The sequence below is a fragment of the Pseudomonas sp. ICMP 561 genome, assembly GCF_002699985.1.
Taxonomy (GTDB): Bacteria; Pseudomonadota; Gammaproteobacteria; order Pseudomonadales; family Pseudomonadaceae; genus Aquipseudomonas; species Aquipseudomonas quasicaspiana.
Window position 1 is genome coordinate 1 of record NZ_LKBT01000023.1, and the last position, 343,501, is coordinate 343,501.

The window sequence follows — 343,501 nt, forward strand, 5'->3', positions numbered from 1 at the left end:
CTGCCTTACGAGCTGCAACAGCAGTTCCGTCAACGGCACAGTGCACAGCTGCACAATCTGTATGGCCCGACCGAAGCGGCCATCGACGTGAGTTACTGGGCCTGCGATGAAGAAAATGATCGGCATCAGGTACCGATTGGCCGACCTATCGACAACCTGCGGCTGTACATCCTCGACGCATTCCTGGAACCCGTGCCGCAAGGCGTGGCAGGCGAGTTGTACATCGGCGGCGTGGGCCTTGCGCGGGGTTACCACCTGCGTCCGGGGCTGACCGCAGAGCGTTTCGTGGCCGACCCCTTCACGGCGGGCGAACGGCTGTATCGCACCGGCGACCTGGCTCGCTGGCGCGCAGACGGCGCCATCGAATACGTCGGGCGCATCGACCATCAAGTGAAGATCCGCGGATTGCGTATCGAACTGGGTGAAATCGAAGCCCGCCTGCAAGGGCTGGAATCGGTCGAAGAGGCCGTGGTGATTGCCCGCGACACCCCACAAGGCAAGCAACTGGTGGGTTATGTGGTGGTTCATGGCACTGAAGGCAGCGACAGCGAGAGCCTGCGCCGTGAACTGCTGGAGCACCTGCCGGAATACATGGTGCCTGCGCAGATTCTAGTGCTGCCCGCCATGCCGCTGTCGCCTAACGGCAAGCTGGACCGTAAGGCCTTGCCGGAGCCTGACTTCAGCCAGCAACAGAAGCAATACCAGGCGCCGCGTGATGAGCGCGAGACCCTGCTGGCAGGGATCTGGCAGTCGGTCCTGGGCATTGAGCGGGTCGGTATCGACGACAATTTCTTCGAGTTGGGCGGCGATTCCATTGTCTCGATTCAGGTGGTCAGCCGTGCCCGTCAGGCTGGTCTGCAACTGAGCCCGAAAGACTTGTTCCTGCACCAGACCCTCAAAGCCCTGGCCGCCGTTGCGCGTCAGGGTGACAGTGTGGCCGTGGTCAACGCACCTGCCAGCGGCCGCACGCCGTTACTGCCGATCCAGCACTGGTTCTTCGAACAGCAACTGCCACATCGCGCACACTGGAACCAGTCGGTATTGCTTGGTTGCCAGCAAACAGTGGACAGCACCGTGCTGGAGCGCGCCCTCGGGCACGTCTGCCAACTGCATGATGGTTTGCGCCTGCGTTTCGGCACTGAGCCGAGCAGTGCCGAATATGCCGTCTACGAACACGATCCCGAGCTGCTGTGGATTCGTCAGGCCGCAGATGCCGACGAATTGCTGATGCACTGCGAGGCGGCCCAGCGCAGCCTGGATTTGAGCCAGGGCCCACTGTTGCGTGCGCTGCTGGTGGAATTGGCTGATGGCAGCCAGCGCTTGCTGTTGGTGATTCATCACTTGGTGGTAGATGGCGTTTCCTGGCGAGTACTGCTGGAAGACCTGCAGACGGCTTACCGGCAACTGGCGAGCGGAGTCAGCGTGCAACTGCCACCGCGCAGCAGCTCGTTCCAGCAATGGGCCGAGCGGCTGGCGGCCCATGCCCACAGCGCCGAAATGAGCGCCGAACTGAAATACTGGCAGACCAGCCTGCAAGGTCCGAGCGGTGATTTACCAGCGCGTGACCCACAGGCCAGCCTGAGCGGACGCCATGCGCGCACGCACCGTGTTGAACTGGATGCCGCGACCACCGCCGCCTTGTTGCAGCAGGCCCCTGCGGTGTTCCGCACGCAGGTCAACGACCTGCTGCTCACCGCCCTGACCCGCAGTCTGTGCGCCTGGACGGGCGAAACCTCGGCGCTGGTGCAGCTCGAAGGACATGGCCGCGAAGCACTGTTCGACGACCTCGATCTAAGCCGTACGGTCGGCTGGTTCACCAGCCTGTTTGCCCTGCGCCTGCACGACGGAGGTGAGCCGATAGCAACGCTGAAGTCGGTCAAGGAACAACTGCGTGGCGTACCGCAGCGTGGCGTGGGCTATGGTCTGCTGCGTTACTTGGGTGGCGAAGGGCAAAGCCTGGCCGCACTGCCCCAGGCACGAGTCACGTTTAACTATCTGGGGCAGTTTGACCACAGTTTTGGCAGCGATGCTTTGTTCCAGCCTGCCAGCGAAAAATCGGGCGCCAACCGTGATGCCGAGGGTGCGCTGAGCAACTGGCTGAGCGTCGATGGCCAGGTCTTTGGCGGCAAGTTGAGCCTGCGCTGGACGTACAGCACAGCGATGTTCGATGACACAGCTATCGAGGCGCTGGCTCAGTCTTATCTCGAGCAATTGCAGGGTTTGATTGCACTGTGCCTGGAGGAAGGCGCGGGCGGTGTCACACCGTCTGACTTCCCGTTGGCAGGCGTGGAGCAAACGCAGCTTGATGCCTTGCCGCTGGCCGCTCGGCAAATCGAAGACCTTTACCCACTGGCACCAATGCAACAGGGCATGCTGTTCCATGCCTTGTATGAAAACGAGGGTGGGGTTTATGTCAACCAGTTACGCGTCGACATCGACGGTGTTGATGCCGAGCGCTTCCGTACGGCGTGGCAGGCTGCGCTGGACAGCCACGACAATTTGCGCGCGAGCTTCCTTTGGGAAGGTCTGGCGCAACCGCTGCAATTGATTCATCGGCAACTCAAACTGCCGCTGGAAGTGCTCGACTGGCGCCATCGCGACGATCAGGCCATCGGCCTTGAGGCGCTGGCCCAGGCGCAACGCGCCGCAGGTTTTGCCCTTGATCAGCCGCCATTGCTACGGCTGGTGCTGGTGCGGTGTGACGAGCAGCGTTACCAGTTGATCTATACCCATCACCACATCCTCATGGACGGCTGGAGCAACGCGCAGCTGTTTGCCGAAGTGTTGCAGCGCTACGCCGGGCAAGCCGTCGTAGCCAGTGGTCATTACCGCGATTACATTCAGTGGCTGCAGGGCCGTGATGCGTCCGCCAGCGAGGCTTTCTGGCAGACGCAACTGGCGGTGCTGGACGCGCCGACCCGCTTGGCAGAATGTGTGCCGCAGAGCACTGCGCAGGACGGTTTTGGCCAGGTACAACGCTTGTTGACCGTTGAGCAGGGCGCACGCCTGAGTGCGTTTGCCCGTCAGCACAAAGTCACCGTCAACACCGTGTTGCAGGCGGCCTGGGCGTTGCTGCTACAGCGCTACAGTGGCCAGTCCACTGTGGTCTTTGGCGCGACCGTGGCCGGGCGTCCGGCTGAGCTGGCCGGGATCGAGCAACAATTGGGCCTGTTCATCAACAGCCTGCCAGTGGTGGTCAGCCCGCGTGCCGAACAGCCATTGGCAGATTACCTGCAAGCTTTGCAGGTACAGAACCTGCAACTGCGTGAACACGAACACACCCCGCTGAGCAACATCCAGCGAGCCTTTGCACAGGGCGGCGAGGCGCTGTTCGACAGCCTGCTGGTGTTCGAAAACTACCCGGTTGCCGAGGCCTTGCGTCAGGCTCCGGGCGGTTTGAGTTTTTCCGGCATGCAGGCGCAGGAAAACACTAACTACCCGTTGACGCTGATGGTTGCTCAGGGCGAGCGACTGCGCTTGAACTTTGACTACCGTTGCAGCCATTTCCACGCGGACACCGTGCAGAGCATCGGCGACCAACTGTTGCACCTGCTTTGGCAGTTCTGTGCCGACGGTCGCCAGCCGCTGGGGGAAATCGGCTTGCTGGACAGCAGCGCCCGTCAGCGCGTGCTGCGTGATTTCAACGCCAGCGCCATGGACTATCCGCGTCAGGCCTGCCTGCATCATTTGATCGAGCAACAGGCTGCGCTCAATCCCCAGGCGCTGGCCCTGGACGACGGCAGTGCCCGGCTCAGCCACGCGCAGTTGAATGCGCGGGCCAATCGTCTGGCCCGCTGGTTGCGTGCTCAGGGTGCAGGCCCGGATTGTGCGGTCGGTGTTGCACTGGAACGTACTGTGCAGTTGCCTGTGGCGTTGCTGGCGGTGCTCAAGGCTGGCGCTGCGTATGTGCCGCTGGACCCTGAGTTCCCTGCTGAGCGTCTGGCGCACATGCTGGCCGACAGCGAAGTGCGCTTGCTGTTGACCCAGGAGCATTTATTGAGCGAACTGCCGGACAGCCAGGCGCAGGTATTCTGCCTTGACCGCGACTGGTCGCAACTGGACAGTCTGGCCGAGCACGACCTGCGCCCGGACGAATTGCAACGGCCAGTGAACATCGACGACCTGGCGTATGTGATCTACACCTCCGGTTCCACGGGCAAGCCCAAAGGCGTGGCCGTGCGTCATGGCGGGGTGGTCAACTTCATGTCAAGCATGGCTCGGGAACCGGGCCTGACAGGCCGCGACCGGGTGCTTGCGCTGACTTCGCTGTCCTTCGATATTTTCGCCCTGGAACTGTACCTGCCGTTGCTGGTGGGTGGCAGCGTGCAACTGGTGGACCGTGATTGCGCCCGTGACCCGACGCGGCTGCTGGCCACCGTGCTGGAAAAAGGTGTGACAGTGATTCAGGCGACGCCGTCGACCTGGACGCTGCTCAGCGCCCATGAGGATTTCTCGCGCCTGCAGGGCTGCCGTTTCTTCTGCGGTGGTGAGGCGCTGTCAGTCGAGTTGGCGGCGGTGCTCAGTGCCCAGGCGGATGAGCTGTGGAACCTCTATGGTCCGACCGAAACCACCATCTGGTCAGCGGCCTGGCGTATCCCTCGTGGCGGTCGGGCGTTGCTCGGCAAGCCGATTGCCAACACCCAACTGTACGTTCTGGATGCGGCACTGCACCCGCTGCCAGCAGGTGTCACCGGGGAGCTTTATATCGCCGGTGACGGCCTGGCACGTGGTTATCACGCACGGCCGGGGCTGACTGCCGAGCGCTTTGTAGCAGATCCGTTCAACGCGCAGGGCGGTTGTATGTACCGCACCGGTGATCTGGCGCGCTGGAGTCAGGACGGTGTGCTGGAGTATTTCGGGCGTATCGACCATCAGGTCAAAGTGCGTGGTTTCCGTATCGAACTGGGCGAAATCGAGTCGTGCCTGCTGGCGTGCGACGGGGTGCGTGAAGCGGTAGTGATTGCCCGCGAAACTCCATTGGGCAAGCAACTGCTGGGCTACGTCGTCGCTGACGGCGAGGCCGCTATCGGGCCCGAAGAGCTGCGCGCTGCGTTGCAGGCCCAATTGCCGGACTACATGGTGCCTGCACAGGTGATGGTGTTGACACGCATGCCACTGACGCCGAATGGCAAGCTCGACCGCAAGGCCTTGCCAGACCCGGATTTCAGCAGTTTGCAACAGCGTTATCAGGCGCCGCGCAGCGAGCTGGAACTGCGTTTGGCTGAGCTGTGGCAACAGGTACTGGGTCTAAAACAGGTTGGCATCGACGACAACTTCTTCGAGCTGGGTGGCGACTCCATCGTGTCTATCCAGTTGGCTGGCCGCGCACGCCAGGCCGGGCTGCAACTCAGCCCGCGACAACTGTTTGAGCACCCCACCGTCGCCCAGCTGGCACAGGTGATCACTGCTGTGGGCGCGCCTGCAGCGAATAGTGTCAGCGACTCGACGCCTGCACACACTGGGCATTTCCCGCTGGCGCGTCTGGACGCCGGGCAGATCGAGAAGCTGGGACTGGACCTGAATCAGGTCGAGAACCTTTACCCGCTGTCACCGATGCAGCAGGGCATGTTGTTCCATGCGCTGGACAATCCGGGATCCGGTCTGTACGTCAATCAGATCAGCGTGCCGGTAGAAGGCCTCGACAGCACGCGCTTCGCCCAGGCCTGGCGCCGCGCCGTGTCTCGCCACGACACGCTGCGCAGTGGTTTCATCTGGCAGAGCGGCCTGCGTGAACCGTTGCAGGTGGTGTATGCCACTGCCCCGGCGCAGTTGCGCCTGCGTGACGATGTGCAGGATATCGTCGCCTTCGCAGAAGCGGATCGTCTGGAAGGTTTCGACCTGGCCCGGCCGCCACTGCAACGCCTGACGCTGATCGATCTGGGTGAGGGTCGCCAGCATCTGATCTGGACCACTCATCACTTGCTGATGGACGGCTGGAGCGGCGCGCAACTGATCAAGGAAGTGCTGCAACTGTATGCAGGCGCCGAATTGCCAGCGGTCAGTGCGCGTTATGCGGACTACATCGGCTGGCTGCAACGCCAGGATGGTGTGGCCGCCGAAGCGTTCTGGCGTGCTCATCTGGCCCAGGTGCAGCAGCCGACACTACTCGCCGACAGCCTCTCGCGCCCGGCAGAAGGTGAGGGTCACGGCCTGAGTTACAGCCACTACGATGCGACCGCTACCGAACGCCTGAAAACCTATGCGCGCAGCCAGCGCATCACCCTCAATACCTTGCTGCAAAGTGCCTGGCTGTTGCTGTTGCAGCGTTACACCGGGCAGCAACAGGTAGTGTTCGGTGCCACGGTGGCAGGGCGTCCGGCACAACTGCCGGGTATCGACAGCCTGCTCGGGCTGTTCATCAATACCTTGCCGATTGCCCAGGCACCCCAGGCTCAGGATGATTTGGGCGAATGGCTGCGTCAGTTGCAGGCTTACAACGCCGAAGTACGCGAGTTTGAACACACGCCGCTGTATGACATTCAGCGTTGGGCCGGGCACAGCGGTCAGGCCTTGTTCGACAGCATCATCGTGTTCGAGAACTACCCGGTAGACGAGGCTCTGCGCCGTGATACCGGTAACGGCCCGCGCTTTGGCGAGCTGAGCCTGAAAGACGTGACCAACGTGCCGATGGACCTGGCTATACGTGTGGGTGAAGGCCTGGAGATTGAGTACCAGTACCTGCGCAGCCATTTCGACGCGGTGGCGGTCGAGCGTATTCGCGGCAACATGGAGCAGATACTCGACGCCATGGTCGCTGGTCAGGCGCGCTTTATTGGCGATCTGCAATGCCTGTCCGAGGCTGACCGCAGTGCCTTGAGCAATTGCCGTGGCCCGCATCAGGCTCGCTTGCCAGCGCCGCCTGTGCATCTGGCGATTGCAGATCAGGCGCGCTTGCGTCCGTCGTCAACTGCCTTGCTGTGCGGCACCGAACAGCTTGATTACGCCGCGCTGGAGCTTGGCTCCAATCAATTGGCGCATCATTTGATCAGCCTGGGTATCGGGCCGGAAGTGCGGGTCGGCGTGGTGCTGCCTCGCGGGGTTGCGATTCCGCTGGCACTGCTGGCAGTGCTCAAATCGGGCGGGGCTTACGTGCCGCTCGACGCGGATTACCCGCGTGAGCGTCTGGCGTTCCAGATGGCCGATGCCGGAATTGCGTTGCTGATTACTGACAGCCGACTGCGTGAGTGCTTGCCGCTGCCCGACGGAGTTCTGTGTCTGGAGCTCGACACGCTGGATCTGAGCACCGAACGCAGCGATGTGCCGGCGGTAAAACTGGAGCCTGAAAACCTCGCTTACATCATTTACACCTCGGGCTCCACGGGTCAGCCGAAGGGCGTCAGCGTGGCCCACGGCCCGTTGGCGATGCATTGCGCGGCGATTGGCGAGCTATATGAAATGGACAGCTCGACCCGCGAGCTGCACTTCATGTCGTTCGCGTTCGACGGTGCTCACGAGCGCTGGCTGACCACGCTGGTACACGGGGGCAGTCTGGTGCTGCGTGGTGAAGAGTTGTGGACACCGGAGCAGGTCTACACGGTGCTGCACGAGCAGCGCATTGATGTGGTTGCCTTCCCGCCGGCTTATCTGCAACAACTGGCCGAGCACGCCTTGCGTGACGGTAATCCGCCACCGGTGCGGATCTACTGCTTCGGTGGTGATGCTGTGCCGAACGCCAGCTTTGAACTGGCCAAAAAGGCGCTGCGTCCACAGTGCATCACCAACGGTTACGGGCCAACCGAAACGGTGGTGACCCCGCTGCTCTGGAAAGCCGACGCAAACACGGCTTGCGATGCGGCGTATGCGCCGATTGGTAAAAGCGTAGGTGCACGTCAACTGCATATCCTCGATCCGGACCTGCGCCCGGTGCCATTAGGTGTGGCGGGTGAGCTGTACATCGGTGGCGAAGGTCTCGCTCGCGGTTACCATCAGCGTCCTGACTTGACTGCCGAGCGTTTCGTGGCTGACCCGTTCAGCACAGACGGCGGCCGCTTGTACCGCACAGGCGATCTGGTGCGTGGCCGAGTCGATGGCGTGATCGACTATGTCGGGCGTATCGATCATCAGGTAAAAATTCGCGGGTTCCGTATCGAACTCGGGGAAATCGAAGCGCGTCTGCAGGAGCACCCGCAGGTTCGTGAAGCGCTGGTCGTCGCCCGCGACGGCCATAGCGGCAAGCAACTGATCGGCTATGTGGTCAACCACCCAGGCGTTGCGCTGACTGGCGACGACTTGCGCAGTTACCTGCGCGCACGGCTGCCGGACTACATGGTGCCGGTGCAGGTCATGCTGCTGGAACGCATGCCGTTGTCGCCTGCCGGCAAGCTCGATCGCAAAGCGCTTCCGGAGCCGCAATGGAACAGCGGCAGCTCGTATGTTGCACCACGTAATGACACCGAGCAGGTTCTGGCCGCGATCTGGCAAGAGGTGCTGCAGGTTGAGCAAGTCGGCATTCACGATAACTTCTTCGATCTGGGTGGCGACTCGATTCTCAGTCTGCAAGTGATTTCCCGGGTGCGTCAGGCCGAAGGCCTTGGGCTTGATATCCGTCTGCGTGATCTTCTGCAATACCAGACCATTGCCGGTCTGTTGGAGCGCGCCCAAGGGAGCACCGAAGCGGATGCTGCCGAGCCACAGGCGGTGGCCGAAAGTGTCGGTGATGAAGCGTTCGGGCTGATCCCGATTCAGCAATGGTTGTTCGAGCAGGACCTGCAAGCACCTGAGCACTTCAACCAGGCGATCCTTTTGCAGTGCCGCGAACCGCTGGACGTGGTGCATCTGGCTGCGGCGTTGCAAGCGGTGCTCAGCGAGCACGCCAGCCAGCGCCTGGCGTTTGTTCGCGGCAACGATGGCCAGTGGCGCCAGCGCTACTGCGAGCTGAGCGAACTGCAGGACGGACTGCGCGCCGACCCGGTGTTGTGGCTGCGTGATGCACTGGACAGCGAGGCCGCGCTTGCGATTGCCAACCAGGCCCAGCGCAGTCTGGACATTACCAACGGACGTTTGCTGCGGGCGGTTTACAGTGAGTTGGCCGACGGCAGTCAACGGCTGTTGCTGGTGGCTCACCACTTGGGTATCGACGGTGTCTCGTGGCGGATCCTGCTTGAAGACCTGCAACAGGCTTATACGCAGCTGTGCAACGGCCAGGTGCCGCGCTTCAGTGCGCGCACCAGCAGCTATCGGGCATGGGCGCAAAGTTTGCGCGAATATGCCGCGCATCCGCGTCTGCTGGCCGAGCTGCCGTACTGGTTGCAGCAAACCGAGCCTGCGGGCCTGGGCGAGCCGCCGCGGGATAACCCGCGTGGAAGCCAGCGTGTAGCGCATATGCAACAGGTGCAGTTACGCCTTGACCGCGACTTGACGGCGCAATTGCTGAAAGTTGCACCCGAGGCGTACCGCACGCAGATCAACGATTTGCTGCTCACGGCGTTGGGCCGCGTGCTGTGTCGCTTCAGTGACAGCGAGTCGGTGTTGCTCGGTCTTGAGGGCCATGGCCGCGAGGACATTTTCGAAGGACTGGATCACAGTCGCACGCTTGGCTGGTTCACCAGTCTGTTCCCGTTGCGCCTGACGCCGGGGCAGGGCGGTTATGCCGAGTCGGTTGTTGCCACTCGCGAGCAACTGCGTGCGGTGCCTGATAAAGGTATCGGGCATGGCGTGCTGCGTTACCTGGGTGATGCCCAGACGCGCCGCTTGCTGGCAGGCAGGGTGCAACCGCGTGTGACCTTCAACTACCTGGGGCAATTCGACCAGAGCTTTGATGACAAGGCGCTGTTTGCGCCGCTGCAAGAGCGCCCCGGCGATGCGTATGCCGCCAGTGCACCGCTGAATAACTGGCTGGAGATCATCGGTCAGGTTTACGACGGTGAGCTGGCATTACGTTGTCTGTTCAGTAGTCGGGTGTTCCGCACCACGACCGTCGAACAACTGATGGCGTTGTACCGCCAGGAACTGCAAGGCCTGATCCAGCACTGTTGCGCACAGGTCGCTGAACGCGAGCAGATGCCGGTATGAGCCGGACATTAGTTAATGAGGTGAGTATGTTGCACCCGGATATTTCTGCCTTTCTCGATATGGTTGACGACGGCCGCCAGGCCGGACGTCCGGCGCTTCATGAACTGAGCGTCGCGCAGGCGCGGGAAGAGTTCGAAGCCTCTTCGCAGGCGCTCAAGGCCAGTGCGCCGCTGATGCCGGTCGAGAGTTTGCTGTTGCCTGGGCGGCAAGGGCATGAATTGCCAGCGCGTCTGTACCAACCGGTATCCGACGCGTCGGCACTCAGGCCGGTATTGCTGTATCTGCATGGGGGCGGTTACACGGTGGGCAGTCTGGATTCTCACGACGGTCTGTGCCGTTCGCTGGCCCAGGCCTGTGGCTGTGCGGTGCTTGCACTGGGTTACCGGCTGGCGCCTCAAGCGCCATTCCCGGCAGCGCTGGATGACACCCGCGACGCCTGGGACTGGCTGCAAAAGAATGCCGCGTCTTACGGCCTCGACGTGCAGCGCATTGCTGTCGCAGGTGACAGTGCCGGGGCCACTCTAGCCAGTGTGCTGGCCGCCCAATTGGCCAGCGAGGGTGGGCCGCAGCCGCGAGCGCAATTGCTGTTCTACCCGGCAACTGACGCAACCCGGCGTAGCGAATCTCAAGAGCTGTTTGCGGAAGGTTATTTGCTGGAAACCGCCAGCCTGGACTGGTTCTATCACCACTACGCAGCGGATCTGGCACAGCGTCATGACTGGCGTTGTTCACCGCTCTATGCGGCTGATGCATTGCGCGGCAGTGCGCCTGCCTTGCTGTATGCCGCGGAATACGACCCGCTGCTGGACGAGGGCCTGGCCTATGCCGAAGCGTTACGCGAACAGGGCGTCTCGGTGCACGCGCAGTTGTGTCATGGCATGACCCATGACTTTCTGAGGATGGGCGGGCTGGTGTCCGATGTGGACAGCTACTTCCGGCAAGCGGCGCAGTTTCTCTCGCGTCACTGGTAAACATCGAGTGAAGCCTGAACAGGGCTCTGTTCAGGTTTCACCACGATTGGTATAGGTATCTACACATCTTTTCCATGCAGGGATTTTTGCGTACATATCCGTTACCGCGTTAAGGGCTTCTATTGGTTGCGCTTTTACAGCGCCTCACTTTTGAAAAGAGCCGGAAGCCGGCCCAGCCAAAAGTAAGCAAAAGGCTCATACCCACCACTCGGCCCCTCGCTGTCGCTCGGTGTACCCGCCCGCAGATCCTGAACCGTGGGCCGCTGCAATGGGCCATCCATGGCCCGGTGCAGCTAACCCGGCGTCCTGCCGGGTTGCCCACGGTTCAGAATCTGCGTTCGGCCAGCGTGGTTTAACGGGGCGCCCCAGATCAAAAACACGGCGGCCTGAAAGCCGACCTGTTTTCTTGGGTTTGCCGACATTCTGTAGGAGCTGCCGAAGGCTGCGAAGCGGAGTGTCAGGCAACAAATGCGTTGGCTGTGGTGACATCTCGCGAACAAGTTCGCTCCTACCGGCCGAGGCGATCCCGCCGTTTTCGCTCTGCTTTTGATCTGCTTTTGATTTTGATGTCAGGCGCCCCGTTAAACCACGACGGCCGGAATTCGATATTGCTGCGTGGGGGCTCTTGTTGAAGGAGGGGGCGGCAGGGATGCCGGTTTAGCTGCCTCAGGCCATGGATGGCCGGTGGCAGCGGCCCCACGCAGCAATGTCGGATTACGGGTATGCCGAGCGACAGCGAGGGACCCAGTGGTGGGGCAAGAGCGTTTTGGTTACTTTTGTCTGGGCCGGCTTCCGGATCTATCAAAAGTGACGCGCTGTAAAAGCGCAACCAATACATGCCATTAACGCGTTAACGGATATGTACACAAGAATTGCTGCATGAAAGTTGTGTAGATACCTATGCCACGATTGGCAGTGCAACCGATCAGCGCCGCTGGCGGTGCATCAGCCAGAGGAAGTACGGGCAACCGATAAAGGCTGCCAGCAACCCTGCAGAAACCGGCCACGGGTAAGCGATATTACGTCCCAGCCAGTCGGCTAAGAGCATGATCAAGCCGCCGATGATTGCACTCAGCAAGATCTGCGGCGCAGTACGGTGCACGCCGAGCTGGCGGGCGATGTGCGGCGCGATCAAACCAACGAAGCTCAGCGGGCCGACGATCAGCGTGGCGGTTGCGGTCAGCACTGCTGCCACGCCGAGAATCGCCAGGTGGCTGAGACGCAATGGCAAGCCGAGGGCCGAGGCCGTGGCGCCACCCAGGGTCAGCAAGTCCAGCGGCCGCGAAAGCAACAGGCTGACCAGCAGCATGACGCCAGCGACCACCAGCGCGGTCAGCGCGGCCGGACCGTCGACGTGATAGGTCGAACCGGTCATCCAGCTCAACAGCAAGGTCATGCGCGGGTCTCCGCTGGCCATCAGCAGCGTGCTCAATGCCCCCATCAGCGTTGTCAGGCAGACCCCGGTCAGTAACAGGCGCTCCGGGCTCAAGGCGCTGCGCCAGTTGAACCAGAACAGTGCGCCGAGTGTGAGCAGGGTACCGGCGCAGGCTGCTGGCACCATCAAAGCCTGTGGCTGTGGCACCAACAGGAACAGCACCATCACCCCCAACGCTGCACCGGAGCTGGCACCCAGTACTTCCGGGCTGGCCATCGGGTTGCCGGTCAGGCGCTGGATCAGCAAACCAGCCACCGCCAACATGACTCCAGCGCTGAGCGAACCCATTACCCGTGGCAATCGCCATTGCAACGCGCTGTCGAATTGCTCCGGGCCGCTCCAGTGCCAGCCGTGCAAGCCGATACCCAGGCTGATTGCCGGTATGACCAGCAACAAGAGCAGTACTGCACCGACGCTGATGTACCGGCCAGGGTTGTGAAGCCTGCGCCACGTGCTGCCCTGCTGCGCGACGATGCCGCCGTTGCGCTGACGCTTGAGCAGCCAAAGCAACAGCGGCACGCTAAACACGGCGGTGAGAATGCCGGCCGGCACTTCACCGACAAATCGTGAAAGCTCACGCGCGCACTGGTCCACCAGGCACAACAGCGCTGCGCCCATCAACGGTGCCCATATTAGCCTTTGGCGCAACGTGCGCGCGCCGCTGAGGCGGGCGATGGCTGGCGCTGCGAGGCCGACAAAACCGATGATGCCGACGGCACTGGTAACGAAGGCGCTGAGTGCCACGGCGACTACTAGCCCCAGGGTGCGCGTGGTCCGCAGCGAAACCCCAAGGCTGGCCGCGCTCTGGTCTTCAAGCCCCAGCACGGCCAGAGGCCTGGCGAGCAAACCGGCAATCAGTGCGGCGACGGCCAGACGAGGCGCCAGGTAAGTCACGCCTTCCCAGCCACTCTGGTTGAGTGAGCCGGCTTGCCAGAGCAGCAGGTCGACGAGGTAGTCATGGTTGAACAACACCAGCAGTGAATTGATGGCGTTGCAATACAGGCTGATCACCATGCCCGCGAGGATAAAGCGCAGCGAAGACATCGTGCGGCTCCAGGCGAAGGCGAACAGCGCCAGCGTGGCCAGCCCGGCACCGACCAGCGTCACTCCCTCCAGGCCATGCAGCAGCAGGGCTGGTGCGGCGATAGTGGCAATCGACAGGGCCAGATTGGCTCCGGCCGCCACGCCGAGCGTGACCGGCTCGGCCAGCGGGTTGCGCAGAATCTGCTGAAACAGCGTCCCCGCCAGGCCTAACGCAGCCCCTACCATCAGGCTGACCAGCAGGCGTGGTGCGAAGCTGAAATGCAGCAGGACCTGACGGCCATCGTCCAGGTCTGGGGTCCACAGTGCCTGCCACCACAGCGCGCTGGGCAGCAGGGCCTGTAAGCCATGCACCGCGATCAGCATCGCCAGCAAGGTCAGCACCAGAACCCAGGGCAGAGGTCCCTGGAACAGCGCAGGGCGAGGGGCCGCCAGGCCGATAGCCGGTTCAAGCATGCTCTTGTTCTCCGCGATGGCTCAGGTACGTGCCGATCAATTCGGCCAGGTTGAGTGCCGAGGCAGCCGCGCCGTACGGGAAGAATTTGCCCAGCGCCAGGGTGTTGCCGCGTCGTACTGCGGGCAGGTTTTCCCACAGCGCATTGGTCTGGCGCAGGCTCTGCAGGCGCGCCGACGTCGTCGGAATTTCGATGTACAGCAGGTGCGCGTCCGGGGTTTCGGCGAGTCGTTCGACGCCAATCAGGGAAATGCCCATGGCGCTGCTTGGGCCTTGCCAGGCATTGACGAGACCAAGCCGGTCGAGCACGTCCTGAATCATGCTGTTCTTGCCGTAGACCGTCGCATGGCGACCGTCCTGATTGAGCACTGCCACACAGATCGGCGGCTGAGGGCGTTGCGCCAGTTGTGCGCGCAGTTGAGCGAGACGGGTTTCACCTGCCGCGATCCAGCTTGCGGCCTGTTGCTCGCGGTCGATACGGGCTGCCAGCCGGGTCATGAAGCCAGTGGCGCTGGTCCATACGCTAAGGGCGCTGGGGTATAGATCGACCACTTCGGTAGGCGCAATGCCCTGCAGCGAGCGGGCGATGGCAGGCGGCATTTGATCGCTGAGGATCAATTGCGGGGACAGTTCTTTGATCAATTCAAGATTGGGTTCCCAGTAGGGGCCCACGTCGAGGACTTCGGGAGGCAGTGGCGCAGTGGGCATGCGTCGGCTGTAATAACTGCCGTCGGAGATCGCCAGTGGCGTGACTCCCAGCGTCAACAGCGTTTCGGCGGCAGCCCAGTTGATGGCGATGATACGTTGCAGCGGGGCGGCGAAAAGGCTCATGGTGGGCAGACCGCTGGTCAGCGCAAGGCCGCCCACGGCAAATCGCTTAAGCAGGTGACGGCGGGTCAGAGGCATGTTCGTCCTCCTCGGTGGTAACGGCTCATCGTGATCCTCCAAAAACGACACCGGGCCCCTTGATCCAAGGAGCCCGGCTGAGAGCTCAGCAACGCACTGACAGATACTGTCTGCCCGACGCAGCATTGTGCGGCGCGGACAGACGCATACCTGTGAAAGATCAGGCGTTGATCACCATTTGTATTTCACGCTGGTCAGCAAGGTGCGGCGCATGCCCGGGTAGCACTCGTACGAGTCATCGCAAGTGGCTGAGTATTTCTCGTCCAGCAGGTTTTGTGCATTGAGCGAGACAGTCACGCTCTTGTTGAGCGGGTAGCTCGCGCTCGCGTCGAACAGGGTGTAGTTGTCGATGTGGAAGGTGTTGGCGTTATCGCCGTAGAGCACGCCGGTATAACGTGCGCCGCCACCCAGGCTGAGGCCATTGAGGATCGTGTCGTGGAAGGTGTAGTTCAGCCAGGCTGAAGCCATGTGCTTGGGCACGTTGGCCGGACGATTACCCTCGTCGCCACGGTTGCTCTTGGTGATCTCGGCCTTGGTGTAGGTGTAGGACGCAATCAGGTCCCAGTTCTGGTCAAGTTTGGCCTTGACCTCGGCTTCGATACCGCGCGACTGCTGTTCGCCATTGGCGACCGAGAAAGCGGTATTGCCCGGATCCTGGGTCAGTACGTTGGTCTTGGTCAGGTCGTAGGCTGCCAGGGTCATCAGGATCGCGTCGGTAGGCTGGTATTTGACACCCGCTTCCCACTGGTGCGCTTCGCTCGAATCAAAGGCGTTGTTACTGCTGTCCAGGCCAGTATTAGGCGCAAAAGACTCGGAATAGCTGACGTACGGCGCCAGGCCGAACTCGGTCAGGTAGGTCAGGCCCAGACGGCCAGTGAAGGCATTGTCTTTCTGGTTCGTCGGGTCAGCGACGTGGTTGTCAAGGTCATTGCGCACATAGTCGTAGCGACCGCCTGCTGTCAGGATCCAGTGATCGTCGAACTTGATCTGGTCCTGAATGTAGCCACCGATCTGCTCGATGGTCTGGTCATAGTCGATCGAGCCGATGCTGTTGGCCTTGGTTGGGCGGGTCACCGGCTGGCCGTAGACCGGGTTGTAGACGTTCAGGTCCGGGCCGCGCACGCGCCAGCGAGTGACGTCGGCGTCCTGCCAGGTGTAATCCACGCCGGTCAGCAGCTTGTGCGTGAACGGGCCGGTCTGGAAGTCAGCCTGCAACTGGTTGTCCAGCGCAAAAGTGTTCATGTGCTGATCAAAACGGTCTGCGCCACGAATGGTGTTTCCGGTGCTGGTATCAACACTGAACGGCAGCAGGTTCTGGAAGATCACGTCTACCTGACCATAGCGGGCGTTCTGGCGGAATTCCCAGGTGTCGTCGAAACGATGACGGAACTCATAACCGAAGCTGTACTGATCCTGATTCAGGTGGTTGAAGCTGTGATCACCCATCAGCGTATCGGTGGTGTGCCCGTTTGGCGTGCTGTAAGCAAACAGCGAGCCGCCGTTACGGTCACGCAGGAAGTCGCTGAGGAACGTCAGGCTGGTGTCTTCGTCCGGTGCCCAGGTGAAGGATGGCGCGATGTAGAGGCGGTCGTCTTTGACTTCGTGGCCATCGTCGTAGTCCACCTGCGTGTTGGAGTCCCGTACCGAACCGACGACGCGATAGAGGAAGTGTTGCTGATCGTCCAGTGCGCCACCGAGGTCGAACTGGCCTTGTCGGCGGTCATAGTTGCCGACTGAAAGCTGTACTTCGTTGACATGGTTGACTTCGGGTTTCTTGCTGACGCGGTTGATGATGCCGCCAGCGTCACCTTGGCCGAACAGGGTCGAAGAGGGGCCTTTTACCACGTCGATACGGTCAAACGCATAAGGTTCGCTGCGGAAGAACGCATAGCTGTTGTTCTGCTGACGCAGGCCATTGAGGTAATCGCTGGTGGACTGACCGTTGAAGCCGCGAATGTACAGCCAGTCGAAACCTTTCGGATCCAGACCATAAGCTTCGACTTTGACGCCCGGGACGTAACGCAACGCATCCGTGACGGTTTGCGCGCCCTGGTCTTCCATCTGCTTGCGGGTGACCACGGAGATGGACTGCGGGATCTCGATCAGCGGCGTATTGGTCTTGCTGGCGCTGTTGCTGGTTTTCGGAACGTAGCTCTCGTAACCCTCTGGCACCGCCGCGCGACCGGAGATGATCTGGTCGGGGATGGTCAGTGGGCCGCTGGTCGGTGCTGCGGCAAGCAAGGTGACCCTGCTGCCTTCTATCTGATACTGGATGCCCGTCCCACGGAGCAGCGAGTTCAGTGCTTGCGTTGGTTCAATTTCGCCGTGCAGCTCGGGGCTGCGCAGGTTCTGCAATTGATCCGGGTTGAACACGATCTGCAAGTCAGACTGTGTACCGAGACTGATCAGCGCCGAACCCAGCGGTTGCGCCGGAATATCGATGCGCACCGGCGCGGCAATTGCGTTGGTGGCGGTCAGCGCCAGACCCAGGGCGGCGCTGCTGATCAACATTGCCAGATGGCTGATCGGGTGTTTGAGGGTTGGGGTATTGCTTTTACTGATCAAATTTTGCGCTCCTGAATACTGGTTTTTAATAAAACTTTTTTAGTTTTTTTAGTTTTTTGTGTTGGCGATGACAGACAGCTTTTTACAACTACGGCGCCACTGTAATCAGGGGCGCCGTGACGGATCAGGTGAGTGCGACGTCGGGGCTGGTTGACGAGGTATCCTTGTTCTTGCGCTGGACCTCGACGATTTTTCCTGCGCTCATCCGCAGTAATCGGTCGGCGACATCGAAGTAGCGATCGTCGTGAGAAATCACGATCAAGGTCTTGCCCTGGGCGCGCAGCTCCGGCAGCAACTCGGTGTAGAAAATGCGCCGGAACTCAGGGTCCTGGTCTGCGGCCCATTCATCGAACACCAGCACCGGGCGCTTCTCGAGCCAGGCTTGAACCAGAGCTAGACGTTTGCGCTGACCGGTGGACAGGTCGGTGGTGGAGTAGCTGTGGTCGTTCAGTGAGACCTTGTGGGCAATTTCCAGCCGTTCCAGATAGCGGTTGGCTTCGGCGGGGATTTCAGCGCTGTCCTTGAGCAGGTCTTCGAACAGGAAGTAGTCGGCAAAAATAGTCGTGAACAGCTGGCGATAGTCGTCACGGTTGCTGTCGTCGACAGGTTTGCCATCAATCAATACCTGGCCGCTCTGTGGCACATAAAGGCCCAATAGCAGTTTGATCATGCTGGTTTTACCGCAGCCGTTTTCGCCCGCAATAAACAGAATCTCACCGCGCTGGATGGTCAGGTTGAGCGGACCGACACCAAAACCAGTGCTGCCGTCTTCGGTAGGGTAGTGATAGCTCAGGTCACGCAGTTCGATCTGCTCAATGTCCAGGGTCTTGCGCTCATCGTCGCGCAACAGCAGGTTGGGCTCCGGAGAAGAGAAGCGAATCGACAGCTCGGCAATGCGCCGGAAAGCCACTTGGGCACGACTGACGATGGGCAGGTTGCCGACCAGATGCTCGAGCGGACCTTTCATGTACAGCAACACCAGAATAAAGCCGCTGAGGGTGGCTCTATCGGTGCTCGGCCAGATTGACTCATAGGCCAGAGCCAAGCCTATGACGATGAAGAACAGGGTGGAGCCGAAGCCTTTGGCGACCACAAACAGGTTGATCGAACGAACCTGGATATCGCAGATGCGATCAATGGTGCCTTGCAGGCGCTCGTTGTAGTGCTGGAAGCGGCGCGGGCGGCTGATACGCAGCTCCTTGGCGCCTTCCGCCAGGGCACGGTAGTGCTTTTGCAGTTCGTCTTCTTCTTCGCGAGCCTGAAAGAACCCACGGATGCCACGGCTGCGCACCAGAAACTGGATGGCGCTGCCAATGATGATGGCGACCGCCGTGGTGAGGAACATCGGTAGAGACAAGACCGCCAGGTAGCCCAGGCAGCTCAGGCAGACCGTCAGCGATACCGCCAGCGGTGCAAAGGCGAACACAAAGTCGCTGATGGTATCGATGTCGTGCGTCAGTACCGGGATCAGGCGATGACTGCGATAGCGCTCGATCTGCTCGATAGGGGCGGAGATGATCTTGCTGCCCAGCTCTTTACGTAACCGTGCAATGGAGTGCTGCCCGACATAGTTGGTGCCGATGTCAGAAATGATCGATCCCACCAGCGCCAGCACGCAGAGGCCGGCAAACCCTGCCAGCAAGCCTGATTGCATGCCACCTTCGGCATTCAGGCTGTGGTTGATGGTGGCAAGTAGCGCAGTGATGCTGGCGCCGCCGATGATGCCGAGGACCGTCGCCATCAGCAACTGTGGCCAGAACGGCCGCAGTAGCTTGAAAAGCTCACCAAGGGTGCTTTGTGGGGGAGTCTGCATCATTTTTTCCTAGGCTCTGCGGCCACCGTCGGGCACGCTGGAATTCAAGGGCTGATCGGTGCTTTGGCCCTGAGAGGCAAAGCCAATCCGAATCATTTTTGTTAAGACGAGTGAGCGAAGGAAAATTTAAGAAAAATTGCATACTGGCAATTAGCCTTTTTTGGTGCGGGATTCTTCGTCTGAGCCAGCCCTGTCATGAGCAGTCTCGCTGCTGTAAGAAAACAGCATTAATTCATAGGCTTATGCTGTGTTTGATAAGCGGGGCAGCGGCGTCTTTGACTCCGCGCTGTTGCGCAGCCGGCACTGCCCTGACCGGGACCGAATTCATCCGGGAAGTCGGCATTCCAGTGATAAAGCGAATCACTTTCCGATACTGCCTGCGAGGGCGGGTCGACTGCGCTTTGGTTGAGCGCTTCACTTCTGCGGTCAGATACGCAAATGAGAAACATTACTAAAGTTTTTCTGAGCGCTCTCGTCACTACCTTTGAATGCACTTTTGAAAGCGCTTCTTCTGGCCGATGCGCAGGTGTTGGAAAAGGCAGGCTGCGCCGTGAAGGCGGAGTAACGCCACCCTCAGGGTGAGGACGATTTATTCCGGCCCGCGTCGTGCTCCACAGCTACCGTGAAACAGGACACTGGCATCATGACTCAGTTGATCTCACCGACCTACGACGTACTTGGCATTGGCTTTGGTCCGTCCAATCTGGCGCTGGCGATTGCTTTGCAGGAACAGGCTCTGCAGCAGGGGCGCAATTATCAGGCGCTGTTCCTCGACAAGCAGCACGACTACCGCTGGCATGGCAACACCCTCGTCACCCAGAGCGAGTTACAGATTTCCTACCTCAAGGATCTGGTCACCTTGCGTAACCCGACCAGTCCTTTCAGTTTCGTGAATTACCTGCACAAACACGACCGACTGATCGACTTCATAAACCTGGGCACACTTTATCCGTGCCGTATGGAATACAACGACTATCTGTGCTGGGTAGCCCGACAATTTTCCGAGCAGTGCGCCTATGGCGAAGAGGTTTCCCGCGTTGAGCCCGTGCAAGGTCCTGATGGCATAGAGCTGCTCAAAGTGCTGTCCACCGATGTGCGGGGTCAGGAGCGTTTCCGTCTGACGCGCTCCGTGGTCGTCAGTACCGGTGGGACGCCGCGCATCCCGGCGGCGTTCAGTCATCTGCGTAACGACGCGCGCGTGTTCCACCACTCGCGCTACCTGGAAAGTATCGCCAAACAGCCATGCCTGAAGAACCCGTCGATGCGCATTGCGGTGATTGGCGGCGGGCAGAGTGCGGCCGAGGCGTTCATTGACCTTAATGACAGCTACCCGTCGGCGCAGGTCGACATGATTCTGCGTGCAGCGGTGCTAAAACCAGCGGATGACAGCCCTTTCGTCAACGAAATCTTCGCGCCGAGCTATACCGATCTGGTGTTCAACGAGCCGCAGGCAGAGCGTGAAAAGTTGATTCAGGAATACCACAACACCAACTATTCAGTGGTGGACCTCAACCTGATCGAGTCGATCTATTCGATTTTTTACCGACAGAAAGTTGCCAATCAGCAGCGTCATGCGTTTCTTAGCCGGCGCACTGTCGAGTTGGCCGGTGCCGACAGCAATGGCATCGAACTGACCCTGCGCGATAGCGCCACCGGCGCGACCGAGCAACGCCGTTATGACGTGGTGATTCTGGCTACCGGTTATCAGCGCAGCTCCCATCGCGAGCTGCTCGCGCCGCTCAAGGATTACCTTGGCGACTATGAAGTGGGTCGCGATTACCGTTTGCAAACCGATCCGCGACTGCGTGCAGGCATCTACATGCAGGGCTTCAGCCAGGACAGCCACGGCCTTAGTGACACGCTGCTGTCGGTGTTGCCGATGCGTGCTGCGGAAATCGCTGCATCGATTTTCGACCAGCCACAGGGTGGCAAAAGCATCAATCGCGATACGAAGAGCCGGGCGGCACAAAGTGCCTGAGCGACTGTGATTGCGGTGTGATTTACACATCCGGACTAAATCCGCAGCGCCCCTGAGCGTCATACGAACCTGGGGCGCTGTTTTTCAATGCGCATCTTTTTCGCGGCCCGAGGTGGTCCTGCCATGTCCTGCAACTCTACTAACGGAACGTTGTTACTGCCCGACGGGCGCCGACTGTTCGCCGATGCAGGCGAGCGCTTCCTTATGTTTCTGGTAGACGATAAGCCGCTGCTTGAAGTGGCGCGTGACGGCGATGTCTGGCGGGTGCCGCATGATCGCGAGCCGTCACAGCTTGATTTCGCACTGTGGTCATTGGCTGCGCTGATGGTGCAGAGCCGCGAAGTGTTCTTCGAGCAATGCCGGTTATGTTGACGTTATTTCACCTGGCCGTGATCAATCCCGACTCCAGGCAGCGCGGGGCGCAAGCATGATTGCTGCCCTCGCGCCGCTGTTCATTGGGCAGTTCGCAAGCTATCGCGACGTGCTGGTAACGCGTGATGACCCTCGGCCCTCGATTGCTTCCACGCGCCTGTTGCAGCCTGAGTATCTGGAGCCTGTGCTGCAGCGTTTTTCACCGGAACACGCGGGCCAGGACCGTCGCGCCCTGGCGTCACAATGGTCGAAGTATTATCTGGTCAAACTGATTCCACCGGTGGTGGCTGCTGCTCTGGTACTTGGCCGTCGCCTGCCGTTGGACTTTGCTGACGTCGAGGTGGTGCTTGATGCACAGGGCTTGCCTGAAGCCTTCAAACTGAAGGGCGACGGCGAGGTGTTCAGTAGCCCGCCGAGCGATCCGTTCCAACGTTTCAGTGACCTGATCGACGCCCATTTGCAGCCTTTTGTGCAGGGCCTGGCCAGTGAGGTCAAGCTCTCACCCAAAGTGCTGTGGAGCAACGCCGGTAACTATTTCGAGTGGTTTATCGGTGAAATGGCGCGAGTGCCGCTGCCGCCGCATCTATTGGCGGATGGCAAGGCACTGTTGGAAACCGAATGGCGCCCTGACGGCTCACGCAATCCGCTGTTTTTACCGATTCGCTACGAACCCGTGTCCTGTGACCTGCGCGCCGACGGACGCTGGCGTCAACGGCGAGTCTGTTGCATTCGCTATCGTCTGGACACGCTGGCTCATTGTGATAACTGTCCTTTGATCGACGAGCCGCCGCCGGAAATGATCACCCTCTAGCCGCCCTTGGCGCTGCCGGGCGGTAAACCACCGCGCAGCGCTCAGTTGTTCACGTCAATCAGTCACCTCAATCGGTCAGATTGGGTAGCTGATCGGTGAGCCGTCGACAGGGTTGGGCAGCACGCCCATCGCAATGCCATAAATGTCTTGCAGGATTTCACTGCGCATCAGTTGGCCTGGACTGCCCTGGGCCAGCAAACGTCCACCGTGCAGTGCCAGCAGATGGTCGCAATAACGAGCTGCCATATTGACGTCATGCAAGACCACCAGCACCCCAAGGTTGAGTTCGCGGCTAAGGGTCTTGACCCTGCCGAGCACTTCCACCTGATGGGCGATGTCCAGTGCAGACGTCGGCTCGTCGAGCAGCAGGAAACGGCTGTTTTGCGACAGCAACATGGCCAGCCAGACCCGTTGGCGCTCGCCACCGGACAACTGGTCGACCATCCGTTCGGCAAAGGTGTCGGTGTCGGTCAATTCCAGCGCGCGATCAATGTGCATGTTGTCTTCGCGCGTCACGCGACCCAGCGCCCCATGCCAGGGGTAACGCCCAAAAGCGACCAGTTCGCGGACATTCAAACTGTCGGTTTGCGGCAATTGTTGGGGCAGGTAAGCGACCTGACGGGCGAAATCGCGACTGTTCCAGCTGCTGAGCGGCTTGCCGTCCAGGCTGATCGTTCCTGAGGACGGTTGCAGCTGACGGGCCAACAGTTTGAGCAGGGTCGATTTGCCCGAGCCGTTGTGACCGATCAGGCCGATCATCTGGCCATGGGGCAGCTGCATGCTGAGGGGTTGGAGCAGAGTGCGCTCGGTGACGTTGAGGCTGACGTTTTCCAGATCGAACATTAAGTCACCCTGAGACCGATTGAATCGCGGGGGGAGGAGTATAGGTTTTAATGCTAATGAGAATCAATGTTGAAAATGGGGATCGGGTATGCCGAGCGACGATGAGGCCCCCAGTGACGGGGCAAGGGCGTTTTGCTTACTTTTGGCTGGGCCGGCTTCCGGCTCCATCAAAAGTGAGGCGCTGAAGAAGCGCAACCAATATTAAGCCGTTACCCCAAAACGGATCTGTACACCAAAATGCACTATCCGAAGGTGAGGTCTCTGCCAGCCAGAGTGCCGCCCAGACCTGAACCCCAACTGAACATCCCGTGCTCTTGCCAAGAAAACCTTTGGATACCTGAACTTATCTGCATTTTCTGCCTCTCATGCCGGTAGCCATTGATCGCGGCACCCTGATAAGCTCGCGGCTTTACTCGTTTGCCCTATTGGCGCATGAACAAGGAATCAGAATGAAACAGCATCGGTTGGCAGCGGCGATTGCCCTGGTCGGTCTGGTACTCGCAGGTTGTGATAAGCAAGCCAGCACTGTTGAGCTGAAAACCCCGGCACAAAAAGCGTCTTACGGCATTGGTCTGAACATGGGCAAGAGCCTGGCTCAGGAAGGCATGGATGACCTTGACTCCAAAGCAGTAGCTCTCGGTATCGAAGATGCCGTTGGCAAGAAAGACCAGAAACTGAAGGACGAAGAATTGGTTGAAGCCTTCGCAGCGCTGCAAAAGCGTGCCGAAGAGCGGATGGCCAAAATGAGCGAAGAGTCGGCTGCAGCCGGCAAGAAATTCCTCGAAGAAAACGGCAAGAAGGCAGGTGTAGTAACTACCGCTTCTGGCCTGCAGTACGAAATCGTCAAGAAAGCCGATGGCCCTCAGCCTAAGCCAACTGACGTAGTGACTGTTCACTACGAAGGCAAGCTGACTGATGGCAAGGTTTTCGATAGCTCTGTTGAGCGTGGCAGCCCGATTGATCTGCCGGTTAGCGGCGTGATCCCAGGTTGGGTCGAAGGTCTGCAACTGATGCACGTTGGCGAGAAGATCAAGCTCTACATCCCGAGCGATCTGGCCTACGGCGCACAGAGCCCAAGCCCGACAATCCCTGCCAACTCGGTTCTGGTGTTCGATCTTGAACTGCTGGGCATCAAGGACCCTGCTGCTGCAGGCGCACCTGACGCCGAAGAAGAGCCGGCGGCTCCCGCTTCCAAGTAAGCGACGCACCGGTTTGACCTCAACGCCCCGTTTCGACGGGGCGTTGTCGTTTCTGGTCGAACGGATTCGGATGAGCGCAGTCCGAGTAAGATGAACGGGCTGTAGAAGCCGAGTGCTTTGTCTGACGATCCAACATTTTTGTGACAGTGGCTGTGGGTAACTTCTGGGCAGGCTTAAGTCAACGATTTTTATAGCTTTTTTTATGTGACTAAAAAACGCCCGATTTGACTCCGGACCCCGTAAAACAAGGGTTGTGGCCAGAAAAAACGCCTCTGTTCACAAGGTTATCCACAAGATGTGTGGATAACCTTTTTGAGTATCAGGCACCGACTTTTGTATGGACGGTGTTTATCGGCAACAAACGTCGTTCAACGGGAGTGGACATGAAAGCACCCTGGAATTTGCTTCGATATCTACCTATGGCGCGAAGATTGATCGCTGCCGGACGCTTGCCGGCCTTGCTATTCGCCGTTGCACGCAAGGGCTCTGCTGAAGGCAGTCGCCTTGGCAAGATAAAAGATGACCTGCGTCTGCTTCAGGCTCTGTGTCTGGCTTACTGGCGTGGCGAGTATCGATCGATCAGCCCCAAAGCGCTCCTGTCCATCGTGGCAGGGCTGATGTACTTCCTGAGCCCGCTTGATGCGATACCTGACTGGATCCCCGGGCTGGGCATGTTCGATGACATTGCCGTTCTGGCCTGGATCATGAAAAGTCTTGATGGCGAGTTGAATGCGTTCCGCGAGTGGCGTGCACGTCAATCACCGGAGAAGCTGATTGTGGTCGAGCGTCTGCCTGCCACTGCTGCTTTGCTTGAACAGGAAAAAGCCAAGGATTGACCGATCAGTCCTCTCAACCCGATCAGATGCTGGGGGGCGCATTCGGGGTGGGCAAGTCGCCCATGACCGCTGTTAAACTGCGGCCATGGGAATAAACCTACTCGATGTGTGTAGTTGTCCTACATGGGGGTTGTATGGATTTGCAGGTTATTTCTCGCGATGGTGAGCCGGAGTACGCTGTTCTGCCGTGGGCTCAGTATCAGGCGTTGCTCAAGGCCGCCGGTATTTCTGGTCACTCGCAGGCTCAGCCAAATCCCGCCCCGGCCGTTTCTGTTGGCGAGGTTGCCGAACTGCCGGGTCTTGATCAGTTAGCGGTGTTACGTGCCGCCAAAGGGCTTGAAGTCGCGCAATTGGCGAGAACCGTCGGCATCAGCCCGTCGTATCTGGAAATGATCGAACGTGGCGAGCGTATACCTGACGCCGCGATTCTTCGCAGCCTGGCGTGGGAAATGGGTTTGACGGGCTGGCGAGGTGAGCAATGAGTGTGCGCATCAGCCGTCAGCATTGGGACGGGTTGCTGGCCGAGCTGGATCAAGCGCGCCGCCAGCGTCATCTGTTGACCTATCGTGCATTGCTGGAGCGCTTGCAGTTGCCAAGCCCGGCCATGCAGACCCTGACCGCTGCGCTGGAACATCTCGCGGCTATTGACGCCAAGGCCGAGCAACCATTGCGCAGTTCGCTGGTGATCAGCCAGGGCGCGAGCCGGTTGCCGCGTACCGGTTTCTTTGAGTGCGTTGAGCGTCTGGGGCGGTTTTCAGGGCCTTCGGATGGCGTTGCTGCCGCGTCGTGGCATGCTTCTGAAGTGGTTCGGGTGTTTGAGTTCAGTTATCCCGAGTAACCGCAGCTGGGACAGAATTGTCCTGTGTGAGATGTATGGTTGCCTACAGCGTAGCCCTTGAACTTGTAGGACCGGCTTTAGCCGGGAGGGCGGTATTTCTGCCGATGGATATATGGCGTATTTCCCGAAGTCCTCCCGGCTAAAGCCGGTCCTACGGGATGTGTAAGTCATCAGCCCACCTGAGCCAAGCCTAATTCCCGCGTATCAATCACATGCACGCTCGCCCCGACAATGTCTTTGGCGTGATGCTTGGCCTCTGAAGCCAGCTCGGCCAACTGGCTTGCATCGAGTTCACTGCAGGATTCGCTGTGTAAATGAATCACGCCGATGGACAGCGACAGCAGGGGAAACTCCTGGCGCTGGCCCTGGCGATTGGAGGCAATGAAGCAGCCCGCTTCCAGATGCTCGGCGCGATAGAAGCGGCGGCACTGATTCTGAAAGTCTTCCAGCAGCAAATTCAGGCGCTTGCGCCAGTCCTCTGAGCCCAGGACCATCAGGAAGTCGTCGCCGCCGATGTGGCCCACGAAGTCCTGGCTAGGGTCGATGCGATCATTCAGGCACTGCGCCAGGCATAGCAATACTTCGTCTCCACGGCCGTAACCATAGATATCGTTGAAAGGTTTGAAGCTGTCGATGTCCACGTAGCAAATCATCGACTCGCGCCCTTGCTGTAGCAGGCGAGTCAGACATTGCTGGATCGGGACGTTGCCGGGCAGCAGTGTCAGCGGATTGGCATAACGGGCTTGCTGGATCTTCAGCTCGGTAATCAGCTTGAGCACATCGATCACCCGGCCAAGCCCCAGATAGCTGCCGTTCAGGGTGATGATGAAGTCCTCCTCGATGCGCTGTCGGGCCCGGCTGGTCAATAAACGACTGACTTTTTGCAGTGACTGGTTCAGTTCAACCGCGAGGAAGTCATCGCTCATCAAACGGCTGATCGGCTTGCGCGCGAACAGCTCGGTGCCGAAGGGCTTGAGCAACACTTCAGACAGCGAATGCCGGTGCACGATGCCACACGGTCGACCCTGATCATCCAGTACGGCCATGGAGTTCAAGGCCGCCTGCTTGCGAAAGGCTTCGAGCACCGAAGCGGTCGGAGTGCTTTGCTCGACGGCCGGTTGCTCATTGAGTAAAGCGCTCAGGTCGCTGCCTTCGTCGTTCAACGTGGGCATCGCCACAGCGTCCAGTTTTGGCAGCAGCTTGCGGGTGTCGCGGGGAGGTTGTTCCTGCGGCCGGCACAGCAGATAGCCCTGGACCAGATCTACACCCATTTCGCTCAATACCGCGAGTTCTTCCGGCAGCTCGATACCTTCTGCGATGACCGAAGCGCGTGAGGCCTTGGCCATTTGCAGCATGGAACCGACGAATTCACGCTTGACCGCGTCCTGATGAATGCCGTCGATGAAGTGACGGTCGATCTTCACGTACTCGGGGCGCAACTCTGACCATAGGCGCAGGCTGGAGTAGCCCGCCCCGAGATCGTCCATGGCGATGGAAAACCCCATGTCCCGGTAGTGATGCAGAGCGGTATACAGCAGCTCGAAATCTTCTGTGGGGGTTTGCTCGGTCAACTCGATCACCACCTTGTTGGGCGCAATGCCGTAGCGTTGCAGCAACTCCAGCGTGCGGCCGGGTGGGTGTGAGGACTCCAGCAGGGATTCCGGCGAGATATTGAGAAACAGCTTGCCTTCAAGTCGCTGTTCGCTGAATCGACGGCAGGCACTTTCGCGACAGGCCATTTCCAGCTCGCTCAGGCGTCCGGCATGGCGGGCGACTGCGAACAGGTTGACAGGGGAGTGCAGGGCGCTGTTGGAAGGGCCGCGCGTCAGGGCTTCATAACCCAGAATTCGTCGTTCGGTCAGCGACACGATTGGCTGGAACAGGCTGTGCAGATCGCTATGAGCGAGAATCGAGCTCAACGCGCTCAGCTGTTCTGTCATGGTCATGGCAATCTCGAGGCAAGAAAAAGGGGGCCAAGCGACGATGCGCTTGAGCCCCCTATTTCACGACAGCTTCATGACTGTTTGATGACGATTGCCATCAGATAGCCATTTCGATCCGTGACTTCCCGTGGGAGCGAATTCATTCGCGAAAGCGTCCTGCAAGGCAATAATGGTTTGCCTGCTCTGCCAATTCGCGAATGAATTCGCTCCCACACTGCATACCCGATGTCACCGGGCTGTTTACTTCTTGGCAACCGAAGCACTCAAGCCCAGATAGTCGATCAGGATACGACCGGTTTCGGACAGATACGCGTCGTCCTCCGGCTTCGCGTTCTCGTCTTCTACTGGCAGCGCATCTTCGTCTTCTTTCTTCAGCTCTTTCAGCGGCTCTTCACCTTTGGCTTTGCGACGGGCGTTTTCCAGTGCCAGTTGCTTGCCTTCGATGGAGGCGTGCTCGGCACGGCGGTCGGCTTCGTTGAGGCTGACCGTTTTCTCATTCATCAATTGCTTGGCCAGGGCCAGACGATTTTCGATGAACACAAACTCCGCATCTTTGGCCGAACGGGTCTCATGTCGCGACTGAAGCTGGGCCAGGAACGGCTTGAACGGGTCAACAGCCGGTTTGATCGCCGGTTTGATGCTGTCCCATGGCATTGCCTCAGGCAGCGCACTCTCGCCGATTTCCTTGGTGTCGATGATCGACGGATAGGTGATATCCGGCACGACGCCCTGATGCTGGGTGCTCTGCCCGGAAACCCGGTAGAACTTGGCCAGGGTCAGTTTCAGCTCACCGTGATTGAGCGGCTGAATGGTCTGCACGGTGCCTTTACCGAAGGTCTGGCCACCGATGATCAGCGCGCGGTGGTAGTCCTGCATGGCGCCGGCGAAAATCTCCGAAGCCGAGGCTGACAGGCGGTTGACCAACAGTGCCATCGGGCCTTTGTAGAAGGCGCCGGTGTCTTCATCTTCAAGTACATCGACCTTGCCGTCGGCATTACGCACCAGAACGGTCGGGCCTTTGTCGATGAACAGGCTGGTCAGTTCGGTCGCTTCCTGCAACGAGCCGCCACCGTTGTTACGCAGATCCAGAACCACACCGTCGACCTTTTCGGCCTGCAATTCGGTCAGCAGTTTCTTCACGTCGCGGGTGGTGCTCTTGTACTGCGGATCGCCAGCGCGGTATGCCTTGAAGTCCAGATAGAAAGCCGGAATATCGATCACGCCGAGCTTGTAGTCGCGGCCATCCTGTTTCAGGTGCAAGATCGATTTCTTCGCAGCCTGTTCTTCCAGCTTCACCGCTTCGCGAGTGATAGCAACGATTTTGCTGGTCTGGTCATTCGGCGCATTGCTGGCCGGAATCACTTCCAGGCGCACAACAGAGCCCTTCGGACCACGAATCAGTTTGACGACTTCATCCAGACGCCAGCCGATTACGTCGACCATCTCTTTGTCGCCCTGAGCGACGGCGACGATCTTGTCGGCCGGTGCGACTTGCTTGGTTTTGGCGGCAGGGCCGGCCGGTACCAGACGCACGATCTTCACGTTGTCGTTGTCGCTCTGCAACACGGCGCCAATGCCTTCCAGCGACAGGCTCATGTTGATGTCAAAGTTTTCCGCGCTGTCCGGAGACAGGTAGTTGGTGTGCGGATCGTAAGACATGGCGAAGGTGTTGATGTATGCCTGGAAGATATCTTCAGCACGTGTCTGGCCCAGACGTGCCAGTTGATTCTTGTAACGCTTGGTCAGAGTTTCCTGAATCTTCGCCGGGTCTTTACCGGCAATCTTCAGGCGCAGGACTTCATCTTTGACACGTTTGCGCCACAGATCATCCAGCTCGGCTTCGTTCTTCGGCCAGGCGGCGTCCTTGCGATCCACCAGCAAGCTTTCCTTGGCAGTGAAATCAAGCTTGTCGACGCCTTTGTTCAATTCAGCCAGGGCGAAATCGAGACGCGACTTGATGCGATCCAGATAGCGCTTGTAGATGGTGAAGCCAGGATTCAGATCGCCGCTTTTCAGGAAGTCGTCGAACTGGGTACGCCACTTGTCGAATTCTGCGATATCGCTGGCGAGAAAATAGCTGCGCGCCGGGTCCAGAAGCTTGAGGTAGCTTTCATAGATGATGACCGAACGTTTATCGTCCAGTGGAGGCTTGCTGTAATGGTGCCGTTTGAGCAGCTCAACCACGTTGAGACTGGCAATAACTTCGTCGCGATCAGGCTGGAGGTTATCCCAGCTGTTGGCGGCGAAGGAGCTGGCGGACATCGGCAAAATGCTGAGACCCACAACCAGCGCGAGGGCGGTACTTGGTAAGAAATGCTTCATGCTGATTCGACGCGGGGACAATTGATAACGCATATTAGGCCGTCTTTGGAAGTCGCCGGTTCCGTCGGATCCGGTCGCATAATGCAAGAAAGCCCGTGCTGTTTCAGCTTCGGGCTCAGTCCAGACTCACTATGGAGGCACTGTGAAGGCATTGCAAGGCGTTGAAGGTCGTGTGGAATGGGTCGATGAGCCAAGTCCGGCTCTGGATGTGGGGCAAGTTCGTATCAAAGTTGCCGCTGCAGGTTTGAATCGGGCCGATTTATTACAGCGTGCGGGGCTCTATCCGCCGCCTCCCGGGGCGAGTGAAATTCTCGGAATGGAGTGTTCTGGGGTGATCGCCGAAGTCGGTCCCGGCGCGTCCTGGCAAGTGGGCGACAGAGTCTGTGCGCTGCTGGCTGGCGGGGCGATGGCCGAAGAAGCGGTGGTTGATGGGCGGCATGTCCTGCCGGTTCCTGAAGGGTTGTCACTGGCCGAGGCCGCCGCCATTCCGGAAGTCTATGCCACCGCATGGCTTAACCTGTTTCAGCTCGCGGGTCTCAAACCCGGCGAGAAAGTGTTGTTACATGCAGGGGCAAGTGGAGTTGGTTCAGCTGGTATTCAGCTTTGCAAGGCGTTTGGCAACCCTGTCTGGGTCAGCGTGGGGTCGGCAGATCGTCTGGAGTACTGCATCGAGTTGGGCGCGCAGGGCGGCGTCGTGCGCAATGAAAGCCTGGACAGCCTCAAGGATTTCGCGCCATTCGATGTGATTCTTGATCCAGTGGGCGCCAACTATGCCGAGCTCAACGTCAAACTCCTCAGTGTCGATGGTCGCTGGGTGCTGATTGGTTTGATGGGTGGCCGCGAGGCACAACTGGACATGGCACAGGTTCTGGGCAAACGCATCCAGTTACTGGGTTCGACGTTGCGCAGCCGTGACGACACATTCAAGGCTGATCTTTTGCATGATCTCGGGCAGCACGTCTGGCCACTGTTCACCGAAGGCCGCCTCAAGCCCCAACTGGCCCGCAGCTATCCGATCAAAGACGCTGAAGCGGCTTATGCCGAGCTGGCGGGCAACAAGGTCAATGGCAAGCTGGTGCTGGTGATTGACGAGAGCCTGGTTTAAAGCCAGTGCACAGAACCGGTAGGAGCCAACTTGTTGGCGAGGCGGTGTGTCAGCAAACACTTTTGTGTCTGAACCGACGCTTCGCGAACAAGTTCGCTCCTACCGGATTCGATTGAATCCGTAGGGCCGGATTTATCCGCGAGGTCGTCAGTGAAAGGCGCTACTTCCAGCTATGCACCGGCCACCCCGCCTTTTGCGCATGCTCCAGCAAGGTAGGGTCGGGATTCACCACATGCGGGTGATCCACCTTGAGCAGCAGCGGCAGATCATTGCGTGAATCAGAGTAGAAGCTCGCACCTTCAAGGTTTTCACCTTCTGCGTCCAGCCATTCCATGAGGCGGGTAATCTTGCCTTCGCGGTAGGTCAGGGTGCCCACGGTCTTGCCGTTGTAAACGCCGTGCGCCACATCCAGTTCGATGGCCAGCACTTCATCAATGCCGATGCGTTCCGCGATCGGTTTCACCAGATGAACCCCGGACGCTGAGATCACCAGAATTCGGTCACCTGCAGCGCGGTGTTCGGCGATGCACTTGGTCGCGTCACTGAAAATAATCGGCTCGATGTAATCCTCGACCCACGGTCCGACCAGATGATCGACTTCTTCCGGGGTACGGCCCAGCATGGGCTCCAGACTGAAGGCCATGTAGTCCTCCATCGCCAGTTTGCCTTCGCTGTAAGCCTGCATCAATTCGTGGTCGCGTTTGATGAATGACGCTGAGTCAACCCAGCCAAGCCTGGCCATCTGCTCGCTCCACAGACTGGCGCAGTCACCGGCGATCAGGGTTTCATCCAGGTCAAAAATTGCTAAAGCCATTTAAAGCTGTCCTCAGTAAGTGCAGGTTATTCCGTAGAAGGTCTCTTGGTATCCCTGACACCGCGCTGTTGCGCAGCAAACGGGGGCCTGTAGGAGTGAGCTTGCTCGCGATTTGGTTCGTTAATTGGAGAACATATTGCCTGAGCTGACGCTATCGCGAGCAAGCTCACTCCTACAGAGACCTCATTTCAAATCAGATTGTTATGTTTTGTTTGATATGAGCGGTGTAGCTGCTAAGCCACCTCGCAGAGTGCCGAAGCATCAATCCTCAACGTCACCCGCGTCCCGTCAGCCAGCAAATCCTCTGCCGAGCGATTGAGCACGTCCACCACCAGCTCCACACCGCGGGCCTCGACCCGATAGCGGATTACGTTACCCAGCAGGCTGTGGCTGCGGATTTGCCCTTCAAGTTCGCCGGTCAGGCTCAGTTGAATGGACTCCGGACGAATCGCGATACGGCTGTTGATCGGCCGTTGCATCAACCGGCTGGCGTCTTCGGCTTCGAGCAGGTTGTAGTTGCCAATGAAGCCTGCGGCGAAAACATCCACCGGGGCAGTGTAAAGGGTTTCGGCATCGCCGCTCTGCACGATACGACCCTGATTCATAAGGAAGATGCGATCAGACATGGTCAGCGCTTCTTCCTGATCGTGGGTCACGAAGATGGTGGTCAGGCCCAGCTCACGCTGAATGGCACGAATCTGCTCGCGCAAGTGCTTGCGAATTCTGGCATCCAGCGCCGACAACGGTTCATCCAGCAGCAACAGGCGCGGGCGAGTCACCAGCGAGCGGGCAAGGGCCACGCGTTGGCACTGGCCGCCGGACATCTGATGCGGATAGCGGCTGGCGAAATCGGTCAGTTCCACCAGCTTCAACACCTCGGCAACCCGCTTGTGGGTGTCGTCGGCGTTGACCTTCTGCATACGCAGACCGAAGGCGACGTTCTGCTCCACAGTCATGTTGGGAAACAGCGCGTAGCTCTGGAACACCATGCCGATGTTGCGCTTCTGTGGGGTGACCGGCACCAGATCCACGCCGTCCAGCAGGATGCGCCCGCTATTCACCGAGGTCAGCCCGGCGATGCAGCGCAGCAGGGTGGACTTGCCACAACCGGACGGGCCCAGCAGGGTGACGAATTCACCGCGCTCGATGGTGCAGTTGATGTCACTGAAGACTGCCGTGCTGCCGTAATTCTTTTGCAGGTTTTCGACGCTGACAAAACTCATATCAGTCTTTGTCCTTATTCAAACGATTGGCGGCCAGGGTCAGCAGCAACACGAAGAGGAAGTAGGAAATCACCAGCGCACTGTTGAAGTGACCGCTGCTGTTACGCATGTTGTTCAGGTACACCTGCAAGGTTTCGTAGCGTGTGCCGACCAGCAGATTGGCAAACACGAACTCGCCGAACAGGAAGGAAAACGACAGCAGCAGGGCGACCATCAAACCTTTGCGCAGGTTGGGCAGCACCACCAGAAACGCTGCCTGCCAGGTATTGGCTCCGAGTAACTGCGCCGCGTCCATCAGGTCGGTCAGATTGATCGCTTGCAGGTTGTTACTGATCGCCCGGTACATGAACGGCAAGGCAACGGTGAAGTAGCAGCCGATCAGAATCCACGGCGTGCCAACCATCGCGAACGGCCCGGAACCATACAACTGCAGCAGGCCCACGGACGATGCAACCGGGGGCACCGCGAAGGGCAGCAGGATCAGGATGTTCATCAGCGCATCAAGCCGCGGGAAGTGGTAGTGCACCACGAACAGCAGCGGCAGGATCAGCACCACCGAGAGAATCAGCGCGCCCACACAGACCAGCAGCGATTGACCAAACGCAGCGAGGAAACGTGGATCGCTCCACAGCGCGACGTACCATTTGAAGGTCAGGCCACTGGGCAGAATGCTTGCCGACCAACTGGTGGCCAGCGAGTACAGCAGCGTACCGGCCAGCGGCAGCAGCAGGATGAAGAACAGCAGGTAAACGACCGCCCGGTGGTAAAACCGGGCTGGGCCTCTTTCAACGCGAGACATGGTAGCTCCTCTTAAGCAACCACTGGTGAACGACGGTGACCAGTGTCATCAGGCCGACCAGAATCATCGCCAGCGCGCTGGCCATGTTCGGGTCAAGGCTGATATCGCCTGCGACCATGGCCGCAATGCGGATCGGCAGCACGTTGAAGTTGCCGGTGGTCAGGGCGTACACCGTGGCGTAAGCGCCCAGGGCATTGGCCAGCAAAATGACGAAGGTGCCGAGCAGGGCCGGGGTCAGCACTGGCAAGCCGATGTAACGCCAGAACTGAAAGCTGCTGGCGCCGAGCAACGACGCCGAGTCACGCCAGTCCTGACGCAGTGCGTCGAAGGCCGGGTAAAGCAGCAATACGCCGAGGGGGATCTGGAAGTAGGTGTAGAGGATGATCAGCCCGGTTTTCGAATACAGGTTGAAGTCTTCGATGATCCCCGCCTGCTTGAGCATCAAGGTCACGGCGCCGTTGAAGCCCAGCAGAATGATGAACGCAAAGGCCAGAGGGACGCCGGAGAAGTTGCTGGTCATGTTGGCGAACGAATTGACGAAGTCCCGCAGGCGCGAATCCACGTTGCGCAGCGAGTAACTGCCCAGCACCGCAATGATGATGCCAAACAGGCTGGACCAGAAACTGATCTCCAGGCTGAACTGCATGGCCTGACGATAGAACCGCGAGTCGAAAGCCTTGATGAAGTTTTCGAGGCCCCAGCCTGCTTCGGAATGCAGGCTGTTGATCGCTACCCAGCCCAGCGGCGCGATCTGAAACACGAAGAAGAACAGTGCAAACGGCAGCAGGCAGAGAAGCCCGAGCCATTTGCCGCGATTTTGGGTGCTCACTTGAGAATCTCCCGGCAGAACGGTTTGTCGTGGGGCACACCGAGCAGTTCGCAGACAGTGCCGCACAACTCGGTTTGCCTGGGCGTCGCCTCAGGGTTCAGGTTGAACGCATCGCCCAGCACGAACAGCGGGACTTCGCGTTCTTCGGGCAGCAGGCCGTTGTGGGAGCGATCGTTGTTCATGCCGTGGTCAGCGGTGATCAATACCTGATAACCGGCGTCGAGCCAGCCTTGCAGGTAATCCGCGATGATGATGTCAACGCTACGTGCGCTGTTGCGGTATTGCGGGCTGTCGAGGCCGTGCTTGTGCCCGGCGTCGTCGATGTTCATGGGGTGAATCAACAGCAGATTCGGCGCGTGCCTGACGCGCAGACTCTCTGCGTCGGCAAACAGGTGCGAATCGGGGTAATGGTCCGCGTAATAAAAGTGTCCGTGCTGAATCGGTAATTTCACGTCATCCGTGTGGCGATCACGGGCGGCATCGAACGGCGTGCGGTTATACAGTTCGCTGACCCAGTGATAGGCCGCCGCAGCGGTACTGAGCCCGGCGTCGGTGGCGTAGTGGAACATGCTGCGCTGGTTGGAAAGGCGTGACACTTGATTGTGAACGATGCCGCTTTCAATCGGCGGTACGCCCGTCAGGATGCATTCGTACAGCGGGCGCGAGAGTGCCGGCAATTCGCATTCCAGCTTGTAAAGCGAGGCTCGACCTGCGTTGGCATAAGCCTGCAGATGGCCCATCGCATGTCGGGCCACTTCGAAGTTGAGGCCGTCGAGCACGATGAGGATGACATTGTGTTTCATGAGCCAATCGCTCCGGCTGGGTGTGTCACAGGCTGATACTTGGGCGTAAAGATAAAAAAATGGCCTCGTCCTTGAGGCCTTTGGTGCATCAGTTCATTTCGACGATGACTTGCTCGTTCCACAGCTGTGGCAGTGCCTTTGAAGTCTTCTCCCATGCTGCGGCGTTTTTGATCGGCGTTACGCCTTTGTATTGCTCGTTTGGCAGCAGCTTGGCCTGAACGTCTGCGGGAAGCTTGATGTGCTCGGCACGAATCGGACGTGCGTTGCCCTTGGCCAGGTTGATCTGACCGGCATCACTGAAGATGTACTCTCGAGCCAGTTTGGCGGCGTTAGGGTTTTTCGCGTATTTGTTGATGATGGTGGTGTAGCCGGAAATGACCGAACCATCGGACGGGATCAGCACCACATAGTCATCCGGGTTGGTCATCTTGGCCTTGTAGCTCAGGCCGTTGAAGTCCCAGACGATGCCCACTTCAACTTCGCCTTTTTCCATGCTCTGGATGTTCGGGTTGTTGAGGGCCAGACGCTTCTGCTTGGCCAGTTCAGTGAACAATTGCAGGCCTGGCGCGATATTGCTTTCGTCGCCTTTCATGGCAATCGCAGCGGCCAGAACGCCGTTGGCGGCTTGGGCTGCGGTGCTCACGTCACCCACAGTAACCTTGTACTTGCCGTTCTTCAGGTCAGCCCACTTGGTGGGTACTTCAGAACCGTGCAGCAGTTTTTTGTTGACTACAAAAGCGATGGTGCCGGTGTAGGCCAGTGCCCAGTGACCGTCTTTGTCTTTGGCCCAGTCCGGGACCTGATCCCAGGTGCTTGGCTTGTACGGTTGGGTCACGCCTTTAGCCGCAGCGATAGGGCCGAAGGCCGCGCCGACATCGCCGATGTCAGCGCTGGCGTTGTCTTTTTCCGCATCGAACTTGGCGATCTCCTGGGCCGAGCTCATGTCAGTGTCCATGTGCTTGAGGCCGTATTTGGTCTGCAAGTCAGCCCAGGTGTCTTTCCAGTTCGCCCAGTCGTCCGGCATGCCAACACTGTTGACTGCGCCTTCAACCTTCGCGGCTGCTTCAAGGGTTTTCAGGTCAGCGTCTGCCGCCATGACGGACGTGCTGAGAGCGATAGCGGAACCGAGGAGTGATGCCAGCAAAAGGTGTTTCATTCGAAGCTCCTTGTGCACTTCTGAAAGATCTTTTTAGAAGTGATCGTTGCGGGTTGGTTGGTCTAGGTCAGCAATACCTGAGCCAAGTTAAGCTTTTTCGATGACATTTTTATGTTGGCGACGCGCATTGGTCGCTTGGCGCGCGGTCAGTCAGCGTTGCGCGGGGTAAGCGTAGACCAAGATGCAAGCCTTGATCTGAAAGGCCTTCAGCGGTTTTTTACGTGAGGCTGGCATGGTTTGTGATGGGCGTTGTCATGGAGCAGTCATCTACACTCCGTAGGCTGTTTCCATGCACCATCGTGTGCAACGAGAATAAACAGCGCGCTGTTTTGGCGCTGGTCTAGTCCAGAAAGGAAGCCTGATGCGCGAAGAAGTGCCCCGTGCGGTCACAACGATCTGTAATGCCCTGCAAGAGCAGATCGAGCATGGTCTTTTGCCGCCTGGCAGCAAGTTGCCTGCCGAGCGTAAATTGAGTGAGGTGTTCGATACCACTCGCATCACCTTGCGTGAGGCATTGGTACAGCTCGAAGCGTTGGGGCTTATCTATAGAGAGGAACGGCGCGGGTGGTTTATTTCACCGCCACGCTTGGCATACGACTTGATGCGCCGTAGCCACTTTCACGCCATGGTCGAGGCCCAAGGCCGGGTTGCCGATACCCTGGTCATTTCGGCGCGCCTGCAGCCGGCCTCGGCAAAGATCTGCGAAATGCTGCAACTGCCTGCGCTGTCCAGCGTGATCCAGATTTGCCGTGCGCGACGTATTGATCGGCGTCTGGTGCTGTACGTTGAGCATTACCTTAATCCCGAATACTTCCCCGGCATCCTCGATTACGACCTCAATCAATCACTGACCGAGCTGTACGCCAGCCGCTATGACCTGCGCTACGGCCAGGTGCGCTTCGAAATGGTCCCCACCGCCTTGCACGCAGAAGCCTCTGCGGCGCTCAAGGTTTCACTGGGCAGCCCTGGATTGCGTATCGCGAGAGTCAACTTCGATCAGAGCGAGCGCTTGATTGACTGTGATCTGGAGTATTGGCGACATGACGCGATACACGTGAGTGCGGTGGTGCGGGATATTTGAGGTCAGATGAGCCAAGGCTCCGTGGGAGCGAGTTTATCCGCGAAAGGGCCGGCACAGACGCTGCATCTTTATCGCCTGAAGCATCGCTTTCCCGAATAAATTCGGTCCTACGAGTTGAGTTTCCACTGAGCTAGACTTTTCTGCTTCGCTCAGGTCAGTCTCTGCAGGAGATTGAACACGACAGTGCCCAGAATCTCGATCATCCCCAGCCAGATCATGAACACGCCGCTGTTGCGCTCTTGATAGTTGTAGCCAGTGCAAAGCATAAACATGCCGACCGGAATCCGTAGTGGAATCGAGAAAAACGCGTCCATGACTTCCCATCTCCAGAGTGCTGATGGATCCAGTCCATTCGGTTTTTTGGGGGGGGGGGCATCAGTTTTATGTGGGCCAATGCTGGCCCTTCATCACAGCTCTCTATTAGCCAGGACGGAAGAGGTATTTATTGACTTCGTTCTTCTGTCGATGACGCAGAACCGATAGTGTTTATGGCGATGTAAGGGCGCCGTTATATAGCTATTTAATTGAAGCTGATCCAGCGGGTGTTTTAGAGTGCATTGATTTGGCTGAAACGTTTAACTGTCATTTATGACAGCTATCGATCTGTCGTTTATATACCTAACGTGAAAGCTCTGCCGTAGGGAATAAGGGGGAGTTTAAATCTGGAGGCTTATTTCTTTTGTGTTTTCGGTGTAAACCAATGGAGGCGATTAATGGCTATCAATGAAGATAAACCGGAAATAATACAGGTTCTTGATGAGCGTGGTCGGGTTCCATGTGAGGGAGTTACGCGGGATGTCGATGTTGTTGTAAGCGGTACATCAGGCTCTAATGTCAGTCTGAACTTATATGATAATTTGAACTATGTCGATTTTGTTCAAACTCAAGAAGGAGGCGAGTGGACGATGCGGCTAGACGGACTGTCGATGGGGATGCACAGTTTGACAGCTTCGCAGTCCAGCGCTGACTTGATGTCGGCGGAGTACCGGTTTTTTGTTGTTGACGCCATCGGTAACCGTCCTGAGATAATTCTTGTACGTGACTCGAGTGGAGGAATTATCCCGGACGGTGGATTTACTCAGGACACTTTTGTCACGCTACAAGGTACTTCAGATGACGTGATAGTTGAAATACTGGATCAAACAACTTCATGGGGTACAGCTCGGATCGAACAAAATAACGCGTGGCATAAGCCGCTGGCCGGGCTGGAGGCAGGACTGCACGCGTTCATTGCCAGGAACATGAGCGACCATGCAGAGTCGCTGCCGAGGTCATTCACGGTGGTTTCTGTGGAGACTTCTCCAGACATATCACGAGTGCGGGACTCGGAGGGTGCCGACATCACAAACGGCGGTTTTACAGAGGATACCAGTGTCACCCTGTCCGGGACTGCGGAGCCGAACATCAGAGTTGAAGTGCTTGATGACAACATTTCCTGGGGGACGGCACAGGTTTCCATAAGCGGGACCTGGACGAAGCCGTTAGCCGGTTTGGCATTGGGAAATCATCGCTTCAGGGCCAGAAGCATGAGCAGTCAACTGGAGTCCATACCTTGGGAGTTTACCGTCAGGGAGGATGACCCACTGGTTATTGATACCTCGCCCATGCACCTGGATGGTTTTACCATCTGGATGTCGGGTGGAGTCAGAACGGGTAATGAGTCTCCGGGAAATACGGAGCGTCGACAGCCCACGGGGGGAGTCGGCCCTTATACTTATTCAACGAGCGATTTCACTACCGCCGAAGTGGATTTAAGTGGGAAGGTCAGAGGACGTGGTTGGGGAGAGGCAATCATCTCCGTTACAGATCAAGAATCCAGCGTGGTGACTTTTTCCGTCATTGTTACCAACGTTTATATGCCGGCCCATTCCCCCTATGCCCACCCTCATTCCGAGGCAATGCAGGTGCTTGAGTCAGCGGGCAGTAGATATAAGGCCTTCGATCAGCATGCGTACGATGAACTCGTCAGGGTGTACCAGCGGCCCTTTGTGGATTTAGAAAATTACTGGTGCCCGGTAGTGGACGGCTGTGGCAATGGATTGGCACTTATTTTTCGATATCCAGAACAGGAACTGGGCTGTGCGGACCCGAATCTGGAGTATCAAGTACTCATGATCAGGCAAAAAGGGACGCTACCCTACGAGCCCGAAATTGTACTTTTTGGACTTGAACAGCGCTGATTAAACCAGCGGAGAAATGATTCTTCACCATGGAGGTGATAGATGAATATTAACCAAGACAAACCCAGCATTACTCAGGTATTGGGTGATCATGGCGAAGTTGATGATGGCGGGACCACAGAGGATAGGAACTTTGTGGTCGTAGGCATCGCCCGATCAAATATGACACTCACTATTTATGACGGGGAAAATCGCATAGATTTTGTTCAGGCTGAAGAGGGCGGTGACTGGGCGAAAAAGTTGCAAGAGCCCATGGCAGAGGGTTTTCACGAGCTGACCGCTCGGGCTGTTGAAGATGAGCTTGTTTCTGAGCCTTGGACATTTACAATTGTCACTGCAACAGCGCGCCCTGTTATATCCCATGTGCAGGATTCTCGCGGAAACCCGGTTGCAGATAACGGCAGCACTCAGGACACCATCGTCACGCTATTCGGTACTGCAGACGAGCCTCTGGTGGAAATTCTGGACGAGAATAGATCCTGGGGGACAGCGCAGGTTGCGGGCAATCAGACCTGGAACAAACGTTTGGCCGGACTGGAGCTGGGCAGTCATCGATTTACGGCGAAAAATAGTATTGATGGACAGCAGTCCCCACCGTGGTCGTTTAACGTAGAGTCCACCGATGTAGCGCCCCAGATACTCAGGGTACGTGACTCGGAAGGCCGGGATATTGTGAATGGCGGGATCACTGAAGATACAGATATCAGCCTCTCTGGGACGGCTGAAGCGAATTCTACTGTTGAGATTCTTGATGAAATTACATCTTGGGGTACCACACAAGCAACGCTAAGCGGTACCTGGAGTAAATCACTGCGCGGTCTGGAGTCAGGTTTTCATCGCTTCAGAGTCAGAGAGGTCATCAGTCAACTGGAATCCCCGCCCTGGGAGTTCACGGTCATTAATAATCCGTTGCTGATCGATACATCACCCATGCGCCTGGACGGGTTTTCGATTTACATGGGATGGGCCCGAACTGAAAATGATTCTCCCGGCAATACTCAAATACGACTACCGACGGGGGGCAGTGCGCCCTATACATTCTCGTCGAGCGATACTTCAATCGCTCAGGTGGATTCAGATGGCAAAGTTCGGGGTGTTGGGTGCGGTGATGCGATCATTGTTGTGACGGATCAGAGTTCCCGTGTTGTGTCGTTTCCGGTAGTCGTCACCAATGTGTATGTATTGCTTCACACTGCCACACCTCGTACTCACGTCCAGGCTGTTGAAATGTTTGAGGCTATGGGGAGCGAATATAAAGCTTATGAACAGCGTCCCCATGATGAAATGGTTCGGCTTTATCAAAGGCCCTTTCCTTTCATGGAACAACACTATTGGTGTCCGGTTTGGCCTGGCTGCGGCACTGGGTTGGCATTGAATTTCGAGTATCCGGAGCAGGAGCTGGGGTGTGCTGACCCGGATCTGCGGTACGAGGTTTTATTGCTTATAGAGTCTGGAAAGCAAAAAGACGCTAACTTTGTTTTTTTTTAAATAGGCCAGGGAATAGGGGAAGGGGTTAATTCATTAAGGAGAACTATCATGGGTTATAAAGAAACGAAAAATCTTGCGGCCCCCATGCTGCCTCAGGCAGTTGACGGGAAATTAAGTAAAAGGGACATCCAGGAGACAGGTGGGCATGTTCGGGTTCCTGTTTATGATTTCATGGCTATTGGGGATCGGGTTACTCTGCATCTGAAAGGAGAACCCCATGAAGGCCCTATTACTTTTCCTGAGATCAAAGATGTCACTGCCGTCGCACCGATAGACTTTCAGATGACTTATGTCGGGCATCTCGTGAGCTGGGAAACACTTGATGTGCATTACGAAGTCATCAACAAACAAGGGACGGACAAGGGAACATCGGATCTGGTAACCGTTAGCATTATTTAAACTCGCCAGCGACGTTTAGGTCTTGCAGTCGAAACTGTAAGCCCGTAAATAATACAGGTCTTGGGTGGAAGATGGCCTGGTTGATGATAATAGTATTAGGCAGGATGCTGAGGGGGCATGCCGTTGTACTGCTTATATAGCCCGGGCGTGAAGACAAGTTAGGGGTTGTTGTTTTGGGTTTCAATGTTGGAGGTGGGCGATCGAAAAGTAGGGTTGCTCATAATTATGGTTGTTGAAAGGTTCGGGTTTAAAAACCCATATTGTTCTAAGGAGAGCTATCATGAGTAATAAAGAAACGAAAAACCTGGCGGCGCCCGTACTGTCTCAGGCCGTTGACGGGAAGTTAAGCAGGAAGGATATCCAGCAGACGGGCGGGTATGTTCAAATTGCTGTTTATGACTTTATGGCGTTAGGGGATCAGATTACCCTGCATCTAAAAGCAGTCCCCGATGATGGGGCTGTGCCTCTTTCCCAGACCCATGAGGTCATTGCCATTGCGCCGAGGGTCTTTAGGTTGGCCCACGTTGGGGATTTAGTGAGCTGGGAATTCCTTGATGTACATTACTCAGTAAAGCTACACGGCACGGACAAGGGAGAGTCGGATCGGGTAAGCGTTAAAATTATTTAAACTAGCCAGTGATGTTTATATCTTTGCAGTCGAAATGGTTAAACATGATGCGTTGTGAAACGAGTGACCATGCCAGCTCAGTTATTTCGCTGCAGGCATGGGCACTCTAGCTTTGGCTCAAGGCAACTCATGACTCGCATAAAACGCAGTCAATACTTTCACCAGATGCGCCAGGTCTTGGCTGCCCGCCAATTCCCGGATCGAGTGCATGGCAAACGTAGGCAAGCCGATGTCTACAGTGCGCACACCCAGGTGGCTGGCGGTGATCGGGCCGATGGTTGAACCGCAGGCCATGTCGCTGCGCACCACGAAGCTCTGCACCGGTACTTCTTCAGCCATGCACAGATGGCGGAAGAACCCGGCGGTTTCGCTGTTGGTGGCGTAGCGCTGGTTGCTGTTGACCTTGATCACCGGGCCTGCATTGAGTTTCGGGCCGTGGTTGGCGTCGTGTTTCTCGGCGTAGTTGGGGTGAATGCCGTGAGCGTTGTCGGCGGAGACCAGCAACGATTTCTGGATCGTACGCACGTAATCTGCTCCGTCCGGCAGCAGGCGCTGAATGATCTGCTCCAGCATCGGCCCGTCAGCACCGCAGGTCGACGACGAGCCGACTTCTTCATGGTCGGTGCAGACCAGCAGGCAGGTTTCATCGGTGTCCGTGCCGAGCAGGGCTTGCAGACCGGCATAGCAGGACAGCAAGTTGTCCAGGCGTGCGCCCGCGATAAAGTCGCCATTCAATCCAACGACGGCAGCACTTTGCGTGTCGTAGAAACTCAGCTCGTAATCAAGCACTACATCAGCATTCAGGCCGTGTTCGCGGGCCAGCTGGTCGGTGAGCAGGGCACGGAAATCGGCGCGCTCATCACCCGCAACCTGAGCGAGGATGGGCGGCAACTCGGTTTGCGGGTTGATCGTCCAGCCTTCGTTGGCGGTGCGATTGAGGTGGATCGCCAGGTTGGGGATCACGGCAATCGGCTGCTTGAAGTCGATAAGCTGGCTTTCGACCTTGCCATCGCGGCGGAAAGTAACGCGGCCAGCCAGGGACAGATCGCGGTCGAACCATGGCGCGAGCAGGGCGCCGCCGTAGACTTCGACGCCCAGTTGCCAGAAACCCTGGCGTTGCAGTTCAGGTTGTGGCTTGACCCGCAGGCATGGGCTGTCGGTATGAGCGCCGACCATGCGGATGCCGCCGGTCAAAGGCGACTGACGACCCAGGCGGAACGCCACGATAGACGAGTCATTACGGGTGACGTAATACCGGCCACCGGTTTCGGTGGCCCAGGTTTCGCGCTCGTCCAGGCGCTGGAAGCCAGCAGCTTCAAGGTGTTGGACGAGGGTAGCGGTTGCATGGAAAGGGGTAGGAGAGGCCTTGAGGAAATCAATCAGGCCTTTGTTCAGCTCATCGCGCATAAGTCACTCCAGACAGCAATGGCGGGAGTTTACCGTATTGGTGTGTGTAGTGCTGTTGCGGGTGTGCTTTGTGTTGGGGTTGTCCCCATTAATTATGGTTGCCTGTTACATCGTCATCGCGGGCAAGCGCGCTCCTACAGGTGACGGCGGTTTCTCTGTAGGAGCGCGCTTGCCCGCGATGGCGTCGTTAAACTCACAGCAAAACCTAAAACGGCGCAGGGCACTCAAACCGCAACCGCTGGCCGCTCTGCGGATGGGTAAAGCTCAACATGCTCGCATGCAGGCACAGGCGCGGATAAGCCGCCAAGGCTTCCGGATGTGCATACAGACCATCGCCCAGCAATGGATGCCCGATCGACAGCATATGAACCCGCAACTGATGCGAGCGCCCGGTAATCGGCGTCAGTTCGACACGGCTGTAATGACCGCAGCGCTCCAGTACCTTCCAGAACGTCTGCGCATGCTTGCCTGCTTCGTGATCCACCACATGCCGAGGCTTGGTGGGTGGGTCGTAACGCAAGGGGAGGTCGATGCTGCCGCTGTCCAGCGTCGGTTCGCCCCAGCACAGCGCGGTGTAGGCTTTTTCGGTTTCCCGGTCATGAAACTGTCTGGACAGCTCGCGATGTGTATCCGGGTCGCGGGCCAGCAGAATGATCCCGGAGGTTTCCCAGTCCAGACGATGGACGATGCGGGCTTCCGGGTAGCCGTTTTCCTGCAGGCGGGTGATCAGGCAATCCTTGTTGTCCTCGGCACGGCCGGGAACGGAAAGCAGCAGGGTCGGCTTATCAATCACCAGAACGGCAGCGTCCTGATGAATGATGCGGATGTTGGACAACGGCATTTAACGGCCTCTAAACGCAACGGCGGCATCAGCCCCAGTCGTAAGAATGGTGCTGATGCCGCCGCAGGCAACCGCCGGATCTAGCGATCTGGCAGGGTAATGTTGAGTTCCAGAATCGAACAGCTACCCTGGTTTTCCAGGGCAACCTGCACGTCGTTGGACTCGATGTTGACGTACTTGCGGATCACTTCGACCAGCTCTTTTTGCAGGGCTGGCAGATAGTCCGGAGTCGTACGCTGGCCGCGTTCATGCGCCACGATGATCTGTAGACGCTCTTTCGCAACCGACGCGGTACTGACTTTTTTGCTGGCACGAAAGAAGTCGAAAATGTTCATCAGTTACCCCCGAACAGGCGTTCGAAAAATCCTTTCTTCTGAATGTCCAGGAAACGGTGCTCGCGCTCTTTGCCCAACAGACGATCAACCGCATCGCTGTAGGCCTGACCAGCATCGCTCTGATCGTCGAGGATGACCGGTACGCCCTGGTTGGAAGCTTTCAATACTGCCTGGGACTCCGGGATCACGCCCAGCAGAGTCACCGCGAGGATTTCCTTGACGTCGTCGACGCCCAGCATCTCGCCCTTGCTCACACGCTCCGGGTTGTAGCGGGTCAGCAGCAGGTGTTCCTTGATCGGGTCTTCGCCGCGCTCTGCACGACGCGATTTGCTGGCCAGCAGGCCCAGCATACGGTCCGAGTCACGTACCGACGATACTTCCGGGTTGGTCACGACGATGGCTTCGTCAGCGAAGTACATCGCCAGGTGAGCACCGGTTTCGATACCAGCAGGGGAGTCGCAGACGATGTACTCGAAGGATTCCTTGAGTTCCATCAGGACTTTTTCCACGCCTTCTTTGGTCAGCGCGTCTTTGTCGCGGGTCTGGCTGGCCGCCAGCACGAACAGGCCTTCGATCTTTTTATCCTTGATCAGAGCCTGTTGCAGGTTGGCTTCGCCGTTCACCACGTTGACGAAGTCATACACCACACGACGCTCGCAGCCCATGATCAGGTCGAGGTTACGCAAGCCGACGTCAAAGTCGACGATGACAGTTTTGTGGCCGCGCAGTGCGAGACCGGTACCGATGGCGGCGCTGGTGGTGGTCTTGCCCACACCACCCTTGCCGGATGTAACCACGAGAATCTTGGCCAAGGTGTATCACCCCTAGAGGAAAAGGACAGTTAGTCCTGAATAGCGTCCCTTGAAGCGGCGATCGTCGAACAATGATGGAAATTGAAAGCTGCCAGGCATCCTACCTTGGGAGCGATTTGCCAGGAGCGATGGATGCTCCCGGATTTCCTACTGCCTTTGCTACGTTTTCGCGACGAATCAGGGATGCTTTGAAAATGGCGCAGTATCCGTTAAAGCCGGATGATGTTCAACACGTCACCTGACAGGCTGACCTGTACCGACGTACCCCAGAGTGGATCCCTGCGTAAATCTTCGGAAACCTTGTATTGCCCGGCGATGGATATCAGTTCAGCACCCATTTGCTGACAGAAGATTCGCGCCTTGGTGTCGCCTTTTATCCCTGCCAGCGCACGGCCGCGCAATGGACCGTAAACATGGATGTTGCCGTCGGCGAGAAGTTCCGCACCGGGACTGACCGGGGCAATCACCACCAGATCGCCGCCTTGAGCATAAATCTGCTGGCCGCCGCGCACCGGCGTAGTGATCACACGGGTTGGTTTGACGGTCGGCTCTGGCGGGGTTTCGACTTTTTTCTTTGCCGCTTCACCTTCCAGCGGATCCAGTGGGCGCTCGCGGGCGCCTGAAGGCGGTAATACTGGCAAATCGATTGCGATGGCTGCAGCGATGTCTTCGATACGGTTGGCGCGGATCGCCAGTGTGCGCAGGCCATGCTGACGGCACACCCGCATCAGGCCGGGCAGGTCCACGGCGCCGCTGTCGGCGGGAAGTTTGTCGAGGGCCAGCACCAGCGGGGTATTACTGAAGAAATTCGGTGCCTGGGCCACTTTCGCCGCCAATTGGCGGTCGAGGGCCTCAAGGTTGTTACGGGCCAGCTCCAGCACAGTGATGGCGAGCATGCTGCCCTTGAGTTGGAAGACGGGTTCCAGTTCTTGCGATTCGTTTTGGCTCATGGTCGGCATACAACGGCTTGTCGCTAAAAGTGCCGAGACTTATAACGATAACGCCCGCTAGCCGCAAGCGGGGTCGAACCGTTGTAGAATGCGCGGCCATGGTTTTGATGGACGCTTTAATGGATCGCCCGCGTTTTCGAGCTTATTTTCTTCACCCCCGTTTCTGGCCGCTGTGGCTGGGGCTTGGGCTATTGTGGCTGGTTGTTCAACTGCCATTCCGCGCGCTATTGATCATCGGGCGGCTACTGGGAGCGGTGATGTATCGGTTTGCCGCTGATCGCAAATACATTGCTTCGCGCAATCTGGAGCTGTGTTTCCCGCATCTGACCAGCGATGAACGCAAGCGTCTGCTTAAGGAAAATTTCGCGTCTACGGGCATCGCCTTTTTCGAAATGGCCATGAGCTGGTGGTGGTCGAAGGAGCGTCTAGCCAAACTGGCGCACATCGAAGGCCTTGAACACCTGCAGGCCGCACAGCAGCAAGGGCAGGGCGTGATTCTCATGGCGCTGCATTTCACTACGCTTGAAGTGGGCGCTGCACTGCTGGGACAGCAACACACTATTGATGGCATGTACCGCGAGCATAAAAATCCGTTGTTCGATTTCGTCCAGCGTCGCGGCCGTGAGCGTCACAATCTGGATTCCCTCGCGGTAGAGCGTGAAGACGTCCGCGGGATGCTCAAGCTGCTGCGCGCGGGCCGTGCCATCTGGTACGCACCGGATCAGGACTACGGCGCAAAGCAGAGTGTTTTTGTTCCGTTATTCGGCATTCAGGCCGCCACCGTGACGGCCACCAGCAAATTCGCCAAGCTGGGGCGCGCTCAGGTTGTGCCCTTTACTCAGCAGCGGCTAGCGGATGGCAGTGGCTATCGACTGGTTATTCATCCGCCTTTACAGGACTTTCCTGGCGAAAGTGATGAAGTTGATTGCCTGCGCATCAATCAATGGGTAGAAAGTGCCATTACGGAGTGTCCGGAACAGTATCTCTGGGCGCACCGTCGATTCAAAAGCCGACCTCCGGGCGAGCCAAAAATCTATAAAAAGCGTACGTGATCAACTGAGGCGCAGCTAAATGCTCGAACCCGTCATCGCAATGGATGCAGTGAATGATGTAGAACCCGTTACCGGGTTGATTCTGTCTGGTGGTGGGGCGAGGGCGGCTTATCAGGTTGGGGTGCTGGCGGGGATTGCCGATTTGCTGCCTCCCGGCGCGCCCAATCCGTTCCCCGTTATCGTCGGTACCTCGGCAGGGGCGATCAATGCAGTAAAGCTGGCCAGCGGCGCGTTGCACTTCCGTACTGCAGTGCATCAATTGACCGAGTTCTGGCAGGGCTTTCGCAGCCATCAGGTGCTGCGCAGCGACTGGCCGGGGGTGATGAGTCAGGCAGGGCGTTTCTTCGGCAACAGCCTGCTGGGGATTGGCTCGCGAGTGCCAGTTGCCCTGCTCAACAGCTCGCCGCTGCGAGACCTGCTCACTGAACGGCTTGACCTGACAGGCATTGATGCGGCAATCGCTGCCAAACACCTGCGGGCGGTAGCAGTGACTGCGTTTGGTTATGAGTCAGGCCATGCCATTACGTTCTATCAGGGCAAGGGCACCATCGATCCGTGGCTGCGCCATCGTCGACTCGGAGTGCCGACGCAACTGACCATCGATCATTTGCTTGCCAGCTCGGCGATCCCGCTGCTGTTCGCGCCGGTCAAAATCGATCAGGAATACTTTGGCGACGGCGCGGTGCGACAGTCCGCACCGATCAGCCCCGCCCTGCATTTGGGGGCCAATCGAGTCCTGGTAGTCGGTGTCAGCGGCAATCCGCGAGGTGCCGATGCCAACAGGCAGGTGCAGCGGGTCACGAATGGCAAGCAGCCGACCCTGGCGCAGATCAGCGGACACATGCTCAACAGCACCTTCATCGACAACCTTGAAAGCGACATCGAAGTGCTGGAGCGTATGAATCTGGTCAGTGACATGCTGCCCTGCGAGCATCGTGTGCGCGAGAAAGGTCTCGCTCCGGTGGAGGTCCTGATCATTGCTCCGAGCCAGCCCATCGACCAGATCGCTGCCCGTCACCGCCATGAACTCCCTAGAGCGTTGCGCACGTTTTTGCGTGGGCCGGGCGCGACCAAAACCAGCGGTGCCAGTGTGCTCAGCTATCTGCTGTTTGAGGCGGGTTATTGCCGGGAATTGATTGAGCTGGGGCGCTATGACGCCATGGCGCAAGGTGAACAGTTGAAGCGCTTTTTGCGGATTGAGTGAGCCGGGAAGGCTGACTATCTGACGTTGATAGACAATTCGGTACCGGCACTTCATGGCGCTGGCTTCCGGCGATTTCAGTGTGCCGTGACGACATTGGAAATCTTTGCAAAAAAAGGCTCGAGCCTTTCTTGTGGCGCGTCATGTTCAACCACCAGGGCCGCTACCTCGCGACACTCCGCGACTTGATAATGCGCGACGCTAGAGAGCTTCTCATTCGTCGCAGCGACAACCAGTTGGCCGCTCGCCGCGATGACCGCGCGCTTAAAATCGGCGTCCTCCAATTCGAATGCTGTAACGCCATTATCAGGGTCGATGGCGCAGGCTCCGATAAAGCAACAGTCAAAGTTAAACTGCTGTAATTGCTGGACTGATCTTAATCCGGTCACACCTCCTGTCATCGGATTCAGGCGACCCCCCAATAGAATGACTTCGGCGCGTGGCAGTTTCATCAATTGCACTGCAATCAATGGTGAGTTAGTCGCCACGGTCAGTTGCAACTTGGGATCAATGGCGCAGGCGATCGCCATATTCGTGGAGCCCGCGTCAATGAATACATGTTGTCCTGAGGTCAAAAACGAGGCGGCAGTCTTGCCAAGTCTTTCCTTGCGCGACGAGTCCTGAAGTACCCGGACGTCCATCGGATCCTCCGATTCACGCATCAGGATCGCCCCACCATAGACGCGTTTACAAAGCCCTGCCGACGCCAGGGCACTCAGGTCACGTCTTATAGAGTGTTCGGAAACACCGAACTCACTCGCCAGATCCGTCGCAATAACACGCCCGTGCCTTCCCAGGCGCTCTTGAATTAATTGCTGGCGTTCTCCAGGGAACGCTTCAAGTGTGGAGACCATGTTTCAAACCCTTCAAGATCAATCATAATCGAGCACAACCAAGCGCGAATATCCTGTTCTTTTATCCTGAAGTCAAACGTATTGTCGGCAACATCGTCCAGTATCCGGGATGGCATAAATCCTGTGGGAGCGAGGCTTGCCCGCGATAAGAGCACCGCAGATATCAGGTCTATCGCGTCCAGCCTTATCGCGGGCAAGCCTCGCTCCTGCAATTGATCCCCTATTTCCCGAAGGTGCGGTTGCCCAGAGGGTGTCAGTTTCGATAACCCAAAGCAGCATTCACGCCGTCAACCGATCATCCCGAAAATCGCGCAGTGCCTGCTCTATCTCTTCCCGGGTGTTCATCACAAACGGTCCGTATTGCACGATCGGTTCACGCAGCGGTTTGCCTGCGATCAACAGCACTCGGGCTCCGTTTGCGGTGCTCAGCTGCAATTCGCCTTCCTCGGACAAGCGCACCATTCGGCTGGTACTGACTGTCTGCGGCTGGCCTGCAAGTTCCAGGCTGCCTTCGTAGACGTACAGCAGCACCCGATGCCCATCAGGAACACGCGGACTGATGCTGCTGCCCGCGGGCATGTGGAAGTCGAAATACTGCGGTTCGGTGTCTGGACGCTGTACGGCACCGGCCTGCTGCACCTGGCCGTCATCGAACTGCCCGGCGATCACCACGACCTCAACACCATTGCTAGTGGTCAGGCGCGGAATGTTCTCCGGCTGAATATCCTGATAACTCGCGTCGCTCAGCTTGGTCTTGCCCGGCAGGTTCAGCCACAGCTGGAAGCCACGCATCACACCTTCTTCCTGCTCCGGCATTTCGCTGTGGATAACGCCCCGTGCTGCGGTCATCCACTGCACGCCGCCGCCCTGTAGCAAGCCGACATTGCCCATGTGGTCTTCATGGCGCATACGGCCTTCAAGCATGTAGGTCACCGTCTCGAAACCCCGATGCGGATGCGGCGGGAAACCTGCGATGTAGTCGTCAGGCTTGTCGGAACCGAACTCGTCCAGCATCAGAAACGGATCGAACTGCTCAACACCCTGTCCTCCGAAGACGCGGGTCAGCTTTACACCGGCACCGTCGGACGCGGGTTGACCGGCTTGAATGGACAGTACTTTGCGGAATTGGCTCATGGGGTTTCTCCTCATCAATGGCGACCATGCTATGCCTGTTTGATCGATTGATGGGTGAGGATTTTGCGGGTGATTGATCTATTCGCTAGATGCTTATGTCTTAAATTGAAATGGGTTCTGTTGGAGCGAGGCTTGCCCGCGAATCAGGCACCGCGTCTGGTCAGGCATACCGCGTCATCGCTCTTCGCGGGCAAGCCTCGCTCCAACAGCCTTACGAGATTTATGCGCTCACAAAAAAACGGCCAGCCCGATTACTCCGGCTGGCCGTTTCTTGATCGCCGTAGTGTTACTCGGCGATCTGCAGCTTGCGGGCTTCGGTGTAGACGTAACGCACTTTTTCGTATTCGAACGGTGAGTTCATCTGGCCGTAGCGGAAGCTGGTGCTGTAGCGGCGATCAATGGCGCGAAGCAGGAGGAGCTCCGGGTGATCGCTGCTGACCTGAGCCACGTTGAGGAAGTTGATCTGCGATTCGGCCGTGAAGTCGAACAGGAGGCCACCGGTGTCACGCAGGTTGGACGGGCCAAGCAGCGGCAGCACCAGGTAGGGGCCGGCCGGTACGCCGTAGAAGCCCAGCGTCTGACCGAAGTCCTCGCTCTGGCGTGGCAGCCCCATCATGGTGGCCGGGTCCCAGAGGCCGACAACTCCGATGGTGGTGTTAACCAGCAGGCGACCTGTTGTTTCCAGCGAGCGCTGGCCTTTGAACTGGAACAGGCTGTTCAGCAGGTTGGGGATTTCACCCAGGTTGGAGAAAAAGTTACTGACGCCGGTACGCACGAAACCTGGGGTTACGTAGCGGTAGCCATTGACCACAGGCAGGAACACCCACTCGTCAAAGCGGTAGTTGAAGTGGTAGACGCGACGGTTCCAGGACTCCAACGGGTCATAGACTTCCAGTGCCGACAGTGTGGCGCGTTCGAATTCCCGTTGATCCAGGCCCGGGTTGAACTGCAATGACTTGAGTGGCTGGGTAAAGCCGTCGGCATCGTCCTGACGAAGCACGGTGGCCGGGTGTTCAGCAATGTTGCTGTTGACGGCGTCGGCAGCCTGGACGGTTCCTGCGCAGAGCAGGGCAGCGAGGAGTAAAAGACGTTTAGCCACGGAAGAACTCCAGCATGGCGTCGCTGTTGACGCGGTAATTGATGTTGCCGCAATGGCCGCCGTAAGGGTAAACGGTCAGGCGATCGCCGAAGGTCTTGCGCAGGAAGCCCAGGTCGCCAGAGCCGAGAATCACGTCGTCAGCGTTGTGCATGACGGCGATCTTCGAGCTGCTGTGCAGGTAATCCTTCAGCGCATACAGGCTGACCTGATCCACCAGTTGCAGCAGGCTGCCACCGTCGGTGCGGGCGCGCCACATCGGGATGACTTGCTCAGTCAGGTAGCAATCGAAGTCGCATTGCAGCGCGCGACGCAGGAACGGCGACAGGCTGGTGCCTTCGGTGATCGGAAACTTCGGCGGCGTGATCAGACCGCGACGGTTGATCAGGTCGGACGTAAAGGCGATATCAGCCGACGAGAAGCGGAACGAGGTGCCGATCAGCATCGCCATCTGTTCATTGGTCAGGTGCTGCTTGGACTGCTGGAAGTCGTACAGCAGAGCGTCGTTGAGATCGATGTAACCTTTCTGACGGAAGTAACGGGTCAGTTTGGCCAGTACCAGCTCGTAGAAAGTGGTGCTGTTATCGATGCCCTTGACGTTGGTCTGCACCAGTTTGTCGAGATTGGAAATCGAGGTGTAAAGGTTGACCGGCGGATTGAGCAGCAGGACTTTCTTGAAGTTGAAGCTGCGGCGTGTCTCATCCAGACGACTGACGAACGCAGCGTTCAGCGCGCCGAGGCTGTAGCCCGTCAGATAGAAATCGGTGATTTTCAGCTCGGTTTGTTGTGCTCGCACCGCCTGCATCACGCGATACAAATCTTCAGCATCTTCGGTAGAAATGCCCGGTGTCGCGAAACGTGAGGCAGAGCTCATGAAGTCGTAGCTGGTTGGCGACGACAGCTGTACGACGTGATAACCCGCGCCGTAGTAAAGCTTCTTCAAGAATTCGTTGATGGTGCTGTTATACGGTGCGCCAGTACCCGCGATCAGGAAGATCAGGGGGGCAGCATGATCCTGCTTGGCCAGGCGGTAACGTAGTTTCTTCACTGCCCAGAAATTGTCTGGCAGCGTGAACTCGCGCTCCGGACGCAGATTCAGGGTGTAGTCATCCTGATCGATGTCATCGTCGGCGGGCAACTCTGGACGCATGTCAGGAGGCGTGGTGGCAATGGTCGCTTCAAAAGGGTTCTTTAAAGGAAAGCCATACGTGGCGGGGTCGACATCGACCGCCATAGCGGACGCACTCAAACAGAGGCCGCCAACAATGGCAGCGAAGCGCAGGAAACGGAGCATGACTAGATCCCTTGGGAAAGAAGTGCTGATGAGATACGCGGGCTATGACCATCGGTGTAGTGCCAAAGTGCCCTACTCGCAAGCGAACCTTTGTAAATAGATCGAGACAATACACGTTCTCTGGCGTCAAGAGAGCAGTGGTGTGGTTTTTTATCGTGTGCGGGGCGGGATTTGGTGGAGAGGCTGAATTCATTATCTGAATGAGCTCCGGTCTCCATGACACCTTGCTGTCTCGCGGCGTGCGCTGACACTGTAGGAGTGAGCTTGCTCGCGATTTTGTCAGGTCTGGCGATGAATTTGTCGATTAACAAACCGAATCGCGAGCAAGCTCGCTTCTACAGGTTCATGGTATTTGCGCGACAGCGCGGTGACGGCGCGCGACTGAGGTCAAAGAGTTAACGGTCACATCACCAAACCAGAGACAGCATAAAGGGGAGCCGAGGCTCCCCTTTAAATGGTTTTACGTGCTCTTTTTTTATTGTTTTAGGGTGGCCTGTTGTTGTTTTTGGCGACCGATCCCTTTACTGCGTTCTTGTTCGATCCCCATCCGGGATCAAGAGCAAACGTATTTTTTTGAGCGCTGACTCACTTCGACCTTGCGATCCAACCAGTTCGGGAGCTACCTGAAGGTAGTTTTATTGTTCTCTGCCCGGTTGCGAGAGCCCGAAGGCGCCTCTGTGAAGCTGATCCACTCCAAAAAAATCTGTTAGCTGCGTCTCTGTGCCTTTGTTCTTGTTATGTCAGAGCCGATACGTCTTGTTCTTATTAGGTATGCCGCATTTTTATTCTTGTTATGCCAGAGATATAGCAGAAGCTGTGCCAACTTTTTTAATTATATTAAAATCAATGGCTTATGTTTTTATTGGGTCGAGAGAGGTGATAGGGGAGGGGCGATATGTTCCCGTGTTACACGCTGTTACAGCGGTTGCAGGGCTGGCGGTAACACTCCTGTCATCAACGTGCGTTACCCGGTAGCGCTCGTTGTCACGTGGAGTGGGGTAAGCCGATGCGGTGTACTGGCCATGACCAATTGCTGGTTCTTCGAAAGCGGCAGTAAAGGTGAATGCTATTCGACATGCAATTTCCGGACGGAGGCGGTTGCTTTTACGACAACGTTGTCGCTGATGGCACGCCGATGTCGTTTCTCCGTGTCTTGATGTCGCTGACAGAGCATGTCGGATTGCCTTGGGGGTTGATGATCAACGGGCGATACGATGCTGGCCATCATTCGCCGAGTCATTGAGGCGTGAAAAAGTGCGCGGTGCTCCAAGGCTGGGCGCGGACTGCGGTCTTTATAAAAACGTTAACGATGCCTGACCCTCTTGTCGGGCGCGAGACTACCGGGGAAGTAACGATGAAGATGCGAAAAATCCTGGGCGTGAGTGCCGCTCTGGCGCTTGCTGTCAGTTCCACGCTGGCACATGCCAAAGAAGTGAGTATCGGTTACGTAGACGGTTGGTCCGACAGCGTTGCGACCACCAACGTCGCCGCTGTGGTGATCAAGCAGAAGCTGGGTTATGACGTGAAGCTGCAAGCGGTCGCGGCCGGGATCATGTGGCAGGGCGTTGCGACTGGCAAGCTGGACATGATGCTGTCGGCCTGGCTGCCGGTTACTCATGGCGAGTATCTGGCGAAGAACAAAGACAATGTCGTGAACTATGGCGCCAACTTCAAGGACGCCAAGATCGGCCTGATCGTGCCCGAGTACGTGAAAGCCAACAGCATTGAAGATCTCAAGACCGATGCTTCCTTCAAGAAGAAGATTGTCGGTATTGATGCAGGCTCGGGCGTCATGATCAAAACCGATCAGGCAATCAAGGATTACGGGCTGGACGGCTACAAGCTACAGGCCAGTTCCGGCGCCGGGATGATTGCCGAGCTGACGCGTGCTGAGAACAAGAAGGAGTCCATCGCAGTGACCGGCTGGGTACCGCACTGGATGTTTGCCAAGTGGAAGCTCAAATTCCTCGAAGATCCAAAGGGCGTCTACGGCGCTGCTGAAACCGTTGACAGCATCGGCAGTAAAGAGCTGGCGACCAAGGCTCCGGAAGTCGTCGAATTCCTGAAGAAGTTCCAGTGGAAGTCCAAAGATGAAATCGGTGAGGTCATGCTGGCTATTCAGGACGGCGCCAAACCTGAAGCAGCAGCCGAGGCCTGGGTTGCCAAGAACCCTGAGCGCGTGAAGGAATGGACGGGTAAATAAACGGCCACGTCTGACGTAACATCCTGAGCCGCCCGGTTAACGACCGGGCGGTTTTTTGTGCGGGCTATAAACGATAAAGGGGATGTCTTCCAATTGCGTCTCCCACAGGTTCTGCACAATCCCGTAGGACCGGCTTTAGCCGGGAGGACGACGGGATAGTCGATAAATTTTCCTTGGCAGAAACACCGCTCTCCCGGCTAAAGCCGGTCCTACAAGATCAAAATCATGCTTGAAGGCGAACATGGAATCTCCCACAGGTTCTGCACAATCCCGTAGGACCGGCTTTAGCCGGGAGGACGTCGTCGCCAAGTGATATTGCTCTCCCGGCTAAAGCCAGTCCTACAGTCTCGTTCTAATACTAAGGTCGTCTGGAGAGCTTGCCAGACCGGACTAAAGTGCAATACGTGACATCTCATCTGTGCTGCGAGGACAAAAACAATGAACGACAGCATTTACCTCTCGATTCAAAACAGCCCCCGCTTCAAGGAGCTGGTATCCAAAAGGGAGCGGTTCGCCTGGATTCTTTCAGCGATCATGCTCGGGCTTTATGCCGCTTTCATCCTTTTGATTGCTTACGGACCACACATTCTGGGCGCGAAACTTAGCCCGACATCGACCATTACCTGGGGAATGCCGATTGGGGTCGGCCTGATCTTGTCTGCTTTTGTGCTGACAGCCATCTATGTTCGCCGTGCCAACGGTGAATTCGATGACTTGAACAACGCCATCCTGAAGGAGGCACAGCAATGATCGGGCGTCTATCAGCAGTATTCGGCCTGGCCGCTTTTGCACCGTCCCTCTGGGCGGCAGATGCGTTGACCGGCGCTGTGCAGAAACAGCCACTGAACATCTCCGCGATCGTCATGTTCGTGGTCTTTGTCGCTTTCACCCTGTACATCACTTACTGGGCCTCGAAAAAGAACAAGACAGCGTCGGACTACTATTCAGCGGGCGGCAAGATCACCGGTTTTCAGAACGGCCTTGCGATTGCGGGTGACTACATGTCGGCCGCGTCCTTTCTGGGGATTTCCGCGCTGGTGTACACCTCGGGTTATGACGGTCTGATCTACTCGATCGGCTTCCTGGTGGGCTGGCCGATCATTCTGTTCCTGATCGCCGAGCGCCTGCGTAACCTGGGTAAATACACCTTTGCTGACGTGGCGTTTTATCGCCTCAAGCAGAAAGAGATTCGCACCCTGTCTGCCTGCGGTTCGCTGGTGGTGGTTGCGTTCTACCTGATCGCGCAGATGGTGGGTGCCGGTAAGTTGATCCAGCTTTTGTTCGGCCTGGACTACACCGTTGCGGTAATTCTGGTCGGTATCCTGATGTGCTTGTATGTGCTGTTCGGCGGCATGCTGGCAACCACCTGGGTACAAATCATCAAGGCAGTGATGCTGCTCTCCGGTGCGTCGTTCATGGCGCTGATGGTGATGAAGCACGTCAACTTCGACTTCAACATGCTGTTCTCCGAGGCGGTCAAGGTTCACCCTAAAGGTGAAGCGATCATGAGCCCGGGCGGTCTGGTGAAAGATCCGATCTCGGCGTTCTCTCTGGGCCTGGCGCTGATGTTCGGTACCGCAGGTCTGCCGCACATCCTGATGCGCTTCTTCACCGTGAGTGATGCCAAGGAAGCCCGCAAGTCTGTGCTCTACGCCACTGGCTTCATCGGTTACTTCTACATCCTGACCTTCATCATCGGCTTCGGCGCGATCCTGCTGGTCAGCACCAACCCGGCGTTCAAAGATGCAGCGGGCGCTTTGTTGGGTGGTAACAACATGGCAGCGGTGCACCTTGCGGATGCGGTCGGTGGCAGTCTGTTCCTGGGCTTCATTTCGGCAGTAGCGTTTGCGACCATCCTGGCAGTGGTTGCCGGTCTGACCCTGGCGGGTGCTTCGGCGGTGTCTCACGACCTTTATGCCAGCGTGATCAAGGCTGGCAAGGCCAACGAGAAGGACGAAATCCGTGTCTCGAAGATGACTACTATTGCTCTGGCAGTCGTGGCAATCCTCTTGGGCATCGCGTTCGAAAGCCAGAACATCGCGTTCATGGTGGGCCTGGCGTTCTCCATCGCAGCCAGCTGTAACTTCCCGGTTCTGCTGCTTTCCATGTACTGGAAAAACCTGACCACCCGTGGCGCCATGATTGGTGGCTGGATGGGCTTGATCAGCGCCGTGGTGCTGATGGTTCTGGGTCCAACCATCTGGGTGCAGATCCTGCATCACGAGAAAGCCATCTTCCCTTACGAATACCCGGCGCTGTTCTCCATCGCCATCGCATTCGTGGGTATCTGGTTCTTCTCGATTACCGACAAGTCGAAAGCGGCAGAGGGCGAGCGCGCCTTGTTCTATCCGCAGTTCGTACGCTCGCAGACTGGCCTGGGTGCCAGCGGTGCGGTGTCGCACTAAACAGTAGTAAGTGCTCTACAGGAAGCAGCCTTCGGGCTGCTTTTTTATTGCCGCGGGAATCTTCACCTGAACACGGGTTCTGTGCTCACAGGACAGGGGGGGCAGCAGTAGGAACACCCGGGTCATCCAGACGCCGCGCTGTCGCGCATCAAACACTTGATCTGTTGGAGCGAGGCTTGCCCGCGAAGAACGATGACGGGGGCACGTCTGGCCTACTGAGTCGACTGGTTCGCGGGCAAGCCTCGCTCCAACAGGAAAACTCCGTTTAGTCAGTAGGTTGCATTTGTTTGATGGGAGCGCCCGAAGGCTGCGATGGCTGTGTGTCACGATAATGCTTCGCAGCCTTCGGCAGCGCCTGCAGAAAACGCATTCCAAATCAGGTAGTTGAATTTAGTTTGATAGAAGTCATCGGAGTTTACGACGGCGGTGATGGAGGATTGTCAGACACTTTGCCATCAAGTGGTTAGATGAAAAGGGGATTTGATAGTTAAGCGCTGGAAGCTATTAGTTGTCAGGCCAATAAAAAGCCCCGCTATAAGCGGGGCTGTTTTACTGCTGGCGTGGGAACGTTATATCCGTCCCAGCAACACCAGAATCAGCAGAATCACCAGAACGGTACCGATGATGCCCGATGGACCGTAGCCCCAGCTGCGGGAGTGCGGGAATACTGGCAGACCGCCGATCAACAGCAGGATCAGGACGATGATAAGAATAGTGCCGATGCCCATGATGAATTCCTTCCTTAGTTCTTGGTAGATGGCTAGAACAGTTCAAGCTTCCGCCCGATGGCATAAAGTTTGTGCTGCTTGAATGATCCGACTGTGGGCGTTCGGAAAAAGTCCGTTGGAATCGCGAGAAAGTTTACATTTTGAAAAAAGTTTATAGTTGCCACAATCAGGTTGAACTTTGAGCACCGACAACTGTTTTCATTTTCGTCTACTCGCGCTGAGGACATTTTTCATGCTTTATCGTCTGGGTGCTGATGCTGTACTGGTCGTCCATCTGTTGTTCATCGTCTTTGTTTTATTTGGCGGGCTGCTGGTTTTACGCTGGCGATGGGTGATGGTGTTGCACATACCCGCGATGCTCTGGGGAGCCGTGGTAGAGTTTTTTCACCTTTACTGCCCGCTGACACCCCTGGAAAACGCGCTTCGGGTTCGCGCAGGTGGCGAGGGGTACGAGGCAGGCTTCATCGAACACTATCTGGTCGCGTTGATTTATCCCGCAGGCCTGACCCCGCAGATCCAGCTGTGGCTGGGTGCGATAGTGGTGGTGAGCAACCTTGCCGTGTATTGCTGGCTCGTCATTCGCTTATGGCGCAAGCCCGCGTAGGCCATGGGTTTGCCCGTGTCATTCAGCGTCTTGATGGTGGGTCGAAGCGACGATTTCCGTGGTTACACTGGGCTCACGTTGTAAAAACATGAGCCCCTAACCACAAGGCGTTTGCTATGCACAATCGCATCATGATCACCGGCGCAGGTTCGGGCCTGGGTCGCGAAATCGCTTTACGCTGGGCCCGGGAAGGCTGGCGTCTGGCACTGTCTGACGTCAACGATGCCGGTTTGCAGGAAACCCTCAGACAGGTGCGCGAGGCCGGTGGCGATGGCTTCGTGCAGCGCTGCGATGTGCGTGACTACAGTCAACTGACCGCATTGGCCCAAACGTGCGAAGAGAAGTTTGGCGGTGTCGACATCATCGTCAACAACGCGGGTGTGGCGTCGGGTGGTTTTTTCAAAGAGCTGTCCCTTGAAGACTGGGACTGGCAGATCGCGATCAACCTTATGGGCGTCGTCAAAGGCTGTAAGGCTTTCCTGCCGATGCTGGAAGCGAGCAAGGGCAAGATCATCAATATCGCGTCCATGGCTGCCCTCATGCAGGGTCCCGCGATGAGCAATTACAACGTCGCCAAAGCCGGAGTGGTGGCCTTATCGGAAAGTCTGCTGGTGGAATTGCGTCAGCAGGAAGTCGGTGTCCACGTCGTGTGTCCGTCGTTTTTCCAGACCAATCTGCTGGATTCTTTCCGTGGACCGACGCCAGCCATGAAAGCTCAAGTTGGCAAATTGCTGGAAAGCTCGCCGATCACGGCAGCGGAGATCGCTGACTACATCTACGAACACGTCGCGCAAGGCGAATTCATGATCCTGCCCCATGAGCAAGGTCGTATGGCTTGGCAACTGAAACAGAAAAGTCCACAGGCGCTGTACGACGAGATGGCGAGCATGTGCGAGAAAATGCGGGCGAAGGCGCGGCAGGCCAGGGAGTAAATTACCAGCTGTGAATTTGATCTATGTGGGAGCCGGGCTTGCCCGCGATAAGGCTGGACGCAATTCAGGATAGATCGAGGTGCTTTTATCGCGGGCAAGCCCGGCTCCCACATGACCGCGTCCCGGTTCAACCGGCGTGGTGTTCATAAGTGCTCTCTTTGGACTGCATGCCTTTCGTTACAGCCCCGGTTTTCTGATACGGTTGCCGCCATCATTTCAACCGTTGATGAGATTCTCCGTGCTCAATTACCTGTGGTTTTTTCTGGCGGCTTTGTTTGAGATCGCGGGTTGCTATGCGTTCTGGATGTGGCTGCGGCAGGGCAAGAGTGCGCTTTGGGTGATTCCCGCGCTGATCAGTCTGACGTTATTTGCCGTGTTGCTGACCCGTGTCGAGGCGGCGTATGCCGGTCGGGCGTATGCGGCTTATGGCGGGATCTACGTTGTCGCTTCCATTGCCTGGCTGGGGCTTATCGAGCGGGTCAGACCATTGTCATCGGACTGGCTGGGCGCGGCACTTTGTGTGATTGGCGCGAGCATCATTCTGTTCGGTCCGCGCTGGTCAGCGCAGTAAATTTCCTACGTCGGTCGCAGTTATGTAAGACATTTCCTTCGACCAATTCCGGCGGAGACGAAGGACGTTACTGAATTTTACCTGACCAATTGATGACCGTGGACGGGCCATGCACTCTGCCCTCTGGTAAACAATAAGAGAGCAGGGACATGCTGGTAATAATGCGCGACGCAGGAGAAGTGTTTTCTATTGGTGATGACATCACCATTCAGATTCTGGCTATTCACGGTAATCAGATACGATTGGGAATCGAAGCGCCCAGGCACGTCAAAGTGCACCGTGCGGAAGTTTATAAACGCATCGCTCAAAGGGTTTCACAGCAGGCAACAAAAGCGAGCCGGGCGCTCCCGGACACTAAGTCGTGATCAGTCAAAAAATTCTTTGGGCACGTCATGCTTGAGCATGAGCTGGCACTGTTGGCTTTCCAGATCGAAAAAAATCACCGCCTGGCCTTTGCTCAATGCATGCCGGACGCGCAGTACGCGAGTTTCCAGCGGCGTTTCATCGCCGTTGTCGGTGCCGTCACGCGTGACGAAGTCCTCTATCAGGCGGGTGAGGGTATCGGCTTCGAGTTGGTCGTAAGGAATCAGCATGGGCGTTCTCGCATCAATTCCCGGCGATGATAGTGCCGATGTGTGGAAAAAGCAGGTGGAATAATCGCGGATTATCCCCGCCAGTAAATTTGAAACGCGATGCCCTTGTGGGAGCGTGGCTTGCCCGCGATAAGTCTAGCGCGATAGGCAGGTGTACCGCGTTATCGTTTATCGCGAGCAAGCTCGGCTCCCACATGACCGTGACCATCCTGAGATTCCACTACCCCGCATGCGTGCTAGCTGGCCAACATAGAATCTCAGACAGGACATATTTCAAGCCGAAGATTGCTACTCCACCTCTTCCTTATGCTGCCCAAGCAGGCTGTCGACACTCGGCACGCGGGTATCGGTTTCCATCTGTGCGTCGTGTTCGATCTGATGGCTGAAGCGCTCCAGCGAAGATTGCGCGGGCTGTGCGTCGCTGGCGAAAACCGGCGGGCTGAGCATGTAAGCGCCCAGCAGACGGCTCAGTGCCGCGAGGCTGTCGATGTGAGTGCGCTCGTAACCATGAGTGGCATCACAACCAAACGCGAGCAATGCGGTACGAATGTCGTGGCCTGCGGTGACCGCCGAATGGGCATCGCTGAAGTAATAGCGGAACATGTCGCGACGTACCGGGAGTTCATTCTCACTGCCCAGACGCAGCAGATGGCGGGACAGGTGATAGTCGTAAGGGCCACCGGAATCCTGCATTGCGACACTCACGGCGTGTTCGCTGGAATGTTGACCGGGAGCAACCGGAGCGATATCGATGCCGACGAACTCACTGACATCCCAAGGCAGTACACCTGCAGCACCGGTGCCGGTTTCCTCGGTGATGGTGAACAGTGGGTGGCAATCGATCTGCGGCTCGGCGCCGCTGTCGACGATGGCCTTGAGTGCCGCCAGTAGCGCGGCGACCCCGGCTTTATCATCCAGATGTCGAGCGCTGATATGGCCGCTTTCAGTGAACTCGGGCAGCGGGTCAAAGGCGACGAAGTCACCGATGCCAACGCCCAGGGATTCACAATCGGCCTTGGTGGTGCTGTAGGCGTCGAGGCGCAGCTCGACGTGATCCCAACTGATGGGCATTTCATCAACTGCAGTGTTGAACGCATGACCGGATGCCATCAACGGCAGCACGCTGCCGCGAATCACGCCGTGATCAGTGAACACGCTGACGCGGCTGCCTTCGGCGAAGCGGCTCGACCAACAGCCAATCGGCGCCAGTGACAGGCGACCGTTTTCTTTCACCTCTCGCACGGCGGCGCCAATGGTGTCCAGATGCGCAGAGACTGCACGGTCAGGGCTGTTCTGTTTGCCCTTCAGCGTGGCGCGAATTGTGCCGCGACGGGTCAGTTCGAACGGTATGCCCAATTCTTCAAGACGCTCGGCGACATAGCGCACGATGGTGTCGGTGAAACCTGTCGGGCTTGGGATCGCGAGCATTTCCAACAGGACTTTCTGCAGGTAGTTCAGATCCGGTTCGGGGATATTTTTTGCAGTGGTCATTTGAGCTCCTTCGGAGCAGCTGCAAGTTATTAGCCGCAAGCTACAAGCTGGACCGGGTCCGCTTTTGGCTTGCAGCTTGAGGCTTGAGGCTGCTCTCAGCTATGTGCAGGCAAACTGTGCGGAAACAGCAGATCAACAAACTTTTCTGCCGTGGGTTGCGGTTCATGGTTGGCCAGGCCGACCCGTTCATTGGCCTCGATAAATACATACTCGGGCTGATCAGCGGCAGGGACCATCAGGTCGAGGCCTACTACCGGAATGTCCAGCGCGCGGGCTGCGCGGATAGCCGCGTCGCTCAGCACCGGGTGCAGAATCGACGTGACATCTTCAAGGCAGCCACCTGTGTGCAGGTTGGCAGTGCGGCGAACGGCCAGGCGCTCGTCCATCGGCAATATGCTGTCAAACTCATAACCTGCGTCACGTACCGTGCGCTCGGTTTCTTCATCCACGGGAATCTTGCTTTCACCACTGGTTGCGGCGGCACGGCGACGGCTCTGGGCTTCAATCAATTGCCCGATGGTATGGCGGCCATCGCCGACCACTTCTGCCGGGCGGCGAATAGCGGCAGCCACCACCTCGAATCCGATCACGACAATGCGCAGATCAAGGCCTTCGTGAAAGCTTTCCAGAATTACCCGCGTATCGAACTGTCTGGCGCGCTCGATGGCTCCGCGCATTTCTTCGGGGGTGCGCAAGTTGACCGCGACGCCCTGGCCTTGTTCGCCATCCAGTGGTTTGACGACGATCTGTTTATGTTCTTCAAGAAACGCCAGATCCGCGTCTTCGTCACCAGCCCGTTGCTGAGCTGGCAGCTTCAAACCTGCCGCTTTCAGGGCTTTGTGGGTCAGGCTTTTGTCCTGGCACAGGGTCATGCTGACAGCACTGGTCAGATCGCTCAGCGATTCCCGGCAGCGAATCCGGCGGCCGCCATAAGCCAGCGTGAACAACCCAGCTTCAGCATCATCAACCTGCACTTCAATACCGCGCCGATGAGCTTCTTCGACGATGATCCGTGCGTAAGGATTAAAGTCCGCCTGCGGACCCGGGCCGAGGAACAGCACTTCATTGATACCGTTTTTGCGCTTGATGGCGAAAGTCGGCAAGTTACGGAAGCCGAGCTTGGCATACAAAGCCTTGGCTTGATGATTGTCATGCAGCACCGACAGGTCCAGATAACTCAGGCCACGGCTCATGAAGTGCTCAACCAGATGTCGAACCAACACTTCGCCAACCCCGGGTCGGGTGCATTGCGGGTCTACCGCCAGGCACCAGAGGCTGCTGCCGTTTTCCGGATCGTGGAACGCCTTGTGGTGATTGAGGCCCATCACGCTGCCGATCACCGCGTTAGTCGTTTCATCTTCCGCGAGCCAGTACACCGGACCGCCCTGATGACGAGGGGTCAACAGTTCAGGATCAATGGGCAACATGCCTCGAGCAATGTACAGATTGTTGATCGCCTGCCAGTCAGTACTGTTCTGGGCGCGACGAATCCGGAAGCCACGAAATACGCGCTGCGCCGGGCGGTAATCGCTGAACCACAGGCGCAGTGTGTCCGACGGATCGAGAAACAGCTGCTGTGGTGATTGAGCCAGTACTTGCTGCGGCGCAGCGACGTACAACGCGATGTCGCGTTCTCCGGGTTTTTCATTGAGCAGTTCATTGGCAAGCGTCGCCGGATCGGGGTAGGTGTGACCGATCAGCAGTCGCCCCCAGCCGCAGTGCAGCGCAAGCGGCTTGGCTTCAGTGTCGCTGCCGTCTTCAGCGAATCGCGCCTGAAGACGTTCATAGGAGGGCGACTGACCGCGCAGCAGGCGCTGGCTGTACGTCGTCGAATGCTGTTTCATTTAATCAGAGTCCTTGTTCGCTGAGCCACAGGTTCAGCGCCGCCAACTGCCACAACTTCGAGCCGCGCAGAGGAGTCAGTTGACCTTCCGGGTTGGTCAACAGTTTGTCGATCATGGCAGGGTTGAACAGGCCGCGATCCTGGCTTGGGTCTACCAGCAAGTCACGTACCCAACCCAGCGTGGCCCCTTCCAGATGCTTGAGGCCCGGAACCGGGAAGTAGCCTTTTTTACGGTCGATCACTTCCGAAGGAATGACCAGACGCGCAGCTTCTTTCAGTACCTGCTTGCCACCATCGGGCAGCTTGAATTTGCCGGGAACACGCGCCGACAGTTCAACAAGGCGGTAGTCGAGGAACGGTGTACGCGCTTCCAGACCCCAGGCCATGGTCATGTTGTCAACGCGCTTGACCGGGTCATCAACCAGCATAATCGTGCTGTCCAGACGTAACGCCTTATCTACCGCCGCATCAGCACCTGGCTGAGCGAAATGCTCACGGACGAAATCGCCCGCTGCGTCATTGGCAGTCAGCCATTTAGGCTGGACGGTGGCGGCGTACTCGTCATAGCTGCGGTCGACAAAGGCATCTCGATAGGCAGCGACCGGGTCGGCGGCGCCATCGACTTGCGGATACCAGTGATAACCGGCGAACAATTCGTCTGCACCCTGGCCGCTTTGCACCACTTTGCAATGCTTGGCGACTTCCCGGGACAGCAGGTAAAACGCGATGCAGTCGTGGCTGACCATCGGTTCGCTCATGGCGCGGAACGCCGCAGGCAATTGCTCGATGATCTCGTGTTCCTGAATACGCAGTTGATGGTGATTGGTGCCGTAATGCTTGGCGATCAGGTCGGAGTACTGGAATTCGTCACCACGTTCACCGCCTGCATCTTCAAAACCGATGGAGAAGGTCGACAGGTTTTCGACGCCGACTTCCCGCAGCAATCCAACCAGCATGCTCGAATCCACACCGCCCGAAAGCAGTACGCCCACATCTACTGCGGCACGTTGACGAATCGCCACGGCTTCGCGGGTGCTGTCGAGCACACGATCACGCCAGTCTTCCAGAGTGAGGTTAGCCTCGTCAGCGTGCGGCCCGTAAGGCAGACGCCACCACACTTTCTGCTCGGTCTTGCCGTGGGCGTCAATGCGCATCCAGCTGGCCGGTGCGAGCTTTTCGACACCGGCAAGCAGCGTGCGCGGGGCAGGGACTACGGCGTGGAAGTTCAGGTAGTGATTGAGCGCTACCGGGTCGAGCATGCCGCTGATGTCACCGCCTTTCAGCAGTGCAGGCAGCGTTGATGCGAAGCGCAGGCGTTTGTCGGTACGCGAAAAATAAAGCGGCTTGACGCCGAGACGGTCACGAGCGATGAACAATTCCTGCTTGTCGCGATTCCAGATCGCGAAGGCAAACATGCCGTTCAGCTTGGGCAGCAGATCAACGCCCCAGGCGTGATAGCCCTTGAGCAACACTTCGGTGTCGCCGTCGGAATGGAACTGATAACCCAGGCCTTGCAGCTCGGTACGCAGTTCGGGGTAGTTGTACACCGCACCGTTGAAGGCCATGGACAGACCAAGGTGGCTGTCGATCATCGGCTGCGCCGAGCCGTCCGACAGGTCCATGATTTTCAGGCGGCGGTGACCAAGGGCAATCGGCCCCTGGCTATGAAACCCCCACGCATCCGGGCCGCGAGGCGCCAGCTCATGGGTAATGCGTTCAACAGCGGCTAGATCCGCTGGTTGATGGTCAAAACGTAGTTCACCTGCTAGTCCGCACATAAGTCCTTACCGGTTTTCCGTTGGGGAAGGTGGCTGAGAAAATGCAGCCACCCATGAACTGACCCATGGGAAACGGGGGAGTTTTAGATCAATCGGTTATAAGCAGGGGAGGTGTATGAGATCCGTAGGACCGGCTTTAGCCGGGAGAGGGTCATTCAGGCGATGCATTTTTTATCGATAGAGACATCGCTCTCCCGGCTGAAGCCGGTCCTACGGGCCAGCCATCAATACCCCGTCATCTCCAGATACCCCACACCCTTATGGCTGCCACTCAAGGTAATCGGGCCTTCCCAGTAGGGGATCTGCAGGTCCATCCAAGCCTTGGGGTTCAGTGCTTCGGTGGTGATTTCCAGACCCTTGCCGGGAATTTTTACCGACCAGCGGGTCGGCATGTCGTGGCCTGCAACACGTGTGTTGGCCAATGGCGAAAGGCTGATGTCCTTGGCCGTCAGCAACTGGGTGCTGCCGTCAGCGTCGATCCATGTGCCGGTCAGATAGGGCTCACCCTGTTTTTGCCGCATGCGATACAGCATCAACTCTTCGCCGCTGTCCAGATGCACTGAGAACCAGTCCCAGCCGGTCTGATTGGCAGTCAGCGGCTGGCTGCTCCATTCTCGATCCAGCCACGCCGGGCCGCTGACTTGATAGCGTTTGCCAGCAATGGTCAGTTCGCCCTCGGCCTTGAAGTAGGGCTGGCTGTAATAGTAAGAGGCCTGGCCCTGTTCGGATTTCTGGCTGAAACCCTGTGTACCTTGCAGCACTAGCGGTTTGCTGGAGGTCAGGTGAAGTTGATAAGCGAACTGCGGACCTTTCGCCTGTAATTGCATGTCGGTCAGTGGATTTGTTTCAGTCGAATCGCTGTGCAGCTTCCAGTCGTCTATCCACGCGGAAAATGGCGCAAGGTTTACACCCGCTTGCTGAACGCCACCTCGGGCATAACGCTCTGCCGCGTAGTGTTGCGTGGCTGAAGTCACGGCGGCATGGCCCATCCAGATCGTGCCGTCGTTCCACCCGGATCCCTGACTGCCAGCCCGTAGCGCATTGCGGAACAGCGTCCATTGCACGCCGAAACTCTGTCCTTGCTCGTCTTTGAGATTGGCAGTGATGTACCACCACTCGATGCGGAATCCCGGATGCGGACCGTGATCCTCCGGGAAAGTGAACTCACGGCCCGGCGTAACCGGGGTGAACTGTTCGGCCTGATGACCCATCCCGGCGAAACCCTGCTCGGGTTCTTCTGACTGTTCGCAGCCAGCAAGGGTCAGCAAAATCAGCAGGAACAGGCAGTTAATTTTCATTGGCAAACGTCCTCAGCAGGTCGGCAGGGCGAGTGCGGGATAACTTCAACAGCGGCCATGCGGAGGCGAGCAGGGTCGCAAGCAGTGCCAGCGCGGCCAATTGCAGGAGCTGCATCGGGAAGATATGCAGCGGCAAGCGCCAGCCGAAGGCCTGCACATTGATCACTGCGTCCAGACACCACGCCAGCAGCAAGCCCAGTGGCAACGCCAGAATCAACGTCAGCACCGCCAGCAACCAGGTCTGGCCAAGATTGAGTAGCATTAATTGTCGTCGCGAGACGCCTAGCGCCCACAACGGCGCCAGTTGGCCCAGGCGGCTTTGACTCTGGGTCAGCAGGCTGATGAACAGCGCGATGCCCGCCACCGCCAGCGTCAGGCTGTTGAGGGCGGCCGTGGCGGCGAAGGTGCGCTCGAAAACCTGCGTAGACCAGCCTTTGAGCTGGCTCTGATCAATGATGTGATTATCGTCCAGAGCAAAGCGCTGTTGCAGTTCACTCACCAGAGCGGGCACTGCGGCCGGATCGATGCGCAGGTTGAAGCGGTTGGCAGCCAGTTGCGGCCAGTGGCGCAGCAAGTGTTCGGCATTGACCAGCAAGTGGCCCTTGGGATTGCCGTAGTCGGCGTAGATACCCACGATGCGCAGCGTCCATTGGCCGTCAGGGGCAGGGATTTCCAGGCTTTCGCCGACCCTCAGTTTGAGGCGGCGGGCCAGTTGTTCGCTGATCATGACGCTATCACTCTGCACCAGTTGATCCCACGGATCACCACTGGCGGCCTCCAGTAGCGGCCAGTGTTCACGATAGGTTGAATGATCCACCACGCCGAACAGGTCCGCAGGCCAGCCTTGCAGTTGGATCGACACTTGTCGGTTCGGCAGCACAGCGCTGACCTTGGGCTGTTGCACAAGCCAGGCCTGTATTTCAGGGGCTTGGGCAGCATTTTGCGGCGTGACGTACAACTCGGCGGTCAGCCGTTGTTCCAGCCAGTTGCCGAAGGTTTGCCGAAACCCGGACGTCATGCTCCCCGCGCCTATATTGGCCGCCAGCGCCAGTAATAGAGCCATCAATGCCAGGCTCAGCGCGGGCAATTGCTGACGGCAATCAGCCAGAAACCATTGGCCCAGCACCGAACGGCTGCGTCCCAGCAAAGCGTTGAGCAGACCATTGAGGAGCACCGGTAAACCCAGCGCCGCAGCCAGCAGCAGACCGCCCGTCAATACGAAACCTGCGGCGAGGCTGTCGCCGAGCAGCAGCGCGGCCAGTGCAGTAATTGCCGCGCCGCCCGCAACCCAGGCCTGTCGGCGCAACCAGCGACCGTGAGCCTGATGCCAGGCTTGTGGATTGGCCAGCGCCAGCAAGGGCAGGCGCGCCGCGCGAAGCAGACTGTTCGCCCCAGCCAGCAACGCACCCAGCACACTCAGGCCAAGGCCGCCCAGCCACCAGATCGGGCTCAGGCTTAGTTGCCCGGCGACCTCCGCCCCATACAAACCGCGCAGGCTGGCAGCTACATCGGGCAGTAGCAGGCTCGCCAACAGATAACCGCTGGCAACCCCGAGCAGCCCGCCGAGCAAGGCCAGAACCCCCAACTCCATACCGAGCGCTGCAATCAGCATTCTGGCGCTGACCCCGCAGGCGCGCAGGTTGCGTAGCAGTCCACGCCGCTGCTCCAGTGCCAGGCCGATGGCCGCATGCACAATGAACAGACCGACGATGAAGGCCAGCACGCCCAGAGCGTTCAGGTTCAGATGGAAACTTTCGGTGAGGCGCGTCAGATTGTTCTCTTCGCCGCTTTTCTTCAGTTGAATCAGTCCGTTCAATTCCGCTGGCAATGCCGGATTGCTCGCGGCGAAGTCTTTGGGCAGCAGCAGGCGTGACACTTGATTGGGCATCTGCAGCAGTGGCTGAGCGAAGCCGATATCAGTGAGCAGCACGCCGGGTGCCATATCGACTCGACTGTGCAACGGTGGCAGGAGCAGGCCGTTACTGGTCAGCGGTTGTTGCCCTTCATGGAGGCCCAGCGCTTGCAGTGTCTGGGTAGCGATCCAGGTCTGACCGGGTGGCGTGAGGAAATCAACGATCCCGTTCAGATCAAGGGTCTGTCCAGCCACCGCTGTCCCGCTGGGCAATGACACCGGTTCAATGCCCATCAGTTGCACACGGCGGTCTTCCAGCCCTTGAAGAGAGATCCTGCCCTGCACCACGGGCGACACCGGCCAGCCTTCACGGCGCAGGCTGATAAACACATCCTGGGAGAATGCCCCGTTGTTGGCGGTAGCCAGACTGTTTTGCGGTTCGCCGCCGATCAACTGGCTGGCCTGGGCATAGCTTTGCCGAGCCTGACTATTGAGTGCCTGAACGCCGGTCAGTAGCGCCGTTGCCAGCCAAAGTCCTGTCAGTACACTGAAAAACTGCACCGGGTGACGTCGCCAGTGGCTGAGCAGCGCGCGCAATGTCCAGTAGAAAACCCGCACTTCAGCGATCGCTCTCGGTTGCCAGACGGCCGTGGTGCAGGATCACTTTCTGAGCCAGTCGCTCGGCAACCCGCGGGCTGTGGGTGACCATCAACAGGCTGGTGGCGCTGTCGGCCAGCAGGTCCAGCAGCAATTGCAGGACTTCATCGCTGGTGGCTTCATCGAGGTTGCCGGTGGGCTCATCGGCCAGCAGCAGGCCGGGCCGCGATGCCAGCGCCCGGCCAATGGCAACCCGCTGTTGCTGGCCGCCGGACAGTTGTTCCGGATAACGCTTGAGCAAGTCCCCAAGTCCCAGTCGTTCCACCAGTTGCGCCTGCCATTGCGGCTCATAACGCCCGGCCAGCCGCGCCTGAAATGCCAGATTGTCTTCAACTTTGAGGCTGCCAATCAGGTTGAATTGCTGGAACACCAGGCCGATTTCGGTACGGCGCCAGTTGGCGAGTTGTGATTCGCTCATAAGATCCAGCCGCTGCCCGGCAATTTCGATCTGCCCCTCGTCGGCCTGATCAAGGCCAGCCACCAGATGCAGCAACGTGCTTTTGCCGCTGCCGGATTCGCCCATCAAGGCGAGACTGCTGCCTTTCTGCAGAGATAAATCCACTCCACGCAAAACTGCCAGTGGACCTTGGGCGGTGGCGTAGCTCTTGAAGACGTTTTTTACTTCAAGCATGGGGGGCTCGATTGGCGGGTTTGTAGGGGGAGGATAGCAATATTGTGTACATATCCGTTTTTATGGTCACGGCTACTATTGGTTGCGCTTTTACAGCGTGTCACTTTTGATGGAGCGCAAAAGTAACCAAAACGCTCTTGCCCCACCACTGGGTGCCTCGCTGGTGCTCGGCATGCCCGTAATCCGACATTGCTGCGTGGGGCCGCCGCCACCGGCCATCCATGGCCTGAGGCGGCTAAACCGGCATCCCTGCCGGTTTGCCCCACACAGCAATGTCGAATTCCGGCCGGCGTGGTTTAACGGGGCGCCTTAGATCAAAATCAAAAGCGCGGCGGCCTGAGAGCCGACCTGGTTGTGTGGGTTTTCCGGTTTTCTGTAGGAGCTGCCGAAGGCTGCGAAGCGATGTGTCAGACGACGTCTGTGTTGGCTGTGCTGACGTCTCGCGAACAAGTTCGCTCCTACCGTGCCCCCCGTGTATTCGCTTTGCTTTTGATCTGCTTTTGATTTTAGGCGCCCCGTTAAACCACGCTGGCCGAACGCAGATTCTGAAGCGTGGGCAACCCGGCAAGGATGCCGGGTTAGCCGCATTGGGCCATGGATGGCCCGTTGCGGCGGCCCACGGTTCAGGATCTGCGGGCGGGTACACCGAGCATTAGCGAGGTGCCGAGTGGTGGGGCAAGAGCCTTTTGGTTACTTTTGGGCCCCAAAAGTGACGCGCCGTAAGGGCGCAACCAATATCAGCCGTTACCCCAACAATGGATATGTACGCAAAAATCACCGCATATCTCCGAAGACCGGGAGACACATATCACTTCCCCCGAATCAACTCCCGCAACATAAACCGATTCGAATGACACGCCTCAGCCACACTGCGGGGCAATGGCAGCGGCTCGTTATCAAGCCAGGCAGCAAGCAACTCGGCGCACAGTGGCGCGGTAATCAGGCCGCGAGAACCATGACCGCTATTGATGTACAAACCATCCAGCCAAGGGCAGGGCGTTTCGGGAATCTGCCGAGCATCCTTGCCGAGTGCAGCATAGGCCTGGACGAACGAGTCCTTGTCCGCCAACGGCCCGATGATCGGCAGATAATCCGGGCTGGTGCAGCGAAACGCCGCCCGACCCTGCAACTGTTGCGTCGGCAAATGAGCGATATCGAGACGCTCACTCAGGTCTGCCGAGATTTCCTGCAACAACTGCAGGTTGCCCAGATGATCGGCGGTGCTGGGACTCAAATCCTCATTAGTGAAATCAAAACTGGCCCCCAGTGTATGTTCACCCAGCCGTGCCGGAGCAACGTAGCCCTCGGCGCACACCACCGTGTTCATCGCTTTGCTGGCCTCAGTCTGCGCCAGGCGCGTGATCTGTCCTCGAATACGCTTGAGCGGTAGTGCCGCACTCAAGGGGAATTGCTTGATATCGGCGGCACCCGCAAGAACCACGACCTCGGCCTGATCCAGCAACACGTCGCCATCCCAGGCTTGCCACTGGCCGGATTCACGACGCAGCTCGACGGCGTTGTGATGCAGTTGCACGCGAACATTTGGATGACCGACATGCGCATGACACAACGCAGGGGGATGCACCCAGCCCCCTTCAGGAAAGAACAGGCCGCCGTTCTCTAGCTGCACACCGCTGCGGGCTTCGGCGGCCGGCTTGTCCAGAAGATGCAGCAGCTCTTCTGGAAAGGCCGCTGCCAGTTGTGCCTGACGTTGTGCTTCCTTGTCGTTGAAGGCCAGTTGCAGAACGCCGCAAGCATCCCAGTCGACGCCCCTTTGCAGGCGTTCGAGAATACGGCGGGTATAACCAAAACCACTGAGTATCAGTTGCGATAACGCTGTGCCGTGGGCGGACAGTTTCAGATAAAGAACACCCTGCGGGTTACCCGACGCTTCCTGCGCGAGGTCGTTGTGACGCTCTATCAACGTCACTTGCCAGCCTCTTGCCGCAAGGCTTGCAGCGGTGGTGCAACCTGCCATTCCGCCGCCAATGACCATGGCCTTGCGTTCGCCATTGAGTGGCGCGGGGCGAGCGAACCAGGGTTTTATCGCTGGCGCTGGCGTGGCATCTTCCGGCCAGCCAAGGAAGGCGCCGCGCAACACTTCCCACTTGTGTCCAATGCCCGGCACGCGCTTCATTTTGAAGCCCGCAGCGTTCAGGGCGCGACGGACCCAGCCAGTACTGGTGAAGGTGCTGATGGTCGAATTCGGTGCGGCCAGTCTGGCCAGTTCGGCGAACAGTTCAGGAGTCCACATCTCCGGATTTTTTGCCGGGGCGAAGCCGTCCAGGAACCATGCATCAATCTGCCCATCCAGTTGCGGCAGCATGTCCAGTACATCGCCGATCAGCAGGGTCAGCGTCACGCGTCCGCCGTCGAACACCAGACGCTGAAAACCCTCATGCACAGCCACATATTGTTCCAGCAGCGGGCCTGAAAAAGGCGACAGTTCCGGCCAGAGATTCAACGCACGATGCAGGTCTGACTGGCTGAGAGGGAATTTCTCGACGCTGACAAAATGCAGTCTCGCAGACGCAGGTGCGCACTCGGCGAACAGCTGCCAGACGCAGAGAAAATTCAGTCCCGTACCGAATCCCGTCTCGCCGATCACCAACCGACCGTCTTGCGGCAATGCGCTGAAACGATCGCGCAGGTCGTTTTGCACCAGAAATACGTGTCGGGTTTCTTCAAGGCCTGCTCCCGTCGCAAAGTAGACGTCGGAAAACTCCCGGGAATGGGGGTTACCCTGTTCGTCCCAGTCGAGCTGGGCATGGCGGGTGATGGTCACAGTCTGGCTCGGCTTGTGTGCGGGGGCGTGCATGTTAACGCAGCAAGCAGCGGACCTGTAGGCGCGGGTTGTATCGCCTGGCATGAAGCAGAAGCGCCTGCTGCTGGTATTAACTATCTACCCCCTGAGGCACGACCAAACCTGATCACGTGCAGACTCTTTTATAGGAGTCATGCAATGAGCAAACCTGTAATCCATCCCCACCAGCACCACATCAAAAAAAACCTGCCCTCCTGGTATGTCTATGCAACCGCGGAATCGCGTCAGCGATTGCATCGCGACATGCTGCGCAGCCACCACCTGCGCAGCCAGGTACAGAAGTTTCTGGGCAGTATGCAAGACCTTATGGCGTTCGCCAGGCCGTTGTTATCCAGGGCGCTGACGCAGGCATTCGGGCCTGGCCTGGATGTCGACCGTGATCACTTTCGCCATGTCCGCTTCGCCGATACCTGGGTGCCACTGCCCAGTGAGTTGGTGGAGCGCAGCTTTACCGTGCAGTCTTTACTGGAAGCTGCGCTGCAGAATTTTCACCAGGAGGAAGTCGATGAAGTCACCGCCGATTCGGTGATTTATCACGGCAAGCCCAATCTGGCGAACTTCGCTTCGGGCAGCAGTTACCCTCATGCCCTGAAGGTGTCGCCAGCGAAGTTCATGGCGCTATGTCGCACCCTGGATATTGGTGGCCAATACCAGAATCATCTCAAGTCTGTACTGGAGCCAGTTTCAAGCACGTTGGCGACGGGGGCGTTAAGCACCACACAGATCAAGGATGCGCTGTGTCATCAGGCGCGCAATGCTTTGTACGTCCAGGCGCACCTTGCGTACATGCAAGGGAGCGAGGTGCTGTCCGGCGACGCTTACCGCTCGGTTTTGGCGGCCAGCGGGCATTGGGCGGATCAGGGACGGACGCAGGCCTTGGATATCCAGCATCTGACACTGCTCGGTTTTGCCGTGCGCGACGTTCTGGTTTTCCAGGCCCGCAGCCTGAGCGGCTGTGTGGTGTACGTGCCGGGCGACCCGACTGCTCCCCTCAAGGAATACGAGTCACTGGACCAGTTCGTGAGAGAGCTGCGCGCAAAGCTGAGAAACGCTGGATACCAACGCTATTTCGCCGGGTTTATCGCGCAACGTCGCAGAGCCGAGTTTCTCAACACGCTTGGCGCGTGCCTGACGCCTATGCGCGACCGTCGAATACCCGGAGATACGGGGCTGATACCCAGAATGTGGAGGGTGCCAGAGGTCGATGAACATGCCGATCTGAAGCCGGTCGCCGAGACCCTTCCTTATCCGCTGCTGGAGTATTTGTATTTTCAGCGAATGTTGCGCATCAAGGATGACGCCAGGGCATTGGCTGTGCCCACCGGCGATGAGGATGAAGCCTCACGTCGCGCGCGGCTGGCTCATTGTCTGGCAATGGGCATGAATGTGGCCAACCTGGCAGCTTTATTTGTGCCGGTGCTGGGCGAGGTCATGATGGTGGTCGCAGGTGCGCAATTGTTGGTCGATACCTTTGAGGGGGTTGAGGCATGGGCGCTTGGCGATATGGATCAGGCGCTTGAACATCTGGCCAGCGTTGCGGAAAACCTGGCGATGCTCGCGGTCTTTGCCGCCGCAGGTAAAGCTGCGACTCCAGACGAACTGCCAGCGATCAAGGACTCTTCGTTTGTGGGCAAGATGATTCCCGTCAGACTGGAAAATGGTCAGGCGCGACTGTGGTCAGTTGACCTCAAGCCCTTCGCCGCCGATGTCGTCCTGCCGCAAGGTATCAAGCCCAGTGCCGAGGGTGTCTTCGAACATCAGGGGGTTAAATACATAGGGTTGCAAGGACGGTTCTATCGGGTAGAGCTGGACACTGCGCTGAATAAATGGCGAATCAGAATGCCGCGCGGCAGGCGTTTTTCTCCAAAACTGGAGCACAACGGCGCAGGCGCCTGGCGGCATGAAGGTGAAAACCCGTTGCTGTGGGATTTGAAAACCTCGTTCCGGCGTCTGGGCTACCCGGTGGCGGATTTGTCCGTGCAAGTCGCTGAAGACATTCTGAGCGTAACGGGGGCCGATCAGGCGTTGCTTACTACGTTGCATCTTGAGAGTCAGCCACCTCCCGGAGCGTTGACGGACGCCATTCAACGTTTTGCGCTGAACGAGCGTGTGATGCAGATGAATGCCGAGCACCCGGATTTGCTGTTCGAGCGCCTCAATCAGGTGCGCGAAGCCAGCGATGACCCCATGGTGCAGCTCATCAAAAGGGACTTTCCGGGCATGACCAGCGCGGCCGCTCGCGAGTTGCTGCTCGAAGCCAGCGCCGAGCAGTTGGCGACCCTGCAAACGACACAATCCATCCCTGTCGAGATGGCGGGTAGGGCACGCGGTTACCTGCAGCAAACCCGGATCAACCAGGCCCTTGAAGGCTTCTTTCTGCAGTCGCGGTCGGGCAGCGCTGACACGCTGAAACTGTCCTTGCAGGGGTTGAAGCAACTGCCGGGATGGCCCGAAGACCTGCGGATTGAAATCAGGGAGGGTACGTTCGGCGGTCCCTTGCTGGAGGGCATAGGCGAAGGTTCGACTACCCGGCGCAGGATTTTGATCAAGCAGGGCAATCGCTACCTGCCTTGTGATGCAGCAGGTAAAGAGCTCGCATCTATAGATGAATTCTTCGCGTCGGTCTTCAATGCTTTGCCTGTCGATGTACCACGTGACATCGGCGTCGCTGATGCCGTTACGCTGCGTAGACGCATTGTCAGCGACGCAACCGCGCAACGCAGGAGAGTTGCGAAGACGCTTGGCCTCAAGGAAATCAGCCCCGGTTTTCGTGGCCCGACACGTCTGGCGGATCGGCGTCTGGGTTATGAGTTGAGCGGCCGGGGCGCGGCGCTACCCGATCTGCCGGTTGAGTCTGTCGAGTTGATCACAGCGCTGAGCATCCTGTATCCAGAGGCTCCCAGCTTGCCAATCCATGTGCAGAATCTGATGTTCCGGGGCTGGAGCATCCCGCAATTGGTGGAGGCAACCCGGAGCCGATTGCAGTCCTGGGAGATGCTGCGCAGTGCTCTGGAAGGTTGGGTAAACCCCAGTGGTCCGGGGCCGTCAATTACCAACCAGCGATTGGCCGTTCGCCAGTCCATCGCCGATGCGCTAGGGCGTGCCTGGCGATACAGCGACCCGATGTCGCCCATGCACTCCAGGAACCTTTTGCTGGAAAACCTCGATCTTACCGGGCTTTCCGATATGCCCGAGCTACCGGCTCACTATGCGCAGATTCATTATCTGACGCTGAACGCCGTTACGGGTGGAGCAGAGGATATAAACCGCCTTCTGGGACGTTTTCCCGCGGTGAACCGGCTGGAAATACTTGGCCGTGGCTTGACTGAAATACCAGAAGGCGTTGCGGGAATGGGGGATCTGGTTCATCTGTCCCTCGAAGGCATGGGGCTGACGATCGATCAGCAATCCATGGATCTGTTCATGCGAGTACGAGCCCTGGACGACCTGGATCTGACCGGTAATGTACTCGGGGAAATCACCGATGTCGGTCGCCTGCATGTGTCGACACTCTGGCTCAACGAAACGGGATTGACCCAGTGGCCCTCCTGGATCGACAGCCTTCCCCTGCATACGCTGGATATCAGCGACAACCAGATTGTGCATCTGCCGGACTACATCCTCGACAACAGTGTGGGGCAGCCATCGCAGATGACCATCCATGCTTATGGCAACCCTATCGATCATGAGGAACTGCGCAGGTTCTGGATCAATGATCGCGGTTACGACATGACCTATCGCCTTGAATACGACTTCCCGGAGGAAATCCGCGATCTGGTGGTGGATACCACCTCCAGTGATGATGAAGCCTCGTCGGATGACGATGTCGATTGGCATACACACAACGCCGGTCATACGCCCCTCGCGCCGCCGGTGCCGGTGGCCGATATCTGGCTGGTCGAAGGACGCACTGAACTGAATTCAAGATTGAACGTTGCCTGGCAAGCGGTGGAAGAGGCGGCGGATGCACCCAACTTGCTGGTATTGCTGCAGCGCCTTCAAGAGGCCCCGGATTTTCAGCGCTTTCACGAAGAACTGGCCAATGACGTGATGAGGGTGCTTGAGGCCGCCGCGGCGAATCCTGAGCTGCGCGCTGAGCTGGAAGTCATGGCCAATGATCGGCTGTTCGGCGCTGATCAGACCTGTGAGGACGGCGCGAGGCTTATTTTCAGCGATATTCAGGTTGCGGTTTATGCCCGGAGGGAGTTGCAAGGCGTGTCCGAGGCGCAGCATACCGAGGTGCTGTTTCGGGTTATGCGTGGCCTGTTTCGCCTGAATGAGGTACAGGCCATTGCCGATCTGGAAATTGCCAGCAGGGAAAGTCGCGGCGTTCACGTTGACCATGCCGAAGTTCGTATGGCGTATCGAATCGGTCTGGCTGGCGATTTGAACTTGCCAGGGCAGCCATTGAGCATGGCCTGGAGCCGACTGGCCTCGGTGGACCGTCAGGCGATTCTCGCGGCACGACGCGTAGTGCTGGAGCGCGAAACAGGTGACGAATTTGTGAAGTACGCACTGGCTGATCGTCGCTGGACCGAGCGTTTGCGCACGGAGCATCAAACTGATTTGGCACGGGTGACGGCGTCTATCAGAGAGCAAATGGATGCCCTTGAGGAGCACCCACCTATCGATATTGCCGAAGATCTACGTCAGCGCGGTGAGGTCAACGCACGTCTGGTCGCTGCCCACGTGACGAACGATCTGGAAGCGTTGGCACGGGAAAATCTTGAGTTTGAACAACTGATAGCCAATCCGCCAATTGATAACGATGAATACGACCGACAGGGCCGAGCCCTGATTGCAAGTTTGAACGCGGCCGAAAGAGCCTTGCTGGAACAGCTAACCAATAACATGCGCCAGCAATGGTTCTGATTCATTGACCCATCTCCGGCAACTTTGCCGGGGATGGATTGGTCTCAGGGTTATCACCCGGTCTTAAGCAGGCGGAGGACCTGTAGGAGTGAGCTTGCTCGCGATAGCGTTACGTCAGACGATATCTATCAACGTACAAACCGCATCGCGAGCAAGCTCACTCCTACAGAGATTAACGTCGTTCCAGATGTTTACAGGGTCCAGGCCAGAGAGGAGTCATGCATGTTCGAATCCGCTGAAATCGGTCACGCCATCGCCAAGGAAACCTATGACGCTGAAGTGCCCGCATTGCGTGAAGCGTTACTGGAGGCGCAATACGACCTTCATGAGCAGGGCAAGCGTCAGATCATCGTGCTGATCAATGGCATTGAAGGCGCGGGCAAGGGCGAGACGGTCAAGCTGTTGAATGAATGGATGGACCCGCGTTTCATCGAAGTGCGCACCTTCGATCAGCAAACCGATGAAGAGCTGGCGCATCCCACCGCCTGGCGCTATTGGCGGCAATTGCCAGCCAAAGGCCGTATGGGCGTTTTCTTCGGCAACTGGTACAGCCAGATGCTCCAGGGGCGGGTTCATGGGTTGTTCAAGGATGCGGTGCTGGATCAGGCCATTAACGGTTCCGAGCGTCTTGAAAAAATGCTCACCGATGAAGGCGCGCTGATTTTCAAATTCTGGTTTCATTTGTCGAAGAAACAGATGAAATCGCGCCTCAAGCAGCTCAAGGATGACCCACTGCATAGCTGGCGCATCAGCCCGCTGGACTGGCAACAATCAAAAACCTACGACAAGTTCGTTCGATACGGCGAGCGCGTTTTGCGGCGTACCAGCCGGGAGTATGCGCCGTGGCATGTCATTGAAGGCGTTGATCCGTATTACCGCAGCCTGACTGTGGGCAGATTGTTGCTTGAGGGTATGCAGGCGGCGCTGAACGCTCCCGAGCCCAACGCTCAGCCGTTGAGCGTTGGACCACTGGCGCATAACCACGACGACGTGACCCTGCTAGGTAGCCTCGACATGAGTTTGAGCCTGGAGAAGGACGATTACGAAGAGCAGTTGATTACCGAGCAGGCGCGTCTTTCGGGCAATATTCGTGACAAGCGCATGCGTAAGCATGCCTTGGTTGCTGTGTTCGAAGGCAATGACGCGGCGGGAAAGGGCGGTGCTATCCGGCGTGTCGCTGCGGCACTCGATCCACGCCAATACAACATCGTACCGATTGCGGCACCCAGTGAAGACGAGCGCGCCCAGCCTTATCTCTGGCGCTTCTGGCGGCAGATTCCGGCGCGGGGCAAATTCACTGTTTTTGATCGTTCCTGGTACGGTCGGGTGTTGGTGGAGCGTGTGGAAGGTTTCTGCAGCGAGGCCGACTGGTTACGGGCCTATGGCGAGATCAATGACTTCGAAGAGCAATTGACCGATGCCGGGATTGTGGTGGTCAAGTTCTGGCTCGCCATCGACGACAAAACCCAACTGGAGCGATTCAAGGCCCGGGAAAAGATCCCTTTTAAACGGCACAAGATCACCGACGAAGACTGGCGCAACCGCGAAAAGTGGCCGCAGTACCGTGAGGCGGTGGGGGACATGGTGGACCGCACCAGCACTGAAATCGCGCCGTGGACACTGGTTGAAGCCAATGACAAACGCTGGGCGCGAGTGAAGGTGTTGCGCACGCTGAATGAGGCACTGGAAGCGGCGTTTGCCCGAGACAAGAAGAAATAGGACGCGCCGGGCTATCTGTGGGAGCCGAGCCAGCTCAGCTCCCACATAGACCGCGCTATTCCGTAGGACCGGCCGGGCGGCGTTCCGCTTTAGCCGGGAGGGCGTCGGGACATTCACTACATATTCTTCGTCAGAAATACCGCTCTCCCGGCTAAAGCCGGTCCTACGGGATTGCAAGCAAACATAGAAGCTTCCACAGATGGTGCAAAGGGAGTTGGACCAGCTTTAGCCGGGATGAGGCCAGAAAGGTCGCTGATAATGGGTCGCCAGCAATACCGCTTTCCCTGCTGAAGCCGGCCTCACATCATCTAAAACCTGTCACCCCTTGCAGGCTCCGAAAGAGGCCTGCGTTGCCACAGTTACCCTTGAAGAATCTGTGATTCATTACTCCGGTTACGGGCCACTTCAACTGCGGGCAGGTAACTGCTTTCGACGACATCTTTGTGCTGCCTGTCGGGGATGCTCTGAATCAAATCGGCCAACGGCATGGTCTGCCCTTGAAAGCTGGCTACCGCCAATACGACAGCACCGTAGAGCGGGGTCAAATCGCGCATGAATACTTCTCCCTAAGTAAGTCTGTTCTTGTTTGCCAAAAAACTGACGATCTATGCGTTTAAAACCGTATCAGGTTTGTAACATCACAGCTAAGAACAACTTTGGGAGTCGCCAAGACGTTTTTCTCATAACGCTTATACCGAAAAAAAACGCATGAGATCTGTCGGGTATCAAAGGGTTGGCTGGGCGTGAATCAAGGCTTGTGCAGTGTCTTCTGCCGCAGGATATAAACCGTGACCAAAACCGCACAGGTCAACATAAATACCCTTGCCCAAATGTTGGGCACGAGATAGCAGGAAAACCCGATGCTGATCCACATCGAGACAATCGCGTAGACCTTGCCCTTGAGCGGAATACCGTTGCCTTCCAGATAGCCACGAATCCACGGGCCCAGTCGTTTGTGATTGACCAGCCAGTTATAAAAGCGTGGAGAGCTGCGAGCAAAGCAGGCGGCGGCAAGCAGTAGAAAAGGCGTGGTGGGCATAATCGGCAGGAAAATCCCGATCACCCCCAACGTCACGCTTATCCAGCCAACGCCAAGAAAGGTATACCGCACGAACCGATTAGGGCTCGTGCGTGGTGAGGCTTGCGCCATAGGCGCAGACTCAGTGGTGGCGGGGCTTGAGGATTGCCGGTTTCTCGTCCGGTGCCTGGCACAGCAGGTACAGCGCTGTCAGAGCTTCCGGGATCTGCACGATCATGTCGTCCATCAGATTGGCATCTGCGGCGATATCGGAGAACTCAGGCTGCTCATCGAACAGACCCGAACCGACCATGATCGGCAACAGCATTTCGCTGACTTCTTCCTCGGCGGTTTCGAACCAGGCGCTTTCGCGCAGGAACACGCCTTCCATGAAACCGATGCACCAGCCGCGCAGATCGGAATCGTCCGGCTCGTCGCCCAGATCCAGGTCGCATGGCAGTTCGAATTCTTCGTCTGAAGCCAGTTGGCGAGCGATGTGCGCCTGCAACTGGATCAGCGTACCTTCGATCTCTTCGCGCTGGGCGTCATCGGCGTAATGGGGTGGCTCGGAGAACAGCGCATCGATCCACTCACGCTCAGGCACGCTTTCAGCACAGATCGAAAGGGCGGTCAGGTAGCCATGAGCGGCCACGTAGTCCAGTGCCTCGTCATGCAGTTCATCTGCATCGAGGAAGACTTGGAGGCGGTTTAGTTGCTCAGCGAAGGACATTGACAGGCTACCTTGAAAATAAACGATGCTGAATTCTAGGCCCTGAGCGTCCCGGGCGCCAGCGCGGAGGCAGACGCATTACGCTATAGCTTAATTTCGACCGCTTATATCCATGCCACCCCTTGCCTGTGGCACGTCGGGTATACTGCCGCGCTTTAGCAGTGCAGCAGGACATTCTGGGGTTTTTATGCTCGAACAGGCGCAACGCGTACTTAAAGACATCTTCGGTTATGACAGCTTCCGTGGTCGCCAGGGTGCCATTATTGAACGCGTGGCCAGCGGCGGTGATGCGCTGGTATTGATGCCCACTGGCGGTGGCAAGTCGCTGTGCTTTCAGGTGCCCGGCCTGTTGCGTGACGGCCTGGCGGTAGTGGTGTCACCGTTGATCGCCCTGATGGACGATCAGGTCGCGACCCTGGAAGAGCTGGGCGTTTCGGCGGCGGCGCTGAACTCGACCTTGAGCGCGGACCAGCAGCGCGAACTGGCCAACCGGATTCGTCTGGGCGAAATCAAGATGCTGTATCTGGCCCCGGAACGTCTGGTCCAGCCGCGCATGTTGGCCTTTTTGCAGAATCTGCAGATTGCCCTGTTCGCCATCGATGAAGCTCACTGTGTATCCCAGTGGGGCCATGACTTCCGCCCTGAATACCTGCAGCTGGGCCAACTGGCCGAACTGTTCCCCGATGTGCCGCGTATTGCCCTGACCGCTACGGCAGACAAGCGTACCCGTGAGGAAATCGTTACCCGGCTGCATTTGCAGAACGCCGAACGTTTCCTGTCCAGCTTTGACCGGCCGAATATTTTTTATCGCATCGTGCCCAAGGAGTCGCCGCGCAAGCAGCTGTTGGCTTTTTTGTCCGAGCGTCGCAGCGATGCCGGTATCGTCTATTGCCTGTCGCGCAAAAAAGTCGACGAAGTCGCCGCGTTTCTGTGTGAAAACGGTTATCCGGCGCTGCCTTATCATGCCGGTTTGCCTTCAGAAACCCGAGCCGCCAACCAGAAGCGCTTCCTCAATGAGGAAGGCCTGATCATGGTTGCGACCATCGCGTTCGGCATGGGCATCGACAAGCCCAACGTGCGGTTTGTTGCGCACATGGACTTGCCCAAGTCGCTTGAGGCGTATTACCAGGAAACCGGTCGGGCGGGGCGTGATGGTCTGCCTGCCGATGCATGGATGGCCTACGGCCTGCAAGACGTGCTGATGCTCAAGCAGATGCTGCAGAACTCCGAGGGCGACGAACGGCATAAGCGTCTGGAGCATCACAAGCTGGATGCCATGCTGGCGCTGTGCGAAGAGACGCGCTGCCGTCGTCAGACGCTGTTGGCCTATTTCGACGAAGACATGCCTCAGCCCTGCGGTCATTGCGACAACTGTGTTGATGGCGTTCAGACCTGGGATGCCACCGAGCCTGCGCGTCAGGCGCTATCCGCGATCTATCGCACCGGCCAGCGTTATGGTGTGGGTCATCTGGTCGATGTATTGCTGGGTAAATCCACTGAGAAGGTACAAAGCTTCGGCCATCAACACCTCTCGGTATTTGGCGTTGGCAAGGCGCGCGCCGAGGGTGAGTGGCGTTCGTTGTTCCGCCAGCTGGTTGCCCGTGGGCTGGCTGATATCGATCTGGAAGGCTACGGCGGCCTGCGTCTGAGCGACACCTGTCGCCCACTGTTGCGGGGCGAAGTGACGCTGGAGTTGCGTCGCGATCTGAAGCCGCAGACCACCGCAAAAAGCAGCTCCGGCAGCCCGGCTAGTCAACTGGTGCGAGGCGAAGAGCGCGAACAGTGGGAAGCGTTGCGTGCCTTGCGTCGCAAGCTGGCCGAAGAGCACGGCGTGCCGCCTTACGTTATTTTCCCGGATTCGACGTTGCTGGAAATGCTGCGCAGCAAACCGGAAACCATGTCCGACATGGCCCAGGTCAGCGGCGTCGGCGCACGCAAACTGGAGCGTTACGGCGAGGCCTTCCTTGAAGTGCTGGGCGGTGCTGCCGAAGCGCCGAAAGTCGTGGCTGATGTGCGCCACGAACTCATCAGTCTGGCCCGCGCCGGTATGACCCCTGCACAGATTGCCGGACAGTTGCAGTGCACCGAGAAGAACGTCTACAGCATGTTGGCTGAAGCCATCGGCAAGCAGCAGCTTTCGCTGGAGCAGGCACTGGATTTGCCGGAAGATCTGCTTGGCGAAATTCAGGATGCATTTCTCGACGGCGAGGGCGAGTTACCTCCCGTGGCCGCCATCGCCGAACAGTTCACCGGGCGCGTGCCTGAGGGTGTTCTGTATTGTGTACGCGCTGCGCTGCAGGCTGAGTTCGAGGTTTGATTCCTGGCGAGGATGCCGCCGTGCGCCAGATGCAGGAAATTCTGTAGGACCGGCTTTAGCCGGGAGCCGATCTGTGCACACGCCACATCTGTGTTGTCAGGTCTTCAATCCTCCCTGCTAAAGCCGGTCCTACAGATCTGGACGATCCCGGCCCAATTCATCTACTTACAACCCCTCACTTGCCTCAATCCTGACGCCATGGTTAGCTGACTAATAATTAGTATCGACCACGAGTTTTCTATGCCAATGACAGATGAACATCGCTTCGGTATGCAACTGGCTCATATGTCCCGAGGCTGGCGTGCTGAGCTGGATCGACGCCTTGCCGATCTTGGGCTGTCTCAGGCGCGCTGGTTGGTGCTGCTGCATCTTGCCCGTTTTCAGGAGCCGCCAACGCAGCGCGAACTGGCGCAGAGTGTGGGTGTTGAAGGTCCGACACTCGCACGTTTGCTCGACAGCCTTGAAGCGCAGAGTCTGGTTCAGCGCCATGCGGTAGCTGAAGATCGCCGGGCAAAGAAAATCGTCCTGTGCGATACCGCTTGGCCTTTGATCCAGAAGATCGAAGCCATCGCCACAGCATTGCGGGTCGAGCTGTTTGCGGGTATCGATGAAGAGGAGCTGCGGGTTTGCATGCGCGTTCATACGCGTATCCTCGCGAACCTCGAAAGATCCTGAGGCACACACGCTGCTTCTCGCTCATACTTGCAGCCAAGACATTGAAGTCCACGCCATATATTGAATATGCAATGAAGCCTTTTCAGGTTTCGATAAGGGTTCGTATGCGCAACAGCTCTCAGGCGGCTACACGATCAGGTTTTGCCAGGACCGCTTTACGTCGCGGCTTCATAGTCGCGGCTTTATCTTCGGCATCGATGTTGTACTCGACGTTGGCATCCGCATTGGGCATGGGCGATATCACCCTGCACTCGGCCCTCAATCAGCCGCTGAATGCTGAAATCGAATTGGTGGAAACCGCAGGCCTGAGTGCCGATGACATCGTCGCAAGACTGGCCTCGCCGGAAGAATTCGCCCGGGCGGGTGTCGATCGGGTGTTCTTCTTCAATGATTTTCGCTTCACGCCGGTCATCCGCGGTAATCGTGGCGTGATTCGCGTGGTATCAAGCAAACCGGTCACCGAGCCTTACTTGCAGTTCCTGGTACAAGTCATTCGGCCAGGCGGCGACATGCTGCATGAATACACGTTGCTGCTGGACCCGGCGACGTCTGAGCAGGGACGTGCTGCGGTGGCGGGAAGGCCCCGGGCGTCCGCGACACCAGGCGCCGAGCAGTCACGAATGCCGGTTGCACCACCCGTGGCACTGGAAGGGAAGCGCTACTCGGTGGTGGGCGGAGATACGCTCAACTCCATCGCACGACGCATGCAGGGATCGGGCGGCAGTGCTTCGGCAGGACGACTTGCTGACGGTATCAAGGCGCTCAATCCTCAGGCCTTTCCTAACGGCGACAGCACGGCGCTGAAGGTCGGACAGAGTTTGTTGCTGCCTGATGCAGCAGTTTTGCCCAACAGTAATCCTGCGCCCGCATCAACAGCAGCAGCTCCGCAACCAACGGCGCAGGCCCAGCGTGGCGCTGAGCAGCTCGCCGTTTCAGCCATCGAAAATCAGCTGCTGACCAAGACCGTGGATGACCTGCGCGTTCAATTGGAGGGCATGCAGGCGTCCATTGATAGCAAGGACAAGCAGATAGTCAGCTTGCAGACCGAGTTGGCGGAGAGTCGTGGCACCACGGCACAGCCTGCTCCGGCAGTACCCGCACCGGTCGATACGCCTGCCGCAGTGCCGGCTGCCGGTCCACAGCCGCAGGAGGATTCTTTGCTGACCTCGCCGCTGCTGTTGGGTGCTCTGGCGATTCTGCTCTTGCTGCTCGTGCTTGCGTGGTCGGTGCAACGTAACCGGCGCAAGCAATCCATTCCCAAGCCAGCCGTCGTAGACCCAACCTTGAGTAACCCGGCCCGTGAGCCGGCTGTCCCGACTTACGACACGGCAGCCGCAGCCGTCAGAGTGACGACGCCCGTTGCCACGGCTCCGGCGCCTGCCCGCCCGGCCCCGGCCCGTGCGGCCGCAGGCAGTACCGATGCGCTGGATGGCGTCAGTATCTACATTGCTTATGGTCGATTCGCCGAGGCCATGGGGATTTTGCGCGATGCGTTGGCCAAGCAGCCCGAGCGTACGGATATTCGTGTGCGTATTCTCGAGTTGTTGGCAGAGCAGGGTGACTCAGCAGGTTTTGCTCAGGAAGAACTGCTTGCTCTCGAGAATGGCGTGGAGGCCGAGCAGGTTCAGCAAATTCGCTCGCGTTATCCACAGCTCAAGCCTGCCGAGGAGGCTTCCAGTGTCACTCCGGCGGTACTTGCCGCAGCGCCCGTAGCTGCAGCAGTTGTTGCGGCCGAAGTTGCTAAAGCAGTTGCGAACGAAGAGCCCGCCCAGCTTGATGAAAATGCCGCCGCAGCGGTCCATCCTGAACCTGCGTTCGATGATTTTCAGTTGAACCTGGATGACTTGTCGATGGATGCCGACTGGGATTTGGTGGATCCATTCGACAAGCCGGTGGCTGTGCGAGCTGAAGCACCGACAGAGGAGGTTACGGTTCACGAGCCCGAATTCTCGTCGAATCTCACCGAGCTGCCCGGCGTGGAGGAAATTCCGGATGATCGTTTCCTCAGTGATTTCCCTGAAGAAGAGGGGATCATCGAGTCAAACAGTGACGCTCTCGACGACTCATTCCTGGATGGCTTCATGGATGAGTCGGGCGAGTTCGACCTGCTTGATCTTGAAGAGGTCCCGCTGAGCAAGGTCAATCAGGCTCAAGTGCTGATCGATGAAGGCGATATCGAGGGCGCTCGCGAGCTGCTGCAGCAAGTGATTGATGAGTCTGATGACGAACACCAACAGACGGCTCGTGATCTCCTGGCCGGTTTGTAGGCGCCGTCCCAGTGTTAATGGCTCCAGGCTGTCGAGAAGCAGACAGTGATGCTGTTGGAGCGAGGCTTGCCCGCGAACCGGGCGACTCGGTAAGTCAGACACACCGCATTATCGTTCTTCGCGGGCAAGCCTCGCTCCAACAGAACCGCTGTTAGTTCAATTTGTAGTTAGTCCCTGAGATTCTTTCCATGTCTACCGTGAAACCTGAAATCGTCATCACCTACTGCACGCAATGCCAGTGGCTATTGCGCGCAGCATGGCTGGCTCAGGAGTTGCTCAGTACCTTTTCCGATGACCTGGGCAAGGTCTCACTGCAACCCGGGACTGGCGGTGTATTCATCATCACCTGTGACGGCGTGCAGTTATGGGAGCGAAAGGCCGATGGTGGATTCCCCGAGGCAAAGGTACTCAAGCAGCGGGTTCGTGATCAGATTGATCCTCAGCGTAACCTGGGGCACAACGACAAGACCACGCAGGGTCAGTGAGTCGTGGCTGCCTGAGGTTTTGTTTTACTGCTCATCAAGCCTGAAACCACAATGGCGATGATGATCAGTGCACCGCCCAGCAGCATGCTCAGGGTGGGAACTTCGGCAAATAGCAGCCAGGCGAAGGTGATGCCGTAAACCGGCTCCATCGCAAAAACCACCGCTGCAGTCCGCGCCTTGATCACTCCCAGACTGGCCACGAAAAGGCTGTGAGCCAGGCCGGTGCAGAACACGCCCAGTAGACCTATCCACAGCCAGTCCAGCGCAGGAACACTGCCCAGTTCAGGCGCGGCCATCGGCAGCAGGCAAGCTGCAACGATCAGATTCTGATACAGCGCAGCCTGCACCGGCGGGACGTTTTTCGAGCTGACGCGATTGACCAGCGAAAGCAACGAAAAAGTCAGTCCGGAAAAAACTGCCCATAACAGACCGCTGGTGGCCTCGCTGGCCAGATTGAATTCGGGTGTAACCAACACCAGTCCAACACTGACCAGCATCACCAGAATGATTTCATTGCTACGGATGCGTTCACGGAACAGCAGCCCTTCGAGTATCACCGTGAAGGCCGGGAAGCTGGCAAAGCCCAACGTGGCGACGGCGACGCCGGCAACTTTCACCGCGATGAAAAAACTCACCCAGTGCGCGGCCAACAACACGCCTGCAAGTAACAGGCGCGCCCAATCGGCGCGCTGCAAGGTTTTCCATGCAGTATTGCTGGCAAAGCGGGCGAAGAACGCCAGGGCTATAACGGCGAAGATTCCGCGACCGAAGACAATGACGGAAGGTGATGCGCTGGCCAGTTTGCCGAAGACGCCAGTCAGGCCAAACATCAATGCGCCGATATGCAAGGCGCCCAAGGCGGAGCGGGGAGTCATGCTGATCCTTATTGCACGGTAATGTAGGAGCTGCCGAAGGCTGCGATTGGGGTTCATGAGGACGAACGCATCAATCATCGGGTTGGAACCTGTATCCCGGTAGGAGCCAACTTGTTGGCGAGGCGGTATATCTGACTTTGGAGGTCCATCGTCTCGCCAACAAGTTGACTCCTGCAACCACCCCTCTGTGCCAATCGAAAGCAGTCTACCAGCGCCCGCCCTGAAGCATTCAGTCCAACTATTCCTGTGCATTGTCATGACATTGCCACAACCCGGTCACATTCGATTAACCGGCACCGGGCACTCTCATGCAAACCCAGCAGGAGATGGTTCATGACCAGTGCTCAGCTTGCCAAACCCAGCCGTAAGCAACGCGTTCGCACTTTGTGGATTTCCGATGTGCATTTGGGCACGCGGGATTGCCAGGCGGAACACCTGACCCACTTCCTCAAAGGCTATCAGGCTGACAAGGTCTATCTGGTCGGCGATATCATCGACGGCTGGAAGCTGCGGGGCGGCATGTATTGGCCACAGGCTCACACAAATGTGATCCGCCGCTTGCTGACCATGAGCAAACGCGGCACCGAGGTGATCTATGTCACCGGCAACCACGATGAGTTTTTGCGCCGCTATTCGAAACTGATTCTGGGCAATATCCATCTGGTGGATGAAGCCGAGCATGTCACTGCTGACGGGCGTCGTTTTCTGGTTATCCACGGCGACCAGTTTGACGTAATTACCCGCTATCACCGCTGGCTGGCGTTTCTGGGCGACTCGGCCTATGAATTCACCCTGACACTCAACCGCTGGCTGAACCACTGGCGGGCGAAGTATGGCTACGGTTACTGGTCTTTATCGGCTTATCTAAAGCACAAGGTGAAGACTGCCGTCAGTTTCATCAGTGACTTTGAAGAAGCCATCGCCCATGAGTGCGTCAAGCGCGGCCTGGATGGCGTGGTATGTGGGCATATCCACCATGCCGAGATGCGCAGGGTCGGTGGAGTGGAATACCTGAACTGCGGTGACTGGGTCGAATCCTGTACGGCGTTGATCGAGCATCTGGACGGCACTATTGAGCTGTTTCGGCTCGCGGATGCTCATCTCAAGCACAAGGAACCGCTTGCTGAGGAAGCGCTTGAGGCCAGCGAACCGGTGGTCTAGAACGGTACCTTGCCCGTCAGCATGTCTCGGTACATCACAAAATCGCCCAGCAGACTGTAAAGCGGATGCTTGAACGTGGCAGGGCGGTTTTTCTCGAAGAAGAAATGGCCAACCCAGGCGAAGCCATATCCCGCCAGCGGCACGAGCCAGATCAGGCTCCAACTGCCGCTGCCAATCACAAACGCCAGCAGGAAAATAACCAGACTGGTGCCCACGAAGTGCAGACGACGGCAGGCGCTGTCGCGGTGTTCCTGCAGATAGTAAGGGTAGAAATCGGCGAAGCGGATAAACGACTTGGTGGTTTCCATGGCTGGAGTTCCTGATCGTTGGCGCTATTGGGTTTAATGTCAGCTGGCTTTGCGTCAGTTGACATTAAACGCCATTACGATCAGTGACGCCAGAATGCCGGAATGCACAGCACCAGCACGGTAATGATCTCAAGACGTCCCAGCAGCATGCCTCCTGACAGAATCCACTTCGCCGCGTCTGGCAGGGTGGCGAAGTTACCTGCCGGGCCGATGGTCTCACCCAGGCCAGGACCTACGCCGGACACGGTACTTGCAGCGCCGGTCAGTGCCGTCATCCAGTCGAGCCCCAGCAGCGACAGCAACAGGGCGATGCCGCAGATCGTGATGGTGAAGAAGAACGAGAACGTCAGGATCGAACGGACGATTTCGTCGTCCAGGCGGTGGCCGTTATACGTCTGCTTGAGCACTGCACGCGGGTGGATCAACTGATTGAGGTTGGCCTTGAGCAGAATGTAGGCTACCTGAAAGCGGAATATTTTCACGCCGCCAGCGGTGGAGCCGGAGCAGCCACCGATAAAGCCCAGGTAGAAAAAAAACATCAGCGCGAAGTTGCCCCACAGGCTGTAATCGCCGAGGGCGAAACCGGTGGTGGTTACGACGGATGTCACGTTCAGGGCCACGTGACGGAGTGCGTCGTACCATGGCAGATCAGTGGTCGCCCAGTACCACGCGCCCAGTACAAGCCAGGTAACCAGCAACAAACCCAACAGCCCGCGAACCTGTTCATCACGAAACAGGGCGCCGCGGTTACCCCGCAGGGTTGCCACATACAAGGTGAACGGCAGGCTACCGAGGATCATCACCACAATGGCGACCCAATGCACGGCAGGTTCCGGCCATTTGGCCAGGGAAAGGTCAGAGGTTGAAAACCCGCCGGTCGAGATAGCCGACATGGCGTGGTTGATCGCATCGAACAGGCTCATGCCCGCGGCCCAGAAGGCCAGGCTGCCCAGCGCGGTAATACTGACGTAGGCCAGTACGATAAACTTGGCCACCATGTGCGAGCGGGGCATGACCTTTTCCGAGCGGTCGGAAGATTCGGTCTGGAACAGGCGCATGCCACCGATACGCAGCAGGGGCAGAATGGCTACCGCCATGCCGATAAAGCCGATCCCGCCCAGCCAGTGAAGCATCGAGCGCCAGATGAGGATGCCCGGCGACATGGTGTCCAGGCCGCTGAGCACGGTAGAACCGGTCGCGGTAATGCCGGACATGCTTTCAAAGAACGAGTCTGTGTAACTGATGTGCTGGGTGAGCAGAAACGGCAGGGCGGCGAACACGCAGACGACGATCCAGCTGGATACCGTCAGCAAGTACATGTCTCGCGGACGCAGATGCACGTGTTCCGGTCGTCCCGGAGTAATCAACGCAAGACCGGCCATGAACGTCAGCAGACTGGCCCACAGGAAAGATCGCAGGTCTTCAAAGCGATCGTAGATCACCAGGGTCACCATGGGCACGACCATGGCGATGGCCAGGGTGATCAGGAATATGCCGATAATGAAACCGATGATGCGAAGGGTCGGCAACGCCATGCAGTCACTCTGACTAGTTCGGGGAAAGGCGCCATTCTACCTGCGGCCCACGGCAAGTAAACCGTGGCCTGTACGCCGCAGTGTGTAAGTAATTGCCTCGGCAGTTCGTTATCCGGGTGCACAGGCTCTAGAATGGCCCATCATTTTTCAAGGAGGTAGCCCATGGAGGCGCTCGACGTATTGCTCAATCGTGTCTCGGTCCCGCGATTGATCGACCCGGCCCCGGATGCAGCCCAGCGCGAAATACTGTTCAGTGCCGCCATGCGCGCGCCGGATCACGGCCAGCTGCGGCCATTCCGTTTTATCACCGTGGAAGGCGCAGCCCGTGAGCGTATGGGGGACTTGCTTGCCCAGGCGCTGCAGGCCAGCGGATCGGAAGTGACCCCGCAAGCATTGGACAAGGCACGTCTTGGCCCATTACGCGCGCCGCTGGTGGTGGTTGTCGTTGCCCGCCTGCAGGATCACTACAAGGTGCCGAAGGCTGAGCAACTGATTACTGCGGGCTGTGCGGCCCATAGCGTTTTGCTGGCGTCCTACGCGCTGGGCGTCGGGGCGGTGTGGCGTACCGGCGAGTTGTCGTATTCGCCACTCGTCGCCAAAGGTTTCGGCCTGGCGGATGATGAGGAAGTGATCGCCTTCCTGTATCTGGGCACGCCACAGAACCCGCCACGGGTTGCTGCGAAAGTGGATGTGGTAGATTTTGTGAGTGAGTGGCAGGGCTGAGTGCTTTAAGCAATCGTTAGCGTTTCTGATGATTTTTTTTGCGCGTTCAAATCGCCATCGCGGGCAAGCGCGCTCCTACAGTTAGAACGCGGTTTGTGACTGTAGGAGCGCGCTTGCCCGCGATGGCGTCATTGGGTTTTGGAGAACACGATCTAAACCCCCGAACCCGCTGGCTCCGCTGGCAAATCAATAATCGCCAGAAATCCGCCTTCGGGATGATTACCCAGAATCAATTCCCCGCCATGACGTTGCGCGGCACGACGAGCAATTGCCAGCCCCAGGCCGTGACCCGGTGCGGCCTGGCCGGGGGCTCGGTAAAACGGCTCGCCCAGTTGCGTCAGGTGCTCAGCCGCTACGCCTGGCCCCTGATCGCGCACACTCAATTGCAGCCGGTCGCCGACCCGTTTTGCCTGAATGTCTATCGGCTTGCCGGCCGGATTGAAGCGCAATGCGTTACGCAACAGATTGTCAGTGGCCCGCTCAATCATGTCAGGCCACCCCTGTAGAGACAGATTGGGCTCAACGCTCACGGCGATTTGCTGATCGTCACCGTCCAGATTTGCATCGTTCTTGAGGCGCAGAAGCAACGCGTTGAGATCAATAGGCTCAGCGCTGCTCAGTTGCGCATCAAGGCGTGCCAGAGCGAGGATTTCGCTGATCAGCGCTTCCAGACGATCACATTCGCGGCTGAGGCGTGGCCAGAGCTTTTCCCGTTCGGCCGGTTCCGCCCGTTCTGCCAGCGCCAGTGCGATACGCAAACGGGCCAGTGGCGAGCGCAATTCATGGGACACATCGCGCAGCAGCTGGCGCTGACTGCCGATCAGACTCTGCAGCCGCGCGCCCATGCGATTGAAGTCAGTGGCCAGCACGCCGAATTCATCCCGGCGATTCGCCAGTTGCGCGAGGCTGTTTTGTTGATAAGTGGTTTGCCCAAGATCATGCACCGCGCCGCGCAAACGGCTGAGGGGGCGAGTGATGGACAAGGTCACCAGCAGGCTGAACAAGGTCAGCACCACCAGGGCAATACCCAGCGCGCTGAGCGGCCACATCAGGCTGTCGCGGTGCCACGCATCCAGCTCCGGGTGAGGGATGCGATAGATGAACAGGTAGGTTTCGCCGGTTTTTTCGCTGGTGTATTCCGTCGTCAGGCGACGCCACGGAAGCGGTCCTGGATTATCGCCCTGACGGGCTTCAAGTGCCGCAGCACGAGGTGAGAGAGTACCCCGCACCACCGGATCGCCACTGTCGTTGAGGACCTGAACATCTATGTGTTTTTTGCGTTTGAGGCTTTGCAGGTAGTCCTGTGCGGCATCCGCACCCTGGTTTTCATACTGCTCGGTCCATGTCTGCGGCAGATGACTCAGCAGCGGGTGACGGCTGAGGATCCACGCGTCTTGATTAAGCATGTGGCCGAGCAGGATCGACAGCCCTGCAACCAGGGCAATGGCCAGCCAGAAGCTAGCCAGAATTCGCCAGAACAATGAACGCACGGGACAACCTCAAATAGGAAAACCCGGCACGCTTGGGGAGTGCCGGGTTCAGGTGTATCAGTAGCTTACTGGGCTTACTGGGCTTTTTGCGCTTTTTGCGCCTTCCACGCTTCGAATTCAGCGCGTTCGGCCATTTTTGCTGCGCGCTCTTTCTGCATTTCGTCGAATTCCTTCTGCTGGTCAGGCTTGAGCAGCGCACGGATATCGCTATCGGTTTTGGTGCGCTTGGCGTCCAGTTCGTCTTTCATGGCTTTCTGGTCAGCGGGCGACAGCTTGGCCAGATACTTTTCAGTGATGTCCTTGCGGTCGTGCATTCGCTCGCCCATCAGTTTGCCAATCTGTTGGCGCTGTTCGGGGGTCAGGTCCAGCTTGCCGAAGGGGCCGCGATCATGGTGCATGCCAGCACGTGGACCGTCAGGGCCTGGACCGAAACCAGGGCCATCGCCAGGTGCAGCCATTGCAACGGTAGGCAGGGCAGCAGCGAACATCAAAGCGATCAGAGTCTTGCGCATGGTGTATCTCCTTGTCTCGAATCCGGCTCGTTGCCGGTTGAGGCCAGTTTAGGGAGATCAAGGTCAAGAGCGGTCAGGCTACTGTAAAGCCTTGGTAAAGAGGGAGGGGAGCAGTTATCAGTTTCAAGCTACAAGCTTCAAGAGGTACAGCTCATGTGCTCCATGCTCTTCTTGCAGCTTGCAGCTTGCAGCTTGGTCGTCAGACCGCGTAGTAATAACCCCGGCTACGCAACGCCACTATTCGCGGACGGCCGTCAGGATGCGGGCCGATTTTCTTGCGCAGGTTACTCACGTGCATGTCCAGGCTACGGTCATAAAGGGTCAGTTTGCGCCCCAGCGCCAGTTGCGCCAGTTCCTGCTTGTCCAGTGGTTCACCCGGTTGGCGCAGCAACGCTTCGAGCAAACGGCTTTCCGACATGGTAAGGACCAGTTCCTGATCGTTGATGATCGCCACACCGCGCACGGGGCTGAAACTCAGGTCGCCGAGTTCAAGCTGGGTCGACACGGCCGTCGGATGGCTGCGACGCAGCACGGCGCGCAGGCGAGCGGTCAGTTCGCGAGGGTCGCAGGGTTTGGCCAGGTAATCATCCGCGCCCAGTTCCAGGCCCAGAATCCGATCCAGCGGCTCACCACGGGCCGAGAGCATCAATACCGGCAGATCAGGGTGATCGTTGCGCAATTGCTTGAGTAATTCCAGGCCGCTGCCGTCCGGAAGCATGACGTCCAGAACCACCGCCGCTGGCGCGGATTCGGCGAGGGCGCGACGGGCACTTTGGCCGTCATGGCAGGCACGAACCAGAAAACCTTCCTGGCTCAACCAGCTACTCAGAAGCTCACACAGCTCCTGATCATCATCAATAAGTAACAGCTCGCTCATGTCTCACTCAATTTAGCCACTGTCGACGCTGCTTACGTCCACCGCGGGCAAAGATACCGCACAGGAGGGCTATCAGCGCAACACCCCCTCCGGTGACGAACCATTGTTGCTGTTCACTCAGGATACGTTGCGGTTCAGCCGATTGTGCTTCTTTGAGCTGCAACTTGAGCCTTTGGTTCTCTTGACGCAGACGAGTGAGCTGGGCGCTCTCGCGGGCGGCGTCGGCGTTCTGTACCTGTTTGAGAAGATCTTCGCGCTGGCGCTCACTTTCCTTGAGACGCTGTTGGAGATCACTGATCTGAGCAGCAGTGGTCGGCAGCGGCAACGCATAGGAGTTACCCGAACCACTTGTTTCCTCGGCCTGGGCCGCCGTGGCACCCATTACCAATACAGCAATCAGCAGACATGCCCGCATCTGAACTCCTGTTTCCGCGTCCGTGTTTTCGACGACCGCATTTCTGGGCGGCAGTATTTTTATAGAACATTCAGCAGGTTGTCGGCAGGGCGTTGAGAATGATTAGCGTCAGAGGGGGAGAATCTGTAATCGCTGCCCTGGGCTGGCAGCGATTACGACACGATGCAGGCGGGAATGCTTAAGGCAGCACTTTCTTGAAAGGCTTCACGACGACATTGGCGTACACGCCAGCTATTACGAAAGGATCCGCCTCGGCCCAGCTTTTTGCCGCGCTCAGGGATTCGAACTCGGCAACGATCAGGCTACCGGAGAAGCCTGCTGCGCCAGGGTCGTTGCTGTCCACCGCCGGGTTGGGGCCTGCCAGAATCAGACGGCCTTCATCTTTGAGCGCATTGAGGCGATCCAGATGGGCAGGACGTACGCTCAGGCGTTTTTCCAGGGAGTTTTCGACGTCTGTGGCAATGATTGCGTAGAGCATGTCAGTCCTCGGTTTTTGTCGTTGGCGGCGGGGAGGCCGGGTCTTGCATGTGTTTGGCAAGGTACAGGCCCTGAGCGATCAGGAACACCAGGGTCATGCCCAGGCTGCCGAATACTTTGAAGTCCACCCAGAATTCCTGATAAGTGAACGCCACATAAAGGTTGGCCGCACCGCAGAACAGGAAGAAGATGATCCAGGCGATGTTCAGTCTGGTCCAGATTGGCTTCGGCAGACTCAGCGCGTGACCCATGATGCGCTGGATCAACGGGCGGTCGCCGATGAAGTGGCTACCGGCAAATGCCAGCGCGAACAGCCAGTTCACCACCGGGGCTTTCCATTTGAGAAAAGTCTCGCTGTGGAAGGCCAGGGTCAGGCTACCGAACACCAGACAGGCAACCAGTGTCAGCCACTGGCTTTTTTCCAGCTTGCCCTGTTTGAAAAACAGAATGCCGTAGACCACCACCGAACTGATGATCAACATGGCGGTCGCACTGAAAATACCGCCCAGCGTGTAAGTGTTGCCGAGGATTTCGACAGCACGAGGCTCTATTTTGTAGACGATGAAAAACAGCAGCAGCGGGATGAAGTCGATGAATTGTTTCACAATGGCAGCCAGAAGCAGGATGTGACGGCATAATAACAAACATCAATGACAGCGAAAGCGCTACCTATGAATGTTGACTTGCACTGCCACAGCACCGCCTCCGATGGCGCACTTGCGCCTACGGCTCTGGTTGCCCGTGCTTACGAGAATGGCGTGCGCGTCCTTTCCCTGACGGATCACGACACCCTCGAAGGCCTGGAAGAAGCCCGTACTGCGGCGCTTTCACTGGGTATGCAACTGGTAAACGGGGTTGAGCTTTCCTGCACCTGGGGCGGTGCGACCATCCATATTCTGGGCTACGGCTTTGCGATGGATGCACCGGCTCTGGTGGCGGCTATTGCTCGTTTGCATGACGGCCGCTGGTTGCGGGCCGAAGAAATCAGTCGCAAATTGGCGATCAAAGGTATGCCCGGGGCGCTGGAAGGTGCTCGGGCCATCCAGCAGGAGCTCGGCGACAGCGGCAATGCACCGGCTCGTCCGCACTTCGCGGACTTCATGGTGCGCGCCGGTTTCGTCAAGGACCGCGCCGAGGCTTTTCGTAAATGGCTGGGAGCGGGCAAACTGGGCGATGTGAAACAACATTGGCCTACGCTGGAAGAAACCGTCGGCACCTTGCGGGAATCCGGGGCCTGGGTCAGTCTTGCGCACCCCGTGCATTATGATTTCACCCGTAGTAAGCGTCGTAAGCTGGTCGCCGCGTTTATTGAAGCGGGCGGTCATGCGATTGAAGTAGTCAATGGCCTGCAACCTGCCGAACAGGTTGGAACCCTGGCCATTCTGGCGCGTGAATTTGGCCTGCTGGTGTCTGCCGGCAGTGACTTCCATGCTCCTGGTGGCTGGTCCGAGATAGGCACCTATCGTCCTGTGCCCGAAGACCTGCCGCCCCTTTGGTCCCGGTTCAAACATGATCAGTCTACTGCTGCCTTCTGAACAGGAAGATACCGTGAGTCAATTTTTCCAGGTCCACCCGGAGAACCCGCAAGCGCGCCTGATCAAACAGGCCGTGGAAATTATCAAAGCGGGCGGTTTGGTGATCTATCCCACTGATTCGTCATACGCATTGGGCTGCCAGCTCGGCGATAAAAGCGCCATCGAGCGCATTCGCCGTCTTCGGCAACTGGACGACAAGCACAACTTCACGTTGATGTGCTGTGATCTGTCCCAGCTGGGGCTGTTCGCGAAAGTCGATACCGGTGCCTTTCGGGCGCTCAAGGCCCATACGCCGGGCCCGTACACGTTCATCCTCAACGCCACCCGCGAAGTGCCGAGGCTGATTCTGCACCCGAAGCGCCGGACCATCGGCCTGCGGGTACCGAAGCACCCCATCGCTCAGGCGTTGCTGGAAGAGCTGGGCGAGCCGCTGATGAGTGTCAGCCTGATCCTGCCGGGGGAAAGCGTGCCGATGAGCGATCCTTATGAAATGCGCCAGACCCTTGAGCGTCAGGTCGATCTGATCATCGATGGCGGCATGGGCGGTATTTCTGCCTCGACAGTGATCAATCTGACCGGTGACGAGCCTGAAGTGGTCCGTGTCGGTTGCGGCGACCCTTCACCTTTCGGTGTCGAGGTTTAATGACCAGCGTAGAAGCCGTCGACAGTCAGGCCGACGCTCAGCAGGAACTGCCGTTCGCCATGGTCTACGGCCAGGCGGTCACGCAGATGCCGATGGATCTGTACATTCCGCCGGATGCGCTGGAAGTCTTTCTGGAGGCGTTCGAAGGGCCGCTGGACTTGCTGCTGTACCTGATCCGCAAGCAAAACATCGACATCCTTGATATCCCGGTGGCCGAAATCACCAAGCAGTACATGGGCTACGTCGAGCTGATGAAGACGGTGCGCCTGGAACTGGCTGCCGAATATCTGGTGATGGCCGCCATGCTGGCCGAGATCAAGTCGCGCATGCTGCTGCCGCGTTCTGCCGAGGCCGAGCAGGAGGAAGACGATCCGCGCGCCGAGCTGATCCGTCGTCTGCAAGAGTACGAGCGTTTCAAGGTGGCCGCCGAAGGTATCGACCAGTTGAACCGTGTCGGTCGTGACGTCGTCGTGCCCAAACTTGATGCGCCTGAAGCGCGGGCCCGCAAGCTGTTGCCGGAAGTCAGCCTCGAAGAGTTATTGATGTCCATGGCTGAGGTTTTGCGCCGTGGCGACATGTTTGAAAGCCACCAGGTCAGCCGCGAAGCCCTGTCCACCCGTGAGCGCATGAGTGATGTGCTGGAACGACTCAAAGGTGGCGGCTTTGTGCCGTTTGCCGAGCTGTTTACTGCCGAAGAGGGGCGCCTGGGTGTCGTCGTGACTTTTATGGCCGTTCTGGAACTGGTCAAGGAGTCACTGGTGGAGTTGGTACAGAACGAACCGTTTGCAGTCATCCATGTGCGGGCGCGAGCCGAATAAGAGCTGATCAATGAATCTCAACGAACCCCGCGAGCTGGCTCCGCTGCTCGAAGCTTTTCTGTTGGCCTCGGGTAAGCCGCAATCGCTGGAGCGTCTCTACGAGTTGTTCGAAGAGGGCGAGCGCCCTGAGCCGCCGGTGTTCAAGAAAGCCCTGCAATTGCTGGGCAAATCCTGCGAGGGCAGGGCTTTCGAGCTCAAGGAAGTGGCTTCCGGTTATCGCCTGCAGATTCGCGAAAAGTTTTCCCCTTGGGTCGGTCGTCTCTGGGAAGAGCGTCCGCAGCGCTATTCCCGGGCCATGCTGGAAACCATGGCGTTGATTGCCTACCGCCAGCCGATCACTCGGGGGGAAATCGAGGATGTGCGCGGCGTGGCAGTCAACAGCCATATTGTGAAGACTCTGCTGGAGCGCGAGTGGATCAGGGTGGTCGGTTATCGCGAAGTCCCGGGCAAGCCTGCGATGTTTGCCACCACCAAGGCGTTTCTTGATCACTTCAACCTGAAAAATCTCGACGACCTGCCGCCGCTGGCTGATCTGCGTGAGCTGGAGCCGGACCCGGTTCTGGATTTTGAAGACGCTCCGGTGCCCGCGCATCTGCAAGCTCTTGCGGACGCCAGCGCCGATCCTGACGCCGAGCCCGAGCCGCCGAGGGACGAAACCAGCTTCCGCAGCTTATTGGTCGAACTCGACTCGATGGAGCAGGGTCTGAAGATCGACTTTGATGATTTGCTGCCGGATGAAAAGACCGAGGACGCTACCGATCCCGATTGAAAGCAGATCTGTTGGAGCGAGGCTTGCCCGCGAATCGATCGCCTCGGTCTAACCGGTAAACCGCATTATCGTTTTTCGCGGGCAAGCCTCGCTCCAACAGGGCACGACTCATGAGCGACACCAAGAAACCCTGCATCAGCCTTTGTAAATTCGACGCCGATATCTGCATCGGCTGTGGCCGCAGCAAGAAAGAAATCAAGGCCTGGAAGAAGATGGACAAGGACGAGCGCCGTGACGTGCTGAAAGAAGCTGCCGTTCGCATGAAGGCTTTTAAAGGTGCCGGTCGGCGGAAAAAGAAGTAAGGCGCAAATTTTCGTCTAGCGTCTAATGCGCAAAGCGTTATGTGAGCGTATCATTCGCGACCTTTTGGCGATTCTGCTCGTGATGAGTTTAGCGCCAGAAGTTTTTCAGTATTACGCCTCGTGGCTATCCACAGCCCAGGCAACAGGTTGCGCCGGTCCTCGGCGTCCCCTGAATCGACACACCGGGAGGTGCCCAGATGAGTGAACAAGACAAGCAGGACAGCCAGGAAATCGGACCCGCAGGCGAAAAGCTGCAGAAGGTTCTGGCACGTATTGGCGTAGGCTCGCGTCGCGACGTTGAAGCCTGGATCAGCCAGGGCCGTATCAAGGTCAATGGCAAGGACGCGACCCTCGGTCAACGCGTCGATCTGCACGATGCGATTACCGTTGACGGCCGCGTCATCAAACGCGAAGAGGCCGCCGAAACGGTGCGCCGCGTCATCATGTACAACAAACCGGACGGTGAAATCTGTACCCGTGACGACCCTGAAGGTCGCCCGACGGTGTTCGATCGCCTGCCGCGTCCAAAAGAAGGCCGCTGGGTCAACATCGGTCGTCTGGACATCAACACCACCGGTCTGCTGATGTTCACCACCGATGGTGAACTGGCCAACCGCCTGATGCACCCGTCCTTCGAAATGGACCGTGAATACGCTGTGCGTGTACGTGGCGAAGTGGACGATGACATGATCGCGCGGCTCAAGGCTGGCGTTGTTCTTGAAGACGGTCCGGCTCGTTTCACCGACATCCAGCAAGCGCCGGGCGGTGAAGGCTTCAACCACTGGTATCACTGCGTGGTGATGGAAGGCCGTAACCGTGAAGTACGTCGTCTCTGGGAATCCCAGGGCCTGGTGGTCAGCCGTCTGAAGCGTGTGCGCTACGGACCTGTGTTCCTCAATTCCGACCTGCCGATGGGTCGCTGGCGCGAAATGAGTCAGTACGAGGTGGACATCCTCAGCGCTGAAGTGGGCCTCACGCCCGTGGCTCAGCCGCAGATGAACGCCAAGACCAAGGACAAGATGGAGCGCTTGCAGCGTCAGTCGTCTCGTCCATTGGGCAAAGGCGAGCGCGTGCGCACCCTGCGTCCGGCCAAGGACGGTGCTCCGACTGGCGAGCGTGCTCCACGTCAGCCGCAAGTGACCGGCAGTGACCGTGATCGCGCCCAGCGTCCAGCCGCACCGCGTACGGATTCCGGCCGTGGTCAGCGCAACGACCCTAACAAGTCGGCGCCACGCACGCCACGTCCAGCCAATGGTCGCAGTGATACTCGCAACGACAACAGCCGTGGCACGCCAGTGGCTGAGCGTCCAAGTGACATGAACAAGCGTCCGGCCAAGCCGTCGCCGAAACGTCCGGGTATCACCCTGGTCGATGACGCGCCGTCCGGCAAACGCCGTGGTCCGGCATCGGGTTCGGGTCAGCGCCCGGGTTTCGGTCGTCGCAAGCCGCAGTAAACCTCAGCAGTCAGAAGAAACGCCCCTCGCAAGACGGGCGTTTTTTTTCGCCCCCGACATATGCCGCCTAAGACCTTGTGACACTTGATCCCGACGTATTCACCTGGCTGAGCTAAGCCGTAAAGGGACCTTCGACGTTATCGGGATGAGCTTCTTATGCGCACAGGGATGTTCGCGCTGGCCTTGGGTTTGTTGGCTTTACGCTTTTTACCGGCATTGCCGCCGGTCTGGGTGTTGTTGTGCATGCCGGTGCTGGCTTTGATGCTGTTGCCCTTTCGCACGTACCCCTTGGCTTTCTTTTTAGTTGGATTCACCTGGGCATGCGTTTCGGCTCAATGGGCACTGGATGATCGTCTTTCACCACGGCTGGACGGCCAGACCGTGTGGTTACAAGGGAAGGTCGTCGGTTTGCCTGCCGTTGCCGAAGGCGTAGTGCGCTTTGAGCTGGAAGACCTGCAATCTCGACGCTTTAAATTGCCGGAGCGCATGCGGGTGGCCTGGTATGGCGGCCCGGAAATCCGCAGTGGCGAGCGCTGGCGTCTCGCGGTCAAGCTCAAGCGCCCCGGCGGATTGGCCAATCCACATGCTTTTGATTACGAGGCCTGGCTGCTGGCCCAGCGTATTGGCGCTACAGGCACAGTTGCCGATGGACAGCAGCTGGTATCTGCCCGTTCAGGCTGGCGGGATCTGATACGCCAGCGTTTGCTGGCGGTTGATGCGCAGGGGCGCGAAGGTGGTCTGGCCGCACTGGTTCTGGGTGATGGCTCGGGACTCAGCGCGGTCGACTGGCAGATACTGCAAGACACCGGGACTGTGCATCTTCTGGTTATTTCCGGGCAGCACGTGGGCTTGCTGGCGGGTGTGATGTACGCGCTGATCGCTGGCCTGGCACGTTGGGGATTATGGCCGCGCGCGCTGCCTTGGTTGCCATGGGCGTGCGGACTGGCGTTCATTGCTGCGCTGGGGTACGGCTTGCTCGCGGGCTTTGAAGTGCCGGTACGCCGGGCGTGCGTGATGGTCGGCATGGTCTTGCTTTGGCGGTTGCGTTTTCGGCATCTAGGGGCTGTCTTGCCGCTGCTGCTGTCGCTGAATGCCGTGCTGGTGTTCGAGCCGTTGGCCAGTTTGCAGCCGGGTTTCTGGCTGTCCTTTATCGCTGTCGCAATCCTGATTCTGATATTTGGCGGGCGGCTGGGTGCCTGGAGTTGGCTGCAAAGCTGGACCCGCGCCCAGTGGTTGATCGCCATTGGTTTGTTGCCGGTGTTGCTGGCGCTGAATCTGCCCATCAGTTTGAGTGGTCCGTTTGCCAATCTTGTCGCGGTACCTTGGGTGAGTTTTCTGATCCTCCCGCCAGCGCTGCTTGGAACCTTGCTGCTGCCGGTTCCTTATCTGGGTGAAGGGCTGTTGTGGCTGGCGGGTGGTGCGCTGGAGTGGTTGTTCAGGTTTCTCGGATGGGTCGCCGAGTGGCTGCCTGCCTGGGTGCCGACTGCCATGCCGCTATGGGCCTGGGTGTTGAGTCTGCTGGGCGGTGTGTTGTTGCTGTTGCCCAGCGGCGTGCCGTTGCGAGGGCTGGGTTGGCCGATGTTGCTGCTTTGCGTGTTCCCGCCCTTGAAAGACGTGCCTCATGGTCAAGTCGACGTCCTGCATCTGGATGTCGGCCAAGGCTTGGCGATCCTCTTGCGCACCCGGCATCACGCGCTGCTGTACGACGCCGGGCCGCGCTTTGGTGAGTTTGATATAGGTCAACGGGTGGTGTTGCCCGCCATCCGCAAGAGCGGCGTGCGCCAGCTTGATGTGATGCTGATCAGCCATGCCGACGCCGACCATGCCGGTGGTGCGCAGGCGGTTCATCAAGGCTTGCCGGTCAAGCGGGTGCTGGGGGGCGAGCTGGAAAGGCTGCCGCCGTCGCTGAAAGCGCAACTCTGCGTCAATGACGAACGCTGGGAGTGGGACGGTGTGGTGTTTTCAACCTGGCGCTGGAGTGATGCCCGAGAGGGGAATCAGGCTTCGTGTGTGTTAATGGTCGATGCCCGGGGCGAACGTTTGTTGCTGACAGGGGATATTGATGCCGAAGCCGAACAGGCCCTGATCGACACTGGTCTTGATGTACGTGCCAACTGGTTGCAAGCGCCGCACCACGGCAGCCGAACCTCCTCCTCGAAAAGCTTTCTGCGTGCGGTCGCTCCTGATGGTGTGTTGATCTCCCGAGGGCGCAATAATGCCTTCGGGCACCCGCATCCGCTGGTCATGGCGCGCTATCAATGGTTCGGTATTCCCACCTGGGACAGCGCCGACCTGGGGGCCATCAGCCTGCAACTCGGTACGTTCGACAAACCCCGTTCACAGCGGGCCGAGAGGCGATTCTGGCGTGACTGACGCAAGGATATCGATCGCAGGCTTCGGTGAGTCGCCGACCCTATGTTAGAGTGGCGCCAATTTTTCGAGGGAGTCGTCACTGTGTGGGAACTGGTCAAATCTGGCGGCTGGATGATGCTGCCGATCATTCTGAGTTCCATTGCTGCGGTCGGCATTATCATCGAGCGCCTCTGGACCCTTCGTGCTAGCCGCATTACCCCGCCGCATCTGGTAGGGCAAGTCTGGCAATGGATTCAGGACAAGAAACTCGACAAGGAAAAACTCAAGCAACTGCGTGCAGATTCCCCTCTGGGTGAAATCCTTGCTGCAGGCCTGGCCAATTCACGGCATGGCCGCGAAATCATGAAAGAGTGCATTGAAGAGGCCGCCGCACGGGTCATTCATGATCTGGAGCGCTACCTCAGTGCGCTTGGCTCCATCGCTGCCATGGCCCCTTTGCTGGGCCTGCTGGGTACGGTGTTGGGCATGATCGACATCTTTGGTTCGTTCAACGCCACCGGCAATACAGCCAATGCCTCGGTACTGGCTGGCGGTATTTCCAAAGCGCTGATCTGTACGGCGTCGGGCCTGATCGTCGCGATTCCGGCGATCTTCTTCCACCGTTACCTGCAAAGCCGGGTCGACGAGCTGGTGGTCGGCATGGAACAGGAAGCCATCAAGCTGGTGGAAGTGGTGCAGGGCGATCGCGAAGTCGACCTGAACGATCCGAAAATTGACCTCAAGTCGCAGGCCCGGGGCGAGGGTCGTAAAAAGTGAAGTTTCGTCGTCGCAAGGCCAGAGAGAACATCGACATCAACCTCGTATCGTTGATCGATGTGGTGTTCATTCTGCTGCTGTTCTTCATCGTGACCACTACCTTCACTCGCGAAACCCAGTTGCGCGTCGACCTGCCGCAAGCGGTGACCGGCGCTCCGGAAACCGATGCCGATCTCAAGCATCTGGACATCACCATCAACGCTGACGGCGTCTTTTCGGTGAACAACCAGTTGCTACCAAAAAACGACCTGCAGACCCTGATCGATGCGCTTCAGCGTGAATCTGCCGGTGATACCAGTCTGCCGCTGTCGATCAGTGCCGATGGTAAAACCCCGCATCAGTCGGTGATCACCGCCATGGACGCTGCAGGCAAGCTGGGTTTCAGCCACCTGCGCATGACCACGGTCGAAGCTGCACCCGCTAACTGATGGCCTTTTCTGATCGTTTGCTCGACGCCTGGTACAAAGGCCATCCGGCGCTGACGCTGTTGCGTCCGCTGGAGAGCCTTTATCGGCGAGTCGTGCAGGGCAGGCGTGAGCGTTTTCTGGCGGGGCAGGGCGAGATATACAAGGCGCCTGTGCCTGTCGTGGTCGTGGGTAATATCACTATTGGCGGCACCGGCAAGACCCCGCTGATCCTGTGGATGATCGAACACTGTCACCGCCGCGGCTTGCGGGTCGGCGTGGTCAGCCGTGGTTACGGTGCCAAACCGCCGAGCCTGCCGTGGCGCGTGACCGCAGAGCAAAGCGCTGCAGAGGCGGGGGATGAACCCCTGCTGATCGTGCAGCGCAGCGGCGTACCGTTGATGATTGATCCGGATCGCAGTCGTGCGGTGCAAGCACTGCTCGACAGTGAGCCGCTGGACCTGATTCTTTCCGATGACGGCTTGCAGCATTATCGGCTGGCGCGGGATCTTGAGCTGGTGCTGATCGATGCTGCCCGTGGGCTGGGTAACCGACGATGTCTGCCCGCTGGTCCGCTGCGCGAACCTGTGGAACGTCTCCAGAGCGTCGATGCCTTGCTCTACAACGGAGCCAGTGCTGATCGGAACGATGGCTATGCCTTTCAGCTGCAACCGTCGGCGCTGGTCAATCTGCGCAGCGGCGAGCGCCAGGCGCTGGACTTCTTCCCAGCCGGGCAGGCGATTCACGCCGTGGCCGGTATCGGTAATCCCCAGCGTTTCTTCAATACCCTTGAAGGGCTACACTGGCGACCGGTCACCCACGCGTTTGCCGACCATGCTGTTTTCAGTGCTCAGGCGCTGACCTTTTCCCCGGCGCTGCCTGTTGTCATGACCGAGAAGGATGCCGTGAAATGCCGGTCCTTCGCGGCGGACGACTGGTGGTACCTGGCTGTGGATGCCGTGCCATCGGATGCTTTTGTCAGCTGGTTCGATTCGCAGTTGTTACGTCTTTTGCCATGATTCGCTCAGGATTTCTTATGGACACCAAATTACTCGACATCCTCGCTTGCCCTGTCTGCAAGGGGCCGCTGAAACTCAGTGCCGATAAAACCGAGCTGATCAGCAAAGGCGCAGGCCTGGCTTTTCCGATTCGCGACGGCATTCCGGTGATGCTGGAAAGTGAAGCGCGCACGCTGTCCACCGACGAGCGTCTGGACAAATGACCGCAGTGTTCACCGTTGTCATCCCGGCGCGTTTCGGGTCCAGCCGTTTTCCGGGCAAACCGCTCAAAGAGATTGCTGGCAAGCCGATGATCCAGCATGTCTGGGAACAGGCACGTAAAAGCAGCGCGGCGCGGGTTGTGGTCGCCACTGACGATGCGCGTATCGTTGAGGCCTGCAAGGCTTTTGGTGCGGAAGTACTGTTGACCCGTGAGGATCACAACTCCGGCACTGATCGCCTGGCGGAAGTCGCCACGCAATTGGGCCTGGAAGCGGACGCCATCGTGGTCAACGTCCAGGGTGATGAACCGATGATCCCGCCTGCGGTGATTGATCAGGTCGCTGCCAATCTTGCGGCTCACCCTGAAGCGCGCATGTCCACCCTGGCAGAGCCTATTGATGACGTGGCGGCGCTGTTCAACCCGAACGTCGTAAAAGTGGTGTCCGATATCAATGGTCTGGCGCTGACCTTCAGTCGCGCGCCGTTGCCTTGGGCGCGGGATGCCTTGGCCAGAGATCGTGAGCAATTGCCTGCGGGCGTACCCTATCGTCGGCATATCGGTATCTACGCTTATCGTGCAGGCTTCCTGCATGATTTCGTCAGTTGGGGCCCTTGCTGGCTCGAAGACACGGAAAATCTCGAGCAGCTGCGTGCGCTCTGGCACGGCATACGAATTCACGTTGCCGACGCGCTGGAAGCCCCGCCAGCCGGTGTTGATACCCCGGAAGACCTTGAGCGCGTGCGCCGCCTGCTGGAGGTTTGACGTTGCAATTGCAGTCCGCTGTTTCACTCAAGCCGTTTAACACCTTTGGCGTTGATGTCACTGCGCAGCTGTTTGCCGAAGCCCATAACGACGACGATGTGCGCGAGGCTCTGGCCTATAGCGTGGAGCACGACCTGCCATTGATGGTCATCGGCGGTGGCAGCAATTTGCTGCTGACCGGTGACGTTCAGGCATTCGTGCTGCGCATGGCCAGCCGTGGTATCCGGATCGTCCGGGAGGATTGCAAGCACGCGGTCATTGAGGCTGAAGCAGGCGAGCCTTGGCATCCGTTCGTGCAGTCGTGCCTGGATTTGGGGCTCGCCGGGCTGGAAAATCTCAGTCTGATTCCCGGTACGGTCGGTGCTGCGCCCATGCAAAACATCGGTGCTTATGGGGTCGAGATCAAGGATGTGTTTCACAGCCTGACTGCGCTTGACCGCCAGACTGGCGAGCTGCGCGAATTCTCTCTTGAGGAATGTGCGTTCGGTTATCGCGACAGCCTGTTCAAGCATGAAACCGGCCGCTGGCTGATTCTGCGTGTGCGCTTCACCCTCAATTTCAGTGCCGAGTTGCATCTGGACTACGGTCCTGTGCGCCAACGCCTGGAAGAGCAGGGCATTCAGCAACCGACGCCTCGCGACGTTAGCAACGCTATTTGTGCCATTCGCAGTGAAAAGCTGCCGGATCCAGCGGTGCTGGGTAACGCGGGCAGTTTCTTCAAGAATCCGCTGGTGCCTGCCGCATTGGCTGAACAGATCCGCATCAAGCACCCCGCGCTGGTGGGTTATCCACAACCTGACGGTCAGGTGAAACTCGCAGCAGGCTGGCTTATAGAGCAGGCTGGCTGGAAGGGCTACCGTGAAGGCGACGCTGGCGTGCATCGTTTGCAATCGCTGGTGCTGGTCAATTACGGCCACGCCACGGGCTTGCAGTTGCATGCTTTGGCCGAGCGTATTCAAGCGGACATTGCCAAGCGCTTTGGGGTCGAGCTTGAAATGGAACCTAATCTTTATTGAGCTGAATTAAAAAGGATGGTTTTAGGAGCGCACGAGCAACGCGAGGCCGCGATAGCGGTGTTTTAGACAGGACGCCATCGCGGCCTCGCGGTGCTCGTGCGCTCCTACAGAATCTACGTCTGCGCACACAAAAACTACTCTAAGCGTTGTGTAGTCATCACCTATACCCTGGAAGGGAGTAACCATGACCAACACTGTGTGCGCCATTGTGCTCGCTGCCGGAGAAGGCCGTCGGTTTCAAGCTATTGCCGGTGAAGGTCAGAGCAAGCTGCTGGCTCATTGCATCGGCCGTGACGGAGTCGAGCGTCCGGTGCTGGAACAGGCCCTCGTCAACCTGCAGGGGGTTGTCGACAGGGTTCTGGTGATTACCCAGCCGGATTGTCCACAAGTCATCGCACTTGCCCATCAATACAACTGCGAGCTGTCCATGCTGGCTTCGGCGGGTATGGGTGACAGCATCGCTGCAGCGGTGGCTGCCCAGCCTGATCATCGTGGCTGGTTGATCGTTCTGGGTGACATGCCGTTCATCCTGCCTCAGACCCTGCATAGCGTCGTTGCCTCAATGGAGGACGGTCAGATTTCTGTGCCTGTGGTGAACGGCGAGCGGGGTCATCCGGTGGGTTTTGGTCGTCAATATGGTCCCGCGCTGATGGAGCTGACTGGCGATCAGGGCGCACGACGGTTGTTCAAGGATGGCTGCGTTCAGCAGGTAGAGGTCGATGACCCGGGTGTGCTGTGGGATGTAGATGTGCCAGAGCGGTTGGTGTTTGTTCCTTTATAGGGCATACACGTCCATCTGTACGCTGATTTATGCCTGGAGCATCGCCATCGCGAGCAAGCTCACTCCTACAGTTGCAACCCGATCCTATGTAGGAGTGAGCTTGCTCGCGATGGCGTCAATGTAAGCGAAGGTAGATTCCATCATTAATGCAAATTCCCACCGTCCACAAAAAAGCCCCACCTGCTTTCACAGGTGGGGCTTTTTTTCAACCAAGGATCAAACGAGAGGTTTAGGCTCGTTGCTTTCTTCCTTGGCTTCGTGGTGCTGCGTGAATGCCTGATCCGTCGAGTGCGAGTTCTCGTCAGCGACTGGAGCAGGTTCTACTGCTTCAATTGCGGGCTGAACTGCTTCGACTTCGTCAGCTACAGGGGCTGCAGCGGTGTTGGCTGCGGCTTCTTCAGCTTCCTTCTTCAGACGCTCTTCTTCACGCTTGCGGCGACGCACTTCACGAGGGTCGTTTGGCGCGCGGCCGTTGCTGCTCACCGGCAGTGCAGGGGCTTCAGGGGCAACAGCCACTGCTGCATCTGCGGTAGGTGGAGTTGCAACGACTTCCGGAGCAGCGTAAGGCGCAGGCTCTTCAGCTACCACTGCCGCAGGAGTTGGCAGCTCAGCCGATTCAGTGGCCGGAGCCTCTTCACGGACTGGCGCGGGCTCTTCAACCTGCGGTGCAGGTGTGGTCGGCTCTGGCGTTGGTGTGAACGGTACAACACGTTCAGCGTGTGGCGCTTCGAACATTTCTGTCTGTGCTGCCAGGGCTGGTGCTTCTGCGATCACTTGCGGAGCTGCTTCAACGACCTGCTGCACTTCTACGTCCGGAGCGGTTTCAGCTTTCGGCGCATTGTCAGCCACCGGTGCTTCTACAGCGGGCGTTTCAACGGCTTGCGCTTCGAACGCTGGAGTCTGGATCGAAGGGGTTTCGATCACAGCTTCCGGGACGAACGAGGAGTCAGCTGAGTCAACGGTTGCAGTTGCGCGCTCGGCCTGACGGTGCGCTTCGGCTTCGGCAGGTGCGCTGATGACGCTGCTGCCAACGGCGGCGGTCGCTGCGGTGATAGCCAGACCTGCTGCCACTTCAGTGTTGCCCGATTCGCTGCCTTCTTCCTCAGAGCCTTCCGAACCTTCGATCACATTGCCGTTTGCATCACGCTGACGCTCACGACGGTTGCTGCGACGACGCTGACCACGGGAGCGGCGGCGAGGGCGATCGCCTTCTGCACCGTCCTGATGATCTTCGGTTGCCAGTTCTTCGTTGGTCAGCACTTCGTCTTCGCTGACCTCGGTAACGGCCTGCTCGGCACGAGGCTGGCGTTCTTCACGAGGAGCGCGTGGTTGACGCTCTTCACGTGGAGCGCGCTCAGGACGCTCTTCGCGAGGCGCTGCATCGGCTGCCGGAGCGGCATCCAGCGGCTCGCGCAGTTCACGAACACGCTCTTCACGAGGCTTGCGGTCTTCACGAGGTGTACGTGCTGCACGAGGCGCACGCTCTTCACGTGGGGCACGGGCCGGACGCTCTTCGCGTGGTGCTGCGCTGGTTTCTTCAACAACGGCTTCGCGTGGAGCGCGCGGTGCGCGTTCTTCACGAGGCGCACGTTCCTCACGCGGTGCACGCTCTTCGCGTGGAGCACGTTCGGCACGTTCTTCACGTGGCTTGCGTTCTTCATCGCGACGGTTGTTGCGGCCACGGCTCTGTTGACGACCGTTGCGGCGCTCTTCGTTGCGGGCAGGGCGCTCGGCAGCCGGTTTTTCAACCACAACCGGGGCAACTGGCTCTTCCTTGGTGGCGAACAGGCTCACCAGGGATTTGACCAGGCCTTTGAACAGGCTTGGCTCGTGAGCGACCGGAGCCGGTGCGGCGGGAACGGCTTCAACCGGAACCGGAGCGTTGGCACGCGGCGGAGCGGTTTTAACGGCGGCTTCCTGGCGAACCAGGGTGCGTGTTGCAGCGGCTGGCTGAACTTCTTCAACTTCAGCAGCGGCGGCAGCGATTTCGTAGCTGGACTGCAGGGTGTGTGCTTCCGGGCTGTCATCACGCAGGCGCTGAACTTCGAAGTGCGGCGTTTCGAGGTGATCGTTCGGCAGGATGATGATGCGGGCACGGGTGCGCAGTTCGATCTTGGTGATCGAGTTGCGTTTTTCGTTGAGCAGGAAAGCCGCAACCGGAATCGGCACTTGAGCGCGGACTTCGGCAGTGCGGTCTTTCAGAGCTTCTTCTTCGATCAGACGCAGGATGGCCAGCGACAGCGACTCAACGTCACGGATGATGCCGGTGCCGTTGCAACGCGGGCAGACGATACCGCTGCTTTCGCCCAGCGATGGACGCAGGCGCTGACGAGACATTTCCAGCAGGCCGAAGCGCGAGATACGACCAACCTGAACGCGGGCACGGTCGGCTTCCAGGCTTTCGCGCACTTTTTCTTCCACGGCGCGCTGGTTCTTGGCCGGTGTCATGTCGATGAAGTCGATGACGATCAGGCCGCCGATGTCACGCAGACGCAATTGACGGGCGATTTCTTCAGCCGCTTCAAGGTTGGTCTGCAGGGCGGTTTCTTCGATGTCGCTGCCTTTGGTGGCGCGCGCCGAGTTGATGTCGATGGACACCAGGGCTTCGGTCGGATCGATGACGATGGAGCCGCCGGAAGGCAGTTCAACGACGCGCTGGAAGGCGGTCTCGATCTGGCTTTCGATCTGGAAACGGTTGAACAGCGGAACGCTGTCTTCGTACAACTTGATCTTGCTGGCGTACTGCGGCATCACCTGACGGATAAAGGTCAGTGCTTCTTCCTGGGCTTCGATGCTGTCGATCAGCACTTCGCCGATGTCCTGGCGCAGGTAGTCGCGGATGGCGCGGATGATGACGTTGCTTTCCTGGTAGATCAGGAATGGAGCAGCGCGATCCAGCGAAGCCTCTTTGATAGCGGTCCAGAGTTGCAGCAGGTAGTCGAGGTCCCACTGCATTTCTTCGCTGCTGCGGCCCAGGCCGGCAGTGCGAACGATCAGACCCATGTCGGCTGGAGCGATCAGGCCGTTCAGCGCTTCGCGCAGTTCGTTGCGCTCTTCGCCTTCGATGCGACGGGAAATACCGCCTGCACGCGGGTTGTTCGGCATCAGGACCAGATAACGACCGGCCAGGCTGATGAAGGTGGTCAGGGCTGCGCCTTTGTTGCCGCGCTCTTCCTTCTCGACCTGAACGATGACTTCCTGGCCTTCGCTCAGGACGTCCTTGATGTTGACGCGGCCTTCAGGGGCTTTCTTGAAGTACTCGCGGGAGATTTCTTTCAGAGGCAGGAAGCCGTGGCGCTCAGAGCCGAAATCGACAAAGGCAGCCTCAAGGCTGGGTTCGATGCGAGTGATCCGGCCTTTATAGATATTGGCCTTTTTCTGCTCGCGGGCACCGGACTCGATGTCCAGGTCATATAAGCGCTGGCCGTCTACCAGTGCAACGCGCAACTCTTCGGGTTGAGTTGCGTTAATCAGCATTCTTTTCATGTAGTACCGTCGGTTTCCGGGCTGCCGGAAACGGCGTTCGGCACACACGACTTCTCACGGTCGGTGTCAGGGCACGTCAGGAGTGGTTGGACACTCCAGTGTCTAGCGAGATTACCGGCCAACGGGGCCGGAGTCGCGACGACGTTTCCTGCTTGCTGTGGTGACAAAAGACACCCTTTCAGCAAAAGCTTTGTCAGGAGGAGGAATCGACCATCGGTAGCGGACGAGATGAAGCGTCTAAAACAAGCCTTGTGCTACACAGTCCGATGGTTGTGCGTCTCCACCCTACACGTATCCCTGATAATTCGGGTGCTGCCGCGCGCAGAATCCGCAACGGGTTGGCATTTACCGCAGCCTTCCAGAGGGAAGGTTGCGCATCATGGCTTAAGGCGTTTGTTTCCGAAGCATTCGCCCGGACCGTCTGTAAACGACTGCACTTTGTGAACTGGCCGTGATTTATTAGCTCTGAAGGCGAGTGATAACTCTGCGATCTGGCGTGTATCAGGCCTCATGTCACCTGCGCTTGTAACGTTTGCAGCCCATCCGTTGTCACCGAAAGCCCCGTAGGACGGCCTCGCGTCCTCGTGAATTGCGTAGGGCAGGGTCGGTCATAAACCGTTTGTCCGCTGTCCAGGCCGCTTTTGGCGGCGTTCGCGACTATAGCAGCAATCATTAAGTGCTTCAAATCCATAAAAAATTGTTATGATTTGCGCCATGACGAATATCACCCCTCCAACCCCCGGCGTCCAGCTGGTAGAGGTTGCGCCGGAATATGCCGGTCAACGTATTGATAACTTTCTTGTCACTTTCCTCAAAGGCGTGCCCAAGACCTTGATCTATCGCATTTTGCGCAAAGGCGAAGTGCGGGTGAACAAGGGGCGGATCAAGCCCGAGTACAAGTTGCAGGCAGGCGACATCATCCGTGTCCCGCCAGTGCGCGTGCCTGAGCGTGACGAACCTGTGCCTGTGGCTCAGGGGCTTTTGCAGCGCCTTGAAGCGGCGATTGTCTATGAAGACAAGGCGCTGATCGTGCTCAACAAGCCTGCCGGTATTGCCGTGCATGGCGGTAGTGGCCTGAACTTCGGTGTCATCGAAGCTTTCCGCCAGATGCGCCCGGATGCCAAGGAGCTCGAACTGGTACACCGTCTGGATCGCGACACTTCCGGGCTGTTGATGATTGCCAAGAAGCGCAGCATGTTGCGCCACCTGCATGAGGCCTTGCGCGGCGACGGTGTCGACAAGCGCTACATGGCACTGGTACGCGGTCGCTGGGATACCGCTCAAAAGCGTGTCAGCGCCCCATTGCTCAAAAGCAATCTGCGGTCCGGTGAGCGCATGGTCGAAGTCAACGACGAAGGCAAGGAGGCACTGACAATTTTCAAAGTGCTGCGCCGCTTCGGTGATTTCGCCACCATGGTCGAAGCCAAGCCGGTGACCGGTCGTACGCACCAGATCCGGGTGCACACGCTGCACGCCGGGCACGCCATTGCCGGTGATACCAAATACGGCGACGAAGACTTCAGTCGCGAGATTCGCAATCTGGGCGGCAAGCGCCTGTTCTTGCACGCTTATATGCTGACCGTGCCGCTGCAGGATGGTGGCGAGCTTAAATTGCAGGCCCCCGTTGATGAAATGTGGGCCAAGACAGTGGAGCGTTTGAGTGCGACCTGATTCTGAATCTTCGAAGTATGATTTATTGATTTTCGATTGGGATGGCACGCTGGCTGACTCTATCGGCCGCATCGTTGCCGCCATGCGCGCTGCGGCTGTCGAGAGTGGCAGGCCGGAGCGTGACGAGCATTCCATCAAGGGCATTATCGGTCTGGGTTTGCCCGAAGCGATTCGCACGCTTTATCCGGATATCACAACCAATGACCTGATCGATTTCCGTCAGCATTACGCCGACAGTTATATGGCCATGGACAATGACGTAGCTTCACCTTTGTTCGAAGCTGTGCGCGAATCCATTGAAGGCTGGCGCGCCGAGGGTTACAAACTGGCCGTGGCCACCGGCAAGGCGCGTCGCGGTCTTGATCGTGTTTTGAAGGCTCATGACTGGCTCGACTATTTCGACATCACCCGAGCGGCGGATGAAACCGCCAGCAAGCCTGATCCGCTGATGCTGAATGAAATTCTTCAGCATTGCGGCGTTGAGCCGGGGCGGGCGTTGATGGTGGGTGATTCCTCTTTCGATCTGCTGATGGCGCGTAATGCGGGTATGGATTCCGTGGCAGTGGGCTATGGCGCGCAGTCGCTGGATTCACTGCGTACTTATGAGCCGCAGTTGGCTATCGAGCATTTTTCCGAGCTGCGCACCTGGTTGGGTGATCGCAGCCATCAGTCTTCATTGTTGGGGTCGTAAATAAATGTCGGACGAATGGAAAGCACCGGTTTCCCGTGACGAGGACGAAGTCGCAGACAGCAAGGCTGATGCGAAGAGCTGGAAATTGCTGGAAAAAACCCTGCTGGCGGGGATTCAGGAACAGCGTCGTTCGCGCCGCTGGGGGATTTTCTTCAAATGCCTGACCTTCCTTTATCTGATCGGGGCACTGTTTCTGTTTACGCCTTTGGGTGATTTCGAGAAAAGCGCTTCTGGCAGTGCCCATCACACCGCGCTGATCCAGATCGAAGGCATGATCGCTGACAAGGAGCCTGCCAGCGCCGATAACATCGTCGGCAGCCTGCGCGCAGCGTTCGAAGACCCGAAAACCAAGGGCGTGATCCTGCGCATCAACAGCCCTGGCGGCAGTCCTGTGCAATCGGGTTACGTCGCTGATGAAATCCGTCGCCTGCGCGCCGAGAAGCCGGAGATCAAGGTCTACGCCGTGATCACCGACCTGGGCGCTTCGGGTGCTTACTACATTGCCAGCGCGGCTGACCAGATCTACGCCGACAAGGCCAGCCTGGTGGGTTCTATCGGCGTAACCGCAGCAGGCTTCGGCTTTGTCGGCGCCATGGAAAAACTGGGTGTTGATCGCCGGACCTACACATCAGGCGAGCACAAGTCGTTCCTGGACCCGTTCCAGCCGCAAAAAGCAGACGAAACCGCATTCTGGCAAAGCGTGCTGGACACCACCCACCGCCAGTTCATCGCCAGCGTAAAACAGGGCCGAGGCGACCGCCTCAAGGACAAAGATCATCCTGAACTGTTCTCCGGGCTGGTCTGGACGGGCGAACAAGCCCTGCCGCTGGGCCTGATCGACGGCCTGGGCAGCTCCAGCTACGTCGCACGTGAAGTCATCGGCGAAAAAGAAATGGTCGACTTCACCGTTCAGGAATCCCCGTTCGATCGCTTCTCGAAAAAACTGGGCGCCAGCGTCGCAGATCAAATCGCAATGTGGGCCGGCTTCAAAGGGCCGACGCTTCGCTGATTGCGAATCGCAGCCAACAAAAACCCGACCATTGGTCGGGTTTTTTATTCCGCAGCGGTCGACCACTACTGACGCCAATAGCTCGGCAAGCTCGCGCATTCAGGTCGGCTGTCAGGCCGCCACGCTTTTGATTTTGATCTTGGGCGCCCCATTAAACACGCTGGCCGAACGCAGATTCTGAACCGTGGGCAACCCGGCAGGACGCCGGGTTAGCCGCATTGGGCCATGGATGGCCCGTTGCGGCGGCCCACGGTTCAGGATCTGTGTTCGGGTACACCGAGCGACAGCGAGGTGCCGAGTGGTGGGGCAAGAGCGCTTTGGTTACTTTCGCGCTTTTCGAAAGTGACGCGCTGTAAAAGCGCAACCAATATCAGCCATGCCTGCGGTAACGGATATGTACATAAGAGGAGAGGATGTGGAGCTGAAGCGCAATCACGGCACCTGCACACCTTCCTTTATAAGCATATCCACCAACCGAATCAGCGGCAGCCCAACCAGACTCGTAGCATCACCCCCCTCAGTACTCCGAAACAGACTGACACCCAACCCCTCAGCCTTGAAACTACCCGCACAGTCATACGGCTGCTCCGCACGCAAATAACGCTCAATACCGACCTGATCCAGCGTACGCATATGCACCGTAAACGGCACATAATCAACCTGACAACCACCTGTCGAACTGTTGAGCAACGCAAGGCCAGTCAGAAACGTCACACTGGAACCGCTGGCCGCACTCAACTGCTCCCGAGCACGCTCAAAAGTGTGAGGCTTGCCAAGAATCCTGCCGTCCAGCACAGCCACCTGATCCGAACCAATAATCAAATGGCCAGGATATGCGGCCGCAAGGGCCCGGGCTTTCTCCTCAGCCAAACGACGAACCAACTCAATCGCCCCCTCATTGGGTAAGTGACTTTCATCGATATCAGGCGAGGCACAGACGAACGGCAGCCGCAGTCTGGCGAGCAATTCCCGGCGATAAGGTGAGCTGGAAGCAAGAAGCAAAGGCAACATGCGGTTCTCCAAAAAGTGAAAACTGATTCTAATCAGTCTCGTGCAGGATTATTGGCCTGAATTTCCTTTGACATGCCTTGGGGTCGTCCCTAGAATGCTGCGCCTATGTTGAATGACCCGATTCCACCTCACGTTGACCCGCGCAAATTGGCTGATCGTGGCACTACCCTTCAAGGTGAAGTGCTGCTGGCTGATTTGGAGAGACTCTGCGACCCGCTTTCCGACACTGTCGGTTCGGTGCAGGCCAAATTCATTTTTGAGCGTGACGAACGTCGCTCCGTGGTTATCCACAGTGCAATTGACGTCGAAGTCAAAATGGTTTGCCAGCGTTGTCTTGAGCTGGTCACCCTGCCGATTCACAGCGAGTGCAGTTACGCTGTGGTGAAGGAGGGTGCGAATACCCAGTCGTTACCGAAAGGTTATGACGTGCTGGAACTGGGCGAAGATCCATTGGATCTGCTGGCATTGATCGAGGAGGAGCTTTTGCTCGCCTTGCCCATTGTGCCTGCTCATCATCCGGAAGAATGCCAGCAGCCGGCGGGTCTCGATGAGCCCGAACCGAGCGTGGACGAGGTAACGCGGTCCAACCCGTTCAGTGTATTGGCGCAGTTAAAGCGTGACCCAAACGTTTAGGAGTTAATCAATTATGGCTGTTCAGCAGAACAAAAAATCCCGCTCTGCCCGTGACATGCGTCGTTCGCACGACGCTCTTGAGGCAAGCACTCTGTCGGTAGAAAAGACCACTGGTGAAATTCACCTGCGTCACCACGTTTCGCCGGAAGGTGTTTACCGTGGTCGTAAAGTGATCGACAAGGGCGCTGACGAGTAATTTCTTGTCCGCTCCGATCATCGCGATCGACGCAATGGGCGGGGACTTCGGTCCCCGCAACATTGTTCAGGCCAGTCTTGCGTGCCTGTCTGCTACGCCCTCGCTCCATCTGATCCTTGTGGGTCAAGCCCCCCTTATTGAAGAACTCATTGCCCGCCATTCTGGTGTGGATCGCTCACGTCTGCGCGTTGTGAACGCCAGCGAAGTGATCGCCATGGATGAACGGCCGTCCCAGGCGTTGCGTGGCAAGCCTGACTCTTCGATGCGCGTGGCGCTGGATCTGGTGGCGAGCGGGCAGGCTCAGGCGTGCGTCAGTGCCGGAAATACTGGTGCATTGATGGCGCTTTCGCGCTTTGTCCTGAAAACCCTGCCAGGTATTGATCGCCCGGCAATGGTTGCGGCGATTCCTACCCAGCGTGGCTATTGTCAGTTGCTGGATCTTGGGGCGAATGTCGATTGCAGTGCTGAAAACCTTTATCAGTTTGCCGTGATGGGGTCCGTGGCGGCAGAAGCGCTAGGTGTGGTGCGGCCAAAAGTCGCGCTGCTCAATGTCGGTACCGAAGACATCAAGGGTAATCAGCAGGTCAAGCTGGCTGCGAGTCTGCTGCAGGCTGCGCCTGGCTTGAACTACACAGGTTTTGTCGAAGGTGACGGGTTGTATCGCGGCGAGGCTGATGTGGTGGTCTGTGACGGTTTTGTCGGCAATATCGTGCTCAAGTCCAGCGAAGGGCTGGCGAGCATGATTGCTGCACGAATTGAAACCTTGTTCAGGCAGAATCTGCTGTCAAGGACGGTAGGCGCGCTGGCAATGCCTCTGCTCAAGCGTCTCCAGGCTGATCTTGCGCCTGCGCGGCATAATGGGGCGAGCTTTCTCGGTTTGCAGGGCATTGTGGTTAAAAGTCATGGTTCTGCCAGTGTGCAGGGCTTTCAGAGTGCGATTCAGCGTGCGCTGATCGAGATTCAGGAAAACCTGCCGCAGCGCTTGCACGGGCGCCTTGGCGAGCTGTTATAGGCTTTCCATAGCGACGTTTGCAGCGCGGGTCCGCTAGAATGTGACGCTGCTGACTGACCGGTCATCAAAACCGGCAAGTGGCTGTAATTAGAATTTCTCGCGCTCGGCCCAGAAGGCCGGGCGTTTATTTCGACGACCATAATCAGGGGCTTGTTTAATGTCTGCATCCCTCGCATTCGTCTTTCCGGGTCAAGGATCGCAATCGCTCGGCATGCTCGCCGATCAGGGCGCGCACCATCCGTTGATCCTCGATACTTTCGCGCAGGCCTCCGATGCCTTGGGTTATGACCTCTGGGCGCTGACTCAGGAAGGTCCGGTCGAGTCGCTCAATCAGACCGACAAGACCCAGCCGGCAATTCTCACTGCGTCGATTGCCCTGTGGCATGTGTGGCTGGCTGAAGGCGGTGCTGTCCCTGCATTTGTCGCCGGTCACAGCCTGGGTGAATACAGCGCGCTGGTCGCGGCACAAAGCCTGAGCCTGGCTGATGCGGTCAAACTGGTCGAGCGTCGTGGTCAGTTGATGCAGGAAGCGGTTCCCGCCGGTCAGGGCGGCATGGCTGCCATTCTCGGTCTGGACGATGCCGATGTCATCGCTGCCTGCGCCGAAGCGGCTCAGGGCGAAGTGGTCAGCGCGGTCAATTTCAACTCGCCGGGCCAGGTCGTCATCGCCGGTTCCGCCGAGGCTGTAAAGCGTGCCATGGAGCTGTGCAAGGCCCGTGGTGCCAAGCGCGCGCTGCCATTGCCGGTGAGCGTTCCTTCGCACTGCGAACTGATGCGTTCAGCGGCCGAGCGTTTTGCCGAGTCGATCGAAGCGATCGAGTGGCAGGCCCCACAGATTCCGTTGGTGCAGAACGTCAGCGCCAGTGTCGTGACCGATCTCGCCACGCTGAAAACCGATTTGCTGCAACAGTTGTACAAGCCGGTCCGTTGGGTCGAGTCGATCCAGGCGCTGGCTGCAAATGGCGCTACCCAGCTGGTTGAGTGTGGTCCCGGCAAAGTGCTTGCCGGCCTGAACAAGCGTTGCGCCGAAGGCGTGACGACCTACAACCTGGATACCCCAGACGCCTACGCCGCCGCCCGTGCGGCACTGGCCTGATTAGGAGAGCTTGCATGAGCCTGCAAGGTAAAGTTGCACTGGTGACTGGTGCCAGTCGTGGTATTGGTCAAGCCATTGCCCTGGAATTGGGTCGTAATGGTGCTGTAGTGGTCGGGACAGCGACTTCCGAGTCGGGTGCCGAGCGCATCAGCGCGACGTTCAAGGAAAACGGCATCGAAGGTTTTGGCCTGATGCTGGACGTCTGCAGCGCCGAGTCCGTGGACTCCGTGCTGTCGCAGATTCAGGAGCGCGTTGGCGCACCGTTGATTCTGGTCAATAATGCCGGTATCACTCGTGACAACCTGATGATGCGCATGAAAGACGACGAGTGGAATGATGTCGTCAACACCAACCTGAACAGCCTTTTCCGTCTGTCCAAGGGCGTTTTGCGTGGTATGACCAAGGCGCGTTGGGGTCGAATTATCAGTATTGGTTCTGTTGTGGGTGCCATGGGCAACGCAGGCCAAGTAAACTATGCCGCCGCGAAAGCGGGTCTGGAAGGTTTCAGTCGCGCTCTGGCGCGTGAAGTGGGTTCGCGTGCGGTAACCGTGAACTCGGTAACTCCTGGTTTTATCGACACCGATATGACCCGCGAGCTGCCTCAGACGCAACGAGATTCCCTGACGGCGCAGATTCCTCTGGGTCGCCTGGGGCAGGCAGAAGAGATTGCGCATGTTGTCGCTTTTCTTGCCTCGGAAGGTGCAGGCTACGTTACCGGGGCTACAATCCCCGTTAACGGCGGCATGTATATGTGATCGCCCGTTTTAAAAAAATGTAATACGGGCTGTCTAAAATCCGTTATAAAGCTGAAATCTTTTAATGGGCAGAGGGGTGATGGGCGTATCGGGAATTGCGTTAAGCTTGAAATTCGCAAATCCTCTTCTATACACTTACCCATCGGCCAGCTGCCTGAATTTGTCTACTAGGAGTTAAAACACGGTATGAGCACCATCGAAGAGCGCGTCAAGAAAATCGTTGCTGAGCAACTTGGCGTCAAACCTGAGGAAGTGATCAACTCTGCTTCCTTCGTTGAAGACCTGGGTGCCGACTCCCTTGACACCGTTGAGCTGGTAATGGCTCTGGAAGAGGAATTCGAGACCGAAATCCCTGACGAAGAAGCCGAGAAGATCACCACTGTTCAAGCTGCTATCGATTACGTTACTGCCCACCAGGCGTAACATTTAGTAATCGTTGCTGGGTCATGGGAAAACCGCACTGCCTTACCGGCGTGCGGTTTTTTCTTTAAAACGATGTCCTGTGTAGTCAATGAGAGAAAAGGAGAGTCCTGTGTCGCGTAGACGCGTCGTGGTCACCGGTATGGGTATGCTGTCGCCATTGGGTACGGATGTGCCGAGCAGTTGGCAGGGCATTCTGGCTGGTCGCAGTGGCATTAACCTTATCGAACACACAGACCTTTCGGCTTACACGACCCGCTTTGGCGGTTCGATCAAGGGCTTCAACGTCGAAGAGTATCTGGCGCCCAAAGAGGCTCGCAGGCTCGATCTATTCATTCAGTACGGTCTTGCTGCCAGCTTTCAGGCTGTGCGTAATTCCGGCCTGGAAGTCACCGATGCAAACCGTGAACGCATTGGCGTTGCCATGGGTTCTGGAATCGGTGGCCTGACCAATATCGAAAACAACAGCCGTTCTCTGCACGAGCAGGGGCCGGGGCGTATTTCGCCGTTTTTCGTGCCGGGTTCCATCATCAACATGATTTCCGGTTTCCTGTCGATCCATCTGGGTGCACAGGGACCTAACTATGCCATTGCGACTGCCTGCACCACGGGCACGCATTGCATTGGCATGGCTGCACGCAACATTGCCTACGGCGAAGCCGATGTGATGATTGCGGGTGGCGCTGAAATGGCGGCCTGTGGGCTGGGCATGGGCGGCTTTGGTGCTTCCCGCGCGCTGTCGACCCGCAATGACGATCCAACCCGCGCCAGCCGTCCCTGGGACAAAGGCCGTGACGGTTTCGTCCTGTCCGACGGTTCCGGTGCGCTGGTGCTTGAAGAGCTTGAGCATGCCAAGGCGCGTGGCGCGACTATTTATGCCGAGCTGATCGGCTTTGGCATGAGCGGCGATGCATACCACATGACTTCGCCGCCAGACGACGGCGCCGGTGCTGCCCGTTGCATCCGCAACGCGCTGAACGACGCCAAGGTCAACCCTGAGCAGGTTCAGTACATCAATGCCCACGGCACCTCGACCATGGCGGGCGACCTTGCCGAAGCCAATGCGATCAAGAGTGTGTTTGGCGATCACGCCTACAAGCTGGCGGTCAGCTCCACCAAATCCATGACCGGTCACTTATTGGGCGCGGCCGGTGCTGTCGAGGCCATCTTCAGTGTGCTGGCGATCAACGGTCAGGTGGCACCGCCGACCATCAACCTGGACGAGCCGGGTGAAGGTTGTGATCTGGACTTCGTGCCGCACGAGGCACGTAGCATGCCCATCGACGTGGTGGTCTCCAACTCCTTTGGTTTTGGTGGAACCAACGGCTCACTGGTGTTCCGCCGGTTCGCCGAGTGATGCCAGGCTGGGTCGATGGACGTCCAGCCGACACGCTTTCTGTCAAAAATAGAGGGCTGGCTTATGGCGATGGGCTGTTTGAGACCATCGCGGTAAGGGCAGGGCAGCCATCGCTGCTGGATCAGCACATGCAGCGCTTGCAACGAGGCTGTGATCGTCTGGGCATTGCTGCTGATCTGGTTTTGATTCGTGACGAGCTGCTGGCCTTTGCCCGGCAACTCGACGAAGGGGTCATGAAACTGATCCTTACCCGTGGCGACAGCCAGCGTGGCTATGCCCCTGATACCCATTCTCACCCTGTAAGAATTCTTCAAGGTAGCCCGCTGCCTGCCTATCCCTCTGCTCATGCGGAGCAGGGCATTTACTTGTTCCCCTGTGTCACACGTCTGGCCGAGCAGCGCTTGCTGGCAGGTTTGAAGCATTTGAATCGTCTCGAACAAGTGCTTGCCCGTTCGGAATGGCAGGGCTCCGAGTTTGCCGAAGGGCTGATGCGTGATCTTTCCGGTCGTGTTATTGAAGGGGTTTACAGCAATCTGTTTATGGTCCGCGATGACGTGTTGCTCACGGCTGACCTGAGTCGCAGCGGCGTCGCGGGTGTCATGCGCGGTGCGTTGCTGGAGCAGGCTCCGGAGCTTGGCATTCACGTCGAAGTTCGTGATCTGCATATGGCTGATCTGGAACATGCTGACGAAGTATTTGTCTGCAACAGTGTCTATGGCGTCTGGCCGGTGCGAGGCTTCGAACAGCTGAGCTGGTCGGTTGGACCGCTCACCCGTAAACTGCAGCGCAAAGCTCTTGCCCTTCTGGATATCGCTTAGTGATTCGAAAATTTTTGCTGTTGCTGGAAACGGGCCTGGTCCTGGCAGGTTTGGCGTTGGGTTATGCCTACTGGCAGCAGAACGAGGCCCTGCATCAACCCTTGAACGTCACCCAGGAACAGATGCTCGACGTTCCTGCCGGTTCGACGCCGGGTGGTTTGCTCAATCGTCTACAAACCGACGGTGTGATCAAGGACGCATTCTGGCTAAGGCTGTACTGGCGCTTCAACCTCTCGGGTGAAGCCCTGCACAGCGGCGAATACCGCATGACGCCGGGCATGAACGCGCAGTCCTTGCTGGGTCTGTGGCAGCGCGGTGAAGTCGTCCAATACAGCCTGACGCTGGTCGAGGGCTGGAATTTCCGTCAGGTGCGTGCAGCACTCGGCAAGCAGCCCAAGCTTGAGCAAACACTGGTTAATCTCAGCGACGCTGAGCTGATGACTAAAATCGGTCATCCGGATGTTTTTCCCGAGGGCCGGTTCTTCCCTGACACTTACCGCTACGTCCGCGGCATGACTGACGCTGAAATTCTCAAACAGGCCTACAAGCGTCTCGACGACGTGTTGGAAGAGGAATGGGCCAAGCGTGCAGCAGATGTGCCGTATACCGATGCTTATCAAGCGCTGATCATGGCGTCCCTGGTTGAAAAGGAGACTGGTGTCCCGCAGGAGCGTGGCCAGATCGCCGGCGTTTTTGTCCGCCGGCTTGCCTTGGGCATGTTGCTGCAGACGGACCCGACAGTCATCTATGGTCTGGGCGAGCGCTACAACGGCAAGTTGACCCGCGCTCACCTGAAAGAGCCCACGCCTTACAACACCTACGTCATCTCCGGTTTGCCACCTACGCCCATTTCTTTGGTCGGCCGTGAAGCGATTCACGCTGCCCTCAACCCGGTGCCGGGGCGCAGCCTTTATTTCGTCGCCCGGGGCGATGGCAGTCACGTATTTTCCGATGACCTGGACGCGCACAACGCCGCGGTTCGCGAGTTTCAGCTCAAGCGTCGTGCTGACTACCGATCGAGTCCGGCCCCGGCCGCAGTTCCAGTAGTCCCCGCGACTCCTGCGGAGCCCGTCCCGGCGGTCGAGCCCAATCCGGCGGCGACTGATGAAGCGAAAGCAGAACAAGACACCGCGCCGAGCGAGCAAAAATCACAATGAATTTTATTGAGTACACCCTGTGACCGGCCTGTTTATCACCCTCGAGGGCCCGGAAGGTGCCGGTAAAAGCACCAACCGTGAATACCTTGCAGCGCAACTGCGCTCTGAAGGCATCGACGTATTGCTGACTCGTGAGCCGGGCGGTACGCCGCTGGCTGAGCGCATTCGTGAACTGTTGCTGGCACCCAGCGACGAAGCCATGCATGCCGATACCGAGTTGCTGTTGGTGTTTGCTGCTCGTGCGCAACATCTGGCTGAAGTGATTCGTCCGGCACTGGCGCGTGGCGCGGTTGTCCTGTGTGATCGTTTCACGGATGCAACTTACGCCTATCAAGGTGGTGGTCGTGGCTTGTCCCACGAGCGGATCGCTGCGTTGGAGAATTTCGTACAGGGCGATTTGCGCCCGGACCTGACTCTGGTGTTCGATTTGCCGGTAGAAGTGGGTCTGGCGCGGGCCACTGCGCGGGGGCGGCTGGATCGTTTCGAGCAGGAAGGCAGGACCTTTTTCGACGCGGTGCGCAGTACGTATCTGAATCGCGCCAAAGCCGAGCCGGGACGTTATCGTCTGGTGGATGCGGCGCAATCCCTGCCTGACGTGCAGCGTTCTCTCGACGCATTATTGCCTGAATTGTTGAGTCTGCACCGTGGCTGAAGCTTATCCCTGGCAGGAGCAGCTCTGGCAGCAATTGGCGGGTCGTGCTCAACACGCCCACGCTTATTTGCTGCATGGGCCTATTGGCATTGGCAAGCGAGCACTGGCTGAGCGGTTGATGGGCAGTCTGCTGTGCCAGCGACCGGAAGGTCTGGAAGCGTGCGGTCAGTGCAAATCCTGTCTGTTGCTGGCGGCGGGAAGTCACCCGGACAATTACGTGCTGGAGCCGGAAGAGGCGGACAAGGCGATCAAGGTCGATCAGGTCCGCGATCTGGTGAGTTTTGTGGTGCAGACGGCACAAATGGGTGGCCGCAAAGTGGTGTTGATCGAGCCGGTCGAGTCGATGAACATCAATGCCGCCAACGCTTTGTTGAAAAGCCTTGAAGAGCCTTCGGGCAACACCGTTTTGCTGCTGGTCAGTCATCAACCCAGCCGACTGTTGCCGACGGTCAAAAGCCGTTGCGTGCAACAGGCCTGCCCGCTGCCCAGTGAGGAGATGAGTCTCACATGGCTTGCCAAGGCATTGCCTGAGAGCAGCGAGGAGGAGCGGAGCGAGTTGCTGACCCTCGCCGCCGGTTCGCCGCTTGCCGCTGTCAGCCTTCAGACCCAGGGCGTGCGCGAGCAGCGTGCTCAGGTGGTGGATGGCGTAAAGAAGCTGCTCAAGCAGCAACAATCGCCAACCCAACTGGCTGAAGGCTGGAAAGATATCCCGCTGCTGTTGCTGTTTGACTGGTTCTGCGACTGGTCGCACCTGATTCTGCGTTATCAACTGACCGGGGACGAACAAGGCCTGGGTTTGGAGGATATGCGCAAAGTAGTGCAGTATCTGGCGCAGAAGTCCGCGCAGGGCAAGGTGCTCGAGATTCAGGACTGGATTCTGGCCCAGCGTCAGAAAGTCATGTCCAAGGCCAACCTGAACAGGGTATTACTGCTTGAGGCCTTGCTGGTTCAATGGTCGGGGCTGATCAGTCAGCGCTAGCGTTTAGTCGTCAGACGGAAATGCATTTAAATTCAGTTGGTTATGTTTTTTGATAGGAGTTGTCATGAGCCTGCCGCCGAGTTCCGGTCCACGAAATGGCATTTTGTCTCTGACTATCAAGGACAAGTCCGTTCTCTACGCGGCCTACATGCCCTTTATCAGAAATGGCGGACTGTTCATCCCCACCAGTAAAAGCTACAAGCTCGGGGATGAAGTGTTCATGTTGTTGAACCTGATGGATGAACCGGAAAAAATTCCGGTGGCGGGCAAAGTAGCCTGGATCACCCCCAAGGGCGCGCAAGGTAATCGCGCGGCTGGCGTCGGCGTGCAATTCAATGACGGCGACACGACCGCCCGTACCATGATCGAAACCTATCTGGCCGGTGCTTTGAAGTCCGACCGTCCCACTCACACGATGTAGTTGCCTATTTCCATGCTTGTAGATTCCCATTGCCACCTTGACCGCCTGGACCTTGCCGAGCATTCCGGATCACTGGATGCTGCCCTTGAGGCTGCACGTGGCCGGGGTGTCGGACACTTTCTGTGCATCGGCGTCAGCGCCGAAAACGCCGGAGCAGTGAAGGCGCTTGCCGAGCAATACGATGATGTTGATTGCTCAGTGGGTATCCATCCACTGGACCTGACACCAGGCGAAACGCCAGCGCTGGACTGGCTGCTCAAAGAGCTGGATCACCCACGGGTGGTGGCGATTGGCGAAACGGGTCTGGACTACCATTACGAGCCCGAAGCGGCGGAGTTGCAGCAGGCGTCGTTTCGACTGCATCTGCAAGCCGCGAACATCACCGGCAAGCCGGTCATCGTTCACACTCGCGGCGCGCGGGTCGACACCTTGAGCCTGCTGCGCGAGGCTGCATTGCCTCAGGGCGGGGTGCTGCACTGTTTCACCGAAGACTGGGACATGGCCAAGGCGGCGCTGGATCTTGGTTTTTACATATCCCTGTCTGGCATCGTCACCTTCCGCAACGCCGATGCGCTGCGTGACGTGGCGCGTCAGGTGCCAGCGGATCGGTTGTTGGTGGAAACGGATTCTCCTTACCTCGCGCCAATCCCATACCGGGGCAAACCCAACCTGCCTCAGTACGTGCGTGAAGTGGCCGAATTTCTGGCCATGTTGCGCGGTGAGTCTTACGAGCAGTTTGCGGAAATGACGACTGCCAACTTTGCCCGACTGTTCCCCTTGGCGCATCTGAAGGCTTGACGAATCGCAGGCAAAAAAAACCCGGGTTCTGGGGGGTGAATCCGGGTTAAGACCATTAGGAGTAAAACAAAGGTGCGCTATCCATCTGCACCTTTATTGGCGCGTCACTTGGGGGAGATGTCGCGCCAACGTACTAAGTATTGGTCATGCTCGCCTGGCGTCCAGTCGCTTCTGTACGTTTTTTAAACAGATTTGGAATAGCGCCGCGGTTGTTGAGTCCGTTTTATCTATGATTTACGGCCACACCTCTGGAATGCTGCCTGGGACCGAGATCGCATTGCCTGTTGGAGCGAGGCTTGCCCGCGAATCAGTTGGTGCGGTGTGTCAGATGACCCGCGTCATCGTTCTTCGCGGGCAAGCCTCGCTCCAAAAGGGGGAGCGTGGTTTTCATGTGGGAGCCGAGCTTGCTCGCGATGAGACCAACACCATTCTTTCCCCGAAGTGAGTTCCCGGATTGTCCGACACTCTCCCGTCAAAACCCGCACTTCACGCATTTAACGCACCATGGTCGGATGATCCGTGCAATTTCGCGCGGGTTAGGCATAATGCAGAGCTTCGATTTTGAGCCGTGCAGACCTTCTTAATATGCAAAAAGAACCTCGTAAGGTCCGTGAGTTTCGCCGCCGTGAGCAGGAAATCCTCGACACGGCGCTTAAGTTATTTCTCGATGAAGGCGAAGACAGCGTTACTGTCGAGATGATTGCGGACGCCGTCGGTATTGGCAAAGGCACCATCTACAAGCACTTCAAATCCAAGGCGGAAATCTATTTGCGCCTGATGCTCGACTACGAGCGTGATCTGAACGAGTTACTGCATTCAGCGGATCTGGAAAAGGACAAGGAGTCGCTTTCCCGCGCCTACTTCGAATTCCGCATGCGTGATCCACAGCGTTATCGCCTGTTTGATCGTCTGGAAGAGAAGGTCGTCAAAGGCAATCAGGTGCCAGAACTGGTCGAGGAACTGCACAAGATCCGCGCCTCGAACTTCGAACACCTGACGCTGCTGATAAAAGGGCGGATCAATGAAGGCAAGCTCGAAGACGTCCCGCCGTATTTCCACTACTGCGCTGCCTGGGCTCTGGTGCATGGCGCGGTTGCGCTCTACCACTCGCCGTTTTGGAGCAATGTGCTTGAAGATCAGGAAGGCTTTTTTCAATTCCTGATGGATATCGGTGTGCGCATGGGCAACAAGCGCAAGCGCGATACAGATGTAATTGCCGATCCCAAGGCAGATTCCACAGATCAGTAACCGGGCTGCTCCAAGGCTCTGTTTCAGGCGTGCTGTACATTAAAAGCCGCATTATTCAGCTTCCATGCGCGCTCTGGCTCGGAAGCTGCATCAGACGACCATTCGCCGGTTTTCCGTCACCGGCATTTGGGAGGGGAATAATGCGTAGCCTGGTTCTGTTACTGGCGCTGTTGGCGTTGAGTGGTTGCATGAGTGTCAGCGATCTGGCCCAGGGCACCAAGGATCAACTGAGTGATGCCGGGATTCTCGACCACGGCGAAACCCGTCGTATCGGCAATTGGCGCATACAGGCTGACTCGTTCATCTATATCGCTCAAGGCGCGTTCGTACCGCCTAATTCCAGTCCCCATCCCAAGCAGAACGTAGTGGCTGAAGAAGCCTTTAACGGCTTCATTGAATATTTCCCGATGGTTCGTCGCGCCCGTACGCCATTGGGGCTGGATGAGGCAATGACCGAAGCCCGTGGTTTCGGGGCGCATTACTTGCTCTACACTCGTTTTGCCAAGGCTGACGATCGGATCGGCAATACGGATGAGTGGTCCGACCAGGAAGCGCTGGATAGGCTCGGTATTGATAACGGCGTGATCCAGTTGATGCTGATTGAAACCAGCACTCGCTACCTGATCGACACCGCCCGTATTCGTATTCGTGGCGGATTGCTGACGTTCTACGACAATAAACCAGAAGACCTGCTCGGCCCGCCGCTTGAGGAATATGCTCGCAGCCTGTTGGGTCTGAGTCGCTAAGGAGAAAAAATGACCGGTCCGGGCAAGGCCAATGATCTGTTCGCGCAGATCCCCAAGAGCAAAGGATTACCACCCGTGCATCTGTGGAATCCGGATTTCTGCGGCGATATCGACATGCGTATCGCGCGGGATGGCACCTGGTACTACCTGGGTACGCCAATTGGCCGCAAACCCATGGTCCGGTTGTTTTCCACGATCATGCGTCGCGATGGCGATGATTACTTCCTGATTACTCCCGTGGAGAAGGTCCGGATTCGCGTCGATGACGCACCGTTCGTGGCGGTCAGTCTGGTGGTGGAGGGCGAGGGCGAGCAGCAGATTTTGCGCTTCTCGACCAATGTCGAGGACGATACCGAAGCTGGCCCGGATCACCCCTTACGCGTGATAGTCGATCCCCGGACTGAAGAGCCGGCCCCCTATATCCATGTGCGGGCCAACCTTGAAGCATTGATTCATCGCAACGTGTTCTACCAGTTGGTGGAGCTGGCCGTTTCCCGCGACATTGATGGTCAGCGCTGGCTGGGCGTCTGGAGTCACGGAGAGTTCTTTCCCATAGGCCTTGAGCCTTAAATCAATAAGTTGCCGCTCAATTGCTTGCTTTGTACTCGGCGGTTAAAGTGCCGCTCCCCGTTTTACCTGAGGTTTTTGCATGAATCAGTCCTTTGATATTGCCGTTATCGGCGCCACCGGTACTGTCGGCGAAACCATCGTCCAGATTCTCGAAGAGCGTAACTTCCCGGTTGCGCAGTTGCATTTGCTGGCCAGTATCGAGTCGGCAGGTCATTCCGTGCCGTTCAGGGGCAAAAATGTGCGCGTGCGCGAAGTCGACGAGTTCGATTTCAGCAAGGCGCAGGTTGCGTTCTTTGCAGCGGGTCCGGCGATTACCCGCAGCTATGCTGCCCGTGCGACCGCCGCCGGATGTTCGGTTATTGACCTGTCTGGTGGATTGTCCCCAGAGGAAGCGCCGAACGTCGTTCCCGAAATCAATGGCGCTTTGATCGAGTCGTACGGCAAACCGTTTCAGGTGGGCAGCCCAAGTTCTTCCGGTGCAGCGTTGGCGCTGACACTGGCACCTTTGCTGGCGGTGCTGGACATTCAGCGAATCAGCGTCACGGCTTGTCTGGCGGTATCGAGCCAAGGGCGTGAAGGCGTCGCTGAACTGGCGCGTCAGACGACAGAGTTACTCAATGTTCGTCCGCTGGAGCCGCGCTTTTTTGATCGGCAAATGGCCTTTAACCTGCTGGCCCAAGTGGGTACGCCAGATGCAGAAGGGCATGTACCGCTGGAAAAACGTCTGGTCGCGGAGTTGCGAGAGTTGCTGGCTCTGCCTTTACTGAAGGTTTCTGCGGCAACCGTGCAGGCACCGTTGTTTTTTGGCGACAGCTTCACGGTTTCGTTAGTGACGGCGGCACCTGTGAATCTCGGAGCGGTCAACAAGGCACTGGAGTCTGCGGCTGGAATCGAGTTGGTCGAAGCTGGTGATTACCCGACTGCGGTCGGCGATGCTGTAGGGCAGGACGTTGTTTATGTAGGACGCGTCCGGAGTGGGATCGATGATCCTTGTGAGTTAAATCTGTGGGTCACGTCGGACAATGTACGCAAAGGTGCAGCTCTCAACGCTGTGCAGCTCGCTGAATTGTTGATAAAAGACTATGTGTAAAAGATACTTGGCGGCAATTTGAAGAATCATTCTAGCCAGGCGTGTCCTCCAAGCTCCTGAGATGAGTACTTTTTACCTCTCGGATGCCGAGGAATTTTTTAACAAGGGATGGGCTATGGTTCAGGTTCGCAAACTGGTTTTAGCAATTGCTGCGGCTTCCGCGCTGTCATCTGGAATGGCGCATGCGCTGGGGCTTGGGGAATTGTCGGTCAAGTCGACCCTGAACCAGCCGTTGGTAGCCGAAATCGAACTGACGGAAGCGCAGGGGCTGAACGCCTCGCAAGTGGTGCCAAGTCTGGCAACCACCGCCGATTTCGCTCAGGCCGGTGTCACTCGGCAGGCGTTTCTCAACGACCTTACGTTTACCCCGGTGATCAACGCCAGCGGCAAGAGTGTCTTGCGTATTACCTCCAGCAGGCCGGTACGCGAACCCTTTGTGAAATTCCTCGTTCAAGTGTTGTGGCCAAACGGCCGCTTGCTGCGCGAGTACAGCCTGCTGCTTGATCCGCCTAAATATTCCCCGGAAGCGGCAGCCGCTGCTGCAGCGGCCGCGCCAGCTCCAGCTGCTGCGACCCAGTTGCCTTCTACGGCACCGGCTGCCGAGCAACCGGCTGCCCCGGCGCCAACGCCAGCCGCAGAGACGCCGGCCGCTCCAGCGCCAGTCGCGGACAGCAGTGCCAGGCAGGCTTCGTACACCACCAGCAATAACGACACGTTGTGGGAAATTGCCGAGAAAAATCGCAATGGCGGCACCGTGCAACAGACGATGCTGGCGATTCAGGCGCTGAACCCGGACGCATTCATTGGCGGCAATATCAACCGACTTAAGAAAGGTCAGGTATTGCGTTTGCCGACGCCTTCGCAGTCAACGACCTTGCCTCAGCCTCAAGCAATCACCGAAGTGGCTGCGCAGAATCAGGCGTGGCGTCAGGGGCGTAGAACGCCTTCCGGCACGCGTCAGGTTGATGCAACCCGTCGCGATCGTGCCGGTGAGGCACCTTCCCGGGTGGAAGCGGGCGATAACCTGAGTCTGGTATCTGCAGGTTCAAATACTGCGGGCAAAGGCTCTGCAGGCGAAAAAGAATTAAGCAACAAGCTGGCCGTGGCTCAGGAAAATCTGGACACCGCACGTCGTGATAACGCGGAGCTCAAGAGCCGCATGAACGACCTGCAAAGCCAGCTGGACAAGATGCAGCGTCTGATTCAGCTGAAAAGCGATCAATTGGCCAAGATGCAGGCTGCCGGAGGCGTAGTTCCGCCTGCGACGCCGGGTGCGACGCCTGATGCCGCAGCGGCCGCAAAACCTGCTGACTCGGCCATGCCCGCCACAGTGGTTGGCGCGCCGGGTACGCCTGAGGCTGCTGCCAAACCGCCAGGTGAGATTGCCCCGGAAGATGCGCTACCGGCTGGTGCCGCTCAGGTCACCGCGCCTGGTGCAGATCAGCCGTTGGCCGTTGAGCCGGTAGTCGCGCCGGAGTCCGACGCGGATAACGCCTTCAAACAGTTGCTCAATAATCCGATTGTGCTTGGCATCATCGGCGGCGCTGTAGTGCTGTTCCTGCTTCTGTTGATGCTGTTCCTGGCCCGTCGTCGCAATGCCAAGGCCGAGGCCGAGAAGCACAAGCGCATGGCGCGTGCTCTGGCTGAAGAGTCTGACTTTGTGTCCGACATGGATATGGACGTGCCGCAAGCCAGTTTCGAAGGGTTGGGCGTTGCTTCGCCTAACGTGGCAATGACGCCACCGCCTGCTGCTGGCGGTCCGAAAGAGCGTCCGGCTGATCCGCTGGTTCAGGCTGAAATCCATATCGCTTACGGCCGTATGAATCAGGCGGTCGAACTTCTGGAAGAGGCTGTTAAAGAAGATCCTGCTCGTGATGATATCCGTCTGAAGCTGATGGAAATCTACGCCGAGCAGGGCAACACCAAAGCTTTCGCCGCGCACGAGCGCAAAGTGGTGGCACGGGGAAAGCATGAAGCTGAGGTCGAGCAGCTAAAGAGTCGTTACCCGACCATGGTTACCGCAGCTGTTGTGGCTGCGGCGGCAACAGCGACGGCAGCAGCAGTGGCAGCCGAGCTGGATGCGAAATACGTTGAGGAGCTGCTGCTCGATGAAGAAGAGCAGCAGCAGCCTGTCGCTGAGGTACAGCCAGAGCCAGAGCTGGCTTCAGAGCCGGAACTGGAACCTGAGCCAGTCGTCGCAGCGTCAGTCCCTGAAGCTGAAGTTCCGGCTGCTGAGGTTGATGACTTCGAGCAGGATTTCGATCTGAGCCTTGACGATCTGGAACAGGCTTCGCCGGAGCACGTGGTCGATCTGACCGCGCCGGCAGAGGTGAGCGATTTCGAGCTGGATGCACCAACACCTGAGCCTGAGCCGCAGGAGCCGAGCTTTGAGTCGCTCCTGAAGCAGCAGACTGAAGCGCCCGTGGTCAGCACGCCTGACGACCTGGACGATTTCGATCTGGATCTGGCGGAAGACGAACCCGGGCTGACCACGGAAGATGATTTCTTGCTCAGCCTCGACGAAGAGCCGTTGGACCTGGGTGAGCCTGCTCCTGTAGTGGCAGCCGAACCTGAACCTGAGCTGGAGCACGATCTGGACTTGCCGGATGACTTCGACCTGTCACTGTCTGACGAAATCGAGTCTGATCCTGCCGCCCAGGCATTCGCTTCCGAGATTGAGGACGTCAACGCCGAACTGGAGCGTTTGTCGCAGAATCTTGAGCACCCGCCGATGGCAGAGCCTTTCGAGACGCCTAGCTTCACCGCGGATGACATGGCGTCGATGGATGATGAGCCGGAGTTCGATTTCCTGTCCGGCACCGACGAAGCCGCCACCAAGCTCGATCTGGCACGCGCCTACATCGAAATGGGTGACAGCGACGGCGCTCGCGATATCCTCGATGAAGTGGTGTCCGAGGGTAATGACGGTCAGAAAACCGAAGCGCGGGATATGCTCTCTCGTCTGGTCTGATTCATTACCGCTGTGCTGCAACGGCCGCTTATGCGGCCGTTTGCATTTATAGCGTCGGGCACATGGCGTCTTTTTTCGACGGCCCTATAATGGCCGCCATTTTGCAATCCGACAGGCTTTTACCTCTTGGCGAACATAGATAACCCGGCAGCCGAAATGGCCGCTGAAGGCTTTTCCCGAATTGCGCTCGGGGTCGAATACAAAGGCTCGCGTTATTCCGGTTGGCAGCGTCAGGCATCCGGCGTGCTGACGGTTCAGGAAACCCTCGAAAACGCACTGTCAAAAGTCGCCGATTCACCCGTCTCGTTGATGTGCGCCGGACGAACCGATGCCGGTGTGCATGCGTGCGGGCAGGTCGTGCATTTCGATACGCAGGCCCAGCGCTCGATGAAGGCCTGGGTGATGGGCGCCAACATCAATTTGCCCCATGACATCAGTGTCAGCTGGGCCAAGGTCATGCCAGCAGATTTTCACGCGCGCTTCAAAGCCATCGCGCGCCGTTATCGCTACGTCATCTACAACGACCAGATTCGTCCGGCGCACCTGAATCAGGAAATCACCTGGAACCATCGCCCGCTGGATGTCGAGCGGATGGCGCAGGCAGCGCAGTACCTGGTCGGGACTCATGATTTCAGTGCTTTCCGTGCCGGGCAGTGTCAGGCCAAGTCGCCGGTCAAACAGCTGCATCATCTGCGGGTGACACAGCACGGCAAGATGATTGTCATCGATGTACGCGCCAATGCGTTTCTGCACCACATGGTGCGCAATATCGCTGGCGTGCTGATGACCATCGGTGCAGGAGAGCGGCCGGTTGAGTGGGCGAGCGAGGTGCTGGAAAGCAAGGTCCGTCGAACGGGCGGGGTAACCGCGCACCCGTTCGGGCTTTATCTGGTACAGGTGGAGTATCGCGACGAGTTTCCGCTGCCTGAGCGTTATATCGGGCCGCACTTTCTTACGGGCTTCTCGGAACTTGACGGCTGACGCCTGTAACAGCATTTGTTAACATCCGGGCCTTTCCCGAAAGGCTTGAGGTTTTCTTTACATGTCAGCCGTTCGCAGCAAGATCTGCGGGATTACCCGCATAGAAGATGCATTGGCTGCCGTCGAGGCGGGTGCCGATGCCATCGGCTTCGTGTTTTACGCCAAAAGCCCAAGGGCAGTGAGCGTTCAACAAGCGCGGGCAATCATTGCCGCCTTGCCGCCGTTTATCAGTACGGTGGGTTTGTTCGTCAATGCCAGCCGTTGTGAGCTCAACGAAACTCTGGATGCTGTGCCGCTGGATATGCTGCAGTTCCACGGAGATGAGACGCCTGAGGAGTGCGATGGCTATCATCGTCCGTTCATCAAGGCATTGCGGGTGCAGGCCGGTGACGATATCGCTGCCAGTTGCCGTTTGTACTCCAGGGCCAGCGGTATCCTGCTCGACACATATGTCGCAGGCGTTCCAGGCGGTACGGGTGAAACCTTTGACTGGGCGCTGATCCCGAACAGTCTTGAAAAGCCGATTATCCTGGCCGGCGGTTTGACCTCTGCCAACGTGGCTCAGGCCATTACCCAGGTTCGGCCTTACGCGGTAGACGTCAGCGGCGGTGTTGAGAAGAGCAAGGGCATCAAGGATCATGACAAGATTCGTGCGTTCATGAGCGCAGTGCACGGCTGCTGATGGCGGTTCGATGTGACGGGTTTTCGTCGGCCACCGTCCATAATCCTGTCTGTGCGACAGGCAGGCAGTCCCGGATAAGCGGGCAGATTTTTTACGGGTGAGGTTCGAATGCCTCGCCACGGTTGTTGAATCGCGATTGAAGCTGTGCGGCTGGCACGCCACGATATTTGGCAGCCACCGACAAGCTGCTTCAATTCATTTACGAATTAGTTAAAAGGGCATGCGCAGGGTGCTGAGTCACCCGGCGTTCGAGCCACCGGTACTGGAGATATAAAGCATGAGCAACTGGTTGGTAGACAAACTGATCCCTTCGATCATGCGTTCCGAGGTCAAGAAGAGCTCGGTTCCTGAAGGCCTCTGGCATAAATGCCCATCCTGCGAAGCGGTGCTTTATCGTCCAGAGCTGGAAAAGACCCTGGACGTTTGCCCCAAGTGCAACCACCACATGCGCATCGGCGCGCGTGCTCGTCTGGATATCTTCCTCGATGAAGAAGGTCGTTCCGAAATCGGTGCCGATCTGGAGCCGGTTGACCGTCTCAAGTTCCGCGACAGCAAAAAGTACAAGGATCGCCTGGTCGGTGCCCAGAAGCAGACCGGTGAAAAAGATGCACTGATTTCCATGAGCGGCTCCCTGTTGGGCATGCCGGTTGTGGTCTCGGCGTTCGAGTTCTCCTTCATGGGCGGTTCGATGGGCGCGATCGTAGGCGAGCGCTTCGTTCAGGCTGCCAACTATGCGCTGGAAAAACGCTGCCCGATGATCTGCTTCGCCGCTTCCGGTGGCGCGCGTATGCAGGAAGCGTTGATCTCGCTGATGCAAATGGCCAAGACTTCGGCCGTGCTGGCGCGTCTTCGCGAAGAAGGCCTGCCGTTCATCTCCGTACTGACCGACCCGGTTTACGGCGGTGTTTCCGCGAGTCTGGCCATGCTGGGTGACGTGATCGTCGCTGAGCCAAAGGCTCTGATCGGCTTTGCCGGTCCTCGTGTCATTGAGCAGACCGTTCGTGAAAAACTGCCGGAAGGCTTCCAGCGCAGTGAGTTCCTGCTGGACCACGGCGCTATCGACATGATCATTCCTCGTCAGGAACTGCGTCAGCGTCTGGGTAACCTCCTGGCGCAAATGATGAACCTGCCGACACCCAAGTTCGTCGCGCCGGTTATCGAGCCAATCATCGTTCCTCCGGCGCCCGCCAACGTATGACGCCAGGATCCCTGGGTGATTGGCTCGCCTATCTGGAGCAGTTGCATCCCTCTGCCATTGATATGGGGCTGGACAGGTCGCGACAGGTAGCGCAGCAATTGGGTTTGACCCGGCCTGCGCCCAGGGTGATTACGGTAACCGGTACCAACGGCAAAGGTTCGACCTGCGCCTTTCTGGCTTCGTTGCTCCGCGCTCAGGGTCTTAAGGTCGGTGTTTACAGTTCTCCGCATTTGTTGCGCTACAACGAGCGTGTGCAAGTGCAGGGCGTTGAGGCCACTGATTTAGAACTCTGCGATGCGTTCGCCGCTGTCGAGGCTGCGCGTGGCGATGTCACGCTGACCTATTTCGAAATGGGGACTCTGGCGGCTTTCTGGCTTTTCGAGCAGGCGGCGCTTGATGTCGCGGTGCTTGAGGTGGGTTTGGGTGGTCGTCTCGATGCCGTCAACCTGATCGATTCCGATCTGGCGGTAGTGACCAGCATCGGTATCGATCACGCGGACTGGCTGGGCGATACCCGCGAGTCCGTAGCGTTCGAAAAGGCGGGGATTTTCCGCGAAGGTTGCCCAGTGCTGTGCGGTGATCCTGATCCTCCTGCGCCACTTCTCGACAAGGCCAAACAACTCAATTGCCCGCTGATGCTGCGCGGCCGTGAGTTCGATCTGACGATCAATGAGCGGAACTGGAGCTGGACGGGGCGAGACGGGCAGGGGCAGCAGGTTGAATTGCTTGATTTGCCATTGCTTGACCTTCCTATGGAAAACGCAGCCTTGGCGTTGCAGGCTTATCTATTGCTGGATATTGCCTGGCAGCCGGAGCTGATTCTTGCTGCATTGCTCGATACACGGATCATCGGTCGTCTGGATCGTCGCGCCTTCAACTGGCATGGCAAGCGGCTGAATCTGCTGATGGACGTGGGGCACAACCCCCACGCTGCGCAGTTTCTGGCGCAACGCATGGCTCAGCGTCCGGTGGCAGGAAAGCGCTTGGCGGTCTTTGGTCTGTTGGCTGACAAGGAGCTGGAAGGTGTCGTTGCCGAGCTGGCTTCCAGTATCGATGACTGGGCTGTTGCACCGCTTCCGACCTCGCGCAGCCGACCAGCAAATGATTTGCACGTGGCACTTGAGAACCTTGGTGCGCACGTGACGTCCTATCAGAGTGTTGCGCTGGCACTTGAAGCCCAATGCGCGCACGCTACAGCCGATGACGAGATTTTGCTGTTCGGGTCTTTTTACTGTGTTGCCGAGGCCCTGGAATGGTTGACCCGGCACGCCATAGAGGAAGCTGCAAATGGCTCTGCTGGATAACGTATTCAAACAGCGAATGGTCGGTGCCCTGGTGCTTATCGCCGTGGCTGTGATCTTCCTGCCTATGCTGTTCACGCGTCAGGATGAGACGCGCCACGTTCAGGTCGATGCGCCCGCTGCTCCGCAAGCGCCTGCAGCGCCTCAAGTGCAGGTTCAGCCAGTGCCGGTGCCTGAGCCTCAGGTTCCCACTCAGGAGCCTATCCCTGGCGACGATGAAATAGCTGCGCAAAGCCAGGCACCGTCCATGCCTATCGCTCCGGCTCCGCCTGAAGTGAAGACTGCGACCCCGCCTGCCGCCAAACCGGCCGCCAAGCCAGCTCCGGCGCCAGCACCGACGCCAGCGCCAGTCCCGGCGGCGCCTGCAGCGCAAGCGACTGCCAAACCAGCCACGCCGTCAGGTGTCGACGCTAACGGTCTGTCGGTAAGCTGGTCGGTACAATTGGCGAGCATGTCCAACCGTGCCAACGCCGACAACCTGCAGAAGACCCTGCGCACTCAGGGCTATAACGCCTACATCCGTACCGCAGGCGGCGTGAACCGGGTGTTTGTGGGTCCATTGATCGAGCGTGCAGAAGCTGATCGCTTGCGTGATCAGCTCGACAAGCAGCAGAAGCTCAAGGGCATTGTGGTGCGCTTTCAGCCTGAGCAGGGTTGATGCTTTTCAGATGATTGCACAGCTGCCGGAAATGCTGCTTACCGGCAGGCTGGCGCTCTGCTAAAATGCGCCGCCTTATCTGTTTGCAGGCTCAAACGTGCCCTTTACCCCGGTCGACTGGGCGATCTTCGCGATCGTCGCTATCTCCGCTCTGATCAGTCTCAAGCGCGGCTTCGTCAAGGAAGCCCTGTCTCTGGTGACCTGGATCATTGCAGGCGTCGTCGCCTGGATGTTTGGCGCGGGATTATCAGGTTATTTGGTCAACTACATCGAAACACCATCGTTTCGGGTTATTGCGGCCTGTACTATTCTATTCGTCGCCACCTTGCTGGTTGGCGCAATGATCAACTTTCTTATTGGGGAACTGATTCGTGTCACCGGGCTTTCCGGGACCGATCGCTTTCTCGGCATGGTCTTTGGCGCAGCGCGCGGAGGCTTGCTTGTAGTAGTGGCCGTCGGGCTGTTGAGCCTGGGGCCGGTACAACAGGATCAATGGTGGCAGCAATCGAGGTTGGTGCCGCAATTTCTCATGGTCGCTGACTGGTCGAAAAACCTGATTCTCGGGATGTCCAGCAAGTGGCTCGCCAGCGGAGTCAGCGTACCTGCTGAACTGCCGTTCAAGGAACACCTCCTGCCGCCTACAATGCCGCAGGAAGTGCTCGGTAAATCCAGTTCCACTAAGTAGGGGTTGTGTCGCATGTGTGGCATCGTCGGTATCGTCGGTAAGTCGAACGTCAATCAGGCGCTGTATGACGCGCTCACCGTCCTCCAGCACCGCGGCCAGGACGCTGCCGGTATCGTAACCAGCCACGACGGCCGGTTATTCCTGCGCAAGGACAACGGCCTGGTACGTGATGTGTTCCATCAGCGCCATATGCAGCGTCTGGTCGGGCACATGGGTATTGGTCATGTGCGCTATCCAACGGCAGGCAGCTCGACTTCAGCTGAAGCCCAGCCGTTTTACGTCAACTCGCCGTATGGCATTACGTTGGCGCACAACGGCAACCTGACCAACGTTGAGCAACTGGCCAAGGAGATTTACGAATCTGACCTGCGCCACGTCAACACCAATTCTGATTCGGAAGTGCTGCTGAACGTTTTCGCTCATGAACTGGCCGTGCGCGGCAAGTTGCAGCCAACCGAAGAAGACATCTTCGCTGCTGTCACTGACGTGCATAAACGCTGCCGTGGCGGTTACGCCGTGGTTGCGATGATCACCGGTTACGGTATCGTCGGTTTCCGAGACCCGGACGCTATCCGTCCGATCGTTTTCGGTCAGCGTCACACCGATGAAGGCGTCGAGTACATGATTGCCTCCGAGAGCGTCTCACTGGACGTGCTCGGCTTCACCCTGATCCGCGACCTGGCGCCGGGCGAAGCGGTTTACATCACTGAAGATGGCAAGCTGCACACTCGTCAGTGCGCAACCAATCCCAAGTACGCACCGTGCATCTTCGAACACGTCTATCTGGCGCGTCCGGACTCGATCATCGACGGTATCTCGGTCTACAAGGCGCGTCTGCGCATGGGCGAGAAGCTGGCTGACAAGATCATGCGCGAGCGTCCGGATCACGACATCGACGTGGTTATCCCTATTCCGGACACCAGCCGCACGGCGGCACTGGAACTGGCCAACCATCTGGGCGTCAAGTTCCGCGAAGGTTTCGTCAAGAACCGCTACATCGGCCGTACGTTCATCATGCCCGGTCAGGCCGCGCGCAAGAAATCCGTACGCCAGAAGCTCAACGCCATCGAGCTGGAGTTCCGCGGCAAGAATGTCATGCTGGTGGATGACTCCATCGTGCGTGGCACCACTTGCAAGCAGATCATCCAGATGGCCCGTGAAGCCGGTGCCAAGAACGTTTACTTCTGCTCCGCGGCACCTGCCGTTCGTTACCCGAACGTTTACGGTATCGACATGCCAAGCGCTCATGAGCTGATCGCTCATAACCGTAGCACTCAGGACGTTGCTGATCTGATCGGTGCCGACTGGTTGATCTATCAGGACCTGAACGACCTGATCGAAGCGGTGAGTGGCAGCAAGAAGATCAAAATCGACAACTTCGATTGCTCGGTCTTCGACGGCAAGTACGTGACCGGTGATATCGACGAGCATTACCTGAACAAGATCGAGTCGGCGCGTAATGACGCCTCCAAGGTCAAGACCCAGGCGGTCAGCGCGATCATCGATCTGTACAACAACTAATCATCACGGAGAGGGCGCATGACTCAGGAATGGGATGCCGGTCGGCTGGACAGCGACCTTGAGGGCGTTGGTTTCGACACACTCGCTGTGCGTGCCGGTCAACACCGCACGCCGGAAGGCGAGCATAGCGATCCGCTGTTCTTCACCTCAAGTTATGTGTTCCGTTCAGCCGCCGATGCGGCTGCGCGTTTCGCAGGCGAAGTGCCGGGCAACGTTTACTCGCGCTACACCAACCCGACGGTGCGCTCTTTCGAAGAACGTATCGCAGCGCTGGAAGGCGCCGAGCAGGCCGTTGCCGCTTCAAGCGGCATGGCCGCGATCATGGCTGTGGTCATGAGCTTTTGCAGCGCTGGCGATCACGTGCTGGTTTCCCGGAGCGTATTCGGCTCGACCATCAGTCTGTTCGAGAAGTACTTCAAGCGTTTTGGCGTTGAAGTGGATTACGTGCCGCTCGCCGAACTGGCTGGCTGGGATGCCGCTATCAAGCCCAACACCAAAATGCTGTTTGTTGAATCACCGTCCAATCCTCTGGCCGAACTGGTCGATATCGCCGCTCTGGCAGAAATCGCTCACGCCAAAGGCACCCTGCTGGTAGTCGATAACTGCTTCTGCACACCAGCGCTCCAGCAGCCGCTGGCGATGGGTGCTGACATGGTCGTGCATTCCGCCACCAAGTTCATTGACGGCCAGGGCCGCTCCATGGGCGGTGTGGTTGCCGGTCGCAGCGAACAGATGAAAGAAGTGGTCGGCTTCCTGCGCACTGCCGGACCAACGCTGAGCCCATTCAACGCGTGGATCTTCCTCAAGGGCCTCGAAACCCTGAACCTGCGCATGCGCGCTCACTGTGCCAGTGCTCTTGAACTGGCACAGTGGCTGGAGCAGCAGGACGGCATCGAGAAGGTGCATTACGCCGGTCTCGAAAGTCATCCGCAACACGCTCTGGCAAAACGTCAGCAGAAGGCATTCGGCGCGGTTTTGAGCTTCGAGGTCAAGGGTGGCAAAGAAGGCGCGTGGCGTTTCATTGATGCGACACGCCTGATTTCGATCACCGCCAACCTGGGTGACAGCAAAACCACCATCACGCACCCGAGCACTACTTCCCATGGACGTCTGGCGCCTCAGGAGCGTGAAGCTGCGGGCATCCGCGACAGCCTGATCCGGGTTGCTGTAGGCCTGGAAGATGTCGCTGACCTGAAGGCGGATCTTGCGCGTGGTCTTGCGGCACTGTGAATGATTGGGTGATGGAGGCCGCCAGCACCAGCAATGGGCGGGTGGCCCTGGTAACGGGTGCTGCACGAGGGATCGGTCTGGGCATTGCTGCCTGGCTGATTACCGAGGGCTGGCAGGTTGTTCTGGTTGATGTGGATCGCAAGCGAGGCGCTCTGGTCGCTCAGGCGCTGGGCGATAACGCGGTCTTCATTGCCATGGACGTCTCCAGCGAAGAGCAGGTAGCGGCAGGCGTGGCCGAGGTCATTGGCCAGTTCGGTCGCCTCGACGCACTGGTATGTAACGCCGCGATTGCCGATCCGCATAACACCACGCTTGAGAGCCTGAGCCTGGCGCACTGGAATCGGGTGCTGGGGATCAACCTCAGTGGTCCGATGCTGCTGGCCAAGCACTGCGCTCCCTACTTGCGCGCTCACGCGGGCAGTATCATCAACCTGACCTCAACCCGCGCGCGCCAGTCAGAAGCCGATACCGAAGCTTATGCAGCGAGTAAGGGCGGCCTGTTGGCGTTGACTCATTCGCTTGCCATCAGCCTGGGGCCCGAGATTCGCGTCAACGCGGTCAGCCCTGGCTGGATTGACGCCCGGGATCCTTCTGTACGGCGTGCTGAGCCGTTATCGGATGCTGATCACGCTCAGCATCCGGCGGGCAGGGTAGGCACGGTGGATGATGTGGCAGCGATGATCTCCTGGCTGCTGTCGCGCAATGCCGGGTTCGTCACGGGGCAAGAGTTCGTGGTGGACGGTGGTATGAGCAAGAAGATGATTTATCTGTAGCAGCGGCGAGTTTCAAGCTGCAAGCTGCAAGAGAAAGCGAGCCTTCGGGTTCGCTTTTTTGTTTTTGGCTTGGAGCTTGAAACTTGCGGCTGGAAGCTGCTCTTAAAAAAAACTTCAAGCAGGGTATTGACTTAGGTTCGTTAGGTGCGTAAATTTCGCGGCCTCAACGAAGCAAAGGGTGATTAGCTCAGCTGGGAGAGCAGCTGCCTTACAAGCAGCGGGTCGGCGGTTCGATCCCGTCATCACCCACCACTTCGTGAGTTTCAATGTTGCAACATTGAAAGGTTACATAGCGATACCGGACGTAAGTCCACCGACAAGCAGCGGTAGTTCAGTCGGTTAGAATACCGGCCTGTCACGCCGGGGGTCGCGGGTTCGAGTCCCGTCCGCTGCGCCATATTTGACGGATCAGATCAGTCTGGTCTGCGATTGAAAAGCCTCAAGGCTTCTCGGTCAGGGTTACAACGAAGCAGGTTCTCGAAAGCCTGCTTCAACGATTCAAACGGACGCAAGTCCGAGCGATACGCAGCGGTAGTTCAGTCGGTTAGAATACCGGCCTGTCACGCCGGGGGTCGCGGGTTCGAGTCCCGTCCGCTGCGCCATACATAGCTTCGAGGCCCTTGAACTCCTTGAAGCGAAAGAAAGCGACCTTAAAGGGTCGCTTTTTTTTTGCCTGATTTTTATGTTCAGGTGTGACGCCCTCGCGGCTGAAGTCCTCCGGGAAATGCCGTCCGTTGATTGAAATGCATATCATGTGGGCGTAGGGGTATCCATGGCGTCACTATCTTTGGCCGCAACCATCGGACCTGTAGGAGCTCACCGAGGTTACGAGGCCAGCGATAGCGGTTTGTCTGACACTCTGCCATCGCTGGCCTCGTAACCTCGGTGAGCTCCTACAGGAATGGGTTCAGCCTGCAAAATGCATTGTGTTTGAAAGGTCTTTGTTTACTGCGAGACAGTGCCGCTCCTACGGCCTATTTATCGGCACGCAAACCCTCGAGCAACGCCTCCCAGCTGCCAAACAGCGCATTTGAGCTGATCAGGCGTCTTTGCTTGCCAGCCCCGAGCACAAGCGCAGGAACGCCGCTCGTGCCCATCTGACCCATTAACGCCTGCGCTACCTTGACCCGCTCACGGGAATGACTCGGTAACCCATCATCCTGCGCAAGCAACAGGCTGGCAGCCTCGCTCAGTCCCATGCCCGTGAGAATGCGAGCAAGAACCTCAAGGTCGGTGATATCCAGCCCCTCAACATAGCGGCCGCGTTGTATGCCTGCCAATGCCTCCAGTTCGCGCGACGGCACCGTCATCGCCACCGCGCTGAGCGCCCGGGTTGCAGGCCCGGAGTCGAAACGACGGGTGTGATCCCCAAGTATGTGGCGTTGGTAAGCCTCGCTGAAAGGCTGTCCGGTCAGCGTGCCGATTCGCAGGTCATTGGACCAGGCATAATCTGCAAAGCCTAGGTCCATCACCCGCGAGTTTTTATCCGCGAACAAGCCGGTAGGGGAAAGCGTGATGCTGAACTCGTCCAGCGCATCAAGGCGCTGTATCACTGACGAGGCTCCATAGCACCAACCGCATAGTGGATCGAAGAGGTAAGTGACGCTGACGGCTTCACTCACCACTTCATTTCACCTTTGGCCACTTTCGCGCTCAGCACCAGTGACGAGTCATCCGCCAGTTTCGGGTAATGCGCTTTCATCGCTGCAATCAGTGCGGCAGAGTCTTTGGCCTTGGCCGTTTCGGCATCAAAGGTTTTGATATAGCCCGCTGTGAATGTCGGTGATTGAAGAGCCGTTTGATCGCCCGGCAGGAAGTGGCCCGGCACAATGGTGGCTGGTTTGAGTTTCTCTATTGTCGCCAGGGTCGCCAGCCAGTCCTGGTGGGATTTGGCGCTCTGGGTGTCAGCCATCCACACGTGAATGTTGCTGGACAGCACCACGCCGCCTACCACGGCCTTGATCGACGGGATCCAGACGAAGCTACGGTCGGGTTGCGGACCGTCCAGGCCAATGACCTGCAGTTTCTGATCTTCCAGCTTCAGTTCAGTACCCTGCAGTACTTCAGGCACGATGACCTTGCCCGGTGCGGCCGCGCCCAGCTTGGGTCCCCAGTAGGCCAGCTTGGCATCCTTGGTTTCGTTGATGTGTGCGACTGTCTGGGCGCTGGCTACAACCTTGGCTTTTGGGTAGGCGGAGGTAATGGTTTGCAGGCCGAAGTAGTAGTCCGGGTCGCCATGGCTGATATAAATCGTGGTCAGATTTTTCCCGCTCTTGCGGATTTTCTCGACGATCTGCTCGGCTTGAGTTTTCGAAAACTGCGCATCCACCAGAACCGCGTCTTTCTCACCTGTCACCAGGACTGAAGAGACCGGGAAGATGGCTTCTTCGCCCGGGTTATAGACATCCAGCTTCAGGGGTTGCGCGGCCTGGCTGGCACCCGCAAAGCCGAGCAGGGCGAAAGTGGCTAAAAAGCGGCGTGCGGACAGCGAAATCATGTCGAGCTCCATCGTGGCAGTGAAAAGAGTCCGCAGGTTAGTTGGGATTTATAGATCGAAAAACGCTAGATTAGACGCAAGTTTGTTTCTGAAACCGGTCGAATCATGGATAAATTGGCGGCAATGCAGGCTTTCGTCACCGTCGTGGATTGCGGGAGCCAGACCGCTGCGGCGGATAAACTCGGGATATCAAGGCCCGTCATTTCCAGATTCCTTGCCGAACTGGAGGACTGGACCGGCGCCCGATTGATGCACCGCACCACGCGACGTCTGAACCTCACCGCGGCAGGGGCTGAAGTCCTGCCTTTATGTCGGCGAATGCTCGATCTGGCCGACGACATGCGTGCAGTAGTCGCCGCGCCAGAGGATGAGCCGAAAGGACTGTTGCGCGTGACGGCCAGCACCTCGTTCGGTCAAGCGCAACTGATGCTCGCGGTGACCGAGTTTGTCGAGCGCTACTCGCAAGTCAGCGTCGACATGGTGCTGCTCGACCGCACCGTCAATCTGGTGGATGAGCGCATGGACCTGGCAATTCGCATCACCAATGAACTGGACCCCAATCTTATCGCTCGCCGGCTGACCACCTGTCGTTCGGTGGTGTGTGCCTCGCCGGATTACCTGACGCGGCATTCGACGCCAAAGGCTATCGAAGACCTGACACTGCATAACTGCCTGACGCATACCTATCACAGCAGCAGTCTCTGGCATTTCACCCATAAAGGCCTGCCGAAAAGCGTCGCAGTGAAGGGTAATCTCACCAGCAATGATTCGATCACCACGATGCAGGCAGCCCTGTGTGGGGCAGGAGTGGCGCTGTTGCCCACCTACCTGGCGTCGCCGCTGATTCAACAAGGTCAACTGGTTGCGCTGCTGCCGTCATACCAGCCCATGGAGTTGGGGATATATGCGGTGTATGCCTCACGCAAGCACATGTCGTCAGCCTTGCGCGCCATGCTCGATTTTCTTGCGCAGCGCTTCGGTACTGAGCCTGTCTGGGATCGTATTTAAGCGTGCTGTTCGCGAACGGGCTTCTCTTTATTTTCGATGCGTTTCAGATCTCATTCGAGCCCGGTACACTGGCGTAAGAATACAAAATGCAACGCTGTCTGGCCGGGTAGGGATACTTACAACATGTTCCAATACAAAAAACATATAAGCTTGCTCAATACCGCAGGTGTTTTAATGTTTGCGCTCTTAGCCAGTGTCGATAGCGAAGCCAATGATATGCCTACCACAAAAAAACCATTTTATTTCGGCAGGTATACATTTAAGGTGCCTACCGATGGCGCGAATATTTGGTCGGCCTATAAGGTCATTGACACGAAAATACAACTCGTTAGCCATGATGGAAAGCGCGACCTCATTGCGGAGGTTTCCGACAAGATTAAAAAAATAAATATACTCCATGAGTCGGGTGCTGCAGATTATGAGCGAACCGTCAAGCTGGACGGAGGGGGTGCCATTGTTGTGTCCAAATTAACCAATTACGCTATGGATATATTTTATTTGACCAAGGGTAATACGTTATATAGGCAATCTGTAGGTTCTATTTCTTCAGCGGGAATAAACAAAGCCATTGCACTTGCAAGAGAGATCAATACGCTCAGTCATGATCGCAACCCGGCTGAGCGCCCGCCAACCGGGACATTCGCCATTGAGGCGGGGTATCTCACTTTACCCCTTGATGAGTTTGAAGAGCAAGTCTCGATCGGATTACCTGTATCATCCATGCCCGGTATTCACTTGACGTTTGATACTCAGCGTATCGGTGAGCCAGAGCCGAGCCTTCTGACGCGTTACGAAGAAAGGACGTCGGGTGTCCTGACATCGTTATTGACGAGCGTTCTGTCCAAAACTTCCGTGCTAAGAAAGTCAAAGAAAATAGTAGCCGGATTAAAGTTCGAAGAGTTATTGCTCAAGGCGAAGGTCGAGGGTAGGACACTCTATTCCTTCCGGCTTGAATACCCGGGCACACCGGAGTCCAGCATGGAGCCTTACACGGTCATTGAAATGAGCACACTTGATCGTGGTTTAAGTTTTCAGAGCGATAAAGAGGCATTGCGCTTTTGGGATGAGCTGGTTGCGAGCTTGAAGCGGATATGAAGAGAACGTGGCCGACGCTGCTGGCGGACCGCCAGAGAAAAGCGGTGTGCGCCCGGTAACTCAGCCGCTTGATAATGTTATTGAAAACGGAGTGCTGAGATGAGTCTCACGCTTTTGGAGTTTGCAAAGTCGTATGTCGCGGGAAGGCTGACATCAGAAATTTTCTCTGAGGCGTATAGCGAGCTTTGGAAGATTGAGCGAGACAGGAACGTTCTTCAGCTGGATGAGCCTTCGTTGAGCGAGTGCTTGTCCAGTATCTTCTGTGTTACGGATATGTACGAACCGGACAAGTCAAGAGACGCGTATGAATTTGACGATGAGATGCTTAAGGCTGAAGTCGCGAATTTGATAAGAAAAGTAGTCGCTGATTAGCGGGGGGAGGGGAGTCAGACCTGCGGTCTCAGGGCCAGTATTTCGATGTGAAGGCAGGGCTTGACGTGAATAACTTTGTATTACGATCCGGGGATCAGAGGTTAATCCAAATGAGCTCGAAAAAAATCAATCAGAATTCCATTGAAAACACATTAAAAATTGACGACTTGGCTCTACATACCGTCGAAGTATTAGAGCAGGCCAGGGCATGTCCTGAATTAATCTCTGGTGTAGATCTCGATATCTACAATGTGGAGGGAAGTTCAAGCATGAGGCAGTTTGTAGAATATAGAATGGGCACGCTTGGAAGAAGTGGCAGGGCACTTCATGGGGTAGAAGAATGTACGCTGAAATTAGAAAGGCTCGAGCCGGATCATCCCGTTAGCTGGGTCGCTAAAAAGGTGGGCAATAATATCCTGATTTTAATAATCGATCGCGAACTTGATAGTGTTATACATGCAATGTCGACCGCCTCCAACAGTGCATGATATTAAGTAATAGAGCGCTATCATGATGTGAGTGCGGTGCTTTAAGCCACGCAAGAAAAACAAGTTGTTTGGAGCGTTCGCGGTAGCAGCGTACGACGGGTGCTGCTACCGCGATATCTCCTGAATCAAACGATCCTGGTTTACAGCTGGAATTTACCCACTTCACGTTGCAGGCTGCTGGCGAGGGTCTGCAGGCCTCCGCTGGTCTTGAGCAGTTCCTGAACGGACATATTGTTCTGTTCGGCCATTTGCGCCGAGCGTTCAACGTTGCGTGCCACATCCTGGCTGGCGGCAGTCTGTTCGCGCAATGCGAAGGAAATCTGATCGACTACCTGCAGCACTTTGTTTGAGCTGTCGCGGATCTCGACGATTGCCTGTCCGGCAGTCCCGGCCATTGCTACGCCATCGTTCACTTCCTGCACGCCACCGCGCATGCTTTCAACCGTCTCCCGCACACCCGCCTGAATCTTCTCGATCATGCCAGCGATTTCCTTGGTCGATTTGCCGGTATTTTGTGCCAGCAGGCGCACTTCATCGGCTACCACCGCGAAGCCGCGACCTTGTTCACCTGCACGAGCGGCTTCAATGGCTGCGTTGAGCGCCAGCAGGTTCGTCTGATCGGCAATGCCCTGAATAACGCTGATGATCGATGAAATATGTTCGGAATGCTGGCCGAGGTCGGCTACTTGTGCCGAAGAGTGCTGCACGGTCCGGGCAATACCGTTCATGCTCGTAAGGGTACCTTCAATGACCTGAGCGCCATCTTTCGACTGCTGACCCGACCGACTGGCGATTTCATGCGCTTCGTTGGCGTTCTCGGACACGTGATGAATGCTGACCGTCAGCTCTTCGATGGTGGCTGCCATTACCGAAGCAGATGTGGATTGTTCCTGCATAGCGCCGGACAGCTGTTGAGATGCACCGGAGATTTGCTGGACTGCGACAACCAATTGGTTAGCGGCCTGGCTGATCTGCTGAATCATCTCGCGCAGGCGGTTCTGCATGCGGTCAAAGGCTTTTGGCAGTTCATCGTGACTGCTGGTATCGATCACAGTGTCCAGCTTGCCGTTGGCGATAGCCGTGGCAGCATCAATTGCCAATTGCAGGCGTTTGGTCGTGCTGCGGCCGAGTATTGAGGCCAGAATCAGTGCGAGTATCGCTGCGCCAATGCCACCGCAGACGAGGACCATGAGCGCAAAATGCTTGGCATCGACCATGTTCTGAGTTCTGGTCACCAACAGCTTGTTTTCCGCGGCGCTGATTTCGGCCAACGTAGCGCGCATGCTGTCCATTTTGGCTTTGTCAGCCCCGGTTGTGATGCGCTTGTCCAGTTCGTCATCGGGCTCATTGCGCGCCGTCAGGTCACGGCGCAGGGCAATGATCGGTTTGACATCTTCTTCAAGCCAGCGCTTCTGAGTATCCCCCAGAGAGGCCAGGCGTCGTTGTTGTTCCGGATTATCGGCGGTCAGGCGTTTAAGCGACTCAAGCTCTTCGCTGAATTTCTTTTCGCCAGCCTGCAAGGGCTCAAGAAAGGCATCCTTCGACGCGATAACGAAGCCGCGCATCCCTGTCTCGATATTGATCAACTGCTCAAGTGCCAGCTGCGCTTCGCTCAGGACCTGATAGGTGTGAACATTGCTGTTAGTGGCGTCCTCAACTTCTTCAAACCCTCGGTATGCGCTTGTTACCAGAATGGCAATCAGGGCGATGATGGCGAAAAAACTGAAGTAGAGCTTTTGCGAAATGCTGAGTTTATCGAACATGCTGTCGATCCTTGGGTAAGCCGCTCCATGGCTTTTTAGATGTTGTAATTACCGAGAGCGGATGCTCAACTCGATCACGCCGCAATGATTGATGGCAAAACGATATTCACTAATTCCCTTATCGCCTCTATCGAATGGAACTTTAAAAGGTTCCGTGCCGTTCGTCGGAAGCTCTGGGCCGTGCATTTTGGCTGGCTCGCCAAATATTTTGACGTCGAAAAAACGACGATTTAAAGCAGCGAGCATTGAAAGATTAATCGACGGGTTCAGGCGAAGGCGCGCGACTATTTAGTGCCGCTAATATGCTCATTCCTGAAGTAGGAGAGTGTTTTTAAGGCGCAGTAACTGGATGCAGGAAAAACGTAGATTCTCTGCAGGAAAGCGGTGTACCGCCACGGCGAGTATTTTGCCTATTAATCTGTTTCGCGATCAGAGTTGCACAACTTCAACCGTCACAGACCGCCGCGACTGAAAGGGTGCCAGTAACGAAGGATCATCCAGTTCGTGAGTAATCAGCGTCCAGGGCTGACGCAGCGGGGTCCAGTGTTGCTGGCGCGCGCGTCCGAGCTTGGTGGCGTCGGCCAGTACATAAATGTGGGCGGCGCGGGCGATCATGGTTTCCTTGAGGTAAGCCTGCTCGGCGCTGGCTTCGCACAAGCCCAGTTCGGCCACTACCCCATCAGCACTCAGGAATACCTTGTCGGCGCTCAGGTGTTCAAGGGCAGCCTGCGCGGCCACGCCGTAGGTCGACATGCTCGCGCTACGCAAATCACCGCCGAGCACCGTGATGCGCCCCTCGGGGATCAGTGCCAGATCAGCGAGGGCCATCAGGTTGTTGGTAATAACATGCAGGCCGCGACGCTGATTGAGTAGCTGAGCCAGTGCGCTGGTAGTGGTGCCACCTTCAAGGAACAGCGTGTCGTGATCCTGAATATGCGCCAAGGCGGCGCGGGCGATAACGGTCTTTTCCTGGCTGTGTTGCTGGCGGCGTTCTTCCACCGAGGTTTCCGGCTCGCGCATGCCGACATGTGCCGCGCCGCCATAGGTGCGGATCACCAGACCTTCTTCAGCCAGCGCGGTGAGATCCCGGCGGACTGTCGCTTCCGACACGCCCAACCGGGCGCACAGTTCATCGACGTTCGACTTTCCTGAAAGGACCAGTTCCAGTATCGATTGACGGCGATTTGCGACTTTCATGAACAGCCTTGGTATTGAGCGAGGAAAGAGGGGTTATCACATTAAACAGCGGTGCAATGCAACCGCAGAACCGGTGAGTCTATAGCGAGGCGCCGCCGCAGATCACCAGACTTTGCCCGGTGATGGCGCCTGCGTCCGGTCCGAGCAAGAACGCCGCCATGCCAGCGACTTCAGACGGCTGCACGAAGCGGCCAATCGGCGGTTTGTTGGGCGGCGTGCCGCTGCGGGCCGGGTCCAGCAACATGGGGGTTTCAGTCGCGCCGGGGGCGATCAGGTTAGCGGTGATTCCGTTGAGTGCCAGTTCCATGGCCCAGGAGCGAACCATGCCTTGCAATGCCGCCTTGGTTGCCGCGTATTGGCTGCGTCCATGGGCACCTTGCATGGTGCGGCTACCGATCATCACGATTCTTGCGCCGGGCCGCAGCCTGCCATGCAGGGTGTTGACCAGATGGCTGGCCGCCGCGACGTGAACCTGCCACATCGCCTGTCCATCGTCCGGGTTCAACTGCCCCAACGGTGCGGTACGCATGAAGCCTGCCGCGTGAACTATGGCGTCCAGTGTGTGGATGGGCTGCAAGGCCTGTTCAAGTGCGTGTAAATCGCTCAGGTCGCATTCAGTCCAGTGAAAGAGAGGGTGATCAATATCGGCAGGGCGACGACTCAGGCCATGCACGCGCCAGCCATCAGCCAGCAAGTGCTGAGCGATGGCCATGCCGATGCCGGAACTGACGCCGGTCAGTACGGCGGTTTTTGTCGGGGTCATAAAAGGTGCCGCTCCGTCATACACGCGGGTCCTGTAGGAGTGAGCTTGCTCGCGATTCGATTTTTCTATCGATAAATTATCGCCTGATCTGACGCTATCGCGAGCAAGCTCACTCCTACAGGAAATGCATTTCAACTCAGAATGTTGGGTTTGTTTTGTAGGCGGTTAATACCATTCAGCGCACTGCCGCCAGCGGCAAATGCACATGCTTGATCTTCTGCCGAAAGTACGTAAACGCCACGTGCAGACTGCCATCCCGTGCCTGAATAATGCTCGGGTAGGAAAACTCGCGGTTGAGCTTTTCTTGAGAGTTATTGGTCAGGCAGAAACCATCCCCCAACTCCAGGTCCAGGCGGACCGGCCAGCTTCGCCCGTCGTCATGGGACAACGCCAGGCTCATGGGCGCGCGGGGGATGCCCCACACCGCGCTTTTGCCATCTGCGCTTTGACCCGGTGTCACGCGGTCGTCGCCTTCATCTTCGATTTCGTCGTACAGCGAAGCCCGGCGCTGGCTGTGGCCTTCGGCGCTGACCGGGTTGTAGACCAGCGCCAGTTCGCCGCTGTTGAGCCGCACAAACTGGATCGAAGAGTTGTTGTTGGGCAGTTCTGTAGCGACGGGCACGCTCCAGCTTCGGCCGCGATCGGTTGAGCGGCTGCTGTAGATCGAGTCGGCCCAGCGGCTACGAAACAGGCCGAGCAAGCTGCCGTCGGCCACTTGATGAACGTTCATGTGCACGGCGCCGGTGCTGTCCGGGACGTCATGGCGCGACCAGCTTTGCCCTTGATCACTGGAAATCATCACCGCGCTGACGTCGTGATTACCCACCCATTTTTCGCCGGGGTGGGTGATGCAATACCAGACCGGCAACAGCCAGTCGCCGTTATCCAGCACCACCGGCGGCTGGCGCACAAAGGTGCCCGCTTCGTCGAACAGGGTTTCCACCGGGCCCCAGGTCTTGCCTTGATCTTCAGACAGGCGACGGCGAATGATCGCCGTTTCCTGATTGCCGGAAATCTGTGCGGTCCAGATCAGCCACAAAGGACCTTGCGGGGCCTGGAACAGGATCGGGTTCTGCTCGGAGCGAGTGTCATCCTGAGACAGTTTCTCCGGTTCGCTCCAGACGCCGGTCTGCGGGTCGCGGCGCGAGAGCAGTACGAAAATGTCGGCCATGCCTTCCTGTGTTCCGGCGAACCAGGTGCACAGCACCGTACCGTCGGCCAGTTCATGCAGGTTTGCGGCATGGTTCTGTGCGTATGGCGTCGGCAGGAAGGCGTCCTGACGTTGTTCACTGATTGGCATGGGAAATCCCTTGTTTGTCGTTGCCGGATTTATCCTGACTGCGGGCGATTGATTGCGGGAACAGACGCTCCACGGCAATCACGATGGCCGGGGTGATCAGGGCGATATACATGTTATCGATGCCGTACGGGTTATCCAGCAGGTACCAGACGCTCGTGGTGATGGATGAGGCGATCAGACCCAGGGTCGCGCCACGGCCGGAGCCGAAGAACGGCAGGTAGATGGCGATCATGGCCACCACGGCGATGGACAGGCGCAGCGCACGGGTGAAGAACGACAGGTTGAGGATTTCAGGCACGAAGAACACAAAGAACAGCGGCACAAAGCCGATGATCAAAGCAATGAAGCGAGTCGCCTTGAGTTCGCGATCTACGGAAGGCTTGCGCATTGGCACGTAGAAGTCCCGGACCACCAGCGAGGCGATTGCCAGCGCTACTGTACTGACGCTGACGAAGATCGAGGCGACCAGTGAAATGGTCACTACACCCGCCAGAACCGGACTCATTGACTGCAGGAAAACAGGCAGGGCGTACAGGCTGCCCATGTCCGGATGCAGGTATTTGGAAGCCACACCGATAAAGCCCAACGCCAGCGCAATCGGAATGCACAGCAACGAGGCGTAGAAGGTGGAGCGTTGGGCGGCTTTCGAGTCAGGCGTCGAAGAAATCGCCTGAATGATGAACTGGGTAGAGAAGATCGCACCCACGGTGCCGATGATCCACGCCATGATTTTCGAGCCGCCGATGGCGCCATCCCAGGTGAAGTAGTGTTCAGGCATGTTCTGAATCACCGGGGTGAATCCGCCCGTCAAATTCAGGGCCACATACAGCACGATCATCACGCCGATGTACTTCACGCCGGTGTGCAGGATGCTCATGTAAGCCACACTTTTCAGGCCACCGAACACGTAGTACAGGGTGCTGATAACCGCAGTAATGAACGCTGCAGTAGGCAGGTTGATCTTCATCACGGTGGCAATCGCTGCTGCGCCGCTGACGTAGTTACCGACGTTCACCAACAGCAGGGCGTAGATCATGATGATCGAAACGGCCAGCTTGGTAGAGTTGCCGTACTTCTTGGCGATGAACCCGGAAATGGTGAACTCGCCGGAGTTGTAGAGCTTGCGGGCCATGAGCAGGCCGAACAGCGGGAAGCCGATGGCGGCTGCGATCACCGACCAGGAGGCGGCGAAGCCACTTTCGAACGCGGCCTGGGCCGTACCGACCGTGGATTTGGCACCGATGAATTCCGACATCATCAGAATGCCGACGACAAAGGCGGGCATGGTGCGTGCGGCGACCATGTATTGCTCACTGGTTTTGCTGCGCAGTCGCAGGCTCATCCAGGTGGTGATGACGATGTAAACGACGACCATGCCGATGATGATCGCAGTGTCCTGCGAGTTGAAGGTTTCCATCATTTCGCTCCATTGTTGTTTTTGTGGCGCGTTGTTTCAGAGGACTTCAGGGATTGGTGTGAAAGATTGCGTGGCTCAAACAGCCACTGACTGGCGCGTCTCCCGCTTGCGGGTCGCAAGCTCAACGGCCTGACGCAGGGCTTCGATCAGGCTGCGTTCGTCAGCAATTCCTTTACCGGCAATGTCGAACGCGGTGCCATGGTCGACCGAAGTGCGGATCACGGGCAGGCCGACGGTGACGTTGACCCCGGCTTCCAGACCCATGACTTTCACCGGGCCGTGGCCCTGGTCGTGATACATGGCCACGACCGCATCGAAGTCACCGCGGCCGGCGCGGAAGAACAGCGTGTCAGCAGGCAGCGGGCCCTCCACACGCCAGCCGCGGGCGCGCAGTTCATCGATGGCGGGTTGAATCTTGGTTTCTTCTTCGCCGTAGCCGAACAGGCCGTTTTCACCGGCATGCGGGTTGATGCCGCAGACCGCGATCAGCGGATTTTCGATCCCTGCGCGGGTCAGGGTTTCCCGGCAGCGCTCGATGGTGCGCTTGACCAGCCCCGGCTCGATTTTGGCGATGGCATCAATGATGCCCATATGGGTGGTGACGTGAATGACGCGCAGTGTTGGCGTCATCAACATCATCGAGACTTCTTCGATGCCCAGCAGGTGCGCGAGCATTTCCGTGTGGCCGGGGAAAATATGCCCACCTGCATGCAACGCTTCCTTATTCAGGGGTGCGGTGCAGATCGCATCCAGCTCGCCGCTTTCAGTCAGTTGGACGGTGCGCTCGATGTAGCGAAACGCTGCGTTGCCTGCCACGGCTGACAGCTTGCCGTAAGGCATGTCCGCCGGGATCAGGCCCAGATCGATACAGTCCACCGTGCCCAGTTCGAAGCGGGCGCTGGCGGGGGAGGCAATGCTGTTGACCCGCAGGCTGCCACCGACAATCCGGTTGGCATCTTCAAGGCGTTTGGCATCCCCGATCACCAGCGGCCGACAGCTGTCGTACACCGATTGGTGGGCCAGGGTTTTCATGATGATTTCCGGACCCACACCGGCGGCATCGCCCATGGTGATCCCGATCACGGGACGTTCAGACATGATGGATTTCCTTTTTAATGTGGGGCGTGTCCGCAGTGGATGTGCTGCGGCCATGAAGCTGTTGCCAGGCGGTTAGCAGGGTGTCCGGCTGGCCGAAGGCACCGGCCTTGGTCACCACGTTCAAGCCTGTTTCAGTTCGGGAGAGCACGACGCCGGGGGCCAGTTCACCTTGAACCTCAAGACGACCAATGCCTGCTGCAGTGAGAATGGCCCGGGCAGTTTCGCCACCCGTAGCGATCAGCGATCCCGTCACGGCGATTGCAGGCTCTAACCATGCGGCGAGGGCGCTGCTGAGTTGCGCGGCGACGGATGGATCACGCTTTTCCTGACTCAAGGTCAGCAAGCAGTCTTCACCGTTGGCCAGGCGCAAATAGAGCAGGGTGATCAGGTGTTCGCGCTGTTCATGGCGAGCCGGATCGAGCAGCGTGGCGGCATCTATTTCCAGACAGAAACAGCCACTGTGCCCGGCCAGTGTTCTGGCCTGCTGCTGCGAATGCTGAGACATGCTGCCGACCACTGTCAGTACCGGCGAGCGGCCTTGAGCGTTCATTTCGCCAGACGCGGGCAGACCCAACGCCTCTGGCAGATGATGGGCCAGACCTGCCGAACCGACCCAGAACAGCTGGCGATACAGCGGCGCGGTTGCGCGGGCCAGACGTTGCAGGTCTGTGTCGGTCAGGGCATCACAAATCAGCGCCTGCACATTGCGTCGTAGCGCTTGATCCAGCGCGTTGCTCAGCGCCGTTTCGTCGCGCAGGGTGTCGAGATTAATGGAGACACAGCGCAAGCCTTCTGCGCTAAGGCTTTCCAGCAGGTTGCCGGTGCCGAGCAGGTTTTCATTGCGCCATACATCGCTCAAGGCCACCGAGATGCCGTTGATCAATTGCACCGAATCTTGTGTGGTGCGGCCCATGGCAGGAAAGGCCGGGGCGACGATGGCCAGGCCCCGAAGTGCCTGCAACGCAGCGATTTCGCGAGCGACATTGCCGCGCAAGGTGGAGTCGATTTTCTTGTACAACGCTCTTTTGGCGTACTGACGCTGCTGCAATATCGCGCTGTTGGCTTTCGCTGCCGCGCCCGGATCGAGTCGTCGAGAGTCCACGTCCACAGCAACCACTGCTGCGGTTGATGAAGCCGTCTCTGTATCGAGCACAATCTCGGTCGACAGTCGTTTGGCGAAACCCGCCGCGCAATCGGCTGCTCCGGACAAGTCGTCAGCAATGATCAACAAACCCGACAGCTTCAAGGCGCTCATGGCAGCAAGCACCGATAAAGCGTTTCGATGTCGGTCAGGCTCAGGGCCTTGGGATTGTTAGCCATCAAACGGGTGACTTTTGATGCGGCTATCGCCATGTCTGCCAGATGCTCCTCGCCGACGCCAAACTCGCGCAGGTCTTGAGGAATGTTCAGGGTGGAGGTCCATTGGCGGATCTGCTGAATCAGCTTATGCGCGGCGATTTCATCGCTGTCCTGTTGCTCTGCAACACCGCAGACACAGGCGGCGCGTTTCAAACGATCTGCGCAACTGTCCAGATTGAAGGCCATTACATGCGGTAGCAGCATGGCGTTGGCCACGCCATGAGTGACATGAAACTTGCCGCCCAACGGATAGGCCATGGCATGCACGGCCGCTGTGCCTGCTGCGGTCAGGGCCAGGCCGCCATACATCGAACCGAGCAACATATCGCCGCGTGCCCGAACCGAATCCGGTTGCTGATAGGCCTCAACGATGCTGCCCGCGATCAGACGCATGGATTCCAGCGCGAAGGCATCGCTGATCGGGTTGGCCTTGGTGGAGATAAACGATTCCAGGGAATGCACGAAGGCATCCATCCCGGTCGCAGCGGTGATGCTACGTGGCAGGCTGATCGTCAGCAGTGGATCGAGGATCACCAGCGTGGGCAGCAAGTGACGGCTGACCACACCGATTTTAAGCTCTTCGTCGGGCAGGGTGACGATGGCGTTGGGTGTCACTTCCGAGCCGGTGCCCGAAGTGGTTGGTACCAGCACCATGGGCTTGCCGGGATGGCTGACTTTGTCGACACCCAGCAAATCGCGCAGCGGCGTGTCGTTGGTCAGCATCACCGAAAACAGCTTGGCTGCGTCCAGCACGCTGCCGCCGCCAATGGCGATCAATGCGTCGGGTGCGTGAGGTGCAACGTCTTCACGAAAGACGCGCTCTATGTTTTCCAGGGTCGGTTCGATTTCGACGTTGTCGATCATGTGCACGGCAATGCCGGCGGCATTCAGCTGTGCGCTGACTTTCTCCGTGACGCCCAGGTTATGCATGGCGTTTTGCGTGACCAGCACGACATTGCGTAGTGGGGTATCGAGCAGCGGCAGTTTTTCACTCAGTTGCTCAAGGCTGCCAGGGCCGTGAATGACGTGTTTGACAGTTTGGAAATGGTAAGTCGACATCAGCGCATCTCCTGGCGAGTCAGCGGTAAACCGCGAGCAGGGTTTCCAGTTTTTGCACGGCGGCAGCATCCAGCGGCTGCACGGGGGCGCGACAAGGTCCGACCGGGAGATTGAGCAGCTCGGTGGCTTTTTTCAGCACAACGGGCATGGTGCCCATGGCGAAGGCGTCGCGCAGTGGGCGCAAGGCTTCCTGAGCAACCCTTGCAGCGTCGTGATTACCGGCCTGAAAGTGGTTCCAGATCGACATGACCAGATCCGGCACTGCATTGGCGGTCGCGGCAATCGCGCCATCGCCACCGGCCAGCAGATTCCAGTAGATCAGTGAGTCAGTACCGGCAAAGACCGCAAAGTCGTCGCTGCGGTATTTCATCATCTGTACCAGAGCGTCGAAGTTACCGGCGCTGTCCTTGATGCCTTTGATCATCGGGTGTTGATGCAGGGCGGTGACGGCGCCAATGCCGATGGACATGCCGGTCTTGGCCGGAATGTTGTACATCATCAGGGGCAGGCTCGACGCGTCGGCGATGGTTTCGTAATGCTTGATCAGCTCGCTCTGGCTGATGGCGTTGAAGTAAGGCGTGATGACGGAAAGGGCGTCTGCGCCGAGGTCCGTCACTTTTTTGTTCATTTCAATCACTTCGCGGGTGGCGAAAGCGCCGGTGCCGATCACAACCGGCACTCGACCTGCCGCTGCCTCAACGGTGACGCGGGCGATTTCCAGCTTTTCAGCTTCTGATAGCGTGAAGAACTCGCCATTGGTGCCGAGCACAAAAAGCCCATGTACCCCAGCTTGAATGAGGTTTTCGACGAGAGCGCGGAGGGCGTGATGGTCAACCTGCTGATCAGCGGTGAAAGGCGTGACCAAGGCTGGAATAATGCCGCGAAATTGCATGGTGGGATTCTCGTTTTATTCTTAGTGAGATCCACAATGATTAAAACGATCATAAAATGCAAGCTATTTTGATCGTTTCATTCATTCGTGATTGAAACGATCATTTCTTTGGCGTCGTGCCACTATCTTGAAAGGTCGTGACGTGGCGGTTTGTAACAAGATCCTTTCCATCTGCGCGTTGATCCTGCGCGTGCCTTGTTGCAGACTTACCGACGTTTTCCAGTCCGCCGTCTTGCGGACCGTTTCTACCCAGGATCCTTGATGCCTAACTTAGTTAACTTTCGTACCGCATGCTGCGCCGTTGCCTTGTTGGCAATCGCGGGCTGTTCCTCGAAAAAAACCGCAGTCTACGAGCACGAGAATTTTGACGACGCGGGGACGTTTTCGAGGACTTACCCGGTCAGTGATTCAGCCTCCTGCGAAGCGGCGCGTCGCGCCTTGCTGAGCCAGGGCTACATCATCACCAGCAGTGACCCGAAGATGATCAGCGGCAACAAGAGTTTCCAGCAAACCGGCGAGACTCACATGCAGATCAGCTTCAATGTGGTTTGTGCTGCTGATGACGCCACGGACAAGAGCTCGACTGTATTTGCCAATGCCCTGCAGGATCGCTACGCGCTGAAGAAAACCAACAACTCTGCCAGCCTGGGTGTTGGCGTTCTGGGTTCGGTGTCGATGCCGATTGGTTCCACTGACGATTCGATGGTCAAGGTCGCGAGCGAGACGGTTGCTTCGGACAAGTTCTACGATCGCTTCTTTACGCTGGTGGACAACTTCATGCCGCCTGAAGTGAAGAAAGTCGCCAACATCAAAGAAACCCCGAAAGCTGCGCTGGGCGTGCCTGAGCAAACGGTGCCTGCGCCGAAACCGGCAGCATTGGTTGAGCCAGCACCTGCTGCCGCTCCCGCCCCGGTAGCAGAGCCCACACCTGCGCCTGCAGTTGAATCCAGTCAGCCAGTGCCTGCACCGGCAGCGCCAGCAGAGTCGATTCAGGCTGAACCGGCACCTGCTCCTGCGGAGGAAGCCCCGCAAGCCGAGCCGGAAGTCGCTCCAGCGCAATAACCATGAGGTGCGTCACCGGTAGGAGCGAACTTGTTCGCGAGACGATGGACCTGTGTAAGCAAGCTTGTCCTCTCGCGAACAAGTTCGCTCCTACCAGGATCATTGCCTTGGCCCAAAAACAGCTATGCGCCGGGTAGCAAATTCTCGACCATCCGCCTCACCCTATAACCCAGAGATGCGCCGCCTCACCGGTAGGAGCGAACTTGTTCGCGAGACGATGGACCTGTGTACGCAGGCTTGTCCTCTCGCGAACAAGTTCGCTCCTACCGGGATCATTGCCTTGGCCCAAAAATAGCTATGCGCCGGGCAGCCAATTCCCGACCATCCGCCTCACCCTATAACCCAGAGATGCGCCGCGTCACCGGTAGGAGCGAACTTGTTCGCGAGACGATGGACCTGTGTACGCAGGCTTGTCCTCTCGCGAACAAGTTCGCTCCTACCGGGATCATTGTATTAGCCCAGAAATAACTTATACGCCGGATTCTTGCTCTCATCCCAATACGGGTAGCCAATCTCGGCCAGTGCCGCCGGGACCAGATGCCGTTCATCCTCTGGCACCACCAGCCCCGCGACCACACGGCCATCCGCCGCGCCATGGTTGCGGTAATGGAACATTGAAATCGTCCACTGCCCGCCCAGCTTGTTGAGGAAGTTGAACAGCGCGCCCGGGCGTTCCGGGAATTCGAAGCGGAATACCACTTCGTCGCTGACCCGCTCGGCATGCCCGCCGACCATGTGCCGAATGTGCAGCTTCGCCAGTTCGTTGTCGGTCAGGTCAATCACCGGGAAACCCTGCTCGGTGAGGCTGGTGATCAGATCTTTCCGTGGGTCGGTATAGGGATGCGTCTGCACACCGACGAAAATGTGCGCCTCGCGGTCGGTGTGGTAACGGTAGTTGAATTCGGTGATCTGGCGCTTGCCGATGGCCTCGCAGAACGCCTTGAAGCTGCCCGGTTGCTCGGGAATGGTCACGGCGATGATGGCTTCGCGGCCTTCACCCAGTTCGGCGCGCTCGGCTACGTGACGCAAACGGTCGAAGTTGACGTTGGCACCCGAGTCGATGGCGACAAATGTCTGGCCGCTGACGGCTTCCTGCTCGACATACTTTTTGATCCCCGCCACCGCCAGGGCCCCTGACGGCTCGGTGATCGAGCGGGTGTCGTCGTAAATGTCCTTGATCGCCGCGCAGATTTCATCGGTGCTGACCGTGATCACTTCGTCGACGTAATGCCTGCAGATGTCGAACGTGTACTCACCAATTTGCGCCACCGCCACGCCGTCCGCGAACAACCCCACCTGCTGCAGCACAACGCGTTCGCCGTACGCCATGGCTTGCTGCAGGCAGTTGGAATCATCCGGCTCGACACCGATGACCTTGATCTCCGGCCGCAGGTATTTCACGTAAGCCGCGATACCGGCGATCAAACCACCGCCGCCCACCGGGACGAAAATCGCGTCCAGTGGCCCCTGATGCTGGCGCAGAATCTCCATGGCCACGGTGCCTTGCCCGGCAATCGTGTCGGGGTCGTCATAGGGATGGATGTAAACGAAGCCCATTTCTTCGACGAGTTTCAGCGAATGAGCCAGTGCCTCAGGGAAGGAATCGCCGTGCAGTACCACTTTACCGCCCCGGGAACGCACGCCTTCGACCTTGATTTCAGGCGTGGTCTTGGGCATCACGATAGTCGCTTCAACGCCCAGGGTTTTCGCCGCCAGTGCCAGACCTTGCGCGTGGTTGCCTGCCGACGCTGTCACTACGCCACGGGCCAGCTCTTCCGGGCTTAGCTGCGCCAGCTTGTTATACGCGCCACGAATCTTGAACGAGAACACCGGCTGCAAGTCTTCGCGCTTGAGCAGCACCTGATTGCCAAGCCTTTCGGACAACTGACGGGCGCCCTGCAAGGGGGTTTCCACGGCCACGTCGTAGACGCGAGAGTTGAGGATTTTACGGGCGTAGTGATTGAGCAGGTCAGTCATCGCGTCGGCCCCTTGTGATGGAGGGCGATGCGCTGAGCCTGAGAAGCGAAGAGGGCGGTTTGAATGCTGATCATGTCTGACTCCCGGTTTGCTTTTTTAGCCCAGGAGACAAGAAAAACCCGCCTCTTGGGCGGGTTGGGTGCACGCGTCGGCTAACCCGCCATGACTGGAATGGCGGTAATAATAATCTGGCCGGCGAAATGCTTGGTTACGTTCATGGCTTGAAGACTATTGCGTATGCTCCGATCAAGTCAAGGCCTGCAATATCTGTCGTAGGACCGGCTTCAGCCGGGAAGAGGCCCGTACAGCCACTACATCTTCATTGTTATAAATACCGCTCTCCCGGCTAAAGCCGGTCCTACGGGAATGGTTGTACCTTCTAAATTACGTCTGCCGAGCCTCGTATCTTTAATGATGAAGTCATTTTTCCTTCACCTTGGCACTTTATGGTGAGGGCAGTGGTCAGTGAATGACGTCATTTAAAGAACAGCCAAGAGGGCACGCGTTATGGACGACTATCAAGAAGAACTGCTGGAATACAAAGCGTTTGAACTAGATCCGCCAGAGCCAGCGGATGATGCGACTGAGTTGTGAGTGTTTGAGCAGACTTCTTTTCTGTAGGAGCTGCCGAAGGCTGCGAAAGCAAATTTCCTGACATACTGCTATCGCAGCCTTCGGCAGCTCCTACAGGTCAGTATTTGCCGGGCGGATTATTCAACCCTGTCCACGCTGGCTACGCCGAAATTCGCCAGGCGTCTGGCTGGTCCAGCGTTTGAAAGCCCGTTGAAAGGCTTCTGCGGAAGCAAATCCCAACAAGTAAGCGATTTCACCGAATGCCAGATCGGTGTCGCGTATATACGTCATCGCCAGATCGCGCCGCGTATCGTTGAGGATAGTGCGAAAGCCTGTGCCTTCGTCGGCCAGTTTGCGGCGTAAAGTCCAGGCGGGCAGTTTCAGTCTGGCAGCAATTTCTTCCAGATTTGGTTCCCTTCCCCCATTGAGCAAAGGCCCGAGCAGACGGGTGATGCGCTCTCGCAAGCTGCGGGTGCGGGTCAGTTGCTCAAGTTCTTTTTCACACAGCTGCAGCAGATGGGTCCAGGTACTGGGGCAATGCTGCGGGTTGCGCAGGCTCAACGTGTGCTGGTTCAGACGCAGCTGATTGGTGGCGGCGGCAAAGGTAATGGGCTGTGCGCTCAGGTCGGCATATTCGGTGGCATAGTCGGGCGCATCAAACTCAATCTCGATCTTTTCCGCTCGCACTTCAGTTTCGCTAAGGCTGGACAGTTGCTGCAGCCAGCTGGCGATGATCGAGTCCACCACGAAGCGGTTATAGCCGTTGTACGGGCTGATCGAATAGAACCGCAACCAGGCACCTTCTGCGTCTTCGTGAAAGCTCGACTGGCCGCGATAATTGGAACCGTACAGCGCCTCAAAGCGGATCAGCGTGCGAGCGGCCTCGCGGACGTTAGGGGCTTGCGCCGCGGTCACACCTGCCAGACCGCACTGGCTGATATGGCTTGAACGGCCCATGCGCAAACCAAGGCCAGGCTGCCCGGTGAGTTGAATCGCGGCATGACCCAGGCGCATATAACGTGGAATGGACAAACGCGCCCCGGCTTCGGCCAGCCTTGCCTGATCCAGGCCGTACTGCTCCAGCAACGGTTGCGGATCCTGCCCGAAACTGCGCACCGCATTGGCCAGGCTGTGAACAAACCCCACCGACAGATCACCAAGACGAGTGGGCGATGGGGTCATGCTCATAACCAGATATTAATCAGGCGTGCGCCCAGGTGGGCCTTGTCATCCGGCGATGGCTCGACGATGTGCTGGCCATCGCGGCTGGCGAAGCTGTGTCCCGAGCTGCCTTGATCCCATAGCTGACCGCGCATGAACACACTGACTCCGGCTTTGGCGGTGCTGAGCGGTGCATGACTGGTCAGGGTCAGACGCTGCCACGCTTCACCCTCGGTGATATTGCCGGTGTTCAGCCCTGTTGCGCCGATCAGGTCCGGGGTGCGATAGCCGCGCCACGGGCTGGCCCAGTGGCCGGTGCCAATGACAAAGGCGGGCACTGCAATCAGCTCGACGCCCAGTTTATTCAGGCTGGCGTAATTGCCGGGGTACCAGCTGTCGCTGCCAATCAATATGCCCAGCTTTCCAGCGGGAGTGTCGAGTACATTCAGGTCAGTGGCCGGGTGCACGTAGCGGCGTTGATAAGCCATCGGGAACAACTGCCGTTGCGGCTGACCGAGGGGTTGGCCGTCGCTGCCGAACGTCACGCTGCTGTTATAGAGCGGGCCGCTGCCGAGCTTCAGTTTCCCGTTGTCGATGGCCGGCTCAGGCAGCACGATGGAGCCTGCGACCAGCGTGACGCCAAACTCTTTGGCCAGACCGCCGAACAGCGTTTGATACTGCTCGGCCATACCGGGGGCTTTCATGCGCAAGTGGGCGTCGTCGAGCCGACTGTCACCTTTGGCACCAAGCAGTGCACCGAGGAATTTCAGCGGATTGCTGAGGGATATCCAGGTCAGCGCTTCGTCCATGCTGGCGGCCTGGTAAACCTCGTTTTTCTCACCACTGGCAACCAGCCAGGTGCCCACATGTTCGGGCAGCACGACGATGGTTCGGCTGTTGATCAAACCCTGCTCGCGAGCCTGTTGCAGATAGGCTGCAAGTTTGCGATGCAGGCGCTGGATACTTTGATAATCGGCGGGGAACAGTTCCGGCTGAATGCCGAGCAGATTGCCGCGCTCACTGGGTTGGCCTTCGTCGACCACGAGTTTGATTCGCAGGTCGGACAAGTAGTGTCCCACAGGACGCTGCTCGGTCCAGAAGCCGTAGCCGACAAGCGCAGCCGTGAGTACGAAGCCAATGGCAATAGTGAAAAATGTACGCATAAGTAAGTTGAAGTGCTGACAATCCCGAGTGGTGGCTGTGTAAAGTTATGTGTGCCGAGACTACGGGAAAACAACGGCTTAACGAACTTTTTTCCATTGATTGCCGGGTTTTTTGTCGGGTGGTATCAGTTCCATAACCATCGTCAGCAGCCGGTGGCTTTGTCAATCAGGTAATGCCCCATCGCAAATGTCTTTTCGATTCGCTAGAGTCGGGCCATATCACGTATTGAGTGAGTGTCCAGGGAAGCGTATGTCATCAGAGCCCGAGTTTACCGACGAGAAAGTCAAACAGGCCTTGCAGGGCATCATCGTGCCGCCGCAACCACAGATTCTGGTGGACCTGCAGATCGAGCAGTACATGCCGGACCCCGATCTGGCCGAGATCGCCCGCTTGATTTCCCAGGACCCCGGTATTGCGGGGGCGCTGCTCAAGATCGTCAACTCCAGTTACTTCGGTTTGAGCAATCGGATTTCGTCGATTCAGCGTGCTGTAAATCTGCTGGGCAGTCGTTCGGTGATCAACATCGTCAACGGCTTGTCCATCCGCGGCGGCATGAACGATGAGTCCATCGTGACCCTCAACCGCTTCTGGGACACTGCGCAAGACATCGCCATGACGTGTCTGGCGCTGGCCAAACGGCTTGGCTCGCAGGCCGTCGATGAAGCCTACGCCCTGGGCCTGTTCCATGATTGCGGCGTGCCCCTGATGTACAAGAAATTCCCGGGCTACATGTCGGTGCTGGAGCAGGGGTATGCGGGCGCCAGTGACCAGCAGCGCATCGTCGACGTGGAAAACAAAGCCTTCAATACCAACCACGCCGTAGTGGGTTACTACACCGCCAAGGCCTGGCGGTTGCCGGAACACATGTCAACGACCATTGCCCGGCATCACAACGCCTACGCGGTGTTCAGTGATGATTCGGGGCAGCACAGTCAGGTGAAGAACCTGCTGTCGATTCTGAAAATGGCCGAACACATCTGCGAGTCCTACCGGATACTGGGCAAGGAAAGCGCCGATCATGAGTGGAATTCCATCAGCCACCTGGTACTCGATTACGTCGGCTTGTCCGAGTATGACTTCCAGGAATTGAAGGCGAATATTCGTGAGTTGGGTGCGCATTGAGGCGTAATGCCTCGTGATAGGCCAAACGGCTGACCTGTAGGCCAACTTGTTGGCGAGACGTCAGGCCTGCATCGTCAGGAATTAAGCCTCGCCAACAAGTTGGCTCCTACCGGGAATGCATTTCAAGCCACATGCGCGATCAACGCCGCCCCGTCCGGGTACTGACATCCACCCAAACCGCCAATACCAGAATGCTGCCTTTGACGATCATCTGCCAGTAGCTGTCCACGTCGAGCATGGACATGCCGTTGTCCAGACTGGTGATGACCAGTGCACCGAGCAGCGCGCCGTAAACGGTGCCGGAGCCGCCGCGCATCGAGGTGCCGCCGATGAAGCAGGCGGCGATGGCGTCGAGTTCGCCCATGCTTCCGGCAGAAGGCGAGCCCGCCGCCAGGCGTGCGGTGTTGACCATGCCGGCTAGCGCACACATCACGCCCATAATCCCGAAGATCCACAGTTTGACGGCCTGCACATTGATGCCGGACAGCCGCGTCGCCTCCATATTGCTGCCCACCGAATAAACCCGTCGGCCGAACACGGTCTGGCTGGTGACGTAACTGAACACACCCAAAAGAACCAGCAAGAGCAGCACCGGCACTGGAATGCCGTCGTAGCTGTTGAGGGTCTGGACGAATCCGGCCAGCACCGCGCCGATCAACAGGACACGCAAGACGTCCCGCACCAATGAATGTGCCGCCAGACCGTGGACGGCGCGATTGCGACGTTGTTTCCAGGTCAGGTAAAGCGTCAGCGCGAACAGCACGATGCCCAGTCCCGTTCCGACCGAATGCGGCAGATATCCCTGACCGACGTACACCAGTTCCGGCGAGACCGGGGCGATAGTTGTGCCGCCGGTAATGCCCAGCAGAATGCCGCGGAACGCCAGCATGCCGCCCAGACCGACGATGAACGACGGGATGCGCAGGTACGCCGTCATGTAGCCATTGGCAAGGCCAATCATCAGCCCGCACAGCGCGACGAGGCTCAGGTTGGCCAACAGTGGGATGTGATAAACCACGTCAAGAATGGCCGCCAGTCCACCGAGCAGCCCGAGCAATGATCCGACCGACAGGTCGATTTCGCCACTGATGATCACCAGCACCATGCCGCAGGCAAGTATTCCCGTGATGGACATTTGCCGCAGCAAGTTGGAAAGATTGCGCGGGGTCAGGAATCCACCGTCGGTCTGCCAACTGAAGAACAGCCAGATAACCGCCACGGCGATGACCAGCGCAAGCATTTTGTAGCGTGTGAAGAGCTGTTTGACCTGATTCATCTACGCGGACTTCCGATCATTATTGTTGTTAGGGTCAGCGGTTTGACTGAGGGCTGCGGCGAGTAACTGCTCCTGCGTGAGGTTGTGGTTGATGAAGTCACCCCGTAGCTGGCCTTCGCCGATAACCAGCACCCGGTCGGAGACGCCGAGCACTTCGGCCAGCTCCGAAGACACCATGATGATCGACACGCCCGCGGCCGCCAGCGCTCCCATCAATTTGTAGATCTCGTATTTGGCGCCCACATCCACGCCTCGTGTGGGCTCATCGAGAATCAGCACTCGGGGCTGGGTCAGCAGCATTTTCGCCAGGACGGCTTTTTGCTGATTGCCGCCCGACAGGCTGGTGATCGGCAGGAACGGGCTCGCGGTCTTGAGGTGCATGCGCGAGATTTCCTTGTCGATGCTGTCCAGTTCGGCTTCGGCGTCAATGCGGGTCAGTCTGGAGTATGAGTCCAGCACTGCGAGGGTGATGTTTTGTCCGACCCCCAGATCGGGAATGATGCCTTGGCGCTTGCGATCTTCGGGGACCATGCATAGTCCGGCACGAATGGATTTCAGCGGCGTGCGGGTGTCGACGAGTTTTCCGTCCAGCCAGACTTCGCCTTCATGGCGGCCGGGATAGGCGCCGAACAACGCCGAGACCAGTTCTGTGCGGCCTGCGCCGACCAGCCCGGCGATGCCGAGTATCTCGCCACGCTTGAGGGCGAATGAAATATCGTCGACACGTTTGCGCTTCGGATTGTCGACGTCGTAGCAGGTGATATGGCGCGCCTCGAAAATCACTTCGCCAATGTCATGGGGTTCGGTGGGGTACAGGTTGCTCATTTCACGCCCGACCATCTGGGTGATGATCCGGGCAATGTCCATGTCTGCCATCGCGGTGGTGGCGATGTGTTTGCCGTCACGGATCACTGAAATGGTGTCGCACACAGCGGCGACTTCATCCAGCTTGTGAGAGATGTAGACGCATGCAACGCCTTTGGACTTGAGGTCGCGGATGATATCCAGCAGTACCTCGATCTCAGAACGGGTCAAGGCTGACGAGGGCTCATCAAGGATCAACAGCCGCGCCTGCTTGTTCAGCGCTTTGGCGATTTCCACCAGTTGCTGATAGCCGCCGCCGTATTGGGATACCGGGAGTGAGACATTCATGTCGGGGACTTTCAGTTCACGCATCAGGGCTTCGGCGCGGTGGGTCATGGCGGGGTAATTCATGCGCCCGCCGAACAGGGTCATCTCATGGCCCATAAAGATGTTCTCGGTCACCGACAGATCGGGTACCAGGGTCAGTTCCTGGTGAATGATCACGATCCCGGCCGCTTCGGTTTCGCTGATCGACTGGGCCCTGAGCGGCTGGCCGTCCCAGAGGATTTCGCCTTCCCAGGTGCCATGGGGGTAGACCGCCGACAGCACTTTCATCAGCGTGGATTTACCCGCGCCATTCTCGCCACACAGGCCGACGCATTCCCCGGGCCTGACTTTGATATCAATGCCATTCAGGGCTTTCACCCCGTCGAACGTTTTGACGATGCCATTCATTTGCAGCAGGTATTCGGACATGGCGAGTGCTCAAAATAAGCGGGTGCGGACTGACGCGAGCTCAGCAGGGGTGTTGCAGACAAACACGGTTTCTGTTGGAGCGAGGCTTGCCCGCGAAAAACGATTACGCGATGTGCCTGATCCACCAAGTCGGCAGGTTCGCGGGCAAGCCTCGCTCCAACAATTTGTAACGCGACAGCGTGGTGTCAGGGATACCGGAGCGAGGTTTACGCTCAGATCACTTCCCCTCAATCTGCGCCTTGGTGTAGAACCCGTCTTTTTCCAGCAGATCAATGTTGTCCTTGGTCAACGGGGTCGGCGTGAGCAGAATGGTGTCGACTTTCTTGCTGCCGTTGTCGTACTGCGAGCTGTAGGTGGGTTTCTCGTTGCGCGCCAGTTGCACCGAAAGTTTGGCGGCTTCTGTAGCAATGAGCTTCAGCGGCTTGTAGACAGTCATGGTCTGCGTGCCATCGATCACACGCTTGACCGCTGCGAGGTCGGCATCCTGACCCGAAATAGGCACCTTGCCCGCCAGCTTCTGTGCGGCCAGTGCCTGGATGGCACCGCCTGCGGTGGCGTCGTTGGAGGCAACGATGCCGTCGATCTTGTTGTCGTTACGGGTCAGGGCGTTCTCGACGATGCTCAGCGCTTCAGTCGGGTTCCACTCTTTGACCCACTGCTGGCCGACGATTTTGATATCGCCCTTGTCGATCGCTGGCTGCAACACCTTCATCTGGCCTTCGCGCAGCACTTTCGCGTTGTTGTCGGTCGGCGCGCCGCCGAGCAAAAAGTAATTACCCTTGGGCGCTGCTTTCAACACGCCGCTGGCCTGCATCTCACCCACCTTTTCGTTATCGAAGGAGATGTACGCGTCAATGTCAGCATTGAGAATCAACCGGTCATAGGACACGACCTTGATCCCGGCTTTCTTCGCCTCGGCCACTGCGTTGGTCAGCACTGTGGCATTGAATGGCACGATCACGATGACATCGACGCCACGGGAAATGAGGTTCTCGATCTGCGAAATCTGCTTCTGCTCGTTGGCATCGGCCGATTGTACAAAGACCTTGGCATCCATTTTTTCCGCCGCCGCGACAAAGTAATCGCGGTCACGGGACCAGCGTTCCAGGCGCAGGTCATCGATGGAAAAGCCGATTTTCGGATGAGCAGGGTCGGCCATGGCCGGAACAGACAGCAGCGCCAAAGCGCCAACCAGTAGCGTGCGTTTAAAACTCTTCATAGTGGTGCGTCCTTTTATTGTTGTTTTTAGAAGCGACTGCCTGACGATGAATATCGTGCTGGTAGAACTGTAGAGAGTTGCAAGGCACCGCGAGCACAGATTTGTCGCGCGAATGTAACCGGATTGCGGTGCCCGTAGACCTCGATTGCGATCAGCGATAAATGAACTGGTTAACAACGTTTTCGAGCATTTCCTGCCTGCCGCTGACGGCTTGCGGATTAAGCTCTTTGGCAAAGGCATGTTCGGCCAGTGACTGAAGGGTGACCTCGCCCGCCAGCACTCCCTGGCCCAATGGCTGCTGCCAGCCCGCGTAGCGTTGGTCCTTGAAGTGCTGAAGCCGGTCGTTCTCCAGCATTGCTGCTGCGCGTTCGAGGGACAGGGCGAGAACATCCATCGCCGCCACATGCCCGTGGAACAGATCGACTTCGTCCAGGCTCTGACGACGCACCTTGGAGTCGAAGTTGAACCCACCGTTTTTGAACCCGCCTGCTTTGAGGATTTCGTAAGTGGCGAGAGTCATTTCCTCGACGCTGTTGGGGAACTGGTCAGTGTCCCAGCCGTTTTGTGGGTCGCCGCGGTTGGCATCGATGCTGCCGAAAATCCCTAAAGAAGCAGCCGTCGCGATTTCGTGATGAAAGCTATGACCGGCCAGGGTCGCGTGGTTGGCCTCGATGTTGACCTTGATTTCGTTTTCCAGACCGAACTGCTGCAAAAAGCCAAACACGGTGGCGCTGTCGTAATCGTATTGGTGTTTGGTCGGCTCCTGCGGTTTGGGCTCGATCAGCAGGTCGCCTTTGAAATTGATCTGGTGCTTGTGCTCAACCACCATGCGCATAAAGCGGCCCAGCTGCTCGCGCTCGCGTTTCAAGTCCGTATTGAGGAGCGTTTCGTAGCCCTCGCGTCCGCCCCATAACACGTAGTTGGCGCCACCGAGACGCTGGGTTGCGTTCATGGCGCTGAACACCTGCGCAGCGGCAAAGGCGAAGACTTCCGGATCAGGATTGCTCGCAGCGCCAGCAGCAAAGCGCGGATTGCTGAAGCAATTGGCGGTGCCCCACAAAAGCTTGATGCCGCTTCGCTCTTGATGGCGCTCCAGATGGTCGACCATTTGCGCAAAATTATTGCGGTATTCCTTGAGCGAGCTGCCTTCCGGGGCGACATCGGTGTCGTGAAAGCAGTAGTAGTCGATGCCCAGTTTGGTGAAGAACTCGAATGCCGCCTCCGCCTTGCCCATCGCCACTTCCAGCGGGTCGCCGGGGCGCTGCCATGGGCGTTTGAAGGTGCCTGCGCCGAACACATCGGAACCGGGCCAGACGAACGTGTGCCAGTAACAGGCCGCCATGCGCAGGTGCTCGCGCATCGGCTTGCCCATGATGATTTTGTTCGCATCGTAGTGGCGAAAGGCGAGGGGCGAATCGCTGTCGGGGCCTTCGTAGCGAATTCGGTCGATATCGGGGAAATATGGCATTCGCAATGTCCTTTTTGTTTTTATCGGTTGTTCTAATCGAATGTTCTAATCGATTGCTCTTGTCGGTGCTTCGATACTAGCAACGGTCCAGTTGCTCCCGATTATGAAAATCATCAACACGGAGTGCGATTTTGCGTATTGAGATTCTGCGGCGCCGCGCCTAGTCTGTTTAGATAACCTCGGGCCGGCCCAGGACAATAACAATGAAAACCGTACCGCCTGTTCACCGCGTTGCACTGTTGTTCAACGGCGGCAAGATCTACGACCGCGGCATCATCAGCGGTATCGGCAACTACCTGAGCAGTACTCGCGCCTCCTGGGATCTGTTTCTGGAGGAGGACTTTCTCTGCCGCCTGAAAGGTATCGAGCGCTGGCAGGGCGACGGGATCATTGCCGACTTCGATGACCCGATGATTGGCGAGGCGCTGGCCGGGATCAGGTTGCCGGTGGTAGCGGTCGGCGGTTCATATGAAAACGAGCGTGACTATCCGCAAGGTATTCCTTACGTCGCCACTGATAATCAGGCGCTGATGACGCTAGCGTACGAGCACCTTATCGAAGCCGGACTTACCCGTTTTGCCTGCTTCAGCCTGCCTGAAGCGCAAGCCAATCGTTGGGCTCAGGAGCGGGAAAAAGCCTTTCGCAAGCTGATGCAGCGCGATGGCCTGCACGGCGAGATCTACCGCGGCATGGGTACCAGCGCGCCACTCTGGAACAGCGCCGTCGAGCAGCAGATCGCCTGGCTGCACAGCCTTCCTAAACCCATCGGCATCATTGCCGTCAGTGACGCCCGCGCACGGCAATTGTTGCAGGCCTGTCTGACGGCGGGGATATCTGTTCCGGAGCAGGTGGCGCTGATCGGCATCGATAACGATCCGCTCACGCGTAGCCTGACCCGCGTGCCTTTGAGCTCCGTAAGCCAAGGCACCGAAACCATGGGGCGCACGGCCGCGCAATTGCTGCATCAAATGCTGCACGGCAAGCCAGCCAAGGGTACGCACATTCTGATTCCGCCGGACTCGATCAACGTCCAGGTATCGAGCCTGCACCAGCCGTTAGGGGATCCTTATGTGATGCAAGCGCTGCTGTTCATTCGCCAATATGCCTGCCAGGGCATCAAGACCGCGCAAGTCGCGGCTTACGTGGGTGTGTCGCGTTCATCGCTGGAAGCGCACTTTCGCCAGGCACGGGGCTGCAGCGTGCATGACGAAATCCTGCGCTTCAAACTTGAGGCAGCCGCCAATGGCCTGAAGAACACCGACTCGACCATTGCAGACACGGCACGCAATTGCGGCTTCAAATCTGCGCAGTATTTGCACACAGTGTTTCGTCGAGAGTTTGGTTGTACGCCACTTGAGTATCGGCAGGAGGTGATTGTTTAGGAACACCGCCCGGCCGGTCCTGCGAATTGCGCCGGTTCTGTGGGAGATTCTATGTTTGCCTACAATCCCGTAGGACCGGCTTCAGCCGGGAGGACGTCGTGACATTCGCTAAATATCCTTCGGTAGAAATACCGCCCTCCCGGCTAAAGCCGGTCCTACGGGATTGCAGATGAACATAGAATCTCCCACAAAAAACGCATTTTATTCATGTAGTTATATTTTTGACAGAAGCTGCCGAAGGCTGCGATAGCGGTGTGTCTGACACAGCGCCAGCGCTGGCCTCGTAACTTCGGTGAGCTCCTACAGGCCCGATGTTTTCAGCCCTTTATTGAATATGCGGAACCTCATCAAGGCCGCGATACACCGCCAACCCCCGCTGCTGAGCCAGTTCAATCATCAGGTCCGCGCCTTCTGAAGGGCCGCCGATGCGCAATACGCCGTCACAGCGTTGCAGCAGCTTTTTCGCGTATTCATGGAAATGCTTCTGGAACACTTCGTCACCGATGCTTTTGGAACCCGCCAGTTGCACCAAAGGTCGCGCGACCCATTCTGCGACCATCGGGAAGTGCCCGGCATTCAGCAGTTCTGCGGCGGCTGCTTGCATGGCCTGTACATTGGCTTCCAGCAAGGCGGGGTCATCGCCGGTGCCCGAACGGTAAGGGCCTGCCACCAGAATCATCAGGCCGGAAGAGGGAGGCATGAGCTGTTTGATGTACTGCAGAAGGATAATGGTTTTGCCGTCCATGATCCGGCCGTCGTCGACCATCTCCAGCGCCAGATCGAAGGGCAGTTCCAGCACTTCGATGTCCTCGCCTTCTTCGACCAGTCCACCACCGTCATTGATGCGATCTTCCGGCTGGTATTCCCCGACAAAGAAATGCAGGCGCTCAGTCACTGAGCCCGGGCTCATGAACGCGTCATAGATTTTGCGCACCGATTTGACCCGGTAACCGGTTTCCTCTTCAGCTTCCAGGCGGATTCGCTCTTCGGGACTGGCGTTATCCAGCAGGCCCGCAGCCGCTTCGATCAAGTAACCATCGTGCCCGTTGACGAAAGCCGGGATGCGAAATTGCCGAGTGAGAATAACCGTCCGTTTTGCCAGGTTGTATAGCCCGATCGTGGCACCATTGCCCCTGTCGTATACCTCGCGGGTGACTGCCTGCCAACTGCCGTCCCGGCGCGGCATTTCGAACTCGATATTTTTCAGCAGATACCAGTTATCCGACAGAAGATGTTCGCCTGTGATTCGAACCTTGCGTGTTTCCATGGAGGGCAGTCCTTTGTGGTCATGTATTACGAACGGTGGTGTATTTGTCAGCTTCAAGGGCACATGGTATGTTCCGCGACCGACTGGATCTACGTGCAGTTCTGGACGCTTTTCACCCGTACTGCATGGGCGTAGGGTTACATCCATTGGTGCATCGCTGATGAATTTTCCGAAAATTTCTCTATGGGTACTGTTTGGCCTATAAGTGAACGCTTCAGCGCGGAATCCATACGCTGACAGGTTTCATAGTTGCGCAACGGACAGTGCTATTCAAATGCCAAAAAATACTCCCATTCCTGACCCGGTCGCGCCTCCCAAGCGTCGCCACATCCCCAAAGGGGATATGCGCAAGCTGGAAATCATTCAGGCCGCCATGGTGATTTTTGCCAGGGACGGGTTTGCGGGCGCTACGCTGACCAACGTTGCCAAGGTCGCGGGTATATCGCAAGTCGGGTTGCTACATCACTTTCCTAATAAGCTCGCGTTGTTGCACGCCGTCTTGCAGCATCGGGATCAGTACATCGCATCCCGGTTACAGGAAGCTGATGAGGTTGCGTCGCTGGACGGGTTTTTAGCGTTTCTGCAGTTCATCATGAAGTTCAGTACCGAAGACGCTGCTGTCAGTCAGGCGTTGATGATCATCAACACAGAAAGCCTGTCCGTGACTCACCCGGCCAACCGGTGGTTCAGCGAACGCTTTGAGATTGTGCATGGCCACATTAACGCTCAACTCAATCTGCTGATCGAAGCGGGCGAAATTCGCGCGGACACCGATGTGAAGCAGGTCAGTCTTGAGATTGCGTCGATGATGGACGGAATGCAGATTCAATGGCTACGCTCCCCCGATTACGTACCGATCGAGCGTGCTTTTGCGAGGTTTCTTGAGCGTTTGGCGTCAGACCTCAAGCAGGCCGGACTCGACTGAGTACGGCCGCTCGATGGTCAGTAACCGGTGGTTGTTGCAACCACCGATCAAGCCTTTTTGAAGGTGACTCAGTAAGCCTGTTCTGGCTTGACCTGAACTGCGTTGCGCAGCGGAATCGGGAGAGGGTTGGATTCACGCGTCGATAATTTCTCGCCATACAGCGCGACGACGGTGCGGTTCAGTGCCAGGTCTTCCGAATCCTTGCCCACCAGAACCTTGAACTTGCCCGGGTCTACGATCCAGCTTACAGCGTCCGGCGAATAGTAGGCGAACGAACGGGAGTCCAACGGAATCGTCACGGTTTTGCTTTCGCCCGGCTTCAGGTAAACCTTGGAGAAGCCCTTCAGCTCTTTTTCCGGACGATCAACTTGCGGCTTTGAAGGCTGCACGTACAACTGAGCGACTTCGAAACCAGGCTTGTCGCCTGTGTTGGTCACGGTGAACGTGGCCTTGATGGTTGCGCCAGGTGCAAGCACGTTGCTCGACAGCTTCAGGTCGCTGTATTGGTATGTCGTGTAAGACATCCCGAAACCGAACGGGTAGAGCGGCTTCGCATGGTTCTTGTCGTAACCGCGGTAGCCCAGATACAGGCCTTCGCTGTAGGTCATTTCAGTCGGCGGTTTAGGGCTGCTGAAGTAGTACGGTGCCGGATCGGAGTACGAGGCGAAGCTCGGGTTGTCCTGCACTTTCTTGTCCAGCGTGATAGGCAGCTTGCCAGATGGGTTGACCTTGCCGTACAGGATTTCCGCCAGTGCCTGACCGCCTTGCTGACCCGGGAACCAGGCGTGCAGGGAAGCAGCAACCTTGGTTGCCCACGGTTGCATATCCATACCGCCGCCGCCGTGCATCACGACGATGGTTTTAGGGTTGGCTCTCTGCACGAAGCTGATCAACTCAGACTGAAATTGCGGCAGTTCGAACGGGTGATCAAGGGACTCGCCTTCGTATTCGAAGTTGCTGCCCGCTGCCACCACGACTGCGTCATAGTCAGCCAGATTGGTCGGTGGACGCAGCGACGCCCAGCTCAATTGCACGCCATTCATGCCGCCCAGCACCGGGGTGTAATTGCCTTTGAGTCGACGATATTCCAGGCGCACGTTGTACTCGGTGCCGGCTTTCAGCGCGACAGTCTTGACGGTACGTGGCACCACAGGAATCAGGTCGAATGAAACCTGCTTGTCTTCATCCTCAACCACCAGCTCGTCGTTGATCCAGAGCTTGTAGGCACCATCGGCACGGACTTTGAAGACGTGCGGGCCGGTGATGGTAGGTTTGATCTTGCTGGTGAAGCGAGCCGAGAACGCGCCCGGTGCCGGGTTGTAACCGGTTACCGCGCTGGTGCCGCTGTCGGTTACGTTGGTGTTGGTGATCCAGCTCAGGTTGAGGCCTGGCTCGATGCGGGTTGCAACAGGATCGCCGGACAACGTGGTGTTAGCGTAGTACTCGGCTTTCACACCCGTGTTGCTGATGGCTTCTTTCCCTTTGCCTTTACCCGTACCCGGCTGATACCAGACCGACGATTTCGGATCGAGGCTCATCTGCGGCAGGTAATCGACATTGCTTGTGCTCGACGCCAGCTGCTTGAGGCCGCTGAGTTCGGTTACATAGCTGGCAGGCGCTGAGTAAGCGGTACCGAATGGCGCAGTCGGTGGCTGCATTGCCAGGTCGCCGATAACAGCGATCTTCGCCGTTTTCGGCAGTGGCAGCAGAGGTTTCTGCCCGTCTACGGGTTCGTTGCGCAGGAGCACAATCGACTCCCTCGCGACGTTCAGCGCAGCCAGTTGGCCGTACTCGCGGTGCTCCAGAGGCTGAGCCTTGTTGATGCCCTTGTCAAAGCCGTAGCTGACCAGTGCCCTGAGATTCCTGCGGACTTTGTCGTCGATCACGCTCTGATGCAGTTGGCCGTTCCAGACATAGGGCAGCAACTTGGCTTCAGTGAATTGCAGGCCGCTCGGCATGTCGATATCGGTGCCTGCCCAGGCGCCTTTGAACGCGTCCTGAACCGAGTTGAAGTCACTCATCACGTTGCCCTGGAAGCCCCACTGGCCTTTCAGGATGTCAGTGATCAGGTGATGATTCTCACAGGCATATTCGCCATTGATCTTGTTGTAACCGCACATGATCGAGGCAATGTTCGAGTTCTTGACCAGCGATTCGAAGCCGGGCAGATACAGCTCCTGCATGGCGCGCTCGTCAATTTTGACGTCCAGATAGTGCCGGTTCGCCTCTTGCTCGTTCATCAGGTAATGCTTGGCGGCAGACTGAACACCCTGAACCTGAATACCGTTAGTGACGGCCGGAGCCAACACTGCGCCGAGGAATGGATCTTCACCACTCATGTACTCGGCGGAGCGCCCGTTGAACGGGGTGCGATAGAGGTTGATGGCCGGAGACAGCATTTGCTGACCGCCAGCGATCCGGGTTTCGTAACCAATCGCCAGACCGAATTCCTTGGCCCGGTTGATGCTCCAGGTCGCGGCCAATGCCGAAGGTGACGGGTACTGCGCACCGAAAGTCTTGCCGCCGACCAGTACGCCCATGGCCGAGTCGTAGGCGACTGTGCCTTGCAGGTTGAACTTGTCCAGCTTGGGAATCATGCGTCCGTCATCGACGCGCGAGAAGTTGATTTTTTCCGACTGGGTCATGTTGTCGAGCATCGCGCCAACCCGCGCTTCGACCTCATTGCCCGTCATCGGGGTGACAGCCATTACGGTGCCTGCCTGAGCAATGCTCAACGCAAGCAGACTCAGGCCTAAGCCTTGTTTGATCATGGACATGGAGCTACTCCTGAATTCGTTCGATAGGGTGTGTGCTGCGTATCAAACGAAGACTCATTTCTCGTCATCGGTCGTTGGGGCGTCGTCGGTCACGACCGGGGCGTCCAGCACCGTCTGCGCGCCTGTCGACTGGCTTTTTTTAGCGCTTTCGGCGCCAGTGATCTGCTCGCGTTTGGCCTCGACTTCCACGCGCACATCACTCGATGTCGACGGCAGGGGATTTTTGTTTTCGGCGGCTGATACAGAAAGTGTGGTGAGGCCCATCAGAAAAATGGCAGCAAGAGGCAGCAAGCTTCTAGCCATCGGGAGAATCTCCAAATAGAAGTGGGTAACGAAGAAGTGTCAGCGCGTGGAGGTTTACTACAGGCTGCAGACAGTAAGTCAGCAGTGTGAGCTTAAAGTTCTGTGGCGGCAAAAAAATGAAGTTAAATATTTGATTTGTTTTTATCGTGTGTTTTTAATTCATTTAAAATTAATATTGATTTTATCTGATTTACAAGTATTTATTGGTTATTTCTGCTGACTATTCTCAGTTATCAGCTATAAAAAATCTTTCTGAAAAACAGAGTGAGAGCTCTGTTTTGAGCGGTGTTAAAGTAGTCAGGCCATAAAAGTGCTCGCCGTCCTGTCGCCTTGTGAAGAATTCGGGCGTGCCACGCTGCTCATGCCTACAGGTAAGAAAAGCGTCCAGGGTGAATAAGTGCGGTGGTTCAGGCTAATGACACTCAGAGGTTTAACTGTGACATCCCAAGCGCGTCCCTTTCTGTTACCCGGCTTTGGATTCAGCTCAGAGCTTACAGACCCTCTCGAGGTGGATCTGGCCATTTTAAAAGCGGTCTGGTTGTTAAGTGATGGAAAGCCACGCGGCGGTGCGCCGCGAAAGCTGACATGCGGTCAGATATACATGCAGCTGGTGCGCGGCCAGCCAAACTTTCCGTCCATCGTGCGCTGTGTGTTGGCGATAGACGTGCTTGTGAAAGAAGGGCTGTTGGTGTCGGAGAGAGTGCTGGATGAAGACCCTGCTTTTCCCTACACCCAGCACATCATCAGTGGGCTGACCGAGATCGGTTCAGCGTCCCTGGCGGCCTCGTACGCGCTGGACACCTACGGGCATCCAGCTCGACTTTGACGCGCATGGGCAGGCTCCAGGTCCCGATGACCGCTGGTACCCGCTACTGATTGAATGGCAGCGAAAGATAATGCTTACCCAGTTCTGTCAGCCTTCCTTCTTCGTTCAGCAGGCTTGAAAAGTGCGGGTCATCATTCATGCGACCCGTGAACCAGGCATACCGAAACACATCCGCGCGGTTCTCGCAGACCGCCACCATCTCTGCCATCTGCTGCTTTTGCTTTTCAAGCGTGTCGATCTGCACCCCGTCAATCGGGGAGTGCCAGTTGGCGAACTCGGTGACCCAAAAGGGTTTGCCATATTTGGATAGCCTGTCGAGCATGCCTGACAGCCCATAGTCGTACCAATGAAACGCCAGATAGTCGATCTTCGGATCGCGATTCTGATTTTGCGCACGGTACGCAGCATAGAAGGCGTCAAGCCACACAACCGGGTCGCCATAACCCGACATCGTTCCCCAGTTCATCGCGGGGCCAACCAGCTTTACCTCGGTCTGCGCGGATATCTGTTCCAGCCTTGGCCAGAATCGCGCGGCCGCTTCGGGTGTCATGTTGGCCTGATCAACGAGATTGGGCTCATTGATCACCAGTAAGTAGCGGATATCCGGGTGGGCCTGCAGGTAGAGTTTGAGCTGACCGTCATCGACATTGGCGTTCCAGACCATGGGGATGAAGTCGACCCCGTAGGTGGAGGAGTAGTTATACGCGGCGAGCCGGTCGTGTGGCTTTGGACTCCAGTTGTACCACCAACTGATTCCCGGGGACAAAGCACTCAAGTCCGCAGGTGACGCTATGTCATAAGCGATGCCGCGTTTTGCGCTTTTAGTGGCTGACCAGGCTGGTGTGGAGACTGTGCTGAGGGCTAGGCTGAACGCTGTGAGCAGCGTGAACATTCGCAGGTAGTTACGAAACTGCATGATTCGATCCTCCGTGAACATCGATGATCCATCAGGCGTTGAAAGTGTACCGTTGATAAAACTGGAGACGCTGGCTTTGATCGGCTAATGGCTGGGTGTTATCAGCGGCTTGCACTGATCAACATTGGATTGGTCAATAGATGCATCGCGATGTGATATTTAGACGCTTATGTGCCCTGCAATATACCAACGTGACAAGACGTTTGTGCATCCATAACCAGCGCCCATGATGCTATTCGAGCAGCGGTCACAATGGTCGGCCATGAGGTGCGTCATGGCGGACAAGGTTTATCCAGGCTTTATGTATTGAGTGCTTCTTGCTGGACCTGGTCAGCACACAAGCCGCTTCCTTCCAGCGACTGCTAGATGCGAGTCAGCAGGTGTGCCAAGTCACGGTAATGCCTGGCCAGATAAAAGTCAGGTCGTCCGACGTAAACCGAGAAGTCGGTGTCTAGTCCATAACCCACTACCTTCGTGCCTGCTGCCAAACCGGCCTGTACGCCGGCATGGCTGTCCTCCACCAATAGGCAGTTCTCAGGCGGTAAATCCAGGAAATCACAACCTGCGAGAATTAGCCCAGGCTCTGGTTTCCAGGATCCAACGTCGTAGGCACTGATGAGACGGCCTTCGAACCAGGGATATAAACCAGCCGCCTTGAGCGTCGTCTCTATTTTAGAGGGGGGGCCATTGGAAGTAACGCAACCAGGAAGTTTCAACGCCTTGACGAAGTCCACAGCGCCCGGCATTGCATTCAGCCCAGCCTGGAACATGTGAAGACTTGCCACGCGAAACGATTGAACAAATCTGTCTACATTGAGACCGGGCGCTTGCGTTTTGATGTCAGCCATGAACAACTCAAACTGCACGCCTCGATAGCGATCCAGCACTTCGGCCACAGAAAGCTGGATATTGTGCTCTGACAGCATTTGATGCAGCAGCGTCGCTGCGACGCGTTCGCTGTCGACGAGAGTCCCGTCGTTATCAAAAATGATGCCTTTTACGCTCATTGCTGTTCTTCCCTCAAATGCGATTTTTTGACGATAACAGTGCGTCTGGATGCTTTGTGTGATTGCTGCATTGTCGACGAAATCAGATTACCAAAGGGGAGTATTTGTCGGATGCCCACCGTTACGATACCGCTGCGGAGCGCGACTAAAACGTTGGTGTAGAGAATCCTGCGCATCAAGGCATACCCTCATACCCAGCGATAGTCGTTTCTGGCTGCCGTTCGACAGCAACCGCAAGATGATGACGGACCCACCCTGTGGGACCGAATTTATTCGGGAAGAGGCCAGCACATCCGCCACATTTTTATCGTCAAGAATGCCGCCTTCCCGGATGAAGTGGAGCGCCACCCCGGCCGTCCCACTAGCTGTCTGTTTTGCTTCGCGACAGCGTGGTATCAGGGATACCGGGGGCGGATCCTACAGCAATGCATTCCACTTGAGAGGAATGTGTTCTGTCGATATCAGGCTTTGGCTTGCTGAGACAGTCCAAAAAGCCAGCTGCACGTTTAAATCATCAACTTGTCACTTAAGGTCATTGAGCGCGTCGCGAAGCTCGTCTTTACTGTTGCGCAATGAACAGGCCGCGAAGGCCTGAATAATTGACGGCTGCCTCAGGCGGTCGCATCCCGTGACAGTTCGATGGAGTTTCTATGGCCGCCGCTCATTACCCGCACCTGCTGGCCCCGCTGGACCTGGGCTTTACCACGTTGCGCAACCGCACCCTGATGGGCTCGATGCATACCGGGCTGGAAGAAAAGCCAGGCGGTTTTGAGCGCATGGCGGCGTATTTTGCCGAGCGGGCGACGGGAGGTGTCGGGCTGATGGTCACGGGTGGTATTGCGCCCAATGAAGAAGGCGGCGTTTACACCGGCGCGGCCAAGCTGACCACGATTGAAGAGGCAGAGCAGCATCGCGTGGTGACTCAGGCGGTGCATGCTGCGGGTGGCAAGATTTGTCTGCAAATCCTTCATGCCGGACGTTATGCCTACAGCAAGAATCAGGTTGCCCCCAGCGCCATTCAGGCGCCGATCAATCCTTTCAAACCTCGCGAGCTGGACGAAGCGGGGATCGAAAAGCAGATCGCCGATTTCGTCACCTGCTCGACGCTGGCACAAAGCGCCGGGTATGACGGCGTGGAGGTGATGGGTTCCGAAGGCTACTTCATCAATCAGTTTCTGGCAGCCCACACCAATCACCGAACGGATCGCTGGGGCGGCAGCTACGAAAATCGCATGCGTTTACCGGTGGAGATCGTTCGCCGGGTTCGCGAAGCCGTTGGCGCCGAGTTCATCATCATCTTTCGTTTGTCGATGCTGGATCTCGTGGAAGGCGGCAGCACCTGGGAAGAGATCGTGCAATTGGCTCAAGCCATTGAGCAGGCCGGTGCGACGATTATTAACACCGGTATCGGCTGGCACGAAGCGCGGATTCCGACCATCGCAACCAAAGTGCCGCGCGCTGCGTTCAGCAAAGTCACGGCCAAGTTGCGCGGCTCGGTGGGCATTCCGTTGATCACCACCAACCGCATCAACACGCCGGAAATCGCCGAGCAGATTCTCAGCGAAGGCGATGCCGATATGGTCTCCATGGCGCGGCCTTTTTTGGCGGATCCGGAATTCGTCAACAAGGCAGCGGCGGGGCGCGCCGATGAAATCAACACCTGCATTGGCTGCAATCAGGCCTGTCTGGACCATACTTTTGGCGGCAAGCTGACCAGTTGCCTGGTCAACCCGCGTGCCTGCCATGAGACCGAACTGAATTACATCCGGACCCGCCAGAGCAAGAAAATCGCCGTGATTGGTGCCGGTCCTGCGGGCCTTGCGGCATCCACAGTGGCTGCCGAACGTGGGCATCACGTCACTCTGTTTGATTCAGCCGCTGAAATCGGCGGTCAGTTCAACATCGCCAAGCGTGTACCGGGCAAAGAGGAGTTCTACGAAACCCTGCGTTACTTCGCCCGCAAGCTGCAAACCACTGGCGTAGAAGTGCGGCTCAATACCCGTATTGCAGTTGATGATTTGCTGGGCGCCGGTTATGACGAGGTGATCCTGGCCACCGGTATTGCGCCGCGCACGCCAGCGATTCCGGGTATCGATCATCCGAAGGTGCTGAACTATCTGGATGTGATCCTGCAACGTAAACCGGTAGGGCAGAGCGTTGCGGTGATCGGCGCAGGCGGTATCGGTTTCGACGTTTCGGAGTTTCTGGTGCATCAGGGCATTTCCACCAGCCTGGATCGCACTGCTTTCTGGAAAGAGTGGGGCATCGACACCGCCCTTGAAGCGCGCGGCGGCGTGGCGGGGATCAAGCCGGAGCTGCATGCCCCGGCGCGTCAGGTGTTTCTGTTGCAGCGCAAGGCTTCGAAGGTCGGCGACGGTCTTGGCAAGACCACTGGCTGGATTCACCGTACCGGTTTGAAAAACAAACAGGTGCAGATGCTCAACAGTGTCGAATACCTGCGCATCGACGACGCCGGTCTGCATATTCGTATCGGTGAAGGAGAGGAGAGGGTTTTGCCGGTGGACAACATCGTGATCTGCGCTGGGCAGGATCCGTTGCGGGAACTGTATGACGGGCTGGTCGAGGCCGGGCAATCCGTGCACCTGATCGGCGGCGCGGATGTCGCGGCCGAGCTGGATGCCAAGCGGGCGATTGATCAGGGCTCGAGGTTGGCGGCGGGGTTGTAGGGTTTTCCTGGGGAACGCAGTTCTTGTGGGAGCGAGGCTTGGTCTGGGCGGCATTCCGACGATACATGAGACGCGGTCAGAAGACGCACCGCGTTATCGTTTATCGCGGGCAAGCCTCCCACAGGGTCCGCACCTCCCGTAGGACCGGCTTTAGCCGGGAGGGCGGCGGGACATCCGCTGAACTGCCTTTGCCTGAAATACCGTCCTCCCGGCTAAAGCCGGTCCTACAAGATCAAGATCAAGATCAAGATCAAGATCAGGCTTGCTGGCGGACATAGAATCTCCCACAGGGTTTATGCTTAATCAGTTAAATCGCAGCCAATGCTAAACTCCCGCCCTTCATCCAGCGGTCCCTTCCTTGTGTCCATCGCCCCCATTCACTGGCAACCCAGCGCGCCGCTCCAACGCCTCGATCTACCTTGGCTAACCCAAGCCGGTATCGAGGTTGCGGTCCTGCGCCTGGATCTTATCGATCCGCTGATCAGTGGCAACAAGTGGTTCAAGCTCGCTCATCACCTTGCGGCAGCCAGCGAGGTGAATGCGAAAGGCGTTATCAGTCTGGGCGGCGCGCATTCCAATCATCTGCATGCGTTGGCGGCAGCGGGCAAGCGATTTGGCTTTGCCACGGTCGGATTGTTGCGCGGTCATGCAGTGCAGACGCCCACCACCGTCGATCTACAGGCGTTCGGCATGCACCTGCACTGGCTTGGCTATGGCGGTTATCGCGCACGCCATGAGCCGGACTTCTGGCCTTCGTGGCTGACGCAATACCCTGATTTCTACCCGATCCCGGAAGGCGGCGGAGGTTTGCCCGGCGCGCTTGGCTGCGCCGGTTTGCTGGAGATGGCGCACGAACAACTGAGCGAACTGGGCTGGAGCGATTATCACGGCTGGTGGCTGGCTGCAGGAACGGGCACCACGCTAGCTGGACTAGTGTTGGCCGAGGACGGCGCGCATCCGGTGTACGGCGCCATGGCGGTGCCGGATGATCATGGGGTTGAACAGAATGTCGCGGCAATTCTGGCCCATCGCAAAGCCGGTAGGAGCGAACTTGTTCGCGAAGCGTCTAGCCTGACACACCGCCTCGCGAACAAGTTCGCTCCTACCGATGGCTACATCCTCATCAGCGCCTCCCGTGGTGGCTTCGCCAAAACCGATCCGCACCTGCTGGATTTCATCGCCAGTAGCGAATCCCAAAGCGGCATCCCCCTCGAACCGCTGTACACCGGCAAGGCGCTGTTGGCCCTCCACGATGAGGTGGTCGCCGGGCGTTTCCCGGTCGGTACGCGGCTGATTTTCATCCACACCGGCGGCCTGCAAGGGCGACGCGCGATGGGCTTGTAATCGTTGATCCAAAGCCTCTGGCATGAATCATGCGCTATCGAGCAGCGGTGGGGTCGGTCCTGAATACGCGGATGACACTTTTGGAGTGAGCCGTCGCAGTGACTGTCCCGATAATCGATAGCTTCCTGATGAAATGTCGAGGTCCAGCATGACAAGCGCCGCTACAGAGCAAGTCAGCCCCAAAACGCTGAGAAAAGTGATTGTCGCCGCTGCCATCGGCAACTTTGTCGAATGGTTCGACTTCGCCGTTTATGGCTTTCTGGCTACGGCTATCGCCCAGCAGTTCTTCCCCAGTGGAGATGCCAGTGCAGCGCTGTTGAAAACCTTTGCAGTGTTCGCCGTGGCCTTTGCCTTCCGGCCGCTGGGGGGGATCTTCTTCGGTATGCTCGGCGACCGGATTGGCCGCAAACGCACCTTGGCAATGACCATTCTATTGATGGCCGCAGCCACCACGCTGATTGGTTTGCTGCCCACCTACGCTGCAATTGGCGTGATGGCGCCGATCCTCCTTACCTTGATCCGCTGCGCCCAAGGCTTCTCGGCAGGCGGTGAATACGCCGGTGCCTGCGCCTACCTTATGGAGCATGCGCCCAGCGATAAACGTGCCTGGTACGGCAGTTTTGTCCCTGTCTCGACTTTTTCCGCATTCGCCGCAGCGGCTGTAGTTGCTTACGCCCTTGAGGCTTCACTGTCACCGGAAGCCATGGGCAGTTGGGGCTGGCGCTTGCCGTTCCTGATTGCTGCGCCGCTGGGTCTGGTCGGTTTGTATCTGCGCTGGAAACTGGATGAAACTCCGGCATTTCAGGCGGTGGCGCAGGAGCATGACGTCGCCCATTCGCCCCTCAAGGAAACCCTGCGCAACCACGGAGCGGCGATTTGCTGCCTGGGCGCATTCGTGTCGCTGACGGCGTTGTCGTTCTATATGTTCACCACGTACTTCGCGACTTACCTGCAAGTAGCGGGTGGTCTGAGTCGTGCGACGGCGTTGCTGGTGTCGTTGATTGCATTGCTCTTTGCCGCAGCGATTTGCCCGTTGGCCGGGTTGTACTCCGACAAGGTCGGGCGCCGCGTGACGGTCATGACCGCGTGCGCGCTGTTGATCGTGGTGGTATTCCCGTCATTCTTGATGGCCAGTTCCGGCTCGTTCGTGGCGTCCATCGTCGGCGTGATGCTGCTGGCGGTCGGCGCGGTACTGTGTGGCGTGGTCACGGCCGCGCTGCTCTCGGAAACCTTTCCGACCCGTACGCGCTACACCGCTTCGGCGATCACTTACAACATGGCTTACACCATCTTCGGCGGCACCGCGCCGTTGATGGCGACCTGGCTGATCACCACTACGGGCAGCAATTTGTCCCCGGCGTTTTACCTGATTGCCGTGGCATTGCTGGCATTGGCGGGTGGCCTGGCGCTGCCGGAGACCTCGCGGATATCGCTGCATGATGTGCCGACGGGGCAGAAGGGCGAGCCGGGTGTGGCAGCGACTCAAGTCTAGATTTGCAATGCAATCCTGTGGGAGCCGGGCTTGCCCGCGATACATGAGACGCGAACAGAAGCCACACCGCGTTATCGTTTATCGTCGGAATGCCGCCCAGACCAAGCCCGGCTCCCACAAAAGCCTGCATATCAGTGACAACCCTCTGTCATCTGCGCAACAAAATGTAGCGGCCATGCCCCAAAAAATGGCACATTGGCGGGCCTTGTGCCGCTGACATATCTTGCAATAACCGGGTCGTGGCACATCCAATAGCTTCGCGGATGAACTCCATGGACGTAAGCAACGCCTCCACCAGCGCAATTCCTGCTGCAACTCCTCCGAACACCAGCACCAGCAGCCCGCTGGTCATGCGCATCATCGGTGCTGTGGCACTGGCGCATCTGGTCAACGACTTGATTCAGGCGGTGCTGCCGTCGATCTACCCGCTGCTCAAGGAAAGCTACGGCCTGACCTTTACGCAGATCGGCCTGATTACCCTGACGTTCCAGATCACTGCCTCGCTGTTGCAACCTTGGGTGGGTTATTACACCGACCGCCATCCCAATCCGCTGGTATTGCCAGTCGGTTCGCTGTGCACCTTGATCGGTATTCTGATGCTGGCCGTGGTGGGCAGTTTTCCAATGATTCTGCTGGCCTCGGCCCTGATCGGTATTGGCTCTTCTACCTTTCACCCGGAAGCTTCACGCATTGCGCGGCTGGCGTCGGGTGGACGGTTTGGACTGGCGCAGTCGACCTTTCAGGTGGGCGGCAACACCGGCTCAGCGTTTGGCCCGTTGCTGGCGGCAGCGATCATCATTCCGTTCGGTCAGGGGTATGTGGCCTGGTTCGGGCTGGTCGCGCTGTTTTCTGTGGGACTGCTATACGGCATCAGCCGCTGGTACCGCGCGCACTTGAATCTGTTCAAGCTCAAGCAAGGTCAGGCCGCGAGTCATGGTCTGTCCAAAGGACGCGTCACTGGCGCGCTGGTCGTCCTGGCGTTTCTGATCTTCTCCAAGTTCTTCTACATGTCGAGCATCACTAGTTACTTCACCTTCTACCTGATCGAGAAGTTCGACCTGTCGGTGGCTAATTCCCAGCTGTATCTGTTCCTTTTCCTTGGAGCGGTGGCTGCGGGCACGTTCTTCGGTGGGCCGATTGGCGACCGGATTGGCCGTAAAGCGGTGATCTGGTTTTCGATTCTCGGTGCTGCGCCGTTTACCCTCGCGCTGCCTTATGCCGATCTGTTCTGGACCAGCGTGCTGAGCGTGATCATCGGTTTCATTCTGGCGTCGGCGTTTTCCGCCATTGTGGTGTATGCCCAAGAGCTGGTGCCGGGTAACGTCGGCATGATCGCCGGGATCTTCTTCGGCCTGATGTTCGGCTTTGGCGGGATTGGTGCGGCCTTGCTGGGTTATCTGGCTGACAGCCACGGCATTCTGTTCGTCTATAACCTGTGTTCCTATCTGCCGCTTCTGGGGATCCTGGCGATTCTGCTGCCGCGCACTAAAAAAGCCGCTTGAGATTCAGGCGGGCGACGCGGGCAACGTGATGGTTTGAGTCATGTTGCTTGTGTCACCCAGCCGTGGCCAGATGTCCGAAACGAGGAAAACCCGTTCGGCTTCCTCCCATTCGCCGCTGCCGTTTTCCACCAGCCTTACCAAAAGTTGCGCCGGAGCCAGCGGGTCCAGTTGAGTCAGCCAGTCCTGCAGTTGTGAATCTTTCCAGGCTTCGGCGTAATGGGCCGGGGCCAGCCAGGCGTGACGAGGCAATAACTGCCAGCGACCTTCCGGCCGTTGCGCGGTAAATGCGTGCCAATCCTTCTGATGCAGCCAACTGCCGCGCAAGTGCTGGTGATGGACGCCTTGCGGAGAGTCTGTCTGGCCGGGCCACGGGTAAAGTAGATAGCCCCCAAGCCACAGTTGCGCGTCAAACGTATCGATGCCCAGCGCTGCGAGCAGTTCGCGGCTTTCCGGGCGGGCGGAAATCGGCAGTTGATGTTGGCTCAGGTGGGCAAGTTTGAGGTCAAGCCGGTCATGGCAACCAGGCCCCAGCCATTGCGCAGGGTCACTGCCGTCACCTTGCTGCGGTCCGAGATAGAGCTTTATCGCCAATTCCACGTGGTGCACGCCTTCGGCATCGCGCAGCAGCATGTCCAGCTCACCCAGGGTTTGGCCGCCCAGGCGAATCGGCAGGTTCGCGGCGATCATCTCGACACCGGGAGCCTGAGCTACTGCAAATTGCCATAAACGCTCGTAATACAGGCCCAGCCGACGGGTTGCGCCCAGTGCCAGCCAGTGGAGCAGGGCGCTGCTGTCCTGGTCCAGCCTGAGTAGAAAGTCTGCCAATAGTTGAGGTGTTTGCACCCAGTCGCTGGCAGTCAAAGGATGACGCTGCGGCCACGGCGTTTCGCTCAGCATCGGCGGCGCCAGAATCACCCAGGCCAGGTCCCGCACTTGCGGCGTGCGTAACTGGCGGGGCAGGTGGGTGAGGCTGGGGAAAAGAGTCATGTCCCGAGAGTAGCGGAAATAGAGAGTTGTTGGAGCGAGGCTTGCCCGCGAAAGCGTCAGGTCAGGCGACGATTTCATTACAGGTAGATAGTATTCGCGGGCAAGCCTCGCTCCAACAGATTCACACCATGCATTCAAAAATCACGGTCAGTTTGCCGCTACCCCGGCCTTTCGCCCATAATCGCTGTCTTTAAGCCGCATCGAACCCCGCAGGAGCCCCATGGAGCAGTTTCGTAATATCGGCATCATCGGCCGCCTGGGCAGTGTTCAGGTGCTCGATACCGTGCGCCGACTCAAGAGATTCCTGCTGGAAAGGCACCTGCACGTCATTCTGGAAGACACCATTGCCGAAGTATTGCCAGGCCACAACCTGCAAACTTCATCGCGCAAGATGCTCGGCGAAGTCTGCGACCTGGTGATCGTGGTGGGTGGTGACGGCAGCCTGCTGGGCGCGGCTCGTGCGCTGGCCAAGCACAACACGCCGGTGCTGGGCATCAACCGTGGCAGCCTGGGCTTCCTCACCGATATCCGCCCCGACGAACTGGAAATCAAAGTCGCCGAAGTGCTTGACGGCCATTATCTGGTCGAGAACCGCTTCCTGTTGCAGGCCGAAGTCCGCCGTCACGGCGAAGCCATCGGTCAGGGCGACGCGCTCAACGATGTGGTGCTGCACCCCGGCAAGTCGACGCGGATGATCGAGTTCGAGATCTACATCGATGGTCAGTTCGTCTGCAGCCAGAAGGCCGACGGCCTGATCGTCGCCACGCCTACCGGTTCGACCGCTTATGCGCTTTCCGCTGGCGGGCCAATCATGCATCCCAAGCTGGATGCGATCGTGATTGTGCCGATGTACCCGCACACCTTGTCCGGACGGCCCATCGTAGTGGATGGGAACAGTGAGCTGAAAATCGTGGTCTCAAAGGACATGACGATTTATCCGCAAGTCTCCTGCGACGGCCAGAACCATTTCACCTGCGCGCCGGGTGACACCGTCACGGTCAGCAAGAAGCCGCAGAAACTGCGCCTGATCCACCCACTTGATCACAACTATTACGAAGTCTGTCGCACCAAGCTGGGCTGGGGTAGCCGGCTTGGTGGTGGAGGCGACTGATGTTCGATCCCGCGCGTAGCTACGATTTGATCGGTGACGTGCATGGCTGTGCCCACACGCTGGAGAAACTGCTCAGCGTGCTGGGTTATCGCTTTCAGGCGGGTGTGTGGCGACATCCTGAGCGCATCGCGTTATTCCTCGGCGACATCATTGATCGCGGCCCGCTGATTCGCGAGTCGCTGCACATCGTGCGCGATATGGTGAAGGCGGGGCACGCGCTGTGCATCATGGGCAACCACGAGTTCAATGCGCTGGGCTGGCATACACCGGCCCCGCCGGAGAGCGGCAAGCAGTTCGTCCGGGAACATTCGCTTCGTCATAGCAAGCTTATGGGCGAGACCCTGGCCCAGTTCGAGCAATACCCGGACGAGTGGAAGGAATTTGTCGACTGGTTCTACGAGCTGCCGCTGTTCATGGATGCCGGACGTTTCCGCGTGGTACATGCCTGTTGGGACGCCAGCCTGATCACACCGTTGATCACGATGCATGGCGGTGGCTGCATCAATCAGGAGTTTGTCCAGGCCTCGGCGGTGCAGGGCAGTTTTGCCTGCGCAGTGTTTGACCGCTTGTTGCGCGGCACCGACATGCGCTTGCCCCATGGCATCACGCTGACCGGCGGCGATGGCCTGATCCGTGAGTTTTTCCGCACCAAGTTCTGGGAAGACGACCCGCAAACCTACGGCGACGTGGTGTTTCAGCCGGACGCACTGCCCGAAGGCGTGGCCAAGACGCCACTCTCTACGACTGAAAAGAACGCCTTGCTGCGCTATGGCGCTGACGAACCCATGCTGTTCGTCGGGCATTACTGGCGCAGCGGGATTCCCGCCCCGATCCGGCCGAACCTGGCTTGCCTGGATTACAGCGCCGTGCTCTACGGAAAACTGGTCGCCTATCGGCTTGACCAGGAAACCTGCATCGATCCGGACAAGTTTGTCTGGGTGGATGTTGAACGTCCCGAAGGGATGGTATGAGCTTGGCTCTGGAAGTGTTTTTTTCGATCAGCAATTGAAAGTCACAGGGATTGAATATGGATGACACAACGCTGGATCAACTGGAAGCGGCATTGCAGGCCTCCCCTGGGAACGTTGCACTGATCGCTTTACTACTCAAAGCGTGTCTTGATCGCGGTGATCACGAGCGCGGGCTCGCTTTGATTCCAGGTGACCTGGAGCAGATGGTAGGTGCTGACATGCTCAGGCCTGCTGCTGCTCAACTCTACCTTGCTGCGGGCCAGGCGCAGAAGGCACTTGACCTGACGGTGGGTGACGATCCGCACTCGCGCCTCCTGCGTGCTCGAGCGTTGGCTGACCTTGATCGTCTCAAGGAAGCACAGGTTGAATACCGGGCGGCGGTCGACGCCAATCCTTCGCTGGAAGATATGGTTCTCTGGCGACGCTTGAACGTTACGGTTTCTGAGTCTGCTGCTCGGGAAGGTCGTCCAAGATTGCGGGTCATCTCCAATGACGATACCGACCAGAGCGAAGTTCGCCGTCTATTGGTGCCTGATAACGAGACTGTCACGTTTGCCGATATCGGCGGCCTCGATGACCTGAAAAAAACCATCCACAAGAAAATCGTTTTACCTTATCAAAAGCCCGGCCTGTTCGAGCGCTTTCGCAAGCGCGTCGGTGGCGGAGTGCTTTTGTACGGGCCTCCGGGTTGCGGCAAGACATTGCTGGCCAGAGCCACTGCGGGCGAATGCAAGGCCAAGTTCTTCAATGTGGCGATTTCCGATGTGCTGGACATGTACATGGGGGAGTCAGAGCGCAAACTGCATGCTTTGTTTGAGCAGGCTCGGGCGCAGACTCCGGCTGTCATGTTTTTCGATGAAGTCGAAGCCCTTGGCGGTAAACGCTCAAACAGCCGTGACTCGCTTTCTTCCAAGCTTGTCAGCCAGTTTTTGTCAGAGATGGACGGCTTCGCCCACGATAACCAGGGTGTTTTGTTTCTCGCTGCAACCAATGTGCCTTGGTCTGTGGATTCCGCTTTTCGTCGTCCGGGCCGGTTTGATCGGGTCCTGTTTGTTCCGCCGCCTGACCGTGCAGCCCGGGAAAGCATGCTGCATTTGATGGTCAAGGGGCGCCCCGTTGCTGACGACATCGACTTCGGTTTTCTCGCTAAAAACACCTCGGGCTTTTCCGGGGCTGATTTGAGCGAGCTGGTCGAAACAGCAGCAGACGAGGCCATTGAAGAGTCGATCGACAAGGGCAACGAGCAACCGATTTGTGATCGTCACTTCAAACAGGCTTTGAAAGAAGTGCGTGCAACAACCCTGGAGTGGCTGACCACGGCCCGAAATTATGCGCGCTACGCCAATGAGGGTAATCAGTACGATGAAGTGCTTGAGTTCCTTGGCAAGCATGGAAAGGGTAACTGATGGCTTCTCAGAGAATGTATCGTATTGAGGATGAGCCGACGCCTGGCCCTCTTGCCAGATTTGCAGTTTCGCCTTTCTGGCCTTTGCTTGGGCTGATGATGGGCGGGCTCTGGCTGGGTCTGCCGTGGTTTGTGCTGAACTCGATTGCCGTGGGCAGCCCCAACCGTAAAAAAGAATGGATATGGGTCGCGGTCTGCGCGGTGGGCAGCCTGGTTATCGGTGTGAGTCTGATCCAACTGCTGGAGGCCGGGGCTTTCAGCGATAAAACCCAGGTCCAATACGCGTTACTGGTGTTAGTGGTGTGGAAACTGTTCGTGGGCTACAGACTGTTCATCCTGCAGGATGCCACCCTCGCGATTTATCAATATTACGGCGGTGTACTCAATCGATTCGCTCCGCTGGTGGCCTTGGGGGGCGCATTTGTGCTCAAGGGTTTTGTTATCAATCTGGTGCCAGCCACCCTTTGGTATCTGGTGGTGAGTTGATGAACACCTCTTATCTTCTTGAAGTCGCCTACCAGCGTTTCAACGCGGGCCATGAAGACGGTGCGATCGACAGCTTGCGACAGTTGCTGGCCGACGATCCCGAGTGCGCGGAGGCTCATGCGCTGCTTGCCCTCTGTCTGTTAAACATGCGTCGCTTGCACGCAGCTGTGCATGAGGCCCGGATTGCGCTCGCCAAGGACCCGCTACTGCCACTGGCGCATTACGCGGCGGCTTTGGTCGACATGGCCTCACGTCGTTTCAAAGACGCCGAACAACATTTGCTACAGCTGCTGGACCTTGAGCCGATGCAGCCTCGCTATTACCGAAGCCTGGCGGACCTTTATCAATTGACCGGTCGCCTGCAGGACAGCCTGCCGTTGCTTGAAAAAGCCCTTGAGCTGCAACCGGATGATCCCGCAAACCTGGTCGCCATGGCTGAGTATCATCAAGCCAACGGTAACTGGGAGCAGGCGCACAGTTTTGCGCGACAGGCACTGCAAGCTGACGCGGGGTATGCCCCGGCAGTTTTGGTTTTGGGGCACCTGTTGCTGCGCGAGGGTGATATCAATGGCGCCCGAGAGCATGCGATCTGGGCTCTGCAGGAAAACGCCAATAACGTTGCGGCGCTGGGACTGCTGACCGCAGTCAAGGCTCGCAGCAATATCTTCATGGGCTTCTGGTGGCGTTTTAACCGGTGGATGAACGAGCGCGGTTCCACGGGCGCCATCATCTTGCTGCTAGGGATGTTCGTCGTGTACCGGGTGGTGGTAATCACGCTCGCCGGACAGGGCCTCACCGGTGCTGCCGAGGTTGTGGATTGGTTATGGCTTGGCTTCGCTTTTTACACCTTTGCAGCGCCGCAAATATTCAAGCGCGCGATGGAGAAAGAAATGACGCAGGTGAAACTGTCCAAGGAATTTTAAAGCCGCAGGCCGGGCTTCCAAATGTCCGGCAGCATGAGGCGCGACACACCTTATTAAATTAGCGACATTCACTGGAGAGCGCTCAGCATGTCCTCTTTTGCCGAAATGATTGAAAACATCACCCCGGATATCTACGAAAGCCTGAAGCTGGCAGTAGAAATCGGGAAGTGGTCCGATGGCCGCAAGCTGACTCAGGAACAGCGCGAGTTGTCCTTGCAGGCGTTGATCGCCTGGGAAGTGCAGAACCTGCCGGAAGACCAGCGCATCGGCTACATGGGCCCGCAGGAATGTGCGTCCAAGTCCACGACTGTGCCGAATATCCTGTTCAAGTCGGATGCCATCCATTGATTGAGATTGGTCGCGGAGCAGTCAACAAAATGTCGGCGCGGCTCAATGCCTCGCAGGTTGAATATGCGTTTCGTCTGGGCGATACCGAGATTCCGGTCAACCCGCTGATCGGCAAAACGGTGCGTCTGGAGTTCCTGGGTGCGATCCATTGCAGCCATTGCGGACGCAGAACCAAATCCAGCTACAGTCAGGGCTATTGCTACCCGTGCATGCTCAAGCTGGCGCAGTGCGACATCTGCATCATGAGCCCGGAAAAATGCCACCACGAGCACGGCACCTGCCGCGATCCGGCGTGGGGCGAGCAGTTCTGCATGACCGATCACGTGGTGTATCTGGCCAATTCGTCGGGCGTCAAAGTCGGCATCACCCGTGCCACTCAGTTGCCGACCCGCTGGCTGGATCAGGGTGCCAGTCAGGCCCTGCCGATCATGCGCGTTGCGACCCGCCAGCAGTCCGGTTTTGTCGAGGACTTGCTGCGCAGTCAGGTTGCCGACCGCACCAACTGGCGCGCACTGCTCAAGGGCGATGCGCAGCCCGTGGATCTGGCCGCGATTCGCCAGCAGTTGTTTGAAAGCTGCGCTGAAGGGCTGGCCGGATTGCAAGAACGATTCGGCTTGCAGGCCATCCAAATGCTGCATGACGTCGAACCGATCGAGATTCGCTACCCCGTCGAGGCGTACCCGACCAAGATCGTCAGCTTCAATCTGGACAAGAACCCGATCGCCGAAGGCACCTTGTTGGGCATTAAGGGCCAGTACCTGATCTTCGATACCGGCGTGATCAATATTCGTAAATACACGGCTTATCAGCTCGCCGTGCATCAGTAAGAGGACTCATCATGCGCACCGAACAACCGCAAATGATTTACCTGAAGGATTATCAGGCTCCCGAGTACCTCATCGACGAAACGCACCTGACGTTCGAGCTGTTCGATGACCATTCGCTGGTTCACGCGCAACTGGTCATGCGCCGCAATCCCGAGCGCGGTGCGGGCCTGCCGCCGCTGGTGCTGGACGGTCAGTTGCTGGAACTGCTGTCGGTCAAGCTGGGCGACGTCGAGCTGGGCGCTGCTGATTACCAGTTGACCCCGGACCACCTGACGCTGCACCCCACGGCCGAGTCGTTCACGGTCGATACCAGCGTGCGCATCCACCCGGAAACCAACACCGCACTGGAAGGCCTGTACAAATCCAGCGGCATGTTCTGCACCCAGTGCGAGGCCGAAGGCTTCCGCAAGATCACCTATTACCTCGACCGCCCGGACGTGATGAGCAAGTTCACCACGACCCTGAGCGCCGACAAGCACAACTTCCCGGTATTGCTCTCCAACGGCAACCCGATTGCCAGCGGCCCGGAAGATGACGGCCGGCACTGGGCGACCTGGGAAGACCCGTTCATGAAACCGGCGTACCTGTTTGCCCTGGTGGCCGGTGACCTGTGGTGCGTCGAAGACAAGTTCACCACTGTGAGTGAGCGCGAAGTGACCTTGCGCATTTACGTCGAGCCGGAAAACATCGATAAATGCCAGCACGCCATGACCAGCCTGAAGAAGTCCATGCGCTGGGATGAAGAAGCCTACGGCCGTGAATACGACCTGGATATCTTCATGATTGTCGCCGTGAATGACTTCAACATGGGTGCCATGGAGAACAAGGGCCTCAACATCTTCAACTCCAGCGCCGTGCTGGCCCGCGCCGAAACTGCCACCGACGCCGCGCACCAGCGGGTCGAGGCCATTGTTGCCCACGAATACTTCCACAACTGGTCGGGCAACCGCGTGACCTGTCGTGACTGGTTTCAGCTGTCGTTGAAAGAAGGCTTCACGGTTTACCGTGATTCAGGGTTCTCCGCAGACATGAACTCGGCCACGGTCAAGCGCATTCAGGACGTGGCCTATCTGCGTACCCACCAGTTCGCCGAAGATGCCGGCCCGATGGCACACGCCGTGCGTCCGGACAGCTTTATCGAGATTTCCAACTTCTACACCCTGACCGTGTATGAAAAGGGTTCTGAAGTTGTAGGCATGCTTCACACGCTGCTGGGTGCACAAGGTTTCCGCAAAGGCAGTGATCTGTACTTCGAGCGCCATGACGGCCAGGCCGTGACCTGCGATGACTTCATCAAGGCCATGGAAGATGCCAATGGCGTCGATCTGACCCAGTTCAAACGTTGGTACAGCCAGGCCGGTACGCCGCGTCTGGCGGTCAGCGAGTCTTATGACAGTGCAGCGAAAACCTACAGTCTGACTTTCCGCCAGAGCTGCCCGACCACACCGGGTCAGCCGGGCGAAAGCAAACAACCTTTCGTGATCCCGGTGGAGCTGGGCTTGCTGGACAAGCAGGGCGGCGAAATCCCGTTGCGTCTGCAAGGCGAAGACGCTGCCGCTGGCAACACGCGAGTGATTTCTGTCACCGAAGCCGAGCAGACCTTCACCTTTGTAGACATCGCTGAACAGCCGCTGCCCTCGTTGCTGCGCGGTTTCTCGGCACCGGTGAAACTCAGCTTCCCGTACAACCGCGACCAACTGATGTTCCTCATGCAGCATGACAGCGACGGCTTCAACCGCTGGGATGCAGGTCAGCAACTGTCGGTACAGGTGCTGCAGGAATTGATCGGCCAGCATCAGAAAGGCCAGCCGCTGGTTCTCGATCAGCGTTTGATTACCGCATTGGGCACCGTTCTGGCGGATACCTCGCTGGATCAGGCCATGATTGCCGAAATGCTTTCGTTGCCGGGTGAAGCCTATCTGACCGAAATCAGTGAAGTGGCCGACGTGGATGCTATCCACGCTGCCCGCGAGTTTGTGCGCAAGCAGCTTGCAGACAGCCTGTTCGACGGTTTGTGGGCGCGCTACACGGCCAACCGCAAGGTGTCGAAAGCCACTGAGTACGTCGCTGAAGCCGAGCATTTCGCCCGCCGCGCACTGCAAAACATCGCCTTGTCGTATCTCATGCTCAGCCAGAAACCGGAAGTGCTGGCTGCAACCATCGAGCAGTTCGACACCAGTGACAACATGACCGAGCGCCTGACAGCCCTTGCCGTGCTGGTCAACTCGCCGTTCACCGCCGAGAAAGACAAGGCGCTGGCAGTGTTTGCCGAGAACTTCAAAGACAACCCGCTGGTCATGGATCAGTGGTTCAGCGTTCAGGCAGGCAGCCCGCTGCCGGGTGGTCTGGAGCGGGTTAAAACGTTGATGCAGCACCCAGCGTTCAACATCAAGAACCCGAACAAGGTCCGTGCACTGATCGGTGCGTTTGCGGGCCAGAACCTGATCAACTTCCACGCAGCGGACGGCTCCGGCTACCGTTTCCTGGCCGATCTGGTCATCCAGCTCAACGGCTTCAACCCGCAGATCGCTTCGCGTCAATTGGCGCCTCTGACCCGCTGGCGCAAATACGACAGCAAGCGTCAGTCCCTGATGAAGGACGAACTGGTGCGCATCCGTGACTCGGGTGAGCTGTCCAGCGACGTGTTCGAAGTGGTGAGCAAAAGCCTCGCCGAATAGCGAGGACCGTTGACCCAAGGGCCTTCCGCGCAAGCGGCAGGCCCTTTTTTATGGGTTTAAATGGCTAGCAGGTTCTCCAGGAGATTCTGTGTTGGCCTGCTCTGGTTCTGGCTCTTGTAGGACTGGCTTTAGCCGGGAGGGCAGTATTTCTGACAAAGGAGATTTAGCGAATGCCCCGATGTCCTCCCGGCTAAAGCCGGTCCTACGGCAGGGACAGCGTGGAACCAGGGAATCATCGACTTTGTAGGGTATTTCCAGCGCTCTACGTGGACCTTTCACACACTCAGCCAAGGACTCGGCTGGCAGAGAAGTCCTGCAAGCTCGCCCATCCTTTCGACCCCGTGTTGCGTTGCCCTTGGGCTGTACGCGCGCGTCATCTCGCAAAGGTAGGGATTATGTTGATAAATGGACGGAACGCGCTGGTTTTACTGGGGCTGGTTGCAGTCGGGCAAGAGGTATCGGCCGATGCACAGGTCACCAATGAGCAGAAACTGCGCCTTGGCAGCATCGAACTCAATCTGGGCGTCGGAATGCTGAACGGTAAATCTCAGGAGAAGGTCTACGATCTCGGCCAGAAACTCAGTGAGCTGAATTGGGACATCAAGCAGGTCCCCACCTTGCATCTGGGCCTGGCTTACCATCCTCTGGACTGGCTGACCCTCGATGTGCGTGGCTGGACGCGCATGAATGCGGGCAATAGCCATATGACGGATCACGACTGGCGTGATGGCGAGGCGGCAGGCTGGACCCATTTTTCGGATCACCCTGATACCCGGCTCAACAAAGCATGGCAAGCCGAGGTTTCGGCGACAGCCTGGACCCTCAAGCGTGAAGACCTGGCTTTCGGTGTGATGGCGGGCTATCAGCGCAGTCAGTTTGATTGGCAGGCTCGGGGTGGCAGTTACGTCTATTCCAGCGAGGGTAATTTCCGTGATCTAACCGGAGATATTCCTGCCAATGTAAAAGGTATTACCTACAGGCAGACCTATGCCACGCCATTTGTCGGCCTTGTGGGGCTCTACAACCATCAGAACTGGACCCTTGAAGGTCGCTTCAAATACAGCCAGTGGGTCAAGCCCAGGGATTTCGACACCCATCACTTGCGTAATCTGACGTTCGACGGTGACCACGGCAGCCGAGGCCGTATGCAAAGTCTGGCACTGGCGCTGTCGTACAACTTCAACCCGCAGTTCTCGGTGAAGGCGGGCATTGATCATCAGGTATACAAGGAAGCGTTTGGCAGTTTGTTGATCAAGGACCACGCGGAGGGAACAAGCGGACGCACCCCGGCTAACTCCAGCTCGCAGGCCAACCGAACAACCGTGTCCAGCCTGGCTGTGGCTTATCAGTTCTGACCTTGGCAGGGCAGGGTGAAAATCCCGGCCTACACTGCGCTGAAGCTTGTAGGAGCGCGCTTGCCCGCGAGGCGATTTTAGATTCGATATAGTTGTCGCTTGTGCGAATGTCATCGCGGGCAAGCGCGCTCCTACAGTGGCGTATAGCTCATCACCCCAACTGATAACCCACCAATCACGCAAGAGGCCTCGACCAAAGATAACCACATGTCGATTGTCATGAGTTTCCAAAGCTGGATAGGATAGGTCTGCTTCCAGAAGCCTAAGGCTAGAGCGCTTGGTCTCGGCTAACCTAATAAAAATAAAATGGAAAAGGGGACGCTTCATGAGTGAGCCTGTAAATCGGCGCACGCAGTCCGGTGGGCATTCGGCCTTCGGACGGCCACTGGCATTCTGGACGGGCAAACCCTTGGCGACAGCGTGCTCATTGCTGGCAGCGTTCACCTTGTCGAGTGTTGTCACGTTATCGGTGGCGGCCACTGAAAGCGCGCCTGAAAAGGCTGACCCAGCTCAAACCACGCTGTACTCCATCGAATCCGCACGAGCCTCTCGCAGTCTGCTGCTGGACGTCGCCCATGCCGGTGCGCGTCTGGTCGTGGTGGGCGAGCGCGGACATATTCTGTATTCAGACGATCAGGGCAAGACCTGGACCCAGGCCAGGGTGCCGACCCGTCAGCTACTGACTTCGGTGTATTTCGTCGATGACAAACACGGCTGGGCCGTCGGCCACGATGCACAGATTCTTGCCAGCAACGATGGGGGCGCCAATTGGGTCAAGCAATTCGAAGACCTGTCCCGTGAAGCACCGTTGCTGGATGTCTGGTTCAAGGACGCGTCAACCGGTTTTGCCGTCGGTGCCTACGGCATATTGCTGACCACGCTGGATGGCGGCCAACACTGGGAAGACGTCAGTGACCGCCTCGACAATGAAGACCAATACCACCTCAATGGCATCACCCAGGTCGCCGACAGCGGCTTGTTCGTCGTGGGTGAGGCAGGGGCGATGTTCCGTTCCCGTGACGAAGGTGAATCCTGGGAAAAGCTTGAAGGGCCGTACCAGGGATCGCTGTTCGGCGCGATGGGTACTGGTCAGCCCGGCACGCTGCTGGTTTACGGGTTACGCGGCAATCTCTATCGCTCTACCGATTTTGGCGATACCTGGGAGCCCATCGAATTGAAAGCTGCCCGCGGGCCGCTGGAGTTCGGGCTGGCCAACGCGACCTTGCTAAACGACGGTTCGCTGGTGCTGGTGGGGAACGGCGGCAGCGTGATGCGCAGCACCGACAATGGCCTGAGCTTTCAGGTGTTCAACCGTCCCGACCGGATTTCGCTGTCCGGGGTGACGGCCGATGCGCAGGGCAATCTGATTCTGGTTGGACAGGGAGGCGTACGCGTCACCTCGCCGACAGGCGCCGAGTCCAGCCAGCAATAAGAACAATGAGAACAATCAGGGCGGGGAAATTCCGGGATGAGTAATCTGCACGACACTCAGCAGCACAGCGACGATAAGGCAACCTTCCTTGAACGTTTGATCTTCAATAATCGTCCGGCAGTGATTGTCATCTGCCTGCTGGTCAGCATCCTGTTGTTCTGGCAGGCGACTCTGGTTAGGCCATCGACCAGTTTTGAAAAAATGATTCCGCTGGATCACCCCTTCGTCCAGAACATGATGAAGCACCGTAACGATCTGGCCAATCTGGGCAACACCGTGCGGATTTCGGTCGAAGCGCTGGATGGCGACATATTTTCCAGGCAATACATGGAGACCCTGCGGGAAATCAACGACGAGGTGTTCTACATTCCCGGTGTTGACCGTTCAGGCCTGAAATCCCTGTGGAGCCCCAGCGTGCGCTGGACGGAAGTGACGGAGGAGGGCTTTGCCGGTGGTGAGGTCATCCCGCAGAGCTATGACGGTTCCGACGACAGCCTCGATCAGTTGCGTAATAACGTGCTCAAGTCCGGGCAGGTCGGGCGTCTGGTGGCCAACGACTTCAAGTCGAGCATCGTTGATGTGCCGCTGATGGAGTCTTATCCGGACCCTGAGGATCAGGGCAAGCTGCTCAAGCTGGACTACCAGCAGTTTTCCCACCAGCTCGAAGAAAAGATCCGCGACAAATACCAAGCTCAGAACCCCAACATCAAGATTCATATCGTCGGCTTTGCCAAAAAAGTCGGTGACTTGATCGATGGTCTGGTGATGGTCGTGCTATTTTTTGGTGTCGCGTTTGTCATCACGCTGGTATTGCTGATCTGGTTTACGCGCTGTATTCGCAGCACCGTTGCCGTATTAACTACGACGCTGATTGCGGTGGTCTGGCAACTGGGTTTGATGCATGTGGTGGGGTTCGGTCTGGACCCGTATTCGATGCTGGTGCCGTTTCTGATCTTCGCCATCGGTATTTCCCACGGGGTGCAGAAAATCAACGGCATTGCGCTGCAATCCAGTGACGCCGAGAATGCCCTGACCGCAGCGCGGCGCACGTTCCGTCAATTGTTCCTGCCGGGCATGATCGCGATTCTGGCGGACGCGGTGGGTTTCATCACGTTGCTGATCATCGACATCGGAGTGATCCGCGAGCTGGCCATCGGCGCATCGATTGGTGTGGCGGTCATCGTGTTCACCAACCTGATTCTGTTGCCGGTCGCCATTTCCTACGCGGGTATCAGTAAGAGGGCAGTGAGCCGCAGCAAGCAAGATGCCGTCTCCGAACATCCGTTCTGGCGTTTGCTGTCTGGCTTTGCCAGCGCCAAAGTCGCTCCGGTGTCCATCGTGCTGGCGTTACTGGCCTTCGGAGGTGGACTTTGGTACAGCCAGAATCTGAAGATCGGCGACCTCGATCAGGGGGCCCCGGAACTGCGTCCCGACTCGCGCTACAACCAGGACAACAGCTTCATCATCAACCATTATTCCACCAGCTCAGATGTGCTGGTGGTGATGGTCAAGACGCCTCGCGAAGGTTGCTCGGCTTACCCGACCATGTCTGCCATCAACGAACTGACCTGGAAGATGGAGAACACGCCGGGCGTGCAGTCGGCAATATCACTGGTCACAGTCTCCAAACAGGTCATCAAGGGCATGAACGAGGGCAACCTGAAATGGGAAGCCCTGTCGCGCAACAAAGACGTACTCAACAGCTCCATTGCCCGGGCCGATGGCCTGTACAACAACGATTGCTCACTGGCGCCGTTATTGGTTTTTCTTAACGACCACAAGGCCGAAACCCTGGATCGTGCCGTGCATGCTGTGCAGGAATTCGCCGCCGAAAACAATCGTGAAGGCCTGGAATTCCTGCTGGCAGCAGGCAATGCCGGGATCGAAGCAGCCACCAACGAGGTGATCAAGCGCTCCGAGTTGACCATCCTGATTCTGGTCTACATCTGTGTGGCGGCCATGTGCATGATCACCTTCCGCTCGTGGGCGGCGACGCTGTGCATCGTCTTGCCGCTGGTGCTGACCTCGGTGCTGGGTAACGCGCTCATGGCGTTCATGGGCATCGGCGTCAAGGTCGCGACCTTGCCGGTAGTGGCGCTGGGGGTGGGGATCGGTGTCGATTACGGCATCTACATCTATAGCCGTCTGGAAAGCTTCCTGCGGGCAGGCCTGCCGTTGCAGGAAGCGTATTACGAAACCCTGAAGTCCACCGGGAAAGCAGTGCTGTTCACCGGGTTGTGTCTGGCGATTGGCGTGTGCACCTGGATCTTCTCGGCGATCAAGTTCCAGGCCGACATGGGCCTGATGCTGACCTTCATGCTGCTGTGGAACATGTTCGGCGCACTGTGGCTGCTGCCAGCACTGGCGCGGTTCCTGATCAAACCGGAGAAAATGGCCGGCAAGGTGGGGAATTCTTTGTTTTCACATTGAGATCAGCCCGGTAGGAGCGAACTTGTTCGCGAGGGGGTGTGACTGCCACACCGCGCTGCCTGTTTCGCCAACAAGTTGGCTCCTACCCTGTGAGCGAAAACAGGCCTACAACCCCAATTCCCGCCCCAACACCACACTCAACGCATTCCTCGCATCATCAAGCTGCACCAGAGTTGCATGCCGGGCACCCAACGCGTCGCGGTTTTCGATGGCGGTGAGGATTGCCTTGTGGCGCGGCAACGCCAACTCATGCAGGTTGGGACGCTGGTTGGAGTGCTTGAGCGCTTCACGCAATGCCAGTGAAAGCATGTTGCACAGGTGAGCGAGCAGGTCGTTGTGAGTCGCGTCGGCAATCCGGCTGTGAAAATCCAGGTCGGGCTGTAACAGTGCTTCAGGATTTGGCGCAGCCTCCATGCGTTGGTAAGCCTCACCAATCGAAGCGATCTCTTCATCGGTGGCGTGTTGTGCGGCGAGGGCGGCAACGGCGGGTTCGATGACCGCACGCACGCTGGTCAGCAAATTGAAGAATTCATTTTGTGGCGTGCACTGCATGATCCAGTGCAATACATCCGGGTCGAGCAGATGCCATTCACGACGGGCCTTCACCACCGTACCGACGCGTGGCCGGGAGTACACCAGCCCTTTGGCCACCAATACCCGGGTGGCTTCACGCAACACCGGTCGGCTGACGGCATACTCCTCACAGAGCAAGGCTTCGGCTGGCAGCTTTTCATCCGGCTTGAAACGCCCGGAGACAATCTGCATGCCCAGTTCCTGGACGATGCGGGCGTGCATGCTTTTACGGTCGGAAGGCTTTCGGTAATCCATGGGGACGCAAGTCGATCCTGAGCGATGAGTGCGGGGCATCATAGCATCGGGGAGGTCCGAGGCGTACGGGGCCCGGTAGGAGCGAACTTGTTCGCGAGGCGCCAGTACAGACGATAAATAACCGTCGCCCGCAGAATCGCCTCGCGAACAAGTTCGCTCCTACCGGTGGTACCGTTGTGGGTAGGAGGCGATCAGTGAGAATGCCTTGGTACCTCAGCCCCGCGCATACCCACCAGGAAATCAAAGTCGCAACCCTGGTCGGCCTGCAGCACATGCTTCACATAAAGCTCGCGATACCCGCCCACCAACAGTTGCTGTTGTTGCGGGGGCTGCCAGTCGGCCAGGCGTGCGGCGAGTTCGGCGTCGGGAATATCCAGGTGCAAACGGCCGCTGGCGCAATCGAGTTCGATCCAGTCACCTTCCTGCACCACCGCCAACGGGCCACCGGCTGCGGCTTCGGGGGCCACGTGTAAAACCACTGTGCCGTAGGCCGTGCCGCTCATGCGCGCATCGGAAATCCGCACCATGTCAGTCACACCCTGGGCCAGCAATTTTGCAGGCAGGCCCATGTTGCCGACTTCGGCCATGCCCGGATAACCCTTGGGCCCGCAGTTTTTCATGACCATGATCGAGTTGGCGTCGATGTCCAGATCCGGATCATTGATCCGTGCCTTGTACATGTCGAAGTTCTCGAACACTACGGCGCGGCCGCGGTGCTGCATCAATGAGGCGGTCGCGGCCGAAGGCTTGAGCACCGCCCCCAGTGGTGCGAGGTTGCCGCGCAGCACGCAGATACCGCCGTCAGCGCGGATCGGGTTGTCCAGAGCACGGATCACTTCGTCTTCGCCGTAGATCGGCGCGTTCTGAGTATTCTCGCGGATGGATTTGCCATTAACGGTCAACGCGTCGGGATTGGGCAGCAGATTGGCCTCGTCCATACGCCGCAACACGGCGGGCAGGCCACCAGCGTAGTAGAACTCTTCCATCAGAAAGCGTCCGGAAGGCTGCAGGTCAACGATGGTCGGCATGCCGCGCCCCATGCGGGTCCAGTCGTCCAGCTCCAGGTCGACACCGATGCGCCCGGCGATGGCTTTCAAGTGGATCACCGCGTTGGTAGAGCCACCAATGGCCGCATTGACACGAATCGCGTTTTCAAACGCCGCCTTGGTCAGAATCTTCGACAGGCGCAGGTCTTCTTTGACCATCTCTACCGCGCGCATCCCGGACATGTGCGCCAGCACATAACGTCGGGAATCTACGGCTGGAATCGCCGCGTTGTGGGGCAGGGAAGTGCCCAAGGCTTCTGCCATGCACGCCATGGTCGACGCGGTGCCCATGGTGTTGCAGGTGCCCGCCGAACGGGACATGTCGCCTTCCGCTGCAAGGAAATCGTCGAGAGTGATTTGTCCGCCTTTATAAGCCTCGTGCATTTGCCAGACCACGGTGCCGGAGCCGATGTCCTTGCCTTTATGTTTGCCGTTGAGCATCGGTCCGCCGGTGACAACGATGGCGGGCACGTCGCAACTGGCCGCGCCCATCAGCAGGGCGGGGGTGGTTTTGTCGCAACCGGTGAGCAGCACCACGCCATCAATGGGGTTGCCGCGAATTGCTTCTTCGACATCCATGCTGGTCAGGTTACGGGTGAACATCGCGGTGGGGCGCAGATTGGATTCGCCGTTGGAGAACACCGGAAACTCTACCGGCCAGCCGCCTGCTTCAATCACGCCGCGTTTGACGTGCTCGGCGATTTGCCGGAAGTGGGCGTTGCAAGGGGTGAGTTCGGACCACGTGTTGCAGATGCCGATAATGGGCTTGCCCTGAAACTGGTGATCGGCGATGCCCTGATTCTTCATCCAGCTGCGGTACATGAAGCCGTTCTTGTCGGCAGTACCAAACCATTGGGCAGAACGCAGGGGTTTTTTATCGGAATCAGACATGATCAGCTCTCTTATTGTAAGACTTAATGGCTTTTCTGCTGCTTAAGTTAAGCGCAAATTCGCGCCATTGGAAGAGTTGTTAGCTAAATAGTAATACTATATAGTCGATTTCAAGTGAGGGACGACCGTGGCGGCTGCATGCAGATGCTTCAGGCCAGAGGCGATCTCCACTCCATAACAAGAACAATTGGAGATCGCACACATGAGCCAGGAACTCAGGCTTATTCGCCGCATCACCCTGAAATTGATTCCCTTCCTGATCCTGCTTTACCTGATCGCTTATGTGGACCGCTCTGCCGTGGGTTTTGCCAAGCTGCACATGGGCGCGGACATTGGTATCGGCGACGCGGCCTACGGGCTGGGCGCAGGGCTGTTTTTCATCGGCTACTTCCTGTTTGAAATCCCCAGCAACCTGATGCTCGAACGCTTCGGCGCTCGTCGCTGGTTCGCGCGGATCATGATCACCTGGGGCGCGATTACCATTGGTATGGCCTTCGTGCAGGGGCCGCACAGCTTTTATGTGATGCGTTTTCTGCTGGGTGCGGCCGAGGCGGGCTTCTTTCCGGGCGTGCTGTACTACATCACGCAGTGGTTCCCGGTTCGCCATCGCGGCAAGATCCTTGGCCTGTTTATCCTTTCCCAACCCATCGCGATGATGATTACTGGCCCGGTGTCCGGTGGTTTGCTGGGCCTGGATGGCGTGCTGGGTCTGCACGGTTGGCAGTGGCTGTTTATCGTCATCGGCACCCCGGCCATCCTGCTGACCTGGCCGGTGCTGCGCTGGCTGCCAGATGGTCCACAGCAGGTTAAGTGGATGAACGAGACAGAAAAAAACTGGCTTGCCGGCGAACTGAAAAAGGACCTGGAAGAGTACGGTCAGACGCGTCACGGCAATCCGTTACACGCCCTGAAAGACAAACGCGTTCTGCTGTTGGCGCTGTTTTACCTGCCCGTGACCTTGAGCATTTATGGTCTGGGCCTGTGGCTGCCGACACTGATCAAACAGTTTGGCGGCACGGATCTGGTCACCGGCTTCGTGTCCTCGGTGCCTTACATCTTCGGCATCATCGGCCTGCTGATTGTCCCGCGCAGTTCCGACCGACTCAATGACCGTTACGGACACCTCGCGGTGCTTTATGTACTGGGCGCGATCGGCCTTTTCCTCAGCGCCTGGCTGACATTGCCGGTCGCGCAACTGGCGGCACTGTGTCTGGTCGCTTTCGCGCTGTTCTCCTGCACCGCAGTGTTCTGGACCTTGCCCGGCCGTTTCTTTGCAGGCGCCAGTGCGGCGGCCGGGATAGCCCTGATCAACTCGGTGGGCAATCTGGGTGGCTACATCGGTCCGTTCGTGATCGGCGCACTCAAGGAATACACCGGCAATCTGGCTTCGGGCTTGTACTTCCTGTCCGGCGTGATGGTCTTCGGCCTGGTTTTGACCGGCGTGGTTTACCACTTGCTGGAGCGCAAGCATGTGCTGCCCGCCAGCGATTTCGCCGCCAGCGCCCGCGGCCGCACTTGATTAATAACGGTAGGAGCGAACTTGTTCGCGAGGCGGCGTGCCTGGCACACCGCGTTCTGCATTTCGCCAACAAGTTGCCTCCTACCGAAAGGTGCGTTAGTGAATTTTGAAAGGAGATCCCAATGAACCTAGTGCAATTCAAACTCAGCAATGGCCAGCGTCGCGTCGGTCTGGTGGACGGCGATGTGATCCGTGAAGTGCAGGGCGCGCAGAGCGTGCGTGATCTGGCGTTATCCGCTATCGACGCCGGTATCGGTCTGGCGCAGCAGGTCGTTAAACAGGGGCTTGGCGACAGCCATGATTACGCGCAACTGTTGCAGGATCTGCGCATTCTCCCGCCGCTGGACCATCCCGATCCCTCCCACGTGCTGGTCAGCGGCACCGGCCTGACTCACTTGGGCAGCGCTTCAGCACGGGACAAAATGCATCAGCAGGCGGGTGACGAAGCGTCGATGACCGACACCATGCGCATTTTCAAATGGGGCGTGGAGGGCGGGAAGCCTGAAACCGGGCAAGCGGGTGTTCAGCCGGAATGGTTCTACAAGGGTGACGGCAGCATCGTCGTGCGCCCCGGCAAAGCTTTTTCACTGCCACCCTTCGCCGAGGATGGCGGCGAAGAACCCGAGCTCAGCGGGCTGTATGTGATTGGCAACGACGGCAAACCGTATCGCCTGGGTTTCGCCATCGGCAACGAATACTCCGACCACATCATGGAGCGTCGTAATTACCTGTACCTCGCTCACTCGAAATTGCGTGCCTGTTCCTTTGGCCCGGAACTGCGGGTTGGCGAACTGCCGCAGAATCTGGCCGGGACCAGCCGCGTGCTGCGCGACGGTGAAGTGATCTGGGAGAAGGAATTCCTCAGTGGCGAAGCCAACATGTGCCACAGCCTGGAAAACCTCGAGTATCACCACTTCAAATACAGCCAGTTCCTGCGTCCGGGTGATGTGCATGTGCACTTCTTCGGCACCGCTACACTTTCCTTTGCCGATGGCGTGCGCACCCAGCCGGGGGATCAGTTCCAGATCAGCCAGGCGGAGTTCGGCAAGCCGCTGGTGAACGGGATTGAGAAGACCGAAGCCGCGTTTCTGCCGGGCGGGATTGGCAAGCTTTGAGGTGATCTCTAAGTCCCCGTAGGACCGGCTTTAGCCGGGAGAGCGTCGGTAAATTCGACACATTTGCTTCGTCAGTAATGCTGCTCTCCCGGCTAAAGCCGGTCCTACGAGGCTGAGCTTCAGTTCGACACCCACCAATAACAACAAGGAGGTGCGCACATGACCACCCACACTGCGCCAGTGGAAGCGTTCGATGCGGATGCTTTCGAGGACAAGATCTATCGCAAGGTGAACTGGCGGATCATCCCGCTGTTTATTCTCTGCTTCCTGTTTGCCTATCTGGATCGGGTCAATATCAGTTTTGCCAAGCTGCAGATGCAGAGCGATCTGGGTTTCAGCGAGACGGTCTATGGCCTCGGGGCCAGCCTGTTCTTCGTCGGTTACTTCCTGTTCGAAGTACCGAGCAACATGCTCCTGCATAAGATCGGCGCCAGGGTATGGATCGCGCGGATCATGGTCACGTGGGGCATCACTTCGGCGTGCATGATGTTTGTGCAGACCGAGTTCTGGTTTTACACCCTGCGCTTTCTGATCGGGGTCATGGAAGCGGGCTTCGTACCTGGCGTGCTGTATTTCTTTACCCAGTGGTACCCGAGCAACCGTCGCGCGCGGGTCAATTCCTATTTCAAAAGCTCGATCTGCCTGTGCGGTATCGTCGGCGGGCCAATTGCCGGGCTGATTCTCAACCATTTCGACGGCGTGCTGGGCATGCCTGGCTGGCGCTGGCTGTTTCTGCTTGAAGGCCTGCCGTCGGTGTTGCTTGGCATCGTGGTGTTCTGGTTCGTCTGCGATCGCATCGAAGACGCCAAGTGGCTCAACGGCGCCGAGAAAAAAGTAGTGCTGGCGCGTATGGCGCGTGAAGTCCAGCCCCAGACCCCGCAAACCTTCAAGGACATCTGGAAGCACCCGACCACTTACGTGATGTCGGTGATTTACCTGTGTCTGGTCATGGCCCTGACCGGCTTGCTGTTCTGGATGCCGCAGTTGATCAAGAGCGCCGGTGTTGCCGACACCATGACCATCGGTTGGCTGACGGTGATTCCCTACGTGGGCGCAGTGGTCGGCAATTTGCTGATCGGTGCGAGCTCCGACCGACGCGGTGAGCGCCGTTGGCACATGGCGGGCTGCGCGTTGTTCACGGCGGCGGGGTATCTGGTGTGTGCCGTCTTCCCCGGTCAACTGCTGCCTTTGATGATCGGTATGACCATGATCATGACCGGTATCATCGCCTGGATGCCGATTTTCTGGACCATCCCGCCACGTTTTCTCAGCGGGCTCGCGGCAGCGGCAGGTATTGCGCTGATCAACTCCATCGGTCAATTGGGCGGGATCATCGCGCCGTTCATGGTCGGACGCGTCAAGGACCTGACCGGTGCGGCGACGCCGGCTTTGTACGTGCTATGCGCAGTCTGCGTGTTGGCCATGGCGCTGATTATCTGGGGGATACCGAACCGTTATTACGTGCGCGAAACCACCCATGACAAACCTTCGGCGGGTGCAGTTGAAGCGACTGCCTGATTGTGACGGTGGTTCTGTCCAAGGTGGTTTTGGCCTATCATTCGCGCTTTTACACAGACGAAGACTGCCATGACCACCAATCCGACGACGATGAGCGCAGCCCTGAAAGACGCCACGATGCTGGAAATTGACGGGCTGCATGCCTGGGATTTCTTTCTGGGCGACTTTCTGACCCTCGAGTGCATGGATGGTCGCGAGCGCAAGACCTGGCGTTTCACGATGGAGCAGGTCAACGCCGCGACCTTCGATGAAGCTCAGCAGTGCTGGCTGATCACTGATGGCACAAATGAACACCGCATGAAATGCCTCGAAGCGTTCACGCCGACCAAAGACGACGAAGAAGACGTACAACAGGACTGACCTGCGGATAAAACCAATCAGCGGCAAGCCTGTCCTAAACGTTGTTCGCGCGTCGATGGCGCCCACTAACAACCTGAAAAAAGAAGGCTCTGCCCATGACTCGTACATTTCTGCCTTGGCTGGCACTGGCCGGCGCAATGAGCGCTTTTCCCATACAGGCGCAAAGCATGACTGAATACGATGTACTGATTGGTTCTTACACCCAGGCTTCCAGCGAAGGTATTTACCGGTACCGCTTCAACAGCCAGACCGGCCAGCTCGATGCCAAACCCCTGCAAGTGGTCAAGACTGACAACCCGTCCTGGCTGACCCTTTCCAAAGATCAGCGCCACCTGTTCGTGGTCAACGAGAACGGTCCCGGCGGGAAAGATGTTGTCGGCAAGGTCAGCAGTTTTGCCATTGATACCAAGACCCATCAGATCACCCCGATCAATCAGGTGAAGAGCCAGGGTGACGAGCCGACGCATTCCAGCCTCAGCCCGGACCAGCGCTTCCTGTTCGTCTCCAACTATGCCGTGCAACCCGATCCGGGTGGGGCGCTGGCAGTGATCCCGGTGGGCAAGGACGGCAAGCTGTCCGAAGTCGTTCAGGTCAGCAATGATCATGGCGCGAGCAAGGTCAATCCTGAGCGTCAGGCGTCTTCCCACGTCCACTCGGCGATCCCGACGCCGGATGACAAGTACGTGGTGACCAGCGATCTCGGTGCCGACAAGATGCTGGTGTTCAGCTACGACGGTAATCGCGCCAAGCCTTTGCAGCCGGCCAAAACGCCAACGGTGCAATTGCCCGCTGGCAGCGGCCCGCGTCATCTGCTGTTCAGTGAAGATGGTAAACACGCCTGGCTGACCCTGGAAATGGTCGCGCAGGTTGCAGTCTTTGATTATCACGACGGTGTGTTCAAGCAGACCCAACTGGTAGACCTGAAGAACAAGGATGCGCAGCAGAAAGTCGGCGCCGGTGGTTTGCACACCTCGCCGGACGGCAAATTCCTTTACGTTGCCAATCGTGGTGAAGCCAATCAAGTGCTGGTGTTTGCCATCGACGCCAAAGGGCAGCTCAAGGAAGTGCAGCGTCGTTCTGTTGAAGGTGTAGAGCCACGTGAGTTTCGCATCGATCCAAGCGGCCATTTCATGCTGATCGCCAACCAGAAGAGCAACCAGATCGTCACGGTGAAAGTCGATCCGAAAACCGGTTTGCTGGGTGACACGGTGCAAAAGCTCGACTTCGATTCGCCCTCGGACTTCCGATTCCTGACCGGCAAGTGATGCTGTGAGAACCCCAAGCCCTTTATTCATGCGGGCTTGGGGTTCTATCAATTCAAGTGATATGAGCTAGTGCTACAAAACATTTCGGCTGAGCCGCCCTCGGGGGTAAGTTTGAGTCACGGCCAAGACGGTCAAGACTTGAAACGTAGTTCAATAGAACATCCGAGGGTTAACGCCATGAACTTCAATATCTTCTCCATCATTGCCGCGTCTGCCATTTCCGCCACTGTTGCATTGCCTGCCCATGCCAGTGTTGATGTGTCCGACAAGAAGGCTCACGCCACCCAGACTTATACCCCTAAATACTTGCAGCAAAGTGCTAATTTCTACGCAGCACTGGATCACAAGACTCAACAATGAACAAGCGATTGAATCCATTCCCGGTTAACGAATGTATCGCTACCCGGGAATGGATTTCTGAACAGCACTGTTGTTGATTGATGCTTTTGTTAAAAGATCACTGCCGCTTTCGCGAGCATGTTCGCTTACCCAGGTTTTTGCGACCTTCTGATCATCGCGTATCAGAGCCATGCAAATTCTGCCAGTGAGCCTGCTCGCGAAAGCGCCGGATAAATCCCCTCTTGGCCCGCGTCTCTCATAGGATGCGGGTTTTTTTTTGGCCACGATCCTTTAGGACCTGCCTCGGTGTCTCTGATGCCACGTTGTCGCACAGCAAACACGCGACCTGTAGGAGTGAGCTTGCTCGCGATTCGATTTATCAGTTGAAGATACACTGGGCCCACTAATGCTATCGCGAGCAAGCTCACTCCTACAGAAGGTTATCTATTGAATTGATAAACCGGCTCAATAATCAACCCAACTGATATTCGCTATCTCCAGCCATCGTTTTTCAATACTCCGGTTTTCCACGATCCTGTCGACCTGGCAACACAACACTGGAACTTACGGAGTTACACCCATGGCCACTGCCATTCTTCATTCCATCAAACAAGGCGCTTATATCGCCATTTCGCTTTATGTGGTTTTTATTGCAGTGGTTACTGTTACCAGCATGAATCCGCAACTGACAACACCCTCTACCCAAACCCTGGTTGATCGCGCAGCGCTGAATACTCAAGAGCGTGCATCGTGAGTGGCGGCAAAATATGGGTGACTGCGGGGCTTGCAGTCATGATCAATGGCAGCACGTTGCTGGGCATCGGCCAGAACTCGGTCGGTGGGGTGGCGCGCAATATCGAATGCCGGTATGAAATCGCCCAGGCTATCGAGCTATCAAGGGCGCAGAAAGTGTTGGCGGGGAACCGGCCGGAGAAGGTTGGGGTGGTTGTGTAGTGTCGCTGGCGCAATCCTCCGTAGGACTGGCTTTAGCCGGGAGAGGGACATTACATCCGCTCAAGGTCTTTCGTCAGGAACATCGCTCTCCCGGCTAAAGCCGGTCCTACGCGGTATTTCGTGTCCGCGATATCGTTACTTCACCATCACCGCTTTAAACAATGCTGACTGAATGAACCGATCCAGCCAGCCACGCACCTTCGGATACGGACTCGTTGCGAACCAATCCGGATCCACCGCGCTGAATTGCCGTATGAACGGCGCGACCGCGGTATCTGCCAGACTCAATCGATCCGTTATCAGAAAATCCCGGTCCTTCAAGCGCGCTTCCAGTTTCTGCAAGAACACCTCGCCCTGTTGCCGGTAATGCGCCTGCGGATATTCCGGGTGGCGCACGAAGTATTTGTAGCGATCCAGATGCTGCTTGAACACCTGATCGTTCTCTTCGATCAACGCCTGAATGTCCCGGCGGCCGTCGCCGTTGTCGATCAACAGCCAGCCATCCGGATCATTCTGCGCCAGCGCCCAGTGCATGATGTCCAGGCTCTGGTCTATTACCTTATCTTCAAGCACCAGTACCGGCACCGTACCTTTCGGCGAGCGCTCAAGCATCTCCGGCGGTTTGGCCTTGAGGCTGACTTCGTGGATCTGTACGGCACAGCCTGCATAGCGCAGGGCCATACGGGCACGCATGGCGTAAGGGCAGCGGCGGAACGAATAAAGCACGGCCGTCATCAGTTGCTGACCTCCACCGTACTCAAGCCATTACCCTGACGCCGCACCTGAATCTGCACCGGAATCCGCTCGTGCATTTCCTGCACGTGGGAGATTACTCCGACCTTACGGCCTTGGGCCTGCAAGCCATCCAGCGCGTCCATGGCCAACTGCAGGGATTCGGGGTCGAGGCTGCCGAAGCCTTCGTCGATAAACAACGATTCGATTTTCAACGTGCTCGATGCCATGGAGGCCAGCCCGAGTGCCAGCGCCAATGAAACCAGGAAGGTTTCGCCGCCGGACAGGGAATGCACTGAGCGCAGTTCGTCGCCCATTTCCGTGTCCATCACAAGCAACCCGAGCATGCTGCCGCCGCGCTTGAGGCGGTAACGACGCACCAGTTGCTTGAGCTGGGCGTTGGCATGATGCACCAGCAAATCAAGGTTGTAGGCCTGGGCAATCTTGCGGAATCGGTCGCCTTCGGCCGAGCCGATCAGCGCCGCCAGTCTTGCCCAGCGCAAGTACTCGCTATGGGCGTTGGCAATCTGCTCCTGCAATTCGCGGCTAGCGTTGTTACGGCGCTCGTCTTCACTCAGTTGCGCGCGTAGATCAGCGCATTGCTGTTCCTGTTCGGCGCACAGCTTTTGCGCCTCCAGCAAGGCAGCGGTCAACTGTTCGGCATCGGTCACGTCGCTGTGATGGGCCTGATGCTGTTGCAATTGCTTGTCCCGTTCCTGAAGCAGGACGCGACTTTGCTCCAGGGTCTTTTCGCTCTGCTGCAATTGTTGACGCAACTGGCTGACACATTCGTCGCTGTAGCCGAGCAGCACCTCCAGGGCGGCGTCATCCAGCTCGGGATGAGCGCTGCGCCACTCGTAGATATGCTGATCCAGCTCGGCCACCTCTTGCTGCAATGCCTGCAAGCGCGACTGTTCGCTTTCGAGCCCCGTGGCCAGTTTGATCAACTCGCTGCGTGCCTGTTGCAGATCATCGCTGACGGCGGCTTGCGCCCGGCGTGCCTGTTCCTGCGCGGTTTCAAGTTGCTGCTGCCATTGCTCGGCGCTGGTGTGGTCGCCCAGCATTTCAGCCAGGCGTTGTTGGCTGGCCAGTTGCTGGGCTTGCAGGTCGGCGAGGCGTTGTTGCTGTTTCGCACGCTCCTGTTCCAGATTGTGCTGGCTGTCCTGTTCGCGTTCGATCCGACGTGCGCGCTCAGCGTGTTCCTGTTGTTCTTCCTGTTGGCGGTCCAGTTGTTCCAGACGCTGCGCGATATCGTTGTCCAGTTGCATGAAACTGTCGGTGGCCGCTTCCCGCCAGCGTGACAGGCTTTCGGCGGGCAGCAGCGGTTCGAATTCTTGCAGTGCGGCTTCGAAGGCCTGATTGTCCAGCGCAATATTGCGCTGTTGATCGTCGAGCATTTTCATCGCGTGCTGGCTGGCATCGCGGGCACTTTGTACGTTTTGCTGCAACTGCTCGGCATCCTGCTGCACTTTGAGCAGCAGTCGCTGGCGCTGCTCGCTGGTGGCGATTTCTTCAGTCAGTGCATGCAGCCGCTCGCTCAGCCAGTCGTTGCGTAGCTGCTCGGGTTGTTCCAGCAAGCGTGCATAAAGCGGATGCGCTTCAAGTTCAGGCGTGAGCTTTTGCAACTGCTCAGAGAGCTGATCCAGTTGCGGCCGGGCCTGTTTCAGGCGTGCATTGAGTTCGGTGACTTCGGCACGCAACTCGGCGAGTTTTTCGCTGAGCTGGCTGACCTTCAACCGCGCACTGTTTTCTTCGCTGTCGTCATGGCCGGACAACGCCTGGAGCAGGGCGTCAGATTGATGATAAGGATGATCTTCGCTGCCACACACGGGGCAAGGCTGCTGATCAATCAACTGAGCGCGCAGCTCTTCAACGCTGGCGCTGCGGGCCAGACGCTGACGCTGCAGCAACTCGACAGTGACTTTCAACGCCTGCTCGGCAGCTTCGTGTTCGGTCTTGAGCTGCAGACCGCTGGCAATGCTTTTGTTGCGCTGCTCATTGGCCTGCTGTTGCTGCAACTCGACATCCTGCAGACGTTTTTCGATGTCCTGATGCCGTTGCCAGATGCGCTCCAGGGAGTCGATAGCGCTGTGTTGCTGACGATTGTCGTGGAGCAATTGACCGAGACGCTGGATCTCGGCATTGACCGCTTCGGCTTTGACCTGTGCTTCGCTGTACAGCCCTTGCAGGGCGTTGCGTCGGTCAGTCAGCTCCTGCTCGGCACGGGTTGAGTTCTTTTCCAGCTCCGGCAGTTCTTCACGACCTTTATTCAGCCGCGCGCTGAGTTTGACGGCTTCCTGCAAGCGCGGCCGATAGGCCGTCCACGCTTTACTCAGGGGGGCGAGTACGGCGCTTTTTTCCAATTGCCCGGCAATGCTTTGCAAGCGTTCATCCAGCAAGCGCTGTTGATCGAGCAATTGATTCAGCGCCGCCTGGCTGTCGGCTTTTGTGCGCTCGGCCGCTTCCGCGTGGAGCGTTGCGTCCTGGACTTCCTTGTTCAGTTGGGTGAGGTTGCCTTGCTGTTCGAACGCCTGACCAATGATCGGTGCGGCGGTTTTTTTCTGTTGTTCGGCCAGTTCAAGAGCGCTGGTGGCGGCGAGCAGCTTTTCTTCAAGCCCGGTTTGGCGCGCTTGCAGGTCATTCTGGCGTTGCACGTGCTCGGCGATTTGCGCACTGAGCGGGCTCAACTGGGCGTCGAGTCGATGGCGCTGGGCGAACAGGTGCCGCTGCGGGGCAAGGCGTTCCAGCTGGCCGAGCAACTGACGCTGACTGCTCTGGTTTTCCCAGTCCTGCTGGGCGCTGGCCAATTGTTCACTGGCGCTCAGGTGTTCGTCTCGCAGGCGTAGCAGTTCGGTGAGCCACTGCTGCTTGAGTTCCAGCTGACGCTGTTGCGCCTGCTGAGTTTTGAGCTGTTGTTGGGCTTCGCTGAAATGTTGCTCCAGTTCTGCGCGCTGCTCCGGTGGCATGGGCGCGATGCCCGTCGCCATTAGCTTGAGATCCTCGTAGAGCTTTTCTGCCTCTTTGCTCTTGCTGAAAGCCCGGCGGCCCAACTGGCTGTAGATCGCCGTATCAGTAAGCTTTTCCAGCAGTTCGCTGCGCTCTTTGTCATCCGCTTTAAGGAAGGCGCTGAATTCGCTCTGAGCGAGCATAACTGCCCGGGTGAACTGCTCGAAGTTCAGGCCCAGACGGGCTTCAAGCATGGTTTTGTATTCGGATTTGTTCTGCGTGCTGAGGATCTGCTCGCTGTCCAGATCGGTCAGGGTCTGACGGCTGGCCTGGAGTTTTTTCGTGGCGTTATCCCGTGCGCGGTTGGTTTCCCAGCGAGCGCGGTAGCGGCGTTTGTCGATCCCAACGAAATCCACCTCGGCATAACCGCTGCCGGTGCCACGCCGTAGCAAGGTCCGCGGATCGTTGGTGCTGATGTCGCCGTCGATTTCCGGAACCCGTGACTGGCCGATGTTGCTCAGGCGCGGGATGGCCCCGAACAGCGCCAGACACAGTGCGTCGAGCAAGGTGCTTTTGCCCGCACCAGTCGGCCCTGTAATGGCAAACAAACCGGCGCTTGCCAACGGCTCTGCGGTGAAGTCCAGTTCGAACGGCCCGGCGAGGGAGGCGAGGTTTTTCAGGCGGATGGCGAGAATTTTCATGGTTGCTCACTCTCCAGCTGGACTTCCTGCAGCAGCGTGGCGAAGTCACTCAGGGTTTGTTCGTCGACCTCGCTGCCGTAGTTATCCAGCCATGCGCGGCTGAACAGTTCCTGGGGGCTGAGCTGATCCAGCTCGATCAGGCCTTCGTCGCTTTCGCCACCGTCACCGCTGCCTTTACCGGCATATTCGGCGCCGATACGTACCAGGCGCACGGCTTTGCCTTGCAGGGCTTCTTCGATCTGGTTACGCAGGTCCGGCTGCGGTTCGTCCAGGCGGACCCGAACTTCCAGCCAGGGCTGGCGATCAACGTCGGCCAACAAGTCGATGTCCGGCAAATCCTTGAGCTGCAACAGCAGCTCGGCCAGCGGTGCCGGGCCGATTCGTTGCAGATTGACGGCGCGGGGAATCAGCAGGGTTTCGACGCTGCGCAGTTGCTCGCCGTCGCAGTCAATTTCGAGAATCTGGTGTTGATAGCCAATCTCCGAAAACGACAAAGGAATGGGCGAGCCGCAATAACGAATGCGCTCTTCGCCGTTGACCCGCTGCGGTTTGTGCAAATGGCCGAGGGCGACGTAAGTGATGCTCGGGCCGAACAGGCTGGCGGGCAGAGCTTCAGCGTTACCGATAATCAGGCTGCGTTCGGAGTCTTCCGACACCGAACCACCGGCCATGTGGGCGTGGCTGATGGCGATCAGGGCCTGACCCGGCTGGCGTTTCAGATTAGCCGCTTCGATCAGCAGTTCGTGTACGCGGCCAATGCCACGCAAGTAATCGTCGCCCAGTGTCGCGCCGGTGACTTCAGCAGGGCGCAGGAAAGGCAGGGCCAGGCACCATGCGCCGATTTCACCTTTTGCGTCGGGCAGTGGCAGTAACAGGCGTTCGACATCCAGCGTGCCGTCATCGAGCCACAGTACGCGGCCCAGGGCATGGGTGCGCAAACGGCGCATCAGGGGCGCGGGCAGTTCGATGCGCGAACCGGAATCGTGGTTGCCAGCAATCATCACGATGGTCAGCAACGGTTGCTGCTCGTGGGCGCTGACGATGAAGTCGTACAGCCGCTCCTGGGATTTGACCGGCGGGTTGACGGTGTCGAAGATGTCTCCCGCGATCAGCAGTACATCGGGCTGGCGCTCTTTCAGTCGGGCCAGCAGCCAGGTCAGAAAGCTGGCGTGTTCGAAGTCCCGCTCCTGGCCATGAAGGTTCTGGCCGAGGTGCCAGTCGGAGGTGTGGAACAGTCGCATGGGTAATCTCAATCCTGAATTGGGGGCTTGGCCGGTTGAATGCGCTTTTGAACCTGTGCAATTTCTGTGTGAATTATAAGTCACTGAATGCATGCGATTTTTATGTGGGAGCGGGCAAGCACCGCTCCCACATTGAACCGGGTTTGCCGCGAGTTAGCGCGGTACCACAGGGCATGCGCAGTCGACCAAGGTTTTCTATTTTGGATACAACGGCGGCAAGCTTTGCTCGCCGGTCGCGTCCTGAATGTGTTCGGCGGCGGGCAGGGTGCGTACTGCTCGCCATAGTTGTTCGCCCAGCCACAGCTGGCCGGTTTCGCTGTACAGCGCGCCATTGAGGCCATCCAGTGCGTCGGACAGCGGCACGAAGCGGGCGGCCATGTCGGCCAGGGTTTCCGGTTGCTGCCGCGCCCAGGCATCCAGTGCCTGTCGGGTCGCTTGCGGGTCATTGGCGAGGCAGGCGCGCTTGAGGTCATCCAGCACCGTACGCGGACTGGGTCCGGTTTGCACGGCGCGGGCCACGGCAGGCTGACTGCGGGCACGCCACCAGAGCACAAAACCGATCAGCGTAGTGAACGCGAAAAACAGTGAGCTCATCTGCCACGGCCAGACGGGCGGGCCGATCACGGTAACGCCGTTCAAATCACTGCTGACCGGTGTGTCTACCGCCAGGCTCGGGTTGATACTGATCTGCAAGGTGCGGGCGGGCAGGCTGGTGTGTTCCAGATGGTCTTCCAGAGTGTTCCACCAGACCACGTCCACGCTCGGTAAATCAATGGCGCCCGGGCGAGTTGGCACCAAGGCCTCGCGCTCTTCGCGGGTGCCGATCAGGCCGCGATCGCTGGTTACGTTGGCCAGTTTGGGCTGGTCCGGATAACGTCGCAGGGCGCTGACTTCAGTGGCAGGCAAGGGCGGCAGTTGCGCGCCGGACAAGCCTTCGACTTTGACGGTCATGGTACGGGTCAGGGAGTCGCCCGCCTGGCTTTTGCCGGGTTCCGGGCTCCAGCTTTCGCTGAGGTTGACACTGCGCGCGGGCAACCAGGGCGCATTGGCCGGGTAATTGGCAGGCTTGGGTTTGACCGTCAAAGGCAACTTTGCAGAACTGACGCGCATGACTTTGCCCGGCTGCGGGCCGAAGGGCGTGCCTGGTTCATTGCTCGACTGGCCGTCACTGTTGGGCTGGACGAGAGTTGCACTGAACGTCTGCGGCGGTATCACCAGCGTGCCGCTTTGTTGCGGATAGATCGCGTAGCGCATCTCGATCACGCCGTGACGGATGCCATTGATGAGCTTTTCATAGGTACGCGAATCGCCGAGTTTTTCGACTCGCGCTTCAGGCACTTCCAGCGGGCTCAGGTTGCTGTCATCGAACAGCGACACCGAGTGATAGACGCGCAGGGTCAATACGGCCTGGGCCTGGACATAAACGTTGTCTTTATCCAGGGTCGCTTCGACGAACACCGGAGCCTGTTGGCTGGCGTGATCCGGGTTGTCGCTTTGCGTGACTTGCAGGGTGATCGGCTGGCTTTTCAACGCGCCCAGTTGCAGGGAAGGCACCTCCACCGAGCCGGTCTGTTTCGGCAGCAGCGTGATGATCCAGCGCGTGGTTGCCTGATTGCCGCCATCCAGCGTGTTGAGTCGGTTGATCTGACGAGTGCCACCGACGTCAAAGCTACCCTCAAGGGCGCTCAGGTCAGGCTTGCCGAACTGAGTGACGTCGCTGGTTTCCAGGGTCAGCTCCACTGTTTCCCCGGAATTGAGTCGCGTGCGGTCGACACTCGCCACCAGTTCCGCAGCCTGATTCGGCAGCGCAACGAGGCTGAGCATCAAGCCGAACAATAGGGTGTAGGCGCGACTCATTGGGTTTTTTCCTGACGCTGTTGCTGTTCGTACCAGAATTTACGCCGTAGCAGCTCGCCGGGATCATCCGGGATCTGCCGCAGCCATTGCTCCAGCGCCTGACGCCTTTCGCCATTGATGTTGCCGTCGGCGGGCCGGATCGGTGGCCGGGTGGTTTCCTCGTCATCCATGGGTGAGCCGGATTGCGGATTGCCTTTGGTCTGCGCAGACGACTCTCCGGGTGATGGTTCACCATCGGCACTGTTTGCTTCGGCAGACTCGGTTGCTTGCTGGTTCTCGGAGCGTTGACTGGCAGCGGCCTGATTCTGCGGGTTTTCGCCGTCATTATCGTCGTCGCGGGTTTGAGCCTGATCAGCGTCATCAGGTTCCGCGGCTTTCTTCTGTTCCAGTGCTTGTTCCACCAGCGCTTTGTTTTGCAGCGCAGGTTGCAAGTCTGGCTGACTTTCCAGCGCCTGTTCGTAGGCGTCCAGTGCTGCTTCCAGATCGCCATTGTGCGCGAGCGCATTGCCGCGATTGTAATGGTCGGCGGCGCTGCTGCCCTCGGCAAAACGCTGGGCGGCGCTTGCGTAATCTCCGGCCTGATAGAGCGCGATGCCTTTCCATTGTGGATTTTCGAAGTGTTGTGCGGCTTCAGCAGGGCGTTGCTCTTCAAGCAATCGCTGGCCCTGTTGGTCGGGACGCAACCACAGATCGGCAAAGTCGAAAGCGTAGCTGTTTTGTGGCAGTACCAGCAGCAGTGGCAGGCACAGCAACCAGCCTCGACGCCCGGCGCAGGCGGCCAACAGCAACAACGGCAGCAGGAACCAGTAACCCTGATCGCTCCAGCTGTCGAGCTGGATCAGTTGTCCGTCGCTTCGCACCTGTTTCGGGCTGTCCAGCAAACCCAGTTCGCGCAGGTCCTGGTCGTCCATGCGCAACTGTCGGTACTGGCCGCCGACCTGCCCGACGAAGTCCGTAAGGCTGGCGCTGTCCAGACGCGGCAACAGGATCGCGCCCTGGTCGTCTTTGAGCAGACCGCCTTTTTCCTGCTCGACCGGTGCGCCTTCCGCTGTACCGACGCCGAGAATCAGCAATGGTGGAGACTGGCCAGCCAGCGCCTGTCGGATGCCCTGGCGTTCCTGCTCGCTCAATGACGACCCGATCAACAGCAAGCGCCCGCGTCCCAGCTCGCCTTGCTTGAGCAAGGCCAGCGCTTTGTGTACGGCCAGATCTGCACGATGCCCGGCCTGCGGCATGATCGACGGTTTGACCGCATCCAGCAGGTTGCGAATCGTGATCTGGTCGTCGGAGAGCGGTACCAGTGTGTGGGCGCTGCCGGCGTAGACGATGATCGCCGTCTGCGAGTCGCTGCGCGCCTGCAGAAGGTCCAGCAGCTTGCGCCGGGCCTGTTCCAGCCGGGTCGGCGGGGCGTCGGTGGCGAGCATTTCCGGGGTCAGTTCCAGCAGTACGACCAGGGGATCAACCGGCTTCTGGCTCAGTTGTTCAACCCGCTGCCAGCCGGGGCCGAGCAGTGCGAGCAAGGCCAGCAGCCAGGCAATGCCGAGCACCACCCACGGTTTTTTGCTGTCGCGACCGCGGCCGCCGCTGAGCAGCACGGAATGAAAAGCCGCGGGCAGAATCATTTGCCAGCGCCCGGCACGTTTCTGTCTATGCCAGAGCTGCCAAAGCAGCCAGCCCAGCAACGGCAGAAGCATTAACCACCAAGGGCGGAACCAGTGCGGCCAGAGCGCGATCATCGGCGGCGCCCCAGACGTTTGACTTGCTGCCCGACCCGCTGACGCCAGTGCTGACCGTCGCGGATGAAGCGTTGACGAGTGAGCAGCCGATGAACGGGATTGTTTGGCCAGCGCTCATGCACCACCAGTAGCACGCTGCACAGCATCGCCAATGCCAGCGGCCACTGATATAGCGCATGGGCGGGGCGTGCCTGAGTCTGTTGCTGAGCTACGGGCTCCAGCGCGTCGAGGGTCTGGCGAATTTTTTCCAGCTGATCGCCATCCCGTGCGCGGAAGTATTGGCCTCCAGTCAACTGAGCGATTTCCTTGAGGGTCGGCTCATCCAGATCCAGGCTGGGGTTGAGCCCGAGCATACTCAGCGAACCTTCTTTATTCGGGTCCGAGCCGATCCCGATGGTGTAAATCTTCACCTGTTGTTCAGCCGCCAGACGCGCAGCGGTCACCGGATCAATCTGCCCGCCATTGTTGGCGCCGTCGGTGACCAGCACCAGAACGCGACTTTGTGCCGGGCGCAGCCGCAGGCGCTTCAGGGCGAGGCCAATGGCGTCGCCAATCGCAGTGTTTTTACCGGCGATGCCGATTCGCGCTTCATCCAGCCAGACGCGGACGGTGTGGCGGTCGAACGTCAGCGGGGCTTGCACGAATGCCTGGCTACCAAACAGGATCAGCCCGACGCGATCACCTTTGCGGCCCTGTAGAAAGTCGCCGAGCAGATGCTGAACCAGCACCAGACGGCTGACGTCGTCGTTCTTCCACTCCATGTCCGGGTAATCCATGGAGCCGGAAACATCCACCGCCACCAGCAGATCGCGTCCGCTCGACGGCAGGGGCAATGGTTCACCGAGCCATTGCGGACGGGCGGCGGCCACCAGCAGCAACAGCCAGATCAGAATGAACGGCAATTGCTGACGCCAGCCGGGCAGGGCGACCTTGGCCCTTCGTCCGACCAGTTCTTCGAGATCACCGAGGAAGCTGACCTTGAGCGCCGCTTCGCCACTGTCGGCGGTCGGCAGCACCACACGCATTAGCCACGGCAAGGGCAGCAGGACGAAAATCCACGGCCAGGCGAACTCAAACATGTTTGCGAATCCAGGTTTCAACGGATTGCGTCAGGCCATTGATGGCCTTGTCGTCGAGTTTGCATTCGGGTTTGTAAGCGCCCTCTACCAATACCATCCAGCGCGTCAAGCCCGCGGCAGGGCAGCGGTTGTCGAGAAATGCCAGCCATTTGCGGCCATTCAGTGTGTGGCTCTGGCTGTACGGATAATGGTTGCGGCACAGCCTTTTCAGCAGACCATTGATTTGCTGCAGCCAGGCGCCTGCGGGAGCCCCGTCGTAGGGTTTGGGCATATTGGCCAGCTCGGTCAGCGCAGCAACGCGCACCGGATCCAGTGGCTGTTCGGCGCGGCTAACCCGGGTTTTCACGGGCAATATATGCCGCAGCCGCCACAGTCCCCAACCGGCCAGCGGAATCAACAGCAGCAGTAACCACCAACCCGGTGCCAGCGGCCAGAAGCCCACGGCTGGCGGGGCAATCAGCGGTTGCAGTTGATCCAGCGGGTTCATTTGCGTGTCACCGGACGCTGGGCGCTGAGGTATTCACGCAGTTGCTCGACCATTTCCTGCTGAGTGTTCAGCGGCATCAGCAAGACGCGCAGTTTCTTCGCAAGCATTTCCCAGCGATCTTTACGCGCCTCGCCCTGAGCGCGGTAGGCCTGACGCAGCTCGGGGTTCAGGGTGTCCATCTCCAACTGCGCGCCACGCTCGGCAAAGCGCAACAGGCCGGAAGCGGGCAGGGCGTGATCCAATGGATCGGACAACGGCAACAGCAGCAGATCGCAATGCCGGGACAGCAGACTCAGTTGCTGCTCGGCTGCATCGGACAACGCGCGTTCGTCACACAGCACGATCACCAGACTGCCCGGCCGCAGCACTTCCCGCGCGCGACGCAAGGCAATACCGAACGCATCGCGGTCTGCAGCGGTTTCGGTGTGCAACGACTGGTTGACCCGCACCAGCCGGTTCAGCAACTGCAACAGGCTCTGTTTACTGCGCCGTGGTTTGATTTCGTAATGCTCGTTGTCACCAAATACCAGGCCGCCGACCCGGTCGTTATGGATCAACGCCGCCCAGCCAATCAACGCCGCAGCCTGAGCGGCGAGCACTGATTTGAACATCAGGCCCGAGCCGAAAAACAGCCGGCGGCTTTGCTCGACCAGAATGAAAATCGGTCGTTCGCGTTCCTCATGAAACAGCTTGGTGTGCGGCTCCTGGGTTCGGGCCGTCACTCGCCAGTCGATGCTGCGTACGTCATCGCCTGCCTGATAAACCCGCACCTGATCGAAATCCACACCCCGGCCGCGCAGCTTGGAGTGGTGCAGGCCAATCAACGGGCTGCGCTGGCTCGGGGTGGAGAACAGCTGGACTTCGCGGACGCGATGACGCATCTCGATCAGCTCTGTGAGGCTGACACGAATACCCGGCTGATCGATCAGGTTGGGTTGCATGGCTTCACGCAACAGCCACGACATCAAGAATGCGCTGGATCACACGGTCCTGATCGATCCCGGCGGCTTCTGCTTCGAACGACAGGATGATCCGGTGGCGCAATACGTCGAACAGGACTGCCTGGATGTCTTCCGGGCTGACGAAATCACGCCCGGCCAGCCAGGCATGGGCTCGCGCGCAACGATCCAGAGCGATGGAGCCACGAGGGCTTGCACCGTAGGAAATCCACTCGGCCATTTCCGCATCGAACTTGGCCGGGGTGCGGGTCGCCATGACCAGTTGCACCAGGTATTCCTCCACCGCATCGGCCATGTACAGGCCGAGGATTTCCTTGCGCGCCGCAAAAATTGCCTGCTGGCTGACCCGACGTTCTGGCTTGGTCTCGCCATTCAGGGCTTCGCCGCGGGCCTGGGCCAGAATCTTGCGTTCTACCGAGGCGTCCGGGAAGCCGATCTTGACATGCATCAGGAAACGGTCGAGCTGGGCTTCAGGCAGCGGATAGGTGCCTTCCTGCTCGATGGGGTTCTGGGTGGCCATGACCAGGAACAGTGGCGACAGGTCGTAGGTGCTGCGACCGACGCTGACCTGACGCTCAGCCATGGCTTCGAGCAATGCCGACTGAACCTTGGCGGGCGCCCGGTTGATTTCGTCTGCCAGCACCAGATTGTGGAAGATCGGCCCCTGTTGGAAGACGAAGCTGCCTGTTTCCGGACGATAGATTTCGGTGCCGGTGATGTCGGCAGGCAGCAGGTCGGGGGTGAACTGGATGCGATGGAATTGTGCTTCGATGCCTTCTGCCAGTTCTTTGATCGCTTTGGTCTTGGCCAGACCGGGAGCGCCTTCGACGAGCATGTGGCCGTCAGCGAGCAGGGCGATCAGGAGACGTTCGATCAGTTTTTCCTGACCGAGGATCTGCGTGGAAAGAAAGGTTCGCAGCGCTATCAGCGCTTCACGATGTTCCATCGGTGACTGTTCCTGGCAGGTAATCAGCGGCGTCAATCAACGCCGAAGCTGGGGGCGATACTTTAATCCATAGAGGGGGCTGGCGACTAACGGCTCTGGGGTTTTTTGTGTGGTTTTGAGGATAACGCTACAAAGCTTGAGGATTTTTCCTACAGAATTGGGGGGGTGGGGCTTTTTGGTGCTTCTTGTTGTTGTGTACATATCCGTTATAGCGGTAATGGCTGATATTGGTTGCGCTTTTACAGCGCCTCACTTTTGAACAGCGCAAAAGTAAGCAAAACGCTCTTGCCCCATCACTCGGTCCCTCGCCTAGGCTCGGGATGCCCGCCCGCAGATCTGAAACCGTGGGCCGCCGCAATGGGCCATCCATGGCCCGGTGCGGCTAACCCGGCGTCCTGCCGGGTTGCCCACGGTTTCAGATCTGCGTTCGGCCAGCGTGATTTAACGGGGCGCCTTAGATCAAAATCAAAAGCGCGGCGGCCTGACAGCCGACATGTTTTTGGGGGGTGCCGACATTCTGTAGGAGCTGCCGAAGGCTGCGATGCGGTGTGTCAGATGACGTATGTGTTGGCTGTTATGAAGTCTCGCGAACAAGTTCGCTCCTACCCGGCCGAGGCGCTACCGCCGTTTTCGCTCTGCTTTTGATCTGCTCTTGCCCCTTGAAAAACGCCGCCTGTTTTCTTGGGTTTGCCGACATTCTGTAGGAGCTGCCGAAGGCTGCGAAGCGGAGTGTCAGGCAACGAATGCGTTGGCTGTGATGACGTCTCGCGAACAAGTTCGCTCCTACCGGGCCGAGGCGCTACCGCCGTTTTCGCTCTGCTTTTGATCTGCTTTTGATCTGCTTTTGATTTTGATCTTAAGCGCCCCGTTAAACCACGCCGGCCGGAATCCGACATTGCTGCGTGGGGCAAACCGGCAGGGATGCCGGTTTAGCCGCCTCAGGCCATGGATGGCCGGTGGCGGCGGCCCCACGCAGTAATGTCGGATTACGGGTATGCCGAGCGACAGCGAGGGACCCAGTGGTGGGGCAAGAGCGTTTTGGTTACTTTTGCGCTGTTCAAAAGTGACGCGCTGTAAAAGCGCAACCGATGTAAGCCGTCACCGCAAAAATGGATATGTACGCCCAATCATCAAGACCCAGCCAGCTCACTCACATAAACCCCAACACCCTCAAGAATAATCACCAGCGTCTCTTCAACCTCCTTCAACTCATCCGCCGCCATGCCATGGCTGATCTCATAAAGGTGATGCCCATCCAGCGCCTTGCCATTCGCCGGATCAAGCTCAACCAGCAGACGCTCGGCACTGAACGTCACCTTGAGATGCGAAACTGCAAGCACCTTGTCATCGCGTACCGTGATCTCGACTTCCTGCTCGTCCGGGAAGCGCGTCAGCGAAAACAGATCGCCGGTTTCACCGTGACAGCACAGCAGCGCCATGTCGTCGTACTCGTCATCACAGGGATTGACGATAAAGCTGGCAGTCTTGATTTGCATGAACGTTCCTGGCTTAAAAGCGGACAAGGAGCAATTTTGCCAGCGATTGGCAAGCAATGCCCAAGAGTTTCCTGCAACCAGATGACCGAATATGTCGCAGCACGACAAGTAACTGCCTGTCGGCTGTCGTTAAGCTTGGGGGCGGATGAACGGTAGTGGGAGAAATCCTACCCTGCGTGTTGTTTTTTCCGGCAACGGTTGCAGAAAGCAAATGTGACGAGTCGTTCGCGGCAAGCGTTAGTTCTTTGGCTTATGCTGTGCCTCTGCCGTTTCATCCAGGCACAGCATGTGCAGGCAACACTTCCTTCAAGCTTCCTTCTAAAAAAGCACAAGCGGAGTACCTCAGATGGCGTTCTTCACCGCAGCCAGCAAGTCTGACTTTCAGCATCAACTGCAAGCAGCACTGGCGCAGCACATCAGTGAACAGGCACTGCCACAAGTGGCGCTGTTCGCTGAGCAATTCTTCGGCATTATTTCCCTCGACGAACTCACCCAGCGTCGGTTGTCCGACCTGGCGGGCTGCACCTTGTCAGCCTGGCGTCTGCTTGAACGTTTTGAACATGCCACCCCGCAGGTCCGCGTTTACAACCCCGATTACGAACGTCACGGCTGGCAATCCACGCACACCGCCGTTGAAGTATTGCACCACGATCTACCATTTCTGGTGGACTCGGTGCGCACCGAGCTGAACCGTCGCGGTTACAGCATTCACACCTTGCAAACCACCGTGCTCAGCGTGCGCCGCAGCAGCAAGGGCGAACTGCTGGAATTGCTGCCTAAAGGCACCAGCGGCGAAGACGTGCTGCAAGAATCCCTGATGTACCTGGAAATCGACCGCTGCGCCAACGCCAGCGAGTTGAACGTGCTGGCCCGTGAGCTGGAGCAAGTGCTCGGCGAAGTACGGGTTGCCGTAGAAGATTTCGAACCGATGAAAGCCAAGCTGCACGAGCTGCTGGCGGGCATCGATTCTGTGCAGTACGCCGTCGACGAGGGCGAGAAGTCCGAGGTCAAGGCGTTCCTGCACTGGTTGGTGGATAACCATTTCACCTTCCTGGGTTACGAAGAGTTTCAAGTCAGCAACGAAGGCGATGGCGGCCAGTTGGTGTACGACGAATCGTCTTTCCTCGGCCTGACCAAACGTCTGCGTGCCGGCCTGAGTCACGAAGATCTGCACATCGAAGACTACGCCGTCAGCTACTTGCACGAGCCGATGCTGCTGTCGTTCGCCAAGGCCGCGCACCCGAGCCGTGTGCACCGCCCGGCGTATCCTGATTATGTGTCGATCCGCCAGATCGACGCCTCGGGCAAGGTGCTCAAGGAATGTCGCTTCATGGGCCTCTACACCTCCTCGGTGTATGGCGAAAGCGTTCGCGAAATTCCTTATATCCGCCGCAAGGTGGCTGAAATCGAACACCGCTCCGGCTTCCATCCCAAGGCTCACCTTGGGAAAGAGCTGGCGCAAGTCGTCGAAGTTCTGCCTCGCGATGATCTGTTCCAGACTCCGGTGGACGAGCTGTTCAATACCGTGATGTCCATCGTGCAGATTCAGGAGCGCAACAAGATTCGCGTGTTCCTGCGCAAAGACCCTTATGGTCGCTTCTGCTATTGCCTGGCGTATGTGCCACGCGACATCTATTCCACTGAAGTGCGGCAGAAGATCCAGCAAGTCCTGATGGAACGCCTGAAGGCCAGTGACTGCGAGTTCTGGACCTTCTTCTCCGAGTCGGTGCTGGCCCGCGTGCAGTTGATTCTGCGGGTGGACCCAAAGGTCAACCTGAACATCGACCCGGTCCAGCTGGAAAACGAAGTCATTCAGGCTTGCCGCTCCTGGAAAGACGATTACGCCAGCCTGGTGGTCGAAAGCTTCGGCGAAGCCCATGGCACCAATGTGCTGGCGGATTTCCCGAAAGGCTTCCCGGCAGGTTATCGCGAGCGTTTCGCAGCGCATTCGGCCGTGGTCGACATGCAGCACTTGCTGAACCTGAGCGAAGCCAAGCCGCTGGTGATGAGCTTCTATCAGCCGTTGTCCGGCGACAAGGCGCAGTTGCATTGCAAGCTGTACCACGCCGACACACCGCTGGCCCTGTCTGACGTATTGCCGATTCTGGAAAACCTTGGCCTGCGTGTGCTGGGTGAGTTCCCTTATCGTTTGCGTCACACCAATGGCCGCGAGTTCTGGATTCATGACTTCGCGTTCACGGCCGCTGAAGGTCTGGAAATCGACATCCAGCAACTCAACGACACCCTGCAGGACGCCTTTGTCCATATCGTGCGTGGCGATGCCGAGAACGATGCGTTCAACCGTCTTGTTCTGACTGCTGGTCTGCCGTGGCGCGACGTGGCGTTGCTGCGTGCCTACGCCCGTTACCTGAAACAGATTCGCCTGGGCTTCGACCTTGGCTACATCGCCAGCACCCTGAACAACCATACGGACATTGCCCGTGAGCTGACCCGGTTGTTCAAAACCCGCTTCTATCTGGCGCGCAAACTGACCACTGACGATCTGGACGACAAGCAATTGCGTCTGGAGCAGGCGATTCTTTCCGCCCTGGACGACGTCCAGGTGCTCAATGAAGACCGCATCCTGCGTCGTTATCTGGACCTGATCAAAGCCACCCAGCGCACCAACTTCTACCAGCCTGACGCCAACGGTCAGAACAAGAGCTACTTCAGCTTCAAGTTCAACCCGCGCCTTATTCCAGAGCTGCCCAAGCCGGTGCCGAAGTTTGAAATCTTCGTGTACTCGCCGCGTGTCGAAGGCGTGCATCTGCGCTTCGGTAATGTGGCCCGTGGTGGCCTGCGCTGGTCGGACCGTGAGGAAGACTTCCGTACTGAAGTCCTGGGTCTGGTGAAAGCCCAGCACGTGAAGAACTCGGTGATCGTGCCTGTGGGGGCCAAAGGCGGATTCCTGCCGCGTCGCCTGCCATTGGGTGGTAGCCGTGATGATATCCAGGCCGAAGGTATCGCCTGCTATCGCATCTTCATCTCCGGTTTGCTGGACATCACTGACAACCTGAAAGAGGGCGGGCTGGTTCCGCCGGCCAACGTCGTGCGTCATGACGACGATGACCCATACCTGGTGGTCGCGGCGGACAAAGGCACTGCGACCTTCTCCGACATCGCCAACGGCATCGCCATCGACTACGGCTTCTGGCTGGGCGACGCGTTTGCTTCCGGTGGTTCGGCCGGTTATGACCACAAGAAAATGGGCATCACTGCCAAAGGTGCGTGGGTCGGTGTGCAGCGTCACTTCCGTGAGCGCAACATCAACGTGCAGCAGGACAGCATCAGCGTCATCGGTATCGGTGACATGGCCGGTGACGTGTTCGGCAACGGCTTGCTGATGTCCGACAAGCTGCAACTGGTGGCGGCGTTCAACCACCTGCATATCTTCATTGATCCAAATCCGGATCCAGCCAGCAGTTTCATCGAGCGCAAGCGTCTGTATGACCTGCCGCGTTCGGCCTGGACCGATTACGACACCAGCATCATGTCGGCAGGCGGAGGGATCTTCCCGCGCAGTGCGAAAAGCATCGCCATCACACCACAGATGAAAGAACGCTTCGACATCAAGGCTGACAAGCTGACCCCGACCGAGCTGCTCAACGCGCTGCTCAAGGCGCCGGTTGATCTGTTGTGGAACGGCGGCATCGGGACTTACGTCAAGTCCAGCGAAGAAAGCCACGCCGATGTGGGTGACAAGGCCAACGACGCGCACCGGGTCAACGGTGACGAGCTGCGCTGCAAGGTGGTGGGCGAGGGCGGTAACCTGGGCATGACTCAACTGGGTCGTGTCGAGTTCGCGCTCAATGGTGGCAGTTCCAACACTGACTTCATCGACAACGCGGCGGGCGTTGACTGCTCCGACCATGAAGTGAACATCAAGATCCTGCTCAACGAAGTGGTGCAGGCCGGCGACATGACCGAAAAGCAGCGTAATCAGCTGCTGGAAAGCATGACCGACGAAGTCGGCAACCTGGTGTTGGGCAACAACTACAAGCAAACCCAGGCGCTGTCTCTGGCAACGCGTCGTGCTTACGAGCGGATTGCCGAGTACAAGCGCCTGATGGCGGACCTGGAAGCCCGTGGCAAGCTGGATCGCGCCATTGAGTTCCTGCCTGCTGAAGAGCAGATCAGCGAGCGCGTGGCGGCCGGCCATGGCCTGACGCGTCCAGAACTGTCGGTGTTGATCTCCTACAGCAAGATCGATCTGAACGAGGCGTTACTGGAATCCCGCGTACCGGATGATGATTATCTGGCTCGCGACATGGAAACCGCGTTCCCGCCATCGCTGGGTGCCAAGTATTCCGGCGCCATGCGTCAGCACCGTCTCAAGCGCGAAATCGTCAGCACCCAGATCGCCAACGACCTGGTCAACCACATGGGCATCACTTTCGTGCAGCGACTCAAAGAGTCCACCGGCATGAGTGCGGCCAACGTGGCGGGCGCTTACGTGATCGTGCGTGACATCTTCCACCTTCCGCACTGGTTCCGTCAGATCGAGGCGCTGGACTACAAGGTGCCTGCCGAGATTCAGTTGGCATTGATGGACGAGTTGATGCGCCTCGGCCGCCGCGCGACGCGCTGGTTCCTGCGCAGCCGTCGCAACGAGCTGGACGCGGCGCGTGATGTTGCGCACTTCGGTCCGCACCTCGCTGCACTGGGTCTGAAGCTGGACGAACTGCTGGAAGGCCCGACTCGCGAAGTCTGGCAGACCCGCTATCAAGCCTATGTCGAAGCAGGCGTGCCGGAGTTGTTGGCGCGCATGGTTGCGGGCACCAGTCACTTGTACACGTTGCTGCCGATCATCGAAGCGTCTGACGTCACCGGGCAGAACGCTGCCGACGTGGCCAAGGCTTACTTCGCCGTGGGCAGCGCGCTGGACGTGACCTGGTACTTGCAACAGATCAGCAGCCTGCCGGTGGAAAACAACTGGCAAGCCCTGGCCCGCGAAGCGTTCCGTGATGACATCGACTGGCAGCAACGGGCGATCACCATCTCGGTTCTGCAGATGGCCGATGGCCCAGCTGACATCGAGGAGCGCCTGAACCTGTGGCTTGAACAGCACAGCGCCATGGTCGACCGCTGGCGCGCGATGCTGGTGGACATCCGCGCAGCAAGCGGCACGGACTACGCGATGTATGCAGTAGCCAACCGTGAGCTGCTGGATCTGGCCATGAGCGGCCAGGCTATTACCGTTTGATGGTTTAGTCCGTCTGTAATGAGAAAGCCCTGCATCGCGAGATGTGGGGCTTTTTTATGGGTTGATGCTGTCAGCGTCGCAAGGTCCTGTGGGAGCTGGGCTTGCCCGCGATACATGAGAAGTAGATACCAGTCACACCGCGTTATCGTTTATCGTCGGAATGCCGCCCAAACCAAGCTCAGCTCCCCAGATGACTGGGCATTCCCCCAATAAAAAACCCCGTCACAAGGACGGGGTTCTTTTAACGCTGTGTTTCGCTTTTACGCTTGAACAACCGGAATGTTGGCGCTCGCTGCGATGTCGCGGAACTCGGCGATCTGGTCGAAGCTCAGGTAGCGGTATACGTCCGCTGCCATGGTGTCGATCTGTTTCGCGTATTCCATGTACTCCTCGACGGTCGGCAGGCGACCCAGGATCGAAGCAACGGATGCCAGTTCGGCCGAGGCCAGGTAGACATTCGCGCCGTCGCCCAGACGGTTCGGGAAGTTACGGGTCGAAGTCGACACAACCGTCGAGTTCGGCTCTACACGTGCCTGGTTACCCATGCACAGCGAGCAGCCCGGCATTTCCATACGTGCGCCAGCTTTGCCGTAGATGCCGTAGTAGCCTTCTTCCGTCAGCTGGTGAGCATCCATCTTGGTCGGCGGCGAGAGCCACAGACGTGTCGGCAACTGACCCTTGACCTTGTCCAGCAACTTGCCCGCAGCGCGGAAGTGGCCGATGTTGGTCATGCACGAACCGATGAACACTTCGTCGATCTTCTCGCCAGCAACGCTGGACAGCAGCCGGGCGTCGTCCGGATCGTTCGGTGCGCAGAGCACTGGCTCGTTGACGTCGTCCAGGTCGATTTCGATGATTTCAGCGTATTCCGCGTCAGCATCGGCAACCATCAACTCAGGGTTGGCAACCCAGGCTTCCATCGCTTGAGCACGACGTTCCAGAGTACGCACATCGCCGTAACCTTCGCCGATCATCCAGCGCAGCAGGGTGATGTTGGAGTTCAGGTACTCGGTGATCGACTCTTTCGACAGCTTGATGGTGCAACCGGCAGCAGAGCGCTCGGCCGAGGCGTCGGACAGTTCGAATGCCTGTTCGATGCTCAGGTCATCAAGGCCTTCAATCTCCAGAATGCGACCGGAGAATGCGTTTTTCTTGCCTTTCTTCTCAACAGTCAGCAAGCCCGACTGAATGGCGAAGTAAGGAATGGCGTGAACCAGGTCACGCAGGGTGATGCCAGGCTTCATCTTGCCTTTGAAGCGCACCAGAATCGATTCCGGCATGTCCAGTGGCATCACGCCGGTGGCCGCAGCAAACGCAACCAGACCAGAACCGGCCGGGAACGAAATGCCCATCGGGAAACGGGTGTGGGAGTCACCACCGGTACCAACGGTGTCCGGCAGCAGCATGCGGTTCAGCCAGCTGTGGATGATGCCGTCGCCCGGACGCAGGGATACGCCGCCACGGGTCATGATGAAGTCAGGCAGCGTGTGGTGCGTGGTGACGTCGATCGGCTTTGGATAAGCAGCAGTGTGGCAGAAGGACTGCATGACCAGATCAGCGGAGAAGCCCAGGCATGCCAGGTCTTTCAGCTCGTCACGGGTCATCGGGCCAGTGGTGTCCTGGGAGCCGACGGTGGTCATCTTCGGTTCGCAGTACGTGCCTGGACGAACGCCTTGGCCTTCCGGCAGGCCGCACGCCTTGCCAACCATCTTCTGTGCCAGGGTGTAGCCCTTGCCAGTGTCGACCGGTGCTTCCGGCAGTTTGAACAGATCGGTAGGGCCCAGGCCCAGCTCGGCACGAGCCTTGTCGGTCAGGCCACGGCCGATGATCAGCGGGATACGGCCGCCAGCACGGACTTCGTCCAACAGAACCGGTGTCTTCATTTCGAAGGTGGTCAGGACTTCGTCAGTACCGTGTTTGCAGACTTTGCCAGCATGCGGATACAGGTCGATCACGTCGCCCATGTTCATGTTGCTGACGTCGAATTCGATTGGCAGTGCGCCGGCATCTTCCATGGTGTTGTAGAAGATCGGAGCGATTTTGCTGCCGAAGCAGAAGCCGCCAGCGCGCTTGTTCGGCACGTAAGGAACGTCGTCGCCGAAGAACCACAGCACCGAGTTGGTGGCGGATTTACGCGAAGAACCGGTACCCACCACGTCGCCTACGTAGGCAATCGGGAAGCCCTGGCCGCGCATTTCTTCGATCTGCTTCATCGGACCGATGGAGCCTTGTACGTCCGGAACGATCCCTTCACGGGCCATTTTCAGCATGGCCAGGGCGTGCAGAGGGATGTCAGGGCGCGACCATGCGTCAGGCGCAGGAGAGAGGTCGTCGGTGTTGGTTTCGCCGGTCACCTTGAAGACGCGAAGGCTGATCTTGTCGGCCAGGGTAGGGCGCTTCTTGAACCATTCGCCGTCAGCCCAGGACTGCATGACAGCCTTGGCGTGGGCGTTGCCGCTCTTGGCTTTTTCTGCCACGTCGTGGAACGCATCGAACATCAGCAGCGTGTGCTTGAGTTGTTCGGCGGCGACCGGGGCCAGCGTTGCGTCATCCAGCAGGTCAACCATGGTGACGATGTTGTAACCGCCCTGCATGGTGCCCAGCAGTTCAACGGCGCGCTTCTTGTCGATCAGGGGAGAAGTGGCTTCGCCCTTGGCCAGGGCAGACAGGAAACCGGCTTTGACGTAGGCAGCTTCGTCAACGCCAGGTGGAATGCGATTGGTGATCAGGTCAACGAGAAAATCTTCTTCGCCGGCCGGGGGATTCTTCAGCAGTTCGATCAAGCCGGCAGTTTGTTCGGCGTTAAGCGGCTGGGGCACGATACCCTGGGCGGCACGCTCTTCGATGTGTTTACGGTAGGCTTCAAGCACAGTATTACCCTCATCAGTGGTCCCAAATGGGTGTCCGGGACGCTCATCCAGGAATTGCCCGAAAAACCTGCACGACGAAACTTTTCGAGTTCCTTGGCCAGGGTTTTCGGCAATTCCTTACAGAAGCTGTTTTCAAAGTTTTACGCCTGCAGGACGGCTGATGAGTGTTGACGAGGGCTTGAATCCTGCGTCAACACCGGACTGCTGGGTTACTTTGACTGTGCTCGTGACGCTTTGAAAACAGCTTCCAACGGACATTGGCGCCTTAAAAGGCTCGCTGATTCTACGGCAAATCTTCCATAAAGGTAAGTTAGCCCTACACGTTCGGGGGTGATCGTTGTTAGACAAAGGGCTAATATGCGAGCTCGTTCTCGCCTGTCGTTGCCCTGCCTGCCATGCCCAATCAAATCATTAAAACGCCCTGCGTCGGCCTTTGTTCCACTGTTTACGGGGACCTGGTGTGCCGTGGCTGCAAGCGTTTCCACCATGAAGTGATCCACTGGAACGGTTACGACGAAGAGCAGAAGCGGGCGGTTTGGCTAAGGCTCGAACAACTGCTGGTTCAGGTGATGACTGCCAAGCTGGAAGTATTCGATGCGGGCAAGCTGCGTCAGCAACTGGAGCTGCGCAAGATTCGCTTTGTGCCCAACCAGTCGGAATATTGCTGGGCTTATCAACTGATTGCGCGGGGCGCGCGGGTCATCACCAATATTGAAGCCTACGGCATGGTGCTGATGCCGGAGTTCCGCGACTGGGCCTTGCCTGACTTGCGCGATGCCATTGATCGGGAATTTTTCCTGCTGTCCGAAGCACACTACGAACGCTACATCGCACCGGGCTTCCTCAAGGATGCGTTTGGCAGCTAGCGACATGCCCGCATACGCGGGATAATGCCCGCCAGTTTCTGGAGTGCTTATGTCTGAACCCATCCAAAGTCAGCCCGTCGACGCCATTCTCGATGCCACCGGCCTCAACTGCCCCGAACCGGTGATGATGCTGCATCAAAAAGTCCGCGACCTGCCGGCTGGCGGCCTGCTCAAAGTCATCGCCACTGACCCGTCCACACGCCGTGACATTCCCAAGTTCTGTGTTTTCCTGGGCCATGATCTGGTCGATCAAGAGGCTGCAGACGGGACGTTTCTGTACTGGATTCGCAAGAAACTGGATTGAGCCCGAAGGATTGAAGTCCGGCGCATAACCCGTAGGACCGGCTTTAGCCGGGAGGGCTATTTACCTGACAAAGAAGATGCTGAGAATGTGCTGACGCCCTCCCGGCTAAAGCCGGTCCTACGCAGACTGTGTGAAAACGTAGCGAGCGACGGCAAGACAAGGCAAAAACAGGCGAAAAAGCGGAGTCTAGGTGTTCTAAATGAGCATTTTTCGCCTGTTTTTAACGCAGTATTGCCGAGCGCAGTAGTTTTCACACAGTCTGTACGGGTGGTGTGCGCCGACCGACCAATGTCTAAACTGCCGCCGACCCTTGGGAGTACACCATGCGAATTGTTGCTGACGAAAATATTCCGTTGCTCGATGCCTTCTTTGCCGGTTTCGGCGAGATTCAGCGTTTGCCCGGCCGTTCCATTGACCGGGCTGCCGTAGCAGATGCGGACATTCTGTTGGTGCGCTCGGTAACGCCGGTCACCCGCGAATTGCTCGAAGGCAGCCCGGTACGCTTTGTCGGCACTTGCACCATCGGCACTGATCATCTGGACCTGGATTATTTTCAGGAGGCGGGTATTCAGTGGTCCAGTGCGCCGGGCTGTAATGCCCGTGGTGTAGTGGATTATGTTCTGGGCAGTTTGCTGACCCTCGCGGAAATCGAGGGCGTGGATCTGACGCAGCGTACTTATGGCGTAATCGGCGCGGGGCAGGTGGGCGGTCGGTTAATCAACGTGCTGAAGGCGCTGGGCTGGAATGTGCTGGTCTGCGATCCGCCTCGGCAAGCCGTTGAAGGCGGCGACTTCGTCAGCCTTGAGGAAATCCTCCAGCGCTGTGATGTGATCAGTCTGCACACCCCGCTGGACAAGGGGGGCGCGAATCCTACCTGGCATTTGCTCGATCAAACGAGGTTGCAGCAACTCAAGCACGGCAGTTGGCTGATCAATGCCAGCCGTGGCGCTGTGGTCGATAACGCAGCCTTGCATGACACGCTGCTGGCGCGCGAAGACCTGCAAGCCGTGCTCGACGTCTGGGAAGGCGAGCCCAGCGTGAATACCGACCTCGCCGACCTGTGCGTGATCGGCACACCGCATATTGCGGGTTACAGCCTTGATGGGCGGCAGCGGGGCACTGCGCAGATTTATCAGGCTTTGTGTGGGTTCCTTGGACAGGAAGTACAGATCAGTCTTTCCGATCTGCTGCCCAAGCCCTGGCTGGCAGAAGTCACCCTGGATGGCCATACCCACCCGGTCTGGGCCATGAACACGCTGTGCCGTGGCGTCTACGACCCGCGCCGTGATGATGCCGACTTCCGACGTAGCCTGGTGGGTGACTTGACCCAACAGCGGCTGGCCTTCGATGCCCTGCGTAAAAACTATCCGCCGCGCCGGGAAATCGAAGGCCTACGGGTCAGAATTCACGGTCCGTCAGAGCCTTTGAGCAGGGTCGTTCGGGCATTGGGCGCGGTGCTTGTCGACGGCTGAATCACTCGGTGTACTTCTTGATGTAGCCCCACAGTGTTTCGGCAAGACGCGTCGGGATCTGCTTCCAGAACGGACGCATGCGTGAAAGGGCGCTATAGGCTTCCTGCCAGGCCTGTGTTCGTTCCAGCGCGCCACTAACCGGGGCTTCGACCAATGCAATGAAACTGGCGAAGCTGCAGGGCAGAGGCAACTGGTCGCTGCGTTCGATGCGATGAGTCTGCTCCTTCACAGTCCTGGTCGTGCCGTCTTCGTCAGTGAATGCGTGAGGCGTCAGCGTGTCGATGCGCTCACAGCGGCTGCTGCAAAGTTTTCGGCGGTTTTTTAGCGCGCCAAAACCCCTTTCGTACATAGTGATGGTCGAACCGCTGACTCGCATGCAGGCAGTTTCGAACGCGTTAAGGATCACCTCGGCGTTTTCGATACTGGTCTCGATGGTAGCGATGTCGACGAACCGCTCAAGCGTCCCGTTCTCCAATGCGCCCAGTGTGCGATGGATCGTCGACAAGTGAACGAAATCCTTCTTGCAACCGATCAGGTGCACATCGAACTGATAAGTCGAAAGCTCCGGACCTGAAATGACACTGGCGAACGCCTTGGAGTCGAGTGCCGTCTCCATGATGATGTTGAACCTGTTTTCATGGGCATGCTTGAAGATGCGATTGCACAGTTCCCAGATAAAGCCTTCAGTGTGCTTGTAGCGGCTGATCACATCCTGCCCGGCGAATTCCTCGTAACGAGGGTGTAGCTCACGAAAGCTCTCCTGATAGAGCTGCACGTAGTTGCCGTAGTGGCCACCTTTGAGCAGGGTATTGTTCAGCATGTAGGTCTTGCCGGAACCTTGCACCCCGGCGACCACGAGGATCTTTGGTGCAGGATTGCCGTCATCGCCAATGTCCCTTCTGACCGCGAACAGGGTTTTCTCTAGCCCGGTGTAAACCTCTTCCAGTTCCTTTGGGGTATAGGTGTAGTGTGTTGCGGACATGCTGGTCTTCCTTGAATTGAGTCATTTTGACTGTTGAAGACCAGGGACGTAATCGCAAGCTCAGCGTCCTCGCAATGGGATAAAGCCGACGTTCATTGCGGGAATTTTCTTGGCGTGCATAAAAAAAACCGGCACTCAGGCCGGGTTTCAAGGGAATCTGCTTATCAATCTTGTTTTTCAGGTGTAACCCAGTTTTTGTCGCATTCCTGACAAGCGGCCTGAACCATCTCCTCAGTGATCACGACTTCGCGCCCGTCCTTGTCCAGGATTGCGCCGCCTACGGGCAGCTGCGGGTTGGCTCGTACGACTGGCACTTCATTGCTGTCTGCTTGCAAGCTCATGGCCTGTCTCCTTCATCAGGTGTTGTGCTTAGACTAACCGCGTTCAATGACTCTGCCGTGACATCCCTTGGCACATCAAACGCGCGTCAAGTCCACCAGAAACTGCACATAACCGCCAGCGTTCGCTTAGATCAATCCTGTCTAGCGCAAGGTCATGACGGTCATAACCATGCGACTAAGGCCAATCGCCATAGTTCATCAATACCTGCCGGGTGGTAATAGCAGAGAAATGCCCGTCGGACCGGTGTAGGCTCTGGCTTCAGCCTTTTATGCGGGTCCAGCTTTCATGGCTTCATTGCTTTCCAGTCGTCAGCGCCAGGCCATTCGTCTGGCGGCGCAGTTCATGGCTCCTTATCGCTGGCAAACGGTTGGCGCGCTGATCGCGCTCATCGTTACAGCCGGGATTACCCTGTCGATCGGGCAGGGGATCAAAATGCTGGTGGACCAGGGTTTCGTCACCCGCTCACCGCACCTGCTCAATCAATCCATCGGTGTGTTCATGCTGCTGGTCATGGGCCTGGCGGCTGGCACCTTCGTGCGTTTTTATCTGGTGTCGTGGATTGGCGAGCGAGTGGTGGCGGACTTGCGCAAGAAGGTCTTCGATCACCTGATCAATCTGCATCCGGGCTTCTACGAAAATAATCGAAGCTCCGAGATACAGTCGCGGCTGACGGCCGATACCACGTTGCTGCAATCGGTAATCGGTTCGTCGTTGTCGATGTTCCTGCGCAATGCCTTGATGGTAATTGGCGGGATTATTCTGTTGTTCATCACCAACCCGAAACTCACCAGCATTGTCGTTGTAGCGCTGCCGCTGGTGGTGGCGCCGATCCTGATCTTTGGCCGTCGCGTGCGCAGCCTGTCCCGGGAGAGTCAGGATCGTGTCGCAGATGTCGGCAGTTACGTGTCCGAAGCGTTGGGGCAGATCAAGACGGTTCAGGCCTACAACCATCAGCAGCAGGACAAGGCGCGCTTCGCGAAGACGGCCGAAGATGCGTTCCAGACCGCTCGCAAGCGCATTCTGCAACGCTCATGGCTGATCACACTGGTGATCGTGCTGGTATTGGGTGCGGTGGCGGTCATGCTGTGGGTCGGTGGCATGGATGTCATCGAGGGTACGATCTCCAGCGGTGAACTGGCTGCGTTCGTGTTTTACGCGCTGATCGTAGGGAGCGCCTTCGGCACCCTGAGCGAAGTGATTGGTGAACTGCAACGGGCGGCGGGTGCGGCCGAACGTATTTCGGAACTGCTGCGGGCCAAAAGCGAAATCACGCCACCGGCCAGTGGTCTATTGCAATTGCCGGAGCGGATCAGCGGTCGTCTGGCATTGGAGTCCGTGAGCTTCAGCTATCCGTCACGTCCCGAACACAAGGCGGTGGATAACCTGACCCTGACCATTGAACCGGGGGAAACCCTGGCGCTGGTCGGTCCCTCCGGTGCGGGTAAATCGACACTGTTTGATTTGCTGCTGCGTTTCTACGATCCGCAGGCGGGGCAAATTCTCATCGAAGGCTTGCCGATTGCGCAGCTGGATCCGCAGGATTTGCGTCGTCACTTTGCGCTGGTCTCGCAGACGCCCGCGCTGTTTTTCGGCAGTGTTGAAGACAACATTCGCTACGGCAATGCCAGCGCCAGCACTGAACAGGTTGAAGCGGCTGCGCGCATTGCCCACGCCCATGAGTTCATCCTGCAAATGGCCAACGGATATCAGACGCATCTGGGAGATGGCGGGCTCGGCTTGTCCGGTGGGCAGCGTCAACGCCTGGCCATTGCCCGGGCGTTGTTAGTGGATGCACCGATTCTGTTGCTGGACGAAGCAACCAGTGCGCTGGATGCCCAGAGTGAACACCTGATTCAGGAAGCGTTACCGGGCTTGATGAAAGGCCGTACTACATTGGTCATCGCCCATCGACTGGCCACGGTGCAAAACGCCGACCGGATTGCCGTTATCGATCAAGGGAAACTGGTCGCCGTCGGGACGCATCAGCAATTGATTGTCAGCAATCCGCTGTATGCGAGACTCGCGGCATTGCAGTTCAATGCGCGGGGGGATGAGGTGGTTTGAGTCGTGCCGGGATTTAAACCGAGTCGACCTTATCGCGGGCAAGCCCAGCTCCCACAAGGGGATGTAATCTCATGTGGGAGCTGGGCTTGCCCGCGATAGGGGATACAAAAAGTCGATATGTCTCAGCGATACTCACACAGATAAGCAGTATCCACCGCCACTTTCAGCTGGAACTTGCTATTGGCAGGAACGTTGAACTGGCTGCCGGTTTCGAAGGTTTCCCAATCGGTGCTGTCTGGCAGTTTCACGCTCAGGTTGCCGGAAATGACGTGCATGATTTCCCGCTGTGCAGTACCGAACTCGTATTCACCCGCGGCCATCACACCAATCGTGGCTTGCCCTTCAGCGTGAGCGAAGGCGATGGATTTAACGGTGCCGTCGAAGTACTCGTTGACTTTGAACATGGCGATTCCTCGATAAGGGCTGGAAATTTGGGCGGCCAGTATGCCCAAGCCTGCTCAAACCGTCACCCGCTTTAGAACGCGAGTGCCAATCAGTTAGGAAGAATCAGAGGCAACAGCCGAGCGGTGTTCCGGGCGTCAACCAGGGCCCGGTGTTGCTGACCGTTGAATTGCATGCCCGCCAGTTGCAGGGCACCGTTCAGTCCCATGGGCCGCTGCAACTGGCGCTCCTTGGCGAAGCGTTGCTTGAGGTTCACGTGGGGCACAGTGCTCAGAAAACTCGTCAGGTTGTGCTGCCGCCATTCCTGCTCCAGTTGCTGACGATCATAGTCACCCCAACTCGCCCAGCCCACGACTCGCGCCTGATGGTGGCTGATCCAGCGCTCGAACGCGGGCCATACAGTGGTCAGCGGCGCGGCGCTGTCGATGTTGCTTTGGCTGATGTGGGTCAGCTCCCTGCAGAAGTTCGTCAGCAAGGGCCGACGCACCGGGCGCACAAAACGCTCGAAATGATCCAGTTCGCGCCCGTCCTGATTGACCAGCGTCGCCCCGATTTCGATGATCTCCATTTCTGCTACCGGCCAGCCGCCTTCTTCGGTCGTGGCTTCCAGATCAATCACCAACCAGTGCGGCATCTGAAGCTCCTGTCCAAAGTCGTTGATCCATTTCAGACCAAGCGTAGCCACATTCAACTGCATACGTCTATCGACGTGACTTCCAGCAACATTAGCCATTAGTCGTTGAGCGTGGCTGACGTAACTCATAGATCGACAACCGATCCGCCAATCCGTGCGATGACCTTTCGCGAGCGGCTAATACGCAGTGCTTTCGGGGCGGTATTTATTTCTTGGCCGAGCGCTTGCCTGGTTGCGCGGGCGAGCATAGATTGCTGAGCGAGTGGCAACACTGGGATCAGTTAGCCGATGAAGCTTTAATGATGGCACTTAGCAATAATTAACAGCGTGTTGGACCATTTGCTCATTGTCTTAACAATAAAAAAGACCTAGGGTTGATCAATTTCAGGGGTGCGCAGTCTTGGAGTTTTTGTCTGTGCGATTAGCGTCGCGAGCCTTGTTAATGGCCGCGGCAACGCTGCTGGCTATGCCGGTGAGTGCTGCGCAAGTCGTAAAAATTGGTGCAGCGCATTTCCCGCCCTACACCATCCGGCCGGAAAAGGGCGCGGACACCGGTTTATTACCTGAGCTCGTGGCCGCCCTGAACGCAGTCCAGCATGACTATGAGTTTGTGCTGGTGCCGACTTCAATTCCGCGTCGTTTTCGTGATTTCGAGCAGGGCCGCGTCGATATGGCGATTTTTGAAAATCCTGAATGGGATTGGCAAAACATCCCCCACGAAGCCGTCGATATGAAACTCGAAGACGCTGAAATCTTCGTCAGCCGTAAGGTGACAGGTCGCGATCAAAGCTATTTCGATGATTTGCATGGCAAGCGTCTGGCCCTGTTCAGCGGCTATCACTATGCATTTGCGCAGTTCAACGCCGACCCGAAATACCTCAACGAACACTTCAACACCACGCTGACCTATTCCCACGACAGCAACCTGCTGATGGTAATGCGCGACCGCGCTGATATTGCCTTGGTGACGCGTTCGTATCTGAGTGACTTCATGGCGCGCAACCGGGCGGAAGCTTCGCAGTTGCTGGTGTCGGAGCGGGTTGATCAGACGTACAAGCATTTCGCTTTGCTGCGCCCCAAGGCGCCCATCAGCGGCGCGCAATTCGAGCAGCTATTGCAAGCGCTGCGGGACAACGGGCAAATGCTGAAGATTTTCCAGCCGTATCGAATTGCCGTCCTCCCGATGATCAGCCACCGGGCGGTGGCAGATGAGCGAGATCATGCAGCGCGCTAAATAAAAAGACGGTGCTTGAAGCACCGTCTTTGGTCGTTAGCGATCCTTAGCCTCTTTGGCATCCATCTCGGCGTTGCGCTCGTGGACACGTTTGAGCTGCTCGTCGGTCAGTGGCAGCTTTTGCGCAGACTGGCGCAAGACCATCAAACCGCCCACCACCGAACCAATTGCTACCAGCAGAATTAACCAGGCATACCAGGGCATAGGGCTCTCCTTTTTATGTAACCGTTTGAGCAGCAGCGCTGCTCAATGGTTCAAGTCTAGTCCCGTGCCTGGTTATGTGCCGCTATTTAAAGCCCGGTCAGCATCGCATCGGCTGGTGCGTCGGCACGTGATTGCGCCGTCAGGCTGAAGTAGATGAAGCCCACGACCATGAAGCCGAGGAAGATCAGGCCGATCAGCGCGTTGAACCAGGCCATCGCAATCAGGCACACCACCGCCAGCGCCAGGGCAATGCCCGGCACGACTGGATAGCCCGGCGCGCGGAAGGTGCGCTCCAGCGAAGGTTCGGTTTTACGCAGCTTGAACAGGCTGAGCATGCTCATGATGTACATCACGATGGCACCGAATACCGCCATGGTGATCATCGCCGCCGTCAGGCTCATGCCGCCGAGGTTGATCAGGCCGTCGCTGTAGATCGCGGCAATACCGATGATGCCACCGGCGATGATGGCGCGGTGTGGAGTCTGGAAGCGCGACAGTTTGGCCAGCGAGGAGGGCAGGTAACCGGCGCGAGCCAGGGCGAAGAACTGGCGCGAGTAACCCATGATGATGCCGTGAAAGCTCGCCACCAGACCAAACAGGCCGATCCAGACCAGCATGTGCAACCAGCTGGAGTTTTCGCCGACCACGGTTTTCATTGCCTGTGGCAGTGGGTCGTTGATGTTTGACAGGGTGCGCCAGTCGCCCACGCCGCCCGCGAACAGCATCACGCCCATGGCCAGAAACACCAGGGTCAGAATGCCGCTGACATAGGCTTTTGGAATGGTGCGTTTCGGGTCTTTGGCTTCTTCAGCCGCCATGGCCGCGCCTTCGATGGCCAGGAAGAACCAGATCGCGAACGGAATCGCCGCAAACATACCGGCGATGGCCGGAGCCCCAAAAGTATCGGAACCGGCCCAGCCGTTAAGAGCAAAATTGCTGAAGCTGAATGCCGGAGCAACCACGCCCATGAACACCAGCAGCTCAGCCACGGCCAGGATGCAGACCACCAACTCAAAGGTTGCCGCCAGCTTGACGCCGAGGATATTCAGGGTCATGAACACGATATAAGCGCCGACTGCCGCCAGCTTGGGATCAAGTCCCGGAAACTGCACGTTCAGGTACGCACCAATGGCCATCGCAATCGCCGGTGGCGCAAACACGAATTCGATCAAGGTGGCCAGACCTGCAACCAGTCCGCCTTTTTCCCCGAATGCCCGACGGCTGTAGGCAAATGGTCCGCCCGCGTGCGGGATGGCAGTGGTCAGCTCGGTAAAGCTGAAGATGAAGCAGGTGTACATCAGTGCAACCATCAGCGAAGTGACCAGGAAGCCTAAGGTCCCGGCGACGCCCCAGCCATAACTCCAGCCGAAGTACTCGCCGGAGATCACCAGCCCTACAGCGATCCCCCATAAATGGAGTGTGCCCAGCGTGGGCTTGAGTTGAGTGTTCATGCGTAGCTCCCTGAAGTCTGTGGAATCATCGAAACATCCTGTTGCAGTCGCCATGCCACTCGTCGAACCATAGTCGTATTGGTCCCAAACGCGTCGTTTGCAGAACGGTTCTTGTTTGCGCGCGCCAAGAGGGTGCAGCTTTGGTGCGGTTGGTGCAGGGTGATGTCCGCTTTTGGGCGTATTCATTGGGGAGAATCGATTCAGTTCAGCGGTTCGATTACCGTCTGCGGTAAGGTTCGGATACAATGCGCGCCGATTTCGACCTACCAGAGAACCCGCTCATGTCCGTCTGCCAGACTCCTGTCATCGTCGCCCTGGATTTCCCGACCCGTGACGCCGCTTTGAAACTGGCTGACCAGCTGGACCCCAAGCTGTGCCGCGTCAAGGTCGGCAAAGAGCTGTTTACCAGCTGTGCTTCGGACATCGTCGAAACCTTGCGCGACAAGGGTTTTGAAGTATTCCTGGACCTGAAATTCCACGACATCCCCAACACCACCGCCATGGCTGTCAAAGCCGCGGCCGAGATGGGCGTGTGGATGGTCAACGTGCATTGCTCCGGCGGCTTGCGCATGATGGCGGCCTGCCGCGAAGTGCTCGACCAGCGCACCGGCCCGCAGCCGCTGCTGATCGGCGTGACCGTGCTGACCAGTATGGAGCGCGAAGACCTGGCCGGCATCGGTCTGGATGTCGACCCGCAAGTACAGGTGCTGCGCCTGGCTGCACTGGCTGAAAAAGCTGGCATGGACGGTCTGGTGTGTTCCGCGCTGGAAGCTCAGGCGCTGAAATCTGCGCATCCTGCTTTGCAACTGGTCACTCCAGGCATTCGTCCAAGCGGCAGCGCTCTGGACGATCAACGCCGCATCCTGACCCCGCGTCAGGCGCTGGACGCAGGTTCTGACTACCTCGTCATCGGCCGCCCGATCAGCCAGGCCGCAGACCCGGCCAAGGCGCTGGAAGCGGTTGTGGCAGAGTTGGGGCTTTAACAGCTATTCGCTAAAACCGAGGCGACCTTATCGCTGGCAAGCCATGCTCCCACAGGGGGAATGCGACTTTCTGTGGGAGCATGGCTTGCCAGCGATGCAGGCGCCTCGGTCTTATCTGACTCACCTGAGCGCTCAATCTACAAACCCAACACCAACCGCCGCTCATACCCGATCCGGCCCTTGTAGGCCTCGCCGGTATCCACCCAACCCTGGCCGACATACAAATTCAGCGCCGCCAGATTATCCGCATCCACCGACAACATCAGCTGCCCGATATCCGGCCACGTCTCCCGCGCAACGTGCGGCAACCCCTGCAAAAACACCTTGCCCAGGCCTTTGCCCTGAACCCGGTGATCAATCTGCAGCGCATGCAACGTCGCTGAACCTTCCACTGCCCAGTGCGGTAAAAACTCCCCACGTTTGAGCAGTAAAAATCCTACTGGCTTATCATCCATCAACAGCGCCACACCTTGAATATTCGGGCTCGGGCGGACCAGCAGCGTGTTCAGCGCACAATAAATATCCCCGGAAAACGGCAGTTGCTCCGGCAGAATCTCCAGAGCATCCAGCTGCTGGCGCTGTGTTTCGTTGAGGGTTTCGTAGCTCACAACTTGCGTATTCATCACTGCTAAATCGCACCGTCTGACAAGAAAAGTAGGCGGTGCGCAGTATGGCTCAGTGTCTGACAGAAGTGCATGGCGAGGGCGGGCTAAATATCTGCTTCTCAACGACGGTTAACGCGTCACAGCCATCGCTCAGCAACATCAGCGCGGCATTGGCGATGCAACGCACATCACAGTCATCGGCACCGTCCAGCGTCTCCAGCAGATAGCGCGCCATACGGATACGCCGGTCGGCACTGGCAAACAGAAAATCCAGCGGCGCGTGGCTGTCGATATGCATCACCGGGCTGTCGGTGTTGTTGCTCTTGAGAGGGATGAAGCGATTCATGCTGCACCTCCTCGGACGGATGGGGCAGGGGGATTGGGAGTGATCTTGAACATGTTTGAAGCTCCTATGCGAATGGGAGCCGCCAAATACTCACTTCCACATGAGTGGGTGGCAGCTGTGCGCGGGTGTGGAAGACCGGTCATAGGAACCCGGCGCACCCGAAAGTGCCCCAGCGCACAGCCGCCATAACACAACAGTCGCAGACATTACTGTCTCCGATTGCTGGTATGAGCTTTGCGTTCCTATAACCAATCCGGGCTTCCACACCCGATCGCTGATGTGCAGCGACGGCGCGACTATAAGCCCCGATCCCGAGCGCTGCAACCCACCCAACCCCCGTCACACAAGTGCTTGAGCCCTATCGGATTTTTATCCGGCCTTACGGGTTGTAACTTCGCTCAAGACCGGTACAATGGCGCGGCTCGCCGACAGGTGAGTGTCGTTATGGTGACCCCATCGGTCCCCCCGCAACGATTACCCGTGAACCTGGTCAGATCCGGAAGGAAGCAGCCACAGCGGGAACATTGTGTGCCGGGGTGTGGCTGATGGGGTTACCACCTATCTTTTAGTCCTTGAGCCTTCAAGGATTCGCAGCAAAAATCCTCTAAGTGTGGCAGCGTTCCGGTACAGCTCAGTGGTGAACGTTCTTGGGGCATAGCATCGCCAAGCTAATAGTTTCCAGTCGATAAGGATCAAGAAAGACTTATCGCGCCGTTGCCGAGTGATACGTTTTCTTTTTGAGAACCTATCTAAGCAGTGGCATCCCGGTTTTGAGATTGCCTCCGAAATTGTGGGTCAACACAATGTTGGTGATATGTGCTTGCCGAAGTCACTTTGAGCTGTTCAAACAGGTATCCACTGATGCTCTAGCAGGTTCCCTTGGCCTCTGCTTAAGCGAGAAGTGCGTCGACAAATCGCACCTCCTTAGCATCTGCGATAACGAATCTCCTCATGGGCCTGTCGACATCTGCATACATGAGTATGTTTTTCCGCCCTAGGCAGAACCACCTTGCGACCCTGCGGAGTATTCGAGAGCGCGGCTAATACAAAGGCATCAGAATTTCTCTCTCCCGAAATAGCTCCCTCAGAAGTGTCATGTGGACATCGCTTGGCCCTTACAGTAGGTTGGCCCACGAAAATCATGGAGGACCGCCTATGGGCTTGTTCACGGGCATTAAAAGCACGTTCAAAAAAACTGAAGCCGCCGTTGTTGTTCGGAATCTTCTGGAGCTTCAGGTACGCGTGGGTTTCTTCCACTCAGATCCAGCAAAGGTCGCTAACTCATTGGTTGCGGCAGTGTGGGACCAGAAGCCAGATATGTTTGACGGGGCGTTCGGACAGCGCCCACATAAACTGTCGGTAGCCGCCGTTGCCCTTGCGAGCGGTATAGAAAACATGGAAGAAGAAAACCCCGATCGGGCGGGTTTAGCAATCTCACTAGCGAATTTGCTCTCGGAGATTGAGGTTAACGGCCGCTTTTACCCCCTCAATGGAATTGATGAAGAGTTGCTCGGCATCGCCGTTGTAGTATTCAATGGCTTAGGCTACTAATCGCCACCGGCCACAAGCTAAGGTCTTACTCTCGTACGTAGGGGGCAGCATGACTTTAATTGAGGATGGAGTATTTTCTGAGCGAAGAAGCCCATATCTCTAGCGCATCTATTCGTGAGAATAATGCGGCTTATCTCGTCTTGCTTCATGCTGTCCCGCCACTATGTTTATTACTTAAGAGTCGTGGTGCCTGATGTCATTTGTCCTTGGTTCTCTCGACGAGAAACAGGGGGTTGGCTTTCGGCATTAGTATGTGCCGCCTTGTCGTAAGGCAAGCACGCATCTGCTCCGGGCTCAATCTCCTAAACATAGATCTGCTTCGTCACCTTCTTCGGAAAATACCTGTCCACCAACGCATACAGCGCTGCCGCTGTTTCAGCATCCACCACGCCGTCATATTTTTGCGGGCGGAAATGCAGCTGGAATGCCCGGATCAGGTTTTTGTACCCACTGTCAGTCATCGCCGCAGTTGGGTCATACCCGTAACGGCCTAGTTTGGCGATCATTTCGGCTTTGGCGGGCAGGGCGCTGCTGAACTGCGTTTGATAATTTTGTTTGGTTGCTTCGTCATACCACGCGCCGATTCCGGCATCGTGAAGTTCTTTCCAGGGGAAGGCGGCACCGGGATCGCTTTTACGGCCGATGGAGATGTCGCTGTGGCCGACGACGTTAACCGGCGATATGTCCGGGTAACGCTGGAGGATGTTCTTTGCCAGCTCTTTGACTGCGTCTATTTGCGTGCAGTTATAGGGCGGGAAGGTGAAAACGCCTTTGTCTTCGGTAGCCACATAAACGATTTCTACTCCAATGGCTGTGTCGTTCAAGTTGTAACGCTTCGCCCATTCGCTGACGCCTGCATGCCAGGCGCGTTCGCTTTCAGCGACGAGGTTGAAGATGCGCATGTCGGTGAAACCCGCATCGGTGTAGGTTTTATCGCTTGGGTCGGGGACGAGATAGTGCGAGCTGACCGAGGGACCGGTCAGTGCGGCGACTGATTGTTGGAAGTTACAGGCCGTGTAGTGCATCACCAGAAAGCGGGTGCGGTGGTTGAAGCTTTTGGTGGCTCTGTAACTGTTGTAATCGATAGCGTACATCGGTGAATCCTGATTAGCGTGAATGAGAAATCACGCTAGCATCGGGTGTTTTTTGTATGGCTTTAGATATGTATTACATGTTGGTTTTTTGGGTGTTTAAGATATCCGCGCGCTCTCTGTAGGAGCTGCCGAAGGCTGCGAATCGGTAAAAACTGACACACCGCTTTCGCAGCCTTCGGCAGCTCCTACAATTGGTTATTCTCGCCGTCGGAATCAATGCTACGAGAGGCCATAAAACTTATTCACGAACACCGGGATGCAATTGCGTATGCGGTTTGAAACCATCAGCTACCTGAGGAAAAACGCGGCGACGCTGGACGTGTCCGAGCCGATTGTAATAACGAAGCATGGTCTTCCAGCCTATGTGATTGAGTCCTGCGCAGCGCGCAAGCACCGGGATGAAGCCATCGCGTTGATCAAACTCATGGCTTTGGCATCTCGGGACAAAGAGCAAGGCGAGCTCATCTCGGTTGATGCGCTTATGAGTCGGCTAGCCCTGCATGACTTATAGTGATTGCTCCTTCAAGAGCGCATGAGGTCAGGTTCGCCGTTTGAATCTCGATATTTCGGCTCTTTGAATATTCATGATCCCTCAAGCTTTTCCAACCTATGCACTGCATCTAAATGACTAATCCCCAAAGCACTCAAGTCACCACCCGTGCCGCCACCCCACAGGACGCTTTGTCTATCGGTGTGCTCGGCATGCAGGTTTTTCTCGATACGTATGCCACCGAAGGAATCCGGGACGCAATTGCTCAGGAAGCGCTTGATGCCTTCTTGCCGGATACGATTTCAAAGATCATTTCCCAGCCTGACACTTTGATCGTCGTGGCCGAGGTTAATCATCATCTTGTCGGCTTCGCACAGGTTGCCTTGCGAACTGATCATGAACTGATTGGCGATTCGAGTGCTGCGGAGTTGAAACGTCTGTACGTACAGGAAAGGTTTACCGGACGAGGCGTGGGCTACACATTGCTCCAAAGCGCCGAAGAATATGCGCGGCTTGGAGGTGCTTCACTGCTTTGGGCCACGGTCTGGATTGGCAATGAGCGGGCGCTGGGTTTTTATCCTCGGCAAGATTACGAATGTCTGGGGTCGACGTTTTTCACTTTTCAAAATGAAACCCATGAAAACCGTTTGTTCGCTAAAAACATAATTTAATGAGTAGAAGATTTTCCTGTGCGAGGGGTAGCCCGTTTTTGGCGCAGCGCTGTCTCGTAGCAAACGCGTAATTTGCTGGCGCGAGTGGGCGACGATCCGCGAAGGTCGATAACGCGGTGTGCCTGATCTACCGGGTTGGCTGAATCGCGGGCAAGCCTCGCTCCCACATAGACCGCGCTATTCCGTAGGACTGGCTTTAGCCGGGAGGGCGTCGGGATATTCACTACATATTCTTCGTCAGAAGTACCGCTCTCCCGGCTGAAGCCGGTCCTACGGGATTGCAAGCAAACATAGAGTCTCCCACATACACCGCGCTATTCGTAGGACTGGCTTTAGCCGGGATGGCGTCGGGATATTCACTACATATTCTTCGTCAGAAGTACCGCTCTCCCGGCTGAAGCCGGTCCTACGGGATTGCAAGCAAACATAGAGTCCCACACGGATATTGGGGTTACTTCGCGGCAGCGCTGCTTCAATTGCAATCAGGTTATCTACTCTACGCGTCAAACCGCAGATCCTTCCTCAACCCTTCAACACAAAAGTCCACGAACGAACGCACCTTCGAAGACCCTCTGCGGCCTTCCAGATAAACCACATGAACCGGTTCTGGCTCGATCTCGAACCCTTGCAGCACGCATTTGAGTTTCCCGTCGCGCAGGTACTCGCGTATTTGGTAATACGGCACCTGGGTCAGCCCCCAATTCTGTAGGGATGCGCCGATTGCAGCCTGGAACGAGGTCAGGCTGAGCCGCGACGCGACGTCCACATTGTAGTCGCGGCCGTCGACCCGGAAGGCCCATTGCGGTGGGCGTTCTGAGGCGGATGTCGAGATGGTCGAATGCTGGCGTAAATCGTCCGGGTGCTGCGGGGTGCCGTGTTTGGCCAGGTAGGCAGGGGAGGCGCAGACCATACGACGCACGCTGCCGACCGGGATTGCCGTCAGCGTTGAGTCGGGCAGGGCACCGATGCGCACCGCGACATCTATGCCTTCATCCAGCATGGACACAACCCGATCAACCAGAATCGCGCGGATCTCCACAGCCGGGTATTGGCTGAGAAAGCGGGTCAGTAGCGGTGTGACGTGCAGCGCGCCGAACATCTGAGGCGCTGTCACCGTCAGCAGTCCACCGGGCAGTGTATGCAGGCCACCCGCAGCGTTTTCAGCTTCATCGAGGTCGGCGAGCAGGCGGCGACAATCGATGGCAAAGCGTTGTCCGGCTTCAGTAAGCCGCATGTTTCGAGTGTTACGCACCACCAGCAGAATCCCCAGCCGGGTCTCCAGGCTGGCCACGGCCCGAGTCACTGTGGCGGTAGATAGACCAAAGTGCCGGGCAACGCCGGCGAAGCTGGTTTGCTCGGCCAGTGCGGCGAAAATCGTCATTTCCTGAATTCGATCCATGTTCCACTCGCCGCGTGAGGTGACTGCCTAGAATGCTATCAGCATTGCAGGAATTGAAATGGTTAATTGAGTTAGCTGGTAATTCTCTGCAGAGGGGGTAACGAATAGCATGGATCTCTGTTCTTTCACCTCAGGTTTTGATCATGAGCAAGTTTGATCCATCAGTCGAAGCCAGCGATGCAAATGGCGTCAGTCGGCGCAAGGTTTTACAGGCATCTGCTGTGGGCGCCGCCGCTGCGCTGGGCGCTTCATTCGTGAGCGCTGCCCCTTCATCCTCCAGCTCAACTGCAAGCAGGAAAACCGTTATGGCACTCGACGATGCGTCTCGCGTTACGTTTCACACTCAGAAGGTCGGCGAGGTAGAGGTGTTCTATCGCGAAGTCGGTCCCAAGGACGCCCCGGTGCTTTTGCTGCTGCACGGCTTCCCGAGCGCCAGCCACATGTTCCGTGACCTGATGCCTCTGCTGGCAAGCCAGTACCGCCTTATCGCACCGGATTTGCCGGGTTTCGGTAACACCAAAGCGCCGCCGCGAGGGCACTTCGATTACAGCTTTGAAAACCTCTACAAAGTGATCGAGGGTTTTACCGAAGCCTTGGGGCTGAAGAAGTACGCGCTGTACATATTCGATTACGGCGCGCCAACCGGCTTGCGTCTTGCTGCGGCAAATCCGGAAAAGGTGACCGCAATCATCACCCAGAACGGCAATGCCTATCTGGAAGGCTTCAGTGATCAATGGGATCCGTGGCAAGCCTACTGGCGTGATCCTTCGGCTGCCAATCGCGAGGCCTGCCGTCCCTCGTTGTCGCCGGAGACGATTCGTGACTGGCAATATGGAACAGGATCTGATCCGCAGAAACTTTCACCGGACGGCTACAACCTCGACATCCTGTATATGGCTCGGCCAGGTGCAGAGGAGATCCAGCTGGACCTGATTCTCGACTACCGCACCAACGTGGCGGCTTACCCGGCGTTTCAGGCGTACTTGCGCAAATACCAGCCGCCGTTGCTGGCCGTTTGGGGCAAGCACGATCCGGCGTTCATCCCGCCGGGCGCAGAGGCTTACCGCAAGGATATTCCGGATGCAGAAGTGCATTTGCTGGACGCGGGTCACTTCGCACTTGAAACCCATGCGCCAGAAGTGGCCGGGTATATCCGCGAATTTCTCACACGCAAGCTGAAGCAGCAGTAAAACCGGTCAGCCAATATGGCGTCCGCCTGCACATTCATTGTGACCAGACGGACGCCATCCTTAACTGTCTCTGCCATATTCGGTTGAACTCGCGATTACGCCAGGTTTCAACCCTTACCTCTGTATTCTGACAAAACTAAGTTTTTGAATGTTAGTTGCATACGAGGGTATGCATTTGGATGTTTTATCTCTTTGGCGTGAGTAATCATTTACCCTCCGCCGTATATCCCTCCGCATTAAGTCTCCAGGTCCGCCGTTGCCTGACGTACAAACATGCCAGCCTGTCAAAGGCTCCTGCCAACACTCCTGAGTCAGTTCGTCGATACCCTCGATAGTTAATGAAACTGTCCGGTGTCACGGGAGTCATCTAGTTAACGAGGTGTATTTCAATTCACCTGTTAACGTATTCAGGAAAACCATGCGGATTTTGATTGTCGAGGATGACCCCATACTGGCGTTGCTGAACGCTGATGCTCTTGAAGAGGAAGGTCATGAGATTATTGGGCCCGCTTACGACGAAGCCGAAGCATTGCGGCTTGCCAGGGATTTCCAGGTAGACATTGCGTTTGTTGATATCAACCTCTCCGGGAACGAAGAAGGCATCAAGGTCGCGAATGTTTTACGTGATCAGTACGGCATTTTTTCTCTCTTTGTGACGGGACAGATTGTCGCCGCCCGCGAGCGGGGAGCTGAGTCAATCGGCGTTTTAAGTAAGCCTTACAGTCTTGATGATCTGGCAAAGGCTGCATTGATTGCCGGCTTTTGGTTGGCAGGCCAGCCCGCCAACATTCCGAATCCTGGGGCTCTTAAAATCTTCAATGAGCGCTCCGGGCCTCCGAAGGCATTCCCTGAACATTCCTCTCGTATCGCAACTGAACACCGGCCATCATGACGTGATGTGCAATTGCAGCAATGCAATAACCAACGTCATGTGGATGTGTATGAATGGATTTACGCGACCTTTATTACTTCGAAACCATCGCTGATCTTGGCAATCTGGGGCGCGCGGGTGAAAAGCTGCATCGCACCCAGCCTGCGCTTTCAAAAAGCATTCAGCGACTGGAAGAGACCCTCGGCACCGCTTTGTTTTTTCGTGAAGGGCGGCGCATGCGCCTCACTCCCGCAGGTGAACTGCTGCTGATGCGTGCCCGGCTTTTGCGTCAGGGCGTGCAGGAAACCCGTCGGGAAATTCAGGACTTCGCCAAAGGCACGGTGGGAAATGTTCGCCTCGGCTGTGGACCTACAGCCGCCGAATACCTGCTGCCAAGTCTGGTGTCGTTACTGCTGGAGACAGCCCCGGACCTGACGTTGGAGCTGGTCACCGGCCAGAACGATATCCTGCTCAATTCGTTGCGGACCGGGCAACTGGATCTGCTGATCTGCCCGCTGTCAGCGGTCGATGTTTCGCAATTCGAAACGTTTGCCCTGTTGCAGGATGAAGTGGTTGTGGTCGCCAGTGCGGACCATGTGTTGTTCGAGGGGCCGATCAGCATGGCAGGGTTGTGTGACTGGCGCTGGGTGCTGGCAGCACCCACGGTGGCGACCCGGCGCTGGCTGGACAACGCTTTTTTCAACCACCAACTGGATACGCCGCAGATTCAGATACAGACCAACTCCATCAACATGATGCCGCGACTGATTGCTCACACGCCGCTGTTGAGCTTCATTTCCAGGCACAACCTCGGCGTGGGCAAAATTGGCGCTACCTTGCGTGAGGTGCAATTGCCGGAAACCACTATGAAGCGCAGCTTCGGTCTGGTCATGCGCCGCGAAGCCTATGTTTCGCCACCCACCGCTTACGTCGTCGATCTGCTCAAGCGCGAAGGCTCGGGCCTTTTCACTGATCATTCCGATCTGACTTGATCTGAATTCAAAGCTTTTTCTGCAGGAGCGACCGGGGCGGCGCTTCAACTTGCCCGCGATTGCGTCAGCTCAGACGATATATCCATCGGCCGATAGATCGAATCGCGGGCAAGCGCGCTCCTACAGGTCCATGTTTGCTGCGTTAAAGCGTGGTGTCAGGGATGCCGTGGCGGCTTCTATCAAACAAAAATGCAACGACCTGATCTGGAATTCCTTTCTGTAGGAGCTCACGAGCACCGCGAGGCAGCGATGGCAGTCTGTCTGAGGCACCGCTATCGCGGCCTCGCGGTGCTCGTGCGCTCCTACAGGGATAGTGTTTGCTGCTCGACAGCGATGTGTCAGGGACGAAGGTGTTACTCAATGCCCCAGCAAGGGCGAAATGCGGGTAATTGCATCAATTAAATTCATAGTTGAATAAAAAAGCGGAAATAGATTTATACGAAGAAAAAGTTAACCATGGATGCCATAGCGGTAGGTATCGCCCGTCGATGTCTGAACCGATGCCAATAATGAAAACAAGGCGTCCTGTATGACTTACACCATTCTTGTCACCGCCGAGCGCCTGGCTCCAGCTGGACTGGACATTCTTACGCAGCGCGGCTGCCGGGTGTTGTTTGTTCGCGCCGGGCAGGAGGTCGCTGACATCGAGCGGTTGATGGCCAGCGAACCGATCGATGCGGTGATCTCCCGGACCTTCGAGCTGAGCGAGCAGGCGATTGCCGCGTCTCCGACCCTGAAAGTCATCTCCAAACACGGCGTTGGCGTCAGCAATATCCACGTTGCTGCGGCCAGTGCCCGCGGCATTCCGGTTTACGTCACGCCCGGTGCCAACGCGCAGTCGGTGTGTGAAATGACCCTGGGCTTGATGTTCGCCGCGGCACGCAAAGTCAGCTGGATGGACAGCGAGATCCGCGCCGGTCGCTGGTCCCGTGCGCAGGACGGGCTGGAGTTGAGCGGGCGCACGCTGGGCCTCGTGGGTTTTGGTCAGGTGGCGCGCAAAGTCGCGACGGTGTGTCAGGCCCTCGGTATGCAGGTGCGGGTCTACGATCCGTTTCTAAAAACCGGCAGCGATCTGCAGGGCGCTGTGGCCGTTGACTCGCTGGCAGCATTGCTCAGTGAAAGCCATGTCCTGAGCCTGCACGTGCCGCTCACTGCACAGACCCGAAACCTGATTGGCGCTGCCGAGTTGGCAATGCTTCCCGCAGGCGCGGTTCTGATCAACACCGCTCGCGGTGAAGTGGTAGACGAAGCCGCGCTGGTTGATGCGCTGCGCAGCGGTCAATTGTATGCGGCAGGTCTGGACACCATGGCCATCGAACCTTTGCCGTCCGACAGTCCCTTATTGCATCTGGATAACGTCGTGCTGACTCCTCATGTCGGCGGATCGACCCCGGCTGCACTGGCTGCAATGGCCCGGGACGCTGCTACCAACGTTCTGGACTTTCTCGACGGCAAGCCTGTGCCGCGTACTTCATGCGTCAACGCTGATCTGCTTTCCCTTTGACTGGAGATTCACCATGACCGCTTCTGCTCTCAATGACTGGCCAACCGGCTACCGCATCAATCCGCGTAACGGCGACCTCAATGTTGAACTGATCGAAGCCTTCCGAAACATTCCTGTGGCGGTGGCGGGCGACTGCCTGGGGCGCGGCATCGGCGCCAGAGGCCTGCACGTTTATCACGGCGATCTATCGCTCAAATTGTGTGGCCCAGCGTTCACTCTGCGGGTTCGCCCCGGCGACAACCTGATGGTGCACAAGGCGCTGATGATGGTGCAGCCCGGTGATGTATTGGTTATCGACGGTGCGGGCGATATCAGCCAGGCGGTGATTGGTGGCTTGGTCCGCACCACGGCATTGCGAGTAAAGCTCGGCGGCATTGTGATCGACGGGGCGGTGCGTGATCTTGAAGAGCTGGCCGAAGGCATCTTGCCGGTGTTCGCAGCGGGGCATACCCACCGTGGCCCAAGCAAGGATGGCCCCGGCGAAATCAATGTGCCAATTGCCTGCGCCGGACTTTGCGTCATGCCCGGCGATTTGATGCTGGGCGATGCAGACGGCGTGCTGGCAGTGCCGCAGGTGGATGTCGCGGCACTGCTGCCCAAAGCCATCGCCCATCTTGAGCGAGAGGCCGCGATCCGCGAAACCAATCGCCTTGGCACTGCCGACCCGGAACGCTTCGACGCACTGCTGCGCGCCAAAGGCTTGCCGGTCTGAGCACCTTTCACTGACTCTCGTTAAACCCCTGCACGGGCGATCCATGCCTGTAGCTGGCGCTTCGCATCTGTAAAAAAGTCACCCAGATAAAACTAAAAAAAAGAGGGAACCCATGCTGACGATCCTCAGCTATACGATGATCATTTGCTTCATGTACCTGGTCATGAGCCGCCGTCTTTCACCCTTGGTGGCATTGATGCTGGTGCCGGTGGTATTCGCCTGTATCGGCGGGTTCGCTGCGGGGCTTGGCCCGATGATGATCGACGGGGTGAAGATGCTTGCCCCCACCGGCATCATGCTGACCTTTGCGATCCTGTACTTTTCGATGATGACCGACGCCGGGCTATTCAACCCGCTGGTCAAACTGATCCTGAAAGTGGTGCAGGGCGACCCGCAGAAAATCGTGATCGGCAGCGCCATTCTGGGGATTTGCGTCGGCCTGGATGGCGACGGTGCGACCACTTACATCATCACCACGGCCGCGCTGTTGCCGCTTTACCGGCGCACCGGGATTCGCCTGCAAGTCATGGCGACAGTGTTGTTGCTCAGCAATGGCGTGATGAACATGTTGCCTTGGGCCGGGCCATTTTCGCGCGCCGCCAGCGCCATGCACGTGGACGTCGCCGACCTGTTCATGGAAATGCTGCCGATGATGCTGGCGGCCGTGGCATGGGTTGTGTTTGTTGCGTTTCTGCTCGGGCGCATGGAGAAGCGTCGTTTAGGTGTGATCGAGTTACGCGAAGGCGAGGGCATGGATCACTTCAAAGAGTCCTCACCCGGCGACTGGCGCTTCGCATTCAACGCTGTGCTGACGATTGCCCTGATTACCTGCATGGTCATGAGCGTATTGCCGCTGCCGATTCTGTTCATGCTGGCCTTCGGTATTGGCGCGGTGGTCAATTTCCCGAAAATCGAAGACCAGAAAGCCCTGATTTCGCGTCATGCGGGCAACGTCATGCTGGTCTCGCTGCTGATTTTTGCCGCCGGGATCTTCGTCGGCATCATGACCGGTACCGGCATGATCAAGGCCATTTCAGAGAGCCTGATCTACGTCATCCCGCAGTGGGCCGGGCAGTACATGTCGTTGATCACTGCGTTCATCAGCATGCCGGGCACCTACGTACTGACTAACGATGCGTTTTACTTCGGCATCCTGCCGATCCTCGCCGAGACCGCCAGCCATTACGGCATCGGGCCTATGGAAATGGCTGTCGCCGGGTTGATCGGGCAACCGGTGCATGTGTTGAGCCCTCTGGTTGCATCGACTTACCTGCTGTGCGGTTTGCTGGATGTCGATTATGCGAACAACCAGCGTATTTCCTTCAAATGGTCGGTGGGCACCGTGGGCGTCATGTTTGTGATGTCGCTGCTGATTGGCGCGCTTTCCATCCTGCACTAAAGCATTGGCCATCGGCCCTGTGCCGATGGCCTGCATCCGAGGTCATGTTCATGCACAACAATCACGACATCGATATTTTGATCAGCGAGGTTGGCCCTCGTGACGGGCTGCAAAGCGTCAAGGCAAGCATGCCGACCGCGCTCAAGATCGAGTGGCTCACGGCACTCGCGGCGTCCGGTTTACGTGAAATTGAAATCGGTTCGTTCGTATCGCCCAAGCTGCTGCCACAGATGGCCGATGCCGCACAGTTGGTCGCTCATGCGCGAACCTTGCCGGGATTATTCGTCACCGCTCTGGTGCCCAATCTAAAAGGCGCGCAGGCCGCGTTCGACGCCGGGGTGCAAAAGATCACCCTGCCGATTTCGGTCAGTGAACCCCACTCTCTGGCAAACATTCGCAAGACCCATGCGCAGGTTATTGAAGAAGTCCGCACTGTCGTTGCGCTACGCGATCAGCAGTACCCGCACGTCTTGATCGAGGCGGGGCTTTCGACTGTATTTGGCTGCACCTTGCAAGGCGTGGTCCCCGCCGATGACGTCATTCGTATGGCTGTGACCATGGCCGGACTTGGGGTGGATGAGGTGGGGCTGGCCGACACGGTGGGCTATGCCAATCCGACCCAGGTTCGCCAGTTGTTCAGCCGTTTGCGCAACGAACTGGGGCCGGTCGCGGGCAGTGCCCATTTTCACAATACCCGAGGGCAGGGACTGGCCAATGTTGTGGCCGCGCTTGATGTCGGCGTGACCACGATTGACGCTTCTCAAGGCGGATTGGGCGGTTGCCCTTACGCGCCAGGCGCATCGGGGAACATCGTCACTGAAGACCTGGTTTACCTGCTCGAATCCATGGGCCTGCGCACTGGCGTCGACATCGATCGTCTGGTTGCCGCGCGCGAGTGGCTGCATAAAGGGCTGCCCGGTGAGCCGCTTTACGGGTTCATTCCTGACGCCGGTGTTGGCAAGAATTTTCATTATGCAAGCAAGGGTCAATGAACATGCAACCGACGACTGAAAAGGCGCTGCCGCTCGCAGGTATTCGTGTGATCGAGTTCGTACACATGGTCATGGGGCCAACCTGCGGTCTGGTCCTCGCTGACCTCGGCGCAGAGGTGATCAAGGTTGAACCGGCGCCATCGGGGGACAATACGCGGCGCTTGCGTGGCTCTGGCGCCGGTTACTGGATGACCTACAACCGCAACAAAAAAAGCTTTGCCGTCGACATGAAAACCGAAGAGGGGATGTCGGCCGTTCGTAAGCTCATCGCCAGTGCGGACGTCGTCACCGAAAACTTTCGTCCCGGTGCCATGGAGAAACTGGCGCTGGGATACGAGCAGGTCAAAGCAATCAAACCGTCGATCATCTACAGCTCAATGAAAGGTTTTTTGCCCGGACCTTACGACCAACGACCGGCACTCGATGAAGTGGTGCAGATGATGACCGGGCTTGCCTACATGACCGGGCCAGTCGGTCGGCCTTTGCGGGCCGGGGCTTCCGTGAACGATGTCATGGGCGGCATGTTCAGCGCCATTTCAATTCTGGCTGCTCTGCATCAGCGCAACTCCACCGGCCAGGGGCAGTTTGTGCAGACCGGTCTGTTCGAAAACTCGGCCTTCCTCGTTGCGCAGCACATGATGCAGAAAGTCGTCACGGGCAAGGCCGCTGCACCGATGCCCAATAGGGTCTCGGCCTGGGCGATCTACGACGTATTCACCACCGCCGACGATGAACAGGTTTTTCTCGGCGTCGTCAGCGACGGCCAATGGCAAAGCTTCTGCAAGGCCTTCGGTTTCAAAGAGTGGGCCGTGGATCCGACGCTGGCTCTGAACAACCAGCGGGTACAAGCGCGTGACGACATCCTGCCGCCTGTACGCGAGTGTCTGGGCGGCATGAGCAAGCTCGAAGTCATGGCGCGCTGCGAAGCGGCGGGTTTGCCGTTCTCGCCCATTCAGCGCCCGGAGGACCTGTTTGAAGATCATCACCTGAATGCATCGGGCGGCATGGCGGCGTTGACGACCCCGGATGGCGCTGACGTGAAAGTACCGATGTTACCGTTCGAAATGGATGGCCAACGTTTCGGTACACGCCTCAACGTGCCCGAGCTTGGCAGTCATTCCGCTGAACTGCTTGGCGAGTTAGGGTATTGCGATGAGGACATACAGGCGTTGCAGGCTGCTGGTGTGGTTCAAGGTTAGGGGTGGTGGCCGTAAAGCATCAGGTCAATACCTCACAGTGCGCGGAGCGCAATCACCTGATTTGAATGCTTTTCTGTAGGAGATCACCCGTCGTCCAGACGCCGCCCGGCCGGTCCTACGAGATCCTGCGAGGCAGCGATGGCGGTTTGTCTGATACACCGCTATCGCGGCCTCGCGCTGCTCGTGCGCTCCTACAGGTCCAATTTTTGCTGCGAGACGATGCTGTGTCAGGGACGCTGAGCGATCTGCTACGGTTCAGAGGCGCAGTAAGCTTGCAGTCCAGGCTCGCTACACCGCGGAATCAACGATTATCCGGGGCAAGTGCCGGAACTCTGCTTTCATAGTCATAGGCGCCGTATCTGGATAAAGCGAGCGCTGGTTTGACCACGTCAGATTGATCGAACAGACTTCCAATCCATTTGCGGACGTTGGTCAAGGAGTTGTAAATGGCAAATCGAGTTTACTTGATGAATCACAGCCAATCCGAACCCGCCCTGGCTGCAGAACTGGAGGATGCCTGTTTGCTGGCCGCCAGTTATCAGTTACCAATTTTGTGGTTGGCGTTGTTCGATTCGGATGACTTGGTCAACGTTCTTGTACATTGCGAAAACGATGCGGGTGAGCTGGATAGCGAGCTGATTTTGACTTGCTTTGCGTCCACCGAGAAAGCCCTGAAGACTTACAGCTCAAGAAGGCAGGACCTTCAGGCGGCATTAGGTGCTGACAGCGCGACCAGTGTGGCTGAGTGGGAGGCGTTCATTGCCAGCCAGTTGCATGGCTCAGTGGTTCAGATCGATCTGACTGAACTCTGGATGATGTACGGCGATGCGGATGCGCTGAATGCCCAGGTCAGCGAATGGCTGGCGGGGCTTGATGACACCACGAGTGGTGCATGGATATCTTTCTGTCATCAGGCAAACCTTGATGACGCTGACACACGGCGCTACGGTGTTCGCGGCTATCCGTGGAATGCGAAGCCGGGATGGCAGTGAGGCGGAGTTTGATAATCAACCCACACATCGCCATCGCAGGTTGATTAAGTCATTCAAGGCGCGTCGATGATGATGGAAATATTGGCTGAGGTCTTTTTTCGTACCATTTGCTTTCCTGTGGGCTGGCCAGTGGTAAAGATTTTCACACTGGGAAAGTACCCTGTTAAAGGGTCCTGGTTTACCCAAACCCTTCAGTCTGAATGGACGTCTGCGATTGGGCTTGCTGTGTTGGTGATTGCAATGATGGCTGCGCTGAAGCAGTTCGTGATTACGTAGAAAATCTTACATAACTCCCGCCATGAAAGAGGCGTGCAAATGATGCTCGCTACAACTGACCACCGTCCCAACGTAACTCTGGCCCCCGCCCAACAAACTGACCTCGATGATCTCGTCGCCATCCGGATTGAAGCCATGCGCGAAAGTCTTGAACGGGTAGGGCGCTTTGATCCGGTGCGTGCTCGCGAGCGTTTTGCCAGCGCTTTTGATGCACGGGATACGCGCTATATCGAATTGGCTGGAGAGCGCGTGGGTTTTGTCGTGGTCAAGCGGCACGATGATGAACTGGTGCTTGATCACCTGTACCTGAAGCTGGCCGCGCAAGGTTTGGGCTTAGGCTCTGCGGTTCTGTCGCTGATATTCGAAGAGGCGGATGCTTTGGGGCTGCCGATTAAAGTCGGGGCGCTGAAAGAGAGCGCCTCGAACCGGTTTTACATGCGCCACGGGTTTCAGTTTTTAGAAAGCGGCGAGTTTGATCATTACTATATTCGTCGGGGTGTTACAGGCTGAAAATGTGCCGTCAAAGGTGCGCAGAGACTCAATCAGAACACTCGACCGCAGTTTCGAAGCCCTGCCAGCCATGCAGTTGCCTGGAAACGACCAGCAGGCGATTTCCCACGCCAGACGTCGAAGCAACGCAGACACCTTTTTCATCCCAGAACGCGCTTCGCCCAGCCGCTGCCCAGCCACCTGTAGGCCCACCATGATTGGCCATGAGTAAGGCCATTTCGTGGAGCCGGGAGTAACTTTGCAGCAGCGAACTGTCTCGTGGATAACCTGCTTCACCGATCAGCACGCTTGAGGCATAAACCTGAGCGCCTTGTCTGGCTGCTGCCGACGGATGTTCTGGATGGCTGAAATCAGCGCACACCGACAGCGCGATGGGCAAGCCCGCGATGTTTATCAAATCGCCGCCGTTACCTGCACTGAAATACTGTTCTTCGCCAGGGTGCAAATACTGTTTGGTATAGACCCCGACCGAGCCTTCGCCATGGAGGATGAAGGCCGCGATCAAGGGCTTTTCATGGCCTGGCATGCGCAGCGGTAAACCGACGACAGTGGTCATGGAGGTCTCCCGCGCGAGTTGACGCAGGGGGAGCAGAACCGGACTGTCCACATCTTGCATCAGCGCATCGGCCAGAGTGGGTTCATATCCGGTGAGCGACAACTCGGGAAAAACCAGAAGATTTACTCCGTGCTCACTGGCGCACTGCATAAACTCGATGTGCAGATTCACGTTTGAATTGATATCGCCTGCTTGAATGGCGCATTGGGCGGCAGCTAAAACAGGTGGCATGAAAGCTCTCCAATAAAAGTTCTCCGATAAAAGCTATCCGATAAAAGCTATCCATTGAAGGACATTATTAATATCCAACACGCAGAGCAGAAAGCAGCGACTCCAAGGATTCCGGCGATTTATCAAACGTGCTTTCAGACTTCAACGTATCCCATTGCATGGCGTCGCTCAGGCAGTAGTCGCCGATACACTTCATGGCGTGGACTTGCGAATCCAGAAGACCCAAGGGTATCCACATGTATGGTTTGCCACGCAAGGCATTGGGAACGGTCGAGCCACAGTGTTTGCAGAAATCATTCCGGTAGCCGCTGGGTTTGAGCCATGTGTTGATTTCAGACTGTCCCGCCTCCCACTGGAAGCCGGATTCAGGAACGATCGTCGCGCAGTTATAACCGGTGCCTGTTTGTTTGCGGCAAAGGGAGCAGTGGCATCGGTAGAAATACAGCGGCTCTGTCTTGAGGGAAAAAACCACGGTTTCGCACAGACATTGTCCTGTCAGCATTTATAAATTCCTTATTGAAGTGCCTGTTGATTAGCTGTTGTCCGGTTCATTGCTCAGGCCTGATAAAAATCTTCCGGTGATGATTGCGATTGCCTCCACTGGGGACATCAATGCTGTGTCCACAGTAAACGGAGTTTCATTCCACGCTTCGTATTCATGACTGAGCACAGACTTCCAGGTGGGCGGGGTCAGCCCCGGTACATCACTTTTTCTGCTCTCAACCCGACGCTGGTGCTCTCGTTTGTCCGAGCACACCACTTGAATATCGACTAACTGAACGCCAGCCCGTGCGGCAATTTCGTTCCAGGCTTTACGGCTTTCCATGACCGGGTTAACGCAATCAACAATAACCGAACTGCCCAATTGCAGGTTGCTCAGCGCAAGTTCATTCGCAGCCATGTACCCGCACCGACCGACATCCTGAGCAAGTTCGCCGGAGTTTCGGATAGCTTGTTCAATCGTATCTATTCGCAGGTAAACCGCACGCATGTGGCGGGTGAGTTCGCGGGCGATGGTTGTTTTACCGGTACCGGGAAGACCGCTGAAGACAATGAGCATTCGGTGTCCTTAGGCTGTATTGCCCGTCTTGTTGGGGTCAATCAAGCACGGGACGCATGAAACTACGTTCGTAGCTGACAATGAATTTTTTCTCTGTCGCCAGTGCCACCGCTTCAATGCATTCAGCATCGGTTTCGGCTTCTTTGCGATAGCGCTCGTAGTCCGAGAGACTTGGGAAACTGAACAGGCAACAGGCGATATTGTTGGCACCTTCTGCCGGAAGGAAGTAGCCATGGTGCAACCCGCCCAAGCGCGTTACCAACCGTATCCATAAGCGGGAATAGATTTCAAAGGCAGGGATTTGGTACGGATCAATCTGGTACTTCACGTGGCAGGTAATCACACGAGCTTTCCTTGTTCGCAATGGTTCGTTAACAGGGCGCAAAGGTTATCAATAATTCAGCCCTGATCTGAATACTTCTGCTTGAAATAACGTCGTCGCTGCCGACTTCCCGGATACATGTGACGGGTCTGTGTATGCCGTTTTGTTCTTGAATCTGTGTCTAACATCTTTACTTTTCGCGGCTTAATCTTGCTCCGAACATTCTCAAGGAGCGACACCATGCCCGAACTGTCCACCGTGGTTGCCTATGGCTTGATCTCACTTGGCATGGTGTTGACCCCCGGCCCGAATATGATTTACCTGATTTCGCGTTCGATCTGCCAGGGCCGGGTAGCCGGGTTGATTTCTCTGGGCGGCGTAGCATTGGGCTTTGTCGTTTATATGGTTCTCGCTGCGTTGGGTATCACCGCGTTGGTGATGGCCGTTCCTTATGCTTACGACGCCCTGCGAATCGGCGGGGCGTTGTATTTGCTGTATCTGGCCTGGCAGGCAGTCCGGCCCGGTGGGCGCTCTCCCTTTCAGGTCAAGGATCTGCCCAAGGACGGCCCACGCAAGCTGTTCATGATGGGTTTCATCACTAACCTCCTGAATCCTAAAGTGGCGGTGATGTATTTGTCGTTGTTGCCGCAGTTCATTGATCCTGCCGACCACGGCAGCGTACTGATGCAATCGCTGGTGCTGGGCTTTACGCAGATTTTTATCAGCGTGACCGTCAACGCGGCGATTGCCATTATGGCTGGCTCAATCGCTGCGTTTTTTGTGGGCAGGCCTTTCTGGCAGGTCGTACAGCGCTGGCTGATGGGCACAGTACTCGCGGGGCTGGCGATGCGGATGTTGATAGAGGGGCGTCGGTAGATCGCAACCGTTCTGCCCCTTGAATCGCGCTGCCATCCAGCTAAACAGAACCTTAGGGGAGATTTCATATTCGCTCTCGACCTTGATCGGACCTCGTAGGACCGGCTTTAGCCGGGAGGGCGGTATTTCTGTCGAAGGATATTTAGCGAATGTCCCTACGTTCTCCCGGCTAAAGCCGGTCCTACGGATTTGCGTGGTTTCTATGGGCATTCATTCGCGAAGGGGCCAGTACATTCGCCGCTTTCGTATCGTCTGATATGGCGCTTTCCCGAATGAATTCGGTCCCACAAGGACATCGCAAGCCGGATCGCCGCCTGCGCGATCCTACATGGAATCTCTCACAGGTATCGATGTAATACTGCAACCTCATCAATGCCCATGAACAGTCCACGCCACCAGCCGGGCAACCATTGGCCTGACCACCAGCACGCAAATGAATGCGGATGGCATCGCCACCCGATACGCATTCATCACATTCTTCATGTAGTGTTCATCGAAGCCGAACTCCGCCAGGGTGATCACCAGGCACATCAGAAACGCCATGATGGTCGCCATGTAGAGCGCAAAGATGTAAGGCGTCGCTCGTTTGGGAAAGCGCAGGCGTAGGGTATTTTGGTTGGTTCCAGCAGGCATCGGCTAACCTCTTCAATGTTGTTTGTCAAAAGAGCCGCCAAGCTAGCAAGCCGTCGAGGATGCCGGTAGCGGCGTAATGCTTGAATCACTGTTAAGTAAAATCAACGAATAAGGCATCGGGAACGCGATGGATATTCTGGGGCTGATCAACACCTTTATCCGCGTGGTAGAAGCGGGCAGCATTGCTGCGGCGGCCCGGGCTCAGGGCATGAGTGCGGCGGCGGTAAGTCAGAGCATCACTCGGCTGGAAAAGCACCTCGGCACGCGGCTGCTTTCGCGTACCACGCGCAGGATGGCGCTGACTGAAAGCGGTACGCGCTATTACGAAAAGGTGAGACACATCCCGCGCGATATCGAACTTGCCTCGCAAGCCGCTGCTGTCGCCACTGATCCTCAAGGCCCGCTGCGCATCGCGACTACTGCGGCGTTCGGGCGTCATGTGTTGGCACCGCTCATGCCCGCTTTCAAGGCGGCTTACCCGCGCATTGACATCGAGTTGATCAGTGCAGACCGGCGCGTCGATCATCGTCTGGAGGGCGTGGACGTCAGTGTTCGTATCGAGGCGCAACTGAGCGATCAGTTGGTGGCGCGGCGTATTGCATCGCTTCCGTTTGTGTTCTGCGCGTCGCCTGCTTATCTCGACCGTGAAGGCGTGCCCACCAGGCCAGAGGACTTGAAAGACCATGCCTCCCTGGTGTTTCGTTACCCCACAGACGGGCGTTTTCTGCCGTGGAATTTCATACTCGACGGCAAGCGTTTCGAGGCGAAGGTGAATCCCGGTTTTGTTTGCGATGACATCGACATGCTCACGCAGATCGCCCTGAACGGGGGCGGCATTGCCCGGCTGGCCAGCTTTATCGCGCAACCGCTTATCGACAGCGGCCGTTTGCTGCCCTTGTTCGACTCAGGCAACCGCGGCGCTGCGGCTGCGGAGTCTGAGCCGATGGATATTTATGCGTGTGTCACAGAACGGTCGGCATTGAATGCGAAGGTACGTGCGTTTATCGCGTTTCTTGAAGATGCGTTGCAGGGCGGTTCGACTGGGCAGAAATGAATGTCGGGCGATCAGAACTCGCACCCCACCTGACGTTCTACTGAAAGCTACCGTGCAGCAAACACGGGACCTGTAGGAGCCAACTTGTTGGCGAGACGTCGGCCCTGCAAAGTCATTTGTTCCGCCTCGCCAACAAGTTGGCTCCTACAGAAGTATGCGTTTCAACCCTAAGGCTATGCGTTGTTTGCCAGGAGACCACACATTGAGTCACGACGAGCTTCAGTCCTTTAGCGAACATGAAGTCGCAGAAATGCAGCGCTTCAACAAAAAGCTCGGCTGGCTACCGCGTTTTCGAATCCGCAATCGCTTCACGCCTCAGGTGATTCAGACGCTGCTTAAAGCGGGTCAAATTGCTGGCGCGGGCAAGTTGGCCAAGCAGGGACAGCAGGCTGAAAAGCGTTCAGTCGGTGTCGATGGCATTTCGGTCCCCGTGCGGATATTGAGGCCCAAAGGCAAAGCAAAAGGCGTGGTGCTTGATATCCATGGCGGTGGCTGGGTCATCGGTAATGCACAAATGAACGACGACCTTAACCTGGCTTTAGTGAACGCATGCGAAGTCGCCGTGGTCTCGGTGGATTATCGTCTCGCAGTATCGACGCCCGTTGAAGGTTTGATGGATGACTGTCTTTCTGCGGCGCGCTGGCTACTGAGTGGCGCCAGTGAGGAGTTTGCCGGTTTACCCGTGATCGTTATCGGCGAATCGGCAGGCGGGCATCTGGCAGCGGCGACACTTCTTCGGCTTAAAGCCTGGCCAGATTTGCTTGGGCGAGTGAGCGGGACGGTCCTGTATTACGGCGTTTACGATCTGACCGGAACGCCAAGCGTCCGCGCTGCCGGTCCTGAAACCCTGGTGCTGCATGGCCCGGGCATGGTCGATGCGTTGCGTCTGCTGACGCCGGACGCAACTGATGAAGAGCGTCGTCAACCGCCGTTATCGCCCTTGTACGGCGATCTTACGGGCATGCCGCCTGCGCTGATGTTTGCCGGTGAGCTGGACCCGCTGCTGGACGACACCGTGCAGATGGCTGAACGATGGGCGAAGTCGTCGGAAGTGGAAGTACACGTGACGCCGGTTTGTGCGCACGGCTTCATTCACTTCCCTACGGCGATGACGGGACGGGTGCTTGCGCGCAGCCATCGGTGGATTTCGGACCGGATCAGCGCGGTAAAGGTTTGAACCCTTTAGGCCGGGCCAGAAGGTGCCACCTTTGTCTTCGGCTCGGCCGCCCCATCAATGTTGATCAATCTGCGATTGAGTTCAGATCTGCCATGATTTCATCCGACAGCACCAGCTCGCTCACGGCAAGGTTTTCGCGCAAGTGCGCCACCGAGGATGTGCCGGGGATCAGCAGAATATTGGGAGCGCGACGCAGCAGCCATGCCAGTGCCAGTTGCTTTGGCATGACGTTGAGTCGTTGCGCAACGGTCGACAATGCGGATGACTGCAGCGGCGTGAACCCGCCCAACGGAAAGAACGGCACATAGGCAATACCGTCACGCGCCAGTTGGTCGATCACCGCGTTATCGTCCTGATGAGCGATGTTGTAGAGGTTTTGTACGCAAACGACATTGATGAGTTTGCGCGCCTCAGCGATTTGCGTGGGGGTGACGTTGCTGATGCCGATATGGCGAACGAGTCCTTTCTGCTGCAATTCTGCAACGGCGCTCAATTGTTCTTCTATCGAACCTTCGGCTGTTCCCATTGCGCTGAACATGGTGCGCACGTTCACCACATCCAGCACGTCCAGGCCCAGATTACGCAGGTTGTCGTGCACAGCCTGGGTCAGGTCTTTTTTCGACGTGGCTGGAATCCAGGAGCCGTCTTCGCCGCGAATGGCGCCCACCTTGGTAACTATCGTCAGGTCATCTCGATAGGGATGCAGTGCTTCGCGAATAATCTGGTTGGTGACATGCGGCCCGTAAAAGTCGCTGGTGTCGATGTGGTTCACGCCCGACTCGACGGCTGCACGCAGCACGTCCACCGCGGCTTGACGATCTTTCGGCGGGCCAAATACACCGGGACCTGCGAGCTGCATTGCGCCGTAACCGATTCGGTTCACCTGGCGGTCGCCAAGATTGAACGAGCCGCTTTTGTTGCCTCTTTTGTTTAAAGCATCCGTCATGTCTATCGCTCTTGCTTCGCTTGGGGGAAAACTATGATATGAAGGAACCTTCAGGTTTTGAATTCGCATTCCATGAGCACGGTCAAAGCATCGTTAAAGCCAAGAAAATCAGCGGTTCAGGCCCGATCCGTCGCGACGGTTGAGGCGCTTCACACGGCGACCCTTCAGGTTTTGACCCAGTACGGGCTGACCCGCTGCACCACCACGCGGGTCGCCGAGCGGGCCGGGATGTCGGTTGGCAGCGTCTATCAGTACTACCCGAATCGCGATGCGCTGCTGGCGGCAGTGCTCGAAAAGCATCTGCAGGAAGTTGTCGATACCGTTGAGTTGGCCTGTGGTCGATGTCACGGAAAAACAGTCGCTGAAATGGCATCGGGTTTTATCGTGGCGTTTCTGGCTGTCAAACTGCGTGATCCGGTGGTATCGAAAGCGCTCTACGCCATCGCAGCAGAGCGGGGCGGAGCTGAACTGGTCGCCCGCATAAACGCCCGTATGCTAGTCGCGATGACGAACATGCTGACCACGGCGTCTGACGCACATTTTGACAATCCCGCCCTGATTGCCTCGATCTCGCATACCGCAGTGGTCGGACCTGTGCGTGCCTTGCTTGAAGGGCATGGCAATCCTGACTTCGAGACCTGCCTCGAAGAGCAATTGACGCTGATGTTGACGGCCTATCTTCAAGTTCATCAGCGCGTTAAACGCCCATGAAGCCTTTTAGAATTCGTGAATTAACCTCAGCCGACACTGAGGCGTTGCTGGCGTTTGAAGTGCGTAACCGTGAGTGGTTTGAATCGCACATCGATGCCCGCGAGCCTGACTTCTACTCGTTGCAAGGTGTCGCGGAGCATATCGACTGCTATCTCGCCGACTTTGCCCTTGGCGTCTGGCATCCATTTGTTATCGAAGATTCCAGTGGGCGAATAGTCGGACGGGCAAATCTGAAAGGCATGAGTTCGTCAGGCCAGACTGCTGAGGTTGGTTATCGAATTGATCAGGAGGCATGCGGACAGGGGCTGGCCACATTGGCGTTGAGGCATATGATCGAGCAGGCAAAGGAGCGTTGGGGGCTTGTGCAACTGGTTGCTTACGTCTTCAAGGAAAACCTTGGTTCGAGGAAGGTGCTTGAGCGCTGTGGTTTTCGGTTGGAGCAGTTGTCGGGTGATGATGCTGCTGAGTGTCGGTTTGTTCTTTCGGTTTAGAGAGGTCTGCATTCCGATACGCCGTTTTGTCTGGATGGCACGCCGCTGTCCGGTAGGAGCTAACTTGTTGGCGAGGCATTGGACCTTCTCAATCAGATAATCCGCTTCGCCAACAAGTTGGCTCCTACCGGGACGGCGTTTCAATTCAATTTGATCAGCATTAATGACCCCGGCCACCTCCAAAGGACCAGTCTTCGCTTGCGGTCGTGGTGATGACCACCATCACATCCTCGGGGTTGAACCCTGGCGAACGTCCCAGTTTTTCCACCAGATCCCGATAAAAGCGCTGTCTGGTTTCAACGCGGCGAGGACGTCCAGCGGTAATCGCGATCAACACAAAGTCCTGGCTGCGCGGCCCGCCGAGATAGTTGCGGTCAAATATCAGCTCGCCCACTTCATGCTGGTGAATGACCTGAAAACGATCTGCCTCGGGCACCTCGAAACTGTCGACCAATGCTTCGTGCAAACTCTGAGACAGTGCCTGTAAATAGTCAGCGGATTTGCCTCGGTGCAGCGAAATACGTGCGAATGGCATGAATGATTACTCCTGGCCGCTGACAGGGTGGGCTTCTAGTTCCCTGAGCAGATTCAGTGCCGAAGCTGCCGTTGGCCAGCCTGAATAGAACGCCAGATGGGTGATGGCCTCGTTCAATTCATCGACACTCAAACCGTTATCCCGCGCGCGTTGTAAATGAAACGGCAGTTGCTCGAGCCGGTACATCGCTACCAGCGCAGCCACTGTCGTCAGGCTGCGTTCACGGGGCGTCAGTTGAGTGCGTTTCCACATGTCGCCAAACAGCACGCTGTCTGTCAGTTCGGCAAACTTTTGCGGATATTGCCCTTGTTGCTCCAGCTCCTGAACGATGGATGAACTCATGATGCTTTCTCTTGATTCGCCAATGAGTCAGGAAAACTACCAAGTCGTAATCATTCCGAATATCAGATTTAATGGCGCTAATGATCCCAAATAAGTGGACTGTTTCATGCGTCGTCCCACCTTCGATCTTGATGTGTTGCGTACTTTCGTCACCGGCGTTGAATTCAACAGTTTCGCTAAAGCGGCAGATCGTCTCGGGCGCTCAACGTCTGCGGTCAGTGCTCAATTAAAAAAGCTGGAAGAACAGGTTGGCACGCCTGTGTTGGCCAAATCGGGACGCGGGCTGGTCCTGACGCCCGTCGGGGAATCTCTGCTGAGTCATGCCCGTCGATTACTAGAACTGAACGACGGCATTTTTCAAACTTTGCACGAGAGCCAGACGGCCGGAACCATTCGTCTTGGTCTTCAGGAGGACTTTGGGGAGCACTTTCTCAGCGAGATCCTTCGGCGTTTTGTGCAGACGTATCCAATGGTGAGTCTCGAAGTCCGTATCGCACGCAATGCCGAATTGCTCGCGCTGATTGAAATCGCGGGGCTGGACCTGGCCCTGACCTGGGACACCGGGCACACCTCGCCCTATGCCGAGCATTTAGGCGAAACCCAAATGCACTGGATCGGGATTCGCGACACCCCGTTGCTGAGCCGTCTTGTGGATTCGCCCCTGCCGTTGATCCTGTTCGACGCCCCGTGCGTATTGCGCAGCGCCGCCACCCAGGCCTTGGATGCTGCGCAAATTCCGTGGCGCATAGCGCTGACCAGCCCCAGCGTAGGAGGAATCTGGGCCGCCGTCGCAGCCGGATTGGGAGTGACGCTGCGAACACGCATCGGCCTGCCGGATAACCTGACTGTTCTGGACGGTTTACCCTCGGTGCCGAGCCTTGGGTACGTGCTTCATGGCGCAGGAGACGACCCAACGCCTGCGACGAGGCATCTGGCTGAGTTGATAAGGATGAGTTTGCAGGAGCAGACGGTCAATTTTGTTGGCGCGCAATAGGGCGTTAAGCAACGCCCTGACGAAACCGTTGCTCTGTTATCCCTATCAATCAGGTTTTTTAACCATCATGTACTGGCTGAAATTATTGATGTGATCGTCCAGATTATCTTCAAGCATTAGCCGGTACTGATCACAAAAATACTTCAGCATCGCCTCACGCGCCTGAGCCATTTCCTCGCCGGACTTGAAGCTGCGCGCGCTGACCCAGGCATTGAATCTTGTGGTGCCAAACATCATGGATGCATTGACCTGTCCGAGGTTTTCGAACGCTTTAAGCTGCTCGTTGGACAGTTCGATGTGCGCGTCGGCGCGGTCATAGAATGCTTGGTCGGTGGTATCTGACATTGCGGATTATCCTGGTCATTTTTTTTGGCTGGGTGCATTAAAGCATCTGCGTCGTCTGCATCCATAATTGCAATCGTTTGCGGGAGCTCAACGCCTGTCACCACGAGGTCTTGCGGCAAACAATGGGTCTGTAGGAGGGAACCTGTTCGCGAGCTGCCTGACGCGGTGTGTCAAACCAATCGCCTCGCCAACACGTTGGCTCCTACAGGTCCCCCGTCTACTGGGCAACCACGGTTCAAATCATATTGATCCACTCAAAGCAGAAGCCAGGACCAGTCGCTCAAGCCCGATGCCGAACCCGGCACCTTCTCGATAGGCACCGCCGCCGACGACTTGTTGCTGGGCGCCTAAAGCAGGGCATCGCACTTCGAAGCCATTGCCTTCCAGGTAGTAACTCAGCCCGCGTTTCACGGCCAGATTGAGTTCGTAGTCGAGGCCCAACGAGTCGAGGAAACCCGTGCAAATGGCCTGGCTACGCTGCAAAGCCTCCACCGGATTGGCACCCAGGATTTCGAGTCCCAGTTGGGTGAACTCGCGGTACCGACCGGCTTGAGGACGCTCATATCGGTAGCATCGCGCAACGTAGAAAAACATCGCCTCTTTCCGCGATCCGAGCAGTACATCGTTGCGCTCCTGAAAAAGCGCGGTGGCCTCCGGGATGAGGCAACAGGGACGTCCGGCCTTGTCATTGAAAGCCCACATTTGCCCGATTATTTCACTTCCGCCGGCCTTCTCGATAAAAGTGTCCTGACCCCATAACGCTGGAACGATGGCTTCCTCAGCTCCAGCTTCGATGAAGATAACTCCGGAAACGGCCTTCTATTTCACGCATGATTGCTGCTTCTTTCCCGGTTACTATTCGTGTTCCACGTAGCATTGTCATTTTTGTGATCTCCAATTTACAGGCAATAAAAAAGGCGCCATTGGCGCCTTGGTTTTGTTCATTGAGTCGTCAGAACAAGTGGTTTGAGTTCTGATGGATCGATGAGCATGAGCAACCGCGGCACCTTGAGCGAGGTCCGTGATGGTGATGTCGGTTGCATTGAATAAATTTGGTCATGGCCAATCCTTGCACAGAACCGGGAGCGCCGACAAGGCACCCCATTTACGGCAACTGCATACGAGAACAATAGAGAGCAGTGACGCGCATGAATGAGTGGGATATTTTCGAAACGGAACACTGGCGAGTCAGCCATCGACGGGATTCGCGCTACGGCGGTTACCTGATGGTCAGCTCAATCGCAGCCGCTTCGGATTTCATGGACCTCGGCGATTCAGCACTGGCTTCGCTCGGAGACGCCCTGCGGCAAACCGAGCAGCTTCTTTTTCAGGTCTTTGAGCCTGTGAAGGTCATCGTCTACAAGCTGGGTTTTTCGGCGGGTTTCAATCTGCACTTTCATGTGGTTCCAGTGACGCATTCACTGTTGGCAGAAATAGAAAAACATCCGGATTACGCTAGCGAACCTGACGGGAATGACACCATTCTTTTCTTGAGCCGCGAGTACTGCGAGCGGCCATTGAATGCCGAGGAGAGTGAAGCTCAGCACACGACAGTGATGAATCTCCGGAAGCTTTACTGCGCAAATAGCCTGATCTAAATACTTATGCGCACCCCCAAGCCGCCGATAATTATTGCCTGCTTAACGATTAAGTGGAGTTTCTGTGATACCGGGATATCGCGTACGCATTTATTGCTTTTTAGGGGCTGTTTTCTGCCTGGGCTGCGCCTGGTTAGCGGGAGAGCGGCTGCATGATGCGTTCACCCTTTGGCAATTCGATGCGCTCACCGGGCCACGTCGGCAATCGGTGAAAGAGCATCTGATATTCGATGACCAGCCAGGGCGTTTCCTTTGGTATCTACTGGAAACTATCGCCACGTTTATCTTCTTCAGCGGAGTAGGACTTGCCATGACGTGGGGCGCGCTGCGAGGGCGTCGGGCGTTCAAGCGATGGCATTAGGAAATTCAGTCAGCTCTCGTGCTCAGTCGGACGAGGGGGCCAGAAACTCAACATCATCTTTCTTCGCTGCCCGGCTGCCATCAGAATATATTCCTGTGACCTGGAGTGCATTATCCTAGGAACACCCCGATGTCCTTGACAACTCGCTGTCTCGAAGCAAACGGATGACCTTGGTAGGAGCCAACTTGTTGGCGAGACGTCAGACCTGCATCGTGAGGAATTCCGCTTCGCCAACAAGTTGGCTCCTACCGGGTCCGCGTTTCCAATCCATTTATTGAAGAGATGTTTGCTGAAAGTGCGCCTTGCCCTGACACACCGCTGTCGCGAAGCAAACGGCTGACCCCGGTAGGAGCCAACTTGTTGGCGAGACGTCGGACCTGCATTGTGAGAAATTCCGCCTCGCCAACAAGTTGGCTCCTACCGGGTCCGCGTTTCCAATTTATTATTGAAGTGATTTTTGATGAGCGTGCGCCTCGTGTCCCTGACACACCGCTGTCGCGAAGCAAACGGGTGACCCTGGTAGGAGCCAACTTGTTGGCGAGACGTCGGACCTGCATTGTGAGAAATTCCGCATCGCCAACAAGTTGGCTCCTACGGGGTCCGCGTTTCCAATCTATTTATTGAAGAGATGTTTGCTGAAAGTGCGCCTTGTGTCCCTGTCGCGAAGCAAACGGCTGACCCCGGTAGGAGCCAACTTGTTGGCGAGACGTCGGACCTGCATTGTGAGAAATTCCGCTTCGCCAACAAGTTGGCTCCTACCGGGTCCGCGTTTCCAATCCATTATTGAAGTGATGTTTGATGAAACTGCGCCTCGTGTCCCTGACACACCGCTGTCGCGACGCAAACCGGTGACCTTGGTAGGAGCCAACTTGTTGGCGAGACGTCGGACCTGCATTGTGAGAAATTCCGCTTCGCCAACAAGTTGGCTTCTACCGGGTCCGCGTTTCTAATCCATTATTGAAGAGATGTTTGCTGAAAGTGCGCCTTGTGTCCCTGACACACCGCTGTCGCGAAGCAAACGGGTGAACGTGGTAGGAGCCAACTTGTTGGCGAGACGTCGGACCTGCGTCGTGAGGAATTCCGCTTCGCCAACAAGTTGGCTCCTACCGGGTCCGCGTTTCCAATCCATTTATTGAAGAGATGTTTGCTGAAAGTGCGCCTTGCGAAGCAAACGGATGACCTTGGTAGGAGCCAACTTGTTGGCGAGACGTCGGACCTGCATCGTGAGAAATTCCGCTTCGCCAACAAGTTGGCTCCTACCAGGTCCGCGTTTCCAATCCATTATTGATGTGATGTTTGATGAGCGCTGCCGATGTTTGTCGCTGCCCCTTGGTCGTTCCAACAGAGGAGAATCCTCGCTCCCAATGATCCGCTTTAGCCGGAACTTACCTCGCTACGTTAGTATTGGTTTTTGTGAACAGGAGGCCGATATGCAGCGTCTGGCGAAACCAACGGATTATGTGTTGACCGATGTTCTTGGAAAACCGATGTACACGATTCCATGGGAAACCCGACTGTGCCCAGGTAATCCTGCCGATGATCCGCAAGAAGGTGCGTCGCTCTATAACGAATTTGTGCTGGCTCAAGCCAATGGCGAGCAATCACGAACACCTGAGCAACAGGTCGAAGATATTATTGAGTGGACCCTCGCAACACCCGGTGAGGCGGCGCGCAGTCTGGCGGTTGATCTGGCAGCGGCGTATCAGGGCACGTATCAGTTTCGGATAGAAGATCTTGAACACTGGGACCCGCAAACCAAAGCGTTTCGTGCGCATCTGATTTTCCACAATCAGGATCTTCGTAGTATTGGCGCCTCACAGGTGATGGCTTTACGAAACAGATCAACGACGTAAAACAGAGAGGTAATTGATGTCTGCAGATTCGCTATGCCTTGTGTTTGTGCCTGCTCTTGTCGCGGTCCTGAGCGCCGCTGAGAACAGCAAAGGCTCACCACTCACTGAAGCCGAGGTGGTTGATATTCGAGACCGCGCCACCTGTATCGCTCTGTCGTTCAGCACTGCGCTTGAGATGGAACAGGCGCGTGGATATCCCGATATCGTGGCTGAGGATTGCTGGAACGAATGGCAAGCGGTGCGACTGCAATTGGCTTGAGCTTCACCCGGACCCTTTTGAGTAAAAGCGAATCGCTCTTTTATCGGGCTGACTATACTGTGACCAGGGTTCAATTAGGTCACTGGTTGCCAATCCATGCTCACAGAGCTAAGTTAGAAACATGACCAACCAAAACGATACGCCGCCTTCGCGCGGTCCCTCAGATCACAGCGTTCGCGATCAGGTTGTGGACGCTGCTACACAGCATTTCGGCCACTATGGATATGAGAAGACCACGGTGTCTGATCTTGCCAAGGCCATTGGTTTTTCCAAGGCCTATATCTATAAATTCTTTGACTCCAAACAGGCCATCGGCGAGGTCATTTGCTCTAACCGGCTGGCTATGATCATGGCCATTGTGGACACCGCGATCAAGGATGCACCGACTGCCTCTGAGAAGCTACGCCGCCTGTTCCGGTCGCTGGTCGAGGCTGGCAGTGATCTGTTTTTCCATGATCGCAAGCTCTACGACATTGCGTCCGTGGCCGCTCGGGATCAGTGGCCGTCCGCGATGGCCCATGACGAACGCTTGCGCCAGCTCATTCAGCAGATTGTGCTTGAGGGCAGGGAGTCTGGCGAGTTCGAGCGCAAGACGCCTTTGGACGAAGCTGTGCAAGCCATTCACCTGATGATGCGCCCTTACATCAGTCCGGTGCAGTTGCAATACAACCTGGAAATCGCGTCCACAGCGCCAGTACTCCTGTCGGCATTGATACTGCGCAGCTTGGCGCCCTGATGTTGTGACCATTGACTAATTTGGTCACTATCTGGAGAATTGGATTCCTGCTCACTTATTGAAGTAAGGGATCCTATGCTCTGGTCCAGACCTGCCACTATCGCCGTTTGTGTGCTGCCATTCCTACTGGCTGCCTGTGGCGAGTCCTCTAACGTAGGCGATCCGCGCAATCAACCGCCGCTGGTGAGGGCTGCTGCCGTCGCGAACGCCGTCGATTCATCTCGATCGTTCACGGGCGTCGTGGTTGCTCGCGTTCAGAGCGATTTAGGGTTTCGCGTCTCCGGCAAGGTCCTGGAGCGTTTGGTGGATACGGGGCAGACAGTCAAGCGTGGTCAGCCGCTGATGCGTCTGGACCCTATAGACCTTGATTTGCAGTCCAGGGCCCAGCAACAGGCCGTTGCCGCTGCAGAGGCGCGCGCGCGGCAGACGGCATCTGATGAGGTTCGTAATCGGAATCTGATCGCTTCAGGTGCCATTTCTGCGTCGAGCTACGACCGGATCAAGTCGTTGGCCGACTCTGCGAAAGCCGAGCTGAATGCCGCGCAAGCGCAAGCCAGCGTTGCCCGCAATGCGACGGGGTACGCGGCGTTGCTGGCTGATGCCGACGGGGTGGTTGTCGAAACCCTGGCAGAACCCGGACAGGTCGTAAGCGCAGGTCAGCCGGTGGTGAGACTGGCAAAAGCGGGGCAGCGTGAGGCCATCATTCATTTGCCCGAAACACTGCGTCCGGCTGTAGGCGCGCCCGCTCAGGCGAGGTTGTACGGTAATAACTCCAACGTCATCCCTGCGACGCTGCGACTCCTTTCAGACGCTGCAGATCCGCTCACCCGTACCTTCGAGGCCCGTTATGTGCTGGACGGCGCCTATGCCAGTGCACCGCTCGGTTCCACTGTCACGCTCAGCATCGCTGACCCCAAAGAGGCTGAATCAGCATTTACAGTGCCAGTCGCGGCAATCCACGACCCCGGCAACGGGCCGGGCGTGTGGGTTATTTCAGGGACACCTGCAAAGGTGTCATGGCGTGCCATCGAACTGCTTGGCGTAAGCGACGACTCGGCAAGGGTGAGCGGCAGCCTCAAGCTTGATGAGCAAATCGTGGCGCTAGGGGCACACCTGCTTCATGAGGGCCAGGAAGTGCTGGTGCTGCGTCCGGGCGCCAATGGCGTCGCAGGAGTGAGGCCATGAGTGGCGGGCGCTTCAATCTTTCAGCCCTTGCGGTTCGTGAGCGGTCCATCACGTTGTTCCTGATTTTCCTGATCGGGGTGGCCGGAACGCTTTCTTTTTTTAAATTGGGACGCGCAGAAGATCCGCCGTTTACCGTCAAACAGATGACCGTTATTTCTGCCTGGCCGGGCGCCACTGCGCAAGAGATGCAAGATCAGGTGGCCGAGCCGCTTGAAAAGCGCATGCAGGAACTCAAATGGTATGACCGAAGCGAGACCTACACCCGTCCAGGCCTGGCGTTCACCATGGTTTCACTTCAGGATAAAACGCCGCCTTCCCAGGTGCAGGAGGAGTTTTATCAAGCCCGCAAAAAACTGAGCGATGCCGCGCGATCCTTGCCTGCCGGGGTTATCGGTCCGATGGTCAATGATGAGTTCTCGGACGTGACCTTTGCGCTCTTTGCATTAAAAGCAAAAGGTGAACCCCAGCGTTTGTTGGTGCGCGATGCTGAAGCTCTGCGGCAGCGCTTGTTGCATGTGCCCGGCGTAAAGAAGATCAATATCATCGGAGAGCAGGCCGAGCGCATCTTTGTGTCGTTCTCTCATGAGCGGTTGGCGACGCTGGGCATCTCGCCTCAGGACATTTTTTCAGCACTGAACAACCAGAACGTGCTGACGCCTGCCGGTTCGATAGACACCAGCGGGCCCCAGGTGTTTTTGCGTCTGGATGGCGCCTTAGACACGCTTGAGAAGATCCGCAACACGCCCATCGTGGTTCAGGCCAAAACGCTCAAGCTGGCGGATGTCGCGACGGTTGAACGGGGTTACGAAGACCCGGCGACGTTTATGGTGCGCAATCAGGGCGAGCCCGCGCTTTTGCTGGGCATCGTGATGCGCGAGGGCTGGAATGGTCTGGATCTGGGTAAGGCGCTGGATGCCGAGACGTTGAAAATCAACACCGCTATGCCGCTGGGCATGACGTTGTCGAAGGTCACTGATCAATCCGTCAACATCAGCTCGGCCGTTGATGAGTTCATGATCAAGTTCTTTGTCGCGCTGCTGGTGGTGATGCTGGTCTGCTTTCTCAGCATGGGCTGGCGAGTGGGCGTGGTGGTCGCAGCAGCTGTGCCTCTCACGCTGGCGATCGTCTTCGTGGTGATGGAAGCTTCGGGCAAGAATTTTGACCGTATTACTTTGGGGTCATTGATTCTCGCCCTGGGGCTGCTGGTGGACGACGCCATTATCGCCATCGAAATGATGGTGGTGAAAATGGAGGAGGGCTATGACCGTATCAAGGCGTCCGCCTACGCCTGGAGCCATACGGCCGCACCCATGCTGGCGGGTACGCTGGTCACCGCAGTGGGGTTCATGCCTAACGGTTTTGCTCAGTCAACGGCGGGTGAATACACCAGTAACATGTTCTGGATCGTGGGTATTGCGCTGATTGCTTCGTGGGTGGTGGCAGTGGTTTTCACGCCGTATCTGGGCGTGAAAATGTTGCCCGACATCAAGCCGGTCGAAGGCGGGCATGCGGCCATTTACGACACCCCTCATTACAACCGCTTTCGACGAGTGCTCACCCGCGTTATCGCCCGAAAATGGTGGGTAGCAGGTGCGGTCATCACTGCTTTTGCCGTGGCGATTGTCGGCATGGGGCTGGTTAAAAAACAATTCTTCCCGACGTCAGATCGTCCTGAAGTATTGATCGAAGTGCAGATGCCGTATGGCACATCGATTGAGCAAACCAGCGCCACGACAGCCAGGATCGAAGCGTGGCTGAAAGAGCAGGAGGCGGCAAAAATTGTCACGTCTTACATCGGACAGGGTTCGCCGCGTTTTTACCTGGCAATGGCGCCGGAGCTGCCGGACCCTTCGTTCGCAAAGATCGTTGTGCTGACCGAGAGTCAGGAAGCACGGGAGTCCCTCAAGCACACCATTCGCGAGGCAGTTGCTCAGGGCCTGGCACCTGAAGCTCGGGTGCGAGTCACACAACTGGTATTCGGTCCGTATTCACCCTTTCCAGTCGCCTACCGCGTGATGGGGCCCAACCCTGACACACTGCGTGAAATCGCCGGGCAGGTAGAAAAGGTGCTGCTGTCGAGTCCGATGATGCGAACCGTCAACAGTGATTGGGGGCCACGCGTACCGACGCTGCATTTTTCGCTGGATCAGGACCGCTTGCAGGCAGTTGGACTGACGTCCAGCGCAGTCGCCCAGCAATTGCAGTTCCTGCTCTCAGGCGTGCCGATTACGTCTGTACGCGAAGACATTCGCTCGGTCGAGGTGATGGGGCGGGCGGCAGGAGATATCCGTCTGGACCCGGCGCGCATTGAGGGCTTTACCCTTGTGGGCTCTGCCGGTCAGCGCGTTCCACTGTCGCAGATCGGAGAAGTGGGTGTGCGCATGGAGGACCCCATTCTGCGACGCCGTGACCGCGTGCCGACAATCACGGTACGGGGCGATATAGCAGAAAACCTGCAACCCCCGGACGTGTCCGCGAAGATCATGAAAGATCTGCAACCCATCATCTCCAGCCTTCCTGACGGATATCGCATCGAGCAGGCCGGGTCGATAGAGGAGTCAGCCAAAGCCACGGTAGCCCTGGCGCCTCTGTTTCCGATCATGATTGCGATTACGTTGCTGATCATCATCCTGCAAGTGCGATCAATGTCGGCGATGGTCATGGTGTTTCTGACCGCGCCGCTCGGGTTGATCGGTGTGGTGCCGACCCTGCTCTTGTTCGGACAGCCGTTCGGGATCAATGCCCTTGTGGGGCTTATTGCGCTGTCCGGCATCCTGATGCGCAACACGTTGATTCTCATCGGGCAAATCGACCACAACGAAAAGGAGGGGCTCGATCCGTTTCATGCGGTGGTTGAAGCGACCGTACAGCGGGCACGTCCGGTGCTGCTCACTGCTCTTGCGGCGATTCTGGCGTTTATCCCGCTGACCCACTCGGTGTTCTGGGGCACCCTGGCTTACACCCTGATTGGCGGTACGTTGGGAGGCACCGTCATGACGCTGGTTTTCTTGCCGGCGATGTATTCCATCTGGTTCAAAATTCGTCCTGACAATGGCAAGGCCGTGGAACGCCGGGCGGTGCTCACTTGATCGTTTAATGGGGCACAAGAGACTTGCCACAGTGATGACTTCCCCGCCGTACAAACGTAGTCTTGGTGGATCGTTTTCCAGATAACTACAAAAACTCAGGAGTCATCGATGCAACCGATCCGTCTCGGTCTGGTGGGCTACGGCAAGATTGCCCAGGATCAGCACGTTCCCGCTATAACCGCCAACCCCGCGTTTCAGCTGGTTGCCGTCGCAACGCAAGGTAAGCCTTGTGCCGGGGTAGAAAACTTTCAGTCCTTGAGCGAGTTGCTCGAAAAAGGCCCGCAAGTCGATGCGATTGCGTTCTGCACACCGCCGCAAGGGCGATTTGCGCTGGTGCAGGAAGCGTTGGCGGCGGGTAAACATGTGTTGGTCGAAAAGCCGCCTTGTGCCACGTTGGGTGAAGCGATGGCGTTGGCAAGTCAGGCTGCGGAGCAGGGCGTCAGCGGGTTGTTCGCTTGGCATTCGCGTTATGCACCCGGTATCGAAGCTGCTCGCGACTGGCTGGCCACTCGCACGTTGCACAGCGTGCAGATCGACTGGAAAGAAGACGTGCGTAAGTGGCACCCCGGGCAGGCATGGATCTGGCAGCCGGGTGGCCTGGGGGTTTTCGATCCGGGCATCAATGCCTTGTCGATTGCCACCCATCTTCTGCCGCTGCCGCTGTTCGTGGAGTCCGCCGAACTGCGAGTCCCGAGTAACTGTCAGTCGCCGATTGCCGCGTCCATCAAGATGTCCGATTCGCGTCAACTGGATGTTCGCGCGGAGTTCGATTTTGACCATGGTCATGATGAACTCTGGAGCATCGAGATTCACTGTGCCGAAGGTGTTCTGCGACTGGACAACGGTGGTGCGCTGTTGAGCATCGACGGCGTACGTCAGGCCGTTTCGGAGGAGGGCGAGTACGCCGCTGTATATCGACATTTTCAGCAGTTGATTGGCGACAAAGCCAGTGATCTGGATTTGCAGCCGTTACGACTGGTCGCGGACAGTTTTTTTGTCGGCAGCCGGACGTTGGTTGAGCCGTTTTACGATTGAGCCTGCAGAAACCCGATTTCTGTAATGGTGTTCCTGGCACCACGCTGTCGTGCATCAAACGGAGACTTGTAGGAGCGCGCTTGCCCGCGATGGCATCTGGTCAGGCAACGCATTTTTTGCTGACGCATCGCATCCTCCGGATGCGGCCCAGACCAAGCGCGCTCCTATCAAACAAAATATAACTATCTGATTTGGAATGCTTTTTACTGTAGGAGTGAGCTTGCTCGCGATAGCTCCCGTACAGGCAATATATTCATCGACTGACAGGCCGAATCGCGAGCAATGTGGATCGCCACCCCGGTCACTCCTACAGGGTCCGTGTTTGCTGCGCGACAGCGTGGTGTCAGGGACACCGGGGCGACTCCTACAGGGCTTATGTTTTTCCTGTTGGAGCAAGCAAACGCGGTGCTTTACCTCGCATTTACCACCTGCATATTCAGTGATGTGTAATCTTTTTCGTCAGTGCGGGCATGATAGAAAAAGCCGTAATCCACAAGGTAGTAGTAATGCTCTGTCTGGGGGAGCGTGAAGCCACCCATGTTGGTGCGGCAGATCAGTGCTTTCGCGTTGCCCTGCAGATTGGCGTGCAGTTTTTTCGCGGGTTGCTCGCTGTCCACTGAACACTCTACGGTTTCGGGGTCTTCGCCCAGTTTCCCAAGCACATTACTGGACAGGCTTCGAGTGAAGGTGTAACCCACTTTGCTGCCCACGTTCAGGTGTTGCCAGTCGCCCTGGAAGGTCAGACTTTTCATTACCAGAGTGTCATGGGAAAGTTTGGCTTGTTCTCTGCCGGACAGCTCCAGCAGTCCGCGCCAATTAATCTGACGCCCGACGTGATTTTCGTTTTTATGGGCAATCGCGAGCTGCCCGGTAGTCGGGTCTGTGGACAGAGTAAGCGCTTTGCCGTCTTTCCATTCAATCTTGCCATTGCTGCGTGTCCCGGCGAACTCGATGTAATTGAGCTGTCGGGACGGCGCTGGCATGCGCAGTTGTTCGATGTTTTTCAAGACTGACGGATTGACGTCGGGCAGGGCATCGGCTGCCACCGTTGCCTTGCTGCGCTGCTTGTGTGCAGGCAGGGAGGCCAGCGAGTCGGGTGCCTTGCACACATGCTCGAACAGTCTGGACAGGTCCTCGTCCGCGGTAGTTACGGTCTTTGATACGGGAAGTCTCTCAATTTGCCCGTCGGTAACTTCATTTTTGGCGTTGAGGTAATAAAGCCCCAGCAGAGTTGCGTTACGCGCGCTGCAGTCCATGACGTAGTGTTCGCGTGTCTGGGTGAAAGGCGCGGTGTTGGACGGGCTGATACTGGTTTTCGGCTCATCATGGGCCGACCAGAACTGCACCTTGTCGCCCTTTTTCTGCAGGCTCGTGATGTCGAGCAGTAGCTGTTGTTGATCGTCAGCCCCGGCGACCTGACGCCAGTCCGGCATTGGCAGGTTTTTGCACGCGCGAGTGAAGTCCCGATTGTCCATCAGCACGGTATGGTATTGCGCTGGCAGTGGCGTTGCAGGGGTGTAGAACCCGTAATTGCCGGGATAGAAGCGCCTGTATTTGAACGAATAAACCTGATTGACCTGCGGCTGTGAGCAGGCGGCTGAAAACTGTGAAGAACTCCAGAATGGCGGGCCTGAATCGGTCGGGTCAGCGACCTGAAAGTTAATCACGTCACCTTCACGCATCACGCTGTTGGGTGTGAAAGGCTGTTCAAGCAGCGCAGTCTGTTTGTCTGCTGGCACCTGATGGCTGGAGCAGGCTGCAAGGCTCATGAAGGCAAGAGGAACAATCGTGCGTCGCACCGGTGTCTCCAGTCAGTCCGTTTGATGGGGGATAATTACATAAGTGGTTAGATACGAAATCAGGATTTTGACAGGGCAGGCTCAAACGCCACCGGGAAATCCGCTGCCAGCAAACGATGAGCACGTTCAAGCAGGTCTGTTGGTTGATCCCGCTGCGTATTGAACAAGCTGATGCCCAAATGATGTTCAAGGTGCAGCGTGAGTGTCTGATCGCCGACCAGCAAGTCCCAATAACGCTGATCAAGGGCGTCGACTTTTTGCGTCCAGACGCCTTGAAGTTTTTGCTCAAGCTCTCGGGCGATCACTTCAAATAAATGCCAGTCGGCTGCTTCGGATATTCTCAGTTCCACGGGGTTGCCTCTTCTCCAAGACTGCTGTCCTGCTTAACCGGGGATGACCTGCCGACCGGTTACGGGTTATATAACACTCCGCAACTGACCACACGACCCAAGAGCGCCAGACAATGTTATCCGAACAACAGGCCCGCGCCATCGTGCTTGCTCTCCATGACGGTTATCTCAGGGACGGAAAGCCGGAGCGTTTTGTTGTTTATTTTTGTGAGCTTTCTGCCAATGGCGATTACTGGGTAGTTCGCTCCAATTCTGAGGATTACGTTGTGCATGGCAAGACGGAGTATTGCTATGTTGGCGTTAATGCTCACCTTGTCGACGTCTTGACTGGAGCGGTCGAGACAGTTTGCAGTGCCATAAGTGTTGAAGAGTACCTGCAAGACAAGTACGACCTGCGTACGGCTGGGGAAAATCTTTACGTGCTCACTCCAACGTTTAGCCGTGAACATAAACCCGAACTGATTAACCTTCGTCGAAAACTCGAATGCTCTTACCCGCAAGCCCTGATGTTGATAAACGAGCAGCGTCAGTGGCTGACGGGCAGGCGTCGCTATCTTGAATGTGTGCAGCAGTTGCTTGTGGATCAGGGCATCTCCACCCGGATTGAGCTGCATTCTGAATCAGGCCAGGCGATTGCCATTGGCGTCGAATGCTGGCATATCGGCGCTGCGTTGAAGGCACTTCGTTCCAGGATTGCCGCTTTCTCGAAGAGCGATCAGGTAACGCAATGACCCAGGAGTTATCTGACCGCGAAATCAAAACGCTGCTGATAGCCGCCGAAGAGCATGGCCTGGCGCTGAGTGATCTGGAGCAAATCAGACTTCAGTCCGAAATGAATTCGGCAGACATCCTGAACAAGTTGGCACTAACTGTTGCCGAGGGCTACCTGTCGCACGCCTTGACCTATGAGTTTTGCGATGGCGTCATGAATGGGATCGCGAATGCCATCGTCGAGGTAGGCATAGTGACTGATCTGCCACAGCCAGCCTTCGCGCTTTATCAGGCTTTCGATCAAGGCGAGTGGGTTCGCAGCAATGATCCGCCAGATACTGATCCGGGTGAGAAATACACCAGGCCTGTGGTGATGGAAATAATGAACTCATTGGAAGTAAACAAAAAGGAACCCCATATGCTCCGCCTGATCTGGCTGCGCGATGATATGCAGTACAGCAATACCTTCGCACAGTGGGTGCACGAACAATTTGCTTATGAGTACGTCGATCGCCCATTGAGTGACTGGCAGCGTGAGTTTGCCGAAGGGCAGGTTAATGGTGACTGGCAATGCCTGATCGCCGTCGAGGATGGCCTGCTTCTGGGCGGTGCTGCACTGGCCAGAAATGACCTGGCCGAGCGCCCTGATATCGGGCCTTGGCTGGCCTGCGTTTTCATCGCCCCGCATGCACGGCAGCGAGGTCTGGCGGAGCAACTGATCGAAGGCATTTGCGCTACAGCGAAAGCCAACGGCAATACGCGACTGTATCTGCATACCCACGATCGCCATGAGTACTACGCCAAGCGCGGCTGGCAGGTGCTGGAGAGTTTTCAGGCGTGGGGTAAGGAACACAGGCTGATGGGGCGGGATCTTTGACTGTGCTTGAAGTCGGGCAGCCCTCGGCTGATACCCACCACATTTTGACAAAAGGACCTGTCGATGCCGACTCCGAAACTGCATCTCATGTGCGGCAAGATCGCCTCCGGCAAATCAACACTTGCGAAGGCACTTGTCGCTGAACACTCGGCAATCCTGCTGATTGAGGATCACTGGCTCTCGAGGCTTTACCCTGGCGAGATCAAATCAGTGGCCGACTATGTGCAATTCGCCCATCGAATTCGCGATGTTTTGCGCCCGTTGGTGATCGATATATTGCAGTCGGGCATCAGTGTTGTTCTGGATTTTCCTGGCAACACTCGCGCAGATCGCGAGTGGTTACGTGGTCTGGCGGAATCAGGCGGAGTGGGACACTGCTTGCACTATTTGGACGTGGATGATGATATTTGCCGCGCCAGGTTGCACGCCCGCAACAAGAGTGGTGAGCATGACTTTGCGGCGACCGACGCGGAGTTTGATTTGATCACTCGATACTTCCAGACGCCAACGCCGGAGGAAGGGCTGGATATTGAGGTTCACCGTTTGTAATTCCTCAGTTGATTGACGATTGTCAGAGCATCCAGCCCTGACAATCTCCATCATCAAACGGGTAAAAAGCGATGAACCTTGGCTTTCAATATCTCAATCAATTCAGATTGCATGTATTCAAAGTCGTCAGGGATATCGAGGCAAACAACTCGCTTGTCTTTCAGCGCATTGGCAAACCTTGCCTTGAGTTTCCTGCGATGAGCAGGCTCCATGACGAATATCAGCTCCGCCCTCTCGACAAGCTCCGAGTCCACGGGAACGTCGGCGTCATGACCGACCCCCGCAGATGACGTTGTTACACCCGGCCAGTTTGCAAAAACATGTTCAGCGGTCGGGCTGCGCAATCTGTTTTTACCGCAGACGAAAAGTACATTCAGCATGGATGAAACCTTTATCCGACGGGGTCGGGATCGGTCAGTCATTGTTTAGAATAGCGCTGTCGCAACCGGTAGAATTTGCGTGATTTCAGGAGCGCATGCCCATCCAGATCACGGTTTCAGTCCATGCCGTTACTAATGGGTTAAGCGCTCTGAACCAAGGATCGCGGACATCAATTTGCGCCGCTGATTGGTCGTGATGGTGTTGTTCCTCTTCCACGATCGAAGTAATAGCGGCCACTGCATGTGGATCGATATCTCCGAGTTCATGAAGCTGATGAGCCAGGTGTTTGAGCACGACACTTTCCACCGCGACGGTGGTCGCCACAATGGCTTTGCGACCACAGATGCCGGTAACCAGACCCAGCACCAGACCGCCAATACCGCACAGCCAGTAACTGCGGCAGCGCGGATAATTGCGCCGTTGCAGTTCAGCTTGAAAAACCGTCCGGTGACGGCGCTCATGGGAGAGAAACTCCTTGAGTTCACTCACCATATCTGGAGCAAAGAGCCGAGCCATGAACAACTGCCCGCTATAGATGCAGATAGCGCCGTGCTCGCCGGCGTGGTCGACTTTCATTATTCGGTTGCCAAGAGGCGGGTAGTCAGTTTCAGTCACGCTACTTATGCCTTGTCCGAGACGGCGGACAACAAGTTTATCCTCTTTTCAGCATCGACCCTGACTCGGCGCTGTTGTGACACCGACACCTTGTCTGTGGGATTGGGTTCATTCGGGAAGAGTCGATTTTCGGGACGAAAATGCAGTGGATGTACTGGCCACTTTATGCACAAAGCCAATCCGGAACCGGGCAAGTGATACTTTTGCCGCTTCACGCATCCCCCAAAAACATCACATGCGTAGCGTGCTCGTCATCCAGTGGCTGAAAGCCGCAGCGTATGTAAAACGCAGCTGCATCTGAGGTGTCAGTGGAGAGGCGCACGATGCGGAAATGTTGAGTTGCGTGTTCCACAAGTCGATTGACCAATGCCCTCCCGATGTTCTGGCCTCTTGCTTCACGTGCGATGTACACCCTGCGTAGCCTGCCGATGTTTTCCTGAGTAAACGGGTCACGCGTCAGGCCTCCAATGCCTACGAGACGGTCTCCCAGATACGCTGCCATAAGGCATTCGCCCTGCGTGTCGAAGCGATTGGTTCCGGTACGCCATTCTTCAATCAAACGGGTGAGAAACCTGAAGCCCTCTGCGGTGGCTTCTTTTTCCAGTAGCGGAATTCGGGCGGGCAGTCTGGTGATGAGTTGAATATCTAATGGCGACACGCGATGTCCTCGTTTTGAGAGAGTCACTGCCTTGCCGGAAAATACGTGCACGGATTACCCATCAAGCAAACGGCAACGGCCCCGGAAATTTGCCGATCGGCACCCAATGAGTGATAAGCCCGGTATCAGGTTTCCAGTGATGCAAGAGCAGGGCAGGCGGCTCTACGTAAGAGGCTTCCGGAGCATTTGCGTCGAGCGCCAAAGCGATGGCTGTGGTGGTACTGGGGGCGGTGCACAACAGAGAGCCACCAAAGCGCAGCTGCATAGATCGGTGGATGTGACCGCAGACAATTCGCTCGATGGCCGGGTAACGCTCGACCACTTGAACAAGCCGATGCGCATTGATACAGGCATACGTATCGATGTAAGGAATGCCGCTCAAAAACGGCGGCTGGTGGAGCATGATCAAGGTTGGTCGATCCGGCTCTTCCGCAAGGGCCGCTTCCAGCCATGCCTGTGCTGCTTCGGTCATGTCTCCATGATGTTTGCCGGGCACGGTGATATCCAGCCCGATGATACGCACGGGCCCAAGGTCTGACGCAACAAAGTGCAGCGGACCTTCGCGTTCAGTGCTTTCTGCCTGGCCAAACGCAGACCTGAACAACTCGCCGTCATCATGATTGCCAGGGATCATCAACAGCGGTTGCTTGATATCCGCCAGTAACGCGCGGGCCATTTCGTACTCTTCCGGTTGTCCTTCATCCACCAGATCACCGGTGATGATCACCACATCCGGGCGCGGATGAAGGGCGTTCAGATGCTCGATGGCCTGTTTGCACATCGTGTTTGAATCCACCAATCCTTTATAGAGTTCGCCTTTTGGCCTGATATGCGGGTCTGACAGGTGGGCGATGAGCACTGGGTGTCCTCCTTGGAAAATGACTGGCTGTAGATCACAGCCAGTTTTAACCATTTAAACAGTGAAGGCGAGCGCCAGAAGTGGAGCGCCACCCGCCACGACGGCCCGCCAGTTCACAAAAGCAGCGCACTCCACCAGCGCTGAAAATTGTTCAGGGCAGCGTTGCACTGGCATAACCCTTTTTACTTCGCTGTCTTGAGGAAGTTGACCTGAACAATGAACGGGGAAATGTCGCCAACTGGCACGAACAGGTCATAGGCCTCCAGCGCGGTGAGCAAGGACACTGATCCTGGTTGAAAGTAAGCTACCCCCGCGCGGTGACCGTCTTGCGAACTCACCTATGAATGAAGTACTGACTCATTTGTCGATACAGCGATGGTTAGATCTGCGCAGGTGACATCTCAACCTTGAGCCTTTAGCGAATAAAAGCAAGTACGCGCTCATACATGGCAGCGTCCCGCGTGATCAGTAACAGACTTGGACAGGCGCCAAGCAGAGCGTGTGTTGGTTGCAAATCCTCAATTTGTGACCAGAACTCGACGACTTCATTGCTCTCTCCGAAAGGTTGAAATGCGATAGCTCTGTTAAATCTGGAGAGCCTTGCCCGACTTGGCAAGCGCTCAAAGACATACCATTCGTCAAAGCCCGGCGTGGGCAACTGAGCGACATCTTGAATCATCGGACTGATCACCAGGTCACCTACACGTTGCCAACCGCTAGCTACCTCAGCGGTACTAAGGTTATAGGCTCCGCTATCCGACCATGCGATTGCAACGTGATGGCCCAGCACAAGCTGAGGAAGCTGGCTAATGACGTCGCCCAGGTTAACGTCGCATCCATTATCCCAGTTGAGGGTGCTGTAGCCTGCGTGCGCCCCGGTATGCAGTTCGGCTGTCATGTATCTTCCTTGCGGGATTAGCGATTGGGTATGCCTCAGCACCTTACTCTGGGTGAAGATTGCGTCAACAGGCATCCAGAGTCGTCTGACTGACAGCAATCGACCAAAGCGGCCGGTCGGCATTTAAGGGGGCGGCGGCGACCATTCAAAACGCAGAATCTATTCGGATGAAGCCGACCAAGGTGATGCCGCTGATAATTTTGGCTTGGTCATCAGAGAAGACTTTTTTGGTGATTCAGGAAAACGTTGGTAGCCCCTCCCGGTTCTGACCATTAGAGCCAATAGTCAAGGCAGCTAGCGATGCAGATTATTTTACAGTGGCCCAACCCTTGGGTCAGGCCGTTGCCACCCTCTATCCGACCACTTTCTCATCGAACCAGGCATCATTGGTTAATTCATGAAACCGATAGCCGTTCGGTAACCCAAGATACTTAACAAGGTCTGGACGGTTAACGGCGAGGTGCTGGGCATGCACAGTTTTCAGGCTTTTGGTATCTCCGTTGTATTTGTCAGTGGTTATCCACCAACCAGACATATGCTCGGGGGAAGGGTACCGCACACCCTCACTTGCCTCTCCCTCGAGCACGCCATCGGAGATGACGATTAGTTGCTCAAATCGAGATGTAGTGAAATCTGCACCTACTTTCGAGCACACTGAGTGCTGCTCAATCCATAGCCTAAGCGTGGTACTGATACCAAGCGCATATTCATCCGTCAGCGGCACCTGCTCGAAAAATATCAGCTCACGATTATCGTTCAGCTCCATTTTGGTAATCCAGGACCCATAGCCCAGGGTTTCACCAGAAGCCACCTGATGACCTTCCTCAATGTAACGAACCACGAGGTCTATGAACTCAATCGCATCATTTCTCAGGTTGGTATCATTGAAGTTAACACTTATCTCGTAGCCAAAGCGCTCTAGCAGGCCCTCAGATTTCAGTGCCACACCGGCGTCTGTTTCCGCGTTAATAATCTTCATTGATTTCTCCTCGTAGCGCCACGCACCTGGCCACCCTGAATTCGGCTACAGGTAAGCAGTGCGGATATAGTCGTTGCTGCCCACAGGTTGGATTGAGGGGCTTTGGCTGGTTGATGATCCGGAATACGGTCCCCACTCTTGGTTCCCAACTCCGTATTTCCGCACGTATGGCAACCAGTCTCACGACCAATCTCAGCCATTCAGTCTCCTTCACCCTTATTCCAATCTCGTCCGGACCCTCGTGCAGAGAGGGACTCACCCGCAAAATCAGCCAGTCTGAGGGTGCCTTTTGAAGGCTCGTTGGATGAGTTTGAATCTGTTTCGCTGCCAAGTATATTTGTGGGGCCGATTTCAATCCTGTTGAATGGCGAAGGCGATGTCGTCAACGCTGAGGAGGTATGCCATCGATCATGCTATCGAGATTGCCCTTCGCGGCAGAGCCGACCCAGATGGACATCACCGCAGTAATAACACACTGGACAGCCGGTATAGCCAAAAAGGCGAACTCACCTTTGGGGTCTACGAGAGAGCGGAGGACGCCCAAACTGGCGCCCTTTGAGAGTCGTGGAATAATACCAAAAGGTTGCGTTATGAGTGGCAAGTGGGCATCTCTAAACCGGGAGGGTCAAATGTTTAAGTTGCATGAGATTTGGAAGTTTATTGATGAGAGTACTATGGCGATTTATTTTTGCTTCGAAGATCTCGAGCAGAATAAGTTTTGCGTTCAAAATGTGGAGTTTTACAAATCGCCTCTAGATGTTGATCGTGATACAAACGCTCGTAATCAGACGGCGCAGCTTTTCGTCGAAGAAAACCCCGTGGGGCGTTGCGATTGGGGTAATTCGCTCTTGGAAGCGATAAAAATCCACGATGATTACTTCCGCGACTAGATCCGTCTTTTTCTGAGTCCAGTGCGCTTTCTTCATTTAGAGTGGTTCTTTTGGGGGGAGGGGCGACATGTCTTATGCTAAAAATAATATTCATTGTGTCGCGTCGTGGAATTTCGGTGGTTTCCATATCCAGTTCGGCAAGGGGAACACGTCAAGGATCGCCAGATGGTGATTTCCAGCCGGCCCTTGGCGCAAGCTGTAAAACTAAAGTTGATCGCCTGGACCCGCGAGGTTATAAAGCGACAAGTGATCCAAGAGCAAAAGGCCCCCACGGCCATCGGCCCGGTGTGACGACACCGGATGGAAATCCTCATCTTTCGGTGCACCATTGATATGAGTAAATTTACGTATGACGACATAGTTAGAGTATCCGACAAGGCGCCATTGGAAATAAGGCCTGGCGAGCGAGCATGGGTAGTTGGCGTTTACGACGGTCGTCTCGGTGGATATTTTGATCAATTTCCACCAGGTACTATCTACTTAATTGAGTTTGAGGACGGGTCGTCTATCGAGGTTCACGAGTCCATGTTGGATTTGATTGAATAGCCGGGTAAGTAGAGCTGATGATGGCGCCACTCCTGTTATTAAATAAAACTTGAATCTCGTGATTCGCTTGTGAGTACATCCTCAATGGGAACTTCCAAGCCCGCCAGAATTAACCGTTTGGGCATACCGCTCTGATGAGTATCAGTCATTGACGTCATCCTGGAGGCACACAGTGAACCCCGAAGAGCTGATCAGCGGAGCCGAAAATGTTATTGAAGCTATTGGTTTCTGGCCATCGTTTCACGACGCAGAGGTGATCTCTCTTCTGGTATCGCGCGGCCTTCCGGACCAAGGTTCGGCTACGATCGCGAAGCTCTGCGTGCACTACCGAGAGCATGATGTGGTTGGCGTTGGGACGGCGGACTTTGAATACGTATGCCAGAAAAGTTTACTGGTTGAGCTGATATTCAGTGATATCTATGACCTTTCACTGACAGATTTCAATCATCAAAACGTGCTCGAATCAATTGATCTGAAGCGATTGCAAGACTTATCGATTCTCGTGGATATCGTCTCGATCTGGGGAATTGGCGGAACCATTCGTTGCAACCATGTAGCCGTTGGAGCGGTAACGAATCTGCTGTCCTGATACTGATCTGCTCTAGATTGTACTCAGCTTTACATTGTATGGGGGGCGACATGGAGCGGGGTGGCTTGAGGTCGAGCATGCCCCAGCCATTTTCCCTTTGTGCTAATTGTCTACATTGATTCAGCGTCTCAGTGTTAGCAAGCTGGGCGAAGGTCAACTTTGGGTCGGATGCAAACTGATGCGAAGTCGCGCTCTCGGCCTTCCTGCCTGATAGTGTAGAAGCTCCCAATCACTTGAACTGGGCTACCCTGCGTAACCACCCCTTCAAGATGATCGACAAGGAACCGGATACTCATGGCATCACTGGATGACACTTTTCACAGTCTTCACCAACAGGGTTTGCTGATACTTGCCAACGTGGCGGACGCGGGTGGCGCTCGCCAGGTCGAGCGGCTGGGAAGCAAGGCCGTAGCCACCAGCAGCGCGGCAGTGGCCTGGGCCCACGGTTATCAAGATGGCGACAAGCTGCCTATTAGACTGTTGAGCAGTACCGTCGCCTCAATGTCCCGGGTGCTCAGCGTGCCGCTGACTGTAGATATCGAAGGGGGCTATTCAGACGACCTTGAGCACGTTGCCAAAGTCATCACCACTGTCATTGACGCCGGTGCGGTAGGTATCAATATCGAGGATGGAGTCGCTCCGCCAGAGCTGCTCATCCAGAAAATCGACACAGCCCGAAGAGTCGCCGGCGAGCGGGGGATAAACCTGTTCGTCAACGTGCGCTGCGACGTTTACCTGAAGAACTTGTTCCCCGTTGAGCGGCGATTGGAAGAGCTATTAAGGCGCGCTGCGCTGTACGCCAGTGCGGGCGCGGACGGGCTATTCGCTGCAGGCGTGGTGGAGCCTCTGGAAATTGCCACGGTGTGTCAGGAATCGACATTGCCAGTAAACCTGCTCTGGCGGGCGGGTCTTGCCACTCCGGAAGCCTTGGCGCAGATGGGAGTCAGACGCTTGAGCGCGGGCTCGGCCATCGCGGAGTTCTTGTACGGAGCCATGGAGGGAGTGGCCCGCGGTTTCCTGGAAAACGGTCAACTCAACACCCACGACCTGAAGGCTAAAACCTACGGAGAACTCAACGCGCTAATGGCCTGTCGATCCCAGTGATAGTGCTACTCGGCGGAAGACGACTACCGATCCATTGCGCACGTCCTGTAAGCAGGAAAGCCAGTGAATCAGTTCCCGGACCAATGCATTGTCTGCACTGAAATATGCGGATGACTTTCTAACGGCTCCCATTCATCCAGGAAAGCAAAACCCTGCTTTAGATAGAAGTTTGAGGCTCTCGCGTTGTCCGGAGAGACGTCGAGAAAAACGCCATCAAAGCCTTGGGCTATCGCGCGAGCTTTCACGGCCTCAACCAACTGAGTTGCTACGCCAGAGCCGCGTGCAAAGGGCGCAATCCACATTCCGATCAAGTTATAGCGATTCGCACTGCTTACTGCGGCACCGACCATTCCGACAGGTTTGTCACTGTCGAAGGCCAGCCAGAATGCCGTTCCGGCTGATGATGCGCGGTCTTTCCACTGTTCGTCAGTGTATTTGGCGGCGGTTTGGTAAGTCACTCCAAATGCGGTTGGCGTGTCCAGAAGTGCTGCGAGTCGGACTTGCTTCAAAAGCATCCAGTCTTTTGTTTCCGTCAGTCTAATGTCCATAATCTTCCTGGGAACTCAGCAGGGTAAACATCCTACTCTATCAGTCGACCAACAGTTTCTGGCCAACTCCCGCCCATCGTGACCGCCAGCGGTCGTCCAGAAGCAACCACAATTACAATAACAACCAATCCGATTTGCTCGGAAGGTCTGGGAATTGTTCATGGCATTCATTGTTACCTGCGTTGTGTCCTTGGTGTTTTGGACTGTTGTATCAGCAATCACAGGGGGGGCAGAGCCTTGGGACCTGCCGAGCTACTGGACCGTCATCTATCCCGCCGCGCTAGCTTTATCAGTGATCCTTGGTGCAGTTCTAAGAAGCTCCCAGTGGTCCGCTGGCGCCGTCGTAATGCTCTCTCAGATCCCAGTGGTTTTGGCGACTTCTGGTCCATCCCCGTTGCTAGGTGTCGGTATCATCTATGCGGTCTTACTCTCAATTCCGGCGATAACGCTGTCATGGCTCGCTGGCAAATCGCGTTCAGGTAAGAAAGCGCGATGATCAAATGCGCGTTAACACCGACTTAACAGAACTTCGTCATGCCGTGGGCGACGTAATCATTCACTGAATGACAAAACCTCTGGTTTGCCATCTCTCATCACTCCGTCAAACAGCCAAGCACAATTTCGCAGTCCTGCCTTGCGGTTAGCACTGAGTTGATCTCTGTCACGCTTTTCCAAAGCCAAGAAATGAACGCAGCCAGCCCGCCGACTTCCGTTCATAGAAAGGTGCGGTTTGCTTGAGGAAGTAATCGCTAAGGCCTGATTCCCCTTCGTGAACTCGACAGAGGTCAACGGGGTCGCCATCCGGAGCGCTATCCGCGGCAACGTTACCAGCTTCGCGCATGACCAGTTCAATATCTCCGTCCGCTTCAATACCAATGATCAGATGAGGCTTTTGATCAGACGATGCATCATGCATCAACGCCAGAAACGCACGCTTTACGTTGCGATGTTTGGCGAGCAATTGTGTGAGAGAGTTGACCATCTTCGACGGATATTGCGACGGCTGTCCGAGCAACACTTTGGTGTCTTGTTCGACTGTGCGCTGCACTGGTTTTTGGCCGACGCCTTCGGAGAGCAGATGGCGCACTTCCTCCGGTAAAAACTCTTTCCCGTAGGGAGACTTTGGATTAAGGAAAAGAGGGCTGCCTAGTGTGATTTCAAACAGCGATCTGGCCGGAATCTCTATGTAGGACTCTTCGGTAGCTATAGATCTTTGTAGTGTTTGCAACGAAGAAAAAAACGGGATGACAGGGGAGCCGTCAGGCTTTTGCCAATGCGCAATGCTGATGTTGCTACCAGATTCGATGTTGATTCGACCTTCGCCAATGCCGGCAGTGCCAAGGACGTAGACAGTAGAATTTAACAGAGTCTTGAAAAAATCAGGTCGATGGGCAGGTTCATCCGCCGCCAGCCTGAGTGATTTTTCGAGGGTGTTTTCTTGCTTGGTATCCATGATGTCCATCGGCGGTTCCATCAAAAAACAGACAAAAAATTGATCGAGAATAGCGCGTGGTTTTTTACGCGACTGTGAATACAGGAAAAACAGCGGGCTAATCAAATTGAAGCATACGGAGAGTCACCTGGAACGGTTTTCAAGGGAGACTGCCTGCATATCCATGATGGACGAAGAGCCAAAAGCAGCTTGCTTCAATGGACAGTTTCCGGCCTAAAACTGCCCTTGAGGAAAAAGCTACCGGCGAAATCTCCTATTCGCCAGATAACAATCTCTTATCCAGAACAGCATTGATGACGAGATAAGCGCCAGCTCCCTCCATAGCAATCATCTCCACGCTTTCATTTTGAACAGCCTGGTGTCGAGAGCGCCAAAGCGCAGGCTTTGCCCGCAATACAAGGCGACACGAACAAATTACCTCGATAAGCCCCCTGGGCCGTTTTGCTGGCCACCACTAGCCACATGGCCGAGAGCACCACCACGAAGAACACACCCAGTACATCGAAGAAAGCCATGTCCAGCATCGCACCCAGCTTCAGTGTGGTTACGGCGTAGACGCCTAATGGAAAGATAAAACCCCACCAGCCAAGGTTGAACGGGATGCCTTCCCTGGCGTAGCGGACGGTGACAAGCACGGCCAGCAACATCCACCACAAGCCAAACCCCCAGAGCAGGGTGCCGACAATCAAACCCATGCCAGCAGCTACCTGACCCACGCCGGGCAAGCCATGCAAGGCAAAAATCGCGGGTGCCTCGCTGCCGATCAGCAGCATCCCCAGCGCCCCGGTGCCGATGGGGCCTAGGGATAACCAGATCGACGCGGCCATATTTTCGTGAGGCAGTTTATGTAATGCCAGGCGCAGCACCAAAATCACCAGAATGCTGAGTGCCACAGGCACCGAATACGCCCACAGCACATAGCTTGTGATCAGCATGTTGAACTGCGCGCTGGCGTGCGTCAGATGCTGGGCAATGAGACCACCGCTTGCCGCGGCAACTTCGGCGGCCACCACCGGCAGTAACCACACGGCGGTCATCTGATCGATGGAGTGCTCCTGGCGGGTAAACATCATGAACGGAATAAGCACCCCGCAAGCCATGGCCATGGCCACATCCAGCCACCAAAGAGCGTGAACCCAGGAGATTACCGCATCGCCCCAGCTTGGCAGACCGTACTGCACCAACCCATTGATGACGGTAGCGAGGCTCATCGGGATGGCGCCGAAAAACATGGAAACGGTCGGGTGTCCGAAAACCTGTCTGGCTTCATGGAAAAACATCAGCCATCGCGCGGTGTACATGGCAATGAAAACCACGAACAGCACGATGTTCAATAGCCAGACGATTTTGCCAAGCTGCCACAGCGCTGGAATGTTTCCGGGCAGTTGGCCCAGCGCGAGAGCGAGGATGCCGGTGCCCATCGTGGTGGCGAACCAGTTGGGCGTGAATTGGCGGATAGCCTCTTTCGGCGTCGAGAGCGCCGCTAAAGGCTGCAGCCCCTGTAATACTTTTCCAAAGCTCAGGCCGTCCATCCCGCCACCCTCTGTGCAATTGATGAGACGACAAAGTAACGGGATGCATCTATCGAATAAAACGGGTAATTTCGCTATCTCTTACCCATCTGATAGGTAATCCGTTGAGACTGACCCTTCGCCAGCTCGATATTTTTCGGGCCATTGCTCAACAAGGCTCGACCACGAGCGCGAGCCTCGCTCTAGCCTTGTCCCAATCAGCCACCAGCGCTGCACTGCACGAGCTGGAAAACTCCTTGCAAGTCCGACTGTTCGATCGCGTTGGCAAGCGCCTGGTGCTCAACGATAACGGCCAGCGGCTGCTCCCTCAGGCTATTCGCTTGCTGGAGGCGGCGGTCGAAATAGAAGATGGATTTCAGCACAGCGATCCCGTCGCACGATTGAAAGTGGGCTGTAGCACCACTATTGGCAACTACATCATGCCGCTCCTGATCCCGCTGCTGAGCAAGCGAGCGCCCGGGGTGCGGGTCGATCTGGTGATGGGCAACAGCGCCGATATCGCCAGTCAGGCAGCACAGCTTTCCATCGATATAGGCCTGATAGAAGGGCCGAGTCAGTCGCCCGAATTGAGCGTTCAGCCCTGGTTCGAAGATGAGCTGGTGATCATCGCTGCCAGCAATCATCCGCTGGCGCGCAAAACACAGGTTTCCCTCGACGATCTTCGCGATGCGCCCTGGCTTATTCGCGAAGACGGTTCCGGTACCGCCGAAGAAGTTTTACAACTGCTCGTGCCCCGGCTTGGCCCTTGGAAAAACGCCCAGCAGATCGGTAGTTCCGAAGCGATCAAACGGCTGGTAGCGGCTGGGGTCGGCATCAGTTGTTTGTCGTATTGGGTGGTTAGCGATCTGATTTCCGAGGGCAAGCTGGCCGTGCTCAACCATCCAGTGCCATCGCAGAAACGGCAGTTGTACACAGTGCACCATCGCGGCAAATTTATTTCACGAGCAATGGCCGAACTTCAGCAAACGCTTGCTGATTTCACCACGGTTGTGGGCGTGAGCGGTGCCATTGGAGGTAGTCGCTGATACGAGGCTCGACGCTTGATGGCGTGTTGGATCTGGCCGTGGGTACGGTTGTATTTCCGAGAGCTGATTAAGGGCAGACTTGGCTCATCAAGTGGTTTACCGCCAACGGGGCGCAAGCCTACGTGCTCTATGACGGCAAGACTGAGACAGCGTTTTGTCATCGGCGCAATGAGCCAAGAACGCGGCCAGTGTAATGTCTATAGGAAAGCCATCCTCGAGCCATTTAAGCGCCAGTCCCGACCAATATTCGGAATGCGACGTCAAGGCTGTGATCACCAGCGGCTGCAACGCTATGTCGGCAGGTAACGTATATTTTTTGCTAAGGGCTCTTATCGCATCTGGCAAATCGAGCGCAGCTGTTTCGAAGGGTTTCTCCAGCAGCGGCAATAGCCAGACATAGCTGAAATCTTCGTTCATCTTCTTCCCCCGATTGCTAACGGCCTTCTTTTGCCTATCACCAAGAGCAGAGATCAACCCCGCGGAAAACATTCGCTACCAACGGCCGTGGTATCCGGGGGCGCCGAAAACGGACTTTCTAGAAGGCTAAAGGTTTATTGGGGTTGTGAGTCCAGGCGTCCATGGCCGTAGTAATTCATGAACTCGCGCATAGTCGGTGAAAGCTTCTCTCGTGACGCAATCTGCCAGAACTTTCTTTCCCCAAGAACCGGCTGTAACCGCTTGATGAGTTCCTGCGCCGTGTTGTGATGGCCGGTACGCAGCCAGTACCTGAACAGGTACTCATTTTCCTGCCTCGGTAGCTGTGCAGCTTGGAACAGTATGAGTGAGTATCGGAAGTTCAGTGGCCACAGTTGCTTTAGAAAATCGAGCCTATCGGCGATTGGAAGGCCCACTAACCAGTTCCTCACATCCTTATCCACCTGAGCATTACCAGAGCGCGACGCCACCTGCTCCGGTTTAAAACGAGAGTCGCCCATGGTGTGCCAAGCCTAAAGGTCTAAGTGTAGGTCACATTCTGTCGAAAGCACAGGAATAACGAGCAGCCTTCTTTATGTCCCTGTTCGCACTTGGCCGAATTCTGCCATTGCCGAAAGGCTCGTATCGTCAAGGCATGGGTTGCTTCGATAGGTCTCAATCCCGTTTTTGTACGGTACTCATATGCTGCGCCGAACCAAAGCGATACCTATCTACAACCGAACCAAGAACCTGAGGTTTGTGCAGCTGCTCCTGGGCCATACCAAGCCGGAAAAGCACGGTACGCTACCTAGGTATTGAGGTGGACGATGCTTTGGAGGTTTCGGAGCAGACCGAAGTTAGAATGCTTAGCGGCGGCAACAGGCCGTCGCTATTCGACCCAGGGCAGACCTTCGAAAAAAAGAGAGCGATCAAAAGTAGTCGTGTTGCGCCGATATGAATTGTTTTTGTGCGGGCTAACCGGACACTATCAAGACCTCTCTAACCTCGACTTATGTCCCTCTGCTATGTCTATAACACTTGCTTGATTGTTGGAGATCTACATGGAAGCCATCGCACGCGCGTTGATCCTTGCCTGCAAACATATTGACGACCGGCATCCCTTCGAAAACGATGATGACGTGGCGGCTCTTGAGGCAATTTCTGCTGAACTGAACGATGCAACCGATGCGGAAAGGAACTGTTTAGTTGAGGCGGCTAGAAAGCTTGGAGTAGATGCTTGGCCTGAAGAAATGGGAATTATCTGACACGGCGCATTCGACAAGTCATGAAATGCAGCGTGGCGGTTTGATGACCCTCAGCATCGGCAGCAATCGGCCGATTCTGTTGGAAAAGTCGGTTTTCCCAAAACGCTCGAATACTGATGGGTGAAAACACCTGTTTTGCACGCTTCTACGTGAAATCCGAGACCTGAACCCTCTGCCCAAAATTCAGATTTCTATCTCTGGCGCGTGCTTTTCAACCGTGGAATTCGAAGCCGACTTTTCAACAGAATCGGCCAAAAGCAGTCACTAACACCTGGATTAAGCCAGGCCGGGAAGCGGCTTCGGTTGAATGAGTTGTTAGTGCCCATCGACCATCAGGCACAGTTGGGAGGCTTTGCTCGCCGGGGAGCAGGCTCCGATGAACATGAGGTCATCCGAGATCTCCCCATTTGTGCGCCACACACCGATAACAAACTCGCGGTCGGTCTGCTGAGAGAGCCTGATGAGAAAAGACACTAGCTCGTTAGCGACGGCCTCACTGAGAGTGGAGGTGGAGAAATTGAGGCCGAGGTTCCAGTCTGGCAAATCATCGTAAGCGTTCGGCCAATCCACCTTGCCTTGAGGAGGCCAATGCCTCCCTTACAGGCAACCCAGTATTTTTAGGTAAGGCGGCACAGTAGAGGTCTCGATAATCCCAATTAATAGGATCTTCACTAAGAAGACTACTCGGCATAGCGCGTGTAGTTCTGACTTAGGCCTCTAACCAAGTAACCTTGATTGGTGCCTGTGCTGCAACGTTGGATTTGTATGCCGCCAGTTCGGCTTTTTCATGAGCAATGGCTTTGCCCCACCAGTGACCACTGTAGGTCAGCAGCACAGTGCCAAAAATAGCCGCAATGCCCAGCGGGTTACCGAATTCATGTCACGGAGTTCCATATCGTTTTTCTGTGCTTGCGCTGCATGACCTGATCACAAAAATTCCTACACCACTCGCACATTCATGGCATGGCTGGCCACCCCAGACAACCGCACGCCAGTCGATGGCCATGCAGGACCAACGGGATGCCGTTCAGCTTTCGGGTGGGATGGACTTCAATAAAAGCGAATTCACCTGGGGCAAGCGGGCATGTGGTTTTGTCGCCCAGTACGGCCGGTGGCTTGCCATTGATGGAGTGGGTTCCTGCCAATTGGCAGGACACCACTCGGCCACCACTGCTGGTGGCGTCGCTCAGGCAGACCGGGTAACTCACTCTGCAGGTGCCCCGCCCGATGGCGAGCCGAAGGTGAACGGGTCTGCACCGCGGTTCTGGCTGTTCTTCGCCATGCGTGCTTCATCGGGCGGGCGGACCATCTGTACGGTCAGGCTACCATCTGTACCTGCGTAGACCACGGCACTGACCCCACCGTCCTTGTAACTGGCGATGGTCGCCAGATTGATCTCGACCAGCGCACCGCTGACTCCGGTATTACCCAGACGGCGACCTATGTCGTAACCCTCTTCGACATTGCCCAGTTCAAGACCGTGGCCGTCCTTGTTCAGGTCGTGCAGAGCATCGTTGAGGGCGATTTCGGCTTCCGGGTTGTTGGTGCTGTCGTAGAACACCCGCACAGGCTTCTGTCCCTCGGGCAACGTATCCATCGCTTGTAACCAAGCATCTTGCAGCGCTTTGGCTTGCAAGGTAGGTTTTAGGCGCTTGCCGTGTTCATCCAGCATTGGCGTCTTGATCGGGCGATGCAAATAGCCGAGCACCGGCGCAGCGTCGAACTCCTTGACCTGATGTTGACCCCAGCGGATGGGCAGCCAAGGGGAAGGTTCGAAGTTGCCAGGGCCACGGTTGCTGATGGTTCTCCAGAGCGTGGGGAGTTGGGATTGCCAGTAGGCGGTCGATATAGTGCCAGGGGCGAGCGGAGCTTTAACTCCTTTGGCCTTTTCTGCATCCTCATATATTTTTCTAAACTTTCGCGGCTGTTCCCAGTAGAAAGCCCAGAGTTTGCCTAAATCGGTATTTTTGTTCTGATTGTCCTCCGCTTCGTTGGTGGTATAAGGGCGGATGTAGCTATCCACCCGATCCGAGCGAGTGACCAGCAGCCCAGTCATACTTTCGAGTACTGTAGGTGCCGTCTGGGCGTTCTGCAGTCCCGGGGTGCCAGGCTTACGATAAACATCACGGGTAACATCCCCATCGCGGCTTGCTATTAGAGCCTGAGGCACCTTCGGGTTATTGTCGAAAAACTGAAATAGTCGCTCAATCATGGCCTGTGCATGAGTAGTGCTTTCATCGTCTTGCCAAAGAAACTGGGTAACACCCAAGGTGGCTTTATTACGACCAGAACTGATTAAACCTGCTGCTTTGTATGCTTTCTCGTAAAGGTTCGGAGGTCCTAATGCAAATACGGGTATTGGCCAGTACGCTACCGACTCGCCTGCAGAGTGCTGGAAAGCTACGCGCATATTGATGTCTCTGGTGATGCTTCTAGAGCTCAGAGATGAGTCGTAGTCTTTAGCGTATGGAGAATATATAGACGCGAAGTTATTATGTTTCTCATCGATCTTCTTCCATATTGAGGATTGATGCCAATCATCAATTGCAATACCTATACCTCTGATTTCGAGTGCATAGGTTCGTGTTTGTGTAGTTCGCTGCTCTGTATTTTTAGCAATGATCTCGGACTTGCACGCCGCCAGCTCGTGCTTTTCATTGGCAACTGCCTTGCCCCACCAGTGCCCGCTGTAGGTTAACAGAGCAGCACCTAAAATCCCTGCAATACCCCAGCGCGTTACTGAGTTTATGTCACGAAGTTCCATGTAAGTTTCCTGTGCTTTTAGGACGGTCTGAAATAGCCGCGTCACCCCTCCAGCCTCTGCCTACCGACTGCTAATGGCCGATTCTGGCCGATCACTGCCTCTCACTCAAGACCAATTCCGATTCAGAGTTGTCATTCGCCACTGGCAATTGTTTTCATGTGTCCACTTCATGGATCAGTTTGCGCCAGCCATCCCTTACCTCCTGCTCCGAGGTAAAGACTTTTGGATGCCAGAACAGTGAAATAGACCAACTGTTGCCATATCAGTGGGTGCAGAGCTGACCTGCGTAAGATGTGTTATTTATACGCTTAGACCTGCTGACCTCATCAGTCGGGCTTTTCGAGCGTCATGAGCATGCAGTAGCTAAATGGCTGCGAACGTCAGCAATTGCATTGGGCGGCAGCCCGCCAGAGCTTAAGACGGACATATCACCTAGCGCCCAATCCAGGTGAACATTGTGAGATTAGATTGGGTAGTTCATCCAGCGAAGTTATAGAAGATTCCGCTGGAATGATGCCTTCGGGCCATGAATGAAACCCTTGAAACCACACGGCGTACATTCCTGCTGCTTTTGCACCTTGGTAGTCATTCAAGGGATGGTCGCCTACAAACCAACACTGCTCGGGAAGAAAACCTAGCTGTGCAGCCCCTGCTCGGAAGATATCGGACGCTGGCTTAGCCATCCCAAACGCTTCCGAGCTAATTGCCGTGCTAACTGATTTGGCGAAGGGCAATGCGGCTATGGTTTGCCTGCGCGACCTTTCAGCACCGTTGGAAATAACACCAACCTTAATATCCCTGCTTTCTAACTCTAGGATCAAATCCAGAGCGCCGGGCATCTGTACTGTGGCGGATGGGAAATGGTTCATCCAGTGATTGATTAAGACCTGTGGCGCCTTCGGTGCTAACCATGGCAGGTCGTGGGCAAGCGTCTGGCCTACCGCTTCACGGATAGAGGTAAATTTAGATTCAGGAGAAAGGTAGCCGCCGTTGTCTTCACGAAGAATAAGCTTTCCGATGTCGTCCAACGTCACAAACTTCATTTGATGGCCGAAATCGGTCAGGAACACTTTGGCGTACCGCAGAATACTGAAGGCACGGTTTGTCAGGGTGTTATCTAAATCGAACAGGATGGCTCGTGGGTACATAAATTTTCCTTGAGACTCCAAATGAGTAGCCGCAGCTCAACCCTATCGTCCGGCACGCGCGTATTCAAGGAATGGCTACCGTATAGGTGGACACCCTCGTCTAACATATGCAATGTGTATTCGCCGAACGCTTACAATTCAACTCAGTATGCGTCCGGCCAAGTCATCTACCCAGCCCCGCAAAGCCAAGAAATGGTGTGTACTTAAATTTAAGTGGGCACCAGTTCCTGCCCTCTAAGCGGGTATGTTATGCCGCCAACACGCCGTTCCTATTCCAAGTCCTTCAAAGCCCAAGTCATTCAAGAATGTGCTCAGCCTGGTGCTTCGATTGCCAGCGTCAGCGATGATGAGCTTGATCCAGTCTGCGCGGCTGAATGGCCATGGTCCGTATGCCTATCTGAAGAACTTTCTCACGCGCCTGCCGACACAGCGGGCTAGTGAAATCGATCAATTGCTGCCACGCAACTGGCAACCGGTTTGGTTGCGCGGGGCGTGATCCCGGAGGCATGTGCTCCGCGTAGCATTCTAGTCACTGCTTGTTGGTTCGATTTACGATGGTGATCATAATTGTCGAAATCGGAGGATGAAAATGAAAGGAAGCTGCGCTTGTGGGGCTGTAGGTTATGAGATCGATAGCATAGATACGCCAATTAGCCATTGTCATTGTCGTACCTGTCGGAAGACCCATGCTGCTGCTTATGTCTCCACAGCTGGGGTGCTGAGAGAGCATTTTAAATGGACTCAAGGCTTGGACGCATTGAGGGCTTTCGAGTCATCTCCCGGAAAGATCCGGCACTTCTGCTCCCACTGTGGATCGCACCTTGCAGCTGAGCGTAACGGCTCAAATGCAATGATCGTGCGCGTTGCGACGTTAGACGAGGAGCCTGGATCCAGGCCCAAGTATCACATCTGGACGGAGCAGGACGTAGCGTGGCTGGATGGGGAAGATCTCCCAAGGTATTCACAATGGCAGCCTGATCGATAACAGAAACGTTGCTTGGTCATATCGCCCTTAGGTTCCTATGCGGACGCAGTCGGTCTCGAATATGCGAGTTCGGAATGCGTGTTGGCTGGACGCTTACTCAACTCAAAGTATCTGGTCAAGTCCAAGGCAAATAGTGGCCATGCAACGCAAAGGTCTGGACAGTCAGGATGCAATCCACCACTAGAGCGTCGGTAGCCGATCCAACGCACAATTGCGGTCTATTTTCGGCTCATCTGCCATGGGGACGCGCGCGCCCGAATCGACATCGAATATCTCAATGTAACAACCGCTCAGCGTGCCCGGTCTGTCGACAATTCCTCCTTTGATCACGTAACGTGCACCCGGCGCGAATTCGCTGACAAACTCTACGCGGCACGAGCGACCGGCATTAGCCGTGGCACGCATAACCAAGTGCAGAGGCTTGCCGGCTTCAATCGGAAAAAAAATCTCTGGCGTCGATACATTCTTGTGAACGGAAACCAGCAGCCCTCCCGGCGCAGTCGCGACGGTTCTGCCATATTTGCAGCCGATGGCAGGCGCCTCGACCAAAGATACGCCGTTTCGATAATTCTCCATCGACACCAATTCGCTGCGGATAAGTGCGTGAGGCGCCCCCGCAGGCACAAGGTATTTCGGCGCCGGGGCGCAGCCTGCAAGCAACAGAATTGAACACAGATAAAGAGGCTTCATAATTTCCTAATAAACTTCGGTAGCGGACGCAATTAACTAGCCTTATGAATCAGAATGGTCAAGCAATACGGAAAAAAAACGGGCGTCTGACAAGATTGAAGTAAAGGTGAATCGGCCCTGATTTATCGATAGGGGGATGTCCGCTCTTGGCCGATAGCAGCCTTTCTTCGCCGATACTGTCAACCATCCTGACCAATGACCGACACCCTTGTGCATTACCCCACGCCGGTTAGTATCGGCGCATGGACGCTAATAGTGGAAAAACCCAAATGACCCAGTATCAAACCCATATAGGCAGAGCTGACGAAGCTGACCTGGAAGGGATTCTAGAGCTCCAGGCCGCCAATCAAATCGCCCAGGGCGGCTCACTCTCTGCGAGCCTGCCACGGTCGCGAGTGGCGGCGATGATGAGCGAGATGCCACTGATCGTTGCGCGGCGCGATGGACGCATCTCTGGTTTCCTGATGACCACCACTCGAGCGATGAACGCGGATCTGCCAATCGTGCAAGCCATGTTCTCGGCTTATCACGGTGCGCCCGACGCCTATGTCTACGGCCCGATCTGTGTCGGAGAGCAAGCGCGCGGCAAGGGCTTGGCGCAGAAGATGTTTGCTGATCTGCGAAGCCTTGAGCCGGGGCGTGAGGGCGTTCTGTTCATACGCAGGGACAACGAACCCTCTCTGCGTGCCCATCTGAAAATGGGCATGAAAGAAGTCGCGCTTTTTTCATTCAACGGGTTTGAATACGCTGTTTTTTCTTATGTTGGATAGTCCGGGCGACTACGTGGCGAATTGATTTTGGCAGGTCTGTGCATGAGAAAAATAAGTACCAGCGGCAAGCGAGTCAGGGGCGTTGCTCGCCGCCTTCGTGCATTGGAGCGTTGGGCCTCAAGCTTCAGTGATATTTATTACCCTCGTTCTGAGAAAGGGGAAAAATATAACAACTTTAAAATCCCGGTCGATATGTCGTTGGTACAGGGTTCTTGGGCCAGAATCGAAGTTCAGGCGCTCTGCATTCAACAGTTGCTTGAAGCCGCTGCCCATCTGTCCAGAGCCGCCGATCGTTCGCAGGGCTACTATCGGGTCGCATGCATTTTTGTCTGGCCTTGGGTCCACCAGAGTGAGGTCACGGTTTTTTATGATCGAGATTATTACCTGAGCTTTTTAGGGCAAACCAATGCCCTTAAGCCTGATTTGTTAAGCCAGACGCTTGCATTGCATCTGCCCGAGTATTTTGTGGAGCACGGGCATGACGTGACCCAGCCGGACGACGAAGTCAAGATTCGGTGGTGGTGTATCGGGGAGCCAGCGTGATCGTATCGTCAGTCGCCTATTGCGCAGCAAACACCACCCGAGCGCTGTTTCTTCCGAGAACCTGAGCCAGATCGCCTGCATCCTCGACCCGGCCAATCCGGGTGTATGAATAGGGCGAATCAAACGTCAGGTAAAAAAGCACCAACGTGTTCGAACCGTACAGCATGAGATCACCGTTACGGATCACGCCCGGGCGGAATGGTGCGGTGGGCAACTGCTGCGACAGGGTCACGTGTTTCTCATTGTCGTTCAGGTCAGGCATATCCAGGGTGAGCGGAAGCCTTGCAGCGAATGCCCGGCCAGTCTCGTTGTCAGCGAGAGTGACAGTGAAACGGCGCTCGCCAACTGTCATCGATATGCGTTGCTCATTTGTTCGTGTGGACGTCGTGGTTGTTTCCGCGATGGCCGCGTTCGATATGACCTGAGTGCCGAGAGCCATCAGGCCAACCATTACGCGCAGAGCACTTTGACGTAAGCGATGTAATCGGGTCATGAATATCTCCTTGTCGAGAGAAGCGCAGGATATCCAGCGCGTGTGAATCAATTCACCGTGTCAGCGGGTGTTCGCGATAAACCTGACGCTGCCCGCGCCGCCAGCATCGCGAGCACCGCAGCGACCACCAGCAACGCAGCGCTCAATTCGAAGGTGGCCCGGTAGCCGCTCAGGTCGAACACAAAACCGCCAACCGTCGCGCCCAGTGCGATTGCCAACTGAACAATCGCGACCATCAGCCCGCCGCCTGCTTCTGCATCGTCAGGCAGGGTTTTCGCCAGCCATGTCCACCAGCCAACCGGCGCGGCAGTGGCAACCAGTCCCCAGAAGCCCAGCAGTACCGCTGTGGCAATCGATGAACTGCCAAATGAAACCAGTGCCAGTGCGATTACAGCCATCAGCATAGGGATAACAACCAGTGTTCGATGCAGACCGTTTTTGAGAAAGATCTCGATCAGGAATGTGCCCGCCAGACCGGACAGGCCCAGGATCAGCAACATCAGAGAAAGCATCGAAACGCTGACATGCGTGACGGTCTCAAGGAACGGGCGCAGGTAAGTGAACAGCATGAACTGCCCCATGAAAAACACGCTGACCGCCACCATGCCCAATGCCACCGGCATCTTTTTCATCAACTGGAACACGTTGGTGCTGCCTTTACTGCTGACTGCTTTCATTGCGGGCAGGCTGAAGAGCAGCCACGCAGAGGCGAGCAGGGCGACCGGCACGACGCAGAAAAACGCTCCGCGCCAACCGATCAAGGCGCCAAGGAAACTTCCCAAAGGTGCCGCAACAACGGTCGCCAGAGCGTTGCCGCCATTGACGATAGCCATGGCCCGTGTCACCTGATCTTCCGATACCAGCCGCATCGCCGTTGCTGCAGACAGTGACCAGAAACCTCCAATGGCAACGCCGATCAGTGCGCGTCCGACCATGAATATTGAGTAGTTGGGGGCGAACGCCACCACGGTGCCGGAGATGATCATCAGCAGCGTGAGCGATAGCAGCAGCAACTTGCGGTCAACCCGCGCTGCGACTGCCGGGATCAGCAGGCTGGTGAACAGGGCGAACAGCCCCGACACGGAAATCCCTTGCCCGGCTTGCCCCTCGGTAACGCTCAGGTCGGCAGCAATGGGCGTCAGCAGGCTGACAGGCATGAACTCCGAAGCGACCAGTGCAAAAGCCGCGAGGGACATGGCGAGCACTGCGCCCCATGAGTGCGCATCTTTCTGCAGAGATGGATGATGGATGGTGGTCATTGAATGATGTGTCCTGTGGTGCTTGAAGCGTCGCGGCATCTGAGTCGATGCCGCGAAAAGATGGGGGTGCCCAGTCTCGGCACCCACCGGGTTACTTCAGGTTGCTTTGGAAGAACGTGGTCAGCTTGGCGAACGGTATGAGGTTGACCCGGTCATAGAGGTCAACGTGCCCGGCACCCGGAATAATGACCAGTTCTTTGGGCTCACCGGCACGCTTGAACGCGTCCTCGCTGAACTCACGGGAGTGCGCTTCGGAGCCTGTGATGAACAGCATTGGGCGTGGCGAGATGGTCTCGATGTCGTTGAACGGGTAGAAGTTCATGAACTTCACGTTGCTGGTCAGCGTTGGCATTGTGGTGGTTTTTGGTGACGCGCCGGCTGGCGTGACCTCGCCGCGCGGTGTTCGGTAGAAGTCGTAAAACTCGTCGCCGATGGCATTGCCGGTCAGCGTGAGCGGGGTGCCGCCGGTGTAGCTAACGGGACCGCCCTGAAACTCTGCAACGCGTTGATTAGCGGCTTCGCGAATGATCTGTTGGCGTTGTTCCGGTGTCACGGCGTGCTTGAGGCCGTTACGATTGGCGGCGCCCATGTCGTACATGCTGACGGTCGCGATGGCCTTCATTCGCGGGTCGATCTTGGCCGCACTGATAACAAAGCTGCCACTGCCGCAGATACCTATAACGCCGATTCGCTCACGATCAACAATCGGTTGGGTGGAGAGGAAGTCCACAGCGGCGCTGAAGTCTTCCGCATAGATCTCTGGTGCAACGGCATTGCGCGGCATGCCTTCACTCTCGCCCCAGAACGACAGGTCCAGCGACAACGTGACGAAGCCTTGTTCCGCCATCTTGGTGGCATACAGGTTTGCACTCTGTTCTTTCACCGCGCCCATGGGGTGGCCAACGATGATTGCGGCGTGTTTGGCTTTAGCATTCAGGCCTTTGGGCATGAATAGATTACCTGCCACTTTCATGCCGTACTGATTCTTGAACGTGACCTTTTCGGTGGTCACTTTTTCACTTTTGTAGAAGTTGTCCGCGCCGTTAGTCATATTGGCTCCTACTGAGGAAAACGAGGCAACAAGCAGCCCGAACGCAAGCAAGATACGTTTCACTTGGTATTCCTTTTAATGAGTGGTTGATTGCAGGCGTTATCAATCTGGATACCGGAGCAATCAGGAGGGTTGTTCAGTGCTGCAAGTCATTGATGATCATTTTCCCGGTATGGCGGCAGGCTCTGTAGTGCATTCCACTGACTTACTTGCCTGATCCTCTGAGTCTCTGTTTTTTTGCAGGACGCCTGAATGCCGCCGGGTTAGAGTTCAGTGAAGAGACGCGAGACGAATATGGCGATCAATAAAAACACTGCTGCTCAACACTCGTCGGCACAGGAAAAGCTGGCGCGGATCATTGGCGACCGGATCGACCGTCCGGGTGATTTTGGTACGCCCATCGAAGGGCTTGGCTTCTTCCGTCGTGAGCACCCGTCGCCACCTGTGGTGTGCATGGTCGAGCCGAGCATCATTCTTGTCGCCCGGGGCGAGAAGCAGCTGTGGGTCGGTGGCGAGGGATATCCGTACGACCCGTCGCGTTTCCTGATCACCTCGCTGAATTTGCCCGCCAATTCCGAAGTGCTGGCCGCTAGCCCGGAGCAACCCTGCCTTGGGCTGACACTGAAGCTGGATGTGCGCATGCTGGCTGAACTGGCAGCGCAGGGCGGTCTGTCGCCGGTCCGCGATAAATCCGTGGTGGGGGGCGTCGGCATCGGCACAGTGACCGATGCCTTGCTGGCCTCCTTCGAGCGCTTGCTGGCGCTGCTTGAGGAGCCCGACGCCATTGCGATTCTCGCCCCGCTGATCAAGCGCGAAATTCACTACCGGCTATTGATGAGCGACCAGGCGAACAGGCTGCGACAGATCACAGCCGTTGATGGCCAGGGCTATCGCATAGCCAAAGCCATCGACTGGCTGAAACTGAATTACACCTCCGCGCTCCGCGTCGACGAACTGGCGGCCCAGGTGCAAATGAGCGCTGCAACCTTTCACCATCACTTCCGCCAGCTCACCGCAATGAGCCCTTTGCAGTACCAGAAATGGCTACGGTTGAACGAGGCAAGGCGTCTGATGCTTAACGAACACAAGGATGTATCTACAGCGGCATTCAAAGTCGGCTACGAAAGCCCGTCTCAGTTCAGCCGTGAATACAGCCGCTTGTTCGGCGTACCGCCCAAGCGGGATATCACGGTGTTGAGGGGGCAGGGTGAGGTGGTTGAGGGGCGCCAGAGCGGTACTTGAAGTGGCTGCTTTTGGCAGATAACTGCCTCAAAGCCTCTGAAGACGCCATGAGCCGCATCGCCATTGCCGAGCTGCTGGAAGGCCAGGTGGTTGACTGGATAGAGCAGGAACCGGATGCCGAATACGCATCAGGATTTGCGCCGCAGCCCTGACCACATCAGCGACGGCAATGCCCGTGACGGCAGAAGGTGTTCGTCTTTGCCGACGGCGCCGGGCAGGGCATGCCAGGGGATGCTCGCTGTGCGGTGATGCTGCAGATGCAGGTTGATGTTGTACGGCCAGATGAAGAACCGCCCCAGCCAGCCCACGCGCCAGGCGTATGTCCATTCCTGCCAGCCGGGCGTGACGCCGGGGCCGCCGCTGTGCTCGGCAATGCTGCGAATTTTCTGCAGCAGAGTGCCGAGGGTGATCAGGGGGATGAACCACAGCATCGCCAGCAAGCCCACTTCCTGGATCGAGCATTGCCAGACAACGCAGGCCACAATCATCAGCCAGACCGCCGCTGCGGCAAGCAAAGGCCGGGTGAGCTTGGGCGGCGCGCCACCGGCAGCCTTGTAGGCCGCGATGTTGCGTAGGGTATTGACCATCAGCAGGTCACCCAGCAGTTGTTTCGTCAGTAGCTTTGCGCTCAACGGCTGAAAACGCCACGGCTGACGGAAATAGAGGAAGCGGCGCTCCGGGTCCTGCTCGGTCCCGGCGTGCTGATGATGATCAAGGTGCAGCGGTCGATAGAATTCGATGGGCACCAGGCCTGGAACACCGATCGCCAGGTTGATCAGAAAGTCGTTGGTGTTGCGTCGTCGGGTCAGGTTGTAGTGGGTAGCGTCGTGATACAGCACGAACAGCGCGTGCTGGCGTGCCGCAACGATGAGCATGGTCAGCAGGTAAAAACGCCAGTCTGCGAGGTGAAGCGCGACGCGGATCGTGACCAGAATGCACAACCACTCGAGCAACAGCGCCGACAGGGTGCGCATGTCCACTGCATAGTGCTTGAAGATCAGCGTCGCCACGCCGCAGGCGACACCGATGGCCGCGCCATAGACCATGTCGGTAAACACGTGCTGCCCGGTGGTCATCACCGTCAGCATCAGCACCACACTCCAGACGGCAAATATCCAGGCTTTTTGCAGTCGCAAGCCAGCCATTGCGACGCTGATAGCCACAGGCAACGCCACATGCCCGCTGGGCGAGGCGGCCAGTGGCGCATCGAGCCGGTACAGCCAGTCGAGCCAGGCAGAGCCGGTTTCAGGGCGCAGGATCATGGTTGGCCAAAACAGATGGCAGACCAGACACAAGCCCGCCGCGAGGGCACCGGCAAAGAACGCCGGCAGCAGCCATGTCGACTGACGCCCCATGTAAACGAGCACCGGCATGACCAAGGTGTAGCTGAGGTACAGGGGCAGCGTGAACGGGAGAAGGGGAACGTGAGCGTCGACAATTCCGGGCTGCACAAGCTGCACAGAACCCATGGGTACATGCGTGACCAGAAAGTACAGCAGGCCGGTGACCAACAGGTACATCATCAGCCAGGTAACAGGCCGATCAACGCTGGAAGCGGCGGAGTGAGGAGGGTGCATGTAGACAAAGCCTGTCAGGATAAAGCCGGGTTCATTTGATACGTGCGCAAGCGGAAAATCAGCCAGGCTGACAGGTGCGCAATGATGATTGCAGAGGCGGTGAGGCATTGAATTGAGCTGACAGATTCATTGCCCTCAACAGCTCAGCCATTCAGAATCCGCTCATTGTGTATCCATACATCGAAGGCCTCCATGAGTTTGTGCGCGACTGCTGTACAGCGCTCCGATCTGCAACCGAATGATATCGATCGGATGTTCGAGATTTACTCCGCCTGTTATCAGGATACCTGTCTGTTACGGTTCAAGCAGGATCTTGACGACAAGACCCACTGCGTCGTGCTGCGTGACGCCTGCGACACGATCATGGGTTTTTCGACGCTGAAGCTGTTTGAAATGCACTGGGACAACCAGCCCGGCAGGTTCATTTTCTCCGGCGACACCATCATTACCCCTGAACACTGGGGCAGCCAGCAGCTCGCGTTCGCTTGGTCCCGACTGATTGGCGATCTGTGGCGTCAGGCTCCCGACGTGCCCCTGTACTGGTTTCTGATCTGCAAAGGGCATCGGACTTATCGCTATCTGCGGGCGATGGTACTGGATTACGCCCCTCGTGCGGGGCATTTGACCGAACCTCATGTGCAGGCCTTGATGGATCACCTTGCGTATACGCGTTTTGGCGATGCCTACGACCCTGCCACCGGCCTGCTGTCCTTCAAGACACCGCAGGGACGGCTGACCGAAGAGCTTGCACAGGTGTCGGAAAATCATGCGAGGTTGCCGGACGTAGCCTACTTTCTGCAGAAAAATCCTGGTTATGCCAAGGGCGACGAGCTGGTTTGCCTGTGCCGCTTCACGCCTGAAAACCTGAGGCCGCTGGCGCGACGCCTGATCATGGCCGAGCAGCATTCGACGTGCTGATTCGTCAGGCGGGTCCGGCGGACAACTCGCAGCTTCTGGACTTTCAACAGCGTCACGCCATGCGCGGCAGCATGCCACTGCGCTTTGACCGCAGCCCTGATTACTTTGCCCTGCATCACTGCCATTCCGCCGATCACCGGACCTGGGTTGCCCAAAGCCCGGAAGGCGAGCTGCGCGGCTCGGCCAGTCTGGTGGTACGCGCTGGTTACCTGCAGGGCAGCGCTGAACCGATTGCCTATCTGGGTGATTTACGGTTGATGCCTGACCGCAGGCTGTCCCGCTCATGGATGGCAGAAGTCCAGACGCGTCTCGCCGATCTGTCCCTGCAGACAGGCGCGCAGCAAGCGTACTGCTGCATCATTCGCGATAACCCGCTGGCCATTCAATCGCTGTTGGGACGACGGCGTGCAAACCCGTTGAAACTTGCCCACTGGCGTGGCTACAGCAATGTTTCGGTGTATGGCCAGCGTGGTTTGAGTAGCGCACCTCGCACGTGCGCCGGGATGCGAGTGATCCACGCCGAGCCGCGACATCTGGATGCACTGAGAGCGTTTCTCGACAGCGAGTCCTCCCGGCAATCGTTCGGCTGCGTGTTCAGCGAGGCGGAATTCGAGCGCAGGCTCAGCCATTGGCCTGACTTCAGCATTGGCTCGTTTTTGCTGGCGGTCGACGAGCGCGATAACCTGCTCGGCTGTGTTGCGCCATGGGATGCAGGAAAGATAAAACGGATCGTTGTCGAGCAAATGCCCGTGGCCCAACAGTTGCTGCGCCTGGGCTTCAACGCGGTCGCACCGCTGGCCGGCCGACCGGGCATTGCCTCGCCGGGTAACGCCCTGCGAGATATCTACCTGACCCATCTACAGGTTCGACAGCGTGATCCCCACGTGTTTGCCGCTTTGCTGGATGCTGCCTGGGCGCAGGTGCGCAAAGATTATTCATTGATGCAGCTTTGCCTGTACGACCATGACCCCCTGTGGCCGGCGATGCGCCGTTATCGCAGTGTGTCCCTGCCGATGGACCTCTACACGGCTCCCTGCGGCAGCAATACCTCTGTTTTTACCGAGGCGTGTGCGACGGGTGTTCCGGGGTTCGAGATCTATCTGGTGTGATCGGTTCTGACCGGCAGGGTCTGGTGCAGAACTTCCAGCAACGTTCGCCAGAACCTTGCCGGATCAAACCCGGCGCCGCCCAGTATCGGCTGGCCATGATCCACATCCGGCAGGCAGATTTGCGGCAGGCCTGGTATTGCCAAATCTTCCATATAGAACTGGCCATCATGCGCATGCCCCGCACGCAGGGCGTTCAAGCGTTGATGGTGTGTGTCGAAGCGTGAGCGCCGCACCGCAGACCAACTCACAACATGTACACAGTGCAGCGTGTCGGGCAGGGCGGACAGCATGCTGGCGACCTGCGGGTCTCGGTGGCTGCTGATATCCCGTGTGCCCTCGGCGAGCAGTGTGCTATTGACCATCGCCTGACGAAACCTGTCCATGCGATAGCCCGGGCCAGTGTCAGGAGTGCCGTAGCCCAGCAAGTCATCAATGATCGGCGAGGGGCCAACGGGCGGTTGCACCAGCGCGATGCCGTCACAGGCGTCGAGCAAGGCCGGGTTCTGCGTCAGCGTCGCCAGCGTGTCCAGGCTGCCCTTGCTGTGTGCCAGCACCACAAACCGCTGCCCGGGCCTGAGGCGCTTGCCGAGTACCGCTGCAATGTGTTCGCCCTGCGCAATGACCCCGCGCGAAGACCGCACCGGCATGCGCAGGACCTCGTAACCCTCGGACTTCAGCGACCGCGCACAGGCCCGGTTGCAATAGAGTATGAATTCCGAATAAAGCCCTGCGACCAGCACCACCAGCGTGTCCTTCGGCAGGCTAGGCCCGGGCGTTCGCCAGCTTTTGAGGAACAGTTCGGTCCAGTCCAGCGCTGCAGGCGGGCGCACGAAGTCTGTAGCCGGGAAATGGCTTTGCCAGTCGTCAAAGCCCTCGGGGGTCCAGATATTCGTCATGCAGATCGGTCCTGATCGCTTTGCTCAACGCTGTTCATCGAGCGCCTGGCGAGCGCTGTCGAGAAGCTCGCGGGTATCGATGCGGTTGGGGTGGAAACCGGGCAAAAACCAGAACAGACCGGCAGGCACGATGCGCGAAAGCAGGCCCGGATTGACGAACAGCCACCACTGCAAGCGCAGCCATTCACGCCAGTTGCGGTGTTGTTTGTCGCCGCGCACCAGGTGATAAGTGAAGTACCCGAGATCGAAGGTGAAATACACCGACAGGCTGAGCATCGCCACACAGCGAAGCAGGTAACGCCATAGCGGGTTGCGCTCGACGGTACACAGCACGTCATAGGCGACTGCTTTGTGTTCGATCTCTTCCAGCGCATGCCAGCGCCACAGGCCGACCATTGTCGGATCGGCCTCCTTGAGGTATGCCGGGTTACGCAAAAGCTGATCGGACAGTATCGCAGTGATGTGTTCAAGGCTGGCGGTCAGTGCCAGCCGGAAGCTGGCCGGTAGCCGCTCGCTTTCCTTTCTACGCCGCAGCAGCATGCGTTCCAGCTTTTCGACCGGCGCGCCTTGTGCGCCAAGCCGCTGGTTGTAGGCACGGTGCTCGCGCATGTGTGAGGCTTCCTGATAGATGAAGTCGTCGACCGCCTTGTCGAGCGCGCTGCCCTTGGCGAGCTTGTGGCGAAAATGCACCACGCTTTCGATGAAGATTCTTTCCCCCTGAGGGAACATGAACGACAGGCAGTCGAAAAAGCGCGTGGTGTGCGCCCGACCTGCGTGCCAGTAACGGGGGATGCTGTCATCGAAGGTAAAGCGTATCGAGCGGTACGCGATAACCTGCGGGGAGAGTTGTGCCGCCGAGCGTCGTGAGAGGATGCGTTTGAACAGCGACATGGTGCCCGGCTTACTGTGATGATCAGGGCGCACAGTGTGCCAGAGTCCGGCAGGCTTGAAACTGCCGAATAAACTTCCGCATGCGCAGGCAGGTATACTCTGCGTTTTTACATGTGGTTACTTTATGCGCACTTATAAGGATATTTTGCCAGCACGCCGTTTCGACACGGCAAATCTGGCGGTGCTGGCCCTCCAGACGCTGCTCTGGGGCGGGACCCTCACATGGCTGTCACACACCGACGCAGGTGCGTGGAAATGGCTGATCCTGATTCCGTTCTGTCTGGTCATGCAAGGCGTGTTCTCGATGATGCATGAGGCGTTTCACAGTCTCGCGCACAGCAACAAGACCACCAACTACCTGATGATGTGCTGGGCTTCCACTCTGTTTGGCGCCTCCGCGACACTGATCCACATCAACCACCTCGGGCATCACTCGCGAAACCGTACGCGTGCTGAGCTGGCGGACTTCGCCATGCCGGATGAATCGTTGCTGCGCAAACGCCTGGAATACTATTTTGCAGTGCTCGGCGGTATCTGGCTGGCGGCATTCATCGGCAGCCTGCTGCTGCCTTTGCTGCCCGCCCGCGTGGCTGATCGCTGGTCGCAAAGTGGTGAGGTCAACACTTATGCAGCGGCGTTCAAAGACTTCTCAATCAACGACTTTCGGCGTATCCGCAAGGAAGTTATCGCAGGCATTATCGTGTGGCTGGCGTGCGCGTATCTGTTTGGCTGGACCTGGGAAGTGGTGCTGATTACCTACATCGCGTTTGGTTTTTCCTGGTCTTCACTGCAGTGGGTCTACCACATGCGTACCCCGATAGATGTCGTCGAAGGTGCCTACAACATGCGTGCGCCCCGTTTGGTTCGCTGGGCATTCCTCAACTTCAATTACAACCTGACTCACCACCGTCATTCGCAGATGCACTGGCAGCACATGCATGCGGCATCGAACCTCAAGGAAACCCGGCCACTGTGGTTCGGCTGGCTCCAGGTGTTCACGCCGCCGCAGCGATTGCCCGATGACCTGTCCAGTCTCGACAAGACCTATTTTTGATGCAGACCGATGGCGACGTAAAGAGAGCGCTCTGGCAGTCATTCATTGACAGTACGCACGCCGTATTGGACCAGTGGCAGACGCAGTTCGAGCAACCTGAGCAGGCTCAGGAGCGTTTGTTACTAGGCATGTTGTCGGCCAATCGCGATTGTGCGTTTGGCCGTGCCCATGACTTTGCCGGGATCCGCAACGCCAGCGACTTTCGCAATAAGGTGCCGACGCACACTTACGCGCAACTGCAGCCTTGGGTCGAACAGGCACAGCACGACAGCGGCGCAGTGCTGACTACCAGCCCGCCGTTGTTTTTCGAGCGCAGCAGCGGCAATAGCGCGTTGCAGAAACACATCCCCTACACGCGGGACTTTCTTGCCCAGTTGCAGGGGGCGCTGACGGTCTGGCTGGCTGATATGTACCGCCAGGTTCCGGAAATCAGCCACGGCAGCGGCTACTGGTCCATGTCGCCGCCCTTGCAGCAACCTGCGATGAGCGCCAATGGCATCCCGATTGGCAGTGTCAGCGATCTGCAATATCTGCAAGGCAGTGCAATTGCCGGGCTGGCGGGCACTTTGCTGATCCCCGACATGGCTCATGACGTTGTGCACTGGCGCAGGCAAACGCTGCTGGCCTTGGTCGCCGATGCCGACCTGAGCATTATCAGCGTGTGGAGCCCGACGTTTCTGAGCAGCCTGCTACAACCTTTGCTCGACACCGAAAACCCCGAAAGCCGTCAGACCTGTGACTGGCTCGAAGCGATGTTGCCAGCGCCGCGCAAACAAGCCTTGCGCCATGCCCGTGCTCAAGGAGTATTCACTGAGCTATGGCCGCGTCTGGCAGCGGTCAGCTGCTGGATGGACGGGCCTAGTCGCGGGTACGCCGCGCAACTGGCGGCGCGTTTTCCTCAGGCTCGCTGGTTGCCAAAAGGCCTGTTCGCCACCGAAGGCGTGGTCAGCGTGCCGTTTGGCGAAGGGGCGGGCTGCCCGCTGGCGATTGGCAGTCATTATCTGGAATTCGTCGGTGACGACGGTCTGCCGAAAGGCGCTCACTCGCTACGCATGGGCGAAACCGCGCAAGTGTTGCTGACCACCGGGTCGGGTCTTTACCGGTATGCCTTGGGTGATCGGGTACGCGTGGTCGGCAAACAGGGCGATACGCCGCGGGTAGAGTTTGTCGGGCGCAGCGCAAGTGCCTGCGATCTGGTGGGCGAGAAACTGGATGAACAGCTTGTCGAGGGTGTTCTTGCGCAGTGCATCGACAGTTCAGACAGCGCATGCCTGATCCCTGACTCCAGAAACACACCGCCGCATTATGTAGCCCTTGTGTCGACATCATCGGCGATACCCTGCGAGGTATTGGCAAACGACATCGACACAGCGTTGCAAGGCTCTTTTCACTATGGTCATGCGCGCACGCTGGGTCAGTTGGGGCCGGTACGTGTGCGTCTGGTGAGTGGCGGCGCGCAAAAACTCGCAGCGTTGCTGCAACGCGCGGCGGAGGCAACCGGCATTCGTGCGGGCGACGTCAAACCGCGCGCTTTGATCAGTCGACTGGACACGGCCAATGCCCTCCTTGCAATCATGGAAGAACCTGAATGCCCGCACGTTTGAGCAGCGACATCGACACGCCTGACACCGAGACACGTGGCGATGGCACGCGCGAGCAATGGTATGTGGCGTGCACGCAAAAGCAATTGCGCAACGGCAAACCTTACCGTGCGACGATTCTCGGCCTGAACATCGTCCTGTTTCGCCAGCGCAGCGGAAAGGCGGCGGCGCTCCTTGACCAGTGCGTGCACCGAGGTACCCGGCTGTCGGCCGGTAAAATCACCGATGACTGCCTGGTGTGCCCGTATCACGGCTGGCGCTACGACGCGACCGGGCACGTGGTGCATATTCCCAGCGTGGATGCCGAGCAGGGCGAACCGAAGTCGCCCGGTTATCGCTACAGGCAGCGCCATTTTTCGGTGTGCGAGCAGGATGGGCTGGTCTGGGTGTACACCGGCACGGGCGATGCTCGCGACACACCGATTTTCCGGCTTCCCGCCTATGGCGAGCGTCCGTGGCAATCCTATTTCATGATCAACACCTTCGACGCCGATGTTGGCAGTCTGGTGCAGAACTTTCTGGATGTGCCGCATACGGTATTCGTTCATGAAGGTATTTTTCGGTCGAGCAGCGGTCGCGCAATGGAGGCGACGCTGGCTTGCAAGGCTAAGAGCATCGAGGTCGTCTATCACGATGAGGTCGACGAGATCGGCCTGATGCAATGGCTGACCAACCCGGACGCTGAGCCGCTGGTGCATACGGATCGCTTCCTGGCGCCGAATGTGACCTTTTGTGACTACTTGTGGGGCGCACGCTCAGGCTTTCTGATCGTCAGCCAGATCACCCCGGTCAATGATCGCCAGTCACGCGTCTACACCTACATCGCCTACCGTTTTCCGATGCCGCGCTGGGTGTTGCGAATACTGCGTCCGTTCATTCATCTGTACACGCACATCGTGATTCAGCAGGACGTCAAAATCATTCGCGCACACCGCGAGGGTCTCAACAACGTGCCCAACTTCAAACCGTGCAATGTGCCTGCCGATGCCATCCATGTGGGCGTCGAACAGTTGCTCGCAGCGGTTCGACGCGGCGAGACGCTGCCGGAAGCGCAGCGTCGCGAGCGGCGGATCCGATTCGAACTTTGACAGCCTGGTGTTTCAACCGGCTTAGAGCTTCGGCTGAACTGAACTCGCCAGTTGCGTCGGTGACGGCAGCACAACACCGCACGAATGTGATGACTGAAGGCGCGCTGTTCGATTTGGAATGCTCTGCCAATTGATGTGCTGGTGAAGGGTCGGTCGCAAGGGTTGACTTGATTCCCAGGCTGGGTACTGAGCAGTTAACCTAAGCACCTTTCGTTCTGCAAAGCGCTCAACATGGCCATCAACCTGTTAACCGAATCCATGCTCGGACACTGGCGCGCTCCGTCGGGCGTCTGGTTATGCGAGTTCCAGTTCGGGAGCCGATTGATCTACGTCGAGCACCGCAATGGCGAGTCGCCTGACCGTCGGCTTGCCGCAGCTCAGCGCCTCGTTAATGCTACATGGGAGGATTTGCCGCAAGCGCTGATGTTTGCCGAGAAGCAGTGCAAGGGCTGCGTCAGCGTGATGAGTCCGCGCAATCTGTTGTTCTTTGCCTCTGTTAGACTGCCACCCTTTACACGCAGAGTGGCATCCAATGAGCGCAAAGGTTCGTTTGACCCAATACAGCCACGGCGCCGGCTGCGGTTGCAAGATATCGCCTCAAGTGCTTGAGGTGATCCTCGCTGGCAGCGGCGCACAAAATCTCGATCCAAAGCTTTGGGTGGGTAATGCGTCGCGTGACGATGCGGCGGTCTACGCCATTGATGACGAGCGCGGAGTCGTCTCAACTACCGATTTCTTCATGCCTATCGTCGACGACCCCTACGATTTCGGCCGTATTGCCGCGACTAACGCTATCAGCGATATCTATGCTATGGGTGGAGATCCAATCATGGCCATCGCCATTCTCGGCTGGCCGGTCAACGTGCTTGCTCCCGAAATCGCTCGCGAAGTGATTCGCGGTGGCCGTGCAGTTTGTGACGCTGCGGGCATCCCGCTCGCCGGTGGACACTCCATTGATGCGCCAGAACCAATCTTTGGCCTGGCGGTGACGGGGCTGGTCGAAAAGCGTTTCATGAAACGTAACGACACGGCCACCCTGGGCTGTACGCTTTATCTGACCAAACCATTGGGGATCGGTGTGCTAACCACCGCCGAGAAACAAGGCCTGCTGCGGGACGCCGACATTGGCGTGGCGCGGGACCAGATGTGCACGCTCAATACGATCGGCAGCCGCTTCGGCAAGCTTGCCGGGGTCACCGCGATGACCGATGTCACCGGTTTCGGCCTGCTGGGTCATTTGGTGGAAATGGCTGACGGTAGCCGCTTGACGGCACGTATCGAGGCCAGCGCCGTGCCGCGCCTGGCCAGTGTTGATTATTACCTTGAGCAAGGGTGCGTACCGGGAGGCACGCTGCGCAACTTTGACAGTTACGGGGGCCGCATCGGCAAATTGACCGAATGGCAGAAACATCTGCTCTGCGACCCGCAAACAAGTGGCGGCCTCCTTGTAGCCGTAGCGCCAGAGGGGCAAACGCAGTTTCTGCAGACCGCCACCGATCTGGGACTGAGTTTGCGCCCCATAGGCACGCTGATCGAGCGCCAGGCTAACGCCGTTGAGGTGTTCTGATGCGCGAGAACAGCGCCGACTTGCGCCATATTTTTTTAAACGATATCCCGCTGATGGACGTCCGCGCGCCCGTGGAGTTTGCGAAAGGGGCCTTTGGGCAGTCCGTTAACCTGCCGCTGATGAACGATGCCGAGCGTGAGGCCGTCGGCACGGCCTATAAACAACAGGGACAGCAGGCCGCCATCGAGTTGGGGCATCAGTTGGTGTCCGGGGCTACCAAAGAAGCACGTATTGAAGGCTGGGCTGAGTTCGTCCGCTGTCAGCCGGAAGGCTATCTGTATTGCTTTCGCGGTGGCCTGCGGTCGCAGATCACCCAGCAGTGGCTGAAAGACATCGCCGGTATCCCTTACCCGCGTGTGTCAGGCGGTTACAAGGCGATGCGCACCTTCCTTATCGACACCATCGAGTGCGCCGTTCAGGAGTGTGAACTGGTCGTGGTCGGGGGCTTGACCGGGTCCGGCAAGACTGAAGTGCTGGCGGGGTTGAGTAACGCCCTCGACCTCGAAGGCCACGCGAACCATCGCGGCTCCAGCTTCGGCAAACGTGTCAGTGCTCAGCCCGGGCAGATCGACTTTGAAAATGCCCTGGCTGTGGACATCCTGAAGAAACGCCATCGCGGTGCCGAACATTTCGTACTCGAGGACGAAGGTCGCGCTATTGGCAGCCGTGCAGTGCCTCTTTCGCTGTTTCGGCAGATGCAAGCCGCGCCTCTGGTGTGGCTGCAAGACAGCGTCGAGAGTCGGGTTGAACGGATCCTCAAGGATTACGTTATCGACCTGTGCGCAGATTTTGTCGCTGTCCATGGCGCGGAGGAAGGATTCAATGCGTTCGCCGAACGCCTGCGCCAGAGTCTGGCCAGCAACCTCAGGCGCCTGGGGGGAGAACGCTACAATCGCCTGGCGGTGATTATGGATAGCGCCCTGCAGATGCAGCAGGCAACGGGGCTGGTGGACGCTCATCGGCAATGGATCGAGCAATTGCTCACCGAGTACTATGACCCGATGTACGCCTACCAGCGTGACAGCAAGTCCGGGCGTATCGAGTTTGCCGGTGATCAGGCCGCCGTCAGGGATTATTTACTGCAGCGCCGCCACGCGTGAACCCAGCGGCGCCTGCGCCTTTCTAGAAGACCAGCGCCGCGATGACGCCGCTGATAATGCCCACCAGCATGGTCAGCAATGCGACGGCCACCAGCACCCGACGATCAAAGGATTTGCGCAGCATCAATAGCGACGGCAGGCTGACGCTCGGCAGCGTCATCAATAGCGCTACTGCTGGAGCTGTACCCAAGCCGACCCCCATGAGGGCCTGCACGATAGGAATTTCTGCCGCGGTGGGGATCACAAACAAAGTGCCCACGACAGCAAGTGGCACCAGCCATAGCCAGCTATTGGTCATTGCTCCATCAACGTGAGGGAATAGCCATACCCGCGCCGCTCCGAGGATCAGCACCGCCAGCACGTAGATCGGGATGGTGGTCCAGAACAACTGCCACATCGTGCGTAACCACTGCACCGGGAGACTGCGGGTATCTGCGGCAGTGGCCACCTCAACAGCATCCACAGCCGCTTTCGGCAGCGCTTCTGGTCGCGACATGCGCTGGGCGAGTAGCGACGCACCGAGCACAAGTCCAACGCCGGCCACCAGGCGCAGGGCGGTGAACTGCCAGCCGAGTACGAAACCCATGAAGATCAAGGTAGCGGGGTTGAGAACCGGGTTTGCAATCCAGAAGGCCAACGCCGCACCCTCCGACACGTTCTGTCGCCTTAGCCCGGCTGCCACGGGAGCCGCACAGCAACTGCACATCATCCCCGGCAGAGCGAACAAGCTCCCCCGCAGCGTAGAGCCGAAGCCGGCTTTGCCAAACGCGCGCAGTAGCCAGTCCCGGGGAATAAGCACCTGTACCAACGAGCCAAGGATGATCGCCAGAACGGCAGCCTTCCAGATCGCCAGAAAATACACTTGGGCATAAGTCAGCGCAGCCAACAAGGGCGACGTCAGATTATCGTTGAGGATCGAGCCGCCAATGCTATGGGTATCGGCGGCGATGAACGACTTGAGGTAATAAGGTGACCACTTGACGTAGTACAGGCCGATGACGGCCACCAGCAGAAACACCGCCGGTTTGCACCAAAATGCCCAGGAGCGGGTTGTGGAGGGAGGAGACTGGCTAATCATTATGAAATCCGTGCGTAAGCGAACGTCTATGATACGTCAACGCTGGCTGTCAGTTGGCAACAATGACTGCGCCCCAGGAGCGCAGTGATTGGCCCGGAGTGTGTAATCGCTGCTAACTAATACTCTCACTTACAACCAATGGAGGGTTGAGGCATGTACACGCTTTTCGGAGCAGAGGGTTCTGGTCCCGCAGCTATCGAGATAGCACTGAAATATTGCGGCGCCGACTACCGGTTGCAGGCAGCCAGTTCCTGGGAGGAGGGCAGTGGCAGGGATGAGCTGCGACGGATTAATCCGCTACTGCAAGTGCCCACTCTGGTTTTACCCGATGGCACTGTGCTGACTGAAAGCGCCGCGATATTGGCCTGTCTCGGACTGGAGTTTCCTGCCTCAGGGCTGCTGTCCCTGAACCCGTCTGAACGAGCTATACAACTCCGCGGTTTGGTGTACATCGCCTCCAACTGTTACTCAGCCATCGGCATCATCGATTACCCGGAGCGCTGGTTGCCTGACGGGAACCCGGATCACTTGCAGCAACTGGTTAACGGCGCAAAGTCCCGGTTGTACGGACACTGGGAGACGTTTAGCGATGTATTTGGGGGCACGGCGGCGTGGCGCCCTGACAAGCCCAAGCCAGGTGCTGTCGAGATCCTGGCTTGCGTTGTGACGCGGTGGGCCGGTACCCGTGAACATCTGCGGCTATTACGGCCGACCTTTCATGCCTCGCTATTGGATATTGATTGTCATGTAGCAACTGCGTTGGCTTGATACCACAGGTGTGATCGGCTTTGTGGGAGCCGAGCTTGCTCGCGATGCTGGCAACACAGTGGTCAGACGGGTCGCGTTCAGCCCTATCGCGAGCAAGCTCAGCTCCCACAGGTTCTGCGCAATTCCAGGGTTGATATGCGCTGCATTGCTCGCCAGAATCGCGCCCCTGTCCGGTGATTGGTGCTGGATGTCAGCGGTGAAAGGGGCTGCAGTTGAACGAACAGACATTGTCCAGGCGCCTGGAGCGCGTCGCGGCGCATGTGCCTGCGGGGGCGCGACTGGCCGATATCGGCTCGGATCACGGTTACCTGCCGGTCGCCTTGATGCGCCGCGGATCTATTGCGGCGGCAGTGGCGGGGGAGGTGGCATTGACTCCGTTCCGCGCGGCCGAACGCACGGTTCGTGAGAACGATCTGGACCAATTGATCACCGTACGCATGGCCAATGGTCTGGCTGCGATCCAGCCGGAAGACGGGATTACGGCCATCAGCATCTGCGGCATGGGCGGCGAGACGATCCGCGACATTCTTGAAGAAGGCAAAGCCTATTTGACTGGCGAAGAGCGTCTGATCCTGCAGCCCAACGGCGGCGAGCGGCCGCTGCGCCAGTGGCTGATGGAAAACGGTTATTGCATCCTTAGTGAGGAAGTACTGCGGGAAAACCGGTTCGACTACGAAGTCATCGTTGCCGAGCGCGCTGGGCCTGTGGTCTACACCGCCGAGGAACTTTACTTCGGCCCGCTACAGATGAAGGCTCGCAGCCCGGCTTTTCTGCTCAAGTGGCGCCGCATGCTGCGTCATAAGCAGCAAACCTTGAACCACTTTGCCCGGGCTCGGCAGGCGCTGCCAGAGGAAAAGCTTGAAGAAGCTGAGCGGCAGGTTCGCTGGATAAGCGAATTGCTGGCTGTGACTGGAGCATGACGCAGTGAGCGCTGGTTTATCTGGAAGGCGTTCTTGAAACTTTCCTTGGCCGAGACGTCACCAGACAGCTTTCAATCAGTGCCCACCCTCTAAAGATCTCCGGACAATTGCCTGAAGCATACGTCGACGAATCATGCCGCTCACTGGCCGTATTGCGTACCAATACGGCGTGAAACGTTTGAGCGCCTGACGATCCAGGCAATGCACCCGCGTTTGAGTGGTTATCCGGGTTAGCCCTGACTCCAGGTGCTGGCAAGTAAAACTGAGCGCAAGTTTGACGCTCCCCGCCTCACAAAAACGTTGAAAGGCTTCTGCATCGGCCACAGGAGCCTGACCGAAGTCAGCCTGCCAGAACTTTCCTGCCAGTCCGTAGACGACTTCGGTATCGCCATCGCGATGCAGCAGGGTGAAGTTGTCCATCCCGAAACTCGCTTTAGCGCTTGATGCCGAGCGCTGAAACAACCGCATGGGTAGCTCGCGTAACTGAATGGCGTAGCGAAAAAACCGGTCATTTTCAGGTCGATAGTTAACGGCCTCAGCCATTAACCGGGCCGGACTGACTGAGCTTTCCAGCGAGTGGGTTTCACTGAACTGGTAGTCAGGCAGGTAACGATCAATAAGATGCATCCGTACTCCTCATTGCAGGATCGTGTCGACCGGGCAGGGTGATAGATCAGGCATTTTTCCAAGTGTGCGTCTGGATTTTCCTGCCTCCCTGCAGTATTGCGCAATCACGATTTGTTCCAGTGATCCCGGTTGACTTCTGGTGGGTTAAAAGCTTCGGTTCAGGCTTGCCTTGCAGCACGGATACTAAAGCGGGCGCACTGACGTCTGGGCGGTTCCGGCAACGTCAGGCTTCCGGAAGCATTGTTTGTCCTGATGCGGTCAGGCCATATGACTGCCGCATACTTCTGTTCAAAGTTACAACTATCGCTGTTGTGCGCAGTCTCTTTATAGACCTTTCACTGTCGAGCAACGGAGCTTTCATGATTACGGTCCATCACCTCAACAACTCGCGCTCCCAGCGCATCCTGTGGCTGCTCGAAGAACTCGACCTGCCATACGAAATCAAGCGCTACGAGCGCGATCCGAAAACCAATCTCGCGCCACCTGAGCTCAAGGCTGTCAACGCGCTGGGTAAATCCCCGGTGATTGAAGACGGTCCTCACGTGATCATTGAGTCTGGCGCTATTGTCGATTACCTGATCCGCCGCCATGGCGACGGTCGCTTGCAGCCGGATCCGGCAACCGCCACATACGATGAGTACGTGCAATGGCTGCATTTTGCTGAAGGTTCGGCGATGTTGCCGTTGATGCTAAATCTTTACGTAGGTCGCCTGGGCGATGCTGGCGCGCCTTTGCACCCACGTATCGAATCGGAAGTGGCCAATTATCTGGGCTATCTCAACGAAGCATTGGGGCTGACGCCGTTTCTGGTGGGTGAAAAATTGACCGGTGCGGATATCCAGATGAGCTTCATCGGCGAGTTGGCCAAGGCGCAGGGCAAGTTGCAGCCGTACCCGAATGTGGCGGCGTGGGTACAACGTTTCCAGGAAAGACCCGCTTATCGCAAGGCGCTGGAGCAGGGCGGGGAATACGTGTTTGCGAAGTAATGGTCTAGTTGCTGACTAACTCAGGCACGTCAGTCGAGCGAGGTTTGATCAAGCAGATAGCTGCATGATCAAGCCGCGTTCACATAGTAACCGTCAGCCTTCGGAAGTCGCGACGGCTTCCTGGCCAGTTTCAGCGTCAAGCTTCAGCCGGTCAGCCTTGCTGATGTATTTAGGCTTTTTGGGTGCCAGTTTGGCACTGGCCTTTTTGGCTTTTGCCTTGAATAGCTGCTGTAGTTTTTTCTGGCGATTCATGTTTCTGCTCAACTGGTGATTCTTGAATGATTCGGCGGGAATTCTAACAGCGAATCCTCTGGTCTTTAGCTGAATCGCGCTGACCATGATCTCCTATCGAGCCGAAAGCTGCCATCTAACATGTCTCTGCTGTATTTTCATACTTCTTATGGGGCGGCGTAACTGGAAGTTGAAGCTTTGTGCCTCAAACCCTGAAAACTCATGTTGTGCCAGGTTCATCGTAAGGAACGTTATGCGTATTCGAGCTTTTAAGATTTTGCTGACTCTGCCTATGCTCTTCGTGATGCTTTACGCGCAGGCGGCGAAGCCCGGCGCGAGCGATGAGGCGATACGTCTGTTCTCAACTGAGCAATACCGGGCGTCGATAGAGGAGTCAGACAGGGTGCTCAAGTCGGACCCGACTGACACCGAGGCCTTGAATGTAAAGGCTTTGGCTGTGTCGATGCTGGGCGACGATCAAGCCGCTATACGGCTGGTGACTCAGGCACTCGAGATCGTTAAAAAGGACGGTCAGGCGTCGATTACCCAGCAGGCGAATTACTGGAACAACCTCGGGTATTTCAACGAGCGACAACGCAATTATCAGGTTGCCATTAGCTGTCATGAGAAAGCCTTGAAGATGCGGCTTTCCGCATTTGGTGCGGACAACCTGCAAACTGCCGATAGCTAAAACAATCTGGGAACGACACTGAGCAAGCTCGGCCGTTATGACGAGGCCTTCGATAATCTGCGGAAAAACCTCGCATTGAGAAAACGGCTATCCGGTGAGCGTGACCATTCGGTTGCCGTGGCACTGAATAACCTAGGCAATGCTTACAACCTTCAGGGCGACTACAAAGCCTCTTTGCCAATTTTTCAACAGGCGCTGGATATTGATGCGCCGCTGTATGGCGTGCAGCATCCGGTAATTGCCGTGCGCTGGAACAATATTGGCGATGCTTATCGAGGGCTAGGCCAATATGATCAGGCCGAAGTTTTCCTCACGAAAGCATTGAACAGCGATCTTGCGAGCTTTGGCGAGAACCATCCCAAAGTGTCACTGCGCTATTTCAATCTGGCCAAAATGTACGAAGCTCAAGGCGACAAGCTCAAAGCCCGAGCCGCCTACGCCAAGGCGCTGCAGATAGTCCGTAACGTTGATCCTGATGATGCGGGGCAGATTCAATATTTTGAGGCGAAGCTGCGAGAACTGGGGGCCAAGTCAGGGGCATGATTTGATCCATGAGTCAGATCAAACACTATTCAACTATTTGATTTGGGATGACACCGCGCTGTCGCACAGCAAACACAGGACTTGTAGGAGCTGCCGAAGGCTGCGATCGCGGTGTGTCAGGATACATGCTTCGCAGCCTTCGGCAGCTCCTACATAAACTGCATTTCAATCCTGTAGTTTGCGTGTTGTTTGAGAGGCGCGCATAAATTCAGATAGTCACTTGAAGCTGAATATTCCTATCTCAACTGCCTTTCGATGGGCACGGTTCTGGCGCTGACTTCATCGCCTGTATGCCGTGTCGTGACCGTTTCAATAAGCATGATTCCGCACTCATCTTCAGCCACCGGGTTATGCCTGACCTGCTTGGGGATGATGCAGAATTCGCCCGGCCTGAGGATGATGTCGCGGTCCTCCAGCTGAATTTTCAGGGTCCCATAGACCACCATGAACATCTCGTCTTCATCTGCATGGGCATGCCACATCAGTTCGCCTTTCAGCTTCGCAACCTTGATGTACTGGTCGTTAACCTGGCCGATGACGTGCGGAGACCAATACTGAGTAACTTCAGCCAGGGCTGATTCGATGTTGATGGTATTACCGCTTGGGATCATGGTTCTAACTCCGTTGAGGGAGCGTCAATTTACGTCGGTGAGATGACTGGCCATATCGAATGTTTATAATGGGGGCATTAATATTTGTAATGGCCCCCATGTCCAGACTTCGCACTATTGATCTCGTTTTGATCCGTACATTTGTTGTGGTTGCCGAGACAGGCAGCATCAGCGCAGCAGCGCGACAGTTGCACCTTACCCAAGGCGGGATCAGCCAGCAGATCAAACGCCTTGAGAGCTTCTTCAATTGCATGTTGCTGGTGCGTGATCCTGGTGGAACCCAACTGACAGAACGAGGGGCAGACTTTCTGCCCAAAGCCAGGCGTCTACTTGATCACAGCGACAGTCTATACGAGGACATGACAGGGATAGTCGGCACCCGAAGCGTGCGGGTTGGCGTGCCTTACGACATGGCCGGTGCTCATTTTTCACCGATCCTCAAGAACTACGCTCATCACCATCCTGACGTAGAGGTCACTATTGTGACGGGCTCGTCCCTTGATCTGATGAGTGATTTCACGAAAGGGTTGATTGACCTCACACTGCGCCAGTGCCCTGAAAGTGAAGGTGTTGGAGAGCGGTTGTACGCGGAACCATTGGTATGGCTGAGCGCCTCGGATGAGCTACTGTGCCAACGGCCTTTGCCGTTATGCTTCGTGACGCCAACCTGTACGTTTCGAAAAACCGTGTTTGCATTGCTGATCGAATCGCACATCAGTTGGCGCGTGGTGTTTGAAAATGCTTCGGTCGACGCCACGTTATCAACTGTTCGCAGTGGCCTTGCCCTGACGCCGTGGCTGCGCTCGCTGGTGCCCGAGGGCCTCAAAGTGGTCGGAGTAGAGTCCGGATTGCCTGTGCTGCCAGAGTTTGCAATCGAACTTCACGTCTCGCCGAATGCGAGTAGCAGTGCGTTGCAGATGGCAGAGGTCATTCGCCAGCATTACCGTTAGGCAGCGGCAGGCGAGAAATAGCAGCTGGCACCTTTGGGCATTTGCAAACGACCCATTGCTAGAGGGTCGCTACTTTTTGACAAAAGCCGCCAGACTTTCATGACCACCCACGATCAGTTCGCGGATCGTCTTTTCAAAATGAGCGGCTGCTTCCGGCTCTCGAACATCAAACGTCGCTTTCCATTCCACGACACATTGCTGTGCCTCCTCGGCCACAGCCACTTTGACCTGCGCCTGATAATTATCCAGTGGTAAAGGCGACTCTTCGAATGCGTAGGAGAGGGCCATATGGTGGTCATCCAGGGTTAAGAGTCGCTCACGCAGAACGTCGCCGTCAGCGAGGTCGAGTCGACGGATTGCGCCCACGGCGCTGCCTGGTTGTTCGCCCTCAATATGGCTTTGCTCAATTGCTGGATGCCATTCGGCGATACCGCCAAAATGGCTTAGCACTCGCCAGACTTGCTCAGCACTACTCTCTATAACTGCGCTGTATTCAACGGATGCCATGCGTCATTCTCCAGGTGTTTTAGTGGATCAGAAACTTCTCGCTGCCACATCGACAGGAGTCGTGCCTTGAGTCAGTTCGATGATGACTCGAGATACTTGAGGGTTTTCGATGAGCTCGGCCAGAAACGCAGCAACGTCGTCACGGGGAATTTCGCCGTAGGGGATCGCCAGTCCTGCTCTTACGTTACCTGTACCGGGGCTGTCCACAAGGGTGCCGGGTCTCAGGATGACCCAATCCAGTTCAGAAGAAGCCAGAAACACATCGGCTTGTTTCTTGACCTTCATGTAGTTCTCGAACCCTTCGGAGGTTTCGCCCGCTCGAAGTGCTTCGGGGAACGCCGATACCAGCAAGAAGCGGCGCACGCCTGCCAACTGCGCAGCATTGACGGCTGTTTCCAGGCCCTTGCCATCGATGGCGTTGGTCAGTTCCATACCTGCGCCACCGGCCCCGGCGGTGAATACCACGGTATCGCTGCCTGCCATGGCACCGGCCAGCTGAGAAGCATCCAGCTCGGTGAGGTTACCCAGCAGTGGCGTGGCGCCCTGTGATTTGAGTGGCTCTGCTTGCTGTTCTTTGCGATGAAGTGCGATCACCTCATGACCCACAGCGCTGAGTTTAGTGATCAGGCGGCTTCCGACCTTACCTGCTGCGCCGATAACGAACACTTTAGACATGGGATTCTCCTCTGATGGCCGACGTACTGGCACTTGGAGGTACCAGTACATCGCAACCTGTAATTAACCTTCGAACTGGTGGTAGACCTTGGCGATCACCTTCCAGTTGCTGTCGATTTTGAGCAGCGTCAGGTAGTCGTTGTAATCGGCGCCGATGGCGTCCTTCTCCATGTCGACGCGGACTACTGCGGTCGTCGGGGTGATCGCGAGTATGTCCAGACGCGTGGTGATGCCCGGAGCGGTGCCGTTACTTTCCACAAACGTATAGAGGTTGCTGATCGGTCCACCCAAGAGTTTGCCGTTGGTGAAGCCGTACATGATCGCGTCTTTGTGAAAGGCCTCTTCGATAGTGGCGACGCTACCAGTGCGCAGGCCCTCGATGTACTTTCCAGCGGTTTCAATCACAGCGTTGTAGTCGCTGGTGGGAACTGCTTTGATGTTGTTGCTCATAAGGTTGTCTTCCTGTTGTTGATTAAATTAATCGCACCTGGTCGAGGGTGATTGGAGTGATCACCAGTCCTGACGGGTAGGGGAGATGATCAGATCGTTGACGGTGACATTTGCGGGCTGGTTGAGTGCGTAGATCACGGCGCGGCTGATGTCCTCGGGCGCGATGGCGATTTCATTGAGTGCTTTGGCGGCTTTTCGGCCTGCCGGGTCTGTGACCTTGTCGGCCCAGCCGGTATTGATTACGCCGGGGCTTACCGTGTTGACGCGGATGCCGTGGTATACGCCCAGCTCTTTGCGCATCGACTCTGTCATGGCCTGCACGAAAAACTTGGTGGCGCTGTACACGCCTGCCGAAGGGCCAACCTGATGGCCTGCAACGGAGTCCATGTTCAGAATCTGGCCCGACTGCTGCTCGACCATGAACGGCAGCACCGCCGCGATTGAATTCAGGTAGCCCTTGATGTTTACGTCGATCATCGCGTTCCAGTCCTGAACGGCCACGTCGACCCAGCTGGAAAAGAGCATCAAGCCTGCGTTATTGATCAGGATGTCCACCGAGCCGTAGGTGTCTATTGCAAATCGAGCGAGGGCGAGAGTGTCATCAAGGCTGGTTACGTCAGTGATGCAGCTCGTTGCTTCGTAACCGGCAGCGCGTAGTTCGGTGATCAAAGCGCTCAGGCCCTGTTCATCAAGTGCGGCGGCCACAACCTTTACGCCTTCTTTCGCAAGGGCTCTGGCAGTGGCGGCACCAATCCCGGAGGAGGCGCCTGTGACAATGGCTGTTTTGTTGCTCAGGTAATTCATATCTCACCTTTTTCAAGTCGCAGTCATCCAGCGCCGTAATCATTGATAACGACGTGCGGCGTTCAGCGAATCAGTAGTTGTTCAGCGAATTCAATAGCTACCCAGAGGCCAGTCGGTATAGCCCTTGGCACCACCGCCGTAGTACGACTCGCGGGGGGCGATGGTCAGTTCGGCACCGTAGCGCAGGCGCTTGACCAGATCCGGGTTTGAGATAAACAGGCGTCCGAACGCCACTGCGTCGATCTTGCCTTGCGCCCGGCGCTCGATTGCCATGTCCAGGTCGTAGTTGTTGTTGCCGATGAAGGTGCCGTTGAACTGCGCGCTCAGTGCGTCCATATCGACGCCTTCAGGAACTTCACGTGACGTGGCCGTGGCGCCTTCGACGAAATGCAGATACGCCAGATTGAATGCGTTGAGTTGCTGGATCAGGTAACCATGCAGGCCCATGACATTACTGTCCGGCGGGGTGTTGCCAGCATCCGGCGTGACCGGCGATAGACGAATACCCACGCGATTATTGCCCCAGATATCGACGATGGCCTGGGTGACTTCCAGTGTCAGGCGGGCGCGGTTTTCAATCGAGCCGCCGTACTGATCTGTGCGTTGATTAGTAGAGTCGCGCAGAAACTGGTCCAGCAAATAGCTGTTGGCTGAGTGGACTTCGACGCCATCAAAACCGGCACGTTTGGCGTTTTCGGCAGCCCGTATGTACTGCTCGATGATGCCGGGGATCTCGTCGGTCTCCAGTGCGCGGGGTGTCGACACCGGGACAAAACCATTGGCGGTGTAGGTGTTGCCTTCCGCTTTGATCGCGGAGGGCGCGACCGGTGCCTGACCGTCGGGTTGCAGGTCGACGCTGGAGAACCGACCGACATGCCACAGCTGGCTGACGATCTTGCCGCCCGCTGCGTGTACTGCGTCTGTCACTTTGCGCCAGCCGGCGACTTGTGCGTCGTTCCAGATGCCGGGTGTTGCGGCATAGCCTCGGCCCTGGGCGGAAATGTTAGTGGCCTCGGCGACGATCAGGCCTGCGCTGGCGCGTTGTGCGTAATAAGTGGCGTGTAGATCACCGGGAACGCCGTCTTCGCCATACCGGCTACGTGTGACGGGGGCCATGACGATACGGTTGGCCAGCTCGATGGAGCCCATACTAACCGGCGAGAAAAGATCGGTGGTCGTGCTGATGTCGTTCATTGATTGATTTACCTGCAAAGTTGATGGTCATAACTGACCGGTCGTCTACTAAAGTGCGCTAAAAAAAAAGCGCACTACCTCAGTAGGCGCTTGCTCATGTTCAGAGCGGTGTCGAAGGAGTCTGTAGACTTGTTTACTTTCACTAACAGCGAAGCCCCGAGCCAGAGCTGGTAAAGGCCCTCGGCAAACGCGCGGCTGTCTTCTCCGGGATGCAGGCTGTCATCGGCGATACCCAGATCAACGCACGTGGTGATGCGCTGAATGATCTTTGCCGTACCGCGCTCAAGGACCTTACGCATGCCGTCAGAAAGGTCGCACACCTCAGGACCAAGCTTGACGACCAGGCACTTACCGTCGGGGAGGTCGGTGCCCTGGGTTTCCTTCCAGTAATTGAAGTAAGCCCACAGTCGTTCTGCTCCGTTGCCCGGAAGCGCCATCAGCGCATCGACGCGGCCCAGATATTCAGAAAAGTACTCTTCAAGCAGCGCTTCACCGAATTCTTCCTTGGATTTGAAATAGTAGTAAAACGAACCTTTTGGCACGCCCGCAGCGCTCACCACTTCGGCGAGACCTACAGCGGTGTAGCCCTTGTTCGTCATGAGCGAGCGAGCCACATCAAGGATGTGCTGTCGCATGTCGTGGTTAGGTTTCTTCATAATGACGGCGATCCTAAATTAAAACTGACCAGTCGTCTACAAGCTATTCGATTTCATTTGTTGGGACAATAAACGCACCGCTGACGAGGAGAACCATCGGTGCGTTCAGGTGTGGTGAGCAAAACAGAGGGCTTGATCAGCCTTGTGAGCAAGTCCGCTAAGGGCCCTTAAGCCTGGAGATAGACAACATGCGTATGGGTGTACTCATACAAGCCATGCTTGCCGTCCGCGCCGCCGACGCCAGACTTTCTGACACCGGCATGAAAGCCCTGCATAGCCTCGAAGTTTTCTCGATTGATGTACGTTTCACCAAAGTCGATTTCGCGGATGGCGTACATCGCCTTGCTCAGGTCCCGGGTATACAGCGATGACGTCAGGCCGTATTCGCAGTCGTTCGCCAAAGCGATAGCTTCATCAAGGTCATCGACGATCTGGATGGGCAGTACCGGGCCAAATATTTCTTTGCGCATGATCTCCATGTCAGCGCTGCAACCTGCTAGAACCGTTGGCTGGAAGTGGAAACCCTGGCCGAGGTCGGCGATGTTGCCGCCAGTGATCAGGTTGGCGCCTTGTGCCTGGGCTTTTTTGACTTTGGCGGCAACGCTTTCCAGGCCTTGTCGATTGATCAGCGGACCCATTTCTACGGAGCTGTCGGCCAGTGGATCACCGTAGCGGGTCGCGGCCATGGCAGCGCTGATCCTGTCGATGAATTCATCGGCTACGCCACGCTCGACGTACACCCGTTCAGCGCAGTTGCACACTTGTCCGGTGTTGATGATCCGCGAGTCGCGAATGGCTTTGACGGCAAGGTCCAGGTCCGCATCGGCGAGCACGATGGCAGGGGCTTTACCGCCCAGCTCAAGGTTGAGTTTGGTGATGTTGGGCGCTGCTGCGCTCATGATTCGTGCACCGGTTTCGACGCTGCCGGTGAAGCTAATCATATTCACTTGCTGATGTGAGGTCAGGGCTGCACCGACCCGGCCATCGCCGCAAACTACGTTGAACACCCCCGCAGGAAGGTCTGTTTCAGCAACCAGTCGGGCAAACTCGAAACAGTTGTTGGGTGTTTCTTCGCTGGGCTTGATGACGATGGTATTACCCGTAACCAGCGCCGGAGCCATCTTGCGGGCAATCAAAAAAAACGGGAAGTTCCACGGCAAGATGCCCGCCACCACGCCCAGCGGTTTGCGAAACATGAAGATGTTCTCGCCCGGACGATCACTGGTAATGATTTCACCTTCAATGCGCCGCGCCCACTCGGCCATATAGTCGAGGTAGTCAGCGGTGAAGTTGACCTCTACTTCGGCCAACCCATAGATCTTGCCTTGCTCCAGGGTGATGGTGCGGGCCAGGTGGGCGACGTTTTCACGCAGCTTGCTGGCGATCTTGCGCAGATAACCTGCTCGTTCGTTGGCGGGGCGCTTTGCCCATGCCGACTGGGCCGAGCGGGCTGCGGCCAGCGCGCGATCCACTTGGTTGGCGTCAGAGGCGGGGACTCTGGCAAGTACTGCGCCAGTCGCCGGGTTGAGCACGTCAAAGTGCTCGGCGCTGGGGACGAATTCGCCGTTGATATAGTTTTCGTAAACCGGTACTGAAGACATGGTCGGGTTCCTTCCAGTCAATAGGTGCGTGAGGCCGGGCGTTGTTCGGTGGCGTCACGATAAAGCGCGAGGTTGTTGAGTGCCGCCTGGCGCATCAGGCTGATGTCGATGGCCACTGCGATGAACTGACAGCCCAAGCTTTGATAGCGACGCGCATCCTCTTCAGCCGGGGCCAGAATTCCGCTGACCTTGCCAGCCGCAAGGGTGGCATCAATCGCATGGCGGATTTTTTCCTGCACTTCAGGGTGAGACGGGTTGCCGATATGGCCCAGCCCCGTGGACAGGTCAGCCGGGCCGATGAATACCGCATCCACGCCTTCCACCGCAGCGATTTCAGCGACGTTATCGACGCCCGCGCGAGACTCGACCTGCACAATCAGGCAAAGCTCTTCATGGGCCGTATTGATGTAGTCGGGCACGCCGTCCCAGCGAGTGGCGCGGGTCAGACCGCCGCCGACGCCACGAATACCGTGTGGCGGATAGCGGGTGGCCTGTACCAGCGCGCGAGCCTGCGCAGCGGTCTCGACCATGGGAATCATCAGGGTCTGGGTGCCAATATCCAGCAACTGCTTGATCAGCACCGGGTCGTGACTCACGGCGCGTACGATGGGCGCGGTGGAGTAGGGCGCTACTGCCTGTAACTGGGCCAGGATCGAAGGCACGGTATTCGGCGCGTGTTCGCCGTCGATGAGCATCCAGTCGTAGCCAAAGCTGGCGGTGATTTCAGCGCCGTATCCCGTGGCAAAGCCAGCCCAGATACCGTATTGCGGCTCGCCTTTGGCCAGAGCGGCCTTGAAGGCGTTACGTGGCATTTTCATAAGGACTCCTGTCGAGTCGAACTCGAACATCAAATTGCGCAATCAGTGCTGGTAAGGGCGGTGCAGCTGGCACTCGGGGTTCAACGTCACGCCAAAACCTGGTTGATCGAGTTTTGAAATCCGCATGCGACCGTTTTCCGGGACCGGTTCACCGAGTAGTTGTGGATGGAACATGGGCACCACTTCGTCGGCCTTGGGCGCCATCATCAGGAATTCAGCGAACGGGCTGTTGGTACGCGTGGCCACAAAGTGATAGCTGTAAACAGAAGATCCGTGGGGTACAACCATCGCGCTGTGGGCGTCGGCCAGCGCCGAGATCTTGATCAGTTCGGTGATCCCGCCACACCAGCCGACGTCCGGCTGGATGATGTCGCAGCAGCCCATTTCCAGCAGCATCCGGAAGCCCCAGCGTGTTGCTTCATGCTCGCCGGTGGTGACCAGCATGCCGGTGGGCACGGCTTTCTTTAGTGCAGCGTAGCCCCAGTAATCGTCAGGTGAGAGCGCTTCTTCGATCCACTTCAGACCAAACTCGTGGGCACCTTGGGCCAGACGCGTGGCGTAGTTGAGGTCCAGGCTCATCCAGCAGTCGAGCATTAGCCAGAAATCCTTGCCGACGCGTTCGCGCATGACCGCCAGCTCCTCGAGATTCTTGCGCAGGCCTTCTTCGCCCTCAGCCGGGCCGTGATGCAGTGGCAGCTTGCCGCCGATGAAACCCATCTTTTGCGCCAGGTCCGGACGGGCGCCGGTAGCATAGAATTGCAGTTCGTCGCGGACTGCACCGCCCAGTAACTGGTGCACGGGTTCTTTGCGGACCTTGCCGAGCAAGTCCCAGAGCGCCAGGTCGATACCGGAAATCGTGTTGATCACCAGCCCCTTGCGCCCGTAATACTGGGAGGAGAAATACATCTGATCCCAGATGCGCTCAATGTCGGTGACCTTCGCGCCCTCGACAAAACGCGCCAGGTGTTTTTCGACGATATAGGCCGCCGGTTCGCCTCCCGTGGTGACTGCAAAGCCGATATTGCCTTCCGAGTCCTCGACCTCGACAACGAGAGTACCGAGCACGTTGATGCCGAAGCTGCGACGGCTCTGGCGGTACTCCGGGTATTTGCTCATGGGTGTGGCGATGTGGTCGTCGATCCAGTGGCCGTCGCCCTGATCGTGATAGTCGGCGCCACCGCCGCGCAGGACAAAGGCGCGAACATGTTTGATGGTTGGAATGGCCATGATGTGATTCCTCCTGGTCAGACTTGAAAAGTCGGTTGCTTGCGAGGTACAGCCTGACTCGGTGGGCGAATGCCCATGATCAGGGCTGCGGCAATGAGTGTTGTGACGGCCAGCACGTACAAGCCTGCTGCCGGGGAGTGGAAGGAGGCTTCTGCCCAGTTCTTCAGGATCGGCGCAATGAACCCGCCCAGCGCACCGAAAGAGTTGATCAGCGCGATAGCACCGGCTGCGGCGGCACCGGCCAGGAAGCTGCCGGGGAACGTCCAGAACACCGGTTGCACCGCGATGAAACCCGAAGCGGCGAAGCACAGCGCAAGGATGCCCAGCAGTGGACTGGCGAAGGTCACCGATGCGGCGATTCCCAATCCCGACACCACCAGGGTCAACGCGGCAACGGTGCGGCGTTGGCCGGTACGATCAGCAATACCGGGGATTTTCCATGCGGCCAGTAACGCGCATATCCACGGGATGGCGCTGACCAGACCGACCATCAAGCCGACCTTGGTGCCCAGCAGCCCTGCGACCTGGCTTGGCAGGTAGAAAACCACACCGTAAACACTGGCCTGAATCAGCATATAAATCAGGCACAAGTACAGAACCGCAGGCTGACACAGGATTTTCAGCAGGCTGCCATGGGATTGCTTTTGGCTGTCCTCAGCATCCAGTACCGCTTGCAACTGGTTACGCTCTTCTGGCGTAAGCCATTTAGCATCGGCAGGACGATTGTCTAGGTAGAAGTAGGCCCAGACACCAACCACGCTGGCCATCAACCCTTCGACCGCAAACAGCCACTGCCAGCCATGTGTGCCCATGAAGCCGTCCAGTTCAAGCAGCAAGCCTGACAATGGACTGCCAAAGATAAAGGCCAGCGGTGCGCCGAAATAGAAGAAGCCCATGGCCTTGCCGCGTGATGCGCTGGGGAACCAGTAAGTGAGGTACAGGATCACGCCCGGGAAGAAGCCTGCCTCGGCGACACCCAGCAGGAATCTCAGGATGTAGAAGGTGGTTTCGTTGTGCGCAAACATCATGGCGGCGGAGACGAGGCCCCAGGTCACCATGATCCGGCACATCCACAGGCGAGCTCCGACCTTGTGCATGATCAGGTTGCTGGGTACTTCGAGCAGCGCGTATCCGGCGAAGAACACGCCAGCACCAAACGCGAAAGCGGCATCGCTGATTCCGGTATCGGCCTGAAACGCCTGCTTGGCAAAGCCGACGTTGGCACGATCAAGGAACGCCATGATGTACATCAGCAACAGAAACGGCAGCAGCCGCCAAGAGACCTTGCGCAGTAAAGTCGCGGGTAGAGTGTTCACGTCAGTTTCCTTTTTGGAATTATTTAACTGCGTAAATTTTCAAAGCAGGTGAAGGGGCGCGTTGGGCCTCAACAGGATGCAGATGACGGGCTGGCTTGCGGAGCACGATGGTTGTAAGCGGGGGGCAAAGAGAGGGCGGCAGAACGTTTCATTGGATTCACCTCGGTGGGTGTTGTTTTCTTGTGCTGAGGACTCTACTGCCTGGCAGGGATGCGTGACTAATCGAATTAAGCTTATAGTCGATACCTTAAAGTTATCGATTGCAGAGGGCAGTATGAGTGTCGAGCGGTCTCCCCATCAGCTGTTTGGCCGGCTGCGTTACAAGCATCTGCAGATGCTGGTGGTGCTCGGTTCCAGCCTCAATCTGCACCGCGCATCACTGAGTATGAGCATGTCTCAGCCTGCGGCGACCCGGATGCTTCAGGAAATCGAAGACATGTTCGGCTGCGAGCTGTTCGAGCGGCTGCCACGCGGCATGCGCCCGACCGCGCTGGGCCGCGAGTTGTTGCGCTTCGCCGAAGCGGCGCTGAGTGGGCTGGACCGTTGCGCTGCCGACATTGCCGTGCGCAAGCAGGGCGGTTACGGGTATTTGTCGATCGGCACTATCATGGGTGCAGCGCCTGATCTGGTGATGAACGCCGTCGCCGAAATCAAAGGGCTCAACCCGCAACTGCGCATCCGGATCATGGGGGATACCAGCGATCAGGTGGTGCAGTTGCTGGAGCAGGGACGTGTGGACATCGCCGTGACGCGGCGCAACCTCATCACTGATCGTGAGCAATACGAGTTCGAGCCTTTGGGCAACGAGCGGCTGATTGCCGTGGTGCACAGCGGCCATCCGTTGGCCCGCCGTCGCAAGTTGCAATGGGCAGAACTGGTCAGGGACTGGCCCTGGATCCTGCAACCCGAGACCAGCCCGGCCCGCATCGCCATTGAGCAGGCGCTGCAGAAGCTTGAACTGCCGATACCCGCCGACATCATCGAGTGCAGCTCGGTGTACTCCATGCAGCAACTGGTGCAATTGACCGACGCCCTGATGGTGCTCTCCGAGTCGGCCATGCGGGACTATCTGAAGATGGGCCTGGTCAAGGCACTGCCGGTCACGCTGGACGCGCAGATGGCCCCGTTCGGGTTGCTACGCCGCAAAGGCGAACCGGTCAGTCGCGAGCTTCAGCACTTCATTGATTTGCTGCGTAAACGAGCTCGTGAGGCGGCGTGACGCGGCGGTAAATTTGAAACGCATTACCTGAATGACCGCATCAAGCCTTCTCGCCAACAAGTTGCCTCCTACCTGACTCAGCGCAAACCGGTAGGAGCGAACTTGTTCGCGAGACGGTAGACCTGAAAGACCGCATCAAGCCCTCTCGCCAACAAGTTGCCTCCTACCTGACTCAGCGCCAATCGGTAGGAGCGAACTTGTTCGCGAGACGACAGACCTGATTGACCGCATCAAGCCTTCTCGCCAACAAGTTGCCTCCTACCTGACTCAGCGCAAATCGGTAGGAGCGAACTTGTTCGCGAGACGGTAGATCTGAAAGACCGCATCAAGCCTTCTCGCCAACAAGTTGCCTCCTACCTGACTCAGCGCAAATCGGTAGAAGCGAACTTGTTCGCGAGACGGTAGATCTGAAAGACCGCATCAAGCCCTCTCGCCAACAAGTTGCCTCCTACCTGCCTCAACGCCAATTGGTAGGAGCGAACTTGTTCGCGAGACGGTATATCTGAAAGACCGCATCAAGCCTTCTCGCCAACAAGTTGCCTCCTACCTGACTCAGCGCAAATCGGTAGAAGCGAACTTGTTCGCGAGACGGTAGATCTGAAAGACCGCATCAAGCCCTCTCGCCAACAAGTTGCCTCCTACCTGACTCAACGCCAATTGGTAGGAGCGAACTTGTTCGCGAGACGGTATATCTGAAAGACCGCATCAAGCCTTCTCGCCAACAAGTTGCCTCCTACCTGACTCAGCGCCAATTGGTAGGAGCGAACTTGTTCGCGAGACGACAGACCTGATTGACCGCATCAAGCCCTCTCGCCAACAAGTTGCCTCCTACCTGACTCAGCGCCAATCGGTAGGAGCGAACTTGTTCGCGAGACGAATCTGAAAGACCGCATCAAGCCTTCTCGCCAACAAGTTGCCTCCTACCTGACTCAGCGCCAATTGGTAGGAGCGAACTTGTTCGCGAGACGGTAGACCTGAAAGACCGCATCAAGCCCTCTCGCCAACAAGTTGCCTCCTACCTGACTCA

307 protein-coding genes, 3 tRNA genes, 1 other RNA gene and 4 pseudogenes are annotated in these 343,501 nt (G+C 57.4%); 175 read left to right on the top strand and 140 right to left on the bottom strand.

Annotated features, from left to right (window positions below):
- Both AO242_RS16315 and AO242_RS16320 read left to right on the top strand, forming a co-directional pair.
- A partial coding sequence (locus tag AO242_RS16315) for a non-ribosomal peptide synthetase (RefSeq protein ID WP_099269554.1) occupies positions 1 to 10,011 on the top strand: 10,011 nt, incomplete at its 5' end.
- 26 nt (positions 10,012 to 10,037) lie between these two features.
- Positions 10,038 to 10,982: an alpha/beta hydrolase gene (locus AO242_RS16320; protein WP_099269555.1), complete on the top strand. Its 945-nt coding sequence runs from the start codon at positions 10,038 to 10,040 to the stop codon at positions 10,980 to 10,982.
- 925 nt (positions 10,983 to 11,907) lie between these two features.
- Here the strand turns inward: AO242_RS16320 and fhuB are convergent.
- The 4 genes from fhuB to AO242_RS16345 all read right to left on the bottom strand — a co-directional run bounded on the left by fhuB (position 11,908) and on the right by AO242_RS16345 (position 19,196).
- Positions 11,908 to 13,914, bottom strand: a complete 2,007-nt coding sequence (gene fhuB / locus AO242_RS16330; RefSeq protein WP_099269556.1) for a Fe(3+)-hydroxamate ABC transporter permease FhuB — start codon at positions 13,912 to 13,914, stop codon at positions 11,908 to 11,910.
- On the bottom strand, positions 13,907 to 14,818 hold the full coding sequence (locus tag AO242_RS16335; RefSeq protein ID WP_099269557.1) for an ABC transporter substrate-binding protein: 912 nt from the start codon (positions 14,816 to 14,818) through the stop codon (positions 13,907 to 13,909). The genes fhuB and AO242_RS16335 overlap by 8 nt, the downstream gene beginning before the upstream one ends.
- 171 nt (positions 14,819 to 14,989) lie before the next feature.
- Positions 14,990 to 17,329, bottom strand: coding sequence for a TonB-dependent siderophore receptor (locus AO242_RS16340; protein WP_099269848.1), 2,340 nt, complete (start codon positions 17,327 to 17,329; stop codon positions 14,990 to 14,992).
- A gap of 178 nt (positions 17,330 to 17,507) precedes the next feature.
- A complete protein-coding gene (locus tag AO242_RS16345) occupies positions 17,508 to 19,196 on the bottom strand; it encodes a cyclic peptide export ABC transporter (protein ID WP_164581711.1) in 1,689 nt (562 codons plus the stop codon).
- 643 nt (positions 19,197 to 19,839) lie between these two features.
- Here AO242_RS16345 and AO242_RS16350 point away from each other — a divergent pair.
- From AO242_RS16350 to fhuF, 3 genes are all read left to right on the top strand, one after another.
- The gene (locus tag AO242_RS16350; RefSeq protein WP_099269559.1) at positions 19,840 to 21,174 is read left to right on the top strand and encodes a lysine N(6)-hydroxylase/L-ornithine N(5)-oxygenase family protein; all 1,335 of its coding nucleotides are present in this window, start codon (positions 19,840 to 19,842) and stop codon (positions 21,172 to 21,174) included.
- Positions 21,175 to 21,297: 123 nt separating this feature from the next.
- Positions 21,298 to 21,546 carry a hypothetical protein gene (locus tag AO242_RS16355; RefSeq protein ID WP_141562223.1) on the top strand — a complete coding sequence of 83 codons (249 nt, stop codon included), beginning with the start codon at positions 21,298 to 21,300 and terminating at the stop codon, positions 21,544 to 21,546.
- A 55-nt stretch (positions 21,547 to 21,601) separates the two neighbouring features.
- Complete coding sequence (gene fhuF / locus AO242_RS16360) at positions 21,602 to 22,357, top strand: siderophore-iron reductase FhuF (RefSeq protein ID WP_099269561.1); 756 nt, start codon at positions 21,602 to 21,604, stop codon at positions 22,355 to 22,357.
- A 75-nt stretch (positions 22,358 to 22,432) separates the two neighbouring features.
- Here the strand turns inward: fhuF and AO242_RS16365 are convergent, their stop codons facing one another.
- Positions 22,433 to 23,200, bottom strand: a complete 768-nt coding sequence (locus AO242_RS16365) for an ATP-binding cassette domain-containing protein (protein WP_099269562.1) — start codon at positions 23,198 to 23,200, stop codon at positions 22,433 to 22,435.
- 449 nt (positions 23,201 to 23,649) lie between these two features.
- Here AO242_RS16365 and AO242_RS16370 point away from each other — a divergent pair, with 449 nt between their 5' ends.
- The 4 genes from AO242_RS16370 to AO242_RS16385 all read left to right on the top strand — a co-directional run bounded on the left by AO242_RS16370 (position 23,650) and on the right by AO242_RS16385 (position 26,073).
- The gene (locus tag AO242_RS16370; RefSeq protein WP_087265420.1) at positions 23,650 to 24,399 is read left to right on the top strand and encodes an FKBP-type peptidyl-prolyl cis-trans isomerase; all 750 of its coding nucleotides are present in this window, start codon (positions 23,650 to 23,652) and stop codon (positions 24,397 to 24,399) included.
- A gap of 383 nt (positions 24,400 to 24,782) precedes the next feature.
- A complete protein-coding gene (locus AO242_RS16375) occupies positions 24,783 to 25,235 on the top strand; it encodes a YkvA family protein (protein WP_027899635.1) in 453 nt (150 codons plus the stop codon).
- 134 nt (positions 25,236 to 25,369) lie between these two features.
- Positions 25,370 to 25,717, top strand: coding sequence for a helix-turn-helix domain-containing protein (locus AO242_RS16380; RefSeq protein WP_099269563.1), 348 nt, complete (start codon positions 25,370 to 25,372; stop codon positions 25,715 to 25,717).
- The gene (locus AO242_RS16385; RefSeq protein WP_027899633.1) at positions 25,714 to 26,073 is read left to right on the top strand and encodes a hypothetical protein; all 360 of its coding nucleotides are present in this window, start codon (positions 25,714 to 25,716) and stop codon (positions 26,071 to 26,073) included. Before AO242_RS16380 ends, AO242_RS16385 begins: the two co-directional genes overlap by 4 nt.
- A 170-nt stretch (positions 26,074 to 26,243) precedes the next feature.
- Here AO242_RS16385 and AO242_RS16390 read toward each other — a convergent pair whose 3' ends face one another.
- Complete coding sequence (locus tag AO242_RS16390) at positions 26,244 to 28,019, bottom strand: bifunctional diguanylate cyclase/phosphodiesterase (RefSeq protein WP_027899632.1); 1,776 nt, start codon at positions 28,017 to 28,019, stop codon at positions 26,244 to 26,246.
- A 237-nt stretch (positions 28,020 to 28,256) separates the two neighbouring features.
- On the bottom strand, positions 28,257 to 30,338 hold the full coding sequence (locus AO242_RS16395) for a carboxy terminal-processing peptidase (protein WP_176560645.1): 2,082 nt from the start codon (positions 30,336 to 30,338) through the stop codon (positions 28,257 to 28,259).
- A gap of 142 nt (positions 30,339 to 30,480) precedes the next feature.
- Between AO242_RS16395 and AO242_RS16400 the strand changes: the two genes are divergently transcribed.
- Positions 30,481 to 31,443 (top strand): NAD(P)H-quinone oxidoreductase, encoded by a 963-nt coding sequence (locus AO242_RS16400; protein ID WP_099269564.1) that lies wholly within the window; start codon positions 30,481 to 30,483, stop codon positions 31,441 to 31,443.
- A 160-nt stretch (positions 31,444 to 31,603) separates the two neighbouring features.
- Here AO242_RS16400 and AO242_RS16405 read toward each other — a convergent pair whose 3' ends face one another.
- The 6 genes from AO242_RS16405 to AO242_RS16430 all read right to left on the bottom strand — a co-directional run bounded on the left by AO242_RS16405 (position 31,604) and on the right by AO242_RS16430 (position 37,067).
- Complete coding sequence (locus tag AO242_RS16405) at positions 31,604 to 32,257, bottom strand: HAD family hydrolase (protein ID WP_027899629.1); 654 nt, start codon at positions 32,255 to 32,257, stop codon at positions 31,604 to 31,606.
- Between the two features lie 233 nt (positions 32,258 to 32,490).
- Positions 32,491 to 33,480, bottom strand: a complete 990-nt coding sequence (locus AO242_RS16410; protein WP_099269565.1) for an ABC transporter ATP-binding protein — start codon at positions 33,478 to 33,480, stop codon at positions 32,491 to 32,493.
- A gap of 1 nt (position 33,481) precedes the next feature.
- On the bottom strand, positions 33,482 to 34,279 hold the full coding sequence (locus AO242_RS16415) for an ABC transporter permease (RefSeq protein ID WP_099269566.1): 798 nt from the start codon (positions 34,277 to 34,279) through the stop codon (positions 33,482 to 33,484).
- Complete coding sequence (locus AO242_RS16420) at positions 34,266 to 35,108, bottom strand: ABC transporter permease (RefSeq protein ID WP_027899626.1); 843 nt, start codon at positions 35,106 to 35,108, stop codon at positions 34,266 to 34,268. Before AO242_RS16420 ends, AO242_RS16415 begins: the two co-directional genes overlap by 14 nt.
- Positions 35,105 to 35,911 carry an alkaline phosphatase family protein gene (locus AO242_RS16425; RefSeq protein ID WP_099269567.1) on the bottom strand — a complete coding sequence of 269 codons (807 nt, stop codon included), beginning with the start codon at positions 35,909 to 35,911 and terminating at the stop codon, positions 35,105 to 35,107. Before AO242_RS16425 ends, AO242_RS16420 begins: the two co-directional genes overlap by 4 nt.
- An 88-nt stretch (positions 35,912 to 35,999) precedes the next feature.
- Entirely contained in the window at positions 36,000 to 37,067 is a 1,068-nt protein-coding gene (locus tag AO242_RS16430; RefSeq protein WP_099269568.1) for an ABC transporter substrate-binding protein, read from the bottom strand.
- A gap of 361 nt (positions 37,068 to 37,428) precedes the next feature.
- Here AO242_RS16430 and AO242_RS16435 point away from each other — a divergent pair, with 361 nt between their 5' ends.
- Positions 37,429 to 38,148 carry a UTRA domain-containing protein gene (locus AO242_RS16435; RefSeq protein WP_099269569.1) on the top strand — a complete coding sequence of 240 codons (720 nt, stop codon included), beginning with the start codon at positions 37,429 to 37,431 and terminating at the stop codon, positions 38,146 to 38,148.
- A 149-nt stretch (positions 38,149 to 38,297) separates the two neighbouring features.
- On the opposite strand, the gene AO242_RS29440 is transcribed toward AO242_RS16435, so the two are convergent.
- Positions 38,298 to 38,462, bottom strand: coding sequence for a hypothetical protein (locus AO242_RS29440; RefSeq protein WP_176560646.1), 165 nt, complete (start codon positions 38,460 to 38,462; stop codon positions 38,298 to 38,300).
- A gap of 399 nt (positions 38,463 to 38,861) precedes the next feature.
- On the opposite strand from AO242_RS29440, the gene AO242_RS16440 reads away from it, so the two are divergent.
- The 4 genes from AO242_RS16440 (at position 38,862) to AO242_RS16455 (ending at position 42,843) form a co-directional block, all read left to right on the top strand.
- Positions 38,862 to 40,328 carry a hypothetical protein gene (locus AO242_RS16440; RefSeq protein ID WP_099269570.1) on the top strand — a complete coding sequence of 489 codons (1,467 nt, stop codon included), beginning with the start codon at positions 38,862 to 38,864 and terminating at the stop codon, positions 40,326 to 40,328.
- A 42-nt stretch (positions 40,329 to 40,370) separates the two neighbouring features.
- A complete protein-coding gene (locus tag AO242_RS16445; protein ID WP_099269571.1) occupies positions 40,371 to 41,816 on the top strand; it encodes an Ig-like domain-containing protein in 1,446 nt (481 codons plus the stop codon).
- Between the two features lie 48 nt (positions 41,817 to 41,864).
- On the top strand, positions 41,865 to 42,215 hold the full coding sequence (locus tag AO242_RS16450) for a hypothetical protein (protein ID WP_099269572.1): 351 nt from the start codon (positions 41,865 to 41,867) through the stop codon (positions 42,213 to 42,215).
- A gap of 280 nt (positions 42,216 to 42,495) precedes the next feature.
- Positions 42,496 to 42,843, top strand: a complete 348-nt coding sequence (locus AO242_RS16455; protein ID WP_099269573.1) for a hypothetical protein — start codon at positions 42,496 to 42,498, stop codon at positions 42,841 to 42,843.
- A gap of 117 nt (positions 42,844 to 42,960) precedes the next feature.
- On the opposite strand, the gene AO242_RS16460 is transcribed toward AO242_RS16455, so the two are convergent.
- The 5 genes from AO242_RS16460 to minC all read right to left on the bottom strand — a co-directional run bounded on the left by AO242_RS16460 (position 42,961) and on the right by minC (position 47,188).
- Positions 42,961 to 44,250: a M18 family aminopeptidase gene (locus AO242_RS16460; RefSeq protein ID WP_099269574.1), complete on the bottom strand. Its 1,290-nt coding sequence runs from the start codon at positions 44,248 to 44,250 to the stop codon at positions 42,961 to 42,963.
- 205 nt (positions 44,251 to 44,455) lie between these two features.
- The gene (locus AO242_RS16465; protein ID WP_099269575.1) at positions 44,456 to 45,091 is read right to left on the bottom strand and encodes an RluA family pseudouridine synthase; all 636 of its coding nucleotides are present in this window, start codon (positions 45,089 to 45,091) and stop codon (positions 44,456 to 44,458) included.
- An 80-nt stretch (positions 45,092 to 45,171) separates the two neighbouring features.
- Positions 45,172 to 45,426: a cell division topological specificity factor MinE gene (gene minE, locus AO242_RS16470; RefSeq protein WP_027898645.1), complete on the bottom strand. Its 255-nt coding sequence runs from the start codon at positions 45,424 to 45,426 to the stop codon at positions 45,172 to 45,174.
- Complete coding sequence (gene minD / locus AO242_RS16475) at positions 45,426 to 46,238, bottom strand: septum site-determining protein MinD (RefSeq protein ID WP_027898644.1); 813 nt, start codon at positions 46,236 to 46,238, stop codon at positions 45,426 to 45,428. The genes minE and minD overlap by 1 nt, the downstream gene beginning before the upstream one ends.
- Positions 46,239 to 46,447: 209 nt before the next feature.
- Complete coding sequence (minC, locus tag AO242_RS16480) at positions 46,448 to 47,188, bottom strand: septum site-determining protein MinC (RefSeq protein WP_099269849.1); 741 nt, start codon at positions 47,186 to 47,188, stop codon at positions 46,448 to 46,450.
- A 119-nt stretch (positions 47,189 to 47,307) separates the two neighbouring features.
- On the opposite strand from minC, the gene AO242_RS16485 reads away from it, so the two are divergent.
- Positions 47,308 to 48,240: a lipid A biosynthesis lauroyl acyltransferase gene (locus AO242_RS16485; RefSeq protein ID WP_099269576.1), complete on the top strand. Its 933-nt coding sequence runs from the start codon at positions 47,308 to 47,310 to the stop codon at positions 48,238 to 48,240.
- A gap of 19 nt (positions 48,241 to 48,259) precedes the next feature.
- The gene (locus AO242_RS16490) at positions 48,260 to 49,444 is read left to right on the top strand and encodes a patatin-like phospholipase family protein (protein WP_099269577.1); all 1,185 of its coding nucleotides are present in this window, start codon (positions 48,260 to 48,262) and stop codon (positions 49,442 to 49,444) included.
- Between the two features lie 74 nt (positions 49,445 to 49,518).
- On the opposite strand, the gene AO242_RS16495 is transcribed toward AO242_RS16490, so the two are convergent.
- From AO242_RS16495 to AO242_RS16515, 4 genes are all read right to left on the bottom strand, one after another.
- On the bottom strand, positions 49,519 to 50,295 hold the full coding sequence (locus AO242_RS16495) for a DeoR/GlpR family DNA-binding transcription regulator (protein ID WP_099269578.1): 777 nt from the start codon (positions 50,293 to 50,295) through the stop codon (positions 49,519 to 49,521).
- 279 nt (positions 50,296 to 50,574) lie between these two features.
- Entirely contained in the window at positions 50,575 to 51,429 is an 855-nt protein-coding gene (locus tag AO242_RS16500) for a pirin family protein (RefSeq protein WP_099269579.1), read from the bottom strand.
- 286 nt (positions 51,430 to 51,715) lie between these two features.
- On the bottom strand, positions 51,716 to 52,528 hold the full coding sequence (locus AO242_RS16510; protein WP_099269580.1) for an MlaA family lipoprotein: 813 nt from the start codon (positions 52,526 to 52,528) through the stop codon (positions 51,716 to 51,718).
- Positions 52,521 to 53,819: a serine/threonine protein kinase gene (locus tag AO242_RS16515; RefSeq protein ID WP_095093449.1), complete on the bottom strand. Its 1,299-nt coding sequence runs from the start codon at positions 53,817 to 53,819 to the stop codon at positions 52,521 to 52,523. The genes AO242_RS16510 and AO242_RS16515 overlap by 8 nt, the downstream gene beginning before the upstream one ends.
- Positions 53,820 to 55,173: 1,354 nt before the next feature.
- On the opposite strand from AO242_RS16515, the gene AO242_RS16520 reads away from it, so the two are divergent.
- The 3 genes from AO242_RS16520 (at position 55,174) to AO242_RS16530 (ending at position 58,427) form a co-directional block, all read left to right on the top strand.
- Positions 55,174 to 56,022, top strand: a complete 849-nt coding sequence (locus AO242_RS16520; protein WP_099269581.1) for a glycine betaine ABC transporter substrate-binding protein — start codon at positions 55,174 to 55,176, stop codon at positions 56,020 to 56,022.
- Between the two features lie 438 nt (positions 56,023 to 56,460).
- On the top strand, positions 56,461 to 56,772 hold the full coding sequence (locus tag AO242_RS16525; RefSeq protein ID WP_002552552.1) for a DUF485 domain-containing protein: 312 nt from the start codon (positions 56,461 to 56,463) through the stop codon (positions 56,770 to 56,772).
- Entirely contained in the window at positions 56,769 to 58,427 is a 1,659-nt protein-coding gene (locus AO242_RS16530) for a cation acetate symporter (protein ID WP_099269582.1), read from the top strand. The genes AO242_RS16525 and AO242_RS16530 overlap by 4 nt, the downstream gene beginning before the upstream one ends.
- A gap of 569 nt (positions 58,428 to 58,996) precedes the next feature.
- Here the strand turns inward: AO242_RS16530 and AO242_RS16535 are convergent.
- Positions 58,997 to 59,155 (bottom strand): DUF3309 family protein, encoded by a 159-nt coding sequence (locus tag AO242_RS16535; RefSeq protein WP_080238018.1) that lies wholly within the window; start codon positions 59,153 to 59,155, stop codon positions 58,997 to 58,999.
- Between the two features lie 232 nt (positions 59,156 to 59,387).
- Here AO242_RS16535 and AO242_RS16540 point away from each other — a divergent pair, with 232 nt between their 5' ends.
- The 4 genes from AO242_RS16540 to csrA all read left to right on the top strand — a co-directional run bounded on the left by AO242_RS16540 (position 59,388) and on the right by csrA (position 61,627).
- Positions 59,388 to 59,759 carry a DUF2784 domain-containing protein gene (locus tag AO242_RS16540; RefSeq protein WP_099269583.1) on the top strand — a complete coding sequence of 124 codons (372 nt, stop codon included), beginning with the start codon at positions 59,388 to 59,390 and terminating at the stop codon, positions 59,757 to 59,759.
- A 116-nt stretch (positions 59,760 to 59,875) separates the two neighbouring features.
- Entirely contained in the window at positions 59,876 to 60,691 is an 816-nt protein-coding gene (locus AO242_RS16545; protein WP_099269584.1) for an SDR family oxidoreductase, read from the top strand.
- A 238-nt stretch (positions 60,692 to 60,929) separates the two neighbouring features.
- Positions 60,930 to 61,262, top strand: a complete 333-nt coding sequence (locus AO242_RS16550; protein WP_027899416.1) for a YnfA family protein — start codon at positions 60,930 to 60,932, stop codon at positions 61,260 to 61,262.
- Between the two features lie 149 nt (positions 61,263 to 61,411).
- Entirely contained in the window at positions 61,412 to 61,627 is a 216-nt protein-coding gene (gene csrA / locus AO242_RS16555) for a carbon storage regulator CsrA (RefSeq protein WP_099269585.1), read from the top strand.
- On the opposite strand, the gene AO242_RS16560 is transcribed toward csrA, so the two are convergent.
- From AO242_RS16560 to mnmC, 8 genes are all read right to left on the bottom strand, one after another.
- The gene (locus tag AO242_RS16560; protein ID WP_027899418.1) at positions 61,628 to 61,855 is read right to left on the bottom strand and encodes a YheU family protein; all 228 of its coding nucleotides are present in this window, start codon (positions 61,853 to 61,855) and stop codon (positions 61,628 to 61,630) included.
- A 288-nt stretch (positions 61,856 to 62,143) separates the two neighbouring features.
- On the bottom strand, positions 62,144 to 63,346 hold the full coding sequence (locus AO242_RS16570) for an osmoprotectant NAGGN system M42 family peptidase (RefSeq protein WP_099269587.1): 1,203 nt from the start codon (positions 63,344 to 63,346) through the stop codon (positions 62,144 to 62,146).
- A 95-nt stretch (positions 63,347 to 63,441) separates the two neighbouring features.
- Positions 63,442 to 65,190 (bottom strand): N-acetylglutaminylglutamine synthetase, encoded by a 1,749-nt coding sequence (gene ngg / locus AO242_RS16575; protein ID WP_099269588.1) that lies wholly within the window; start codon positions 65,188 to 65,190, stop codon positions 63,442 to 63,444.
- Between the two features lie 4 nt (positions 65,191 to 65,194).
- Positions 65,195 to 66,967 carry an N-acetylglutaminylglutamine amidotransferase gene (locus AO242_RS16580; protein ID WP_099269589.1) on the bottom strand — a complete coding sequence of 591 codons (1,773 nt, stop codon included), beginning with the start codon at positions 66,965 to 66,967 and terminating at the stop codon, positions 65,195 to 65,197.
- Between the two features lie 224 nt (positions 66,968 to 67,191).
- Complete coding sequence (locus AO242_RS16585) at positions 67,192 to 68,265, bottom strand: lipocalin-like domain-containing protein (protein ID WP_099269590.1); 1,074 nt, start codon at positions 68,263 to 68,265, stop codon at positions 67,192 to 67,194.
- Positions 68,255 to 70,735: an ABC transporter permease gene (locus tag AO242_RS16590; protein WP_099269591.1), complete on the bottom strand. Its 2,481-nt coding sequence runs from the start codon at positions 70,733 to 70,735 to the stop codon at positions 68,255 to 68,257. The genes AO242_RS16585 and AO242_RS16590 overlap by 11 nt, the downstream gene beginning before the upstream one ends.
- 1 nt (position 70,736) lies before the next feature.
- Entirely contained in the window at positions 70,737 to 71,405 is a 669-nt protein-coding gene (locus tag AO242_RS16595; protein ID WP_027899424.1) for an ABC transporter ATP-binding protein, read from the bottom strand.
- Between the two features lie 808 nt (positions 71,406 to 72,213).
- Positions 72,214 to 74,190, bottom strand: a complete 1,977-nt coding sequence (gene mnmC, locus AO242_RS16600; protein ID WP_099269850.1) for a bifunctional tRNA (5-methylaminomethyl-2-thiouridine)(34)-methyltransferase MnmD/FAD-dependent 5-carboxymethylaminomethyl-2-thiouridine(34) oxidoreductase MnmC — start codon at positions 74,188 to 74,190, stop codon at positions 72,214 to 72,216.
- 177 nt (positions 74,191 to 74,367) lie between these two features.
- Here mnmC and AO242_RS16605 point away from each other — a divergent pair, with 177 nt between their 5' ends.
- Positions 74,368 to 79,101, top strand: a complete 4,734-nt coding sequence (locus AO242_RS16605; RefSeq protein ID WP_176560647.1) for a dermonecrotic toxin domain-containing protein — start codon at positions 74,368 to 74,370, stop codon at positions 79,099 to 79,101.
- A gap of 222 nt (positions 79,102 to 79,323) precedes the next feature.
- Positions 79,324 to 80,820 (top strand): polyphosphate:AMP phosphotransferase, encoded by a 1,497-nt coding sequence (gene pap / locus AO242_RS16610; protein ID WP_099269593.1) that lies wholly within the window; start codon positions 79,324 to 79,326, stop codon positions 80,818 to 80,820.
- A gap of 359 nt (positions 80,821 to 81,179) precedes the next feature.
- Here pap and AO242_RS16615 read toward each other — a convergent pair whose 3' ends face one another.
- From AO242_RS16615 to AO242_RS16625, 3 genes are all read right to left on the bottom strand, one after another.
- Positions 81,180 to 81,374, bottom strand: coding sequence for a hypothetical protein (locus tag AO242_RS16615; protein WP_099269594.1), 195 nt, complete (start codon positions 81,372 to 81,374; stop codon positions 81,180 to 81,182).
- A 194-nt stretch (positions 81,375 to 81,568) separates the two neighbouring features.
- Positions 81,569 to 81,970 (bottom strand): YbaN family protein, encoded by a 402-nt coding sequence (locus AO242_RS16620; protein ID WP_099269595.1) that lies wholly within the window; start codon positions 81,968 to 81,970, stop codon positions 81,569 to 81,571.
- 10 nt (positions 81,971 to 81,980) lie between these two features.
- Positions 81,981 to 82,568, bottom strand: coding sequence for a UPF0149 family protein (locus AO242_RS16625; RefSeq protein ID WP_027900056.1), 588 nt, complete (start codon positions 82,566 to 82,568; stop codon positions 81,981 to 81,983).
- 187 nt (positions 82,569 to 82,755) lie between these two features.
- Here AO242_RS16625 and recQ point away from each other — a divergent pair, with 187 nt between their 5' ends.
- The 4 genes from recQ (at position 82,756) to AO242_RS16645 (ending at position 88,312) form a co-directional block, all read left to right on the top strand.
- Positions 82,756 to 84,885, top strand: coding sequence for a DNA helicase RecQ (gene recQ, locus AO242_RS16630; RefSeq protein ID WP_099269596.1), 2,130 nt, complete (start codon positions 82,756 to 82,758; stop codon positions 84,883 to 84,885).
- A 240-nt stretch (positions 84,886 to 85,125) separates the two neighbouring features.
- Positions 85,126 to 85,560, top strand: coding sequence for a MarR family transcriptional regulator (locus tag AO242_RS16635; RefSeq protein ID WP_027900054.1), 435 nt, complete (start codon positions 85,126 to 85,128; stop codon positions 85,558 to 85,560).
- A gap of 230 nt (positions 85,561 to 85,790) precedes the next feature.
- Positions 85,791 to 87,827, top strand: a complete 2,037-nt coding sequence (locus tag AO242_RS16640) for a FimV/HubP family polar landmark protein (RefSeq protein ID WP_257153453.1) — start codon at positions 85,791 to 85,793, stop codon at positions 87,825 to 87,827.
- A gap of 188 nt (positions 87,828 to 88,015) precedes the next feature.
- Entirely contained in the window at positions 88,016 to 88,312 is a 297-nt protein-coding gene (locus AO242_RS16645) for a SelT/SelW/SelH family protein (RefSeq protein WP_099269598.1), read from the top strand.
- Here AO242_RS16645 and AO242_RS16650 read toward each other — a convergent pair.
- Positions 88,306 to 89,187 carry a DMT family transporter gene (locus tag AO242_RS16650; RefSeq protein ID WP_099269599.1) on the bottom strand — a complete coding sequence of 294 codons (882 nt, stop codon included), beginning with the start codon at positions 89,185 to 89,187 and terminating at the stop codon, positions 88,306 to 88,308. The genes AO242_RS16645 and AO242_RS16650 overlap by 7 nt on opposite strands.
- A gap of 333 nt (positions 89,188 to 89,520) precedes the next feature.
- On the opposite strand from AO242_RS16650, the gene AO242_RS16655 reads away from it, so the two are divergent.
- The gene (locus tag AO242_RS16655; protein WP_027900050.1) at positions 89,521 to 90,348 is read left to right on the top strand and encodes a UDP-2,3-diacylglucosamine diphosphatase; all 828 of its coding nucleotides are present in this window, start codon (positions 89,521 to 89,523) and stop codon (positions 90,346 to 90,348) included.
- On the opposite strand, the gene AO242_RS16660 is transcribed toward AO242_RS16655, so the two are convergent.
- Both AO242_RS16660 and AO242_RS16665 read right to left on the bottom strand, forming a co-directional pair.
- Entirely contained in the window at positions 90,345 to 90,656 is a 312-nt protein-coding gene (locus AO242_RS16660; RefSeq protein ID WP_099269600.1) for a DUF962 domain-containing protein, read from the bottom strand. The genes AO242_RS16655 and AO242_RS16660 overlap by 4 nt on opposite strands.
- A gap of 80 nt (positions 90,657 to 90,736) precedes the next feature.
- Complete coding sequence (locus tag AO242_RS16665; RefSeq protein WP_027900048.1) at positions 90,737 to 92,191, bottom strand: TrkH family potassium uptake protein; 1,455 nt, start codon at positions 92,189 to 92,191, stop codon at positions 90,737 to 90,739.
- A 162-nt stretch (positions 92,192 to 92,353) separates the two neighbouring features.
- Here AO242_RS16665 and AO242_RS16670 point away from each other — a divergent pair, with 162 nt between their 5' ends.
- Complete coding sequence (locus AO242_RS16670) at positions 92,354 to 92,914, top strand: nitroreductase family protein (RefSeq protein ID WP_027900047.1); 561 nt, start codon at positions 92,354 to 92,356, stop codon at positions 92,912 to 92,914.
- A gap of 152 nt (positions 92,915 to 93,066) precedes the next feature.
- On the opposite strand, the gene AO242_RS16675 is transcribed toward AO242_RS16670, so the two are convergent.
- The 6 genes from AO242_RS16675 to AO242_RS16700 all read right to left on the bottom strand — a co-directional run bounded on the left by AO242_RS16675 (position 93,067) and on the right by AO242_RS16700 (position 97,290).
- A complete protein-coding gene (locus AO242_RS16675) occupies positions 93,067 to 94,404 on the bottom strand; it encodes a sensor histidine kinase (protein WP_099269601.1) in 1,338 nt (445 codons plus the stop codon).
- A gap of 74 nt (positions 94,405 to 94,478) precedes the next feature.
- Positions 94,479 to 94,916, bottom strand: a complete 438-nt coding sequence (locus AO242_RS16680; RefSeq protein WP_027900045.1) for an LTXXQ domain protein — start codon at positions 94,914 to 94,916, stop codon at positions 94,479 to 94,481.
- A 199-nt stretch (positions 94,917 to 95,115) separates the two neighbouring features.
- Positions 95,116 to 95,793, bottom strand: coding sequence for a response regulator transcription factor (locus tag AO242_RS16685; protein WP_099269602.1), 678 nt, complete (start codon positions 95,791 to 95,793; stop codon positions 95,116 to 95,118).
- Between the two features lie 7 nt (positions 95,794 to 95,800).
- Complete coding sequence (locus tag AO242_RS16690) at positions 95,801 to 96,208, bottom strand: translation initiation factor 2 (RefSeq protein ID WP_027898171.1); 408 nt, start codon at positions 96,206 to 96,208, stop codon at positions 95,801 to 95,803.
- A gap of 178 nt (positions 96,209 to 96,386) precedes the next feature.
- Complete coding sequence (locus tag AO242_RS16695; protein WP_099269603.1) at positions 96,387 to 96,686, bottom strand: YciI family protein; 300 nt, start codon at positions 96,684 to 96,686, stop codon at positions 96,387 to 96,389.
- A gap of 1 nt (position 96,687) precedes the next feature.
- Positions 96,688 to 97,290, bottom strand: a complete 603-nt coding sequence (locus AO242_RS16700; protein WP_027898169.1) for a septation protein A — start codon at positions 97,288 to 97,290, stop codon at positions 96,688 to 96,690.
- Positions 97,291 to 97,356: 66 nt separating this feature from the next.
- Between AO242_RS16700 and AO242_RS16705 the strand changes: the two genes are divergently transcribed.
- From AO242_RS16705 to AO242_RS16770, 14 genes are all read left to right on the top strand, one after another.
- A complete protein-coding gene (locus tag AO242_RS16705) occupies positions 97,357 to 98,220 on the top strand; it encodes a PHP domain-containing protein (protein ID WP_027898168.1) in 864 nt (287 codons plus the stop codon).
- Between the two features lie 13 nt (positions 98,221 to 98,233).
- Positions 98,234 to 98,863, top strand: coding sequence for an L-threonylcarbamoyladenylate synthase (locus AO242_RS16710; protein WP_027898167.1), 630 nt, complete (start codon positions 98,234 to 98,236; stop codon positions 98,861 to 98,863).
- Between the two features lie 119 nt (positions 98,864 to 98,982).
- Positions 98,983 to 99,681: a segregation and condensation protein A gene (locus tag AO242_RS16715; RefSeq protein ID WP_176560658.1), complete on the top strand. Its 699-nt coding sequence runs from the start codon at positions 98,983 to 98,985 to the stop codon at positions 99,679 to 99,681.
- A 10-nt stretch (positions 99,682 to 99,691) separates the two neighbouring features.
- Positions 99,692 to 100,450, top strand: a complete 759-nt coding sequence (scpB, locus tag AO242_RS16720; protein WP_099269604.1) for an SMC-Scp complex subunit ScpB — start codon at positions 99,692 to 99,694, stop codon at positions 100,448 to 100,450.
- A gap of 110 nt (positions 100,451 to 100,560) precedes the next feature.
- Positions 100,561 to 100,752 carry a DUF1289 domain-containing protein gene (locus tag AO242_RS16725; protein ID WP_099269605.1) on the top strand — a complete coding sequence of 64 codons (192 nt, stop codon included), beginning with the start codon at positions 100,561 to 100,563 and terminating at the stop codon, positions 100,750 to 100,752.
- A 197-nt stretch (positions 100,753 to 100,949) separates the two neighbouring features.
- On the top strand, positions 100,950 to 102,206 hold the full coding sequence (gene rluB / locus AO242_RS16730) for a 23S rRNA pseudouridine(2605) synthase RluB (protein ID WP_099269606.1): 1,257 nt from the start codon (positions 100,950 to 100,952) through the stop codon (positions 102,204 to 102,206).
- Positions 102,207 to 102,362: 156 nt separating this feature from the next.
- On the top strand, positions 102,363 to 104,579 hold the full coding sequence (locus tag AO242_RS16735; protein WP_099269607.1) for a DNA internalization-related competence protein ComEC/Rec2: 2,217 nt from the start codon (positions 102,363 to 102,365) through the stop codon (positions 104,577 to 104,579).
- An 81-nt stretch (positions 104,580 to 104,660) separates the two neighbouring features.
- Positions 104,661 to 105,335: a MotA/TolQ/ExbB proton channel family protein gene (locus AO242_RS16740; protein ID WP_027898764.1), complete on the top strand. Its 675-nt coding sequence runs from the start codon at positions 104,661 to 104,663 to the stop codon at positions 105,333 to 105,335.
- Positions 105,332 to 105,763 carry an ExbD/TolR family protein gene (locus tag AO242_RS16745; protein WP_027898763.1) on the top strand — a complete coding sequence of 144 codons (432 nt, stop codon included), beginning with the start codon at positions 105,332 to 105,334 and terminating at the stop codon, positions 105,761 to 105,763. Before AO242_RS16740 ends, AO242_RS16745 begins: the two co-directional genes overlap by 4 nt.
- Positions 105,763 to 106,758, top strand: coding sequence for a tetraacyldisaccharide 4'-kinase (gene lpxK, locus AO242_RS16750; RefSeq protein ID WP_099269608.1), 996 nt, complete (start codon positions 105,763 to 105,765; stop codon positions 106,756 to 106,758). The genes AO242_RS16745 and lpxK overlap by 1 nt, the downstream gene beginning before the upstream one ends.
- 17 nt (positions 106,759 to 106,775) lie before the next feature.
- Positions 106,776 to 106,961, top strand: coding sequence for a Trm112 family protein (locus tag AO242_RS16755; protein WP_027898761.1), 186 nt, complete (start codon positions 106,776 to 106,778; stop codon positions 106,959 to 106,961).
- The gene (gene kdsB / locus AO242_RS16760; protein WP_099269609.1) at positions 106,958 to 107,722 is read left to right on the top strand and encodes a 3-deoxy-manno-octulosonate cytidylyltransferase; all 765 of its coding nucleotides are present in this window, start codon (positions 106,958 to 106,960) and stop codon (positions 107,720 to 107,722) included. Before AO242_RS16755 ends, kdsB begins: the two co-directional genes overlap by 4 nt.
- On the top strand, positions 107,719 to 108,738 hold the full coding sequence (gene murB / locus AO242_RS16765; RefSeq protein WP_099269610.1) for a UDP-N-acetylmuramate dehydrogenase: 1,020 nt from the start codon (positions 107,719 to 107,721) through the stop codon (positions 108,736 to 108,738). Before kdsB ends, murB begins: the two co-directional genes overlap by 4 nt.
- Before the next feature lie 184 nt (positions 108,739 to 108,922).
- The gene (locus AO242_RS16770) at positions 108,923 to 109,519 is read left to right on the top strand and encodes a nucleotidyltransferase family protein (RefSeq protein ID WP_099269611.1); all 597 of its coding nucleotides are present in this window, start codon (positions 108,923 to 108,925) and stop codon (positions 109,517 to 109,519) included.
- Positions 109,520 to 109,735: 216 nt separating this feature from the next.
- On the opposite strand, the gene rne is transcribed toward AO242_RS16770, so the two are convergent.
- Entirely contained in the window at positions 109,736 to 113,005 is a 3,270-nt protein-coding gene (gene rne, locus AO242_RS16775) for a ribonuclease E (RefSeq protein WP_441343362.1), read from the bottom strand.
- Positions 113,006 to 113,719: 714 nt separating this feature from the next.
- On the opposite strand from rne, the gene rluC reads away from it, so the two are divergent.
- The 3 genes from rluC to AO242_RS16795 are packed head-to-tail and all read left to right on the top strand — an operon-like array spanning position 113,720 to position 116,376.
- Positions 113,720 to 114,676, top strand: coding sequence for a 23S rRNA pseudouridine(955/2504/2580) synthase RluC (gene rluC / locus AO242_RS16785; RefSeq protein WP_099269614.1), 957 nt, complete (start codon positions 113,720 to 113,722; stop codon positions 114,674 to 114,676).
- Positions 114,666 to 115,367, top strand: a complete 702-nt coding sequence (locus AO242_RS16790; protein WP_099269615.1) for an HAD-IA family hydrolase — start codon at positions 114,666 to 114,668, stop codon at positions 115,365 to 115,367. Before rluC ends, AO242_RS16790 begins: the two co-directional genes overlap by 11 nt.
- Positions 115,368 to 115,371: 4 nt before the next feature.
- Positions 115,372 to 116,376, top strand: a complete 1,005-nt coding sequence (locus AO242_RS16795; protein ID WP_027901077.1) for a S49 family peptidase — start codon at positions 115,372 to 115,374, stop codon at positions 116,374 to 116,376.
- Positions 116,377 to 116,808: 432 nt separating this feature from the next.
- On the opposite strand, the gene AO242_RS16800 is transcribed toward AO242_RS16795, so the two are convergent.
- A complete protein-coding gene (locus AO242_RS16800; protein ID WP_099269616.1) occupies positions 116,809 to 117,387 on the bottom strand; it encodes a Maf family protein in 579 nt (192 codons plus the stop codon).
- Positions 117,388 to 117,492: 105 nt separating this feature from the next.
- On the opposite strand from AO242_RS16800, the gene AO242_RS16805 reads away from it, so the two are divergent.
- From AO242_RS16805 to AO242_RS16955, 30 genes are all read left to right on the top strand, one after another.
- Positions 117,493 to 118,020 carry a YceD family protein gene (locus AO242_RS16805; protein WP_027901079.1) on the top strand — a complete coding sequence of 176 codons (528 nt, stop codon included), beginning with the start codon at positions 117,493 to 117,495 and terminating at the stop codon, positions 118,018 to 118,020.
- A 13-nt stretch (positions 118,021 to 118,033) separates the two neighbouring features.
- Positions 118,034 to 118,216 (top strand): 50S ribosomal protein L32, encoded by a 183-nt coding sequence (gene rpmF / locus AO242_RS16810; protein WP_002552688.1) that lies wholly within the window; start codon positions 118,034 to 118,036, stop codon positions 118,214 to 118,216.
- Between the two features lie 4 nt (positions 118,217 to 118,220).
- On the top strand, positions 118,221 to 119,228 hold the full coding sequence (plsX, locus tag AO242_RS16815) for a phosphate acyltransferase PlsX (RefSeq protein ID WP_099269617.1): 1,008 nt from the start codon (positions 118,221 to 118,223) through the stop codon (positions 119,226 to 119,228).
- A 157-nt stretch (positions 119,229 to 119,385) separates the two neighbouring features.
- Entirely contained in the window at positions 119,386 to 120,324 is a 939-nt protein-coding gene (fabD, locus tag AO242_RS16820) for an ACP S-malonyltransferase (RefSeq protein WP_099269618.1), read from the top strand.
- Positions 120,325 to 120,338: 14 nt separating this feature from the next.
- The gene (gene fabG / locus AO242_RS16825; RefSeq protein WP_027901082.1) at positions 120,339 to 121,079 is read left to right on the top strand and encodes a 3-oxoacyl-ACP reductase FabG; all 741 of its coding nucleotides are present in this window, start codon (positions 120,339 to 120,341) and stop codon (positions 121,077 to 121,079) included.
- A 186-nt stretch (positions 121,080 to 121,265) separates the two neighbouring features.
- On the top strand, positions 121,266 to 121,502 hold the full coding sequence (gene acpP / locus AO242_RS16830; protein WP_099269619.1) for an acyl carrier protein: 237 nt from the start codon (positions 121,266 to 121,268) through the stop codon (positions 121,500 to 121,502).
- Positions 121,503 to 121,611: 109 nt separating this feature from the next.
- Positions 121,612 to 122,856, top strand: coding sequence for a beta-ketoacyl-ACP synthase II (fabF, locus tag AO242_RS16835; RefSeq protein ID WP_027901084.1), 1,245 nt, complete (start codon positions 121,612 to 121,614; stop codon positions 122,854 to 122,856).
- Positions 122,856 to 123,674, top strand: coding sequence for an aminodeoxychorismate lyase (gene pabC / locus AO242_RS16840; protein WP_099269620.1), 819 nt, complete (start codon positions 122,856 to 122,858; stop codon positions 123,672 to 123,674). Before fabF ends, pabC begins: the two co-directional genes overlap by 1 nt.
- On the top strand, positions 123,674 to 124,831 hold the full coding sequence (gene mltG, locus AO242_RS16845; protein ID WP_099269621.1) for an endolytic transglycosylase MltG: 1,158 nt from the start codon (positions 123,674 to 123,676) through the stop codon (positions 124,829 to 124,831). Before pabC ends, mltG begins: the two co-directional genes overlap by 1 nt.
- Before the next feature lie 19 nt (positions 124,832 to 124,850).
- The gene (tmk, locus tag AO242_RS16850) at positions 124,851 to 125,483 is read left to right on the top strand and encodes a dTMP kinase (RefSeq protein WP_099269622.1); all 633 of its coding nucleotides are present in this window, start codon (positions 124,851 to 124,853) and stop codon (positions 125,481 to 125,483) included.
- A complete protein-coding gene (locus tag AO242_RS16855; RefSeq protein ID WP_099269623.1) occupies positions 125,476 to 126,462 on the top strand; it encodes a DNA polymerase III subunit delta' in 987 nt (328 codons plus the stop codon). Before tmk ends, AO242_RS16855 begins: the two co-directional genes overlap by 8 nt.
- A 64-nt stretch (positions 126,463 to 126,526) precedes the next feature.
- Complete coding sequence (locus AO242_RS16860) at positions 126,527 to 126,883, top strand: PilZ domain-containing protein (RefSeq protein WP_027901089.1); 357 nt, start codon at positions 126,527 to 126,529, stop codon at positions 126,881 to 126,883.
- Between the two features lie 12 nt (positions 126,884 to 126,895).
- Complete coding sequence (locus AO242_RS16865) at positions 126,896 to 127,681, top strand: TatD family hydrolase (RefSeq protein ID WP_099269624.1); 786 nt, start codon at positions 126,896 to 126,898, stop codon at positions 127,679 to 127,681.
- 585 nt (positions 127,682 to 128,266) lie between these two features.
- Positions 128,267 to 128,929: a TetR/AcrR family transcriptional regulator gene (locus tag AO242_RS16875; RefSeq protein WP_099269625.1), complete on the top strand. Its 663-nt coding sequence runs from the start codon at positions 128,267 to 128,269 to the stop codon at positions 128,927 to 128,929.
- 140 nt (positions 128,930 to 129,069) lie between these two features.
- Entirely contained in the window at positions 129,070 to 129,675 is a 606-nt protein-coding gene (locus AO242_RS16880) for a DUF4823 domain-containing protein (RefSeq protein ID WP_099269626.1), read from the top strand.
- 9 nt (positions 129,676 to 129,684) lie between these two features.
- Entirely contained in the window at positions 129,685 to 130,245 is a 561-nt protein-coding gene (locus AO242_RS16885) for a DUF1285 domain-containing protein (RefSeq protein WP_099269627.1), read from the top strand.
- 79 nt (positions 130,246 to 130,324) lie between these two features.
- A complete protein-coding gene (locus AO242_RS16890) occupies positions 130,325 to 131,335 on the top strand; it encodes an aspartate-semialdehyde dehydrogenase (RefSeq protein WP_099269628.1) in 1,011 nt (336 codons plus the stop codon).
- 115 nt (positions 131,336 to 131,450) lie between these two features.
- Complete coding sequence (locus AO242_RS16895) at positions 131,451 to 134,306, top strand: FimV/HubP family polar landmark protein (RefSeq protein ID WP_099269629.1); 2,856 nt, start codon at positions 131,451 to 131,453, stop codon at positions 134,304 to 134,306.
- Positions 134,307 to 134,462: 156 nt separating this feature from the next.
- On the top strand, positions 134,463 to 135,287 hold the full coding sequence (gene truA, locus AO242_RS16900; RefSeq protein WP_099269630.1) for a tRNA pseudouridine(38-40) synthase TruA: 825 nt from the start codon (positions 134,463 to 134,465) through the stop codon (positions 135,285 to 135,287).
- 61 nt (positions 135,288 to 135,348) lie between these two features.
- Positions 135,349 to 135,969: a phosphoribosylanthranilate isomerase gene (locus AO242_RS16905; RefSeq protein WP_099269631.1), complete on the top strand. Its 621-nt coding sequence runs from the start codon at positions 135,349 to 135,351 to the stop codon at positions 135,967 to 135,969.
- Positions 135,970 to 136,246: 277 nt separating this feature from the next.
- Positions 136,247 to 137,167: an acetyl-CoA carboxylase, carboxyltransferase subunit beta gene (gene accD / locus AO242_RS16910; protein WP_027901098.1), complete on the top strand. Its 921-nt coding sequence runs from the start codon at positions 136,247 to 136,249 to the stop codon at positions 137,165 to 137,167.
- Positions 137,164 to 138,471 carry a bifunctional tetrahydrofolate synthase/dihydrofolate synthase gene (gene folC, locus AO242_RS16915; protein ID WP_099269632.1) on the top strand — a complete coding sequence of 436 codons (1,308 nt, stop codon included), beginning with the start codon at positions 137,164 to 137,166 and terminating at the stop codon, positions 138,469 to 138,471. The genes accD and folC overlap by 4 nt, the downstream gene beginning before the upstream one ends.
- Complete coding sequence (locus AO242_RS16920; protein WP_099269633.1) at positions 138,455 to 139,126, top strand: SPOR domain-containing protein; 672 nt, start codon at positions 138,455 to 138,457, stop codon at positions 139,124 to 139,126. Before folC ends, AO242_RS16920 begins: the two co-directional genes overlap by 17 nt.
- Before the next feature lie 97 nt (positions 139,127 to 139,223).
- Complete coding sequence (locus AO242_RS16925) at positions 139,224 to 139,811, top strand: CvpA family protein (protein ID WP_099269634.1); 588 nt, start codon at positions 139,224 to 139,226, stop codon at positions 139,809 to 139,811.
- A gap of 12 nt (positions 139,812 to 139,823) precedes the next feature.
- A complete protein-coding gene (gene purF, locus AO242_RS16930; RefSeq protein WP_027901102.1) occupies positions 139,824 to 141,332 on the top strand; it encodes an amidophosphoribosyltransferase in 1,509 nt (502 codons plus the stop codon).
- 18 nt (positions 141,333 to 141,350) lie between these two features.
- Entirely contained in the window at positions 141,351 to 142,562 is a 1,212-nt protein-coding gene (locus AO242_RS16935) for an O-succinylhomoserine sulfhydrylase (protein ID WP_027901103.1), read from the top strand.
- A gap of 11 nt (positions 142,563 to 142,573) precedes the next feature.
- A complete protein-coding gene (locus AO242_RS16940) occupies positions 142,574 to 143,335 on the top strand; it encodes an SDR family oxidoreductase (RefSeq protein ID WP_049827020.1) in 762 nt (253 codons plus the stop codon).
- A 176-nt stretch (positions 143,336 to 143,511) separates the two neighbouring features.
- Positions 143,512 to 143,587 (top strand) — tRNA-Val (locus AO242_RS16945).
- Positions 143,588 to 143,655: 68 nt separating this feature from the next.
- A tRNA-Asp gene (locus tag AO242_RS16950) sits at positions 143,656 to 143,732 on the top strand.
- A 128-nt stretch (positions 143,733 to 143,860) separates the two neighbouring features.
- Positions 143,861 to 143,937: transfer RNA gene (locus tag AO242_RS16955), tRNA-Asp, on the top strand.
- A 372-nt stretch (positions 143,938 to 144,309) separates the two neighbouring features.
- Here AO242_RS16955 and AO242_RS16960 read toward each other — a convergent pair.
- On the bottom strand, positions 144,310 to 144,960 hold the full coding sequence (locus AO242_RS16960; RefSeq protein ID WP_306475055.1) for a DsbA family protein: 651 nt from the start codon (positions 144,958 to 144,960) through the stop codon (positions 144,310 to 144,312).
- Positions 144,954 to 145,832, bottom strand: a complete 879-nt coding sequence (locus AO242_RS16965) for an MBL fold metallo-hydrolase (protein ID WP_099269635.1) — start codon at positions 145,830 to 145,832, stop codon at positions 144,954 to 144,956. The genes AO242_RS16960 and AO242_RS16965 overlap by 7 nt, the downstream gene beginning before the upstream one ends.
- A 105-nt stretch (positions 145,833 to 145,937) precedes the next feature.
- Here AO242_RS16965 and AO242_RS16970 point away from each other — a divergent pair, with 105 nt between their 5' ends.
- The 4 genes from AO242_RS16970 (at position 145,938) to AO242_RS16985 (ending at position 148,795) form a co-directional block, all read left to right on the top strand.
- Positions 145,938 to 146,840 carry a LysR family transcriptional regulator gene (locus tag AO242_RS16970; protein WP_099269636.1) on the top strand — a complete coding sequence of 301 codons (903 nt, stop codon included), beginning with the start codon at positions 145,938 to 145,940 and terminating at the stop codon, positions 146,838 to 146,840.
- A gap of 123 nt (positions 146,841 to 146,963) precedes the next feature.
- Positions 146,964 to 147,935, top strand: coding sequence for a T6SS immunity protein Tli4 family protein (locus AO242_RS16975; protein ID WP_099269637.1), 972 nt, complete (start codon positions 146,964 to 146,966; stop codon positions 147,933 to 147,935).
- A 99-nt stretch (positions 147,936 to 148,034) separates the two neighbouring features.
- Positions 148,035 to 148,307: a colicin immunity domain-containing protein gene (locus AO242_RS16980; RefSeq protein ID WP_099269638.1), complete on the top strand. Its 273-nt coding sequence runs from the start codon at positions 148,035 to 148,037 to the stop codon at positions 148,305 to 148,307.
- Between the two features lie 110 nt (positions 148,308 to 148,417).
- Positions 148,418 to 148,795, top strand: a complete 378-nt coding sequence (locus tag AO242_RS16985; RefSeq protein WP_099269639.1) for a hypothetical protein — start codon at positions 148,418 to 148,420, stop codon at positions 148,793 to 148,795.
- Between the two features lie 140 nt (positions 148,796 to 148,935).
- Here the strand turns inward: AO242_RS16985 and AO242_RS16990 are convergent, their stop codons facing one another.
- The 9 genes from AO242_RS16990 to dapA form a co-directional block, all read right to left on the bottom strand.
- Complete coding sequence (locus AO242_RS16990; protein WP_027899514.1) at positions 148,936 to 150,558, bottom strand: methyl-accepting chemotaxis protein; 1,623 nt, start codon at positions 150,556 to 150,558, stop codon at positions 148,936 to 148,938.
- Between the two features lie 429 nt (positions 150,559 to 150,987).
- Positions 150,988 to 151,755, bottom strand: coding sequence for a DeoR/GlpR family DNA-binding transcription regulator (locus AO242_RS16995; protein ID WP_027899515.1), 768 nt, complete (start codon positions 151,753 to 151,755; stop codon positions 150,988 to 150,990).
- A gap of 79 nt (positions 151,756 to 151,834) precedes the next feature.
- Positions 151,835 to 152,518: an SDR family NAD(P)-dependent oxidoreductase gene (locus AO242_RS17000; RefSeq protein WP_099269640.1), complete on the bottom strand. Its 684-nt coding sequence runs from the start codon at positions 152,516 to 152,518 to the stop codon at positions 151,835 to 151,837.
- Positions 152,519 to 152,693: 175 nt separating this feature from the next.
- Complete coding sequence (locus AO242_RS17005; RefSeq protein ID WP_099269641.1) at positions 152,694 to 153,818, bottom strand: sialidase family protein; 1,125 nt, start codon at positions 153,816 to 153,818, stop codon at positions 152,694 to 152,696.
- Positions 153,805 to 155,235 (bottom strand): sodium:solute symporter family protein, encoded by a 1,431-nt coding sequence (locus AO242_RS17010; RefSeq protein WP_027899518.1) that lies wholly within the window; start codon positions 155,233 to 155,235, stop codon positions 153,805 to 153,807. Before AO242_RS17010 ends, AO242_RS17005 begins: the two co-directional genes overlap by 14 nt.
- Positions 155,236 to 155,310: 75 nt before the next feature.
- The gene (gene pdxA, locus AO242_RS17015) at positions 155,311 to 156,333 is read right to left on the bottom strand and encodes a 4-hydroxythreonine-4-phosphate dehydrogenase PdxA (RefSeq protein ID WP_099269642.1); all 1,023 of its coding nucleotides are present in this window, start codon (positions 156,331 to 156,333) and stop codon (positions 155,311 to 155,313) included.
- The gene (locus tag AO242_RS17020) at positions 156,326 to 157,588 is read right to left on the bottom strand and encodes a four-carbon acid sugar kinase family protein (protein WP_099269643.1); all 1,263 of its coding nucleotides are present in this window, start codon (positions 157,586 to 157,588) and stop codon (positions 156,326 to 156,328) included. The genes pdxA and AO242_RS17020 overlap by 8 nt, the downstream gene beginning before the upstream one ends.
- On the bottom strand, positions 157,585 to 158,754 hold the full coding sequence (locus tag AO242_RS17025; RefSeq protein ID WP_099269852.1) for an iron-containing alcohol dehydrogenase: 1,170 nt from the start codon (positions 158,752 to 158,754) through the stop codon (positions 157,585 to 157,587). The genes AO242_RS17020 and AO242_RS17025 overlap by 4 nt, the downstream gene beginning before the upstream one ends.
- 16 nt (positions 158,755 to 158,770) lie before the next feature.
- A complete protein-coding gene (gene dapA / locus AO242_RS17030; RefSeq protein ID WP_099269644.1) occupies positions 158,771 to 159,643 on the bottom strand; it encodes a 4-hydroxy-tetrahydrodipicolinate synthase in 873 nt (290 codons plus the stop codon).
- 261 nt (positions 159,644 to 159,904) lie between these two features.
- Here dapA and AO242_RS17035 point away from each other — a divergent pair, with 261 nt between their 5' ends.
- A complete protein-coding gene (locus AO242_RS17035; RefSeq protein WP_099269645.1) occupies positions 159,905 to 160,705 on the top strand; it encodes a DUF2242 domain-containing protein in 801 nt (266 codons plus the stop codon).
- Positions 160,706 to 161,158: 453 nt separating this feature from the next.
- Here the strand turns inward: AO242_RS17035 and ilvA are convergent, their stop codons facing one another.
- The 3 genes from ilvA to AO242_RS17050 all read right to left on the bottom strand — a co-directional run bounded on the left by ilvA (position 161,159) and on the right by AO242_RS17050 (position 165,579).
- Positions 161,159 to 162,682 carry a threonine ammonia-lyase, biosynthetic gene (gene ilvA, locus AO242_RS17040; protein ID WP_099269646.1) on the bottom strand — a complete coding sequence of 508 codons (1,524 nt, stop codon included), beginning with the start codon at positions 162,680 to 162,682 and terminating at the stop codon, positions 161,159 to 161,161.
- Between the two features lie 714 nt (positions 162,683 to 163,396).
- Positions 163,397 to 164,437 carry an AraC family transcriptional regulator gene (locus AO242_RS17045; protein WP_099269647.1) on the bottom strand — a complete coding sequence of 347 codons (1,041 nt, stop codon included), beginning with the start codon at positions 164,435 to 164,437 and terminating at the stop codon, positions 163,397 to 163,399.
- Positions 164,438 to 164,439: 2 nt separating this feature from the next.
- Complete coding sequence (locus AO242_RS17050) at positions 164,440 to 165,579, bottom strand: carbon-nitrogen hydrolase family protein (protein WP_099269648.1); 1,140 nt, start codon at positions 165,577 to 165,579, stop codon at positions 164,440 to 164,442.
- A 250-nt stretch (positions 165,580 to 165,829) separates the two neighbouring features.
- On the opposite strand from AO242_RS17050, the gene AO242_RS17055 reads away from it, so the two are divergent.
- Positions 165,830 to 166,702, top strand: coding sequence for an HDOD domain-containing protein (locus AO242_RS17055; protein WP_099269649.1), 873 nt, complete (start codon positions 165,830 to 165,832; stop codon positions 166,700 to 166,702).
- A gap of 139 nt (positions 166,703 to 166,841) precedes the next feature.
- Here AO242_RS17055 and AO242_RS17060 read toward each other — a convergent pair whose 3' ends face one another.
- The 4 genes from AO242_RS17060 to xylA form a co-directional block, all read right to left on the bottom strand.
- The gene (locus AO242_RS17060) at positions 166,842 to 167,978 is read right to left on the bottom strand and encodes a sugar ABC transporter permease (RefSeq protein WP_099269650.1); all 1,137 of its coding nucleotides are present in this window, start codon (positions 167,976 to 167,978) and stop codon (positions 166,842 to 166,844) included.
- Positions 167,979 to 169,538, bottom strand: coding sequence for a D-xylose ABC transporter ATP-binding protein (gene xylG, locus AO242_RS17065; protein ID WP_099269651.1), 1,560 nt, complete (start codon positions 169,536 to 169,538; stop codon positions 167,979 to 167,981).
- 217 nt (positions 169,539 to 169,755) lie between these two features.
- Positions 169,756 to 170,757 carry a D-xylose ABC transporter substrate-binding protein gene (gene xylF / locus AO242_RS17070; RefSeq protein ID WP_099269652.1) on the bottom strand — a complete coding sequence of 334 codons (1,002 nt, stop codon included), beginning with the start codon at positions 170,755 to 170,757 and terminating at the stop codon, positions 169,756 to 169,758.
- Positions 170,758 to 170,908: 151 nt separating this feature from the next.
- Complete coding sequence (gene xylA / locus AO242_RS17075) at positions 170,909 to 172,225, bottom strand: xylose isomerase (RefSeq protein ID WP_099269653.1); 1,317 nt, start codon at positions 172,223 to 172,225, stop codon at positions 170,909 to 170,911.
- A 203-nt stretch (positions 172,226 to 172,428) separates the two neighbouring features.
- Between xylA and AO242_RS17080 the strand changes: the two genes are divergently transcribed.
- On the top strand, positions 172,429 to 173,607 hold the full coding sequence (locus tag AO242_RS17080; protein WP_099269654.1) for a XylR family transcriptional regulator: 1,179 nt from the start codon (positions 172,429 to 172,431) through the stop codon (positions 173,605 to 173,607).
- A gap of 325 nt (positions 173,608 to 173,932) precedes the next feature.
- Here AO242_RS17080 and AO242_RS17085 read toward each other — a convergent pair whose 3' ends face one another.
- Positions 173,933 to 174,874, bottom strand: coding sequence for an ADP-ribose pyrophosphatase (locus AO242_RS17085; RefSeq protein WP_099269655.1), 942 nt, complete (start codon positions 174,872 to 174,874; stop codon positions 173,933 to 173,935).
- Between the two features lie 274 nt (positions 174,875 to 175,148).
- Between AO242_RS17085 and AO242_RS17090 the strand changes: the two genes are divergently transcribed.
- Entirely contained in the window at positions 175,149 to 175,799 is a 651-nt protein-coding gene (locus AO242_RS17090; RefSeq protein WP_027901774.1) for a TetR/AcrR family transcriptional regulator, read from the top strand.
- Between the two features lie 68 nt (positions 175,800 to 175,867).
- On the opposite strand, the gene AO242_RS17095 is transcribed toward AO242_RS17090, so the two are convergent.
- Positions 175,868 to 178,570: a beta-glucosidase gene (locus AO242_RS17095; RefSeq protein WP_027901775.1), complete on the bottom strand. Its 2,703-nt coding sequence runs from the start codon at positions 178,568 to 178,570 to the stop codon at positions 175,868 to 175,870.
- A gap of 60 nt (positions 178,571 to 178,630) precedes the next feature.
- Complete coding sequence (locus tag AO242_RS17100; protein WP_099269656.1) at positions 178,631 to 178,879, bottom strand: hypothetical protein; 249 nt, start codon at positions 178,877 to 178,879, stop codon at positions 178,631 to 178,633.
- Positions 178,880 to 179,387: 508 nt separating this feature from the next.
- Here AO242_RS17100 and AO242_RS17105 point away from each other — a divergent pair.
- A complete protein-coding gene (locus AO242_RS17105; RefSeq protein ID WP_099269657.1) occupies positions 179,388 to 179,705 on the top strand; it encodes a hypothetical protein in 318 nt (105 codons plus the stop codon).
- Between the two features lie 43 nt (positions 179,706 to 179,748).
- On the opposite strand, the gene AO242_RS17110 is transcribed toward AO242_RS17105, so the two are convergent.
- A complete protein-coding gene (locus AO242_RS17110) occupies positions 179,749 to 180,597 on the bottom strand; it encodes a glycoside hydrolase family protein (RefSeq protein WP_241154015.1) in 849 nt (282 codons plus the stop codon).
- A 386-nt stretch (positions 180,598 to 180,983) separates the two neighbouring features.
- Positions 180,984 to 181,628: an HAD-IA family hydrolase gene (locus tag AO242_RS17115; protein WP_099269658.1), complete on the bottom strand. Its 645-nt coding sequence runs from the start codon at positions 181,626 to 181,628 to the stop codon at positions 180,984 to 180,986.
- Positions 181,629 to 182,278: 650 nt separating this feature from the next.
- On the opposite strand from AO242_RS17115, the gene AO242_RS17120 reads away from it, so the two are divergent.
- From AO242_RS17120 to AO242_RS17135, 4 genes are all read left to right on the top strand, one after another.
- Entirely contained in the window at positions 182,279 to 184,315 is a 2,037-nt protein-coding gene (locus tag AO242_RS17120) for an NADPH-dependent 2,4-dienoyl-CoA reductase (protein WP_099269659.1), read from the top strand.
- A 321-nt stretch (positions 184,316 to 184,636) separates the two neighbouring features.
- A complete protein-coding gene (locus AO242_RS17125) occupies positions 184,637 to 185,659 on the top strand; it encodes a 1-aminocyclopropane-1-carboxylate deaminase/D-cysteine desulfhydrase (protein ID WP_164705985.1) in 1,023 nt (340 codons plus the stop codon).
- A gap of 148 nt (positions 185,660 to 185,807) precedes the next feature.
- Positions 185,808 to 187,151: an MFS transporter gene (locus tag AO242_RS17130; protein WP_027902003.1), complete on the top strand. Its 1,344-nt coding sequence runs from the start codon at positions 185,808 to 185,810 to the stop codon at positions 187,149 to 187,151.
- Positions 187,152 to 187,423: 272 nt separating this feature from the next.
- A complete protein-coding gene (locus AO242_RS17135) occupies positions 187,424 to 188,653 on the top strand; it encodes an MFS transporter (protein WP_231677460.1) in 1,230 nt (409 codons plus the stop codon).
- 3 nt (positions 188,654 to 188,656) lie between these two features.
- Here the strand turns inward: AO242_RS17135 and AO242_RS17140 are convergent, their stop codons facing one another.
- A complete protein-coding gene (locus AO242_RS17140; RefSeq protein ID WP_099269661.1) occupies positions 188,657 to 189,640 on the bottom strand; it encodes a DUF1853 family protein in 984 nt (327 codons plus the stop codon).
- Positions 189,641 to 189,860: 220 nt separating this feature from the next.
- On the opposite strand from AO242_RS17140, the gene AO242_RS17145 reads away from it, so the two are divergent.
- The 11 genes from AO242_RS17145 (at position 189,861) to AO242_RS17195 (ending at position 203,606) form a co-directional block, all read left to right on the top strand.
- The gene (locus tag AO242_RS17145; protein WP_027902006.1) at positions 189,861 to 190,751 is read left to right on the top strand and encodes an NAD(+) kinase; all 891 of its coding nucleotides are present in this window, start codon (positions 189,861 to 189,863) and stop codon (positions 190,749 to 190,751) included.
- Positions 190,751 to 191,722 carry a metallophosphoesterase gene (locus AO242_RS17150; protein ID WP_099269662.1) on the top strand — a complete coding sequence of 324 codons (972 nt, stop codon included), beginning with the start codon at positions 190,751 to 190,753 and terminating at the stop codon, positions 191,720 to 191,722. Before AO242_RS17145 ends, AO242_RS17150 begins: the two co-directional genes overlap by 1 nt.
- A gap of 56 nt (positions 191,723 to 191,778) precedes the next feature.
- Positions 191,779 to 193,128 carry an ATP-binding protein gene (locus AO242_RS17155; RefSeq protein ID WP_099269663.1) on the top strand — a complete coding sequence of 450 codons (1,350 nt, stop codon included), beginning with the start codon at positions 191,779 to 191,781 and terminating at the stop codon, positions 193,126 to 193,128.
- Positions 193,128 to 193,613, top strand: coding sequence for a hypothetical protein (locus AO242_RS17160; RefSeq protein WP_099269664.1), 486 nt, complete (start codon positions 193,128 to 193,130; stop codon positions 193,611 to 193,613). The genes AO242_RS17155 and AO242_RS17160 overlap by 1 nt, the downstream gene beginning before the upstream one ends.
- Positions 193,613 to 194,536 carry a tetratricopeptide repeat protein gene (locus AO242_RS17165; RefSeq protein WP_099269665.1) on the top strand — a complete coding sequence of 308 codons (924 nt, stop codon included), beginning with the start codon at positions 193,613 to 193,615 and terminating at the stop codon, positions 194,534 to 194,536. The genes AO242_RS17160 and AO242_RS17165 overlap by 1 nt, the downstream gene beginning before the upstream one ends.
- Positions 194,537 to 194,623: 87 nt before the next feature.
- On the top strand, positions 194,624 to 194,884 hold the full coding sequence (locus AO242_RS17170) for a YeaC family protein (protein WP_027902009.1): 261 nt from the start codon (positions 194,624 to 194,626) through the stop codon (positions 194,882 to 194,884).
- Entirely contained in the window at positions 194,881 to 195,711 is an 831-nt protein-coding gene (locus AO242_RS17175) for a DUF2797 domain-containing protein (protein WP_176560648.1), read from the top strand. The genes AO242_RS17170 and AO242_RS17175 overlap by 4 nt, the downstream gene beginning before the upstream one ends.
- Positions 195,712 to 195,722: 11 nt before the next feature.
- Positions 195,723 to 198,389: an aminopeptidase N gene (pepN, locus tag AO242_RS17180; RefSeq protein WP_099269666.1), complete on the top strand. Its 2,667-nt coding sequence runs from the start codon at positions 195,723 to 195,725 to the stop codon at positions 198,387 to 198,389.
- 395 nt (positions 198,390 to 198,784) lie between these two features.
- Complete coding sequence (locus AO242_RS17185) at positions 198,785 to 199,744, top strand: omptin family outer membrane protease (protein WP_099269667.1); 960 nt, start codon at positions 198,785 to 198,787, stop codon at positions 199,742 to 199,744.
- Positions 199,745 to 200,069: 325 nt separating this feature from the next.
- Positions 200,070 to 201,176: a WD40/YVTN/BNR-like repeat-containing protein gene (locus AO242_RS17190; protein ID WP_257153455.1), complete on the top strand. Its 1,107-nt coding sequence runs from the start codon at positions 200,070 to 200,072 to the stop codon at positions 201,174 to 201,176.
- Between the two features lie 45 nt (positions 201,177 to 201,221).
- Positions 201,222 to 203,606, top strand: a complete 2,385-nt coding sequence (locus AO242_RS17195; RefSeq protein ID WP_373562231.1) for an efflux RND transporter permease subunit — start codon at positions 201,222 to 201,224, stop codon at positions 203,604 to 203,606.
- Between the two features lie 105 nt (positions 203,607 to 203,711).
- Here AO242_RS17195 and AO242_RS17200 read toward each other — a convergent pair whose 3' ends face one another.
- Both AO242_RS17200 and AO242_RS17205 read right to left on the bottom strand, forming a co-directional pair.
- Positions 203,712 to 204,434: a FadR/GntR family transcriptional regulator gene (locus AO242_RS17200; protein ID WP_027900538.1), complete on the bottom strand. Its 723-nt coding sequence runs from the start codon at positions 204,432 to 204,434 to the stop codon at positions 203,712 to 203,714.
- 191 nt (positions 204,435 to 204,625) lie between these two features.
- The gene (locus AO242_RS17205) at positions 204,626 to 206,371 is read right to left on the bottom strand and encodes an IlvD/Edd family dehydratase (RefSeq protein WP_099269669.1); all 1,746 of its coding nucleotides are present in this window, start codon (positions 206,369 to 206,371) and stop codon (positions 204,626 to 204,628) included.
- Between the two features lie 202 nt (positions 206,372 to 206,573).
- Here AO242_RS17205 and AO242_RS17210 point away from each other — a divergent pair, with 202 nt between their 5' ends.
- From AO242_RS17210 to AO242_RS17240, 8 genes are all read left to right on the top strand, one after another.
- A complete protein-coding gene (locus AO242_RS17210; protein WP_099269670.1) occupies positions 206,574 to 207,890 on the top strand; it encodes an MFS transporter in 1,317 nt (438 codons plus the stop codon).
- A 122-nt stretch (positions 207,891 to 208,012) separates the two neighbouring features.
- Complete coding sequence (gene araD1 / locus AO242_RS17215; protein WP_099269671.1) at positions 208,013 to 209,005, top strand: AraD1 family protein; 993 nt, start codon at positions 208,013 to 208,015, stop codon at positions 209,003 to 209,005.
- Between the two features lie 159 nt (positions 209,006 to 209,164).
- Positions 209,165 to 210,523 carry an MFS transporter gene (locus tag AO242_RS17220; protein ID WP_099269672.1) on the top strand — a complete coding sequence of 453 codons (1,359 nt, stop codon included), beginning with the start codon at positions 209,165 to 209,167 and terminating at the stop codon, positions 210,521 to 210,523.
- Between the two features lie 69 nt (positions 210,524 to 210,592).
- Entirely contained in the window at positions 210,593 to 210,883 is a 291-nt protein-coding gene (locus tag AO242_RS17225; RefSeq protein ID WP_099269673.1) for a DUF5629 family protein, read from the top strand.
- Between the two features lie 95 nt (positions 210,884 to 210,978).
- On the top strand, positions 210,979 to 212,148 hold the full coding sequence (locus AO242_RS17230) for a lactonase family protein (RefSeq protein WP_099269674.1): 1,170 nt from the start codon (positions 210,979 to 210,981) through the stop codon (positions 212,146 to 212,148).
- Positions 212,149 to 212,325: 177 nt separating this feature from the next.
- Positions 212,326 to 212,508 (top strand): hypothetical protein, encoded by a 183-nt coding sequence (locus AO242_RS17235; protein ID WP_027900531.1) that lies wholly within the window; start codon positions 212,326 to 212,328, stop codon positions 212,506 to 212,508.
- A 559-nt stretch (positions 212,509 to 213,067) separates the two neighbouring features.
- A complete protein-coding gene (locus AO242_RS29445) occupies positions 213,068 to 213,241 on the top strand; it encodes a hypothetical protein (protein ID WP_161628591.1) in 174 nt (57 codons plus the stop codon).
- Positions 213,238 to 213,441, top strand: coding sequence for a hypothetical protein (locus AO242_RS17240; protein ID WP_099269675.1), 204 nt, complete (start codon positions 213,238 to 213,240; stop codon positions 213,439 to 213,441). The genes AO242_RS29445 and AO242_RS17240 overlap by 4 nt, the downstream gene beginning before the upstream one ends.
- A 135-nt stretch (positions 213,442 to 213,576) precedes the next feature.
- Here AO242_RS17240 and AO242_RS17245 read toward each other — a convergent pair whose 3' ends face one another.
- From AO242_RS17245 to AO242_RS17290, 10 genes are all read right to left on the bottom strand, one after another.
- Positions 213,577 to 214,179 carry a glutathione S-transferase gene (locus AO242_RS17245; protein WP_099269676.1) on the bottom strand — a complete coding sequence of 201 codons (603 nt, stop codon included), beginning with the start codon at positions 214,177 to 214,179 and terminating at the stop codon, positions 213,577 to 213,579.
- Positions 214,176 to 217,820, bottom strand: a complete 3,645-nt coding sequence (locus tag AO242_RS17250; protein WP_099269677.1) for an AAA family ATPase — start codon at positions 217,818 to 217,820, stop codon at positions 214,176 to 214,178. Before AO242_RS17250 ends, AO242_RS17245 begins: the two co-directional genes overlap by 4 nt.
- A complete protein-coding gene (locus AO242_RS17255; protein WP_099269678.1) occupies positions 217,817 to 219,061 on the bottom strand; it encodes an exonuclease SbcCD subunit D C-terminal domain-containing protein in 1,245 nt (414 codons plus the stop codon). The genes AO242_RS17250 and AO242_RS17255 overlap by 4 nt, the downstream gene beginning before the upstream one ends.
- Before the next feature lie 195 nt (positions 219,062 to 219,256).
- Entirely contained in the window at positions 219,257 to 220,918 is a 1,662-nt protein-coding gene (locus AO242_RS17260; RefSeq protein WP_099269679.1) for a BatD family protein, read from the bottom strand.
- Positions 220,915 to 222,654 carry a VWA domain-containing protein gene (locus tag AO242_RS17265; protein WP_099269680.1) on the bottom strand — a complete coding sequence of 580 codons (1,740 nt, stop codon included), beginning with the start codon at positions 222,652 to 222,654 and terminating at the stop codon, positions 220,915 to 220,917. The genes AO242_RS17260 and AO242_RS17265 overlap by 4 nt, the downstream gene beginning before the upstream one ends.
- Positions 222,651 to 223,733 carry a vWA domain-containing protein gene (locus AO242_RS17270; RefSeq protein ID WP_099269681.1) on the bottom strand — a complete coding sequence of 361 codons (1,083 nt, stop codon included), beginning with the start codon at positions 223,731 to 223,733 and terminating at the stop codon, positions 222,651 to 222,653. The genes AO242_RS17265 and AO242_RS17270 overlap by 4 nt, the downstream gene beginning before the upstream one ends.
- The gene (locus tag AO242_RS17275; RefSeq protein WP_099269682.1) at positions 223,726 to 224,220 is read right to left on the bottom strand and encodes a DUF4381 domain-containing protein; all 495 of its coding nucleotides are present in this window, start codon (positions 224,218 to 224,220) and stop codon (positions 223,726 to 223,728) included. The genes AO242_RS17270 and AO242_RS17275 overlap by 8 nt, the downstream gene beginning before the upstream one ends.
- Positions 224,217 to 225,161 carry a DUF58 domain-containing protein gene (locus tag AO242_RS17280; RefSeq protein WP_027900523.1) on the bottom strand — a complete coding sequence of 315 codons (945 nt, stop codon included), beginning with the start codon at positions 225,159 to 225,161 and terminating at the stop codon, positions 224,217 to 224,219. Before AO242_RS17280 ends, AO242_RS17275 begins: the two co-directional genes overlap by 4 nt.
- A gap of 4 nt (positions 225,162 to 225,165) precedes the next feature.
- A complete protein-coding gene (locus tag AO242_RS17285) occupies positions 225,166 to 226,125 on the bottom strand; it encodes an AAA family ATPase (protein ID WP_027900522.1) in 960 nt (319 codons plus the stop codon).
- 1,130 nt (positions 226,126 to 227,255) lie between these two features.
- On the bottom strand, positions 227,256 to 227,621 hold the full coding sequence (locus AO242_RS17290; protein WP_099269683.1) for a hypothetical protein: 366 nt from the start codon (positions 227,619 to 227,621) through the stop codon (positions 227,256 to 227,258).
- A gap of 346 nt (positions 227,622 to 227,967) precedes the next feature.
- Between AO242_RS17290 and AO242_RS17295 the strand changes: the two genes are divergently transcribed.
- Entirely contained in the window at positions 227,968 to 232,824 is a 4,857-nt protein-coding gene (locus AO242_RS17295) for an NAD-glutamate dehydrogenase (protein WP_099269684.1), read from the top strand.
- 260 nt (positions 232,825 to 233,084) lie between these two features.
- Here AO242_RS17295 and acnB read toward each other — a convergent pair whose 3' ends face one another.
- Positions 233,085 to 235,694 carry a bifunctional aconitate hydratase 2/2-methylisocitrate dehydratase gene (acnB, locus tag AO242_RS17300; protein WP_099269685.1) on the bottom strand — a complete coding sequence of 870 codons (2,610 nt, stop codon included), beginning with the start codon at positions 235,692 to 235,694 and terminating at the stop codon, positions 233,085 to 233,087.
- A gap of 395 nt (positions 235,695 to 236,089) precedes the next feature.
- On the opposite strand from acnB, the gene AO242_RS17305 reads away from it, so the two are divergent.
- The 3 genes from AO242_RS17305 (at position 236,090) to pdxB (ending at position 238,336) form a co-directional block, all read left to right on the top strand.
- Positions 236,090 to 236,560 carry a DUF1289 domain-containing protein gene (locus AO242_RS17305; protein WP_099269686.1) on the top strand — a complete coding sequence of 157 codons (471 nt, stop codon included), beginning with the start codon at positions 236,090 to 236,092 and terminating at the stop codon, positions 236,558 to 236,560.
- 49 nt (positions 236,561 to 236,609) lie between these two features.
- Entirely contained in the window at positions 236,610 to 236,864 is a 255-nt protein-coding gene (tusA, locus tag AO242_RS17310) for a sulfurtransferase TusA (RefSeq protein ID WP_027898617.1), read from the top strand.
- 323 nt (positions 236,865 to 237,187) lie between these two features.
- A complete protein-coding gene (gene pdxB, locus AO242_RS17320; protein WP_099269687.1) occupies positions 237,188 to 238,336 on the top strand; it encodes a 4-phosphoerythronate dehydrogenase PdxB in 1,149 nt (382 codons plus the stop codon).
- 1 nt (position 238,337) lies between these two features.
- Here pdxB and AO242_RS17325 read toward each other — a convergent pair whose 3' ends face one another.
- Complete coding sequence (locus AO242_RS17325) at positions 238,338 to 239,318, bottom strand: zeta toxin family protein (protein WP_099269688.1); 981 nt, start codon at positions 239,316 to 239,318, stop codon at positions 238,338 to 238,340.
- Between the two features lie 164 nt (positions 239,319 to 239,482).
- Entirely contained in the window at positions 239,483 to 239,659 is a 177-nt protein-coding gene (locus AO242_RS29450; protein WP_049826756.1) for a PA1571 family protein, read from the bottom strand.
- A 286-nt stretch (positions 239,660 to 239,945) separates the two neighbouring features.
- Between AO242_RS29450 and AO242_RS17330 the strand changes: the two genes are divergently transcribed.
- The gene (locus AO242_RS17330; protein WP_099269689.1) at positions 239,946 to 241,724 is read left to right on the top strand and encodes an ABC transporter transmembrane domain-containing protein; all 1,779 of its coding nucleotides are present in this window, start codon (positions 239,946 to 239,948) and stop codon (positions 241,722 to 241,724) included.
- Between the two features lie 122 nt (positions 241,725 to 241,846).
- On the opposite strand, the gene ppnP is transcribed toward AO242_RS17330, so the two are convergent.
- Both ppnP and AO242_RS17340 read right to left on the bottom strand, forming a co-directional pair.
- Entirely contained in the window at positions 241,847 to 242,128 is a 282-nt protein-coding gene (ppnP, locus tag AO242_RS17335) for a pyrimidine/purine nucleoside phosphorylase (RefSeq protein ID WP_099269690.1), read from the bottom strand.
- An 89-nt stretch (positions 242,129 to 242,217) separates the two neighbouring features.
- Positions 242,218 to 242,760, bottom strand: coding sequence for an exonuclease domain-containing protein (locus AO242_RS17340; protein ID WP_095093612.1), 543 nt, complete (start codon positions 242,758 to 242,760; stop codon positions 242,218 to 242,220).
- A gap of 442 nt (positions 242,761 to 243,202) precedes the next feature.
- Here AO242_RS17340 and AO242_RS17345 point away from each other — a divergent pair, with 442 nt between their 5' ends.
- Positions 243,203 to 243,994 carry a substrate-binding periplasmic protein gene (locus AO242_RS17345; protein ID WP_049826917.1) on the top strand — a complete coding sequence of 264 codons (792 nt, stop codon included), beginning with the start codon at positions 243,203 to 243,205 and terminating at the stop codon, positions 243,992 to 243,994.
- Between the two features lie 36 nt (positions 243,995 to 244,030).
- On the opposite strand, the gene AO242_RS17350 is transcribed toward AO242_RS17345, so the two are convergent.
- The gene (locus AO242_RS17350) at positions 244,031 to 244,198 is read right to left on the bottom strand and encodes a DUF2897 family protein (RefSeq protein ID WP_049826916.1); all 168 of its coding nucleotides are present in this window, start codon (positions 244,196 to 244,198) and stop codon (positions 244,031 to 244,033) included.
- Positions 244,199 to 244,284: 86 nt separating this feature from the next.
- Positions 244,285 to 245,649 carry an ethanolamine permease gene (eat, locus tag AO242_RS17355; RefSeq protein WP_099269691.1) on the bottom strand — a complete coding sequence of 455 codons (1,365 nt, stop codon included), beginning with the start codon at positions 245,647 to 245,649 and terminating at the stop codon, positions 244,285 to 244,287.
- Positions 245,650 to 245,930: 281 nt separating this feature from the next.
- On the opposite strand from eat, the gene pyrF reads away from it, so the two are divergent.
- A complete protein-coding gene (pyrF, locus tag AO242_RS17360) occupies positions 245,931 to 246,632 on the top strand; it encodes an orotidine-5'-phosphate decarboxylase (RefSeq protein ID WP_164705987.1) in 702 nt (233 codons plus the stop codon).
- Between the two features lie 137 nt (positions 246,633 to 246,769).
- On the opposite strand, the gene AO242_RS17365 is transcribed toward pyrF, so the two are convergent.
- Positions 246,770 to 247,255: a GNAT family N-acetyltransferase gene (locus tag AO242_RS17365; RefSeq protein WP_099269693.1), complete on the bottom strand. Its 486-nt coding sequence runs from the start codon at positions 247,253 to 247,255 to the stop codon at positions 246,770 to 246,772.
- A 52-nt stretch (positions 247,256 to 247,307) separates the two neighbouring features.
- Entirely contained in the window at positions 247,308 to 247,583 is a 276-nt protein-coding gene (locus AO242_RS17370) for a hypothetical protein (RefSeq protein WP_099269694.1), read from the bottom strand.
- A gap of 454 nt (positions 247,584 to 248,037) precedes the next feature.
- Between AO242_RS17370 and ffs the strand changes: the two genes are divergently transcribed.
- Positions 248,038 to 248,134: signal recognition particle sRNA small type (gene ffs, locus AO242_RS17375), an RNA gene on the top strand.
- 604 nt (positions 248,135 to 248,738) lie between these two features.
- Positions 248,739 to 249,134, top strand: coding sequence for a hypothetical protein (locus tag AO242_RS17380; protein WP_099269695.1), 396 nt, complete (start codon positions 248,739 to 248,741; stop codon positions 249,132 to 249,134).
- A 302-nt stretch (positions 249,135 to 249,436) separates the two neighbouring features.
- Here AO242_RS17380 and AO242_RS17385 read toward each other — a convergent pair whose 3' ends face one another.
- Positions 249,437 to 250,228: an N-acetylmuramoyl-L-alanine amidase gene (locus AO242_RS17385; protein WP_099269696.1), complete on the bottom strand. Its 792-nt coding sequence runs from the start codon at positions 250,226 to 250,228 to the stop codon at positions 249,437 to 249,439.
- A gap of 268 nt (positions 250,229 to 250,496) precedes the next feature.
- Between AO242_RS17385 and AO242_RS17390 the strand changes: the two genes are divergently transcribed.
- Positions 250,497 to 250,739: a prevent-host-death protein gene (locus AO242_RS17390; RefSeq protein WP_099269857.1), complete on the top strand. Its 243-nt coding sequence runs from the start codon at positions 250,497 to 250,499 to the stop codon at positions 250,737 to 250,739.
- A 113-nt stretch (positions 250,740 to 250,852) separates the two neighbouring features.
- Positions 250,853 to 251,389, top strand: a complete 537-nt coding sequence (locus tag AO242_RS17395) for a GNAT family N-acetyltransferase (protein WP_176560649.1) — start codon at positions 250,853 to 250,855, stop codon at positions 251,387 to 251,389.
- 496 nt (positions 251,390 to 251,885) lie between these two features.
- On the opposite strand, the gene AO242_RS17400 is transcribed toward AO242_RS17395, so the two are convergent.
- Positions 251,886 to 252,788 carry a LysR substrate-binding domain-containing protein gene (locus AO242_RS17400; RefSeq protein WP_099269697.1) on the bottom strand — a complete coding sequence of 301 codons (903 nt, stop codon included), beginning with the start codon at positions 252,786 to 252,788 and terminating at the stop codon, positions 251,886 to 251,888.
- Positions 252,789 to 253,093: 305 nt separating this feature from the next.
- Here AO242_RS17400 and AO242_RS17405 point away from each other — a divergent pair, with 305 nt between their 5' ends.
- The 10 genes from AO242_RS17405 (at position 253,094) to AO242_RS17455 (ending at position 263,425) form a co-directional block, all read left to right on the top strand.
- Positions 253,094 to 253,978, top strand: a complete 885-nt coding sequence (locus AO242_RS17405) for an alpha/beta fold hydrolase (protein ID WP_099269859.1) — start codon at positions 253,094 to 253,096, stop codon at positions 253,976 to 253,978.
- 418 nt (positions 253,979 to 254,396) lie between these two features.
- Positions 254,397 to 254,870 (top strand): response regulator, encoded by a 474-nt coding sequence (locus AO242_RS17410; RefSeq protein WP_099269698.1) that lies wholly within the window; start codon positions 254,397 to 254,399, stop codon positions 254,868 to 254,870.
- Positions 254,871 to 254,923: 53 nt separating this feature from the next.
- Positions 254,924 to 255,841, top strand: coding sequence for a LysR family transcriptional regulator (locus tag AO242_RS17415; RefSeq protein WP_099269699.1), 918 nt, complete (start codon positions 254,924 to 254,926; stop codon positions 255,839 to 255,841).
- A gap of 529 nt (positions 255,842 to 256,370) precedes the next feature.
- On the top strand, positions 256,371 to 257,345 hold the full coding sequence (locus AO242_RS17420) for a hydroxyacid dehydrogenase (protein WP_099269700.1): 975 nt from the start codon (positions 256,371 to 256,373) through the stop codon (positions 257,343 to 257,345).
- Positions 257,346 to 257,358: 13 nt separating this feature from the next.
- Positions 257,359 to 258,057 (top strand): RraA family protein, encoded by a 699-nt coding sequence (locus AO242_RS17425; protein WP_099269701.1) that lies wholly within the window; start codon positions 257,359 to 257,361, stop codon positions 258,055 to 258,057.
- Positions 258,058 to 258,169: 112 nt separating this feature from the next.
- Positions 258,170 to 259,456 carry a CitMHS family transporter gene (locus tag AO242_RS17430; RefSeq protein WP_099269702.1) on the top strand — a complete coding sequence of 429 codons (1,287 nt, stop codon included), beginning with the start codon at positions 258,170 to 258,172 and terminating at the stop codon, positions 259,454 to 259,456.
- Between the two features lie 50 nt (positions 259,457 to 259,506).
- The gene (locus AO242_RS17435) at positions 259,507 to 260,448 is read left to right on the top strand and encodes a hydroxymethylglutaryl-CoA lyase (RefSeq protein WP_099269860.1); all 942 of its coding nucleotides are present in this window, start codon (positions 259,507 to 259,509) and stop codon (positions 260,446 to 260,448) included.
- A gap of 2 nt (positions 260,449 to 260,450) precedes the next feature.
- A complete protein-coding gene (locus AO242_RS17440; RefSeq protein WP_099269861.1) occupies positions 260,451 to 261,647 on the top strand; it encodes a CaiB/BaiF CoA transferase family protein in 1,197 nt (398 codons plus the stop codon).
- Between the two features lie 446 nt (positions 261,648 to 262,093).
- Positions 262,094 to 262,639 carry a hypothetical protein gene (locus AO242_RS17445; RefSeq protein ID WP_099269703.1) on the top strand — a complete coding sequence of 182 codons (546 nt, stop codon included), beginning with the start codon at positions 262,094 to 262,096 and terminating at the stop codon, positions 262,637 to 262,639.
- A 315-nt stretch (positions 262,640 to 262,954) separates the two neighbouring features.
- A complete protein-coding gene (locus AO242_RS17455; protein WP_373562230.1) occupies positions 262,955 to 263,425 on the top strand; it encodes a GNAT family N-acetyltransferase in 471 nt (156 codons plus the stop codon).
- Positions 263,426 to 263,453: 28 nt separating this feature from the next.
- On the opposite strand, the gene AO242_RS17460 is transcribed toward AO242_RS17455, so the two are convergent.
- From AO242_RS17460 to AO242_RS17475, 4 genes are all read right to left on the bottom strand, one after another.
- Positions 263,454 to 264,212, bottom strand: a complete 759-nt coding sequence (locus AO242_RS17460) for a carbon-nitrogen hydrolase family protein (RefSeq protein WP_099269704.1) — start codon at positions 264,210 to 264,212, stop codon at positions 263,454 to 263,456.
- A gap of 67 nt (positions 264,213 to 264,279) precedes the next feature.
- The gene (locus tag AO242_RS17465) at positions 264,280 to 264,714 is read right to left on the bottom strand and encodes a GFA family protein (RefSeq protein ID WP_099269705.1); all 435 of its coding nucleotides are present in this window, start codon (positions 264,712 to 264,714) and stop codon (positions 264,280 to 264,282) included.
- A 30-nt stretch (positions 264,715 to 264,744) separates the two neighbouring features.
- Complete coding sequence (locus tag AO242_RS17470; RefSeq protein ID WP_099269706.1) at positions 264,745 to 265,272, bottom strand: AAA family ATPase; 528 nt, start codon at positions 265,270 to 265,272, stop codon at positions 264,745 to 264,747.
- 37 nt (positions 265,273 to 265,309) lie between these two features.
- Positions 265,310 to 265,615: an NIPSNAP family protein gene (locus tag AO242_RS17475; protein WP_099269707.1), complete on the bottom strand. Its 306-nt coding sequence runs from the start codon at positions 265,613 to 265,615 to the stop codon at positions 265,310 to 265,312.
- A gap of 219 nt (positions 265,616 to 265,834) precedes the next feature.
- Here AO242_RS17475 and AO242_RS17480 point away from each other — a divergent pair, with 219 nt between their 5' ends.
- On the top strand, positions 265,835 to 266,470 hold the full coding sequence (locus AO242_RS17480) for a LysE family translocator (RefSeq protein WP_099269708.1): 636 nt from the start codon (positions 265,835 to 265,837) through the stop codon (positions 266,468 to 266,470).
- Between the two features lie 369 nt (positions 266,471 to 266,839).
- Here the strand turns inward: AO242_RS17480 and AO242_RS17485 are convergent, their stop codons facing one another.
- The gene (locus tag AO242_RS17485; RefSeq protein WP_099269709.1) at positions 266,840 to 267,103 is read right to left on the bottom strand and encodes a DUF2798 domain-containing protein; all 264 of its coding nucleotides are present in this window, start codon (positions 267,101 to 267,103) and stop codon (positions 266,840 to 266,842) included.
- Positions 267,104 to 267,230: 127 nt separating this feature from the next.
- Between AO242_RS17485 and AO242_RS17490 the strand changes: the two genes are divergently transcribed.
- Both AO242_RS17490 and AO242_RS17495 read left to right on the top strand, forming a co-directional pair.
- Positions 267,231 to 268,157, top strand: a complete 927-nt coding sequence (locus AO242_RS17490) for a LysR family transcriptional regulator (RefSeq protein WP_099269710.1) — start codon at positions 267,231 to 267,233, stop codon at positions 268,155 to 268,157.
- A gap of 250 nt (positions 268,158 to 268,407) precedes the next feature.
- Positions 268,408 to 269,334, top strand: coding sequence for an alpha/beta hydrolase (locus AO242_RS17495; RefSeq protein WP_099269864.1), 927 nt, complete (start codon positions 268,408 to 268,410; stop codon positions 269,332 to 269,334).
- Between the two features lie 64 nt (positions 269,335 to 269,398).
- Here AO242_RS17495 and AO242_RS17500 read toward each other — a convergent pair whose 3' ends face one another.
- Positions 269,399 to 270,280 carry an aldo/keto reductase family oxidoreductase gene (locus tag AO242_RS17500; RefSeq protein WP_099269711.1) on the bottom strand — a complete coding sequence of 294 codons (882 nt, stop codon included), beginning with the start codon at positions 270,278 to 270,280 and terminating at the stop codon, positions 269,399 to 269,401.
- 168 nt (positions 270,281 to 270,448) lie between these two features.
- Here AO242_RS17500 and AO242_RS29760 point away from each other — a divergent pair.
- From AO242_RS29760 to AO242_RS17510, 3 genes and pseudogenes are all read left to right on the top strand, one after another.
- Positions 270,449 to 270,556 (top strand): annotated as a pseudogene (locus AO242_RS29760) (TetR/AcrR family transcriptional regulator); the annotation flags it as partial.
- 9 nt (positions 270,557 to 270,565) lie between these two features.
- Positions 270,566 to 270,991, top strand: coding sequence for a TetR/AcrR family transcriptional regulator (locus AO242_RS29765; RefSeq protein ID WP_373562232.1), 426 nt, complete (start codon positions 270,566 to 270,568; stop codon positions 270,989 to 270,991).
- Complete coding sequence (locus tag AO242_RS17510; RefSeq protein ID WP_099269713.1) at positions 270,988 to 271,482, top strand: GNAT family N-acetyltransferase; 495 nt, start codon at positions 270,988 to 270,990, stop codon at positions 271,480 to 271,482. Before AO242_RS29765 ends, AO242_RS17510 begins: the two co-directional genes overlap by 4 nt.
- Before the next feature lie 160 nt (positions 271,483 to 271,642).
- Here AO242_RS17510 and AO242_RS17515 read toward each other — a convergent pair whose 3' ends face one another.
- Both AO242_RS17515 and AO242_RS17520 read right to left on the bottom strand, forming a co-directional pair.
- The gene (locus tag AO242_RS17515) at positions 271,643 to 272,017 is read right to left on the bottom strand and encodes a tautomerase family protein (protein ID WP_099269714.1); all 375 of its coding nucleotides are present in this window, start codon (positions 272,015 to 272,017) and stop codon (positions 271,643 to 271,645) included.
- 6 nt (positions 272,018 to 272,023) lie between these two features.
- Positions 272,024 to 272,359, bottom strand: a complete 336-nt coding sequence (locus AO242_RS17520) for a carboxymuconolactone decarboxylase family protein (protein ID WP_099269715.1) — start codon at positions 272,357 to 272,359, stop codon at positions 272,024 to 272,026.
- A 106-nt stretch (positions 272,360 to 272,465) separates the two neighbouring features.
- Between AO242_RS17520 and AO242_RS17525 the strand changes: the two genes are divergently transcribed.
- On the top strand, positions 272,466 to 273,353 hold the full coding sequence (locus tag AO242_RS17525) for a LysR substrate-binding domain-containing protein (RefSeq protein ID WP_099269865.1): 888 nt from the start codon (positions 272,466 to 272,468) through the stop codon (positions 273,351 to 273,353).
- A gap of 45 nt (positions 273,354 to 273,398) precedes the next feature.
- Here AO242_RS17525 and AO242_RS17530 read toward each other — a convergent pair whose 3' ends face one another.
- Both AO242_RS17530 and AO242_RS17535 read right to left on the bottom strand, forming a co-directional pair.
- The gene (locus AO242_RS17530; protein ID WP_099269716.1) at positions 273,399 to 273,698 is read right to left on the bottom strand and encodes a DUF3144 domain-containing protein; all 300 of its coding nucleotides are present in this window, start codon (positions 273,696 to 273,698) and stop codon (positions 273,399 to 273,401) included.
- A gap of 240 nt (positions 273,699 to 273,938) precedes the next feature.
- Complete coding sequence (locus AO242_RS17535) at positions 273,939 to 274,499, bottom strand: ATP phosphoribosyltransferase regulatory subunit (protein ID WP_257153463.1); 561 nt, start codon at positions 274,497 to 274,499, stop codon at positions 273,939 to 273,941.
- 425 nt (positions 274,500 to 274,924) lie between these two features.
- On the opposite strand from AO242_RS17535, the gene AO242_RS17540 reads away from it, so the two are divergent.
- The 7 genes from AO242_RS17540 to AO242_RS17575 all read left to right on the top strand — a co-directional run bounded on the left by AO242_RS17540 (position 274,925) and on the right by AO242_RS17575 (position 283,814).
- Complete coding sequence (locus AO242_RS17540) at positions 274,925 to 275,296, top strand: hypothetical protein (protein WP_257153456.1); 372 nt, start codon at positions 274,925 to 274,927, stop codon at positions 275,294 to 275,296.
- 1,791 nt (positions 275,297 to 277,087) lie between these two features.
- Positions 277,088 to 277,510 carry a hypothetical protein gene (locus tag AO242_RS17550; RefSeq protein ID WP_099269719.1) on the top strand — a complete coding sequence of 141 codons (423 nt, stop codon included), beginning with the start codon at positions 277,088 to 277,090 and terminating at the stop codon, positions 277,508 to 277,510.
- Between the two features lie 16 nt (positions 277,511 to 277,526).
- Positions 277,527 to 277,769, top strand: a complete 243-nt coding sequence (locus tag AO242_RS17555; protein ID WP_099269720.1) for a hypothetical protein — start codon at positions 277,527 to 277,529, stop codon at positions 277,767 to 277,769.
- A 121-nt stretch (positions 277,770 to 277,890) separates the two neighbouring features.
- Positions 277,891 to 278,505, top strand: a complete 615-nt coding sequence (locus AO242_RS17560; protein WP_099269721.1) for a TetR/AcrR family transcriptional regulator — start codon at positions 277,891 to 277,893, stop codon at positions 278,503 to 278,505.
- 75 nt (positions 278,506 to 278,580) lie between these two features.
- On the top strand, positions 278,581 to 279,690 hold the full coding sequence (locus AO242_RS17565) for an efflux RND transporter periplasmic adaptor subunit (RefSeq protein WP_099269722.1): 1,110 nt from the start codon (positions 278,581 to 278,583) through the stop codon (positions 279,688 to 279,690).
- Positions 279,687 to 282,779 carry an efflux RND transporter permease subunit gene (locus AO242_RS17570; RefSeq protein WP_099269723.1) on the top strand — a complete coding sequence of 1,031 codons (3,093 nt, stop codon included), beginning with the start codon at positions 279,687 to 279,689 and terminating at the stop codon, positions 282,777 to 282,779. Before AO242_RS17565 ends, AO242_RS17570 begins: the two co-directional genes overlap by 4 nt.
- Positions 282,780 to 282,887: 108 nt before the next feature.
- On the top strand, positions 282,888 to 283,814 hold the full coding sequence (locus AO242_RS17575) for a Gfo/Idh/MocA family protein (protein ID WP_099269724.1): 927 nt from the start codon (positions 282,888 to 282,890) through the stop codon (positions 283,812 to 283,814).
- 410 nt (positions 283,815 to 284,224) lie between these two features.
- Here AO242_RS17575 and AO242_RS17580 read toward each other — a convergent pair whose 3' ends face one another.
- Both AO242_RS17580 and AO242_RS17585 read right to left on the bottom strand, forming a co-directional pair.
- On the bottom strand, positions 284,225 to 285,613 hold the full coding sequence (locus AO242_RS17580; protein WP_099269725.1) for a surface-adhesin E family protein: 1,389 nt from the start codon (positions 285,611 to 285,613) through the stop codon (positions 284,225 to 284,227).
- 59 nt (positions 285,614 to 285,672) lie between these two features.
- Complete coding sequence (locus AO242_RS17585; RefSeq protein ID WP_099269726.1) at positions 285,673 to 285,963, bottom strand: hypothetical protein; 291 nt, start codon at positions 285,961 to 285,963, stop codon at positions 285,673 to 285,675.
- Between the two features lie 113 nt (positions 285,964 to 286,076).
- Here AO242_RS17585 and AO242_RS17590 point away from each other — a divergent pair, with 113 nt between their 5' ends.
- The 3 genes from AO242_RS17590 to AO242_RS17600 all read left to right on the top strand — a co-directional run bounded on the left by AO242_RS17590 (position 286,077) and on the right by AO242_RS17600 (position 288,100).
- Positions 286,077 to 286,694, top strand: a complete 618-nt coding sequence (locus AO242_RS17590; protein WP_099269727.1) for a hypothetical protein — start codon at positions 286,077 to 286,079, stop codon at positions 286,692 to 286,694.
- 398 nt (positions 286,695 to 287,092) lie between these two features.
- Entirely contained in the window at positions 287,093 to 287,551 is a 459-nt protein-coding gene (locus AO242_RS17595; RefSeq protein ID WP_099269866.1) for a GNAT family N-acetyltransferase, read from the top strand.
- Between the two features lie 63 nt (positions 287,552 to 287,614).
- Positions 287,615 to 288,100: an AAA family ATPase gene (locus AO242_RS17600; RefSeq protein WP_099269728.1), complete on the top strand. Its 486-nt coding sequence runs from the start codon at positions 287,615 to 287,617 to the stop codon at positions 288,098 to 288,100.
- Positions 288,101 to 288,153: 53 nt separating this feature from the next.
- Here AO242_RS17600 and AO242_RS17605 read toward each other — a convergent pair whose 3' ends face one another.
- From AO242_RS17605 to AO242_RS17630, 6 genes are all read right to left on the bottom strand, one after another.
- Positions 288,154 to 288,480 (bottom strand): low molecular weight protein tyrosine phosphatase family protein, encoded by a 327-nt coding sequence (locus AO242_RS17605; protein WP_099269729.1) that lies wholly within the window; start codon positions 288,478 to 288,480, stop codon positions 288,154 to 288,156.
- An 85-nt stretch (positions 288,481 to 288,565) separates the two neighbouring features.
- Positions 288,566 to 289,096, bottom strand: a complete 531-nt coding sequence (locus AO242_RS17610; RefSeq protein WP_241154075.1) for a demethoxyubiquinone hydroxylase family protein — start codon at positions 289,094 to 289,096, stop codon at positions 288,566 to 288,568.
- A 211-nt stretch (positions 289,097 to 289,307) separates the two neighbouring features.
- Positions 289,308 to 289,754 carry a GNAT family N-acetyltransferase gene (locus AO242_RS17615; protein ID WP_099269731.1) on the bottom strand — a complete coding sequence of 149 codons (447 nt, stop codon included), beginning with the start codon at positions 289,752 to 289,754 and terminating at the stop codon, positions 289,308 to 289,310.
- A 61-nt stretch (positions 289,755 to 289,815) separates the two neighbouring features.
- Complete coding sequence (locus tag AO242_RS17620) at positions 289,816 to 290,613, bottom strand: phosphodiesterase (RefSeq protein ID WP_099269732.1); 798 nt, start codon at positions 290,611 to 290,613, stop codon at positions 289,816 to 289,818.
- Positions 290,614 to 291,028: 415 nt separating this feature from the next.
- Positions 291,029 to 291,511, bottom strand: coding sequence for a hypothetical protein (locus tag AO242_RS17625; RefSeq protein ID WP_099269733.1), 483 nt, complete (start codon positions 291,509 to 291,511; stop codon positions 291,029 to 291,031).
- Between the two features lie 352 nt (positions 291,512 to 291,863).
- On the bottom strand, positions 291,864 to 292,490 hold the full coding sequence (locus AO242_RS17630) for an immunity protein Imm33 domain-containing protein (RefSeq protein ID WP_099269734.1): 627 nt from the start codon (positions 292,488 to 292,490) through the stop codon (positions 291,864 to 291,866).
- A gap of 629 nt (positions 292,491 to 293,119) precedes the next feature.
- Here AO242_RS17630 and AO242_RS17640 point away from each other — a divergent pair.
- From AO242_RS17640 to AO242_RS17655, 3 genes are all read left to right on the top strand, one after another.
- Positions 293,120 to 293,380, top strand: coding sequence for a hypothetical protein (locus tag AO242_RS17640; RefSeq protein WP_099269736.1), 261 nt, complete (start codon positions 293,120 to 293,122; stop codon positions 293,378 to 293,380).
- Between the two features lie 718 nt (positions 293,381 to 294,098).
- Positions 294,099 to 294,515: an Imm50 family immunity protein gene (locus tag AO242_RS17650; protein WP_164706143.1), complete on the top strand. Its 417-nt coding sequence runs from the start codon at positions 294,099 to 294,101 to the stop codon at positions 294,513 to 294,515.
- Between the two features lie 294 nt (positions 294,516 to 294,809).
- Positions 294,810 to 295,619, top strand: a complete 810-nt coding sequence (locus tag AO242_RS17655; RefSeq protein WP_099269739.1) for an isocitrate lyase/PEP mutase family protein — start codon at positions 294,810 to 294,812, stop codon at positions 295,617 to 295,619.
- A gap of 68 nt (positions 295,620 to 295,687) precedes the next feature.
- Here the strand turns inward: AO242_RS17655 and AO242_RS17660 are convergent, their stop codons facing one another.
- The 3 genes from AO242_RS17660 to AO242_RS17675 all read right to left on the bottom strand — a co-directional run bounded on the left by AO242_RS17660 (position 295,688) and on the right by AO242_RS17675 (position 299,152).
- The gene (locus tag AO242_RS17660; protein ID WP_099269740.1) at positions 295,688 to 296,167 is read right to left on the bottom strand and encodes a GNAT family N-acetyltransferase; all 480 of its coding nucleotides are present in this window, start codon (positions 296,165 to 296,167) and stop codon (positions 295,688 to 295,690) included.
- Positions 296,168 to 296,828: 661 nt separating this feature from the next.
- Entirely contained in the window at positions 296,829 to 297,629 is an 801-nt protein-coding gene (sseB, locus tag AO242_RS17670; RefSeq protein ID WP_176560651.1) for an enhanced serine sensitivity protein SseB, read from the bottom strand.
- Positions 297,630 to 297,961: 332 nt separating this feature from the next.
- Complete coding sequence (locus AO242_RS17675; RefSeq protein ID WP_099269742.1) at positions 297,962 to 299,152, bottom strand: TDT family transporter; 1,191 nt, start codon at positions 299,150 to 299,152, stop codon at positions 297,962 to 297,964.
- A 104-nt stretch (positions 299,153 to 299,256) separates the two neighbouring features.
- Here AO242_RS17675 and AO242_RS17680 point away from each other — a divergent pair, with 104 nt between their 5' ends.
- Complete coding sequence (locus AO242_RS17680) at positions 299,257 to 300,177, top strand: LysR family transcriptional regulator (RefSeq protein ID WP_099269743.1); 921 nt, start codon at positions 299,257 to 299,259, stop codon at positions 300,175 to 300,177.
- 96 nt (positions 300,178 to 300,273) lie between these two features.
- On the opposite strand, the gene AO242_RS17685 is transcribed toward AO242_RS17680, so the two are convergent.
- Together AO242_RS17685 and AO242_RS17690 are read right to left on the bottom strand one after the other, a co-directional pair.
- The gene (locus AO242_RS17685; RefSeq protein ID WP_141562226.1) at positions 300,274 to 300,594 is read right to left on the bottom strand and encodes a hypothetical protein; all 321 of its coding nucleotides are present in this window, start codon (positions 300,592 to 300,594) and stop codon (positions 300,274 to 300,276) included.
- Between the two features lie 134 nt (positions 300,595 to 300,728).
- Positions 300,729 to 301,112, bottom strand: coding sequence for a hypothetical protein (locus AO242_RS17690; RefSeq protein ID WP_099269745.1), 384 nt, complete (start codon positions 301,110 to 301,112; stop codon positions 300,729 to 300,731).
- A 117-nt stretch (positions 301,113 to 301,229) separates the two neighbouring features.
- Here AO242_RS17690 and AO242_RS29560 point away from each other — a divergent pair.
- Positions 301,230 to 301,450, top strand: a pseudogene (locus tag AO242_RS29560) (tyrosine-type recombinase/integrase); the annotation flags it as partial.
- Between the two features lie 202 nt (positions 301,451 to 301,652).
- The gene (locus AO242_RS17700) at positions 301,653 to 301,856 is read left to right on the top strand and encodes a hypothetical protein (RefSeq protein WP_099269746.1); all 204 of its coding nucleotides are present in this window, start codon (positions 301,653 to 301,655) and stop codon (positions 301,854 to 301,856) included.
- A 939-nt stretch (positions 301,857 to 302,795) separates the two neighbouring features.
- Here the strand turns inward: AO242_RS17700 and AO242_RS17715 are convergent.
- From AO242_RS17715 to AO242_RS17725, 3 genes and pseudogenes are all read right to left on the bottom strand, one after another.
- Positions 302,796 to 303,064, bottom strand: a pseudogene (locus AO242_RS17715) (PAAR domain-containing protein).
- Positions 303,061 to 304,620 (bottom strand): type VI lipase adapter Tla3 domain-containing protein, encoded by a 1,560-nt coding sequence (locus tag AO242_RS17720; RefSeq protein WP_099269749.1) that lies wholly within the window; start codon positions 304,618 to 304,620, stop codon positions 303,061 to 303,063. The pseudogene AO242_RS17715 and the gene AO242_RS17720 overlap by 4 nt, the downstream one beginning before the upstream one ends.
- A gap of 428 nt (positions 304,621 to 305,048) precedes the next feature.
- A complete protein-coding gene (locus AO242_RS17725) occupies positions 305,049 to 305,768 on the bottom strand; it encodes an HAD family hydrolase (RefSeq protein ID WP_099269750.1) in 720 nt (239 codons plus the stop codon).
- A gap of 334 nt (positions 305,769 to 306,102) precedes the next feature.
- Between AO242_RS17725 and AO242_RS17740 the strand changes: the two are divergent.
- Both AO242_RS17740 and AO242_RS17745 read left to right on the top strand, forming a co-directional pair.
- Positions 306,103 to 306,264: pseudogene (locus AO242_RS17740) on the top strand (transposase domain-containing protein); the annotation flags it as partial.
- 93 nt (positions 306,265 to 306,357) lie between these two features.
- Complete coding sequence (locus AO242_RS17745) at positions 306,358 to 306,753, top strand: GFA family protein (protein ID WP_099269751.1); 396 nt, start codon at positions 306,358 to 306,360, stop codon at positions 306,751 to 306,753.
- A gap of 180 nt (positions 306,754 to 306,933) precedes the next feature.
- On the opposite strand, the gene AO242_RS17750 is transcribed toward AO242_RS17745, so the two are convergent.
- Positions 306,934 to 307,443 carry a hypothetical protein gene (locus tag AO242_RS17750; protein ID WP_164706145.1) on the bottom strand — a complete coding sequence of 170 codons (510 nt, stop codon included), beginning with the start codon at positions 307,441 to 307,443 and terminating at the stop codon, positions 306,934 to 306,936.
- Positions 307,444 to 307,712: 269 nt separating this feature from the next.
- On the opposite strand from AO242_RS17750, the gene AO242_RS17755 reads away from it, so the two are divergent.
- Both AO242_RS17755 and AO242_RS17760 read left to right on the top strand, forming a co-directional pair.
- Positions 307,713 to 308,213, top strand: a complete 501-nt coding sequence (locus AO242_RS17755) for a GNAT family N-acetyltransferase (RefSeq protein WP_141562227.1) — start codon at positions 307,713 to 307,715, stop codon at positions 308,211 to 308,213.
- A gap of 42 nt (positions 308,214 to 308,255) precedes the next feature.
- On the top strand, positions 308,256 to 308,756 hold the full coding sequence (locus tag AO242_RS17760; protein ID WP_099269752.1) for a DUF3916 domain-containing protein: 501 nt from the start codon (positions 308,256 to 308,258) through the stop codon (positions 308,754 to 308,756).
- Positions 308,757 to 308,772: 16 nt separating this feature from the next.
- Here AO242_RS17760 and AO242_RS17765 read toward each other — a convergent pair whose 3' ends face one another.
- From AO242_RS17765 to AO242_RS17775, 3 genes are all read right to left on the bottom strand, one after another.
- On the bottom strand, positions 308,773 to 309,249 hold the full coding sequence (locus AO242_RS17765; RefSeq protein WP_176560652.1) for a cyclophilin-like fold protein: 477 nt from the start codon (positions 309,247 to 309,249) through the stop codon (positions 308,773 to 308,775).
- Positions 309,250 to 309,296: 47 nt separating this feature from the next.
- Positions 309,297 to 310,445 carry an MFS transporter gene (locus tag AO242_RS17770; RefSeq protein WP_099269870.1) on the bottom strand — a complete coding sequence of 383 codons (1,149 nt, stop codon included), beginning with the start codon at positions 310,443 to 310,445 and terminating at the stop codon, positions 309,297 to 309,299.
- A gap of 154 nt (positions 310,446 to 310,599) precedes the next feature.
- Positions 310,600 to 311,622, bottom strand: a complete 1,023-nt coding sequence (locus tag AO242_RS17775) for an alpha/beta hydrolase (protein WP_099269753.1) — start codon at positions 311,620 to 311,622, stop codon at positions 310,600 to 310,602.
- Positions 311,623 to 311,853: 231 nt separating this feature from the next.
- Between AO242_RS17775 and AO242_RS17780 the strand changes: the two genes are divergently transcribed.
- Both AO242_RS17780 and AO242_RS29455 read left to right on the top strand, forming a co-directional pair.
- The gene (locus tag AO242_RS17780) at positions 311,854 to 312,801 is read left to right on the top strand and encodes an AraC family transcriptional regulator (protein ID WP_099269754.1); all 948 of its coding nucleotides are present in this window, start codon (positions 311,854 to 311,856) and stop codon (positions 312,799 to 312,801) included.
- Complete coding sequence (locus AO242_RS29455) at positions 312,798 to 312,953, top strand: hypothetical protein (RefSeq protein ID WP_164581681.1); 156 nt, start codon at positions 312,798 to 312,800, stop codon at positions 312,951 to 312,953. Before AO242_RS17780 ends, AO242_RS29455 begins: the two co-directional genes overlap by 4 nt.
- Here the strand turns inward: AO242_RS29455 and AO242_RS17785 are convergent.
- Positions 312,930 to 314,378, bottom strand: coding sequence for a fatty acid desaturase (locus tag AO242_RS17785; RefSeq protein ID WP_176560653.1), 1,449 nt, complete (start codon positions 314,376 to 314,378; stop codon positions 312,930 to 312,932). The genes AO242_RS29455 and AO242_RS17785 overlap by 24 nt on opposite strands.
- Before the next feature lie 252 nt (positions 314,379 to 314,630).
- Here AO242_RS17785 and AO242_RS17795 point away from each other — a divergent pair, with 252 nt between their 5' ends.
- Positions 314,631 to 315,296, top strand: coding sequence for a hypothetical protein (locus AO242_RS17795; protein WP_164706152.1), 666 nt, complete (start codon positions 314,631 to 314,633; stop codon positions 315,294 to 315,296).
- Positions 315,290 to 316,405: a hypothetical protein gene (locus tag AO242_RS17800; RefSeq protein WP_099269756.1), complete on the top strand. Its 1,116-nt coding sequence runs from the start codon at positions 315,290 to 315,292 to the stop codon at positions 316,403 to 316,405. Before AO242_RS17795 ends, AO242_RS17800 begins: the two co-directional genes overlap by 7 nt.
- Here AO242_RS17800 and AO242_RS17805 read toward each other — a convergent pair.
- Positions 316,393 to 317,301 (bottom strand): hypothetical protein, encoded by a 909-nt coding sequence (locus AO242_RS17805; protein WP_099269757.1) that lies wholly within the window; start codon positions 317,299 to 317,301, stop codon positions 316,393 to 316,395. The genes AO242_RS17800 and AO242_RS17805 overlap by 13 nt on opposite strands.
- A 24-nt stretch (positions 317,302 to 317,325) precedes the next feature.
- Positions 317,326 to 318,192: a metal-dependent hydrolase gene (locus AO242_RS17810; protein WP_176560654.1), complete on the bottom strand. Its 867-nt coding sequence runs from the start codon at positions 318,190 to 318,192 to the stop codon at positions 317,326 to 317,328.
- 124 nt (positions 318,193 to 318,316) lie between these two features.
- Here AO242_RS17810 and AO242_RS17815 point away from each other — a divergent pair, with 124 nt between their 5' ends.
- From AO242_RS17815 to mnmH, 5 genes are all read left to right on the top strand, one after another.
- Positions 318,317 to 319,246 (top strand): fatty acid desaturase family protein, encoded by a 930-nt coding sequence (locus tag AO242_RS17815; RefSeq protein WP_099269758.1) that lies wholly within the window; start codon positions 318,317 to 318,319, stop codon positions 319,244 to 319,246.
- Positions 319,246 to 320,850 (top strand): GH3 family domain-containing protein, encoded by a 1,605-nt coding sequence (locus tag AO242_RS17820; protein WP_099269759.1) that lies wholly within the window; start codon positions 319,246 to 319,248, stop codon positions 320,848 to 320,850. Before AO242_RS17815 ends, AO242_RS17820 begins: the two co-directional genes overlap by 1 nt.
- Entirely contained in the window at positions 320,835 to 321,935 is a 1,101-nt protein-coding gene (locus AO242_RS17825) for an aromatic ring-hydroxylating oxygenase subunit alpha (protein ID WP_176560655.1), read from the top strand. Before AO242_RS17820 ends, AO242_RS17825 begins: the two co-directional genes overlap by 16 nt.
- A gap of 532 nt (positions 321,936 to 322,467) precedes the next feature.
- Positions 322,468 to 323,502, top strand: coding sequence for a selenide, water dikinase SelD (gene selD, locus AO242_RS17835; protein WP_099269760.1), 1,035 nt, complete (start codon positions 322,468 to 322,470; stop codon positions 323,500 to 323,502).
- Positions 323,502 to 324,602: a tRNA 2-selenouridine(34) synthase MnmH gene (mnmH, locus tag AO242_RS17840; protein WP_099269761.1), complete on the top strand. Its 1,101-nt coding sequence runs from the start codon at positions 323,502 to 323,504 to the stop codon at positions 324,600 to 324,602. The genes selD and mnmH overlap by 1 nt, the downstream gene beginning before the upstream one ends.
- 22 nt (positions 324,603 to 324,624) lie before the next feature.
- Here the strand turns inward: mnmH and AO242_RS17845 are convergent, their stop codons facing one another.
- On the bottom strand, positions 324,625 to 325,680 hold the full coding sequence (locus AO242_RS17845) for a permease (RefSeq protein WP_027899293.1): 1,056 nt from the start codon (positions 325,678 to 325,680) through the stop codon (positions 324,625 to 324,627).
- A 153-nt stretch (positions 325,681 to 325,833) separates the two neighbouring features.
- Between AO242_RS17845 and AO242_RS17850 the strand changes: the two genes are divergently transcribed.
- Together AO242_RS17850 and AO242_RS17855 are read left to right on the top strand one after the other, a co-directional pair.
- Positions 325,834 to 326,448, top strand: coding sequence for a glutathione S-transferase family protein (locus AO242_RS17850; RefSeq protein ID WP_099269762.1), 615 nt, complete (start codon positions 325,834 to 325,836; stop codon positions 326,446 to 326,448).
- A gap of 212 nt (positions 326,449 to 326,660) precedes the next feature.
- Positions 326,661 to 327,368, top strand: a complete 708-nt coding sequence (locus tag AO242_RS17855) for a tRNA (adenine(22)-N(1))-methyltransferase (RefSeq protein ID WP_231677222.1) — start codon at positions 326,661 to 326,663, stop codon at positions 327,366 to 327,368.
- Positions 327,369 to 327,443: 75 nt separating this feature from the next.
- On the opposite strand, the gene AO242_RS17860 is transcribed toward AO242_RS17855, so the two are convergent.
- Positions 327,444 to 327,995: a hypothetical protein gene (locus tag AO242_RS17860; RefSeq protein ID WP_099269764.1), complete on the bottom strand. Its 552-nt coding sequence runs from the start codon at positions 327,993 to 327,995 to the stop codon at positions 327,444 to 327,446.
- A 359-nt stretch (positions 327,996 to 328,354) separates the two neighbouring features.
- On the opposite strand from AO242_RS17860, the gene AO242_RS17865 reads away from it, so the two are divergent.
- A complete protein-coding gene (locus tag AO242_RS17865) occupies positions 328,355 to 328,981 on the top strand; it encodes a glutathione S-transferase family protein (protein ID WP_099269765.1) in 627 nt (208 codons plus the stop codon).
- Between the two features lie 93 nt (positions 328,982 to 329,074).
- Here the strand turns inward: AO242_RS17865 and AO242_RS17870 are convergent, their stop codons facing one another.
- On the bottom strand, positions 329,075 to 329,233 hold the full coding sequence (locus AO242_RS17870; protein WP_099269766.1) for a DUF2986 domain-containing protein: 159 nt from the start codon (positions 329,231 to 329,233) through the stop codon (positions 329,075 to 329,077).
- A gap of 232 nt (positions 329,234 to 329,465) precedes the next feature.
- Between AO242_RS17870 and AO242_RS29770 the strand changes: the two genes are divergently transcribed.
- Positions 329,466 to 329,903 (top strand): tetratricopeptide repeat protein, encoded by a 438-nt coding sequence (locus tag AO242_RS29770; RefSeq protein ID WP_257153457.1) that lies wholly within the window; start codon positions 329,466 to 329,468, stop codon positions 329,901 to 329,903.
- A 6-nt stretch (positions 329,904 to 329,909) separates the two neighbouring features.
- A complete protein-coding gene (locus AO242_RS29775) occupies positions 329,910 to 330,446 on the top strand; it encodes a tetratricopeptide repeat protein (protein ID WP_257153464.1) in 537 nt (178 codons plus the stop codon).
- Between the two features lie 236 nt (positions 330,447 to 330,682).
- On the opposite strand, the gene AO242_RS17880 is transcribed toward AO242_RS29775, so the two are convergent.
- The gene (locus tag AO242_RS17880; protein WP_099269767.1) at positions 330,683 to 331,057 is read right to left on the bottom strand and encodes a cupin domain-containing protein; all 375 of its coding nucleotides are present in this window, start codon (positions 331,055 to 331,057) and stop codon (positions 330,683 to 330,685) included.
- A gap of 98 nt (positions 331,058 to 331,155) precedes the next feature.
- Between AO242_RS17880 and AO242_RS17885 the strand changes: the two genes are divergently transcribed.
- Positions 331,156 to 332,007, top strand: a complete 852-nt coding sequence (locus tag AO242_RS17885) for a LysR family transcriptional regulator (RefSeq protein ID WP_176560656.1) — start codon at positions 331,156 to 331,158, stop codon at positions 332,005 to 332,007.
- A gap of 69 nt (positions 332,008 to 332,076) precedes the next feature.
- Here the strand turns inward: AO242_RS17885 and AO242_RS17890 are convergent, their stop codons facing one another.
- From AO242_RS17890 to AO242_RS17935, 10 genes are all read right to left on the bottom strand, one after another.
- Positions 332,077 to 332,514, bottom strand: a complete 438-nt coding sequence (locus AO242_RS17890; protein WP_099269769.1) for an SRPBCC family protein — start codon at positions 332,512 to 332,514, stop codon at positions 332,077 to 332,079.
- A 27-nt stretch (positions 332,515 to 332,541) separates the two neighbouring features.
- Positions 332,542 to 333,189 (bottom strand): SDR family oxidoreductase, encoded by a 648-nt coding sequence (locus tag AO242_RS17895; protein ID WP_099269770.1) that lies wholly within the window; start codon positions 333,187 to 333,189, stop codon positions 332,542 to 332,544.
- 63 nt (positions 333,190 to 333,252) lie between these two features.
- A complete protein-coding gene (locus AO242_RS17900; RefSeq protein WP_099269771.1) occupies positions 333,253 to 333,639 on the bottom strand; it encodes a nuclear transport factor 2 family protein in 387 nt (128 codons plus the stop codon).
- Positions 333,640 to 333,699: 60 nt separating this feature from the next.
- Positions 333,700 to 334,443 carry an SDR family oxidoreductase gene (locus AO242_RS17905; protein WP_099269772.1) on the bottom strand — a complete coding sequence of 248 codons (744 nt, stop codon included), beginning with the start codon at positions 334,441 to 334,443 and terminating at the stop codon, positions 333,700 to 333,702.
- 90 nt (positions 334,444 to 334,533) lie between these two features.
- Positions 334,534 to 335,637, bottom strand: coding sequence for an alkene reductase (locus AO242_RS17910; RefSeq protein WP_099269773.1), 1,104 nt, complete (start codon positions 335,635 to 335,637; stop codon positions 334,534 to 334,536).
- A 74-nt stretch (positions 335,638 to 335,711) separates the two neighbouring features.
- A complete protein-coding gene (locus AO242_RS17915; RefSeq protein ID WP_099269774.1) occupies positions 335,712 to 336,293 on the bottom strand; it encodes a TetR/AcrR family transcriptional regulator in 582 nt (193 codons plus the stop codon).
- A 167-nt stretch (positions 336,294 to 336,460) separates the two neighbouring features.
- Positions 336,461 to 337,894 (bottom strand): aldehyde dehydrogenase, encoded by a 1,434-nt coding sequence (gene aldA / locus AO242_RS17920; RefSeq protein WP_099269775.1) that lies wholly within the window; start codon positions 337,892 to 337,894, stop codon positions 336,461 to 336,463.
- A 17-nt stretch (positions 337,895 to 337,911) separates the two neighbouring features.
- Positions 337,912 to 338,712, bottom strand: a complete 801-nt coding sequence (locus AO242_RS17925) for an aldolase/citrate lyase family protein (protein WP_099269776.1) — start codon at positions 338,710 to 338,712, stop codon at positions 337,912 to 337,914.
- 42 nt (positions 338,713 to 338,754) lie between these two features.
- Positions 338,755 to 339,939, bottom strand: a complete 1,185-nt coding sequence (gene rhmD / locus AO242_RS17930; RefSeq protein WP_027899279.1) for an L-rhamnonate dehydratase — start codon at positions 339,937 to 339,939, stop codon at positions 338,755 to 338,757.
- A 17-nt stretch (positions 339,940 to 339,956) separates the two neighbouring features.
- On the bottom strand, positions 339,957 to 341,255 hold the full coding sequence (locus AO242_RS17935) for an MFS transporter (protein ID WP_099269777.1): 1,299 nt from the start codon (positions 341,253 to 341,255) through the stop codon (positions 339,957 to 339,959).
- Positions 341,256 to 341,529: 274 nt separating this feature from the next.
- On the opposite strand from AO242_RS17935, the gene AO242_RS17940 reads away from it, so the two are divergent.
- Positions 341,530 to 342,474, top strand: a complete 945-nt coding sequence (locus tag AO242_RS17940) for a LysR family transcriptional regulator (RefSeq protein WP_099269778.1) — start codon at positions 341,530 to 341,532, stop codon at positions 342,472 to 342,474.
- The last annotated feature ends 1,027 nt before the right edge of the window (positions 342,475 to 343,501 follow it).

Bases quoted from the DNA above. Each gene is read 5' to 3' on its own strand.
- AO242_RS16320 (WP_099269555.1), top strand. From the start codon at position 10,038: ATGTTGCACCCGGATATTTCTGCCTTTCTCGATATGGTTGACGACGGC.
- fhuB (WP_099269556.1), bottom strand. From the start codon at position 13,914: ATGCTTGAACCGGCTATCGGCCTGGCGGCCCCTCGCCCTGCGCTGTTC.
- AO242_RS16335 (WP_099269557.1), bottom strand. From the start codon at position 14,818: ATGCCTCTGACCCGCCGTCACCTGCTTAAGCGATTTGCCGTGGGCGGC.
- AO242_RS16340 (WP_099269848.1), bottom strand. From the start codon at position 17,329: ATGTTGATCAGCAGCGCCGCCCTGGGTCTGGCGCTGACCGCCACCAAC.
- AO242_RS16345 (WP_164581711.1), bottom strand. From the start codon at position 19,196: ATGCAGACTCCCCCACAAAGCACCCTTGGTGAGCTTTTCAAGCTACTG.
- AO242_RS16350 (WP_099269559.1), top strand. From the start codon at position 19,840: ATGACTCAGTTGATCTCACCGACCTACGACGTACTTGGCATTGGCTTT.
- AO242_RS16355 (WP_141562223.1), top strand. From the start codon at position 21,298: ATGTCCTGCAACTCTACTAACGGAACGTTGTTACTGCCCGACGGGCGC.
- fhuF (WP_099269561.1), top strand. From the start codon at position 21,602: ATGATTGCTGCCCTCGCGCCGCTGTTCATTGGGCAGTTCGCAAGCTAT.
- AO242_RS16365 (WP_099269562.1), bottom strand. From the start codon at position 23,200: ATGTTCGATCTGGAAAACGTCAGCCTCAACGTCACCGAGCGCACTCTG.
- AO242_RS16370 (WP_087265420.1), top strand. From the start codon at position 23,650: ATGAAACAGCATCGGTTGGCAGCGGCGATTGCCCTGGTCGGTCTGGTA.
- AO242_RS16375 (WP_027899635.1), top strand. From the start codon at position 24,783: ATGAAAGCACCCTGGAATTTGCTTCGATATCTACCTATGGCGCGAAGA.
- AO242_RS16380 (WP_099269563.1), top strand. From the start codon at position 25,370: ATGGATTTGCAGGTTATTTCTCGCGATGGTGAGCCGGAGTACGCTGTT.
- AO242_RS16385 (WP_027899633.1), top strand. From the start codon at position 25,714: ATGAGTGTGCGCATCAGCCGTCAGCATTGGGACGGGTTGCTGGCCGAG.
- AO242_RS16390 (WP_027899632.1), bottom strand. From the start codon at position 28,019: ATGACCATGACAGAACAGCTGAGCGCGTTGAGCTCGATTCTCGCTCAT.
- AO242_RS16395 (WP_176560645.1), bottom strand. From the start codon at position 30,338: ATGAAGCATTTCTTACCAAGTACCGCCCTCGCGCTGGTTGTGGGTCTC.
- AO242_RS16405 (WP_027899629.1), bottom strand. From the start codon at position 32,257: ATGGCTTTAGCAATTTTTGACCTGGATGAAACCCTGATCGCCGGTGAC.
- AO242_RS16410 (WP_099269565.1), bottom strand. From the start codon at position 33,480: ATGAGTTTTGTCAGCGTCGAAAACCTGCAAAAGAATTACGGCAGCACG.
- AO242_RS16415 (WP_099269566.1), bottom strand. From the start codon at position 34,279: ATGTCTCGCGTTGAAAGAGGCCCAGCCCGGTTTTACCACCGGGCGGTC.
- AO242_RS16425 (WP_099269567.1), bottom strand. From the start codon at position 35,911: ATGAAACACAATGTCATCCTCATCGTGCTCGACGGCCTCAACTTCGAA.
- AO242_RS16430 (WP_099269568.1), bottom strand. From the start codon at position 37,067: ATGAAACACCTTTTGCTGGCATCACTCCTCGGTTCCGCTATCGCTCTC.
- AO242_RS16435 (WP_099269569.1), top strand. From the start codon at position 37,429: ATGCGCGAAGAAGTGCCCCGTGCGGTCACAACGATCTGTAATGCCCTG.
- AO242_RS29440 (WP_176560646.1), bottom strand. From the start codon at position 38,462: ATGGACGCGTTTTTCTCGATTCCACTACGGATTCCGGTCGGCATGTTT.
- AO242_RS16440 (WP_099269570.1), top strand. From the start codon at position 38,862: ATGGCTATCAATGAAGATAAACCGGAAATAATACAGGTTCTTGATGAG.
- AO242_RS16445 (WP_099269571.1), top strand. From the start codon at position 40,371: ATGAATATTAACCAAGACAAACCCAGCATTACTCAGGTATTGGGTGAT.
- AO242_RS16450 (WP_099269572.1), top strand. From the start codon at position 41,865: ATGGGTTATAAAGAAACGAAAAATCTTGCGGCCCCCATGCTGCCTCAG.
- AO242_RS16455 (WP_099269573.1), top strand. From the start codon at position 42,496: ATGAGTAATAAAGAAACGAAAAACCTGGCGGCGCCCGTACTGTCTCAG.
- AO242_RS16460 (WP_099269574.1), bottom strand. From the start codon at position 44,250: ATGCGCGATGAGCTGAACAAAGGCCTGATTGATTTCCTCAAGGCCTCT.
- AO242_RS16465 (WP_099269575.1), bottom strand. From the start codon at position 45,091: ATGCCGTTGTCCAACATCCGCATCATTCATCAGGACGCTGCCGTTCTG.
- minE (WP_027898645.1), bottom strand. From the start codon at position 45,426: ATGAACATTTTCGACTTCTTTCGTGCCAGCAAAAAAGTCAGTACCGCG.
- minC (WP_099269849.1), bottom strand. From the start codon at position 47,188: ATGAGCCAAAACGAATCGCAAGAACTGGAACCCGTCTTCCAACTCAAG.
- AO242_RS16485 (WP_099269576.1), top strand. From the start codon at position 47,308: ATGGATCGCCCGCGTTTTCGAGCTTATTTTCTTCACCCCCGTTTCTGG.
- AO242_RS16490 (WP_099269577.1), top strand. From the start codon at position 48,260: ATGCTCGAACCCGTCATCGCAATGGATGCAGTGAATGATGTAGAACCC.
- AO242_RS16495 (WP_099269578.1), bottom strand. From the start codon at position 50,295: ATGGTCTCCACACTTGAAGCGTTCCCTGGAGAACGCCAGCAATTAATT.
- AO242_RS16500 (WP_099269579.1), bottom strand. From the start codon at position 51,429: ATGAGCCAATTCCGCAAAGTACTGTCCATTCAAGCCGGTCAACCCGCG.
- AO242_RS16515 (WP_095093449.1), bottom strand. From the start codon at position 53,819: ATGCTCCGTTTCCTGCGCTTCGCTGCCATTGTTGGCGGCCTCTGTTTG.
- AO242_RS16520 (WP_099269581.1), top strand. From the start codon at position 55,174: ATGAAGATGCGAAAAATCCTGGGCGTGAGTGCCGCTCTGGCGCTTGCT.
- AO242_RS16525 (WP_002552552.1), top strand. From the start codon at position 56,461: ATGAACGACAGCATTTACCTCTCGATTCAAAACAGCCCCCGCTTCAAG.
- AO242_RS16530 (WP_099269582.1), top strand. From the start codon at position 56,769: ATGATCGGGCGTCTATCAGCAGTATTCGGCCTGGCCGCTTTTGCACCG.
- AO242_RS16535 (WP_080238018.1), bottom strand. From the start codon at position 59,155: ATGGGCATCGGCACTATTCTTATCATCGTCCTGATCCTGCTGTTGATC.
- AO242_RS16540 (WP_099269583.1), top strand. From the start codon at position 59,388: ATGCTTTATCGTCTGGGTGCTGATGCTGTACTGGTCGTCCATCTGTTG.
- AO242_RS16545 (WP_099269584.1), top strand. From the start codon at position 59,876: ATGCACAATCGCATCATGATCACCGGCGCAGGTTCGGGCCTGGGTCGC.
- csrA (WP_099269585.1), top strand. From the start codon at position 61,412: ATGCTGGTAATAATGCGCGACGCAGGAGAAGTGTTTTCTATTGGTGAT.
- AO242_RS16560 (WP_027899418.1), bottom strand. From the start codon at position 61,855: ATGCTGATTCCTTACGACCAACTCGAAGCCGATACCCTCACCCGCCTG.
- AO242_RS16570 (WP_099269587.1), bottom strand. From the start codon at position 63,346: ATGACCACTGCAAAAAATATCCCCGAACCGGATCTGAACTACCTGCAG.
- ngg (WP_099269588.1), bottom strand. From the start codon at position 65,190: ATGAAACAGCATTCGACGACGTACAGCCAGCGCCTGCTGCGCGGTCAG.
- AO242_RS16580 (WP_099269589.1), bottom strand. From the start codon at position 66,967: ATGTGCGGACTAGCAGGTGAACTACGTTTTGACCATCAACCAGCGGAT.
- AO242_RS16585 (WP_099269590.1), bottom strand. From the start codon at position 68,265: ATGAAAATTAACTGCCTGTTCCTGCTGATTTTGCTGACCCTTGCTGGC.
- AO242_RS16595 (WP_027899424.1), bottom strand. From the start codon at position 71,405: ATGCTTGAAGTAAAAAACGTCTTCAAGAGCTACGCCACCGCCCAAGGT.
- AO242_RS16605 (WP_176560647.1), top strand. From the start codon at position 74,368: ATGAGCAAACCTGTAATCCATCCCCACCAGCACCACATCAAAAAAAAC.
- pap (WP_099269593.1), top strand. From the start codon at position 79,324: ATGTTCGAATCCGCTGAAATCGGTCACGCCATCGCCAAGGAAACCTAT.
- AO242_RS16615 (WP_099269594.1), bottom strand. From the start codon at position 81,374: ATGCGCGATTTGACCCCGCTCTACGGTGCTGTCGTATTGGCGGTAGCC.
- AO242_RS16620 (WP_099269595.1), bottom strand. From the start codon at position 81,970: ATGGCGCAAGCCTCACCACGCACGAGCCCTAATCGGTTCGTGCGGTAT.
- AO242_RS16625 (WP_027900056.1), bottom strand. From the start codon at position 82,568: ATGTCCTTCGCTGAGCAACTAAACCGCCTCCAAGTCTTCCTCGATGCA.
- recQ (WP_099269596.1), top strand. From the start codon at position 82,756: ATGCTCGAACAGGCGCAACGCGTACTTAAAGACATCTTCGGTTATGAC.
- AO242_RS16635 (WP_027900054.1), top strand. From the start codon at position 85,126: ATGCCAATGACAGATGAACATCGCTTCGGTATGCAACTGGCTCATATG.
- AO242_RS16640 (WP_257153453.1), top strand. From the start codon at position 85,791: ATGGGCGATATCACCCTGCACTCGGCCCTCAATCAGCCGCTGAATGCT.
- AO242_RS16645 (WP_099269598.1), top strand. From the start codon at position 88,016: ATGTCTACCGTGAAACCTGAAATCGTCATCACCTACTGCACGCAATGC.
- AO242_RS16650 (WP_099269599.1), bottom strand. From the start codon at position 89,187: ATGACTCCCCGCTCCGCCTTGGGCGCCTTGCATATCGGCGCATTGATG.
- AO242_RS16655 (WP_027900050.1), top strand. From the start codon at position 89,521: ATGACCAGTGCTCAGCTTGCCAAACCCAGCCGTAAGCAACGCGTTCGC.
- AO242_RS16660 (WP_099269600.1), bottom strand. From the start codon at position 90,656: ATGGAAACCACCAAGTCGTTTATCCGCTTCGCCGATTTCTACCCTTAC.
- AO242_RS16665 (WP_027900048.1), bottom strand. From the start codon at position 92,191: ATGGCGTTGCCGACCCTTCGCATCATCGGTTTCATTATCGGCATATTC.
- AO242_RS16670 (WP_027900047.1), top strand. From the start codon at position 92,354: ATGGAGGCGCTCGACGTATTGCTCAATCGTGTCTCGGTCCCGCGATTG.
- AO242_RS16680 (WP_027900045.1), bottom strand. From the start codon at position 94,916: ATGCGCAAGACTCTGATCGCTTTGATGTTCGCTGCTGCCCTGCCTACC.
- AO242_RS16685 (WP_099269602.1), bottom strand. From the start codon at position 95,793: ATGAGCGAGCTGTTACTTATTGATGATGATCAGGAGCTGTGTGAGCTT.
- AO242_RS16690 (WP_027898171.1), bottom strand. From the start codon at position 96,208: ATGCGGGCATGTCTGCTGATTGCTGTATTGGTAATGGGTGCCACGGCG.
- AO242_RS16695 (WP_099269603.1), bottom strand. From the start codon at position 96,686: ATGCTCTACGCAATCATTGCCACAGACGTCGAAAACTCCCTGGAAAAA.
- AO242_RS16705 (WP_027898168.1), top strand. From the start codon at position 97,357: ATGAATGTTGACTTGCACTGCCACAGCACCGCCTCCGATGGCGCACTT.
- scpB (WP_099269604.1), top strand. From the start codon at position 99,692: ATGAATCTCAACGAACCCCGCGAGCTGGCTCCGCTGCTCGAAGCTTTT.
- AO242_RS16725 (WP_099269605.1), top strand. From the start codon at position 100,561: ATGAGCGACACCAAGAAACCCTGCATCAGCCTTTGTAAATTCGACGCC.
- rluB (WP_099269606.1), top strand. From the start codon at position 100,950: ATGAGTGAACAAGACAAGCAGGACAGCCAGGAAATCGGACCCGCAGGC.
- AO242_RS16735 (WP_099269607.1), top strand. From the start codon at position 102,363: ATGCGCACAGGGATGTTCGCGCTGGCCTTGGGTTTGTTGGCTTTACGC.
- lpxK (WP_099269608.1), top strand. From the start codon at position 105,763: ATGGCCTTTTCTGATCGTTTGCTCGACGCCTGGTACAAAGGCCATCCG.
- AO242_RS16755 (WP_027898761.1), top strand. From the start codon at position 106,776: ATGGACACCAAATTACTCGACATCCTCGCTTGCCCTGTCTGCAAGGGG.
- kdsB (WP_099269609.1), top strand. From the start codon at position 106,958: ATGACCGCAGTGTTCACCGTTGTCATCCCGGCGCGTTTCGGGTCCAGC.
- AO242_RS16770 (WP_099269611.1), top strand. From the start codon at position 108,923: ATGACCAACACTGTGTGCGCCATTGTGCTCGCTGCCGGAGAAGGCCGT.
- rne (WP_441343362.1), bottom strand. From the start codon at position 113,005: ATGAAAAGAATGCTGATTAACGCAACTCAACCCGAAGAGTTGCGCGTT.
- rluC (WP_099269614.1), top strand. From the start codon at position 113,720: ATGACGAATATCACCCCTCCAACCCCCGGCGTCCAGCTGGTAGAGGTT.
- AO242_RS16795 (WP_027901077.1), top strand. From the start codon at position 115,372: ATGTCGGACGAATGGAAAGCACCGGTTTCCCGTGACGAGGACGAAGTC.
- AO242_RS16800 (WP_099269616.1), bottom strand. From the start codon at position 117,387: ATGTTGCCTTTGCTTCTTGCTTCCAGCTCACCTTATCGCCGGGAATTG.
- AO242_RS16805 (WP_027901079.1), top strand. From the start codon at position 117,493: ATGTTGAATGACCCGATTCCACCTCACGTTGACCCGCGCAAATTGGCT.
- rpmF (WP_002552688.1), top strand. From the start codon at position 118,034: ATGGCTGTTCAGCAGAACAAAAAATCCCGCTCTGCCCGTGACATGCGT.
- fabD (WP_099269618.1), top strand. From the start codon at position 119,386: ATGTCTGCATCCCTCGCATTCGTCTTTCCGGGTCAAGGATCGCAATCG.
- fabG (WP_027901082.1), top strand. From the start codon at position 120,339: ATGAGCCTGCAAGGTAAAGTTGCACTGGTGACTGGTGCCAGTCGTGGT.
- acpP (WP_099269619.1), top strand. From the start codon at position 121,266: ATGAGCACCATCGAAGAGCGCGTCAAGAAAATCGTTGCTGAGCAACTT.
- pabC (WP_099269620.1), top strand. From the start codon at position 122,856: ATGCCAGGCTGGGTCGATGGACGTCCAGCCGACACGCTTTCTGTCAAA.
- AO242_RS16860 (WP_027901089.1), top strand. From the start codon at position 126,527: ATGAGCCTGCCGCCGAGTTCCGGTCCACGAAATGGCATTTTGTCTCTG.
- AO242_RS16865 (WP_099269624.1), top strand. From the start codon at position 126,896: ATGCTTGTAGATTCCCATTGCCACCTTGACCGCCTGGACCTTGCCGAG.
- AO242_RS16875 (WP_099269625.1), top strand. From the start codon at position 128,267: ATGCAAAAAGAACCTCGTAAGGTCCGTGAGTTTCGCCGCCGTGAGCAG.
- AO242_RS16880 (WP_099269626.1), top strand. From the start codon at position 129,070: ATGCGTAGCCTGGTTCTGTTACTGGCGCTGTTGGCGTTGAGTGGTTGC.
- AO242_RS16885 (WP_099269627.1), top strand. From the start codon at position 129,685: ATGACCGGTCCGGGCAAGGCCAATGATCTGTTCGCGCAGATCCCCAAG.
- AO242_RS16890 (WP_099269628.1), top strand. From the start codon at position 130,325: ATGAATCAGTCCTTTGATATTGCCGTTATCGGCGCCACCGGTACTGTC.
- AO242_RS16895 (WP_099269629.1), top strand. From the start codon at position 131,451: ATGGTTCAGGTTCGCAAACTGGTTTTAGCAATTGCTGCGGCTTCCGCG.
- truA (WP_099269630.1), top strand. From the start codon at position 134,463: ATGGCCGCTGAAGGCTTTTCCCGAATTGCGCTCGGGGTCGAATACAAA.
- AO242_RS16905 (WP_099269631.1), top strand. From the start codon at position 135,349: ATGTCAGCCGTTCGCAGCAAGATCTGCGGGATTACCCGCATAGAAGAT.
- accD (WP_027901098.1), top strand. From the start codon at position 136,247: ATGAGCAACTGGTTGGTAGACAAACTGATCCCTTCGATCATGCGTTCC.
- folC (WP_099269632.1), top strand. From the start codon at position 137,164: ATGACGCCAGGATCCCTGGGTGATTGGCTCGCCTATCTGGAGCAGTTG.
- AO242_RS16920 (WP_099269633.1), top strand. From the start codon at position 138,455: ATGGCTCTGCTGGATAACGTATTCAAACAGCGAATGGTCGGTGCCCTG.
- purF (WP_027901102.1), top strand. From the start codon at position 139,824: ATGTGTGGCATCGTCGGTATCGTCGGTAAGTCGAACGTCAATCAGGCG.
- AO242_RS16935 (WP_027901103.1), top strand. From the start codon at position 141,351: ATGACTCAGGAATGGGATGCCGGTCGGCTGGACAGCGACCTTGAGGGC.
- AO242_RS16940 (WP_049827020.1), top strand. From the start codon at position 142,574: ATGGAGGCCGCCAGCACCAGCAATGGGCGGGTGGCCCTGGTAACGGGT.
- AO242_RS16965 (WP_099269635.1), bottom strand. From the start codon at position 145,832: ATGATTTCGCTGTCCGCACGCCGCTTTTTAGCCACTTTCGCCCTGCTC.
- AO242_RS16970 (WP_099269636.1), top strand. From the start codon at position 145,938: ATGGATAAATTGGCGGCAATGCAGGCTTTCGTCACCGTCGTGGATTGC.
- AO242_RS16975 (WP_099269637.1), top strand. From the start codon at position 146,964: ATGTTCCAATACAAAAAACATATAAGCTTGCTCAATACCGCAGGTGTT.
- AO242_RS16980 (WP_099269638.1), top strand. From the start codon at position 148,035: ATGAGTCTCACGCTTTTGGAGTTTGCAAAGTCGTATGTCGCGGGAAGG.
- AO242_RS16985 (WP_099269639.1), top strand. From the start codon at position 148,418: ATGAGCTCGAAAAAAATCAATCAGAATTCCATTGAAAACACATTAAAA.
- AO242_RS16990 (WP_027899514.1), bottom strand. From the start codon at position 150,558: ATGTTCGATAAACTCAGCATTTCGCAAAAGCTCTACTTCAGTTTTTTC.
- AO242_RS16995 (WP_027899515.1), bottom strand. From the start codon at position 151,755: ATGAAAGTCGCAAATCGCCGTCAATCGATACTGGAACTGGTCCTTTCA.
- AO242_RS17000 (WP_099269640.1), bottom strand. From the start codon at position 152,518: ATGACCCCGACAAAAACCGCCGTACTGACCGGCGTCAGTTCCGGCATC.
- AO242_RS17005 (WP_099269641.1), bottom strand. From the start codon at position 153,818: ATGCCAATCAGTGAACAACGTCAGGACGCCTTCCTGCCGACGCCATAC.
- AO242_RS17010 (WP_027899518.1), bottom strand. From the start codon at position 155,235: ATGGAAACCTTCAACTCGCAGGACACTGCGATCATCATCGGCATGGTC.
- pdxA (WP_099269642.1), bottom strand. From the start codon at position 156,333: ATGTCTGAACGTCCCGTGATCGGGATCACCATGGGCGATGCCGCCGGT.
- AO242_RS17020 (WP_099269643.1), bottom strand. From the start codon at position 157,588: ATGAGCGCCTTGAAGCTGTCGGGTTTGTTGATCATTGCTGACGACTTG.
- dapA (WP_099269644.1), bottom strand. From the start codon at position 159,643: ATGCAATTTCGCGGCATTATTCCAGCCTTGGTCACGCCTTTCACCGCT.
- AO242_RS17035 (WP_099269645.1), top strand. From the start codon at position 159,905: ATGCCTAACTTAGTTAACTTTCGTACCGCATGCTGCGCCGTTGCCTTG.
- ilvA (WP_099269646.1), bottom strand. From the start codon at position 162,682: ATGACTGACCTGCTCAATCACTACGCCCGTAAAATCCTCAACTCTCGC.
- AO242_RS17045 (WP_099269647.1), bottom strand. From the start codon at position 164,437: ATGACCCCATCGCCCACTCGTCTTGGTGATCTGTCGGTGGGGTTTGTT.
- AO242_RS17050 (WP_099269648.1), bottom strand. From the start codon at position 165,579: ATGCGTACATTTTTCACTATTGCCATTGGCTTCGTACTCACGGCTGCG.
- AO242_RS17055 (WP_099269649.1), top strand. From the start codon at position 165,830: ATGTCATCAGAGCCCGAGTTTACCGACGAGAAAGTCAAACAGGCCTTG.
- AO242_RS17060 (WP_099269650.1), bottom strand. From the start codon at position 167,978: ATGAATCAGGTCAAACAGCTCTTCACACGCTACAAAATGCTTGCGCTG.
- xylG (WP_099269651.1), bottom strand. From the start codon at position 169,538: ATGTCCGAATACCTGCTGCAAATGAATGGCATCGTCAAAACGTTCGAC.
- xylF (WP_099269652.1), bottom strand. From the start codon at position 170,757: ATGAAGAGTTTTAAACGCACGCTACTGGTTGGCGCTTTGGCGCTGCTG.
- xylA (WP_099269653.1), bottom strand. From the start codon at position 172,225: ATGCCATATTTCCCCGATATCGACCGAATTCGCTACGAAGGCCCCGAC.
- AO242_RS17080 (WP_099269654.1), top strand. From the start codon at position 172,429: ATGAAAACCGTACCGCCTGTTCACCGCGTTGCACTGTTGTTCAACGGC.
- AO242_RS17085 (WP_099269655.1), bottom strand. From the start codon at position 174,874: ATGGAAACACGCAAGGTTCGAATCACAGGCGAACATCTTCTGTCGGAT.
- AO242_RS17090 (WP_027901774.1), top strand. From the start codon at position 175,149: ATGCCAAAAAATACTCCCATTCCTGACCCGGTCGCGCCTCCCAAGCGT.
- AO242_RS17095 (WP_027901775.1), bottom strand. From the start codon at position 178,570: ATGATCAAACAAGGCTTAGGCCTGAGTCTGCTTGCGTTGAGCATTGCT.
- AO242_RS17100 (WP_099269656.1), bottom strand. From the start codon at position 178,879: ATGGCTAGAAGCTTGCTGCCTCTTGCTGCCATTTTTCTGATGGGCCTC.
- AO242_RS17110 (WP_241154015.1), bottom strand. From the start codon at position 180,597: ATGTTCACGCTGCTCACAGCGTTCAGCCTAGCCCTCAGCACAGTCTCC.
- AO242_RS17115 (WP_099269658.1), bottom strand. From the start codon at position 181,628: ATGAGCGTAAAAGGCATCATTTTTGATAACGACGGGACTCTCGTCGAC.
- AO242_RS17120 (WP_099269659.1), top strand. From the start codon at position 182,279: ATGGCCGCCGCTCATTACCCGCACCTGCTGGCCCCGCTGGACCTGGGC.
- AO242_RS17125 (WP_164705985.1), top strand. From the start codon at position 184,637: ATGCTAAACTCCCGCCCTTCATCCAGCGGTCCCTTCCTTGTGTCCATC.
- AO242_RS17130 (WP_027902003.1), top strand. From the start codon at position 185,808: ATGACAAGCGCCGCTACAGAGCAAGTCAGCCCCAAAACGCTGAGAAAA.
- AO242_RS17135 (WP_231677460.1), top strand. From the start codon at position 187,424: ATGGACGTAAGCAACGCCTCCACCAGCGCAATTCCTGCTGCAACTCCT.
- AO242_RS17140 (WP_099269661.1), bottom strand. From the start codon at position 189,640: ATGACTCTTTTCCCCAGCCTCACCCACCTGCCCCGCCAGTTACGCACG.
- AO242_RS17145 (WP_027902006.1), top strand. From the start codon at position 189,861: ATGGAGCAGTTTCGTAATATCGGCATCATCGGCCGCCTGGGCAGTGTT.
- AO242_RS17150 (WP_099269662.1), top strand. From the start codon at position 190,751: ATGTTCGATCCCGCGCGTAGCTACGATTTGATCGGTGACGTGCATGGC.
- AO242_RS17155 (WP_099269663.1), top strand. From the start codon at position 191,779: ATGGATGACACAACGCTGGATCAACTGGAAGCGGCATTGCAGGCCTCC.
- AO242_RS17160 (WP_099269664.1), top strand. From the start codon at position 193,128: ATGGCTTCTCAGAGAATGTATCGTATTGAGGATGAGCCGACGCCTGGC.
- AO242_RS17165 (WP_099269665.1), top strand. From the start codon at position 193,613: ATGAACACCTCTTATCTTCTTGAAGTCGCCTACCAGCGTTTCAACGCG.
- AO242_RS17170 (WP_027902009.1), top strand. From the start codon at position 194,624: ATGTCCTCTTTTGCCGAAATGATTGAAAACATCACCCCGGATATCTAC.
- pepN (WP_099269666.1), top strand. From the start codon at position 195,723: ATGCGCACCGAACAACCGCAAATGATTTACCTGAAGGATTATCAGGCT.
- AO242_RS17185 (WP_099269667.1), top strand. From the start codon at position 198,785: ATGTTGATAAATGGACGGAACGCGCTGGTTTTACTGGGGCTGGTTGCA.
- AO242_RS17190 (WP_257153455.1), top strand. From the start codon at position 200,070: ATGAGTGAGCCTGTAAATCGGCGCACGCAGTCCGGTGGGCATTCGGCC.
- AO242_RS17200 (WP_027900538.1), bottom strand. From the start codon at position 204,434: ATGGATTACCGAAAGCCTTCCGACCGTAAAAGCATGCACGCCCGCATC.
- AO242_RS17205 (WP_099269669.1), bottom strand. From the start codon at position 206,371: ATGTCTGATTCCGATAAAAAACCCCTGCGTTCTGCCCAATGGTTTGGT.
- AO242_RS17210 (WP_099269670.1), top strand. From the start codon at position 206,574: ATGAGCCAGGAACTCAGGCTTATTCGCCGCATCACCCTGAAATTGATT.
- araD1 (WP_099269671.1), top strand. From the start codon at position 208,013: ATGAACCTAGTGCAATTCAAACTCAGCAATGGCCAGCGTCGCGTCGGT.
- AO242_RS17220 (WP_099269672.1), top strand. From the start codon at position 209,165: ATGACCACCCACACTGCGCCAGTGGAAGCGTTCGATGCGGATGCTTTC.
- AO242_RS17225 (WP_099269673.1), top strand. From the start codon at position 210,593: ATGACCACCAATCCGACGACGATGAGCGCAGCCCTGAAAGACGCCACG.
- AO242_RS17230 (WP_099269674.1), top strand. From the start codon at position 210,979: ATGACTCGTACATTTCTGCCTTGGCTGGCACTGGCCGGCGCAATGAGC.
- AO242_RS17235 (WP_027900531.1), top strand. From the start codon at position 212,326: ATGAACTTCAATATCTTCTCCATCATTGCCGCGTCTGCCATTTCCGCC.
- AO242_RS29445 (WP_161628591.1), top strand. From the start codon at position 213,068: ATGGCCACTGCCATTCTTCATTCCATCAAACAAGGCGCTTATATCGCC.
- AO242_RS17250 (WP_099269677.1), bottom strand. From the start codon at position 217,820: ATGAAAATTCTCGCCATCCGCCTGAAAAACCTCGCCTCCCTCGCCGGG.
- AO242_RS17255 (WP_099269678.1), bottom strand. From the start codon at position 219,061: ATGCGACTGTTCCACACCTCCGACTGGCACCTCGGCCAGAACCTTCAT.
- AO242_RS17260 (WP_099269679.1), bottom strand. From the start codon at position 220,918: ATGAGTCGCGCCTACACCCTATTGTTCGGCTTGATGCTCAGCCTCGTT.
- AO242_RS17265 (WP_099269680.1), bottom strand. From the start codon at position 222,654: ATGATCGCGCTCTGGCCGCACTGGTTCCGCCCTTGGTGGTTAATGCTT.
- AO242_RS17270 (WP_099269681.1), bottom strand. From the start codon at position 223,733: ATGTTTGAGTTCGCCTGGCCGTGGATTTTCGTCCTGCTGCCCTTGCCG.
- AO242_RS17275 (WP_099269682.1), bottom strand. From the start codon at position 224,220: ATGAACCCGCTGGATCAACTGCAACCGCTGATTGCCCCGCCAGCCGTG.
- AO242_RS17280 (WP_027900523.1), bottom strand. From the start codon at position 225,161: ATGCAACCCAACCTGATCGATCAGCCGGGTATTCGTGTCAGCCTCACA.
- AO242_RS17285 (WP_027900522.1), bottom strand. From the start codon at position 226,125: ATGGAACATCGTGAAGCGCTGATAGCGCTGCGAACCTTTCTTTCCACG.
- AO242_RS17290 (WP_099269683.1), bottom strand. From the start codon at position 227,621: ATGCAAATCAAGACTGCCAGCTTTATCGTCAATCCCTGTGATGACGAG.
- AO242_RS17295 (WP_099269684.1), top strand. From the start codon at position 227,968: ATGGCGTTCTTCACCGCAGCCAGCAAGTCTGACTTTCAGCATCAACTG.
- AO242_RS17305 (WP_099269686.1), top strand. From the start codon at position 236,090: ATGCCCAATCAAATCATTAAAACGCCCTGCGTCGGCCTTTGTTCCACT.
- tusA (WP_027898617.1), top strand. From the start codon at position 236,610: ATGTCTGAACCCATCCAAAGTCAGCCCGTCGACGCCATTCTCGATGCC.
- pdxB (WP_099269687.1), top strand. From the start codon at position 237,188: ATGCGAATTGTTGCTGACGAAAATATTCCGTTGCTCGATGCCTTCTTT.
- AO242_RS17325 (WP_099269688.1), bottom strand. From the start codon at position 239,318: ATGTCCGCAACACACTACACCTATACCCCAAAGGAACTGGAAGAGGTT.
- AO242_RS29450 (WP_049826756.1), bottom strand. From the start codon at position 239,659: ATGAGCTTGCAAGCAGACAGCAATGAAGTGCCAGTCGTACGAGCCAAC.
- AO242_RS17330 (WP_099269689.1), top strand. From the start codon at position 239,946: ATGGCTTCATTGCTTTCCAGTCGTCAGCGCCAGGCCATTCGTCTGGCG.
- ppnP (WP_099269690.1), bottom strand. From the start codon at position 242,128: ATGTTCAAAGTCAACGAGTACTTCGACGGCACCGTTAAATCCATCGCC.
- AO242_RS17340 (WP_095093612.1), bottom strand. From the start codon at position 242,760: ATGCCGCACTGGTTGGTGATTGATCTGGAAGCCACGACCGAAGAAGGC.
- AO242_RS17345 (WP_049826917.1), top strand. From the start codon at position 243,203: ATGGCCGCGGCAACGCTGCTGGCTATGCCGGTGAGTGCTGCGCAAGTC.
- AO242_RS17350 (WP_049826916.1), bottom strand. From the start codon at position 244,198: ATGCCCTGGTATGCCTGGTTAATTCTGCTGGTAGCAATTGGTTCGGTG.
- eat (WP_099269691.1), bottom strand. From the start codon at position 245,649: ATGAACACTCAACTCAAGCCCACGCTGGGCACACTCCATTTATGGGGG.
- pyrF (WP_164705987.1), top strand. From the start codon at position 245,931: ATGTCCGTCTGCCAGACTCCTGTCATCGTCGCCCTGGATTTCCCGACC.
- AO242_RS17365 (WP_099269693.1), bottom strand. From the start codon at position 247,255: ATGAATACGCAAGTTGTGAGCTACGAAACCCTCAACGAAACACAGCGC.
- AO242_RS17370 (WP_099269694.1), bottom strand. From the start codon at position 247,583: ATGAATCGCTTCATCCCTCTCAAGAGCAACAACACCGACAGCCCGGTG.
- AO242_RS17380 (WP_099269695.1), top strand. From the start codon at position 248,739: ATGGGCTTGTTCACGGGCATTAAAAGCACGTTCAAAAAAACTGAAGCC.
- AO242_RS17385 (WP_099269696.1), bottom strand. From the start codon at position 250,228: ATGTACGCTATCGATTACAACAGTTACAGAGCCACCAAAAGCTTCAAC.
- AO242_RS17390 (WP_099269857.1), top strand. From the start codon at position 250,497: ATGCGGTTTGAAACCATCAGCTACCTGAGGAAAAACGCGGCGACGCTG.
- AO242_RS17395 (WP_176560649.1), top strand. From the start codon at position 250,853: ATGACTAATCCCCAAAGCACTCAAGTCACCACCCGTGCCGCCACCCCA.
- AO242_RS17400 (WP_099269697.1), bottom strand. From the start codon at position 252,788: ATGGATCGAATTCAGGAAATGACGATTTTCGCCGCACTGGCCGAGCAA.
- AO242_RS17405 (WP_099269859.1), top strand. From the start codon at position 253,094: ATGGCACTCGACGATGCGTCTCGCGTTACGTTTCACACTCAGAAGGTC.
- AO242_RS17410 (WP_099269698.1), top strand. From the start codon at position 254,397: ATGCGGATTTTGATTGTCGAGGATGACCCCATACTGGCGTTGCTGAAC.
- AO242_RS17415 (WP_099269699.1), top strand. From the start codon at position 254,924: ATGGATTTACGCGACCTTTATTACTTCGAAACCATCGCTGATCTTGGC.
- AO242_RS17420 (WP_099269700.1), top strand. From the start codon at position 256,371: ATGACTTACACCATTCTTGTCACCGCCGAGCGCCTGGCTCCAGCTGGA.
- AO242_RS17425 (WP_099269701.1), top strand. From the start codon at position 257,359: ATGACCGCTTCTGCTCTCAATGACTGGCCAACCGGCTACCGCATCAAT.
- AO242_RS17430 (WP_099269702.1), top strand. From the start codon at position 258,170: ATGCTGACGATCCTCAGCTATACGATGATCATTTGCTTCATGTACCTG.
- AO242_RS17435 (WP_099269860.1), top strand. From the start codon at position 259,507: ATGCACAACAATCACGACATCGATATTTTGATCAGCGAGGTTGGCCCT.
- AO242_RS17440 (WP_099269861.1), top strand. From the start codon at position 260,451: ATGCAACCGACGACTGAAAAGGCGCTGCCGCTCGCAGGTATTCGTGTG.
- AO242_RS17445 (WP_099269703.1), top strand. From the start codon at position 262,094: ATGGCAAATCGAGTTTACTTGATGAATCACAGCCAATCCGAACCCGCC.
- AO242_RS17455 (WP_373562230.1), top strand. From the start codon at position 262,955: ATGATGCTCGCTACAACTGACCACCGTCCCAACGTAACTCTGGCCCCC.
- AO242_RS17460 (WP_099269704.1), bottom strand. From the start codon at position 264,212: ATGCCACCTGTTTTAGCTGCCGCCCAATGCGCCATTCAAGCAGGCGAT.
- AO242_RS17465 (WP_099269705.1), bottom strand. From the start codon at position 264,714: ATGCTGACAGGACAATGTCTGTGCGAAACCGTGGTTTTTTCCCTCAAG.
- AO242_RS17470 (WP_099269706.1), bottom strand. From the start codon at position 265,272: ATGCTCATTGTCTTCAGCGGTCTTCCCGGTACCGGTAAAACAACCATC.
- AO242_RS17480 (WP_099269708.1), top strand. From the start codon at position 265,835: ATGCCCGAACTGTCCACCGTGGTTGCCTATGGCTTGATCTCACTTGGC.
- AO242_RS17485 (WP_099269709.1), bottom strand. From the start codon at position 267,103: ATGCCTGCTGGAACCAACCAAAATACCCTACGCCTGCGCTTTCCCAAA.
- AO242_RS17490 (WP_099269710.1), top strand. From the start codon at position 267,231: ATGGATATTCTGGGGCTGATCAACACCTTTATCCGCGTGGTAGAAGCG.
- AO242_RS17495 (WP_099269864.1), top strand. From the start codon at position 268,408: ATGCAGCGCTTCAACAAAAAGCTCGGCTGGCTACCGCGTTTTCGAATC.
- AO242_RS17500 (WP_099269711.1), bottom strand. From the start codon at position 270,280: ATGACGGATGCTTTAAACAAAAGAGGCAACAAAAGCGGCTCGTTCAAT.
- AO242_RS17510 (WP_099269713.1), top strand. From the start codon at position 270,988: ATGAAGCCTTTTAGAATTCGTGAATTAACCTCAGCCGACACTGAGGCG.
- AO242_RS17515 (WP_099269714.1), bottom strand. From the start codon at position 272,017: ATGCCATTCGCACGTATTTCGCTGCACCGAGGCAAATCCGCTGACTAT.
- AO242_RS17520 (WP_099269715.1), bottom strand. From the start codon at position 272,359: ATGAGTTCATCCATCGTTCAGGAGCTGGAGCAACAAGGGCAATATCCG.
- AO242_RS17525 (WP_099269865.1), top strand. From the start codon at position 272,466: ATGCGTCGTCCCACCTTCGATCTTGATGTGTTGCGTACTTTCGTCACC.
- AO242_RS17530 (WP_099269716.1), bottom strand. From the start codon at position 273,698: ATGTCAGATACCACCGACCAAGCATTCTATGACCGCGCCGACGCGCAC.
- AO242_RS17540 (WP_257153456.1), top strand. From the start codon at position 274,925: ATGGTCAGCTCAATCGCAGCCGCTTCGGATTTCATGGACCTCGGCGAT.
- AO242_RS17550 (WP_099269719.1), top strand. From the start codon at position 277,088: ATGCAGCGTCTGGCGAAACCAACGGATTATGTGTTGACCGATGTTCTT.
- AO242_RS17555 (WP_099269720.1), top strand. From the start codon at position 277,527: ATGTCTGCAGATTCGCTATGCCTTGTGTTTGTGCCTGCTCTTGTCGCG.
- AO242_RS17560 (WP_099269721.1), top strand. From the start codon at position 277,891: ATGACCAACCAAAACGATACGCCGCCTTCGCGCGGTCCCTCAGATCAC.
- AO242_RS17565 (WP_099269722.1), top strand. From the start codon at position 278,581: ATGCTCTGGTCCAGACCTGCCACTATCGCCGTTTGTGTGCTGCCATTC.
- AO242_RS17570 (WP_099269723.1), top strand. From the start codon at position 279,687: ATGAGTGGCGGGCGCTTCAATCTTTCAGCCCTTGCGGTTCGTGAGCGG.
- AO242_RS17575 (WP_099269724.1), top strand. From the start codon at position 282,888: ATGCAACCGATCCGTCTCGGTCTGGTGGGCTACGGCAAGATTGCCCAG.
- AO242_RS17590 (WP_099269727.1), top strand. From the start codon at position 286,077: ATGTTATCCGAACAACAGGCCCGCGCCATCGTGCTTGCTCTCCATGAC.
- AO242_RS17595 (WP_099269866.1), top strand. From the start codon at position 287,093: ATGCTCCGCCTGATCTGGCTGCGCGATGATATGCAGTACAGCAATACC.
- AO242_RS17600 (WP_099269728.1), top strand. From the start codon at position 287,615: ATGCCGACTCCGAAACTGCATCTCATGTGCGGCAAGATCGCCTCCGGC.
- AO242_RS17605 (WP_099269729.1), bottom strand. From the start codon at position 288,480: ATGCTGAATGTACTTTTCGTCTGCGGTAAAAACAGATTGCGCAGCCCG.
- AO242_RS17625 (WP_099269733.1), bottom strand. From the start codon at position 291,511: ATGACAGCCGAACTGCATACCGGGGCGCACGCAGGCTACAGCACCCTC.
- AO242_RS17630 (WP_099269734.1), bottom strand. From the start codon at position 292,490: ATGAAGATTATTAACGCGGAAACAGACGCCGGTGTGGCACTGAAATCT.
- AO242_RS17640 (WP_099269736.1), top strand. From the start codon at position 293,120: ATGTTTAAGTTGCATGAGATTTGGAAGTTTATTGATGAGAGTACTATG.
- AO242_RS17655 (WP_099269739.1), top strand. From the start codon at position 294,810: ATGGCATCACTGGATGACACTTTTCACAGTCTTCACCAACAGGGTTTG.
- AO242_RS17660 (WP_099269740.1), bottom strand. From the start codon at position 296,167: ATGGACATTAGACTGACGGAAACAAAAGACTGGATGCTTTTGAAGCAA.
- sseB (WP_176560651.1), bottom strand. From the start codon at position 297,629: ATGGACATCATGGATACCAAGCAAGAAAACACCCTCGAAAAATCACTC.
- AO242_RS17675 (WP_099269742.1), bottom strand. From the start codon at position 299,152: ATGGACGGCCTGAGCTTTGGAAAAGTATTACAGGGGCTGCAGCCTTTA.
- AO242_RS17685 (WP_141562226.1), bottom strand. From the start codon at position 300,594: ATGAACGAAGATTTCAGCTATGTCTGGCTATTGCCGCTGCTGGAGAAA.
- AO242_RS17690 (WP_099269745.1), bottom strand. From the start codon at position 301,112: ATGGGCGACTCTCGTTTTAAACCGGAGCAGGTGGCGTCGCGCTCTGGT.
- AO242_RS17700 (WP_099269746.1), top strand. From the start codon at position 301,653: ATGGAAGCCATCGCACGCGCGTTGATCCTTGCCTGCAAACATATTGAC.
- AO242_RS17720 (WP_099269749.1), bottom strand. From the start codon at position 304,620: ATGGAACTTCGTGACATAAACTCAGTAACGCGCTGGGGTATTGCAGGG.
- AO242_RS17725 (WP_099269750.1), bottom strand. From the start codon at position 305,768: ATGTACCCACGAGCCATCCTGTTCGATTTAGATAACACCCTGACAAAC.
- AO242_RS17745 (WP_099269751.1), top strand. From the start codon at position 306,358: ATGAAAGGAAGCTGCGCTTGTGGGGCTGTAGGTTATGAGATCGATAGC.
- AO242_RS17750 (WP_164706145.1), bottom strand. From the start codon at position 307,443: ATGAAGCCTCTTTATCTGTGTTCAATTCTGTTGCTTGCAGGCTGCGCC.
- AO242_RS17755 (WP_141562227.1), top strand. From the start codon at position 307,713: ATGACCCAGTATCAAACCCATATAGGCAGAGCTGACGAAGCTGACCTG.
- AO242_RS17760 (WP_099269752.1), top strand. From the start codon at position 308,256: ATGAGAAAAATAAGTACCAGCGGCAAGCGAGTCAGGGGCGTTGCTCGC.
- AO242_RS17765 (WP_176560652.1), bottom strand. From the start codon at position 309,249: ATGACCCGATTACATCGCTTACGTCAAAGTGCTCTGCGCGTAATGGTT.
- AO242_RS17770 (WP_099269870.1), bottom strand. From the start codon at position 310,445: ATGTCCCTCGCGGCTTTTGCACTGGTCGCTTCGGAGTTCATGCCTGTC.
- AO242_RS17780 (WP_099269754.1), top strand. From the start codon at position 311,854: ATGGCGATCAATAAAAACACTGCTGCTCAACACTCGTCGGCACAGGAA.
- AO242_RS17785 (WP_176560653.1), bottom strand. From the start codon at position 314,378: ATGCACCCTCCTCACTCCGCCGCTTCCAGCGTTGATCGGCCTGTTACC.
- AO242_RS17795 (WP_164706152.1), top strand. From the start codon at position 314,631: ATGTTCGAGATTTACTCCGCCTGTTATCAGGATACCTGTCTGTTACGG.
- AO242_RS17805 (WP_099269757.1), bottom strand. From the start codon at position 317,301: ATGACGAATATCTGGACCCCCGAGGGCTTTGACGACTGGCAAAGCCAT.
- AO242_RS17810 (WP_176560654.1), bottom strand. From the start codon at position 318,192: ATGTCGCTGTTCAAACGCATCCTCTCACGACGCTCGGCGGCACAACTC.
- AO242_RS17815 (WP_099269758.1), top strand. From the start codon at position 318,317: ATGCGCACTTATAAGGATATTTTGCCAGCACGCCGTTTCGACACGGCA.
- AO242_RS17820 (WP_099269759.1), top strand. From the start codon at position 319,246: ATGCAGACCGATGGCGACGTAAAGAGAGCGCTCTGGCAGTCATTCATT.
- AO242_RS17825 (WP_176560655.1), top strand. From the start codon at position 320,835: ATGCCCGCACGTTTGAGCAGCGACATCGACACGCCTGACACCGAGACA.
- selD (WP_099269760.1), top strand. From the start codon at position 322,468: ATGAGCGCAAAGGTTCGTTTGACCCAATACAGCCACGGCGCCGGCTGC.
- mnmH (WP_099269761.1), top strand. From the start codon at position 323,502: ATGCGCGAGAACAGCGCCGACTTGCGCCATATTTTTTTAAACGATATC.
- AO242_RS17845 (WP_027899293.1), bottom strand. From the start codon at position 325,680: ATGATTAGCCAGTCTCCTCCCTCCACAACCCGCTCCTGGGCATTTTGG.
- AO242_RS17850 (WP_099269762.1), top strand. From the start codon at position 325,834: ATGTACACGCTTTTCGGAGCAGAGGGTTCTGGTCCCGCAGCTATCGAG.
- AO242_RS17860 (WP_099269764.1), bottom strand. From the start codon at position 327,995: ATGCATCTTATTGATCGTTACCTGCCTGACTACCAGTTCAGTGAAACC.
- AO242_RS17865 (WP_099269765.1), top strand. From the start codon at position 328,355: ATGATTACGGTCCATCACCTCAACAACTCGCGCTCCCAGCGCATCCTG.
- AO242_RS17870 (WP_099269766.1), bottom strand. From the start codon at position 329,233: ATGAATCGCCAGAAAAAACTACAGCAGCTATTCAAGGCAAAAGCCAAA.
- AO242_RS29770 (WP_257153457.1), top strand. From the start codon at position 329,466: ATGCGTATTCGAGCTTTTAAGATTTTGCTGACTCTGCCTATGCTCTTC.
- AO242_RS17880 (WP_099269767.1), bottom strand. From the start codon at position 331,057: ATGATCCCAAGCGGTAATACCATCAACATCGAATCAGCCCTGGCTGAA.
- AO242_RS17885 (WP_176560656.1), top strand. From the start codon at position 331,156: ATGTCCAGACTTCGCACTATTGATCTCGTTTTGATCCGTACATTTGTT.
- AO242_RS17890 (WP_099269769.1), bottom strand. From the start codon at position 332,514: ATGGCATCCGTTGAATACAGCGCAGTTATAGAGAGTAGTGCTGAGCAA.
- AO242_RS17895 (WP_099269770.1), bottom strand. From the start codon at position 333,189: ATGTCTAAAGTGTTCGTTATCGGCGCAGCAGGTAAGGTCGGAAGCCGC.
- AO242_RS17900 (WP_099269771.1), bottom strand. From the start codon at position 333,639: ATGAGCAACAACATCAAAGCAGTTCCCACCAGCGACTACAACGCTGTG.
- AO242_RS17905 (WP_099269772.1), bottom strand. From the start codon at position 334,443: ATGAATTACCTGAGCAACAAAACAGCCATTGTCACAGGCGCCTCCTCC.
- AO242_RS17910 (WP_099269773.1), bottom strand. From the start codon at position 335,637: ATGAACGACATCAGCACGACCACCGATCTTTTCTCGCCGGTTAGTATG.
- AO242_RS17915 (WP_099269774.1), bottom strand. From the start codon at position 336,293: ATGAAGAAACCTAACCACGACATGCGACAGCACATCCTTGATGTGGCT.
- aldA (WP_099269775.1), bottom strand. From the start codon at position 337,894: ATGTCTTCAGTACCGGTTTACGAAAACTATATCAACGGCGAATTCGTC.
- AO242_RS17925 (WP_099269776.1), bottom strand. From the start codon at position 338,712: ATGAAAATGCCACGTAACGCCTTCAAGGCCGCTCTGGCCAAAGGCGAG.
- rhmD (WP_027899279.1), bottom strand. From the start codon at position 339,939: ATGGCCATTCCAACCATCAAACATGTTCGCGCCTTTGTCCTGCGCGGC.
- AO242_RS17940 (WP_099269778.1), top strand. From the start codon at position 341,530: ATGAGTGTCGAGCGGTCTCCCCATCAGCTGTTTGGCCGGCTGCGTTAC.